A 461,373-nucleotide genomic window follows, 5' to 3' on the forward strand; every position below is an offset into this window, starting at 1 on the left:
CTTCGCGCCGACCCGCGTGACCGTTGGGCGCATGCACGAGCTGTCGCTGGATTACCCGACCGTGCTGGTGGACCGCGCCGGCCCCGGCAGCCGCTACGACAGCGTGGTGCTGGACAACGCGGCGGCTATGGCCGAACTGGTGGCCCATCTGCAGGCGCAGGGCTACCGTCGCATCGGCGGGCTGTTCGGCAGCACCAGCACCACCGCGGCCGAGCGCCGCGATGGCTACCTGGCGGCGATGCGTGCGCAGGGCCTGTCTCCGGATTACCGCGAAGTGGCGCCGACTGCCGAAGCAGCGATCGCCGAGCTGGGCCAGTGGCTGGCCAGCGACGACCGTCCGGAAGCCATCGTCACCAGTAACAGCCTGCTGCTGATGGGTGCGCTGAAGGCTGCACGGACCGCCGGCCTGCGCCTGCCGCAGGACCTGGCGCTGGCCGGCTTCGACAACGAACGCTGGACCGACTTGGTCGAACCCGGCATCACCGTGGTCGAACAACCGGTCGAAGACATGGGCCGCGCGGCGATGTCGCTGCTGCTCGAACGCCTGGGCAACCCGCAGTTGCCGATCCGCCGCATGGTCATGAACGGGCGTTGCGTGGTGCGTGGGTCCACTGGGATACGCACACCGGGGGCCTGAATTCGCCGGGGCGCTCAGCGTCGGCACAAGAGCCGGGCTTGTCGCGCGAGCTGCGTGCTCTTACCTCTGGAAGTCAGGCGTCTGGCCAGTCGAGAGCGTGGTGCATTCACCACGCCGGCCATCGTGACTGGTCATCGCTCACTTGGCCCGATGCGTCGAGCGCGCGGCGCCCTCACCGCTTGAGGGAGACGCCGTAAACCGATCCCTGGGGCTGCGTTGTTGGAAACTCTGCGCACCGACCATCGCGATTGGTCCTTGCCCGCCTACCGTCGCGGGACCTTACGCGGCATGGATGCCGCGTAAGAGCTTACAAGGACGTACTTGCAGCGTGTCCTGCGATGGTAGGCGGGCAAGGGCCCTGCAACGAAGTCGCCGATTGGAGGCTCTCCAACTGGTCCATCCGCGCGCTATTCGAGAAACCGCTTCGAGTCGTTGCTTGGTTCAAATGCAGTCAAACCCTCCAGGTCAACGCACAAAAAAGCCCCGGCACTGCCGGGGCTTTTGGTTTGCAACGAACGCCTGGCTTAGCGATCCGGGCGGTGCGTGCCCGAGTCGTTCTGTGCGACCAGATATTCCTTGGATTGCTCGTCCAGCTTGTCGCCCAGCATGCGGCGCACCACCACGAAGAACAGCGGGATGAAGATCACGCCGAGCACGGTGGCGAACACCATGCCGCCGATCACGCCGGTACCGATGGAGTGACGCGAGTTGGCACCGGCACCGGTGGAGATCGCCAGCGGCAACACACCCAGGATGAAGGCGAACGAGGTCATCAGGATCGGGCGGAAGCGCAGGTGTGCCGCTTCCAGCGTCGCTTCGCGCAGCGTCTTGCCCGCCGCGCGCTGCTCCACCGCGAATTCCACGATCAGGATCGCGTTCTTGGCCGCAAGACCGATGACCGTGATCATGCCGATCTTGAAGTACAGATCGTTCGGCAGACCGCGCAGCATCGAGAAGCTGATCGCGCCCAGTACGCCGATCGGCACCACCATCAGCACCGCCACCGGAATCGACCAGCTCTCGTAGAGTGCGGCCAGGCACAGGAACACCACCACCACCGACAGCGCAAGCAGCAGCGTGGCCGCGTTGCCGGCGATGATTTCCTGGTAGGACATGCCGCTCCAGTCGAAGCCGAAGCCCGGTGGCAGATCGTTGTTGACGATCTCTTCCATCGCGTTCATCGCCTGGCCGGAACTGCCGCCGGGCGCGGGATTACCGACGATGTTCACCGCCGAATAGCCGTTGTAGCGGTTCAGCGCCGGCGAGGCATAGGTCCACTCGGCCCTGACCACATTGCTCAGCGGAATCATGCCGGGCTGGCCATCGGCGCCGGTGGCGGTGCTGCTGGGGGTGAAGAAGTTGCGCAGCGATTCCGGCCCGGTGCGGAACTGGTCGTCGGCCCGCATGTTGACGCGCTTGATGCGGCCTTCGGCGAAGTAGTCGTTGACATACACCGGCGCCAGCATCAGCTGGATGGAGCTGTAGATGTCGCTGACTTCCAGGCCCATCGACTGCGCCTGCACGCGGTCCACATGCAGCTGCAGCTGCGGCGAGTTTTCCAGGCCGTTCGGGCGCACGCCCACCAGGGTGTCGGCCTTCTGCGCAGCCTTGCCCAGCACGATGTTGCGTGCCTGGGTCAGTGCCTCCTGGCCTGCGCCGGAGCGGTCCTGCAGCCACATGTCGAAGCCGCCGAACTGACCCAGGCCCTGCACCGTGGGCAGGTTGACCACGAAGATCTGCGCGCCCTTGATGCCGTAGAAGGCGCCGTTGAGCTGCTTGATCAACTCCTCGGCGGTGACGTCGCGCTCGTCCCATGGCTTGAGCCGGATGAAGCCCATGCCGACGTTTTCGCCCGAGCCCAGGAAGCTGAAGCCGGCGATCTGCAGCATGCCTTCCACGGCCGGCTGCTTGTCCAGCACCGCGCGCATCTGCGTGAACGTCTCATTGGTGCGGATCTTGGTCGCGCCCGGCGGCAGCTGCACGATCGCCAGCGCGAAGCCCTGATCTTCTTCGGGCAGGAAGCTGCCCGGCATGCGGGTGAACAGGAAGCCGCACAGCACCACCAGCACCACGAACACGATCATCCACGGTGGCGAACGCTTCAGCGTATGACCCACCACGCCGACATAGCGATGCGCCAGCTTGTCGTAGTACTTGTCGAAGGTGCGGTAGACCCAGTTCTTCTTGTCCGAATGGGTGGCCTTGAGGAAGCTGGCGCACAGCGCCGGGGTAAAGGTCAGCGCCAGGAACGCCGAGAAGCCCATCGACATGGCGATGGTCAGCGCGAACTGCTTGTAGATCGCACCGGAGGCGCCGGGCTGCAGCGAGGAGGGGATGAACACCGCCGCCAGCACCACGGTGATGGCCACCACCGCGCCGGTGATCTGGGTCATCGCCTTCTGAGTGGCCGCCTTCGGCTCCAGGTGTTCTTCGCTCATGATGCGTTCGACGTTCTCGATCACCACGATCGCGTCGTCCACCACGATGCCGATCGCCAGCACCATCGCAAACAGCGTCAGCTGGTTGATGGTGAAGCCGATGGCGTACATGCCGAAGAACGTGCCCAGCAGCGCCACCGGAATCACCAGGGTCGGAATCACCGTGGCGCGGAAGTTCTGCAGGAACAGCAACATCACCAGGAACACCAGCACGATGGCTTCCACCAGCGTGTGGATCACTTCCTCGATGGAAATGCGCACGAAGGTGGTCGATTCGTATGGTGCAAACCAGGTCACGCCCTGTGGGAAGGTGGCCTGCAGTTCGTCGAGCTTGGCGCCCACTGCCTCTGACACGTTCAATGCGTTGGCACCCGGCAGCAGCTGGATGCCGAAGGCACCGGTGGGCTTGCCGTTGTACTGGGTGTCGAAGCCGTAGTTGCTCGGACCCACGGTGACGCGCGCCACGTCCTTCAGTCGCACCGTGGCGCCGTTGTTGTCGGTGCGCAGGATGATGTCTTCAAATTCCTGCGGCGAGCTGAAACGGCCTTCGGCCGAGACGGTGGCGGTGAAGCTGATGCCGTCGGGCGTGGGGTCGGCGCCGACCGAACCGGCAGCGAACTGCACGTTCTGGTTGCGTACCGCGGTCAGCACCTGGGTAGCCGACAGGTTGTAGCCCTGCAGCTTCTCCGGGTTCAACCAGATGTTCATTGCGTACTCGGCGCCGAACTGGTTGGTGCTGCCGACGCCGGGAACGCGCGAGATCTGCTCGAGCACGCGCGAACCGACGATGTCGTTGAGCGCATCGCGGTCGATCGACGGGTTCTCCGAGCGCAAGGCCGCCACCATCAGGAAGCCGGCGTTGGCCTTGGCCACCACCACACCCTGCTGGGTCACTTCCGAGGGCAGGCGCGGGGTGGCCAGCGACACCTTGTTCTGCACCTGCACCTGCGCGATATCCGCGTCGGTGCCGGTCTCGAAGGTCAAGGTGATGGTGACGCGGCCGTTGGAGGCCGAGGAGGAATTGAAGTACAGCAGGCCGTCGATACCGGTGAGCTGCTGCTCGATGACCTGGGTCACCGCTTTCTCGGCGGTATCGGCGCTGGCGCCGGGGAAATTGGCGGTGACGGTGACCTGCGGCGGGGCGATCGTCGGGTACGACTCGATACCCAGATTCAGGATCGAGATCACGCCCGCGAGCGAGATCAGGATCGCCACCACCCAGGCAAAGACCGGGTGTTCGATAAAAAACTTAGGCATGGCGGGGTTCCGTCACTGCTGCTTGGACTGGGAATCGGACGGCTGTGCGGCCGCGTCCTGCTTGGGCTGGTTCTGCGCGGCCGGGGCGGCGGCATCGGCTGCGTCGGCCGCGGGTGCGTCCTGTGGCTTGCCGGCCTGACCTGCGGCCGGTGCCGCACCCGGTGCGGCGCCCGGTGCACCCGGCTGCGCGCCAGCGGCCGGCTTGTTCGGATCCCACGGCACACCCTTGGCCGGCTGACCTTCCTTGGCCTTCTGCACGCCGTCGACGATGACCTGGTCGCCCGGCGCCATCCCGCCGGTCACGATCCACTGGCCCTTCTGCTGGCCGTCCACGGTGAGGTTCTTGCGCACCACCTTGCCGTCCTTGCCCAGCACCAGCGCATAGGCGCCCATCGCATCGCGCTGCAGCGCCTGCTGCGGCACCAGATAGGCATTGTTGCGCTGGCCCAGGCTGGCCTTGAAGGTCACGAACGCACCCGGCAGCAACGCCAGCTCGGGGTTGGGCAGGGTGGCGCGCAAGGACACCGCGCCGGTGGCCGGGTCCACGGTCACCGCCGACACGTCCAGGGTGCCGGGGTGCGGATACTGCGTGCCGTTGCCCAGTTCCACGTTGATGGTGGACTTGCCGTCGCCGCTGAGCTGCACGTTGCCGCTGCTCTGCGCCTGACGCAGCGCGGCCAGCTCCTCGCTGCTCATCGCGAAGTTCACGTACAGCGGGTCGATCTGGTCGACCGTGGTCAGCAGGGTGGCCTCACCGGCACCGACCAGGGCGCCTTCGGTGACCCGCTGGATGCCCGCGCGGCCGGTGATCGGCGAGGTGACGCTGGCGAAGCTGAGCTGGATCCTGGCGGCCTGGACCGCACCGCGCGCCTGCTGCACGCTGGCGCCGGAAGAGCGCTCGGTGGCTTCGGCGTTGTCGATGTCGGCGCGCGACACGTATTGCTGTGGCGCCAGGCTGCGCGCGCGCTTGGCCGCGATCTGCGCGTTGGCATAGGTGGCCTCGGCGGCCGCCAGCTGGCCCTGTGCCTGCAGCAGCGTGGCCTTCAGCGGTTCCGGGTCGATCTGGAACAGCGGCTGGCCTTCCTTGACGTCGGTGCCTTCGGTGTACAGGCGCTTGAGCACCACGCCGTCCACGCGGGCGCGCACGTCGGCCGAGCGGAACGCCGACAGGCGGCCCACCAAGTCGCGCTCCAGCGGCAGCGTCTGCGGTTTCATTTCCAGCACCGACACTTCCGGCGGCGGCGGCGCCTGCTGTTGTTCGGGCTTGCTGCAGGCAGCGAGCGCCACGGTGATGGCCAGGGCCAGGCCGAAGGTGCGGAGCGGGGCAATCATCAGGAGGAACTCCGTTAGGGTCTTGAAGAGAGAAGGGCGAGCGGGGCCAGCGCGGGCGCGGCGGTGGCCGCGGCAAACGCCCGCAAAAAGGTGTCGACGGCGAACTGCGCCCACTGCTGCCTGGCGGCCAGGCCGGCGCGGTGGGGGACCTGGAAGCGTTGGCGATCGAAATCCAGCCCGACGATCATGCTCAGCAACAGCTCGGCCATGAAGTGCGGATCGTCATGGCGCAACTGCCCGGCGTCGATCGCCTGCTCGAAGCGATGCGCCAGGCGCTGCTGCATGCCGACCACGCCCTCGTGGAAGATCTGCTGGGATTGATCGGGGAACCGGTGCGACTCGGCTTCCACCAACCGGCAGGTCTGTAGCACATCCGGGCGGTTGAGACGGTCAAGATGCGCCAGCGCAAATGCCAGCAGATCCTCGCGCAGGTCGCCCGAGGCGGTGCCAAGCGGCACCGTGGCCAGGTGCACGTGGTCCTGCAGCACGTCGCGCAGCAGGTTTTCTTTACAACCGTAATAGCTGTAGAGCGTCTGCTTGGAACATCCGGCGCGCTCGGCCACCGCATCCATGCTCAGCCGCATCCCGCGTTCGGCAAGCAAGGTATGCACGGCAGCATGGATGCGGCGATCGCAATCCGAACGCCGGGCGGCACGGGGTGGGCGAGGGGTCATGGCGGTAGACTATACCGTCCAGTTTAGTTTTTAAACAGCCTTGACGAGCGCCTCTGGCTCTGCACAACGCCTTGTGTGCCAAGCCTTGCGCCGGACTTTGCCGGATCTGGCGATCCACCGCCCGGCGGGCTGGCGCTGCCTGGCGAAACTACAGAGCGATACGGTTTTGAGCCATTGCCGCGTCTGCTGGGAGGCGTGCGTTTGCGCTATGCAGCAAGGCGTTGTCACGGGGCATCGGTACAATTCAGGTTTTCCACCGAGCATTCCAGCTCTACTCATGACAGCCAAGAAAGCCGCTTCGAAATCGTCCAAGACGTCGGTCAAACCGGTCGCCGAACGTGCCGTCCCCGTGCTGGCCTCCGAACCCCAGGCCGTGACCCTGGAGCCGGTGTTTGCCGCGTTGCGCAAGCGCTACCCGGCCGCCCGCCAGGCGGAAGTCCAGGCGTTCGCCGCCGACTTCTACCGGCGCATGGAGGAAGACGAGTTCCCCAACCATCCGCCCGAACAGTGGGCGGCGCTGGCGTCGGATATGCTGGAGTTCGCGCGCAGCCGCAAGGCCGGCACGGTCAACGTGCGGGTGTTCAACCCCACCTTGAAGAGCCACGGCTACGAGTCGCCGCATACCCTGCTGCAGATCGTCAACGACGACATGCCGTTCCTGGTGGATTCGGTCAGCATGACCCTGTCGGACCTGGGGATCGGCGTGCATGTGCTCGGCCACCCGGTACTGCGCATCGCGCGCGACAAGTCCGGCAAGCTGACCGCGGTGGGCGAGGGCAAGAGCGAATCGCTGATGGTGCTGGAGATCGACCGCCAGCCCGCCGACGAGATGCCCAAGGTGGAAGCGGCCATCCGCAAGGTGCTGGCCGAAGTGCGCGCCATCGTGCACGACTGGGCCGCGATGCGCGAGAAGATGGTGATGCTGGCCGACGACCTGGCCACCCGCCGCCTGCCGATCGACGACATCAGCCGCCACGAGGCGCAGGAATTCCTGCGCTGGGCCGCCGCCGACCATTTCACCTTCTTCGGCTACCGCGAGTACCGGGTGGAGAAGCAGGGCGGCCAGGAAGTACTGGCACCGGTGGAAGAATCCGGGCTGGGCCTGATGCGCGGCCGCGACACCTCGCCGGCGCGCCCGGTGACCACGCTGGCGGCGCACGGCTTGAATGCCTCGTCCAAGCTCAAGGATGCCTTGATCCTGACCAAGACCAATGCGCGCTCGCGCGTGCACCGGGTCGGTTACATGGATTACATCGGCATCCTGGAATTCGATGCCAAGGGCCGCATCGTCGGCGAGCAGCGCTTCCTGGGCCTGTTCACCTCCAGCGCCTACAACCGCCGCCCGTGGGAAATTCCGCTGGTGCGCCAGCGCCACGAGTACGTGATGAGCAAGTCGGGGCTGACCCCGAGCAGCCATAGCGGCAAGGCCTTGCGCCACATCCTGGAAACGCTGCCGCGCGAAGAGCTGTTCCAGTCCAACGAGGAAGAGCTGTATCGCACCGCGATCGGCATCCTGGGCCTGCAGGAGCGCGTGCGCAGCCGCATGTTCCTGCGCCGCGACAAGTACAGCCGTTTCATCTCGGCGCTGGTGTACATCCCGCGCGAGCGCTTCAACACCGATGTGCGCCTGCGCATCGAAGCCTTGTTGAAGGACGCACTGCACGGCGAATACATCGACTCGTCGGTGGTGCTGGGCGAATCGCCGCTGGCGCAGCTGCACCTGATCGTGCGGCCCAAGAGCGGCGAGGCGCTGGAATTCGATACCACCGAGCTCGAATCGCGGCTGGCGCACCTGTTGCGCAACTGGCGCGATGCGCTGCGCGAGGCGCTGGTGGCCCGGCACGGCGAAGCCAACGGCCTGCGCATGGCGGCCAACTTCGGCCGCGCGCTGCCGGCCGGCTATATCGAGGATTCGTCGATCGAATCGGCGGTGTCCGACGTCGAACACCTGGCCACGCTGGATGGCCCTGAGGACCTGCATCTGAGCCTGCAGGAAATCCGCCGCGACGATGGCATGCGCCTGGATGCCGGCGAAGGCCTGCGCCTGAAGCTGTATCGCCAGCTCGACGACATTCCGTTGTCCGATGCAATGCCGATGATGGAGAACATGGGCCTGCGCGTGATCTCCGAGCGGCCGTACCGGCTGCAGGTAGGCGACACGCCGGTCTATATCCAGGATTTCGAGGTCGAATCCACCGCCGGCAAGATCAATGCGGCCAGCGCCGATGCCAGCTTCGGCGAAGCTTTCGAGCGCATCTGGAACGGCGATGCCGAAAACGACGGCTTCAACCGCCTGATCCTGGCCGCCGGCCTGCACTGGCGCCAGGTCGCGCTGCTGCGCGGTTACTGCAAGTACCTGCTGCAGACCGCAGTGCCGTTCTCGCAGGCCTATGTCGAGGCCACTTTCACCCGCTATCCGTTGCTGGCGCGCCTGTTGGTGGAACTGTTCGAAGCGCGCTTCGACCCGTCCACCGGCTCGGAAACCAAGGCGCAGATCTTCGCCGGCCAGGAGCGCCTGCGCGAAGAACTGTCCGCGCTGGCAGGCGGCGACGAGGCCACGCTGAAGGCGCTGGAGCCGGTGCTGGAGGCACGCGGCAGCGACCGCGCCGCGCAGCAGGAAGCCACCCGCGCCACCTTGCTCAAGCTGATGGACCGCGTCTCCAGCCTGGACGAAGACCGCATCCTGCGCAGCTTCATCGACGTGATCGATGCGACCTTGCGCACCAACTATTACCAAGCCGACAAGCACGGAAAGCACGGCCATTGCATCAGCTTCAAGCTGGATTCGGCACGCGTGCCCGACCTGCCCAAGCCGCGCCCGTATCGCGAGATCTTCGTGTATGGCCCGCGCGTGGAAGGCGTGCACCTGCGCTTTGGCGCGGTGGCGCGCGGCGGCCTGCGCTGGTCGGACCGCCGCGAGGACTTCCGCACCGAGGTGCTGGGGCTGGTCAAGGCGCAGATGGTGAAGAACACCGTCATCGTGCCGGTTGGCGCCAAGGGCGGTTTCTACGTCAAGCGTTCGCCGGTCGGCGATCGCGATGCGATCCAGGCCGAAGGCATCGCCTGCTACAAGCTGTTCATCCAGGGCCTGCTCGACATCACCGACAACATCGTCGGCGGCAAGATCGTGCCGCCGCCGCAGGTGGTGCGCCACGACCAGGACGACCCGTATCTGGTCGTTGCCGCCGACAAGGGCACGGCCACGTTCTCCGACATCGCCAATGGCCTGGCGCTGGACCACGGCTTCTGGCTGGGCGATGCGTTCGCGTCCGGCGGCTCGGTGGGCTACGACCACAAGGGCATGGGCATCACCGCGCGCGGCGCGTGGGAATCGGTCAAGCGCCACTTCCGTGCGATGGATCGCGACTGCCAGAGCCAGGATTTCAGCGTGGTCGGCATCGGCGACATGTCCGGCGACGTGTTCGGCAACGGCATGCTGCTCTCAAGGCATATCCGGTTGCTGGCCGCGTTCGACCACCGCCATATCTTCCTGGACCCGAATCCGGATGCGGCGGTGTCGTTCGCCGAGCGAGATCGTCTGTTCAAGCTGCCGCGCTCCAGCTGGGCCGACTACGACGCCAAGCTGATCAGCGCCGGTGGCGGCATCTATCCGCGCACGCTCAAATCCATCGACATCAGCGCGCCGGTACGCGAAGCGCTGAGCCTGGATGCCAACGTCAAGCAGCTCTCGCCCAACGAGCTGATGAACGCCATCCTCAAGGCGCCGGTGGACCTGTTCTGGAACGGCGGCATCGGCACCTACGTCAAGGCGGCCAGCGAATCGCATGCCGATGTGGGCGACCGTGCCAACAACGGCCTGCGCGTCAATGGCGGCGAGCTGCGCTGCAAGGTGGTGGGCGAGGGCGGCAACCTGGGCCTGACCCAGCTGGGCCGTATCGAGGCCGCGCAGGCCGGCGTGCTGCTCAACACCGACTTCATCGACAACTCGGCCGGCGTGGACACCTCCGACCACGAGGTGAACATCAAGATCCTGCTCAACGACATGGTGCAGGCCAAGAAGCTCACCTATGACGCACGCAACAAGCTGCTGGCGTCGATGACCGACGAAGTGGCCGAGCTGGTGTTGTGGGACAACTACCGCCAGAACCAGGCCATCAGCCTGATGGAGCGCATGAGCGTCAAGCGCCTGGGCTCCAAGCAGCACTTCATCCGCACGCTGGAACTGCAGGGCCTTTTGGACCGGCAGATCGAGTTCCTTCCGTCCGATGCCGAGCTGTCGGCACGCAAGGCGCGCGGGCAGGGCCTGACCCGGCCGGAACTGTCGGTACTGTTGTCGTATTCCAAGCTGGTGGCGTTCCAGCAGCTGCTGGAATCGGATATCCCCGAAGACCCGTACCTGTCCAAGGAATTGCAGCGTTACTTCCCGCAGCCGCTGCAGAAGAAGTACGCCGATGCGATGGAGCGCCACCGCCTCAAGCGCGAGATCATCGCCACTGCGGTGACCAACACCACCATCAACCGCATGGGTGCCACCTTCCTGATGCGCATGCAGGAAGACACCGGCCGCAGCATCGGCGAGGTGGCCAAGGCCTACACCATCAGCCGCGAAACGCTGGATGCACGCGCGCTGTGGACGCAGATCGATGCGCTGGACGGCAAGGTGCCCGAGTCGGTGCAGATCGATGCGCTGGAAGTGATCTGGCGCCTGCAACGTTCGTTCGTGCGCTGGCTGTTGCTGCGCCCGGGCCAGATGCCGGGCATCACCGCGGCGGTGGAGCGTTACCACGGCCCGTTCAACGATATCCGCGTGGCATCGGGCGTGCTGGCCGACACCCAGCGGCCGCTGTACGAAGCCAGCGTGCAGGAATGGCAGGACAAGGGCCTGCCGCCGGCACTGGCACAGCAGCTGTCCGAGTTGCGCTATCTGGAACCGGCCTTCGACATCATCGAAACCGCACGCACCCGCAAGCTCAAGCCGGTGGAAGTGTCCAAGGTGCACTTCCGTCTGGGCGATGCGTTGCGCCTGCCGTGGTTGTTCGAGCAGATCGATGCGCTGGAGGTCAACGGCCGCTGGCATGCGGTGGCACGTGGCGTGCTGCGCGACGAACTGGCCGCGCATCAGCGTGCGCTGGTGGGCCAGGTGCTGACCATGCCGGGCGGCAGTGCCGAGGACAAGGTGGCCAACTGGATGGCGCGCGACGATTCCAGCCTGCGCTTCACCCTGGCCATGCTCGCCGACGTGGCCGAGCAGAAGACCCTGGACTACCCCACCGTGTCGGTGGCGGTGCAGCGATTGGGGCAGCTGGCGGCGCACGGGGTGTAGGCGTGCGCCAGGTGGCGACGGAGCGCAGGCTTCGTCGTCATCGCTTCAGATCATCGAAGGATGCAACGAAACGGCCGCCGTCCTGGCGGCCGTTTCGTGTCGGGCGCACCGCGAGGCCACGGTGTCGATCGCGTCATCCCCGGTCGGCGGCGAAAATGCGCCGACTTCCCGCGGCATCGTTGCGATGCCCGCCTACGCCCGATGCCCGCTCATTTCCTGCCCGGCATGCTTGTCGAAGCGCAAATGCCACCAGGTGGCGCTGAGCGAGATCAGGCTGACCACGCAGAAGGCCAGCGAAAAGTCTCCCTGCCGGGGCTGGGCGTGACCGCCGGCCAGCATCGCCAGGTTGAGGATCATCGCGCCGGCGCAGACGCCGACCGAGAGCATCAATTGCTGCAGGGTGGTGTACAGGCTGCTGGCGCGGCTCATGCGCGCGGTGGGCACGCTTTCGTAGGCGATGGTGTTGTAGGCGGCGAACTGGAACGACATGAACGCGCCGCAGCACAGCAGCAGGGCGAACATCAGCGCCGGCGGCCAGTCGGGGCGGAACAGTGCGCACACCATGTAGCCCAGGCTGGCCAGCACGCCGTTGCCGATCAGGCTGTTGCGGTAGCCGAAGCGGCGCAGCAGCTGCGGAGTGATGCTGCGCATCAGCAGTGCGCCCAGCGCGGTGGCCAGGATCAGCCGGCCGCTGTGCGCGGCGCTGAAGCCGAAGCCGATCTGGAACAGCAGCGGCAGCAGGAACGGGTGCGCGCCCTGGGTGATGCGCATCAACGCGCCGCCGATCACCGACAGCCGGAACGAGTCGATGCGCAGCAGGGTCAGGTCCAGCAGCGGAGCGGGGTGGTGGCGCGCATGCCACAGATAGCCGATGGCCGCGCTGGCGCCGATCGCCAGCAGCCAGCTGGCCACGCCAAGACCGTCGTGCTGGCTGACCATCTCCAGGCCGAACAGCAGGCAGCCCAGCGCGGTGCCGCACAGCACGAAGCCGCGCAGGTCGAACCGTGCCGGCACCGATTCGTTGGGAATCTCCGGGATGAAGCTACGCATCAGCAGGAAACCGGCGATGCCGATCGGCACGTTGATGTAGAAGATCCAGCGCCAATCCAGATACGAGACGAAAAACCCGCCCAGCGGCGGGCCCAGCATCGGGCCGATGAAGGCCGGCACCAGGGTCCAGGCCATCGCCGACACCAGGTGGCGGCGCTCCACCGTGCGCAGCAGGATCAGCCGGCCCAGCGGCGCCATCATCGCCCCGCCGGCGCCTTGCAGCACGCGGGCGGTCACCATGGTGGGCAGGCTGTCGGCCAGCGAACACAGGATCGAGCCGCCGACGAACACCCAGATCGAGGCGCCGAATACCCGGCGCAGGCCGAAGCGGTCGGCGATCGCGCCGCTGGCCGGGATCAGCACCGCCAAGGCCAGCAGGTAGCTGGTCATGGCGATGCTCATCGCCGGCGCAGCAACGCCGAAGTCGCGCGCCAGGGTCGGCAGCGCGGTCGCCAGCACGGTGGCGTCCATCTGCTCCATGAAGATGGCGCAGGCCAGGATCAGCGAAATGATGCGGTAATCGGGATAGGACGGCGGCGCGGCGCCGGCCTCGGACACGCTGGAGGACATCGGACTCTCGGTTGCCGGGCCGTATCGACGGCGCCGCAGGGGCAGCCGGATCGGCCCGCGTCGCACGGTGTTGTGCGGCGCAACATCGGTATTGTCCGCTGGTGTGGGGCGGGGTTCAAGCGCACGTGGGTAACAGTGCGTGCTTGGCGATGCAGAGGCGGTGGTTTGGTGGCGGGTGTCGGCGTGATGCGAAGATGGGCGGCGAAGGCGGCTGGTGTGACGTGATCGCGCGCAATGACGATATAGGCGCGCGAAGGGATGCATCGTCGGCTGGTCGTCACCGAGCTGCCCGTACCCTCATCCGGCGCTATGCGCCACCTCCTCCCGAGGGGAGAAGGATCAAGGCGTAGCACGCGGACAGGGATCGCCATTGGAAAAGCCCCTCTCCCTGCGGGAGAGGGGTTGGGGTGAGGGTGCGGCGGAAGACAGCCAACCTGAGATCGCGAATGGGCGGCTGTCTCAGCTCCCCGAATCAGCGCTGCGGCGTCGGGCTGTCCCAGGCGTCCTTGATCTGCAGGATCTGCGGCAGCGCCTGGCGGAAGTGCTGCACCAGGCGCGGTTCCAGTTGCTTGCCGGACATGCTTTCCAGCTTGCGCATTGCGTCTTCCACCGTCCATGGGGCCTTGTAGGCGCGCCGTCCGCACAGCGCGTCGAATACGTCCGCCACCGCCACCAGGCGCGCGGCTTCGGGAATGGCCTCGCCGGCCAGGCCGTGCGGGTAGCCGCTGCCATCCCAGCATTCGTGGTGGTGCAGCGCGATGTCGGCGGCCAGCTGGAACACCGGTCCGCGCCCGTGGCGCAGCAGGTCGTGGCCGGCCTGCGGGTGTTGCCGCACCACCGAGCGTTCGTGCTCGTCCAGCGCATCGGGCTTGTGCAGGATGCTGCCGGGTACTGCGATCTTGCCGGCATCGTGCAAGGGTGCGGCGTCCTGCAGCAGCTGCGCCTGCTGCGGCGACCAGCCGGCCGCTTCGGCCAGCACGCGGGCATAGGCGGCCATGCGCCAGATATGCGCGCCGGTGTCCACGTCCTGGCCCTGGCCGGCCGTGCCCAACAGGTGGATCGCATCGCGGTACTGCTGCGCCAGGCGCGCGCTCTCGGCCAGCTTGAGCTGCGTACCGATGCGAACCTTGAGCAGGGCCGGGGAATAGGGCTTGCTGACGTAATCGGCCGCGCCCGCCTCCAGCCCGGCGCGTTCGTCGTGCGCGCTGTTGCGCGAGGTGACGAACAGGATCGGGATGGCACTGCTGGACGGCTGTTGCTTGAGCGTACGTGCCACCGCGTAGCCGTCCATGTCCGGCAATTCCACGTCCAGCAGGATCAACGCCGGGCAATGCCGGCTCACCGCTTCCAGCGCTTCGCCACCGGACTTGGCGAACACCAGCGGAAAGTCCTCGCGCAACAACTGGCGCAGCGTCGCCAGGTTGCTGGACTCGTCGTCGACACAGAGCAGGGGACGGGACGGCATGGGAGGTCCTTGCAGCGGTACGGGAGATCGCCCTCAGCGTGGGTGGGTGGCCTGCCAGTCGCGCAGGGTGGCTTCGGCGCGGCGGAAGTCGAAATCCTCCACCGACCGTTGCAGTTCTTCCCGCAGCGTACGCGCCAGGCGCGGTGCGCAAATCAACAGGGCGTGGTCGATCTTGTCGGCATCGTCGCTGGCGAAGGCCGCCTCCAGGATCTGCACGCTGTCGGCATCGAGCGCGGCCTCGTCGCCATCGCTGCCGGTCTCATCGGTGTCGTGTTGCAGGAAGGCGCGGATCGCATCGGCCGTGCGCTGCATGATGTCCTGCAGCGCGCTCAATGCGGTGGTGATGTCGTGGCCATCCTCGATGCGGGTCTCCAGATCGCCTGCGGCGCCAGCCAGGGCCGGCAGCGCCAGCGACCCGGCCGCACCGCGCAGCTTGTGCGCCATGGCGCCGATCGCCGGCAACGCGTTGTTGCGCAGATGCTCGGCTGCCACGCCGGCCGGGTCGGGGTTTTCGCGCAGCAGCTTGCGCAGGTAGCGTGCGTACGGCTCGCGTTCGCGCCACAGGCTGCGCGCGCGCGCGGCGTCCAGCAGCTCCGGGTCGCTGTGCTGCCATTCCGGACCGTCATTGCTGTCGGTCTCGTGCGGCAGCGATGAGATGCGGCGCATGCCCGGGTGCATGAAATGGCGGATCGCGGTGACCAGTTCCTCCACGTTGAACGGCTTGGCGATGAAACCGTTCATGCCCGCTTCCAGGGCCTTTTCCTGCTGCGGGCGGAAGGCGCCGGCGGTGAGGGCGATCACCGGCAGGCTGGCCAGGGCCGGGATCTGGCGCAGCCTGCGGGTGGCCTCGTAACCGTCCACCACCGGCATCTGCACATCCATCAGCACCAGCTGGAACAGCTCCGGCGCGCGCTTGAGCACGTTGACCGCCTGCTCGCCATCGTGGGCGACGGTCACCATGGCGCCTTCGCCTTCGAGGATGCGCTGCGCCACCTCGCAATTGATTTCGCTGTCGTCCACCAGCAGCAGGTTGGCCCCTTCCAGCCGCCGCGACACGAAGGTGGGTGCGGCAGGACGTGCGCCGGGGCGCGCGTCGGCCAGCTGTTCCACCAGGCGATGCAACGCCACGCTGGTGACCGGCTTGGTCATCACCGCATCCAGGTCCTGCTGCTCGGGATGTTGCTCCAGCAGGCGGCGTTCGTAGGCGGTGACCATCACGATCACCGGGTGCGGGCCGGGCGCGGCGCGCGCGCGGATCTGGCGTGCGATGGCCACGCCGTCGATGTCGGGCATGCGCCAGTCGAGCAGGAAGATGTCGTAGGGCTCGGTGGCCTGCTCGATCGCGGCCAGGGCGGCCTGGCCGCTGGCCACCGCATCCACGCGCCAGCCCAGTTCGGTGGCGATGCGCGCCAGGTTGTTGAGTGCGGCATCGTGGTCGTCGGCGATCAGCACGCGCGGCATCGCCTCCGGCGGCGGTAGCGGCGCATCGCTCTGCGCGGCCGGCGGGTCGGATTTTTCCAGCGTCACCACGAAGTAGAACTCGCTGCCACGGCCGGGCACGCTCTCCACTTCCAGCTCGCCGCCCATCAGCTCGATCAGCCGCCGGCTGATGGTCAGGCCCAGGCCGCTACCGCCGTAGCGCCGGCTGGTAGAGGTATCGGCCTGCAGGAACGGCGAGAAGATCAGGCTCTGCTTTTCCTTGGAAATGCCGATGCCGGTATCGCGCACCGAGAACAGCAGCTTGACCTTGTTCGGGTCGCCGCTGGGAAAGCGCCGCACCGACAGCACCACTTCGCCCTGTTCGGTGAACTTGATCGCGTTGCCGACCAGGTTGACCAGCACCTGGTTGATGCGCAGCGCATCGCCCAGCAGCCAGCGGCTGTCGCGCGGCAAGGGCTCGACGATCATCTCCACCGGCTTGGCGCTGAGCGAGGAGCGCATCAGGTCGGCGATGTTGTCGAACAGCTGGTTGAGGTCGAACGGCGCACGCTCCAGGTCGATGCGCCCGGCCTCGATCTTGGAGAAGTCCAGGATGTCGTTGATGATCTCCAGCAGGCTGCGCGCCGAGCGGTCGATCTTGGTGACCATGTCCTGGGCGGCGCTGGGAAGTTCGCTGCGCTGGAGCAGATACAGCATGCCGAGGATGGCATTCATCGGGGTGCGGATTTCGTGGCTCATGTTGGCCAGGAAATCGGACTTGGACTGGTTGGCGCTCTTGGCCGCATCCATCGCCAGCCGCAGCTGCTTCTCGTGCAGCTTCTGCTCGGTGAGATCCACCGCCACGCCGAGATAGCCGATCACCTGGTCGTTGTCGTCGCGCAGGGTGCTCAGCGTCAGCAGCACCGGCAGGCGGCGGCCATCGTGGCTGACATAGGTCCATTCGCTGGTATCGCTGCGGCCCAGGCTGGTCAGTGCGGCCACCGCCTCCAGCGTCGGCGCCACCGGAGTGCCGGTCTGTTCGGACAGCCGGTGCGCGCGCTCCTGCAGCTCTTCGAGCTCGACGAACTGGCTGGCCTTGCGCCGGCCGATCACATCCTCGGCGGCGTAGCCCAGCAGTTTCTCCGCGGCGGGATTGAACAAGGTGACAAACCCGCTGGAGTCGGTGGCGATGATGGCGTAACCGGCATGCGCCAGGATCGCGCGCTGCAGCACCGAGAACTTCACCAACTCGCTGGTGCGCTCGGCCACCTGGTGTTCCAGCGAAGCGTTCAGATCGATGATGCGCTGGTGCGAGCGCACCCGCTCGGAAATGTCGCGGAAGAAATGCGAGTGGCCGCTGAGCGTTTCGTCGGCTTCGATGATCGGTGCCTTGCTGGCGAGCACATGCACCTGATGTCCGTCGCGGTGGCGCACGCTCAGTGCTGCCGACGCATTGACCGGGTGCGGCTGGTCGGGCTGGTCGATGTCCGGCATCGTGTACGGCTGCGGCGACAGCAGCATGCCCAGGTCCTGGCCGATCGCATCGTCCGCGGCATAGCCGAACATCGCTTCGGCGGCTGGGTTCCAGTGGGTGATGCGGCCATCCGGCGTCTCGGCAACGATGGCTTCGCTGGAATGGCTGACCAGTGCGGCCAGTTCCATCTGCTTGCGCAGCACTTCCTCGCGGCGCAGCCCGTTGCTGAAGTACAGGCCCAGCAGTGCAGCCAGCAGTACCGAGGTCGCCATCACCAGGCCACCGACCAGCCACGGCGAGGTCTGGTTGAGCGAGGCGACGAAGCTGGCGGTGGGATGGGCGGTGATGACCCAGGTGCGGCCGTAGATGGGCAGCAGCTGCACGACCGGCCGCCGCCGCGCACTGTCGCTGGCGGGCGTGCCGCTGCGATAGAAGTTATGGGTGGGCTCGTTGCGATCGGACAGATCCAGCGCCACGTCGTCGCGTTCGCCCAGTGCGCTGCGGACCATCTGCTCGACGCTGAAGGGCGCATACACCCAGCCATTGGTCGCCGCCATGCGCTGTTGCGGAGTCTGCAACGGCATGCCTTCGCGATACACCGGCAGCAGTACCAGAAAGCCGCTTTCGCTGGGCACGCGATAGCCCGACAGCGAGACCGGCGAGGTCATGATCGGTTCGCCGGCGCGCGCGGCCTGCAGGGCGGCCGCACGCCGCCGCGGCTCGGAGGCGATGTCCAGGCCGATGGGCCGGTTGCCGGACGACTCCGGTTCGAAATACAGGACGATGTAGCGTTCGCCGTCCCACGGCGCCAGCGGACGGCGATGGATGTCCGGCGCGCCGTCGGCACGTGCGGCTTCCAGGAATCGCGCCTCGTCGGCGGGCGCAACCCGATGGATGTATCCGTATCCCAGCACGCCGGGAAACTCGCGCGAATAATCCCGCGAGCGGCTGTACAAGGTGAACCGTTCGCGACTGATGACCTCGCTGCCGGCGCCGATCACCGCGCCGCGCGCGCCGCGCAGGCCGTGCTCGAAGGTATACATGCGCTCGCTGATATTGCGCGTCAGGGTGCGCACCACGAACTGAAACCGTTGGTCGCGCTCCAGTTCGTTATGCCGTTGCAACCACACACCGGACACGATGGCCGCAATCAGGCCGGCGGCAAGAATCAGTACTGCACAGATGAAGGCACGGCGTCCGTATTTCCTGCGCAGATTCCAACGGCCGTTCGGCATGTTCGTTCCTTCGCCTTGCCTGTTGCGTGCCCAGTGCCCAGTGTCCTGGCCGACAGCGACGTCGACCGCGCGGTACCGCCTGACGATCATCCGGCTGCGTGCAATGTCCCCACTGCCTGCATGCATTGGTGGTGGGCGAGCGACCTCGTGTCAGTGCATCAGAACGATAGCCAGATCGATAATGCGTGAAGGGCAAGACCGATCAGCCCGCCAACCAGGGTGCCGTTGAAGCGAATGTATTGCAGATCGCGTCCCACACCCAATTCCAATTGTTCGACGAGGTGACGTTCGTCCCAACTTTTCATCGTCGAAGCGATGTGGTCGGTGACCGATGCACGCAGACGCGTGGTGAGTTTGTCCGCGGCCTGCAGCATGTGCTGGTTGAGTGCCTCGCGCAACGACGGATCCTGCGACAGCGCCTGGCCGAGCGATTGCATGGAACGCTCCAGGTGCGCGGCCATCGACGAGTCTTCGCGTGCCAGGTCGTTGCGCAATGCCGTGCGGATCTCGCCCCACAGGCCCTGCACGTAGTCCTGCAATGCCGGATGGTCGATCACGCGCTGCTTGAGCGCTTCCACGCGTTCGGCCATCTCCGGCTCATCGCGCAGCCGCGCGATGTAGCCCTGCAACCAGTTTTCATAGTCGCGCCTGATTGGATGCTCGGGCGTGGTGAGGATGTCCTGCAATTCTTCGATCCCCGCACGCGCCATGCGGTCGGCCAGCGAATCGCCGATCTCTTCGATCGGCTTGACCCAGTTCACGGTGCCGACCAGCTTGGGCCATTCGCGCCGTGCATAGCGCACGATCAGCGCCGAGGCGCGGGTCTTGACCTGCTCCTGGTCCAGCCACTCGCCCAGCCGCAGCAGCACTTCGTCCAGCAGTTTCTGATGACGCCCGTCGGTGGTGAGCAGCGCCATGACATCGCCTACGGTGGCGGCCGCATTCCACTTGCGCAGGCGGTCCACCACGAAGCGCTGGATCGCGCGGCGCACGGCGGCCTCGTCCAGCAGCTCCAGCGCCTGCAGCATCCAGCCGCGCGCCATCTGCGCCAGCATATGCGACTGCTCGGGCTTGGCCAGCCATTCGCCGAGCCGGCTGGCCGGATCGAACACGCGCAGCTTGTCCATCAACGCATCCGGCGCCAGGAACTGGTCGCGCACGAACACCGCCAGTCCGTCGGCCAGCCGCTCCTTGCCGCGCGGCAGGATGGCGGTATGCGGAATCGGCAAGCCCATCGGGTGGCGGAACAAGGCCACCACCGCGAACCAGTCGGCCAGTGCGCCGACCGTGGCCGCTTCGCAGAATGCCGACACCCAGGCCCAGATGCCGTGTTCGCCCATGAGATGGCTGACCACGAAGCCGGCGAGCATGGCCAGCAGCAGCGCGACCGCGAGCAGCTTCATGCGCTGTAGCTGGGCGCGGCGGGGATCGATGGGGCGGGAAGTGCCAACGCTTGGGTCCATCCCGCGAGTGTACCCAGTCGCGTGCCGATGGCATGTCACGCTGGACGCCGTGCATCCCCGTGGCGCGATTCGGTTGCCACGTAGGAGCGCCTCCGGGCGCGAGGGCTTTGCCGGGAAGGCCACATCGCGCCCGGGGGCGCTCCTACGCAAGGCGGGCGTGCTGGATCGGACGTTCGCTCGTTCGCGCACCTGCCCGGTCATCGCCGGCTGGCGGCTGTGTGCCTCAGCCGCGCAGACGCTCCAGTTGCGCCTGCAGCGCGGCCACCTTGGACTGCAGGGCCGCGTTCTCGTTCTCCAGTTCGGCGACGCGGCGCTGCAGGGCCTTGAGGTCGCGGCGCTCGGCCTCGCCGCCTTCGGCCTCGTCGGGCTTGGGCTTGCGCTTGGCATCGCGCACGCGCTTGGCGGCCTGCTTGAGCTCGGCCTTGCCGGCCTGCGCGGCGGCACGCTGTTCGTCTTCGGACAGGGTGGCCACCGCAGCGGCGGCGCTGATCGAGATCTCGCCCGCCTTCACCGCCTGCACCACTTCCGGCGCGGCCTGTTTGTGGATGCGCTCGATCATCACCACCTGGTTGCTGCTCAGGCGCGCCTCGCGTGCCAGCTCGGCGCGGCTGACCGGAGTGGAGGTGTCGTCCCACGGTGGGCTGTCGGTGTCCTCGGCCGCCTGCGCGGCGGGGTTGTCGCGCATTGCGCTGTCGTCACCGTCGGTCTGTGCGTGCGTGTCGGCCACCACCGGCGCCTCGGCGGCGGCATCGGCCTCGCGCTGGCTGCGCTGGCGTGCGGCCAGGATCTCGCGCTTGCGTAACGCCAGCACCCCGCGTTGGAAGTCGGAAACGCTGCGCCGGCCCAGGTGCTGCTCGATCATCCACAGGTGCACGTCCTGCATCGAGGTAAAGCGCGGGTTCTGCACGGTCTGGAACGGCAGCCCGTGCTTCTGGCAGATGCCGTAGCGGTTGTGGCCGTCGACGAGGACCTCGCCCCACAGCACCAGCGCATCGCGGCAGCCCTCGGCCAGCAGGCTGCGCTCCAGCGCTTCGTGCTCGTCGGGCGTCAGCGGGTCGATATAGGCCTTGAGTTCTTCTTTGACAACGATGTTCATGCGGCAACTGCAGGGGGTACGGGGCCGGCATTGTAGTGAGCCTGCCCCGGCTTTGCGCGCTTGACGCGGCGCCTGCACGCGTGACACGCGGGCGCCCGGTGCGTGGCCTGCCCACCGTGTGGCCAGGGTCTGCGCACGGCCTGCGGGCGAGGCCTGCGGCCACTCGGAGCAGGCGACCGCACGGCCAGGTGGGCGTGACCGCAGGACCGCAGCCGGCGTTCGCGGACACGTTGCGCGACCGGACCGGGCGGCGTCAGTCCAACGTGCGCAGGATCCCGGCCAGGGTCTGGATCATCTGCCCGATCTGCTCCTCGGTCACGATCAGCGGTGGCGACAGTGCGATGACATCGCCGGTGACCCGCACCAGCAGGCCGCCTTCGTGGAAGCAGCGCTCGAACGCGGCATAACCACGCGCCCCCGGCGCGCCGTCGCGTGGCGCCAGCTCGATCGCACCGATCAGGCCGATGTTGCGGACGTCGATCACATGCGGCAGCCCGCGCAGGCCGTGCAGCGCCTGTTCCCAGTGCGGGCCGAGCGTGATTGCGCGCTGGAACAGGTCTTCTTCGGCATAGGTGTCCAGCGTGGCCAGCGCCGCTGCGCAGGCCAGCGGGTGGCCGGAGTAGGTGTAGCCATGGAACAGCTCGATTGCCGCCTCCGGCCCGCGCATGAAGGCATCATGGATGGCGCTGTTCACCAGCACCGCGCCCATCGGCACGGTGCCGCTGGTCAGCCCCTTGGCGGCGGTGATGATGTCCGGGGTGACGCCGAAGCGCTGCGCCGCGAACGCCTCGCCGACCCGGCCGAAGCCGGTGATCACCTCGTCGAACACCAGCACGATGCCGTGGCGGTCGCAGATGTCGCGCAGCCGCTGCAGGTAGCCCTGCGGCGGCAGGATCACCCCGGCCGAGCCGGACACCGGCTCGACGAACACCGCAGCGATGGTGGAGGCATCGTGCAGGGCGATCAGCCGCTCCAGATCGTCGGCCAGCTCCGCGCCATGCGCCGGCAGCCCGCGCGAATAGGCGTTGCGCTGCAGGTCCAGGGTATGCCGCAGATGGTCGGTGCCGGCCAGCAGCGGGCCGAACCACTTGCGGTTGTTGGGCAGCCCACCGATCGACATGCCGCCGAAACCCACCCCGTGATACGCCTTCTCGCGGCCGATGAAGCGGGTGCGCTGGCCCTCGCCGCGCAAGCGGTGATAGGCCAGCACGATCTTCATCGCGCTATCCACCGCCTCCGACCCGGAGTTGGTGAAGAACACGTGCTCCAGCCCTGGCGGGGCGATCGCCGCCAGCCGCTGCGCCAGCACGAACGGCAGCGGTGAGCCCATCTGGAAGGTGGGCGCGAAGTCCAGCGTGCCGGCCTGGTCGCGGATTGCCGCCACGATGCGCTCGCGGCCATGCCCGGCATTGCAGCACCACAGCCCGGCAGTGCCGTCCAGGATCTGGCGGCCGTCCACATCGCGGTAATACATGCCGTGCGCCGAGGCCAGCAGGCGAGGGCGCGCCTTGAACTGGCGGTTGGCGGTGAACGGCATCCAGAACGCGTCCAACTGCTCCGGCGCCTGCAACGCATTGGCGCTGTGGTGCGAAGGGTGGTCGTGCATTGCAGGCTCCATGACGGGGATAGCCCGACTCTACGGCAGCCGGCGCCCTGGCCGTCGCTCCGGCGGACCGCCAGCCCTCCACGGCACCGCAACGGCTACCGCTGGCAACCGTACGATCTAGTCTGCAAGAACTAGTCAATTAGTCGCACGGCCGGCCGCTAACGACAGAGAAGGCCTGTGTGGCGCAGGCGGGACGGCGCGATGGAACGCTGCGAGGCGATGCGGAGCATTGCAATGACGCCAGGATCGCCGATGATGCGCCAGACCGGCGCCTGTCGGGGCTGATTGTTGTCGCCGGCCTGATCGCACCACGCCAATCCATCGCAGCCGTCAATCGTATTCATCGCGGTTCATCGCACTTTTATTTGGGGAAATGGGAATGACGCAAGGGTCCACCGTGGCGACAGCCAGCGGCGCTGACGCCGGTCTGCTGTCCAAGGAGCGCATCGTTGCGCGTCCGGGATTCAATCGTTGGCTGGTTCCGCCGGCAGCGCTGGCGATCCACCTGTGCATCGGCATGGCGTACGGCTTCAGCGTGTTCTGGTTGCCGTTGTCCAAGGCGCTGGGCATCACCGAGTCGATCGCCTGCCCGGCCGACATGGGCCTGTTCGCGCGCATGGTGGCCACCACCTGCGACTGGAAGATCAGCGAACTGCAGTGGATGTACACCCTGTTCTTCGTGCTGCTGGGCTGTTCGGCGGCGATCTGGGGCGGCTGGCTGGAACGCGCCGGCCCGCGCAAGGCCGGCGTGGTCTCGGCGCTGTGCTGGTGCGGCGGCCTGGTGATCTCGGCGGCCGGTATCCACTTCCATCAGATCTGGATGCTGTGGCTGGGCTCGGGCGTGATCGGCGGTATCGGTCTGGGCCTGGGTTACATCTCGCCGGTGTCGACCCTGATCAAATGGTTCCCGGACCGCCGCGGCATGGCGACCGGCATGGCCATCATGGGCTTCGGCGGCGGCGCGATGATCGGCAGCCCGCTGGCCGATGCGCTGATGCGCCACTTCGCCACGCCGACCTCGGTGGGCGTGATGGAAACCTTCCTGGTCATGGCGGCGCTGTACTTCGTGTTCATGATGGCCGGCGCGTTCGGCTACCGCGTGCCGCCGAGTGGCTGGACGCCGGCCGGCTGGACCGCGCCGGTGGCCAGCACCAACACGATGATCACCTCCAACCATGTGCACGTGAAGAAGGTCTGGGGCATCCCGCAGTTCTGGCTGCTGTGGGGCGTGCTGTGCCTGAACGTGTCGGCGGGCATCGGCGTGATCGGCATGTCCTCGCCGATGCTGCAGGAAGTGTTCGGCGGCCGGCTGATCGGGGTGGATGTGGGCTTCGCCAATCTGGACCCGACCCAGCTGGCCAGCATTGCCGCCATTGCGGCCGGGTTCACTGGCCTGCTCAGCCTGTTCAACATCGGCGGCCGCTTCTTCTGGGCCAGCATGTCCGACAAGCTCGGCCGCAAGAACACCTACACCGTGTTCTTCCTGCTCGGCATCTGCCTGTATGCGGCGGCCCCGTCGGCCGGCAGCATCGGCGGCATCGCGCTGTTCGTGGGTATCTTCTGCATCATCCTGTCGATGTATGGCGGCGGTTTCGCCACCATTCCGGCGTATCTGGCCGACCTGTTCGGCACCCAGATGGTCGGCGCCATCCACGGCCGTCTGCTGACCGCCTGGGCCACTGCCGGCATCCTCGGCCCGGTGGTGGTGGGCTACATGCGCGAGTACCAGCTGGCGCACGGCAGCCCGCCGTCACAGGTCTACAACACCACCATGTACATCCTCGCCGGCATGCTCGTGCTCGGCCTGATCTGCAACCTGCTGGTGCGCCCGGTGGCCGCGCGTCATTTCATGACGCCAGACGAACTGGCGCGCGAAAAACAGCTGGCGCACGAAAAGGTCGACCGCAGCGGGCACGCGGTGCTGCCGCCGGAGCAGATGGCGCGCATCGGCCATGGCGGCAATCCCGCGCTGGTGGCGTTTGCCTGGTTAGCGGTGGGCATCCCGATGCTGTTCGGCATCTGGGTGACGCTGCAGAAAGCCTTCGTGCTGTTCCATTGAGGTGAGATGACCACTCCGTCTTCCCGCTCGGTGCGCCCCGGCAGTGTGGTGCGCACGGTGTTCCGCCATCGTGGCGGGCGCGGTGCCTCGGTACAGGACCAGGTGGCGGCCGAAATGCCGGTCGCGCTGATCTACAACCAGGTGCCGTTCGCGGTGATGATGGCCACGCCGGAAGACCTGGAAGACTTCGCACTGGGGTTCTCGCTGAGCGAGGGCATCGTCGACCACCCGCAGGACCTGCGGGTGGTGGCGGTGGAGACCTTCCTGGAAGGCGCCTCGCTGCAACTGGAGATTCCGCCCGAGCGTGCCGCCGCATTGGATCGGCGGCGGCGCAACCTGGATGGGCGCAGCGGTTGCGGGGTGTGCGGTAACGAGTCGATCGAGGCGGTGCTGCGTGTGCCGCCGGTCGTGCACTCGGAACTGCGGATCGAGACGGATGCATTGGCGCGCGCGTTGGCCGGCCTGCACGCGCAGCAGCCGATCGCTGCGCAGACCGGCGCGGTGCATGCGGCCGGGTGGGCCGATGCGCAGGGCATGGTGCAGCTGGTGCGCGAAGACGTCGGCCGGCATAACGCCCTGGACAAGTTGATCGGTGCATTGGCGCACGCGCGCATCGATGCATCGCAAGGGTTTGCGGTGGTGACCAGCCGCGCCAGTTTTGAGATGGCCATGAAAGCCGCGCAGGCCCGGATTCCGCTGCTTGCAGCGATCTCCGCGCCCACCGCGCTGGCGATCAGCCTGGCCGACAGTGCGGGACTGACCCTGATCGGGTTTGCCCGCGATCACGATTGTGTCGTTTACAGCCATCCCCAGCGCCTGAACCTGGGCGTTGCGGTGGGAGAGCCCGCATGAGCAAGAAGACCATCAAGCAGTACGACAATCCCGCTGGCGGCTGGGGCGCTTTGCGCTCGGTGGCCAAGCACCTGATGGAACAGGACATCGCGGTGCAGGGCGCCAAGACGCTGCTGCACGCCAACCAGCCGGACGGCTTCGACTGCCCCGGCTGCGCCTGGCCCGACCGCGATCACACCTCCACCTTCGAATTCTGCGAGAACGGCGCCAAGGCCGTGGCGGCCGAATCCACCGCGCGCCGTGCCGGGGCCGAGTTGTTCGCCTCGCACAGCGTCAGCCTGTTGTCGCAGTACAGCGACTACTGGCTGGAAGGGCAGGGCCGCCTGACCCAGCCGATGCGCTACGACGCGGCCACCGACCACTACGTGCCGGTGAGCTGGGACGATGCGTTTGCGCAGATCGCCAGCCATCTCAACGGCCTGGCGAGCCCGGACGAGGCGATCTTCTACACCTCCGGGCGCACCAGCAACGAGGCGGCGTTCCTGTATCAGCTGTTCGTGCGCGAGTTCGGCACCAACAACTTTCCCGACTGCTCCAATATGTGCCACGAGCCCTCCGGCACCGCGCTGCGCTCGCAGATCGGGGTGGGCAAGGGCACGGTGTCGCTGCACGATTTCGAACTGGCCGATGCCATCTTCATCTTCGGCCAGAACCCGGGCACCAATCACCCGCGCATGCTCGGCGAGTTGCGCCAGGCCTCCAAGCGCGGGGCGGCGATCGCGGCGTTCAACCCGCTGCGCGAGCGCGGGCTGGAAAAGTTCGCCGACCCGCAGGACAAGCTGGAGATGTTGCACAACGGCTCCACGCGCATCGCCTCGGATTACTTCCAGCTCAAGATCGGCGGCGACCTGGCCGCGATCAAGGGCATCATCAAGCACGTGCTCGAACGCGACGCGCAGGCGCAGCGCGACGGCACGCCGCGGTTGCTGGACCTGGATTTCATCGCCGAGCACACCGCCAATTTCGATGCCTTCGCTGCGGATGTGGCGGCGGAGTCCTGGGACACCATCGTCGAAGAGTCCGGCCTGGACGAAGCGGCGCTGCGCAAGGCCGGCGAGATCTATCTCAAGGCCGAGCGGGTCATTGCGTGCTGGGGCATGGGCATCACCCAGCACAAGCATTCGGTGGCCACCATCCACATGATCACCAACCTGCTGTTGCTGCGCGGCCACCTGGGCCGTCCCGGCGCGGGCGTGTGCCCGGTGCGCGGGCATAGCAACGTGCAGGGCGACCGCACGATGATGATCTACGAAAAGCCGCCGGCCGCGTTTCTGGACAAGCTGCAGTCGGTATTCGGTTTCGCGCCGCCGCGTGCCGACGGCTTCGACACCGTCGGTGCGATCGAGGCCATGCTGGATGGCCGCGCCAAGGTGTTCTTCGCAATGGGCGGCAATTTCGCTGCCGCCACGCCCGATACCGATGCCACCCACCGCGCGCTGCGTAATTGCGAACTCACCGTACACGTCACCACCAAGCTCAATCGCAGCCATCTGGTGCATGGGCGCGACGCGCTGATCCTGCCGTGCCTGGGCCGCACCGAAATCGATATCCAGGACGCCGGCTCGCAAGGCGTGACGGTGGAAGATTCGATGAGCATGGTGCACCTGTCGGCAGGCATCAATCCGCCGGCCTCGCCGGACCTGCTGTCCGAACCGGCGATCATTGCGCGCATGGCCGAAGCCACCCTGGGCGCACGCAGCGCGATCCGCTGGCGCTGGCTGGTGGGCGACTACGACCGCATCCGCGACCTGATCGCGCAGGTGTTCCCGGACTTTGCCGACTTCAATCAGCGCGTGCGCACGCCGGGGGGATTCCGCCTGTCCAACACTGCGCGCGACCGCAAGTGGATCACGCCCGAGCAACGCGCGGTGTTCAAATCGCACGCTGTGCCCACCGACAACCCGATCCACCGCGCGCGGCGTGCGCGCGGCGATCAGATGGTGTTCACGCTGGCCACCACGCGCTCGCACGACCAGTACAACACCACCATCTACGGCCTGGACGATCGCTACCGCGGCGTGTTCGGCGAGCGCCGCGTGTTGTTCATCAACGGCGCCGACATCGCGGCGCTGAACATGAAGGCCGGCGACTGGGTGGACCTGGAGAGCCTGTGCGAGGACGGCGTGCGCCGCGAGGCGCGCCGCTTCCTGCTGGTGGACTACAACATTCCGCGCGGTTGCCTGGCGGCGTACTACCCGGAAACCAATGCATTGGTGCCGCTGTCCAGCTTCGCCGACGAAGCGCGCACGCCGACCTCCAAGTCGATTCCGGTGATCGTGCTGCCGCACCGTGCCGAGACCGCCGATGCAGCGCCGCGCGACATCGGTGCCGTGCTTGTCCGCTGACCCGCAGCTCACCACACAGCTGTTGCACGCCCTGGCCGACGCGCCCGGGGGCGTGTCGCTGTCGAAGCTGTGCAAGCAGCTGGGCGTGCGCATGAGCGTGCTGCTACGCACGCTCGCCTGGCTGGGCACGGCAAACCTGGACGGTGCATCAGGCCCGGACTGGGTCCGCGTAGAAGAGCGTGGCGAACGGCAATGTGCGGTGATTACCTCCGCTGGCCTGGTTGAGCACGCGCAACGTGCAACGGCGCAGCTGCCGCAGGGCGGTTGAGCGATCTTCTTGCAGCTTTGATGAAACGCTGGCGGCGTTTTTGATTGGTTTGTACTGACTACGGAAGCAACGAAGATCACGTGCTTGAGCCAAAGGCGTCGTTGGGCAAGCGCGCGCTGCCCTCACCGCTTGCGGGACACGCCGTGAACCCATCCCTGGGGACTCGATGGCGGCATCCATGCCGCCAACGGTCCCGCAAGCGGCGAGGGCACCGCACCGGAGAGTTTGCTGGTGGCTTGATTAAGAGCTGAGACAGCGCACCAGACCGATGTTGGTTGTTCTGTTGAGAACTCTGCGTACCGACCATCTTGGCTGGTCCTTGTCCACTCACCGCCGCGGGCCCTGACGCGGTCTGGATGCCGCGTAAGACCCAACAAGAACGTACTTGCGGCGTGTGCCGCGATGGTGAGCGGGCAAGGGCTTTCAGCAGACGACAGCACTTTCAAGCGGCTAACAACACGCAGCGAGCGGTCATCAGGTAGGCGCGGTGTTCGCGCGCTCGGAACCGGAGTGTCGGAGTGGTGCATGCCGATTCCAGGCACCGACCGCGCCCGTCTGGCGGGCACGCAGACATTTTGTCAGCTGCGCTTGAAGAACGGCTGGCGACACCTCGTCGGCCGCCTTGGGCGGGCGAGGACGGCGTGGCGCACACTGCCGTCGGTCACGCCTGTAACTTTCCACCAGGCGGTGCGCCTGCGCAAAGCGTGGCCGTGATCTGCCAGAATCGGCCGTCTCGTTTCCGGATGCCGACCACCGATGACCGCTGCCGCGCCGCTCGCCACGCCGACCAATTCGCCTGCGCGCGTGCTGTTCGCCAGCCTGATCGGCACCACCATCGAATTCTTCGATTTCTATATCTACGCCACCGCTGCGGTGCTGGTGTTTCCCACGCTGTTCTTCCCCGCTGGCGACGGCAGTGCGGCGATGCTGCAGTCGTTGGCGACCTTTGCGGTGGCCTTCGTTGCGCGGCCGGTGGGCTCGGCGGTGTTCGGCCACTTCGGCGACCGCATCGGCCGCAAGGCCACGCTGGTGGCGGCGTTGCTGACGATGGGCCTGTCCACGGTGGCGATCGGCCTGTTGCCCGGGTATGCGCAGATCGGCGTGCTGGCGCCGGCGCTGCTGGCGGTCTGCCGCTTCGGCCAGGGCCTGGGCCTGGGCGGTGAGTGGGGCGGGGCGGTGCTGTTGGCCACCGAGAACGCACCGCCCGGCAAGCGCGTGTGGTACGGCATGTTTCCGCAGCTGGGCGCGCCGTTGGGCTTCCTGCTGTCCACCGGCACCTTCCTGGGCATGGGGGCGGTGCTGGACGACGCGGATTTCATGGCATGGGGTTGGCGGGTGCCGTTCCTGGCCAGCGCCTTGCTGGTGATCACCGGCTTGTGGGTGCGCCTGAGCATCACCGAGACCCCGGACTTCCAGAAGACCCTGGACCGCAACACGCGCGTACGCCTGCCGCTGGGCACGGTGGTCTGGCAGCATTGGCCGGCACTGATCGTCGGCACCCTGGGTGCGTTCGCCACCTTCGTGCTGTTCTATCTGATGACCGTGTTTGCGCTGGGCTATGGCACCAAGACCCTGGGCTACGACAAGGAGCAGTTCCTGCTGCTGCAGATGGCAGGCATCGTGTTCTTCGCGCTGGGCATTCCGCTCTCGGCCAAATTTGGCGACCGCCACGGCGCGCCGCTGGCGATGATGCTGGCCAGCATCGCCATCATCGCGTTCGGGCTGGCGTTCGCGCCGCTTTTCCAGGCCGATCATCCGCTGCAGGTGCTGGCCTTCCTGTCGCTGGGATTCTTCTTCATGGGCCTGACCTACGGCCCCTGCGGGACGTTGCTGGCGCAGCTGTATCCCACCGAGGTGCGCTACACCGGCGCATCCCTGTCGTTCAACCTGGCCAGTATCCTGGGCGCAGCGCCGGCGCCGTATGTCGCCACCCAGTTGGCAGCGCGCTACGGGGTGCAGGCGGTGGGGTATTACCTCGGAGGTGCTGCAGTGCTGAGTCTGATTGCCCTGATGATGGCGCGCAGAGATCAGCTCGCCAGGCGTACCTGATTGCGGCCGCCGGCCTTGGCCAGGTAGAGATATTTGTCGGCTTCGTTCAACAGGTGATGCAGCGACTGGTCGCCTTCGGTCGCGATGCACACGCCGATGCTCACGGTCATGCTCAGGGTTTCATCGCCGATACGCACGCGCAACGCGCTGATCCGCTCGCGCAGCGTTTCGAAATAGCTGGCGGCATTGGCCGCATCCAGCCCAGGTACCAGCAGGCAGAATTCCTCGCCGCCGAAGCGTGCCACCAGATCCTGCGGACGCGCATGCCCGGAGACCGAGGCGGCCACCGCACGCAGCGCCTGGTCGCCGGCTTCGTGGCCCCAGGTGTCGTTGATGTGCTTGAAGTGGTCGATGTCCAGCATCGCCGCGGTCACCGTCTGCTCCTGCGACAGCAGCTTGGGGATCACCCGCTGGCTCTGTTCCAGGAAATAACGCCGGTTCGGCAGGCCAGTGAGGAAGTCGCGCGTGGCCAGGTCCTGCAGCGTGCCGATCAATTCCAGCTGGTCCACGTTCTGCGAGACACGGCAGAAGAATTCCTCGCGCGAGAACGGCTTGCGCAGGAAGTCGTTGGCGCCGTTCTTCAAAAAGCGCGGGATCAGCGACGAATCGCTGTTGCCGGAGATGCCGATCACCGCGACCTTGTCGCGCGAGCGGATCGCACGCAGCCGGCGGGTGAATTCCACCCCTTCCATGCCGGGCATTTCCTGGTCGACGATGGTCAGGCGGATGCCAGGGTCGCGCTCGATGGCTTCCAGGCCGGCTGCGCCGTCGGCAGCCAGTACCACCCGGTAGCCGTACATCGACAGCAACGCCGCTGCGTAGGTACGTGCGGACAGCGAGTCGTCCACCACCAGTGCGCCGATGCGGCGGTTGCGCTCCAGGCGCTGCACCAGCCAGGCCAGGTATTCGATGCTGCCAGGTGCGTTCTTGAGCACGTAGTCGATGATCTGCTGCTGCAGCACGCGCTGGCGCAGGTCTTCGTCGTACACGCCGCTGACCACCACGGTGGGCAGGTTGCGCGACAGGAAGAACTCCACCACCTTGTCGCGATCGCCGTCCACCAGCACCAGCCCGGTCAGGACCAGGAACCAGCCGTCCTCTTCGTCGAGCACGCGTGCCGCTTCGGCCAGGGTCGACACGACCGTAACCGGCAATTCCACGCGCTGCTCGATGGCTTCGCGCAGCATGCTGGTGAACGTGCGCGAGTTCTCCACCAGCAACACGCGCTGCGGCAGAACTGCACTTTCACTATTGCGATGTAGGGTACCTGGAGACATCGGCTGGCCGTGTGGATCGAACCGTCAGATCAGCTAACGGCTCTGCCCGCCAAAACTTGAGCGCTTCGTCGCAGCCTGCGCGCGGCGCCTGCAGCGGCGTTCACCACAGCGCGTCGCGCAGCCGGTACCAGCTCATGGCGGCCACCAGCAGCGGGGTGCGCAGCCGCTGTCCGCCCGGGAACGGGCGGTGCGGAATGCGGGCGAACACGTCCAGGCGCCGGCTCTGGCCGGTGATGGCCTCGGCGATGACCTGGCCGGCCAGCCCGGTGGCGGCCACGCCGTGGCCGGAGAAGCCCTGTGCGAAATACAGGTTCGGCGCGAGCCGGCCCCAGTGCGGGGCGCGGTTGCGGGTGATGTCCACGTAGCCGCCCCATACGGTCTCCAGCGGCACGTCGCGCAGCTGCGGAAAGACGCTGTGCATGCGCCGGGTCATCAGGCGCTGCAGGCCCGGCGGCGGGCGCGACGAATAGCTGGCGCGCCCGCCGAACAGCAGCCGGTGATCGGCGCTGAGCCGGTAATAGTCCAGCGCCCAATTGGTATCGGCCACCGCCATGTCGTTGCCGATCAGTGCGCGCGCGCGCGCCGCGCCCAGCGGCGGCGTCGCGCCGACATAGGTGCCCACCGGCATGATGCGCTGCTCCAGCTGCGGGGCGATGCCGTGCAGCAAGGCGTTGCCGGCAATCACCCCGAAGTCCGCGGTGACGCTGCCCTGTGCGGTGTGCATCGTGACCTGTGCACCAGCGTCCTGCCGGATCACCGCCGAGTCCTCGAAGATCAGCACCCCGGCCGCCAGCGCGGCGCGCGCCAGGCCGAAGGCGTAGGCCAGCGGATGCAGGTGGCCGCTGGCCGCATCGAACATCGCGCCCAGGTACAGCGGGCTGTCCAGCACCTGGCGGGTGCGGGCGCGGTCCCACCACTCCAGCGGGTAGTCGTAGCGCTCGGCCATGCGCACGATGCCGTGCCGCAGGGCGCGTACCTGGCGCGGCTTCAGTGGCACGTGCGCATGCCCGTCGCGCCAGTCGCAGGTGATGGCGTGGCGCTGGATGCGCTGGCGCAGCAACTGCATGCCGTCGCGCGAGAAGTCGAACAGCAGGCGCGCATCGGCATCGCCGACCAGCGCTTCCAGCGTGTGCTGCTCGCAGCCGTAACCGACGATGGCCTGGCCGCCATTGCGCCCGGACGCGCCCCAGCCGATGCGCCGGGCCTCCAGCACGACGACCCGGTAGCCGGCTTCGGCCAGCGCCAGCGCGGCGGTCAGGCCGGTATAGCCGGCGCCCAGGATGCAGACATCGGCCTGCTGCGCGCCATGCAGGCGCGGCTGGGCGGGCAAGGCCGGCGCGCTGCGCGCATACCAGCTGTCCGGATAGCCGCTGTCCGGTGTTTCGCTGCTGGTTGCGGCCGGGCTGCCCATCACACGGTGCGCAGGTACCGGGCGTAATCCAGGTCCGGCACCAGCGCCTGGTAGTCGAACAGCTCACGCTGCTTCTGCTGGCCGAACACATGCTGGAACTGGGTGCCGAACTGGGCGCCGATGAAATCGCTGCCCAGGAACGCATCCACCGCGCCCTGCCAGGTGCGCGGGCGGAATACCGATTGCGCATAGGCATTGCCCACGATCGGCGCAGTGGGCTCGCCGGGCTGTCGCAAGCCGTCCAGCATGGCCGCCAGCACCGCGGCGGCCACCAGGTACGGGTTGGCATCGGCGCCGGCGATGCGGTGTTCGATACGGGTGTTGCGCGCATCGCTCTGCGGGATGCGCAGCGCTACGGTGCGGTTGTTGAAGCCCCAGCTGGCATCCAGCGGCACGAACGCATTGCTGACGAAGCGGCGGTAGCTGTTGGCATGCGGGGCGAACAGCAGCAGGCAGGCGTCGGCATGCCGCTGCAGCCCGGCAATGGCGTGCCGCAACGCGGCGGCCGGCGCGTCGGCACGGCCGGCCAGCACATTGTTCCCGTCGCCATCCAGCAGGCTCACATGCAGGTGCAGGCCGCTGCCGGCCTGCTCGGGGAAGGGCTTGGCCATGAAGCTGGCAAGCATGCCCTGCTGCTGCGCAATGGCCTTGATGGTGCGCTTGAGCAGGATCGCCTCGTCGCAGGCCGCCAGTGCATCGGCGCGGTGCTGCAGGTTGATCTCGAATTGGCCCGGTGCGTACTCGGCCACCGCGGTGTCGGCGGGAATGCCTTGCTGGCGGCATGCGGCGGTGACCGCATCGGTGAAGCTGCGCTGATCGTCCAGGTCCTGCAACGCATATACCTGGGTGATGGCGCTGCGGGCGCCAGTGACCGGGTCGCGCGGGGTCTGCGGGCGGCCCTGCGCATCGGGCACCGCATCGAACAGGTAGAACTCCAGTTCCACCGCAATCACCGGGATCACGCCCAGTGCGGCGAAGCCGGCCAATACGCGCTGCAGCACCGCGCGCGGCGCCACCTCGAACAGCTGGCCCTCGGGGGTGTGCATCGCCAGCAACAACTGCGCCATCGGCTGTGGTGCCCACGGCACCGGTCGCAGCGAGCCGGCGATCGGCCGGCAGATGCGGTCGGCATCGCCGATCGCATAGCCCAGCCCGGTCTCTTCCACGGTGTTGCCGGTGATGTCGGTGGCGATCAGCGACATCGGCAGGCACACGCCATCGCGGTACACCTTGCCCAGGGTGTCGGCGGTGATGCGCTTGCCGCGCAGCACGCCGTTGGTATCGGGCAACAGCAGGTCCACCGAGGCACAGCCGGGAATGCGCGCCAGGGTGGCGGCGTCGGCAGCGGGCAGGGACGCGACGGAGTTCTCGGAAGCCATGGGCACCACCTGCGAAGTCGCCGTCAGCCTAGCAAAGCGCGCGTGAGCCGTCGCAGGCGCGTGCCGCGGCCGCGGTGGCAATGGCGGCGGTAGCGCGGTAAGTTCGGATGCACCTGCCGTTCAACGCGCCGCATCGGGATGTCTGCATGGCTGTCGTACCGCTGGTCGGGCTGCCGACCGACCGCATCGCGCAGGCGCCGCATCCGTTCCTGGCGGCCGGCGAAAAATACGTGCGCGCGGTGGTGGAAGCGGCCGGGGCCATGCCGGTGCTGCTGCCCAGCCTGCAGCCCACGCTCGATGCCGCGGTGTGGCTGGAGCGCCTGGACGGCCTGTTGCTCACCGGGGCGGTCAGCAATATCGAGCCGCATCACTACAGCGACGAATCCAGCTGGGAGGGCAACCCTCACGATGCGGCCCGCGATGCCACCAGCCTGGTGATGATTCCGCAGGCGCTGGCGCGCGGCCTGCCGGTGCTGGCGATCTGCCGCGGCCTGCAGGAGGTGAACGTGGCGCTGGGCGGGCGCCTGCACCAGCGCGTGCATGACGTGCCCGGCCTGGCCGATCACCGCGAAGACCGCAGCGCTGCGCTGGAAGTGCAATACGGCCCCGCCCATCCGGTGCGGCTCCAGCCTGGCGGCTGGCTGGCCGGCATGAGCGGCGCCAGCGAGGTGATGGTCAATTCGCTGCACGGGCAGGGCATCGCCCGGCTTGCCGACGGGTTGCTGGTCGAAGCCACCGCACCGGATGGCCTGATCGAAGCCTTCCGCGGCCCGGGGCCGGGATTCCTGTTGGCGGTGCAGTGGCATCCGGAATGGCGTGTCACACAGCAACCGTTCTACCGTGCCATCTTCGAGGCCTTCGGCCACGCCTGTCGCCGTCATGCCGCCCAGCGCGGCCAGTGAGGTTGTATGTCGCTTCGCCAACGTTCGCGCATCGCCACGCCCAAGCAGCCGGAGAGCGCTTTGCGCCGCTGGCTCAAGGACCGTCACATCACCGAGGTGGAATGCCTGGTGCCGGACATCACCGGCAACGCGCGCGGCAAGATCATCCCGGCCGACAAGTTCTCCCACGACTACGGCACGCGGTTGCCGGAAGGCATCTTCGCCACCACCGTCACCGGCGACTTTCCCGACGACTACTACGCGCTGACCTCGCCATCGGATTCGGACATGCACCTGCGCCCGGATGCCTCCACCGTGCGCATGGTGCCATGGGCCGCCGACCCCACTGCGCAGGTGATCCACGATTGCTATACCAAGGATGGCCAGCCGCACGAGCTGGCGCCGCGCAATGTGTTGCGGCGCGTGCTCGATGCCTATGCGCAGGTCAAGCTGCAGCCGGTGGTGGCGCCGGAGCTGGAGTTCTTCCTGGTGCAGAAGAACACTGATCCGGATTTCCCGCTGCTGCCGCCGGCCGGCCGCTCGGGCCGGCCGGAGACCGCGCGGCAGTCGTATTCCATCGATGCGGTCAACGAGTTCGACCCGATCCTGGACCTGATGTACGACTACTGCGATGCAATGGAACTGGATGTGGACACCTTGATCCACGAATCCGGCGCCGCGCAGCTGGAAGTCAATTTCACCCATGCCGATGCCTTGTCGCGCGCCGACCAGGTGTTCCTGTTCAAGCGCACCATGCGCGAGGCCGCGCTGCGCCACGGCGTGTATGCGACCTTCCTGGCAAAACCAATGGAAACCGAGCCGGGCAGCGCGATGCACATCCACCAGAGCCTGTTGCACGCGGGCACCGGCAAGAACGTGTTCAGCGGCAAACGCGAAGGCGGCTTCAGCGACACCTTTGCGCACTATCTCGGTGGTTTGCAGAAATACATTCCGATGGCGATGGGGCTGCTGGCACCCAACGTCAATTCGTACCGGCGGCTGATGTTCGGCGAGGTGTCGCCGAGCAATGTGCTGTGGGGCTTCGACAATCGCACCTGCGGGCTACGGGTGCCGATCGATGCGCCGCAGAACATGCGGGTGGAAAGCCGCTTCGCCGGCTCCGACGCCAACCCGTATCTGGCGATGGCGGCGACCCTGGCCTGCGGGTTATTGGGTATCCGCGAAAAGCTCGAACCAACTGCGCCGGTCAGCAGCAATGGCAAGGAGCAGGGCTACGATCTGCCGCGCTCGTTGGGGGAGGCGCTGGATGGGTTGGAGGGATGCGAGGCATTGCAGGATATGTTGGGCGCGCGCTTTGTGCGGGCCTATATCTCGGTGAAGCGGAAGGAATATGAGACGTTCTTTCGGGTGATCAGCTCGTGGGAGCGGGAGTTCCTTTTGTTGAACGTGTGAGCGGCGTGGTCGAAACCGGGCGTTTCCCTTCTCCCATTGGGAGAAGGTGCCCGAAGGGCGGATGAGGGTATGGTGTCGGGTGGTGTTGAAGCGTGGCGTGGTTTGTGTGCTTGCGCGTTTCTGGGGATTCAAGTTTAAAGCAGAGCTTTCGCGCCTTTCGGGATTGCTTTTGGATATTTCAAACTAACGCAGAGCTTTCACGCCCTTCGGGCGCGAGTCACTTTCTTTGCTTGTGCAAAGAAGCGCTTTACGGCAGCCGCAGGCTGACCAAAGTAACCAAAGAAAGCACACCCCGTCCTCGCGCCCTACGCGCCTGCGGCGCTACGGGTGCGCAAGGCCGGCAGAAATTTTTGTAAGGGACATCCCTGTCCCTTACAAAAACGTCGCGCATCCATGCGCGCCGCCCTACGGGTTGTATCTGCCGGCCTTGCCGCTGCGGTATGGGGCTCCGGACAAGCGTAAGCAAAGCAAGGCAGGGTAAAGGAGGGCAAGCGCCGTTTTGCGCAACGCACGGAGGTGCGGCGCCATGCGCAGGCCAGGCGGTGCTGGGCAGGAGGCCGAAAGTGCGGTCGAAATGTGCAGGCCGCCTACGTCGCCAGACGTTTCCTTCTCCCATTGGGACATTGTCCTCCTTCATGGGGATAAGGTGACCGAAGGGCGGATGAGGGCGAGGTTAGCGGCAGAGGAAGTTCTCGCGGCCAAGCTGTCTGTCGGACGCGCACGGGCTTGGCGGAGCGCTCTGCAACACCGTCCACGGTCCGGCAACGGGGCCTGGGTATGCTCTTGATTCCTCACGCGTGGAGCAGGTCGTGGATTCTTCTGTGCTCAGGTCCCTGCAGCAGCTCGATGCGGCGCATCATCTGCATCCGTTCAACGACAACGCGGTGTTGGCGCAAAAAGGCACACGCATCCTGACGCGCGGTGAAGGCGTCTACGTGTGGGATGCCGACGGCAACAAGCTGCTGGATGCATTCGGCGGGTTGTGGTGCGTCAACGTAGGCTATGGGCGCACCGAGCTGGCCCGGGCAGCGGCGCGGCAGATGGAGCAGCTGGCGTACTACAACAGCTTCTTCCAGTGCACCACCGAGCCCACCATCCGCCTTGCCGCCAAGCTGGCGGAACTCACGCCGGGCGATCTGAACCATGCGTTCTTCGCCAACTCCGGGTCGGAGGCCAACGACACCATCCTGCGCCTGGTGCGGCATTTCTGGGCGGTGCAGGGGCAGCCGCAGAAGCAGGTCTTCATCGGTCGACACGATGGCTATCACGGCACCACCATGGCTGGCGCCAGCCTGGGCGGGATGCAGGGCATGCACAAGCAAGGAGGCTTGCCGATCCCTGGCATCGTGCATATCGCACCGCCGTATCACTTCGGCGATGGCGGCGACATGGATCCGCAGGACTACGGCCTGCTGGCGGCGCGCCGGCTGGAGGCGAAGATTCTCGAACTCGGGCCGGAAAACGTGGCTGCCTTCATCGGCGAGCCCATCATGGGCGCGATCGGTGTCTATATCCCGCCGCGCAGCTACTGGCCGGAGATCGAGCGCATTTGCCGGCACTACGACGTGTTGCTGGTGGCCGATGAAGTGATCTGCGGATTCGGGCGCACCGGGCCATGGTTCGGAGCCGAGTATTTCGGGTTTCAGCCGGATGTGATGACGCTGGCCAAGGGCATCACCTCCGGCTATATCCCGCTGGCGGCGGCGATGTTCAGCGATCGCGTGGCCGGAGTGCTCAAGCAGCAGGGCGGCGAGCTTGCACATGGCGGTACCTATGCCGGGCACCCGGTGTGCGCGGCGGTGGCGCTGGAGAATCTGCGCCTGCTGCAGGACGAGGGCATCGTGGACACTGCTCGCACGCAGATTGCGCCGTATCTGGCGCAGCGCTGGGCCGAGCTGGGTGAGCACCGGCTGGTGGGCGAGGCGCGCATCGCCGGGCTGGTTGGTGCGCTGGAATTGGTGCCGGACAAAAGCCGGCGTGGAACCTACTTTCCCGGGCGCGGGCGGGTCGGCGCGCTCTGCCGTGATTTCGCGCTGCAACGTGGGCTGATCCTGCGCGCCACCTACGACGCGATGCTGCTGTCGCCGCCGCTGATCATCACCCGCGCCCAGGTGGACGAGCTGTTCGACAAGGCCTGGGGCGCGCTGGACGACACCGCACACGCGCTGGGCAGGTAAGCGACAGCGACGCATCGCCGGCGCGGCAGCAGCACTCGCTGCAGGAGCATCCTGCGTCCGCTGCCACGGCAGTGCAGGGTCTGGCCTGCCGATCGGCGGCACGGCATCGGTTACTGCGAACGCGCCTGCGGGCGGCCAGCATGCTACCCCGTGCATGGTCAGCGCACCTCCCGGCCGGCCCCGCTGGGCAAACCTGGGCACGGTGGGTAGTCTGGCGGCAGGCCGGCCCCGCGCCGGGCCGCCCCATTGCGCTGGAGACCCATATGACGCTGCGACTGCTCGCACTGACGCTGTCCATCACCCTGTTGTCCGGCTGTGGCGGCGGTGGCGCCCCGGGCAAAGCCGACGCGCAGGCCAAGGTGCTCAACGTCTACAACTATTCCGACTACATCGCCGAAGACACCATTCCGGCATTCGAAAAGAGCACCGGCATCAAGGTCACCTACGACGTGTTCGACAGCGACGAGATGGTGGAAACCAAGTTGCTGGCCGGCGGCAGCGATTACGACGTGGTGGTGCCCACGCTCAATTTCTTCGGCCGGCAGATCCAGGCCGGCGTGTTCCTGCCGCTGGACAAGAGCAAGATCCCCAACCTGGCCAATCTGGACCCGGAGGTGATGCGCCGCATCGCTGCGCAGGACCCGGGCAATGTCTATGGCGTGCCCTACATGATCGGCACCACCGGCATCGGCTACAACGTCGACAAGCTCAAGGCGATCTTCGGCAGCACCGAGGTGGCCAACAGCTGGGATCTGGTGTTCAAGCCGGACAACCTGTCCAGGCTCAAGGACTGCGGCGTGACCATCCTGGACACGCCCTCGGACATGATTCCGATCGCCCTCAATTACCTGGGCCTGGACCCGCACAGCACGGTGCCGGCCGAGATCGAAAAGGCCGCCGCGCTGATCAAGGCCATTCGCCCGTATGTGCAGAATTTCCACTCCAGCCAGTACGTGACGTCGCTGGCCAACGGCAATACCTGCCTGGCGGTGGGCTGGTCGGGCGACATCATCCAGGCGCGCGATCGCGCCGTGGAAGCCGGCAACACCGTCAAGGTGGCCTACGCGATCCCGAAGGAAGGCGCGCCGCAATGGTTCGACATGCTGGCCATTCCCAAGGATGCCAAGCATCCGGACAACGCCTACGCCTTCATCAACTACCTGTTGAAGCCCGAGGTGGCCGCGGCCAATACCAACTTCATCCACTACGCCAACCCGGTGCGTACCGCCACGCCGCTGGTGGATGCGGCGATCCGCAACGATCCCACCATCTATCCGCCGCCGGAGGTGACCGCCAAGATGTTCACCTACGCGATCAATCCGCCGGACGTGGACCGCCTGTACACGCGGTTGTGGACCGAGATCAAGACCGGCCGCTGACTGCACCGCCCGCCTGTGCGGCGGCCGGGTGGGCGTCGTCGTTGCCCGGAAGCTTCGCCCTGGTTCCTGCGCGTCGTGCATCTCCATGCGCCCCCCCGCGACGGGGTGCCGGCCGCTCCAAGGTCCATGTGCCAGACACCGGCGCGGCGCAGGCCGTTGCATCCCAATAAAAAACCCATCCTGGTCGCTGACACTTCCAACCTGGTCGCAAGGGCGCGCGGTCGGTACTGCGGCGTCCGGTCGTCGCGGGCCGGCTGCCCGTCGCGCCACCGACCCATCCGGCGCACTGGCCTGCACAAGCCCAGCGCCGGCTGACCGGACTCGTCACACTATCTGTACTGGCGGGTTTAAATAATTGTATGGTTTCGCCGCGCTCGCTTGCGCCGCTGCTGCGGCATGCCCTGGCGCGCCTCGCCCACGACACACAGGACGTTTCCTTTGAGCAACCAAGACCACCCGTCCAATGATGGCCGCGACTCGTCCGCCGATGCCCAGGGCGCTGAGGCCCAGCAGCCGCCAAAGCCGTCGCCGCTGAAGAATCCCAAGGTCAGATGGACCCTGATCCTGGTGGGCGTGCTGGTGCTGGTGCTGCTGGTGGTCTGGTTGGCCTATTACCTGGTCAAGGGCCGCTACATGCAGGACACCAACAACGCCTACCTGCAGGCCGACTCGGTGGCGGTGGCGCCGCGCGTCAGCGGCTATGTGACCAAGGTGCTGGTGGGCGACAACCAGATCGTGGAGGCCGGCCAGCCGCTGCTGCAGATCGATGACCGCACCTACCAGGCCACCCTGCAGCAGGCCGAGGCGGCCATTGCCGCACGCCAGGCCGACATCGTGGCCGCCACTGCCAATGTCGCCGGCCAGGAAGCGGCGCTGGTGCAGGCGCGGACCCAGGTGACCTCGGCCGCGGCCAGTCTCAGGTTCGCCCAGGCCGAAGTGAAGCGCTTCGCGCCACTGGCGGCCTCCGGCGCCGACACCCACGAGCACCAGGAAAGCCTGCAGCACGAACTGGCCCGCGCCCGCGCCCAGTACGAGGCCGCACAGGCGCAGGCCAGCGGGGCGCAGAGCCAGATCCAGGCCAGCCGCGCGCAGCTGGAACAGGCCCAGGCCGGCCTGAAGCAAGCCACCGCCGATGCCGACCAGGCACGGGTGGCAGTGGAAGACACCCGCCTGACCAGCCGCATCCACGGCCGGGTCGGCGACAAGACCGTGCAGGAAGGTCAGTTCCTGGCCGCCGGCACCCGCACCATGACCATCGTGCCGCAGGAGTCGCTGTACCTGGTCGCCAATTTCAAGGAAACCCAGGTCGGCCTGATGCGTCCCGGCCAGCCTGCCGAGATCGAGGTGGATGCGCTGTCGGGCGTGAAGCTGCACGGCAAGGTCGAAAGCCTGTCGCCGGGTACCGGCTCGCAATTCGCGCTGTTGCCGCCGGAAAACGCCACCGGCAACTTCACCAAGGTGGTGCAGCGGGTGCCGGTGCGTATCCGCGTGCTGGCCGGCGCCGAGGCGCGCAAGGTGCTGGTGCCGGGCATGTCGGTGGAAGTGACGGTGGATACCCGTTCGGCCAAGGACGCCAAGCAACGCGCCGAAGCAGAATCCGAGCGCGTGCAGGAGCAGGAGCGCGCGCGATGAGCGCAGCGGCCGCCACCGGCCAGGGCGCCGGCGGCAGCGTCGGTCGCGAAAAGGCCGATCCGGGCGCATGGCTGGCGGTGCTGGCCGGCACCATCGGCTCGTTCATGGCCACGCTGGACATCTCCATCGTCAATGCGGCCCTGCCCACCATCCAGGGCGAGGTGGGCGCCAGCGGCACCGAAGGCACCTGGATCTCCACCGCCTACCTGGTGGCCGAGATCATCATGATCCCGTTGACCGGCTGGTTCGTGCGCACCCTGGGCCTGCGCAACTTCCTGCTGATCTGCGCGGTGATGTTCACTGCGTTCTCGGTGGTGTGCGGCCTGTCGACCTCGTTGCCGATGATGATCATCGGCCGCGTGGGGCAGGGCCTGGCCGGCGGCGCGCTGATTCCCACCGCGCTGACCATCGTGGCCACCCGGCTGCCGCCCAGCCAGCAGACCATGGGTACCGCGCTGTTCGGCATGACCGTGATCATGGGGCCGGTGATCGGCCCGCTGCTAGGCGGCTGGCTGACCGAGAACGTCAGTTGGCACTACGCCTTCTTCATCAACGTGCCGATCTGCGCGGGCCTGGTGGCGCTGCTGCTGCTGGGGCTGGAACACGAGAAGGGCAACTGGGCCGGTCTGCTCGATGCCGACTGGCTGGGCATCTACGGCCTCACGGCCGGGCTGGGCGGGCTCACCGTGGTGCTGGAGGAGGGCCAGCGCGAACGCTGGTTCGAATCCAGCGAGATCAACACGCTGAGCCTGATCGCCTTGAGCGGTTTCATTGCGTTGATCGTCGGCCAGTTCCGCAAGCGCGCACCGGTCATCCACCTGTCGCTGCTGTTGCATCGCAGCTTCGGTGCGGTGTTCATCATGATCATGGCAGTAGGCATGATCCTGTTCGGCGTGATGTACATGATCCCGCAGTTCCTGGCGGTGATCTCCGGCTACAACACCGAGCAGGCCGGCTACGTATTGCTGCTGTCCGGGCTGCCGACCGTGCTGCTGATGCCGATGATGCCCAAGCTGCTGGACGTGGTGGACGTGCGCATCCTGGTGATCGCCGGCCTGCTGTGCTTCGCTGCCGCCTGCTTCGTCAATCTGGAGCTGACCGCCGACACGGTGGGCATGCATTTCGTCGCCGGGCAGCTGCTGCAGGGCTGCGGGCTGGCGCTGGCGATGATGTCGCTCAACCAGGCGGCCATTTCCTCGGTGCCTCCGGAACTGGCCGGCGACGCCTCGGGGCTGTTCAATGCCGGTCGCAACCTGGGCGGTTCGGTCGGCTTGGCGCTGATCTCCACCTTCCAGGAGCGGCGCATGACCTTCCACACCGAAACCATCGGCAGTTCGATCACCGCCAACGCCCCGCGCGCGCAGGAGGCGCTGGCCGGCCTGAGCGCGCAGATGCAGGGCAGCGCCGGGGGCGAGGCGGCGATTCGTTCCATCGCGCAGTTTGCGCGGGTGGTGCAACAGCAGGCGCTGGTGATGACCTACAGCGACCTGTTCTGGATCTTCGGCATGATCGTGGTGTGCACGATCCCGCTGGCCTTTTTGCTCAAGCCGTTACCCAAGGGGACGCACCTTGCGATGCATTGATTCCATGCGCCTGCTCCGCCTGCCGCTGGCCGCGGCGTTGAGTGCCGTCGTACTCGGCGGCTGCATGCTCGGCCCCAATTACACCAAGGCCCCCCCGGTGGCCGATGCGGCCATGCAGGCCCCGACGCTGCATCGCGCCAGCGGCGCGGAAGTGGTAGCCGCCGCACCGTTGAACCACTGGTGGGAAGAACTGCACGACCCGACCCTGACCCAGCTGGTGACCCAGGCGCTGGCCGACAGCCCCAATCTGCGTGCCGCGCAGGCACGCCTGCAGGCCAATCGCGCATTGGCCCGCCAGCGCCGCGCCGAGCGTCTGCCCAAGCTCAACGCCAGCGCGGTGTATGCGTATGCCGAACCGCCGCAGTCCATCGTGGACACGCTGGGCGGCCTGCAGAACGGCCAGCAGGGCCAGCCGCCCGCGCAAGGCAGCCAGGCGCTGGATCTGGAAAAGACCGAGATCTACAGCGCCGGCTTCGATGCCAGCTGGGAGCTGGACTTCTTCGGCCGCCGCCGCCGCGCCGCCGAAGGCGCGCTGGCCCAGGCGCAGGCCTCCGAGGCCGAACTGGCCGATGCGCAGGTGCAGCTGGCCGCCGAGGTCGGGCAGGTGTACCTCAACTACCGTGGGTTGCAGGCGCGGCTGGCGATCGCCGATGCCAACCTGGACAAGATCCGCCAAACGCTGCAGCTGGTACAGCAACGCCGGAGCCAGGGCGCCGCGTCGGACCTGCAGGTCGAACAGATCGCCACCCAGGTGCAGCAGCAGCAAGCGCAACGCCTGCCATTGCAGATGCAGGCGCAGGAAGCGCAGGACCAGCTGGCGCTGATGGTCGGGCGCGAGCCCGGCGCGCTGGATGCCCAGTTGAGCACGCCCCAGCCGCTACCAATGCTGCCGACGCAGGTGCGCGTGGACGATGCCGGTGCGCTGATCCGCCGTCGCCCGGACGTGCGCAAGGCCGAGCGCGAGCTGGCTGCCTCCAGCGCGCAGATCGGCGAGGCCTTGAATGGCTATTTCCCGCAGGTGACCCTGCTGGGCGGCCTGAGCTGGGTGGCCGGCTCACCCAGCGATTTCAATTCCGATGCGCGCACCGTCCTGGCGGCGCCGATGCTGCGCTGGTCGATCTTCGATTTCGGCAAGACCCGCGCGCAGGTCGACCAAGCGCGCGCCGGCAACGCCGGGCGCGAAGCGGCCTACGAGGCGGCGGTGCTGGGCGCCTTGCAGGACGCCAATGCGGCGCTGTCGCGTTTCGGCTCGGCGCGCAAGCAACTGGTGGTCGCGCGCCAGGCCGAAGCCTCGGCCACGCGCTCGGCCGGGCTGATGCAGCAACGCCGCGATGCCGGCGCGACCTCCTCGATCGACCTGCTGGATGTGCAGCGCCAGCAACTCTCGGCGCAGGACGCCGCCGCGCAGGCGCAGGTGCAGTTGCTGGTGAACTATGTGGCCTTGCAGAAGAGCCTGGGGCTGGGCTGGAGCGAGGCGCCGCAGGAAACGCGCTGAGGCATCCGGCCGCTCGTTGAGCGCGGATGCCGGCCGTGTCGAGGCGGTTGCCCCGGAGGTCGTGGATGCGTTCGCTGCCGGCGGGGGCGAACCGGCGCTGTCGCTGTATACGCCGTCGCCGTCGCGCAACGGCGAGCGTGAAAGGCGGTCGGCGAAAGCGACATGCGCGTCTCGCCCGCACCGCGATGGCCACATGGTTGTCGCCGCGTTTCGGGTCCCTCGCAGTTCGCAAGGATGTCTGCCATGGCGCAGTGAGTCGGCGTGGGTGCGCCCGACCTGGTCGCCGCGCCTGTGGGGGACTGTCGGCGGCGTGGTGGAGGGTCTTCGGAACAGTGTCGCAGCCAGGTCCGCTGCTACGCCATACCGCTGCGGTATAGGCGCAGGCCATGCGCCACGCGGTCGCGTGCGTCATGCGTCATGTGTCCGGCAGTCGACAGCGATGGGCGATGCGTGGCTTTGCGCCGCGATCGGCCGGGTAGCCTGCAGGCGAATCCGGCTTTTGTCATGATGGCGCGCAGACTCCGTGCATGGCGCCCGCGCCTGCCGCCATCGAGAGAACCCATGTCACTGCCCGAGGCCATGTCGCCACCCTCCAGCCCCGCCGATGCCGGTTATTTGTCCATCGACGCGGTGCGCAAGGAGTTCGACGGCTTCGTTGCCGTGGACGATGTCAGCCTGCAGATCCGCAAGGGCGAAATCTTCGCGTTGCTGGGCGGGTCGGGCAGCGGCAAATCCACCTTGCTGCGTTGCCTGGCCGGTTTCGAGCGGCCGACCAGCGGGCGCATCACCCTCGATGGTCAGCCCATCGACGCGCTGCCGCCGTACGAGCGCCCGATCAACATGATGTTCCAGTCGTATGCGCTGTTCCCGCACATGAGCGTGGAGCAGAACATCGCCTTCGGGCTGAAGCAGGAAGGCTTGCCCAAGACCGCCATCGCCACCCGTGTCGGCGAGATGCTGGAGTTGGTGCAGCTGGGCGCGCTGGCCCGGCGCAAGCCGCATCAGTTGTCCGGCGGCCAGCAGCAACGGGTGGCGCTGGCGCGCTCGCTGGCCAAGCGGCCCAAGCTGCTGTTGCTGGACGAGCCGATGGGCGCGCTGGACAAGAAGCTGCGTTCGCAGATGCAGCTGGAACTGGTCAACATCATCGAGACCTCCGGCGTCACCTGCGTGATGGTCACCCACGATCAGGAAGAGGCGATGACCATGGCCACGCGCATCGCGCTGATGGACCAGGGCTGGATCCAGCAGGTCGGCACCCCGGACGAAATCTACGAACAGCCGGCCAATCGCTTCGCCGCCGAGTTCATCGGTTCGGTGAATCTGGTCGATGCGGTCATTGCCGAGGACCAACCGGACTACGTCGCCTTGAAGACGCCTGCGTTCGATGCGCCGATCCGCATCGGTCACGGCATCACCGGCTTCGAAGGGCAGGCAGTGGCGTTTGCGCTGCGCCCGGAAAAGCTCGCCATCGGCAAGGACGAGCCGGCGCAGGCCTGCAACAAGGCGCAGGGCGTGATCGAGGACATCGCCTATTTCGGCAGCCACTCGGTGTATCACGTGCGCCTGCCCAGCGGGGTCAAGCTGATGGCCAACTTCGCCAATCGCCAGCGCTGGGCCAGCGAAGCGCTGACCTGGGGCGATGCGGTGTGGGTGGGGTGGGGCGAGGACGACGGCGTGGTGCTCACCGCATGAGAGCGGCCAGCAAAACTACTGCGCAGCCGCCAGGGGGGCGCAGCCGGTGCTCGGAATCCTCATGTACCACCCGTACACTGCGGTTCCTCCGCGCCGTCCGCACCCCCCTGGCGACTGCTCGCTACGTTTTGCTAACCACTCTCCGCCGCGGGGTGCCGGGCGCGCGCTGGGGCGTGATCGCCGCGCCGTATCTCTGGCTACTGGTGTTCTTCGCGATCCCGTTCCTGATCGTGTTGAAGATCTCGTTTGCCGAGCGCGCCACCGCGATGCCGCCGTACACGCCGCTGTTCGCGTATGCGGCCGATGGCGCGGTGAGCGTCAAGCTGCATCTGGGCAATTACCTGGTGCTGTTGCGCGACAGCCAGTACGTGGCCGCGTACCTGAGTTCGATCAGGATCGCGGCGATTTCCACCGCACTGGCGTTGTTGATCGGTTACCCGATGGCATATGTAATCGCGCGCCTGCCGCTGGCCACGCGCAACGTGGCGATGATGCTGGTGGTGCTGCCGTCGTGGACCTCGTTCCTGATCCGCGTCTACGCCTGGATCGGCATCCTCGATGGCAATGGCCTGCTCAATCAGGCGTTGCTGGCGATCGGTGTGATCCGGCAGCCGCTGCAGTTGCTGTACACGCCGATCGCCGCCTACATCGGCATCGTCTATTGCTACCTGCCTTTCATGGTGTTGCCGCTGTACGCCAATCTGGTCAAGCACGACCACCGGCTGCTGGAAGCGGCCTACGACCTGGGCGCGCGTCCGTGGCAGGCGTTCGTGCGCATCACCTTGCCGCTGTCGCGCAACGGCATCGTGGCCGGCTGCATGCTGGTGATGATTCCGGCGGTGGGCGAGTTCGTCATTCCGGAAATGCTGGGCGGCCCGAATACCTTGATGATCGGGCGCGTGTTGTGGGGCGAATTCTTCAACAACCGCGACTGGCCGGTGGCCGCGGCCGTGGCCACCGTCATGCTGGTGGTGCTGCTGGTGCCGATCGTGATCTTCCACCGTTACCAGCAGCGCGAGTTGGAAGGGCGGCTGACATGATGCGCGCCTCGCGCGGTGGCCGCGTACTGGGGGGCGGCATCCTGGCGCTGGGGTTCGGCTTTCTGTATCTGCCGATCCTGTTGCTGATGGTGTATTCGTTCAACGCCTCGCGCCTGGCCACGGTGTGGGGCGGCTTTTCCACCCGCTGGTATGGCGAGCTGCTGCGCGACCGGCAACTGCTGGACGCGGCCTGGGTCAGCCTGGAGGTGGCGTTCTGGACCGCCTGCGCATCGACCGTGCTCGGCACCATGGCGGCCATGGCGATGGTGCGCATGCGCCGGTTTCCGGGCAAGACCGTGTTCGGCGCACTGATCACCGCGCCGCTGGTGATGCCGGAAGTCATCATCGGGCTGTCGATCCTGTTGCTGCTGGTCTCGATGGGCGGCGTGCTCGGCATCGCACCACGCGGCGCAGTGGCGATCTGGGTGGCGCATGTCACCTTCACCGTGTCGTTCGTGACGGTGGTGATTTCCTCGCGCCTGCAGGAACTGGACCGCTCGCTGGAAGAGGCCGCGAAGGACCTGGGCGCCACGCCACTGAAGGTGTTCTTCCTGATCACCTTGCCGATCATCGCCCCGGCCCTGGCCTCGGGCTGGCTGCTGGCATTCACGCTGTCGCTGGACGATGTGGTGATCGCCAGCTTCCTGGCCGGGCCCAGTTCCACCACGCTGCCGATCAAGGTGTTCTCGTCGGTGCGGCTGGGCATCAGCCCGAAGATCAACGCCCTGGCCACCCTGATGGTGCTGGCGGTCTCGATCGCCGCGGTGATCGGCTGGTGGCTGCTGGCGCGCAGCGAAAAACGTCGCCTGCGCGATCAGCAGCTGGCGCAGCAAGCGACCGCCTGAGCGCGCATCCGCGTTGATGCGGCGGGGCGTCTCGAACAAAGGCGCATCCAGGCAGACACGCGCTGGTGCCAAGGACAACCAGAACCATCGAATTCCGGCGCATTGTCGTGGTCGTCCATGAGTGGAGCTGCCAGTGCGCGATGCTGGAGCATCCTGCGCGGTTGAAGCATGGTCGAGGGCAGGCGTCTTTCCGTCCCGTTGTCCTGCAAGTGCTCTTCAGCGGTCATGTGGCTTGCGTCGCACGATGGAGGTGCGGCATTGCGTCGCGGCAGCGGCAAACACAGCGTTGCACCGATTTCAGGCGGTTGTGACGCGGCTACAACTTTCCGGCGACTAGCATGGCGGCCTTGCTACTGGAGAACGCCATGTCCTACGACACCGTCAACCCGGCCACTGGCCAGGTCGAGCACACCCAGCACACCCTGGACGCTGCCGGCATCGAAGCACGCCTGGCCGCATCGGCCAAGGCGTTTCCGGCCTGGGCGGCCTTGCCGCTAGCCGAGCGCGGCGCGCTGCTGCGCCGTGTGGGCGAAGAGCTGACCCGTCGGCGCGAGGATCTGCAACGCATCATGACCGCGGAGATGGGCAAGCTGCGCGCCGAAGCCCTGGCCGAAGTGGACAAGTGCGCGCAGGCCTGCGCGTACTACGCCGAGCACGCGGCCGATTACCTGGCACCGCGCCAAATCCCTACCGAGGCGCAATCGAGTTACGTGCGCTACGAGCCGCTGGGCTGCGTGTTCGCGGTGATGCCGTGGAATTTTCCGTTGTGGCAGGCATTCCGGTTCCTGGCCCCGGGCCTGATGGCCGGCAACGTGTCGCTGCTCAAGCACGCCAGCAATGTGCCGCGCTGCGCCGATGCCATGAAGCAGGTGCTGGACGCTGCCGGCATTCCGCCTGGCGTGTTCGATGTGTTGCATATCGACAACGACCAGGCAGCGGACGTGTTGCGCGACGATCGCGTTGCCGCGGTGACCTTGACCGGCAGCGAACGCGCCGGCCGCTCGCTGGCGGCCAATGCCGGCGAGCAACTGAAGAAATGCGTGATGGAACTGGGTGGCAGCGATGCCTTCATCGTGCTGGACGATGCGCAGCTGGAGCACACGGTGGAATCGGCGGTGCAGTCGCGCTTCGACAACAGTGGGCAGACCTGCATCGCGGCCAAGCGCTTCATCGTGGTGGATGCCATCGCCGACCAGTTCATCGAGCGCTTCGTCGCCGCTGCGTCCAAGCGCGTGCTCGGCGATCCGCAGCAGGAAAGCACCACGCTGGCGCCGATGGCGCGTGCCGACCTGCGCGATGAATTGCACAAGCAGGTGCAGGCCAGCGTGGAGAAGGGCGCCAAGGTGCTGCTGGGCGGCGAACCGGTGGCCGGGTCCTACGCCGGCTACCCGGCCACCATCCTCGACCGCGTCGCGCCCGGCATGCCGGCCTACCACGAAGAATTCTTCGGGCCGGTCGCCTCCATCATCCGCGTCGCCGACGAAGCGCAGGCCGTGCGTGTGGCCAACGACACCAGCTTCGGCCTGGGCGGCAGCGTGTGGACCGCAGACCCCAAGCGCGGCGAACGCATCGCCCAGCAGCTGCAATGCGGTGCGGCTTTCATCAACTCGGTGGTCAAGAGCGATGTGCGGCTGCCGTTCGGTGGCATCAAACGCTCGGGCTTCGGCCGCGAGCTGGCCGATCACGGTATCCATGAGTTCATGAATATCAAGACGGTCTATGTGGCTTGAGGGCCGGGATTGGTGATTCGGGATTTGGGATTGGCAAAGGCCAGGACGCTTCCTTCTCCCGCCGGGAGAAGGTGCCCGAAGGGCGGAGGAGGGGGCACATGAGGTGCTGGTTGACCCGCGCACTCTGTGGCTTGAGGGTCGGGATTGGTGATTCGGGATTTGGGATTCGCAAAGGCCAGGCGCTTCCGTCTCCCGCCGGGAGAAGGTGCCCGAAGGGCGGATGAGGGGGCACATGAGGTGCTGGTTGACCCGCGCGTGGGCAAGAAGACACCAGCAGACATTGAACAGTCTGGGTGAAACGATCACGCTGGATCAGCAAGCAGCAAGCCCGCTCTAGCGAATCCCCAATCCCGACTCCCCAATCCCAAGCCGCTACGCGGCCCTCAAAGCCACCGCGCCCGCTTGAACAGGCGATACAGGATCAGGCAGGAGGCGACGATGCCGCCGACCAGCAGGGGGTAGGCGTAGGGCTTGTCGAGTTCTGGCATGTGGGTGAAGTTCATGCCGTACCAGCTGGTGATCAGGGTGGGCGCGGCCAGCAGGGCGGCCCAGGCGCCCAGGCGCTTGACCATCTCGCCCTGTGCCATCGTCACCATCGACAGGTTGACGCTGAGCGCGGTGCCCAACATTTCGCGCAAGGTGTCGATGGCGTCGTTGATGCGCACCGCATGATCGAGCACGTCGCGCAGGTAGATGCCTACTTCGTCATGGATCAGCGAACCGGGGTTGCGCTTGAGGTGAGAGAGCACGTCCTGCAACGGCGCTACCACCAGCCGCATCTTGTTGAGTTCGCGCTTGAGCTCGTACAGGCGCACCACGGTTTCGCGCTTGTAGTCGTCGGCGAAGATGTCCTTTTCCAGGCGCTCCAGCGTGTCGCGGAATTCGTCCATGATCGGCAGGTAGTTGTCGACCACGAAATCCAGCACGCCATACAGGCAGAACGAGGCGCCCATGCGCAGCATGGCCGGTTCGCGTTCGACCCGCTGCCGCACCGGCGCGTACGACAGCGATGCGCCGTGGCGCACGGTCAACAAAAATCGCTGGCCCAGGAACGCATGCGTTTCGCCATAGCGGATACGCTCGTTGACCAGCTGCGCGGTATTGACCACCACGAACAGCGAGTTGCCATAACTCTCGGCCTTGGGGCGCTGGTGCGCCTTGAGTGCGTCTTCGATCGCCAGGTCGTGCAGGCCGAACTCGTCGCGCAGCTTGTGCAGCACCGATTCCTGCGGTTCGTACAGCCCCACCCAGACGAAGCCGTCGGGAAGCTGCAAGACATCGCTGATCTGCTCCAGGCTGATGTCGTGGCGTTTGCCGTCGCCATCGTAATAGGCACAGGTGATGACGCAGGAGGGATTGTCTGGATGGCGGCCGTGGGTGGTCATGGGCGCATCTTCAGTCAGCGTCGAGAGGGCAGTGCGTCGCGCGGCCGCAGGGCGATCGCGAGCGCGGCGTGGATCGGCAACAGCAGCATCACCCATTGCAGGTTGTCCTGGGCCTGGAACGAGAGCCAGTGGATCACCAGTGCCAGCAGCGCCCCGGCTGCCACCAGCCAGGACAATACGTTGAACCAGCGGCCCGGCTGATGGCCGAACTGCAGCCGGATGCCACCGAACCACAGCAATACGCACAGCGGATTGACCAGCAGCAGATTGCGATTGGCCCAGGCCGATTGGTGCGCGGTGAAGCCCCATAGATACACCAGCAGGCCGCCGCCGATGGCGCACAGCAGCCAGAACGGCAGCGCCAGCCCGGCCAGCAGGCGTTGCCGGCGACGCAGCGCCAGCACGCCGGCGGCCACCAGCACGCCGGCCAGCAACCACGGCCACCAATGCCGCTGCTGTTCGGCAGGCTCGGGCGCGATGCGGTGCGGCAGCAGCACCTGGGTGGATTGCACCAACGGCCGGCCGGCGCTGTTGTGCACCTGGGTCAGGCTGTCGGCCAGCCGCATCGGCACGAAGGCTTCTTCCCAGCGCGACAGCGGGCGGTCGGCGTATGGACCCAGGCCCAGGTCGAAGCCCAGCCACATCCACGGGGCGGGGGAGGCCAGGCGCACCGCTTCGCTGCGGTAGGTATTGCCGCGCGAGCGGCCGGCCAGTTGCGATTTCAGCGTGCCGCCCATGGCGCGATCGAGCGCATCGCGCACCATGGTGGCGCAGTTGGCTTCGAAATAATCGTAGTGATAGCGCGCGTTTTCCGGCCGGCTGCGCACTGCCAGCCCATCGGCAAGCGCGCGCGCCTGCTCGGGTGGCAGATCCAGCCACTGCACGCTGACGCCACGGCCGACATTGCGGTACTGCGACAGGTCTTCTTCCAGCGGCAGCGCCACCAGGTAATACATCATCTCGCCACGCGCGAAGCGCGGCACGAAGTCCGGCTCGCTCGGGTCGAAGAAGCCGAAGTTGTAGGAGGTGGCCTGCCCGCTGAGCGGATCGACCACCACGATGGCGTCATGCCCGAAGCGCTCGAAGAACACTTCGCCGGGCTGCATGGTCACCACGCCGACGCGCGGTGCCGGTGCGCCGGCCGGAGCGGAGCCCTGGTTCGCGTCGCCCTGGATAGCCTGGGCCAGCGCGAGCGGCGCTGCCAGCAGCGTCAATACGAACAGCGCCCAACAGGCGAACCACCGCCGGGCGCCAGCGCGCTGCGGCGCCGTGCAAGCACTGCGGACGGGCTGGTTCAAGCGTCGTCCTGCGGGTCGGGCGGCAGGATGGTGACGTGGAACGCATGCACGCGCCGCGCGTCGGCCTTGGCCACGCGGAACGCGAAGCGCCCCAATGTCAGCTCTTCGCCGGTTTCCGGCAGATGCCCGATCGCATCCGTGACCAGGCCACCGACGGTGTCGTACTCGTCGTCGGGGAACTCGGCGCCGAAGCGCTCGTTGAAGTCCTCGATCGGCGTCAGCGCATCGACCACGTAGCGGCCATCGGCCTGGATGGCGATCAGTGAATTCTCTTCCTCGGCGTCGTCGTGCTCGTCGTCGATTTCGCCGACGATCTGCTCCAGCACGTCCTCGATGGTGACCAGCCCGGCCACGCCGCCGTATTCGTCCACCACGATCGCCATGTGGTTGCGCGACAGGCGGAATTCCTTGAGCAGCACGTTGAGCTTCTTGGACTCGGGGATCAGCACCGCCGGGCGCAGCAGCTCGCGCACGTTGCCGGGCCCGTTGTCGGCGACCACGCCGCGCAACAGGTCCTTGGCCAGCAGGATGCCGAGCACTTCGTCCTTGTTCTCGCCGTGCACCGGGAAGCGCGAATGGCCGGATTCGACCACCTGCTTCATCAAGTCGATGAAGCGCGCCTCCACCGGCAGCGAGACCATCTGCGAGCGCGAAATCATCACATCGCCCACGGTGAGCTCGGCGACGGAGATCGCGCCTTCCATCATGCGCAAGGTGTCTGCGGCGATGAGACCGTCCTGTTCGGCGGTCCGCAGCAAGGCGACCAGTTCGTCGCGGGTATGGGGTTCGCCGGAGAAGGCCGCGCTCAGGCGTTCGAGCCAGCTGCGGCGTTTTTCGGGGGGGTCTGAGCTGTAGCTACTGTCGTCTTCGGACATCGTGACGGGGAACGGCACCCGGCAAACCAGGCGTGAGGCGGCAGTCTAGCAGGAAGCCGGCAACGCGCTGTGGATGCGGTGCCGGCGCCGGCCTCAGGGCAGGTCCAGGCTGTAGCCGCAGCCCACCACGGTCTTGCCGGGATGCGATTTGACGTTGGTCACGCTGAGCACCACCGATTCGATCATCGCCTCGCCGGTCTTGGGGTTGGTGGTGTCTTCGCTGACCAGCTCGCGGCCGTACATGACCTTGTCGGCGTTATCCACGCCCAGTTCCAGGTCCAGTTGCTTGGCCAGCGGGCGCGGATCGGGCAGGTCCAGGATCGCCATGATGCTGGCGCCGGAAAAGGCAATGTGGTTGGTGCTGTGGCCGAACACGCTGATCGGCGTGTTGAGGGTGTATTCGGTCATGAACAGGTTGGACTGGTCCAGCGGCGTCCAGCCCAGCGCCACCGCCTTGAGCGGGTCGGCCAGTACCGGCGCCAATGCGTTGAAGTCGCCGATGCGCTGGCGGCATTCGATCAACGCCGGCAGGTCGGGCCGCAGCGGCGCGCCTTGCGCCAGTGCCGCTGCCGGACTCAGCAGCAGGCAGCTCATTGCGATCAGCGCGCGCATCAGCGCTCCCCCGCGTAGGGGTCTTCGATGCCCAGGTCGGCCAGGATCTCGCGTTCCAGCTGCTCCATCGCATCGGCCTCCTTGTCGTCTTCGTGGTCCCAGCCCAGCAGATGCAGGGTGCCGTGCACGGTCAGGTGCGCATAGTGCGCGGCCAGCGACTTGCCCTGTTCGGCCGCCTCGCGCGCCACCACCGGCGCGCAGATCACCAGGTCGCCCAGCAGCGGCATCTTGATGCCCTTGGGCAGGCCCTCCGGCAGCTCGGCCGGGAAGCTCAACACGTTGGTGGCGTAGTCCTTGCCGCGGTAGTGGTGGTTGAGCGAGCAGCCTTCCTTCTCGTCGACCACGCGCACCGCCAGATCGGCCTCGCGGATGCGTCCCTTCAGGGCAGCAGCCACCCACTTGCGAAAACTCACCGCCGACGGCAGGCCTGCGCGTGGCAACGCATAACTGACGGCGACGTCGAGGCGGACCGGACCTTTGGTCATGACGATACCAGCATTGAGCTCAGACAGGAGCCACAGTATCGCGCGTGTGTTGCCTCACTGCGACTTCCACTCGCTGGGGGCATAGGCGATTTCGATCACCTCGGCTGTCTTGACCAGTTCTTCGATGCCGGCCTGCTTGGTCGAGCCGTGGCAATTGAAGCCCAGATGCGTCTTGATTTGGCGCGCCATCTCCACGGCACTTTGATCGGGCGTCGCCTTGGTATCGAGATGGACGGTCAGGTCCGCGCACCCGCCAACATTGCTGACCTGGATGGCCGGTACGAGCGCGCGCGCAGCCTGGTCGGCGAGTGCGTCGAACGTGGTCTGCGCAATTGCTTGCTGCGCTGCCGATACCCGCACCTTGATGTAGTACAGCTGCTTGTAGAACAGGTAGCCGTTGGACAGCAGCGGCATGCCGGACGAGGACAGGTCCATGCTGAGCCGCAACTTTTCCCCAACGATGCGTTCGGCGTCCGCAATGGCCGCGATCACCTTGGCATCCACTGCATTGGCCGGAGTGTTTTTCGGAGCATCGTCGCTGGTCAATACGAACCTGCCCTGGTCCAGCTCGTCCAGCCGCGAATAGGTGCCTTGTGTGCGCGCCGCGTCGAGGTCCTTGCGAAAGGCGAGCATGCCGTGTTCGATGGCCTCGGCTTGAGCGCGTTGCCCGGCCGGATAAACGAACACGTCGATATTCAATTCCGGATGCCCAGCCATCGCGTAATGGAATCCGGCCCCCGAGACCTTGGCTGCCGGGTTGTAGGAGCTGCGGGCGAGCGTAAATGGACCAACGTTCCTCGGTGCGGCCAGGTAACTGGTCTCGATGTAAGCGCGCGAGGATGCCGCGGCTTCGTCCGGCGTGGCCGATAACGCAACCGGGGCAACACCCAGCATGCAGGCCAAGATCAACGCGCGACAACCGGCCATGAGCACCTCCTGTGCAGAACGAGGTTGCGAGTGTAGCGCCGTGGCGCTGCGGGTTGTGCGTCTGGCGCAGCGCAGCAGCAGGCCGGCCGGCGCGAAGGGCTGCGCGATGACCGCGCGCTACTGGCTTGCCCGGCATTGCACCGAGGCGTGCCGCGCCAGGGATCCCCGGTCACCTCCCGCCAGTCGGCATCACGCCGCAGGGTCGGCAGGCTTTTCGGCCAGATCGCGCTTCTCATAGGCGGTGACGATGCGTTGCACCAGCGGGTGGCGCACCACGTCGCGTGCTTCGAAGAAGGTGAAGCTGGCGCCTTCGACCTCGCGCAGCACCTCGATCGCATCGCGCAGGCCGGATTTGACGTGCTTGGGCAGGTCGATCTGGGTCAGGTCGCCGGTGACCACCGCGGTGGAGCCGAAACCCAGGCGGGTCAGGAACATCTTCATCTGTTCGATGGTGGTGTTCTGTGCTTCGTCCAGGATCACATAGGCGTCGTTGAGCGTGCGGCCGCGCATATAGGCCAGCGGCGCGATCTCGATGACGTTCTTCTCCAGCAGCTTGACCACCTTTTCCACGCCCAGCATTTCGTACAGCGCGTCGTAGAGCGGGCGCAGGTAGGGGTCCACCTTCTGGCTGAGGTCGCCGGGCAGGAAGCCGAGCTTCTCGCCGGCTTCCACGGCCGGACGCACCAGGATCAGGCGCTGCACGCGCGATTCGTTCAGCGCTTCCACCGCGCTGGCCACCGCCAGGAAGGTCTTGCCGGTGCCGGCCGGGCCGATGCCGAAGTTGATGTCGTGGGTGGCGATCGCGTGCAGGTACTTGGCCTGGTTGGCACCGCGGCCACGCACGGTGCCGCGCTTGACCTTGATCGCCACGTCCTGCGGCTGGTACGCGCGCTCCACCACATGCTCGACATTGGCATCGTTCAAGCGCAGGTGGATGGCGTGGTTGTCGAAGGTGACCGAGTCCGCCTCGTCGTACAGCGCGGTCAGCAACTCCTGGGCGGCGGCGATCGCCGGCTCCGGGCCAGTGACGCGGAAGATGTTGCCGCGGTTGGCGATCTCCACGCCGAGCTTGAGTTCGATCTGGCGCAGGTGCGCGTCGAACGGGCCGGCCAGGTTGGCCAGGCGCTCGGTGTCTTCGGGCTGCAGGGTGAAATCGCGATAGGCAGGTGCGTTCATGGTCGGATCGGACAGCGCGTGCGGCGTCGGTAGGGCGGCAGGCGAGGGTAGCGCGCAGGGCGTGATCCCACCAACAACCCGGCGACGTGGCGCACTGGCGGCAAGCAGCCGTCCTGCCGTGCGTCCGGGTTTTCCACAATCGCTGTGGAATCACGCCTCACTAACCTGTGGATAGAAGTTGCCAGCCTTACTGGCACAAGGTTTTGCAGCGAGGTGGCGAAAAAATCGCCAGTACGGGACGGGTTGTCCACACCCGATGTGGATCGAATCCGGCAAAGCCTGTGGGTAAGTGCCGCCACGCCTTCTGTCACAAGGTGCGACGGTTTACTGGTGAAATTTTCACCAGTACGAAATCGCTGCAGGCATCGGTGGCGCGTGCCGGCCGTGCAGGACGCCGCTGCATACGCCTGAAGGCGCATCAGGACCAGGGGACGACCCGGCAGCGATGCATACGCGCCGCGCGCGGAACGGCCCACGCACTTGCAGTGGCGCAAGCGCAAGCCAGCGGATGCGTGGCAAGCGTGTGCCATTGCGATCACATCGGCGGTGTGTTCCGGGCAGGCAGGCGCAGGCCCGCCGTCATGCGACCATCCGCTGCAAGCGATCGATGCCGCCTGCAGCCGATGCCGCGTTACGACATCGACCCGATACCGTCAGTGCCGCATCAACCTGCGTGATCGCCCAGCTGGATGCGACCGCGCAGCGAATTGCTCATCGCCTCGGTGATCAGCACATCGACGAACTGGCCGATCAGGCGGGGATTGCCGGGAAAGTTCACCGGCCGCATGTTCTCGCTCTTGCCGGTCAGCTCGTTCGGATCGCGCCGCGACGGGCCTTCCACCAGCACGCGCTGCACGCTGCCGACCATGGATTGCGAAATACTCGCCGCGTGCGCATTGATCTGCGCCTGCAAACGCGCCAGGCGCGCCTGCTTGACCGCCTCCGGGGTGTCGTCGTGCAGGTCCGAGGCCGGGGTGCCGGGGCGGCGCGAATACACGAACGAAAAACTCTGGTCGAAGCCCACGTCCTCGATCAGCTTCATGGTCTTTTCGAAGTCGGCCTCGGTCTCGCCGGGGAAGCCGACGATGAAGTCCGAACTGATCGAGATATCCGGGCGCACCGCACGCAGCTTGCGGATCTTGGACTTGAATTCCAGCGCGGTGTAGCCACGCTTCATCGCCGACAGGATGCGGTCGCTGCCAGCCTGCACCGGCAGGTGCAGGTAGTTGGCCAGCTGCGGCACGTCGCGGTAGGCGTCCACCAGCGAATCGGAAAATTCCAGCGGATGCGAGGTGGTGAAGCGGATGCGGCCCACGCCCTCGATCTGCGCGATGGTGCGGATCAACAGACCCAGATCGGCGTACTGCACCGCCTCGCCCGCATCGGCGCCATACGCGCCGCGGTAGGCGTTGACGTTCTGGCCCAGCAGGTTGATCTCGCGCACGCCTTGCGCCGCCAGCTGCGCCACTTCCACCAGCACGTCCTCGAACGGCCGGCTGACTTCCTCGCCACGGGTGTAGGGCACCACACAGAACGAGCAGTACTTGGAGCAGCCTTCCATGATCGACACGAATGCCGACGGGCCTTCGGCACGCGGCTCGGGCAGGCGGTCGAACTTCTCGATCTCCGGGAAGCTGATGTCCACCTGCGACTTGCCCGATTCGCGCCGGGCGCGGATCAGCTCCGGCAGCCGGTGCAGGGTCTGCGGGCCGAACACCAGGTCCACATAGGGCGCGCGCTTGACGATCGCTTCGCCTTCCTGCGAGGCCACGCACCCCCCCACGCCGATGATCACCGGCTTGCCGCCGGCCTTCAGCGCCTTCCAGCGCCCCAGCTGGCTGAACACCTTCTCCTGCGCCTTTTCGCGGATGGAGCAGGTATTGACCAGCACCACGTCGGCGTCTTCGGGATTGTCGGTCAGCTCCAGGCCTTCGGAGGCCGCGAGCACGTCGGCCATCTTGGCCGAGTCGTACTCGTTCATCTGGCAACCGTGGGTCTTGATGTACAGCTTGCCGCGCACCACGGCAGGCGCTGCCGGGCGGGCGACCGGCAGTGGCAGCAGGGCGGGCGTGTCCACGGCGGCGGCCGTGGACAGGTCGGAAACGGATGTCCCGGGCATGGCGCTTATTCCAGGCGGGTGGTGAACGAAGCCGCGCAGTTTACCCGCTTGTGCCGGCAGCGTCCGCACCGGCCGGGGCGTCGACCGCCTCGGCACGCGCCACCGCCGGGCGCGCGGCCATCCGGGCGATGTAGGCGCGGGTGGGCGCCGGCGGGTCGACCAGGCCGAATTCCGTCATCCAGGCCAGGGCGCCGCCCCAGAGCACGTCGGCCGCACTGCAGCGCGCTCCCAGCAGGTAATCGCCCTGCGCAAGCTGCGCGTGGACCACGGCCAGCACGGTGTCGGCGTCGGCATAGGGCGAGAGCGAGCGCGGTGGCGCCTGGCGCTTGAGCGCAAGGTCGATGATCGCCGGTTCGAAGGCCGAGCCGTAGAACGCCAGCCAGCGCAGGTACGCACCCCGGTCGGCATCGCCCGGCGCCGGCGACAGGCCGGCTTCCGGATACAGCTCGGCCAGGTACTGGTAGATGGCTCCCTGCTCGGTGACCACGCAACTGCCATGGACGATGGTGGGAATCTTGCCCATCGGATTGATCGCCAGGAACTCCGGTGTGCGCTGCTGCTCCTGTTCCAGGTCGATGCGCTGCAGGCTGTAGCTGGCGCCCAGTTCTTCCAGCAGCACCAGCACGCCGCGCGAACGTGAGCGGGGATTGTGGAATAGGGTGATGTGACGGTCGTCCGACATTGCGATCTCCTTGGGCTGCGGGTCTGGGGTAGTCGATCAGTGGTGGCTGATAGGAGGATGCTACAGAGCGCTTGCGGACAGTTTCTGTCCGCAATACCGTCTCGTCATGGCCTCGACCGCCGCCCGCCTGTTGCAACTGCTGTCCCTGCTGCAAGGTGGGCGGAGCTGGCCGGGTGCTGCCCTGGCCGAGCGTCTGGAGGTGCATCCGCGCAGCCTGCGCCGCGACATCGATCGCCTGCGCGCACTGGGCTACCCGGTGCATGCGGCGCCGGGCAGCGGGGGCGGCTACCGGCTGGGGCAGGGTGCGGCCGCCCTGCCGCTGCTGTTCGAGGAAGAAGAGGCGCTGACCGTGGCGATTGCCCTGCGCGCGGCGGCCCCGGCCATCCGTGGCATGGACGCAGCCGCCACCCGCGTGCTAGCCAAGCTCGACCCGCTGCTGCCGCGGCGCAGCGGCCAGCGGGCCAGTGCCGCGCACGCGGCCATGGCCAGCATGCCGCTGGCCGAGGCCGGTACCCTGGTGGACGCAGCGGTGCTGGCGCAACTGGCCGGTGCCTGCCGCGACCGCACCACGCTGCGGCTGCACTATCGGCGCCACTGCGGCGAGGCCATCGTCCGCTGCGTGGAGCCGGCGCTGCTGGTCAACTACGGGCGGCGCTGGTACCTACTGGCCTGGGACTGCGAACGCCAGGACTGGCGGACGCTGCGCGCGGACCGCATCGATCAGGCCCTGCCGACCGGGGCGCAGTTCGCCACGCGCGCGCTGCCGGACGCGCCACTGCAGCTGCTGCGCAAGGCCATCGGCGAGGCGCCGTTCCCCTGCCGGGTACGGGTTCGCCTGCCCGGGTCGCTGGACACGCTGGCCGCGCAGATCCCGCCGTGGCTGGGTGCACTGGAAGCCGACGGGGCGGGGCACTGCTGGCTGGGGCTGGGCGCCCCGAGCATGCCGACGCTGGTGGCTAACCTGCTGACGCTGGAGATTCCCTTCGAGGCGGTCGAGCCGCCCGAGATGCGCACGCCACTGCTGGCGGCCCTGGACAGCTTGCGGGCGCGACTGGACCGGCCGTCGGCCTGAGTGGCGCGGCCTCTTGGCAAGCCCCGGGCAAGCTGGGACACTCCGCCGCATGAAGGGGATGTCAAGAGCGCTGGGGCTGTTGCTTGTCACGTTGTCGGCTGCGCCGGCCAGCGCTGGCACGCTGTACAAGTGCGTCGGCGGCGACGGCATCACCAGCTATCTCAGCAAGCGCCAGAGCGGTGCCACCTGCAGCGTCATCAGCAGCTACACGCCCGATCGGTCGGCCCGGCGAGCGCGCGCTACGCCGGTGGGTCCGGCGCCTGCGCTGTCGTCGTCGGCGGCCCGTCCGGTCGCCAATATCGACAATGGCGCGCCTGCCACCATCATCAGCCAGCCGCGGCGCACGGCCGAGACCGCTGCGCCGTCGGTGCAGCGCGCCTTGCCGGCTACCGAGAGCGCCAATTCCATCGTGCCCACCGCCACGCCGGCGGCGGTCAACCCGCGCCGGGTGGTCAGCGGGCAGGTCTACTCATACATGAAGGACGGCGTGCGCCATTACACCAGCGCTCGCCCACGCCAGGTCGCCAGCATCGAGGGCTTGCGCACCATCCACTACAGTTTCATCGAGACCTGCTACGCCTGCGGTGCCAAGCCGGGCGTCAACTTCGGCGCGATCCGGCTCAATACCGCCGCCTACCAGCAGGAGATCGCTTCGGCGGCACGCGAGTTCGGCGTGGAAGAGGCGATCGTGCGTGCCATCATCCATGCCGAGTCCGCCTACAACCCGCTGGCGCTCAGCCGCGCCGGCGCGCAGGGGCTGATGCAGTTGATGCCGGGGACCGCGCGGCGCTTCGGGGTCAGCGATGCCTATGATGCATCGCAAAATATTCGCGGCGGCGTGCAATATCTGTCGTGGTTGCTGAAACGCTTCAATGGCGACCTGACCCTGGCCGCGGCCGGCTACAACGCCGGCGAAGGTGCGGTGGATCGCTACGGTGGCGTGCCGCCGTACAGCGAAACCCAGCGCTACGTGCAACGCGTCGGCCTGCTGGCCGGCCGCTATCGCGGACAGACCGCCACCGCCAACTGAGTCGCATGCGGGGCTGTGTGCCCGTTACGCGTCGCATGACCGGCCGTGATCATCAATCCGATGCAGCGATACGGCCCGGACGATCGCCGCTGCGGCATGCGCAGGCCGATCCAGCGCCCGTCATGTCCGCTATCGCAACGCGCCGCCGCTGCGCGCACTGCGTCACAGCCATGCAGGCAGGCCTCAGGCCGCGCATGCACGACGAACAACGGCCTTGCACAGCGGCCATTGCATCGCATGGCTCCGACTGCGTACATTGCATTGTCTGTGCATTAAGCGTTCCGCTACACTGCGGTCGATTCATCGCGGCTGGACCCCCCGCCAGCCGTTGGCAGCCTCACGCTACCTAATCAAGATCGGAGAGCCGGATGGCCAACGATGGGGTTAACGCACCTGCCGATACCGGGCGTCGTCGGTTTCTGACCGCGACAACGGCCGTGGTCGGTGCGGTCGGAGCAGGATTTGTTGCAGTTCCGTTCGTGAAGTCGTGGAATCCCAGTGCACGGGCCAAACTGGCCGGCGCACCGGTGACCGCCGACATCAGCGCCTTGCAGGAAGGACAGCGGCTGGTCCTGGAATGGCGCGGCCAGCCCATCTGGATCGTCAAGCGCTCCAAGGCGATGCTCGATGCATTGCCTACGCTGGACGATCGGCTCAAGGACCCCAAGTCCGAGAACAAGGATCAACAGCCCGACTACGTGCTGAAGAACCCCGAGTACCGCTCGATCAAGTCCGACATCTCGGTGCTGGTCGGGCTGTGCACGCATCTGGGTTGCTCGCCGGAAATGGTGGCCGAGATCCGGCCCGAACCCTACGACCCGCAGTGGAAGGGCGGCTATTTCTGCCCCTGCCACAAGTCGCGCTTCGACATGTCCGGCCGCGTCTTCGACGGCGTGCCCGCACCGATCAACCTGCTGGTGCCCCCACACCATTATGTCGACGACAACACCCTGGTGATCGGCGTCGATCCGGACGCTGCCGGCAAGTCGGCCAACAGCACGGGGGCTGCGTGATGAGCAATATCCTGGTCCGTACCGCCAACGGTGTGTCCGAGTGGGTCAACGAGCGCGCGCCCGGGCTGATGCCCATGTACCGCAAGCATGTCAGCGAGTACTACGCGCCGAAGAACTTCAACATCTGGTACTACTTCGGCTCGCTGGCCATCGTGGTGCTGGTAAACCAGATCGTCACCGGCATCTTCCTGACGATGCACTACAAGACCAGCGCCGCCGATGCATTCGCCTCGATCGAATACATCATGCGCGACGTGGAGTGGGGCTGGCTGATCCGCTACATGCACAGCACCGGCGCCTCGCTGTTCTTCATCGTGGTGTATCTGCACATGTTTCGCGGCCTGATGTACGGCAGCTACCAGAAACCGCGCGAGCTGGTGTGGATCCTGGGCATGCTGATCTACCTGGTGCTGATGGCCGAAGCCTTCATGGGCTACGTGCTGCCGTGGGGGCAGATGTCGTTCTGGGGCGCGAAGGTCATCATCTCGCTGTTCGGCGCCATTCCGGTGATCGGCAACGGGCTGACCGAGTGGATCATGGGCGACTACCTGCCCGGCGATGCGACGCTGAACCGCTTCTTCGCGCTGCATGTGATCGCCTTGCCGCTGGTGTTGTTGCTGCTGATCGTGCTGCACATCGGTGCGCTGCACGAGGTGGGTTCCAACAACCCCGATGGCGTGGACATCAAGAAGGGGCCCAAGGGCAATCGCTGGGATGCATACAAGCCGGCCGACGGCATTCCGTTCCATCCGTACTACACGGTGAAGGATCTGGTGGGTGTCGGCTTCCTGCTGGTGATCGCGGCCTTCATCATCTTCTTCGCGCCGGCCTTCGGTGGCCTGTTCCTGGAGCATGACAACTTCACCGAGGCCAACCGCCTGGTGACGCCGGAGCACATCAAGCCGGTGTGGTACTACACGCCGTACTACGCGATGTTGCGCGTGGTGCCGGACAAGCTCGGTGGCGTGCTGGTGATGTTCGCCGCCATCGCCATCCTGTTCCTGGTGCCGTGGCTGGATCGCGCCAAGGTGCGATCGGTGCGCTATCGCGGCTGGATCTCGAAGACGGCGCTGGGCGTGCTGGTGGTGTGCTTCGTGTGGCTGGGCGTGATCGGTTCCGGCCCCGGCACCGACGCGCACGAGACCTATGTGGGGCGGGTGCTGACCTTCCTGTATTTCGCCTTCTTCATCACCATGCCGGTGTGGACACGGCTGGACAAGACCAAGCCGGTACCGGAGCGGGTGATCACCCATGACTAATCCCAACGTGACGTCATGGAAGTCGCGCGTGGCTGCGCTGCTGTGTGGCCTGACCCTGGCCGCAGGGGCGATTGCGGCCGAGGGCGGGAAGGTGCAGCAGGCGGGCAACGACCTGGGCGACCGCGCATCGCTGCAACGCGGCGCGCAGTTGTTCATGAACTACTGCTCCGGCTGCCATTCGTTGAAATACCTGCGCTATTCGCGCATGGCCAGCGACCTGGGTCTGAGCGAAGCGGAGGTCATGACCAACCTCAACTTCACCGGCGCCAAGATCGGCGAGCACATCGAAGGCACCATGCCGCACGATGCGGCGACCAAGTGGTTCGGCAAGGCGCCGCCGGACCTGACCCTGATCGCACGTGTGCGCGGCACCGACTGGGTCTACACCTACCTCAAGTCGTTCTATCTGGATCAGACCCGCCCGCTGGGCTGGAACAACCAGCTGTTCCCGAACGCATCGATGCCCAACCCGCTGTGGGAGCTGCAAGGCCTGCAGCAGGCGCAGTTCGGCCCAGCCGACAAGGCGACTGGCGAAAAACCGGTGGAAGCGCTGAAGCTGGGGCAACCCGGGCGCCAGACAGCGGTGGAGTTCGACCAGACCGTGCGCGATATCGCCAACTTCCTCGAGTATGCCGGCGAACCGGCTGCGTTGAAGCGGCAAAGCATGGGCGTGTGGGTGGTCCTGTTCCTGGCCTTCCTCACCTTCATTGCCTACCTGCTGAAGAAGGAATACTGGAAGGACGTGCACTGATCGGGCCGTCAGACCCTGGAGCCTCTCTCCCTGCGGGAGAGGGGTGGGAGAACGGCACGCAAGGAGCACGGCACGTGCGAGCCAGCGCTCTCGGCGTGTGCGGTGGCCTGCCGCTCTACCGGCCTGGATCGCGTCGGGTGGCATCCCGCGTTGTGGATTCGAGACCGCTTGCAGTCCATGCCGACACTCGCGGCCCGTCGCCGCGGACATCGAGCCCGTCTGCACAAAGGCTGCCGCGCGTCAACATGTCAGGCGACGCCTTCCAGTGCTGACCGACCCGCGACATCCTCTGCTGCTCAAGTAGTAATCGGCCCTATCACTCTTGGCTTTTGCGTGACGTGATTGCACACTCGATAGACCGTGGTGATGGTCGGCGTTGGGCCGGCCGCGCCGATGCGGCCGGCGGATTCCGGTCGTCGGAGAGCCTTGAATGGCGACGAGTGTGCGTATGCGCAATACCTTGACCTTGTTTTCGTCCAACGATGACGTGTTGTGCCACCGGGTTCGTCTGGTCCTGGCGGCGAAAGGGGTGACCTACGACCTGGTGCCGGTCGACCCGCAGAATCCCCCCGAAGATCTGATCGATCTCAATCCCTATCACTCGGTGCCGACCCTGGTCGAGCGCGACCTGGTGCTGTACGCCGCATCGGTGGTCAGCGAATACCTGGACGAGCGCTACCCGCATCCGCCATTGATGCCCGTCGACCCGTTGTCGCGTGCGCGGCTGCGTCTGGCGATGCTGCGCATCGAACACGATTGGGTGCCGCAGGTGCAGGCGATCCAGCTCGGCAACAAGACCCAGGCCGAAGCCGGCCGCAAGCGCCTGAAAGAACTGCTCACCGCATCGGTGCCACTGTTCAAGGCCAGCAAGTTCTTCCTCAACCCGGAAATGAGTCTGGCCGATTGCGCGATGGCGCCGATCATCTGGCGCCTGGATGCGCTGGAGATCGGCTTGCCCAAGGATGGCAAGGCGATCGAGGATTATGGCAACCGGATCTTCCGCAATCCCGGTTTCATCCGCAGCCTCACCGAGCAGGAAAAGAAGCTGCGCGATCTGCCGGGCTGATGCGACGGCTGTATGCCAACAGACCGTGTTGCGACTGCGTGGCCGCCGCTGCAGGCCGTGTCCGGGTAAAATGACGTCATGAGCGAAGATTTCCCCCGCATGACCAGCCATCGCCCGTACCTGCTGCGGGCCTTGGTCGAATGGATCAACGACAACGGCATGACGCCGCACGTCCTGGTGGACGCAGGGCTGCCCGGTGTGCAGGTGCCCGCCAGCGCGGTCAAGGATGGACGTGTCGTCTTGAATATCGCCGAGCGCGCCGTGGTCGGGCTGCAGGTCGATAACGAAGGCGTGAGCTTTACGGCGCGCTTTGGCGGCGTGAGCCACCCGGTGATGGTGCCGATGGCCGCCGTGCTGGCGGTGTATGCGCGCGAGACCGGGCAGGGCATGGCGCTGCCGGACGACATCCCTGGCACCAGCAGCGAGCCGCCGGATCCCGACACGCCGCCGCCGAGTGCGCCGACCCCGGACGAGCCGCCCAGTGGCGGCAAGCGTCCGCATCTGCGCGTGGTCAAGTAGGCCGGCCGACATGCGCGACGGGAGCGTTCCGGTGCAGGTGGAGCGCTCCCGTCATGTCGATTGCAGCGAGCCGGATGCGTCCGGCGCGTACGACTACTACTACGAGTACGACCTCTATCGCTTCACCGATGGCGTGGCCTGCCTGATCGCGCGCAGCTATACCGATACGCCCGACGAAGCGCACTTGCTCAGCATCGACGTGGGCGGAAAGTCGCGGATGTTGAAAGCGGCCGATCTTGCGCAGCCGTTGTGCGTGTTCGCCCAGTTGCATCTGCACCGGGAAGGCAAGCGCGAGCTGCGCTGGTTAAGCGGCAGGGGCAATGGCTATGAGCCGGTCCCCCCCAGGGTTTGACGCCTGGCGAGTGAACGGCGTGGACGTGCAGCATCCGCCAGGCGCCGGATCTATCTCACTGCGCCCATCGTGGCGATCGCCAGCAGCCAGGCCCGGCAAACCGCCGGACTGCCTGGCGGATCTGTCCGTTCGATACCGGTACTGCGCCTTGCTGTAACACTTTGGCGGCGTCCGGCGCACCTGCGCCCGCGCCGCATGCATTGCACCTTGCGTCGTGTCATTCCAGGCGCTGTTGCTCGGGGTGCAGCGTGCGCACGCTGGCCACCTGCGGGCCGGTGAAGGCGATCAGTCGATCGCCGCGCAGCACCAGCTTGCCGCTATGGCGATCCACGCCGTCGTAGGAATAGTCGAAGCGAAAGGTCCGCTCGAACCCGAGCCAGCCGGTGGGCATGCGGCAGAGGCGGATGCCGGTGGAATGCACGCTTTGGTCCAGCCATTGCACATCGGCGGCACGGCAGGCATTGCGGCCCAGCACCTCGGCACGCTCGGCGGCGGCGCGCGAGGAATTCCAGAACGCGACGATCGCCGCGCCGACGATCATGAAGACGATGAGACTGGGCATGCCGCCAATGTGCCATGGCATCGCCCACCCGACAATCGCAAGGCCGTGGATCTGCGCTGATCGACGCAGCGATGTCGGGGGGGCGGCATCGGGCTCGCTCGCATGACCGGCACCCCTCGCGCCGCGGCGGAGGATGGCCTCGCCGTCGTGACGCTGCCTTCTCGAGGTTGCATGGGGAGCGAGGGAGGGGAGCGGGGGTGGCAGCAGACGCCCGTGAATCCGTTCACCACCGCTGCAGATGCCGGCTTGCATCCGCGCCGCAGCGGCGCCACCTCACTGAGACATTCCCGCGTTGAATTTACATTTCCGCGTTGACCCCATTCGGCCTTCCGCCCGGGTGGGCCTTCCGCGACCGGTATCGCCCATGCACCCTGTTCTGCAGAACTTTCATCCAGTGGTCGCCGGCTGGTTCGCGCAGACCTTTGCGGCGCCCACACCGGCGCAGGTTGCGGCGTGGCCGGCGATCCAGGCCGGGCGGCACACGCTGGTGGCCGCGCCCACCGGGTCGGGCAAGACCTTGACCGCGTTCTTCGCCGCCATCGATGGCCTGATCCGCGACGGCCTGGACAATGGCGGTGCGTTGCCGGATCAAACCCGGGTGGTCTACGTATCGCCGCTGAAGGCCTTGTCCAACGACATCCATCTCAACCTGGAGGCGCCGCTGCAGGGCATCCGCGCGGCACTGGCTGCCAATGGGTTGCCGGATGTGGCGGTGCGCACGGCGGTGCGTACCGGCGATACGCCGCAGCGCGAGCGCGCGCAGGCGCGGCGGGTGCCGCCGCATATCCTGGTGACCACGCCCGAATCCCTGTACGTGCTGCTGGGGTCGGCGTCCGGACGCGATGCGCTGCGGCATGTGCGTACCGTCATCGTCGACGAGATCCATGCAGTGGCCGCCGACAAGCGCGGCAGCCATCTGAGCCTCACGCTGGAGCGGCTGCAGCGCCTGGCCGAGCGGCCGGTCGTGCGGGTAGGACTGTCGGCCACGCAGAAGCCGATCCAGACGGTGGCGCAGTTCCTGGTCGGGGTGGGCGAGGACGGCGTGGCGCCGCAGTGCGAGATCGTGGACATCGGCTACGCGCGGGCGCGCGACCTGGCGCTGGCCTTGCCGCCCACGCCGCTGAGCGTGGTGATGTCCAACGATCAATGGCTGCAGGTCTATGCCGAGGTGGCCGCGCTGGCGCAGCAGCATCGCACCACGCTGGTGTTCGTCAACACCCGGCGCATGGCCGAACGCGCCGCGCGGCATCTGGGCGAGCTGCTCGGCAAGCAGCGGGTGGCCGCGCACCACGGCAGCCTTTCGCGTGAGACGCGCCTGCTGGCCGAACAACGGCTCAAGGCCGGCGAGCTCACCGTGCTGGTGGCCACTGCCTCGCTGGAGCTGGGGCTGGATATCGGCGATGTCGATCTGGTGTGCCAGCTCGGTTCGCCGCGCTCGATCGCCACCTTCCTGCAACGCGCCGGACGCTCCGGACACAAGGTCGGCGGCACGCCCAAGGCGCGCCTGTTTGCGCAGACCCGCGACGAGCTGGTCGAATGCGCCGCGTTGCTGGACAGCGTGCGCCGCGGCGAACTGGATGTCCTGCGCATTCCGCTGGCGCCGCTGGACGTGCTGGCCCAGCAGATCGTGGCCGAAGCGGCCTGCGAGGACTGGGACGAAGACGCGCTGTTTGCGCTCGTGCGCCGGGCATGGCCGTTCGCGCAGCTGAGCCGCGCCAGCTTCGACAGCGTGGTGCGCATGCTGTGCGATGGCTTCAGCACCCGGCTTGGCCCGCGCGCGGGCTATCTGCACCGCGATGCGGTGCATCGCCGGTTGCATGCGCGGCGCGGTGCGCGCATGACCGCGCTTACCTCCGGCGGCACCATTCCGGAAACCGGCGACTACAGCGTGGTGCTGGAGCCGCAGGCCGACAAGATCGGTACGGTGAATGAAGATTTCGCGGTGGAGAGCCTCACCGGCGATGTGTTCCAGCTCGGCAATGCCAGCTACCGCATCCTGCGCGTGGAGGCCGGGCGCGTACGCGTGGAAGACGCCAAGGGCGCGCCGCCGAACATTCCGTTCTGGCTGGGCGAGGCGCCCGGGCGCAGCGACGCGCTGTCGGTGGCGGTGTCGCGCCTGCGGGGCGAGATCGCGGCCCGGCTGGACAGCGCTCCGCATCCGGCCGCGCGCGCCTGGTTGTGCGATGAGCTGGGCATGGCGCCGGAAGCGGCGCAGCAGGTGGTGGACTATCTGGCGCAGGCCTGCACGGCGCTGGGTGCCATGCCGACCCGCCAGTGCCTGGTGATGGAGCGTTTCTTCGACGCCAGCGGCGGCACCCAGCTGGTGATCCATTCGCCCTATGGCAGCCGCATCAATCGGGCCTGGGGGCTGGCGCTGCGCAAGCGCTTCTGCCGCACCTTCAACTTCGAACTGCAGGCCGCCGCCACCGAAGATGCCATCGTGTTGTCGCTGTCCACCAGTCACAGTTTCGCGCTGGAAGACGTGGGCCGTTACCTGCATTCGTCCTCGGCCGAGCACGTGCTGATCCAGGCATTGCTGGATGCGCCCTTGTTCGGCGTGCGCTGGCGCTGGAATGCCACCAATGCGATGGCGCTGCCGCGTTTTGCCGGCGGCAGCAAGGTGGCGCCGCAGCTGCAGCGCATGAAGTCCGAAGACCTGCTGGCCACGGTGTTCCCGGACCAGGTGGCGTGTGCGGAGAACCTGGTCGGCGAGCGCGAGGTGCCGGACCATCCGTTGGTGGCGCAGACGCTGGAGGACTGCCTGCACCAGGCCATGGACAGCGAGGGCTGGCTGCAGGTGTTGCGTGGTCTGGAATCCGGCGCGATCACGTTGCTGGCGCGCGACCTGGCGGCGCCATCGCCGCTGGCGGCCGAAGCCTTGAATGCACGCCCATATGCGTTCCTGGACGATGCGCCGCTGGAAGAGCGGCGCACTCAGGCGGTGCAGAGCCGCCGCTATACGCCGCAGAGCAGCGACGATCTGGGGCAACTGGATCCGCAGGCGATCGCGGCGGTGCGCGAAGAGGCCTGGCCGCAACCGCGCGATGCCGACGAAATGCACCAGGCGCTGGTGGGCCTGGGCGTGCTGCCGGTCGAGGAAGCCAGCGATCCATCGTGGCATGTCTGGCTGGCAGCGCTGGTCGCCGATGGTCGCGCCAGCTGCCTGGCGATCGACGCCGCGCCTGCACTGTGGGTGAGCGCCGAGCGCATCGCCTGGTTCATGCCCTTGTATCCGGATGCGGCGGCGCAGCCGCCATTGCAGGCGCCGCTCGACTGCCAGGTGGCAGAGTGGCAACGCGATTGGGCCGTGCGCGAGCTGCTGCGTGGACGCCTGTCGGCAGTCGGCCCGGCGCCGCTGCCGGCGCTGGCGCGCGCGCTGCGCCTGCCCGAGACCGACGTTGCACCGGCGCTGGCGGCGCTGCAGCGCGAAGGCTACGTCATGGCCGGGCGCTTCAGCGCGCAGGCAGCGGCGGACGAGTGGTGCGAGCGGCATCTGCTGGCGCGCATCCATCGCTACACCCTGGGGCGGCTGCGGCGCGAGATCGAGCCGGTGTCGCAGCGCGACTACGCACGTTTCCTGTTCGAATGGCAGCACCTGGACAGCGCCGGCCGGGTTGCCGGCCCCGATGCGCTGGCCGGGGTGGTAGGCCAGCTGGAAGGCTTCGAAGCGCCAGCGGCGCTGTGGGAAACCGAACTGCTGCCGGCACGCGTGCGCGACTACCAACCGGCGTGGCTGGATGAACTGTGCACCGCCGGCCGCACCGTGTGGGCGCGGCTGCGCCCGGGTGGCGGCCGCAGCGGCGCCGCGTTGCGATCGACCCCGATCGTGCTGCTGCCGCGACGGCAGGCGCAGCGCTGGAGCAGCCTGGCGCGCGCCGCCGACGAGGAACCGCTGGGTTCGCGCGCGCAACGCGTGGCGGAGGTATTGCAGCAGCAAGGCGCGCTGTTCTTCGATGAGATTGCCGATGCCGCGCGCCTGATGGGCACCGAGCTGGAAGACGCACTGAGCGAACTGGTCATGCGTGGCCGCGTGCATTGCGACAGCTACGCCGGGCTGCGCGCGCTGCTGGTGCCGGCGTCCAAGCGGCCGTCGGCGTTGTCGCGCCACCGCCGCCGCGCCAGCGCGCTGGGCATTCGCGATGCCGGCCGCTGGGCGCCGGTGCGTGCATTGCCGGACCTGCCGCTGGCCGAAGCCGGCGAACGCCACCAGGACATGCTGGAACACGTGGCACGCACGCTGCTGCGCCGCTATGGCGTGGTGTGCTGGCGGCTGCTGGAACGAGAAGCCGCATGGCTGCCGCCGTGGCGCGAGTTGCTGCGCATGTATCAACGCCTGGAAGCCCGCGGCGAGATCCGTGGCGGCCGTTTCATCTGCGGGCTGTCCGGTGAGCAGTTCGCGCTGCCGGAGGCGATTGCCGCCTTGCGCCGCGTGCGCGCGCAGGCACCGCAACACCAATGGGTCTGCGTCAGCGCAAGCGACCCGGCCAACCTGCTCGGCAGCCTGCTGCCCGGCGAGCGGGTCGCGCGGGTGCCGGGCAATCGTGTGGCGTACCTGGACGGCATGCCGATGGCGGTGTGGGTGGCCGAGCGCTTCGAGGCGCTGCAGGCACTCGACGCCGAGCAGGGCGCGCAGGCGCTGAAGTTGCTGCAGCGCGGGCCCGGCGCTGCCGAACCGACGCCGCTGCAACAATGGCTGGCTCAGCCGCCCGCCAGCGCGGCGCGCGCGCCGCTCACGCGCGCAGGCGGCCGCGACAGATAGCGGCTATCGGGCACCACCCAGCGCCACGGTGCCTCGACCGCCTTGCGGATGCCGATCCGTGGGGTTGCCAGCGGCGCAGCCGGTGGCGGCATGCCGTCGTCTTCGATCCACAGCCGCGCTGCGCTAGCGGTCAGGTCCAGTCCGTTGTCGGCCGCGCTCACTCCAAATGCCTGCGCAAGCCGGCCGGGCCCGGTAGTCAGCACCTTGGTGGGCACGCCGCCCCGCGCGGCCTGCATGGTGTCCATGCCGTCCACCGGCTCCAGCGCGCGGATCAGCACCGCATGCCCGGGCGCGCCGCCGCAGACGGCGTTGATCGCCCAGTGCATGCCGTAGATGAAATACACGTACAGGTGGCCGGGAGCGCCGAACATCACCCGCGTGCGCGGCGTCATGCCACGGAACGAATGCGCCGCCGGATCCTCGCTGCCGCAATAGGCTTCCACTTCGGTGATGCGACCACGACGGCCGTCATCGCTGGCAAGCACCTTGTTGAGCAGGCGCGGGGCTACCTCGCGCGCATCGTGGTCGTAGAAATGGCGGGGCAGGGGCGTGATCGGCATGCGGCAAGCCTAGCGGTGTGTTGGTGATGTCGCTGCGGACTGTCCCGGACAGACGACGGATGGGGGTAGGAATTTTCCGAATGCAGACGCGCAAGAGCGTTTGCCCTGTCACAAAAGCGCAGATCCAGTTGGCTGAATGGGCGCGTAACGGCGGTGAACGTCTCAAGCGCGTTTTGCCATCGCCGATAGCTATAGGCGATCGGTTAGACCAGTCGCCTCGCCGCCATCGGCACGCACAGCACCGTCGGTCGTCCATGCAGCGCATGTGGCCCACGCATCATTCTCACGAGAACTCCCCAATGTTAGGCAACTTCAAAATCGGAACCAGGCTGATCGTGGCGTTCCTGATCGTTTCGGCGATCGGCGCATGCATCGGGTGGGTGGGCTATTCCAACTCCGGCCGCATCAGCGACCTGTCGACCTCGCTGTATGAGCGCGAATTGCTGGGCCTGTCCAACGTCAAGGAGGCCAACATCAACCTGATCTACGCCGGCCGCGCGCGCGCCAACCTGTTGCTGGCCAGCAGCGCGGAAGAGCGCCAGTCGCATGTGCAGAACATCGACAAGTACACCGCCAAGGTGGTCGAGCACATGGCGCGTGCGCGCGAGAGCTTCCAGACCGAGGAAGGCAAGAACAAGCTGGCGCAGTTCGATCGCGCCTGGCAGACCTATCTGGACGAGCGTGGCCGTTTCATCGAAGCGGCCAACCGCGAAGCGCTGCGCGAAGCCAATCCCGAGCTTGCCGCGCTTTCGCGTGCGGTGCGCGCCAGCTCGGACGAAGTGGATACCCTGATGACCGACCTGAGCGGCCTGCGCGAGCGCAGCGCGGCCTCGGCCAACGCCGAAACCGGCGCCATCCATGCGCGCAGCTCCAAGCTGTTGATCGCCATCATCTGCAGTGGCGTGCTGCTCGGCGCCATCCTGGGCGTGGTGATCAGCCGCAGCGTCACCGGCCCGATCCGGCGCGCCGTCTCGGTGGCCAACGGGCTGTCCGAAGGCGATCTGACCATGCAGATCGATGTGCATGGCCGCGACGAAACCGCGCAGCTGCTCGAAGCGATGCGCACCATGGTGCAGAAGTTGTCGCAGGTGGTGGGCGAGGTGAATACCAGCGCCGAGACCCTGGCCAGCGCCTCCGAAGAAGTCAGCGCCACCGCGCAGTCGCTGTCGCAGGCGGCCAGCGAACAGGCGGCCGGCGTCGAGGAAACCAGCGCCTCGCTGGAGCAGATGACCGCCTCGATCAGCCAGAACACCGAGAACGCACGCATTACCGACGGCATGGCCACCCAGGCCGCCAAGGAAACCATCGAAGGCGGCGAAGCGGTGGTGGCCACCACCCAGGCGATGAAGCAGATCGCGCAGAAGATCGGCATCATCGACGACATCGCCTACCAGACCAATCTGCTCGCGCTCAATGCCGCCATCGAAGCGGCGCGTGCCGGCGAACATGGCAAGGGCTTTGCAGTGGTGGCCGCCGAAGTGCGCAAGCTGGCCGAACGCAGCCAGGTGGCCGCGCAGGAGATCGGCGAAGTGGCCAGCTCGAGTGTGGAACTGGCCGACCGCGCCGGGCGTTTGCTCGACACCATCGTGCCCAGCATCAAGCGCACCTCGGATCTGGTGCAGGAGATCTCTGCCGCGTCCGAAGAACAATCGTCCGGGGTCAGCCAGATCAATTCGGCGGTGGTGCAGTTGAGCCAGACCACCCAGCAAAATGCCAGCGCCTCCGAAGAACTGGCCGCCACCGCCGAGGAAATGAGCGCGCAGGCCGAGCAACTGCAGCACAGCATGGCGTTCTTCCGCCTTGGCGGGCAGGGGCCGGTGAGCACGCCGCCCAAGCGCGGCAAGCAGGTCGCCGCACGGCCGGCACGCGTGGCAGGTGCGCGCGGCTGGCGCAGCAGCGCGGCGCCGGCCTACGCGATGTCCGAGGGCCCGGACGAAGGCCAGTTCGCTCGCTTCTGAGAGATCGATCGATGACTGCAAACACTCCCGATGCAATGCCCGGCGACGCCGACGCGGCCGCCCAGTACCTGACCTTTCAGCTCGATGGCGAAACCTTCGCCACCAGCATTCTGGGCATTCGCGAAATCATCCAGTACCGCACCCCGACGCCGGTGCCATCGATGCCGGCCTGCGTGCGCGGGGTGATCAACCTGCGCGGGGCGGTGGTGCCGGTGGTGGACCTGCAGGCGCGGCTGGGACGCGCCGACAGCGCCATCAACAAGCGCAGCTGCATCGTGATCCTGTCCACCGAGCAGCCACAGGGCACCCAGGTGATCGGCGTGCTGGTGGACGCGGTCAATGCGGTGATCGAGCTGGCCGAGCAGGACATCGAAGCGGCACCGGCGTTCGGCACGCATATCCGCCGCGATCTGCTGCGTGGCATGGGCAAGGTGGGCGAACGTTTTGTGGTGCTGCTGGACATGGAACAGGTGCTGCAGGTGGACGAGATCGCCGGCACCACGGAGGTACTGGCGGCCTGAGCGTCGCCCGGTGATGCCTGCCGCGTGCTGGCGATGCGGTCGCCTGGGATGACACGAGCGCGGTGGCACCCGACCCATGCCCGGCAGCGGTCTGCCGGCACTCCGGGACAGGCAGTGTGGTGGGCACGTGGGCATCTGGTGCCGGCCCGAGCCCGGGGTACGGCGGATGCGACCGACTACCGGCGCTGCGCGCATCGGGCGGTGAGGTCGGCCAGGCGCAGAGTCCAACATCATCGCGGTGGATCCTTGCGCGCTGAACCACCTCGCCAGCGGGTGCCTGCGTGTTCGGCGCGCGCCGAGCGCGCTTGCGAAAGCGACGCCGCGACTGGGCCGAACCGGCCTCGCGCGTGCGGCCCGGCTACTCCACGCAACTGCACCTCGCCAAGGCACGCCTGCACGCGGCCTTGCTCAGTCGTGCAACTGCCATCCGGTAAAGCGCTGTACGCGGTTGCGCCCGGCGTTGATCGCCAGCTGCAAGGCATGCCGTGCGCGCGCCAGCAGTGCGTTGGTCTCCAACGCATCGTCCGAAGTCGCTTCCGCCAGCCCTGCGCTGATGGTCAACGCGCCGGCAGGCCATGGCGCATCTTCGATGGCCTGGCGAATCCCGTCGATTGCGCCAAGCGCGCCAGCCGCCGGGGTCGTCGGCAGCGCCGCGCACAGCCGGTCGCCACTCAGTCGCGCGACGATGGTGTCCTGCGGCAGGCGGGATTGGATGACGCCAGCGGCCTGTATCAAGGTCGCTTCTGCAGCTGCCACACCGGCTTGCAAACGCTGCCGTTTGAAGCCATCCAGGTCGATCACTGCCACGCTCAGTGCTCGCTCCGGCGCGATCGCCAGCAGCGCTTGTTCGAGCCCGGCGCGGTTCCACAAGCCGGTACTTGCATCGCGTAGCGCATCCAGTTCGACCAGCCTGGCGGCACGTCGCAATTCGATGCTGTCCACCACCTGGCGGGCCAGCGACCGCAATGCATCGCGCTCGGCGCCGGACAGGCGCCGCGGCGCGCGATCCAGCACGCACAAGGTGCCCAGCGCGATGCCGTCGGAGGTGAGCAGCGGCGCACCGGCATAGAAGCGGATCTGCGGCTCGCCGGTCACCAGGACATTGTCGACAAAGCGCGGGTCCAGGTGGGTATCGGCGACCTCCATCAGCTGATCCGGCGCAAGGATCGCGTGCGCGCAGAACGAGAGCGATCGTGGCGTCTCGCTCGGCTGCATACCCACCCGGGACTTGAACCATTGCCGCTGCGAGTCGACCAGCGAAACCAGCGCCATCGGCGTGCGGCATGTCGCTGCGGCAGTGGCGGTAACGGCGTCGTAGGGCGGCTCGGGCGGCGTATCCAGCAGCTGATAGTCATGCAGTGCGGCCAGGCGCTCGTCTTCGTTGGCCGGCAGGCGCGCGCCCTGACGGGCGGCAAAGTCGCCCGGCAGCAGGCTGGCGTGGACCAGGTTCAGCGCGGGCGCGTCTGGAATCTGCATGCAGGACCTTCCAAGCAATGCGCCGGCGGCGCCGTCAGGAGATGGATGGAGCGCAGCAACGCCGGGAACGTTTGTTCGAAAGTGCCGACGCCGCGCGTCGGCCACCCCAGCGGCCAACGCCCGAACCGATCTTGCCACAGCAATAGCGCTGCCGATGCGGTCGTGTCCGCAATCGGTCCAGCCAGCGAGCGGTTATTCGCTCTGGTCGTGTTGCCGTTTGGGGCGCCGGCTCTGCTCGTCGTGCACCTTCAGGTCTTCCTGGCCGGGGCGTTGCTTGGCGGCGTCGTCCTGCTTGCGCGATTCGCGGCTTTCGGCAACGCCGTGGGCATCGTCGGCGACATCGTCGGGCTGGCGTGGATGCTTGCTCATGGCTGCGGTCCTGCGTGATGGTTGCAGCCACGGTAGCGCGCGTGGTGTGATCCCGGCGGCATGGCGCGCAACTGGCCGCGCGCCGTCCGCCACTGCCGTGCCGCCTGCCTGGAAGGCGCTGGGCCCACAGCAAAAAGCCCCGAACGCGGAGGTTCGAGGCTTCAGGCTTGATGCGGTGGGCGGAAGGCTCCCGAATAATACCTGCAAGTGGCTGTAATGCAATAGGTATTTCCGATGCGGTGAGCGCTGTTACCGCCATAGTTACCGCCAAGCTCATGCGGCTAGGCCCTGCGTACCATTGCGTGCGTCTACCGCTGCACTCATCCATGCGGCCACTTCGGTGGAGACCCAAGCGGCAATGTTGCCACCGGGGAATTGTACTGGCTTCGGGAACTTGCCCGCAGCGGCCCAGGCATAGAGCGTGGATTTGCTGACGCCGACGGTCGCGATGACCTCGGGCAAGCGCATGAAGTGATACGGCAGTGTCGTCTGTGGTTGAGTCGTCATGGCTTCCTTGAAATGAGAAAGGCCCGCTGCATGAGATTGCAGCGAGCCTTTGGGTTGGTGTGGTGCCTGCCCTGGGCAGCTTTCCCCGGAGGGGGCGGCGTGGGGGCGGCTGGGCCTTGGATGGTTGAAGTGACTGCCGCGTAATTTCGCAGCGAAAATCTTGTTTCTTCTCCCGCCGGCAGTGCGGTCAAATCAGGCTGGGGCTGTCAGTTGTCCAGATGTGCCGGTTGCGCTGGGACAGCGGGTGTCCCAATTGGGACAGGGTGGCGTGCTGGGCTGAAGGGAGCAAGAAGCTCCACCGATGCGAGTTGATCTGTGGCACTCACCTCGTCGTTCGCCAGCATCTCAAGCGCTCTGGCGCGCACGGCTGGGGATGAGCCATCCACGAGCTTGACTATGTGGCGGGCAACCTTCTCCGCTTCCCGATCTAGTTGCTGCTGGTCCGAGCTGGTCAGGCCTGTCTGCCAAGGGTTCTTGGCTTCGCGGACATGTCGCCACCTCGGCCAACCCGTGCCAGGGTCTATCGCTAGCGCATGAAACTCTGCAGCGATGACGTGCGACAGATTGGCAAGCATGCTGCTTACAGTGTTCTTGCTGATGCCAAATCGAGCAGCGACAGAGCGTAAAGATTCCCCTGCGGGAAGCTCGATAGTTCCTTGCTGTGTCAGAGCCGCAAGGTACTGCCAAGCCGCGTCACGGCGCTGCTCGTTGTGAAGTGCGAGCGATCTGCCGGTGCAGTTCACCAGCTTGGAAACAACCGGGGCCGTTCGCCAATCTAAGGCTAAAACACCCGCCGGAACTTGCTTTCTGCCTGCTTGTTGGTATGCCCTCAGGCGGTGGTGACCATCGACCACATACAAGCCAGTTTCTACCGGCTCGGCGCTACCAATGTCGGCGAGCCAAATCGGATCAAGCTGCTTATCCTCCGCCGCTTCCAGTACCAAGCGAAGCGTAGCAATGTGTTGCTCGCTGCTTTCCTCGGCTCGCCCTTTGTCCTTGAACGGTACCAAGCGGGCAACACGTGGTTGCAGAGCGTCGTGGGTTCGTATCTCGCCAATCTTGATCAGGCGAGTTTGGGCTTGTTTGAACTGTTCCATTACCGCGTCGTATTTCATGGTTGTCTCCTAATAGGTGTTCAAAGGAGACGCGCACAGCTTCCTGAGCTTGCTGCTACTGATAGGAGGCAGCTAATACTGGGTGCCAAGGTACGCGCCAACGAAAGATGCGTCCCTTCGCCGTAGGTGTACCAAAATTAGGTTGCCTTAAAAAATCAATGACTTATGGCTATGGCCTGATTGGCCGATACCTGAAGTTACCGAGCTTTGGTGGGGGATGTTGGCTCTAGCAAGCAGCTCGGATGCACGCCCAGCGCCTCGGCAAGGCGGTAGATGTTCAGTAGCGCGATGTTGCGCTGTCCACGCTCGACGCCGCCCAGGTAGCTACGCGCCAACCCGCTCTCCAAGGCAAGACGTTCCTGGGAGAGTCCCTTGGCCTTACGGACCTCGGCAAGTCGCAGCCCAAACAGGACACGGGGATCGGTTGGCATCGCTTTCTCTGGCATGTGAGAACGATGCGGTGGCAACCTCTATCGGACCACGCCCTATGAGGACACCCTCTATGAGTGACATAGGTGCCTGGCTCTTCTATCATTCCTTGGTGGAGCGCTCGGACAGCTCTGCGACTGCCCTGTACAACTAGGGTCCGAATGCCAAGGGGGTTCACCATGAAATTGAAGTTTTGCGGTGCGGCGGCTGTCGTACTGCTTGTCGGCGCATGTGCCACTCATGCCGACTGGCTGGTAACCAAAGCGAGCCGCGCAGATGGTGTGATTGCGCTTTCGTACGAGCGCAATGAGTTCCAGCGTCCCGACTTGAGCGAACAAGAGGCCGTCCAACTTGCCACTCAGAAGTGCAGGAATTGGGGGTACGAGGGCGCAGAGCCGTTTGGTTCGCAGAGTACCGAATGCCTGTCGCGCCGAGGATTCGGAAACTGCGGATCAAGGCGAGTGACCGTTGAGTTCCAATGCACTGGTTCGCCCAGTCAGCAGTAGCCACCGAAACGATACAGATGCCGTTGCCGCAGGAGGCGCAATGCTTGAGTTTATAGGAACGGTCGCGGTATGCGCAGCGGGTCTTTGGCTTGCGCGGTACCTGTGGAGCTTCTGGCGGTTCCGCCAAAGTATCAATGCCGTGGAGGCACTTGCTTCAGCAGTGAAAGCCAAAGCGGATTTCGTCGCAGCGGAAGCGGGAGCCGATGCCGCAGAGAAAACCTACTTTATTGCAATCTGCCTCAAGAGCCTTGCAGATTCCCTGAGTTACGGCAAGTTGGCTAACCCACTCATTGCGGGGGCTCAGCTTGAGGTGCTGGAAGGCATGATCGGATCGCCTGACGATGTGGCCTTCTACATGGGTAAGTCCGTGGACTCCATTACCGAAATGAGGCTGGGGCTTGTGCGTGCTCGCGAGTCGTTCGTCTTACTGCACCGAGCAATGGGTAGCAAGCCAATCGTTTGATGATTCTGGTGGCGTAGGCGAAGGGCGGGGCGCTCGGAAAAGATGCCCCGCCCACGGCTTATAGCTTACCCACGCGTCACTCTGTGCTTGAAGAGAACAACCTTGTTCGCAGGGTCAGCTTTCAATGTGTCGAGGTTGTCCGCCCAAGCCTGCATCATCTTGCGGCGTTCGTCCAAATACTGTGCTTGATTGTAGATGCCGCGCACTCCAGGCATCTTATGGGTTAGGGCGGATTCGATTGCATCGGGGTTCCAGCGGCCCATTTCGTTCAGTAGCGTGCTTGCCATGTGTCGGAAGCCGTGGATGGTGCTTTCGTCTTTCTCGATGCCGCAGCGTCGCGCTGCCACTAAAATGGCATTGCCAGACATGTGCTTGCGAGGGTCGCGCCCACCAGGGAAAACGAACTCGCCGCGTCCGGTAAGGGGGTGTAGGTCGCGCAGAATTTCCACTGCCTGAGTCGAAAGGGCGGCGATATGGGTGCGCTTGGTCTTGGTCACGAAGTAACGCCACTGTCCGGCGTCAAGGTCCAACTCCGCCCACCTCATGCGGACAAGCTCGCCGGGTCTGGCGAACAGCAACGGGGCCAGTCGCAGGGCACTCCTGACCACTGGCCGGCTGGTGCTTATGTCAATCTTCCGCAGCACGGTCGTCGCTTCCTCCGATGTGGTGGCAGCAGCGAACGGCATGGATCGCCAGGGAGTCAGCGCTCCTTTCAATGCACCTGTCGGATCGGCTTCGGCCCGGCCAGTACGCACTGCGTACCGAAAGACTGCGCCGCAGGTCTGCAAGGCTCGATGAGCAGTCTCGATGGCGCCTCGCTGTTCGATCCGCTCCAGGTGCTTCAGCAGTTCCGGGGCGGTGATGGCTGCGATGGGGCTGCTGCCGATCCAGGGAAAGATGTCGCTCTGCAAGCGGCGGATGATCTTGTCCGAGTACTGGGTACTCCAATCCTTCTGCTGCTTGGCGAACCACTCTCGGGCGACGACCTCGAAGCTGTTCGCGGCGGCGGCCTCGCCAGCGGCCTTGACGGCCTTCCGCTGTTCGCCGGGGTCGATCTTGGCCGCAAGTAGGCGGCGCGCTTCCGCCAGCCTCTCTCGCGCGTCCGTGAGGCTCACTTCCGGATAGGTGCCGAACGACAGGGTGTTGCGCTTGCCAGTGACCGGGCGGCGATAGTCGTAGCGCCACCAGCGTGCGCCGTCGGGTCGTAGCAGCAGATACAGGCCGTTGCCGTCGCGCAGCTTCTGAGGCGTGGCGGCGGGTTTCGCTTTACGGATGGCGGTATCGGTGAGAGGCATTGGGCGGCTCCTTGACGGTAACAGGGTAGGGGATGCCCTTGCTACCGCCAAAATTACCGTCAGCTACCGCCGGATTTGCGCGGTCTCGGCTAGACTGCCTCGGAAACAAAAAAGGCCGGAAAGCCTTGTGTCGCAGGGCTTTCTGGCCTCGTTTGCACCGTCTAGGACGGAAAGATGGTGGAGCGGAAGGGGATCGAACCCTCGACCTTCGCGATGCGAACGCGACGCTCTCCCAGCTGAGCTACCGCCCCACGTGCTTGGATTCTAACCACATGCCTTGCGGTTCGCCAAGCGAAGATCCGCCGCCGACCATGCTGAGGGGCACGATCGTGCAGGCATCACTCGCGAACCAGCGGGAACTTGAGGTCCGGGTTCTTGGCCTTCCATTCCTTGTACGACACCGACCCTTCCCACGCAGCAAAGGCCTTGGGGGTGCGGCCGCGGCCGGACCAGGTTTCGCCGGTGTGCGGCAGTTCGTACTTGGGCTTGACTTCGCTGCGGCCGCTCTTGACCACGTCCTTGCGCGCAGCGGTGGTGCCCAGGTAGGCGGCGATATCGTTGCGCTGCTTGGTGTTGAAGTGACCGGCAAACTGTTCGAGCAGCGACACGATGGTGGCATGCGCCGAGGAGGCTTCGCTGGCGCGCTCGGATTTCTCCTGTTCTTCCAGCTTCTGCAGCTCGTCCAGCAGTTTGGCCTTGGCTTGCGCGATGGAATCCAGTTTCGAAGAGGTATTGCTCACAGAGGTATGGCCTCGGAATAAGAGTGGAGACGCCGCCCTAGGGCGCGCGCCATTATGGCATGCGGCCCGGGGGCGGCCGTTGCCGGTGAATGGTGTGCAGCGCAGGACCGCAGCTCTTCACAGGCTCTGCTCGGCCGCTTTCGCATTGTCGCTGCGTGCATGTGCAGCTTACACGCCACGCCGGCGAACCCAACCATGATTAGACGCAAATGTGCGGTGCATGGCGCCCCGCAGGGCCACAGGCCCGCAGGTCGCAATTGCGGCACCAGCGATTGCAAGGCGGGTGCCCGGCGACGTACGCGCTTCGTTGCGGCCAAGGCCACAGGTCCCGAACGGCTGCTCGCTGCAATGGGAGCCTCGCCGGGCCGCATCGGCGCGCCTGGCATCGTCCCATGAGCCTGAGCGACTACCGCCGCAAGCGCCGCTTCGACAGGACCCGCGAGCCGGAGCCGGGCAAGGCGCTGCCGCCCGGCCGGCGCGCGATCTTCGTGGTGCAACTGCACCATGCCAGCCGTCGCCATTACGACTTCCGTCTGCAGGTCGGCGATGCGCTCAAGAGCTGGGCAGTGCCCAAGGGGCCGAGCTACGACCCCAAGGTCAAGCGCATGGCGGTCGAGGTGGAGGACCATCCGGTGGACTACGCCGGCTTCGAGGGCGAGATTCCCAAGGCCGAATACGGTGGCGGCCACGTGGCGCGGTTCGATCATGGGGTCTGGGCCACCGATGGCGATGCCGAGGCGCAGCTGGCCAAGGGGCATCTGCGCTTCGAGCTGTTCGGCAGCAAGCTCAAGGGAGGCTGGCATCTGGTGCGCTCCGGCAAGCCGGCACGCCAACCGCAATGGCTGTTGTTCAAGGAGAACGACGCCTATGCCGGGACCCTGGAGGCCGACGATCTGCTCGCCGACGTGACCGCGGCACCGGCCGAGGATGTACGCCGCGCCGGCGCCGGCAAGCCGCAGCGCAAGGCGCTGACCAGCGTGCCGCTGCCGCGCAAGGGCAGGCGCAAGTCGTGGTCGAAGCAGGCCCTGGCGTTGGCGAACGCGCGCACCGCTCATATGCAGGACGCGCCGTTTGCGCCGCAACTCGCCAGGCTGGGCCAGGCCCCGCCCGACGGTGAGCAGTGGTTGCACGAGATCAAATGGGACGGTTACCGCATCCTGGCGACGGTGACCGATGGCCAGGTGCGGCTGTGGTCGCGCAACGCGCTGGAATGGACCGACAAGGTGCCGGACATTCGCGATGCGATCCAGTCGCTGGGCCTGCGCTTTGCGCAACTGGATGGCGAGCTGATTGCCGGACGCGGCACCAAGCAGGATTTCAACCTGCTGCAGGCCACCCTGGCGGGCGAGCGCCAGATGCCGCTGGCGCTGGCGGTGTTCGACCTGTTGCATCTGGACGGAGTGGACATCAGCCAGGCGCCGTTGCGCGCGCGCAAGCAATTGTTGCAGCAGCTGCTGGCCGATGCATCGACAACCCACCTGGCCTACAGCTCGCACGTGGAAGGCGATGGGCAGCAGGCGTTTCGTGTGGCGGGCGAGCAGCAGTTCGAAGGCATCGTGTCCAAACGTGCGGACCGGCCGTACCACCCCGGTCGCAACGACGATTGGCGCAAGACCAAGCAGTTGGCAAGCCAGGACTACGCGGTGGTGGGCTACACCGCGCCCAAGGGCAGCCGTCGCGGATTCGGGTCGCTGTTGCTGGCCACGCCCGATCCGGTGCATGGCTGGTCGTATGTCGGCCGCGTGGGGACGGGATTTTCCGATGCGTTGATGGCCGAGCTGACGCCGCAGCTGGAAGGCGGCGGCCGTACGCCCTCCGTGCATGTGCCCACCGACGACACCGATCTGCGCGGCGCCAGATGGTTTGCGCCGCGGTTCGTGGTGGAGGTGGTCTATCGCGGTATCGGCGGGCAGCACCTGTTGCGCCAGGCCTCGTTCAAGGCGATGCGCCCGGACAAGCGCATCGCCGATCTGTCCAATGCCGACACCGCCGGCGCAGCATCGGCCGATGCGCAGCCGCCAGGCGCACGTGGCCCCTGGCGTGCAGCCAGGAGGGCCGCTTCGACAGCGCACACGGCAGCCACCGGCACGCCAGTCTCCACCGGCCTACCGGCGCTCTCCAGTGCGAACAAGCTCATCTACCCGGACATTGGCGCCACCAAGGGCGAGGTCTGGGAGTACTACCAGGCGGTCATGGAGTACCTGCTGCCGCAGATCGCCGGGCGCCCGCTGTCGATCGTGCGCTGCCCGAATGGCGCAGAAAAACCCTGTTTCTTCCAGAAGCACCACACCGCCGGGCTCGAACGTGTCAGCACGGTGAAGCTGAAGGAGGAGACCGGCAGCAATGCCGCGTATCTGGTCGTGGAGGATGCACCGGGCCTGCTGGAGCTGGTGCAATTCAATGCGCTGGAGTTCCATCCCTGGGGCGCGCATGCCGCGCGTCCGGACGTAGCCGACCGGGTGGTGTTCGATCTGGATCCAGGCCCGGACGTACCGTTCGCCGAGGTCAAACGCGCGGCCATCGATATCCGCACGCTGCTGGCGCAGCTGGAGCTCGACGCATTCCTGCGCGTGTCCGGCGGCAAGGGGCTGCACGTGGTGGTGCCCTTGAACCCCGGGTGCGAGTGGGACCTGACCCGGCGCTTCGCCAAGGGCTTTGCCGATGCACTGGCGCAATCGGAACCTGCGCGTTTCGTCGCCACCGCCAGCAAGCGCCTGCGCAACACGCGCATCTTTGTCGACTATCTGCGCAATGGACGCGGCGCCACTGCGGTGGCGTCGTATTCCTTGCGAGGCCGTCCGGGCGCGCCGGTGGCGATGCCGCTGGCATGGTCGGAGCTTCCCAGGCTGCACCGCGCCGATGCCTTCACCTTGCGCGAGGTACCGGACAAGTTGCGGCGCAGACGCAAGGACCCATGGGCGCAGATCGATCGCATCCGGCAGAACCTGGCACGCTGGGCGGCGCAGGAGTAGCAGGCGTTGCCGGGTTGGGCGACCGGCATATGGCACTAGCCCGCATCGCTGCGGGCCTGTGTGTGCGGTTTGCTTACTTGCCCGCGCCGTTGTCCAGCAACGGCAGCAGCTGCGCTTCCAGCAACTGGCGACGCCACTGGCCCAGTGCGGCTGGCCAGTCGTGCTGCTCGATCAGGCTTTCCAGGTGTCGGCGCGAGGCCAGCAGGCCGTCCGGCAGGCCGAGCTCGCGGCTGCGCTGCGCCACCGCTTCCTGCAACCGCTTGAGCACCGCCTTGTTGCCATCGGTGGCGGCCTGCGCCAGCGGGGCGTGGTCTTCGTCGGGCAGCGGTGTGTTGAGCGCGTCCCATACCGCGTTGGCGAGCTTGCGCGGCGCCTTGGGAAATTTGTCGAACTGCTGCAGCAATGCGTCCAGGTCGGCCGGCGGAAAGCGTGCCAGCTGACTGGCCAGCTCGTTGTCCAGGATCCAGCTGCGCGGCCGATCGCTCTGGCGCGCCTGCAGATCGCGCCAGCGCAGCAAGCGCAGCAGCCGGCGCTGCGCGGCCGGCTCCAGGAACTGTGCGGTGCGCAGGCTTACATGCGGCCAGCGCTCGCCATCATCGTGCTCCACCGTGGCGAGCAGGCGCTCGGCATCTTCCTCCAGCCAGCCCAGGCGGTCCTGCTCGGTGAGACGGCGCGTGAGCGCGTCGTGGATGGCAAACAGGTAACGCACATCGTCGGCGGCGTACTCCAGTTGAGCCGGCGACAGCGGGCGCCGCATCCAGTCCGAGCGCGTCTCGCCCTTGGTCAACAGCGTGCCGGTGATTTCCTGCACCAATTTCTGGTAGCCCATGCCACCGCCCACACCGGCCAGCGCGGCGGCGATCTGGGTGTCGAACAGCGGGCGCGGCAACACGCCGCAGGCGCACTTGAAGGTGACCAGGTCCTCGCTGGCACTGTGCATCACCTTGACGATGTCGGTGGCGGTCAACCATTCGCCGAGCGCTTCGTTCATGCCCGGGACCAGCGGATCGATCAGCAGGATCTCCTCGCCGATGGCCATCTGCACCAGCGCCAGTTGCGGCCAGTAGGTGCGTTCGCGAATGAATTCGGTATCCAGGCCGATGCGCGAAGGGCGCCATGCCTGCAGGCGTTCGCTCAGCTCGGAGGGGTGGGTGATCCAATGGGGCACGTGATTTCCGTCGACAGCAAGGGTTTGCGCAGAACGCGCAGAATAGCCTAACGTCGCGATCGCCTGTCGTGCGGCAGAGCACTGGAAGGAGCAGGTGGTGGGCAAGTGTGGCAAGCGGATCGCAGCGTGGGCATGGGTCGCGCTCAGCATGTGCGGCTGTTCGCGTGCTCCCGCACCGACACCGACACCGGCACCTGTGCGCGCCCCGGCGGCGACCGCGCAGCCGGCCACGCCGAATGTGTCGATCGGCGGCGAGGAATCGGCCGAGACCGTTGCACAGTGGCAGCCGCCGGCGGTGGATCTGGGCGATGAGCCGTTGCCGCAGGCACGCAAGCGCGCCGAGCAGGCGCTGCAGGACGACCGCCTGTATCGCGACGCAGACGATGCGATTCCGTTGTACCTGGCGATCCAGCAGCGCGCCGGCGGCAAGGATGCGGCCAGCCGGCGCGGTCTGGAACGGGCACGCGCACGGTTGATCGAGCGCGGCCACGCATTGATCGCACAAAGCGACCACCAGCACGACGCGCTGGACCAGGCGCGCGAATTGGCCAGCGTCGGCATGGCGCTGGCGCCGCAGGACCCGAAGGTGCGCGCCCTGCAGCGCGAGGTGGAAACCGCCCAGCGCGTGCTCGCCTTCAATCGTGCCGGCGAGGACGACCTGCGCGCGGGTCGGCTGGGCGAAGACGGCAACGGCGCGCTGGCGAACTTCCGCGATGCCGCGCAGCTGGACCCGGATAATCCGCGTACCCGCCAGGGGCTGGCGGCGGTGGAGAGCGGGCTGCTGGAGCGCGCCGAGCGCGCTGCCGAGTCCAGCGACTTCGTCGGCGCCCGCTACTGGCTGCAGATGGCCGCGCAGGTACGCGAGCGCGCGCCCACCATCGCCGATGCGCGCGCACGGATCGAACGCCTGCGCCGCGCGCAGATCGCCGCCCTGCACGATGCCGGTCTGCACGACCTGACCTCTCCGCGCGGGCTCAAGGCCGCCGGCGAAACCCTGGCCGAGGTGCTGCGTATCGCCGACCCCGGCGACCCGATGGCCGGCGACCTGCGCCGTCGCCTGGAACTGGCCACCCACTACGGCAGCTTCCGCCCCGGGCAGGTGTTCACCGACGGGCTCAAGCTCGGCGGGCGTGGCCCGCAGATGATCGTGGTGCCGCATGGCGCCTTCCAGATGGGCGCGGGCGACGCCGAACCGGGCGCATCCGACAACGAGCGGCCGGCGCATTACGTGCGCTTCGCGCGCGGCTTCGCACTGTCGATCACCGAGGTGACGGTGGGCGAGTTCCGCCAGTTCGTCGAAGCCACCGGCGCGCGCCCGCGCGCCACCCGGCGCGGGCATTCGGTGGTGTACGACGAGCGCAGCGGCAACTTCATCCGCCGCAGCGGCGTGGACTGGCAGTCCGACTACAACGGCGCCCAGGCCGCGCCCAACAGTCCGGTCATGCACGTCAGCATCCGCGATGCCGAAGCGTATGCGGCCTGGTTGTCGGAACAGACCGGCCGCCATTACCACGTGCCCAGCGAAGCCGAATTCGAATACACGGTGCGCGCCGGTACCACCGGACGCTATCCCTGGGGCAACGCCGGCTCGCCGCCGCGCGATGCCGGCAACTTCACCGGCGGCAACGATGTCTCGCGCAGCGGCCGGCACTGGAACAACGGCTTCGTCGGGTATGGCGACGGCTTCTGGGGCCCGGCACCGGTGGGCAGCTTCCGCGCCAACGCCTGGGGCCTGCACGATATGGGCGGCAACCTGAGCGAATGGGTGGCCGACTGCTGGCACGCCAGCTATCGTCGTGCACCGGGCGATGGCGCGGCGTGGTTCAACCCGGGCTGCCGGCAGCGCATGATCCGCGGTGGCAGCTGGGCCAACTCGCCGCAGCAGACGCGCGCGGCCTGGCGGCAGTCGCAGGACTCGGACACCACCAGCGCACGCATCGGCTTCCGGGTGGCGCGCGGGATCTAGCTGCAGCGCTGCTGCAGGCCGTCCTCAGGATGTCGCGTGGCCGGCGGATGCGCGTGGGGGCATCAGGCCAGCTCCCGCAGATTCCCGTCCGGCCATCGAACCGCTGGCGCGTGTCGACCCGTGCCCCTGGCGCGAACGGACGCAGACGGCAGCTTCGCATCTGGCTGGATGCGGGGTGGGCGCGATGCGTGTGCAGGTTGATTCCACGATCACCTGCGGCATCTGCGGTTGCGTCGCTGCGCACCCGCAAGCCGACGATCGACGGCGGCCCGGTGACGCGGTGCTGCGATGTCCAGGGCGGGCAAACGGCACGCAGGTGCACCGATCCATCCGCGGCATGCACAGCCTGGCCATCGCCGCCGCGCCCGCTGGCTTAACCGCAGTGAACACAAGGCGGAGAATCCTGGAACCGGCCCGCGCGGGGCGTGGTCCAAGCGCCAGCGCTTCTGAGGGACTGCCGCGATGGGCATGGGGATCAAACTGTTTCGTTGGGTCATGGCGATCCTGCTGATCGGCGGCAGCGGCTACGCGGTGGCGCGGCACCTGCAGGACGGCAACACCGCCGGCCATTATCGTTCGGTGGAGGTGATCCGCCCCGAGGGCACGCCCAAGGCGATGGTGATACTGCTACCCAACAGCGGCCACCCGGAGCAGGCGCAACAACTGGCCGACATGCTGAGCAACGACGGCGCGCTGGTCGCGGTGGTCGATACCGCCAGCTATCGCGAGCGGGTGCGCTCGCATCACGCGGCCTGCAGCTCGCTGGCCGACGATGCCGAACGGCTGGGCAAGAAACTCCTACGCGCCGAGCATGTGGATGCCTTCCTGCCGCCGGTGCTGGTGGGGCAGGGCGATGGTGCGGTGCTGGCGCGGCAGGCGCTGGCATCGGCGCCGCCCGATGTGCTCGGCGGCGCCGTGGTGGCCGATGCCGGCACGACGGACGCAGGGCTGGCGTGCGCGCGCGACGTGCACGATGCCAATCAGGGGTTCCTGGACGACCTGGTGGACGACGCCAGCCCGATGCAGATCGCCACCGCCACGCGCGGCCATTTCCAGACCGCGCAGGCACAAGGCCTGGGCGATCTGCCGCTGGTGGAACTGCACGCACCCGGCAGCGACCGCCTGGTGGTGATGCTGTCCGGCGATGGTGGCTGGCGCGAGCTGGACAAGGGCATTGCCGCGCAGTTGCAGCAGCGGGGCGTGTCGGTGGTGGGCTGGAACAGCCTGCGCTATTTCTGGGCCAGCCGCACGCCACAGCAGATCGGCGCGGATCTGGACCGGGTCATCGCCGCCTACCGGCAGCGCTGGCATATCCAGCACGTGGCGCTGGTCGGCTATTCGTTCGGGGCCGACGTGCTGCCATTCGCCTACCCGGAGCTGTCGCCGCAGCAGCGCGCCTCGGTGCAATTCGTCAGCCTGCTCGGCCTTGGCCATCAGGCCGATTTCAAGGTGCGCGTCGGTGGCTGGCTGGGCTGGCACAACGATGCCGAGCGCGATGTGGAGCCCGCACTGCAGGCGTTGGACACGCAGCGCGTGCAATGCATCTACGGCACCGAAGAAAAGGACACACTGTGCCCCGAACTGCGCGCACGCGGCGTGGAGGTGCTGGCGCGGCCGGGTGGTCATCACTTCGATCACGACCCGGTGGTACTGACCAACCTGCTGATGCAGGGCTGGCAGCATGCCGCGCAGTTGCCGGCGCGGGGCTGAGTCGGAACACAGGCCCGCTGCAGCTACGCGGTGAGCGTGGATGGCAAAACATAGCCGGCAGTCGTTGGGCCGGTGGCCAGGACGTATGGGTGCGCAATGCACGAGCGGCCCAGAAAAATTCAGGGCGGCGGCTGCGCAGCCGCCTGAGAGGCGCTCCCGGTCGGGCGCAGCCGGAGCGCGGCAGCAATGGGGCCCCTCGCAGGTGCGGCAGCCCCTGCATCTGCACGCTGCTACGTGCAGTCAATAAACGATTGCGCAGTCCTGTGGGGGCCGCTGCCGTTGCTCCGAATCGGCAGGCTCCATGCGTGCGCTCCGGGTCCGAACCGGCATGTACCACGTGTGGGCTCCGGTTCCGAGCAGGCCTTCCACGCCCAACCTGACGACTGCTCGCCACCTTCTGTCAGCCGCTCTCACTCGTCGCCAGGCTCCACCCGCACAGCGATGCTGCCGTCTGCCAGCTGCGCACGCAGGCGCTCGCCCGGGGCCACCTCGGCGGCGCTGCGGATCACCTGTCCATCTGCCGGGCGCGTCACGATGGCATAGCCGCGTGCCACAGTAGCCAGCGGGCTCACCGCTTCCAGCGAGCGCACCACGCTGCGCAACCTCAAGTGATCGTGCTGCAGACGCCGTTGCATGGCGGCTTGCGGATGCGCGGCGCGCAAGCGCTGCTGCAGGCTGGCCAGATTGCGCTGCGGGGTGTGCGCCTGCAACCGCGTCTGCCCGCGCTGCAGGCGGGCCTGCAGGCGTTCCAGCAACTGGGTCATGCACCCGTGCAGGCGGCGTGCGGCGTCCTCCTGCCGGCGTTGCAGCAGGTGCAGGCGCGCCTGCGGGCTCTGCGCGCGCAAGCGCAAGGCCAGCCGGTCGGCGCGCTGCATCGCGTTGCCCAGGGCGTGCTGCTGCAGCTGGGCAAGGCGGGTGCGTGCGCGACGGACCCGCGCCAGCAGTTCGCGCTGGTCGGGCACCAGCAGTTCGGCCGCCACCGAAGGCGTGGGTGCTCGCACGTCGGCGACGAAATCGCTGAGGCTGAAGTCGGTTTCGTGCCCCACCGCCGACACGACCGGCGTCTGTGCGGCGGCGATCGCACGCGCCAGCGCTTCGTCGTTGAAGGCCCAAAGGTCTTCCAGCGAGCCGCCGCCGCGGGTGATCAGGATGACGTCGTAGCGCGCCGAGGCATCGGCGCGCTGCAGCAGCGCGGTGATCTGCGCCGCGGCGCTGTCGCCCTGTACCAGCGACGGCAGCAGGTCCACTTCCAGCAACGGGAAACGCCGTGCCAGCACGCTGAGCACGTCGCGCACTGCCGCACCGCTGGGCGAGGTGATCACCGCCAGCCGCCGCACATGCGCAGGCAGGGCTCGCTTGCGCTCGGCGTCGAACAGGCCTTCGGCGGCCAGCCGCGCACGCAGCGCGTCGAAGGCGCGGCGCAGCGCGCCTTCGCCGGCTTCTTCCATATGGTCGAGCACCAGCTGGTAGTCGCCACGCGCTTCGTACAGGGTGAGCCGTCCGCGCGCGAGCACGCGCAGGCCCTCGCGCGGCTGGAACTTCAGCCAGGTGCTCTTGGGTTTGAACATCGCGCAGCGGATCTGCGCGCGCGCATCCTTGAGCGTGAAGTACAGATGCCCCGACGAGGGACGGGTGACGCTGCTCAGTTCGGCTTCCACCCAGACCAGCGGGAAGCTGCCTTCGAGCAGGTCGCGCGCCAGCGTGTTGAGCTGGCTGGGGGTGAGGATCTGTTGGGTGCGTTCGGCCATCGCCGCATTATCCCGCAGCGGCGCAGATCCTGTGCGATCGGCCGAGGTGACGCCATGACGCCCCGGCTGCAGCGATGGTTGATTGCGCGCGACGAGGTGGCCGCAACTGGCTGTGGAGCACGGCGCGGTTGAGCGGATATCGCAGACTCACAGGCCGTGCTGCGCCAGCGCCCAGCCCACGTGCTCGCGCACCAGTGCGGACTCATCGTGCCGGCGCGCTTGCAGCGACGCCAGTACCTCCGGCGTGCCCGGCGCATTGCCCAGGCCCACCGCGATGTTGCGCAGCCAGCGTTCGTGTCCGCTGCGGCGGATCGGGCTGCCTTCGGTGCGCTGCAGGAACTCGGCCTGGTCCCAGGCGAACAGCTGCGGCAGGGTGGCCACGTCCAGCTCGTTGCGGGCGCGGAAGTCGGCTTCGTCGGTGCGCTTGGCGAACTTGTTCCAGGGGCAGATCAGCTGGCAGTCGTCGCAACCGAAGATGCGGTTGCCGATCGGCTTGCGCATGTCTTCGGGAATGGCGCCATCGTGTTCGATGGTGAGATAGGCGATGCAGCGGCGCGCATCCAGCCGGTAGGGGGCGATGATGGCCTGGGTCGGGCAGATGTCGATGCAGCGCGTGCAGGTACCGCAGTGCGCGGTGGCCGGGGTGTCGATCGGCAGCGGCAGGTCCAGGTAGATCTCGCCCAGGAAGAACCACGAGCCGCCGTTGCGATCGATCAGGCAGGTGTGTTTGCCGATCCAGCCCAGCCCGGCGTTGCGCGCCAGCGCGCGCTCCAGCACCGGTGCCGAATCGACGAAGACGCGGTAGCCGAAGGTGCCGATCTCGCCCTGGATGCGTTCGGCCAGCTTCTGCAGCCGGTTGCGCATCAGTTTGTGGTAGTCGCGCCCCAGGGCGTAGCGCGCCACGTAGGCGCGGGTGCCGTCGTGCAAGGTGTTCCAGGCGTCGGTGTCGTCCTTGCGGCCGTAATCCATGCCCACCGACAACACCCGCAAGGTGCCCGGCACCAGCTCCTGCGGGCGCGAGCGCTTGTCGCCGTGCTGGGCCATCCAGTGCATCGTGCCGTACAGGCCTTCTGCCAGCCAGCTGCGCAGATGCGCTTCGTCTTCGCCCAGTTCGATACCGGTGATGCCGCAGCGTTGGAAGCCCGCTTCGCGCGCAAGCACGCGGATGCGCGCGGCAGCATCGGTAGGGTCAGGACGGGCGAGGACGGCGGACATGGCGACAAGTATAGAATTCCCGGCATGTACGCACCGCTCGCTCTTTACGACATCGCTGCAGCGCGCACGCTCGATGCGCGGGCCACCACGCTGCTCGGTGGCGATGGCTATACGCTGATGCAACGCGCCGGCCAGGCCGCCTGGCAGTGGCTGCTGGAGCGCTGGCCGCAGGCGCGCCACATCGTGGTGGTATGCGGCACCGGCAACAACGGTGGCGATGGCTATGTGCTGGCGCGGCTGGCGCAGCGGGCCGGGCGCCAGGTGCGGGTGGTGCATCTGCCCGGGCACGGACCTGGCTCGGTCCTGGCACAGCGCGCCTGCACCGACTATCTGGCGGTGGGCGGCGCCATCGAACTGTTTCCGTATCCGCTGGCGCAGGCCGATGTCATCGTCGATGCGCTGTTCGGGATCGGCCTGAACCGGGCGCCGGATGCGCCGACCGCCGCGCTGATCGAGGCCATCAATGCGGCCGGTCGCCCGGTGCTGGCGCTGGATGTGCCCAGCGGCATCGATGCCGATCACGGCGTGGCCTTCGGCACCGCCGTGCGTGCGGAGGCCACCCTGCAGTTCATCGTGCCGCACGTCGGCCTGCATACCGGCGATGCGCTGGAGTACTCCGGCGAGCGTGGCATCGCACCGCTGGACGTGCCCCCCTCCGCCTTCGATGGGCTGGTGCCCGCCGCGCACGGCTGGGAGAGCGGCGCACTGGCCGCGCAGTTGCGCCCACGTCGGCGCAACACCCACAAGGGCGAATCCGGGCGGGTGCTGTGCGTTGGCGGCAATTTCGGCAGTGGTGGCGCCATCCTGTTGGCTGCCGAGGCGGCACTGCGTAGCGGTGCCGGGCTGGTGCAGGTGGTCACGCGGGCCGAGCATGTTGCGCCGTTGCTGGCGCGCTGCCCCGAGGCGATGGCGCGCGCAGTGCAGGCCGGCGACGAAATCGCCGCTCTCGCCGAGGCCGCCGATGTGGTCGCGCTCGGGCCAGGGCTGGGCCAGGACGCCTGGGCGCAGGCGTTGTGGCGGGCCGCGCTGGCGACCGACACGCCGCTGGTCATCGATGCCGATGCGCTGAACCTGCTGGCCGGCCATCCGCTGCCCGCGCGTGGCCCACGCGTGCTCACCCCGCATCCTGGCGAGGCTGGGCGCCTGCTCGGGGTGTCGACCGGGGACGTCCAGCGCGACCGCCTTTCCGCCGCCGCCGCGCTGGCGCAGCGCTACGACGCGGTGGTGGTGCTCAAGGGCGCCGGCAGCGTGGTCGCTGCGCCGCACGCAGTGCCGCGCATCATCGACGCCGGCAATCCCGGCATGGCGGTCGGTGGCATGGGCGATCTGCTGACCGGTGTGATCGCCGCCTTGCTGGGGCAGGGCTGGTCGCCCTTCGATGCCGCCAGCCTGGGCGCCCTGCTGCACGGCTGTGCCGGCGATGCGGCCGCCTGCGAGGGCGAGCGCGGGCTGTTGCCGACCGACCTACTGCTGCCGCTGCGCCGCCTTGCCAACTCCGGAAGCCGTCCATGACCCAGATCGACGCCCAGCTGATCGACGCCGACGCCACCGAAGCCCTGGGCCGCGCGCTGGCGGCGGTGCGTCCCACCGCTGCGGTGGTGCAACTGCATGGCGACCTGGGCGCCGGCAAATCCACCCTGGCGCGCGCCTTGTTGCGCGCGCTCGGCGTCACCGGCCCCATCCGCAGCCCCACCTACACCCTGATCGAGCGCTATCCGCTGGCTAGCGGCGACGAGGCCTGGCACCTGGATCTGTACCGCATCGGCAACGCGGGCGAATTGGATTTCCTCGGCCTGGACGAAGGCAGCGCCAGCCTGTGGTTGATCGAATGGCCCGAGCGCGGTGCGGGGGCGCTGCCGCCGGTGGATCTGGATGTGGAACTGGCGGTGGACGGCGACGGGCGTCGTGTGCGCCTGCTCGGTCGCAGCGCGACCGGGCGCGACTGGCTGAAGGCGCTGGCTGATCATGGCGAGTTGCAGCCCCTTTTTGCTGGCGAACAGGAAGAATGAACGCCAGGTTACGGATTATTAAGGGAAATCACCTTGCAATTCACATGCGTGGATGATTGAATCCAGCGCCATGACACCGGGGATCCGCCAATTCTGTGTTTCCGCCCTGACCGCCAGCCTCAGCCTGGCGGTTTTTGCTGCCTGGGCCGGCGAAATCAAGAACATCGGCGTGACCACCGGCGCCACTGGCACACGGGCCGAGATCCAACTCGCCGGTAGCGGTGGCTTCAAGACCTTGTCGCTGGCCAATCCGCACCGCCTGGTGGTGGATTTCCCGGATTCGGCGGCGGCACGTGGCCTCAAGCTGCCGGCCGCTGCCGGCCTGGTGACCTCGGTGCGCACGGGTCAGCCCGTGCCGGGCACGTTTCGGGTGGTGTTCGAACTCGCAAGCCCGGTCACCGCGTTGAAGCCGCAAATGCAGACCCTGGGCAGCGCGTCAACGCTGGTGGTCGAGTGGCCGGGCGATCCGATGCCGGCAACCGCACCTGCGGTGGCTGCGAGCGCGCCGCCGCCGCCGCGCCCGCTCACTGCACAGGCCGAAGCCGCGCGTGCCACCGCAGCACTGGCTGCCTCGGCACAACGCGCGGTCTCCGCTGCGCCGCCGCCAGCACCGACACCTGTTCCGCAGCCTGCTGCTACTCCGGTTGCTGTTGCTGTTCCTGCATCTGCCATGCCGACCGTCACACCGGCTGCGGTGCCCACCACGGTTGCCACCGGCGTGCCGACGCCGCGTCCAGGCACCGCCGCTGCCGCTACCGGCGCCCCCGTGCGCGCCGCGGGCAGCGCCGGTCAGACGGGCGGCGCGACTGCCGCCGCCATTCTCAATGGCGCAAGCGCACCGACCGGCGTCGCGGCGGCGGGCATGTCCACGCCAGGCGCGGCCGTTGCCGGTGCGGACGGCGACGCGCCGCCGCGTCCGGTGCTGCCCAGCGAAGCGTCGCGGGTCAAGATGGCGCCGGGCATGCGGCCGTTGATCGTCGCCATCGATCCCGGCCATGGCGGCCAGGATCCGGGCGCGATGGGCCCCACCGGCAAGCGCGAAAAGGACGTCACCCTGGCCGTGGGCCGTGAGCTGGCGCGTCAGATCAACGCCACGCCCGGCATGAAGGCCTATCTGACGCGCGATACCGACGTGTTCATTCCCTTGCCGATGCGCGCGCAAAAAGCGCGCGCTGCAAAGGCCGACATCTTCATCTCGATCCATGCCGACGCGGCGGAAAACCGCAGCGCCACCGGCTCGTCGGTGTATGTGCTCTCGACCAAGGGCGCGTCCTCGCAGCGCGCGCGCTGGCTGGCCGACAAGGAAAATGCCGCCGATCTGGTCGGCGGCGTGCGCCTGCAGCAGACCGAAAGCACCCTGGCCAACGTGTTGCTGGATCTTGCGCAAAGCGGCCACATGAAGGCGTCCGAAGACGCAGCTGGGCATGTGCTGGGTGGCCTCAAGCGCATCGGCAACAACCACAAGCCGCAGCTGGAGCGCGCCAACTTCGCGGTGCTGCGCACTTCGGACATGCCGGCGATGCTGGTGGAAACGGCCTTCATCTCCAATCCGGACGAAGAGCGTCGCCTGATCGATCCGGCCTACCAGCGCAAGATCGCCGCCGCCGTGCTGGATGGCATCGATACCTTCTTCACCCGCCAACCGCCGCCGGGTACCTTGTTTGCGGCACGCGCGCAGGCCGAGGCCGAGGCCGCCGCGGGCACCGTGGCCGGCGGCAGCCGCTGACACGCTCGGCTATCATTCGGCCTTGATTCCCGAGATGCCGGCGCCTGTGCGCCGCCGGGTTGCCGTGCCGAGGTCTGTCTTGTCCGTGTCACCCCCGATGTTCCGCATGCCGCGCGTCCTGCGCCGGAGTGCGCGCTGATGGCGATCCGTCAGCTGCCCGAGATCCTGATCAACCAGATCGCTGCCGGCGAGGTCGTCGAGCGGCCTGCCTCGGTGGTCAAGGAACTGGTCGAGAACGCGCTCGATGCCGGCGCCACCCGCGTGGACATCGATCTGGAGGAAGGCGGCGTGCGCCTGATCCGTATCCGCGACAATGGCGGCGGCATCACGCCGGAAGAGTTGCCGCTGGCGGTGTCGCGCCATGCCACCAGCAAGATCGCCTCGCTGGACGATCTGGAAACCGTGGCTACGCTGGGGTTTCGCGGCGAAGCGCTGCCGTCGATCGCCTCGGTCAGCCGCTTTTCCCTGATCTCGCGCCGCCGCGATGCCGAGCACGGCTCGGCGCTGCAGATCGAAGGCGGGCGCCTGGGCGAGGTGACCCCGCATGCGCACGCGCCCGGCACCACGGTGGAAGTGCGCGAGCTGTTCTTCAACGTACCGGCGCGGCGCAAGTTCCTGCGCGCCGAGCGCACCGAGCTGGGGCATATCGAAGAGTGGCTGCGTTCGTTGGCGCTGGCGCGGCCGGACGTGGAATTGCGTGTCTCGCACAACGGCAAGCCATCGCGCCGGTACAAGCCGGGCGATCTGTATTCGGATGCGCGGCTGGGCGAAACGCTGGGCGAGGACTTCGCACGTCAGGCCCTGCGGGTGGATCACAGCGGCGCCGGCCTGCGCCTGCACGGCTGGGTGGCGCAACCGCATTACTCGCGCGCCAGCACCGACCAGCAATATCTCTACGTCAACGGCCGCTCGGTACGCGACCGCAGCGTCGCGCATGCGGTCAAGATGGCCTACGGCGATGTGCTGTTCCATGGTCGCCAACCGGCCTACGTCTTGTTCCTGGAACTGGATCCGGCGCGGGTGGACGTCAATGTGCATCCGGCCAAGCACGAAGTGCGGTTCCGCGAGGCGCGGCTGATCCACGATTTCGTCTACCGCACCTTGCAGGATGCGCTGGCGCACACGCGCGCCGGTGCCATGCCCGGCAGCATCGGCAGCGATGCGGCCGGTGACGCCCTGGTTGCGCCGGGTGCGCCCGGTAACTTCGGTGGCGGCGCCGCCAGTCATGGTCCTGCCGCGGGCGGTGGCTCGGCGGGCTATGCCAACTGGCGTCCGTCGCAGACGCCGCTCGGCCTGCGCGTGGACGAGGCCCGCGCGGCCTACAGCGCGCTGTATGCACCGCCCGACAGCGCCGCGCAACCGTCGAGCGATCTGCCGGTGGTCTCCGGCACTGGCCTGCCTCCGACTACCGCAGACAGTGGCGTGCCGCCACTCGGCTATGCCGTGGCGCAGTTGCACGGCATCTACATCCTGGCCGAGAACGCCGAAGGCCTGATCGTGGTGGACATGCACGCCGCGCACGAACGCATCGGCTACGAACGCCTGAAGAATGCCCACGACAGCATCGGCCTGCATGCGCAGCCGCTGCTGGTGCCGATGACGCTGGCAGTGGGCGAGCGCGAGGCCGATACCGCCGAGCGCGAAGCCGACACCCTGTCCAGCCTGGGCTTCGACATCACCCGTGCGGGCCCGCAATCGCTGCATGTGCGCAGCATTCCCGCGCTGCTGGCCAATGCTGAGCCGGAAGCCTTGCTGCGCGACGTGCTGGGCGATCTGCGCGAGCATGGCCAGAGCCGCCGCATCGCCAGTGCCCGCGACGAGCTGCTGTCGACCATGGCCTGCCACGGCGCGGTGCGCGCCAATCGTCGCCTCACCGTGCCGGAAATGAACGCCTTGCTGCGCGACATGGAAGCCACCGAACGCTCCGGTCAATGCAACCATGGCCGACCCACCTGGGCTCGGTTTACGCTGGGCGAAATCGATCGTTGGTTTCTCAGGGGGCGGTAATGGCGGTGCAGGGGGAGAAGGGCAGGTTGCTGGTGCTGCTGGCGGCAACGACATTGGCGCTGCTCGGTTGCGGCCGCGATGCGCCGCCGGCGGCTGCGCCGGTGGTGCTGGACAAGGCTTTCCTGGCAGATACCGCCGCCTGGCGCGAAAGCCGCCTGGAAGAACTGCGCGCGCCCGATGGCTGGACCAGCCTGGTCGGCCTGCACTGGCTCACGCTGAAGGCGCATTACATCGGCCGCAGTGCCGACAGCGGCATCAGGCTCGCGGTCGGGCCGCCCAAGATGGGCATGGTGTCCACCGAAGGCACGACCGTGTGGTTCGTGCCCGAGCGCGGCGCCGCGCTCACCGTCGATGGCAAGCCGCTGACCGGCAGGATCCGCTTCCAGTCCGATCGCGATCCGCAGCCCACCCTGATCCGTTTCGACGACGGCAAGGGCGTGCTCAGCCTGATCCATCGCGGCGACCGTTACGCGCTGCGGGTCAAGCACGCCGATGCACCGTCGCGCACCGCATTCACCGGATTGGATGACTGGCCGGTGGATCCGTCCTGGCGCATCAGTGCGCGTTACGTGCCCAACGATGTCGGCAAGACCTTGCCGATCGTGGACATCGTCGGCATCACCACCGCGCAGGCCAATGCCGGCGCGATCGAATTCGAACGCGATGGCAAGACCTATCGCCTGGAAACGATCGGCGAGCCGGGTCGCCCGGGTTTCGTGGTGTTCGCCGATCGCACCAGCGGGCACGGCAGCTATCCGGCCGGCCGCTTCCTGGACCTGGAGGTGCCCGATGCCTCCGGGCACGTGGTGGTGGATTTCAATCGTGCCTACAACCCGCCGTGCGCGTTCACGCCCTTTGCCACCTGCCCATTGCCGCCACCGGAGAACCGCATCGACCTGGCGGTCACGGCGGGCGAGAAGACCTACAAGGTGCCGCACTGACATGGCGAGGAGAGCGCGGTGACAGGAGTGTCGATGACGAGGCGTGGACGGGTGCGTTTCGCCGGCTGGTGGGGCGGGGCGCTGCTGGTGCTGGCGCTATGGAGCGGGGTGATTGCCTCGAGCCGGGCGCGCGCTGCTGCCGATGCGCCTGCCGGCCCGCCGGTGCCATTGCTGTGGAAGGTCGACGGCAAGGGTGGCACGCTCTACGTGCTGGGCTCGTTCCATGTGCTCAAGCCCAGCGACTACCCGCTGTCGCCGGACGTGATGCAGGCCTTCGCCAAGGCCGACCGCCTGCTGTTCGAACTGCCGCCGGCCGATGCGCAATCGCCGGAGCTGGCCGGGCGCATGCTGCAGGTGGCACGGCGCACCGACGGGCGCACCCTGCAGGAGGCGCTGGATGCCAGGACCTGGCAGGCACTCGGTGCCTATACGCGCAAGCACGGCATGTCGCTCGAGGCGTTGCAGTCGCTCAAGCCGTGGTTCGTGGCGTTGTCGATCAGCCTGGCCGAGATGGCACGCCAGGGCATGGACCCGAACGCGGGCCTGGACCATTACCTGATGCAGCAGGCGCAGTCCCGCGGCAAGCCGGCCGACGGGCTGGAACGCGCCGAGGAACAGCTCACCCTGCTCGACGGCATGACCCCCACCGAGCAGCATCAGTTGCTGGAAGAAGCATTGGATGAAGCCGATACCACCGACCAGCTGCGCCAGCTGCACGCGGCCTGGCGCAGCGGCGACGTGCACACGCTGACCACGCAGATGGCCGAAGACATGCGCCGGCAGTATCCGGCGCTGTACCAGGACATCAACGTCGAGCGCAATGCGCGTTGGGTGCCACGGTTGGAAAAGCAGTTGGGCAAGGGCAGCGGAACCACCCTGGTGGTGGTCGGTGCGTTGCATCTGCTGGGCAACGATGGCGTGGTGGAGCGCTTGCGTGCGCGCGGCTACCACGTGGAACGAATCTGCTCGGCCTGCGCTGCGCAGGCCGGCCGCTGACGCTTGCGCGTAGAGCCGCCCGGCTCCACGCGCCACGGTCGATCATCCGCGATTGCGGGCCTTGCCGGTGTGGTTGCCCGAGGCACTGTGCGTGCCGGTGCCCATCGGGCCACTGCCCATGCTGCCAGCCCCAGGCGGGCTCGGCGGGGTGCCGGGGCCGCCCGGACGACCGAAGCCGGCGCCGAAGTTGCGCTGGAATTCCTGCCACAGCTCCAGGTTGCGCTCGGTCAGCTGGTTCATCATCGCCCACGGGGTCTGCCCGAGCAGGTTGCCCATCTGTTGGCGGAACTGCTGCTGCTGGTCCAGGAACACCTGCATGCTGCGCTCCAGGTAGTTGCCCATGAAGCCCTGCAGCGAATCCCCGTAGAAGCGGATGATCTGGCTCAGCAGCTGGGTGGAGAGCATGGGCTCGCCGTCCTGTTCCTGGTCGGCGATGATCTGCAGCAGGACCGCGCGGCTGAGGTCTTCGCCGCTCTTGGCGTCGCGGACCTCGAACTCTTCGCCATCGATGATCAGCTGGCGGACGTCTTCAATGGTGATGTAACTGGAAATCTCGGTGTCGTAGAGACGGCGATTGGGATACTTCTTGATGATGCGAAGTCCGGCCATGGAACGTTCACTCACACTGATAGTGCGCGCAGGATGGCGCAGCGCAGCAGCGGTTGCAACAGCCAAACTGCCTTATTTGCTTAAGCGGACACATTAAAAATGGTGCGCAGCATGGTTTTTGGGTCAAATCCATGCTGCACCGCAAAGTTGCAGCAAACGTTACCAGCCCATGTGGTGGCCGCCGTTGATGTCCAGATTGGAGCCAGTGATCCAGGCAGCCTCTTCCGCCACCAGGAACGCCACCGCATAGGCGATCTCTTCCGGCCGGCCCAGCCGGCCGGTGGGAATGTCGGCCACGATCTTGGCGCGCACTTCCTCCGGCACCGCCATCACCATGTCGGTGGCCACGTAACCGGGCGAGACCGTGTTGACGGTCACTCCGAAGGCAGCGTTCTCGCGCGCCAGCGAGATGGTGAAGCCGTGCATGCCGGCCTTGGCGGCGGCGTAATTGGCCTGGCCGTACTGGCCCTTGAGCCCGTTGATGGAACTGATCTGGATCACCCGGCCCCAACCGCGCCTGCGCATGCCCTCGATCACCGGGCGGGTGACGTTGAACACCGAGTTGAGGTTGGTATTGATCACGTCATGCCACTGTTCGGCGGTCATGCGGTGGAAGGTGGTGTCGCGGGTGATCCCGGCATTGTTGACCAGCACCTCGATCGGGCCGAGTGCCGCTTCGACCTCCTCGACCAATGCGCGCGCATGCTCGGACGAGGCCACATCGCCACGGAACAGGGCGATGTCGTAGCCCTGCGCCTGCATGCGCTGTTGCCAGTCGCGCGCCTTTTCCTCGTTGCGGAAATTGCTGGCGACCCGATGGCCCTGGTCGGCCAGGCGCTTGCAGATGGCGGTGCCGATACCGCCGGTGCCGCCGGTGACCAATGCGACGCGAGATGTCATGACGACTCCAATGAGCAGGTGAGGCTGGAGGCGGTCAGGGCGGTGGCGCAGGCGCCGCGCCCGGATGCCGGTGCTGGGGCGCAATTCTAGTCACGCGGCGGGGGCGATGCGTGCATGGACATCTCGAGGGTGGGCGTGGCCGGCAGCAGATCCGGCGAAAAATGCTGCACGGCCTGCTGCAGCAGCGTGTCCACGCCGCCATACCGCGGCAGTGCAGCAGGCTGCTGCCCAAGTGCCTGCCAGGCGCTGCGTAGTGCGGGCAGCGGGTCCGCATCGTCCAGCGCGGGGGCGGCGTGCGACTTGGACAGCTTGCGGCCCTCGGCATCCAGGATCAGCGGCAGGTGCAGATAGCGTGGCTGCGGCAGGCCCAGGGCGCGCTGCAGCACCAGCTGGCGCGGGGTGGAATCGAGCAGGTCGGCGCCGCGCACCACGTCGGTCACGGCCTGCGCCGCATCGTCCACGACCACCGCGAGCTGGTAGGCCCAGTAGCCATCGGCACGCCGCAGCACCACATCGCCCACCTCCGCGTACACGTCCTGCACGATGCGCCCCTGCAGCGCGTCGTCGAAGCCCACCGGCGACTGCGGCGGCACCCGCAACCGCACCGCGCGGCGTGCGCCCAGTGGGGCGACACAGGCGTGGTGGATGCCGCCCATGCCGGCGAGATCGGCGCGGCTGCAGCTGCATTCGAACGCCAGCCCGGCATCCATCAGGGTGGTGAGTGCGGTGGTGTAATGCATGTCGCGATCGGATTGCCGGATCACCGGCAGGTCAGACACCAGGCCAAAGGCAGCCAGGGTGCGCAGTTGGCGCTCGGAGGCACCGGCTTCGGCGCGTGGTGGATCGATGTCTTCGATGCGCACGCACCACTGCCCGCCGGCATGGCGGGCGAGCAGCCAGCTGCCGAAGGCGGCCAGCAGCGAGCCGAAGTGCAGCGGGCCGGTCGGGGAGGGCGCGAAGCGGCCGCGGTAGGAAGGTGAGGGCATGGACAGCTGAATCGTCGGTCAGATGCGCGCTTGATTTCAAGCGGGGCTGTCCGCAGATCCGCAGCAGTTCACCCCCTTCGAGTGGAGCCCGCGCGTCATGTTCAACCGCATCTTCCTGTTCCTGCTGACCAACCTGGCGGTGTTGATGCTCGCCAGCGTCGTGATGTCGGTCCTGGGCGTCAATCCTGCGCAGATGAGCGGCTTGCTGGTGATGGGAGCCATTCTCGGCTTCGGTGGCTCCTTCATCTCGCTGTTGCTGTCCAAGTTCATGGCCAAGCGCAGCACTGGCGCCCAGGTGATCACCGAGCCGCGCACGCCGACCGAGCGCTGGCTGGTGGAGACGGTGCAGCGCCAGGCCCAGGCAGCCGGTATCGGCATGCCGGAAGTGGCGATCTACAACGCGCCGGAGATCAATGCCTTCGCCACCGGCGCCAATCGCAACAACGCGCTGGTCGCCGTCTCGACCGGCCTGTTGCAGAACATGAGCCAGGACGAAGCCGAGGCCGTGCTCGGCCACGAGATCGCGCACGTGGCCAACGGCGACATGGTGACCATGGCCCTGCTGCAGGGCGTGCTGAACACCTTCGTGATCGTACTGGCGCGCGTGGTCGGCGGCATCATCGACAGCGTCGTGTCGGGCGACCGCGAAGGTGGCCGAGGGTTTGCGTACTACATCATCGTGTTCGCGCTGGAGATGGTGTTGGGTGTGTTCGCCACCATGATCGCCATGTGGTTCTCGCGTCGCCGCGAGTTCCGTGCCGATGCCGGTGGCGCACAGCTGGCCGGCCGCAGCAAGATGATCGCGGCCCTGGAACGCCTGTCGCTCAATCACGGGCAGAGCACCTTGCCCTCGCAGGTGCAGGCCTTCGGTATCTCCGGCGCGGTCGGCGACGGGTTGCGTCGCCTGTTCCTGAGCCACCCGCCGTTGACCGAGCGCATTGCGGCGCTGCGTGCGGCCAATGGCACGGCACTGTAAACGGCTCTCGACATCGCGGCTCGGTGTGATGCGGAAGGCGCCGCCGGAGTCAGTATCGATCATCGGTGCAACGGCCACATGAGCGCGCCACCCACGCTCGATGCGACCGTCGCTCGCTGCATCGTCTAGTCGCAAGCCCATCGACAGCGTATCGGCTTGAAGGAAACAAAAAACCCGCGCCTTGCGGGTTTTTTGTTTTCCTGTGTGACCGGCTTTCGGTCGCCTCAGCCGAATTCGTAGTTCATCAGCGGCCCGGTGGGTGCCACGAAGTCGCCCTGCACATAGTCCACCCCTGCACTGAAGAAGCTGCTCATCGACTGCGCATCGGCGACGAACTCGGCCACGGTCAGAATGCCGGCCGGCTGCGCGCGCGAGGTGATCTCGCGGATCTTCTCCTGGCTTTCGCGCGCCGAGGCGACCTCGCCGGTGATGCCGCGATCCAGCTTGAGGAAGGCCGGCTGGAAGTGCGCCAGCAGCTGGAACGAGTCCAGGCCCGAACCGAATTGTTCCAGCCCGACCTTGCAGCCCATTGCCGATACCGCCGCCAGGAATTGCTGCGCATTGCGCAGATGGGTGAACACCTTTGATTCCGGGGTCTGCAACCACAGCCGTTCGCCCGGCACGCCGTATACCGCCAACTGCTCGCGGATGGTGTCGATCATCTGCGGATCGGAGAACGAGTTGGGTCCGATGCGCACCAGCAGGTGCGTCTTGTGGCCCGCACGCTGCCGCTCGCCGAGCTGGCGGATCGCGCGCGCCACCACCCAACGGTCGATCTCGGTGATCAGGTCGTGTTCTTCGGCGATCGCCATGAAGGCGTTGGGCGACATCATCTCGCCGTTGCGCTCCAGCCGCAGGAAGGCCTGGTACAGCTCCAGCGGCTCGCCCTGCAGGTTGAGCACCGGCTGGTAGTGCAGCAGGAAGCCGTCGCCGGCCAGCGCTTCGCGCAGGTGTTCGACCCAGCGTGCGATGCGTTCTTCCTCGGCGCGGTCCGAGGCGGCCGGGTCGTAGATGCTGACCGCGTTGCCGCCCAGCTCGGCGGTGGTGCGCACCGCCTCGGTGCCGCGATTGAGTACTTGGCCGATGCTGGCGATCTTTTCGCCGATCTGCACTCCGCCGATGCTCACCGTCACCGTGGCCGAGCGCGCGCCGACGCTGAAGACATGCTGCGCAAACGCATCGCGCACGGTTTCTGCGGTGGCATGGGTGCGCGCATAGTTGCCGTCCATCAGCAGCGCGAAGCTGTGCTCGCCGAAGCGTGCGGCCACCACGCTCTCGTCCACCACGCCGGCCACGTGTGCGGCCATCGCGGCGATCAGGGCATCGGCCGAATCCAGTCCAATCTCGGGGAGGATGCGCGTGTAGTGATCGGGCTCGATCAGCAGGAAACCGGACTGGCCCTCGCTGCGACCGGCCTGTGCCACCGCCTGTTCCAGCGCCACCATGAAGGTGGGACGGTTGAGCAGTCCGGTGACCTGGTCGCGCTGGCGCAGGTCCTCGACCTCGCGTGCCAGTTCCGGGTCGAACTCCTCGCGGCGGCGGAACACCACCTGGATGCAGGGTTCGCCTTCATACGTGGCGGTGGCGAACTCCATCGTTGCCGGAAAGGTGTCGCCCTCCAGCCGGCGCGCGTCGACCTTGTACTGCGCCGGCGGCGGCTCGCCCTTGGACATGGCCTTCAGCAGTTGCTTGAAATCGTCGACGTATTGGGCGGCAATCATGTCCAGCAGCGAGATGCCTTCGACATCGTCGAACGACTCGAAGCCGAACATTTCCAGATACGCCTCGTTGGCGCGGATATGCATGCCTTCGTGCACGTAGGCGATGGGGTCGCGCGAGGAAGCGATCAAGGCATCGCAGCGGCGCTCGGTCTCGCGCATCTGTGCTTCGATGCGGCGCAGGCCACGGCGTGCCTGCAGGTCGGCCCACTCCGAGCGCACCAGCGCCAGCAGATGCTCGGGACGATGACGCAAGGCGATGGCACGCACGCCATGGGAAGCCGTCTCGACAATGGCGTTCTCTTCGATCCGCTCGGCCAGCAGGATGACCGGAATGTCCTTGCCGCTGCCCGCGATCTGCGCCTGCAGGGCGCTCATCGGCACCTGCTGGGCCTGGCCCTGGATGGCCAGATCGATCTGGCCCGAGAGCATGCTGGCCAGCTCCTCCTGGTTCTGCGGACGCGAAGGACGCACCGCGATGCCGCCGTTGCGCAGCGCGGTGACGATCGTCTCGGCACTCTCCACGCTGTCGTCGACGATCATCAGGCGGAGGGTGAGATCTTTGCCTTTTTGCATGCGCGGCTCCCTAGAGACGGGCTTTAATACACGAAGGGGTCAGGCACGTCCATGTGTGTGGATCATGCCGCATCCAGTGTGAGACGTAGTGCAAGAATTGAGCCGGCAATGACCTCGCCGAGCAGGGCGATCGGCGGTTGGTGCGCGGACGATGACAGTGTCTGTCTTACATCCCGAGCGCGCCGATGTCGTGCTCGGTCGCCGATGCGCAACGCCGCGCCGTGGCGCTATGCCACGCTTCCGGCGGCATGTCCGGATGCCCACGCCCACTGAAAGTTGTATCCGCCCAGCCAGCCGGTGACGTCCAGCACCTCGCCGACGAAGTACAGGCCAGCGGTCAGCCGCGACTCCATCGTGGCACTGGAGACCTGGTGGGTATCGACGCCGCCCAGGGTGACTTCAGCGGTGCGGTAGCCCTCGGTTCCGCTGGCGACCAGCGGGAACGCGCCGAGGAGATCGGCCGCGCTCTGCAGCTGCGGCGGGTCCAGCTGCCGCACCGGCTTGTCCGGCAGCCACACCTCGCAAAGCCGCTGCGCGAAGCGCCGCGGCAGCACATCGCCCAGTACGTTGCGCAGTTCGGTGGCGCCACGTTGCTGCTTCTGCTCGCGCAGCCACGCCGCCGCATCGTGGCCGGGCAGCAGGTCCAGGCGCAGGTCGTCGCCCGGTTGCCAATAGGAAGAGATCTGCAGGATCGCCGGACCGCTGACGCCGCGATGGGTCAGCAGCATGGAATTGCGGAAACTGACGCCGTTGCAGTGCGCTTCCACCGGCAAGGCCAGCCCGGACAGGTCCTGCAGGCGTTCCTGGTGCTTGCCGCTCAAGGTGAGCGGCACCAGCCCGGCGCGTGTCGGCAGCAGCGTGTGGCCGAACTGCTGGGCCAGCGCATAGCCCAAGCCGCTGGCGCCCATGCTGGGAATCGACAGCCCGCCGGTGGCGACGATCAGCGATTGCGCCTGCACGCGGCCAGCGCTGGTCTGCACGCTGAAGCCGTCGCTGTCGCGCTGCACCGATTGCACCTGGCACTGGGTGCGGACTTGCACCCCGGCCGCCTCGCACTCGTCCAGCAGCAGGCGCACGATCTGCTTGGACGAAATGTCGCAGAACAACTGGCCCAGCTCCTTCTCGTGGTACGCAATGCCGTGGCGTTCGACCAGCTCCACGAAATCGCCGGGGCTGTAGCGCGCCAGGGCCGATTTGCAGAAGTGCCGGTTGGCAGAGAGGAAGTTGCCCGGCGTGGTGCCGGTATTGGTGAAGTTGCAGCGCCCGCCGCCGGACATCAGGATCTTCTTGCCGACCTTGTTGGCATGGTCGATCACCAGCACCTGGCGGCCGCGGCGGCCGGCGGTGAAGGCGCTCATCAGGCCGGCGGCACCGGCGCCGATGACCAGCACGTCGCACCGCATGTTCATTCGGCCGGGGCTTGCCGCACCATCGGGGTCAGGGTGACGCTGCCGTGGTCGGCCAGCATCTGCACTTCGCCGTCCTGGATGATCACGTCAAAGCGCATGCCGCGCTGGATCAACGCGCCCAGCGCCTCGGTGGCCTGCGATTCGAGCTCGATCACGCGCAGGTTGCGGTGCCTGCCCATGGCATTGGCGTGCTTCTTCCACCAGGTTTCGGTGGCCTGGCCGCCGTAGCCGATGACCACCACCTCGCGCGAGCGGTTGCAGGCCTTGCGCACGCGGCTGTCGTCGGGCTGGCCGAGATCGATCCACAGGTCCGGGTCGCCGGTGTAGTCGCGCCGCCACAGGTCCGGCTCGTCGTCGTTGCTGAGGCCGCGGCCGAATTCCAGCCGGTCGTCGGCGAACAGGGCGAACGCCAGCAGCCGCACCATCAGCCGTTCATCGGTTTCGGAAGGGTGCTGGGCCAGGGTCAGCGAATGATTGGCGTAATAGCCGCGATCCATGTCGCTGATCTGCAGTTCCGCCCTGCGGACGGTGGCGGTGAGAGCCATCAGGAAACCAGGTGCAAAGGGCGGCCATGATACGCCGACCGGTCGCGGCGGGAACGCAGCATGTGGCGGGGAGGCGGTGCCTGCCACCATCTGCCACACACATACCTAATACGTCGTGCAGGGAGGCGGGTTGGGTCGGTGCGACCAAGGTGCCGAGCCGATCATGAATGGCGGAAATCGCTGCGGCGGCGGACGACCGAGCACGCCGGGAGATCGTATTCATTCATGTGACGGGCGGGGGAATGGCCTGACAGGCGGTCGGAACGCGCCCGACAGCAAAACTTTTGTCCGAAGGTGTCGCTTTTTACATAAAACACGAGTACTGTGCACCCACTGTGTTTGCAAGGGTCACCGTGAATCGTGGCCTGGTGTAGCTAGATCTCATTCGATCCCGCTCCATCGTTCCGCTTTACCAACGCCTGCAACTCAGTCTCAGCGCCGGTTTCTCGGTTGCTGCGATTTATCCATCCAAAAGTTCAGGAGTTAGTAAAATGTCAGATCGTCAGAACGGTGTCGTGAAGTGGTTCAATGATGCCAAGGGCTTCGGCTTCATCACCCCGGAAAGCGGCCCGGACCTGTTCGTGCACTTCCGTGCCATCCAGGGCACCGGCTTCAAGTCGCTGCAGGAAGGCCAGAAGGTCTCCTTCGTCGCCGTGCAGGGCCAGAAGGGCATGCAGGCTGACCAGGTGCAGGCGGTCTAATCCGTCTGCAACCGTAAGGTTGCCAAGAACGCCGGTCGCGCAAGCGACCGGCGTTTTTTATTGCCTGTCGATCTGTAGCGGTACGTAAGACGTCTAGGTGCCGCTTCCCGATCGTTCCGGGCTGCAGGTACTGCGATGGTGACTGTCGTCGGCAGGGCAATGCCTTTGCTCCTGCGTGTGGTGCTTCGCCGATGCATTGTTTCGTGCCGCAACGAGCGGGCGGTGGCTTGCCGTCGCGGCCGGGTAGCTGCCGACGACGTCTTCGGAGCAGGCGCGTGTTCGCTGTGCGCGCAGCGACGACGCATGGCTGGTTAGGATGGCGCTTTCCGTGTGCGGCCGCTGCCATGATCACTGTTCACCATCTCAATAACTCCCGTTCGCAGCGTGTGCTGTGGCTGCTCGAAGAGCTGGCGTTGCCATACCAGATCGTGCGCCACGAGCGCGATCCCAAGACCATGCTGGCGCCGGCGGCGCTGCGTGCGATCCATCCGCTCGGCAAATCGCCGGTGATCGTGGATGGCGGGCTGACCATCGCCGAGTCGGGTGCGATCCTCGACTATCTGACCGAGCGCTACGACACCGAGTGTGCGCTCTCGCCACCGGCGCGACCGATCGACTCGCCCGAGCGCCAGCAGTTCCGCTACTGGATACACTACGCCGAAGGCTCGGCGATGCCGCCACTGCTGATGACCTTGATCTTCGGCCGCATTCGCAGCGCGCCGATGCCGTTTTTTGCCAAACCCGTTGCGCGCGCGATCGTGGACAAGGCGATGTCGGGTTTTGTCGGCCCGCAGGTCAAGCTGCATCTGGGTTGGATGGAGCAGACGCTGCAGGCTCACCAGTGGTTTGCCGGTGAGCGCTTCACCGCGGCCGACATCCAGATGAGTTTCCCGGTACAGGCCGCCGCTGCGCGCGGTGGCGGCCTGGAACCCTACCCGAAGCTGCGCGCCTTCCTGGAGCGGATCGAGGCGCGGCCGGCCTATCAGGCTGCATTGAAGAAAGGCGGCCCGTACGAACTGATGGGCAGCAAGTCGGCCGATTGACGCGCGTCCGGTGCACGCCAGGTGACACCGTGGACGGCGAGCGATTGCGCGCCGTCTGTTCCTGAGTCGGCGCATAGATCAGTGACCAGGCATTGATCAGCGGCGCTGCTTGCAACAGACATCGGTGTGCTCGCCACAGGCGTCACGGCGCCTTGCAAGTGCGCAGAAATTCTACGGTGTCGCGCAGCACCGCCGAGCGTTGCGGCGGTTTGCGCAATGCCAGCACGATGCCCATGTGGCCCATGCCGGGATAGACCTTCAGCGCGGCAACGCTTCCCTTGCGATGCAGCGCCTTCTGCAACGTGCTGCTGTTCTCCAGCTCGACCACGCGGTCGGCGTCACCGTGCAGCAACAGCATTGGCGGTTCGTCGCCGCCGACGTATTCCACCGGCTGCGATTGCCGTTGCGCGGCCGGTGCGTCGCCGAAGATCTCGACCAGCTCCGGGTCGGTCATCGGCAGGAAGTCGTATGGCCCTGCCAGCCCGACCACTCCGCACAGCTGCCGTGGTTCGAGATCCTGCGCGTGCAGCCAGCGCGCATCGGTGCCCAGCAATGCGGCGATGTGCGCCCCGGCCGAGTGGCCCATCACGGCCAGCCGCTTGGGATCGCCGCCGTACGCCTGTGCATGCCGATACCCCCAGGCGGTTGCGCTGGCGGCATCGGTCATGAAGCCCTGCAGGCCCACCTGCGGGTATTTACGGTAATCGGCGACCATCGCCACCACGCCCTGGCGGGCCAGGGCGCGCCCCACCCAACGGTAGTTGGCGCGCGAACCGCGCTTCCAGGTGCCGCCGTAGAAGAACACCACCACCGGTGCATCGACCGCGCCCTGCGGTTGGTAGACATCCAGCGCCAGGCCATGTGCGGTGTCGAAGACCTGGTTGGGGTGCTCGACGATGCCGGCGCGGCTGGAAGCGGCGTTGATGCTGCCGAAGAACACGCTGCTGCAGGCTGTCAGGGCCAACGAGCCGAGCAGCAGGATGGCGGGGCGAAACCAGCGGAAGGCGCGAGCGGGCATGGGCGATGTCGTCCAGGGAAACGGTGGAGGGAAGATCGGCAGCTTGGGAGAGTGGGCAGGGTGCATCAGGTGGCGCGCGGCACGGCCTGGCGGCCGACGGGAAACCCGGTGAGCGACCGGAACGCACTCGCCCATTAGCGAGGATCGGCCGTCGCCGACGTGTGCAGGACGAGCTCGCTGCCGCGCGCGATGCGAAGCAGTGCAGCTCCCGGTTGCGCGCGGGCAGTGTCGCATTCACCTCATGTGGCCTAGGCTTCTCACATGACACAGTTGCAGTTCGACAATCGTTTGCGCCGTGAATTGCCCGGCGATCCGGAGCAAGGGCCGCGCCGCCGCGAGGTGGCCGCCGCCTGGTCCTCGGTACTGCCGACGCCGGTGGCCGCTCCGCGCGTGATCGCGCATTCGTCGGAAATGGCGCAGGCGCTGGGGCTGGATGCGGCCGAGATCGGCAGCGCGCGCTTTGCCGAGGTGTTCGGCGGTAATGCGCTGTACCCCGGCATGCAGCCATGGGCGGTCAACTATGGCGGCCATCAGTTCGGGCATTGGGCCGGGCAACTGGGCGACGGCCGGGCGATTTCGCTGGGCGAGGCGATCGGCGTCGATGGCGGGCGCTACGAGTTGCAGCTCAAGGGTGCCGGCCCCACGCCGTATTCGCGCGGTGCCGATGGCCGCGCGGTGTTGCGCTCGTCGATCCGCGAATTCCTGTGCAGCGAAGCGATGCATCACCTGGGTGTGCCGACCACGCGTGCGTTGAGCCTGGTTGTCACCGGCGACGCCGTGGTGCGCGACATGTTCTACGACGGCCGCCCGCAACGCGAACCGGGTGCGATCGTGTGCCGGGGGGCGCCCTCGTTCATCCGCTTCGGCAACTTCGAGTTGCCGAGTGTGCGTGGCGATCTGGCCCTGCTGCGGCAATGGGTGGAGTTCACCATCGCGCGCGATTTTCCTGCCCTTGCCGGCGCAGGAGAGACGCTGTATGCCGATTGGTTCGCGCAAATCTGCGAGCGCACCGCGGCGATGGTGGCGCACTGGATGCGGGTCGGTTTCGTGCATGGCGTGATGAATACCGACAACATGTCGATCCTGGGCCTGACCATCGATTACGGTCCCTACGGTTGGGTCGACGATTACGATCCGGACTGGACGCCCAATACCACCGACGCGCAGGGGCGTCGGTATCGCTTCGGCACCCAGCCGCAGGTGGCGTACTGGAATCTGGGGCGACTGGCGCAGGCACTGGCGCCACTGTTTGCCGATGCCGCACCGCTGCAGCAGGGACTGGACCGGTTTCGCGACACCTATCTGGCCTGCGACCGCCGCGATACCGCTGCCAAGCTCGGGCTGGCCGAGTGCCGCGACGAGGATCTGGAGCTGATCGATGCGTTGCGCGTGCTGATGCGGCAGGGCCAGATGGACATGACGCTGACCTTCCGCGGCCTGATCGACATGTCAGCCGAGCATCCCGAGCCCGAACTGCTGCGCGACGCGTTCTACGACCAGGACCAGCGCCAGGCGGCGGCGGTGCCGTTGCAGGAATGGATGCGGCGTTATGCTGCACGGTTGCGCCAGGATTCGCTGTCGCCCGAGCAGCGGCGCGCGCGCATGCGCCAGGCCAATCCGCGTTATGTGCTGCGCAATTATCTTGCGCAGCAGGCCATCGACCGGGCCGAGCAGGGCGATCCGGCTGGCGTGCAGGAGCTGCTGGAGGTCATGCGCCGGCCCTATGACGATCAGCCGGGCCGCGAGGCCTTCGCCGCGCGGCGTCCGGACTGGGCACGCGATCGCGCCGGATGTTCGATGCTCTCGTGCAGTTCCTGACGCGCTTAGATTCCGCTGTGCCGTCAAGGCGGCGTCAACGGCGTGCACCAACTAGAATAGGGCGTCCCCACTGGCCACGACGCCACCGCCACCATGACTGACTGCAGCCGCTGCGCCGGCACTCACCCTTCCGGCCCCAACCACTGGGCAGGCCGGATCCGCGACATCGCCGACTTTCCCAAGCCGGGCATCGTGTTCAAGGACATCACCCCGCTGTTGTCGGACGGTCCGGACTTCGCCTCGGCGCTGGACGAGATGGCGCAGCCCTGGCGCACCACGCCGCTGGATGCGGTGCTGGGTATCGAGGCACGCGGCTTCATTCTTGGTGCGGCGTTGGCGCGCGAACTGCGTACCGGCTTTGTGCCGGTCCGCAAGCCGGGCAAGCTGCCCGGACGCACGCTGATCCAGGAATACGCGCTGGAATATGGTACCGACCGCATCGAAATGCACGAAGACGCACTGCCGCGCGGCGCACGCGTGCTGATCGTCGACGACGTGCTGGCCACCGGTGGCACGCTGCGTGCCGCGCTGAGTCTGGCCGCACAGCTGGAGCTCGAGGTCGTCGGTGCCGCGGTGCTGGTGGAACTGGCCGCACTGCAGGGCCGCGCGAAGTGGGCCAACGACGTGCCGTTGCTGGCGACGTTGTGCTACTGAGTCCGCAGGGCGCGGGCTGAGCGCTCGGGGCGCATCCGGCAGTGCGGTTGTGCCCTTGCCATGCTGCTGCGGGTGCCTGTCGCAAGTGCAGCCCGTTGATCCTGCGGTGTCTGTATGCGCCAACACCGCGCATGCGCGTCGGCTCTGCCCGGTACCGGGATTTAGAGCGGCTAACAAAACGTAACGAGCGGTCGTCAGGTGGGTGCGGACGGCGCGGAGGAACCGCAGTGTACGAGTGGTACATGCCGATTCCGAGCACCGACCGCGCCCGCCTGGCGGCCGCGCAGTAGTTTTGCTAGCTGCTCTTAGTCCGTCCATCAGGCGCCAGCATGCGCCAGCTGCCGGTGGCGAGGCGATGCGCGCTGGCACGCCTGACGCAGCGTCCGCAGTGCAATGCGGCAGCGTGGTGACTTTCGAAGGTGCTGCCGCGCTGCCGCCTCTTGCGGCGTAGCGGCTCGAGGCGATACCTGCCCGGCGCCGACCTTCGGTCGCGAGGCCAGCGGACGTGCCGGCCACCGAGCCGTTCAGAGCTTGCTGACCCGGAACCGGCGGCCCTTGATCTTGCCCGCATGCAGGTGCGCCAGCGCCTTGGCGACCTGGGCGCGCGCGATGGCGACGTAGGAGCGGGTGGGGTAGATGGCGATCTTGCCGATCGCAGCGCCCGACAGCCCGGCTTCACCGGTGAGCGCACCCAGGATGTCGCCGGCACGCAGCTTGTCGGTCTTGCCGCCGTCGATGCGCAGGGTGGTCATCGCCGCCTGCGGCAACTGCGCCGGGCGGGCGGTGGCCAGTGGTGCACGCGACCACTTCAGCGGCTGGCCTTGCTCGGCTTCCAGCGCCTGCGCACGCGCCGCTTCGCGCGGGGCCACCAGGCTCAACGCCAGGCCGTGCTTGCCGGCGCGCGCGGTGCGGCCGATCCGGTGACGGTAGGTTTCGGTATCGGTGGGCAGCTCGTAGTTGACCACCGCCGACAGGTCTTCCACGTCCAGCCCGCGTGCGGCCACGTCGCTGGCCACCAGCACGTTGCAGCTGCGGTTGACGAAGCGCACCAGCACCTCATCGCGGTCGCGCTGTTCCATGTCGCCGTGCAGGGCCAGTGCGGAGAACCCGAATTCCTGCAGCGAGCCGGCCACCTCATCCACTTCCTTGCGGGTATTGCAGAACACCACGCTGGACTCGGGGTTGAAGCGCAGCAACAGGCCGGCCACCGCCTTCTGTCGATAGGTGGCATCGACCTCGAAGAATTGCTGGTCGATTTCCGGTGCGTTGTCGGCGCCTTCGACGGTGATTTCGATCGGGTCCTTGAGGATCTCGCGCGCGAGCGTGCGGATGATGTCCGGGAACGTGGCCGAGAACAGCAGGCTCTGGCGCTGCTTGTCGCAGCGGCTGGCGATCTCGCGGATGGGTTCCTCGAACCCCATGTCCAGCATGCGGTCAGCCTCGTCCAGCACCAGCGTGCGCACGCCACCCAGGTGCAGGGCACGCTTGCGGGCCAGCTCCTGGATGCGGCCGGGTGTGCCCACCACCACCTGCGGGTCGTGCGCCTCCAGCGAGGCCAGCTGCGGGCCGAGCGGCATGCCGCCGGTCAGCACCACCAGTTTCATGTTGGGAATGCCGGTGGCCAGCTTTCGCAGCTGCTTGCCGACCTGATCGGCCAGTTCGCGGGTGGGGCACAGCACCAGCGCCTGCGCGCGGGTCAGCGCCGGGTCGAGCTTCTGCAGCAGGCCCAGCCCGAAGGCAGCGGTCTTGCCGCTGCCGGTCGGCGCCTGGGCGATGACATCGAGCCCCTGCAGGATCGGCGGCAGGCTCTGCGCCTGGATGGGAGTGAGGACGGTATAGCCAAGGGCGTCGATACCGGGGGCCAGGGCCGGCGACAGCGGCAGCGCGGAGAATTCGTTCATGGCGCATTTTAGCCCGGGATTGGGGAGGAGGGATTCGGGATTCGTCACCGCGACAGCGTGCGCGTTTGCCAATCCCGAATCCCCAATCACCAATCCCGTACAATTGCGCCATGCCTTTAATCACTCTGCAAAGCGTCGACTACAGCGTCGGCGGCCCGTTGTTGCTGGAAAAAACCGACCTGACGATCGAGCCGGGCGAGCGTATCGCCCTGATCGGGCGCAACGGTGCCGGCAAATCGACCTTGATGAAATTGATCGCCGGCGAGCTCAGGCCCGATGACGGCGAGGTGCGCGTGCAGCAGGGGGTGCGCATCGCTCGGTTGGAGCAGGAGGTGCCGCAGGGCACCGGCGGCAGCGTGTTCGACGTGGTGGCCGATGGCCTGGGCGAGTTGGGCCACTGGCTGGCCGAGTTCCACCAGCTCAGCCATGCCGAGGTGTTCGACGCCGAGGCGTTCGGCAAGGTGCAGGCCAAGATCGACGCGGCCGAGGGTTGGGCGCTGGATCAGCGCGTCGGCGAGACGCTGACCAAGCTGGAACTGGATGGCGATGCGGAGTTTGCGCGGCTGTCCGGCGGCATGAAGCGGCGCGTGCTGCTGGCGCGTTCGCTGGTGTCGTCACCGGACGTGCTGCTGCTGGACGAGCCGACCAACCACCTGGACATCGAAGCCATCGACTGGCTCGAAACCTTCCTGAAGGGCTGGAACGGCAGCGTGCTGTTCGTCACCCATGACCGCCGTTTCCTGCGTGCGCTGGCCACCCGCATCGTCGAGATCGATCGTGGCCAGGTCACCAGCTGGCCCGGCGACTGGGCCAATTACGAGCGCCGCCGCGAGGAGCGGTTGAACGCACAGGCGCAGGAGAATGCGCGCTTCGACAAGTTGCTGGCACAGGAAGAGATCTGGATCCGTCAGGGCATCAAGGCGCGGCGCACCCGCGACGAAGGCCGCGTGCGGCGGCTGGAGTCGATGCGCAACGAGCGCGTGCAGCGGCGCGAGCTCACCGGCAATGTGCGCATGGAAGTCTCGCAGGGCGAGTCCTCCGGCAAGAAGGTGATCGAGGCCAAGGAGGTCGGCTTCGCGTTCGGTGCGCGCACGATGGTCAAGGACTTTTCCACCATCATCCAGCGCGGCGATCGCATCGGCCTGATCGGCCCCAACGGCAGCGGCAAGACCACCTTGCTCAAGCTGTTGCTGGGCGAGCTGCAGCCGCAGCAGGGCGAAATCCGCATCGGCACCAATCTGCAGATTGCCTACTTCGATCAGTACCGCTCGACCCTGCGCGAAGACTGGAGCGCGATCGAGAACGTGGCCGAGGGCCGCGATTTCCTGGAGATCAACGGCAAGCGCAAGCACGTGCATGCGTACCTGCAGGACTTTTTGTTCACGCCCGAACGCGCGCGCGCGCCGATCACCCGGCTGTCCGGCGGCGAGCGCAATCGCCTGCTGCTGGCGCGCCTGTTCGCACAGCCGTCCAACCTGCTGGTAATGGACGAGCCGACCAACGATCTGGACGTGGAAACCCTGGAGCTGCTGGAAGAGCTGCTGGGCGAATACAGCGGCACGCTGCTGCTGGTCAGCCATGATCGCGACTTCCTGGACAACGTGGTGACTTCCACGCTGGTGATGGAGGGCGATGGCCTGATCGGCGATTACGTCGGCGGCTACAGCGATTCGCTGCGCCAGCGGCGCACGCCGGCCACCAGCGCGATGGCGGTGGCCAAGGCCTCGGCCACCGCAGTGGCGACTGCGCCGGCGGCCACTGCGGCGCCAGTGGAGGCTGCGCCCAAGCGCAAGTTGAGCTACAAGGACGCGCGCGAGCTGGAGCAGTTGCCCGGCCTGATCGAGACGCTGGAGCAGCAGGTGGCTGCACTGACCGAGGCGATGAACGACCCGGGCTTCTACCAGCGCGACACCGCGGCCATGGCGGCGCACATCGCCGCGCTGGGCGATGCGCAGGCGCAGCTGGATACGGCCTACGCGCGCTGGAGCGAGCTGGATAGTTGATTGGTCGACTGGCGGGTCGGTGCGCCGATGTATCGGCCATCTCCTGCAAGCCGAACCTGCGCGGCGCCGATTGCGGGTGATGGATCGTGGCTGCGCGGCATTGCTGAGTGGAAATGGTGCCCACTGCCGCGCTGCAGTGCTGTAGCAGGTCTGCCGCTGTATGGGTCACGTTGATCCAGGACATTGCGCCATGCAGTGGTCGGTGTTGCACGCGCCGCCACCGGATGGACTGCGAACCCGCCGGCGATGTCAAAGGCAAACATCGTTTGCGTCGTGAATATAGCTGGCTGCACGCCCGGATCTGCTGCATTGGGCGCGCTTGGTCACCGCAGCGGCGCAACGGCCCTGGATTGGAATGTTGCCGTCACTCGATGCAGTCGCAGATCCGACACTGCTAGAGGGGTTCCGGTCGTTTGCGCACGACGATTCCTGTCATGCATCGACCAATGCGCGCCAGCCGGCCCTATCAGGTGCAGGCGCTGGCCGGCGCCACGAAGGCCGCAAAGGTACGACCGCGCGAGGCCCAGCTGGTGGCGGCTTCGTCGAGGATATCCAGCAGGGTATCGCGGTCGGCCGGTGCGGCTTGTGCCAGTGCGTTGGCGCCGTCGATCAACAGGGCATAGCCCCGCGGCGCCGGCAGCCAGGCCAGGTCGCGCAGCCCATCGCTGAGCGCATCCCAGTTGCGGCCGAAGCCGAGCGGAAAATCCAGCTGGGTGGCCAGCCGCATCAGCAGCATGCGCTTGTCGCTGCAGGTGGCCAGATCCACGCGCAGGATGCGCAGGCCGGCATCGCGGGCCAGCGCTGCCATGGTGTCCAGGTCGTCGGTCTCGGCCTGGTACACACCCGATTGTTGCGGGTTGGACAGGTCCAGTGCGAAGTCGCCGGCGCTCATGGGGCCTGCTCCGGGGTCGGGCCCTGGAAGGGTTTGAAGGTCTGGTAGTGGTCGTCGCTGTAGTACCAGGTCTGCGGTGGCGTGCCGCCGGTGACGATGCGGCGCGCGCCGCGGTCTGCGCTGCCCGGCGTGTCGACCGTGTATTCGCGGTAATAACCGCGCGGGCGTTCGGGCAGGCGATGTTCGCGATTGCCGAACACGCTGCCGTCCTGTGGATACGGGAACGGACCGCCGCGCTGGATCAGCACGATGGTGGCCATGGCTTCGATCGGCAGAAAGGCGGGCAGGCGCGGCACCTGCCGTGCGGCCACCGGCGCGGCGCTCGGTGCACTGAGTGAGGGCGCGAACTGCGGCTTGGGCGTCTGCAGCGCACGCATGCCCCACAGCCCGGCCACGAGCAGCACGATGGCGACGATCAGCAAAGCGGGCTTGCGCATGAAGACGATCCGGAGGCGACGATGTGTGCGGCAGAGCAAGTATGCCGTTGCGCGACTGTGTCGACTTTGAATGCATCGCCGCGCCGATCCGGTTCACGCGCAAGTAACCGGGGCATGGTGCAAGGTGTGCTGCCAAGACGGCGCGGCACGCGATGGGATGAAGTTTCCCTGCCTGCACCCTTGGTAAGCGCCGCTGCCGTCCTTACCATCTACCCCGCAACGCCCGGTCTTCGCCGGGCGGCAAGTCCAGGAGACCCTCATGGCTTACACCCTTCCGCAGTTGCCTTACGCTTACGACGCGCTGGAACCGAACATCGATGCGCAGACGATGGAAATCCATCACACCAAGCATCACCAGACCTATATCAACAACGTCAACGCGGCGTTGGAAGGGACTGAGTACGCGGACCTGCCGATCGAGGAGCTGGTGTCCAAGCTGAAGAGCCTGCCGGAAAACCTGCAGGGTCCGGTGCGCAACAACGGTGGCGGCCACGCCAACCATTCGCTGTTCTGGACCGTGCTGGCGCCCAACGGCGGCGGCGAGCCCAAGGGCGAGGTCGCCAAGGCGATCGACAAGGACCTGGGCGGTTTCGATAAGTTCAAGGAAGCCTTCACCAAGGCTGCCGTCAGCCGCTTCGGCTCCGGCTGGGCGTGGCTGAGCGTGACTCCCGACAAGAAGCTGGTGGTGGAGAGCACGGCCAACCAGGACAGCCCGCTGTTCGAAGGCAATACCCCGATTCTGGGCCTGGACGTGTGGGAACACGCGTACTACCTGAAGTACCAGAACCGCCGTCCGGAATACATCGGCGCGTTCTACAACGCGGTGAACTGGGAAGAAGTCGAGCGCCGCTACCACGCTGCCATCGCGTGAACCGTGCGCTGACGCTGTGATGCCAGAAGGCCGGGAGAGATCCCGGCCTTCTGCTTGGTGGGGCCAGGTTTCTGTCCAGGCGCGCCCTGCGCAGCAGATTCCCCGATGGCACTCCATCGTGCGCCAGCACGCTACTGTGGAGTGTGGCCGCAGGCTCAGTCGATGCCAGGGCAGGGCGCTGCGCCAGTCCTGGCATGATGAATATCCATGATTCGTAGTCGCGCACCTGCACGCGAGGGGTTTTTCGGATGATGCCTGGTCGCGCAAGCATGCTCTTGCAAGTGCGTCGCCGCAGGTTTAGCCAACGCAAAAGGCCGTGGGTGATCCCGGCCTTTTGTATGCGTGTTTCCGTCGCGGCGACAATGCCGCGGACTTTGCCCACGGCCGCGCAAATCAGAACTTGGCGTCGAACTCGCGGGCGTAGCCGGTGTTGACGATGACCTTCTGCAGCGCATCGCTGATCTTGATGTTGCCGGCGACGATCTGCTGGGTTTCCGGGCCCATGTTGTCCATGCGCGGCGGGGTGGCGCCCTTGTAGTCGCAGACGCGGCCACCGGCTTCGCGCACCAGCAGTACGCCGGCTGCGATATCCCAGGCTTTGACGCCGGCTTCGAAGTAGGCATCGGCACGGCCGCAGGCCACGTAGGCCAGGTCCAGTGCCGCCGAGCCGGTACGGCGCACGTCTTCGGCCTGCACCAGCAGCGCGTCCACGCACTTGAGCTGGGCGCTGGCGCGCGCGCGTTCGCGCGGCGGGAATCCGGTATGGACCATCGCGCCTTCCAGGTCCTTGCGCTCGGCAATGCGGATGCGGCGGTCGTTGAGCACCGCGCCGGCGCCGCGGCTGGCGGTGAACAGCTCGTTGCGCAGCGGGTCGAAGATCACCGCATCGGTGGGTTCGCCGTTTTCCACCAGCGCGATCGACACGCAGTAGTGCGGAAAGCCACGCAGATAGTTGCTGGTGCCGTCGAGCGGGTCGATGACCCAGGTGTAGCGCCCACTCTTGCCACCTTGCACGCCGCCTTCTTCGCCGAACACGGCGTACTCGGGGTAGCCGCGCTTGAGTTCCTTGATGATGACCTTCTCGGCATCGGCATCGACTTCGCTGGCGTAGTCCATGCGGCCTTTCTGCACCACGTTGAGCGCATCGAGCTTGTTGATGCCGCGCAACAGCACATTGCCGGCGAGGCGGGCGGCTTTGACCATGACGGTGACGGCGGGTTTCTGCATGGTGAAAGCTCCCGTGAAGGCAGAATGGACAATGACGAAGGTAAAAGAGCGGTCCGGCGCCAAAGCCGGCCGCGCAGTTTACCATCTACGACCGAATCGCTCCCCAATCTCCGTTCATGTCTGTCACCCAGCGCATCCGTTTCGTCCTTGTCGGTACCCAGCATCCAGGCAACATCGGCGCCGCCGCGCGCGCGATGAAGACGATGGGCATCTCGCGGCTGGTGCTGGTGGCGCCGGAGCGTGCGCTCGACGAGGACGCCTACCGGCGCTCGGCCGGCGCCGAAGATGTGCTCGGCGATGCGCCGGTGTTCGACACCCTGGGCGAAGCGGTGGCCGATTGCACCCTGGTGATCGGCTGCACGGCGCGCGCGCGTCGGGTGGCCCTGGAGGAGTTGCTGCCGGACCAGGGCGCGCAGCGTGCCCTGGCCAAGGCCGGTGAGCCGGCCGAGGTGGCGTTCGTGTTCGGCCGCGAGCGTACCGGCCTGACCAACGACGAATTGCAGCTCTGCCATGCAGCGGTACATATTCCCTCCGACCCGCAGTTCAGCTCGCTCAATCTGGCGGCGGCGGTGCAGGTGCTGGCGTACGAAGTGCGGCGGGCATATCTGGCCGCTGGCGAGGCCGAACCGGCGCCTGCGGCGGCCACCGGCCTGCGCGACGGGCCGGCCAGTCATGCGCAGCTGGAGGGTATGTTCGGCCAGCTGGGTGACACCCTGGACGAGATCGACTTCCACAAGGGCCGTGCGCCGGAGTCGGCGATGCGCAAGCTGCGCCGGCTGCTGCTGCGCGCGGAGATGACCGAGCAGGAGGTGCGGCTGATCCGCGGCATCCTGTCCGATGCGCAGCGCATGGCCATGCTGGCCAAGCGGTCCGGAAGCTGACGTCTGTCACATCTTCAAAGATTCGGCTAGGCTGTCCGCGGCTCTAGGGGAGTGTCCGTTTTGCGCGGTCTACGATGGTGTCTGATTGCCTGCTGGCTGATCGTCGCGGCGGGTCTGGCCGTGCCGGCTGCGGCAGCGCCGTCCTCGGTCCTGGTGCTGGGACGCATCAGCGATGATCCGGCCACGCATTACGATCAACTCAAGCCCCTGCTGGACTACGTGGTGCCGCGCATGCGCGAGGTGGGCATCCGCCGCGGCGAGATCCTGATGGCGCCGGATGCGCGGCAGATGTCCAGCTATCTGCGGCGCGGCCGGGTCGACTGGGTCAGCGAGACCACCGGTGCGGCCATGCTGCTGGAGCAGCGCGGCAGCGCGCATCCGTTGCTGATGACCGAACGCGATGGCGTGCGCGATTTCCATACCGTGTTCTTCGTGCGCCGCGATAGCCCGATCCAGTCGCTCAGGCAACTACGCGGGCGCACCCTGGCATTGCACAATGCGTCCTCCACCAGCGGTTACCTGCTGCCGATGCTGGAGTTGATGCGCAACGGCATTGTCTGCAACGTGCTGCTCTCCCCGGACGATACCCAGGTGCTGGGCTCGGTCGGTTACCTGATGGTCGGTTCGAAATTGAACATCGCCGCGTTCGTACACAAGCGCCTGATCGATGCCGGCGCCTTCAGCAATCTCGATTGGGACGACGAGCGGCATCTGCCGCCCGCCTTCAAGCGCGATTTCCGCATCGTGTACCGCAGTGCGCCGGTGCCGCGTGCGGTGGAAATGGTACGTACCGGGATGGACCCGGCGGTGGAACGCCGCCTGCGCGCCGTGCTGTTACAGGCCGCCTCCGACCCCAAGGCCGGCCCGGCACTGAAGCGTTTCTTCGGCACCACTGCGTTTCATCCCGTGGATGAGGGAAGCCGCAGGCGCCTGGATGCATTGAGCGCCGGCTTGCAGCACGTCAAGGATGAAGTGGAATGAGTCAGGTGCGCTTCGGATTGCAGGCACGTTTTCTGTTGGTCATGGCACTGACCCTGCTGCTGGTCGGTGCGATCCTGGCCTCGCTGCTGCAGCGCCAGAGCGCCATGCAGCGCGAAGTGCGCGGATTGAGCGCGCAGATCCTGCACGAGCTGTTCGACCGCAGTCTGCGCACCCGCGGCGAAACGCTGGCCACCGAGCTGGCCTCGGGCCTGGCCAATCCCCTGTATTACTCCGACCTGGGTGCAGTGGGGGCGCTGGTGCGCAATGCCTCGCGCCAGCAGGTGGTGAGTTATGTGCTGGTGTTCGATCGGCGCGGGCGGCTGGTGCACGACGGCACGCCCAATCTGCAGCGCTACGGCCAGACCATGAACGATCCGCTGGCGGCCAAGGCGGTGGCGGCGCGGGAGATGTTGCTGCAATCCTCGCCCGAGGTGCTGGATGTGGCCGTGCCGATCAAGATCGGCGACCAGCGCATCGGCGGCGTGCGCGTGGGCATGTCGCGCGAGCGCGTGCGCAAGATCGAGTCCAGCGCCAACCTGACCCTGGTCGAAAACCTCAATGCGATCGGCAAGCGCGACCTGGGCTGGCTGCTGGTGCTGCTGGCGGCGCTGGTCGGGCTGGGGGTGTTGCTGGCGATCTACGTGCAACGCACGCTGGTGGCACCGGTACGCCTGCTGGCGTCGGCGGCGCGGCAGATCGAGCAGGGCGACTATGCGGTGCAGTTGCCGCCGCATCCGCGCAACGACGAAATCGGCGAACTGATCTCCGCCTTTGGCCGCATGAGCGAGAGCATCGCCCGGCACGACCGCGAAGTGCGCCACATGGCCTACACCGATGCGCTGACCGGGCTGACCAATCGGCTGGGCTTTCGCGAAGGGCTGGACCACCTGCTCAACACCGCCCGCAGCACCGATAGCAAACTGGCATTGCTGTTCGCCGATATCGACGACTTCAAGCGGGTCAACGACACCCTCGGTCACGAGGCCGGCGACGAAGCCTTGTTGCAGTTCGCCAGCCGCATCAGCCGCGCGGTCTCCGCGCTGGGCGGCGATGACGCGATCCTGGCGCGCTTCGGTGGCGACGAGTTCGTGATCCTGCTGCAGAGCGGCGATGTCTCCCTGCTGGCCGCACAGCTGGCGGAGCGTCTGGTGCACGAACTGAGCCGGCCGCTGAATGTACAGGGACGCGAAGTGTTCCTGGGCACCTCGATCGGCATCACCTTGTTCCCCGACGACGCCAACGACGCCACCGCGCTGCTGAAGAACGGCGACATCGCGATGTACCAGGCCAAGCTGGCAGGCAAGAACTGCCACCGGTTCTACAGCCGCGCCGCCGATCATGCGGTGGAGCGCCGCGTGCACATGGAACATGAGTTGCGCGGTGCATGGGAGCGCGATGAGCTGCGACTGGTCTACCAGCCGATCTACCGCACCAGCGACCGCGTGCTGGTGGGCGTGGAGGTGTTGCTGCGCTGGCAACACCCGGCGCTGGGCACGATCGCGCCATCGACCTTCATCGACATCGCCGAGCAGAGCGGGCTGATCGAAGTGATCGGCCCCAAGGTACTGCGCGCGGCCTGTCTGGAGGCAGCGCAGTGGCCGATGGTGGGCGAGGGGCTGTTCATCTCGGTCAACGTCTCGCCGCGGCAGCTGCGTAGCGGGGAGTTGATCGACACGGTGGCCGAGTGTCTGGCCGAATCCGGGCTGCCAGCCGCGCGCCTGCACCTGGAACTGACCGAAACAGCGGTGATCGGCGACGAGATGATGGCCGCCAGCCTGCTCGACCAGTTGCACCGCACCGGCGTGAAGGTATGGCTGGACGACTTCGGCACCGGCTTCTCGGGCCTGAGCCATCTGCGCCAGGTGCCGGTGGACGGGGTCAAGATCGACAAGAGCTTCATCGCCGACCTGCAGCGCGATCCCGACGATCTGGCGCTGACCACCGCCATCATCAACATGGCGCATTCGTTGGGCATCACGGTGGTGGCCGAGGGCATCGAGCAGGAAGCGCAGTTCAACCTGCTGCGCGAGCGCGATTGCGATCTGGGCCAGGGCTACTGGTTCAGCCGCCCGTTGACGCCTGCCGATTTGGTCAAGCTGATCGCAGCGGGTTGAACGGCGCAGGGGTGCATCCGGGCGCGATGGAGCTTGACCGGTAAAGCCTGTCGCGCCTGGGTGCGCTCCTGCGGCGAGCTGGGGGCTACAGCGGCCGTTTGCCGGTATCGCCGGGAATCTCGCGTACCAGCCGCGGCACCAGGTAGCCGGACAGGCGCGTGGCCAGTTCCGTGTGCAGCGCGCGTGCGCGGGCGTCGTCCACTTCGAAATGGGCGACGCCGGCCACGCGATCGAGCTGATGCAGGTAATAGGGCAGCACGCCGGCGGCGAAGCTGCGTTCGCTCAGCGCGTCCAGCGCGTCCACGTTGTCGTTGACGCCGCGCAGCAGCACGGCTTGGTTGAGCAGCTGCGCACCGGCGCCACGCAGCGCCTGCATCGCGCTATCCACCTCGGCATCGAATTCGTTGGCGTGGTTGGCATGGATCACGAACGCCACCGGCCACGGCAGGCTGCGCAGCCAGCCCAGCAGCGGCGCATCCACGCGCGCCGGCAGCACCACCGGCAGGCGGCTGTGGATGCGCAGCCGCTTGAGATGCGGGATGGCGGCCAGCGCATCGGTGAGTTCGGCCAGCTTGGGTGTGGCCAGCGACAGCGGGTCGCCGCCGGACAGCAGCACCTCGTCGATGCCCGGGTCGGCCGCGATCGCCGCCACGGCCTGGCGCCAGCCATCGCGGGCGGCGGTTTCTTCCGCATACGGGAAGTGGCGGCGGAAGCAATAACGGCAGTGCACCGCGCAGCTGCCGGTGGCGATCAGCAGTGCACGGCCGTGGTACTTCTGGATCACCCCGGCGGCAGTCCTGGCCGCGGCATCGCCCACCGCGTCCAGGCCGAAGCCCGGCACCGGCTGCATTTCCGCATCCAGCGGCAGCACCTGGCGCAGCAGCGGATCGTCGAGGTCGCCACGCCGCATCCGCGTCACGAAGGCATGCGGCACCCGCAGCGGGAACTGCGCGGCGGCCGCGTCGCTGATGCCGGCCGCCTGCGCCTCCAGGCCCAGCAGCGCCAGCAGGGCGCGCGGATCGCGCACGGCGTCGCGCCATTGCTGCTGCCAGCGCGTCGGCGGCAGGGCGATGGCGGGAGATGGCTGTAAGGCGAGGGGGGCTGCGGTTATCATGTGCGGTCACAAAACCAATGCCCGCCGGTCGCGGCGGGCGCCCCATTCTAATCCGGCCCGCCCCGATTTGGCGGGTCGTGGTCTTATCGAGGAGCTGCACCATGGCCACTGTTGGCATGAACGACGTCAAGAACGGCATGAAGATCCTGGTCAACAACGAGCCGGCGGTCATCACCGAGACCGAATACGTCAAGCCGGGCAAGGGCCAGGCCTTCACCCGCATGAAGTACCGCTTCATCAAGTCCGGCCGCGTGGTGGAAATGACCATGAAGGCCACCGACGACGTGGAGCTGGCCGACGTGGTCGATACCGACATGCGCTACCTTTACAGCGATGGCGAGTACTGGCACTTCATGGACCCGGAATCCTTCGAGCAGGTGCAGGCCGACAAGGCCGGCATGGGCGGCGCGGAAAAGTGGCTCAAGGGCGAGGAAGACTGCATCGTGACGCTGTGGAACGGCGCGCCGATCTGGGTGCAGCCGCCGAACTTCGTCGAGCTCAAGATCACCGAGACCGACCCGGGCGTGCGCGGCGACACCTCCGGCGGCGGCGGCAAGCCGGCCACGCTGGAAACCGGCGCGGTGGTGCGTGTGCCGCTGTTCGTCAACCAGGACGAAGTGATCAAGGTCGACACCCGCTCGGGCGAATACTCCGCGCGCGTCAAGTAAGACCATGCGTCCGGGACACTGGCTGAAGCGAACGCGACGCGGTGCCAGTGTGACGTTGGGACTGGTCGGCGTGCTGTGCGGCGCGCTGATCGCCTGCCCGGCGCCGGCGCAACCGGCCGCCGGATCCTGCGATGCGCGCAGCATCGCAGCGGTGGCGGCGGCCGACGTGTTCGAGGGCGGCGTCGGGACGGTGGTGGCGCAGGCCTGCAAAGCGTGGCCATACGATGCTGCTGTGCGCCTGGCCGCCATTGCGTTCGACACCGGCACCGGCGTCGCAGCGCCGGGCGACCGTGCGTTGCAGTTGCGGGTTGCCATGCTGGAGGCCGGCAGCGGCAAGGTCCTGGCCGGTTACACGCAGGAACTGGGCGAAGATGCCGCCCTCGAACTGGACGCCGGCAGCCTGCGCCTGGATACCGCGCGCTACGATCTTGCGCCGGGCACGCGTGCCATTGGCGTGGTGGTGCGCAGTGTCGCGCGTGGGCCCAGTTGCCCGGACTTCGACAGCAATGATGCATTGACCCTGCTGGTGCGCGATGGACGCCGCCTGCGTCCGTTGTTGCAGCACGATTTGTCGCTCTGGCAGCGTGTGCGGGGCGAGCCTTGCAGCGTGGGGCAGGGACGGGTCGTCAGCGAAAGCGCCAAACTGCAGCTGGCAATGGCGGCACAGGCGCATGCCGGTTACGCGGATATCGTACTGACCGCCGACATCGTCACCTTCGATACCGCTCCCGACGGCAACACCTCCACCGAACGCACCCGACGCACGCGCCAGCTGCTGCGTTACGACGGCAACCGCTATGTCGCCACGACCCAGGCGCACGGTAGCTGGCCGTTCGGCCATTAACCTTCCATGGATTCGCTCATGACCAACGCTCCTCCAGAAATCTGCGACCTGTTGATCGAAGCCGGTTACGTGGTGCCGATCGAACCGCACGCGGTGGTGCTGGAAGACCACGCCGTGGCGGTCAGCAACGGCGCGATCGTGGCGATCCTGCCGATCGCACAGGCGCGCGCGCGGTTTGCGCCGACCCAGACCGTCTCGCGCCCGGATGCGGCCCTGATCCCGGGCCTGGTCAACGCGCACACCCATAACCCGATGACGCTGCTGCGCGGCGTGGCCGACGACCTGCCGTTGATGGTGTGGCTGCAACAGCACATCTGGCCGGTGGAAGCGGCAGTGATCGGCCCGGAATTCGTGGCCGACGGCACCACGCTGGCCATTGCCGAGATGCTGCGCGGCGGCACCACCTGCGTCAACGAGAACTACTTCTTCGCCGATGTGCAGGCCGCCGTCTACAAGCAGCACGGTTTCCGCGCGCTGGTGGGCGCGGTGATCATCGATTTCCCCACCGCCTGGGCGTCGTCGGACGATGAGTATTTCGCCCGCGCCGGCGAGCTGCACGACCAGTGGCGCGACGATCCGCTGATCGGCACCGCGTTCGCGCCGCATGCGCCGTACACGGTGAACGATGCCAACTTCGAGCGCGTGCGCATGCTGGCCGACCAGCTGGATCTGCCGGTGCATCTGCACACGCATGAAACCGCGCAGGAAGTGGCCGATTCGATCAAGCAGTATGGCCAGCGCCCGCTGGCGCGTCTGGACCGCCTGGGCCTGGTCAACGACCGCCTGATCGCCGTGCACATGACCCAGCTCACCGATGCGGAAATCCATCTGTGCGCCGAGCGCGGCGTGAGCGTGGTGCATTGCCCCGAATCCAATCTCAAGCTGGCATCCGGGTTTTGCCCGGCATGCGCGTTGCAGCGTGCCGGGGTGAACCTGGCCATCGGCACCGACGGCTGCGCCAGCAACAACGACCTGGACATGTTCAGCGAAAACCGCACCGCCGCCATCCTGGCCAAGGCCGTGGCCAACGATGCGACCGCGCTGGATGCGGCCACCACCTTGCGTGCGGCCACCCTGGGCGGCGCGCGCGCCTTGGGCTTCGGCGACAGGATCGGTTCGATCGAGGTCGGCAAGCAGGCCGACCTGGTCTGCGTGGATCTGTCGGCGCTGGAAACCCAGCCGTTGCATCATGTGCTGTCGCAGTTGATCTACGCCGCCGGCCGCCACCAGGTCACCGACGTGTGGATCGCCGGCAAGCCCAAGCTGGTGCAGCGCGAGCTCATCGACATGGATACCGCCGCCCTGGTCGCCAATGCGCGCCAGTGGCGCGACCGCATCCGCACCGTTCGCGCCTGAGCGCACGTCATCGACTCACGGAGTTCCGCATGAATCCCGATACCTCCACCACCTCCGGCAACTTCCGCCAGACCGAACTGGACAAGTTCGCCGCGTTGGCCAACCGCTGGTGGGACGCCGACGGCCCGCAGAAGCCGCTGCATGCGCTCAACCCGGTGCGCCTGCAGTACGTGTCCGGGCGCCAGGAGCTGGCCGGCGCGCGCGTGCTCGACGTCGGCTGCGGCGGCGGTCTGCTCAGCGAGTCGATGGCGCGCCTGGGCGCGCAAGTGACCGCGATCGACCTGGCCCCGGAGCTGGTCAAGGTGGCGCGCCTGCACAGTCTGGAATCGGGCGTGCAGGTGGATTATCGCGTGCAGTCGGTCGAAGACCTAGCCGCCGAACAGCCGGGCAGTTTCGATGCGGTGACCTGCATGGAGATGCTCGAGCACGTGCCGGACCCCACTGCGATCATTCGCGCCTGCGCCAGCCTGCTCAGGCCGGGCGGCAAGCTGTTCCTGTCCACGCTCAATCGCACCCCGGCCGCGTTTGCGCTGGCGGTCGTGGGTGCGGAGTACATTGCGCGGCTGCTGCCCAAGGGTACGCATCACTACAAGGACTTCATCAAGCCGTCCGAGCTGGCGGCGTGGTTGCGCGCCGCCGAGCTGCAGCTGGAGGACGTCAGCGGCATGCTGTACGAGCCGTGGCGCAATCGTGCGCGGCTGTCTTCGCGCACCGAGGTCAACTATCTGGCGTATGCGGTGAGGCCGTGACGGGCGGGGAATTGGGAATCGGGAATCGGGAATCGCGACGGTGGTTGGCCTGTGGTCTGACATCTTCTGGTTATGGCCTGGTTGCTGATCGCGGTGGCATGGCGGTGGCGCTGTGAGGTTTCCGCGGGCGGTGTTGTTCGATCTGGATGGCACCTTGCTGGACAGCGCACCGGACATGCTGGCGACCGTCAATGCGATGCTGGCCGTGCGCGAGCGTGCGCCGGTGACGTTGGAGCAGCTGCGGCCGGTGGTGTCCAAGGGCGCGCGTGCGATGCTGGGCGTGGCCTTCGCCGAGCTCGATGAGCAGGCGCGCGCGGCGCTGGTGCCGGAATTCCTGCGCCGCTATGAAGCCTTGATCGGCACGCAATCGCAGCTGTTCGATGGTGTCGACGAGCTGCTGGCGCGACTGGAAAGCGCCGGCTGCCTCTGGGGCATCGTCACCAACAAACCCGAATACCTGGCCCGCTTGATCCTGCCTCAACTGGGTTGGCAGCAACGCTGCGCCGTGCTGATCGGCGGCGATACGCTGTCCGAGCGCAAGCCGCATCCGTTGCCGTTGCTGACCGCGGCCCAGCACATCGGCGTGGCGCCGGCGCAGTGCGTCTATGTGGGCGACGACGAGCGCGACATCGTCGCCGCACGCGCGGCCGTCATGTCATCGGTTGCCGTGTTGTGGGGCTACCGCCTGCACGACGATGTGCCGGCGCGCTGGCAGGCCGATGTGCTGGTCGATACGCCGCAGCTGCTGTGGAACCCGGCGACGTGGCCGCAGACCTGATTCTTCTTCGTTTTTGTCCGGACCCGCCATGAGCCAATCCAGCGCCCTCGACAGTTTTCTCGACAAGTGGCGAACCCGCTGGCCGGAATGGTCGGTTGCCGAACCCTTCATTCCCGAACCGCAGCGACGCGTGACTGCTGCCTGGTTCGCCTTGCTGCAGGAATGGGAAGACATCATGAACATCGCCGGCGACCCGCTGCCGGCCGATGCCAAGCTGGCGTGGTGGCAACAGGAACTGCGCGACTGGTCCGAGCAACGCTCGCGGCATCCGCTGGGACGCGTGCTGGAGCCGGTGCGTGCGCCGTGGGCGCCGTTGGCCGACAGCTTGCCGGCGATGCAGGCCGCACGCGTGCAGCCCGCATCGCTTGCGCAGGCACTGGAGCAATTGCGTGGCTTCGCCGAGGCCGTGGTCGCCGCCGAAGCGGTGCTGTTTGCACGTGCGCAGCCTGGCGATGCCAGCGCCGTGGCCGTGCAGTGGCTGGATGCACGCCAACGCGTGGCCGGTGAGAGCGCTGCACCCGGCGGCGTCGGTACCGGCGACTGGCGCGCGCAGTTGTTGCGGGCCTGGCCACGCAAGCCGGCATTGGCCCGCCCGCACCGGGTGTGGTCACGGCTGGCACGCGTGCGCCTGCAGCGCGAGCTGGCCGGCAAGCCGGCCTATCCGCCGCCGGTGCAGCAGTTGTGGCATAGCTGGCGGGCTGCCAGCGGTGCGGACTGAGTGCGAGCGGAGCTGGCGTCGTACCGCCTGGGGTGATCGTGCAAGTGGGTGAGCTAGTGCTGCCGGCCGACCAAGCGTGATCGCTGCACAGCCTGCAGGTTTTCACTCGGAACAGACTCCTTGCTGCGACCGGCCGGCCGCAGCAAGTACCTGTGTGGCCTCGTTCGTCGATGCTCGGCGCATGCCGCTTAAATCGGCGAATCCGGCAGCACCGAATGCAAGGCAATGAAGGCGTCGTTGCATTGCAGTGGGGTGCCTGGCCCGGGCGTCCCCTGCAACTGCACGTCGTTGGGCGCCGATGGCGTCAGCTGATCGTAGAAACTTACCGGCCCACCGTTGAAGGTGAAGTGCGTTGCCCCGGGATTGCTGGCCGGCCCGCCGAAATGCGGCTGTGCGAAGGTGATCTTGCCGCCGCCCAGCACCACGTTTTCCAGGCTGATGGAGATGGGCCGGCTGCCGCTGGTGTCGCGATACCCGTAGAAACTCAGTTCACCGCCGCCAAAGCGCGTCGAGCCCAGCGAATGCACGTTGCTGAGCGAAATGCCGGTGAACTGCGGGATCTTGTCGCGCGTGGCCGGGTTGGCATAGTTCGCATCGAACACCAGCGGACGGGCAACGCCACGCATGCACACGTTCTCGAAGCTGATGTCCTCCACCAGGCCGCCGCGCGAGGCATCGGACTTGATGCGCAGGCCATTGCCCGAGTACGGATCGCGCACGACATCGTTGGCATTGAAGCCGTCGATGCTCAGCCCACGCACGGCGATGTGGCGCATGCCCGAATCGGTTTCGCTGCCCAGCGAGAAGCCGTGGGTGTAGTAGCACTGGTTGTAGGCGAACAGCATGTTTTCCGAGGCGATGCTGCGTGTGCCCTTCGCATGCGCCTTGATCGCCACGCAATCGTCGCCGGTACCGATGTAGGAGTACGCCAGCAGCACGTTCTGCGATTGGCCCGGGTCGAAGCCGTCGGTGTTCTTTGCGGTTTCCGGCGTGAAGCAGGTCGCATGCGGATTGTCCTCCGGCGTGCTGCCGGCCGGGCAGCGGTAGCCGGGGCGCGTATAGACCAGGCTGGGCGCCAGGATCTTGATGCCCCATGCGGTCAGGCCGGCCACGTTGTCACTGACGACATGGAAGTTGGGTGAGTTCTCCAGGGTGATGTCGTACAGCGTGACATCGCTGCTGTCGTCGATCTGGATCAGACGCGGCACATGCTGGGTCAGCCCCTTGCTGACATTGAGATAGGCCAGGTCCCACCAACTGGCGGTGCCGGCATTGGGCCCGGCGATGAGCGTGCTGCCGCCGCGGCCGTCGATCTTGCCTGCGCCGACGATGCCGCTGCCGGCCGCGCCGGTGATGTGGATCAGCGGATTGCACGACTTGGCCTTGTCGCTGCTGGCGGTGCCGCAGGTGCCCAGGCCGTTGTCGTAGTCCTGCGGATTGCGTGACGCGAACAAGGTGACATTGCGGTCGAGCCACAGCGTCACGCCGCTCCTGAGGGTGAGCGGGCCGCTCAACAGGCCGGATTGCCCGGCATCGCCGGGAACCAGATGCACCGCACTGCCGGCCGGGCAATCGTCGATGGCTGCCTGCAGGCGCGCCGTATCGCGCCTGGATTGGCTGGGGTCCTGATCCAGCGCATCGAGCGAGCCGGCGACCGGGACCAGGGCCGCCTTGAGCGTGGCGCAGACCTGTCGGGGCAACCTGGGTTGCTGCACCACGCCCCACCGGGTCGAGATGCTGTGTGCGGTATCCGGCATGTCCTGCGCTGATGGTCCATTGGCCGATGCCTGAAAACTTGTCAGGCCGAACAGCGCCAAGGACAGCAGCGCCAGGGTGGGGAACGTAGGTGTTGGCTGCATGGGAGTGCTCCGACGGAAAGAACGGCGGTGTCCGATCGCTACACGGCATCGAGCCGGTGCATGACAATGGGTGACCATGGCCTGGTTCACGCAATGCCCGCAGCGTTGATGTCGATGGTGTCGCGTGATCGGCCACGCGGAGGCGCCAGCGTGCCGCCTGAGTGCGCTTGTCGATGACAGCGGAGCGAAACCGGCACCGCGCGTCCGAAGGAAGCGTTTGTCTCACCGCGATAGGTTGGCGTCTCGGCGTCAGGCGATGCCTGTTGAAAGCGCCTGTTGGCACGTCGCATCACGCGAGTGCCAGACAGGCGCCATGTGCGGTCCAAGGGTGCGGTGACCGGCGCGCCGGGATACGAGCAGTGGCTCGCCGCCAGTCAGTTGGCGGCGCCGGCTCCGCTGTTGCTGTACTCGTAGAAGCGGTTGGGCGAATTGCTGCAACCGCTGCTGCAGAACGGTCGGTTTGCAGTGGAGGCGTTCCACGGCGCAGCCTTGCGGATGTGACCGCCCAGGGTGGAGTCGCGCACGGTGACCTGGCCATTGGGCGATGTGCCGTTGACGTAGGCGCTCAGGCTGCTGACGCCTTCATCCCAGGCACGCCCCAGGTAGGTCTGGTTGTCGGGTGAGCCGGAAACGGCGACAAAGCTGCTGTTGATCGCCAGGAAGCCATACGTACTGCCTGGCCGCGTGCTGGGCGCAAAGATGTAGCCGCCACGGCTGCTGCCCAGGCGCGCACCGATGGAGCGGATGGTGGCGGTGTCGAACACGCCGATCCCCGAGCCGAAGATGAAGTCCACATCGCCATCGATCGTGCTGTTCTTGAAATACGCACGATTCACGTTGGCCGCGTTGGTCGCGCTGATCAGCAAGGTGTCCTGGTTGCCGGTGATCATCACGTCTTCGAAACTGGCCTTGTCGCCGCGCACCGCCAGCGCCACTGCCGACTGGTTGTTGTCGGTGTAGGTACCTTCGACATAATTGTTGTCGATGCGCAGATGGCGTGCCTGGAAGTCGGCGGCGCGTACCGTCACGGTGGCGCTGTTGGAGGTGCCGACGGTGGTGGCCGATGCATTGCTGGCGCAGGCATGGCTGGCCGTGCCGGCCGGCTTGGGCGTGGGATTGGCGTTATTGAAGCGGATGACGGTATCGCCAGCGGATGCGCCGAGCCCGAACACCGTCAATGGCGGCGCATTGGCAGGCACGCACACCAGCTCGGTATATGTGCCTGCCTTGAGGCTGATGTAGCGACGCGTGCTGCCACCTGCCGCCACTGCCGCATCGATGGCCGACTGCAGGCTGCGGTAACGCGTCGAGCCATCCGCTGCCACGGCATAGTCCGCACTGAGCAGGGCAACGCCCGCGGTGGGATTCCAGTTGTCTGTGACCAGGGCATTGATCGGGCCGGCCTTGGCCAGCGCTTTGGTGATCGTATAGGTGCTCGCTTCGCTGCTGGTGAGTTGGGGGCGCGTGGCGGTGCCGGTGAGTGCTGCCGCATCGACGCTGGCCAGCGTCAACAGTGCAGCGGCAATGCAGGTCGTACGAAAGTGCGAGACGGACATGGTGTGGCGCTCTCCTGGAAAGGGACGCGTGCATAAAGGTTGCCAGCGAATGCCGGCCACTGTGTGAGCCACTGGACATGGCGCGATGTGTTGCCAGTCCATTGTTGGACTCACGCTCAAGACACGTCGCCATCTGCGCGGCAGGGCGATGCTACTGCCGGGATCGCTTGCCGGCGCGCATGTGGGCGAGCAATGTGCAGGAATTGCTGGGTGGTCACGCTTTGCGTTCGGACCAGGTCGCAACGTACCACCGTATGGCGTGCTGCATGCGCACCGGTGCGGCGGTGCAACGCGGGTCATCACATGCCGTGGGCACGCGGCCTTCCAGACTCAATCACCCGCGTAAGACGCGCATGTCAGGAATGCAAATGACCGATCCAAAAGAGCTGCAGGATAAATTCTGGAAAGCCCTGAAGTCCGACCGCACCGTGATGCTGGGCCTGGATGGTGTGGAAGACGGTCATGCACGTCCGATGACCGCGCAGATCGAAGGCGACAGCGGCGGCCCGATCTGGTTTTTCACCTCCAAGGACAATGCATTGATTGCGATGCTGGGCCAGGGGCGGCGGGTGATCGGCGCTTTCAGCAGCAAGGGCCATGATCTGTTCGCCAGCATCAGTGGTTCGTTGCGCGAGGACACCGACCGTGCGGTGATCGATCGCCTTTGGAATCCGTATGTGGCTGCCTGGTACGAAGGCGGCAAGGACGATCCCAAGCTGGCGCTGCTGCGTCTGGATCCGGACCACGCGCAGATCTGGCTCAACGGGTCCAGCCTGCTGGCCGGTGTCAAGGTGCTGCTCGGTATCGACCCCAAGAAGGACTATCAGGACAAGGTGGCGGACGTTCCGCTGCGTTGAGGGGATGGGCACGCAGGCGCGACCATGCCGGTTCGCCTGCGCTTGCCAGCGTTCGCCTGCGCGCGTGCCGCCATGGCGCGCTTCACCGCGACCGAACACGCCGCGGCGCAATCATCGTGGCTTGCCAGGCACCGCACGTGCGGGCGTGCCATCAGGAGAAGCAGCATGCAAAAGATCGAAATCGGCCAGATGGTCTTCCTGCGCGATGGCGAGGTCGGGGTTGGCGCGGTACGCGACATCCGTAACGATGGCGCCGAGCTGGTCATCAATATCGAGAACGGCGGCGATTTCGTAGTGCCCGCATCGGTGGTGCGCGATGTGCATTCGGGCAAGGTGCTGCTGGATGTGGAAAAGCTTCCGGAACAAGTGCGTCACGCCTTGCGTCATCCGCACGACAACGAGTTGCGTACCAGCACCTATGCGGCCAGCAATCCGCGCGACGGTGCACTGAACTGATCCTGGTTGCTGCGCGGTTGGATGGCTGCGGTCGCCGCAGGAATACGATTCGCACCTGCGCTTACCGTTCGCCAGACAGAAAAATCATGCCTGGCCGGCGATGGCGCTTTCGCAAGTCCAATCGCACCAATTCTGGAAGCGGCGGGATTTGAGGTTGTTGCGCATCTCGTCGCCGCGAAATCCAGATGCAAGACGGCCCGGTTGGCGTGCTGCACCCACGCAGATCAACTGGTGGGCAACAAGAAATTACGCGGCGCCTCGGCGCTCGCACCACCTGATGGCAAGCCCGTTTGCTCGGCCTCGTCCTTGAGTTGCACACCAGACAGGCGGCGTCGAAACGCTTCGCGCAGCAGGTAGGCGAGCTTGTGCGCCGCTTCCGCATAGCTCAAACCTTCGGTGCGGATATTGGAGATGCAGTTGCGCGCCGCATCGGTCAGCCCGACCCGCGGAGCGTAGGTCAGATACAGGCCAAGGCTGTCGGGCGAGCTCAGCCCGGGTCGCTCGCCGATCAGGACGATCACCGCACGGGCGGCCAGCAGCTCGCCCACTTCGTCGCCGATCGCCACGCGCCCTTGGGCGACCAGCGCCACCGGTGCCAGCGACCAGCCTTCGTGCGCGGCCAGCGCATCGATCCGTTCGAGCATCGGCGCAGCATGCCGATGCACCGCCAGAGCGGACAGCCCATCGGCCACCACCACCGCGAGGTCCTGTGCATTGCCTTGCAGAGCGGCAAGGCCGCGCAGCTGCGTGGCGGCCTCATCGGACAGGCGGCGGCCCAGGTCCGGGCGCTGCAGGTAGGTGTGCCGATCCGGTGCGGCACTGTGCACCAGCAGGCTGCTGCGCCGGCGCTGTTTCAGTGCGGCCTGCAGCGGCGCGGCGTCGAATGCCAGATGCACTGCGTCGCGTGCCTGCGCATGCGCCAGCTGGAAGTCCAGATGCGCCACGGTGGGCAGGCTGGTGCCCACGCGGCCGAGTGCGATACGCGCCGGCGTCAGCTGCCGCAGCTGCGCCCAGGCATCGCGTGGAGGCGTCGCCGCAGTGTTCATTGCGCTTTCCCCGCTGGCAGTTGCGCCAACGCACGGCGAAACGCCGCAGGCACATCGCTGCCGAGTGCAAAACGGCCATCGTCCTGCAGGCGCAGGATGCCGTGTTGTTCCAGCCATTGCTCGAATTCCGGCGCCGCACGCAGGCCAAGCGCCTGCCGCGCGTACAGCGCGTCGTGAAACGACGTGGTCTGGTAGTTGAGCATCACATCGTCCGAGCCGGGAATGCCCATGATGAAATTGATGCCGGCGGTGCCGAGCAGGGTAAGCAAGGTATCCATGTCGTCCTGGTCGGCCTCGGCATGGTTGGTGTAGCAGATGTCGCAACCCATCGGCACGCCGAGCAGCTTGCCGCAGAAGTGGTCTTCCAGCCCGGCACGGATGATCTGCTTGCCGTCGTAGAGATATTCCGGGCCGATGAAGCCCACCACGGTGTTGACCAGCAGCGGCTTGAACTGCCGTGCCACCGCATAGGCGCGCACTTCGCAGGTCTGTTGATCCACGCCGTGATGCGCGTTGGCCGACAGCGCGCTGCCCTGGCCGGTTTCGAAATACATCACGTTCTCGCCCACGCTGCCGCGGCGCAGCGACAGGCCCGCCTCGTGCCCTTCGCGCAGCAGCGCCAGATTGATGCCGAAACTGGCATTGGCCGCTTCGGTGCCGGCGATGGACTGGAACACCAGGTCTACCGGCACACCGCGGCCGATCGCCTCGATGGTGGTGGTGATGTGCGCCAGCACGCAGGACTGGGTGGGGATCCGGTAGCCGGTGATCACCGCATCGAGCATGCGCAGCAGGGCGCTGGTGGCTGCCAGGCTGTCGCTGGCCGGGTTGATGCCGATCACTGCATCGCCGTTGCCGTACAACAGGCCATCCAGCACGCTGGCGGCGATGCCGGTGGCATCGTCGGTGGGGTGGTTGGGCTGCAGGCGGGTGGACAGCCGCCCACGCAGTCCCAGCGTATTGCGAAAGGCGGTGACCACGCGGGTTTTCTGCGCCACCAGGATCAGGTCCTGCACCCGCATCAGCTTGGATACCGCGGCCACCATCTCCGGCGTCAGCCCGGGCGCCAGCGCCGTCAGCGCGGCTTCGTCGGCCTGGGCGCTCAACAACCAGTCTCGGAAGCCGCCCACGGTGAGATGCGCGACAGCAGCAAACGCGGTCGCATCGTGCTGGTCGATGATCAGCCGGGTGACTTCGTCCGATTCATAAGGCACCACGGCTTCGTCGAGAAAGTGCCGCAGCGGCAGATCGGCCAGCGCCATCTGCGCCGCAACGCGCTGCAGCCCGGAGTCGGCCGCCAGCCCGGCCAGCTGGTCGCCCGAGCGCGCCGGTGTAGCCTTGGCCAGCAGGGTCTTGAGGTCGGCAAACCGGAACTGCTCGCCGCCTGCGGTGAACGCAAAGCCGCTCATCCGCTGCTCGCCGCCGTGGAGACCTGGCTGCGCAGGCTCAGCACGCAGCACACCGCGCCAAGCAGCAGCAGGCCAACGAAGATCAGCGCCACGATCGGGTTGAACCACACCATGGCCACCAGGCACACCAGCGCCAGCAGCAAGGCGATCGCCGGCACCAGCGGATAACCGGGCGCGCGAAAGCTGCGATCCAGCTGCGGTTCGCTGCGTCGCAGCTTGAACAGGCTGAGCATGCTCATCACATACATCACGATGGCACCGAATACCGACATGGTGATCATTGCCGCGGTCAGCGTCATGCCCTGGATCTCGACCACGCCATCGCTGCAGATCGCGGCGATGCCGATGACGCCGCCGGCCAGGATCGCCCGGTGCGGGGTACGGAAGCGCGACAGCGTGGCCAGCCCGTGCGGCAGGAAGCCGGCGCGGGCCAGTGCGAAGAATTGCCGCGAATAGCCCAGGATGATGCCGTGGAAACTGGCCACCAGCCCGAACAGACCGATCCATACCAGCATGTGCAGCCAGGTCGAACTATTGCCGACCACCGCCTTCATCGCCTGCGGCAGCGGGTCGTTGATGTTGGACAGCTGGCGCCAGTCGCCCACGCCGCCGGCAAACACCATCACCCCCAGCGCCAGCACCACCAGGGTGAGAATGCCGGCGATGTAGGCACGCGGGATGGTGCGCCTGGGGTCCTTGGCTTCCTCGGCGGCCATCGCCGCGCCTTCGATCGCCAGGAAGAACCAGATCGCGAACGGAATCGCCGCAAAGATGCCGGAAACCGCCGCCGGGCCGAACACGTCGCTGCCGGCCCAGCCATTGGCGGCGAAGCGCGCCACGCTGAAACCCGGTGCCACCACGCCCATGAAGACCAATAGTTCGATCACGGCCAGCAATGTCACGATCAGCTCGAAGGTGGCCGCGATCGCCACCCCGACGATGTTCAAGCCCATGAACACCAGATACGCGCCGATGGCCGCCACACGCGGATCCAGCGTGGGGTATTGCACATTCAAGTACGCACCGATCGCCATCGCGATGGCCGGTGGCGCGAACACGAATTCGATCAAGGTGGCCAGGCCGGCGAGCATGCCGCCGTAGCTGCCGAACGCGCGCAGGCTGTAGGCGAACGGTCCGCCGGCATTGGGGATGGCCGTGGTCAGTTCGGTGAAACTGAAGATGAAGCAGGTGTACATCACCGCCACCAGCACGGTGGTGACCAGGAAGCCCAGCGTGCCGGCGGTGCCCCAGCCGTAGCTCCAGCCGAAGTATTCGCCCGAGATCACCAGCCCGACCGCAATCCCCCACAATTGCCAGGTGCCGAGGGTGGGCTTGAGTTGCTCGTTGCGCATGTGGCTCATCTCCAGCGGTCGGGGAGGCGACCAGGCAGCGGCGCTACCTGTGCGACGGACGCGCCATCGTGGCTGCGCGATCGCTGCTGTCCAGCGAGGATCGATGGCGTCTCGGTTATACCCCAAAGCCGGGCGGCGAACACTCGCGCGACGGGTAGGTATGCGCTGGTGTGTCTGCCCGAGGCTGCGGCATGTCGAACTGCGTGCGGCGGCGCCGGCCGTTCATACGCCCAGGCGCCCCCATCCGCCCTTCGGGCACCTTCCCCCGCAGGCGGGGGAAGGGGAGCGTCGTACGACTGGAGAGGTGTTACCGCGCCGCCGCGCGCTCAGGCGGCCGCATTGCCAACCGCGCCGCTGCGCGCCCTCGGCCTGCCCCCGGTGCAGCGACTTACTGTCCGGTTACTTCCCGCGCTCAATCACCAGCAATGGGTCGATGCGGACATCGAACCAGTTCATCCCCCAATGCAGATGCGGCCCGGTCGCACGCCCGGTCGCGCCCACTGCAGCGATGACCTGGCCTTGTTCCACACGGTCGCCGACCTTGACGTCGATCCGCGATAGATGCAGGAAGTTGGAACTGATGCCGAAGCCGTGATCGAGCAGCACGGTGCCGCCGGTCAGGTAGAGATCCGGTGCGGCAAAGGTCACCACGCCGGCGGCCGGTGCCTTGACCGGCGTGCCGGTCGGCACGGCGATGTCCATGCCGGAATGGCCGGCGCCAGGTTGGCCGTTGTACACCCGCGCATTGCCGAAGCGGCCACTGATGCGGCCCTGCACGGGCCATATGAAGGGCTGCGCGAAATCCGGGCGGGCATCGTCGCGGTCGCGGGCGGCGGTCACCTGCGCCTGTTCGCGCTTGATGCGCTCGGCAATCGCCGCTGGTGGATTGACCGTCTTGGGCGGTACGCCATTGATGCGTTCGGTCGGCCAGTCGCGCGGCGTCACTGCGATGCTGGCGGTGCGCTGGCTGCCGTCGGGCAGGGTGACCTGCACCTGCAACGGGCCAGTGGCATCGCGGCCGATGCCGAACACCACGCTGCCATAGCCGCTGACCCGCAGCTGGCGGCCGGCGTATTGCACCGTGCTGCCGGCCGGCACCTTGCCGATCACCATGGCGCCTTGCGACGCGCTGGTCGGGAACACCACGCCGGCAGCGTCGGCAGCCTGCAGCTGCGCGCTGGCCACGCCCGGCACGCCCGGCACGGCCGGCGCGAGCGCCAGCCATGCTCCGATCACGACTGCGCGCATCAGCGGTCGAAGGTCAGGCGCTGGCCGGCGGCGCTGCCGACCAGTTGCTCGCCGTCCCAGACCAGTTGCCCGTTGACCCAGGTCGCGGCGATGCGCGAGCGGAAGGTGGTGCCCTCGAACGGCGACCAGCCGCACTTGGACAACACCTGCTCGCGCTTCACGGTGAATGGCGTGTTGTCGATCATCACCAGGTCGGCGAAATAGCCTTCGCGCAGGAAGCCGCGCTGTTCCACATCGAACAGCTGCGCCGGCGCGTGCGCGAACTTCTGCACGATGCGGGTGATCGGCAGCTTGCCTTCGTGCACCAGCTCCAGCGCCGCTACCAGGGCGTATTGCACCAGCGGCAGGCCGGAGGGTGCCTGCGCGTAGGGCTTCTGCTTTTCTTCCCAGGTGTGTGGGGCGTGATCGGTGGCGAGCACATCGATCACGTCGTCGGCCAGCGCCTGGATCAGCGCCAGGCGGTCCTCGGCATCCTTGATCGCGGGGTTGCACTTGATCAGGTTGCCCAGCCGCGCGTAATCGCTGCGATCGAAGCGCAGGAAGTGGATGCAGGTCTCGGCGGTGATGCGCTTGCGCAGCCTGCCGTCGGCATCGACCAGCGGGCCGGCCTCGAACAAGCCCAGCTCGTCGGCGGTGGAGATGTGCAGCACATGCAGGCGGGTGTTGTGCTTGCGCGCCAGCGACACCGCCAGCTGCGAGGACTTCAGGCAGGCCTGCCGCGAGCGGATGTCCGGGTGCATGTCCGCACTCAGCGCGTCGCCGTACTTCTGCTTGTACTGTTCCATCGTCGCGTCGATGGTCGGGGTGTCTTCGCAGTGGGTGATGATCGGGGTGGGCGCGTCGCGGAAGATCGCGTCCAGCGTCTGCGGGTTGTCGACCAGCATGTTGCCGGTGGAGGCGCCCATGAACACCTTGATGCCCGGCGCGGTCTTGGGGTCCAGCGACTGGATGTGGGCCAGGTTGTCGTTGCTGGCGCCCATGTAGAAGCCGTAGTTGGCCCAGGCGCGCCCGGCGGCCGCGTCGTACTTGGACTGCAGCGCGGCCGCGTCCAGGGTCGGCGGGTTGGTATTGGGCATGTCCATGAAGCTGGTCAGGCCGCCGGCAACTGCTGCGCCGGATTCGGTGGCGATGTCGCCCTTGTGGGTCAGGCCCGGCTCGCGGAAGTGCACCTGGTCGTCGATCATGCCCGGCAACACCCAGCGCCCGGCCGCGTCCACCACGGTATCGCCCGGAGCAGGAGGGATCTTGCTGTCGATCCTGGCGATGCGGCCGCTCTCGATCAGGAGATCGGCGTCGAACTCCTTGCCTTCATTGACCAGGCGGGCGTTGATGATGAGGGTTCGGCTCATGGATGAGGTCCTTTGCAGCTGCAGGAAGAGGGCGAGGGCGAAGACGAAGGCGTGGGCGCGTCGGGCACCGGATCGAAACCGCCCGGATGGAACGGATGGCAGCGGCCGAGTCTGCGTGCGGCCAGCCAGCATCCGCGCAGCGGGCCGAAGCGGCCGATGGCCGTCATGGCGTACTCCGAGCAACTGGGCGCAAAGCGGCAGCGCGGCCCGAGCAGCGGGCTGATGAACAGCTTGTAGAAGCGCAACAGCGCAATGAGCAGGCGTGAGATCACTTGCCAATGATATGCCAGTTGCATTAATAGGTGGTTGCCGGGGGTCCGCGGGGTACGTTATAAAGGCCCGCTTTCCCGGGCCCCGGGGGAACCAAGGAAGAGCGTTTCGTGGCTGCTAAAAAACCTGCAAAAAAGGCCGTCCAGGCCGCCAAGAAGTCCGCCAAACCCGTTGCGAAGAAGGCAGCGGCGCCCGCTGCTGCAAAACCGGCCGCCAAGAAGGCCACGCCGGCCACCAAGCAGCCCGCTGCCAAGAAGGCACCTGCGAGCAAGGCCGTTGCCAAGAAGGCGCCGGCCGCCAAGCCCGCAGCGACCAAGCCCGTGAAACCTGTCGCCAAGACGACCGCTGCCAAGCCGGCGGCGACCAAGGCAGCTACAGCTGCCGCCAAGCCGGCCGCCAAGCCGGTGGCGTCCAAGTCCGTACCGAAGCCGGCCGCCAAGCCTGCTCCGGCCAAGTCAGTCCCGGTCAAGGCTGAAAAGCCCGCGCCCGCACCGGCCCCCAAGGCCGTCCCTGCGAAGCCGGCAAAGCCTGCGACCCCGTCACCTAAGAATCCCGTGCCCGTTTCGAAATCCTCCGCAAAAACGCCAACCAAGACCGAATCCCCCGCCAAGCCCGCTGCGACCCGTCCGGTCGGCAAGGTGGCCGTGGCCGTGACCTCCAAGCCGGCCAGCCCGGCGGCCAAGACCAAGTACAAGGTGGTCGACTACAAGACCGACGAGGCCACCGGTCGCCCGATCCTGCCCAAGGGCTACAAGCCTGCGGCGGACGAGGAGTACATGAGCGCGCTGCAGCAGGAGTACTTCCGCCAGCGTCTGCAGAGCTGGCGCAACGACCTGGTCGAAGAGTCCAAGCAGACTATCGAGAACCTGCGCGAAGAAGTGCGCGATATCGGCGACGAAGCCGAGCGTGCCACGCGCGAGACCGAGAATTCGCTGGAACTGCGTACCCGCGACCGTTACCGCAAGCTGATCGGCAAGATCGACAGCACGCTCAAGCGCCTGGAGGCCGGTGACTACGGTTTCTGCGTCGACACCGGCGAAGAAATCGGCCTGGATCGCCTGGAAGCGCGCCTGACCGCCGAACGCACCATCGACGCCCAGGAGCGTTGGGAGCACCTGCAGAAGCAGCAGGGCGACTGATCGTTCCGTCGGCCGACCAAGAGCCCCGCCGTGTGCGGGGCTTTTTTTTATGGGTCGCCGGGTCCGCCGGGGGGGGCGGATGGTAGCTGAAGACGCGGCGCCGATGCACGGTGCACGCGCAGGAGCCGGACACGCGGCCAGCGCGGATCCTGGCGTGCGCGCTGGCCTGCAGCGTGGCGCAGGCGGCAGCGCCGGTGCTGGACTAACGGTGGGCGGCGTGCACTTCCCGCGGTGGCCGACCTGGCCATCTACCTGTTCGACGAACGCGTGCGCTTGAACGATTTCTCCAACCCCAGCGCGCGCTGCCGTCCAGGCAACGCGCGCCATCGCCGGTGCAGCCGATTTGCATCGAGTCCCTGGGGCCGACACCGGCGACGCGCCGTCATGCTGGTGCGGCGTGGCTTATTGCAGCTCGCGCAGGTCCAGCTTGCGCAGGCGCGGCGCCTTCCAGGCGGTGGTCGCTACCACGCCCAGGGTGACGCAGCCGCCGATCACCACGGCCGGCACCAGCCCCACCAGGCGCGCCATCACGCCGTCGTAGAACGCGCCCAGTTCGTTGGACGAGCCGATGAAGATGCCGTTGATCGACGACACCCGCCCGCGCATCGCATCCGGCGTGGCCAGCTGCAGGATGGTCTGCCGTACCACGACCGAGACGCCATCGCACATGCCGTACACCAGCAGGATCGCCGCCGACAGCCAGAAGTGGCGCGACAGCCCGAAGGCGATGGTGCACAGCCCGAAGCCGGCCACCGACAGCATCAGCACCCGTCCGGCATTGCGTTGCAGCGGGTGTCGCGCCAGCCAGACGCCCACCAAGATCGACCCCAGCGCCGGTGCGCCGCGCAGGATGCCCAGGCCTTCCGGTCCGTAGTGCAGGATCTCGTGGATGAAGGCCGGCAGCATCGACACCGCACCGCCCAGCAGCACCGAGAACATGTCCAGTGCCATCGCGCCCAGCATGATCTGGTTGGACAGCACGAACTGCGCGCCTTCGGCGATGCTGCGGAAGATCGGCGCACGCGGGCCGTGGTTGACCGGTTCTTCCACGTGCAACAACGCCAGCGCCATGATCGCCAGCAGTGCCACGCTCGCAGCCACGCCGTAGGCCAGGCCCTTGCCGCCCCAGCCGACCAGCACCCCGCCCAGTGCCGGGCCGATCACCATGCCGGCCTGGAAGGTGACGCTGCCGATGCTGGCGCCGCGGGCGTAGGCCTCGCGCGGCAGCGCACGTGCGAACAAGGCGTTGTAGACCGGCGACAGGAACGAGCGCGCCGCACCGGTCAGCGCGATGGCCGCGTAGATCGGCCACACGCCCTGCACCGGCAGCCATCCATGCGTGATCGCCAGCAACAGCAGCGCCGTGCTGACCAGGCCCAGCACCGCCGCCATTCCCAGGCGACGACGCGGCAGGTGATCGACCAGGTAGCCGGCAAATGGCGCGATGCAGAAGAACGGCAGGATCTCCGCCAGCCCGATCAGTCCCAGCGAGAGCGGATTGCGGGTGATTTCGTAGATATGCCAGCCAACCGTGACCGCGACGATCTGGTACGACAGCATGGCTGCGACGCGATACAGCAGCACCAGGCCGAAGCCGGGATGTGCGAACAGCGTGCGCAGCGAATCGGCGGGCGAGGGTGAGGGCGCGCTCACTGCTGCGCGCGTGCGGTGTCGCGGATGAAGGCCAGCATCGCGGCCACGCCGTTGCTGCGGGTGGGCGACAGGTGCTTGGCCAGGCCGATGCCGGCGATGTAGTCCGGCTCGGTCGCCAGGATTTCCTGCGCGCTACGCCCGGAATACACCCGCAGCGCCAGATAGATCAGGCCAGACACGATCGCCGAATCGCTGACGGCGTGGAAGTCCAACCGCTCGGCGTTGCCCTCGGGCACGATCCACACCATCGATTGGCAGCCGTGCAGGCGATGCTCTTCGGTCTTCCACTGTTCCGGAAAGGCGGGCAGCTTGCGCCCCAGATCGATCAGGTACTGGTAGCGTTCGGACCAATCTCCGAAGAAGGAGAACTCCTCGGCAATGGCGGCCTGCGCCTCGGTGGCGGTGGGTTCGAGGGGGAAGGGGGAGTTGGTCATCAAAGTTCCAGAATCGTTCGCAAAAATCCAGGGCGTTCGGTCAGAGCCCCTCTCCCTCCGGGAGAGGGGTTGGGGTGAGGGTACGAGCAAAGCCTCGCAGGAATTCGATGCGAATGGCTTCGTCCATCTCTTGAAAAAGGTGCACGTGGCTTCGCTCGTACCCTCATCCGGCGCCGCGCGCCCCCTTCTCCCCCCATGAAGGGGGGCAATGTCCCGGCGGGAGAAGGGTAGGTCATGCGCGTTTGAAGTGCAGGTGTGCAAGTGCGGTTTCAGGAGATGAGTAGAGTGGTGAAGTCGGACATTGCCCCTCTCCCTCCGGGAGAGGGGTTGGGGTGAGGGTACGAGCGAAGCCTCGTGAATGGTGCACGTGGCTTCGCCCGCACCCTCACCCGGCGCTGCGCGCCACCTTCTCCCCCATGAAGGGGGACAATGTCCCGACGGGAGAAGGAACGGTCAGGCGCGTTTCCAGCGCACGCCTTGCGGGGTGTCTTCCAGCACGATGCCTTCGTCGGCGAGCTGGGTGCGGATGGCATCGGCACGGGCGAAATCCCTGGCTTTCTTCGCTGCGCTGCGCTCTTCGACCAGGGCGGTGATGCGGGCATCGTCGCCGGCGTCGGTGCCGCGCGAGAACCAGGCGGCCGGGTCCTGCTGGAGCAGCCCGAGTGCCAGGCCTGCGCCCAGCAATCGGGTCTTGCTATCGCGCAGCTCGGTAAGCCGCGTCGATATGTCTGCACCGTGGGCCACTTGATTACGCAGCGCACGCGCTTCTGCAGCGATGCTGGCGATGATCGACAAGGCCTGCGGCGTGTTGAGGTCGTCATCCAGGGCCGCCTCCACCTCGGCGGGAATCGCCGGCGGTGCGCTGCCGCTCGATGCATCGCCGGCCTCCAGCGCGGCCACATCCCGCAACGTCCCGTACAACCGGTCCAGCGTGTTCTTGGCTTGTTCGATCAAGCCGTCCGACCAATCCAGCGGCTGCCGATAATGCGCGCTCAGCAGGGCGCACCGCAGCGCCTCTGGCGGATGTTTGGCGATCAGCTCGTGCACGGTTTCGATGTTGCCCAGCGACTTGCTCATCTTGGCGCCGCTGAAATTGAGCATGCCGTTGTGCAGCCAGAACCGCGCGAAGGTGGCGCCGCCATGCGCGCACTCGCTCTGCGCGATCTCGTTCTCGTGATGCGGAAACTGCAGGTCCACACCGCCGGCATGGATGTCGATGGTGGGGCCCAGGTGGGCGGCGGCCATCGCCGAGCATTCGATATGCCAGCCGGGGCGGCCACGGCCCCAGGGCGAGTCCCAGCCCGGCAGCTCGTCGCTGGACGGCTTCCACAGCACGAAGTCGCCCGGGTCGCGCTTGTACGGCGCCACGTCCACACGGGCGCCGGCCAGCATCTCGTCCGGGTCGCGCCGCGACAGCTTGCCGTAGCCATCGAAGCTGGCCACCGCGAACAGCACATGGCCTTCGGCGGCGTAGGCATGTCCGCTCTCGATCAGCTGCTCGATCATCGCCACGATCTGCGGGATGTGCGCGGTGGCCTCCGGTTCGATGTCCGGCGGCACCACACCGAGCGCGGCCATGTCCTGGCGGTAGATCGCGGCGAAACGGTCGGTGATGGCGGAAATCGACACGCCCTGCGCCTGCGCGGCGGCGTTGATCTTGTCGTCCACGTCGGTGATGTTGCGTGCGTAGCGCAGTGCGCCATAGCGCCGCCGCAACAGCGCGGCCAGCACGTCGAACACCACCGGGCCGCGTGCGTTGCCGATATGCGCGTAGTTGTAGACGGTGGGGCCACACACATACAGGGTGGGGCGGGCGGGATCGAGCGGCGCGAACGGCTCGATCCGCCGCGTCAGGTTGTTGTGCAGGCGCAGGCTCATCGGCATCTTGGAAAGGGCAACCCCGCGATTCTAGCCGGTCGCGGCAGTGCGGCGAACCGATGGGCCTGCCCGGCAACCGGATGGGCTGCGTTCAGCCCGGAACCAGGCAAGCTCCATACACTTACGTATTGCCTGGCTTGGCCTCCTTGCTCCTGATGCGACTTCTCCCGTTCTCCGTGCTGTGCGTGCTGGCCTGGCAGGTGATGCCGGCACATGCGGCAGATCCCGAGGTCAAGAACCGGGTCGTCGTGATCGAAAACGTCAAGCTCGACTACGCTCAGGTATTGAACGTGGAGCCGGTCTACCAGACCTTGCGCGCCACCCGGATCGAGGAGCAGTGCGAGGCCGAGCAGGCCGTCCAGGTCGCGGTGGCGCCGGCCGAGGACGAGGGGCGCATCAACCGCATGGTGGATTCGGTCAAGGAAATGTTCTCGCGTCGCCCCGAGCCGGCCCCGGCAGCGGTGCCGCCGACCAGCACGCGCCGCAACTGCAAGGTGGTGGAAGTGCCGCGCGAGTTCCGCCGGCCGATCGCCTTCGACGTGGACTACGTCTACAAGGGCACCAAGTACCGCTCGCGGCTGCCGGAAGACCCGGGCAACCGGCTGCGGGTCCGCGTCTCGGTGACTCCGTATATCCCCGACGCCATCGTCGCCCCGCCGCGGTGAGTGGCGCAGCGGTTGCGCCTTGCCCGCATGCATGCGAGGATTCGCGCCCTATGCAAGCAAACGCCTTTCAGCACGACACCAGCGCCGCCCGGATGGCGTCCGGCATGACCTCGCGTGCCCGCCGACCGGAATCCCACATTTTCGCTGGGTAACCGGAGCGTTTTGCTGCCTGTTTTCGAAAACCCAGCCTTCAGGCTGGGTTTTTTCGTTTTGGCGTCACAAAAGTTTCAACCGCAAGAAACGCGCATGTCGCGCACCCCGTCGCTCCCGACGGACCACGCAGCAGAAGTACGCAGCAAAGGATCGATCGATGTCACTGAAGCACTTCTTGAACACCCAGGACTGGAGTCGCGCCGAACTGGACGCGTTGTTGACCCAGGCCGCACTGTTCAAACGCAACAAGCTGGGAAGCGAGCTGAAGGGCAAGTCGATCGCGCTGGTGTTTTTCAACCCGTCCATGCGCACCCGCACCAGCTTCGAGCTGGGTGCGTTCCAGCTGGGCGGGCATGCGGTAGTGCTGCAGCCGGGCAAGGATGCGTGGCCGATCGAGTTCAACCTGGGCACGGTGATGGATGGCGACACCGAAGAGCACATCGCCGAAGTGGCGCGCGTGCTCGGCCGTTATGTCGACCTGATCGGCGTGCGCGCGTTCCCGAAGTTCGTCGACTGGTCCAAGGACCGCGAGGACCAGGTGCTCAAGAGCTTTGCCCGGTATTCGCCGGTGCCGGTGATCAACATGGAAACCATCACCCACCCGTGCCAGGAGCTGGCGCATGCGCTGGCGCTGCAGGAACACTTCGGCACGCAGGATCTGCGCGGCAAGAAGTACGTGTTGACCTGGACCTATCACCCCAAGCCGCTCAACACCGCGGTGGCCAATTCCGCGCTGACCATCGCCACCCGCTTGGGGATGGACGTGACCCTGCTGTGCCCGACGCCGGACTACATCCTGGACGAGCGCTACATGGGCTGGGCGGCGCAGAACGTGGCCGAAAGCGGTGGCTCGCTGCAGGTGAGCCACGATATCGACAGCGCCTACGCCGGTGCCGATGTCGTCTATGCCAAGAGCTGGGGCGCGTTGCCGTTCTTCGGCAACTGGGAGCCGGAAAAGCCGATCCGCGACCAGTACCAGCACTTCATCGTCGACGAACGCAAGATGGCGCTGACCAATAACGGCGTGTTCTCGCACTGCCTGCCGCTGCGCCGCAACGTCAAGGCCACCGACGCGGTGATGGATTCGCCCAACTGCATCGCCATCGACGAGGCCGAGAATCGCCTGCATGTGCAGAAGGCGATCATGGCTGCCCTGGTGGGCCAGGGCAGCCGGGATTCGTGATTGGGGATTGGGGATTTGCAACGGCGAACTCCGCTCCCGACCTAACTTAGTCAACTTCCAAAGAGACCCCCATGTCGCAACAGACCGCTTCCACCAATCCCGAATCCCCAATCTCCACTCCCGGCACCAAGGACATCGTCCTGGCGTTCTCCGGCGGCCTGGACACCAGCTTCTGCATTCCGTATCTGCAGGAGCGCGGTTATGCGGTGCACACCGTGTTTGCCGATACCGGCGGCGTGGATGCCGAAGAGCGTGAGTTCATCGAGAAGCGCGCCGCCGAGCTGGGTGCGGCCAGCCATGTCACCGTCGACGGTGGCCCGGCGATCTGGGAAGGCTTCGTCAAGCCGTTCGTGTGGGCGGGCGAGGGCTACCAGGGCCAGTATCCATTGCTGGTGTCCGACCGTTACCTGATCGTGGATGCCGCGCTCAAGCGCGCCGAAGAGCTGGGCACGCGCATCATCGCGCACGGCTGCACCGGCATGGGCAACGACCAGGTGCGTTTCGACCTGGCGGTGAAGGCGTTGGGCGACTACCAGATCGTTGCGCCGATCCGCGAAATCCAGAAGGAGCACACCCAGACCCGCGCCTATGAACAGAAGTATCTGGAAGAGCGCGGTTTCGGCGTGCGCGCCAAGCAGCAGGCCTACACCATCAACGAGAACCTGCTGGGCTTGACCATGTCCGGCGGCGAGATCGATCGCTGGGAAGCGCCGGGCGAGGGTGCACGTGGCTGGTGCGCGCCGCGCAGCGCATGGCCGACCGAAGCACTGACGGTGACGCTGAAATTCGTCGAAGGCGAGGCGGTGGAGCTGGATGGCGAGCCGCTGCCCGGTGCGAAGATCCTGGCCAAGCTCAACAGCCTGTTTGCGCAGTACGGGGTGGGCCGTGGTGTGTACACCGGTGACACCGTGATCGGGCTGAAGGGCCGCATCGTGTTCGAAGCGCCGGGCCTGGTCTCGCTGCTCACCGCGCATCGCGCGCTGGAAGATGCCGTGCTGACCAAGCAGCAGAACCGCTTCAAGCCGGACGTGGCGCGCAAGTGGGTGGAGCTGGTGTACGAAGGCTTCTACCACGACCCGCTCAAGACCGACATCGAGGCGTTCCTGAAGTCGTCGCAGTCCAAGGTCAATGGCGAAGTGGTGCTGGAAACCCGCGGTGGCCGCGTCGATGCGGTGGCGGTGCGTTCGCCGCACCTGCTCAACACCAAGGGCGCGACCTATGCGCAGTCGGCCGACTGGGGCGTGGAAGAAGCCGAAGGCTTCATCAAGCTGTTCGGCATGAGCTCCACGCTGTACGCGCAGGTCAATCGCTGAGCAGGGCGTGCGGATGCTTTGATGTTTCGCACCTGCGCGCGGATTGCTTCTCCCGCGTGCGGGAGAAGGTGGCGCGTAGCGCCGGATGAGGGGGCTTTGCACTGCCCCCATCCGCCCTTCGGGCACCTTCCCCCGCAAGCGGGGGAAGGGCGGTATGAACGTCAGACACATTGCTTCTCCCGCGTGCAGGAGAAGGTGGCGCGTAGCGCCGGATGAGGGGGGCTTTGCACTGCCCCCATCCGTCCTTCGGGCACCTTCCCCCGCAGGCGGGGGAAGGGTGGTATGAACCTCAGAGATACCCCGCACACTTGGCCACACATCACCTCGCCACCATGCTGCCCGACGCAACCAGACCCATTCAATGAACTCACTGCTCGACAACACGCTGAATCACCTGGAAGCGCTGGTGTCCTTCGACACTCGCAATCCGCCGCGTGCGATCGCTGCCGAAGGCGGCATCTTTGATTACCTGCGCGCGCAACTGCCCGGTTTCCAGGTCGAGGTGATCGACCACGGTGCCGGGGCGGTGAGCCTGTATGCGGTGCGTGGAACTCCAAAGTATCTGTTCAACGTACACCTGGACACGGTGCCGGATTCGCCGCATTGGAGCGCCGATCCGCATGTGATGCGTCGGTTCGACGACCGCGTGATCGGCCTGGGCGTGTGCGACATCAAGGGCGCGGCTGCGGCGTTGATCGCCGCAGCCAATGCCGGCGACGGTGATGCCGCCTTCCTGTTTTCGTCCGATGAGGAAGCCAACGACCCGCGCTGCATCGCCGCGTTTCTGGCCCGTGGTCTGCCGTTCGAGGCAGTGCTGGTGGCCGAGCCGACCATGAGCGAGGCGGTGCTGGCGCATCGTGGCATCAGCTCGGTACTGATGCGCTTTGCCGGCCGCGCCGGGCATGCCTCGGGCAAGCAGGATCCGTCTGCCAGCGCGCTGCACCAGGCGATGCGCTGGGGCGGCAGGGCGCTGGATCATGTCCAGGCGCTGGCACATGCGCGCTTCGGCGGGCTGACCGGCCTGCGCTTCAACATCGGCCGCGTCGATGGCGGCATCAAGGCCAACATGATCGCCCCTGCGGCAGAGCTGCGCTTCGGTTTCCGTCCGCTGCCATCGATGGATGTGGATGGCCTGCTGGCGACCTTTGCCGGCTTTGCCGATCCCGCCGCAGCGCACTTCGAAGAAACCTTTCGCGGCCCCAGCCTGCCGTCCGGCGACATTGCGCGTGCCGAAGAGCGTCGCCTGGCCGCACGCGATGTGGCCGATGCGCTGGACCTGCCGATCGGCAACGCGGTGGACTTCTGGACCGAGGCCTCGCTGTTCTCGGCCGGCGGCTACACCGCGTTGGTCTACGGCCCGGGCGACATCGCCCAGGCGCATACCGCCGATGAGTTCGTGACGCTGGAGCAACTGCAGCGTTATGCCGAATCGGTCCATCGCATCATCAACGGTTCCCGCTAAACCGACCCTTGCGCCTGGCGCTTCCTTCCTCCTTCGATCACGGCAATGTCCCTCCCAGCACAGCCCCACAAACAGACCCGCCAGACCATCGTGCGCCTGCTTTCGAGCATGGCCAGCGCGAAGGAAATCAGCCAGTACCTCAAGCGGTTTTCGCAGCTCGACGCCAAACGCTTTGCGGTGGTCAAGGTGGGCGGCGCGGTGTTGCGCGACGACCTGGAGGCGCTGACCTCGTCGCTGTCGTTCCTGCAGGAAGTGGGGCTGACCCCGATCGTGCTGCACGGCGCCGGCCCGCAGCTGGACGCCGAACTGTCGGCCGCCGGCATCGAGAAGCAGACCGTCAACGGCTTGCGGGTGACCTCGCCCGAGGCGCTGGCGATCGTGCGCAAGGTGTTCCAGGCCTCCAACCTCAAATTGGTGGAAGCGCTGCAGCAGAACGGCGCGCGCGCCACCTCCATCACCGGCGGCGTGTTCGAGGCGCAGTACCTGGATCGCGAGACCTATGGCCTGGTCGGCGAGGTCAAGGCGGTGAATCTGGCGCCGATCGAAGCCAGCCTGCAGGCCGGTTCGATTCCGGTGATCACCAGCCTGGGCGAAACGCCCAGCGGGCAGATCCTCAACGTCAACGCGGACTTTGCCGCCAACGAACTGGTGCAGGAGCTGCAGCCGTACAAGATCATCTTCCTCACCGGCACCGGCGGCCTGCTGGATGCCGACGGCAAGCTGATCGATTCGATCAACCTGTCCACCGAGTACGACCACCTGATGCAGCAGCCATGGATCAACGGCGGCATGCGGGTGAAGATCGAACAGATCAAGGACCTGCTGGACCGCCTGCCGCTGGAATCGTCGGTGTCGATCACCCGGCCGGCGGATCTGGCCAAGGAGCTGTTCACTCACAAGGGCTCCGGCACCCTGGTCCGGCGAGGCGAGCGCGTGCTGCGCGCCACGTCCTGGGATGAGCTGGATCTGCCGCGGCTCACATCGCTGATCGAATCCAGCTTCGGTCGCACCCTGGTGCCGGACTATTTTTCCAACACCACGCTATTGCGTGCCTACGTCAGCGAGAACTATCGCGCCGCGGTCATCCTCACCGACGAGGGCCAGCTCGGCGAAGGCCGGCTGACCTATCTGGACAAGTTCGCCGTGCTCGACGACGCGCAGGGCGAAGGCTTGGGCCGGGCGGTGTGGAACGTGATGCGCGACGAAACCCCGCAGCTGTTCTGGCGCTCGCGGCACAACAACCAGGTCAATATCTTCTACTACGCCGAATCCGACGGCTGCATCAAGCAGGAGAAGTGGAAAGTGTTCTGGTACGGGCTGGAGAACTTCGCGCAGATCCAGCACTGCGTGGCGCATTGCGCTACCCGTCAACCGACCCTGCTGGGCTGAGCGCGATGACCTGGAGCCAATTGCCCCTGCTGTGGCGCGAGTTGCCCACGCTGCGCGGGCAGCATGCGACGCTGGAGCCCTTGCAGGCCGCACACGTCGACGGCCTGCGTGCCGCACTGGAGGACGGTGCGTTGTCGCGGCTGTGGTACACCGGGGTGCCGGCACCGGCGCAGCTGGACGACTACCTGGCCGCCGCGTTGGCGGCGCAGGCCGAAGGCAGGATGCTGCCCTTCGTGGTGCGCAATGCTGCAGGCGAGATCGTCGGCAGCACCCGCTACTACGGGCTGGACGTGACGGTGCCCAAGTTGTCCATCGGCTACACCTGGTACGCCCCGCATGCGCAGCGCAGTGGCGTCAACACCGAAACCAAGCTGATGCTGCTGCAGCATGCCTTCGAAACGCTGGGCTGTTTGAGCGTGGTGTTCGAGACCAGCTGGTTCAATCATCCCTCGCGTGCGGCCATTGCGCGCTTGGGTGCCAAGCAGGACGGCGTGCTGCGCAATCACGCCCGGCACGCCGACGGTACGCCGCGCGATACCGTGGTGTTCTCCATCATCGATACGGAATGGGCCGGGGTCAAACGCCACCTGCAGTTCCGCCTGGAAGCAAACGCATGAGTGTTCAAGCAAGCACCACCATCGGCATTGTCGGCGCCCGCGGGCATACCGGCTCGGAATTGATCAAGCTGGTGGCGGCGCATCCGCACCTGCAGCTGGTGTTCGTGTCCTCGCGCGAGCTGGCCGGGCAGGCGGTGGCCGACCATAACCAGGCCTATCGCGGCGAGTTGTGCTACGAGAACCTGGACGCCGACGCGGTGGCCGCCAAGGCGGCCGACGTGGTGATCCTGGCGCTGCCCAACGGCAAGGCCGAACCGTTCGTCGTCGCGATCGATGCCGCCAGGCCGCAGACGCTGGTGATCGATCTGTCCGCCGACTATCGCTTCGATCCGGCCTGGTATTACGGCCTGCCCGAACTCACCCGCGCGCGCTACGCCGGGCAGAAGCGCATCAGCAACCCGGGCTGCTATGCCACCGCCATGCAGCTGACCATCGCGCCGCTGTTGGATCAGCTGGCCGGCCCGCCGCAATGCTTCGGCGTGTCCGGCTATTCCGGCGCCGGCACCACGCCGTCGGACAAGAACAACCCCGAGCTGCTCGCCGACAACCTGATGCCCTACGCATTGACCAACCACATGCACGAGCGCGAAGTCTCCGCCCAGCTCGGCGTGCCGGTGGAGTTCATGCCGCATGTGGCGCCGCATTTCCGCGGTATCACCATGACCCTGAATCTATGGCTGCAGCAGCCGCTGACGCGCGAGCAGCTGCAGGCGCGCTATGCGCAGCGCTACGCCGACGAGCCGCTGATCGAGCTGGTGGACGAGGCACCGTGGGTCAGCCGCATCGCCGGCCGGCACGGCGTGCAGATCGGTGGCATCACCCTGGCGCCCGGCAACAAGCGCGTGGTGGTGGTGGCGACCCTGGACAACCTGCTCAAGGGCGCGGCGACGCAGGCGATGCAGAATCTCAACCTGGCGTTTGGCTGGGGCGAATTGACCTCGATTCGTTGATGCGAGTCCCTCGCAAGAGCCCGCACATCCATGTGCGGGGATTTAAACCAGACGATTTATCTTGAGACGCTTTCCAATGACCAACCTGTTGTGGCAAAAACCCGGCGTGGCCGTGGACGCCAAGATCCAGGCTTTCCTGGCCGGCGACGACGTGATCCTGGACCGCGAGTTCTTCCTGTACGACATCGCTGCCAGCACGGCGCATGCGCAAGGCCTGCAGCACATCGGCATTCTTGGCGCCGACGAGCTGGCCGGTCTGCAGCGCGAGCTGGGGCTGCTGGCCGATGATTTCCGCAGCGGTGACTTCGTGCTGGACGAGCAGTACGAGGATTGCCATTCGGCCATCGAGGCGCGCCTGACCGAGCGCCTGGGCGATGCCGGCCGCAAGATCCATACCGGGCGCAGCCGTAACGACCAGATCCTGGTGGCCACGCGGTTGTGGTTGAAGGACAAGTTGCGGCGCGTGGCCGAACTCAGTAGCGAGATCGCCAAGGTGGCGCTGGACCGCGCCCAGGCCGAGGCCGCATTGCCGGTGCCCGGCTACACGCATATCCAGCGGGCGGTGGTGTCTTCGGCAGGCATGTGGTGGGCCGGCTGGGCCGAGGCCTTCATCGACAACGCGGTGCGCGCCAACGACACCTTGCAGCTGGTGGACAGCAATCCGCTCGGTACCGCGGCCGGTTACGGCGTCAATCTGCCGTTGGACCGCGCGCATACCACCACCGCGCTGGGCTTTGCGCGGCTGCAGGTCTCGCCGATCTACGCGCAGCTTTCGCGTGGCAAGTACGAGCTGGCTGCGCTCGAAGCCCTCGGCAGCGCCACGCTCGATCTGCGGCGCATCGCCTGGGACCTGTCGTTGTTCACCAGCGGCGAGTTCGCCTTTGTGGCGCTGCCGGCGCAGTACACCACCGGCAGTTCGATCATGCCGAACAAGCGCAATCCCGACGTCATCGAACTGATGCGCGCCACCCACGCCAGCGTGGCGGCGGCGCGGACCGAGATCGAACAGCTGCTGTCGCTGCCGTCCGGTTACCACCGCGATCTGCAGAGCAGCAAGGGCGCGATCGTGCATGGTTTCGGCCGCGGCCTGGCCGCGCTGGAACTGCTGCCGGCGCTGCTGGCGAACCTGGAATGGCGCCCGGACAAGCTGCAGGCGGCGATCGATTCGGGCATGTACGCCACCGATGTGGCGGTGGAAGCGGCCGTGGCCGGCGTCCCGTTCCGCGATGCCTACAAGGCGGCCGCCGAAGCCGCGGACACTGCAGGGCAGGGGCGCACGCCGGAAGGCAGTCTGGCTGCACGCGTCTCGCCCGGCGCGGCTGCCGACCTGCAGCTGGATGTGTTGCGGGCCCGCTGGCAGGCGCTGCGATGAGCGCATGGATCGCTGCTGACGCTGAGGAATGCGTGCAATGACCACGCTCTATCTGGTCCTGGCCATGCGCCTGCCCAGCTTCGACGATGCCGCCATCCAACCGCATCGCGACTTCCTCGATGCACTGCGCGCACAGGGCAGGCTGCATCTCACCGGCGGGTTCACCGACGGCAGCGGCGGTGCCTACGTGCTGTGCAATGTCGACGACCTGGCGCAGGCGCAGGCCATTGTCGCCAGCGATCCGCTGGTCACCATGCAGGCTTCGGACCTGAGCGTGCACGAATGGACCATTCGCTGAGGCTGTGACCATGACCCTGCCGGCTGCGGATGCCGTGTCCCCATTCGTCGAGCAAGCGCTGCCGCCATGGCGCCGCGCGGTGCTCAAGGTCGGCAGCAGCCTGCTTGCCGCCGATGGCGGCGGGCTGTCGCCGCGCTTTGCGCTGGGGCTGGCGCAGTTCGTCTCGGCCAATCTGGCGGCCGGGCGCGAACTGGTGATCGTGTCCTCCGGCGCGGTGGCCGCCGGCCGCGCGATCCTGCCCAAGGCCGCCGAGGTCGGCGCGCCCATCGCTGCGCGGCAAGCCCTGGCCGCGCTGGGGCAGGCGCAACTGATCGCCTTGTGGCAACGCTTTTTCGAACGGCCGGTGGCGCAGGTGTTGCTCACCCACGACGACCTGCGCAACCGCCGGCGCTATCTCAATGCGCGCGCCACCCTGGGCGAATTACTGCGGCTGGGCGCATTGCCGGTGATCAACGAGAACGACACCGTGTCGGTGGACGAGCTCAAGCTGGGCGACAACGATAACCTGGCCGCGATCGTCGCCGCCCTGGTCGATGCCGATGCCTTGTTCATCGCGACCGACATCGATGGGCTGTACACCGCCGACCCGCGCAGCAATCCCCATGCGCGCCCCTTGAACGAGGTGCCCGAGCTCACCCCCGAGGTGCTGGCGATGGCCGGCGGCAGCGGCAGCAACGTGGGCACTGGTGGCATGCGCACCAAGCTGGAGGCCGCCGCCAAGGCCGGCGCAGCCGGGATCGACACCTACCTGTTCAACGGCCGCAGCGGCGAGGTGGTGCGCGGGCTGGCACAGGACCGCCTGTGCGGCACGCGTATCCACGCCGCGCGCACGCGTATCGCGGCACGCAAGTACTGGCTGCGGCACGCACCGGTGGAAGCCGGCGCGATCCTGATCGATGCGGGCGCGGCGACGGCGTTGACCGACAAGGGCGCCTCGCTGCTGCCGGGCGGCGTGGCCGGTGCGCTAGGCGATTTCCGTCGCGGCGACATGGTGGAGATCCGGCTGCGCGACAACGCGGGCGAGCGCTGTCTGGCGCGCGGGGTCAGCCAGTACTCGGCGCTGGATATCCGCCGCATCGCCGGCCGCCATTCGCGCGAGATCGACAGCGTGCTGGGATACAGCTATGGCGAGAATGTGGTGCACCGCGATGATTTGGTGCTTTTGTAGCCGGGATTGGGGATTCGGGATTGGGGATTCGCAAACGCCTGTGCATTGCGTTTTCCAACCACCGCCTCCGCGTCCGGGTGACTGATCCCCGTGTAGTGGTAAAACGGTACGGATTGTTTTTACCAATCCCCAATCCCCAATCCCGACTCCCGACTCCCAAATCCCGTCCCCCCAATGACCATCAAATCCCTCGCCCTGCAATGTCGTGATGCCGCGCAGGTGCTTTCGCAACTTTCCGCGCAGGCCAAGCAGGATCTGCTCGAGGCGATGGCTGCCGCGCTGGAAGCCGATGCGGCCTTGATCCTTGCCGCGAACGCGCGCGATCTCGAGGCCGCCCGCGCCAAGGGCACCGGCACCGCCATGCTTGACCGCCTGGCACTGGACGACACCCGCCTGGCCGGCATCGCCGCCGCGTTGCGCGAGGTGGCGCAGCTGCCCGACCCGGTCGGGCAGGTGACCCGCGACGACATCCGCCCCAACGGCATCCGCGTGCAGAAGGTGCGCGTGCCGCTGGGGGTGATCGCGATGATCTACGAAGCGCGCCCCAATGTGACTGCCGATGCGGCGGCGCTGTGCATCAAGGCCGGCAACGGCGTGATCCTGCGGGGTGGTTCGGAAGCGATCCATTCCAACACCGCGATCGCGCAGGCCTTGCAGCGCGCCCTGCGCGCGGCCGATGTGCCTGAAGCGGCATTGACGCTGGTGCAGGATCTGCGCCGCGAGACCATGCTGGAGCTGCTGCAGCTGACCGACATCGTCGACCTGGCGATCCCGCGTGGTGGCGAGGGCCTGATCCGCTTCGTTGCCGAACACGCGCGCGTGCCGGTGATCAAGCACTACAAGGGCGTCTGCCACTTGTTCGTGGACGCCTCGGCCGACCTGGAGCTGGCGGTGCGCCTGCTGGTGGACGGCAAGGCCAGCCGCCCGTCGGCCTGCAACGCGCTGGAAACCCTGCTGGTGCATGCGGACATCGCCGAGCGCTTCCTGCCTGCCGCCGCTGCGGCATTGCGCGCGCGCAAGGTCGAACTGCGCGGCGACGCGGCAACACGCGCGGTGCTGCCGCAGATCGCGCTCGCCACCGAAGACGATTACGCCGCCGAATACCTCGATCTGATCCTGGCCATCCGCGTGGTACCGGACCTGGACGCCGCGCTGGCACATATCCGCCAGCACGGCTCGGACCACACCGAAGTGATCGCCACCGAAGACACCGCCCATGCCGAGCGCTTCGTGCAGGCGCTGCGCTCGGCGGTGGTGATGGTCAATGCCTCTTCGCGGTTCTCCGATGGTGGCGAGCTGGGCCTGGGCGCGGAAATCGGCATTTCCACCACACGCCTGCATTCCTACGGCCCGATGGGGCTGGAAGCATTGACGGTGGAGCGCTTCGTGGTACGCGGCGAGGGCCAGGTGCGGCACTGAGCGCTGCCTGCCGCACGAGAGGCGGCAACTCCGCTGCATCGCTTGCGATGCTGCGCTGATCGGCTGCACGCAGGCGCGCATCGACGCATTGGCGTGACGCTTCGGCGCGCCACCTTCTGCACGCCCGATTCGGGGGCAGGGCCTGACGATCCGCGCGCGCAGCGGTTGCCGCCGCCGTCCAACCACGACCTTTGACACTCCCCCGGCAGCCCAGGCCCTGCCTACAGTCGGGGATTGCCCCCGCCCTGTCCGGAGTCGTCGATGCACCGTCTTGTCGCCTGCCTGCTGGCCACCGCCATTGTCGCCGCCACCGGCAGCGCCTTCGCACAGACCGGGGCGATGACGCCGGACATCACCGGCAAGCCCTTCGTGGCGCCGGACGCCGCCAACGACTACATCAAGCGCGAGGTGATGATCCCGATGCGCGATGGGGTAAAGCTGCATACGGTGATCGTGCTGCCCAAGGGCGCGCGCCATGCGCCGATGGTGCTGACGCGCACGCCCTACAACGCCAGCGGGCGCACCGAGCGCATGGCCTCGCCGCACATGAAGGATCTGCTTGCGCAGGGCGATGACGTGTTCGTCGAAGGCGGCTATATCCGGGTGATCCAGGATGTGCGCGGCAAATACGGCTCGGAAGGCGATTACGTGATGACCCGGCCGTTGCGTGGCGCACTCAATCCCAGCGAGGTGGACCATGCCACCGACGCCTGGGACACCATCGACTGGCTGGTCAAGAACGTTGCCGAATCCAACGGCAAGGTCGGCATGATCGGGTCCTCGTACGAGGGCTTCACCGTGGTGATGGCACTGACCAACCCGCATCCGGCGCTCAAGGTGGCGGTGCCGGAAAGCCCGATGATCGACGGCTGGATGGGCGACGACTGGTTCAACTACGGTGCGTTCCGCCAGGTGAACTTCGACTACTTCACCGGCCAGCTCACCCAGCGCGGCAAGGGCACCGGCATCGCGCGGCAGGGGCACGACGACTACAGCAACTTCCTGCGTGCCGGCTCGGCCGGCGATTTCGCCAGGGCCGCCGGCCTGGAGCAGTTGCCGTGGTGGCACAAGCTCACCGAACACGCCGCCTACGATGCGTTCTGGCAGGAGCAGGCGCTGGACAAGGTGATGGCGCGCACGCCGCTGAGGGTGCCCACGATGTGGCTGCAGGGGCTGTGGGACCAGGAAGACATGTGGGGCGCGATCCACAGCTATGCGGCGATGGAGCCGCGCGACAAAGGCAATACGCTCAACTATCTGGTGATGGGCCCGTGGCGGCATAGCCAGGTGAACTACGATGGCAGCTCCCTGGGCGCATTGAATTTCGATGGCGACACCGCGCGTCAGTTTCGCCGCGATGTCTTGCGCCCGTTCTTCGACCAATACCTGGTCGATGGCGCGCCCAAGGCGAGCACGCCGCCGGTGCTCATCTACGACACGGGCGAGAACCGCTGGGATCGCCTGCAGTCCTGGCCGCGCAGTTGCGCCAAGGGCTGTGCGTCGGCGAGCAAGCCGCTGTACCTGCAGGCCGGCGGTACGCTGTCCTTCGACAAGCCCGCTGCAGGGCAGGGCACGTCTGAAGAGTACGTGTCCGACCCCGCCAAGCCGGTGCCGTTCGTGCCGCGCCCGGTGGATTTCGGCGACCGCAGCATGTGGACCACCTGGCTGGTGCACGACCAGCGCTTCGTGGACGGGCGCCCGGATGTGCTGACCTTCGTCACCGAGCCGCTGACCGCGCCGCTGCAGATCGCCGGCGCGCCGCAGGTGCATCTGCAGGCCTCCACCAGCGGCAGCGACAGCGACTGGGTGGTGAAGTTGATCGACGTCTATCCCGACGAGATGGCGTCGGATCCGAAGATGGGCGGCTATGAACTGCCGGTGTCGCTGGCGATCTTCCGCGGGCGGTATCGCGAGAGTTTCAGCACGCCCAAGCCGCTGGCGCCCAATCAACCGCTGGCATTCGAGTTCGGTCTGCCTACCGCCAACCACACCTTCCAGCCCGGCCACCGGGTGATGGTGCAGGTGCAGTCCAGCCTGTTTCCGCTCTACGACCGCAACCCGCAGACCTACGTGCCGAACATGTTCTTCGCCAAGCCGGGCGACTACCAAAAGGCCACCCAGCGGGTCTATGTGACGCCCGAGCAGCCCAGCTACATCACTCTGCCGGTGCGCTGACCGCACGGGCGCCGCGTACCGGCGGCGCCCAGCTGTCTTCCAGCAGCTGCGGGCGGCACACCACCCACGCGGCCACCAGCTGCAGCAGGATGCAGATCACCAGGAACACGAACGGCGCGGTCCAGCCGCCGCGATGCGCATGCAGCCAGCCGAACAGGAACGGCCCCAGGCAGCTCATCGCATAGCCCATGCCCTGCGAGAACCCGGACAGCGCAGCCGAGCCGGCGGCGGTGCGGCTGCGCTGGTTCACCAGCACCAGTGCCAGCGGGAAGGTGCTGGGCCCCAGGCCGAGCAGGGTGACCCACAGGACCGGCGCCGCCAGCGGCGCCCACCACAGGCCCGCGAACGCGAGCAGATGGCAGGCCGCACACGCCAGCACGATCGGAAACGGGTTGCGCATGCGCACGGCCAGTGCCGGCATGGTCAACGCGCCGACCATGCCCAATGCCGAAAACAGCGCAACCATGGTGCCGCCGAAGGCGGGCGAGGCACCGGCTTCGCGCAGCAGCGTGGGTAGCCAGGTGAACATCGAATAGGTGACCAGCGAGGTCATGCCGAAGGTCACCGCCATGCTCCAGCCCAGCGCGGTGCGGGCGACCCGTCCTTCGGCTTCGGGGGTCGGGGTGACCGGCGCCGGGCCGGTGGCACGCAGGCGTCCCGAATGGGTGTGCACCAGCGCCCAGGCGGCCAGCGCCAGCAATGCCGGCAGCACCCACACCACCATCGAACTGCGCCAGCCCAATGCATCGGCCACCGGCACCGCCAGCAAGGCCGGCAGCAAGGTGCCCACCTGCAACACGGTGATGTACAGCGTGCTGACGCGGCCCACGCGTTCGCCGAAATAGCGCTTCACCAGCGGCGGCAGCACCACATTGCCCATGCCCATGCCGGCCAGCGCCACCAGCGAGCCTGACAGCAGCCCGCCGGTGCCCGGCAGCAGCGGGCGCAGCACCAGCCCGAGCGTGGCCAAGGCCATCGACAGCAGCGCGGTACGCAACAGTCCGAGGCGGCGCAGTACTGCAGGCGTGGCGACGCCGGTCACTGCGAATGCAGCAGTGGGCAACATGCCCAGCGCGCCCATGGTCGGCGCACCGAAGGCGTACTCGTCGGCGATGCGTTCCAGCAGCGGCGTCAGCGAGGTCACCGCGGTGCGCAGGTTGAATGCCGAAAGCAGAATGGCAGCCAGCACCAGGCCGCGACCACGCAACTGGGCGGACGGGGAGGCGGTGGCAGTGACAACAGACATGAAAGACCATCCGCACCGTACACATCCGTGCAGCGGCGCCTGAAAACACAAAACCGGCACGAGGCCGGTTTTGTGTCTTGAAACTGGTCGGGGAGACAGGATTCGAACCTGCGACCTCTACGTCCCGAACGTAGCGCTCTACCAGACTGAGCTACACCCCGAAGGAGCCGCGTATGTTACACAGGGAATGCGGAATCGACAAGCATCTGCTGCAACTATTTTTCAAAGCGGCGGTTGGCTGCGCTCCGGCTCGCGTGCCTCGAACCACATGCCGTTGAGCACGGCGGCCAGTGCAGCCAGGCCGGTGCCGAGAATCCAGGCGAAATACCACATCGGTGTGCTCCTTGAAGTCGATGAAAGCGGAATGGCGGGCCGCCGCGGCAATGCACGCGCAGTGCCGCGGCGGCGCAACTCAGTACGCGTTGGGATTGGCAGACACTGCGTCGGCAGTGACCTTGCCGCGCAGCACGCGGTACACCCAGGCGGTATAGGCCAGGATGATCGGCATGAACACGCTGGTGGCCAGCAGCATGATCCATAGCGTGAGCCGGCTGCTGGAGGCATCCCACACCGTTAGGCTCGCGCTAGGCACGCTGGAGGAGGGCAGCAGGAACGGAAACAGCGCAAAGCCCACGGTGAACACGATGCCGACGATGGCGCTGCCGGAGGCGATGAACGCTAGGCCGCCGCGGCGTGCGCGCAGCAGCAGTGCGCTCATCGCCAGGCCGAGCAGGCCCAGCAGCGGCGCCAGCAACGTCGCCGACATGCTGCTGTAGTTGTGCAGCCAGCCACCGGCAGCGGTGAGTGCGGCGGTCTTGGCCAGCGGATTGGTCTGCGCATCGGTTGCCAGCACCGAGGTCACTGCATAACCGGGCAAGCCAAGCGCCACCCAGGCCCCTCCCGCGGCGAACAGCAGCGCCGCACACACTGCCGCGCTGCTGCCCAGGCGCGCGGCCCGTTCGGCCACCGGGCCATCGGTCTTGAGCACCAGCATCGCCGCGCCGTGGGCCAGCAACATCGCCACGCTGAGCAGGCCGGCCAGCAGTGCGAATGGCCTCAACAGCCCGAACAGATTGCCGGTGTAGAACGTGCGCATGCTGTCGTCGAAATGGAACGGCACCCCCAGCAGCACGTTGCCCACTGCCACGCCCATGATCAGCGCGGGAATAAAGCCGCCCACGAACAGGGCCCAGTCCCAGCTGTCGCGCCAGCGTCGATCGGCCAGCTTGCCGCGGAACTTGAAGCCCACCGGGCGCAGGATCAACGCGAACAGGATCACGAACATCGCCAGGTAGAAGCCGGAAAAACTCACCGCATACAACGGCGGGAATGCGGCGAAGATCGCGCCGCCGCCCAGGATCAGCCACACCTGGTTGCCTTCCCAGACCGGGCCGACGGTATTGATCACCAGCCGGCGCTGCGCATCGTCCCTGGCAACGAACGGCAGCAGTGCGCCAACGCCGAGGTCGAAGCCGCCCATCACCGCATAGCCGGACAGCAGCACGCCCAGCAGCACCCACCAGATCACACGCAAGGTGGCGTAGTCGAGTAAAACGAAATCCATGAGGTCTCTCCTGCGATTACGGGGCGCTGCCGGCGAGTGCGCCGGTACTCAGCGGTGCGGTGGGTGCGGATGCGTCGTGCGCCGTGTCGGGCGGGAACAACGCATCCGGCCCCTTGCCGATGGTCTTCAACGACAACTTGATCGCGATCACCAGCAGCGTGGTGTACAGCGCGGTGAAGCCCACCAGGGTCAGTACGATCTGGTACAGATCCAGCCCCGACGCTGCATAGAAGGTGGGCAGCACCCCTTCCACCGCCCATGGCTGGCGGCCGTATTCGGCCACGAACCAGCCGCATTCGATCGCGATCCACGGCAGCGGCAAGGTCCATAGCGCCAGCCTCAGGAACCAGCGTTTTTCCTGGAAGCTGTGCTTGCAGGCGAACCAGAATGCGACGGCGAAAAAGGCGATCAGGTAGATGCCGATGGCAGCCATGATGCGGAAGGTCCAGAACAGCGGCAGCACGCGCGGCACGGTGTCCATGGCCGCCTGCGCGATCTGCTCCGGCGTGGCGTTGCCGATGTCGTCGCGGTAACGCTTGAGCAGCAGGCCGTGGCCCAGGTCCTGCCAATGCGCATCGAACACCTTGCGCGCCTCGGCATCGTCCTTGTCGGCGCGAATGCGTTGCAGCGCGCCGTAGGCGATCTGCCCGCCGCGGATGCGGTGCTCGGCGCGTTCCACCAGTTCCAGGATGCCGGGAATCGGCGTATCCAGCGAGCGGGTGGCGATCAGGCCCATCAGGTAGGGGATCTTGACCGCGTAGTCGTTGCGATGGGTCTGCTGGTTGGGAATGCCGAAGGCGGTGAAATCTGCCGGTGCGGCTTCGGTTTCCCACATCGCCTCGATCGCCGCCAGCTTCATCTCCTGGTGTTCGTTGGCCGCGTAGCCGCTTTCATCGCCCAGCACCACCACCGACATCGACGACAGCAGGCCGAATGCCGCGGCCACCGCGAACGAGCGGCGCGCCATCTCGGTGTGCTTGCCGCGCAGCAGGTAGAACGCGCTGATCGACATCACGAACACCGCGCCCAGCACGTAGCCGGCGCTGACGGTATGTACGAACTTGGCCTGCGCCACCGGGTTGAACAGCACCGCGACAAAATCCACCACCTCCATGCGCATGGTGTCCGGGTTGAACACCGCACCGGTGGGGTGCTGCATCCAGCCGTTGGCGATCAGGATCCACAGCGCGGAGAAATTGCTGCCCAGCGCCACCAGCCAGGTGGTGATCAGGTGCTGCACCTTGCTCAGGCGGTTCCAGCCCAGGAAGAACAGGCCCAGGAACGTCGCTTCCAGGAAGAACGCCATCAGCCCTTCGATCGCCAGCGGCGCGCCGAAGATATCGCCCACGTAATGGCTGTAATACGACCAGTTCATGCCGAACTCGAACTCCATCACGATGCCGGTGCCGACACCCATGGCGAAGTTGATGCCGAACAGTACGCCCCAGAACATGGTCATGCGCCGCCAGATCGGCTTGCCGGTCATGACGTAGACGCTTTCCATGATGCCGAGCAGGAACGACAACCCCATGGTCAGCGGCGGGAAGATGAAGTGGTACATCGCGGTGACTGCGAACTGCAGCCGCGACAGTTCAACAACGGTCGAATCGATCATGGCGGGCGGGCCTGGCTGGGTGTCGATGAAGGAGGTGGGCGGATCATCTGCGCTTGCCGCGCCATGCGCGTTGATCCAGATCAATGCGGCCCGCACACGGTGCGTCACACTGTCTGTCCCGACCGGGGAAGGAGGCGACTTACAATCGCCCGCAGTGAGCAGTCTTCGGAACGCAATGTGAGTCAGCCCAGCGCACGCGCCAGCGAAACGCCCGACCAGCGCCGTCAGCGCGGCCAATGGCTGGACGCGCTGGCCGCATCGGCCACGCGACCGCGCCGCCTGGCCGGCATGGCGGTGGCGGTGTCGGGCGTCTTGCTGCTGGCACAGGCTGCCGCCATCGCCTGGTTGCTGCAGGCGGTGCTGGTCCAGCATCTGGCCCTGCTGCAGTTGCGCGAGGTGGGCGCCGGCCTGCTGCTGGCGGTACTCGGCCGCGCCCTGTTGACTGCCTGGGCGCAGTCGCTGACCGGCGAGGTGGCCGATATCGCCAAACGGGAGCTGCGTGCGCGCATTGCCCGCCGCCTGGTGCAGCACGGGCCGGTGTGGCTGCGCCGGCAACGCAGCGGCGAGCTGGGCGAACTGAGCCTGGCGCATACCGATGCGCTGGAAGGCTATTTCGTCGGTTATCAGCTGGCGCGCACCGAAATGCTGCTGGTGCCGCCGCTGATCCTGATCGCGGTGTTTTCGGTCGATTGGGTGGTGGGCCTGGTGCTGCTGCTGACCGCGCCGCTGATTCCGTTCTTCATGATGCTGGTGGGCTGGGGCGCCGAGGCGGCCGGCCGCGAGCAATTGCGCGAGCTGGCCCGCATGGGCGGGCATTTCGCCGACCGCCTCAAGGGCCTGGGCCTGCTGCGCGTGTATGGCCGCGGCCAGGCCGAACTGAGCGGCATTGCCGCCGCGGCCGAAGGCGTGCGCGAGCGCTCGCTGAAAGTGCTGCGCATCGCCTTCCTGTCGTCCACCGTGCTGGAGTTCTTCGCCTCGGTGAGCGTGGCGATCGTGGCCTTGTACTTCGGCCTGAGCTATCTGGGCATGCTCGACCTGCACGGTCTGCCCACGCTGGGCGCCGGCATGTTCTGCCTGTTGCTGGCGCCGGAATTCTTCGCGCCCTTGCGGCGGCTGGCCGCGCATTACCACGACCGTGCCAATGCGCTGGCCGCGGTGGCCGAGGCCGAGCGCTTGCTGGACGGATTTGCGGACAACGCCGCCATCGCCGTCGCACTGCCGCTGCCTGCTGCGGCCGAGGCGGCGCAGGCGCAGATGCCGTTGCTGCAGGCGCGCGAACTGGCGCTGCGTCCTCCCGGTGCGCCGCAGCTGGTGGTCGAGCGGTGTTCGCTGGTGCTGGAACCGGGGCAACGGGTGGCGGTGGTCGGCGCCAGCGGCAGCGGCAAGAGCACGCTGCTGGAAGGCCTGGCCGGCTGGCTCACCCCGCAGGCGGGCAGCGTGCTGCTGCGCCCCGGCGCGCGGGTGGGCTATGCCACGCAACGGCCGTATCTGTTCCACGGCAGCATCGCCGACAATCTGCGCCTGGCCGACCCGCAGGCCAGCGACGCGCGGCTGCATGCCGTGGCCGAGGCTGCGCAGGTGATGCGCTTTGCCGCGCACCTGCCGGAGGGCCTGCACACGGTGATCGGCGAGCGCGGGTTCGGGCTCTCCGGTGGCGAGGCGCGTCGCGTCGCGCTGGCGCGGCTGCTGCTGCGCGAGCCGGAGCTGTTGCTGCTGGACGAGCCCACCGCCTTCCTCGACCCGGACACCGAAGCGGAACTGCTGCGCACGCTGGGCGCGTTCGCGCGCGGCCGCGCGGTGGTGCTGGCCACCCATAGCGCGGCGGTGATGGCCTGGGCCGATACGGTGATCGACCTGCGTGGGGCGCGCGTCACGGTGGAGTCGCCATGAGCGCGGCACATCACGACCGTCTGCGCGCGGTGTTCGTTCGGCATGCCTGGCGCCTGGGGCTGTCGGCACTGCTTGTGCTGGTCACCTTGCTGGTGGGGGTGGGCCTGCTGACCTTGGCCGGCGGGTTCCTGACCGCCGCTGCCCTGGCGGGTGTGGTCGGCATGGGCGCCGGCTTCAATTTCTTCTCGCCTTCGGCCGGCATCCGCGCATTGACGTTCGCGCGCATCGTCTCGCGCTACGGCGAAAAACTGATCGGCCACGATGCCACCTTGCGCATCGCCCGCGATCTGCGCGTGTGGTTCTTCCGCCGCGCCTTGCCGCTGGCGCCGGGGCGCCTGTCGGCCACGCGGACCGGCGATCTGCTGGCGCGGCTGATGTCGGACATCGGCGAGGTCGACGGCGTAAGCGTGCGTGCGCTGGCGCCGCTGACCGCACTGCTGGGCATCTGGGTGGCCGGCGTAGTCGCCGCTGCGTTGATCAATCCCCCGGCAGCGCTCTTGCTGCTGGCATTGGGTGTGGCGATCGGCGGGCTGGTGCCGTGGCAGGTGGCACGCGGCGGCGCACAGCGCGAACGGCTGCGCGCGCAGCAGCGCACCCAGCTGCGCACGCAGGTATTCGAGGGCCTGGAAGGCGCGGCGGATCTGGCGGCGGTCGAAGGGCAGGACGCCTGGCTGCAGCAGGTGGATGCGGCCGCTGCGGCGCTGGCGGACGGCGATCGCCTGCAGCGCCGGCGCTTGATCGCCGGCAACCTGCTGCATGCGCTCTGCGGCGGCATCGGGCTGGCCGGCATGCTGTGGCTGGCATTGCGCGCCGCCGAGCAGGGCGCGATCACCGCCGAACTGGCCGCCGCGCTGGTGTTTCTCACCATGGCCCTGCTGGAAGTGTCGGCCGGCGCCGGGCTGGCCCTGCAGGCGTTACAGAGCGCACGCGTGGCCGCCTCGCGGCTGCAGGCCATCGTCGATCAGGCGCCCTCGGTCAGCGACCCGATGCAGCCCGTCGCGCTGCCGCGCATGGGCGCGTTGCAGTTGCAGCAGGTCTCCTTCGCCTGGCCCGGCAGCGTGCGTCCGGTGCTGCGCGGGCTCGACCTGTGCCTGGCAGCCGGCGAGCGCATCGCCATCAGCGGCGACAGCGGCTGCGGCAAGAGCACCTTGTCGGCGCTGCTGCTGCGATTGTGGGATCCGCAGGCCGGGCAGGTCGGCTACGCGGGCATCGACCTGCGGCAGTGCGCGCAGGCGCAGTGGCATCGGCGCATTGCCTGGTTGCCGCAGAACGCCCCGGTGTTTGCCGGCAGTGTGCGCGAGAACCTGCTGATCGGCGACGCCGCCGCCAGCGATGCTGCGTTGTGGGCGGTGCTCGACCAGGTGCGTCTAGGCGACTGGGCCCGTGCGCAGGACGGGCTGGAGACCTGGGTTGGCGAGAACGGCGCCACGCTGTCTGCCGGGCAGGCACGCCGCCTGGCGCTGGCGCGCGCCTTGCTGCGCGATGCGCCCATCCTGCTATTGGACGAACCCACCGACGGGCTGGATGTGGACACCGCCCACGCCTTGCTGCTGGATCTGGCCGCCGCACTCGGCGAGCGCAGCATGGTGATGATCACCCACGACAGCCTGCCGGCCGGCGTGGTGCACCGGCATTACCGCCTGCGCGATGGAGCGCTGGAGCCGCTGCAGTGAGCGGCCTCGCCATGGCTGGGTCCTGGAGCGGCGAACTGACCACAGCACGCAGTCGTCAGGTAGGCGTGGATGGCGCCGGAGTGTATGCGTGGTGCACGCCGCACCGCGCCTGCATCGCGGCTGCGCAGGCATCTTGTCAGCCCCTCATAAGCGCAGGCATGGCGCGCTTCAGCGCGTCAGATACACCGCCCAGGCCAGCGCCGCGGCGTTTGCGAGCGCGCTGACCCAGAACGCGATCTGGAACGAGGTCTTGACGGTCTTGTGCCGGAACAGCGATTGCGCCAGCAACGCGCCGGGCCAGCCGCCGAGCAAGGCGATGGCATGCAGGGTGGCTTCCGGGGTGCGGCGCTGGCCGCGCGTGGCTGCAGTCTTGTCCAGCCGATAGGCGATCAGCGCGGCGATGCTCGTTACCGCGTACTAGAGCGCGATCGCAGCCGGCAGCCGCCCTGCGAGCACCAGACCAAGCATGCCGACCACGAACAGGCCGGCCAGCAGCTGGCGCGGCAGTACGCTGCTGGCGATCTGCGAGGGGCGTGATCTGGCTCTGGATGTGGTTCTGGACCTGGCAATCAGCAGGCGTCCAAGAAGTCGCGCACCGCCGGGCCGAATCGCGCGAAGTCCACCAGGAAGGCATCGTGGCCCTGCGGCGAATCCAGGCCGATGAAGCGGGCATCGGCGCCGCCGGCGCGCAGGCCATCGGCGATCTGTTCCTGTTGCTGTACCGGGAACAGGATGTCGGTGTTGGCGCCGATCGACAGCGCGCGCGCGATGCGAATGCGCGACAGGCCGGCAAGCACCTTGCCATCGCTGGAGTCCTGGCTTGCCGACGCGTTGCCAACAGGCGCGCTGGCGCTGCGGGCCGCAGCCAAGGATGTCTGTGTGCCCGTTGCCGGCTCGGCGTAGTCGGCCAGGTCGAACCAGTCCATCGAGCGGCTCAGGTACAGATAGCAGTTGGGATCGAAGAAGCGCACGAAGCGGCGCGCGTGGCCTTCCAGATAGCTTTCCACCTGGAATTCCAGCCCGAACGGATCGTCGTCGGCCTGTTCGGAATCCAGCCGCACGCGGCCGAAGCGGCCATCCCATTCCAGCGCCGAGCGATAGGTGATCACGCCGAGCTTGCGTGCCATGCGCATGCCCGATTCCGGGTAGCTGGTGTCGTCGTAATGGCCGCCGTTCCAGTTGGGGTCCAGCCGGATGGCTTCGCGCTGCAGCGAGCGGATGGCGATGGAAAACGGCAAGGCCTGCGCGCTGCCGGAGATGTTGATATGGCTGCGCGCGATGCCGGGATGGCGCAGCAACAGCGCCAGCGCGGTCATGCCGCCCATCGAGTTGCCGATCAGGCAGGCCAGTTGTTCGATGCCCAGCGCGCGCACCACATCGGCGGCGGCATCGGCCACGTCTTCGATCGACAGGTCCGGAAAGCGCAGCCGATAGCGCTCGCCGGTGGCCGGATCGATTGACGCCGGCCCGGTCGAACCCTTGCAGCTGCCCAGCGAATTGACGCAGACCACGAACCAGCGCGTGGTGTCGATCGGCTTGCCCGGCCCCAGCATCGCCTCCCACCAGCCCGGTTCGGGGTTGGCCGGGTTGGCAGCGGCATGCGCATTGGGCGACAGCCCGGTCACGATCAACAGCGCATTGCTGCGATCGGCCGCCAGCGTGCCCCAGGTTTCATAGGCGATGCGCGCCCGATGCAGGGCGCCGCCGCGCTTCATCGGAAACGGCGAGGGCAGGGCGTGGAATCGCGTGCCGGTGGGGATGAATTCGGTCATGGGATCGGGAATCGAGAATCGAGATTCGGGATTTGGTAGTAGAGAGTAGCTGCTGGCCGTGCTGTCGTGGCCAGGGCGAAGGCAGGCTGCGGAACCGTGAATGCCGTGGCGGCTGCTGTACGCGCAATCGCTTGTGGTCAGCGTCCGATCACCAGCTCCACAGGGGCGTTGGGCGGCAGTTGCACGGTGACCGGCGTGCTTTCTACATCGTCGGCCTGGCGCATGGCGTTGCCGCTGCGCGACAGCCGCGCAAGCACCTGCACGTTGTCCAATGACGATAGGGCGCGGGTGGGCATCGGGCTGTCGCCGTCGTCCAGGGTGATGGTCAGCGGCAGTTCGCTGAGGGCGTGTTTTTCCACCGCCACCGGCATCGGGGTGTCGGCCGCGCGGGCGATCACGAACACGCTGGTATCGCCGGGCAGCGCGGTGCGTTTGGCGAATTCCGCATCCAGCGCGATGCGCACGCTGATGCGTTTGCCGGCCGCCGCATCGGCGCCGCTCGTGGCCGCTGCCGGCAACGCTGCCAGCCCGGCTTCCTGGCGGGCGGCGTTGATCTGTTCGAGCAGGCCGGGGCGGGTGCTGGCGTCGACCACCTGCAGCAATGGTTCCCAGGTCGCGCTGGCCTGGGCTGGCTGGCCGGCCTGGCGCTGCACCACGCCCAGGAACCAGCGTGCGCGCTGGTGGTCCGGCTGCACGCTGAGCGCATGCTCGAGCAGGCGCAGCGCCTGCGGATCCGGGCGGCCGCTGTCGTCGGCGAGCATGCGCGCCTGCGCGGCTGCCACCAGCACGTCGGGTTCATCCGGCCGTAGCGCCACCGCGCGCGCGAACGCATCGCGTGCCTCGGCGAATTTCTGCTGGCTGGAGAGCGAACGTCCCAGCAACACCCAGCCTTCGGCCTGGTCGGGATTGCGCGCCAGGGCTGCGCGCAGCTGCACGATGGCCTCGTCCAGCGTGCGTGGTGTCTCGGGGCGGTTGGCGGCCAGTTCGATCGCGCCCGGCGTGCCCACCAGCCAGTACAAGGCCGCGCTGGCACCCATTAGCAGCGCCGCCATGCTGGCGGCCAGCCCGCGCGCCTGCCGCCACAGCGGCCGTAGCACCACTCCAAAGGCCAGCAGTGCAATGGCCACCACCGCAATCACGAAACCGACCATCACCACTCCTGCTCGTCGGGCGGCAGCGCGGGCGCGGCGGCGCTGCGGCGGCGTACCAGCATGACCACCGCCGTGCCGCCCAGCAGTAGGACCAGCAACGGGCCAAACCACAGCAACCAGGTGCGCGATTCCACCTGCGGTCGGTACAGCACGAATTGCCCGTAGCGCGCGACCAGGAACTCACGGATCTGCGCATCGCTGCGGCCCTGTTGCATCAGCGCCAGCACTTCGCGGCGCAGATCCTGCGCAATCTGCGCGTTGGAATCGGCCAGCGACTGGTTCTGGCATTGCACGCAGCGCAGCTCTGCGGTCAGCGCGTGGAAGCGCGCCTCCTCGGCGGCGGAACGGTAGTGCAGCGGCGCATGGTCGCCCACCGGCTGTGCCACGGCCAGCCAGGGCAACAGCAGCAGCGTCAGCAGCCAGGTGCGGCTCATGGCTTGGCGTGCAGATCCGGGGCGGCGCTGGGCGAGCGTTCGATCCGGCTCAATGCCGGAATCAGCTGGGTGTCGATGATGGACTGGGTGAGCATGCCGCTGTATTTCCAGCGCACCACGCCGCGCCCGTCGACCAGGAAGGTTTCCGGCGCCGCCGCAATGCCGAAGTCGATGGCGGTGCGCCCGTCGGTGTCGGCCACCACCAGCAGGTACGGGTTGCCCAATTGCTCGAGCCAGCGCAGGGCGTCGGCGCGCTCGTCCTTCCAGTTGTAGCCGATCACGCGCACCCGCTTGGTCAGCGCGAACTTGCTCAGCACCGGGTGTTCTTCGCGGCAGGCCGGGCACCAGCTGCCCCAGACATTGATGATGTAGGGCGCGCCGCGCAGCTCGCGCGCGTGCACCACGATGCTGGGGTCGTGCAGCAACGGCAGCGCGAACTCCGGCGCCGGCTTGCCGATCAGCGCCGAGGGCAGGGCATCGCGATCGTCCTGGCCCGAGCGCACCACCGCATAGACCAATAGTGCCGCCAGGGCGAGCAACAGCACGATGGCGCCCACGAGAACCGCAGTGGGCAGGCGGGGCGAACGCGACTCAGACATCTTGGATCTCCGCAGGACGACGAAAACGCCGGTCGGCCGCGGTGACCAGGCCGCCGAGCGCCATCAGCAGCGCTCCCAGCCAGATCCAGCGCACGAACGGCTTGAGGTGGACGCGCACCGCCCAGGCCTGGTTGCCCAGCGGTTCGCCAAGGGCGACATACAGGTCGCCGAACGGGCCAGGGCGGATCGCCGCCTCGGTCAGGGTCTGCCCGCCGCTGGCATAGCGGCGTTTTTCCGCATGCAGCCTGCCAACCGGCACATCGTCCTTGAACACCTGCAGGTTGGCGCGATCGGACAGGTAGTTCGGCCCGCGCACTTCTTCCAGGTCGTCGAAGTGCAGGGCATAACGCCCGATCGCTATCTGCTGGCCGGGTGCCAATGCGATCTCGCGCTGCAGGCTCAGCGATTCCACCAGCAGCGCGCCGGCCAGGAAGACCGCCACTCCCAGGTGCGCCAGCGCCATGCCCAGCATTTCGGCGGTGAAGCGCCGGCCCTTGGCGGCACGCCGCGTCCACAGGAAGCGCAGTGTGCCCAACAGCACCCACGCCGCGCCGGTGACGCCGATGGCTGCCTTGAGCTGCCCCTGCGGTGCCATGAACCAGGCCAGCACGCCTGCGGCCAGCGCCAGGCCGGCCCAGGGCGCCAGCAGCGCCAGCGGTCGCGAGGCCTGTTCGCGCTGCCAGCGCGTAAGCGGGCCAAACGGCAGCAATGCCACCAGCGGCGCCATCAACACCAGAAACAAAGTGCCGAAGTAGGGTGGGCCCACCGACAGCTTGCCCAGCCCCAGCGCATCGGCCAGCAGCGGGTACAGCGTGCCCAACAGCACCATCGCGCAGGCGCAGGTCAGCAGCAGGTTGTTGAGCAATAGCAGCGTCTCGCGCGAGCTGCCGGCGAACGCGCGGCGCGGGTCGTCGTCGGGGTTCATGCGTGGTGCGCGAAGCGCGTACAGCAGCAGCGATCCGCCCACTACCGCCAGCAGGAACACCAGGATGAAGAGGCCACGCGACGGATCGGCGGCGAACGAATGCACGCTGGTCAGCACGCCCGAGCGCACCAGGAAGGTGCCCAGCAGCGACAACGCGAAGGCGGCGATCGCCAGCAACAGCGTCCAGCTAGCGAAGCTGCCGCGCTTTTCGGTCACCGCCTGCGAATGCAGCAGCGCGGTACCGACCAGCCACGGCATGAAGCTGGCGTTTTCCACCGGATCCCAGAACCACCAGCCGCCCCAGCCCAGCTCGTAGTACGCCCACCAACTGCCCAGCGCGATGCCGACGGTGAGCATGGCCCAGGCCACGTTGGTCCACGGCCGGGTCCAGCGCAGCCAGCGCGCGTCCATGCGTCCTTCCAGCAGCGCGGCGATGGCGAAGGCGAACGGCACCGCAAAGCCGACATAGCCGCAGTACAACATCGGCGGGTGGATGATCAGGCCCGGGTCCTGCAGCAGGGGATTGAGGTCGGCGCCTTCGGGCGGCACCGGTAGCAGGCGCGCGAACGGATTGGAGGTGAACAACAGGAAGGCCAGGAAGCCCACGCTGATCAGCGCCATCACCCCGAGCACGCGCGCCACCACCTGCGCCGGCAATTGCCGCGACCACAGCGCCACCGCACCGGTCCACAGCGCCAGCACCAGCGTCCACAGCAACAGCGAGCCTTCGTGCGCGCCCCAGACCGCCGAGTAGCGGTAGATCACCGGCAACAGGCTATTGGAGTTTTCGGCCACATAGCGCACCGAAAAGTCCTGCACCAAAAACGCATGCGTCAGCAGTGCGAAGGCCGCAGCGATCAGGCCAAGCTGCACCAGCGCCGCCGGCCGCGCCACCGCCATCCAGCTGGCATGCCCGCGTTGTGCGCCGGCCAGCGGCAAGGCGGCCTGCACCAGCGCGACCAGCAAGGCCAGGACCAGCAGGAAGGTGCCGAGCTCAGGAAGCATGGGGGAGCCGGGACCGGGGACCGGGGATCGGGGACCCGGGGAAAGCAGGGTTTCTGACGCGGCTGAGATGCCTGCGGGGAGCAACCGTTGCGCGGTTTCTGAAGGCAGCGTGGTGTTCGTGAGCGCCGGGGCCGGGGACCGGGGGGCGGGGGACATTCAGGTCTGTGGCTTCGCCGAGACGCGCGCGACAAGCTACTGCTGGCAGGCCTGCGCTCGCGATAACGCGCCTTTCCCGGGTCCCCGGTCCCGGGTCCCCAGTCCCGAGGCGCCTCACTGCGGCCCCTCCACCCGATGCTTGCGATGCGCATCGCCCATCTTGTCGGCCACTTCCTTGGGCATATAGGTTTCATCGTGCTTGGCCAGCACGTCTTCGGCCACGAATACGCCCTGCTGCATGCGGCCTGTCGCCACCACCGCCTGACCCTCGCGGAACAGGTCGGGCAGGATGCGGTCGTAGCGCACCGGCAGCTGCGCATCGCCATCGGTGACGCGGAACTGCGCTTCCAGCGAGCCGGAGGCGCGTTTGAACGAGCCTTTTTCCACCATGCCGCCGAGCCGGAAGCGCGCATGTTCGCCGGCATCGCCGCGCAGCACTTCCGAGGGCGTGTACAGATACGCCACGTTGCGCTGCAGGGCCATTGCCACCAGCGTGGTCGCCAGTCCGCCGGCCAGCACCAGCGCGAGCACCAGCCACAGGCGGCGGCGCCGTTGCGGGTTCATCGGCGCAACTCCGCATCGCTGGGCAGGGTGCGCTTGCGCTCGCGCAGGCGGCGCGCCTGGGCGGTCTTCAATGCGCGACGCACCTGCCAACGGCCGGCGATCAGGTCCCACAGCAGCACCAGCACGAACACGGCGTAGGCGGCGATGACATACGGCAGATAGCTCATGCGGCAGTGTCCTGCGGCTCACGCACGATCCAGGCCTTGCCAGCCTCGCGGCGCAGGTTGTCGGCGCGCGCGCGGGTGAGCAGCGACCCGGCAAACCAGAATTTGGTGCCGATCACCATCAGCCACAACGGCAGCAACATGCTGGCATCGATGGTCGATGGGCCGAACAGGCGGATGCTCTGGCCCTGGTGCAGCGAATTCCACCAGACCACCGAATAGCGGATCACCGGCAACAGCACCACCCCCACGATCGCCAGCAAGCCGGCCGCGCGTGCCGCCTGACGGCGGTCGTCGATGGCGTGGTACAGGCCGATCACGCCCAGATACAGGAACAGCAGGATCAATTCGGTGGTCAGGCGCGGGTCCCAGTCCCACCAGGCGCCCCACATCGGCTTGCCCCAGATGCTGCCGGTGAGCAGGGTGATTACGGTGAACGCCGCGCCGATCGGTGCGCACGCCATCGCCAGGATCTCGCATACCTTGATGCGCCAGATCAGCGCAATGGCCGCGTACAGCGCCATCAGGCCGAACACGAACAGGCTCATCCACGCGCTGGGCACGTGGATATACAGAATGCGGAAGCTGTCGCCCTGCTGGTAGTCGGCCGGCACCGCGAACAGGGCCTGCCAGATCCCCGCGCCCAGCAACAGCGCAGCCAGCGCGTAGCACCAGGGGGCCCAGCGCGCGGTGAAACGGTCGAAGATCGGGGGCGAGGCGAGTTGGTGGAACCAGCGGACGACGACGTTCATGCGATGGCGATGGCTCTTGGCATGGCGATGGCTCTGTGCATGGGGGCGGCTTCCGGTACGACACCAGCGGACACCCTACGGTGTCCCATCGATGACGCATCTGCAACGTCGATCAGCTGAGCGAGATCCGGATCGCCGCCGCCGCCGCCAGCGGTGCCAGCACGATGCCGATCACCAACCCTGCGCCCAGCAACAACAACGCACCCACCGCATCCTGCCCTTGTCCACTGGCCGCCACGCTGCCGGCACCGAACACCAGCACCGGCACGTACAGCGGCAACGCCAGCAAAGCCACGAGAATACCAGAGCGCTTCATGGTGACCGTCAGCGCCGCGACCACTGCGCCGAGCAGGCTCAGAAGCGGTGTGCCCAGCGCCAACGATGCCAGCAGCACCGGCAATTGGTCATGCGGCAGGTGCAGCAATTCGCCCAGCAATGGCGTCACCGCAATCAACGGCAGCGCGCTGGTAGCCCAATGCAACAGCACGCGTACCGCGATCAACCAGGCCAGCGGCACCGGCGCCAGCAACCATTGCTCCATCGAGCCATCTTCCACGTCGCTGCGGAACAATGCATCCAACGACAGCAGGCCGGCCAGCAGGACCGATAGCCACAGCACCGCCGGTGCGGCCTGTGCCAGCAAGTCGGGGCGCCCGCCCAGGCCCAGCGCGAACAGCACCACGATCAGCAGCGCGAACAGCGCCGGCTGCAGTGCGTCACTGCGACGGCGCCACAGCAATTGCAGATCGCGACGGACCAGCGCGCGGGCCGCTTGCAGCAAGGAAGGCTGCGGCGACGGTGTCATGCCGCAGCCTCCAGGGTGAGCATGCGGGTGCGTACCGGCGGTGCCGCGTAGGCGCCGTGGGTGGTGACCAGTGCCGCGCCACCGCCGCGCAGGTGCGCGGAAATCATCCGGTTGACCAGGGTGATGCCGTCCAGGTCCAGGTTGGCGTAGGGCTCGTCCAGCAGCCACAGCGGAGCGGGCGAAAGCCACAGCCGGGCAAGCCCCAGCCGCTTGCGCTGGCCGGCAGAGAGCTGCCGCACCAGCGCATCCTCGTAACCGGCCAGGCCCACGATGGCCAGCGCGCTGCCGGGCATCTGCTTGGCGCGGCGGCCATGCAGGCCGCACAGGAAGTGCAGGTTCTCCAGCGTGCTGAGGTCGGCCTTCAGGCCGGGCAGGTGGCCCAGGTAGGCCATGAAGCGGCTGCGGTCGCCACGCTGTGCGGTCTTGCCGTCGATCTGGATCTGCCCGCGCTCCACCTGCAGCAATCCGGCCAGCACCCGCAGCAACGTGGTCTTGCCGGCGCCGTTGTCGCCTTGCACCAGCAGGGCTTCGCCGGCATCCACATGGAAATCCAGCGGGCCGAACACCGGCTCTTCGTTGCGGCTGAAGGCCAGCGCGCGCGCCGCCAGCAGCGGGGGCGCAGTGTGCAGCGGTTCGATCATCGGCGCAGCGGGCTCCCGTCGCAGGACGGCATGGGGTGGGCGAACAGGTGCCGGGCCATCGCCAACAGGCAACCGGCGCGACACCCTGTGAAGCAGGGCGCGCATTGTAGCGACGATGGCGCGCTGCCGGGGGCGCGTTCGGTGGGGCGATGTGTCCGGGAACGCTGTTTTGCATCGCTCGGGCGCAACCGCCTGGCGGCTTTGCGTACACTCGCGGTCCCCCCGTTTGTTGCCCGGACAGGCCCGATGCCCCTCACCACCAAGCTGCCCAAGGTGGGCACCACCATCTTCACCGTCATGTCGCAGCTGGCGGCCGAGCACGGCGCGGTCAACCTGGGCCAGGGCTTTCCCGATTTCGCGGTGCCGCAGCGGCTGGTCGACGAACTGACCAGGGCCATGGCCGCCGGCCACAACCAGTACCCGCCGATGACCGGCGTGGCCGCGCTGCGCCAGGCCATCGCCGGCAAGGCGCAGCGTTGCTACGGCGCGCAGGTCGACGCCGATACCGAGATCACCGTCACCAGCGGCGCCACCGAGGCCATCTTCAACGCCATCCACGCGGTGGTGCGCGCGGGCGAAGAGGTGATCGTGCTGGACCCGGCCTATGACTGCTACGAGCCGGCGATCGAACTGGCCGGCGCGCGCGCGGTGCATGTGGCGCTGCACCCGCAGACCTTCGCCGTGGACTGGGACGCGCTGCGCGCGGCGATCACGCCCAAGATCCGCCTGCTGATGATCAACTCGCCGCATAACCCGTCCGGCGCGATGCTCTCGGCCGACGACCTGCAGACGCTGACCGAACTGCTGCGCGGCACCGAGATCTTCCTGCTGTCCGACGAGGTGTACGAGCACATCGTGTTCGACGGCCGCCGCCACGAGTCGGTGCTGCGCTGGCCGGAACTGCGCGAGCGCGCCTTCGTGATCTCCAGCTTCGGCAAGACCTACCACTGCACCGGCTGGAAGATCGGCTATGCGATCGCCCCGCCGGCGCTCACCGCCGAATTCCGCAAGGTGCACCAGTACAACACCTTCACCAGCTTCGGCCCGGCCCAGCACGCCTTCGCCGCGATGATCCGCGATGAGCCCGAGCACGACGAGCAACTGGGTGCGTTCTACCAGGCCAAGCGCGACCGCTTCCGCGAACAGTTGCTGACCACGCGGTTGAAGCCGCTGCCGGTGCCCGGCGGCTATTTCCAGCTGGTGGATTACTCGGCGATCAGCGATCTGCCCGATACCGAATTCGTGAAGTGGCTGACGATCGAGAAGGGCGTGGCCGCGATTCCGTTGTCGCCGTTCTACGAGAATGCCCCGGCTGGTCAGCGTCTGGCGCGGCTGTGCTTCGCCAAGAACGATGCGACACTGGATGCGGCGATCGAGCGTTTGCGCAGGCTCTGAACAGCTGGGATTCGGGAGTCGGGATTGGGGATTGGCAACGGCGGTTGGTCGTTTGTTGACGGGTTCGCACAATGCCGATGACAGGAAGCCACCCGAAACCCGCCGTTCGAATCCCCAATCCCCACTCCCGAATCCCGAGCCTTCAATGCACGACCTGCGCATCTCCCTGATCCAAGGCGACACCCGCTGGCACGATCCGGCCGGCAATCGCGACTACTACGCTGGATTGCTGGAGCCGCTGGCCGGGCAGAGCGATCTGGTGATCCTGCCGGAGACCTTCACCAGCGGGTTCTCCAACGACGCCATCGACAAGGCCGAAGGCATGGACGGGCCGACCGTGGACTGGGTGCGCACGCAGGCGGCGCGGTTGGGTGCGGCGGTCACCGGTAGCGTGCAGTTGCGCACCGAGCACGGTGTGTTCAACCGACTGTTGTGGGCCACGCCTGACGGTGCGTTGCAGTACTACGACAAGCGCCACCTGTTCCGCTTCGGCAACGAACACCTTCGCTACGCGGCCGGACGCGAGCGTCTTTGCGTGGAATGGAAGGGCTGGCGGATCAATCCGCAGGTCTGCTACGACCTGCGCTTCCCAGTGTTCTGCCGCAACCGCTTCGATGTGGAGCGCCCGGGCCAGCTGGATTTCGACCTGCAGCTGTTCGTCGCCAACTGGCCTTCGGCACGTGCCTACGCCTGGAAGACGCTGCTGCGCGCACGCGCGATCGAGAACCTGTGCTTCGTGGCGGCGGTCAACCGCATCGGCGTGGACGGCAATCAGCTGCACTACGCCGGCGACAGCGCGGTGATCGATTTCCTCGGCCAGCCGCAGGTGGAAATCCGCGAACGCGAACAGGTGGTCACCACCACCATCAGCGCCGCCGCCCTGGCCGACCACCGCGCCCGGTTCCCGGCGATGCTGGATGCCGATAGGTTTGAGATCGGGGAATAGGGATTCGCGATTCGGGATTGGTGCAAGCCACTGCAGCCCAGGCCGCAGCGCTCCCGCTGTTACCAATCTCCAATCCCGAATCTCAAATCTCAAATCCCGGCTGCTGGTCGCGATCAGGGCTTCGCGATTCGGGATTGGTGCAAGCCACTGCCGCTCGGCTATCAGCGCGCCCGCTGTTACCAATCCCCAATCCCGAATCCCCAATCCCAGCTACTCACCCACCTTGATCTCATAGATCTTCGGCCAGCGCTTGCCGGTGACGAACAGGCGGTCGTGTTCGGCGTCGTAGGCGATGCCGTTGAGTACGTCGTTGGTCGGGTCGGTCAGGGTGTCCGCATCCGGCACCAGCTCCTTGAGGTCGATCCAGGCGACGACCTTGCCGCTGGCGGGGTCGATGCGCGCGATGCGGGTGGTCAGCCAGACATTGGCCAACAGCTGGCCCTTGACCCATTCCAGCTCGTTGAGATTGTCCAGTGGCCGGCCGCGTGCGGTGACGGCGATGCTGCCGGTCTGCTTCAGGCTCTGCGGATCGAGCTTGCGGATGCGCGCGCTGCCGTCGCTCATGTAGAGGGTGTGCGCATCGCTGGTCAGCGCCCAGCCCTCGCCGGGATAGCTGAACTGTCCGCGTGGCGTCAGCGTGGCCAGGTCGTAGATGAAGCCGCGCTGGTTGCGCCAGGTCAGCTGGATCAGCCGGTCGTCCCAGGCCACGATGCCTTCGCCGTAGTAGGGAAGCGGTGTCTGCGCCTGCTGTAACACCCGGCCGGTATCCAACTCGACCTTGCGCACTCGCGACTGGCCCAGCTCGCCGGTGCTTTCGTAGAGATACCCATCGCGATAGAACAGGCCTTCGGTGAAGGCGGTGGTGTCGTGCGGATAACTGCGCACCACGGTATAGGCCTGGGTGGGAATGGCCTCGGCGCAATGCGCAAACGGCGACACCAGGGCGGCGGCAAACAGCAGGAGGGCAGGGCGTGACATGCCGGCATGATCCCATGCCGGGGGTGCGATTTGCAGCGGTGCCGACACCGCACGCGGCCAGCTAATGCTGGGCTGAACAGCCGTCGCGTAGGTCGGTGGGCGTTGTCGCGGCTGCCACATCGGCGCTGCTAGTCTCGCGCCACTTCCACCACCGGCACCGCACACATGATCAAGTCCCTGTCTCTTCTCGCGCTGCTCGGCGCGGCAACGCTGGCTCCGCAGGCGCAGGCCGCCGGCAATATCGACTGCCAGCTCTCGTTCAACCTGTCCGGGTGGTCGGTGTTCTACAAGACCGCCAGCGGCACCGGCACCATCAAGTGCGACAACGGTGCGGTAATTCCGGTCAAGATCTCCAGCAAGGGCGGCGGTCTGACCGTGGGCAAGTCCAAGATCACCGGTGGCCGTGGCACGTTCTCCGGCGCCTACAGCCTGGACGATCTGTTCGGCACCTACGCGGCGGCCGAAGCGCACGCAGGCGTGGTGAAGTCCAGCACCGCACAGGTGGTCACCAAGGGCGACATCTCGCTGGCGCTGGCCGGCACCGGCGAGGGTGTGGACCTGGGCGTCAACGTCGGCAACTTCGTGATCGAGCGCCGCAAGTAAAGCACGCCATCAGGAACGCGCGTCTGCGGGCGCGCGTGCTGCGATGAGGCGGTACCTGCCGCTTGCCCGATGCCATGATCGTCGAGTAACAAGTGCAGGCAGGCTTGCTGCAGTCCTGGCTCGTGGCACTCGATCTGCTGTCAGGCCGCCGGCAGGCGCTTATGAAAACGGCCCTTTGCAGGGCCGTTTTTTTATTGCAGGTGTCCGCCGCAGGCCTTAGCGACCGCGATTGCCGCCACCGGGCGGGCGACGGTTGCCGCCGCCCGGCGGACGGCCGCCCGGGCCACGCGGGGCGCCGCCGGGACCACCGGGGCCACGCGCGCCGCCACCCGGACCACCCGGACCACGATTGGCCGAGGCCGGGCCGCGGTTGCCGCCCGGACCCGGACGACCGCCGCTGGGGCGACCGGCGGGACGTGCTGCCCCATACGGATTGAAGCCCGGAGTGGCGTGGTCGGACGGGAAGATCGGCGCATTGCCCGGATGGCCGTAGGGATGCTTGCGCTGCCCCTGGCCTTGGCCCTGCGACTGGCCCTGACCACCGGCACCGCCGCGGCCCTGTCCGCCGGCACCCGGACGTGCACCGCCCGGGCCCTTCTTGGCATACGGGCGCGTCTGGCCGGTGCCGTTGCCACCGGGGCCGGCATTGCGATGACCGCTCGGGCCGGTGCTCACGCCATCGGGCACGTACCAGCTGCGGAACGCGGCCGGGTTGCCGTCCGGCAACGAGCGGTCGCCCTTGGCCGGGCCACGCTGCTTGAACGGGCGCTGCTGCGATTGCTTGGCCGCGGCTTCGCCACTGACGGTCAGGCCGCCCTTGAAACCACCGGGCTTGCCGCGACCGCGGCCGCCGCGGTCTTCGCGGAAATTGTCGAAGCGGCGCAGTTCGCGCCCTTCATCAGCACCGGAGGTCTGCCCATTGACGTAGGCATTGCTGCGGCCGCCATCGCGCGCGACATGCACGGTGGACTTGGCGGCGCGGCGCTGGCCGATCACCGGCTGCAGGGTCAGCGCCGAGGGCGCGCCTTCTTCCAGCTTGAGTTCGGCGCGCAGCGCGTCGACCTTGTCCTGCGCCACTTCCACCGACTGCCCGCGCAGCAGTTCGCGCGGCAGCGAGATCTTGCCGTAGCGGCTGCGCTTGAGGCGGCTGACCTGGCAGCCCTGCGATTCCCACAGGCGGCGCACTTCGCGGTTGCGGCCTTCCTTGACCACCACGCGGAACCAGTCGTGCGAATCGGTGCCGCCGATGCGTTCGATCTCGTCGAACTTGGCGCCGCCGTCTTCCAGCAACACGCCGCGCGACAGGCGCTCGATGATGGCGTCGGAGACTTTTTCCTCGCCTTCCGGGGCGCGCACGCGCACCACGTACTCGCGCTCGACCTCGTAGGAGGGATGCATCATCGCGTTGGCCAGCTCGCCATCGGTGGTGAGCAGCAGCAGGCCGGTGGTGTTGATGTCCAGGCGGCCGATGGCGATCCAGCGCGAGCCCTTCAGTGCCGGCAACGACTCGAACACGGTCGGGCGGCCTTCGGGATCTTCGCGCGTGGTCACTTCGCCTTCGGGCTTGTTGTAGATCAGCACGCGCGAAGGTTCGGTCAGCGCGCTGGCCACGAAGCTGCGGCCGTCCAGTTCGATCTTGTCGCCGCTGCGCACCGACATGCCGGTCTGCGCGACGGCGCCATTGACCTTGATCAGGCCGTCGGCGATGCGCTGCTCCAGCGCGCGGCGCGAACCCAGGCCGGCCTGGGCCAGTACCTTGTGCAGGCGCTCTTCCAGCTTGGGCGCTTCGGGCGCGCTGTCGCGCTTGAGGGAAAGCTTGTTCAACGACAGCTTGCGGGGGGTGTCACTCATGTGTCTGGCTCCGGCCGACGCGTTGCGGGTCGGCCTCTGGGTCGGAATCGGCTTCGTCAACAGCCACGGTCGTCGTCGCGACGGCGTTGTCTTCGTCTTCGTTCGCTGCATCCGCGCGCGTGCCCGGCGCGGTGTCGGGGTCGCCCTCGCGGGCGGCATCGGGGTGTTGCGTGTTCGGGTCCTGCGCCGAGGCGGGCTCGGGGTGCTGCGGTGTGCCGGGGTGCGGCTCGTCGGCATCGCGGTGGTCGCGGCTGCCGGCGTCGTGCCGGTGCGGGTCTTGCTCGCGGTCCAGCGTGCCATCTGCTGCGCTGCCGGGCTGCGCTGCAGCGCCTTCGATGGCGTCGTCGGCCTCGCTGCCGTTATCGGCAGGGGCGGCGTTCTCTTCATCGGCCGGTGCGGCGGCGTTGTCGGTGGACTCAGCCGGGGTGGCGCCGGCATCTGCCGTCGAGGAAGCCCCGCCCATCGCGGCATCTGCATCCGTATCGCCGCCGGCTGCGTCATCGGCCGCATCGGCATCCGCTTCGTCCTGGTCGGCCTGCAGCGATGCCGATGCCGGCACTGCGCCGTCCAGCTGGCCATCGCGGTCCAGCGGCAGCTGCGGCTCCAGCTCGGCGATGTCCTTCAGCTCGGACAAGGGCGGCAGCTCGTCCAGCCGCTTGAGCCCGAAGTAATCCAGAAAGCCCTTGGTGGTGCCGAACAGCGCCGGCTTGCCGGGCACGTCGCGGTGGCCGACCACGCGGATCCATTCGCGTTCTTCCAGCGCCTGGATGATGTTGCTGCTGACCGCCACGCCGCGCACCTGCTCGATCTCGCCGCGGGTGATCGGCTGGCGATAGGCGATCAGCGCCAGGGTTTCCAGCGTGGCACGGGTGTACTTGGTGCGGCGCTCGGTCCACAGCCGTGCCACCCAGCCATGTACATCGGCCTTGACCTGGAAGCGGAAGCCGGAGGCCACCTCGACCAGTTCCACGCCGCGCTCGGCGCAGCCTTCGCGTAGCAGCTCCAGCGCGCGCTCGACGCTGCCGGGCGGTGCCGGCTCTTCTTCGGGAAACAGGCCCTGCAGCTGCGCCAGCGTCAGCGGCTGGCTGCTCGCCAACAGGGCGGCTTCGATGATGCGGGTGATCAGCGCTTGATCCATTCGGCGATCGGCTTCAGGTAGGTTCGTTGGCAGCATCGCTGTCATCGAATTCGCTGGAGAATTGCAGCGGCGCATTGGTATTTCCCAACGCCAGCGACTTCACGTAGATCGGCGCCAGCGGCGCTTCCTGCACGATGTCCAGCAACTGCTCCTTGGCCAATTCGAGCAGCGCCAGGAAGGTGACCAGCACGCCGAGCTTGCCTTCCTCGGCGGTGAACAGCGATTCGAAACGGTAGAACTTGCCGTCGTCCAGGCGGCCGAGCACATCGCCCATACGCTGGCGCACGCTCAGCGCCTCGCGCTTGATCGCGTGGCCGCTGAACAGCTCGGCGCGTTTGAGCACGTCGTACAGCGCCATCAGCATTTCTTTCAGTTCCACCGGCGGCGGCAGCTTGACTGCGGCGCGCTCGGGCAGATGCGCCTGCACCGGCGCGCTGTCGCGGCCCATGCGCGGCAGGCTGTCCAGATCCTCGGCGGCCTGCTTGAAGCGCTCGTATTCCTGCAGGCGGCGTACCAGCTCGGCGCGCGGGTCTTCTTCTTCGCCATCCTGGCTGGGCGGGCGCGGCAACAGCATGCGCGATTTGATCTCGGCCAGGATCGCAGCCATCACCAGGTATTCGGCCGCCAGTTCGAAGCGCAGCTCCTGCATCACGTTGATGTAGTCCACGTACTGCCGGGTGATCTCGGCGACGGGGATGTCCAGGATGTCCAGGTTCTGCCGGCGGATCAGGTACAGCAGCAGGTCCAGCGGACCTTCGAAGGCATCCAGGATGACTTCCAGCGCATCCGGCGGGATATACAGATCCTGCGGGATCTGCAGCACCGGTTGCCCATGCACCACCGCCAGCGGCATTTCCTGCTGCTGTGGCGGCGCGCTCGTGGCTGGCGGAGTCGCGACGTGCGCGAGTTCGGAATTCATCAGGTCGACATCGGGTCTTACGGTCGCCGGCCGCGGTCTTGAGCCGCGCCTGCAGGGCTTTGCCTTGAGTTATTGCGATCAATGTCGTGCCTGCGCCGGCACGATCCCACATATCTACATTCGCCAATCCACATGCAAGCAGGCGCCGCGTGGCATGCGGCGACGGAACAGCGAGGAGGTCGTCTACGCGGGCCGGCGGTGGGCAGCGAATCGGTCGTCGGGAAGAGCGTTGAGCCTGTGCCGACGGGCCGCTGCGTCCGGTTGCGTGTGCAGTGGTGCCAAGGGTAATGCGTGCGCGGGGGCGGTGTCCAGCGCCGGGCCGGCTAGAATCCCGCGGTGATCTCCAAGTCCTGGATGAGGTGGCGTGTGTGGTACGTAATCGAAGGCTATGACCGGGCCGATGCGCTGGCCGCGCGGCAACAGGCGCGACCGGCGCATCTGGCGCGTCTGCAGGCGCTGGCCGCGGCCGGCAGGCTGCTGGTGGCGGGGCCATGCCCGGCCATCGATGCAGAGGATCCGGGTCCGGCCGGCTTCAGCGGCAGTGTGGTGATTGCCGAATTCGATGCGCTGGAGCAGGCGCGTGCCTGGGCCGATGCCGATCCCTATGTGGAAGCGGGCGTATATGCGCGCACCGAGGTCCGGCCGTTCCGGCGGGTGCTGCCATGAGCCGGGTCGAGCGGATCCGCGTGGCCCTGCAGGCGGCGCTGGCGCCCACCGAACTGGAGGTGGTGGACGACAGCCACCGGCATGCCGGCCACGCCGGCGCGCGCGATGGGCGCGGGCATTTCAATGTGCGGGTGGTCAGTGCCGTGTTTGCCGGCAAGCCGCCGCTGGCGCGCCATCGGGCGGTCTACGCCGCCGTCGGCGAGATGATGCAGACCGATATCCATGCCTTGTCGATCGAGGCCTTCGCGCCGGGTGAAACCGGCTAGCCGGAGCGAACAGGCCGCGTCGTGTAGGAGCGCACCCGGGCGCGACGGGAGCGTTACCGATAAAGCCCCGTCGCGCCCGGGTGCGCTCCTTGTATCTGGACATGGCCGCATAACAGCGTTATGTCTTCCGACTGATCATCGGAGCAGATGCAAGAAGCCCATGCGCTCCTTAAGCCTCGAGCTTGTATCGTAGATCGGCTCTGCATCTGCAACTGCTGGCCCTCGGTGTCCGGACGGTATCAAGAGTCCGCCACAGGCGTGAACTCGCATCACAAGGCAGGACCTGGACCAGCGCTGATCGTCGTCCATCTGATTTCAGGAGGTTTCCATGTCCCCCATCGTGGGCATCGACGTCGCCAAACACAGCGTGGATCTGGCCATCGAGCTGGCCAATGGCAAGCACCGCACCAAGGCCAAGCTCGCCAACGATCCCAAGGGATTTGCTGCCCTGCACGCGTGGCTGCGCACCCACGCGCAGCCGGATAGCTGGGTGGTGATGGAGGCCACCGGCAGCTATCACGAAGCGCTTGCCGAGTTCCTGCACGAGTGCGGCTATCGGGTGTGCGTGCTTAATCCGGCGCAGGTGGCACTGTATGCGCGCAGCCAGTTGCGGCGGGTCAAGACCGACCGCAGCGATGCGAAGCTGATCGCCAGTTACGGGCTGCGCCATCGCGACCAGCTGCGCGCCTGGCAGCCCGATCCACCGGCCCTGAAGACGCTCAAGGCGCTGGTGCGTCGCCGCGATGACCTGCTGGAGATGCTGCTGATGGAGCGCAACCGGCTGGAGGTTGCCCCCGCAGACGTGCAACCCTCGATCCAGGGGCTGATCGCGCATCTACAAGCTCGGATCAACGAGATCCAGCAGGCCATCGACGATCACATCGACCAAGACCCGGACCTGCGTCAGCAGCGTCATCTGCTGACCAGTATCAACGGGATCGGCGACATCAGCGCTGCGCTGCTGTTGGCCGAGCTGGGCCCGGTAAGCCGCTTCGCCGACGCGGGCGCGGTGACGGCCTTCGCCGGCCTGAACCCGCGCCTGCACGAATCAGGCAGGTATCAGGGCAAGGTCTGCATCTCCCGCACCGGCTCGGCGCGGCTGCGCGCCGGACTGTACATGCCAGCCCTGGTCGCCATACGTCATAACCCGGTGATCACCGCGCTCAAACAGCGTCTGCATGCACGCGGCAAACACGGCAAGCAGATCGTCTGCGCCGCCATGCGCAAGCTGCTGCATCTGGTCTATGGCGTCCTCAAATCGGGCACCGCATTTGACCCACAGAAAGCCCTTGCCAGGTGAGGGGCAAGACGGTATCTACGGGCGGGGGGCAGCGAACGGGTGGACAACCCAGCCATGACGCCTAGCAGCACCTCCATTACGTAGCCGGAGCGCCCCTGAGCGCGGCTGCCTTGCCGGCGCTGGCCCATCACGCATTCTGCCTGCGGACTCCTTGCGAGGCAGGGAATGCTGGAGCTTCAGCCGTCAGTCGCGGCGCTGGCGCGTGGGTGTCACGAGCTCCACCCGCGCGCTGTCGGCAGCCCGACGCGCTCAGCCGAGGGGGCATGCCCATCGCCCGTCACGCCGAACAGAACGACCCAACCGTGATCCACGTTGTGCTTCGTCTGTGGACACATGGGTGCTTATTTGTTGCGACGCAGCACGTTACTTCACGTATTCATCACTTGCAGATGCTTGATCTGTAAGCGTTTTCACAGGCGTGAAGACGGGGGTTTACGTCCGCTTATGAAAACGCTTACAGTCCGCGCCAGTTTTGGGATGTCGGTCGCGGAGGGCGACACGAATGGCCAAGGGTGCGGTCACCATCAAAGATGTCGCCCGCGAAGCGCAGGTCTCCGTGGCGACCGTGTCGCGGGCGCTCAACGGGCATGACAACGTCGCCGGGCCGGTGCGTCAGCAGGTCGTGGCGGTGGCCGAACGCCTGCGCTACAGCCCGCACGCCGCTGCCCGCAGCCTGAGCAGCCGGCGCTCGCAGACGCTGGGCGTGGTGCTGCCGGACCTGTACGGCGAATTCTTTTCCGAGCTGATCCGCGGCATCGATGGCGCGGCACGCGCCGCCGGCCAGCACCTGCTGGTATCCAGCTATCACGGCGATCCGGAAGCCCAGGGCAGGGCATTGCGCTCGATGCGCGGGCGCGTGGATGGCCTGCTGGTGTTGTCGCCGTACGCCGAGCAGCCGGGCTTCCTGACCGACAACCTGCCGCAGGCGCTGCCGACGGTGCTGATCAATGCGCACCTGCCCGGCGCCGGCTATCCGGTGCTGAGCATCGACGACCATGCCGGCGCCATGGCCATGACCGAGCATCTGCTGCGCGCAGGCCACCGGCGCATCGCCTTCATCGGCGGGCCGGCGCTCAATTTCGACGCGCGCGAACGCCTGCGCGGCTTCCGCGATGCGATTGCCGGATTCGGCGAGCAGGCGCAGGCAATCGAGTATGCGGGCGACTTCGACGAAGCGTCCGGCCACCGCGCCGGGCTGGCGATGCTGGCTGCGGGCGGATTGCCCGACGCGGTCTTCGCCGCCAACGACATGACCGCGCTCGGCTGCCTGTACGCGTTCGCCCATGCCGACGTCGCGGTGCCCGGCGATGTCGCCCTGGCCGGTTTCGACGACATCCCGCTGGCCCGTTTTGTCCATCCGCCGCTGACCACCATGCGGGTCAGCATCGCGCGCCTCGGCGAGCGGGCGATGAGCCGGCTGATGCGGCTGGTGGAAGCGCCGGGCAGCGACGACGGCATGCGCCAGTTGCTCACGCCCGAGCTGGTGATCCGCGCGTCCTGCGGTGCCGGCGTGCCGGGCGCCTGACCTTTTCGCGGACGTTCTGTCCGCTCCCCGCTGCTCCCCCGCAGCGGTCGTTCCTGCAACACCGCAACGCCACAACAACAATCTGTACCGATCCCTGGAGGGACCATGCACCACCACCACCCCCATTCCGCGCGTCCGGCGCGCAAGCTGCTCAGCTGTGCCCTGGCCAGCTGCCTGCTGCTGGGCGCTGCGCCTGCGTTCGCGCAAGGCACCGGCGCCACCATCCGCGGCCAGGTCACGGTCGACGCGGCACCGGCCGCACAGGCGCAGGTCACCGCGACCAATCTGGCCACTGGCCTGACCCGCACCGTGCAGGTGAGCAACGGCGGCTATTCGCTGGGCGGCCTGCCACCGGGTTCGTACCGGATCGATGTCACCGCCAACGGCCAGACCAGCACGCAGAACGTCACCGTGCAGGTGGGCCAGACGGCAACCCTGAACCTGGGCGTCGGCGGCGAGCCGGCCACGGCCGATGGTGGTAACGCCACCACGCTGGATGCGGTGCAGGTCAAGGCGCCGCCGGTGCTGGTGGAAACCCGTACCTCCGAGAACGCCACGTATATCTCCAACGTACAGATCCAGAACCTGCCGCGGGCCACGCGCAACTTCCTGGAGCTGGCCGACACCGTGCCGAACGTGCAGTTCACCCGCGACGCCAACGGCACCACCAAGGTGCGCTCGGGCGCCACCTCGGCCGAAGGCACCAACGTCTACATCGACGGCGTCAGCCAGAAGAACTATGTGCTGACCGGCGGCGTCAGCGGCCAGGATTCCAGCCGCGGCAACCCGTTCCCGCAGTCGGCGATCGGCGAATACAAGGTCATCACCTCCAACTACAAGGCCGAGTTCGACCAGGTCAGCGGCGCGGCCATCGTGGCCTCGTCCAAGTCCGGCACCAACGATTTCCACGGCAGCTTCTTCTGGGACACCAGCAACGACGGCTGGCGCGAAGAGAGTCCGCTGGAGAAGCGCGCCGGCGTGCGTGACGACTTCGAGGAAACCCAGTACGGCGCCACGTTCAGCGGCCCCATCCTCAAGGACAAGGCACACTTCTTCATCGCCTACGAGGCCAAGGAATACACCACGCCGAATGTGGTGATCCCCGGTTCGATCTATTCCGACCGGGTCGACCAGCTGCCGGCGCAGCTGCAGCCGCTGGTGGTGACCTCCAGCACGCCGTTCAAGGAAGACCTGTACTTCGGCAAGATCGACTGGACCATCGGCGACAACCACCTGTTCGAGCTGACCGGCAAGTACCGCAAGGAAGACGAGCTCAACGATGTCGGCCGGACCTCGACCTACGAACATGGCAGCATCAACGGGCAGGAAGAAAAGCGCGCCAACCTGCGCTGGCAGTACAGCGGCGCCAACTTCCTCAACGAGGCCAACCTCAGCTACGAGAGCGCGTTCTGGAACCAGGCGCCGATCAACAACGGCAACGGCTACATCCTCAGCTACACCCCGGTGCGCGGCAACGAGACCGACATCCTGGCCGCCGGTGCCGGCAGCAGTTTCCAGCGCAAGGGCCAGAAGGGCTGGACCTTCCAGGACGACCTGACCTTGAACAGCCTGGAATGGCATGGCGCGCACACCGTCAAGATGGGCGTGAAGTTCAAGAGCATCGATCTGGATTCGACCCAGTTCAATCCGGCAAACCCGCAGTACTACTACAACATCCTCACCGACGTGCAGACCCCGTACCGCGTGCGCTTCGGCGCGCCGCTGGTGGACGGTGGCGGTTCGGTGGTGTCCAAGAACAAGCAGTACGGCATCTACCTGCAGGACGACTGGGAGGTCAACGAGCACTGGACCCTGAACCTGGGCGTGCGCTACGACTACGAACAAACCCCGGCGTTCCTGGATTTCGTCACCCCGACGGATGTGGCCAGCGCGCTGCAGAACTGGCCGAACCTGCGCAACGCCAACTACGACATCAACAACTTCATCAGCACGGGCAACAACCGCAAGGCGTTCAACAATGCCTGGCAGCCGCGCCTGGGTGCGTCCTACGACCTGTTCGGCGACCAGGCCCACGTGATCTACGGCGGCGCCGGCCGGGCGTACGACCGCAACATCTTCGACTACCTGGCCCTGGAGCAGCTCAACAACTCCTTCAAGTCGTACAGCTACTACTTCACCAGCGCCAACAACCCCGCCTGCCTGGGCGACCCGTGCACGGCATGGAATCCGGCCTATAACAGCCAGCAAGGGCTGGACACGCTGACCGCCAGCAGCACCGGCGGTGGTGGGCGCGAGGTCTACCTGATCGACAACAACCTCAAGACCCCGTACTCGGACCAATTCAGCATCGGCATGCGCAACATGGTGCCGCTGTGGGGCCAGGACTGGTTCACCGACGTGACCCTGAGCCGGATCGAAAGCCACGACGGTTTTGCCTTCGTGCGCGGCAACCGCCTGCCGGATGGTTCGTTCTTCCAGCCCGGGACCACCTCGGGCGTGCCGACCGACGGGCCCGATGGCTACAGCGCCATCGTGCTGGGCACCAATGGCGTGGAAACCCGCAACAACCAGCTCGCGCTGCAGATCGAAAAGCCCTTCGACGAGGAGTCCGGCTGGGGCCTGACCGTGGCCTATACCTATTCCGATGCCAAGGAGAACCGCCAGTTCGGCGAGCATTACGCGCTGGACCGCGAACGCATCCAGGACTACGGCTGGCGCGAGGCCGGCGGCATCCCGAAGAATCGCCTGGTGGTCACCGGCATCTACGAGCTGCCGTACGAGGTCAAGCTGTCCGGCAAGCTGTCGCTGGCCAGCCAGACCGCGCGCTACGGCCAGAATTGTCTTGCCGGCAACGACCAGTGCGACATCATCCAGTTCAAGCCGGATGGCACGCTGGGCTACAAGGAATTCAGCATTGCCGCCAATAAGGAATGGGATACCGGCGCAGGTGTCACATTCAATGTGCGTGCGGATATCCTCAACGTGTTCAACTGGGTCAATTACGCCGCCTTCAACGGCGATACCGGAACATTGCAGGACTTGAATACGGCTTACGGCACGCCGACCGGCGTGTTGGCATCGCCGATGCGTACCTTCCGGCTGGCCTTCGGCCTGAACTGGTGAGGTACTCGACCGCCCTGGCCACAAGGCCGGGGCGGTCGAACTCGGCGCCCGGATAGGGTAGGTTTGCGTGCCAGATGTAATCGATTACACAGGTGGGGGACGGATGGACAGGGGCAACACGTCGCGTTGGTTGACGATTCCACTCTTGCTGGGTGCGCTGGTACTGGCGTCCTGCAAACAGGCCGAGGAACCCAAGGTGGCCGAACGCAAGGCGCCGGTGAAAGTGATCCTGATCGAGGCGCAGTTGCCGCCCAAGCCGGTCAAGCCGCCGCTGCCGCCGTTGTTCTCGGACATCGAACGCCGCACCTTCCAGTTCTTCTGGGACACCACCAACGAGGTCAACGGGCTGTCGCCGGACCGTTTTCCGTCGCGCCCGTTCGCCAGCATCGCCTCGGTGGGCTTTGCGCTGACCGCCTATCCGATCGGTATCGAGAATGGCTGGATCAGCCGTAATCAGGCGATCGACCGCACCCTGACGACCCTGAAGTTCTTCCGCGATGCGCCGATGGGGCCGCAGCGTACCGGCCGCGCCGGCTACAAGGGCTTCTATTACCACTTTCTGGACATGCAGCAGGGCAACCGCTACGACAGCTGGGTCGAGCTGTCGAGCGTGGACACCGCGCTGCTGATGATGGGCGTGTTGTTCACCCAGTCTTACTACGACGGCGAGGACCCGCGCGAGAAGGAGATCCGCCAGATCGCCGACACGCTCTACAAGCGTGTGGACTGGCGTTGGCTGCAGCAACGTGCGCCGCTGATCTCGATGGGCTGGTTCCCGGAGAGCGGCTTCATCGATCACGACTGGATGGGCTACAACGAGGCGATGATGTTGTACATCCTCGCCCTCGGCTCGCCCACCCATGGCGTGGACCCGGAAGCGTGGACCAGCTGGACCCGCACCTACAACAACGACTGGGGCGTGTACCAGGGCCAGGAATACCTGTCCTTCGGCCCGCTGTTCGGCCACCAATACAGCCATGTCTGGATCGACTTCCGCGATATCCAGGACCAGTACATGCGCGAGCGCGGCATCGACTACTTCCTCAACAGCCGCCGCGCCACCCTGGCGCAGCGCGACTACGCCATCGACAATCCGATGAAGTGGAAGGATTACGGCGAGAACGTGTGGGGCCTGACCGCCGGCGACGGCCCGCAGAACACCAGCCAGGAATACCGGGGCGAGCAGCGCCAGTTCCGGCACTATTCCTCGCGTGGCGCCGGTCTGCGCGAAAACTTCGACGACGGCACCATCGCGCCGACCGCGGCCATCTCCTCGATCGTGTTCGCCCCGGAAGTGGTGATCCCGGCCACCGAGGAAATGCACAAGCGCTACGGCGACTATCTGTATTCCAGCTATGGTTTCCTGGATTCGTTCAACCCCAGCTTCAACTACGACATCCCGCTCAAGACCGGGCGCATGGTGCCCAACCGCGGCTGGGTGGCGGGCGACTACATCGGCATCGACCAGGGCCCGATCCTGACCATGATCGCCAACTACCAGAACGAATTTGTCTGGAACGTCATGAAGAAGAATCCCTACATCCGTAGCGGTCTCGAACGCGCCGGCTTCACCGGCGGCTGGCTCACCCCCGAAGGCGAGCCGCAGCCGCTGCCGCAGAAGGACGAGCAAAAAGCCGCCGCGCGGTCGCTGGGCATGGCCGAATCGCGTGCCGCCGCCGCCCAGGCGCAGCAAGACCCCTCGCAACGCCAAAACTCCACGCAACGCCCCAAACCCGAGTAATCCGTGCGCCTTCTGAAACTGTTGATACTGGCCGCCGCCCTGTGTGCAGGTGCGGCCGGATGTAGCCGTGCCGACCAGGCCCAGACCACCGTGCGCTTCTGGGCGATGGGCAAGGAGGCCGAAGTGGTGGCCGAGCTGGTGGCCGATTTTGAAAAGCAGCACCCGGACATCCACGTGGATGTGCAGAACATCCCGATGACCGCGGCGCACGAAAAACTGCTCACCGCCTTCGCCGCCGATGGCTTGCCGGACGTGTGCCAGCTGGGCAATACCTGGCTGCCGGAATTCGCCTTGCTGGACACACTCGAGCCGATGCAGCCCTACGTGGCGCGCTCGAAGATCGTCGACCCGGCCGATTATTTCCCCGGCGTGTGGGACACCAACGTGGTCGACGGCACCTTGTATGGGGTGCCGTGGTATGTGGACACGCGGCTGCTGTTCTACCGCAAGGACCTGTTGCGCGAGGCAGGCTACAGCGAAATGCCCAAGACCTGGGCCGAGATGGAGCAGGTGATGGCGGCGATCAAGCGCCACGTCGGCCCCGACCGCTACGCCATCCTGATGCCGCTCAACGAGTTCGAACAGCAGCTGTCCTTCGCGCTGCAGCAGGACGACCGCCTGCTGCGCGATCACGACAACTACGGCAATTTCCGCAGCGCCGGCTTCCGCAAGGCATTGGCGTTCTACGACGGCATGTACCAGAAGGGCTGGGCGCCGAAGGTATCGGAGACCCAGGTCTCCAACGTCTGGTACGAATTCTTCAACGGCTACTACGCGTTCTATCTCTCTGGTCCATGGAACGTGCGCGAGTTCAAGCTGCGCCAGCCGCCGGGCATGGAAGGCAAGTGGGGGACTGCGCCGTTACCTGGCCCCAATGGCCTGGGTGCGGGCATTGCCGGCGGTTCCAGCCTGGTCATCTTCAAGTCCTCCCAGCACAAGGAGGCCAGCTGGAAGCTGATCGAATACCTGTCCCAGCCGGCCGTGCAGGCGCGCTTCCACGCCATCATCGGCGACCTGCCACCGCGGCGCAGCACCTGGAAACTGCCGTCGCTGGCCAACGACGAACTGGCCCGCGCCTTCGGCGACCAGCTGGAGCGGGTCAAGGCCACGCCCAAGGTGCTGGAGTGGGAGCGCATCGTGCAGGAGATGCGCCTGGTGACCGAGCGCGTGGTGCGCGGCGGGCAATCGCACGAGGCCGCCGTGCAGGAACTGGACAAACGCGTGGACGAGATACTGGCCAAGCGCCGCTGGATCTTCGAGCAGGAAGGCGGGCATGTCGGGCCCGTTGGTGAATCTGCCGCGTCCCCCGCAGCCCAGGCCGCGCCGGCGCAGGGAGGTGTTCGATGATGCGCCGCAACTCCGTCGCCGGCTGGGTCTTCGCCGCGCCCTCGATCCTGGTGCTGGGCATGTTCTTCGGCGTGCCGGTGCTGGCCGCGCTGGTGCTCAGCGTCACCGACTTCGATCTGTACGCGCTGGCCGACAGCAGTCACCTGCGCTTCGTGGGGCTGGGCAACTACATCGAGCTGCTGCAGACGCCGCTGTTCTGGAAGTCGTTGTGGAACACGACGTACTTCGTGCTGCTGGGCGTGCCGATGTCCATCGCGGTGTCGCTGGGTGCGGCGCTGCTGCTCAACGCCAAGGCCTCGCGCTTCAAGGCCCTGTTCCGCACCGCGCTGTTCGCACCGGTGGTCACCACGCTGGTGGCGGTGGCGGTGATCTGGCGTTATCTGTTCCACATCAAGTACGGCCTGGTGAATTTCGGACTGAGCCATCTGGGCATCGCCCCGATCGACTGGCTGGGCGATCCGCGCTGGGCCATGCCCACCATCATGCTGTTCGCGGTGTGGAAGAACTTCGGCTACAACATGGTGATCTTTCTGGCCGGCCTGCAGGCCATCCCGCAGGACCTGTACGAAGCCGCGCGCATCGACGGCGCCTCGCGCTGGAAGCAGTTCCTGCACATCACCTTGCCGATGCTCGGGCCTGTGCTGATGGTGGTCGGGGTGATCACCATCTCCGGCTACTTCCAGCTGTTCGCCGAACCCTACGTGATGACCCGCGGCGACCCGCTGCAGAGCACCGTCAGCGTGCTGTATTTCATGTTCGAGGAAGGCTTCAAGTGGTGGAACCTCGGCCGCGCGTCGGCGGTGGCCTTCCTGTTGTTCCTGATCATTTTGGCGGTGACCACGCTGATGCTGCGCTTTGGCCGCAAGAAGGACCTGATATGAGTCGTGATGTCGGCCAATCGCGCTGGAATGCCGTGCTGATCAATGGCGGCCTGCTGGTGCTGGCCCTGGTCAGCCTGGCGCCGCTATTGTGGATGCTGTCGGTGTCGTTCATGCCCACCGGCGAGGCCAGCCGGTTCCCGCCGCCGATGCTGCCGTCGGCATTCACCACCGCCAACTACCACGAGCTGTTCGCACGCACCGGCATGGCGCGCAACTTTGCCAACAGCCTGCTGGTGTCCGCCTTGATCACGCTGGGCTCGTTGCTGATCAACACCATGGCCGGCTATGCGTTCGCCAAGCTGCAGTTCGTCGGGCGCGAGCGCATCTTCAAGATCCTGATGGCCGCATTGGTGATTCCGGCGCAGGTGGCGATGCTGCCGCTGTTCCTGCTGATGAAGCAGCTGCATCTGGTCAATACCATCGGCGGGGTGGTGGTGCCGGCGCTGGCGACCGTGTTCGGCATCTTCCTGGTGCGCCAGTATGCGCGCAGCATTCCCGACGAACTGATCGAAGCCGCGCGTATCGACGGCGCCAGCGAGATGCGGATCTTCTTCCAGATCGTGTTGCCGATGCTCAAGCCGGTGCTGGTCACCCTGACCATCTTCACCTTCATGGGCTCGTGGAACGACTTCATGTGGCCACTGATCGTGCTGACCGACCAGGAGCAGTACACCTTGCCGGTGGCGCTGGCGGCGCTGTCGCGCGAGCACATCATGGACGTGGAGCTGATGATGGCCGGCGCGGTGGTGACGGTGATTCCGGTGCTGCTATTGTTCCTGGCGCTGCAGCGTTACTACATTCAAGGTCTTCTGCTGGGGAGTGTGAAGGGGTGAAGCCAGTGTTCCTGCGACTGCTTGCCATGACCGCCATTGCCGCCGCGGGCGCGGCACCGGCGCAGGAGCGCGTGCTCGACGGCTTCAACGACATCGGCGCCTGGCGCCTGGTGGTGTCCAACCAGGTCAGCGGTTCGTTGCGGCCGGTGGCCACGGCCTCGGGCGGACATGCGCTGTGCCTGGACTACAACTTCAACGGCGTGTCCGGCTATGTGGGCATCCGTCGCAGCTTGCCGATCACTTATCCGGACAACTACCGGATCGGGTTCGCGGTGCGCGGCGAGTCGCCCTCCAACGACCTGCAGTTCAAGATGATCGACGCCAGCGGCGACAACGTGTGGTGGGTCAATCGGCCGGGCTTCAACTTCCCGAAGAACTGGACCACATTCACCTACCGCAAGCGCAACATCGAGAAGGCCTGGGGCCCGGGTGCGGACAAGCAATTGCGCACCAGTGCGGACGTGGAGTTCACCATCTACAACAAGGTCGGCGGCCAGGGCACGGTGTGCTTCGACCGTCTGACGCTGACGCCGCTGCCACCTGAAGACACCTCGCCGCTGAAGGCCGAGGCCATCACCGACACCGCACCGGCGCTGGAACAGCGCCTGGCCGACGGCAAGCCGGAGACCTTCTGGCTCAGCGGCGCGGTCAAGCAGCAGACCGTCACCCTGGACCTGGGCAAGGTGCGCGAATTCGGTGGCGCCGTGGTGCAATGGGTGCCCGGCCTGCAGGCCTCGCAGTACCAGGTGCGTTCCTCCAGCGACGGACGGAGCTGGCGCGATCTGCGTACCGTCACCGCCGGTGCCGGCGGCACCGACTGGCTGGCCTTGCCCGATACCGAAGCCCGCTACCTGCGCTTCGATCTCAAGGACGGCCCGAACTGGCGCTACGGCATCAAGGAAGTACAGCTGCAACCGCTGGCGTTTGCGGCCACGCCCAACGACTTCATCAAATCGCTGGCGGCGCAATTGCCACGCGGCAGTTACCCGCGCGGCTTCTCCGGCGAGCAGCCGTACTGGACCATCCTCGGTCTGGACGGCGGCACCGAACAGGGTCTGATCGGCGAAGACGGCGCGGTGGAAGTGGGCAAGGGCGGTTTCAGCATCGAACCGTTCGTGGTCACCGGCGGCAAGCTGCTGCACTGGTCCGACGTCAGCAGCGAGCAAAGCCTGCAGGACGACTACCTGCCGATTCCCAGCGTCGACTGGCACCACGACCTGATGAACCTGCGCGTCACCGCCTTCGTGCAGGGCACCCCGGAACAGGCGCAACTGGTCGCGCGCTACCAGCTGCACAACACCGGCAAGGACGCGCGCGAGTTCACCCTGGCCCTGGCGGTGCGTCCGTTCCAGGTCAATCCGCCATCGCAGTTCCTCAACACCCTGGGCGGCGTCAGCCGGATCGAACAGCTCGCCGTGGATGGCGCCCAGGTCAGCGTCAACGGCAAGCCGCGCGTGTTCGCGGCGCAGCGCCCCGATGCCGGGTTCGCCACTGCTTTCGACAGCGGCATGGATGTCAGCCATCTCACCGCTGCCACGCCGCCCACCACCACCCAGGTCAAGGACGAAACCGGCCTGGCCTCGGGTGTGCTGCTGTATCGCTGGAAGCTGGAACCGGGCCAACGGCGCGAGGTGGCGCTGGTGATCCCGCAGACCGGCGCCGCGCAGTTGCCTGCCGGTTTCGATGCGGAGGCCGCGCAACAACAGGTGGCCCAGCAGTGGCGCGGCAAGCTCGATCGCGTGCGCATCAGCGTGCCGGCCGAAGGCAAGCCGGTGGTCGATACCTTGCGCACGGCGCTGGCGCACATGCTGATCTCGCGCATCGGCCCGCGCCTGCAGCCGGGCACGCGCTCGTACTCGCGTAGCTGGATCCGCGACGGCGCAATGATCTCCGAGGGGCTGCTGCGGCTCGGCCGCGAAGACGTGGTACGCGACTACGTCGACTGGTTCGCGCCGTATCAATTCGCCGACGGCATGGTGCCGTGCTGCGTGGACGACCGCGGCAGCGACCCGGTGCCGGAAAACGACAGCCATGGCGAGCTGATCTACAACATCGCCGAGTACTACCGCTACACCGGCGACAGGGCGTTCCTGGAGAAGATGTGGCCGCACGTCACCGGCGCGGTCGACTACATGGAAAAGCTGCGCGCCAGCGAGCGCACCGAAGAGAACTTCATGCGCAACCCGGCCTTCTACGGAATGATGCCGGTGTCGATCAGCCATGAAGGCTATTCGGCCAAGCCGGTGCATTCGTACTGGGACAACTTCTGGGCTCTACGCGGCTACAAGGACGCCACGATGCTGGCCAGCGCGCTCGACAAGCCGGACGAGGTGGCCCGCTTCGGCGCGGCGCGCGATGAGTTCAGCGGCGACCTGATCGCTTCGCTGGGCGCGGCAGTACGCCAGCACAGCCTGGATTTCCTGCCCGGCTCGGCCGAACTTGGCGATTTCGATGCCACCTCCACCACCATCGCGCTCACCCCCGGCGGCGAACAGCAGCGGCTGCCGCCGGACCTGCTGAGCAACACCTTCGAGCGCTACTGGAAGGAATTTTCCGACCGTCGCGACAGCAAGCGCGAATGGAAGGACTACACCCCGTACGAGTGGCGCAACGTCGCCGCATTCGTGCGCCTGGGCTGGCGCGAGCGTGCCTGGGACGCCACTGCGTTCTTCTTCAAGGATCGCGCGCCGCAGCCGTGGAATCAGTGGGCCGAAGTGGTGTCGCGCACACCGCGTACGCCATTCTTTGTCGGCGACCTGCCGCATGCCTGGGTGGCATCGGATTTCGTGCGCTCGGTGCTGGACATGTTCGCCTACACCCGCGAATCGGACCAGAGCGTGGTGATTGCCGCCGGCACCCCGACGCGCTGGTTCGAAGGCAAGGGCATCGGCATCGCCGAATTGCGCACGCCATACGGGCGCCTCAACTACACCTTGCAGCGCAGCGAGAAGCAGCTGGTGCTGCAGCTGCAGCCCGGCCTGCTGATGCCGCCTGGTGGGGTGGTGTTCGCCTGGCCTTACCAGGGCGAACCCGGCAAGGCCAGCGTCAACGGCGAAACCGTTGACTGGCTCAACGGCGAGCTGCGCATCCAGCAACTGCCGGCCACGGTGCAGATCGATGTGCCCAGCGCGGTAAGGCGGGCCGAAAAGGCCACGCAATGATGCGCCTGCCTTATCCGGGACGGGCAGGGCAGTGGCGCCACCGTGGCGTGATGCTGGCCGCGGCGGCTGTGTTGGTGGCGTGCGCTGCGGCTGCGCAGGCAGGGCCGGCAGAATCGCAGCTCAAGGCTGACCAGGCGAAGCAACCCGGCGCGCCCCCTGTGGCTGGACGATCAGTGCAGGCGACTGCCTCCACTGTGTCAGCGCGCGAGATGACCCTGGTCACGCTCAACCTGCATCACGACCGCGAGGATTGGCCGGGCCGTCGCGCGCATATCGCCAAGGAACTCAAGCGCCTTGCACCGGACGTGATTGCGCTGCAGGAGGTGATCGAGCGGCGCGGCAGCGTGGAAAACCAGGCGGCCTGGCTGGCGCGCAAGCTGGGCTACGACCTCATCTTCGCCTCGGTCGATCCCATCGGTGCACCCAAGCGTTACGGCAATGCGCTGCTGAGCCGACGCAAGGTGCTGACCGGCCAGCAGCGCCTGCTGCAGCCGCTGGACGACTACCGCGTCGCCGCGCACCTGCAGGTGGACCTCGATGGTCAACCGGTCAACGTTTATGTTACCCATCTCAACGAACGCGCCGATGCGCGCGGCACCGCCACGCGAACGCGCCAGGTGGCCGATCTGCTGGAGTTCATCGGCTCCACCAGCGCACAGGCCCCGGTAGTGATCGCAGGCGATTTCAACACCGCCGCCGATGCGCTGGATCTGGAGGCGCTGCGCAAGGGCTATGGCGACAGCTACGGCAGCGTGCATCGCAACAGTGCGGCCGATGTCAGTACCTTGAACCTGCATGTCTTCGACACGCCGGCACGCATCGATCATGTGTTCTTCCAGCAGAGCCGCCTGCTCGCACGCGAAGCGAGCATCCTGTTCGACACCCCGTATGCCGAAGGCCGCTGGGCATCGGATCACTATGGAGTGTGGGTGCGCCTGCAGTTGGCACCACCGGCGCAGTCCGCGCCGTAGCAGCGCACAAGCGATAGAGCCTGTAGGAGCGCACCCGGGCGCGATGGGGTGTTACCGGTAATGCTTCATCGCGCCCGGGGGCACTCCTACGAGGAGCAGCGGTGCAGCGCCACCATGCTCACCCATGCAGGCGATTGAAGATCTGCACGCCGGCCAGCCACACCCCGGCCATGCTGCCGAAATTGGTTAGCAGGAAGGTCAGCACCACGCGCGAGACGCGATTGCGGTACCAGCCGCGCAGGGTCTGCGCGTCGTCGCGCAGCGACAGGAAATCGCCATAGGCCGGTTTGCGCATGTGCACTTCGACCAGCGCTGCAAAGGCGCCGGTCGGCACGCTCAGCCGGAACGGCTTGAACGGTGCCACCACCGCAGCGGTCAGGATGCTCAGCGGGTGACTGCCGGCCAGCAGACAACCCAGTGCCGCCATGCCGCCGGTGTACATCGCCCATTGCAGCAGCAGGTCGGCGCCCATGCTCAGGCCGCCGCGCCAGAAGCCGATGCCGATCCCGGTAATGATCACCGCCAGGATGCCCAGCGTGATCCACGGGATGCGCTTGCGCTGCTGCACGTATTCCAGCGCTTCGCGCAGCGGGCCGGGCGCATCGGTGTCCTGCTCCAGGTGCCGCGCAAGCCCAGCCAGATGGCCGGCGCCCACCACCGCCAATACCTCGCGCTGGCCGCCGTCGGCTTCCTCGCGCAGGCGCGTGGCCATGTAGCGATCGCGCTCGGCGATCACGGTCTCGTACAGCTCCGGGCTTTCGCTGGCGAAATCGCCGAAGCTCGCCTCCAGCATGTCGCCCTGCTTGAGCTTTTCGATTTCTTCCTCGCCCACCTCGTCGGCGGCGAACAGGCCGCCGAGCAGGCCGCCGGCCAGCTTCATCTTGCCGAAGAAGCCCAGCCGCCCGGAGGCGCGCTTGAAGGTCAGCCCGACTTCGCGGTCGATCAGGTACACCGGCAACCCCTGGGCGCGTGCCAGGTTGACCGCTTCCTTCAGTTCGGCCCCCGGTTCGATGCCCAACTGCTTGGCCAGCCGGCGCTGATACGCCGCCAACGCAAGATTGGCCGCAAACAGCGCCACGCGCCCCTTGCGGATCACCTGCACCAGGTCCAGGCGGGCCAACGCGTCCGGATCGCTGAGCGCCTGCAGCCGCTGCGTATCCAGTTCCACCGCCACCGCGTCATAACGGCCGCTGCCGATCGCCCGCTGCACCGCGGCCACGCTGGCCAGCGACACGTGCGCGGTGCCCAGCAGGGTGTAGCGCACGCCATCGCGCTCGACGATGCGATGCGGCTGGCCGGACAGCGCATCGTCCAGAACGTGGGGGAGCTGCTCAGTCATGGGGGTATTCATCAGAAGGAGGAGTGGTGTCGCCGGAGCCGAGCGCGCGTTGCATCTGCACGCTGTCCAGCCAGCGACCATGCTTGCGGCCGATCCCGCTGAAGACTCCGACCGTGCGGAATCCAAAACGTTCATGCAGCCGACGCGAGGCCTGGTTCTCGGCATCGCCGATCACCGCGATCATCTGCCGGTAGCCGCGTTGCTCGCACAGTGCGATCAGTTCGCCAAGCAGGGCGCTGCCGATGCCGTGGCCCTGCTGGCCTTGGGCCACGTAGATCGAGTTCTCCACCGTCCAGCGGTAGCCTGCACGCGCGCGGTAGCTGCCTGCATATGCGTAGCCGACCACCGCACCATCGCGTTCTGCGACCAGGTAGGGGTAGCCCGCATCCACCACGGCGTCCACGCGTGAGCGCATCTGCTCGCTGGATGGCGCGCTGTATTCGTAGGTATTGCACCCGGCGATCTGCTCCGCATAGATCGCGGTGATCGCCGGGATGTCCGCTTCGCGGACTGCACGCAACTCGACGCGCATGCAGTCAGTCGATGTAGCGCTTGAGCAGGTCGCCATACGCATCGATACGGCGGTCGCGCAGGAACGGCCAGATGCGGCGCACGTGTTCGCTGCGCTGCAGATCGACATCGCAGATCAGTACGGTCGGGTCGTGGCCGGCTTCGGCAATGAACTCGCCCTGCGGTCCCAGCACATGGCTGTTGCCCCAGAACTGGATGCCCGATGCGCCCAGCGGCGAGGGCTCGTGGCCGACGCGGTTGCACGACAGCACCGGCACGCCATTGGCGACCGCATGGCCGCGATGGCTGAGTATCCAGGCATCGCGCTGGCGTTCCTGCTCGGGTTGCTGGTCGTCCGGATCCCAGCCGATCGCGGTGGGGTAGAGCAGCAGCTCGGCGCCGGCCAACGCCATCAGGCGCGCCGCTTCCGGGTACCACTGGTCCCAGCACACCAGCACGCCAAGGCGGCCCACCGAGGTGTCGATCGGCGTAAAGCCCAGATCGCCCGGAGTGAAGTAGAACTTCTCGTAGAAGCCCGGGTCGTCGGGGATGTGCATCTTGCGGTACTTGCCGAGCAGGCGGCCGTCTTTTTCGAACACCACCGCCGTGTTGTGATACAGGCCGGCGGCGCGACGCTCGAACAGCGAGGCGACCAGCACCACGCCGTGTTGCCTGGCCAGCGCGCCCAGGCGCTCGGTGCTTGGGCCGGGAATCGGCTCGGCCAGATCGAATTCCTCCACCGACTCGTGCTGGCAGAAATACGCACCGTTGTGCAGTTCCTGCAACAGCACCAGCTTGGCGCCCTGCGCGGCCGCTTCGGCCACGCGCGATTCGATGACGGCCAGGTTGGCCTCGGCGTCGCCGTGGTTGCGCTCCTGGATCAGCGCGACGGAAAGGAGATGACGGGTCATGGCTACATCCAACTGGGTGACGCGCTAAGGTAGCGCGTCGTGGCGGAACACCGGCCTGCCGGCCGGAACAGGAACGACGCGTCGCTTGGATCGCCGCGACGGTCGCAACATCTAGGCAGCCAGCAAGCCGGCCGGCAACTGCATGGTCAGGCAGTGCAGGCTGCCGTTCTGCCAGATCAGCGCACGGCAGGGCACCGGCACGATCTCATGTTGCGGGAAGGCGTCGGCCAGCACCGCCTGCGCGGCGGCATCGGCCGGATCGCCGTAGGCCGGCATCAGCACCGCGCCATTGACGATCAGGAAGTTGGCATACGACGCGGCCAGGCGGCGGCCCTGGTCGAGAATCGGCTGCGCCCACGGCAGCACGAACAGGCGGTACGGCTGGCCATCGGCGGTGCGCAGGGCGGCCAGTTCACTGCCCATCGCCTGCAATTCGGCGTAATGCGAATCGCCGGGGACATCGCAGCCCTGGTAGACGATCGCATCCGGGCCGGCGAAACGCGCCAGCGTGTCGATATGCGCATCGGTATCGTCGCCTTCCAGGTAGCCGTGATCCAGCCACAGCACGCGATCCTGGGCCAACCAGGTCGCCAGATCGCTGCTCAGCGATTCGCGGCTGCGCTGCGGGTGGCGCTCGTGCAGGCATTTCCAGGTGGTCAGCAAGGTGCCGGCGCCATCGGTCTCGATCGCACCGCCTTCCAGCGCGAAATCCACCGTCTGCACCGGCGCGGGCACGAACACCTGCGCTGCATCCAGCGCCCCCACCAGCTGATCGTCCAGGCTGGCTTCGAACTTGCCGCCCCAGCCTGTGAAGCGGAAATCCATCAGCCGGAAGCCGGCATCCTGGCGCAGCGTGATTGGGCCCGAATCGCGCAGCCAGGTGTCGTTATAGGCGGCCACCACGAAACGCACGCGCGTCATGTCCAGCCGCGCCGAGCGCAGCCGCGCTTCGGCATAGATCTGCAGATCGTCGTCGGCCACGCAGATGATCACCGGCTCGAAGCGGGCGATCGCCGTCACCAGCGCGATATAGGTCTCTTCCACCTCGGCCAGGCGCTCGGCCCAGTCGGTGCCGGCGTGCGGCCACGCAATCAACACGGCAGATTGGGGTTCCCATTCGGCGGGGAAACGAAGACGGTCGGTCATGCCTGGCAGTACTCATCTTGGTGCCGGGCAGCGGCCCGGAGGTTCATCGATTCCCTGCACACGTGTGCAGGCTCTTGCGATCCTGACGCACACGCATGCGTCAGGCCTTGGTGCAGCGTCGCAGCGACACATATCCGGTTGCTGACGGCGGAGGCAGGCCGACATCCGGGACGGTCGTGCCAGCGGTGCGGCGTGCAGAGGCCTGCACGCACTGGCGACCGAGCATGGCGGCGCTTACTTGATCGGCGGTTTCGGCCCGATCTCGTTGGCGTCGGCCTGGTTGGCCACCACATCGATCACCTTGCTCTTCTCGAAGTACACGGTGAACGCGGGGTAGACCCAGCGATGGATCGTCGGCCACTGGCGCTTCTGGCCACCACGCGGATCGAGCTTTTGCTGTGGCGCGCCGTAGCGGCTCTCCACCTGACTCATGCTGTCGCCACGCAAGGGCAGGGCGGCGGCAGGTTTCTGCTGTGCACGATCGATCAGCAGCGTGTCGGCCGAAGCGACCGCACTGATCCCCATCAGCGCGATTGTCAGCATCACAAACAAACGGTTGCGCATGTCATCTACTCCCCAGTGGACAATGTTCAGATGATGATTACAGCAAAAAACCACGACAGGCGTTGCTGCCGGTCGCGCCGCGCCTGCTGGTGCAGGCCGACGTCAGGGCGGGCGACCATGCCTTCACGGTCCGGTCGGCTGCCTGGCCGGCAGTCGCGCGTCGACCAAGAAAAAACCGCCCGGAGGGCGGCTTTCTCGGGTCGTGCACGCGCCGCAACGGCTTAGCGCTGACGCGCCTTGAAACGCGGGTTCGACTTGCAGATCACGAAGACCTTGCCGCGGCGGCGGACCACCTTGCAGTCGCGGTGACGGGTCTTCGCAGACTTCAGGGAGGACAGGACTTTCATGGCACACCTCGGTGTAAACGGTTGGGTTCGATGGGAAGAGTGCCCACGGTTCGAGGGTGCACTCGCAATGAAGCCGGCGATTCTAACCGGCTTTTCGTCGTGCTTTCAAGTGGTTGCAGCGCAATGGCGGCGGGCGGCGTTACACTAGCGGCTGATGCCCTTCCGGAAACCTGAATGACCGACCTGTCCCCCGTCCTCACCATCGATGGTCCCTCCGGTGCCGGCAAGGGTACTGTCAGCCGGATCGTCGCCGCCCGCCTGGGCTGGCATTACCTGGACTCGGGGGCACTCTATCGTGCGGTGGGCGTGGCGGCGAGCTGGGCCGATCTGGACGTATCCGACCCGGCGGCACTGGTGCGTTGCACCTTCGATACGCGGGTCGAGTTCGATGATGCGGGCGAGGCGGGGTTGCGGGTGCTGGTCAACGGTGTCGATGCCACCAGCGAATTGCGCTTGGAAACCACCGGTGCATTGGCCTCGGCGATTGCCGCCATTCCCGAGGTGCGCAGTGCCCTGAAGGAGCGCCAGCGCGCATTCAGGCGCGCGCCCGGACTGGTTGCCGACGGTCGCGACATGGGGACGGTGATCTTCCCCGATGCCGCATTCAAGGTCTTCCTGACCGCCAGTGCCGAGGAACGTGCGGGCCGTCGCCATAAACAGTTGATGGAAAAGGGTGTTTCGGTTATCTTTGACGACCTGCTGCGCGAGATCATGGCCCGAGATGCCAGAGATGCGCAGCGGGTTGTGGCGCCATTGCGGCCGGCCGAAGACGCCGTGCTGATCGATACCAGCGGAATCGGGATCGAGGATGTCGTCCAGCGTGTGGTCGGGGTGTTGTCCTCCCGCACGCCGTCGTAAGCGTTCCGCAAGCGGGCTAGTCCCGCCGACCGTAAGGCGTTCCAAAGCTCCGTTGCGCATCCCGCGCGGCGGTTCTACTACTTCCAATCCGACTCGTTGTTGGGGTCGACCAACAGGCTGGGCGGTCCGTCTCTGTCGCAATCCGACGATCGGCGCCCGTGTGTTCAACTGAGTAAATCCAAATGACAGAATCTTTTGCTGAACTGTTCGAAGCCAGTCAAGCCAATCTGGCGAAGCTGAAGCCGGGCTCCATCGTCACCGGTACCGTCGTGGAAGTGCGCGGCGACGTGGTGGTGATCAACGCTGGCCTGAAGTCCGAAGGCATCGTGCCGATCGAGCAGTTCCGTAACGACGCTGGCGAGATCGATGTGGGCGTGGGCGACCAGGTCAAGGTTGCGCTGGACTCCATCGAAAACGGCTTCGGCGAGACCGTGTTGTCGCGCGAGAAGGCCAAGCGCGCGATGGTGTGGGATGAGCTCGAAGAAGCGTTGGAAAAGAACGAAACCATCACCGGCCGCATCAGCGGCAAGGTCAAGGGTGGTTTCACCGTGGACATCAAGGATGTCCGCGCGTTCCTGCCTGGTTCGCTGGTGGATGTGCGCCCGGTGCGCGACCCGGCCTACCTGGAAGGCAAGGAACTCGAGTTCAAGCTGATCAAGCTGGACCGCAAGCGCAACAACGTGGTCGTGTCGCGTCGTGCAGTGGTCGAGAGCGAGCACTCGGAAGAGCGCGAGCAGCTGATGGACAAGCTGCAGGAAGGCGCGATCCTGAAGGGTGTCGTCAAGAACCTGACCGACTACGGCGCATTCGTGGACCTGGGCGGTATCGACGGCCTGCTGCACATCACCGACATGGCCTGGAAGCGCGTGCGCCATCCGTCCGAAGTGGTCAACGTCGGCGACGAGCTGGACGTGCGCGTGCTGAAGTTCGATCGCGAGCGTAACCGCGTCAGCCTCGGCCTGAAGCAGCTGGGCGAGGATCCGTGGGACAACATCGCCCGCCGTTACCCGGCCAACAGCCGCGTGTTCGGCAAGGTCTCCAACGTCACCGATTACGGTGCGTTCGTCGAGATCGAGCCGGGCGTCGAAGGTCTGGTGCACGTCTCCGAGATGGACTGGACCAACAAGAACGTCAACCCGTCCAAGGTCGTGCAGGTCGGTGACGAAGTCGAAGTGATGGTGCTGGACGTCGACGAAGAGCGTCGCCGCATCTCGCTGGGCATGAAGCAGGTTGCCGCCAATCCGTGGGAAACCTTCGCTGCGACCCACAAGAAGAACGACAAGGTGTCCGGTCAGATCAAGTCGATCACCGACTTCGGCATCTTCATCGGTCTGGACGGCGGCATCGATGGCCTGGTCCACCTGTCCGACATCAGCTGGAACACCACCGGCGAAGACGTCGTGCGCAACTACAAGAAGGGCGACACGCTGGAAGCCGTCGTTCTGGCCGTGGACCCGGAGCGCGAGCGCATCAGCCTGGGCGTCAAGCAGCTGGAGCAGGATCCGTTCGGTCAGTACATGGCGTCCAACCCGAAGGGTTCGAAGGTCGAAGGCACGGTGCGTGAAGTGGATGCCAAGGGCGCCACGATCGACCTGGCCGATGGCATCGAAGGCTACGTGGCTGCACGCGACATCGCCAACGAGCGCGTCGACGATGCGACCCAGCACCTGAAGGTCGGCGACAAGATCGAAGCCAAGTTCGTGGGCATGGACCGCAAGGGCCGCACCCTGCAGCTGTCGATCAAGGCCAAGGACGATGCCGAAATGCGCGAAACGCTGGAGGAATACCAGTCCTCCGCTGCGTCGGGCGGCATGACTCAGCTGGGTGCGCTGCTGCGCGCGCAGTTGAACAACAACAAGTCCGAGTAAGCGCTAGCGCTCTTGCGAGCGTGATGGAACGGCCCGGGCTTGCCCGGGCCGATTCCGATGTGTCAGTCGAAAAAAGCAAGTCTTCCCATGACCAAGTCCGAATTGATTGAAATCCTGGCGCGACGCCAAGCGCATCTGAAGTCGGACGATGTGGATCTGGCAGTCAAGTCGCTGCTGGAGATGATGGGGCATGCGCTGTCCGATGGTGACCGGATCGAAATCCGCGGGTTCGGCAGCTTCTCGCTGCATTACCGCCCGCCACGTCTGGGGCGTAATCCCAAGACCGGCGAATCGGTCGCGTTGCCGGGCAAGCATGTTCCGCACTTCAAGCCAGGCAAGGAATTGCGCGAGCGGGTCAGTTCCGTGGTGCCGGTCGATCTGGCCGATGCGGCAGACTGACGGCAGTTCCACCGCTGCGTTTATGTCGGCTCGGTTAAGCTAGGCCCCTTCCCGACGGAGTCTCGCGATGAAGGTGTTTCGCTTGCTGGTGATGTTGGCATTCCTGTTGGTCGGCCTGATCATCGGTGCGGTCAATTCCCAGGACGTCACGCTCGATTTCCTGTTTTCCAGCGTGCATACGACCTCCGGGGTCGCGATCATCGTCGCGCTGCTGGTCGGTGTGTTGATCGGTGCGGGCATGGTGCTGGTCAGCGTGGTCATTCCCCTCTATTCCAAGCTGCGTCAGGCAAACAAGGCTGTCGCGGTCAGTCGTGCCGACGCCAGGCCTGTTGCGCCTGCTGCCGTCGAGCCGCGCCCTCTCGATGGACTCTAAGTACGTATGGACTTCCTGACCGAGTGGTTCTGGTTTTTCCTGTTCCTGCCGCTGGCGGCGCTGAGTGGCTGGATCGTCGGTCGACGCGGTGGCCAGCGTCATGGCGATACCCAGGTCAGCCGTCTGTCCAGCACGTATTTTCGCGGCTTGAACTATCTGCTCAACGAGCAGCCGGACAAAGCGATCGAGCTGTTCCTGCACATCGCCGAGCTGGACAAGGAAACCTTCGAGACGCAGGTTGCGCTGGGTCATCTGTTCCGCCGCCGCGGCGAGGTCGACCGCGCCATCCGTCTGCATCAGGGGCTGGTGCAGCGCGGCGACCTGACCGACCAACAGCGCGTCCAGGCCTTGCTTGCCTTGGGCGAGGACTATATGAAATCCGGTCTGCTGGACCGCGCCGAAACGGTGTTCACCGAACTGGCGCAGCTCGATCAGCGTGCGCCACAGGCGCTGCGCCATCTGATCGGTATCTACCAGGCCGAACGCGACTGGGAAAAGGCGATCGACAACGCCACCCGCTACGAAGAAGTCACTGGCGAGCCGATGGGCAAGCTGATTTCCCAGTTCGAATGCGAACTGGCAGACCGTTACCGCGGACTGGGCAAGGCCGATGAGGCCCTGCAGGCGATCGCGCGCGCCTACCAGGCCGACGGCACTTCCGTGCGGGCCGGTATCCTGGAGGGGCGCATCGAGGCCGAGCGCGGCCACGACGAAGCGGCGGTGCGTGCGTTCGAGCGCGCGGCGCGGCACGACCCGGAATATCTGCCGGAGATCATTCCGGCGTTGATGGCGGCGTATCGCCGGGTGGGCGACATCGCCGGCGCGCGCAACTTCCTGTCCGAGATGACCGAGCATTATCGCGGCATCGCGCCGGTGCTGGCACTGACCCAGCTGATGGAAGCGCAGGACGGCGTGGCGCCTGCATTGGCCTACCTCGGTCGCCAGCTCAAGGATCGTCCATCGGTGCGTGGCGAATCCGCGCTGATCGACCTGACCCTGGCCGAAGGCAGCGATCCGGTCGGAACCCTGCAGGATCTCAAGCACATCACCGACCAGTTGCTGGTGCGCAACCCCAGCTATCGCTGCACGCGCTGCGGTTTCGGTGCCAAGACGCACCATTGGCAATGCCCGAGCTGCAAGGAATGGGGCACGGTCAAGCCGCTGTTGAACTACGCGGTGGTCTAGGACGTGTCGCAGCTTTCCGGACATTGCGCGTGGCATCTCGCCGGCGTTGAGCCAAGCCGTCGCCGTCGTCGGCGATGGAGCCAGGCAACTGCTGCTCCAGCGGCCCGGTGGGTGGCATCGTTGCTGGACCCCGGCATTGGGCGGCGAGGTCAAGGCAGTGCTGGCATCGCCGTGCACGCTGGCATGACGTCGTCTCCTGCGATTCTGCCCGCTGCGATTGCTTCTATGCATGGCGCCAGCGGCTTGGAGCGCAGGGCGCGGTGATGCCCTCTCTCTGGCTGTGGTGCGCATTGCACCTGACGATTGCGGCGCTTGGAACGTGGCTGCTGCGACGCTACGCACTGCATCGCCGTCTGCTCGACCAGCCGGGCGAGCGACGAAACCATTCGGTCGCCACTCCACGCGGCGGCGGCATGGCCATCGTTGCGGCGATCCTTTCGGGGTGCGTGGTCGCCGGCATGCTCTGGCCGGCGTCACGCCTGCCAGTGGGCTGGTTCGCCGCCGGGCTGATCCTGGTCGCCGGGGTCGGTTGGTGGGACGACCATCGGCCGTTGTCGGCCAGGCTGCGCTTTTCAATTCACCTGGTCGCATCGGCCTCGCTTGGATGGCTGGTCACGCATTACACCGGCAGTGTCGTGGACGGCATTCTCAGCGCGGCCGCCTGCGTGGTGCTGATCAACGTCTGGAACTTCATGGACGGCATCAACGGCTTGGCGGCAAGTCAGGCCGCCTTGGCCGCACTGGCATTCGCCGCGGTGGTTCCCGCGGCCTGGTCGCTGGTTGGGGTGGCAGTGGCCGCGGCATGCATGGGATTTCTCCCGTTCAACTTCCCGCGCGCACGCATCTTCCTTGGCGATGGGGGCAGCGGTGCACTGGGCTATGTGCTGGCCGCCTTGCTTGCGCTGAGCGTGGCAGCAGGGCAAGTCGGCTGGTGGATCGGCTGGATCCCCCTGACGGCCTTTCTTGTAGACGCCGGCTTCACGCTATTGTCTCGCATGCTCACCGGGCAACGCTGGTGGGAGCCGCACTCCCAGCATGTCTATCAGCGTCTGGCGCGCCGGCTTGCGAATCACGTTCCGGTGACTGGCGTTTACTTCGCTTTCAGCGTCACTGCCATTTGCTTGTATGTGTTACTTCGTCATGATGGGGCTTGGCTGCAGGTCACCGGGGCAGTTGTCTGGGGCCTGGGCGTTGCCGCCAGTTGGTATTTTCTGCGCGCCGGATTGCGCGATTACGAATAATGGATTTTTATGATTTCCTGGCGTGACCGTTTTACCAAGGCGCTGCCGCAGACGGCAGTGGTGGTACATGACCTGCTGATGGTCTGGGTGTGCTGGCAGCTGCTGCATGCCGGCCGCTACTCGATGTTGCGCGACGCGCCGGAGCTCCCGCTGTGGGATTGGCGCACCGCCGTGGTCCTGGTGGCCCAGGGTCTGGTGTTCTGGAAGATGGGGCTGTACCGGGGGCTGTGGCGTTTCGCCTCCGTGCCCGATCTGTGGAATATCTTCAAGTCGAGCTTCCTTGGCCTGGTCGCGATCGTGCTTGCACTGGCGTACGACCGCCTGGATGGCGTGCCGTTGTCGGTTCTGGTGGTCTATCCATTTGCCCTGTCGGCGCTGCTCGGCACCCCGCGCCTGTTGTACCGCGCCTGGAAGGACTACCAGATCGCGCACTCCGGCGATGCCGCCCAGCGCGTACTTATTCTGGGTGCCGGCCGCGCTGCCGAGGGTCTGGTTCGTGACCTGCGCCGTACCGGCGCATTCGTGCCGGTGGGCTTCCTGGACGACGCGAACAACCTGCATGGCGCAAAGATCCAGGGCATCAATGTCCTGGGTAACCTGGACCAGGCCGCTTCGATCGCCAAGGAAACCGCCGCCAAGCTGCTGGTGATCGCCATTCCCTCCCTGGATGCATCCGGCATGCAGCGGGTGGTGGCGATCTGCGAAAGCACGGGCCTGCCGTTCCGGATGGTGCCCAAGCTGATCAACGTGCTGGAAGGTCGCTCGCTGCCCGGCGAATTGAAGGAGGTCGCCATCGAGGACCTGCTCAATCGCAGGCCGGTCACGCCGGACTGGCGCCTGATCCGCGACTGGCTGACCAACAAGACCGTCATGGTGACCGGTGCTGGTGGTTCGATCGGTTCGGAAGTCTGCCGTCAGTGTGCCCGACATGGTGCACGCCGGATCGTGCTGCTGGAGATCGACGAACTGGCGCTGCTGACCATCGATTCGGATCTGCGCCGGTTGTTTCCCGATATCGAAGTGGTGCGCGTGCTCGGCGACTGCGGCGATCCGGCAGTGGTGGCGCATGCGCTCAACACCGCGACCCCGGACGCGGTCTTCCATGCCGCCGCCTACAAACAGGTGCCGCTACTGGAAGAGCAGTTGCGCGAGGCGGTGCGCAATAACGTGCTGGCCACCGAGAACGTGGCGCGTGCCTGCCAGCGGGCGCGCATCGAAACCTTTGTCTTCATTTCCACCGACAAGGCGGTCGAGCCCGTCAACGTGCTGGGCGCCAGCAAGCGCTACGCGGAAATGATCTGCCAGAGCCTGGACGCACGCGATGCGCCGACGCGCTTCATCACGGTGCGCTTTGGCAACGTGCTGGATTCGGCCGGCAGCGTGGTGCCGTTGTTCCGCGAGCAGATCCGCCAGGGTGGTCCGGTCACGGTGACGCATCCGGACGTGACGCGCTACTTCATGACCATTCCCGAAGCCTGCCAGTTGGTGATCCAGGCAGCGGCCTCCGCCTCGCATGGCGCGATCTACACGCTGGACATGGGCGAGCCGGTGCCGATCCGGCTGCTGGCCGAGCAGATGATCCGCCTGGCCGGAAAGCAGCCTGGCAAGGACGTGGCCATCCTCTATACCGGCCTGCGACCGGGCGAAAAGCTGCATGAGACGCTGTTCTATTCCGACGAGGACTATCGGCCCACCGCGCATCCCAAGATCCTGGAAGCGGGCGTGCGCGAGTTCTCGCACGAGCAGGTCCTGCAGCTGGTGACGCGGCTGCGCGAAGCGGTTAACCGTTATGACATCAAGGCGATGGAGACTGTGCTGGGCAGCCTGATGCCGGATTTCGCGGCTGCTCGACGGAAAGTCGACGCGCGATCTGATACGGTCGTGCCATTCCCCGCACGTGAGGTCAGAAGACTGTAATGAGTCAGCGCATTCGCAAGGCCGTATTCCCCGTCGCAGGTCTTGGGACCCGCTTTCTTCCGGCCACCAAGACGGTGCCGAAGGAAATGCTGCCAATCATCGACAAACCATTGATCCAATACGCTGTCGACGAGGCCATCCAGGCCGGCTGCGATACGCTGATCTTCGTTACCAACCGCTACAAGCACTCCATTGCCGATTACTTCGACAAGGCCTACGAGCTGGAGCAGAAGCTCGAGCGCGCCGGCAAGCTGGAGCAGCTGGAACTGGTCCGTCATGCATTGCCGGACGGTGTGCGTGCCATTTTCGTGACGCAGGCCGAGGCGCTGGGTCTGGGCCATGCCGTGCTGTGTGCCAAGGCGGTGGTCGGTGACGAGCCGTTCGCCGTGCTGCTGCCCGACGATCTGATGTGGAACCGTGGCGACGCCGCGCTGACCCAGATGGCCGATGTGGCAGAAGCCTCCGGTGGCAGCGTGATTGCCGTGGAAGATGTGCCCCGCGACAAGACGGCCAGCTACGGCATCGTTTCCACCGACGCGTTCGATGGCCGCAAGGGGCGCATCAATGCCATCGTCGAAAAGCCCAAGCCGGAAGTGGCGCCGAGCAATCTGGCGGTAGTCGGCCGCTACGTGCTCAGCCCGAAGATCTTCGAGTTGCTGGAGTCCACCGGTGCCGGCGCGGGGGGCGAAATCCAGCTGACCGACGCGATTGCCGAGCTGCTGAAGCAGGAGCAGGTCGATGCCTTCCGTTTCGAAGGCCGGCGCTTCGACTGTGGCGCGCATATCGGCCTGATCGAGGCGACCGTGCACTTCGCGCTCGAGCACGAGAAGCATGGCGGCCCGGCCAAGGAAATCATTCGCGAAGCATTGGCCAAGGCCGACGCGCGCGCTTGATCGCTTCATGATCGTGGTATCGCGAACGACGCCTTTTGGCGTCGTTCGTCGTTTTGGGGCTTGATCGGGCAGGGCAGCCCTCTGCGCAGAACCGCTGCAATCAAAGCAAGCAGATGCAGGGCGATGGCGCAGTGGTGTCGTTAGAATCCAGGCATGAGCCAGACCTCGCACTCCAGTGACCTGATCAACGTGGTGGCCTTGCTGGGCGCGGCGGTGGTTGCCATCCCATTGTTCCGACGGCTGGGCCTGGGCTCGGTGCTCGGTTACCTGGCAGCGGGCCTGGCGATCGGCCCCTTCGGGCTGGGCCTGTTCGACGACCCGCAGGCGATCCTGCACGTGGCCGAGCTGGGCGTGGTGATGTTCCTGTTCGTGATCGGGCTGGAGATGCGGCCCTCGCATCTATGGAGCCTGCGCAAGGAAATCTTCGGGCTCGGCACCTTGCAGATCTGCGTCTGTGCGCTGGTACTGACCGGCATTGGCATCGTCGGGCTCGGGTTTGCGCCTGCAGTGGCCTTCGTGGCCGCGTCCGGGTTCGTGCTGACCTCCACCGCCGTGGTGATGCAGCTACTTGCCGAGCGCGGCGATGTCGCCTTGCCGCCCGGGCAGAAGATCGTGGCGATCCTGCTGTTCGAGGATCTGCTGATCGTACCGCTGCTGGCCATCGTCGCCTGGATGGGCACCAGCGGCGATCCGCAGGTGGCGTCGCAGCGCTGGCATGACATCGGCATCGGCCTGGCCTGCATCGTTGGACTGCTGGTGGCCGGGCGTTGGCTGCTCAATCCGTTGTTTCGTATCCTGGCCGCATCCAAGGCGCGCGAGGTGATGACGGCTGCGGCATTGCTGGTGGTGCTGGGCGCGGCATTGCTGATGCAGGTGGGCGGATTGTCGATGGCGATGGGTGCGTTCCTGGCCGGCGTGCTGCTGTCCGAATCCACGTTCCGGCATCAGATCGAAGCGGATATCGAGCCGTTTCGCGGCATCCTGCTGGGGCTGTTTTTCCTGGGCGTTGGCATGAGCCTGGACCTGCGGGTGGTCGTGGCCGATTGGCGGCTGATCGTCACCGGCGTGGTGGCGCTGATGCTAGGAAAGGCCGCGTGCATCTACCTGGTGGCGCGCTTGATGCGTAGCGATCACCGCCAGGCGCTGGATCGCGGCGTGTTGATGGCGCAGGGCGGCGAGTTCGCCTTTGTGCTGTTCGCCGCGGCCGCCGCCTCCGGCGTGATCGACGCGCAGGTCAATGCCAGCCTCACCGCGATCGTGGTGCTGTCGATGGCGCTGACGCCGCTGTTCGTGCTGCTGCAGCGGCGCCTGACACCACCGGCCGAGGTGTCGCTGGATGGGGTGGAAGCGGCCAGCGGGCAGACCGGCAGCGTGCTGATCATCGGCTTCGGCCGCTTCGGACAGGTGGCCAGCCAATCGCTGCTCTCGCGCGACGTGGATGTGACCATCATCGACAACGACATCGAGATGATCCGCAGCGCCGAAGAATTCGGCTTCAAGATCTACTACGGCGACGGCACCCGGCTGGATGTGCTGCATGCCTCCGGCGCGCATAGCGCGCGGGCGATTGCGGTCTGCATCGACAATCGCGAGGCGGCCAACCGCATCGTCGAGCTGGCCACGCGCGAGTTTCCGCATGCGCGCCTGCTGGTGCGTTCGTTCGACCGCGAGCATTCGCTGCAGCTGATCGCCGCCGGCGTGGATTACCAGATTCGCGAGACCTTCGAGTCCGCGGTGCTCTTCGGCCAAGCCGCGCTGGTCGAACTGGGTGTGGATGAGGACGAGGCCGACATGATCGCGCGCGAGATCCGTCGCCGCGACGCCGAGCGCCTGGACCTGGAGATCGCGGCCGGGAGCGTGCGTGCCGGGACGGGGCTGATGTACGGCAATATCACGCCGACGGTGCCCAAGCCCACGCCGTTTACTCCGCCGCGTCGCGAGAGCCGCTCGCTCAACCGCGATGCGTTGCCGCAGGCCAGTGAAGAGACTGCGGCAGAGACCAGGAGCGACTGACAACACGTCGCAATCGTCAAGTGGGTATGGTGGGGGCTGCGCAGGAACCGACATGCGTTGCTTGCAACCATGTGCACCAACCATCTCGATTGGCTCTTGTCCGCCTACCGGCGCAGGACCTTATGCGGCATGGATGCCGCATAAGAGCCTCCATGGATGGATTCACGGCGTGTCCCGTGCCGGTAGGCGGGCAAGAGCCCTGCAGCCAGCCCGCAGACACGCCAGCCGCGCGTCCTGTCCAACGATCAGCCGTGTTTTTGCTGGGCCGCAGCGAAGGCTTCGAGTTGTTCGGGAGTGGCGTCTTTCTGATGCTGCTGCTTCCACTGTGCGAACGGCATGCCATAGACCGCCTCGCGCGCCTGTTCCTTGCTCATCGGTTGCCCCTGCGCTTGGGCTGCTTCGCGGTACCAGTCGCCCAGGCAGTTGCGGCAGAAGCCGGCCAGGATCATCAGGTCGATGTTCTGCACATCGGTGCGGTCCTGATTGAGATGCTGCAGCAGCCGACGGAATGCCGCCGCTTCGATGGCGGTGGTGGTCGCATCGCTGTTGGATGTCGTGATGGAAGTGGTGTCGGTCATGGCGGAATCGGGGACAATAGACGGCCTTCGACTCTACACCTGACGCCCCATGACCGCTTCCGCGCCAGCTGCCTCCGCTCCGGCCCGCCTTCTCGATGGACGGCGTATTGCCGAGGAGTTGCTCGACGGATTGAAGTTGCGGGTGGATGCGCGGATCGCGGCAGGCAAGAGCCGGCCCGGGTTGGCGGTGGTGCTGGTGGGTGGCGACCCCGCCTCGTCGGTGTATGTGCGCAACAAGCGCCGCGCGGCCGAAAAGGTCGGCATCGAAGCCTTCGATTACGATCTGCCACAGGGCACCAGCGAAGCGGAGCTGGCGGCATTGATCGACGAGCTCAACGCCGATCCCAAGATCCACGGCATCCTGATCCAGCTACCGCTGCCGGGTATCCCCGATGCCAACCGGCTGATCCAGCGCATCGACCCCCGCAAGGATGTGGATGGCTTCCATCCGCAGAACGTGGGCCATCTGGCGCTGCGCGAATTCGGCCTGCGCCCGTGTACGCCGCGCGGCATCGTGACCCTGCTGGGCCACACCGACCAGCCGGTGCGCGGCCGCAATGCCACCATCGTCGGCGTGAGCAACCACGTGGGTCGGCCAATGGGCCTGGAACTGCTGATCGCCGGTTGCACGGTGACCAGCTGCCACAAGTTCACCCCGGCCGATGTGCTGGAGGCGAGCGTGCGCAATGCCGACATCCTGGTGGTGGCGGTGGGCCGGCCGGGCCTGATTCCGGGTGAATGGGTCAAGCCGGGCGCGGTGGTGATCGATGTCGGCATCAACCGGCTCGAGGACGGGCGCCTGGTTGGCGATGTCGGCTTCGATGCCGCCGTGCAGCGCGCTGCCTGGATTACGCCGGTGCCGGGCGGGGTGGGGCCGATGACCGTGGCCACGCTGATGCAGAACACCATCGAGGCCGCTGATGCGGCCGGGAGTGGGGATTCGGGATTGGGGATTCGCTAAAGGCAAGGGCGAAGCGCATGCGTCGGCCGATCCGGATTGCGTCCGGGATCAGCCGGCCATCGGCAAACGGGTAGACCGTGTGGATGTGCGAGACGCGCCGTTGCGAATCCCGACTCCCCAATCCCGGCCCCAATGCGTTAAAATGTCGCGCTTCCCCACACTCGGGTCCGCCGATGCTACGCATCCAGGCTGAAGCTCTTACCTACGACGACGTTTCGCTCGTCCCCGCCCATTCGATCGTCCTGCCCAAGGATGTCAGCCTGGAAACCCGGCTGACTCGCGATCTGCGTCTGAAACTTCCGATTCTCTCGGCAGCGATGGACACGGTGACCGAGCACCGCCTGGCGGTGGCCATGGCCCAGCTGGGCGGGATCGGCATCATCCACAAGAACCTGACCCCGGCGCAGCAGGCGGCCGAAGTGGCCAAGGTCAAGAAGTTCGAATCCGGCGTGATCACCGAGCCGTTCACGGTCAGCCCGGACACGACCATCGGCGAAGTGATCGCACTGACGCGTGCACGCAACATCTCCGGCGTGCCGGTGGTGGATGGCAGCGAACTGGTCGGCATCGTGACCAGCCGCGACATGCGCTTCGAGAAGAAGCTCGACGATCCGGTCCGCCACATCATGACCAAAAAGGATCGCCTGATCACCGTGCGCGAAGGCGCCAGCGACGAGGAAGTGCTCGAGCTGCTGCACCGCAACCGCATCGAGAAGATCCTGGTGGTCAACGACAGCTTCGAGCTGCGCGGGCTGATCACGGTCAAGGACATCCAGAAGAAGACCGACAACCCCAACGCGGCAAAGGACAGCGCCACGCGGTTGCTGGTGGGTGCGGCCGTGGGCGTGGGCGGCGATACCGAGCAGCGCGTCGAACTGCTGGTCGCCGCCGGCGTGGATGTGGTCATCGTCGATACCGCGCACGGCCACTCGCAGGGCGTGATCGACCGTGTGGCCTGGGTCAAGAAGACCTATCCGCAGCTGCAGGTGATCGGTGGCAACATCGTCACCGGCGATGCGGCGCTGGCGTTGATGGATGCCGGCGCCGACGCGGTCAAGGTCGGCGTGGGTCCGGGCTCGATCTGCACCACGCGCGTGGTGGCAGGTGTCGGCGTGCCGCAGATCACCGCGGTGGACATGGTGGCCGAAGCGCTGCAGGACCGTATCCCGCTGATCGCCGACGGCGGCATCCGCTACTCGGGCGACATCGGCAAGGCCCTGGTGGCCGGCGCCTCGACGGTGATGGTCGGCGGCCTGCTGGCTGGCACCGAAGAAGCGCCCGGCGAAGTCGAACTGTTCCAGGGCCGCAGCTACAAGAGCTACCGCGGCATGGGCAGCCTGGGGGCAATGGAGAAGGGCTCCAAGGACCGCTATTTCCAGGATGCCTCCGATGCCGACAAGCTGGTGCCCGAAGGCATCGAAGGGCGCGTGCCGTACCGCGGCCCGGTCGGCGGCATCATCCATCAACTCATCGGTGGCCTGCGCGCGACCATGGGCTATGTGGGCTGCGCCACCATCGAAGACATGCGCACCAAGCCGAAGTTCGTCAAGATCACCGGCGCCGGCCAGCGCGAGAGCCACGTCCACGACGTGCAGATCACCAAAGAGCCGCCGAACTATCGCGCTGGGTAAACCAGCGCGCGGGAGTGGGGATTCGGCATTCGGGATTCGCAAGAGCCTACCGCGTCCTCATCCGGCAACGGTTGTGGCGCGTGTTCTTGCGAATCTCCAATCCCAACTCCCCAATCCCGGCCCTCAATGACCAGCATCCACAACGACAAGATCCTCATCCTCGATTTCGGCGCGCAGTACACGCAGCTGATTGCGCGGCGCATTCGCGAGCTGGGCGTGTATTGCGAGATCTGGGCCTGGGACCATGATCCGTCCGAGATCGCCGGCTTCGGTGCCAAGGGCATCATCCTGTCCGGTGGACCGGAATCGACCACGTTGCCGGGCGCGCCTGTCGCACCGCAGGAAGTGTTCGACAGCGGCTTGCCGGTCTTCGGCATCTGCTACGGCATGCAGACCCTGGCTGCGCAGCTGGGCGGGGCGACCGAAGCGGCCGACCAGCGCGAGTTCGGCCATGCCGAAGTGGACGTGGTGGCCGCCGATGCGTTGTTCTCCGGCCTGACCGATCACGCCGGCGCATCGCGCCTGAACGTGTGGATGAGCCATGGCGACCACGTATCCAAGGTGCCGCCGGGCTTCACGATTACCGCCGTGACCGACCGCATTCCGGTGGCGGCGATGTCCAACGAGGACAAGCGCTGGTACGGCGTGCAGTTCCACCCGGAAGTGACGCATACGCTGCAGGGCCAGACCTTGCTGCGCCGCTTCGTGGTCGATGTCTGCGGCTGCCAGACTCTGTGGACGGCGGCCAACATCATCGACGACCAGATCGCGCGCGTGCGTGCGCAGGTGGGCGAGGACGAGGTGATCCTGGGGCTGTCCGGCGGCGTGGATTCGTCGGTGGTCGCGGCGTTGCTGCACAAGGCGATCGGCGACAAGCTGACCTGCGTGTTCGTCGACACCGGCCTGCTGCGCTGGCAGGAAGGCGACCAGGTGATGGCGATGTTTGCCGAACACATGGGCGTCAAGGTGATCCGCGTCAATGCGGCCGACCGCTACTTCAAGGCGCTGGAAGGCGTCAGCGACCCGGAAGCCAAGCGCAAGATCATCGGCAACCTGTTCGTGGAGATCTTCGACGAAGAGTCCGGCAAGCTGGCCAACGCCAAATGGCTGGCGCAGGGCACCATCTACCCGGACGTGATCGAGTCGGCCGGCAGCAAGACCGGCAAGGCGCACGTGATCAAGAGCCACCACAACGTCGGTGGTTTGCCGGAGCACATGAAGCTGGGCCTGGTCGAGCCGCTGCGCGAACTGTTCAAGGACGAAGTGCGTCGCCTCGGTGTCGAACTCGGCCTGCCGCGCAGCATGGTCTACCGCCACCCGTTCCCCGGCCCGGGCCTGGGAGTGCGCATCCTGGGCGAGGTGAAGCGCGAGTACGCCGAGCTGCTGGCCAAGGCCGATGCGATCTTCATCGACGAACTGCGCAAGGCCGACCTGTACGACACCACCAGCCAGGCGTTCGCGGTGTTCCTGCCGGTGAAGTCGGTCGGCGTGGTCGGCGATGCACGCGCCTACGAGTGGGTGATCGCGCTGCGCGCGGTGGAGACCATCGACTTCATGACCGCGCACTGGGCGCACCTGCCGTACGACTTCCTCGGCACTGTGAGCAACCGCATCATCAACGAACTGCGCGGCGTCTCGCGCGTGGTCTACGACATCTCCGGCAAGCCGCCGGCGACGATCGAGTGGGAATGATTCGACGTTCGGCATCGGCTGGCGCCCGGTACCGCCAGCACACACCCGAGCCCGCGTGACTGCGGGCTTTTTTGTGATTTCGTCGGACACTGTCCGGCAATTTTCCGTATTGCCAAACACTGTCCTGTCCGTGGCGCAATTGCATGGCATCGACGGCGTCGATGTCATGCAATGCCTTGGATGCCGCATGGCCATCGATCAGGTGCTCATGGCACCTGGCAGTGCACAGCACGCATCCTGCTGCATGCGGCTGACAAGGCCGCCGGACCGGGTCGAGAAGTGCCTGGTGCATGGGCACAGAAGCGGCAGGGTCTTCTCGCACGCACCGGGTTACAGGAAACAACGCGCCGTCCTGCTGCAGGACGGGCCCAGCCTGATCGAGGAATGGGCAATGATGCGGCCGAAGGTGCTGGATCCTGTGCCTGCTACGTCGCCTTGTTTTTCTGCCTGCGATACGCTGCGCAGTGAAAGCGAGTCATGCAAAATCGCGCGGTCCATCGTTTTCTCTGCAAGCTCTCGCTCGACCTGCTCCACGCCGCATTCTTGCTTCGGCAGCTTGGTTGTGTGAGCGTCGGATACCTCGTTCTGCGAACGTCACAACAAGCTAGGCGGATGGCAATGGACTTTCGCCACTTCCTTCGCAAATGAGTGAGGTGCTGGTAGCCTCCTGTGCGAGTCATCTCGGAGGATTGGCACTAGATTTTCAACTTCTCAGTCATTTTCACTAGATCCGCGAGCGAGCCGGCCTGCATTTTGCGCATCGCATGACCGCGGCGAACCTTTACGGTAATCTCGCTGATATTCAATCGTGATGCGATTTGTTTGTTCAATAGGCCATGCACGACCAAGCGCGTGACATCTTGCTCGCCGGCCGTCAGCGAGGCCCATCGTGCTTGAAGTTCGGCTGCACGCGCTGCAACATTGCGTCGCTCGCGATCCTTTTCGATGCCGCTTTGGATCGCATCGAGTAATGCCTGATCATTAAACGGCTTGGTCAGGAACTCGATCGCACCGTTCTTCATGGCCTCGACTCCCATGGCAATATCGCCGTGGCCTGTGATGAACACAACAGGAAGGGCAATTTCCAGTTTGCTCATTTGTCGATGGAAATCCATGCCGCTCTGCCCTGGCATACGAACATCCAGTACAAGGCACCCTGGCACAGCCTCCATCGTGTGAGCCAAAAAATCCTTGGTTGAACCGAACGTCAACGCCTTCAGTCCGACCGAGGCCAACAAATCCTCAAGTGCTGCACGAACTGAAACATCGTCGTCAACGATATAAACGGTCGGATTGTCCGATGCCACTAAATTCTTTGTCACGGATGCTTCTCCGGCGAAGTGCTCGGCACGCTGAATCGAAAAATCGCCCCGCCGCCCGCATTCGGCTCCGCCGATATTTGCCCGCCATTGGCCTCGACAATCGCCCTGCTGATGCTCAGGCCGACCCCGATGCCTTCCTCCTTTGTGGTCCAGAATGCTTCGAACAAGTGCTCACGCACCCCTGTTGGAATACCTATGCCGGAATCAGAAACCGAGAATACAATGGCGCCTTCTTCGATCTCCGAGGTGATACGCATACTTCGCGTTTGCTCAGGAACCGACGCCAACGCCTCGATGGCGTTCAATACCAGGTTGCCGATTACCTGCTGTATCTGAACCCGATCAGCCAAAGCGGAAGGCAGGTCGGGACGTAGCTCGGTCGTCAGGCGAATGCCGGTGCGTTCTATCTCGGCCTGGGAAAGAGCGATGATTTCAACAATGGCCTTATTGAAATCGAACCTGCTCATGTGCGGAGGCTCTCCACGAGTGAGGCTACGTACGCGGGCAATGATGCTGCTTGCACGGCCGGCGTCGCTCAGTATGCGGTCAAGTGCCTGGCGTGCCTTGTCAAGATTCGGCGGCTCCTGCGCCAGCCAGCGTTGACAGGCATTGCCACTGGTCACGATGGCCGCCAGTGGTTGGTTGACTTCATGCGCGATGGAGGTGGTCAGTCCTTCCAGACTTTTGACGCGGGTGATACGAATCAAGTGAGCCTGTGCGTCGTGCGCCGCCGTTCGCGCAGCCTCAGCCTTCAGGATCAGGAAGGCGATCATGACGATCGTCGCGATGCTGATACCCATATTCATCAGGCCCGCCTCCAAATCACCGTGAGGCGTGAGCGCAAAGCTGATTGCCGTCATCACGATGCACAAGGCGGCGAGCGTGATCAGCCCCCGACGACGTAGAACACGTGCCGAGACAAAAATGAGCACTGTGTAGAAAACGGCTACAGCGACCTCGTACCTCGTAGTCGTGTCTGCCACGAATATGACCACCATGGCGATGGCGATAAGTGCGGTATTGAGGAGGTGGTGCGCTCTTGGTGAGGACGACTGCGTGTGATCGGCGTGCATGGCATGCTCTACAAATATCTGCTGATGGCTTGCGACTCGAGATCGGGACGGCCGGCACGTCCGTCGGCGCGCACCGCTTCTTCAGGGCAGTGGCTGATGTGCGCATGCACAAGTGGCTCCTTGGTGTTCGTTATCGCATGATTGCCGCCAGCAACGTCTGCCCTGCGTCCACGCTGCGACGGCCTTCTTCGAGCATTGCGATGATGCTCTTTAGATGACTCTTTGCATGTCGAAGGCGCCTGATGATCTTCGAATCCTATTTCATTTGCATAGTCATAATTTCCAGGGGGCTAGGCTAGCATGCGAGCCATGGTCTTGCTTGGGATGCGCATGCTCATTCCCCATCGCCTGCGTTCCAGAAAGCTTGCCGGACACCTGGCAAGAGCTCCGCCTTCCTGACCACCGCATCGAGTTCTTCGGACTGCACGGCGGTCGCGTACAAAGTGAATTCGATCTCCACTTCTCTCTCGCCAAAGGCGTGGTCGTTTATATGTCGTGCGGGATAGCTGGCGTCCTCCAGAATCTCGATCGTCTTGTCCCGAATATCCGATTGGTCCTCACGCGAACAAATCACGAAGACCATGTAGGTGGCTTCGCTGGTCTCCTCGCGAAAGGGGCTGCGATTGATTCGATTTACCACGGGCCGCAGTAGCGTATTGCTCGCCAACACGAACAGAGCAGCTAACCCGGCCTCGCCCAGCAGTCCGGCACCAGCGCAGGCGCCTACTGCACCAGCTCCCCACAAGGTGGCCGCTGTGTTCAAGCCAGAAATGCTGGCGCCTTCTTTCATGATGGCCCCCGCGCCGAGGAAGCCGATGCCGGATACGACGTAGGCGACAACGGTGATCTGATACGCCCAGAGTTCCGTAGACACTCAAGACCCTCGTTGCGCGTAGCGCCGTTCAAACTCTACAGGGGACAGGTCACCAGTTGAACCGTGGCGGCGGTTGGGGTTGTAGAACATCTCGATGTAGTCGAATACCTCGGCGCGTGCGGCGTCCTTGGTGGGATAGATCCGTCGCCTGATCCGCTCGCGCTTGAGCAGGCCGAAGAAGCTCTCCACGGGTGCGTTGTCGTGGCAGTTGCCACGCCGACTCATGCTGCACACCAAGCCATGGGACGCCAGGAAACTCTGCCAGTCATCGCTGGTGTAGACCGACCCTTGGTCCGAGTGAACCAAGCAACCAGCGTTGGGTTTGCGCCGCCACACCGCAGACAACAAGGCCTGCACGACCAACTCGGTGTCGGCCCGATCGCGCATCGCCCAGCCGACGACTTGCCTGGAAAACAGATCGATCACCACAGCCAGGTACATCCAGCCTTCGTGCGTGCGAATGAAGGTGAAATCGCTCGCCCAGGCCGTGTCCGGCTCGGTCACGTCGAACTGCCGATCCAGCAGGTTGGGTGCCGCCTTGCACGGCGTTCCGCCATGGAAGCGCGGTTTGCGACCATAGCCCACCTGGGCACGCAGTCCCTCGGCGCGCATCAATCGATGCACACGATGGCGACTGCAACGCTCACCCAGATCGCGTAGATCCTTGGCGATCTTGCGATGCCCATACACACTGCCGCTAGCCAGCCAGTGGTGCTTGATCAGCCCCAGCAGGCGTTCGTCTTCCTTGGCGCGCTCACTGTCGGGCGAGCACAACCAGGCGTAATAGCCCGACCGGTTGACCCGCAATACCCGGCACATCGCACAGACCCTGAATTCCCTGCAGTAGGCTTGCATGAAGGCGTACTTTGCCTTTACCCCTTGGCAAAGTACGCGGCGGCCTTTTTTAGGATGTCGCGCTCCTCGGTGACGCGGCGCAACTCGGCCTTCAGGCGCCGAACCTCGGCGCTCTGGTCTACCTCGGCGCGCTGTACCACGCCGGGCTTGCCGAACTTGCGCAGCCAGGCGTACAGGCTGTGCGTGGTGACACCCAGCCGCTCGGCGACTTCTGCCACCTTGAACCCACGATCGGTCACTTGCCGGACCGCCTCGATCTTGAACTCATCCGTATACCGCTTGCTGCTCATAGACACCTCCGAATCGACCATTTTCCATGGCCATGAGATGTCTAGGAAACCCTGGGCGTATCAATCGTTGTCTGCGAGCCGCCGTTGATCTCGAACAACCGAGCACCCAGCGAGACGAAGATGGCGGCGCCGACCGAAACCAAAGTGTTTGTACGTAGTCCAGCCGTGCGTTGTCGCACCTGTCGTTCCAGGCCAATCAGCGCGCCGAGAATGAAGGCGACTGCTAGATTCGCGAAGGTTATCGCAAGTGCGTGAGGGCTGCTGAAGTGAATGGCGTCCATCAATCTCCATGTCCTGGTCGGTTTTGCTCAATGAAATGTCACTGCCAGCCAAATCGACGGATGTAGATGTTCTTCATTGCCGTCGTCAGGAGCGCGTAGCCCAACAAGATGCCCGCCAGCCAGGGAAAATAGCTCGTGGGCAGTGCCTGAAGCTTGAGGTGTCCGGCCATCGGGCTCATCGGCAGCGCCACGCCGACGGCCATCATCAGCAGAGTCATGAACATCAGCGGCCAGGCAGCGCGACTCTGAATGAATGGCAATTTGGGTGTGCGGATCATATGGACGATCAAGGTTTGCGTCAGCAGTCCGACGACGAACCAGCCAGACTGAAACAACGTCTGCTCGGCCTGGGTGTTTGCGCCGAATACGTGCCACATCAGTGCAAAGGTGGCGATATCGAAGATCGAGCTGATCGGGCCGAAGAAGATCATGAAGCGTCCGATGTCGGCAGGGTTCCAATTCAGTGGCTTGGCGACCAATTCGTGGTCGACCTCGTCCAATGGGATTGCGATCTGCGAAATGTCGTAGAGAAGGTTTTGCACGAGCAACTGCAATGGAAGCATGGGCAGGAACGGCAGGAATGCACTGCCTACCAGGACGGAGAAGACGTTTCCGAAATTGGAACTGGCCGTCATGCGGATGTATTTGAGCATGTTGCTGAAGGTACGACGACCTTCGATCACGCCTTCCTCGAGCACCATCAGGCTTTTTTCGAGCAGGATAATGTCAGCCGCCTCCTTGGCAATGTCCACGCCGGAGTCGACCGAAATGCCAATGTCTGCAGCCGTCAGCGCGGCGGCGTCGTTGATGCCGTCGCCCATGAAACCGACAACATGGCCGTTGGACCGCAGAGCGTGCACGATGCGTTGCTTGGCGTCAGGCGTAAGGCGAGCGAAGATCTGGTGCAACTCGACAGCCTTCGCCAGATCCGCGTCGCTCATCTCCTCGACCCGCGGGCCAAGCAGAATGCGCCCGTGCTCCAGCCCGACTCGTCCGCATACGTGCGCGGCGATGAGTTCACTGTCGCCAGTCAGTACCTTGACCTGGATGCCATGCGCTGCCAAAGCCCGCAGTGCTGGTGCGGTGGATTCCTTTGGCGGATCGAGGAAGGCGATGTAGCCGATCAGGATCAGTTCGGCTTCGTCGGCCACCGAGTATACCGATTGCGAGGCTGGCAGTTCCTTCATGGCCACTGCGACGACGCGCAGCCCTTGCTCGTTCAGGTCGCGTGTGGCCTCATGCACTCGATCCAGCAGCTCCGCATCGAGCGGCACATGCCGGGCTCCCTGCGTGGTTTCGATCCGGATCCGACTGCACACCGACAGGATCTCATCGACCGCGCCCTTGCAAATCAATGCATGGTGGTCGTCCCGCTCGGAGACAACCACCGACATCCGACGCCGCACGAAGTCAAAGGGAATTTCGTCAACCTTTCGATAGTCCTGCGTGATCCGTAACTCACCTTGCAGCTCTGCATGCTCCAGTACCGCATGGTCGAGCAAGTTCTTCAAACCGGTCTGGTAGTAACTATTCAGATAGGCGTAGCGCAGCACGTCGTCAGACGGAGTGCCGAAGGCATCGGTGTGTCGTTCGAGTGCAATCCTGTCCTGCGTAAGGGTGCCCGTCTTGTCGGTGCAAAGGACGTCCATCGCACCGAAGTTCTGGATCGCATCCAGGCGCTTGACGATGACCTTCTTGCGCGACATCACCACAGCGCCCTTGGCAAGGGTCGAGGTCACAATCATCGGCAACATTTCGGGCGTTAGACCGACCGCAACCGACAGTGCGAACAGGAAGGCTTCCGTCCAGTCTCCCTTGGTGAAGCCGTTGATGAGTAGCACGATGGGCGCCATCACCAACGCGAAGCGAATCAGCAGCCAGCTGACGCCGTTGACACCGGCCTGAAAAGAGGTCGGGGAAGGGTCCATGGCCGTGACGCGCGCCGACAGTGCGCCGAAGTAGGTCCGGTTGCCGGTGGCGATGACCAGCGCAGTCGCCGAACCCGAGATGACGTTGGTGCCCATGAAGACCAGGCTGGGCGCGTCGAATATCGACTCGAACGGTCTGTCTATCTTCGCGAACTTTTCCACAGGCAGGGATTCGCCCGTCATTGCAGCTTGGGAGACGAACAGGTCCTTGGCCGTCAGCAGGCGGCAATCTGCGGGGGATCATGTCGCCTGCAGACAGCACAATATGGTCGCCTGGCACGACCTTTCTGATCGGAAGTTCGATCTGCCTGGCGGTTCTGCCCCCGCGAATGTTGACGCCGAAGTATTTCTGCCCAACCTCGACGACCTGACCGTCAAGCGCTTGGCGCCGAAACACCGTGGCAGTAGTGCTGACCATCGCCTTGAGCCGTTCCGCTGCCCGATTAGAACGACCCTCCTGAACGAATCGGATCAGCGTGCTCAGCACCACCATCGTGCCGATCACGACAGCGGCCTTCATGTCCTCCGTCAAGAAGGAGATGCCAGCCAGCAAACTGAGAAGAAGATTGAACGGGTTCTTGTAGCAATGCCAAAGGTGTAGCCACCACGGCAGGGGCCTTTCATGTTCCACCTCGTTCGGACCAAGGCGAACGCGACGGTCATCGGCTTCGGCCTGGGTCAATCCGTCCTCATGGGACGACATGCGTACGATTGCAGCGGTGACTTCATCGCACGCGATACGCCGCATGTCACGGCGGACGCGCTCGAACGCGGACTGCCCATCCCCGCTGTTCGTGTTGCGCAGGGCCTCAAGGATGGCAGGACGTTTGAAATAACGATTCGTGCGACGCCGGGCAAGGAAATCGCTGAAGAGATTTTTCAGCATGCCGTCGATGATGTTCATAAGGTCTCCGGGACGACTGAATCAGCCGCCGTCAGGCCGTGCGATACTGGCTGCCTGGGTTTGTCCGTCGGTCGCTTCGGGCTCCTGCCACCATCCCCCCAACGCCAGGTACAGCGCTACGGTGTTCGTGTAGCGGCTGGCTTGAGCCTGGACCAATGCCAGCGTCTGTTGCTGATAGGTTTGTTGGGCGAGGATCAAGTCAGCCTGCGGCGTCGCTCCCAACTCACGTTGGCGATGAGCCATCGCCAGGCTCTTTTTCGCTGCTGCCTCCGCGGCACTGGCAGCACGTAGGGTTTCTGCGTCGCTGACGATGGCCTGCAAGGTGTCCGCAGTGTTCTGGAACGCGGTCAGTACCGTGCTGCGGTATTGCGCCGCCGCTTGGTCGTAGTTCGCCTCAGCCGCGCGTTGTTGGTGCCTCAGCGTTCCGCCGCGGAAGATCGGTTGCAGGAGATCCCCGCCCACCGACCAGAATCCGCTACCGCTGCGAAAAAGTTGCGAGAAGTCGAGTGCAGAGCTGCCCAACGTGGCCGTCAGGGTGAGGTTGGGCAGTCGCGCGGCCGTGACGACGCCAATCTGCGCGCTGGCCGCATGCAATTGCGCTTCGGCTGCGCGGATGTCCGGCCGCTGCTCGACCAGGCTGGACGGCACGCTGACCGGCAGGTCCGACGGTAGGGACAGGGAGGCCAGTTCGACATGCTGGGCGGCCTGTTCGCTGGGTAGGCGTCCGGCCAGCACGGCGAGCCGGTTGTGCTGCGCGGCCAGTTGCTTCTCCAGTGCCGGCAACGAGGTTTGCGCTTGCGCCAGCGCAGCCTCCTGTGCGGCCACGTCGGTGCCGCCGATCTGGCCGGCCTGGTGCTGACGACGCGAAATGTCCAGCAGTCGCGTCGCCGACTCGATGAGGTCGCGCGTCGCGGTGATCTGCGCGCGCAACGAGGCTTCCTCGATCGCTGCAGTGACGACGTTGGACACCAGCGTCATGTAGACGGCTTCGCGCTGGAAACGCTGCACGTCTACCGCGGCGGAAAGCGCCTCGACCTGCCGCCTGTTGGCGCCGAACACGTCCGGCACGTAGCCGACGCTGAGCTGCGTGGTGTGCAGGGTGTACAGGGTGACTTCCGAGTCCACCAATGGACTCGCGAGCGGTCCTGGCGTTTTTTGTCTCGTCGAATTGACACCGGCATCGACGCTGGGCCAGAAGGCGCCTCGCTGCGCGGCCGCCGTCTCGCGCGCGGCGCGCAGTGCGGCTTGGGCCGCCTTCAGATCGGGATTGGCCTGCAGCGCGGCGGCGACCAGCTCGTCGAGCGCCGGGGAGCCGAAGGCTTTCCACCATTGCGCCTGGACTTGCTGGCCTTGCGCGAAGCGTTGCGCCTCGCCGGCGAAGCCGGGTGCCGAAGCGGTTTGCTCGGGCAGCGTCCCGGCGACGTAGGAGTGAGCTGCTGGGGCCGCCGGGCGCTGGAAGTCCGGTCCGACGGCGCAGCCTGCCGTGGTCGCCAGCAGCAAGGCGAGCGAGGTGTAGCGAGCCGTGCTGTTCATCATGGTGCCCCTTGTTCGGATGCGATGCGCGCGCCGTTCCTGGTCTGGCGCAGCGCGATGCGGTTTTCGATCAGGTAGTAAAGCGAGGGCAGCAGCGCGAGGGTCAGGACGGTGGCGGTCAGCAGTCCGCCCACGACGACCGTGGCGAGCGGTCGCTGCACGTCGCTGCCCAGTCCGGTGGCCAGCATGGCCGGCGTGAGGCCGAGCGCGGCCACGGTTGCGGTCATCAGCACCGGGCGCATGCGGCTGCGCGCGCCTTCGAGCACCGCCTCGCGCAGGCGCTTGCCTTCCGCCTCGCGCAGCCGGTTGATCTGCGCGATCATCAGCACGCCGTTGAGCACGGCCACGCCGAACAGAGCGATGAATCCGACCGCGCTCGACACGTTGAGCGTCATGCCACGCAGATGCAGCGCGGCCAATCCGCCGAGCATTGCCAGCGGCACCGCGGCCAGCACGAGCAGGGGCTGATGCAGGTTGCGGAACTCGCCGAACAACAATAGGAACATGATGCCCAGCGTCATCGGCAGGATCAGCGCCAGTCGCGCCTCGGCGCGTTCCAGGTTCTCGAACTGACCGCCCCACCTGATCTGGATGCGCTTGTGGTCGAAGTGTACGTCGCGCGCGACGGCGGCATGCGCCTCGCTCAGGAAGCTCGCCAGATCCCGGTCGCGCACGTTGAGGCGCACGATGATGTTTCGCTGCGCCAACTCTCGCACGATCACGCTTTCACCGGAGACCGTGCTGATGCGTGCCACCTCCGACAACGGAACCTGCTCGCCGCTGGGCGCTTTCAGCGTGAGGTTACCTATCACGTCCGGACTGGAGCGGTACTTCTGTGGAAAGCGCACGGTCATGTCGTAGTTCTTTTCGCCGACGTAGAGCTGGCCGATCGGCGTGCCGCCGATACCGGTGGCGATCAGGTCCGCGACATCGGCCGCGTTGATGCCGTGCCGGGCCGCCGCGGCACGGTCGAGTTCGATCTTGAGGTTGGGCAGCGGCGGCTCCACGTCCACTGCGACATCCGCGGCACCGGGCACGCGCTTGAGAACCTCGGCCAGCCGGTTGGCGATGCCGCGGACTTCAGCCAGGTCGTCGCCGAAGACCTTGACGGTGAGGTCGCTGTGCGCACCCGACAGCTTGTCCTGCACGCCGTCGATCATCGGCTGCATGAAGCCGATCGTGTAGCCGGACATTTGTGCGTAGCGATCGGCCAGCTTGGCGATCAACTGCTGTTTGGTCAGGCCGGATGTCCAATTCCTGTACGGATGCAGTCCGACGCTCGCCTCGATGTGCGAGGGCGTCCAGTAGTCGGTGCCATCGTCGTTGCGGCCGGTCTGCGTCACCATGTAGGACACCTCCGGGAACTCCAGCGTGACTCGCCGCAGTTCGTTCGCCATCGCCGATGCCTTGTCCAGCGTGATGCCCGGCGGCAGCTGGACTTGCAGCCACAACGAGCCTTCATCCAGATACGGCAGGAAGTCGCGCCCAATGGTGGAGAACAGCACGATCAGTCCGAGCACGGCGGCCAGACAGGTGGCGAGCAGCCACCGCGTCTTGCCCACGGTGCGTTCCAGGAAGCCGGCATAGCGCACGGACAGCGCATCGACCACAGGGTTGTGGAACACCTTGCGCGGCTTGCGGAAAGCCAGCCAGGCCAGGGCCGGGATCAACGTGAGCGCCAGGATCAAGGCTCCGGCGAGTGCGATGCCGACCGCATACGCCATGGGTGAAAACAGCTTGTACTCGATGCGCTGGAACGCGAACAACGGCAGGTACGCGCAGACGATCACGGCCATGCCGAAGAAGATCGGTCGCGCTACTTGCAAGGTCGCCTGGATCGCGTCCTGAGCCTGCAGGGGGCGGTCCTCGTTCTCCTCGCGCTTGCGCAGGATGTTCTCGACCAGCACGACGGCGCCGTCCACCAGGATGCCAAAGTCGATGGCGCCGAGCGACAGCAGGTTCGCCGGAATCTTGAAGTGGTGCATGAAGACGAACGCGATCAGCAGCGACAACGGAATCGTCAGTGCGACGATCGCTGCTGCACGCGGGCTGCCGAGAAATAACAGCAGCACGAGGCTGACCAGCACGATGCCTTCGGCCAGCGTAAAGCCGACGGTATGCAAGGTGGCCTCGATCAGCGAGGTACGGTCGAGGTAGGGAACGACCTTGACATCCTGGGGCAGCAGGTTCTCGTTGAGGTCGCGCACGGCCTCGTGGATGCCGGCGAGTGCCTGCGAGGGGTTATAGCCCTTGAGCAGCAGCGCGATGCCCTCGATCGTGTCGGGGTTGTCGTCCTTGCCGAGAATGCCGCGGCGTTCGACGTTGCCATAGGTGAGCGTGCCCAAGTCCTTGACCAGCACGGGCACGCCGTCCTTGGTCTTGACTGCGACGTTGCCCATGTCCTCGAGCGAGCGCAGCAACCCGACGCCCCGCACCACGTAACTCTGCTCGCCCCGATCGACGACGCTGCCGCCGCCGTTGGCATTGTTGGCAGTGATCGCGTCCTTGACGTCCTGCAGCGACAGGTCGTACTGGCGCAGCCGGTCGGGATCGAGTTCGAGCATGAACTGCGTTGTCAGACCGCCGAAATTGCTCACGTCCACGACGCCCGCAGCCTTCTTCAGGCGGGGGATGACCGTCCAGAACTGCAGTTCGGACAGCTCACGCAGGCTTCGCGATCTGGATTCCAGCGTGTAGCGGTAGATCTCGCCGGTCGGCGAGGTGTAAGGATCCAGGCCGGGCATGGCGCCGTAAGGCAGCGATACCTCGTTCAATCGTTCCTGCAAGCGTTGCCGGGCGAAATAGCCATCGGTGCCGTCCTCGAAGACGACGGTGATGAGCGACAATGCGAACAGGCTACGCGAGCGCAACACGTGCATGCCCGGCGTACCGAGCAGGACACGCTCAAGTGGAATGGTGATCTGTTGCTCGACCTCCTCGGCACCCAGGCCGGGCACCTGGGTGACGATCTGCGAGGTCACGTCGGCGATGTCGGGGTAAGCTTCGACCGGAAGCTGTTTCCAGCTCCACGCGCCATACAAGGCGACAAAAAAGAACACCAGCCAGGCGATGCCGCGGCGCTGGAAGCAGGTGCTGACGATGGCGTCAATCATTGAGCAGCACTCCATCGTGGATCACGATGCGCTCGCCGGCCTTGAGCCCGGACAGCACTTCGACGCGATCACCGACGGTCGCCCCGACGCTGACCACACGGGACTCGAATCGGAACGGAGCTTGCTCGACGAATACCCGCGTATAGAGGCCGCTTTGCAACAACGCGCTCGCGGGCGCGAGCAGCGTCGGGTGACTGCTGCCGGTAAAGCCGACGCGGGCGAACATGCCGGGCTTGAACAGACCCGCGCGATTGTCGATGGCGATGCGGACAGACGCCGTTCGCGTGTCGGGGTCGAGCAGATCACCGATGTACTGCACCTTGCCGTCGAACGCGCGATGGGCATAGGCGTTGGGAACGATACGCGCGGCCTGGCCGAGGAATATCCGCGGCAGGTCCTTCTCCGGCACGCTGGCCGACAGCCAGACGGTGGACAGGTCCGCAACCGTCATGATTGAGGCGGTGTTGTCGTTCCAATAGCCGCCCTGCGAGCCGTTCATTTCGACGACCCGTCCGGAGATGGGCGCGCGCAGCACGTATTCGCGCCGGAGGTCGCGGCCGACCGAGACACCGAGCTGCGCCAGCCGATCGGTGCTTGCTCGCGCATCGCTTTGGGCTGCCGACAACGCCAGTTGTGCGGCTTCGAAATCCTTCTTGGCCGAGATGTCTTGCTCCTGCAGCGCGCTCTGGCGCGCGAATTCCTGGCGAGCCTGGGCCAGCGTTGCCTGCGCCTTGACATGGTCGCTATAGGCCAAGCCGAGGTCGGGCGAGTCGATGGTGACCAGCGCCTCGCCGGCCTTGACCGAATCGCCGAGCTGGTGGTGCAGCCGCACGATGCGGCCGGCCAGGGGCGATGTGATCTTCACCAGCTTTTCGGGCACCGCCTGGATGACGCCGGGCGCGTCGATCGTCTGCGCGAATGCCTGCTGCTCGATCGGGGTGACGACCAGGCTCTTGCGCAGCGGTGACCCCGCCGGCACTGTCACGAGTGCGCCTTGGCGCTGAAGGTCGCCAGTCTCTGCCGTTTTGCCGTTGGAGGCATCGGCAGCAGGATGGGTGTCGCTGCACGCCGCCAGCAATGCGGCGCAAATGAAGGTCACGATAAGGGAGGCGGTTTTCATTGGAACGTCCGAGGCTCGGATGGATGTGAGATTGACGTGGCGTGGCCGTCGCGCCCCACGTGAGGAAGAGGGATGCCGCGTCTTGGTACCGGGAAGGGGCGCTTGCCCAAAGGATGCGGAGGCGCCCGATGAGACCGTTCGCGTGCTTGCCTTACGCGTGCGCTACCAACGAGGGAACAGCGACGACGCAGGTGCGACCGATCGCGCGTACAAAGGCGCGTGGGCATGAAGACCTTCTGCCTCGCGCAAACGGTTGCGTGCGGCGCGGGGCAGGTGGCACAGGACGGCGGCGCGATCCGCTGCGACCAGCATGGACAGCGCATCGGCGATGACGCGGCCGGACAGGTCCGACAACGCCCAAGCGAATGCCTGATTGCCCTGCGAGTTCAGTAGGGCGCGAAGTGCAGCAGGACGATGCGATGCGACAGCGGCACGCAGTGCGCGTCGCAGGGCATCATTGCGATGGGTGTAGAGAAGCTGCATGAGATCCTCCTCGGGCACTCAGCCGGGAGGCATCTCAAGCGCTCAGGCGAGCGAGAACCTCGTGACTGATGCCCAATGTTTCGTTGCGTTCATGGGCTGATGGGACTGGCTGTTGAGTGCGCATAAGCGCCTGCTCGGGTCGGGGTCCATAAACTTCCTCCTCGGTGTAAGGCGGCCTATAAAAAGCATCGCGGTATCCATCGCAATCGCACGCGGACAGTCGCGGTGTTTGGCCGGTCTCGTTGGTTGAATCGGCGAATGATCGACGCAAGGAACTGGTCCAGGCCTGCTCAATCACTCGCACCGCTCGCCCTCAAAGACGGGCGTCTTCAAGCTCGTGTGGTCGCGTCGATTCGACCCGACGACAGCGCGAATTTTCCCATCAAGAATTCATGCCTGCCAGCAGGCGTTAGGACCTATGCGATATACCAACGTATATCGTTGCTTGGCTGATATGCCCACGGTGCCCCAGGCATCTCAAGGCCATCAGTTGGCGACTCACAGGTGTCCGTGAGCAGTAAGCGATATACGGATGGGTTCAAGATCGAAGCGCTCCGGCAAGCGCCCGATCGTGGGTCCAGGGCGGAAGACGCCGCCGAACGGCTGGACCTCACCACGCACCGCCTGTACGCCTGGCTGCGCAAGTTCGGCAAGCCCGGCGTGAACAAGGCTTCGCGCAGCAGCGCTTGGAGACCGTGGGTCCATGGAATTCGGCGGCGTCGATGTGAGTGGCGCCGAGCGCGTTGAGCTCGCGCAGCACCGCAAGCGCCACTTCCCGGTCTTGCTCAGGCCCCTGCACGTGATGCCCGGGCAACTGCATGCTGCCGTCGCCCATGCATGGCGAGTTCGACCGAGGTGCCCGGCAGGGTGAAGCTGCCGCCGAGGGAGGGGGCAGGGGGGGCATCGGTGATCTCGTTGCCTGGATGAGGGATCAGGCGACGGCGATGACGATCTTGCCGCGTGCCTTGCCGGAGATCTGGCGGGCCCAGGCCTGGTCGAAGTCGTCGATACCGTGGGTACTGTCGATCACCACGCGCACGCCTTGCGCAGCGATGTCCGAGAGCAGCTGGTCAAGACGGTCTGCATAGGGCTTTGCGTAGAAGATGCTGGCCCTGACGCCGGTGGCTTCGGCATCGGCCTGGTCCGGCGGCATGGTGGTGGACACCAGGCGTCCGCCCTTGCGCAGTACCGTGTACGAGCGGGTCTGGGTATCGCCGCCGACCAGGTCCAGCACCACGTCCACATTGGACACGCGGCTGCTGAAGTCCTGCGTGGTGTAGTCGATGACCTCATCTGCGCCCAGGCTGCGTGCCAGTTCCAGTCCATCGCCGGAGGCGGTGGCGATGACGCGTGCCCCTGCCTTGTGCGCGAACTGCACCGCGAAGCTGCCCACGCCGCCCGCGGCCGCGTGGATCAGTACGGTTTCTCCAGCGGTGAGTTGCGCTGCGGAAAACAAGGCATGCCACGCGGTGATGCCGGCGGTGGGAATGGCAGCGCCTTCGGTCACGGACAGGCTGGGCGGCAGCGCGACACAGGCGCTGGCAGGGACTGCGGCAAACGCGGCCACAGCGCCGCTTCGCCCGGCATCGGTCCACACCAGCACGCGGTCGCCGGCACGCCATTGGGTCACCGCCGAACCGACGCGCTCGATGCTGCCGACCAGGTCGGTGCCCAGGGTGATGGGCAAGGCGATGTCGAAGAACTGCTGGGCCACGCCGCAGACCACCAGTGCGTCGAGCGGGTTGAGGGCAGCCGCCTGCACCCGCAACAGCACCTGATCGGGGGCGATAGCGGGGACGGGAATGTCTTCGAGGGCGGGGCGATCATTGAAGTGATGGATGCGGACAGCTTTCATGGTGTGCTCCGGATGGAATCGAACAGGCGAGGCTGCGCGGTGCAGCAGTCGCGATGGGGTGCTGGACTGCGGGTGGTGAAGCTGGTTTCTGTTGGCTAGCTGTGTAAACCCACCACGTTGTTCAGTGGAATGTGGATGCGGGAGATGGGTGGGCGTTTTCCGAGACTGGCATGGGGCCGATGCCAGTTGTAGTGATGGAGCCAGGGCAATAGGTGCGCGGCACGTTGCTCGGAGTTGTCGTAGCGGTGGGCATAAGCCCACTCACGCAATGCCGTCTGGATGAAGCGTTCTGCCTTGCCGTTGGTGCGTGGGGTATAGGGACGGGTGCGGTAGTGCCTGAGGTTGAGGCGCCGGATGGTGCGGGCGAAGGCCTTGGAGCGATAGCAGGCGCCGTTGTCGGTCAACACCCGCTGGAAGGTCACGCCCAGGCTACGGTAGTAGCGCAATGCGGCGATCAACGCCCGGCAGGCACTAACACCGCACTCATCTGGATGCAGGCTGGTAAAGGCAACGCGGGAGTGATCGTCGATGGCGACATGGACATACTCCCATCCGGCGCCTCGGCTGGTCTGGGTACGGTCCCCCGTGACGCGATGGCCGGCTTGCTGGAAGCGCCCGAGCTTTTTGATGTCCAGATGCAACATGCCGCCAGGCTGGGGGTATTGGTAGCGCACGACAGGGGGCTTGGGTTCCAGTTCGGCCAGGCGATGCAGGCCGGCACGGCGCACGATGCGCGCGATGGTGCTGTGGCCCACGTTCAGGTGGGTGGCGATCTGCCAATAGGTGGCGCGTTGTCGGCGTTGCTGCAGGATCTGCTCGACCAGTTCCGGCGGCGTGGCATGCGGACAGTGTTGAGGGCGCGAAGAACGGTCCTGCAGGCCGTCCTCTCCCAGCAGGCGGTAGCGCGCCAGCCACTTGTAGGCGGTCCGCACGCTCACGCCACTGGCGTGCGCGGCCTCTTCCACTCGCAAGCCGTGCTCCACGATGCGCTGCACAAGCAAGGCTCGACCTCGTGGCGTCAAACGGGCATGTTTATGCAGGTTCATCCGGGGCTCCTGGGGGCTGGGTTGGTGTGGTAACCCCCATCTTCCAGATCGGCCCCGGATGAACAACCTACTGAGAGATCACAGCTAGCGGCCAGGAGCCAGACGACGGGCACGGCTGACCATCCCGGATCGGCCGATCCAGACGATGCGACGGGTAGGGTGCACGGCAATGCAGGCGATGGCGCTGCCGGTCGGTTGGGGTGGGGCGTCAGCGCTTATCCGCTGCGTTCTTCGAGAGTCTGTGCGCCGACCGCCGCGCCCTGCAGCAGGGTGCAGACGGCATTGCCGACGATGACGTCGATTTCCGAGTCGTGCAGCGGTGGGTTGATCAGGCCGACGATCGCCAGCAGCTTGACGTGGCTGGCGGTCATGCTCATGAACTGTTCGGCCAGCACGTAGGCAGACAGGCCGGTGGTGAACTGGCCCGGCGCGTCGCCTTGCTGGGTGGCGATCCAGGCGGCCACCTTGGCCTGGATCTTGAGGTAGCTGGAATTCAACATTGCCTGCGCGATGTCGGGGAAGCGCTTGCCTTCGTTGGTCAGGATGCGGTGCACGGCCAGGGTGCGCGGCGACAGCGCGGTGCGCACCAGGGTATGGCCGAGCACGGGCAATGCCTCTGCCGGGTTGCGGCCTTCGATCACCAGGGCATCGAGTGGCTTGGCCATTTCCGCAGCCACATGCAGCATCGCCGCCTTGAACAGGCCTTCCTTGCCGCCGAAATGTGCGTAGACATTGCGGCGCGACCCGCCGACCACCGCAAGGATGTCGTCCACGGACACGGCGTCGAAGCCTAGATCCAAAAAACGCTCGGAGGCGACCACGAGCAGGTCGTGGATACGCTGGGCGCCCTTGGTGGTGCGGTGGGTCGGTGGAGCGGGATCGGTGTTTGCCACGGCTGCATCCGCTGACTGTGCCTGGTGAGGTACTGTACCGTACCATTTTGGACTTGCAAGCGATTTTTGCGGCGTCGCTAGGGAGGGTAACTGGACACGCACTGCTGACCTGCCGGCGGTTGCGTGGGCTCGCGCCGTCTGCATCAGCTGAAATCGCTGTCACCCAAAAACACAACGAGCGCCAGGGCGCTCGTCAGTTTCGATCCAAAATCAGGGCTTGCATGGTTGCAGCAGGTCGAACGAGCCACCGGTGGTACTGCATGTGGATCGACAACCGCCAGAAACGGTCCGTGTGCTCCCGATGCCGCTCCTCAGCGCACCTTGGCCAGGGCAGTGCGTGCATCGGTCATGAAACGCTGCGCTTCCTGCGGCGTGGAGAGATTGGCGCCCAGCTGGCTGAGCACTTGCTCGATATCGCTGGAGGCGTCCCAGGCTTCGTCGCAGAGCATGCCGGCGATGGGGCCGAGATAGTTCAGCGCGACCTTTTCCAGCGCATCGCGCACGCGCTCGTCCGGCGCGCTGGTGCCGCCATTGGCTGACGGTGCAGGGGCAGGCGACGCCACCGGCGCCGGTGCCGGAACGACTGCGGGCGCGACCGGTGCGCGAACCGGGGACGGCGCGCCGCCCAGGTCCTGCTCGAAGCCACCCATCAGCCACTGGCGCGAATCCTCGCTCAGCAGCGAGGGTTTGCCCAGGCCGGCGCCCGGGTCGGCCTGGAAGCGGGCCTTTGCCGCATTGACCATGGTGAGGCGTTGCACCGCCTCATCATTGCGCAGCATGCGGAAGACCACTTCTTCGATCTGCCCGGCGTTGAGGCGGACGATGCAGGAGTGGTTTTCTTCGGTGACGACGAACAGAAAGCCGGACGCCTTCTTCAATGCCAGCGCCCTGAGCTCGCGCAGGACCTCGATCAGCGGACGGAATTCATTGGACATGGCGTCTTCCTTGCATCATCTGGTACGTCATCGGACGGAACGGCTCAGCGCTTGCTGAGACGCTCCATGGCCAACCGGACGCTGTTGGACAGGCGGGAGATGGCGCGCGCCAGCGTACCAATTTCATCCTTGAGGTTGACCTCTTCGATCGTGTGGTTCCACTTGCCCAGGCTGAGTTCCTCGGCCACGGTGGTCAGATGCTGGATCGGGCGCAACACGCGGCTCCAGATCAGGGCCCACTGCAGGCCGAGCAGCAGCGCGCACACCAGCAGGCCGATGCCGGCGATCCACAGCGACTGCCGCACGATCACGCCGTTGACGTCGCTCTTGGGATAGGCGGACACCAGGGTGAAGCCCCAATCGGGCACTTCCTGCTTGGTCACCACCCAGTCGTCCGGGCTGTCCTTGACGATCCGCTCGATGGTGGCGGTGTCGGTGGTGGCACCGGTGGTGGACTGGAAGCGCAGCTTGTTCTTGCTGTCGAAGATGGCAATGAAGCCGGAATCGAGCACGCGACGGCTGCTGACCACGTTTTCCAGCGCCTGGGTGTCGGCCTTGTAGCCCACATACCAGGCGCCGATCACGCGCTTGTCGCTGCCGGCGAAGATCGGCTCGTAGCCGGTGACGTACGGGTTGCCCAGGATGTCGACCACGCCGTAGAAACTTTCGCCGTTACGCAGCTTGGCCGCGGCCTGGCCATTGGGATCGAGCACGGTGCCGATGGCGCGGCTGCCGTCGTCCTTCTTGACGTTGGTGGAGATACGCACGAAGTCCTCGCCGGTGCGCGAGAACAGCGTGGCGGTACCTTCGTGGATGGCGGTGACGTCGTCGAGCATGGTGAAGACGTTGGCCTGCGAGCGCTGGCCCAGCAGCAGGTCGTTGGCGTTGCGGTCGGCCACGCGGATCTCATTGCCCAGGCTCGGCGCACCCTGCGCGTTGGCTTCCTTGCGCAGCTGGCGCATCGAGGAATTGACGCGGTCGAGCATCATCGAGCGGGTGACCGTGAACAGGGTCTGCAACGACACCGACTGGCGCTCGATCGACTCGCCGGCTTCGAACTTGACCCGGTTCGCTTCGGTAATGGCCAGAATGACCGTCAGTGCCACCACCACGACCAGCACCAAGGCCAGCACCGGCAACAGCAGGCGCACCCGCAAAGAGTGACGAAGCATCGCAATTCCCCTGAACGCGTTTAGTGATTGAATCGATTGCCACCGCAGCCCAGTGCGGCGGTCGGACGTGGCCCTTATCGGCTGTCGCCAAGGATGCTGAAGCGGCCCCCATGCCGCTGGCGGTGCATACGATAGCTCAAGCCGATCGGTTTGAGAGTGCAGGACGATCGCGCCATGCGCCTTGCGTTCAAGAATGGTCGACCGCGTTGCAAAGTTTCCGGCCCGGTGCGCGTGCGGCGCGCGCCCACGACCCGGGAGGCAGCAGAGGCGGGCGATGGGGTGGATGCACCTGTGCGTCACGTCCTGCCGCGTCGCGCTGCACCAACCACGCCGCGCTCGGGCGAGCGCATGCGCTGCGCCGAGACCGGGCCGATTGCTTCCAGCGGTGGCCAGGCGCGCGCCGCCGGTCGCTCAGGTCTCCAGCGACAGGATCCCGCGGCGCAGTGCGACGGTCACCGCGTGGGTGCGATCGCGCACGCCCAGCTTGGCCAGGATGTTCTTCATATGCGCCTTGGCGGTTTCTTCGGAGATCGTCAGCGCGTTGCCGATCTGCTTGTTGGAGCAGCCGGTGGCCACCAGGCTGAGCACTTCGGTTTCGCGGGCCGAGAGCGCATCGTCGAGGACGTGGGCGGCGATGTTCTCGGCCACCGATGCCGGCACCTGCCGGCGCTGGCCGCGGCGCACGTCGCGGATGGTGTCCACCAGTTCGCGCCGCAGCGCGCTCTTGAGCAGGTAACCGCAGGCTCCGGCCTGCAGCGCACGCACCGCGCGCACGTCGCCGGTGTAGGTGGTCAGCACGATGACCTTGGCGGCAGGGTCGACGCGGCGGATGCGCTGGATCGCCTCGACCCCATCCACGCGCGGCATCTGCAGGTCCATCAGCACCACGTCCGGGCGCAGGCTGGCGTAGCGGGTCACCGCCTGTTCGCCGTCTTCGGCTTCGCCCACCACGCGCATGTCGCGTTCGGCGGCCAGCATGGCGCTGAGCCCGTCGCGCAGCAGCGGATGGTCGTCCACCACCAGCACATCGGTCGGTTTGACCGGCTCAGCCATCGAAGCTCTCCGTAGATCCTGCATGTCGAAAGGGCCACCACCACCGCGGCGGCCTGGCGTACGCGGCGCGGGCGGGGATGACGACCTGGATCTCGGTGCCGCTGCCCGGTCGCGACCACAGCTGCATCTTGGCGCCGATGCGTTGCGCGCGTTCCTGCATGCCGGTCAGCCCCCAATGGCCGGTGCGTGCATGACCATGCAGCACGTCCGGATCCAGGCCGCAGCCATCGTCGCGAATGCGCAGCACGAAGTCACGTGAACCGTAACGCAGTTCCAGCGTGATCCGGCGGGCGTCGGCATGCCGGTCGGCATTGGCCAGCGCCTCGCGGCCGAGCTGGAACAGTTCATCGGCCACCAGCGGGCGCAGCGCCACCGGGCGGCCATCCACCACGACCTGCAACTCGGCGGCAGGTAGCGCCACGGTGGCATTGCGCGAACGCTGCAGGGCGGCGGCCAGATCTTCGCGCAGGGCATGACTGTCGCGCAGCCCGTTGACGCGCTCGCGGCCTTCGAGCAATGCATCTTCGGCCAGGTCCACCGCGTGCTCCAGCTCCAGCCGGCGCGGGTCGTCGCAGGGCAGCGAGCGGCTGGCCGCATGCAGGCGCAGGATCAATCCCTGCGTGCCCTGTAGCAAGGTGTCGTGCAGCTCGCGCGCAATGCGCTCGCGTTCGCGGTAGCGCTCTTCCAGGCGCGCCCGCAGGCGCCCGGCCACATGGCGGGTGCGCAGGCGCCAGGCGATCGCAAGCATCAGTAGCAGGGCCAGCACGGCGCAGAGCTTGAACTGCCAGGTCTGCACGAAGGCCGCTTCGATGACGAAGTCCAGGGTGTCGCCGCGTTCGTTCCAGACGCCGTCGTTATTGGCGGCGGCGATGCGGAAGCGGTAACGCCCCGGCGCCAGATTGGTATAGAACGCCTCGTTGCGATTGCCGGCGTCCTGCCACTGCGCGTCCACGCCCTCCAGGCGATAACGGAAGCGTACCCGCTCGGGGCGGGTGAGGCTGACCGCGTCGTAGCCGATGCGCAGGCGGTCGGTCCATTTGGGCAGGCGCAGGCCGTGCTCGCGCGGGTAGGGGCGGTCGTTGGCGACCACCTCGGTGATGAACACCTCCGGCGCGGTGGGATTGCGGTAGGTCTGCGCCGGGTCCAGCCAGGCCAGGCCCTGGTTGGTGGTGAACCACAGCAGGCCGTCGTCCGCGGCCAGCGCCGTGGGCACCGGCGTCGCCTGCTGGGCGATCCCGGGAAGCCCATCCATGATGTCGTACAGCCGCAGCGCGGGGCCGGCCATGCCCGTGTGCACACTGCGCAGCAGGGCGCGTTGAGCGACCTGCACCACGCCGCGGTTGCCGTTCAACCACAGCCTGCCATGGCGATCCTGCGCGATGCCGGTAATGCCCTGCAGCAGCGGATTGGCCTGGTCGGCCACCTGGCGGAAACGGCCATCGGCACCGAGTACGGCCAGCCCGGTATCGCCGGCGACCAGGGTGAGCGAAGGGCTCTGCCAGATCGCGGTGATCGGGCCCACCGACAACCCGTCCCGGGCGCTGTAGCGGGTGACTTGCCGGCCTCGTAGCACCCGCACCTCGCCCTTGACGGTACCGATCCACAGGCCGCCGTCCTGCGCGGTGGCGAGCACCGAACAGGGCGTGTCCTGCACGGCGGGCAGCGGCTGCCAGGTGCTGCCGTCGAACACATGGGGGCCGCCGGCGTCCGGGCAGACCCACGGGTGAGCGCGGCGATCCACGACGAAGGCGCGAATGGCACCGGGCGTCACGTCCTGCGGCAGCGCCACCACCTGGGAGCGGCCGGCCTGCAGCCGCAGCAATGCATGTTCGGCCAGCACCCAGCCATTGGCGGTAGGGGGGACATCCAGGGTGCCAGGTGGTGCGCCGTGCTGCAGGCGTTCGACCCGTGCGCGGCTCAGCGCGAGCAGCCGGCCGTCGCGCAGGCTGGCCAGCAAGGGCTGGGGTGCGCTGCCCTGGCCGGTGTCGAAGATGGCCACCGCCATCGCCTGGCCCGGCAGCAATGGCGCCAACGGCAACAACGCGCGGTGCCGGAAGCGATTGAGGCCCAGATTGGTGCCGGCCCACAGATTGCCTTCGCGGTCTTCGAGCAAGGGGCCGGCGGTTGCCGAGGTCAGGCCCTGCACTGGACCGAAGCGCTCCAGTACCGGGGTTGGCGAGGTGGGTTGGCCGATGCGGAACAGGCCCTGCGCTGCGTAGTCGCTGCCCCATAGCGCGCCATCGCGCATGAAGCGGATGCGCCGCGCATGCAGCCCGGGAAACTGCGGCGTGGCGCGGGCAGAGGCGGGCAGGACCTGGCCGTTGCCATCGGTCAACGCGAACACGCCACGGTGCGGGTCGGCCACCCAGATCGCTCCGTCCGGGCGTTGCGCCATGGTGACGTACGCGCCCACCTGCTGGCCGGTGGGTTCGAAACGATGCGCGCCGGGTTGCAGCGACAGGATCTGGGTTCCGTCGCTGACCCATAGCACGCCACGCACATCGCGCAGCAGCCAGTGCGCCTGGCTGCGCGGATAGCCCCAGTCGGTACCGGCGCGCCGCCAGCGTTGTCCATCGAACCAACACAGGCCGCCATCGATGGCGGCCCACACGCGTCCGCTGCCATCGCGCTCGATCCGGAACACCATGCCGTCGGGCACGTCCTTGCCTGGCGCGAAGTGGGTGATGCGACCGTCTGCAAGCCGGTCGATGCCGGCGTTGAAATAGCCGATCCACGCGCTGTCCCCTGCGGCCAGCGACAGCGCGGTCATATTGTGCGATGCATAGGCTTGGCCATCCGGCGGTGCCTGCCGGACGAACCGCTCGCCGTCGAACTGGAACAGGCCAAACCCGGTCGCCAGCCACAACGGGCCGGCATCGGCCTGCTGGATATCCCAGATGTCGGCCGGCGCACCGCGCTCGGTGCTCCAGGCGGTGTGGTGGAACTGCAGCAATCCCGCGCGCGTAGAAGCGATGCCGGCCGCCCGAACGGGCGCAGGCAGCAGCCACATCCACATCACCACGATCAGCACCGCGCACAGGCGAGACAGCAGGTGTGATCGGATGACGGGCTCATGCGGCATCGCGGCATTGTCGGGCGAGATCGGGGCAAGCACCACCACCTCTTTCGGGGGAGCGACGCGCAACAGCAAATCGGGTATGCAGGCCGCATGCAGTCTGCATGCGCCGCAGTGCGCGCCTCAGCGGGGGCTGATCGTTCCTATATCGCGAATCGGTTGCATCGACTGTGGCGCTGTCGCGTTCGCTCGGTGTGCTGGTGTCGCCCGAGAGCTCGTCCGCTCGCTGCCTGCAGCGAACTGGAGCCGGAGTCTGCGCCGCGTCGCGCGGCCGCGGGATGCTGCTGCAGTCGTCGTCGTCGTCGTAGTTGTGGCCGTGGTCGCTTCCAGATGCTGGCCTGTCGCTCCCTCGAAAGGGTGACCAATCCGCATCACCATCGGGGGTGGGGTGCCTGAGATGTCGGCCGCACCATGACGGCATCCCCCCGGAGACGCCGCATGGCACGTCTGCTCGCCACTGGTCGCCCCGATCTGCATGCAGGTCGTGCATCTGCACTGCATGCCCAACGCGCGCGTGCCGTGGCCAGGGCGCTGCACTACATCGAAACGCATCTGTGCGAGCCCACCGGCGTGGCGCAGCTGGCCGCCGCTGCCTGCATGAGCCGCTTCCACTTCGCCCGTGTCTTTCGCGACGCGACCGGTGCCAGTCCGATGGCGTACCTGCGCCGCCGCCGGCTCGAACGCGCGCAGGCATTGTTGCGCGAGGGCCGCCACACCGTCAGCCAGATCGCCACCGATCTGTGCTTCTTCGATCAGAGCCACTTCGTGCGCAGCTTTCGCACTGCCACCGGCTGCACGCCGGCGCGCTTCGCCGCGCAGGTTGCCTCCGATACCCGCACAGCCGTGCCGCGAGCGCTGCGGCACCACGGCCGTTCCCATTCCATGTCCCTGGAGCACCACGCATGACCACTGCTACTGCCACCCCCGGCAACGCCCTGCTGTCGCCCGGCGATCACGCCTTGATCCTGATCGACCATCAATCGCAGATGGCGTTCGCCACCCATACCATCGACATCTCGGCGCTGCGCAACAACGTCGCGTTGATCGCCAAGGGCGCCAAGGGCTTCCAGGTGCCGGTGATCCTGACCACGGTGGCGGAAAAATCGTTCTCCGGGCCGTTGTTTCCCGAGCTGCCGGAGATCTCTCCAGGTGAGCCAGTACTCGATCGCACCAGCATGAATGCCTGGGAAGACCAGGCGGTGATCGACCGCGTCAACGCCATCGGCAAGCGGCGTCTGGTGATTGCCGGCCTGTGGACCAGCGTGTGCATCGTCGGCCCCGCGCTGTCGGCGATCGACCAGGGCTTTGAGGTCTATGTCATCACCGATGCCTGTGGCGACGTCAGCGACGAAGCGCATGAACGCGCGGTCACGCGCATGGTGCAGGCTGGCGCGGCGCCGATGACCAGCGTGCAGTACCTGCTGGAACTGCAGCGCGATTGGGCGCGCGGGGACACCTATGACCTCACCACCGGCATCGCCCGCGCGCACGCCGGTGGCTATGGCATCGGCATCCAGTACGCCAAGCACATGTTCGGCGCGCAGGAAGGCGGGCATTGAACGCATCCGCGCCACGCGGCAGTGCGGCAGCGCTGCTGATGCTGCGTATCGCTGGGGGCGGATTGCTGCTGCCGCATGGGTTGGGCAAGTTGCTGGGTTGGTTCGGCGGACCGGGACTGGCCGGCTTCGCCGCCGAATTGCAGCAGTTCGGCCTTCCCGCTGCCGCGCCATTGCCGTTGCTGCTGGCATTGGTGCAGACGCTGTCCGGCCTGGCCGTGCTGCTGGGCCTGTGGACACGCGCGAGTGCTGCGCTGGCAGCGGTGTTCATCGCCACCACGGTGCTGGTGGCCGCGCCCAAAGGCTGGTTCTGGATGCACGGCGGCATGGAATACCCGTTGATGTGGCTGCTGGTGTTGCTGGCGCTGCTCGCCGCCGGTGGCGGCGCCTGGTCGCTGGATGGCCTGCGCAGGCGCGCTGCGACATGACCGGCAGCGCACGCGATCACAGCCCCGGACGCCGCCTGTGGATGCAGGGCGCCGCTGCCGGCTTTGCATTGGGCGCACTGCCCGGAACCTCGTCTGCTGCAAGGACACCGCCGATGGTCGATCTTGTCGTTCGCAATGCACGCGTCACCACGCTGGATCCGCGTCGGCCCAGTGCCACCGCGCTCGCGGTGGCCAATGGACGCATCGCGGCGGTGGGCGACGATGCGCAGATCATGGCAATGGCCGGGGACGCGCGCGTCATTGATGCGCAGGGGCGGCGCCTGCTGCCCGGGCTCAACGACAGCCACACCCACCTGATCCGCGGCGGACTCAACTACAACCTGGAGCTGCGCTGGGATGGCGTGCGCTCGCTGGCCGATGCTATGGCCATGTTGAAGGCGCAGGTCGATCGCACCCCGGCTCCGCAGTGGGTGCGTGTGGTCGGCGGCTTCACTGCCCATCAGTTCGCAGAAAAGCGCCTTCCCACGCTGGACGAAATCAATGCGATTGCGCCGGATACCCCGGTCTTCCTGCTGCATCTGTACGATCGCGCCTTGCTCAATCGCGCCGCGTTGCGCGCCTGCGGTTACGACAAGGCCACGCTCAATCCGCCCGGCGGGCGCATCGAGCGCGACAAGCTGGGTAATCCCACCGGCCTGCTGCTGGCCAAGCCCAATGCGTTGATCCTGTATGCGAGCCTGGCCAAGGGACCGCGCCTGCCGCTGGACTACCAGGCCAATTCCACCCGCCATTTCATGCGCGAACTCAACCGGCTGGGCATCACCTCGGTGATCGATGCCGGTGGCGGCTTCCAGAATTATCCGGAGGACTACCAGGTCATCGAGCAGTTGCACGCGGCCGGTCAGCTGAGCGTGCGCATCGCCTACAACCTGTTCACCCAGAACAAGGGCAAGGAGGTCGCCGACTTCCGCGGCTGGACCGAGCTGCTGCCGGTGCGCAAGGGCGACGACCTGCTGCGCCACAACGGCGCCGGCGAGATGCTGGTGTTCTCCGCGGCCGACTTCGAGCAGTTCAGCGAACCGCGCCCGGAGCTGCCGCCGGAACTGGAGCCGGAGCTGGAACAGGTGGTGCGCTTGCTGGTGGAAAAGCGCTGGCCGTTCCGTATCCATGCCACCTACGACGAGAGCATCGGGCGCATTCTCGATGTCTACGAGAAGGTCAACGCCGACATTCCGTTCGATGGCCTGCACTGGTTCATCGACCATGCCGAGACCATCACCGCCCGCAATATCGACCGCATCCGCGCCTTGAATGGCGGGATCGCCGTGCAGCACCGCATGGCGTACCAGGGCGAGGCCTTCGTGGCGCGCTACGGCGTGCAGGCCGCACGGCACACGCCGCCGATACGCCGCATGCTGGCGGCCGGTATTCCGGTCGGTGCCGGTACCGATGCCACCCGTGTGGCCAGCTACAACCCGTGGGTGGCGCTGTCGTGGCTGGTCACCGGCCGCACCGTGGGCGGGCTGGCGCTGTATGGCGAGGAAAACCTGCTCGATCGCGAACAGGCCTTGCGGCTGTGGACGCAGGGCAGTGCCTGGTTCTCCGGCGACGAGTCGCACAAGGGCACGCTGGCAGCGGGGCAGCTGGCCGACTTCATCGTGTTGTCGGACGACTACTTCCGTGTCGACGATGCCGCCATTGCCGAGATCACGAGCGTGCTCACGGTGCTGGGCGGGCAGGTCGTGCATGGCGATGGCGACTTTGCCGTATTGGCGCCGGGCCTGCCTCTGGCGATGCCGGACTGGTCGCCGGTCAACCGGTTCGGCGGCTATCAGGTGGGCGGTGTGGTGAGCGGGCTGGCCAGTGCCGCGCATACGCACGGCCCTGGTTGCGCTGCGCACGGCCCGCACCGGCACGCCGCGCAGCATGCAGCGCCCAGCGACGATCTGCGCGGGTTCTGGGGCGCATTGGGCTGCGCGTGTTTCGCCTTCTGATGCTGCGATTGCTCCGCTGCGCATGCAGGCCAGCTGGCCGCCTGCGCAGCGCCCGTTGTCTTCGGTCCACTGGAGTCTTGCTGCGATGACGTCTTCTGCCGCACCTGCCGATGGCGGTGCCTGGGCACCGCTGCGCGAACCGATGTTTCGGGCCCTGTGGCTGGCGATCCTGGGCAGCAACATCGGTACCTGGATCAACGATGTCGCCGCCTCCTGGGTGATGGCCGGGCAGACCGGCTCACCGTTGATGGTGGCAGCCGTGCAAGCGGCCACCACCTTGCCGGTGGTGCTGTTTGCGCTGGTTGCCGGAACCCTGGCCGATATCGTGGACCGGCGCCGCTATCTGCTGCTGACCCAGGGCTGGATGTTGCTGGTGGCCGGCGTGCTGGCCCTGCTTGCGCACCTGCAGTTGCTGACGCCATGGGTGCTGGTCGCGCTGACCTTTGCCATGGGCATGGGCGCGGCGATGGCGATGCCGGCGCAGGCGGCGATCGTTTCGGAGCTGGTGCCGCGCCCGATGCTGGCTTCGGCGGTGGCACTCAACTCGATCGGCATGAACATCGCCCGCTCGATCGGCCCGGCAATCGGCGGCCTGATCGTGGCGCAGTTCGGACCACCGTGGGCCTTCCTGCTCAACGGGGTGACGTTCGGCCTGATGCTGCTGGTGCTGTGGCGCTGGCGTCGCGATGCACAGGCCTCGGCACTGCCACCGGAAAGCTTCGGCGCCGGCCTGCGTGCCGGCCTGCGCTATGCCGCACGTGCCGGCCGGCTGCAGGCGGTGTTGATCAAGGCCGCCGGCTTCTTCCTGTTCGCCAGCGCATTGACCGCCCTGCTGCCATTGGTGGTACGTCGCGACATGCAGCTGGGCGCCGGCAGCTACGGCATCCTGCTCGGCTGCATCGGTATCGGCGCGATCAGTGGCGCCTTGCTGCTGCCGCGCTTGCGCGCCCGTTACGATCGCGACCTGCTGGTGTTCGTCGCCACGCTGGTCTGCGCCGCCTCGCTGCTGGGCCTGGCGTTGTCGCGCCAGATCGGCGTGTTGTGCCTGCTGATGGTGGTCAACGGTCTGGCCTGGATCACCGTGCTGTCGTCGTTGCAGATCGCCGCGCAGACCGCGGTGCCGGCCTGGGTGCGTGCGCGCGCCTTGTCGTTGTACATCGTGGTGTTCTCGGCCGGCATGGCGGCAGGCTCGCTGCTCTGGGGCGCGTTGGCGCAGCGCAGCTCGATTGCGATCGCGTTGCAGATCGCCGCCGCAGGCGCCGTGCTTGCGGCGCTGCTGGTCAAGCGCGCGCGCATCGCCGGCACCGAACACCTGGATCTTGCACCAGCCGGACACTGGCCCGAGCCCGCGCAAGCGGATGCGGTCGAGCACGACCGCGGCCCGGTGCTGGTGACCTTGGAATACCGCATCGCCGCCGAGGCGCGCACGGGTTTCCTGCAGTTGATGACGCAACTGGGAGCCGCACGCCGTCGCGATGGTGCAGTGGTCTGGGGCATTGCCGAAGACGCGGCCACCCCGGGCGTGCACCTGGAATACTTCATCGTTGCCTCCTGGCTGGAGCACTTGCGCCAGCACGAGCGCGTCACCGGCGACGATCGCCAACTGCAGGAGCAGATCCGCGCACTGCACCAGGGCGAGCGCGCTCCGGTGGTGCGCCATTTCGTCGGCGGTAGTGGCGTCATCGCGCCGCCGCATGGGCATTCGGATCTCTGACATGGTGGTGAACTGGAAGCTCGTCGTCGGCCTGGTGTTGGGGATGGCCATCGGGTTCGGCTGCCGGGCGGCGGGGATTCCGTCGCCTGCACCTACCGCCTTGGTGGGCGCGTTGCTGGTGCTGGCAATGACCTGTGGCTATGCGTTTGCCGGTCGCTTTCTGGCCCGGCGCGCGGCCCGCAACCTGCGGCATTGCGGTGGGCCGGTCGGTCCTTCGCTGGGGCAGGGCGAGGCATGAGCATGGCGGTGATGGGCATCGTGCTCGCGCTGCTCATCGGCATCGGTTGCCGTGTGCTGGATCTGCCGTTGCCCGCACCGCCGCGCCTGACCGGCGCGCTGCTGGTGGTCGCGATGAGTGGCGGGTTCATCCTGGCCGACTGGCTGTTGCGCTAGCCAGCAGCTGTCACCTGGTGACGCCTGCACCTGCGCGATGTGGGGTGCGATGGCCAGGCATCGTGCTCGCAGCGGCCAAGCAACGGTGATCGGTGAGACGCGCATGTAGAGCCGCGCGTTGTCTGGCCCTTCCAGGCACCGTGCAGCGGGAGACCTTGCGGCTTACGGCATGCTTGCAGCATCCGGCGCACGCGGGTCGAACGCGTGGTCTGGCTTCTGCCGCGCAACTCACCAGACAAAAAGAAGGGCCGGCTCTCGCGCGCCGGCCCGGGTTGTTGCCTTGGCGCAGCGATCAGGCCTTTGCGAAGGCCAGCAGATCCTTGTTGAACTGATCGGCGTGCGTGATGGTCAGCCCATGCGGCGCGCCGGCATAGATCTTCAGTTCGGCATTCTTGATGATCTTGGACGACAGCTTGGCGGAGGCATCGATCGGCACGATCTGGTCGTCGTCGCCATGCACCACCAGCGCCGGCACGTCGATCTTCTTCAGGTCGGGTGTGTAATCGACTTCGGAGAATTCCTTGATGCAGTCGTACTGTCCCTTGTGGCCGCCCAGCATGCCCTGCAGCCAGAACGCATCGCGCATGCCCTGGGTAACCTTGTTGCCGTCACGGTTGGCGCCGAAGAACGGGGTGGTCAGGTCCTGGTAGAACTGCGAACGGTCCTTGGCCACGCCTTCGCGGATGCCGTCGAACACGCTCATCGGCAGGCCGCCCGGATTGGTCGGGCTCTTGACCATCTGCGGGGGTACCGCGCCCACCAGCACCACCTTGGCCACGCGCTTGCTGCCGTGACGACCCACGTAGTGCGCCACTTCGCCGCCGCCGGTGGAGTGGCCGACCAGGATCGCGTCCTTCAGGTCCAGCGCGTCGATCAATGCGGCCAGATCGTCGGCGTAGGTGTCCATGTTGTTGCCTTCCCAGGTCTGGCTGGAACGGCCGTGGCTGCGGCGGTCATGCGCGATCACGCGATAGCCGTGTTGACCCATGAACAGCATCTGCGGGTCCCAGGCGTCGCCGCTGAGCGGCCAGCCATGCGCGAACACGACCGGCTGGCCCTTGCCCCAGTCCTTGTAGAAAATGTGGGCGCCATCGGGGCGTTTGACGAAATTGGACATCGGGTTGACTCCGTGGGTAGACGAGTGGGGTGGGTTGGTCGGAACGGCAGGTGCAACGGCAGCGGCTGCGAATGCGGGAAACGACAACGCTGCCACGGCGGCCGTGCCGGAGACAAGAAAGGTGCGGCGTCCGGCGTCGGCCGGAGGCGCCTCGAACGGATCCATAGACACTCCTGTGGGCAAGGGCATGCAGCCCGGCGGTCGCATGACGCAATGCTGGTCATACGCGCCCGCGCCACGTGGTGACGCGGGCCAGGAACCAGCCGGTGCATGCCCGCAGTAGACCGCTTGCAGCCGTAGTGCAGATTGCATCCGTGTGCGCTCTATGCGGCGCGTCGCGGTGTGGCCGAAGGGTGCAGCCGCTCAGGCCAGGCGGAGCAGGCCCTGACCGGACTGCCGGATGACCTGCACGGTCTTCTCCCCCTTGCGGGAGAAGGTGGCGCAACGCGCCGGATGAGGGCGTTCGTATACCAATCTCTCGTACGTGGGCACCGGATGACCTGCACTATCTTCTCCCGCTTGCAGGAGAAGGTGGCGCAACGCGCCGGATGAGGGGGCTCGTGCACCAATCTCCCGTAAGTGAGCACCGGATGACCTGCACTGTCTTCTCCCGCTTGCGGGAGAAGGTGGCGCAACGCGCCGGATGAGGGCGCTCGTGCACTAATCTCCCGCAAGTGAAAAGCCTGCGCGAAGTGGGCGCGTGCCACTCCGTGCCCCTGGCGCTGTCCATCGGGGATCCCCGTCGGAGCGGTCGAGCGCGTTGGCGGCCGGCGATGCGTGCAACCTGTCGCGGCGTTGCCGCCACGCCTACGCCGCTCAACGCAACACGGTGTCCCATAGTAGCTTGAGGTTCAACGCCACGATCACCAGCGCAATCACCCAGGCGATGCGCACCAGCCAGGCCGGTGCCACCAGCGCGCCCATCAGTTGCCGGTCGGAGACGAAGCGCACCAGCGGGATCACCGCAAACGGCAACTGCATCGACAGCACCACCTGGCTCAGCACCAATAGCCGCGCCGTGCCGGCCTCGCCATACAGCCAGGTGACCACAACCACCGGCACGATGGCGATGCCGCGGGTGACCAGGCGGCGCAGCCACGGCGGCAACCGCAATTGCAGGAAGCCTTCCATCACGATCTGCCCGGCCAGCGTCGCGGTCACGGTGGAATTGACGCCGGAAGCGAGCAGTGCGAGCGCGAACAAGGTCGATGCCAGGCCCACGCCCAGCATCGGCGCGAGCAGGGCATGCGCCTGCTCGATCTCCTGCACGTCGGTGCGCCCCTGTGCATGGAACACTGCTGCGGCCAGGATCAGGATGGAGGCATTGATGAACAACGCGAACATCAACGCCACCGTGCTGTCGGTCACCGCCCAGCGCAAGGCCGAGCGGCGCCCGGTATCGGTGCGCGGGTAGGCACGCGTCTGCACGATCGACGAGTGCAGGTACAGGTTATGCGGCATCACCGTCGCGCCGATGATGCCGATCGCCAGATACAGCGCCTGCGGGTCGGTCACCACCTGCGCACGCGGAAGGAAGCCGCCCAGCACCGCCGCGATCGGTGGCGCAGCCAGCGCGATCTGGATGCCGAAACACATGAAGATGATCAGCAGCAAGGCCATCACGAAGGCTTCCAGCGCGCGGAAGCCGCGATGCATCAGCAGCAACACCAGCACCACATCCACCGCGGTGATGATCGCGCCCAGCGTCAGCGGAATGCCGAACAGCAACTTCAGGGCGATCGCGGTGCCGATCACTTCGGCCAGGTCGCAGGCGATGATCGCCAGCTCGCACAGCCCCCACAGCGCCAGGTTCACCGCGCGCGGATAACGCGCCCGGCACGCCTGCGCCAGGTCCAGTCCGGTGGCGATGCCCAGCCGCGCCGACAGGCTCTGCAGCACGATCGCCATGAGGTTGGACAGCAGGATCACCGACAGCAGCAGGTAGCCGAACTGCGAGCCGCCGGCCAGGTCGGTGGCCCAGTTGCCCGGGTCCATGTAGCCCACCGACACCATGTAACCCGGCCCGAGGAACGCCAGCAGGCGGAACCACCAGTGACCCTTGCCGGGCACGGCGATGCTGGCGTGGTGATCGCCAAGGCCGCCAGCAAGGGCGGGCGAAGGGGCGGAAGCGAGCTTGTCGGCGGACATGCGGAGGAAGGCGACGGCGAATCAGGCAGATGATATAGCACTTGCTATGCTGTTGAGCATTGGCAAACTCAATCGTATTGATCGGCCGCGTGCCTCACACTACGCATCCCGGCACCAATTCCGGACGCAAGCACGAGGACAAGGGTGGGCAAGAGCGAAAAGCTGGAGGCGGCCACGCCGTCCCTGATCGACGCACAGGTGCATATGGAAAGCTTCCGCCAGGTGCGCGAAGCGCGCCGCGCCGAGCTGGTCGAGGACTATGTGGAGCTGATCTCCGATCTGCTGGTCGATGGCGGCGAGGCCCGCCAGGTCGATATCGCCGCGCGCCTGGGCGTGGCCCAGCCCACGGTGGCCAAGATGCTCAAGCGGCTGGTGCGCGATGGCTGGGTGGTGCAGCGCCCGTATCGCGGCGTGTTCCTGACCCCGGCCGGCGAGGCACTGGCCGCCTCCAGCCGCCAGCGCCATCAGATCGTCGAGCGTTTTCTGCTGGCGCTGGGCATCGACGAAGCCACCGCGCGTCGCGATGCCGAAGGCATCGAGCACCATGTCAGCGAGGCCACGGTGGCCGCCTTCGCCGCGTTCCTGGATCGCCAGGGCGGCAGCGCGGCGTGAGCGTGTCGCCCGACCGCAGCATCGACGACGCGCCGCCGCAACTGCTGCTGGACCGGCATTGGATGCAGCACGCCCTGCAGCTGGCCGCGCGTGCCGAGCGCGACTACGACGAGATCCCGGTCGGCGCGGTGCTGGTCGATGCCCAGGGCCAGGTGCTGGGCGAAGGTTGGAACTTCAATATCGCCAGCCACGACCCCAGCGCCCACGCCGAAATCGTGGCGATGCGCGAGGCGGGGCGGCGTCTGGCCAACCACCGCCTGCTCGGCTGCACGTTGTACGTCACTCTGGAGCCGTGCGCGATGTGCGCCATGGCGATGATTCATGCGCGTATCGCGCGGGTGGTGTTCGCCGCCAGCGACCCCAAGACCGGCGCCTGCGGCAGCGTGTTCGACCTGCTGTCCGACCCGCGCCACAACCATCGCGTGCAGGTCACCGGCGGCGTCCTGGCGGCCGAGGCGAGCCTGCGGCTGACCAATTACTTTCGCGCAAAGCGCGGCAAGCCGCCGCTGCTGCCGTGAGCCACATGGGCGCGGTATCATGCGCGCCCTTTCCAGCACCGGCCGGGCACGGCCTTCCACAGGACGCCGATATGGCAGATACCCTTGCAGGCAACGACCGACTGATCTGGATCGATCTGGAAATGACCGGCCTGGACACCGACCAGGACTCGATCATCGAAATCGCCACCATCGTGACCGATGCGCAGTTGAACGTGCTTGCCGAAGGGCCGGAACTGGCCATCGCCCATCCGCTGGAAACCCTGGAAGCGATGGACGAGTGGAACCGCAACCAGCATCGTCGGTCGGGCCTGTGGCAGCGCGTGCTGGACAGCCAGGTCAGCCACGCACAGGCCGAGGCGCAGACGGTGGCGTTCCTGAGCGAGTGGATCCGCGCCGGCGCCTCGCCGATGTGCGGCAACTCGATCTGCCAGGATCGCCGCTTCCTGCACCGCCAGATGTCGCGCCTGGAGCGTTATTTCCATTACCGCAACCTGGATGTGTCCACCATCAAGGAACTGGCGCGGCGCTGGTCACCGACGGTGGCCAATGGATTTGCCAAGAGCTCGGCGCACACCGCACTGAGCGACGTGCGCGACTCCATTGCCGAGCTGCGCCACTACCGGCAGTTCATGGGAGCACTGGGCGGCGATATCGCCGCTGGCGTGGAAGACTGAGCGGTGGGAGCGGCAGGCGACCGCCCGAAGTGATGGCAGGCAGGTGCTGCCGCGCGAGCCCCGCAAACATAAACATCCCGGCGTAAGGACATCGCCGCATGGCGCAGGCCCGCCACCTGCGCAAGCAGGGCTGGCGAACGAGAAAGGCCGCATCCTGCGATGCGGCCTTTTCGTGTCTCGGCCGGTCGAACTCACCGTGCCAGCGGCGGCCCCTTGGTGAGATCGCCATCGTCGGTGACGCCCTTGAGCAGCAGATTGGAGATCGGCTTGCCGTCGGCGTCGTGGTGATACACGTGCAGATCGCGCTGGGGATACGGAATATTGAGCCCGTTTTCCAGCAACTGATTGCGGATCTGCTCCAGCGTGGTGCTCTTGGCTGCGCCGAAATTGCCATTGGTGGCATAAGCGAACAACATCAGGTCCACCGTGCTCTCGCCCAGGTTGGTCACCTGCACGAATGGTGCCGGCGATTCCAGGATGTTGGGATTGTCCTTGGCGATCTGCAGCAACAGCTGCTGGGCCTTCTTCAGGTCATCGTCGTAGCCCACACCCACCGTCACGTCCAGGCGGCGGTTGGGCAGGGTGCTGTAGTTGATGATGGGGGCGGTGGTGATGGTGCTGTTGGGCAGGGTGATCATGCGCTCGTCGAAGGCGCGCAACCGGGTCTGGAAGATCCTGATCTCGTCGACAACGCCTTCCTGCCCGGCGATGACCACATGGTCGCCATCGCGCATCGGCCGCAACACGATCAGCATCACGCCGGCGGCGATGTTGGACAGCGAATCCTTCAACGCCAGACCCACGGCCAGGCCGGCCGCGCCGAGTACCGCGATCAGCGAGGTCGGAGGCACGCCGATCTGGCTCAAGGCGCTGACGAAGACCAGCACCAGCAGCAACGCATACGCCACGTTGCGAAGGAAGTTGGTCAGCGTGGTTTCGATCCGTGCGCGTGTAAGCGCGCGGTGCAGCCACTGGCTCAGCTGCTTGGCCAGCCACATGCCGATCACCACGATCAGCAGCGCCAGGCCGCAGTTGAGTGCGTACTGCGCCCAGTTCACGCTCGACCAGTCGAAGGCCGGCGACTTCGCCGCCGGCTTGACGGCCGCTGCTCCCGCAGCGACCGCCATCATTGCGCCCAACAGTCCCATCAGCTCTCGCTCTTGAGCTTGGCCAGGCGCAGCCAGGTATCGACCACGGTGTCAGGATTCAGCGACACCGATTCGATCCCCTCCTGCATCAGCCACTCGGCCAGTTCCGGATGGTCCGACGGCCCCTGGCCGCAGATGCCCACGTACTTGCCCTTGGCGCGCGCCGACTTGATCGCCATCGACAGCAGCTTCTTCACGGCCGGATTCCGCTCGTCGAACAGGTGGGCCACGATCGAAGAATCGCGGTCCAGGCCCAGGGTCAGCTGGGTCAGGTCGTTGGAACCGATCGAGAAGCCGTCGAAGATCTCCAGGAACTCGTCGGCCAGCAACGCGTTGGACGGCAGCTCGCACATCATGATGATCTTTAGCCCCGGCTTTCCATCAGCACCGTCGCCTTGCTTGAGCCCGTTCTGTCCCAGCACCTCGATCACCTTGCGGCCTTCCTCCAGCGTGCGCACGAACGGGATCATCACCCAGAGGTTGTCCAGGCCCATCTCGTTGCGCACCTTCAGCACCGCCTTGCACTCCAGCGCGAACGCCTTGGTGAAGGACGGATCGACATAGCGGCTGGCGCCACGGAAGCCGATCATCGGGTTCTCTTCATGCGGCTCGTAACGCGAGCCACCGATCAGGTTGGCGTACTCGTTGGACTTGAAGTCCGACAGGCGCACGATCACCGTATTCGGCGCCACCGAGGCGGTCAGCGTGGCGATGCCTTCGGCCAGGCGATTGACGTAGAAGCTCACCGGATCGCCATAGCCGGCGATCTTGGCGTCGATCTTCTTGCGCACGTCGGCGTCCTGCTTGTCGTATTCGAGCAGGGCATTGGGATGGATGCCGATATGCGCGGCGATGATCATCTCCAGGCGCGCCAGGCCGATACCGGCGTTGGGCAGCTGGCCGAAGTCGAAGGCGCGCTCCGGGTTGGCCACGTTCATCATGATCTTGAGCGGGGCAGGCGGCATGTTGCCCAGGTCGGTGGTGGTGCGCTCGAACGGCAGCAGGCCATCGTAGATGAAGCCGGTATCGCCTTCGGCGCAGCTCACCGTGACCTGCTGGCCATCGCTGATCGCATCGGTGGCATTGCCCGAGCCGACCACCGCCGGCACGCCCAGCTCGCGCGCAATGATCGCCGCGTGGCAAGTGCGCCCGCCACGGTTGGTGACGATGGCCGATGCGCGCTTCATCACCGGCTCCCAATCGGGGTCGGTCATGTCGGCAATCAGCACGTCGCCGGCCTGCACGCGGTTCATGTCGTCCAGCGAGCGCACTACGCGTGCGACGCCACTGCCGATCTTGGCGCCGACCGCGCGGCCTTCCACCAGCACCTTGGCATCCTTGGCGTCGAGGGCGAAGCGCTCGATCTGGGTGGCGTGGCTGCGCGACTTCACCGTCTCCGGACGCGCCTGCACGATGAACAGCTTGCCGCTCACACCGTCCTTGGCCCACTCGATATCCATCGGGCGGCCGTAGTGCTTCTCGATCACCAGGGCCTGCTTGGACAGTTCCTGCACGTCCTCGTCGCTGATCGAGAAGGTGTTGCGCAGCTCCACCGGCGTGTCTTCGATGCGCACGCGCTCACCGGGCACGTCCGAATACACCATGCGGATCGCCTTGCTGCCCAGCGAACGGCGCAGGATGGCCGGCTTGCCCGTGGTCAGCGTGGGCTTGTAGACGTAGAACTCGTCCGGGTTGACCGCGCCCTGCACGACCATTTCACCCAGGCCGAAGCTGGAGGTCACGAACACCACGTCGCGGAAACCGGACTCGGTGTCCAGCGTGAACAGCACGCCCGACGAGCCCACGCCCGAGCGCACCATCAACTGCACGCCGGCCGACAGGAACACGTCCTCGTGCTTGAAGCCGTGATGCACGCGATAGGCGATCGCGCGATCGTTATAAAGACTGGCGAACACTTCCTTGACCTTGTGCACCACATCGTCGGCGCCGGTCACATTGAGGAAGGTTTCCTGCTGGCCCGCGAACGACGCGTCCGGCAGATCCTCCGCGGTGGCCGAGGAGCGGACCGCCACGGCCACTTCGCCGCCGCCGTTTTCGGCGCACAGCTTGTCGTAGGCGGTGCGGATGTCGCGGTCCAGCTCCGGTTGCAGTGGGGCGTCGATCACCCAGCCGCGAATTTCCTTGCCGGCCACGGTGAGGGCATTGACGTCTTCCACGTCCAGCGTCTCGAGCTTGTCGAAGATGCGCTTGGACAGGTCGTTGTGGGCAATGAAGTCCTTGAAAGCCTCGGCCGTGGTCGCATATCCACCGGGAACCGAAACGCCCAATCCGGCCAGGTTGCCGATCATCTCGCCGAGCGAGGAATTCTTACCGCCTACGCGGGCCAGATCGACCAGGCGTAGCTCATGCAACCACAGGATATTCTCGTTCAAGCGCGATGCTCCGTATGGCCATCGCCCGAGCGGGCTGGATGGCCGCGTCCGTAGGAAGAAGCCGCTATGATGCAGTGCACAGCGGAATCTGCACAAGCATGAACCCGTAAGTTTTGGACACTAGTTCAAAGAGGTGGTCTTGATGTCAACAATCCGGCCGGTGTTCTACGTCTCCGATGGAACCGGTATCACCGCTGAAACGATTGGGCATAGCCTGCTCACGCAGTTCAGCGGATTCAACTTCGTCACCGACCGCATGTCGTTCATCGATGATGCAGAAAAAGCGCGCGATGCCGCGATGCGGGTGCGCGCCGCCGGCGAGCGGTATCAGGTGCGACCGGTAGTCGTCAATTCGTGCGTGGATCCACAGTTGAGCATGATCCTGGCCGAAAGCGGGGCGCTGATGCTGGATGTGTTCGCGCCCTTCATCGAGCCGCTGGAACGCGAGCTCAATGCGCCACGGCATTCGCGGGTGGGGCGTGCGCACGGCATGGTGGATTTCGAGACCTACCATCGCCGGATCAATGCAATGAATTTTGCCTTGAGCCACGACGATGGCATGGCGCTCAACTACGACGAGGCCGACGTGATCCTGGTAGCGGTCTCGCGCGCGGGCAAGACGCCGACCTGCATCTATCTGGCCCTGCATTACGGTATCCGCGCCGCGAACTATCCGTTGACCGACGAGGACCTGGAGAACGAGCAGTTGCCGCCGCGCCTGCGCAACTACCGCAGCAAGCTGTTCGGCCTGACCATCGATCCGGAACGTCTGCAGCAGATCCGCCAGGGGCGTCGCGCCAACTCCCGCTATAGCGCCGCAGAAACCTGCCGCCGCGAGGTGGCGATCGCCGAGCGCATGTTCCAGATGGAGCGCATTCCCTCGCTCAGTACCACCAATACCTCGATCGAGGAAATCTCCAGCAAGGTGCTCTCGACCCTGGGGCTGCAGCGCGAGATGTTTTGAGGAGCCGGGATTCGCAGGGCGGGATCTGGGATTGGGCAGGCACGCGGCGCGTTCGCCGTTCGGATGCTGCCGCGATTGATCGGACGGCCTGCTGGCAATCCAGGGGACATCAAGCGGGCGGGGCAGTGCTCCGCCAAGGTAGGCCTGTCGTCGGGCCGGCGTCAATGCTGCCCGTGCGGCAGCGCAGCGTGTAGGATCGGTGCATGGCCCAGACATTGAGCAAACTCGACATCATTCCGCGCCTGAGCCGGTTCGGCTGGCTGATGGGCCTGTATGCGGAGAACTTCCAGCATCTGACCCGCCTGTTCGCCCCGGGCGATCTGGCACCGGGTTCGTATGTCTCTTCGATCGGCGATGGCCTGGACCTGCGCCTGGACGTGATCGAGTGCCACCGCTACACCGTCGAGTTGCGGCTGACCTACGACCTGTGCGACCCGGTCACCGGCGAGCCGGATCCTTCGGCCTACGTGCGCCTGTACCGCGATGCCCGCCAGGCCGAAACCACGCATTGCTATGTGGGTCGTCGCTGGCAGGACGTGATGGGCATGTTCCCGCCGCCGGCCGAGCTGATCAGCCACCGCATGCGCATGAACACCTTTTTGGGCAAGTGGCTGGAATACCTGGCCGAACGCGGCCATGGCGTGGCCACCCTGCGGCTGGATTCGGAGTACGTCGCCCCGCCAAGGCCGGGTGTGCAGGCTGCTGCCGGCTGACATCTGGCACGGCGGTGCGCCTTGCGCTGTGGCGAACGCGACAATGGCTGCCGGTTCATCGCGGCGTGATGCGGGACCGGCCAGGCTGCATATCGCGTGAGTGCCGCCCACAGCGCCGGCCCATCGAGGCAGTGAGGCAGGATCGCGGCCAGCGATTCCTTCTGCGTCCAGGCGATGGCTTCGGTCATACTGATGCGCTTCGTGCCAGATCGTATGCCATGCCCTATACCCCGATCGTCGCCACCCTGGGCTACCTGCTGTCGCCGGACGGCACGCAGGTGCTGATGATCCACCGCAACGCGCGCCCGGGCGATCAGCATCTGGGCAAGTACAACGGGCTTGGCGGCAAGGTGGAGCCGGAGGAGGACGTGTTGGCCTGCATGCGCCGCGAGATTCGCGAAGAGGCCGGCGTGGAGTGCGGCGACATGCAGTTGCGCGGCACCATCAGCTGGCCGGGCTTCGGCAAGCAGGGCGAGGATTGGCTGGGGTTCGTGTTCCTGATCCGCAGTTTCGATGGTGTCCCGCAGGCATCCAATCCCGAGGGCACGCTGGAGTGGGTTTCCATCGCGCAGATGGATCAGGTGCCGATGTGGGAGGGCGACCGCAATTTCCTGCCGCTGGTATTCGACGGCGACCCGCGGCCGTTCCATGGCGTCATGCCGTATCGCGACGGGCGCATGCAGTCCTGGAGTTATTCGCGCGTCTGAGGGAAATGTGGCCGCCGGCGCGCTGCGCGCGAGCGGCGAACCTTACGCCGTGTTCCTTCGTCAACGCGGAGGCACCGGCCAGCGGCTGGGGGGCGCCTGGGACGCGTCGCACAGTTTTCCACACCGCCTGTGGATGGAGGCTGCGCAAGTCTGTGGACAACCCATGACAGCCCTTGCGCTGCAACGCTGTCAATCTGGCTGGCGAAAATTTCACCAGTGCGATTATTGGGCAGTCCAGCCGCCATCGATGGCGATGGATTGCCCGGTGATGTTGCGCGCAGCGCGCGACATCAGGAAGGACACTGTGCCGGCCAGCTCGTCATATTCGATGAAGGCGCCCTTGGGCATCGGCTTGAGCATCACGTCGCGGACCACGTCGTCTTCGGCGATGCCGCGTGTGCGCGCCTGGTCGGCGATCTGGCGCTCCACCAGCGGCGTGCGCACATAACTGGGGCATAGCGTATTGACGGTGATGTCGCAGTCGGCGGTTTCCAGCGCGATCACCTTGGACAAGCCGACCAGGCCATGCTTGGCCGCGACATAGGCGCTCTTGTAGGGGCTGGCCACCAGCGAGTGGATGCTGCCGATGTTGACGATGCGTCCGTAGCCGGCCGCGCGCATGCCGGGCAACACCGCCCGGCTCAGGCGTGCGGCGCCGGTGAGCATCACATCCACCAGCAAGGCCCAGCGCTGCATCGGGAAGTCTTCCAGCGCCGCGACCTGCTGCAGGCCGGCGTTGTTCACCAGCACCTGCGGCGCGTGCGATGCGCTGGCCAGTGCGCGCGCGACGCTGTCTTCGTCGCTCACATCCAGCGCCAGTGCCTCGGCCGAGCCGCCAGCCTGGCGCACCTGCTGCGCGAGCCGCTCGGCGGCGGCCAGGTCCATGTCGCTGACCAGCAGATGGTGGCCGTCGCTGGCCAGATGGGTGGCGATGCCGGCGCCAATGCCGCTGCCGGCGCCAGTGATCAGGATGCTGCGCATCGGGTATCCTCGGAAGTCGGGAGAGCGTGCGCGGCCGGGAGCGGCCACGCTGATCGCCAGCCTAGCGGAGTGCGGAGCAACGGTCGCCTGCGTGGCGCGCGCGCGTTACCCTTTGCGCCTCGCTTTCCTCAGGCTCCGCATGAAACGCCATTTTTCGATGCTGCGCGATTTCCAACTCGCGGACTGGTTCACCCTGGCCAACGCCTTCTGCGGCACCGGGGCGATCTTCGCGGCGATGCGCTTCCTGCAGGAAGGCCACCGCGGCGACCTGCTGCTGGGCATGGCGTTGATTCCGCTGGCGTTCGTGTTCGATGCGCTGGACGGACACGTGGCGCGCTGGCGCAAGGCCTCGTCCACACTGGGGCGGGAACTGGACTCGCTGGCAGACGTGATCTCGTTCGGCGTTGCGCCGGCCGCGCTCGGTTATGCCTGCGGCATGCGTGGCGGTTGGGACTGGTTGGTGCTGAGCTATTTCGTCTGCTGCGGGGTGAGTCGACTGGCGCGCTACAACGTGACCGCCGAAGAGATCGCCGGCGATGCCGACAAGGTGCCGTACTTCGAAGGCACGCCGATTCCCACCAGCCTGGCGCTGGTGATCCTGCTGGCGGTGGCCGCCAGCACCGGCCGCATCGGCGAGACTTTGTGGTGGGGGCAGTGGCAGCTGGGCCCCTGGCAGTTCCACCCGCTGGTGCTGCTGTTTGCGGTCTCCGGCTCGCTGATGATCAGCAAGACGCTGCGTATCCCCAAACCCTGAACGGCAACGCCCGGTACACGCGGTAGGATGGCCGGGTGGACACACGTGCGAGTGGATGATGGCAAGCAGCGGTTCGGACAATGGCAACTTTCAGGACAAGGCGCGCCAGTACTGGGCGGCTTGGGGAGAGGCCATGCGTCACGGCCAGGCCGGCCCCGCTGCGCAACCGCCTCCGCCCGCAGGTGGCGATGCGCCGCAGGACTGGCGCAAGGCGGTGGACTGGTGGTCGCAGCTGTTGCCCACCCAGGCCGCGCCGCAGGCGCAGGAGGCCATCGACCGCTTCAGGACCCAGGCCGGCAACTGGTTCGGCACCATGCAGCAGGTCGCCGCGCAGTTTGCCGGGCGCGATACCTCGGCCACTGAGGTCTCCGATGCCTGGCGGCGTGCCGTGCAAGGGCAGGGCGAGCAACTGATGCAGTGGACCCTGGGCTCGCTGCGCGGCGGCAGCCCCGGTGGCTTCGATCCCTGGTTGCAGCAGGCGGCGCAGGCCTTGGGCAAGTGGCGGGAGGAAAACGCGCCATGGCTGGACATGCCTGCCTTCGGGCTGAACCGCAATCATCAGGCGCGCCTGCAGAAACTGGCACGCGCGCAACAGGAGTTCCAGGCCCAGTCGCAAGCCTACGCGGAGCAGTTGAAGGCGGCGATCGAACAGGCCTTCGCTCGCTTCACCAGCAAGCTGGGCGAACACGAAAGCAGCGGCAGCCAGCTGACCAGCGCACGCGCCCTGTTCGATCTGTGGATCGAGGCGGCCGAAGAGTCCTACGCCGACATCGCGCTGTCGGACCAGTTCCGCGAGGTCTACGGCGGTTTTGCCAACGCGCATATGCGTCTGCGCGCCGCGCTGCAGGAAGAGGTGGAGCAGCTCAGCGAACGCTTCGGCATGCCCACACGTTCGGAAATGGATGCCGCACACCGCCGCATCGCTGAGCTGGAGCGGACGGTGCGGCGGATGCTGCGCAGCGCGACCAGCGCATCGGGCAAGGCGGGAGCGCCTGACGAACCGGAGGTCGAGTCGGTGAAGCCGGCGCCGACCCCGCGCAAGGCGGCATCTGCCGCAGCTGCGGCGCGCAAGCCGGCAGCCGCCGCCAAGCCGGTCAAACCTGCGGCCGCCAAGCCGGCCTCCAGGGCTGGCGCCGGCAAAGCCACAGGCAAACCCGCCGCCGGTAAACAGCGTGGAGCCAGCGCATGAAAGGGCCGCTGGGATTCAGTGCCGAAGATCTGATGCAGGAGACGCTGTCGCTGCAACGCAAGCTGCGCGAAGGTCTCAAGCTGCTGCCCGGCGTGGAGGATGTCGACTACGGCGTCACCGAACGCGAGGAAGTCTGGCGCGACGGCAAGGTGGTGCTGTATCGCTTCGTCGGCGAACAGGCACCGGTGGCCACGACGCCGCTGCTGATCGTGTATGCATTGGTCAATCGCCCGTACATGGTCGACCTGCAGGCCGATCGCTCGCTGGTCAAGGGCTTGCTGAGCCATGGCCAGGACGTCTATGTGCTGGACTGGGGCTACCCGGATCGCTCCGAGCGCTATCTCACGCTGGAAGACTATCTGTTGCGCTACATCGACGGCGCAGTGGATCACCTGCGCGCGCACGCCGGGGTGGACGCGGTGGACGTGCTCGGCATCTGCCAGGGCGGCACGTTCTCGCTGTGCTACGCCGCGTTGCAACGGCACAAGGTGCGCAACCTGATCACCATGGTCACCCCGGTGGATTTCCACACCCCCGACAACATGCTGTCCAACTGGGCGCGCATGGTCGATGTGGATCTGTTCGTGGACACCATGGGCAACGTGCCCGCGGATCTGATGAACGCCAGCTACCTGATGCTCAAGCCGTTCCGGCTCAACCTGCAGAAGTATGTCGGCCTGCTCGACATCCTCGACGACAAGCAGGCGCTGGAAGATTTCCTGCGCATGGAAAAGTGGATCTTCGACTCGCCCGACCTGGCCGGCGAGGCATTCCGCGAATTCGTTACCCTGTTCTACCAGCGCAACGGACTGGTCACCGGCCAGGTGCGCATCGGCGGGCAGGCGGTCGATCTGCACGATGTCGACATGCCGGTGCTGAACATCTACGCCGAACACGATCACCTCGTTCCGCCGGATGCCTCGCGCGCCTTGCGCGGCCTGGTGGGCAGCGAGGATTACAGCGAGCTGAGTTTTCGTGGTGGGCATATCGGCATCTATGTCTCCGGACGTGCGCAGCGCGAGGTGCCGGTGGCCATCCATCGCTGGCTGCAGGCGCGCGACAACAGCGCCTGATATCTGCAAGGGCAACGCCGGTCGGCGCGCGGCGCCGGTGCCCATCACGATCTGCTGTCGTCGGGCTTTCTAGACTGGCCGTCACGTTTCCAGGAACCTGCCCATGGCCACCACCGCACTGTCCCGTTCTATCAACGATCGCATGATCGCCGGCGTCGTCGGCGGTATCGCGCGTCGCTTCGGTTGGAGTTCCACGCTGCTGCGCGTGCTGTTCGTCATCGTATCGATCGCCTCGGCGGCGTTTCCCGGCATCCTGGTCTATCTGATCCTGTGGCTGCTGATTCCCAACCAGGCAGACTGACCCGGTTGCGGCATGGGCCGGCGGCGTTGCTGGCCCTGGGTGCACTGTGGACGCTGCCCAATACCGCGCTGGGTCTGGCGATCGGTGCGCTCGGAAGCTGCTTTGGCGCACGCCCGCGCTGGTCGCGGCAGGAACTGGCCATCGTCTTCGATCGCTGGCCCTGGGGACCGGGTGGGGCGATGACGCTGGGCAATGTGATCCTGCTCAAGGGCCAGTCGCTGGACCTGCACTGCAGCACCTACGCGCATGCGGCCGGCCGCTGCACGCATCCGCCGGTACGGTTGGGCGACCATGAGCGCGCCCACGTCTATCAATACATGCTGCTCGGCCCGCTGTTCCTGCCGGTGTATCTGTTCTGCGGCGGCATCCACGTGCGCAACCCGCTGGAACGGGCGGCCGATGCCTACGCTTTGCATGGCCGCGGCTGGTGGCCGTGGTGGCCTTGCGTGCGGCATTGAACCGCCTGCAGCGGTTCAGCCAGGCCGGCCGTCGCCGCCTGTCGGGTGAGGCGATGGGAACGGGGCAAGGGAACGGAGATAGCCACCGCTGGTGAAGCCGCAGTGAGGCGAGGGCGGCATTGGCGCCGTCACCAAACCGCAAACAGCCGGCGTTAACGTGCGTGGAAAGCTCCTCACGACGCGCTGGGTATGCTCGTGTCCCTAACGTAGCAACTGCAACAAAGAAGGTGTGGTATGTCGATTGTCCTGTACGTCGGTGGCAGCAAAGATGGCGACAAGGGCGTGGTGCCTTACGGGTTCAGCAAGTCGCGTGCAATGACCGATGCCGGCCCGGAGGTGTACGTGGAGCGCATGGTGCCCCTGAAAGACATGGGCAAGGTGCGGGTGATGGCGCTGGAATCGCTGCACGAGAGCATCCTGGTCGAACGCGCCGCCAGCCATTACGCGCACCGCGCCAGCTGAGCGCGGCGGCACTGGTTTACCACGGCGCTGTCAACGGGTTTCCGTGGCGGGCGCGCACTGCGAAAATGCATTTTTTCAGTGAAGCGGTTCACCCCGCGCCGTCATGCACGATAGCCAGCTTGCCCAGCAGATCGCTCGCACCATCGCCGATGAGATCGGTGCCCAACCCGCCCAGGCGCGTGCCGCCATCGCCCTGCTGGACGAAGGCGCCAGCGTTCCCTTCATCGCCCGCTACCGCAAGGAAGTCACCGGCGGCCTGGACGATACGCAGCTGCGTAACCTGGAAACGCGCCTGACCTACCTGCGCGAGCTGGAAGACCGCCGCGCCGCCATCCTGTCCAGCATCGCCGAACAGGGCAAGCTCAGCGACGAACTGCGCAACGAGATCGCCGCCGCCGACACCAAGTCGCGGCTGGAAGACCTCTATCTGCCCTACAAGCCCAAGCGCCGCACCCGCGCGCAGATCGCACGCGAGGCCGGGCTGGAACCGTTGGCCGACGGGTTGCTGGCCGACCCGACCCAGGCACCCGAGGTGGCTGCGGCAGCCTTCATCGACGCCGAGAAGGGCGTGGCCGACATCAAGGCCGCGCTGGAAGGTGCCCGCGCCATCCTGATGGAGCGCTGGGGCGAAGATGCCGCACTGGTTGGCGAGCTGCGCAGCTGGTTGAACGACAACGGCGTCATCCGCGCGCGCGTGGCCGAGGGCAAGGAAGAGGCCGGTGCCAAGTACCGCGATTACTTCGACCATGCCGAATCGCTGGCGAAGATTCCCTCGCACCGCCTGCTGGCCTTGTTCCGCGCGCGGCGCGAAGAATTCCTGCATCTGGACCTGGACCCGGGCACCGACGCCGAGGCGGGGCACCAGTACGCCGAAGGCCGGGTGGCGCGCAATGCCGGCATTTCCAACGACGGCCGCCCGGCCGATCGCTGGTTGCTGGACGCCTGCCGGCTGACTTGGCGCGCCAAGCTGCACATGCACCTGCTGCTGGACCTGTTCAACCAGGCGCGCGAAAAGGCCGAAGCCGAAGCGATCGCGGTGTTCGGTGACAACCTCAAGGACCTGATGCTGGCCGCACCGGCCGGACCGCGCGTGGTGCTGGGCCTGGACCCGGGCATCCGCACCGGCTGCAAGATTGCCGTGGTCGATGCCACCGGCAAGCTGGTGGCCACCGAGACGATCTACCCGCATGAGCCCAAGCGGCAGTGGGACCAATCGTTGCAGACCATCAAAAAGCTGTGCATGCAGCACAACGTGGAGCTGATCGCGATCGGCAACGGCACTGCCAGCCGCGAGACCGACAAGCTGGCTGGCGAGGCGATCGCATTGTGCGAGGGCGCCAAGCTGCAGAAGATCGTGGTCAGCGAAGCGGGCGCATCGGTGTATTCGGCGTCCGAATTCGCCGCCAAGGAATTCCCCAATCTCGATGTGTCGCTGCGCGGCGCGGTGTCGATCGCGCGGCGCCTGCAGGACCCGCTGGCCGAACTGGTCAAGATCGAACCCAAGGCGATCGGGGTGGGCCAGTACCAGCACGACGTGGACCAGTACCGCCTGGCCAAGGCACTGGATGCGCGCGTGGAAGACTGCGTCAACGCAGTGGGCGTGTACGTCAATACCGCCTCGGCGGCGCTGCTGTCGCGCGTGTCCGGGCTGTCCAGCACGGTGGCCGAAAACATCGTGCGCCATCGCGACGACAACGGCCCGTTCAAACGCCGCAAGGACCTGCTCAAGGTGCCACGCCTGGGCGACAAGACCTTCGAACAATGCGCCGGCTTCCTGCGCATCGCCGATGGCGAGGAGCCGCTGGATGTCTCGGCGGTGCACCCGGAAGCGTATCCGGTGGTCGAGCGCATCGTCGCCAGCACCGGCAAGCCGATCAAGGCCTTGCTGGGAGATGGCAGCTTCCTGCGCGGACTCAAGCCGGAGCTGTTCACCGACGAACAGTTCGGTGTGCCGACCGTGCGCGACATCCTCAAGGAGCTGGAAAAGCCCGGCCGCGACCCGCGCCCGGAATTCAAGGCTGCGCAGTTCGCCGAGGGCATCGAGGACATCAAGCACCTCAAGCCGGGCATGATTCTGGAAGGCGTGGTCAGCAACGTTGCCGCGTTCGGCGCGTTCGTCGATATCGGCGTGCATCAGGATGGCCTGGTGCACATCTCCGCGCTGTCGGACACCTTCGTCAAGGATCCGCGCGATGTGGTCAAGGCCGGCGACATCGTCAAGGTCAAGGTGCTGGAAGTGGATGTGGCGCGCAAGCGCATCGCCTTGACCCGGCGCCTGTCCGACACGCCACCAGCGGCCGATGGCACCTCGCGCGATGCGCGTGGCAATGGCGGGCCGGGGCAGGGCCGTCGCGACGGTGGTGGTGGGCGTGGACCGGCGCAGGGCAACAGCAAGCCGCGCACCACCGCTCCCCCGGCCGATAACGCGCTGGCCGCCGCATTCGCCCGCGCCAAGCGCACCTGAGTCATTACTGCCTTGCGTGGCGACTGGCTTGAAGTGGTTGGGTAGCAACGTTGTGGATCAGTTGCAGAGCGGCTGATGTGCAACGTGACTGCAGGGCTCTTGCCCGCCACCCTCGCCGGACACGGCGCAAGTACGTCCTTGCAGGCGCTGATGCGGCATCCATGCCGCCCAAGGTTCCGCGACGGTAAGCGGGCAAGGATCGGTCAAGTCGGTCGATGCGCATGGCTTTCGATAAAACCACCAGCAAACGTGCTGGCGCGGTGCCCTTACCGCTTGCGGGACCGTTGGCGGCATGGATGCCACCATCGAGCTTCCATGGACGGATTCACGGCGTGTCCCGCAAGCGGTGAGGGCGCCGCGCCCTCGATGACCTGAGCTTTTGACTGCATCCAACAAGCGACGCCACGCCCCGAATCCAATCGTGCGGACGCGGCCTGGAATCCAATCCGGCTGCAATTGACGCGTGCCGGGATGTCAGACCGTTCGCTTCTGCAGGAAATTCTGCATGTGCGAGCTGGTCGTTAGCATTCTTCCCGCTCCTGTCGTATCGGCCGCTGCCGGGCGATTTCACGCCGCTCCATGCACCGCGCGCGTCGGCACCACCAGGCGTTCGATCAGATCGACCAGGCCGGGCGGCTCTACCGGTTTGCCCATGTGCGCATCGAAGCCAGCCACCACCGCGCGGTCGCGGTCTTCCTCGCGCACGTAGGCCGTCAGGGCGATTGCCGGGATATGCCGCGGCAGTTCGCCGCCACCGGCCCGCACGGTGCGGATCAGATCGTAGCCATCGCGCACCGGCATCGCGATGTCGCTGACCAGCACGTCGAAGGGAGCCTCGACCAGGCACTGCTCGGCCGCCTCCACCGAGCCGGCGGCCTGTACCTGCGCACCGGCCAGTATCAGGAACTGCATCACCGCCTCGCGCGAATCCTGGTCGTCGTCTACCAACAACACGCGTACGCGGTCCAGGCGCCCATGGCAGTCGGGCGGGAGTGGGCCCACCTGGGTCGTGTCGGCCGATGGCGGGCGCAGTCCGCTGACACCATGCTGGAACGGCAGCACGATGGTGAACAGCGCCCCCCGGCCCTCGCCGGCGCTGGATGCGCCCAGGCTGCCGCCATGCAGGTCCACCAGCTGGCGCGAGATCGACAAGCCCAGCCCAAGGCCGCCGACGCGGCGCGTGGTGCCGGCATCGGCCTGCCGGAACCGGTCGAAGACATGCGGCAGAAACTCCGGCGCGATGCCGATGCCGGTGTCCTGCACGCACAGTCGCAGGCGCCCATCTTCCACATCCAGGCCCACTCGCACAGTGCCGCCCGGGGCAGTGAACTTGAGTGCATTGCTGAGCAGGTTAGTGAGCACCTGCTGCAGACGTCCGGCATCGCCAAAGAACCACAGCTCGCTATCGATGGGCGCATCCAGTTCCAGCGCGATGTCGCGGGCGAGCGCGGCCGGTTGCATCAGGTCCAGCGTGCTGCGGGCCAGGCCGGCGATGTCGAAGTGCTCGGCCTGCAGGCGGATCTTGCCGGACAGGATCGCGCTCATGTCCAGCAGGTCGTCGATGATCTGCGTCTGCGCACGCGCGCTGCGCTCGATGATCACCAGGCCCTTGCCCAGCGTGTCCGCTTCGAAGCTAGGCGACTGCATCAGCCGCGACCAACCCAGGATGGCATTGAGCGGCGTACGCAATTCGTGGCTGAGCGTGGCCAGGAATTCGTCCTTGACCCGGCTGGCATGTTCGGCCTGGTTGCGCGCGGCCGTTTCGGCCTGCAGCGACAGCTTGAGCTTGGCGTCGACGCGGGTCCGCTCGATCACGATCCCGGCCAGGTGCGATGCGGAGCGTGCCATCGCCTGTTCGCGCAGCGAGGGCAGGTGGGTGCGGTCGTAATAGATGTTGAGCGTGCCCAGTACCTGGCCATTGCTGGCCAGGATCGGCGTCACGCAGCACGCTACGATGCCCAGTGCCGCCGACACCGCATGATGGCGGCTGAAGCTCGGCTCGGCTTGGATGTCGGTGCAGATGATTTGCCGCCCGATGTGCGCGGCGCGTGCGCAGGGCGGGCCGTCCGATGCGATCGGCACCGGTTCGAACTGGCCGTGGTACTCCAGCGGAAAATGCGGTGCCGACCCGAAGCTCAGGGTGTGGCGAATCTCATCCAGCACCATCACCGAGCAGTACAGGGGAATCTCGCCGCGCGCTTCCACGCTCAGCGCAATCGCGTCCAGCACCACCGGCAGCGGCGCGCCGGTGGTGATCAGGCTCAGGATCGCGCGGTCGGAGGCGGTGGCATCTTCGATGTGCTTGCGTTCGGAGATATCGGTGAGCGAGCCGATATGCCCGAGAAAGCGCCCATCGCTGGAAAAATGCGGCGAGGCGGTGTCGATGCACCAGCGGTACTGGCCGTCGTGGCGGCGCACGCGGTATTCGGCCAGGAATTCGCCACGCCGTTCCAGCGCCTGTTCGAAGGCCAGCCGTACGCGCCCGGCGTCGTCCGGGTGCATCACGTCCCACCAGCCCTGGTCCAGCGCCTGGTCCTCGCCCTGGCCGGTGAAGTGGTACCAGCGCGGGTTCCAGTACACGCACGCGCCTTGCGCATCGGCCATCCAGATCATTGCCGGCACCGTCTCGCATAGCGCGCGGAAGCGGATTTCGCTCTCGCGCAGTTGCTGCTCGAACATGCGGCGATCATGGATGTCGGTATAGGTGCCGATCCACTCGGCAATGCAGCCATCCTCGCCACGTACCGGCAATGCGCGGGTCAGATGCCAGCGCGCCTGGCCATCGTGACGCAGCAACTCGCATTCCATCTCGTACGCCTGCTCACGCTGCAACGCCGTGGTCCAGGTCTCGCCCGACAGCTGCAAGCCCGCACTGGTGTGGGCCCGATGCCAGGCCGCCTCCTGGTTGTCGGCCGGATCCAGGCCGGTGTACTCGTACCAGCGCTGGTTGAAATAGTGCGGCCGGCCATCGGGTCCGGCAATGAAGATGATCTGCGGCAGCGTGTCGGCCAGGCGCCGCAGGCGCGCTTCGTTGGCCGCCAACTGCTGTTGCGCCTTTGCCCGTTGCATCGACTCCCAACAGCGCGCCGCTACCAGCCGGACCAGCTCGATTTCGGTGGACAGCCAACGTCGTGGGGCGCGCTGGTGCACGCCGATGGCCGCCACCAGACGGCCATGCTTGTGCAACGGAATCGCCAGCGACGCGCGCAGGCCCGAGCGACGATACTGCTCGGCCACGTAGTCCGGCGCGCCAGGTGCCTTGGCATCGGTGGTGAACCACGGGCGATTGTCCAGCAGCGCATCGCGCAGGCCTTGCGCCGCTTCCAGCGGAAAGTCGCCCTGCAGGCTGGGCATGTCCTGCACATGGTCGCTGATGACATGCATGGTGCTGCCGTCGGCGGCCGCCAGCCCGAAGGCGCAGCGGTTGGCCTGCAGATGCTCGCCCAACAGGCGCACGCTGGTATCGATGATCTGGCGCGGGTCGGAGACATTCTGCAAGGCGTCTTCGAGCATCAGCAGGAAGCTGTCGCGGCTCTCGCTGCGCCGCTGCGCGGTGACATCGAAGCCGTGCACCAGGATCGCATCGATCCGGCCATCGCTGTCGCGCATCGGTTGATAGAGGAAGTCGACGAAGGTTTCATCCAGCGCGCTGCCGGGCGAGCGCTGCAGATAGGCCGTCATCGACTCGCCGATGAAAGGCCGCCCGCTGCGACGCACCTCGTCGAGCAGGCCGAGGTAGCCCTGGTCGGCGATTTCTGGCATGGCATCCAGCAGCGCGCGGCCCAGTAACGGCCGCTCGCCGACCAGGTCGTGGAAGCGTTGGTTGACGCTTTCGATGACGTAGTCCGGCCCACGCAGCACCGCCATGAACGCTGGCGATTGGTCGAGTGCCGATGATGCGGCGGGTGCCGCGATGGTGGGGCAGGGCGGATCGATGCCGGCCGCAGATCCGGCGGCCACATACAGCGTGCCCACCTGCTGACCGTTCTCCAGCACCGGGCTGCTCGACCATGTCGACAGCTGCAGGCCCCCGGATGCGTCGCCCGGCAGGTCGCCGATTGTCAGCTCGGCAAGCGGCTGGCCGAACGCAACCGGATGGCGCGCCCCCAAGTGCACAATGCAGGCATCGTTGTAGATGCAGCAGGCGTGATTGCCCCAGGTCAGCAGCATCGGATGGCGTGCGTGCAGGCAGACCGACAGCGTGGTGCGCAAGGCGACACTGCCGCGCAACAGCGGATCTGCGGCGCAGGGAGATGCCAGCAGCAAGCTTGCAGTTTCGCTCGTTTCCGGTAACAGGCCGGCAAACGGCGACACGGCAATATCCATCCAGCATTCCGCCCGTGGCTTTTCGATGTCTGATTCTAGTGACAACGCGTCCGCTGGCAAACGCAGCTGCCTTCCCGCCGGAAAGGCAGCCGGGCCGCGGCCCGCCAACTCAACTGTCGGCGCCGCTCAACTGCCGCGCGCGCGACAGCGCATTGACCAGTTCGTCGGACAGGTAAGGTTTGGTCAGGATCACGCCGCGTTCGAAGCCGGCGGGGATGCTGCCGGTGGCCACGCCCGTGGCCAGTACGAACGGGATGCCGCGCTCGGCCAGCAGGCGGGCTACCGGTTCGCTGGTCTCCCCATTGCCGAGGCGATAGTCCAGCACCGCGATATCCGGCGCATCGGCCTGGATCAACTGCAGGGCATCCTGGACTTGCCCGACCGGGCCCACCACCGCCGCACCGATGTGGGAGAGCTGCAATTCGAGCAACATGGCATTCATGTCATCGTTTTCGACCACGAGCACCCGAACTCCACGCAACACCGACATTGCTTACTCCTTCACCAAGTCGGCCAGTATATCGAGCCTACTCAGCCGCAGCGCTGCCGACGCCGCTCGCACCTGAATTCGTCAGGCGCGCGGCAACACTGTTCGTTTTATTCGCGAGCCGCTATACTGCGCGGCCACGCCGAAGTGGCGGAATCGGTAGACGCAGCGGACTCAAAATCCGCCGCCCTTAAAAGCGTGTGGGTTCGAGTCCCACCTTCGGCACCAGATACTGCAGTAACAGCAAAGCCCTTCCGGCAATACCGGAGGGGCTTTTTGCTTCAGGTCGGCCGACAAGGCGTAGCGAGCGACCGCCTGGCGGCCGCGCAGCAGTCTAGTAAGCTGCTCGCAGCGCTCTTGTGCATGCACGGGCGAGGATGCGGTGCCCACGGATGGATCCAGCGTCATGCGGGCGAACCTTGTGCACGGCTGCAGTGGTGCACCTGATCGAGCGCTTATCGACACCGCGGACATGACGGTCGCGTAGTCTCCGGCGCGCACCGCGCAACCTGCGCAGATGTGTCGGTGTTGCCAGGTGGCATCGGTGCGCGATGCGATCCACCGCTCTCGTGCGCTGGATCGCGCAAGGGCACTGGCGTGTGCGCGCAGGTGACGCAGCAGGTGCGGCCAACGCGTGGGTCGAGTGCGCGCGTGCGAACGCGGCAACGGCATTGAATCGTCGAGATCGCGTGCGTGTCGGATGACGCTGCAGGCACGCAACCATCACGGCCGGTGCGTACCTTGAAGCTCTCCCTTCAGGCCGGTGCTCACCATGGACTTCGATGCTTCCCAGCAATTGCGCATTCTGCGCAACATCCACGATACCCAACCCGTGACGGATGAAGAGGCCAATTGGGCGGTGCGCGCCGGGTATGCCGCTCAGGCCGAGGATGGCGATATCGACCTGACGCATGAAGGTCGCAAGGCGCTGGATGACGGACAGGCGTAACGAATCCTGCTGTCTGCGCAGGTGGCTTGCATGCCCGGCCGCAGTTGCCTGCGATCGGGCTTACCGACACGCCATGCATTCGATGCGTGTGCTCTGCGCGACAGCTGCAACGCGCAAGCAGGATTCTTGAGAGGCGTGGATAAAAAAAGCCCCGGCAGTGCCGGGGCTTTGGATGATTGGCGTCCCCACGGGGATTCGAACCCCGGTGTCCACCGTGAAAGGGTGGTGTCCTAGGCCTCTAGACGATGGGGACGCGTATCAAAACCTCGTTGCCCAATCCAGACGGCCTAATGTCTGAAGTGGTGGAGCCAGGCGGGATCGAACCGCCGACCTCCTGCATGCCATGCAGGCGCTCTCCCAGCTGAGCTATGGCCCCGCGTTGCTGCGAGCCGGCAATCATAGCGACCTAAATCATCTTTGGGAAGGGGTCTTCGAAAAAATTTGCTGCAGCCGCGATTGCGGCGCAACCGCTGCACGTCGAAGTGCGTGTTATCTCGCATTCCTTCGGCGCGCCGATCGCATCGTCATGGCAGTCAGATGCGAGGCCATCGACGCTGCGCGTCGGTGGCGGGTTGTCATTGCTGCACCGCCGGCCTTGCTGCAGGTCGGTGCAATCTGTGTGTGCTATCGCGATGGTGTTGCGTGCGATCTCGCTCGCAGCGTAGTGGAGAGATGCGAGCGAGATCGATGGCGTCGCCGCGAGCGTGTTGCCTAGTGCGCTGCGGACGCCGGGCAGGTGGTATGGCCATCGGTGACGTACTGCGTGGCGACCACTGATCTTGCGCCTTGATGAGGCGAGCCAGCCGGAGTGTCGTCACGCGTCGATGTGCGCGCTTCATTGCGGGCTAGGAGGAACTTTTCGACGCATAAAAAAGCCCCGGCAGTGCCGGGGCTTTGGATGATTGGCGTCCCCACGGGGATTCGAACCCCGGTGTCCACCGTGAAAGGGTGGTGTCCTAGGCCTCTAGACGATGGGGACGCGTATCAAAACCTCGTTGTCCAATCCAGACGGCCTAATGTCTGAAGTGGTGGAGCCAGGCGGGATCGAACCGCCGACCTCCTGCATGCCATGCAGGCGCTCTCCCAGCTGAGCTATGGCCCCACGAAACTGAGAACGAAATGATAGCGGCCTGTTAATGTTCGCGCAAGCGCTTTTTCATTCCGATTGAGACGACGCCGGCGTGCGCGTCGAGCCCGCGCATTATTTGACGCCGTGCAGGTCTCGCAGCTGCGTCGGCCGCGCGCCGAAATAGGCAGCCAGATCGGCAATGTCCTGATCGCTCAGCGCGGTCGCCTGCGCCGTCATCAAGGGGTGCTGACGGTCTCCGCTGCGATACGCCTGCAAGGCATGCGCAAGATAGTCGCCGTATTGTCCGCCTAGCTTGGGATAGCTGGGGTCGATCGGGGCATTGCCGTCTGCGCCATGGCAGTCCACGCAGCTCTGGCCGGTGGCCTTGCCCTTGGCATGTGCGAGCTTGTCGCCGGCGTCCGCACGACCGGTAGGCAACCCGGCCGAGGAACTGGAACCGTGTTCGCCGCTGGCATGGCCGGCATCGCCAGCGGAATGATCGGGGGATTCGACCTGGGATTGGGAGCAGGCCGCCATTGCGAAGGCAGCGACCAGGACGATGGCTAGACGCGGAGCGTACAGGGCGTTCGGCATGTGGGCGCTTATTTGAGAGTGGACAGGAAGGCGGAGATGTCGGCGATGTCCTGCTCGGAGAAACTCTGCGCCTGCGCCTGCATGGTCGGATGCTTGCGCTTGCCCTGGCGGTATTCGGTCAGCGCCTGGGTCAGGTACTGGCTGGACTGGCCCCCGATCTTGGGCACGCGATAACTGGGGTAGGCGTTCTTGTAGCCGGTGACGCCGTGGCAGCCCTGGCAGGTGTAGGCGAGCAGGCGGCCATTGGCTGGGTTGCCGCTCGGTGCGGCAGGCGCCGCTGCGGCAGTGGCTGGCGCTGCCGTGGTGGTGGCAGGCGTCGGCGTGGCCGGTGTTGCAGGCGTGACTGATGGTGTCGCTGATGCGCCCCCAAACGGCAGGAAGACGACCAGAGCGAGACAAGCGGCGAGCGGCTGCGGGCGCATGGTTTCGTATCCGGAAGACTGATTGAGCGTCCGCACGTGGGGGCGTGACGGAACCGGACCGAGTATGCCTGCGATTTGGCGCGGCGCAAACGGGGTGAATACGCGAAGTTGAACAGACCATGACCTTTGGCGCATTGGCGACATGCGCACCCAGGTGGTTTACTTGCCTACAACACCTGTTCACGCATCCACTAGGACACGACGATGTCGCCACTCTCCTTCTTGCCCCGCCGCAGCGGAACCTGCGCCGCGGCACTGTTGATCACCACCGGCCTGTTGTTGGGCGGTTGCAAGGCCGGCGATGGCGAGGCCAAGGCAGCGGAAGAAAAGAAGGCCGTGGATGCCGTGCCGGTGGAAACGGCCAAGGCCGCGCGGCGTGCGGTGGCCGCCAGCTATACCGGTACCGCTGCACTGGAGCCGCGTGCCGAAGCGCAGGTGGTGGCCAAGACCTCCGGCGTGGCACTGGCAGTCATGGTGGAAGAAGGCCAGAAGGTCTCGGCCGGACAGGCGCTGGTGCGGCTGGATCCGGACCGTGCGCACCTGGCCGTGGCGCAGAGCGAAGCGCAGTTGCGCAAGCTGGAAAACAGCTATCGCCGCGCCACCCAGCTGGTGGGCCAGCAGCTGGTGAGCGCAGCCGATGTCGACCAGCTCAAGTTCGACGTCGAAAACAGCCGTGCGCAGCATCGGCTGGCGTCGCTGGAGCTGTCCTATACCACCGTGCAGGCGCCGATTTCCGGGGTGATCGCCTCGCGCTCGATCAAGACCGGCAACTTCGTGCAGATCAACACGCCGATCTTCCGCATCGTCGACGATTCGCAGTTGGAGGCCACGCTCAACGTGCCCGAGCGCGAACTGGCGACGCTCAAATCCGGCCAGCCGGTGACCTTGCTGGCCGATGCGCTGCCGGGCCAGCAGTTCGTGGGCAAGGTGGACCGGATTGCGCCGGTGGTGGATTCGGGCAGCGGCACGTTTCGGGTGGTCTGCGCGTTCGGCAAGGGTGCCGAGTCGCTGCAGCCGGGCATGTTCGGACGCATCCGCATCGATTATGACCAGCGCAAGGACGCCCTGGTGATTCCGCGCCTTGCGCTGCTGGACGATGGCGAACCGGCGGTGTTCGTGGTGCGCAATGGCAAGGCCAACCGGGTGCCGGTGAAGCTGGGCTATGCGGAAGGGCCCTGGCTGGAAGTGCGGCAAGGCCTGAAGGAGGGCGACCAGGTGGTGACCGCCGGCAAGGTGGCGCTGCGCGATGGCACCGCCGTGCAGGTGATCGGCCAGCCGGATCGCAAGCCGGTTGCAGCTACGGCATCGGCAACCGGCAGCGACGGGAAGCGCTCATGAGCGATCACGCTGATCCGCACGGACCCTTGCACGACCCGCATGCGCCACCGTCTGGCGGTGGTGGCCTGGTGGCCTTCGCCACGCGGCGGCGGGTGACCATCGCGATGATCACCGTGACCATGCTGCTGTTCGGCCTGATTGCGCTGCGCAGCCTCAAGGTCAACCTGCTGCCGGACCTGAGCTATCCCACGCTCACCGTGCGCACCGAATACACCGGCGCGGCGCCGGCGGAGATCGAGACGCTGGTGACCGAACCGGTGGAAGAAGCGGTTGGCGTGGTCAAGAACCTGCGCAAGCTCAAGTCGATCTCGCGTACCGGGCAGAGCGATGTGGTGCTGGAATTCGCCTGGGGCACCAATATGGACCAGGCCAGCCTGGAGGTGCGCGACAAGATGGAAGCGCTGTCGCTGCCGCTGGAAACCAAGCCGCCGGTACTGCTGCGCTTCAATCCGTCGACCGAGCCGATCATGCGCCTGGCGCTGTCGCCCAGGCAGGCGCCGGCCTCGGACGCCGATGCGATCCGCCAGCTTACCGGGCTGCGTCGCTACGCCGACGAAGATCTGAAGAAGAAGCTCGAACCGGTGGCCGGCGTGGCCGCGGTCAAGGTGGGCGGCGGTCTGGAAGACGAGATCCAGGTCGACATCGACCAGCAGAAGCTCGCCCAGCTCAACCTGCCTATCGATAACGTGATCACCCGGCTCAAGGAGGAGAACGTCAACATCTCCGGTGGCCGGCTGGAAGAAGGCTCGCAGCGCTATCTGGTGCGCACCGTCAACCAGTTCGTGGATCTGGACGAGATCCGCAACATGCTGGTCACCACGCAGAGCAGCAGCGGCAGTGCCGCCGAAGCGGCGATGCAGCAGATGTATGCCATCGCCGCGTCCACCGGTTCGCAGGCGGCGCTGGCTGCGGCGGCCGAAGTGCAGAGCACCTCGTCGTCGTCCAGCAGCAGCATCGCCGGCGGCATGCCGGTGCGGCTGAAGGACGTGGCGCAGGTGCGCCAGGGCTACAAGGAACGCGAGGCCATCATCCGCCTGGGCGGCAAGGAGGCGGTGGAGCTGGCCATCTACAAGGAAGGCGATGCCAATACCGTGTCCACTGCCGCGGCGCTGCGCAAGCGCCTGGAGCAACTGAAGGCGACCGTGCCGGGCGATGTGGAGATCACCACCATCGAGGATCAGTCGCACTTCATCGAACACGCGATCAGCGACGTCAAGAAGGATGCGGTGATCGGCGGCGTGCTGGCGATCCTGATCATCTTCCTGTTCCTGCGCGATGGCTGGAGCACGTTCGTGATCAGCCTGTCGCTGCCGGTATCGATCATCACCACGTTCTTCTTCATGGGCCAGCTGGGGCTGAGCCTCAACGTGATGTCGCTGGGCGGCCTGGCGCTGGCCACCGGGCTGGTGGTGGACGACTCCATCGTGGTGCTGGAAAGCATCGCCAAGGCGCGCGAGCGCGGCCTGAGCGTGCTGGAAGCGGCCATTGCCGGTACCCGCGAGGTGAGCATGGCGGTGATGGCCTCCACGCTGACCACCATTGCGGTGTTCCTGCCGCTGGTGTTCGTCGAGGGCATCGCCGGGCAGCTGTTCCGCGACCAGGCGCTGACGGTGGCGATCGCCATTGCGATCTCGCTGGTGGTGTCGATGACGCTGATCCCGATGCTGAGTTCGCTCAAGGGCGCGCCGCCGATGGCGTTTCCGGACGAGCCCAGCCACCCGCAATGGCAGCCCGAGCGACGCTGGCTCAAGCCGGTGGCAGCCGGCCAGCGTGGCGTCGGGGCGAGCGTGCGTTATGCGTTCTTCGGCGTGGCGTGGGCAGTGATCCGGCTGTGGCGCGGACTGGCACGGGTGGTGGGGCCGGTAATGCGCAAGGCCAGCGATCTGGCGATGGCGCCGTATGGGCGCGCCGAGCGTGGCTACCTGGCGATGCTGCCGGCCGCCTTGCGCCGGCCTTGGCTGGTGCTGGGGCTGGCGGCCGCGGCGTTCGTCGGCACGCTGCTGCTGGTACCGCTGCTGGGCGCGGACCTGATCCCGCAGCTGACGCAGGACCGCTTCGAGATGACGGTGAAGCTGCCTTCCGGCACCCCGCTGGCGCAGACCGATGCGCTGGTGCGCGAGTTGCAGCTGGCCCACGACAAGGACCCGGGTGTGGCCTCGCTGTATGGCGTCAGCGGCAGCGGCACGCGGCTGGATGCCAATCCCACCGAAAGCGGCGAAAACATCGGCAAGCTCACCGTGGTGATGGCCGGTGGCGGCAGCCCCGAGGTGGAAGCGGCGGCCACGCAGCGGTTGCGCAGCAGCATGGTCGGGCATCCCGGCGCGCAGGTGGATTTCGCGCGGCCGGCATTGTTCAGTTTTTCCACGCCGCTGGAAGTGGAGCTGCGCGGGCAGGACCTGGGCGAGCTGGAGCAGGCCGGACAGAAACTGGCCGCGATGCTGCGCGCCAACGGCCACTATGCGGACGTGAAGTCCACTGTCGAGGAGGGTTTTCCGGAAATCCAGATCCGCTTCGACCAGGAGCGCGCCGGTGCGCTGGGACTGACCACGCGCCAGATCGCCGATGTCATCGTCAAGAAGGTGCGCGGCGACGTGGCCACGCGCTACAGCTTCCGCGATCGCAAGATCGACGTGCTGGTGCGTGCGCAGCACAGCGACCGCGCCAGCGTGGAGGCGATCCGTCAGTTGATCGTCAACCCGGGCAGCAGCCGGCCGGTGCGTCTGGCGGCGGTGGCCGAGGTGATGGCGACCACCGGCCCCAGCGAGATCCATCGCGCCGACCAGACGCGGGTGGCGATCGTGTCGGCCAGCCTGAAGGACATCGACCTGGGCGGCGCGGTGCGCGAAGTCGAGGCGATGGTGCGCAGGGATCCGTTGGCGGCTGGCGTGGGCATGCATATCGGCGGGCAGGGCGAGGAACTGGCGCAATCGGTGAAGTCGCTGCTGTTCGCGTTCGGGCTGGCGATCTTCCTGGTCTATCTGGTCATGGCCTCGCAGTTCGAATCGCTGCTGCATCCGTTCGTCATCCTGTTCACCATCCCGCTGGCGATGGTGGGCGCGGTGCTGGCGCTGCTGATGACCGGCAAGCCGGTCTCGGTGGTGGTGTTCATCGGGCTGATCCTGCTGGTGGGCCTGGTGACCAAGAACGCCATCATCCTGATCGACAAGGTCAACCAGTTGCGCGAAGAAGGCGTGCCCAAGCGCGAGGCCCTGATCGAGGGTGCGCGCTCGCGCCTGCGGCCGATCGTCATGACCACGCTGTGTACGCTGTTCGGGTTTCTGCCACTGGCGGTGGCGATGGGCGAGGGCGCGGAAGTGCGCGCGCCGATGGCCATCACCGTGATCGGTGGCCTGCTGGTGTCCACGCTGCTGACCTTGCTGGTGATCCCGGTGGTCTACGACCTGCTGGATCGCCGTGCCGATGCCTACTACCTGGAACGTGGCCGGCGCATGGCCCGGCGGCAGGCGCCGGAAAGCGGGCATGGCGACGGACTGGAGGCGGTATGAGCGTTGCCGCCTTCAGTATCCGTCGCCCGGTCACCACCATCATGTGCTTCGTCTCGCTGGTGGTGGTGGGGCTGATCGCCGCGTTCCGGCTGCCGCTGGAAGCCTTGCCCGACATCTCCGCGCCGTTCCTGTTCGTGCAGTTGCCGTACACCGGCTCCACTCCGGACGAGGTGGAGCGCAACCTGGTGCGGCCGGCCGAAGAAGCCTTGGCCACGATGACCGGCATCAAGCGCATGCGCTCGACCGCCACCGCCGATGGCGCCAACATCTTCATCGAGTTCAGCGACTGGGACCGCGACATCGCCATCGCCGCATCGGACGCACGCGAGCGGCTGGACGCCATCCGCGACGACCTGCCGGACGATCTGCAGCGCTTCCATATCTTCAAGTGGTCCAGCAGCGACGAGCCGGTGCTCAAGGTGCGCCTGGCCAGCCAGACCGACCTGACCGGCGCCTACGACATGCTCGACCGCGAGTTCAAGCGGCGCATCGAGCGCATTCCCGGCGTGGCCAAGGTGGAGATTTCCGGCGCACCGCCCAACGAGGTGGAGATCGCGATCGCGCCGGACCGGCTTACCGCACACGACCTCAGCCTCAACGATCTGAGCGAGCGTCTGGGCAAGCTCAATTTCTCGGTGTCGGCCGGGCAGATCGACGACAACGGCCAGCGCATCCGCGTGCAGCCGATCGGCGAGCTGCGCGATCTGCAGGAACTGCGCGAGCTGGTACTCAATGCCAAGGGCCTGCGCCTGGGCGATATCGCGCAGGTGCGCCTGAAGCCCACGCGCATGAACTACGGGCGGCGGCTGGATGGGCGCCCGGCGATCGGCCTGGATATCTACAAGGAACGCAGCGCCAATCTGGTGGAAGTCTCGCGGCTGGCCTTGCAGGAAGTCGAAGACATCCGCGCGGAACCGGCGATGCGCGACGTGCAGATCAAGGTGATCGACAACCAGGGCAAGGCGGTGACCTCGTCGCTGGCCGAACTGGCCGAGGCCGGCGCGGTCGGCCTGTTGCTGTCGATCACGGTGCTGTTCTTCTTCCTGCGGCACTGGCCCTCGACCCTGATGGTCACGCTGGCGATTCCGATCTGCTTTGCGATCACCCTGGGCTTCATGTACTTCGTCGGGGTCACGCTCAACATCCTGACCATGATGGGGCTGCTGCTGGCGGTGGGCATGCTGGTGGACAACGCGGTGGTAGTGGTGGAAAGCATCTACCAGGAACGCGAGCGCCTGCCAGGCCAGCCGCAGCTGGCGGCCTTGCTGGGCACGCGCAGCGTGGCGATCGCGCTCAGCGCCGGCACCCTGTGCCACTGCATCGTGTTCGTGCCCAACCTGTTCGGCGAGACCAACAACATCTCCATCTTCATGGCGCAGATCGCGATCACCATTTCGGTGTCGCTGTTGGCCTCGTGGCTGGTGGCGATCAGCCTGATCCCGATGTTGTCGGCGCGCATGAAGACGCCGCCGATGGTGACCTCCGAGCGCGGCGTCATCGCCAGGCTGCAGCGGCGCTATGCACGCATCCTGGCGTGGACGCTGGCGCACCGCGGCTGGAGCGTCACCGGCATCATCCTGGTCAGCGTCATCAGCGTGGTGCCGATGAAGCTGACCAAGGTGGACATGTTCGGCGGCGATGGAGGCAACGAGGCCTTCATCCAGTACCAGTGGAAGGGCTCGTATACGCGCGAGCAGCTGGGGGAGGAGATCGGCCGTGTGGAGAATTACCTCGAAGCCAATCGCGCCAGGTACCACATCACCCAGATCTATTCGTGGTTCAGCGAGGTGGAAGGCAGCAATACGGTGGTGACCTTCGACGCCAGCAAGGTGAAGGATCTGCCGCCGCTGCTGGAGAAGATTCGCAAGGAACTCCCGCGCTCGGCGCGCGCCGACTACAGCATCGGCAACCAGGGCGATGGCGGCAACGGCAACCAGGGGGTGCAGGTGCAATTGGTCGGCGATTCGACCGAGGCGCTGAAGTCGCTGGCCGACGATGTGGTGCCGTTGCTGGCGCAGCGCAAGGAACTGCGCGACGTGCACGTGGATACCGGCGACCGCACCAGCGAACTGGCGATCCGCGTCGACCGCGAACGCGCCGCGGCGTTCGGCTTCAGCGCCGAGCAGGTGGCCAGTTTCGTGGGCCTGGCGCTGCGCGGCACGCCGCTGCGCGAGTTCCGGCGTGGCGACAACGAGGTGCCGGTGTGGGTGCGTTTTGCCGGCGCCGAGCAGAGCAAGCCGGAAGACCTGGCGGGCTTCACCGTGCGCACCAAGGACGGCCGCAGCGTGCCGTTGCTGAGCCTGGTGGACGTGCAGATCCGGCCCGCCGCCACCCAGATCGGCCGCACCAACCGCCAGACCACGCTGACCATCAAGGCCAATCTGGCCGAAAAAGTCACCATGCCGGAAGCGCGCGCGGCGATGGAAAAGCCGCTCAAGGCGATGAGCTTCCCGGCCGGCTACAGCTATACCTTCGACGGCGGCGATTACCAGGACGACGGCGAGGCGATGGGCCAGATGGTTTTCAACCTGGTGATCGCGCTGGTGATGATCTACGTGGTGATGGCGGCGGTGTTCGAGTCGCTGCTGTTCCCGGCGGCGATCATGAGCGGCGTGCTGTTCTCGATCTTCGGGGTGTTCTGGCTGTTCTGGATCACCGGTACCTCGTTCGGGATCATGTCCTTCATCGGCATCCTGGTGTTGATGGGCGTGGTGGTGAACAACGGCATCGTGATGATCGAGCACATCAACAACCTGCGCCGCCGCGGCATGGGCCGCACCCAGGCGCTGGTGGAAGGCTCGCGCGAGCGGTTGCGGCCGATCATGATGACGATGGGTACCGCCATTCTGGCGATGGTGCCAATCTCGCTGACCAGCACCACCATGTTCAGCGACGGGCCGCCGTACTTCCCGATGGCCCGCGCCATCGCCGGTGGCCTGGCGTTTTCCACCGTGGTGAGCCTGCTGTTCCTGCCGACCATCTACGCCATTCTCGATGACATGAGCAACGGCGCCGCCGCGCTGGTGCGACGCGCGCGTGGTGTGCCGAAGGCACTGCCTGCGAATGCTGCGTTGGAGTCCTGAGCAACGCACTGTGCAGTGCCGTAGACAACGTAGGGCGCATCAAGCCCCTCTCCCGTCGGGAGAGGGGTTGGGGTGAGGGTACGGTTTCATCGGATGGCGTGAGAACCGGAACACCACCCGTCACAGGCACCAGCGCTTTGGGGTGCTGGCTTCGGCGGGCGGCGGCAGCGCGGCCGGGCATTGGCTACCCGGCGCGGCAGACATCCTGTCTGACGCGCCGTCGCGGCACATCCCTGTGCCGCTCTCCGCCAATGCCCGGCCACGCTGCCGCCTCGGCGCGTAGTTGTTTTGACTTCTCTTGCGCATGAGAGCAGCAGCGCTTCCGGTGGTCGCACTCAGCGTTTACAACTCGCTCACCAAGTTCGCGAGCATCTGGTCCCGACCTAAATGCGATGACGACAGCTGCATCAGGCCCGTGCCGGGAGCGTGGTTGGGGTGAGGGTACGGTTGCACCAACTGGTAAGGCGATCAAAGCACCATCCCGTCGAATGCAGTGGCTTGACAGTCACTGGTAGGCTTCGACGGCAGGCGGCAGCGCGGCCGGGCATCGGCTCTTCGGCGCGGCAGACATCCTGTCTGACGCGCCGTCGCGGCACATCCCTGTGCCGCTCTCCGCCGATCCACGGCCACGCTGCCGCCTCGGTTTGTCATTGCCATGGCTTCTGACAACAACAGTCGCGTGGCCAGCGATGCTTCGAAAGGTCCTTGTCAGCCTACGATCGAGCACTGGGGGAGGCGTTGCTACGCAGGAACACCTGATCCACAACCCTTGTTGAGACGATCAACACGTCCTTTCCGGCGCGCAGATCCAGACACGCACGGTCATCAAGTCGTCCGACGAAGCGCCCAGCACATCAGCCCGCCCGCACCTGCCGCACGATCGCCGCAGCCTTGGCCGAGCTGTCCTTGACCTTGTCCCACTGGCCCTGTGCCAACCACTCCTTGGGCACCATCCACGAACCGCCGATGCAGACCACATTCGGCTGCGACAGGAACTCGGCCGCGTTGGCTTCGCTGATGCCGCCGGTCGGGCACAGCTTGAGCTCGGACAGCGGGCCGGCCAGGCCCTTGAGCATCTGCAGGCCGCCCACCGCAGTGGCCGGAAACAGCTTGCACACGCGGAAACCCAGGCCCATCAGGGTCAGCAGCTCGGTCGGCGTGGCGGCACCGGGCACCGCCGGGATCGGCGCATCGGCCAGCAGGCGCGCCAGCGGGGCCGGCGTGCCGGGAGTCACCAGGAAGTCCGCACCGGCATCCACCGACTGCCGCAGCTGCAGTTCGCTCAACACCGTACCGGCGCCGATCACGATATTGGGCAGTTCGCGCTTGAGCATGGCCAGCGCATCGATCGCCACCGGCGTGCGCAGGGTCAGCTCGATGGCGGGCAGGCCGCCTTCCAGCAGCGCGTCGGCGACGCGGCGTGCCTGGTCCAGCGTATCGACGGTGACCACCGGCAGGATGCCGGCGTCGCGCAGCAGCTGTTCGGCGGTGTTCTGGGTCTGGGCAATCGTCATTGCAGCTCCATTAGACGGCGGCCGCCAAAGCAGCCGCGCAGAGGGAAGGGGTCAGGCGTCCTTGGACTCGTGCGGTGCAGCGGCGGCAGCGGCATCGGCGCCCAGTTCGTATTCGGCGTCGTAGCTCCACAAGGCGCCGTCCGGATGGGTCGGGCCGCAGGAAATCGAGATCGCCCCCTGGTCGGCCGGGCCGACCACCTGGCGGTTGATGCCGAACAGGTTGCGGCCCAGATCGTTGCCGGCCACCGCGGTGTTGGGCGCCACCTCGCGCGAGGCCCATTCTTCGGCCGACACCAGCACTTCCAGGGTGCCGGCTTCGCCGTCCAGGCGCACGATGTCGCCTTCGCGCACGCGCCCGATCGGGCCACCACGTGCGGCCTCGGGGGTCAGGTGGATGGCCGCCGGGAACTTGCCCGAGGCACCGGACAGGCGGCCGTCGGTCACCAGCGCCACGCGCCGGCCCTGGTTCTGCAGCAGGCCCAGCAACGGCGCCATCGAATGCAGCTCCGGCATGCCGTTCGCCCGCGGGCCCTGGTAGCGCAGCACCACCACGAAGTCGTGCGGCAGCACGCCGGCGGCATGCAGCTTGTTGAGCACCTGCGGGGTGTCGATCACCACGGCAGGTGCCTCGATCTTGCGGTGCTGCGGCTTCACCGCCGACAGCTTGATCAGCGAACGGCCCAGGTTGCCGCGCAACAGGCGCAGGCCGCCCTGCGATTCGAACGCATCACTGACCGGGCGCGCGACGCTGTCGTCGGCGGTGGTCGCAGTGCCGGGCACGTACACGACCTTGCCGTCCTGCAGGCGCGGCTCGTTGACATAGGTGCGCATGCCACCCTCGACCACGGTGGGCAGGTCGTCGTGCATGTAGCCGGCATCCATCAGTTCGCGGAACACGAACGCGGTGCCACCGGCGGCCTGGAAGCGGTTCACGTCGGCTTCGCCGTTGGGGTAGACGCGGGTCAGCAGCGGCACGGTCTGCGAGATCAGGTCCATGTCGTCCCAGGTCAGCACGATGCCGGCCGCGCGCGCCACGGCGATCCAGTGGATGGTGTGGTTGGTCGAGCCGCCGGTGGCCATCAGCGCGACCACCGCGTTGACGATGGCGCGTTCGTCGATCAGCCGGCCGAACGGGCGGAAGTCCTGGCCCAATGCCGAGATCGCCAGTGCGCGCGCGGTGCCCTCGCGGGTCAGCGCATCGCGTAGCGGCTGTTCCGGATTGACGAACGAGGCGCCGGGCAGCTGTACGCCCATCGCTTCAAGCAAGACCTGGTTGGAATTGGCGGTGCCGTAGAAGGTGCAGGTGCCGGGCGAGTGATAGGACGCCGATTCGGCTTCCAGCAGCTCGGCGCGAGTGGCTTCGCCGGCCGCATAGCGCTCGCGCACCTCGGCCTTCTGCTTGTTCGGAATACCGGGCGTCATCGGGCCGGCCGGCATGAAGATCGCCGGCAGGTGCCCGAATGCCAGCGCGCCGATCAGCAGCCCCGGCACGATCTTGTCGCATACGCCCAGGTACACCACGCTGTCGAACATGTCGTGGCTCAGGCCGATCGCGGCAGCCTGGGCGATGTTGTCGCGCGAGAACAGCGACAGCTCCATGCCGGCGCGGCCCTGGGTGACGCCGTCGCACATCGCCGGCACCCCGCCGGCCACCTGCGCGGTGGCGCCGAGCGCGCGCGCGGTGTCGCGGATCAGCTGCGGGTAATGCTCGAACGGCTGGTGCGCCGACAGCATGTCGTTGTAGGCGGTGATGATGCCCAGGTTGGGCGTGGCCGCCCCGCGCAGACGCGATTTGTCGGTGGGCTCGGAGGCCGCAAAACCATGCGCGAGATTGCCGCAGCTCAACCGGCTGCGGAATGGACCCTCACGCAGGGCGGCATCGATGCCGGCCAGATAGGCCGCACGCGAAGGCGCGCTGCGCTTGCGGATGCGGTCGGTGACAGCTTGGATGTTCGGATGCAGGCTCATTGGCTACCGGCTATGAGAAACGGGGGGATGTGGTGCGTGGACGTGGAATTCTGCATGTCTGCGCGGCGGCTGGAACGGGCATGGGGTCACCGAAGCGGCATGCGCCTATCCACAATTCTGCACGCGCCCTGCAGCGTGCTGGCGGCTGCAGGAGGGCGCCATCGCAGGCATGCCGCAGCGTGCAACCGCGCGACGCATCAGGCGCACCAGTGCACACGCAGCTTGGGGCCCGGCTGCTGCAAGGCCACGCGGATCGGGTACTGGCTGATGTCGTCGCCGGCCAGCGCCGCGGCCAGCACCTCGAGCTTCTGCTTGCCGCGCAACAGCAACAGGCGGCTGGGGATCGGCGCCAGCCCCGCCGGGGTCAGGGTGATGCGCAGCGGCCATTGATTGGCGCCCGGACAACCGGTGGCATCCAGGGACGCGTACGGCTGCGGGCTGGCGAGCGCTTTCGGCAGTTCGGTCGAGCCAGGGAACAGCGAGGCGGTGTGGCCGTCGCCGCCCATGCCCAGCACCGCCAGGCAGGCCGGTTCGGCGTGGGTGGCCTGCAGGTTCGCGGTGTGCACGCATTCGGGCAGTTGCTTGCCCGGGCGAACCAGCGGGATGAAGGTGGCTGCCGGCGCATGGGCCAGGAAGCTGTGCTTCACCAGCCAGGCATTGCTGTCCTTGTCCTGCGGCGAGAGCCAGCGCTCATCGACCAGGCCCACCTCCACCCGCGACCAATCCAGCGGACGATGCGCCAGCGATTCGTAGACCGGCGCAGGCGTGGTGCCGCCGGAGAGCAGCATGCGCGCCTGGCCGCGGCGCGAGATTTCCCGTTCCAGCAGCTCGGCCATTTCGCTGGCCACCGCCTCGGTCCATTCGGCCGGGTCCTCGTAACGCACCAGGGTGATGCGCGGGTCGTCCTGCGGGCTCATCGTTGTTCTCCTGGATGCTGCCGTTCGGCATCCACGGCATACGCCGCGGCGCCCAGCAGGCCGGCGTGGGGGTGCATGACCGCCAGCGAGGGCACCTTGGACATGATCGCGGAGAACCGGCCCTTGTGCTCGAAGCGCTGGCGAAAGCCGGAATGCTGCAACGAATCCAGCACCTTGGGGACCAGTCCGCCAGTCAGGAAGACACCGTCCCACGCACCCTGCATCAGCACCATGTCGCCGGCGATGGCACCGAAGATGGCGCAGAACAGATCGATGGTGCGCGACGAGCGAGGGTCGCCGGCGGCGGCGCGGGCGGTGATGTCCTTGGGCTGCAGCGGGCCCGGGTCGACCCCGGCAATCTCGCTCAACGCGCGATGGATGTTCACCAAGCCCGGGCCGCAGATCAGCCGCTCGTTGGAGACCCGGCCGAACTGCTCGGAAAGGATTTCCAGGATGCGGATTTCTTCCGGCGTGCCCGGTGGGAAGCTGACATGGCCGCCTTCGGTTTCCAGCGGAAAACAGCGCCCGTTGCGGATGATCAGGCCACCGACGCCCAGCCCGGTGCCCGGGCCGATCACGCCGTAGTTGCGCGGCTGATCGATCGGCGCCGGCCGCCAGCTGGCGCCACCGACCTGCACCACGTCCTGCGGGCGCAGCAGGCTGATGGCCATGGCCTGCGCGGCGAAATCGTTGATCAGGTGCAAGGTGCTGAAGCCGAGCATGCTGGCGGTGCGCGTGCGCGAGATCACCCAGGGGTGGTTGGTGATGCGCGCCTCGTCGCCATCCACGCGCCCGGCCACCGCGAACACGCCCTTGGTGGCCTGCACGCCGATCTGGTCGAGGTAGTAGCGCGCCGCTTCACCGAGCGATGCGAACTCCACCACCGCGAACTCGCTCGAGGTGTCGTCTAGCAACGGTACCGAGGCATCGACATCGGCCAGCGCGAAGCGCGCATTGGTTCCGCCGATATCGGCAACCAGCACCGGCTTGGAAGGAGCGGTCATGCGTTGTTTCCCTGTGCATCGGTGGCGGGCGGCAGGAACGGTGCGGCGGTGTCCGGGCCCCAGCTGCCGGCCGGGTAGGGCTGCAGCGGAAGCTGGGCCGCGGCCCAGGCATCGCTGACGCTGTCGATCCAGGCCCAGGCGGCCTTGACCTCGTCGTCGCGCACGAACAATGCCGGGTTGCCGTTGAAGGCATCGACGAACAGGCGCTCGTAGGCGATACGGCGGTGCAGGCCGGTGGGTACCGACAATTCCAGTTCCAGCGGCTGCAGTTCGATCGCGCCCCATTCCGGGCCGGCCAGGCTGCTCATCAGGCCCAGCTCGATGTTTTCCTGCGGCTGCAACTGGAAGGTGAGGCGGTTGGGCACTGCGTTCTGCCGGTCGGGCCGCTCGAACAGCCAATGCGTCACCGGCTTGAGCGTCACCACGATGCGGGTGGAGCGCTCGGCCAGGCGCTTGCCGGTGCACAGGTGGAACGGCACCCCGGCCCAGCGCCAGTTGTCGATATGCGCGGTCACCGCAACGAAGGTTTCCACCTCGCTGCCTTCCGGCGGGTGGTAGGCCTGCGCGGGCTGGCCGTTGATGGTGCCGGCGGTGTAGCGGCCGCGCACGCTGTCATGCGCGGCATGCTCGGCGGTCATCGGGCGCAGCGCGCGCAGTACCTTGACCTTCTCGTCGCGGATGCGGTCGGCTTCCAGCGAGGCCGGCGGCTCCATCGCCACCAGGCACAGCAGCTGCAGGATATGGCTCTGCACCATGTCGCGCAGCGCACCGGAGCGGGCGTAGTAGGCGTCGCGCCCGTCCACGCCTTCGCTTTCGGCCACCAGGATCTGCACCGATTCGATATAGGTACGGTTCCAGACCGCCTCGAGCAGGGTATTGCCGAAGCGCAGCGCCACCAGGTTCTGCACCGCCGCCTTGCCCAGGTAATGGTCCAGGCGGAACACGCGGTCTTCGTCGATCAGCGCGCCGATCGACTGCAGGATCTCGCGGGCGCTGTCCGAGTCGTGGCCGATCGGTTTTTCCAGCATCAGCCGGTGCGGTGCGGCCAGTGCGCCCCCCAGGGCCAGGCCCTGGCAGGTGCTGATGTACAGGCCCGGCGGAATCGCCAGGTAGCTGACAATGCGGCGGCTTGCCAGCTCGCGGACCGCATCGGCCACCGACTCGGCATTGCGCAGGTCCACCGAGCGGTAATCGATCCGCTGCAACAGCGCGGCGATCTGCTCGGGCGTGGCGATCGGCAGCGCTTCGGTCAGTCGCGGGCGCAACACCTCGCGGAACGCCTCGGTGTCGTGCGGCGACAACGCCAGCGCACGCACGCGGAAGTCCTCCGGCAGCAGGCCATCGACGAACAGCCGCAGCAGGGAAGGAAACAGGTAGCGCTGGGCGAGATCGCCGGTGGCGCCGAACAGGATCAGGGTGTTGTGCATGGATCGCGTTTCGGATTCTGGGGACATCGTTATCAGCGGCTTGGCGGAAAGGCGCCGGGGTGGCGGCGGTCGGTACGTCTGTTCCTGAGCGACACTTGCGTGCGCGCAGCGGGGGATGGACGCTGACGCCCAATCCCCGATTGTTGCAGCAACTGGCGGCCAGCGGTTAGCGCATCGGCGGCATAGCTGCCCCTGCGTGGCGGAATGACCGGCTCCGCATGACAGCTGACACCGCGTGAAACAACGGCGTGGGTCGGTTGCGGCATGATTCCTCCCGAGATCGATGTTGCCATGTGAAAACGATTACATGTCAGAATAAACCAATGCATTCGTTTGCAGGAACATTCCGTGCGAATGAGTCGGTCGTCATTGTCATCGGGAGGGCCGAGGGCAGGGCGCATACACAGTTGAGGCCGAACGATGGCGAAAGTGCAGTTGGAAGGTGTCCGCAAGGTCTATGAAAACGGCCAGGTGGCCGTGCAGGGCGCGAGCTTCGAGGTCGCCGATGGCGAGTTGATGGTGCTGGTGGGGCCATCGGGCTGCGGCAAGTCGACCTTGCTGCGCATGATCGCCGGGCTGGAGGACATCAGCGCGGGCACGTTGAAGATCGGCGAGCGCGTGGTCAACGACGTGGCGCCCAAGGATCGCGACATCGCCATGGTGTTCCAGAGCTATGCGCTGTATCCGCACATGACCGTGGCCGAAAACCTGGCCTTCGGGCTCAAGCTGCGTGGCCATCCCAAGCAGGTGATCGCCGAGCGGGTCGCCAATGCCGCCGAGCTGCTCGGGCTGACCCCGATGCTGGACAAGCTGCCCAAGGCGATGTCCGGCGGCCAGCGCCAGCGCGTGGCGCTGGGGCGGGCGATGGTGCGCGAATCGTCGGTGTTCCTGCTCGACGAGCCGTTGTCGAACCTGGATGCCAAGCTGCGCCACAGCGTGCGCACCGAGATCGCACAGCTGCACCGCAAGCTCGGCACCACCATGATCTACGTCACCCACGATCAGGTCGAAGCGATGACGCTGGGCCAGCGCATCGTGGTGCTCAAGGATGGCGTCATCCAGCAGATCGACAGCCCGATGGCGCTGTACGACCGCCCGGCCAACCTGTTCGTGGCCGGTTTCCTGGGCAGCCCGGCAATGAACGTGCTGCAGGGCCGGCTGGATGATCAGGACGGCCTGCATCTGGTGATGGCCGATGGCTGGCGCGTGCCGTTGGGTGCTGCGCAGGTGGATCGCCGCTGGTTCGGCCAGGACGTGATCGTGGGCGTGCGACCGGAGCATCTGCAGCCCTCCAGCGACCCTGCGCTGGGTTTCGAGGCGCGTATCGAGGTGATCGAGCCGGTGGGCAACGAGATCTTCCTCAACCTGGATCGCGGCGGCCAGCCGCTGGTGATCCGCGTCGCGCCGCAGGCCTTGCCGGCGGTCGGCCAGCCATTGCGCCTGGCGCTGCGCAGCGATGCGCTGCATTTCTTCGACCCGGCCACCGGCGAGCGCCTGACAGACGCGGCTGCCTGAGCACTGCTTCTGGCTGCCGGCATCTCAGCGCCGGCGGCGGAGCGACGCCGGTCCGCACCGCCGCGGGGCAGCCACCGCCGCGGGGCAGCGACGGCTGCGCCACGCAGGCCCGGCCGCCTCGATTGCCAGTGCAGCGGTTCGAGAACTCGCGGCCCGGACTCAGCGGGTCCGGCTCAGCGGGTGTCGCAGTAGGTCCGCTCAGCGGGTCAGGCCGGGCACCGTCTGCAGCAAACGGGCAGGGGCATCCCCGGCCTTCAATGCCATGCCATCGCCGATCGTCAGTTCCAGTGGCAGCACGGCCAGGGCCAGGGTACCGGCGGCGCTGACAACGGTGCCCACCTCGGCCCCGTCCAGGCTGATCGCATCGCCCGGCGCGACGGCAGCGTCGGTGTCGAGCAGTTGCACCGCGCGCTTGGCCTTGCCGAGGAAGTGCGTGCGCGCCACGATTTCCTGCCCTGGGTAGCAGCCCTTCTTGACGCTGAAAGCCTGCAGACGGTCCAGCGCCAGTTGCTGCGGGGTCCACTGCTCGCGCTGCGTCTGCGGCAGGCGCACCAGCCCCAATTGCAGGTCGGCGCGACGCCATTGCGCGTCAATGCCGGGCACATCGATAGGCGCAGTCAATGCATCGCCTGTCAGCAGCAACAGCGTGCGCGGCAGGGCGCTGCCACCGAAATCCAGTTCGATGCGCTGCGCTGCGATGGCCGCCTGCGCGCCGCGCGCCTGTTGCGGCGCCTGGAGGCCGCCGTAGGCCGCAGGCGTGGCGAGCTCGATCTTCAGCTTGCGCCGGAACACGAAACGCCCCAGCTGCGCGGCGATCTCGGCCGCGTTGCCGTCGGGCAGCAGCATCAGCAGGTGGGTGTCGTCCTCACGCAGGAGTGCGAAGATGGCGATCACGCGCCCCTTCGCCGTCAACCACGCATTCCATTGCCACTGCCCGATCGCCAGCGCCTGTACGTCGTTGGCAAATTGCGCATGCGCGAACGCCACTGCATCCGTCCCGATCAGGCGGACGTATTGCATGTCGTGCAGGGAGCCAAAACCCTGCGGAATAAGATTCAGGTTGTCAGCCACGGAAGGGGAGGACTAAAATCGCAACGTTGTGAGACCACTATGATAGGCCATCCAACCCCCACGCCATCGCAGGATTCCGAGACGCAGCCTTCCTCTCAGGAGCACATTCCCGAGAAGCAGCCCCTGCCCAAAGAGATCGGTGGGCGCGACGGCCCCGAGCCGACGCGCTATGGCGACTGGGAGAAAAATGGACGCTGCATCGATTTTTGAGCAGCTTTTAGCCACAGCGGCCTAGTGCCGCCCAGCCGAGATAACGAGCCCAGCGAATGGCGATCCGCGAACGTCCCACTTCCCCACATCTGCAGGTATATCGCTGGCAGATCCAGATGGCGACCTCGATCCTGCATCGAGCCACCGGCGTCATTCTTTCCGGAGGGGCGCTGGTCATTGCCGTCTCCCTGCTGGTATTGATGCTCGGGCAGGACCATTGGTCGTGCCTCACCCAGCATCTTGGCGCCTGGTATGGCCAGCTGTTCCTGTTCGCATGGTCATGGGCCTTCGCCTATCACCTGTCCAACGGCATCCGCCACATCGTGCAGGATTTCGGCTACGGCTTCAGCATTCCCGCCTTCGTGCGCAGCAGCTGGACCTCGGTGATCTCCAGCCTGGTGATCACCGCCGCGATCTGGGCCTATGTCTTGACCGGAGCCGCCGCATGAGCCGTTACCGTACTCCGTTGAAGACCGTGCGCGGCCTGGGCGCCGCCAAGACCGGCACCGAGCATTTCGTGCTGCAGCGCCTGACCGCCACCGCGCTGGTGGTGCTGGCGATCTGGTTCGTGGTGTTCGTGCTGAGCCTGCTCGGCTCGGACTATCCGACCGCGGTCGCGGCCGTGTCCAAGCCCTGGAATGCAGTCTTGCTGGTGGGTTTCCTGGTGGCGATGTTCTGGCACGCGCAGCTTGGTCTGCAGGTCGTGCTCGAGGACTACATCCACAATTCGCTGCTGGCACTGGCGTTGCAGACAACGGTGAAGTTCATCGCCGTGCTTGGCGCGATCGTCAGCATTTTCGCAGTGGCGCGCATCGCGCTGGGCGGTGCCTGAGTCATCGGGCGCATAGAACAGGAATCCAGATTAGATGTCCGCTTACAAGATCACTGAACACAAGTACGACATGGTCGTGGTGGGGGCCGGCGGTGCCGGTCTGCGCGCGACCTTCGGCCTGGCCCAGAAAGGCCTGCAGACGGTCTGCCTGACCAAGGTCTTCCCGACCCGCTCGCACACCGTGGCCGCGCAGGGCGGTATTTCCGCCGCGCTCGGCAACATGGGCGAGGACGACTGGCGCTACCACTTCTACGACACCATCAAGGGGTCGGACTGGCTGGGCGATCAGGACGCCATCGAGTACATGTGCCGCGAGGCGATTCCGGCCATCATCGAGCTCGAACATTACGGCGTGCCGTTCTCGCGCACCGAAGAGGGCAAGATCTACCAGCGTCCGTTCGGCGGCATGACCACCAAGTACGGCGAAGGCCCGTCCGCGCAGCGCACCTGCGCCGCGGCCGACCGTACCGGCCACGCCATGCTGCACACGCTGTACCAACAGTCGCTGGCGCACAACGCGCGTTTCATGATCGAGTATTTCGCGCTCGACCTGATCTTCGACGACGAGGGCGTCTGCCGCGGCGTACTCGCGCTGGACATGGCCGAAGGCTCGCTGCACCTGTTCCGTGCGCAGGGCGTGGTGCTGGCCACCGGCGGCTATGGCCGTGCCTACTTCAGCGCCACCTCGGCCCACACCTGCACCGGCGACGGCGGCGGCCTGGTGATGCGTGCCGGCCTGCCGATGCAGGACATGGAGTTCGTGCAGTTCCACCCCACCGGCATCTACGGTGCGGGCTGCCTGATCACCGAAGGCGTGCGCGGCGAAGGCGGCATCCTGCGCAACAGCAACGGCGAGCGCTTCATGGAGCGCTATGCACCGCATTACAAGGATCTGGCCTCGCGCGACGTGGTGTCGCGTTCGATGACCATCGAGATCCGCGAAGGCCGTGGCGTCGGCGAGCACAAGGACCACATCCTGCTCGACCTGACCCATCTCGGCCCGGAAGTGATCAACGACAAGCTGCCCGGCATCGCCGAGAGCGCGCACATCTTCGCCGGCGTGGACGTGGCCAAGCAGCCGATTCCGGTGCTGCCGACCGTGCACTACAACATGGGCGGCATCCCCACCAACTACCACGGCGAAGTGGTGCGCAAGCAGGGCGACAACCCGGATGCGGTGGTGCCCGGCCTGTACGCCATCGGCGAAGCGGCCTGCGTGTCTGTGCATGGTGCCAACCGCCTGGGCTCCAATTCGCTGCTGGACCTGGTGGTATTCGGCCGCGCGGTGGCCAACCGGTGCGCGGAAACCATCAAGACCAACCAGCCGCACAAGCCGCTGCCGTCCGATGCCTGCGACAAGGCGTTGGGCCTGCTGGACAAGTTGCGCCACGCCAACGGCTCCACGCCGACCTCGGTGATCCGCGACAACATGCAGCGCACCATGCAGTCGGACGCTGCGGTGTTCCGTACCAGCAAGACGCTGAAGGAAGGCGTGGACAAGATGGCGCAGATTTTCGCCACCTTCGAAGACGTCAAGGTGTCGGACCGTTCGCTGGTGTGGAACTCGGACCTGATCGAGACCTACGAGTTGAACAACTTGCTGCTCAACGCCGTGGCGACGATCAACTCGGCCGAGCAGCGCAAGGAAAGCCGCGGTGCGCATGCGCACGAGGACTTCCCCGAGCGCGACGACGTCAATTGGCAGAAGCACACGCTGGTCACCGTGGACGACAAGGGCAAGTGCGATTTCGAATATCGCCCGGTCCATATGTACACGCTGAGCAAGGAAGTGGATGTGGTTCCGCCGAAGCCGCGCGTCTACTGATCGTCGATGCCGATGCCTGATACCGCCCCCATGACCCGATCGACCCAGCGCGTGGTGCGCACGGACGTTGCGGTTGCACGGTGCGGAGCAGGCCTGACGCAGGTGCGGCGCCGGCAGCGTGCCGGCGGCCGCGCCACCGTATCGGTGGTGGCATCCATCGTTTTCAATTTCATGCGCACGGTGCGGTCTTCGCTTGCACTGCGCGTCGCCTGAGCCAACGAGAGCAGCTATGGCAGAGTTCACCCTCCCCAAGAATTCCAAGATCGGCAAGGGCAAGCATTACCCTGCACAAGGCGCCAAGAACACCCGTACCTTCAAGGTCTACCGCTGGGATCCGGATGGCAATGCCAATCCGCGCACCGACAGCTACGAGATCGATCTGGACAAGTGCGGCCCGATGGTTCTGGACGCGCTGATCAAGATCAAGAACGAGATCGACCCGACCCTGACCTTCCGCCGCTCGTGCCGCGAAGGCATCTGCGGTTCGTGCGCGATGAACATCGACGGCACCAATACGCTGGCCTGCACCAAGGCCATCGCGGCCTGCGGCAAAGCCGAGGTGCCGATCTACCCGTTGCCGCACATGGATGTGATCAAGGACCTGGTGCCGGACCTGACGCATTTCTACGCGCAGTACGCCTCGATCAAGCCGTGGATCCGCACTCAGACTCCGGCGCCGCCGGACCGTGAGCGCCTGCAGTCGCCCGAAGACCGCAAGAAGCTCGACGGCCTGTACGAGTGCATCCTGTGCGCCTGCTGCTCGACCAGCTGCCCGAGCTATTGGTGGAACGGCGAGCGTTACCTGGGCCCGGCGATCCTGCTGCAGGCCTACCGCTGGATCATCGACTCGCGCGATGAAGACACCGGTGCGCGCCTGGACGACCTGGAAGATCCGTTCAAGCTGTATCGCTGCCACACCATCATGAACTGCGCGCGCACCTGCCCGAAGGGATTGAATCCGGCATTGGCCATTGCCGAGATCAAGAAGCTGATGATGGCGCGTCGCGCCTGATCGCACAGCAAGGCGGTCCCGCCAGGGCGGGATGCGGTTCGCAGCGGCACCGGCCTCCAGGTCAGGTGCCGCTGTCGTTTTCGGCCTGCCGCAGGGCGGGGTGGAGAGAAAAATGGATGAAGACACACTGCTGAAGAAGTTGCGCTGGCGCTGCCGGCGGGGCATGCGCGAGCTGGATCAATTGTTCGGCCGCTATCTGGACCGGCGCTGGGCGCAAGCACCGGCGGCAGAGCGCGCGGTTTTCCTACAGTTGCTGGATTGCGAAGACGATAAGTTGTGGCGCTGGTTCATGGGATACGAGGCCTGCCCGGATGCCGACAACGCCGCACTCATCGCCGATATCCGCGCCATGCCGGCTTGAATGGCGTCCCTCGCGCGGGCTTGCCTGCGCGCTGGGGGCGATGGCGCTGCTGGCCCAGTGCGCGGTGTGGCGCAGCGGCGCGCCGATGTGGGTAGCACTGTTGTTGTCCGCTTGTGCCGTGGTGCTGGGCACGCGTTCGCTGCGCCAGCTGTTGCGCTCGCCGCCACGTCAATTGGTGGTGCCATGGAGCGATGCGGCGGCCAGCGTCGATGGGGAACGGGTGGAGGATCTGCAGGTCAGCTGGCGCGGACCGATTGCGGTGGTGTCCTGGCAGGGCAGGGGTCAACGCCGTGGCCGGCTGCTTTTCTGGCCGGACACCCTGCCGGCAGCGCAGCGACGTGAACTGCGTCTGGCCGCACAGGCGCACGCGATTTCGTCCCGGGCGCTGCAAGTGGCACCATAGCGTCCCTTTTCTGGTTGAACCGCATGTTCAAACCTATCCCGGTTGCCATCGGCTTGCGCTACCTGCGCGCCAAGCGGCGCAATGGCTTCATCTCCTTCATCTCGATGGCGTCGATCCTGGGCATCGCCCTGGGCGTGACCGTGCTGATCACCACGCTGGCGGTGATGAGCGGCTTCCAGAAGGAAATCCGCGACCGTCTGCTGCAGATGGCCGCGCATGCCACGGTCAGTGCCGAAGGTGCGCCGATGCGCGACTGGCAGCATGCGGTCGAGGTCGCCATGGCCGACCCGCGTGTGGCCGGCGCCGCGCCGTATATCGAAACCGAATCCCTGCTGCAGGGCCCGCGCAAGCAACCGGCCATCGTGCGCGGGGTGATCCCCTCCGAAGAAGCCAAGGTGTCGGTGCTGGCCAAGAAGATGCAGCAAGGGTCGGTCGACAGCCTCACGCCCGGCTCCTACAACATCATCATCGGCAAGGAACTGGCGCTGTGGCTGGGGGTGGACGTGGGCGACGGCATCGTCGTGCTGCTCAGCGATACCCAGGCCACCCCACTGGGCGCAATGCCGCGGCTCAAGCGCTTCACCGTCAGCGGCATCTTCGAGGCTGGCTACAACGAGATCGACCGCGGCCTGGCGGTGGTCAACATGCAGGATCTGGGGCGCGTGCTGCGCATGGATGGCGTGACCGGCGTGCGGCTGCGCCTGCACGACATGGACCAGGCCTGGAACGTGGCGCGCGACCTGGCGCTCAACCTGCACGGCCCGTATCGCGTCAGCGACTGGACCCAGGAAAACGCCAACCTCTATCACTCGTTGAAGATGGAAAAGACCGTGATGGGTATCCTGCTGTCGCTGATCGTGGCGATGGGCGCGTTCAACCTGGTGTCCTCGCAGGTGATGCTGGTGACCGACAAGCAGGCCGACATCGCCATTCTGCGCACGCTGGGGCTGTCGCCCGGCGGCGTGATGCAGGTGTTCATGGTGCAGGGTTCGCTGATCGGCTTCATGGGCACCATCATGGGCGTGATCGGCGGCATCGTGCTGACGCTCAATCTCGAACGCATCCTGGGCGTGATCGAAGCGGTCTTCAACGTCAAGCTGCTGCCCGAGGACGTCTACTACATCACCGGCCTGCCCACCGACATGCAGACGCAGGACGTGGTGATCATCACCGTGGTCGCGTTGGTCATGAGTTTCCTGGCGACCCTGTACCCGGCGTGGCGCGCCTCGCGGACCCAACCAGCGGAGGCGCTGCGTTATGAATGAGATCCGGGAATCGGGATTGGCGAATCGGGAATCGACAATGCAAGCGCCGAACCACGCCGATCTGGTAATTCGCGCCGAAGCCTTGGCCAAGACCTATGCCGAAGGCAAGATGCGCACGCCGGTGTTCGACGGGCTGGACCTGTCGGTGGCGACAGGCGAAACGGTGGCCATCGTCGGTGCCTCCGGTGCGGGCAAGAGCACCTTGCTGCATCTGCTGGGCGGCCTGGATATCCCCACCTCCGGTGAGGTCTACGTCGCAGGCCAGCGCATGTCGGCGCTGTCCGACGGCCAGCGCGGCAAGCTGCGCAACCAGGCGCTGGGCTTCGTGTACCAATTCCATCACCTGCTGCCGGAATTCACCGCGCTGGAGAACGTGATGATGCCGGTACTGCTGTCGGGCAAGGAGGTGGCGGTGGCGCGCGGACAGGCGCTGCAACTGCTGGAATCGGTCGGCCTGGGCCATCGTATCGAGCACAAGCCCGGCGAGCTTTCCGGTGGCGAGCGCCAGCGCTGTGCGGTGGCGCGTGCCCTGGTAAATCGCCCCGGCTGCGTGCTCGGCGACGAGCCCACCGGCAATCTCGACGACAAGACCGCCGGCACGGTGTTCGAGCTGATGCTGGAACTCAATCGCGCCCAGCGCACCAGCCTGGTATTGGTGACCCACGACCGCAGCCTGGCGCGTCGTCTGGATCGCGTGCTGGAGTTGCACCAGGGCAAGCTGCGCGAGTTGGCGCCTTCGGCGGTGTGAGCGCTGCGCCGCCATCGGTCTTCCGATGGCGGCGCGAGCAACAACCGCAGGCCATTGAAGACCCGCGCTGATACTCAAAACACGATCAAGGAATGATGCGCAGTGCCCGCAGCCGGGTGAACAGTTCGAAGAACGAGGCGCGGCTGTCGTAGAAATCCATAAAGCCCAGTTCGCGGCTCTTGGTCATGTCGTTGACGCACTCGATCTCGCGGCCCAGGTCCGCATCGGTGTGCCACCACGAGGCCAGCCGGTTGACGTCCGCTTCCACCAGTTGGTGCCTGGCAGCCAGCTCGGCCCATAGCGCCGGTGCGGATTCGGTCAGGCGCGCTTCCAGCGGTTGTGGCGTGTCGGGGCAGGGCGCTGCATCGAGCTCGAAGAACTGCGCGATCTGCCCCCACATCCAGCGCCAGCGAAACACATCGCCGTTGACGGTGTTGAAGGCCTGGTTGCGCGCTGCCGGGCTGAGTCCGGCCCAGGCCAGCTGTCGGCCGAGCAGGCCGGCATCGGTGAGGTCGGTGAGGCTGTTCCATTGCGCCTGCGAGCCCGGAAACACGAACTGCTGACCGGTGTGTTTGCACAACGATGCATAGACGGCCAGTGTCACGCCCATGTTCATCGCGTTGCTGCCATTGGCCATGCCGATCATGGTGTGCGAGCGATGCACGCTCCACCCGAAGCCGTGGCGTTCGGCGTTCGCGAACAGCAGGTCTTCGAGCGTGTAGTAGAAGTTCTCGCCCGGCTGGCGCGGCTCGCTTTCGCGGAACGGCGTTTCCGCCTTGCCGCTGCCGTAATTTTCGAATGCGCCCAGGTAGTGCTTGGTGCCGGTGACCAGGGCCATGTGCTTGAGCGGTGCATGGCTCAGGGCCTCGCACAGGTTGCGCATCATCGCACCATTGGCCTGGACGTTTTCGCGCTCGGTGTCGCGCCGCGTCCAGGTGCAGAAGAACACGTGGGTGATCGGCAAACCCTGCAAAGCGGTGCGGGTGCCTTCGGCATCCAGCAGATCGGCAGCCACCGGGATGACGCCGTCCTGCGGCAGCGGCCGACGCGCCAGACCATAGACGGTCCAGCCATCGGCCACCAGCACGTTGGCGAGGTTGTAACCGGAAATGCCGGTCACGCCGACGATCAATGCAATGCCCTTACGCATGTGGGGGAACTCCTCGATAACAGCCCAGACCATAGCGCCTGTCCCATGAAATCGAGGCGAATGCTTGATCTGCAGTCAACGGATGGCTGCATGTGATATGTCGCATCGCCGGTATGTGTCCGTCTGTACGGATTCACGCGCGCAGCTGATCGAGCGATCACACGCGTATGGTCTGCGCCAGCGCCAGACGCGGTGAGCTGGCTCGACCCGACTGCCCCGATGCTGGTGGCAGCATCCGGATCGCGATGATCGCGGTATCGATCGCCAGTTCGTCGAGCGTCGCGAACCGGCAGTGCATCGCGACGGAGGCGGGCATGTTGCGGAGATCGTTCAACCTACATTCCGAGGACACCATCACGTATGCGTCCGGATGTCTGTTTCTGTGTCGGTTGGTCGGAGCGCTCGGTGTGAGGAACATCCGCCACCGCGAACCCGTCTTCTTCCTACCCTGCAGCGGGCAAACCACCGTTGGGGACGCCAGCCAGCCTGGTCTAGTCTGAGGTCGTGGATTCAGGGCGTCAGGATGGCGGAATGGCATGGATGTCTCGGCACCCAGGGTGACACCGGCACCGCTTGCATCGGCGGTTCCCATCGCGGTGGCGCTGCTGCTGGGCGTGGTCGGCTGCGCGTGGTCGCCGGCGGTGCTGTCGTCGGCGATCTACGCGGTCTCTGGTGGCGCAGGCCTTGTAAGCATTCTTGGGATCTTGTGGTGGCGTCCGCGCGCGACGGTGTGGGTGCTGATGCCTGCAACCGTGGTACTGGGCTTCGCTCTTACCGGTTGGCATGCGGGTCGGGCACTGCAGGCGCAGTTGCTTCCAGGCGACGAAACGCACGATCTCACCGTACGTGGCGAGGTGGTCGGGCTGCCGGTGGCCGAGCAGCGGCGCACCCGCTTTCAGCTGCGTGTCGATCGCGATCGGTCGCAGCCGGCGGCAGTGCGCGGCAAGCTGCTGCAACTGGCGTGGTACGACGCCTTCCAGGCGCAGCAGGTTGGACCACGCGCCGCATTGCGTGCCGGTGCCCGGTGGCAACTGCGGCTCAAGTTGCGCGCACCGCGCGGGCTGCGAAACCCGGGAGGGTTCGATGCCGAACGCCAGGCACTGGCGCAGCGCATCGCGGCAACCGGCTATGTACGCGACCACGGCGCGGCCCGTCAGCTTGCTGCGCCGCGCGGCGTGGATGCCTGGCGCGAGCAGATGTCGCAACGCATCGCCGACCGGGTGCCAGGCGCATCTGCGCCGTATCTGCGTGCGCTGGCATTGGGCGACACCCGCGGCCTGGACGATGCGGCCTGGGCCACCTTGCGCGCGACCGGGCTCAGCCACCTGATCGCGATCTCCGGATTCCATGTCGGCCTGGTCGCCGCCTTCTTTGCGCTGGTGGTTGCAGCGCTGTGGCGATGGCAGCCGGGGTTGGGTGCGGTGATTCCACGCGTGCATGCCGCCGCGCTGGCCGCATTGCTCGGTGCGGCCGCCTACGCTGTGCTTGCCGGGCTGGCGCTGCCGACCGTGCGGACCGTATTGATGATCGCGGTCGTGGCATTGGCGCGGGTCACGCGGCGAGGCGCCACGACTGCGCAGATGCTCGCGCTTGCCTTGCTGGCGGTGTTGCTGTGGGACCCCCTGAGCGTACTGGTGGCCGGCTTCTGGCTCAGTTTTGCCGGTGTCGCCTGGCTGGTGTGGTGCCTGCCATCGAATGATCGCGCCATCGTGCGCGGCTTCCTCTCCGCACAGACCGTGGCCACCATCGGCTTGCTGCCGCTCACCATCAGCCTGTTTGGGCAGGCGTCCCTGGTGGGGCCGTTCGCCAATCTGCTGGCCATTCCCTGGTGGACCTTCGTGGTCGTGCCGCTGTGCCTGATCGGCACCGCGCTGGAAGCCATGCATGCTGGCGCAGGTGTCTGGGCGTGGCAGCTGGCAGGTTGGTGTTTCGAACTGACCTGGCCGGGGTTTGTCTGGCTCGGGCAGACCACCGTGGCGCTGTGGTGGGTGCCCGAATCCGATGCCATCGCGCTGATCGCCGCATTGCTGGGCGCGTTCTGGTTGTTATTGCCGCGAGGCACGCCGGGCAAGGCCATGGCCTGTCTGCTGTGGCTGCCGCTGCTGTGGCCGGATCGCGCCCTGCCTGCCGCCGGCGAGGCCGACATCCAGGTGCTGGACGTGGGGCAGGGTCTGGCGGTGCTGGTGCGCACCCAGCACCATGCTGTATTGGTCGATACCGGCCCGGCGGTGCGCGATGGCTTCGATGCCGGCGAACGCGTGGTGCTGCCCGCCCTGCATGCACTCGGAGTGCGTCGGTTGGATGCCATCGTGCTCAGCCATGCCGATGCCGATCACGCCGGCGGCTATACGGCGGTGCGTGCCGGCATGCCGGTTGCGAAGACCGCCGCGCCGCCGGGTGCGCCGCTGGATGTCAGTACGCGCTGTCACGCCGGACAGCAGTGGGAGTGGGATGGCGTGCGCTTTCGGGTCCTGCATCCGGGGCCGGCGTTCCCGTACCTGCGCAATCAATCCAGCTGCGTGCTGCGGGTCCAGACACGTTACGCCAGCGCGCTGCTGCCGGGCGATATCGACGCGCTCGTGGAGCAGCGGCTGCTACGCGACCACGCACCGCTGCTACGGGCGGAGCTGGTGGTGGTGCCGCACCATGGCAGTGCGGATGGCTCGCATGCCGGCTTCATCGCCGCCAGCGGCGCGCGGCTGGCGCTGGTCTCGTCGGGGCACGGCAACCGCTTCGGGCATCCGCGGGCGCAGGTGGTAGAGCGCTGGCGGGGCAGTGGCGCCGAAGTGCTCGATACTGCCCAGTCCGGTGCGATCAGGGTCTGGCTGGGGGCGAACGGCCTGCAGGTGCGCGAGCGGCGCCGTTGGCAGCCGCGGCTATGGGATGCTGCGGAACGGCGGCGGTCGGCTGCTATTCTATCGGCCAGCGAATAGGCGGCCGCGTTGCCGGAGGAATCGAATCGTGTTGGAGCTGGTCAAGGCGGGCGGTTGGCCGATGGTGCCGTTGCTGTTGTTGGGCGTGATCGCGCTGGCGATCGTGCTGGAACGTCTGTGGACCCTGCGCCGCAACGAAGTGACGCCCCCGGGGCTGGGCGAAGAGGTGCGCAACTGGGCCGCGCGCGGCAAGCTGGACCCCACCCATATCGAGTCGTTGCGGCGCAATTCGCCACTGGGTGCCTTGCTGGCAGCCGCGCTGGATGTACGCGGCCGGCCGCGCGATCTGGTCCGCGAACGCATCGAGGACACCGGTCGCCATGTGGTGCATCGCATGGAGCGGTATCTGAACGCATTGGGCACGATCGCCTCGGCCGGGCCGCTGCTGGGCTTGCTGGGCACCGTGGTCGGCATGATCCAGATGTTCCTGGGGATCCTCGACCACGGCGTGGGCGATGTGAACCAGCTGGCCGGCGGCATCGGCAAGGCGCTGGTGTGCACCGCCACCGGCATGATCATCGCGGTGCCGGCACTGATGGCGCACCGTTTCTTCAAGGGGCGCATCACCGGTTACATCATCGAGATGGAGCAGGAGGCCACGCTGTTGCTCGACACCATGGAGGGGCGCGTGGTTGCGCCATCCGCGCCGCCAGCAGCGTCGGGCGTCGCGCCTGTTGCGGCGAAGGGCTGACGGATGCGCATCGGCAGCGACCGAAGCCAGGACGAGCCGCATATCGACCTGGTGCCATTGATTGACGTCATCCTCGTCCTCATCATCTTCTTCGTGGTGACCACGACCTTCGACGCACGTTCCACGCTGCAATTGCAGCTGCCGACCGCCAGCGACCAGAACACCAGCGCGCCGCCGCGCTCGCTCAGCGTGTTGGTCAATGCCGACGGGCACTACTTCATCAACGATCAGGAAGTGCTGCGCTCGGATGTCGAAGCCCTGAAGCAGAGCATCGCCCAGATTGCCGGCGACGACCGCGAGCAGACGGTGCTGATGCGTGCCGATGCGCGTACGCCGTACCAGGCCGTGGTCACCGCGCAGGATGCGCTGGGCCAGCTCGGCTTCCGGCGCATCGCCATCGCCACCGCGCCGCAGACCGGCAGCGGCGGCAACGCCAGCAAGAACGGAACCCGCCAGTGACCACCCCCAACGATCGCCCGGCGCCAGTTTCGTCCTGGCGCACGTACCGTCGCCTGTTGGCGTTCGCAAAACCCTATCGGCTGCTGCTGCTCGCCGCGTTGGTCGCCGCGTTGATCGAAGCGGCAGGCACCACCGGCTTCCTGGCGTTGATGAAGCCGATCACCGACGAAACCTTCATCTACAAGAACGCCGAAGTCAGCCGCTGGCTGCCGGTGCAGATCATCCTGCTGTTCGTGGTGCGTGGCGTGGCCGGCTACATCACCGATATGGCGATGGGCAAGTCCGCGCGCAGCATTGCGCGCGATCTGCGCGTCAAGGTGATGTCCAAGTACCTGCGCCTGCCCGGATCGAGGTTCGATTCGGAACCGGTGCCCTCGATGCTGATCCGTCTGGGCTCGGATTCGGACCAGGTCGCACAGGCGGCCGTGGACGCGGTCAAGGTCATGATCCAGCAGTCGCTGCAGGTGATCGGCGCTCTGGCGCTGATGTTGTGGCATAGCTGGCAGGTCACGCTCACCATCGTGGTGCTGGCACCGGTGCTGGCGTGGGTGATGGACAAGGTGGCGCGGCGCTATCGGCGCATCAGCCACAGCATCCAGGAGAGCGGCGCGCACCTGTTGCAGGCGGCCGACCAGACCTTGTCCAGCCACCAGGAGGTCAAGATCTACGGTGCCCAGCAGACCGAGATGGAGCGCTACGGCGCGCTGGCCGACCGCAATCTGCGCCTGGCGATGAAGGTCGAATCCACCCGCGGCATTTCCACCGCCACGGTGCAGATGATCGGTGCGATCGGCCTGTCGGCGTTGCTGTTCGTGGCCGGTGCGCAGGCCCTGGCCGGGCGCCTGACCGCGGGCGACTTCGTGGTGCTGATGACCTCGATGCTGACGATCATCCCGGGGCTGAAGCAGCTCACCAATGTGCAGAACATGGTGCAGCGCGGCCTGGCTTCGGCCGAGCGCCTGTTCTCGGTCCTCGACAGCCCGGACGAGCCGGACCAGGGCACGCTGCCCTTGACGCGCGCCAAGGGCCTGATCGAATTTCGCGGCGTGACCGCGCGCTATCCGGAACAGGTGAACCCGGCCCTGGCCGATGTCAGCTTCGTCGCCCAACCCGGCACGGTCACCGCCATCGTCGGCCGTTCCGGCAGCGGCAAATCCAGCCTGATCAAGCTGATCCCGCGTTTCTACGAGGCCGAGGCAGGGCAGATCCTGCTCGACGGGCATCCGGTGCAGGCCTACTCGCTGGCCGACCTGCGTCGCCAGATCGCGCTGGTCGGCCAGCAGGTGATGCTGTTCGACGGCAGCATTGCCGACAATGTCGCCTATGGCGAAATGCGCAATGCCGATGCCGGGCAACTGGAACGCGCCATCCTCGGTGCCAATGCCATGGAGTTCGTCGCGCAGTTGCCGGAAGGCCTGCAGTCGCATGTCGGCGCCAAGGGCGGGCGGCTGTCCGGCGGCCAGCGCCAGCGCCTGGCCATCGCGCGCGCGATGCTCAAGGACGCACCGATCCTGATCCTGGACGAGGCCACCGCTGCGCTGGACAACGAGTCCGAGCGGCTGGTGCAGGACGCCTTGCACAAGCTCATGCCCGACCGCACCACGCTGGTGATCGCGCACCGCCTGTCCACCATCGAGCATGCCGATCAGGTGCTGGTGATGGACCAGGGCCGCATCGTCGAGCGCGGCACCCACACCGAATTGCTGGCGCAGGGCGGCTTGTACTCGCATCTGCACGGCATGCAGTTCCGCGAACGCCAGGCATGAGCAAGCGCGGCGCCCGCACGCCGGGCTATTGGTACGACAACGCGCCGATTCCGCTGGCGGCGCGCCTGCTGGCGCCGGTCTACAGCGCCGCGATTGCAGTACGGCGTGGTCTGTACCGTCGCGGCTGGCGCAAGCGGCATGGGGTGCCGGTGCCGGTGATCGTGGTGGGCAATGTCACTGCAGGTGGTACCGGCAAGACGCCGCTGACCATCGCACTGGTGTCCAAGCTGCAGGAGGCCGGCTGGACCCCTGGTGTGGCCAGCCGTGGCTATGGCCGTGACGACGCCGGCACCGCCCGCTGGGTCGATGCGGACACGCCAGTGGCACTGGGGGGCGACGAACCGGTGTTGATCGCCTGGAAGACCGGTGCACGCGTCCGTGTGGACGGCAACCGTGTGGCGGCTGCACGCGCCCTGGTCGAAGCGGGCTGCGACATCGTCGTGTGCGACGACGGTCTACAGCACTACCGGCTGGCCCGCGATGTGGAAATCGAAGTGGTCGACGGCCAGCGCCGCTACGGCAATGGCCGCCTGCTGCCTGCCGGGCCGCTGCGCGAACCGGCCGCACGCGCGCAGGAGTGCGACTTTCGCGTGATCAATCTCGGTCAGGCCAGCGCGGCTGCCGCGCCTCAAGAGCCGGCCGATGCCGGTTTCGGCGAATGGCAGATGCGGCTGAGCATCGACAGCGTGCAGCCGATGGATGGCAAGCGGGCACAGCCGTTGAGCATGCTGGCCGGGCAACGCGTGCATGCGGTTGCCGGTATCGCCAATCCGGAACGCTTCTTCGCCATGCTGCGCGCACGCGGCATCGGAGTCGTCCCGCATGCATTTCCCGACCATCATGTCTATACGGCAGCGGATTTCAGCTTCGGTAGCCGCCTGCCGGTGTTGATGACCGAAAAGGACGCGGTGAAATGCCGGCCATTCGCCGACGAGTGGCTGTACAGCGTACCGCTCAAGGCCGAGCTGCCTGCCGCGTTCTGGGTGAGCCTGCTGGACCGCCTGGACAGGCTGGCCAGTCGTGGTCGCGACTGACAGGCGCCCTGGCATCGCGCCGGGCCGTGCTGTTTCCATACGCCACGGCAGACGGCACCCCGACAGGGGCGCGGGTGCGACCGCCACACTGCAAGGCGATCAGGAAACAAGCAGGCGCCCGTAGGGTGCCTTTTTAGAGCGGCTAACAAAACGTAGCGAGCGGTCGTCAGGTGGGTGCGGACGGCGCGGAGGAGCCGCAGTGTACGCGTGGTACATGCCGATTCCGAGCACCGACCGCGCCCGCCTGGCGGCCGCGCAGTCGTTTTGCTAGCTGCTCTTAGTGTTGGATTGGCAGTATGCGCGGCCGGTCAGAAGCGGTAATTCAGCGACAGCCACCAGTTGCGGCCCGGGCCCGCATAGCCCTGGTCCCAGTACAGGCTGTTGATGTAGGTGCGATCGGTGAGGTTGTTGATATTGAGTGTCGCGCTGAACTGCGGGGTGATCTCGTAGTTGGCCATCACCCCGACCAGCGCATAGCTTGGCTGCCGGATGATGCCAGGGCCGCTGTCCTGCACGCGGGTGATGGCTTCCTGCCAGCGCACGTTGGCGCCCAGCTTGAGTTGTTCGAGCCCTGGAACACGGTAGGTGGTCGCAAGCTTGGCCATGCGCCGCGGCACGTAGGTGCGCACGTTTTCGCCGTTGTCGCCCTGCAGGCTCAGCTGCGTGTAGCTCGCGCTCAACTGCCAGGAGTCGCCCAGTTGCCCGGCCACCTCGGCTTCGTAGCCGGTGGAGGTGGCGTCGATGCCCCGATAGACCAGCAATGCTCCCACGTTGCCATCGCCCTCTGCGGTGTTGTCCTGCTTGGCGCGGAACAGGGCGAATGCCGCGTTGATGCGGCCGTCCAGCCATTGCCCCTTGATGCCCAGTTCGGCGTTGTTGCCGGTGATGGGATCGAGCACGTTCAGATTGCGATCCAGCTCGGTCTGCGGATTGAAGATCTCCGCATAGCTGGCGTACAGCGCGTAATTCGGATCGAAGGCGTAGACCGCGCCCACGAAGGGGAGGGTCTGGTTGCTGTCGTAGCGGTGCTGCAGGCCGTAGTTGGTGCCGTTGCTCTCCACCTGGGTCTGGTTGACGCCGGTGATCACCTTCAGTCGATCGCCCAGACTCCAGCGCGCAGTGACATAGGCTGTGCGCCGTGTCATATCGAAAGCAGCGCCGTCGGTCCCTGCGTCGAACGGCGGCTTTGGATAACTGCCGGTCCAGTCTTCCAGGCGCGGCAGCGCGTTGCCGATGCCGCGTCCGTACAGCGACAACTGCTCTGTGTCGAGCGTGCCCCAGTTCACGCCAGCCACCAGGTCGTGGCGTCTGCCCCCGAGCGCGAAGGTGCCGGAGACATAGACATCGGCGAACTTCTGCGACTCGCTGCTCTCGTAGTACGAAGGGTAGGCGAACAGGCCAAGGCCGGTCTGGCGGTCGGGTTGGCCGTACACATAGAACAGGTCACCCTCGGTATCGAAGCGGCGATAGTTCAACGATCCCTTCAGCGACCAGTCGCCGCCGAGCGCCTGCTGCAGTTCCAGGAAAACGCGCTTGTCGGTGCTGCCCCAGTGGCTCCAGTCGGTGGAAGTGCTGGTCGAGCGATCGTAGCGTGCCTGGGTGCCGTCGCTGTAGTACAGCGGCAGCGCGCCCCACATGCCGCCCTGTGGTGCATTGTCCTGGTAGCTGGCGCCCACCGTCAGCAGCGTGCTGTCGGTCAGGTCCGCCTCCAGCACGCCGTAGAAGACCTTCTTGTCGATCGAATAGCGGTCCAGATAGCTGTCGCCTTCCTGCCAGGCGCCCACGGCGCGCCCGCGCACGCTGCCGGACTGGTTGAGCGGGCCGGAGACATCGGCGTCCACGCGGTAATTGGACCAGGAGCCGCCACTGAGCGTCACCGCGCCGGCCAGCGCATCGGTGGGGCGCTTGCGCACGAAATTGACCGTCGCCGATGGGTTGCCGGTGGACGACAGCAGGCCATTGGCACCGCGCAGCACATCGATGCGCTGATAGATCGCGGTGTCCACATCGCCGTCGGCCAGTCCGTTGGTGAACGGCAGCCCCAAGCCATCGACCTGGAAATTGAGGATGTCGAAGCCGCGCGCGGTGTAATAGGTACGATCGGTTTCGACCCGTTCGACATTGACGCCAGCGGCCAGCGCAAGCACGTCATTGGCGTTGTTGAGCGCGAAATCGTCCATCTGTTGACGCGAGATGGTGCTCACCGACTGCGGGGTCTCCAGCGGCGTGAGTGCCAGCCTAGTGGCGCTGTCGGTCTTGCGGAGGGTATAGCCATCGGTGCGCTCGGCCTGCACCTCCACGGTATCGAGCGTGCGCGCACGCTCGGCGGCATCCTCGGCCAATGCCAGGGAAGGGCTGGCCAGCACCGAGAGCAGTGCCACGGACAAGGGGCGCAGGGCCGGGTGGCGGCGTGTGGCGGCGGAATCGGGAGTCATGAGGATCGTTACACTGATGGAGTGGTCGCTGCGGCAACCGAGCGGTGAAACGGCCGGGCCGATCTGGCGAATACGAATTATTCTCAACAAAGCGAGCCAAAAGTGCAAACAGACTCTTCCAGCCCCACGGCGGCGCAGGACGCAGCAGGCATCGCGATGCCGTTCGTGGTGGCCGTGCCCGCGCGTTACGCCTCCACGCGGCTGCCGGGCAAGCCGCTGCGTCTCATCGGCGATCGCCCGATGATCCGTCACGTGGCCGAGCGCGCATTGCGGGCCGGCGCCGGTCAGGTCTGGGTCGCCACCGACGATGCACGTATCGCCGAGGCGATCGACGGGCTGCCTGGAGTGCACGTCGCCATGACCGGCCAGGCGCATGTCTCCGGTACCGACCGTCTGGCCGAATGCGCACGCATTGCCGGCTGGGATGCGGACACCTGCGTGGTCAACCTGCAGGGCGACGAACCGTTCGCGCCGGCGGCCGGCATTCGCGCGGTGGCCGAGTTGCTGCTGCAGTCCGGCGCCGACATGGCCACGCTGGCCGCGCAGGTCGACAGCGCGCACGAGCTGTTCGATCCCAATGTGGTGAAACTGGTCCGCACCGCTGGCGGCGATGCGCTGTATTTCAGTCGCGCGCCGATTCCCTGGCACCGCGACAGTTTCGCCAGCCAGCGCGAGCGCTTGCCGGAAGACGGCCAGTGGTTGCGCCACATCGGTATCTACGCTTATCGCGCCGGCTTCCTGCAGCGCTTTGCGGCGATGCCGCCGGGTCTGCTGGAGCGTATCGAATCGCTGGAACAGCTGCGCGCCCTGGAAGCCGGCCATCGCATCGCGGTGGCACTGACGCCGGAGCAGTTTCCGCCCGGTATCGATACGCCGGACGATCTGGCGCGCGCACAAGCACAGGTAGCGTCGGCATGAAGCTGCTGATCGTCTGCCTGGGCAATATCTGCCGCTCGCCGATGGGCGAGAGCGCCTTGCGCGCGCGACTGGATGAGGCCCGATTGTCGCGGCGTATCCAGGTCGACTCGGCCGGTACCGGCGGCTGGCATGCCGGCGAGCCGCCGGACCCGCGCGCCATCCGCTGCACGCGCGGCCACGCTGTCGATATCTCCCGCCTGCGCGCGCGGCAGGTGCTGCGCGAAGACTTCGAGCATTTCGATTGGCTGCTGTGCGCAGATACCGGCAACCTGCGCGATCTGCAGCGGCTGGCACCGGCGCCGCTGCGCGGCAAGGTCGCGCTGTGGTTGCCATGGGCCGGGGTGGACGCATGCGACGAGATCCCCGACCCGTACACCGGCGGCAGCCAGGATTTCGAGGATGTCTGGCAGCTGGTCGATACCGCCGCGCGCCAGACCGTGGCCAGACTCACCCGCGACTAATCACGCTTGGGCATAATCACTGCATGACTGCCCAGCTCACCCAGGAACTGCCGGAATTTCCTACCTGGCTCAACGCCAGGCCCTCCACCTTGCAGGAGCATCGCGGCCGTGCGCTGGTGCTGGCGTTCGTCAACGCCAGCTCGGTGTGGTGCGCCGAGCGCCTGGCCGAGCTGGCGCAGTGGCAGGCGCGCAGCCCCGGGCGCCTGCAGGTGATCGTGGTGCAGGTGCCGCGCTTCGACAGCGAACGCCTGCCGCAGCGCTCGCTCAAGCAACTGCGCGGGCACGGCGTCAGCGCGCCGATCCTGCTCGACAACCAGTGGGAAACTTGGCGCCGGTTCGGCATCGAATCCTGGCCGACGCTGGTGTTGCTGGATGCGCATGGCCGCGAGCGCCAGCGGCTGGTCGGCGTCACCGGCGATCTGGACAAGGCCTTGGCCGCCCTGTGCGAAGGCCAGCAGCAACCGTCCGACGCCGACCTGCAGGGCGTGCCGGAGCGCGACCCCGAGCCGCGCCTGGCATTGCGGTTTCCGACCGGGTTGGCTGCCACCGAGGACCGGCTGTACGTCGCCGACACCGGGCACCATCGTGTGCTCGAATGCACGCACAGCGGGCGCGTCTTGCGGCAGTTCGGACACGGCAATGCCGATCTCATCGACGGCCGCATCGGCGAAGCCGCCTTCCGCCGCCCGCAGGGCCTGGCGCTGGAGCGGGATCAGTTGTACGTCGCCGACACCGGCAACCATGCACTGCGCCGCATCAACCTGGGCAGCGGGCAAGTAGACACCTTGTGCGGCACGGGTCGCGCAGGCGATCCGGTGGAAGGTCCGCTGGCCTTCGCTGGCGCGTCCGCACTCAATTACCCGCAAGGGCTGGCGGTGGCCGACAACCAGGTCTTGATCGCCATGGCCGGCGACAATCGCATCTGGAGCTACCACCTGGGGCGTGCGGCGCTGAGCGCACGCGCCGGCACCGGCGCGCTTGAATTGCGTGACGGCAGCGGGCACCTGGCAGCGTTCGCGCAGCCGGCAGGCCTGGCAGCAGTCCAGCAGGTGGCCTACGTCTGCGACGGGCTGGGCTCGTCGATCCGCACCATGCAGCTGCGTGGCGATCTGGTGCAGACCCTGGTCGGCGGGCAGGGCATCTGGCAGTTCGGCGATCAGGATGGCCCGCGCGGCACCGCGCAGCTGCAGTTTCCGCAAGCCATCGCGCTGGCAGCCGATTCGCCGTTGCTATGGATCGCCGATACCGGCAATGGCCGCCTGCGTTGCCTGCGCCTGGGTGGCGGCGAACTGACCACGGTGGAGCTGCCACGGCGGCTGCATGGCCCGGCCGGGCTGGCGGTCGCGGCGGGCGCTGTGTGGATTGCCGAAACCGACGCCCACGCCGTCCTGCGCTACGACCTGGCCAGCGGCGCATTGAGCGATGTTGCGATAGACGAATGAACGCAAGGCCCAAAGTCGATTTCGATGGGAAGGCGTTTGCGGCGCAACTGAGTACCGCGCCCGGCGTGTACCGCATGTACGCGGCCGACGACACGCTGCTGTACGTCGGCAAGGCCGGCGCCCTGCGCAAGCGCGTGGGCAGCTATTTCAACGGCACGCCGAAGAATGCACGGCTGACCTCGATGCTGTCGCAGGTCGCGCGCATGGACGTCACCGTGACCCGCAGCGAAGCCGAGGCGCTGTTGCTGGAAAACCAGCTGATCAAGTCGCTGTCGCCGCGCTACAACGTGTCCTTGCGTGACGACAAGAGCTATCCCTATGTATTGCTGACGCGCGAGGACTGGCCGCGGATTGCGCTGCACCGCGGCCCGCGTGCGGTGCAGGGGCGCTATTTCGGCCCGTATACGGGCGTGACCGGCGTGCGCGAAACGCTGAGCCTGATGCACAAGCTGTTCAAGCTGCGCAGCTGCGAAGACAGCGTGTTCCGCAATCGCTCGCGGCCCTGCCTGCAGTACCAGATCGGCCGCTGCAGCGGTCCGTGCGTGGACCTGGTTGCGGCGCCCGACTACGCCGAATCGGTGCGTCGCGCCACCATGTTCCTCGAAGGCAAGAGCGACCAGCTCGGCGAGGAGATCATGCAGTCGATGCAGCAGGCCAGCGAAGCGCTCGAATTCGAGCGTGCCGCCCGCCTGCGCGATCTGTTGTCCTCGTTGCGCAGCATGCAGAACCGCCAGTATGTCGACGGCCGCGCCGCCGATCTGGACGTGCTGGCCTGCGCCACGCAATCCAGCCAGGCCTGCGTGTTGCTGCTCAGTTTCCGGGACGGCCGCAACCTGGGCACGCGCTCGTTCTTCCCCAAGACCAACGGCGAGGACAGCGCCGACGAGATCCTGGCTGCATTCGTCTCGCAGTACTACGCCGAACATTCGCCGCCACGCGAGATCCTGCTGGATCGCGAAATTCCCGATGCCGAGCTGATCGAAGCCGCGCTCAGCGCCGCTGCCGAACACAAGGTGGCGCTGAAGTGGAACGTGCGCGGCGAGCGCGCCGGCTATCTGCTGCTGGCCACGCGCAACGCGCAGCTGACCCTGGTCACCGAACTCACCAGTCAGAGCGCGCAGCACGCGCGCAGCGAGGCCTTGCGCGAAATGCTTGGCCTGGCCGAGCCGGTCAAGCGCGTGGAATGCTTCGACATCAGCCACACCATGGGCGAAGCCACGGTGGCCTCGTGCGTGGTCTTCGACGCCAGCGGTCCGGTGCGCGGGCAATACCGGCGCTTCAATATTTCCGGCATCACGCCGGGAGACGATTACGCGGCCATGCGCCAGGCGATCGAACGCCGCTTCCGCCGCGCGGTGGAAGAAAACGGCGTGCTGCCCGACGTGTTGCTGATCGACGGCGGCGCCGGCCAGTTGGCGCAGGCGCAGGCCGCGCTGGCCGACCTGGGCGTGGAGAACGTGCTGCTGGTCGGCGTGGCCAAGGGCGAGGAGCGCAGGGCAGGGCACGAGGCGCTGATCATGGCCGACGGACGCGAGCTTCGCCCGGGCGCCGCATCGCCGGCGCTGCAATTCATCCAGCAGGTGCGTGACGAAGCGCACCGCTTTGCGATCACCGGGCACCGCGGGCGTCGCCAGAAGGCGCGCATGACCAGCAAGCTCGAGGATATCCCCGGCATCGGGCCACGGCGCCGGGCCAGCCTGCTCAAGCATTTCGGTGGTCTGGTCGGTCTCAAGGCTGCCGGCGAAGCCGAGATCGCGCGCGTGGATGGGGTCAATGCCGCACTCGCCGCGCGAATCTACGCTAACCTGCACGGGCTGGCGCTTCCCGATGCGCCAGGCGAGTCGAGCCCGTAATGAAGTTGACCATCCCCACGTGGCTGACACTGCTGAGGATCGTGATGATCCCGGTGTTGGTCGTGGTGTTCTACCTGCCGTACACCTGGACGAATTTCGCATCCGCCGGCGTCTTCGCGCTGGCCGCCATCACCGACTGGCTGGATGGCTGGGTGGCGCGTCGCTATCACCAGTACTCTGCGTTCGGCGCCTTCCTCGATCCGGTGGCCGACAAGCTGATGGTGGCCGTGGCGCTTTTCCTGATCGTGCAGGGCCATCCCACACCGTGGATGGCGTTCTGGGCGGCGGTCATCGTCGGGCGCGAAATCGCCGTCTCCGCGCTGCGCGAATGGATGGCCGAGATCGGGCAGCGTGCCAAGGTGCGCGTGGCGGTGATCGGCAAGGTCAAGACCACCGCGCAGATGGTGGCCTTGCTCTGCCTGCTGTATTCGGTCACGCCGGGGCAGATGCCCACGCACGAAATCTGGCTGGGCAGCCTGATCTTCCGTGCCGGTTACTGGACGCTGGCGATCGCCGCGCTGCTGACGCTGTGGTCGGGATTCCAGTACCTGCAGGCGGCGTGGCCAAGCCTGCGCGCCGACGAAAAAGCGGCGATCAGCAACAAGTCGAAGAAAATCGAAAGCAACAGTTGACACCCATGCTGTTCGCTGTAGAATTTCGCCTCCCAAGCGGGAATAGCTCAGTTGGTAGAGCGCAACCTTGCCAAGGTTGAGGTCGCGAGTTCGAGTCTCGTTTCCCGCTCCAGTGTTAGACAAGGCCCCGTGTCGGGGTCTCGTTGTTTCAAGGCAGGATGCCTTGGGTGAGATGTTCGGCCTGGTGGTAGAGTGGTTATGCAGCGGACTGCAAATCCGCGTACGCCGGTTCAATTCCGGCCCAGGCCTCCACATCGCATGCGCAGTGTTTTCGCATCGGCAACGATGTCAGGGCTAGCGCAACGAAGTGACAAGCTGTACAATTTTGCTCCACGCGGGAATAGCTCAGTTGGTAGAGCGCAACCTTGCCAAGGTTGAGGTCGCGAGTTCGAGTCTCGTTTCCCGCTCCAAACAAGAACGTCCGGTTGCAAGATCAGACGATCACCGAAAGGGCCGCAAGGCCCTTTTTTGTTGCCCACGCAAAATGCGGCATGGCGATTCCGCTCGCAGCATCCTCGCATCTGCTGACGCTCCCGTACCCCATGCAGGCGGGGCAGAGTCGTCTCATCGCCCTGAGCTGCGCCATGATCGAATGTAAACCTTGGCAGACGATTGTGCTGGCCGGCGTGCTGGCCGTTGCACGCGGCAGATCTGGCAACCAGATCCTGTCCTGGCGACGTGCGCTCGATGTGCTGCGCAGATCTGCTGCGATTGCGCGAAGTCATCAGCCAGCGCGACTCGGCTTGTTTGCGTCGAGGCTCCCCCGGATCGATGCTGTAGCAGCTGTCGAGCGCGACCAGTCGAGTCGACGCAGGCATCCCAGCGACGGCCACGAGCAAGTCGCGCACTGAGTCGTTCGCCGACGGCGTGAGAGACGGTGGTGTTTACGGCGTCGCCGGTGCCGGCCTGGCAGGTCGTCAAGACGCCGTGCTGCATGCGCTTGCTCCGTGCAAGGCCGCCACGATCCAGATGCTGTGCGCTGTCCAAGGCTAGCCAGTCGAGAGAGGGCTGATATCCCAGCTTTGCTCTCGTCGGCCGATTTTCCGGAATTTCAAGGATGCTCAGCAGGTATCGCCTGTTATGTTTATACGATTAGATTTATTTCTTGTTTGAATCTATCTATTTCATTTTTATTGTGAAAATTCATTGTGATGATTATCACCTTGTATTTGTGTTTCGTCGCGCAGATTCATCAAAGAGGAAGATAATCTTCGCCCATCGATTGAAGGTCGTGGCTACCCACGATGACTCAATAAGAAATAACTTGGGCGATGGTGGTGATCGCACCGTAGATGTGGCCATAACAATGCTATGAATGACGTTATGGAGCGAGCCTGGGAGGGCCTGAACCAAGAAGTCGAAAATAGCCAGCGCTGTATGCGCTTTGGGCTTGACCAGCAATGTTCTAAGCAGTCAGCCGGGCACAACGCAAACATAATCACTCGAAAGTCGTTGTGATCCAGCCAGCTAACAAATAAGTAAAAAATCCAAAGCAGGATCCTTGCCCGTTCGGCTGCGCTGCAAGGTCCTGTCGCTGTGCACGCTTTTACCACGCAGCCAGATCGGTAGCGTTAGTTCGGCTGCAACCTGCTTCTGCTCCATATCACTGATTGAACCGGCGACCGTGCAAGGGTTTATCGCGCACGGGCTGCTCTGCGACCATGCCTTGAGACAGGAAAATTTTATGCAAACGAATGAGCAATCCGGGTTCCCGCTCAGCAGTCCGCAGCGAGAGATTTGGCTGGAGCAGGTGATGCTCGGCCATTCAATTTCTTCGATCATCGGTGGCTATCTTGATATCGATCACGATATCGACATCGGTCTTTTTCGCCGGGCCGCGCAATCGACGGTCGATCAATGCGAAGTGTTGCGCACTTGCATTTTGTCGGACGTGGATAGCGATGGGATTCCTCTACAGACGTTCTCCAGTCAGATGGAAATGCCTGTTTCGGTCGCGGATGCCTCGCTTTGGCCAAACCCTGAGCACTGGCGAGACGCATGGGTTCAGGAGCAGATGGAGACGCCGTTTGAGTTCGATGGAACTCCGCTGTGGCGGCTCGCGCTATGTCGCGTCGCGACCGGACGATGGCGGCTTGTCGTAACAGCTCACCACATCCTTCTGGATGGTTGGTCAATGTACCTGACGATCCAGACCTTGAGCCGGGTCTACAACGATCTACGGGCTGGCCGCATCTCGCGGGTCGAGGTCAGGTCGTATCTGGATTTCATCGATCAGGATTTGAGCTATCAGCAGTCGGTGCGCTACGAAAAGGATCGTGAGTACTGGCTGGAAAAGTACGCCACGCTTCCGGAGCCGATGTTCTCGCCCCGGCCTCAGCTGGCCAATGCAGTCGACGCTGATCGCAGCGTCAATTTCATGCGTGAGTTCCCGGCCGGGCTTCTGAATCGGATGACGGCCTTTGCCGAGACATACGGCGTCTCTGCCTTTCAAGTCAGTCTGGCTGCGTTGTACATCTATTTTTCGCGGACAGTGCAGCGCGACGATGTCGCGGTAGGGGTGCCGATCCTCAATCGATCCGGCCACCAGTTCAAGGGGTGTATCGGCATGTTTGCGCAGGTCACGCCAGTGCGGATGCGCTACAGCCCGGAATCGACGTTTCTCGAAATAGTGTCCGCCCTGGCCAAGGAGCTACGCACGGACTATCGTCACCAGAGCTTTCCGGTCAGCGAGATTGGACGTGCGTGTGGAATGTTGAAGAGTGGCGCCACCCGCCTGTTCGATGTGGTGTTCTCTTTCGAACAAGCCGAGCATGAGTACCGCTTCGGCAACGCGCATTCGAGCTTGATCAAATGCTCCAACAATCAGGAATACAACCCGCTGTTGATGTACGTGAGAAGCAACGCGAACGATGAGGTCGCCTGGCTCCACGCAATTTACAACAAGGCATATTTCGAGTCGGACGAGATCACGCTGCTGACCGAGCGCTTGATCCAGTTGATGGAGCAGGCAGTCGCCCATCCGGAGCGGCGTCTGCAGGACTTCGAAGTGCCGCTCCCGGATGAGCTGGCAACGATAGAGCGATGGAGCCACGGTGAGCAGACCGCCGTGCCCGATAGCACGCTACAGGCGTTGTTCCAGGCACAGGCCGCTCGCACTCCGGACGCAGTTGCGGTGATCTGCGCAAACCGGCAGCTGACCTACGCCCAACTCAACGCGCAGGCCAATCAGCTCGCGCGCTATTTGATCGAGATGGGGCTCCAGCCCGACGAGCGGGTGGCAATCTGCATGGAGCGCAGTGTGGACCTTGTCGTGGCCCTGCTTGCGATATTGAAAGCCGGAGGCGCGTACGTGCCACTCGATCCGCGATACCCAGCAGAGCGCCTGGCGTACATGCTGCTCGATAGCTCGCCTCGTGCGGTGTTGCTGCACGGCGCAACGTCCGCACTCTTTGCCGATGCCGATCTCCCGCGGGTCGATCTGGATGTTCCTATCTGGCGATCGGCATCATCCCTTGACCCGGCGGTTGACGGCCTGAATACATCGCATCTGGCCTATGTGATTTATACGTCCGGTTCGAGCGGTCGATCCAAGGGTGTGATGGTGCCGCACGCAGCGCTGGTGAGCTACCTGCACTGGGCCCTGGAATACTACAAGCCGCACCAAGGTGCATTGGTGTCGTCTTCGTTATCCTTCGACGCCACGGTGACCAGCCTGTATCTGCCGCTCCTGTGTGGTGGCACCACCGAACTGCTGCCGGAATACGACGAGATCGATGGCTTGCTGCAACGTCTGAGCTCGGACACACCGCTGGGCCTTGTCAAGATCACGCCGTCTCATCTGGACGTACTGACGCAACAGCTCGCCGCAAGCGGCGCAAGGCCTGCAGCAGCACTATTCGTCGTCGGTGGCGAAGCGCTGTCGACCGCGACCGTCAGGCATCTGCGCGCGCTTGCGCCTGACGTCCGGCTGGTCAATGAGTACGGCCCCACCGAGACGGTGGTGGGGTGTATCGTCTATAAGGTTCCCATTGGATGGGAGAACACGACCCTATCCAGCGTGCCGATCGGGCGGCCGATCGCAAACATGCATGCCTATGTTCTGGATATGCATGGACGGCGGGTGCCGATCGGCGTGGCAGGCGAGCTTTACATCGCCGGTGCCCAGGTCACACGCGGTTATCTCGATCGTGCTGCACTGACCGAGCAACGCTTTGTCGTCGATCCTTTCGACGGCAGTCCTGGCTCACGGATGTACCGCACCGGAGACCTTGCCCGGTGGTTGCCGGACGGCCGGCTGGACTACCTGGGTCGCAACGACGACCAGATCAAGATTCGCGGCGTCCGCATCGAGCCCGCCGAGATTGCCTCCAGATTGCTGGAGCATCCGCATATCCATGAGACGGCCGTGGTCGCCCGTGCCGACGCAAACCGGCAGAACGCGTTGGTGGCGTATTACGTACCGGTCGAAGGGTGCGAGGTTGGGTCGGAACAACTACGGTCTTACCTGCAGCTGCAGCTGCCAGGCTACATGGTGCCAGCGTTGTATGTTCAGATGGATGCGTTGCCGCTCACTCCCAACGGAAAGCTGGATCAAAAAGCCTTGCCTGAACCGCAGGCACCGTCCCAGGTACAAGACCGGTACGCGGCACCCGAGGGGCAGATGGAGGAGGTATTGGCCGAGGCGTGGAGGGAGGTCCTCAAGGTCGATCGAGTGGGACGCCACGATCACTTCTTTGAGCTGGGCGGTCATTCGTTACTGGTTGTCGCATTGCTGGAGCGGATGCGTCGGCGCGGACTGAGTGCCGAGGTCAAAGCGCTGCTGAGCCAACCGACCCTGATGGCGATGGCAGCAGCGATTGGCGTCAACAACGACATCGCCGTGCCGGAAAACCGGATCCCGGCAGAGTGCGATCGCATCGTGCCCGAACTGTTGTCGTTGCTTGAGCTAAGCCAGGAGTCTATCGATCGTATCGTCCGAACAGTGCCAGGCGGTGCGCGCAATGTGCAGGACATCTATCCGTTGGCGCCATTGCAGGAGGGCATCGTCTATCACCATCTGTCCGCAAGCCAGGGCGATCCGTATCTGCAATATGCCAGTTTCACGTTTGCCGATCGGGCGCGTCTTGAAGCATTTGCAGATGCCTTGCAGCAGGTGGTGGCACGGCACGATATCTTGCGCACCGCTATCGTCTGGGAATGTCTCGATGCGCCAGTGCAGGTGGTCTGGCGAAACGCAACGGTTCCGTTGTTGGAAATGGAACTGGATGCAACGCACGGCGATGTATTGCAACAGCTGAAGGAGCGGATGAGTCCGGATAAATACCCTCTCGATTTGGGTAAGGCGCCGCTCTTGCGTATCGGGTACGCCTATGACGGTGTCGGTGGGTGCTGGGTTGGCGTGCTGGTGTTCCACCATCTGATTGGTGATGCCGCGTCGCTGGGAGGCTTGCTGCAGGAACTGGGCTGCCGGATGCAGGGAGACGATCTTGGATTGCCGCCTCTTTTTCCATATCGTGAATACACGATGCAGGCGCGCTCGAGTCAGCAGTCTCAGGAGCACAGCAGCTTTTTCACCGAGATGTTGGGCGACATCAGCGAACCGACGTTGCTGCTGGGGATCGAGCAGCTCGAGCCCGGTCACTCCACCACGCGTATGGTAGTCCAGTCATTGAGTGCGGAGCTGGATCGACGACTGCGCATGCAGGCAAGGCAACTAGGCGTAAGCGCCGCCAGCCTTTATCACGTTGCCTGGGCGCAGGTGCTTGCAGCGATGTCCGCACAGCAGCAGGTGGTTTTTGGCACAGTGCTGCTCGGCAGAACCCGGGGCCGCGATATGGAGCGGGCGCTTGGCATGTTCATCAACACGCTGCCGATACGGGTCGATGTGGGGAGTGCGAGCGTACATGCGGCTGTCAAGCAAACCAATACATGGCTGACAGGCCTGCTGTCGCATGAGCATGCATCGCTGGCAGTGGCCCAACGTTGCAGCGGCGTTGCGGCGCCGCGCCCCTTGTTCAATGCGTTGTTGAACTACCGCAGGACGCGTAGGGAGCAGCTTGATGGCACGGTACGCAATGCCTGGCCGGGGATCGACATCCTGGGCGGGCAGGAGCGGAGTACGTATCCCTTGAGCCTGTCGGTGGACGACATGGGCGATGGGTCGCAGTTGACCCTGCTGGCTGCTGAGGCCTTTGATGCACAGCGGCTGTGCACTTACATGCAGAACGCGCTGTCACACCTGGTCGACGCCCTGGACCACGCCCCGGACCTTGCGCTGCATGAACTCTGCGTGCTTCCAGACGCCGAGCGCGCGTGCATCCTGCAGACCTTCAATGCCACTGCGCGGGACTATCCAAGAGCGCAGACCATCCACGCGCTGTTCGAGCAGCAGGCCGCGCAGTGTCCCGATGCACTCGCCGTCATCGACGGGACGCGGGAATACAGCTACGCAACGCTCAACCGGTGCGCGAACCGGCTTGCGCATCATTTGATGGATCACGGCGTTGGGCCGGGCGACCATGTGGCGATCTGCCTGAACCGCTCCTTCGATCTTGTCATGGCGCAGTTGGCGATCAATAAGTGCGCCGCTGCCTATCTGCCGCTGGATAGGCAGGCGCCGCAGCAGCGTCTGCAGCAGATGCTCCAGGATAGCGGCGCACGATGGGTGATCAGCTGCAGTACGCAGACGCTACCAGACGGGGTCGGCCGACTGGACCTGGATGCGCTCGACCTCAGCGGGGTAGCAGAGCACGATCCGCAGCTTGCGCAATCCAGCACCGACGTCGCCTACCTGATGTACACCTCCGGCTCCACCGGGCAACCCAAAGGGGTGCTGGTACCACATCGGGCCATCAGCCGCCTGGTCTGCAACAACGGCTATGCGGAATTTCTCGCCTCCGACCGTGTGGCGTTCGCCGCCAATCCCGCATTCGACGCCAGCACCCTGGAGGTGTGGGCGCCCCTGCTCAACGGCGCATGCGTGCTGGTGATCGACCAGGACGTGCTGCTCTCACCGCAACGGTTCGCGCAGGTGTTGCAGGCACAAAGAGCTACGGTGCTCTGGCTGACGGCAGGGTTGTTCCATCAGTACGCGCCAACCTTGATGCCGGCATTCGCCCAGCTGCGCTACCTGATCGTCGGTGGCGATGTCCTCGATCCAGCGGTCGTGTCCCGTGTCCTGGACGAGGGCGCGCCGCAGGCCTTGCTCAACGGCTATGGTCCGACCGAAACGACCACCTTCGCCACGACGCACCGGATCACCGAGCGCTCTGCGTCCGCCATTCCGATCGGGCGCCCGATCGGCAACACGCGAGTCTATGTGCTCGATGCCCAGCGCAGGCTGGTGCCGCTCGGCGTGGTGGGCGAGCTTTACATCGGCGGGGATGGCGTGGCGCTGGGCTATCTGAATCAGCCTGAGCTGACCGCCGAGCGCTTCGTGCCCGACCCTTTCAGTGCCGATGCCACTGCGCGGATGTATCGCACCGGCGATCTGGTCAGTTGGAGTATGGACGGCACCCTCAACTACCTGGGGCGCAACGATGGGCAGGTCAAGATCCGCGGACTGCGGGTCGAACTCGGCGAGATCGAAGCGGCACTGCGCACGCACCCGTCCATCGCTGCGGCGACGGTGGTGCAGAGGAAGGAAGACGATGGGTCCAGCAGGCTGGTGGCGTATTACAGCACCCCCCCAGGATCATTGGTGCCGGGCGCAGAGGTCTTGCGAAGCCATCTGCAGGCCGGACTGCCGGACTACATGCTGCCTGCGGCGTATGTCCACCTGGACCAGCTGCCGCTCACGCCCAATGGAAAGCTCGATCACAAGGCGCTGCCGATACCACCGTCCGAAGCATTCGTCAGTCATGGCCAAGAGCAACCGCAAGGCGCGATCGAGCAGCGCCTGGCAGCACTATGGACCCAGTTGCTGCAAGTAGAGCGGGTTGGGCGATACGACGACTTCTTCGAGCTTGGCGGGCATTCGTTATTGATCGTCCGCCTCAACGGCTTGCTGGAGCAGGCGCAGTTGACGATCCCGCTCGGCGAACTGGTGCAGCATTCGACGCTAGCGGCCATGGCGCTCGCCATCCAACGCCACCAGCGTGATCGGCCCGAGCTGCACGATCCGTCGAGATCTGCGGTAGTCAGTGTACGGACCACCGGTTCGCAGCGTCCGCTGTTTCTGGTGCACGATTTCACCGGGATGGATCTCTACTTCTCGGCGCTGGGTCAACATATCTCAGCCGATGTGCCGATCTACGGACTCTCTGCGATTCCACTGGGCGAACCACAGCCAGCCAGCATGGAGGAGCTGGCAACGCGTTTGCTTGCAAGCCTGCGTGCAATGCAGCCGCAAGGGCCATACCGCATTGCCGGTTGGTCCTTCGGTGGGTTGCTTGCGTATGAGATGGCTTGCCAACTCCTGGCGTGCAACGAGCAGGTGGATTTTGTCGGTCTGATCGATACCTATCACCCAGCACGAATCGATCTAGGCCCTGCCTTCCATGTGCCGGAACTCACTCAGCGTTATCTGTTGTTGCAACATTGTCTTGATGCAGTGTCCGAGCACGACGATCCTCAATCCTCAAGGCGTTGCCTTACTGCGCTGATCGAACAGGTGCAGCACTGGGAGCCGAAGGCGCTGCTTGCGATTTGCCGTGTGCGTGGTTGGCTGCCCAGGCATTGGGCAGGCCATGGCGACAGCGCGCTGCTGAATTATCTGGCGCGTGAGGCCGGGCATGGCCATGCGCAACGCCACTATGCGCCGATGCCGATCACGATGCCGGTGCATTTGTTCACAGCGATGCAGGCTTTGCCAGCGCGAGGCTCCAGTGACGCTGCACTTGGCTGGAAAGGCCTGCTGCCGGCGCCGATGTTGAAGCAGGTGATGGTGCCGGGCGATCACCACACGATGCTCGAACACCCCCATGTCGTAGTGCTCGGGGCTGCTCTCAATGACGCGGTTGGCAAGGCACGCACGCCATCGAGACAGCGACGCGACGTCCATCATCCGTTGAGTTGCATCCAGAAAGGGCTGGCCAGGCAGGTTCCGATCGTCTGCGTGCCGGGTGCTGGCGACAATGTCGCCGGGTTCGTCGGTCTATCGTCTGCGCTCGGCCAGTCGTGGCCGATCTATGGGCTGCAGCCGCGCGGCTTGGAGGGGGGGCAGCTTCCCTATGGCAGCGTCGAGGTCGCGGCACAGGCGTTTGTGCGTGCCATGGTGGAGGCCCTGCCGGATCGACGCGTGCACCTGATCGGGCATTCTTTCGGCGGCTGGATCGCCTACGAAATGGCGTGCCTCCTCACTGCGCAGGGCTTCGTCGTCGCCTCCGTGACATTGATCGATTGTGAGGTGCCTGGCCACCCTGGCGCTGCGGCGAGAGGCTATACGGCCAGCGCGGTGCTCGAACGCCTGATCATGTCGTTGCAATCGGCAAGCGGCGTCAACTTCGGTATTGCGCTGGAAAGATTTCGGTATTTGGACCAGTCGGCGCAACTGCAGGAGGTGCATGCGGGAATGGTTCGCGCCGGTATGTTGCCGAAGCGGTCGGTGCCCGATGCGATACGTGGCATGGTGCAGGTGTTCGGTACGGCGTTGCGCACCGCCTATGTGCCGACCGCGCGCTTCGACGGACCGTTGCGGTTGGTCCTGGCAGGCGATCCGACGCTGGATGCCGAGCACAACCGCCTTGAACATCAGGCAAAGATCGCCGGCTGGAGCGCGCTTGCCCCGCAGCTGCGCATCTGGGATGGCCCCGGCGATCACTTCACCACACTGCGTCCCCCGCATGTGCAGCCGCTTGCGAAGTGGTGGCTGCACACCAACGAGACCGAGTCGCGGGAAGGGGCAAACAACGCGCTGACACTGCCATGATCAAGCCCTTCGCCAGCTGCGAAACCGCAGCTGGCGTCTCGCGGGCGCGTCGCTCACCAGAGCCGATAGGTCATGACCGTCTGCCCATCCACCAGGCCCACCCCGACATCGCACAGCTTTCCCGATGGCAGCTCAGCACAGAGGTGCTCGTGAACGCATAAGCGAACCCATCCATCACCCAGGTTCACTGCGACCACCTGGGCACTCGAAAAGTCGAAATAGCGTCCGACTGCGGCAAAACTGGCCTTGAAGAAGGCTTCCTTGGCGGAGAAGGCGATCGTCAGCAGAACATCCAGCGGGTCGCCGGTCGATGCGCAGATCGATTGAAGAAGCGACAGTTCCGCGCGGTTGACCACGGTAGTCAACAAAGCCTCGTGCGCGCCTGCGTCGATCACGTGCTCAAGGTCGATGCCGACTCCGCGCCACCGTCCCCGCGCCGCCACCGCCGCCGCCGCAAGGTGGGCGGTGTGCGAAATGCTGCCGACCGCCGTCGCCGGCCACACAGGCTCGCGTGAGTGTCCGCTGGCAATCTGAAGCGAGCTGTCGACAGGGATCAGCGATTGCTGACGCAGGGCCAGCCGCGCAGCCAGCCGGCCGAACACGTACTCCGCCTGTCGTTTGCGAACGCTGCGGGCAATGTGGTCGGGACAGGCGATGTCGCAGATCGCAAACGCATCGGGCGAAAACTGCTCAAGCTCGAAGGCGACCAGTTGTGCGATCAATGGGCCGGCACCCGGGCAGGGCAGGGAGTACTGCCAGCGTCCACCGATGGCGGGTATTCCGTCGATCAACGGGTCGACGGGTGCCGGGGTCCGAGGCAAGAGCGTGGCAAAGACCGGCAGGGCGCTTCCGTCGGGTTGCCTCCCGCACACCATCGACATCGCAGTCCTCCGGCGGTTTGTCTGATCGGGCACTGCACGGTCCACCAGGCGGGATGCGAGCCGCGCCGGTTGGCGGCCGATCCAAAAACGTGCCCGGGGCGGGGGTCGAACCCGCATAGCCTCACAGCTGAGGGATTTTAAGTCCCTTGCGTCTACCAATTTCGCCACCCGGGCATGGCGATAGCGTGCCTGATTGCGCGGCGATTGTGAATCTCTGGACGAGAGCGGGCGCATCTCCGGTCTTGGTACGGCGTGCGCTATGCTGCCGCCGCACAGGCGCGCGATATCCGAACGCGCACGATCCCAAGGAGCTGCATGTCCGGCCAGACGCTTTCCCATCCACTGCAGGCGCGTATCGCCGTCATCGGGCTCGGCTACGTTGGCCTGCCGCTGGCCGTTGCATTCGGCGAGCAACGCGACACGTTGGGGTTCGATATCGACGCGCAGCGCGTCGGGCAATTGCGCGATGGTTACGACGCCACCCTGGAACTGGACGATGCAGAGCTGGCTGCGGCAACGCAGTTGCGCTACACCGCCACCGCCGCGGACCTGGCGAGCTGCAGCGTGTTCATCGTGACGGTGCCCACGCCGATCGACAGCTTCGAGCAACCGGACCTGGAACCGCTGCGCAGCGCCACCACCCTGATCGCCGCCGCGCTCAAGCCCGGCGATCTGGTGATCTACGAATCGACCGTCTATCCGGGCACCACCGAAGAGGTCTGCGTACCGCTGCTGGAAGCGGCATCCGGCCTGCGGTTCAACACCGATTTTTTCTGTGGCTACAGTCCGGAACGGGTCAATCCGGGCGACCGGCAACGCCGGCTACGCGATATCCGCAAGATCACCTCCGGCTCGACGCCGCAGGCCGCCGATGCGGTCGATGCGCTGTACACCAGCATCATTGCCGCCGGCACCTGGCGCGCTCCATCGATGCGCGTGGCAGAGGCGGCCAAGGTGGTGGAAAACATCCAGCGCGACGTCAATATCGCGCTGGTCAACGAGCTGGCGTTGATCTTCGACAAGCTCGGCATCGACACGCTCGATGTGCTGGAAGCGGCAGGCACCAAGTGGAATTTCCTGCCATTCCGCCCGGGGCTGGTCGGCGGGCATTGCATCGGGGTGGACCCGTACTACCTGATGCACAAGTCGGAAAGCGTGGGCTATCACCCCGAGCTGATCCACACCGCGCGCCAGGTCAACAACCGTGTGGGCCGCCACGTGGCCGAGCGGGTCTGCGGCATGCTGGCGATGCGCGGCGTAGCGCTCGCACAGGCGAGGGTGCTGGTATTGGGGGCCACCTTCAAGGAAAACTGCCCGGATCTGCGCAACAGCCGTGCGCTGGAGCTGGTGCAATTGCTGCAGGCGGCCGGCGTGCGGGTCGACACCTGCGATCCCTGGGCCGACCCCGCAGAAGCGCTGCAGCATGCCGGCGTGCAGTTGTGCGAAGGCCCGGAGGAGGGCGCCTACGACGCCGTCGTGCTGGCGGTGGCGCATGCGCAGTATCGCGACTACGACGCCCAGCGCATTGCTGCACTGGGCAAGCCGGGTGCGGTGGTCTACGACGTCAAATCGGTATGGCCGCGGGCGGCCGTCAGCGATCGGCTGTAGCGCGACCGCGTTTCCGCTTCAGCCAGTCGATCGCCCCGAACGCCGCGCGACGCCCGCTGGCGAAGCAGGCAGTCAGCAGATAGCCGCCGGTCGGTGCTTCCCAGTCCAGCATTTCGCCGGCGCAGAACACGCCGGGGCGCGCCAGCGCCATCAACTGCGTGTCCAGCGCTTCCAGTTGCACGCCCCCGGCCGAGCTGATCGCCTCTGCGAGCGGGCGCGGCCGCAACAGGCGCAGCGGCAATTGTTTGAGCGTGCGTGCCACCAACGCCGAATCGTCGCCGGCCTGCTTGCCCAGCAGTTCGTAGACCAGCGCGGCCTTGACGCCTTCGATACCCACCTGACGACGCAGATGCTCGCTGAAACTGCGCCCCTTGCGTGGCCTGGCCAGCTCGGTGCCGACGCGCTCCAGCGAACGGTCGGGTAGCAGATCCAGCGCCAGTTCCGCCACGCCATGCGCATCGATCTGAGTACGCAGCTCCGCCGCGATGGCATAGATCAGGCTGCCCTCGATCCCGGTTTCCGTGATCACGCATTCGCCTTGCAGCGTGTGCTGCACGCCGGCGCTGTCGCGCCAATGCGCAACCACCGGTTTGAGCGGAGCGCCCGCATGCCGTTGCGCGAAATGCGCACTCCAGTCGAGATCGAAGCCGCAATTGGCCGGCACCAATGGGCGCACGGCGATACCGTGCTGCTGCAGCGGCGCCTGCCAGGCGCCATCGGAACCGAGCTGCGGCCAACTGCCGCCACCCAGCGCCAGCACCGTTGCATCCGCCTGGCCGTGGATAGTGCCGGCGGGCGTGGAGAATCGCAGCGCACCGTCATCGCTCCATCCCAGCCAGCGATGCTGCACGTGGAAGGCGACGCCCTGCTCCTTGAGCCTGCGCACCCAACCGCGCAGCAGGGGCGCGGCCTTGCGATCGATCGGAAACACCCGCCCGGAGCTACCGACATAGGTCTCCACGCCCAGCCCGCGCGCCCAGGCGCGCAATGCGTCGGCATCGAACTCCTGCAGCCATGCGGCCACCGCTGGCGCACGCTCGCGGTAGCGCTGGGCGAATAGCGGCATCGGATCGGAATGGGTGAGATTGAGGCCACCCTTGCCGGCGATCAGGAATTTACGTCCCACCGACCCTTTCGCCTCGTACAGGTCCACGGCCATGCCGGCAGCGCAGGCCACTTCCGCGGCCATCAGCCCTGCCGGCCCGCCGCCAATGACCGCCAGCCGCGGCCTGATCGCATCCATCATCAGCTTCGGGCTCAGCGCGGCTGCACGCCGAGCAGTTCCACATCGAACACCAGCGAAGCGCCCGGCGGTATGACGCCGCCCGCGCCGTTGTCGCCGTAGCCGTAGTCCGGCGGGATCATCAAGGTGCGCTTGCCGCCCACGCGCATACCGGCCACGCCATCGTCCCAGCCGCGGATCACCTGGCGGCCGCCCAGCACGAACTGGAACGGCTCGGCGCGATCCAGCGAGCTGTCGAACTTCTTGCCGTGCTTGTCGGCGGCTTTTTCGTCGTACAGCCAGCCGGTGTAATGCACCGTCACCAGCGAACCGGGCGTGGCCTGCGCGCCGGTGCCCATCGTGCGCTCGATCCGCTCGAAGCTGGCGATGGTGCCACCGGAGGGCGGCAAGGCGGGCGCACAGCTGGCAAGCAGCAGGGCGGCACAGAGCGTGAGCACAAGGCGCATGGGCATGTCCATGAAGGAAGACGGTCATTATCGCACCTGGCTCCCGTTATCATCGCCCCATGGCCAAGCTGCTGCTCAACCTGCGCAATGTTCCCGATGACGAAGCCGAGGAAGTGCGGGCGCTGCTGCGTGAGCATCTCGTGCAGGTCTACGAAACCCGTCCCAGCAACTGGGGCATTTCCGCAGGCGGCATCTGGCTCAGCGACGACGCCGACTATCCGCGGGCCAAGGCGGTGCTGGATGCCTACCAGGCCCAGCGCGGCGCGATCGCACGCGCACAGCGCCAGGAGGCCATCGCTGCAGGTACTGCGGAAACCTTCGGTGCGTTGCTGCGCAAGCGCCCGCTGTTCGTGATCGCCACGTTGCTGGGCATGCTGATCGTCGCATCCCTGGTGTTGCTGCCGTTCCTGTTGCTGCGCGGCTGACCGCCGCCGGGCGCCATCGGTGCAGGGGCGTATCGCATCCGAGCGCGCAATGGCGTGAAGCGGCAGGCGCATCCAGGTCTGCTCGGCGCACCAGATCCGGCGAGCGCTCGCTACCCGGCGGCAGGCGTCTTAAAATGACCGGATGATCACCAATACCGCGGCCTATCAATTCGTTCCCATCCACGGCCCGCAGCACCTGGCCGACAGCGTGCTGGCGCAGGCGCAGCAGCAGGAACTGAAGGGTTCGGTGCTGGTGGCGGAGGAGGGCATCAACCTGTTTCTGGCCGGAGAAGCGGACCAGATCCAGGCATTCTATCAATGGCTGCAGGCCGACCCGCGCTTTGCGCAGATGCGCATCAAGTACAGCCAGAGCGCGCAGCAGCCGTTCGCACGGCTCAAGGTCAAGGTCAAGCAGGAGATCATCAGCTTCCGCCGCAACGACGCCTCGCCGCTGCAGGGGCGAGCGCCTGCGGTCACGCCTGCGGTGCTGCGGCAGTGGCTGCGCAACGGGCAGGACGACCAGGGACGCCCGCTGGTGCTGCTGGACACGCGCAATGCGCAGGAAGTGGCCTACGGCACGTTCCGCGGCGCGCTCACCTTGCCGATCGACAAGTTCACCGACCTGCCGGCCGCACTGGAGCCGCACCGCGCAGCATTGGCCGACGCCACGGTGGTGAGTTTCTGCACGGGTGGCATCCGCTGCGAGAAGGCCGCCGTCTGGATGCAGGCCGATGGCATGGACAACGTGCTTCAGTTGGAGGGCGGGATCCTGGGCTATTTCGAAGACGTCGGCGGCGAGGGCTATGACGGCCGCTGCTTCGTGTTCGATGAGCGTGTCGCGCTCGATCCCGAGTTACGCCCCTTGGTGGACAATGCGCGGACCACCGAGCCAGTGAAAATCTGACCGGGCGCGACTGCGTTGCCCGATATGGCCTGCATTGCAGGCGCTTGCATCATGCGAACACACCGCGCGACACAAGCAAACTCGTGTCGCTGCCCGCAGAACGAGCGTCCATCGCTCTAACTCTTGCGTAATACGTCGCATCGAGCTTGCCCTGAATTATTCACGGAGCTAGGCTGCATCAGCCAGCCGCACAGCGAGGACAACAAGGATGACCATCAGAGTTTTTCTGATCGACGATCATGCACTCGTGCGTACCGGCATGAAGATGATCCTGTCCAAGGAAGTGGACGTCGATGTGGTAGGCGAGGCAGAAAGCGGCGAAGCGGCGCTGCCGCAGATCCGCCAGCTCAAGCCCGATATCGTGTTGTGCGACCTGCATCTGCCCGGCGTGAGCGGGCTGGAAATCACCGAGCGCATCGTCAAGGGCGACTACGGCACGCGCGTCATCATCGTGTCGGTGCTGGAAGACGGCCCGCTGCCCAAGCGGCTGCTCGAAGCCGGCGCGTCCGGCTATGTGGGCAAGGGCGGCGATGCGCACGAGCTGTTGCGCGCGGTGCGCGAGGTCGCGTTGGGGCGGCGTTATCTGGGCAATACCATCGCGCAGAATCTGGCGCTGTCCAACCTGGAAGGCGGCGGCTCGCCATTCGACGCGTTGTCGCCACGCGAGCTGGAGGTTGCCTTGCTGCTGACCCAGGGGCTGCGCCAGGAAGACATCGCCAAGCGCCTGAATCTGAGCGCCAAGACCATCAATACCCACAAGGCGCGCCTGTTCGAGAAGGTCGGCATCCAGGACAACATCGCGCTGGCGCGGCTGGCCAATCAGTACGGCCTGACCGATCCTTCGAGGATTCTATAAGCCGATCCCCTGCATGCAGCGTGCTGCTCGCAGCGCGCCGCCAGCTCGGTCGAACCGTGGTGCCGGGTCTGCCGCCGCCTGCCGCCGCGGTGCGCTCGCCGTCCCGCCCGCGGCGTCAGCTGGATTCCACCAGCGCATAGATCCGCGAAAACTCGCCCTTTGCGGCGTCCTGGCGATGGGCCAGGAAGAGGTAGTCGCCATGGTCGGAAAAGCTGAAGTCCGCGCCGCCTCCCGAGGCCAGCTTGAGCAGGACGAACCAACCATCGGGGGCGGCGATGTCGGTCCAGCCCTGTCTGGCCGCATGGGCCGCCGCCAGCGCCTGAATGCTCTGCCATTCGTCGATGCCGCACACCCCGAACATCTGGTGCTGTGGACCGTCGCCGACCTTGAGCTGTTCCGCCAGCGCCAGCGCAAACCCGGCTAGATCGTCTATCGCTGCGGCTGCATCGATGTCCGGATTGCCGCTGACGGCAGGATGCAGGGGCGCGCTGAGCGATCGCTCCAATCGCAATGCCTGTGCCGATCGGCTGATCTCATATTCGGAGGCGAATGCCATCACCGCCTGACCGTCACGCCGGAATTGCAGGCGTCCGTGGGCGTCGGTGTCGACAGACAACCCGCCCACGCTGGCGCCGTTGGCAACGAAGCGCTGCCGCTCGCCGTCCCAGACGACCATGCGCGTCGCCGCTTCGGTGGTGTCGATCGCATCGTCGGGGAGGGCATGGGCCACCAGCGTGGCGTCGGGTGGCGTGAACACGACCCGCCAATCGGAATAGTCCGATCCGGTGAAAAACCCCAGCAGCCCCGCTTCGGGCAGGACTTCCGCACGCTCCGGCAGTTCGGACAGCTGGATCTGCGCCAGAAAGTTCAGGTAGAAACCGCTGGCATCGCGTGGCCAGTCTTGACCTGCGGCAAGGTCCGGGCCGCCGCCGACACGGCTGATGCCGATGCTGTTCGCATCGGCAACGCCGAGCTCGGTGAGGCTAACGGCGGGCAGTACGATCTGGCGCAGGAGCTCGCGCTTGTCATCCAGGCCAAGCATGGTAACGACAGCGTCGAAGCGCGCCTGGATATCGGCGACCGGTGCGTGCAGGCGCGTGGCATCCGCAGCACGTGCCACCGCCTTTTCGCGCGCCTGTTGCGCTTGCGCGGCGGTGTCCATTGCGTGCTTGATCTGTGACAGCGCCGCCGCCTGTTCGGCATCGCTCGCGAGTTGTTCCTTGCCGGCCGCAATGCCCTCCAGCTTCACCTGGATGGAGCCGAGCAGACGCAGGAAGTCCGCCTCGACTGCCGCCCGATCGACCTCGCTCGTCATCGCGGTGGCGTGATACCAGGTGCGGCCATCGGGCGCGACCAGCACCACGCGCAATCGATACCAATCCCTTACTTGCTTGGTGTCCCAATCTTCGAGGCGCCCCTTGAGGGTGACCATCTCGCCGTGCATTCCGGAAAATGTCACCGCCTTGCGCTCGATCACCGGGTCGTCGTCGCGCGTCAGTTTGGTCAGCCAGCGCTGTGGCGACAGCTTGCGCTCGGCGGCAGCCGTCCACACGCTGATCTGCGGCGAGAACGCGGTCTGCTGCGCGTGCCTGAGACTGATCGAGCCGCCGGACACGCGTGTGCTGTCGAAGATCGGATTGGCTTCGATGGAAAATTCCGCTGTCTCGAGACGTTGCATCATCGCTGTTCTCCGTTTGGGCTGCCCCGCGTCTGGAGGGCGAGGCGCCTGCTGGGCAGGATGATAACGGTGCGCGTCAGATGCGGATGTGCAGCCCTGGCCTGCGCGTGATCACGCACGCGACCTGCAAAGCGCCTTGCTGCGACAGCGAGCCAACGCACCAGCAAGCTCCAGCCGTTGTCGCGGCGCAACGCACGAAGGGCTCTCTCATCATCCCGCGCGAACGTGCTGTCGGCGCACTGCGCGCAAACGCAGTGACTGAAACCCGTGGCGGGGTGTCCGCCGTTGGATGCGCAGTGCACCGCCTGCAAGGCGGACATAGAAAAACAGCGGCCCGAAGGCCGCTGTTTTTGATGCCGACATGGCCCCTTGGCTCAGGCCAGCTCGATCGCTCAGGTGAGGATCAGTGATCGCCACGCGGCTTGTTGCTGTCGTCCTGCGCCGTGTCGGCGTCGGGCGACTGGGCAACCGGCTTTGCTGCCTCGGAAACGATCACCGTCGGCTTCGGCTTGTCTGCCAAGGTCTCCTGCGTTGCGGCAGGAGCTGCCGACGCTTGGCTGACCGACGATGCGGGTGCTGCAGCATCGCTGGGGCTAAGCGCATCGAGCAGTGTGGTCTGCACCGGAGCATATGGCTTGCGCACCGGTGCGGCGTCTGCCGTGGAACTGGTCGGTACGACCGCCGCGGTGGAGGTGACAGCTACCTCGGCCGGCGGTGCCTGCGGGGCAGGCGGCGCGGCGTGCGGCGCCTGGACCGTGACCACTGCCGCCTGCGCCGCTGGCGTCGCTGCCGCAGGCAGATCGGCAGCAGGCTTCGCGGTGGTGGCTTGCGCCGGCGCCGACTGCACCGCAGGCGTGGCAGCGCCTGCCGAAGCAGCGTGCTCCTGCTTGTCGGTTTGCGGTGCAGCGGCCTTGTCGGCCACGGGCGCGGCGGCATCGGCCGGTGCGGAGGGCCGGCGTTGAGAGCCAGCCTCGACCTCTGCTGCCACCGGCGTCACAGCAGCCGGTTCCGGTGCCGTGGGCGCAGTGGCCGGTACCGGTGCGGGGGCCGTAGCGCCGGTCACCGCTGGTACTGCGGTGGATGCCGGAGTGCCGGTCGCAGCTGCAGGTGCCGGAGTGGCGGCCGGTGCCGGGGCAGTGGAGACCTGCGAAGCGACCGGTGCTGGGCGCCGCTCTGCCGACTGCGTTGCAGCGGCGTCTGCATCAGCCGCCGTCGACGGCGTCGCAGCCGGGACGGGCTTGGCAGGTGCATCAGTGGCAACAGCCGGCGCCACGGGACGCTCGCGCGCAGTATCAGCTGCAGCCACCGGTGCCGCTGCCGAGGGCTGCGGGGACGGCACCGCGCTGGAAACCGGCGCGGTGGTCGAGGCCGTATCGCTGCTGCCTTGCGGCTCTGCACGCTCCTTGGGAACCGGACGCGGCCTGGCTGCTGCCTGCGTTGCAGGTTCGGACTTCGCCCGCGCAGCCGGTGCTGGTGCATCGTCGTCGAAGTCGAACTCCGGCTGGCCGGCGCGCGGCGCAGCGGAGGCCTGGGCCTGGGAACCGGCATCGTCGCCATCGCTCTCGCCGTCGAGATCGTTGTCCGCATCGCCGTCCAGATCGTCGGTTTCCAGGCCATCGACGCTGCTGCCGCCCTCGCCGTTGGCACCGGCACCACGACGACGGCGACGGCCGCCACGACGGCCGCGACGACGGCGGCTTCCGCCTTCGCCGTTGGCCGCATCGTCGCCTGAAGCATCCTGGGTCGGCGCAGTTGCAGTGGCGTCGGTACCGCGGTCGGCAGTGGACTCACTCACCACGACCTCCACCGGATGCGCCGGGGTCGCCTCGTTGGCGTTGGTGTGCGTGTTGACCGGGGCAGCTGCTTCGGCGATGGCCGATACCACGCTCGACGTCGTTGCCGTTGCGGCAGTCGCGGTGGCGGCCTGCGCTGCCACCGCAGTCTCATCCTGGCGCGGCTGACGCGGTTGACGCTCGGACGGCGCGCCATCCTGTTGGGCAGGCGCACGCGGCGGGCGCGGGGACTGGTTCTGCTGCTTGGGCTTCTGCTGCTGGGGCTGCTGCGGTTGCTGCTGCTTCGGAGCCTGCGCCTCGTTGCGCGGGGGCTTGGGCACCTGCACCTGCTGCTGTGCCAGGGCGCCGTTCTGCGCGCCCTGGCCGCTGGCCGGCTGGCGGCGCTCGTCGCGACGCTCCTTAGTGGCGCCGTTGCCATTGCCATTACCGCCATTGCCGCGGTTCTGGCCGCCGCTACGGGCATCGCGTCCGTCGCGGCGCTGACCGCCACGCTCACCGCGCTCGTTGCGATTCGTGCGACCGGCATCGTTCTGGCGCGGGCGCGGAGTCGCCTCGGGCGCAGGAGCGACCGGCTCGACACCACCGAAGATGCGCTTGAGCCAACCGACCACGCCGGTGACCGGCGTCGGAATCGGCACGGTCACCACCGGTGCCGGCGCAGCGACGGGCGCGACCGGGGCAGGGGCCTCTTCGCGCAACGGCGCCGGCTGGCTCGGCTTGATCGAGGTCACCGCCGGGGCGGCCGGGATGTTCAACTGCGCCTTGGTCAGCGCATGCACCGGCAACTTGCGCGGGGTGCCGCGCTGATAGCTCGGCTTGCTGCTATCTTCGCCCAACTCGTTCTCGCGCAGGCGCGTGACTTCGTAGTGCGGGGTATGCAGCTGCTCGTCGGCGACGATGATGATCGGCGACTCGTGGCGCTGCTCGATCTCACGCAGCGCGCTGCGCTTTTCGTTGAGCAGGTAGTTGGCGATTTCCACCGGGGCCTGGACCAGCACCTGCCCGGTGTTCTCCTTCATCGCGTGCTCTTCGGCCACGCGGATGATCGACAGCGACAGCGACTCGACGCTGCGCATGCGGCCATGGCCGTCGCAGCGCGGGCAGACGATCTGGCTGGATTCGCCCAGGCTCGGCCGCAGGCGCTGGCGGCTCATTTCCATCAGGCCGAAGCGCGAGATGCGGCCCAGCTGCACGCGCGCACGGTCGTACTTGAGCGCGTTCTGCAGCCTGTTCTCGACTTCGCGCTGGTGCTTGGACGAGGCCATGTCGATGAAGTCGATCACCACCAGGCCGCCGAGGTCGCGCAGGCGCAGCTGGCGGGCAACTTCCTCGGCCGCTTCCAGATTGGTCTGGAACGCGGTTTCCTCGATGTCGCTGCCCTTGGTGGCGCGCGAGGAGTTCACGTCGACCGCCGTGAGCGCTTCGGTCTGGTCGACCACGATCGAGCCGCCCGAGGGCAGGCGCACGTTGCGCTCGTAGGCGCCCTCGATCTGCGACTCGATCTGGAAGCGGTTGAACAGCGGGATGTCGTCGGTGTAGTGCTTGAGCTTGCGCAGGCTCTGCGGCATCACCTGCTTCATGAACTCTTGGGCGTCGGCAAACAGCTCCGGCGTATCGACCAGGATCTCGCCGACGTCGGCACGCAGGTAGTCGCGCAGGGCGCGAATGATCAGGCGCGATTCCTGGTAGATCAGGAACGCCGCCGGCTTGCTCAGCGCTGCCTCGGCGATCGCCTTCCAGGTCTGCAGCAGGTAATCCAGGTCCCACTGCAGTTCTTCGGCATCACGGCCGACACCGGCGGTGCGGATGATCACGCCCATGTCGTCGGGGATATCGAGCTTGTCCAGCGCTTCCTTCAGCGCGGCGCGGTCTTCGCCTTCGATCCGGCGCGAGACGCCACCGGCGCTGGGCGAATTGGGCATCAGCACCATGTAGCGGCCGGCCAGCGAGATGAACGTGGTCAGGGCGGCGCCCTTGTTGCCGCGCTCTTCCTTGTCGACCTGCACCACGATTTCCTGGCCCTCGCGCAGCAACTCGCGAATGGTCGACTTGTTATGGTCGACGCCGGCCTGGAAATAGTCGCGGGAGATTTCCTTCAGCGGCAGGAAGCCATGGCGCTCGGCGCCATAGTCCACGAACGCCGCTTCGAGAGAGGGCTCGAGCCGGGTGATACGGCCCTTGTAGATGTTGGACTTCTTTTGTTCCTTGGACGGCTGTTCGATGTCGATGTCGTACAGGGTCTGGCCGTCCACAATCGCCACGCGCAGCTCTTCGGCCTGCGTTGCGTTGATCAGCATTCGCTTCATTGTTGCGTTCCTCGCGCGCTCTACCGCGCGGAACGCCGTGACGTTTCGCCTCTGGAACAGGTCGCCGGCCTTTCGCGCAACGCGCGGACAGGCCTGGCTAGGGTTTCCAGCGCTGCAACACCACGGCAGGCCGCGGGAGCGCTTCTCTTCAGTTTTTTAGGTGTTTCAGGGCCGGCGCTGCGTCCGGACGATACCGGGGCCGCGCACGGGACATGTTCAACGCAACGGTCAAGACCGCTGGCGATGGCCGGGCAGGCCGGTGAGCCGCTAACATGGCCGCCCCGGGGGCGGTGGTCGCGCACTGTGCCGGAATCATCGGAAGTCAGGCTTCTGGCCAATCAACTTCCAACGAAATCAAACCCTTATCTCGCTTGCCGAGTGTAACAGAATAAACAGCCGGATGACCGACCCCCAGCCCCCCAAGCCGCCTGCCGACCGTGTGGGCGTGCGCATTCTCAAAGTCCCGGAAGACCGTGCCGGGCAGCGGCTGGACAATTTCCTGCTCGGCCAGCTCAAGGGGGCGCCGCGCAGCCTGATCTACAAGCTGGTGCGCAGCGGCCAGGTGCGCGTGAATGGCGGGCGCGCCAAGGCCGAACGCAAGCTGGAGGGTGGCGAAGAAGTGCGTATCCCGCCGGTGCGCGCGACCGAGGAAGGCGACAAGACTGCGCCACCGGCGGCGTTCCTGGCCCGGCTGGAAGCGGCGATCGTGTTCGAGGACGCGCGCCTGCTGGCGCTGAACAAGCCTTCGGGCGTGGCCAGCCATGGCGGCAGCGGGATCAGCTTCGGGGCGATCGAAACCCTGCGCGCGCTCCGCCCGAACCAGAGCCTGGAGCTGGTGCACCGGCTCGACCGCGATACCTCCGGCCTGTTGATCGTGGCCAAGAAACGCTCGGCGCTGACCGAATTGCAGGCACTGATGCGCGAGGACGACCGCGTCGAAGGCCGCGGCATCACCAAGCGCTACCTGACCCTGCTGGTCGGGCGCATGCCCGATGGGGTGATGACGGTCGATGCGCCCCTGCATATCGGCCTGCGCCAGGGCGGCGAGCGGCACGTGCAGGTCAATGCGATCGGCAAGCCCTCGCTGAGCCACTTCAAGTTGCTGGAGCGGCGCGGCGGGCATTCGTATTGCGAGGTCCGCATCGAGACCGGACGCACCCACCAGATCCGCGTGCATGCCCAGCATCTGGGCCACCCGGTGGCCGGTGACGACAAATACGGCGAGGCCGAGGTCAACAAGCGCCTGCGCGACCAGCTAGGCCTGAAGCGGCTGTTCCTCCATGCCGCATCGCTGGAGTTCGCACTCGACGCCGGCAAGACTCCTTACGTGCTCAACGCGCCGCTGGCGCCGGAGCTGGCCGAAGCGCTGGACCGCCTGGGGCGTTGACGCGGGCGCTGCGTGCGCCCGCGCGTCCAGTTCTGGGTGGTCTGCGGTGCAACGCCCCAGCTGACCATGCGTGCTGCTGACGCGACCATCGGCGCGGTATACCCAGCCCACGCAGCCCTAGGGAGTGTCATCAATTGAGCAAGATGACGGAGGCGATCCAGTAGATCGCTCCAAGGAAGTTGCAGGCGGTCTTGTCGTAGCGAGTCGCAATGGCGCGGTACTGCTTGAGTTTGGCAAAGAAGTTCTCAATCAGATGTCGATCCTTGTACAGCACCCGGTCGTAGTCGCGCTGCACCTTACGGGTCGGATGGGAGGGGATGACGATCTGCGTCCCCCGCCGCTGCATCGGTTCGATGACCCGTGCACTGGCATCGTAGGCTCGATCAGCGAGCAAGGCTCCCACCGACACGTGCGGCAACAAGACATCTGCACCTTCCAGATCCGACGCCTGGCCTGCGCTCAGATGAAACGCCACTGGATTGCCCAGCGCATCGACCACTGCGTGGATTTTGCTGCTCAGTCCTCCGCGACTACGTCCGACGGCTTGTGGCTCCCCCCTTTTGCCCCGGCGCTGTGCTGATGCGCCCGGACGATGGTGCTGTCGATCATTGCGTATTCGTTGTCGGCGTCTTCGGACAGCGCCTGGAACACCCGTTGCCAGACGCCGGCCCGACTCCAGCGGCTATGTCGCAGGTGGATCACGCGGAAATCACCGAAGCGCTCGGGCAGATCCCGCCAAGGGATGCCGGCTCGGTAGCGGTACAGCACCGCTTCGACAAAGAGCCGGTTGTCTTTGGCGGTGACACCGACGTATCCGACTCGGCCAGGAAGCAGATCGCGGATGCGATCCCATTGATCGTCTCGCAGAGCGTAGCGACGTGCCATTGCAGGAGAGGGCGAAAAAGGACAGCAAGCATCGCCTATTCGATCAATTGATGACACCCCCTAGCCGTGCTGACGGCAGCAGCCTGGTCAGTCGAAAGGCGTTGACGAGGCCGGCGGCCCGCCTGGTTGCATGCACGGCGCAACACGCTGCGCGTTACAAGGGACGACGATGCGGGTCGCCCGGCACAGCGGTAGTGCGCAGGTGCGTTGCGCGGCGTTTCGATCACCGACCGCCGTGCGCCGGTGAGGTGAAGCACCTCAAGGCGCCGCAAAACGGAACAACACCAGGCTGATGGCGAGAGTACCCATGCCCGAAACCAGGCCGTAGACGGTCTCATGGCCCTTGGCATAGCGCTTGGCGGCGGGCAGCAACTCGTCCAATGCCAGGAACACCATCACCCCGGAGATCAGCCCGAACACCGCGCCGAACACCGCATCGGACAGCACGTCCGCCAGCGCCAGGTAGCCGATGCCGGCTCCGATCGGTTCGGCCAGACCGCTCAACAGGCTGGCGCCGAATGCATAGAACTTGTTGCGTGTTGCGAAATACACCGGTACCGCGATGGCGATGCCTTCGGGGATATTGTGGATGGCGATGGCGAACGCCAGCGGCATGCCGACGGCCGGGCTTTCGAGAGTGGCGAAGAACGTCGCCAGGCCTTCGGGGAAATTGTGCGCGGTGATCGCGATCGCAGTCATCAGGCCCACGCGCCGGATGTAGGCGCGGTTGTCGTCGCGAAACTGCGGATCGTCGGTGGACAGGCTCTGGTGCGGGTTGGGCACCAGGCGGTCGATCAGCATGATCAGCACCATGCCGGCCAGAAAGGTCAGGGTGCCGAAGGTGAACCCCAGTTTGTCGTTGTAGGCGCTGGAAAACGCGGCGATCGACTTGTTGAGGATCTCGGACAACGACACGTACACCATCGCGCCGCCGGCAAAGGCCAGCCCGAATGCGAGCAGGCGCGGGTTGGGCTTTCTGGCGAACACCACCATGAGGCTGCCCAGGCCGGTGGCCAGGCCCGCGGCCAGGGTGACCGCCAGCGCGATCCAGACATTGTGTGACGACACCTCAAGCATGCGATGGGACGACCTCGTGAAATGGAGCCTTGTCCTGCGATGAATGCACCCGCGCACCCGCGCAGCGGCGCTGCAGGATGGCAATGCTGCAATGACGAGCGCGTGGTGCCGCCGCCGGCCCATCGCGTCGGGCCGCCGCCGATGTAAGCGGCGTAGTGTGCGCAGTGGTGCAGGGCGAAGACGGGCGCCTGGGCCCGCCTGCACACTGGAAAACCCGTTGCCGTTGCAATAGCGGTGCTCAACCGCCGCGTCGCGCCCGTTCTTCGATGGCGAAGCATTCGTCCGGCCGTGGGACCGGCGGCTTGAAGGCGACCGGCACCTGGATGGTTTGCGGCACCGCCTGCCCGTTGCGCGTGGCGGGCTTGAACTGCCATTCGCGCACACGCGTCAAGGCCGCCTCGTCGAGCACCGGCTGGCCGCTGCTCTGGGTCACCGACACATCGGTGGGCTTGCCCTCGGTGCCGATCACCACGCGCAGGACGCTGGTGCCGCCGACGCCGGCGCAGGCCAGCTCGGGGGCGTATTCGGGCGGCGGGGTCTTCAGCGCGGCCAGCTCGGTGGGGGCCACGGTGGGCGCCGCCGGCTGTTGCGCGGACTGGCCGCAGCCGGTCAGGCCGGTCACCAGGGCCAGGGCCAGGCCGGCGAGGGCGGCGCGGGACATACTCATGCAGTGACTCCCTGATCGTAGAGTTGCGCGGCCTTCGCGGCGCAGATGAAGTCGTTCTCGCTCAAGCCGCCCACGTCGTGGGTGGAATAGCGCACCACGACCCGGTCGTAATGCACGCCCAGGTCCGGATGGTGGTCTTCGCGGTGGGCGATCCAGGCCAGCGCATTCACGAAGGCCAGGGTGCGGTAGTAGTCGGCAAACCGAAACGTGCGGGTGATCGCGGTACCGGCCTCGGCCAGCTCCCAGCCGGGCACCTGCGGCAGCAGTTCGGCCAGGCGCGCTTCGCCCAGTTTGTGGTCGCTGCCCTTGCGTGGGAGGCAGTGGGCCTGCTCCAGGGGGATCAGATCGGTCATGGCGGTCTCGCAGGGATGGGCGGACGGCGCCTCGCCAGGATCACGGTGTTCCATGAGCGAGGGCGCATTGAGCGCTAGAATAACCCGCATGATCCAGATATCCGACAAAGCCCAGACCTATTTCCGCAAGCTCATCGAACGCGAGGGCGTGCCCGGCATGGGCGTACGCCTGAGCGCGGTGGACCCGGGGACCCCGCGTGCCGATGCCAGGCTCGAGTTCGCAGAGCCGGCCGATCTCAACGGCGACGAGTGGGCGATCGACTGCGATGGCTTCACCTTGTATGTGGTCGCCGCCAGCGTGCCGTGGGTGGATGGTGCCGAGATCGACTACGTCACCCAGTCCACCGGCAACCAGCAGCTGACCATCAAGGCGCCCAAGATCAAGGGCGAGGCGCCGGCCGAATCGGCGTCGATGGTGGAGCGCGTGCGCTGGGTGGTGGAGAACGAGGTCAACCCGCAACTCGCCTCGCACGGTGGTCGCGTTGCCGTACAGGAAGTCTCCGCCGACGGCGTGGTGCTGCTGCGCTTCGGCGGTGGTTGCCATGGCTGTGGCATGGCCGATGTCACGCTCAAGCAGGGTATCGAGAAGACCTTGATGGGGCGCGTGCCCGGAGTGACCGCGGTTCGCGACGCGACCGATCACGCCACCGGCGACGCCCCGTACATTCCGCGCGACAGCGCGGCCTGATTCCGCACCACCGGTGACAACGGCTGCCGATCTGCTGCAGGCACTGCGCGCGCGCATGCCGGGCAAGCTCATTCTGGATCGGCGCACCGGGCTGCCGTATGGCTGGGCGATCTGGATGCGCAGCCGTGGCGATACCGCGGCGCCATTCAACGATGACCATGTAATGGATGTGCTGCTGGCGCGTCCACCGGCTGCACATGGCGCCGGTGCTACCAGGTTGCTGACGCCGTTCCAGGCGTTCCGCAGCCTGTGGTGGCAGCACTGGGAGCCACGCCCACGCGATCAGCGCACGCAGCACTGGCTGGCCATGCTCGGTAGCGTGCTGATCCACATCGGCTTCATCGCCTTGCTGATCTGGGTGGTCGCCGTGCGCTGGGCCCCGGAGGACACCACCCAAGGCGAGGAGTCGCGGGTGCGGATGACGTTCATCGGCGATGGCGCGGCCGAGCAGGGGGGCGGGCAAGGGGAGCCGTCCTCAGCCTCGCCGCCTGCTGCCGGCGAGGCTGCCACGGCGCAGAACGCCAGCGCAGCAAGCGGGAACCCTGCCGAGGCGACGACGCCACCTTCGGTGCCGCCGCAGGCAACCGAACCCACTGAGTCCGCCAGCACGGCGCAAACGACGGATACCGCCCCCGAACCGGCGGTCGCTGCTGCCAGCGAACCGGTGGCGCCCGAGGTGCCGCAAGTGACGGTGCAGGTGCCACCGGTCACGATCGAATCGCCGTTGCAGGTGACCGAAACACCGATTGCCACCACCGACTTCGTGGTGCCGCCACCTCCGAGCATCACCGTGGCGCCACGTCCCGTGGCGCCGTCGGCACCGCAGATCGAGGTGCGTCAGCGCGATATCCAGACCGTGACCGAGCGACCGGCGCTGCGCGAGCTGCAGCGCCCCGCGCCTGCAGTGGCGGTGCGCGCGGCAACGGCGCCGGCGGTACGCGAGCGCGAGATCGTGGTGCCCGACCAGCCCCAGCTCACAGCGCCCGTGATCCGGCCCCGCGAGCTCACGCCCAGCGTGCGCATGCCGGAGGTTGCGGTGCGTGCCACCGAATTGCCCAGCGTGCCGGAACCAACTCCGGTACCCCCCGCGCCGCCAGCGCAACCGGCGGCGGCCAAGCCGGCGACCTCGTCGGCGACGGCCAGCACGCCGGCTGCGCAGCCTTCGCCAGCTACTTCGGCAACACCAACGGCGCAGGCCAAGCCAGCCACACCCGCGCAGGCCGACAAGGCGGCAGCCTCTTCCGCTGCCACGCCTGCTTCCAGCAACAACGCCGGTCCGCAAGCGGCCGACCGTAGTGGCGGTTGGGATGTCGCGGCCAATGCCGACGACTGGAGCAAATCCGACCGCAACCGGCGCGGCGACACCAGCGGCGCGAACGGCCAACGCGATGGTGTTTTCAACAGCGACGGCAGCGTGCGGGTGGCTGGTGCCGGCGATGCCGGCAGCGGCGCGGGCGATCGTGGGCCGCCGGGTAGCGAGACCGACACTTGGACCCGCGACCAGATCGCCCAGGGCGGCACCTGGCTCAAGCGCCCGCCATACGGCTATACGCCGACCTTGCTGGACAAGTACTGGATGCCCAACCAGTCGCTGTTGCAGGAATGGGTGCGCCGCGGACTGAAGAAGATCGAGATCCCGATTCCGGGCACCACCACCAAGATCAGCTGCGTGGTGTCGCTGCTGCAGTTTGGCGGCGGCTGCGGTCTCAGCGACCCCAACCTCAACGACCAACCGGCCACCGCCAGGCCGCCGCCGGATGTACCGTTCAAGCGCGAGTTGCAGAAAGACAATGGAGCGGTGCGGTGATGGCAAGCGAGGTCGGTGCTTGATGAAGACGCAACCGCCGCAGCGGGGTAGGGATGGGCGGTCATGCCGCCAGCGGTCAGGCGCAGGCCAATGCCTGTCAGGCATCGACCAGAGAGCGCCTTGACCAGCGGCGGCCGCGAGTTGTTGAAATGGTTGGCTGCCGTTTTCATGACCGGCGACCATGCCTTGAAGATTCTCTGGCTAGGCTATGTGCCGGGCGTTGCCGAGCTGGGGCGGGTGGCTTTTCCGCTGTTTGCACTGGTCCTTGCCTATAACCTGGCGCAGCCCAGTGCCGACATCGAAAAATCGGTGAAACGCCTGTTTGTCTGGGGCGCGATCGCAACGCCGGTCGCGGCAGTCGCATTTCAGCGGGTCTTTCCGCTCAATGTGCTGCTGGCATTTGCACTGGCAGCCGTATGCATTCTGGCAATCGAGCGCCGTCGCTGGATCGTTCTGGCACCGTGCGCACTGCTTGCGCCAGCAGCGGTCGATTACCAGTGGAGCGGGCTGGCCATCGTGCTCGGCGGATGGTTGTTCTGGCGCAACCCATGGCGCTGGCAATCTCCCAAATGGATATCCGCCTGCGTACTGATCGGCCTGCCTGTATTGACACTGTGTTTCGTCAAAGACAACTTCTGGGCATTGATGGCGTTGCCGCTGCTGGGGCTTGCGGCACTACCGATTCCGGTGCGACGCACGCGCACTGCGTTCTACGCCTACTACATAGGACACCTGGTAGTGCTGATTGCGCTGTCCTACGCAGTGATCTGAAAGCACTCGGCTCACCATTGGCTGTGTCTGGATTTTGCAGCTCGCTCACGAACCGATCGTTGCGGCACAGCACGCGCGGACTGTCCACGCCGCGCGGCGGGCTGCGGGGACGTCGAGCGCAGTCGCCGCGACCGATACGGCTTACCGCATCATCCGATCGCGTTGATCGGACCTTCCTTAAAGCGTCGTGGAACGAGCGCGGTATTTCGCATGTCGAATGAGCTCATTCAGCAACCGGCATAGGGCGGCATCTTCAGTCCGGTGAGGCTTCAACACGTCATTCCATGACTATTACAGGGCAGCACTTCGCTAGCGTGCCAGTCCTTGACCAGCTGCCGGCGGTTTCCCGGATAGCGTTCATCCAGAATACGCGCGCTTGCGATGTCGCTCATGCCGATGAGGCGGAACTGGCTGTCCTGCTCACACCAAGCAGCAATGGAGCGGGTGCCATCGACCAGGCCCAGCATGATTGGCCAGATCCGTTGTTCGTCGGTGGGTGCGTGTGCGATCGACAAGGTGATGCTGAGGATGCGCTGCTCGCGAAGCGCTCTGCGGATCTCGCTCAGATTCAACGGCGCGGTAACATAGGAAGGATGACCCACGTATACCGCATCGTCGTCGAGCATCGGACGCATGTCCGCAGGCAGGACTGCATTGATTTTGGCCAGGGCATTGGCCACAGCCAGTGTTAGCGGCACATCCGCCTGACGACTGACCCACTGGGCACCGATCACCAGCGCCTGGATTTCCTCTTCGGTGAACGACAGTGGTGGCAGCAGCGATCCAGGGCGCAGCAGGTAGCCAACACCTGCTTCGCCGGCGATATCGGCGCCCATATCCTGCAACGTGGCAATGTCGCGTCGGATCGTGCGCAAAGAGACGCCGAGTTCGCGCGCGAGAGCTCCGCCCGACACCGTCCTGCGGTGTCGGCGAAGCGTTTGCATCAGATCGAACAGTCGATGCGTTCGGGCCATGCTCATTCCATCGCGACGACGCCCTTGCCACCGAGCTTGCGGCCTTGCTCAAGCTCGCTGATCAAGCCGATGGCATCACTCAACGCGACGGTTTCTCCTATGGGAAGTTTGAACCTGTTTTCCAACGCGGCACCTGCAAGCTTTTCCAAAATCTCAGGACGCGGCGTGCAGATGATAGGCTTCAGGCGGCGGTCGAACACGGCTCGGATGAACTTGCCAGGGCCGGGATTCAGGTCCAGGTAGCTCCCTCCTTGGCGCAGCAAAGCCACGCCCTCCGCAACGCGCATGCTGGCTGCGGTGTCGTAGACCACGTCGAAGCGCGCAGCAAGCGACGACAGCGCCGTCGCGCGGTAGTCGTACACGTGCTGCATGCCGAGTGACCGCATACGTTTCATGTCCCGCGCACTGCAGGTGCCGGAGACGGTGGCACCGTGCAGGCGGGCAATCTGCACCGCGGCTTCACCCACCGCTCCGGCGCATCCGTTGATGAAGACATGCTGACCGGGCTGCAGTTTCGCCTTGTCGATCAACCCATTCCAGGCGGTAACGCCGGGTGTTCCGAGACAGGCGGCATCGTCGAACGCAAGACGCGCCGGTTTGTGCGCCAAAAACCGTTCCTTAGTGATCACCGCCTGGGCTAGTGCGCCGGTCTGTTTGAAGCGGGCAAGGCCGAACACGGCATCGCCTACCTTGAAGCGGGTGACCCCGGCACCGACGGCAGTGACCACACCCGCAAAGTCCATGCCCATCCCGCGTGGAAACACCCTGCCGGTGATCATCTTCATTTGCCCGGCGCGTAGCTTCCAGTCGATCGGATTGAGCGCGGCGAATTTGGTCTGTACGGCGACTTCGTCGTCGGATGGCGCGGGCAATCGAAAATCCTCGAGCCGCATTGTTTCTGGGCCGCCATAACGGTGGTACTGAATGCGTTTCATGAGTTGGCTCGCTGACGTCAGGCGGTACACAGGTTCGCAATCGCGACCTTGGTAAACAGGTGAGGGCGTTCCACAAGCGATGCCGGATGCGCCTTCAGCTTTTCTTGAAATTCCGACGAACGAAACGCCTGCTTCCAGGCATCGACGCTGTCGAACACCGCATAGTTGAGGTATGTGGGATGCTTGCCAAGCGCGCGATGCAGCTGGGTGGAGATGTATCCAGGCTGGTGCTTCATGAAGAGGGCATCTGCGGACCAGGCCCGCAAAAATGCAGCCTCGGCGTCTGTATCCACCTGGCGCGCCAGCGGAAAAGTCGGGTCAAGAGGTTCGAAGCGGGACATGGTGCAACTCCTTCGGATGCAGCGACGGGTGTCTAACAGCGCTTTACAACGCTGCATTGCTTGCCCAGTCATCCTAGGAGGCAGTGGTGCCAGTTTCTGTCACCAGTCGGACGGCTTGCCTTCCATCCTGAGTACTGCCATGGCAGCTCCGCGATGTGTTCAGCCGGCACGTCGAGTGATCACCCCAGTGCGGGTAGGGGTAGGTTCCAGGTTCAGTCACCTGGCCATGCGAACGATTTTCCTCCGAGCACCGTAGGCTGGGTTTCGATAATGAATGAGCCCACCGCTAGTTCCCCTTTGCGCTGAGCTGGACAGGTACGGTCTCGATCAGCGTGCGCGACAGAATCATCGGCTGTGTTGCCTGCACGTATTTTCTGAAATGGGGGGATTGGATATGGGCGCGATACGCCTGCTCGCTGGCGTAGATTTCAAAGAAACGCAGGCGGTTAGGGGCGCCTTTTTCCGCTACCGAATAGATGGCCAGCACCCCGGGCTCTACACGGACGGACTCCTCCATTTCTTGCTTGACGGCTGCCGTGTAGGCATCGAGTTGGTCAGGAGCGATCACCAGTTCGGCGATGCGCACGACCGTCGTGGCCTGCGCATGCAGGCTGCCTGCAGCGACGGTGGCGCACATCATACTGGCAGCAATGATCCAGGATTTCATGGGCATACTTCCTCAGGTGTCCAGGTACTTCGGCAGTTCATCGACCAACGCATCGATCGCTAGGCGGGAGCACAGCGGCAGGTAGGGGGCAGCCGGCCGCACCGCGTAGCAATCCATAGTCGCAGTGGGCCTGGTTCCCCAGACTTCGACCAGTTCGCCATATCAAGCCGTACGGCAGCCAGGCGAACCCCGTGGCCGCTACGGCAGTATCGGCAATTAGCTGTTCGCGCATGTAGAACCCAAGAAGGTCAATTTCGCCGGATGGGATGCAGATTTAGGTCCCGAGAAAGGCTCATTGCAGGATGGGATACAGATTTAGTGGCCAAAAGGTACGTATCAGGGTCAAAAAGGATACAGATTTAGGGTATCCGGACAGCGCAGCAGCAAACGAGCGCAACCAGCACGCAGATGATTTTACATAATATACATTATGCGAAATGGAAGACGGGGTCACGCGCCACCCCAACCGGCAGCTGTTGCGCCGGCTCGACCGCGCCAAGCGCTTTCAGGATGACCGCTATCGGCTCCGGCTGACCCACCTCACCTTGGGCAAGCTACTAGACGTCAGCGTGCGTACGGTCCAGAACTGGGAGTCCGGCAAGACCCGGATCCCGCATTCGGCGTTCAAACTGGTGCGCCTGTTGGCCAGCGCCAAGCACCTCGATGGCCCGGCCTGGAAGGGTTTCCACGTTCGTGGCGATACGCTCATCAGCCCCGAGGGCCATATGTTTCCGGCGGCTGACCTCGCTTGGTGGTCACTGTTGTTCCGGCAAGCCGAGGCGTTCCGCACGCTCTCGCGCCAGAAGCGCCAGGCCGAACGCGCACACGCTACGGCAGGCTCGGTTGCTGGCGCTTGCGCCAGCCCCGAGCCCGGCGAGCTCGTGGCCGTTGCCAAGTCGCTCCTGAAGCAAGTACGATCGGCACCATCTAGCCTCCCCGGTCGCAAGACCAGCAGTGAGGCTCCCGAGGGGTCCTGCAGAAGGCGACCCTACGAGGCATCACCTCGGGACACCGGAAAGAACACAAAAGAGCTGCAAGCAGCTGCCGGTGTGGGTCCAACTAAGGCACGTCAACACCCAGGCAATAGGGGGGGTTGGGGGGGCCTTAGCTTGACCCCTGAAGACCGCCCGAAATCAGCCACCCCCCGCCGTAAGGGGGTGTGCAAGTGAGCCCGGTTCTCACCCTCTCCCGCACCGCTCGCGCTGCCTCCTGGCAGTGGCGCCGCACCGGCTATGCCGCCCCAGACGATTGCCGATTCATTGGTCGGCAGGCACTACTCCGATACGCCAACGAAGCCTTTAGGGCTGCGCTCGCTGCAGTGGAGCCTGACGATGGCTCACCGTTTATCGATGAAATCGGTGCGCCATGGGCCGACGCTGAGGTCTTCTACAACGCGTTGCTGGAGCATCTGGCCACGCGCATCCAAGAGCACGCTCGCGGCAAGGGCCACCAGTACATCGGGGTGCAGGAGTGCGTCCGATGAGCGACTACGCCCACGACATCTCCGCCTACCAGGGCACCCTGGCCGCGTTCTACAAGATGCTCGACCAGCTCGATGAGTGGTGGACCCACGAGCAGCAACAGGGACCTGTCAGCTTGCGGCGGCGTATCGCCGTGCGCGGCATGCGTGGCGACCTCGTCAGCAACATCGACGGCATCGAGAAGCTCATCCAGACCGCTTCACGGCAGAGGCCATGCCGATGATCAGGTCGACCGAACAGGCAGGCCCGCCCTGCCCCCTGGCAGCGTCCCCAGGCGCTGCCAGTGAGCACCGGGTGCCTGGGGTGCAGGGGTGGAACCCCTGCGGCTATGGCGCATGGATGCGCCGCCTTTTGCCGGTCCGGACCCGGCCTCTTGGTCTCTCAGGTCCGGACATAACATCTCACGCAGATCGCTTTTCCTGCCAATTAAAATGGAAGGAATTGCCGGTTGAGATAATCCATGATAATAATCGCTGCACAGGGGTGATTAACTATGTCGATTAACTCGGCACGCTATACATTATGCGAATTGGTCAGGCGCTTGGCGCCATCCATGCTGATGCCTCCCGCGGATGGACCGTGAACGAGCTTGACCATCGCGCAGGCATGTCGCGGTCCGCGTTTGCGACACAGTGCGCCGAGATGACAGGCGAGCCGCCCATGCGCTACATCGCACGCTGGAGGTTGACCGTTGCCGACGAGCTGCTTCGCTCCGGCGGTATCAGCGTGCGGGACGCCGCACGACGCGCCGGCTATCACTCCGAACCCGGCTTCAGCCGTGCATTCAGGGCGCTGTTTGGGCATGTACCCAATGCGGCCAACCCTCAGGAACGCACGCTCCCTGAGGATTGATGCGGCCATGTTATTGGGGGGCGTGGTTGGCCGTGGTGTAAGAATCATGGCCAGGCTTTTTGTATCAGGTAGATCTTTTGCGATCGGATGATGCATCCATTAGTCGTAAGCAAGCTGATGCGACATGTACCGCCATTCTTGGATAATGGTTGCGCTCGCTATGCCATATAAGGCCCTGCTGTGATTGACGTTTTTCAAGCGCGTCTGCGGGCTTCTTCATCCCACCAGTGATGCAATATTTCATGCGCTGAATAGCATTGCCATTGGCGTGACCGCGTAGTGGAAATGCATGAAGCATCTTGTGTAAGAATGCCGGCCGCTCGACGACATGGCATTGCACACCGCGTACGCGCGAGGGCCTTGCATGCAGTCGAATCGTTCATCCCCATGCTGTCGATGATCGGGATGTGTTCGCGGATGTTGCACGCGCCGGGATCGACATCGTCATGAAAGTGCAATCCAGTTCCCCTGCCCTGCGTGCGGAGCGCGCCCAACCTGCTGCAAGAAGCACCACGGTACTTGTGGTGGACGACGATCAGGCGATGGCCCAGGTGGTCATGAGCCATGTGCGGTCGCACGGCATGGAAGCATTCGTGGCGACCAGCAGCAGCGAAGTCGCTGAAGCCCTGCAGCGGCGCGAGCCGGATATCCTGCTGCTGGATCTGATGCTCAAGCACGAGGACGGCCTGGACCTGTTGCGTGCCTTGCGCAAGGAGTCTGATGTGCCGGTGATCATCATGACCGGGCACCGTCGCGACGAGATCGACCGCGTGGTTGGCCTGGAGCTGGGCGCCGACGACTATCTGCCCAAGCCGTTCGGGCTGCATGAGCTGACCGCGCGCATTCGCGCCGTGCTGCGTCGGCATACCGCCACCAAGGTGGCGGTGGCACGTGGTGCGGGCGAAGGCCGGGTGCGCTTCGATGCATGGGAGTTCGATCTGCAGGCACGCACGGTGGGCCGTGTAGATACACCGGCGATCCCACTGACAAAAGGCGAATACGCGCTGCTGCGCGCCTTTGTCGATGCGCCTGGGCGGCCGTTGAGCCGCGAGCATCTGATGCGGGCCACCCGATTGCACGAGGATGTGTTCGACCGCAGCGTCGATGTGCAGATCCTGCGGCTGCGCCGCAAGCTGGAACTGGACCCACGCGACCCGAAGCTGATCGTCACGCAGCGCGGTGCCGGATATGTGTTCACGCCGTCGGTGGAGTACGCGCGTTGACTCAACGGCGTGGCCCCAGCCCTCCGCGATGGCGTGACCAGCGCAATTTTGCGGCTGTCTCGCTGCCGGTTGCTGTCGGCACAGTGCTGTTGTTGGCAGGCTCGCTGCTGCCACGGTCCGGCCTGGGGGCGCCGGCGCCGGCCGGGGATGGCGAACCCATCCATCGTGTCCAGGTGCCTGCAGGGCTGGATGCGAAGAAGGTCGCGTTGGGCGCATTGCTGTTCGGCGACCGCAGGCTCTCCGGGGATAGGCGTCTGGCCTGTACGTCGTGCCACGACATGTCCAGCAACGGCGCGGCCGCCGATGCGATGACGCGCAAACCCGGACGCGCTGCGCCGGCGTTCAATACGCCCACCGTCTTCAATGCCGCGGCCAACTTCCGCATTGGCTGGCGCGGCAGCTTCCGCAGCCTGGAAGCGCAGACGGCATCGCTGCTGGAGAACCCCAGCGTCATGCAGGCAGACATCGCGACGGTGGTAGCGCGGTTGCAGCAGGATCCGGTGGTCAGCCAGCGCTTCCGTGAGGCCTATGGCCGGCCGCCGGATCGGGCCGCACTGCTCGACGCCATCGCCAGCTTCGAACGTTCGCTGCTCACCCCGGGCAGTCGCTTCGATCTGTGGCTACAGGGCGACCGCGGTGCATTGACGGCCCAGGAGGTGCGTGGGTATCGCGCCTTCAAGGCGACCGGATGCATCTCCTGTCACCAGGGCGCCAATGTAGGAGGCAACCTGTTCCAGCGTAGCGGTATCTTCGCGCCGGCAACGCAGGATGGCACGCCGGTGCTGCGCGTTCCCAGCTTGCGCAATGTTGCCACCACCGCGCCCTACTTCCACGACGGCAGCGCAGCGACGCTGCCCGAGGCCATCAAGGCAATGGGCACCGCACAACTCGGCGTGACCCTGGAGGCGGCGGAGGTGGCGGATATTGCCGCGTTCCTGCAGACCCTGACCGGTACCTACCAGGGCCGCCCAGTGACGACGCCCGATCGGTGAAATGGGCGGCGATCCTCAGCGCGCTGTTATTGGCAGGGCTGATCTTTTTCAGCCTGTTCATGGGCTCGCTCGACCGCGATACGCGGCGTTATGGACACGCGCTGGATGCGCTGGACGCACTGGAGCTGGCCGATACCGGTATTGACTACGATGTACTGAAAGCACGCGTCGGCCTGCTGCGCGATTACGACTCGCTGGTGGCTGGCGATCTGCGTGCACGCGCCACGCTGCAACACCTGCGGCACCTGGCCAGCGAGGAGCCGCCGCTGCTGCAGGCGATTGACGACCTGGAGTCGAGCTACGAGGCCAAGTCGTTGCAGCTGGAGGTGTTCAAGTCGCAGAATTCGCTGCTGTCCAATTCGCTGGCGTATTTCTGGAGCGAAAGCAGCGCCCAGATCCTGCAGGGCGGCGATTCCAGCGCCGGCCGTGCCGCCAGCCTGCTGACCAGCGCCGTGCATCGCCTTAGCCTGGATACCACCAGCGATGCCGTCGCGCAGGCACGCCGGCACCTGGACGAGGCGGCACGGCGCGACCGACGCGCCCGGCTGCTCCCGCACGGACGCATGCTGTTGAAGCTGCTGCCCGAGACCGACGCCACCATTCGCGGCATGCGTCCGATTTCCTCGCTGGCAGCGTACGTGCGCACCAAGCGCTATCTGCAACAGCGCCAGGCCGTGTTGCAGACTGCCGCACGCCAGGTGCGCATCGTGTTGTTTGCACTGGCAATCGTCATGCTGGTTGCGTTGGTCTACCTGGGCAAGCTGCTGCGACATCGCGCGCGCGTGTTGCGCCGCCGTGCGGAGTTCGATCGGCTGATGGTGGCGGTGTCGCGCGGGCTGGTGGCCAACGATCGCCGGCGCCTGGACGGGGAAATCGAGTCTGGGTTGGCGCGGCTGGCCCGCTGGATGCAACTGCCAAGCGCCCGGCTTGCCCTGGTGCCGGCCGGTGGCGTTGCACGCATCTGGCCGGACCCGCAGGACGAGACGTTCCGGACCATCGTTGCCGCGGTGGCGACCTCCGAGCCTGAGGCGGCCAGCGCGCTGGTGGTGGATGCCGACGGCTCCATCCATGCGCTGCGCGAGCCCGGGCGTGCATGCGGGGCACAGTGGCTGTGCCTGCGAAAACATGCAGAAACCGGTACGCGCGCCCTGCTCTGCTTTGGTCTTCCGGTGACGCCCAGGCGGCGGGATCCGGGCGTGAGCACCTTGGTGGACTATCTGCCGCAGCTGCATATCGCGCTGGATACCTTGTTCGATGCGCTGGAGCGACGCCGCTTCGAAGACGAGGCGCAAGCCCTGGAGCACCGCCTGGAGCTGGCGCGGCGGATGGAAACCATCGGGACAATGGCAAGCGGCATCTCGCACAACTTCAACAACATCGTCGGTGCGATCCGCGGTAACGCCGAGATCGCGATCGCCAAGCTGGATAGGCAGTCGCCCGCATTGGAACATCTGCTGGAGATCAGCAACACCACAGCGCACGCCTACGAACTCATCGAATCCATCCTGAGCTTCGGCCGGGTGCAGAACTACCACACGCAGCCGGTCGAACTGAACGCCCTGCTGCAAGGGGCAGTGTCGCTGCTGTCGGTGTCGCTGCCGTCGACGGTGACGATCGAGCTGCGGCAGGAGGCGACGCCCTTGCAGGCCCTGGGCAATCCGGCGCAACTGCAGCAGGTGATCCTGAACCTGGCTACCAATGCCGCGCAGGCCATGGACATGCGCGGGACGATCGTCATCCAGCTGTCCGCAGCGAACGACGAGCGCGCCGATGGCATGGCCCGGCGCATCGCTCGATTGCGCGTGAGCGACCAGGGCACCGGCATTCCGCCCGGGCAGCTGGATCGGATCTTCGATCTGTTCTTCACCACCCGCAGCGGTGGCACCGGGCTCGGATTGGCAACCGTCAAGAAGATTGTCGACAACCATGATGGACGAATCGGCGTGGACAGCGTGCTGGGCGACGGCACCACGTTCGTGGTGGAGCTGCCGCTGTGCAGCGTGGACGAAGCCGCCACCCAGGGCGCAGCCCTGCAGGCCGTGCGAGGACGCCATGCGAGCTGGCTGCTGCTATGCGACTCGCCGGATGAGCTCGAACGTCTGGAGGAAATGCTGGCCGCGTTGGGACATGAGCCGGTGGGTGTGCTGGAAGCGGGCGCTGCCGTCACCGCCGTGGCCGACGATCTGTTGCGCTTCGATGGGGTGCTGGTCAAACGCGACCGCGTTGGCGATGCGGAAGCGGCCATCGTGGCCCTGCATGCGGCAGCACCCGAGCTGCCGCTGGTGCTGGCCACGCGCGCTAGCGCCCTGTCCGCCCGTGAAGCACTGGCCGGTGCCATCGTCGAGATCATCGCACCGCCGTTCGAGCTGGATGTGCTCGCCATCGCGCTGGAGCACGCACTCGTACGCAGCGACGGCAAACGCAACGCCGGATGAAGGCAACCGGCGATCGTGACCGGTCATGTGACAAATGAAACATAGTCGGCGCGGTTCGACACCGGAACGTAGCGCCAGCTGCCTAGCGTGTAGACACCCAGGCACTGCAGGCCGCCTGGATTCCTCTACGAGCGATCCACGCCATGAATATCCGACCAAGCGATTTGCCTCTGCTGGTGTCACTCGACGCCCTGCTCGAACTGAAGAACGTCACCCATGCCGCGCAGCGGCTGCATATGAGCCAACCTGCCCTGTCCTCGCAACTGGCGCGCTTGCGCGTGCTGTTCAAGGACCCGCTGCTGATGCCGTCAGATACCGGCCGCGGCATGGTGGCCACGCCCCGCGCGGACCAGCTGGCATCGCCACTGCGCGAGGCCATCGGAAAGCTGAGCCTGCTTGGCAAGGACAGCAGTTTCGATCCGGCACATTCGGCAGCCACCTTCCGGATTGCCGGCACGGCCGACGCGATCAGCACGCTGGGCGCCGGCCTGGCGGGGCTGGTCCAGGCCCAGGGCAACCCGAAGGTTCGCCTGGAGTTTGTGCAGGTGAACGCGGAAGCGGCCCTGGATGCGTTCGAGAGCGGCGAGCTGGACTTGCTGATCGATCATGCGCAGGCCGTCCCCGGCGCGCTGCGTCTGCGCCGCCTGCGCGACGAGCGCTATGTGCTGGTGCAACGCCGTGGCCATCCGCGCGGGACGGCCGCACCGAGCGCGGCGAGTTACGGCCGTTTGTCTCACGTGCAGGTGGCGCCGGCCCACGCCTGCAACGCGGCCATCGATGCGCAACTGCAGCTGCTGGGACAGGCGCCCCGGCAGATTGCGGTGACCGTGTCGCACTGCGCGACCGCACGCGACATCGTGCTGGGCACCGACATGGTTGCCACGCTGCCGGCAACGCTGGCAGCAGAGAGCGGGCATGCGCCGCTGGACTGCTTCGAACTGCCCTTCCCGCTGCCGGACATGGCACTGGCGATGGCCTGGCACCGGCGCAGCGATGGCCACGGCGCGCATCGCTGGCTGCGCGAGCGTGTGCTCGAGCTGATCGCGGTGGACACGCCGGTAGCGCAGGCCACATCCACTGTGAACCGGCGCAGGGCCGACCGTGGCGATCTTGCCTTGTCCACCTCGTGCGCCGCGCCATGAGGCAGATCGACATCGAACCGCTGTTGCAGCCGGTGGACGCCCAGGCGCCGTCTGGCCCGAACCTGGAATACACGCCCGAGTTCCAGGCACTGGAAGACCTTGCCCGCCCGCGCCAGGAACGCGCATTGGGAACCAGCCTGCTGGTGCCCGAGGCGCCGGAATGGCGCCAGGTGGCCGAGCGCGCGGAGCAGTTGCTGCTGCGCTCCAAGGATTTGCGCCTGGGCATCCTGCTCAGCACCGCGCGCCTGCACCAGGAGGGGTTGGTGGGCTGGGCCGGCGCTGTCGCCCTGCTCCGGCAATTGCTGGAGCGATTCTGGGATGACGTCCACCCGCACCTTGACACCGACGAGGACAATGACCCCACCGAGCGTGTCAACGCCATCGCGGCGCTGGCCGATGGTGAGCGCATGCTGGCGCAGCTGCGCAACACGCGCCTGTTCAAGGGCCTGCACCCGGGACATTTTTCGCTGCGCGAACTGCGCATTGCGCAGGGCACGCTCAAGCTCGGTGCCGACGAAGTGACCGAAACGCCGAAGCCCGCAGCCATCGATGCCTGCCTGCGCGACTGTGCGCTGGACGCGTTACTGGGCCTGGATGCGGCATTGGCAACTGCGCAGGACGACATCGCCGCGATCGCCGGCGTGTTTGCCGAGCGCACGCCGGGAGCTGGCCCCGACTTTGCGCCGCTGGCGCAGGATCTGGGCGAGCTGCGCGCGTTCCTGCGACCGTACGTGTCGGAGCGGTCGACATCGACGGCCGACGCCACCACAGCTAGGGCCGCGAATGTCGACAGCGCCACGGCCCCCGCGCCGCGCGCGCAATTGCAGGCCGTCGAGCATCCGGACGATGTACGCCGCATGCTCGACCAACTCTGCGATTACTACGCGCGGCGCGAGCCCTCCAGCCCGGTGCCGTTGCTGCTGCGGCGAGCGCAGCGCCTGGTCGGCCTGGACTTTGCCGCGTTGCTGCGTGACCTGGCGCCCAGAGGCATCGACGAGTTGCAGGTGGTGTCGGGCCAGGACCACGCCGACTAGCCTCCGCAGCCGGCCTGCATGGCCGGCATCACACCGCGGACATGCCATGCCAGTAGACCCAGGCCGCACCGAGCAGCATGACGGCTGCCCACAGGCGCAGAGTCCACGAGCGTAACGCTGCCTGCAGGGCTGTCGGTGGCTGGCGGTCGCGGCGCACCTTCACGATCGGGGTTGGCAAATGGCTCGGCGTTGCGGCGCGTTGTCGCCGCGCGGTGGGCGCAGCGGCCGAGTGCGCAATGGATTGCAGCAAGTGCAGCCGTCGCCGCCGATATTCGGCGGTATCCAGGCGGCGCTCGGCCTGCGCTGCATTCAAGTCCTGCAGGACCAGGTTGGCCCAGGTTTCCCAATCGCTCATTCCACGTCTCTCACCAGGCGCGCACCGATCCCGCGCGATGCCTCGCCGTTGGAACGCACTGCACCGGGGTCGACACAGGCGGCCGCGCCGCGCTGGCTGCCGCGTACCGCCGCGCCATTGCCGTCCTGAACCCACTCGGCGATGCCGCCGGCCATCTCGAGCAGCCCCCAGCTATTGGACACCGTCGCGGCGCAACCGTCCTCGCCGGCGCGGGCCGCGCGCAGCCACTCCGCATCGCGCGGCAGCCGGTAGGTGTGGCCGCTGACGCTGCTCAGCCAGGCGGCGTAATCGCGGATCAGGGCGACACTGACGTTATCCACCGGCGCCGACTTGCGTGTCCAGCGCGATACACGGCAGCGCTGCGTATCGGCGCAGAACAGCGCAAAGTCGGCCACGCTGATCTCCCGCCGCATCATTGCCAACGCACGGCCGGGCTTGGGCAGCACCGCCAGCTCTGGGCCGCGGCCATGTTCACCCAACGCGTCGCTGCAGGTCGCCGCGCCGCCGGACGGCGCGGAAATACGGCAGGGATCGTCGGGCTTGCGCGGCGGTGCAGGCGTCGCCGCAACCGACTCCAGTTTTGGCAACAGTGCTGCGGCAGACGATGGCTGTTGCCGGCCGGCCTTGGCGACATCGCTCTGGAAGGCCCGGAAGCCATCGGCGTCCTGCGCTTGCAGCGCCATCTTGCGCTCGCGTAGACGCTGCAGCACCGCCGGCGCAGGGAGCGCGGTGCCGATCTGTTCCAGCTCCATCGCCAGCTGGTAGCGGCCCAGCGCATGCCGCAGGCGTGGCGTGTCCTGCGCCTCCAGGCCGCGCCCGATGAGCACGGTGGCATCCTTCCAGCGACCTTGGCGGCAGAAGGCGCGCGCAAGGCCCAGGTACGCATCGGTCAGCCGCCGTGCGCCTTCGTCGTGCAGGAAGGGATGGCCGGGGCTGGCCGCCGCGATCCTTGCAAGTTGCTGCTTCACCTTGCTCACGTCGTTGGCGGCAGCCGCGGCGCGCACCGATTCGATCCGCGTGGCGATCTGTGCGGCCAGTTGCGCCTGTGCATCGTCCACCACCGGCGATGGCGGCGGAGCCGATGGCGCGGCAGACGCGGTCGTGGTTGCGACGTCGAGCTCGCGCGCGCAGTCCTGCAACAACCGCGATTGCGGGAACGCGCGGCGCCCGGTGTCCAGCCAGCGGCGCGCGTCATCGGTACGGCCCGCGCCCAGCGCGTCGGCGCATCCGCGCCGATAACTCAACTCGAGTTCGGCATGACGCAGCAGGCCGCTGTCCGGCGCCAGGCGGCGCACGCGCCCGAGCAGGGCCACCACGTTGCCGGATTGATCCTCGAACAGGGTGCCGGCGGCGATCGCGCTGTTCAATGCGGTGTCCAGGCTGTTGAGCAGGCGGTCGCGCTCCTGCTGCATGGCGTTGCGGCGCGCATCCAGTCGCGGCGAAAACAGCTTCCACTGCTCGCGCAAGGCCAGGATGCGCTGGGCCGCCGCATAGTCCTCGCGGCCGCGTTCGGGCTGCCAGTAGCGGTCCAGGCGCGCGAGCAGAAATGCTTCGATCGTGCTGCTGCGGTCGAGGATCATCCGGCGGCGGTCGTCTTCCCCCAGCGACCACAGCGCGGCGCGGGCCTGGTCCTCGTGCGCGAAGCGGTTGGGCGCCTGCGGCGAGAAGCGCTCCAGCACGCCGGCCACCCGTTGCTGTTGCGCATGCATCTGCAGCCATGCGGCGCCGCCAGCACCCGCTGCGAGTAGCAGGCCACCGGCCAGCACGTACGGCAACCAGCGCTCGCGGCGACTACGTGGGCGCAGCTGCTCCAGCAAGGCCGTCATCGTCGGCCGGGCTGCGGCCTCGAAGGCCAGGCTGCTGCGCAGCCCACGATTCTGCAGGCGGCTCAACGTCGGCAACGGCGCTACGCGCAAGTGCTGCGCCTGTGCCTGCACTGCCGATTGCTTGGCGAAGGGGTGGCGGCCGGACAGCAGTTCGTATACCACGCAGCCAAACGCATACACGTCGTCGGCGAACGCCGGTTCCTCGCCACGCAGCATCTCCAGGCTGGCGTAAGCCGGGGTGAGTGCGCCCAGCGTGGCCGCATCGAACACCGTGTGGTCGTCAGCGGAGTCGGCGCCTGCCAGTTTCGCGGCGCGGGCGATGCCGAAGTCGAACACCTTGGCCAGCTGCCCTGGCCCCACCATGACGTTGCCCGGCTTGAAGTCCGAATGCACGATGCCGGCGGCATGCGCGCGTTGCAGTGCGCGGCCCATGCCGTCGATCAAGGGCCAGGCCTCGGTGAGTGGCATGCCCTCGCCCATCCGGCTGCGGATCAGCCCGCGCAGGTCGTCGCCGTCGATGTATTCCATCGTCATGAACACGATGGCGCCGTCCTTGTCGAAGTCGTACACCCGCACGATATGGTCGTGTGCCAGGCTCTGCGCGCGGCGCGACTCGCGCTGTAGCGCGACCAGCGAATCCGGATGTCGGCGGAAGTCGTCGTTGAGCACCTTCACCGCAATGTACGGATGGCGGTCGCGTGCCTCCACCTTGCGTTCGTCGCGCGCCAGGTAGACCACGCCCATGCCGCCGCGGCCGATTTCGCGCACGAGCAGGAAGCGCGCCTTGAGCAACATGCCCACACCCACCTGCGCATCGCCCTGCAATTGCGACACGCGTCGCCAGCTCGATGCGCCGCTGCTGTCGTCGCCGTGCGCCGGCCGCCTGATCCGGGTTGGATCGTCGGCCGCTGCGTGCGACGCGCTCTCCGCGCGATGCCGATTGAGCGGTGCGAGCCGGGTGGCATCGTCGTCGCTGGCCGGCGCTATTGGCGGCGCACTGGCGAAATCGCGGGCGGGCTGCACGCGGGTACGGTCGTCGTCTGGAAGCGACGTGCGGCCGGTAGTACCGGTCGTGTCGCTGGTTGGCAGTGGCGACGCACTGATGAAGTCGGGTGTGCACTGCACGCGGGTGCTGTCGTCGTCTGAGAGCGGCGTGTGGCCGGTCGTGTCGCTGGCCGATGTTGGCGGCACGCTGGCCAGGACGCGTGGGGGTTGCACGCGCGTTCGGTCGTCGTCCGCAAGCGGCATGGGGTGGTTAGTGCCGGTGGTCTGGCTGGCTCGTGTTGGCAGCGCACGGGCGAAGTCGCGTGCAGGCTGCACGCGGGTGCGGTCCTCGTCCTGAGATGGCGTGCGGCCGCTGGTGTGGTTGTCGCTGGTGTTCATGGCATCGCGTTCCGGGGCGCCAGGCGCAAGGCCACGGCGGAAACGTTGTCGCGCCCGGCACGGCCGAGCGCGGTATCGAACAGACGCGTCACCAACGCGGCTGGCTGCCGTTCGCGCCGGCAGTGGGCGGCAATCTCGTCGTCGCTGAGTTCCTTGTTGATGCCGTCCGAACACAGCAGATAGTGCTGACCGGGCCGGCGCGTGCAGACCATCCAGTCCACGTACAGCGCATCGTCGGCGCCGACGGCTCGGGTGAGCGCGCCGCCGGCGGGCGGTGCGCTGCCGACCCGGGTCAGCTCGTGCTTGTCGCCGGCGACGTGGTCGCGCGTCAGTAGCTGCAACCGGCCCTGTTCGAAGGCGTAGGCGCGGCTATCGCCGACCCAGCCGCACATCAGCAGGTCCTGGTCGTGCACCAGTACCACCACGGTGCTGGCAATCACCTCTACGCGGCGCGCGCGCGCCAGCGCACGCAGCTGTTGGTTGACGCGCGCCAGTTGCGCATCGATGGCATCGACGAAGCTGGCCAGGCTGCCGGGGCGCTGCAGTGCGTCTAGCGCGTCGATCACCATGCGACTGGCGAGATCGCCGGCACTGTGGCCGCCCAGTCCATCGGCCACCGCCCACAACCCAAGATCGTCGCGCAGCAGGATCGCATCTTCGTTGTGCCGCCTGACATTGCCTTGCTCGGTGCGGCCAGCAGACACGTAATCGCCCTGGCTCATGGCCATGCCTGCGCTATGGATGCATCGGCGACGACACTGGCACCCAGCAACGCCGGTGCGTGGCGCGCCGTGGGCCAGCCGGCGAGGTGCAGGCAGGTGCCTGGGACGACTCCGTCCATGGCCGTCCACCACAGGCTGCCGTTGGCAATGGTTCCATCGGGGATTGGCAGCGCGGCCGACGTTGCTGCGCTGTCGCGCCGGGCCAGCGCCGCGCAGGCGCTATCCAACCAGGCGGCGTCCTGCGCCGGCTCTCCATCGACGGCGCGCAACACGGTATCGGCCGCGTCCAGCCATCCCGGCAGACGCATGGTTGCAGGGATGGCTGGACGCGTGGTGCCAGCGTCAGCGCCTGTTGGCAGCGGCGCAGCGATGACCAGCGGAAAGGTGCGGCCGACACGATCGACGCTTGCCCGCATTGCCCCGGCCCACGCGGTGGGGCCGGCAAGGCCCGGTGCCAGCACGAAGCGCCACACCGGTGCCTGCTGCGGATGCGTCACCGCCCCTGCTCCGACGGCGTGCAGCAGCACCTGCATTGCCGCATGCCAGGGGTCGACGAAGGCCTGCGGCAAACGCCGATGCACGAAATCGCCGACAGCAGGCAGCTTGCCGTAGAAACCTGGCGAACCTGGCACCGCGCTCATGGGCAATTGAACCGCTGCACCGACGAGGCGGCAAACGGATGGCGCAGGCTGGCCGGCTGCACGTCCACCTGCAGCGCAGTGGCGCCCAGCGCGAAACTGGCGGTGTAGTCCAGATCGCCGCTGCGGCGCAGGCGCCCGGCCTGCAATGCGCGAAACCAGGCCCAGGCACCGCGGTATTCGAGGACCGGCAACGCCTGTCCGCTGGCATCCCAGGCTGCAACACGCACCAGACCCGGACGTGGGCCAGGCCAGGTCATCGGCTGGCTGATGCGCGCGCCATCGCGCACCTCCACGGTCTGCCCGTCCACGTCCAGTTGCAGCCGGCTGATCGCCGCCTGCGGCGGAATGGAGACGGTGAAGGCGACCTGCGGCTGCGCGCCGCCCCCGGCAAAGAACGCCTGCTTGATCTCGTCGGCCAGTTGCGCCCGCGCCAGTACATCGTTGGCGCCAACCGCGCTCATGCCGGCAGTCCACTGCCATGCGCGACCGCTGGCATCCACCTTGCCAAGCAAGGCCTCCTGCGCAAAGCGGTCCATGCGCCCGCCGGGCGCGAACAGCTCGGCAAAATCCCGCAACGGGATGTCGTTGCCGCTGCCTGGCACGAATGGAAAACGCCCACTCACCAGCAAGCCGCACTCGCGCCCGGCCGCCTGCCGCTGGGCATTGCGCAGCGCATCGCCGGCAGTGCCGGCGGCCAGCTCGCGGCCGCGCCCGGACAACACCGCCATCCAGTTCGCCAGCGGTGGCGGCAACTGTTCGGCCTGTTGCGCGGCAATCAGCAGCGCCGGATCGTTCTGGTCGGCGGCGACACCGGCGGCGGCGCCCAGCAGTGTGCGGCTCATCTGCGTCAGCGCGGCAAGCGTTTCGTCCAGCGCACTGGCACCCGGCCCGCCATCGAGCAGACGGTTGAGCGGTTCGAAATGGCGTTCGATCGGCTCGGCCGCCGCATCGGGCTCGGCAACGGCATTGCTTTCCGCAGCTGCGGCGCCGGCAGCATTGGCGCCCTCGCCTGCCTTGGCGGGCGGCGTGCTGCCCAGCCCGTGGGTGTGCTCACGCAGCAGCACCAGCACCGCTTTCAGCGGCGACGCCGGTCCCCCCAACTTGGCGGCCACCGCGCTGGCCTGGCCGGTGTGCGTCACCGGCCGCAACGCCAGGTCGGCCAGCACACCATCCCAGGCCGCGATGTAGTCGCGCTGGTACAGCGCCAGCACCTGGCGCACCAGCTGCGAGCGCGCCAGCGGGTCCAGCGGTGCGGTCCCCAGCACCCAGTCGTCAGCGAGAAACTGCTCCACGCTGCGCGCGATGCCCCCGCCGGTCTGCGCCTGAAACGCCTGCCGCGTGAACAGCGCTGGCAACGGCGCAGACAACGGCTGGCCGCTGCGTCGTTCGAAGACATCGCCGAGCAAACCGAGGCGGCGGTCCAGCCGCGGCGCCTGGTCCGGGTCGACACCGGGTTGCGCCAGCCTGAGACCCCCATAGACCAGTGCCGGCAACTCGGCGGTACGCAGGCTCGCCCGCGTCTGCTCGATCTGCTGGCGGTCCAGCGCAAGCGCACGGGCGCCCTCGCCCGGCCCCAGCAGGGCGCGCAGGTGACGGTTCAAGCCCGCGCGCACGGACGCGTCTTCGGGAAACAGGTGCCGCCAGACCGTGCCTGCCAGCGTGGCCAGATGGGCGACGTCGCGGCGTGCCGGGTCGCCCAGCATCAGGTAACCCTTCAACAACGGATACAGTTGCTGCGGCGCGTTGCCGGACTGCGCCAGCTCACGCCGCAGCGATTGCGCCAACGCCGGCAGCAAGGCCGCATTGAGATCACGCAAATACGCCTCCTGCACTTCGCGTGCCAGCGCCGTGCCCTGGTGCAGGCCGAAGCGCCGCGACCATGGGATCGACGCCCCCGGCGGCATCGCCACATCGCGGGCCAGCGCCAGTGCGTCGAAGCGCTGCAAGGCGGCGGCATAGAAGGCCGCCTCACCAGCATTGGCCGGCAATGCCCCTGCGGGATACGCATCCAGGGTCGCGCGGACCTCGCCGATCAGGCGTACGTTGTGGACGTAGCTGCCGGCCATGCCGAACAACAGGCCCAGGGTGGTGGCGGTCAGTGCTGCCCAGCAGGCCAGTTGCAGCAGCCGGCGGCGCTGCGCACTTCCCGGCTGGCTGCCGGCCAGGCCTGCCTCGGCGAATACCACCTCGTTGAGCAGGCGTGGCAGGAAATAACTGCGCGGCGCGCTGACCGCAGGCGGCAGCCCGGCAGCGGTAACGCCGAAGTGTCGCGCCACCGCCGACAGGACGCGATCCACCGGATGCCCTTGCTGGGTACCCGAGCTCAGGTAGACGCCGCGCAGCCACGGCTGGCCGGCGTAGCCATGGCGGCCGAACGCGGTCTGCACGAAGTCCGTCAACGCCGGCTGCAACAGACGCAGCTGCTGCGGGAAGGACAGTACCGCCGCACGCTCGCGCGCATCGCGCGAGCGTTGCAGGCGATCAAGCACGCGTTGATCGATGCGTTGCAGCAGGCGTTCCAGCTCGCCGGGAAACCGCGTCAGCGGGTCGGTCTGGCCGGCATCGTGCGTCTGCGGCAACGACAGCCCCCACACCTGCGCGCGCGCGGCGGCGTCCAGGTCGGCGAAGAACTCGGCAAACCCCGACACCAGATCGCATTTGGTCACCACCAGATACACCGGAACGCGCGCGCGCAGCTTGTCGCCGAGTTCGTCCAGGCGATGCCGCACCGCACGTGCGTGCGGCGTGCCGGTCTGGCCATCGTGCGCCAGCAGCTCGGCCGCACTTACGGTGACGATGACGCCGTTGAGCGGCTGCCGGCGGTGGCGGCGCAGCAGGTCCAGAAACCCTTGCCAGGCGCCGGCGTCGGCAATCGCGTCTGAATCCTGGGTGGTATAGCGCCCGGCGCTGTCGATAAACACTGCCTGATCGGCAAACCACCAATCGCAATGCCGTGTCCCGCCGACGCCTTCCAGCGCGTGGTTGACGCCGTGCTCCTTGAGCGGGAAGTCCAGCCCCGAGGACTGCAGCACCGTGCTCTTGCCGGAGCCAGGCGCGCCGATCAGCAGATACCAGGGCAGCACGTGCAGACCCGGACCGTTGCGGCGACGCTTGCGCAACACCGCCATCGCTTCGGCAAAGCGCGCACGCAGGCGTGCCTGCTCCTGCGCGGCACGCGCACGGCTGTCGTTGCCGCTGGCATCACCGCCGGGCGCGGCGCCTTGCGCGGCCAGTTCGCCGGCCATGCGCTGCTGACACGCATGATCGCGACGCCAGCGCAGCACGCGCCAGGCGGTCCATGCGAGCAGCAGCACAGCTACCGCCAGCAGCCGCCCACTCACGCTGGCCAGTGGCTGCCAGCGGCCCACACCGAGATACGGCCCGCCCACCCAGACCAGCATGGCCAGCAGGCCAAGCACGGCAGCGTCGGCCACGTAGCGGGCGCGCACAAGATCGGAAACGAAGCGCATGGGTCAGGTCTCTGGAATCAACAGGATCTCGACGCGCCGGTTGCGCGCACGGTGTTGCGGCAACTGCGGCGGGAACGCGATGGGCTGGGAGTCGCCCGCGCCACTGGTCTGCACGCGGCGCCGATCGCGCAGGCCGGCCGCCAGCACCGCGCCGACGCTTTCGGCACGGCGGGCGGACAGCGCGAAGTTGTCCTTGAAGCGCAGCGAGCGCACCGGCTGGTCGTCGGTATGCCCGACCACCACCACCCGCCCCGGCACCCGCTCCAGCGCCGCGGCGACGCGCCCGATCACGCGGGTCTGCTCGGCATCCAGGTCCGCACTGCCGCTGGGGAACATGGCCTCGCTGGCCAGGCGCACGGTGCTGCGGCCATCGCCATCGGTCTGCACGGTCAGCAGCCCGGCGCGCTGCTCGGCTGCCAGCAGCGACGCCAGCGCCGGCGCGGCCGACGGTGTTGCCACTGCCGGCACCGGCAATGCCACCCGCTCCAGCCCGATGCGTGCCAGCTGCGCGCTGATCGGTGCGGTCAACGCGTTGAGCCGGGCATGCAGCCAGACGAACGCCAGCAACAGGATGCAGAGCGAGGCCAACGACGCGATCCACAGCGGTGTCGCCGCCGTACCGCGCAGCAGCGGCGCCTGCGCGCCCTGCCAGTTCGGCGACAGCTCGGCGGGCACCGGCAGGCGCTGGCGCTGGATCAATTGGGATAGCTCGGCCTGACGATCGGCCAGGCGCGCGTGTCCGCCCTGCTCCACCCGATAGCGGCCGCCAAAGCCCAGCGCCAGCGCCAGGTACACCAACTCCAGCAGATCCAGATGCCGCGCCGGATCACGCGACAACCGATCCAGCAGATCGAACACCTTGGCGCCGCCATAGGTTTCGCCATGGAAGGTCACCAACAAGGTCCGTTGCGACCAGCCGCTGCCCTCGCCCCACGGCGCGGCCAGCACCGCTTCGTCCAGCAGCGTGCACAGCACGTAGCGCGCGGCGACGCCGGTCTTGTCGTCGCTGCCCTGCTCGCGCAGATCCTGCTCGAAGCGCTGCAGGCGCGTGCCGCAGGTTTCGCGCAGGGTGGCGATGTCCGGCGCCTGCATGGAGTGCCGCAACTGCACCGCCAGCAACAGCAACGGGGTGGCCGCGCGCACCACCGCATTGCCCTGCATGGCGCCGGGAGCCGCGCGCATGGCCGCATCCAGGTCGGGTGGTTGCGCTGCGCGCGTGGGCGCCCTGCCTGGCGCTGGCATGGCCGCGGCGGGTTGCGGCGGCGCCGCGCTGCGGACCACGGTGGCGTCGTCATCGTGGTGGTCGGCCATCTTGTGCATCTCAGTTCCTCACCGCCCACAATTCGAGCTCCAGGCCCGGGAAACTGCTGCCGAAATGCAGCGCCACGCCACCAGAGGTGCGCAGCGTCTTCCACAGCGACGATTGCCGATCGAGCTCGAAGTAGGCGTTGCCGGCGTGATACGGCACCTGCCGCGGCGCCATCGCCAGCGCGGTCACCGCCACACCGGGCAGTTGCAGGTTGACCAGGTCGCGGATCTTCTCCACCGGGCCGATCTTCGACTCGGTGGGAAGCCGCTTGCGCAGGTCTTCGGCGCGCAGGTCCGCCTTGACCGCCAGCACGAAGGCGGCCGAGTCCAGCAGGCCCGGGTCGGGCAGCATGCCCACCCACACGCCGTACTTGCGTTGCTGCAACGGCACCGCGATGGCCGACTGTTCGAGCACCGCGCTCAGGCTTTCGCGCAGGGACAGCACCACCGGCTCGAAGCTGGCCTGCAGTGCATCGTGAGCGTAAGGCGGAAACGGCCCGCTGCGTTTGCTGGCACGGGTGAACGTGGCCAGCTCGCCGGCCATCGACAGCAACAGGCAATACAGCGCTTCGGGATGCTCCAGCGGCGCGTTGGCCCAATGCGCCACCAGCGGCTGGTAGCGATTGACGACCTGCAGCATCAGCACGTCGGCGATCTCGGCCACACCGCCGCGATCGCTGCCGGCCACGCGCTCGGCCAGGGCCTGGCCGCGCTGGTGCAACAGCCCCAGCAACTCGGCCAGCAGCGTGGACAGGCGCGCCGCGCCTTCGATGCGGCTGGCGGTGGGGATGAAAGCATCGTCGAGAATCACCCGCCGGTCGGCACGGCATTCGACGATGCGCGCCATCGGCACATCCACCAGCCCCTCGCCCGGGTCCGATTGCAGGCGCAGGCGGCTGGCCAGCACGCCCACTTCCAGCAGCACCGTGCCGGCGATGCTGCCGGAGGCATCGCCAACCTCGGCCTCGCCGACCCGATAGCGTGCCAGCCGGCTACCGTCGCCGTCGGGCCAGGCGCTATCGGGTTGGGCGGTGGCACGCAGCGGCAGCGCCAGACTCACTACCTGGTCGCGGCAGTTGGTGGGGACGTCCAGTGGCGGCGGCGCGGGGTCGCGGTCGGGGATGGAGAACGGCGTGCCGTCGGGAAAACAGCCCTGCGCACGGCGGATGCCGAGCTTGCCGATGGCGAGCAGTTCCGGTTCCAGCTCCAGTCGACTGAATCCCCAGGCATGCGGACGCAGTGCACCGGCATGCAGTTCCATGTAGCGCTCGAGATAGCGCTCCTGTTGTTGCATGTGTTGCGGGCGCAGGAACAGGCCCTCGCTCCAGATCACCTTGTTGTAGGGGGTCATGTCCGCTCGCCGTGTGGGGGCTGGCCCTGCGCCTTGGCACGGGCCAGTTGTTGCTCGTAAGCACGGGCAAACTCCTCGCCGAACAGGCGGCGGAAGCGCTCGTCCGGATCGCCGAGCAGCTCGCGGTAGTGCTGCGTGTAGCGTCGCCAGGGGCGATTGCCCCAGGCGCGCAGCGGGGAGTGCGCGGCGGCATCGGCCTCGAACCGCGCCGGATCGAATTGCGCAAACAGGTGCTCGAAGGCCGCACGCATGCCGGCTAGCAAGGCCAGTTGGTGGCGCCCGATGTCTTCCATCGCCTCGTCGATGGCCGCCGCACCGCTCAGGTAGCCCGGGCTGGCGGGTGCAAGCAGACGCGCCACCGCCTCGTCCGCGGTGGCAGCGAACTTGAGCGGGTTGTTCTCGGTGCGCTGGATCAGCGTGACCGGCAGGCGCAGGCTGTTCTTCAACTCGGCGCGTGCGCGCAACACGTCCATCAAGCCAGCGGTCATGGCGGCGAACAATGCAGGTAGCTCGGGCGCTACCGGCGTCTGGGCAACTGCCGGCTGGACGCTGGGCGTGGCCGCGGCGACGCCTGTGTCTGCGGTGTCGGTTGATGCGGCGACTGGGGAGTGCGATACCAATGACAATGGCAATGATGTCAGCGGCTGCGGTTGCGACTGCGGTGGTTCGGCAGGCGCTGCTGGCGCAGGCTGTGAGGTCAATGCGGTGGGTGGCACCGGTGCATCCACCTCGTGCTGGGCGTTGCGATGCCGTGAGAATTCGCTGCGGGTCAGGTCCCAATGCTCGGGCAGCACGACACCAGTGGCAGCAGGCAGCGCCTCGGGCGCACGGTAGGCGTCGGCGGTTGCTGGCGCATGCCCCAACCCGAACGCTGCAGCAGCGCCATCACCGCCTGCCAGCGTGAAAGAGGTGGCGAACAACGCCAGTGGATCGGTTTGCGCCGCCCGCAGCGCTGATGCTCCGAGGTCGGCAAGGACATCGCGCTCCATCGGCGCGTGCGCCGGCGTCGCCGACTGCGTCCATGCGTCGGCGGGATGCCAGGTCTGCGTGGCAGCCGGCGCATCGGCGCTGCCTGCACCCGATACCGCCACATCGATCTCGAAGGCATCGATGCGCAAGGCGTCGCCGGCATGCAGCGGCGCCGGAAAGCCGGCACGCAGCGGCACACCGTTGTGCAGCACGCCGTTGGTGCTGTGGTCCTCGATGAAATACATGCCGTCGAGATGGCGCACGCTGGCATGCAGGCGCGACACGCCATCGCCCTCAAGCACCCAATCGCAGGAGGCATCGCGGCCGATGCGCCCGCCTTCTGTCGCAAAGCTCGCCTGCAGTCGCGCGGCACCTGCCAAGGCGTGCGCGTCGCGTACGGTCAAGGTGAGTCGTGCCGCTGCCGCGCTCATGGCGCACGCTCGCGCACGCGCAGGCCCGACAGCAGCCGTGCGGCGTCTTCGCTCCAGCGCACCAGTTGCTCCTCGAAGGTTGCCGGCTCGCGACCGGCCAGGTGCAGCAGGGCGGCCACTGCGGCCGCGGCGGTCAGGTGGTCGGCCGCTGGTGGTCCCTGCTCATCGGCCAGGCTGCCATCGCTCCAGGCCGCTGCCGCCGCCAGCCAGGCACCGACCGACTGGTAGTCGTCGTCGTCGGCAAATGTGCGTGCGCTTTCGCGCTGGGTCGGGCCCGGCTGCTGCACCCAGGCCTGCGCCAGCCGCAGGCCTTCGCTGTCGTGGGCGGATAGTGCGTGGGTACGCATGCATTGGCACAACCAGGCCACGGCGTAGGGCCTGGGCAGCAGACGTAGCGCCAGCGGCAAGGCGTCCTGGGCAAGCCCACGCGCCAGCAGTTCGCGCACCGCGGCCTCCGGCGCCATCTCCGGTGTCAGCGCGGCGTGTGCGCCAGGAGAGAGCCGCATCTGCCGCGCGGCGGGAAGGATCTGCAACATGGCGGTCCTCAAGCGATGATGGGCGGCATGCCCTTGAGCACGGCCGGGCCGGACGCCTGCAACAGCAGGGTGGCGTTGGCGCGTGCGGTGGCCACGGCGTTGGACTGCAGCAGGACTGCAGCATTGGCGCGCAGGTTCAGGTTGGCCTGCGCGCGGATATCGACGCTGACGCCGGCTTGGACGCCGACGCTGACGCGTCCGTCCAGCGTCAGGCGGGTTCCGCTGAGCACGACCTCGCCGCTGGCCTTCAACTGCAGGCGTGCCGCACCCGTGACCAGCTCGATCTCGCTGCCCGCTTCGATCCGCAGCGCCCTGCCCACGTCCAGCCGGTCGTTGCCGCCGACGGTATGGCTGCGCTCGCGTTTGACCTTGACAGTCTCGTTGCCGTCGACGGTAGCGAAATGGTCGTTCTCCACCTCATGACGCAGATCGCGTTGCGCATGCAGCAGCAACTCCTCGCTGCCCTTGCGGTCTTCGAAGCGGATCTCGTTGTAGTCGTCCGCGCCGCCATTGGGATGGCTGCGGCTGCGTATGCCGCTCTGGGTGCGGTTGGCCGGCAGCGCATAGGGCGGCGGATTGTCGCCGTTGTAGACGCTGCCGATGATCAACGGGCGGTCCGGATTGCCTTCCAGGAAGCTCACCACCACCTCGTGGCCCACACGCGGGATCTGCTGCGCGCCCCAGCGCTTGCCGGCCCACGACTGCGCCACGCGCACCGGGCATGAGCAGTCGGCGTTCGGCGTGCCCGGCGGACTCCAGAAGAAGTTCACCTGCACCCGGCCGTGCTGATCGACCGCGATGTCTTCGGCCTTGCTGCCATCGACCACCGCGGTCTGCAAGCCGGCGATGCTGGGCCTGGGCGTGATCTGCGGCGTGCGGAACGGCTGCCGGCTGCGTAGCGCACGAAACGTGGAAGAAAACGGCTCCACGACGTCGTGGCCACCGGAGACATAATCCACCTCGACCAGCTCGGTGTCGGCGCTGGTCACCAGGTATTCCTGGTTGTGCTCGGCCAGCGGGAAGTCGCGCAGCTTGAACAGCGCGCCCACCTGCAGGCCGCAGGCGTCGGTCCAGCCCTGGTAGTGCGCCTGCGCGACGTTGAGCGCCTCGGCACGTACCTGCGCATGGCGTCGGCCGGCGGCGACATCCAGATGCTCGCCGGGGTAATCGAACACGTCCAGCTCACCCAGTGCCGGGCCGGAAGACTCGGCCGGCGTCTCGTCCACCCGCAGCGAGGCTTTGGGCCTGAGATAGTCGTAATCGTCCAGGCGCACGCGCGTGCTGTGCGCGCTGCGTGCCAGCGACCAGTCGGTGATCGCGTCCTTCATCCGGCTGCCTTTCTGGCCGGGCGGGCAGTACGGGATCTGCGCGAACGACGCCACCGCGCCATGCGCGCCGAGGCTGTCGGCCAGCACCATGGTATGCGTGCTGGCACTGTGCTCGAAGTAGTAGTAGATGCCTTCCTGCTCCATCAGCCGGCTGATGAAGTCCAGCCCGCTTTCGCGGTACTGCACGCAGTACTCGCGCGGCTGGTAATTCGCGCTCAGGCGCAGTTTCACGTCGGTGCAGCCGACATCGGCCAGCAACGCGCGTACCAGCTGCGGCACGCTCCTGTTCTTGTAGATGCGACAGTCGCGGCGCTGACCGAGCAGCCATACCCGGGGCACCAGCGAGAACGCGTAGGTGGCGTATCGCAAGCCTTCGATCTGTTCGAAGCCGGTTTGCTCGGCCTCGGCAACGATGCCGTGGTAATGCCGCACATAGCCCTGTGGCGACGTGAGTTTGACTGCCATGGGCTTGCCCAACACCGCGCGCAGGTCGATCGCTACATCGCGGCTGATGCCATGCAACGCGAACGCATACGGCCGCCCCAGCTCCTCGCGCGCACGCATGCGCACCAAGCGCAACGTCTTGCCCAGCGGCGACTGCAAGGTGATGGCGTGGGCCATGGGTCAGGCTCCCGAAGTGGTGGTGCGGTACGTAGGCGCGGAGGTCGATGGCATGCGATGACTTTGCCGGCTGCCCTGGCGTGCACGGAAATCGAAAATCGCGATGCCACGCATGCCCAGGGCAAGTAGGTCACCCGGTCCCTCCATGGCATCACCCAAGCCGCCGAGGTGCCTGCTCAACGGATCAGGCGCTGGATCTGGGCAAGCACCCGCGCGTAGTCGGTGCTCGACAAGATGTAGTCCCCTTGGTCCCACGCCAGCCCGCAGCGTCCGCCATCGGTCTTGGCGACCGGTATCCGGGTCACGCCGTCACCATTGCTCCCGGGCAACGTGCACGCATCGGTGGTGAATTCCAGCACCAGCCCGCGCAGTGGCCGGGCTGCCGGGCGACCTGCCTTCTGGCCGATGAACTGGTCCCATTCCTGCCGGCACCACTGGCTGTCCCTGAACTCGTCCGTGTAGCAGAACAGCATCAACTGCGCCTGGCGCATCGCCGCCTGGCACAGCGCATTCCAGTCCTCACGCATTGCCCCGATCGGTATCGCGCCTGTCGGCGAGCGCATGTGCGCGCGGGTATCGGGGGCGACCGTGGCACGATCGTCGATCGAGCGCGACACGATCGAATCGACATACACCGCATCGATGTCGTACAGCGCCAGGCTCTTCATCAACTCGCTGCGCAGCCAGTGCATGAAGGTCGACCCATGGTTGGCCATGGCAAAGCTGGTGAGAATCCTGCAGCTCACGCGTTCACCTCCGCCACGCTGCCCCCATCCCCCTGCGCCGCAGACCTAGCATGCATCAGCGTCTTCATGCCATATTCTCCGGGAACTGGCGCGGACGCAGGTGTGCGATCGTTTCGGCGGTCAGTTGCGTGGAGTTCAACAACACATGCTTGCTTGTGCGCATCCAACCCAGCTGTGGCGGCATGCTGACGCAGTCGGGTGCGTGGCGGAACGTTGGTATTGGTCGGCAGGCGTGCAGATTCGTACATCTCGTCGGTCCTCGCTGATGTTGTTCATTTGGATCACCACGTGAGCGACTTCCCTGCGCGGGTGACAGGCGGCTTGTGCCCTGTTCGGCCACCATCCCGGTGTGTGCTGGCGAGATGGTGGCGCGGAGTGGTTGGGTGCCTGCCGATCTCACCGTGTCCGTGCGCAGGCACGGTGCAATCGCAGGTCGTACTGGTCATGGAGCGCGAGGTCCTCACCGCGGCTGGATGCTCTGGAAGCAGCCGCACGGCACCGGATGGCAGCTCGCCGGCAGCGTGTCCGACCTCACCCTGCCCCGGTGGCACGAACAGGAGCTGTCGCCGGTGCTCGGACAGGGACCATGGTTTAGGCCGCCTCAGTCGACCAGGGCGAGCCGGTTGAGCATGATTTCAACCCCCGTGTCCGGATTCGGTTCCGCCGCCAGTCGCCCGCCCAGCGCGTCCAGCCGCAGGACGAGCGCCTGTGGCATCTGCGTGCGCGCCTGCTCGGCACGCACACGCTGACCGAAGCGGCCCTCCCACTCATCCCCCAGGGGACTCAGCGCCCGCCCGTTGACGAAATAGGCGTCATAGGTCATCGGGTAGGCGTCCATGAACAGCAGGCGGGCGTGAATGTTGGGAAAGAAATCCTCGCCGAAGGCGTGTGCGGTGGCCTCGCCGCCGCGCGAGTAGCCAATGCCACCCATCGCTGTCCTGGACAACAGGCTGGTGGTGTGCACCTTGGCTTGACCCACCATGATCTGCTCGTACTTCTTCCATGCCTCGCCATTGCTCAGCCTGTAATGGCGCATTGCCGGCACCTGCGTGCCGCAGGCGTGCAGAAAGCGGTAGGCCAGGTTGAATACGATCTCGCCAACGTTGTTGTTCATCTTGGCGGTGTCGCTGTGGTGCCCCGGCACCGGCAGCACCCAGGTGCAGGTGGCGTGCGGATCTTCTACATGCAGGCGGTGGCCGGCGATCGGTTTGAAGAAGCGCCGCCGCTCACCGGTAGCGAGCGTGGCCATGTAGTTGCGTACGTTGGGGGTGAGCGTGGTGGCGTCGGTTTCGTTGCTATGGCCAGCGCCGGCCACGGGATCCACCGCAAAGATGTTGATCGGTATCTTGCGCAGCACCGGATCCTGCGACTGGTACAACGACCAGGCGATGCGGATACAGGTCACCGCGCCGCGGCTCCATCCCAGCATATTGAGCGTGCTGGGCAGCTGGTTGTTGAGGTTGAGCATCCGGATGAACTCCACCGTGCTCTCCACATTCTGTTGTACGCCATGCCCTACCCCGGCATTGAATGCACGCCCGGCGGTGCTGGAGCGACCGTGCTGGGCCGCGTCCATCCAGGTAGGGCCGCCACCGGGATCGCGCGAGAATGCCAGTGCAATCCGCTGCGGATCGCCGATCGACCCGACCCCTTCGGTGATGACCTTTCCCTGGAACGGCAGGCTCCTGTCGTTGTTACCGAACAGGTTGACGATCTCCGCCTTTTCCGGGCCTTTCATCGAGCTGCCCCCGGTGCCATGGTTGTAAATGGTCAAAATCGTCATCGCGTTTGTTTTCCCTTGCTTGTCTGTGTGAGTTCCCTATCGATTCCGCTACGCCCATCGCGTCGGTTCGTTTTCACGATCGCATCCATCTCCTGAAGGTCACCTCCTGCACTTTGCGCATCCGCACATGCGGAGCCAGCACGGTGGGGATCACGATCTCGACGTCACCTTCCTCGTTGAGAGGTCCGCGGTAGCAGCATCCCAGCCGTCCGAGTTCGGGCATCAGGCGTTTGTCGGCCGGGAGGCCCAGCTGTTGCTTGACGTAGGCGGCCTTCAGTTCCTGACTCACGTTTCCCTGAGCCAGGTAGCGGTCGTCGAAGGCGTACACCGGCAGTGCCCGCGTCAGGCTGACCTCCAGGATGTAGCTGGTCCCCGTTCCGGATTCGGGTGGCTCGACGTTGTCGTTAGCCACCTCGACGGTCGCGCCGACATACAGACCGCTCCATTCCTCGTCGTCCCGACTCTGGTTGACGAACACGGCCGAATTCCATGTGTCGTACAGGGCTCCCTTGAACCCGATCAAGCCGCTGTTGATCTGACTTTTGGTCATCGCCATCACTGGTCTTCCTGCTTGTTGATTCCCGCTTGCATAGCGGTATGTCGGCGCCTCATGGCACCGTAGGCACAAAGCGATAAGCCAAGTCGCCGCCGTCTGCATTCACGCATACGCCTGCGAGGCGATCACCGTGCAGCGTGCGCCCCAGCATCTCGCGCGAGACTTCCGCCAACATGGAATTGGTCAGGATCGCATCAATCATCCGCCCACCCGACTCACTCTCGGTACACCGGCTCACCACCAGCTCCACCACCGCCTCGTCGTAGTCGAACGGAATCCTGTAGCGCGCTTCGATCCGCTTCTTGATGCGGTTCAACTGCAGGCGCACGATTTGCCCGAGCATGGCGTTGCTCAGCGGGTAATACGGAATCGCCACCAGCCGCCCGAGCAATGCCGGCGGAAACACCTTCAACAACGGCTCGCGCAAGGCCTTGGCCATGCCCTCGGGGTCCGGCATCAGTTCCGGGTCCTTGCACAGGCTGGCGATCAGCTCGGTGCCGGCGTTGCTGGTGAGGATGATCAAGGTGTTGCGGAAGTCGATGCGGCGGCCTTCGCCGTCTTCCATCCAGCCCTTGTCGAAGACCTGGAAGAACAGTTCGTGCACGTCGGGGTGGGCTTTTTCCACTTCGTCCAGCAGCACCACCGAGTACGGCTTGCGTCGTACTGCTTCAGTGAGCACGCCGCCTTCGCCGTAGCCGACGTAGCCCGGCGGCGCGCCCTTGAGCGAGGAGACGGTGTGCGCTTCCTGGTACTCGCTCATGTTGATGGTGATCAGGTTCTGTTCGCCGCCATACAGCGTTTCGGCCAGGGCGAGTGCGGTTTCGGTCTTGCCGACGCCGGAGGTGCCGGCGAGCAGGAACACGCCGATCGGTTTGTCCGGGTTGTCCAGGCCAGCGCGGCTGGTCTGGATGCGCCTGGCGATCATCTCCATGGCGTGGTCCTGGCCGATCACGCGCTTGGCCAGCAGTTCGGGCAGGCGCAGCACGGTGTCGATCTCGTTGCGCGCCATGCGCCCGACCGGGATGCCTGTCCAGTCGGCGACCACGGCGGCCACCGCCTGGTAGTCGACCGTGGGCAGGATCAGCGGCGATTCGCCCTGCATTGCGGCCAGTTCCGCCTGCACAAGTTGCAGGCGCGCGAGCAGGGTGTCGCGATCAACCCGCACCGGTGCGTCGAGCACGGCGGTGTCGCCAGACGCTGCCTGCGCGGCGTCGGCATCGGCATCGGTGTCAGCCTCGGCCTCTGCTTCCAACGCACTGCCTGTGCCTTCCACCGGTGCATTGCCGCTACGCAGCTGTGCACGCAGCGACAGTAGCTCATCCACCAATGCCTTCTCGGCAACCCAGCGTTGCTCAAGATCACGCAGCCGGCTGCGTTCGCCATACAGCAAGCCAGCACACGCAGCAGCACGCTCCTCTACTACGATGCCAATCGCACGCTCGCGCTCGATGATGGCGTGCTCGGTGTCCAGCGCTTCGATGCGGCGGCGGCTGTCGTCCACTTCCGCAGGCGTAGCGTGCAGGCTGACCGCCACGCGCGCGCAGGCGGTGTCGAGCAGGCTCACCGATTTGTCCGGCAGCTGACGCGCGGGGATATAGCGGTGGCTGAGCCTGACCGCGGCTTCAAGCGCTTCGTCGAGGATCTGCACACTGTGGTGCTGCTCCATCATCGAGGCCACGCCGCGCATCATGCGCACCGCCTTGGCCTCGTCCGGCTCGTCCACCTGCACGGCCTGGAAACGCCGGGTCAGCGCAGGGTCTTTCTCGATGTACTTCTTGTATTCGGCAAAGGTGGTCGCGCCCACCGTGCGCAGCGTGCCGCGCGCCAGTGCCGGCTTGAGCAAATTCGCCGCATCGCCGGTGCCGGCCGCGCCACCGGCGCCGACCAGGGTGTGGGTTTCATCCACGAACAGGATGATCGGCTTGGGACTGGCCTGCACCTCGTCGATCACCGCGCGCAGGCGCTGTTCGAACTCGCCCTTCATGCTGGCGCCGGCCTGCAGCAGGCCCACATCCAGCGTGCGCAGTTGCACGTCCTTCAATGCTGGCGGCACATCGCCGCGGGCGATGCGCTGCGCGAAGCCTTCCACCACCGCGGTCTTGCCCACGCCGGCCTCGCCGACCAGAATCGGGTTGTTCTGGCGGCGGCGCATCAGGATGTCGACCACCTGGCGGATCTCGTCGTCGCGGCCGATGATCGGGTCCAGCTTGCCCTCGCGCGCTTGTGCGGTGAGGTCGGTGGTGAATTTCTTCAACGCTTCCTGCTTACCGAGCGTGGCAGGCGCGATGGCGCCACTGGCTTCCCCGGGTGCAGCACTCTGGCCGAGCGAGAAACCATCGCTGGGCAGCAAACCCTCTTCCGGCGAGCCGGCCACGATCTGCGCAAAGTGTTCGTTGAGTACCTCGGGCTTGAGCTTGTCGAACTCTTTTGAAATCGCCAGCAATGCATGGCGCAGCCCACGCACGCTCAGGATGCCGACCACCAGATAGCCGGTGCGCACCTGCGCTTCACCAAAACTCAGTGAGGCATACACCCAGCCGCGCTCCACCGCTTCTTCGACATTGGCCGACAGATCGGTGACGGCGGTGGAGCCGCGCGGCAGGCCATCCAGGGCGGCGGTGACATCGCGCGCCAGCGTGGACGGATTGAGCTGGAAGTGTTTGATGATGCGGTGCAGGTCCGAGTCCTGCAGCTGCAGCAACTGATGCAGCCAGTGCACCAGCTCCACGTACGGGTTGCCGCGCAGCTTGCAGAACACGGTGGCGCTCTCGATGCCGCGATACGCCAGCGGGTTGAGCTTGCCGAACAGGGCGGCGCGACTGATGTCTGCCATGGAAACTCCAGAAAAAGTGGAAACGCAGGGGTGGATCAGGTCGGCGCAAGCACAAGTTGGTCGGCGTCGCGCGGGTGGCGGTAGTGGCCAAGCCAGAGCGACAAGCCGATGCGCTGGCCCTGCCCCATCACCGGCATGGGTACGTCTTCGCGCGCCAGCACCAGCTGCAGGTCCCAGGCCTGCTCGTCGCCGACATAGCCGCGCACGGTGGCAGTGAGCACTTCCAGCGCGTCGCCTCCGGGCAGGAATTGGCGATAGCGCGCGATGTCCAGTGGGCCGATGCGCAGGCGGAAGCGATGCTGCGCATTGCGTGCCAGCGCCCCCAGCGTGGCTTCCTGGCCCAGGCGCGCAGCGGCACGGCCCATGCGCAAGTGCCCTTCTTCGGGCAGCGGCAGCCAGTTGGCGACGAACTCCTGCACCTGCAGCGGAACGTCGAACACGCCGACCAGCACCGCACGCAAGCCTTCGGCATTGCGCGACTGGGCGACGAGCCGGCCGGCGAAGTGGCGGCGTGCGGCGAGTGGCATCGCATCGCGGCCGCGCAACGCCGGCTGGTCCACACCGGTCAGCGCATCCAGCCGCGCGCCGAAGCGGTCCTCGCCCGGCCTGTCCATCTGCACGGTGGGACGCGCGTCGGCCCAAGCGCGATACCACAGCGCGAGCATGCGATGGTGGAAGATGTCGGCGAACGCGGCGAAGGTGGGGTCGCCGGCGCCTTCGCGTTCGATGGCGTGTTCGGTCAGGTGCAGCGGTAGCGCGCCATGTGGGCCGAACAGGCCCAGCGCCAACGTGCGTAGCGTGGGCGGGCGGCCGTCGGCAGCGACCTGCAGGCTGTCGATGTCGCGCGGGGGAAATTCCAGCGACGCCCGCTGACCCAGCCGCACGGCTTCCTCTAGCGGACGCGCCGCCTGCCCCAGCCGCGGCTGCGCCGGATGCGCGCATTCCAGCCGCCGCAACGCCTCGAACAATTCAAAGGCCTGCGGTTGCGTGTCCAGCTGCGCCAGCAGCGCTACAGCGTCGGTCGATTGCCGAGATGGGCTGGCCATCGGGCGACCTCGTTGCGTTCTTGCGTGCACAGCACGGTTTCGGTGAAGGAGTTCAACGATGCCTGGCGCGCGAACACATGCCGCAGCACCGAGGCGAGCAGGTAGACACCCTGCCCTTCGAAGGCGGCATCGTCGCAGGTCAGGGTGATCTCCAGCCCGCGGCCGTAGGTGGCCGGGCCGGGCACGGGAATGCGCCGCACGATCGGTCGCGAGGCGATGCGGCGCACGCCTTCCACCTGTCGGCGCGCCGCGGCGTCGTGCGGGTCGTGGTACAGCGTGAGCATCTCGCGCAGCGCTGTGGCGCCATCTTCGCCGGCGTCCAGCAGCGAGAGATAGTTCAACTGCAGGTGGCTGATCAGGCGCCAACGGGTGTCGCCGGCGGTCACGCCCGAGCGCGGCCGCGTGGGACCGGCCACGCAGCGCACCGAGGCTACCGGCCCGCCCTCGTCGAGCACGAAATCGGTACTGGATTTGCCCACCGGCATGTGCAGCGGCAGGTCGCGGTTGCTGCACCACAGCTGCATGCCCAGCTGCCGCAGCTGGTGCGGATACGGCGCCTGCTCGCCATCGACCAGCGACAGGAACACCTCGCTGCCGACATAGCTCGAGCGCGGCCCGGTGCGGCGCTGCCCGCTGGACAGTTGCCGCGGCTGCCGGCGCAGCGCGTAGAAGGCCGAGCGCCGCTCATGCCAGCTGCGCGGCTGCGCACCATAGAACGGCTCGAAGCGTTGCATCGGTGCGTTGCTGTCGCCAAAGCCTTCGACCTGTTCCACACCATGGATTTCGAAATCCATCGGCCGCGTCCGGTCGGCCAGCACGTGATGCTCGGACATGCCGGGCTGCAGGTGGATGCGATCGCCGCGCCTGGGAAACAGGTTGATGGCCGGCGTACAGTGCAGGCGGAAATTGCTCGCATCCACCGCGTTATCGAGCCGCTCCACCGCGCGATCGAACCACACAAGGATCTCGAACTCGGTACACGCCGCGCGTGGCAGCACCTGCGCCAGGCCGTCGAAGGCGGCAAACATGAAGCGCTCCGGGCAGGCGAAGTACTCCTGCAGCAACCGATAGCCGCTGAAGGAGCGCTCGCTGCGTGGCAGCAGTGCCTGCTCGTCGTCGAAGCCCTGCGGCTGCAGATGTTCGGGGCCGAATGCGCGGCTGAGCGGTTGGCCCTCTGCGGAGCGCGCGCGCACCACAAATCCCAGCGTATTGGCATGCAGTTGTTCGTAGAGATTGCCGGCCAGGCCATCGGCACCGGTGATGAACAGCGGCAAGCTGTCCAGCGCCAGCATGTCCAGGCGTAGCCCGGCATGCACGTTGAACACCAGCCGCAGCCCCGCCTTGGCCCGCGGCTCGACCGGCACGCCGAGCGTGGCCAGCGCTGCCGGTGAGGCCAGGTAGCTGGCGGCGGTCAGGCGCAGCGGCCACAGCGTCACCGGGTGCGCGGTACGGTATTCGCAGGCGGTGCGGTCGCCGTGCCCGACCAGCGAGCGCAGAGCGCTGCCCCGTGGCACCAGATGCCCGGCGGGGCCGATGTCTTCGCCCTGCTCCGGTTGCAGCTCCACCACCGCCATCGACGGCACCGGCGACAGGAAGTGCGGATACAGCATTTCCATCAGGTGCTGGGCGAACACCGGCTGCTGCGCCTCCAGTTCGAGTTGCACCCGCGCGGACAGAAACGCAAAGCCTTCCAGCAGGCGTTCCACATATGGGTCGGCGCAATCGATGCCGCTCATCCCCAAGCGCCCCGCCACTTTCGGATACGCCTGCGCGAACTCCGCGCCCATCTCGCGCACGTGCTGCAACTCGCGGTTGTAGTGATGCAGCAGGCGCGGGTCCATGGCTCAGTGCGCTCCGGGCAGCAGGTTGAAGCGACCGGTTTCCAGGTCCAGATCGGTGCGCAGATACAGGGCCAGCGGCAACGGCTGCGCCCACAGTTCGGAATCGATGACGAACGACAGCGACAGGCGGTCCATGCGCCCGGTGTCCACCTTCGCAGTGACCTGCAGGCTGGCCGCAGCCAGGCGTGGCTCGAACGCCACGATGGCGGCATGGATGCGGTGTTGCAGTTCGATCACGTCCAGACCGACCAGACGCGTGCCGGCCAGGTCGGGGATGCCGTAGTTGAGGACCGAGTTGGCAACCTGCGGATAGTCCTGCAGCGCGTCCTCGTGCCAGTGGCGGGTGCAGTTGAGCAACCAGGCCAGGTCGCGCATGACGCAGTCGCGCAATTGGGCCGGGCCGATCGCACGTGCATCGCGGCTTTCCACCAACTCATGGCGGCGATCGTCAATCAAGCGATCCAGCAGCGAGGGCTGCAGCCGCTCCTGTTGGGTCAGTTCGGCCATGGCGTGCCCACCACGGCGGTGTCGAAGGCGACATGGCGGATGTCGAGCATGGGATAGTCGTCCTCGCTGCCAGCCAACAGGCGCTGCCCCATGCCGCGCGCAGAGAGAGCATCGCCCTCCCAGGCGGTGCGCTGGCCGAGCCGGATCGCACCGTCCTGGCTATGCGGGCTATCGGGGTAACGGCACGGCACCACGCCACGCGTGTGCATGCCGCCTTGCCATTGGATCTCCACCGGTTGCCACAGCAGGTCGCGCAGGCTGGTGGGAACCTCGAAACGCAGGCTGCGCAACTGTGCGAACGGCACCCACGCATACCCCGCTTCCAGAATGACCTCCAGACAGGGGCCAAACCGCGGATCTGCATCGCCCAGCCAGTCGAATCGCTGGCCATCGATAATGCCAGCGACGGTATCGGCCTGCGCCAGTGCCAGCGCACGCCGTTGCGCCGCCTGCACTGCTTCGCCTGCGCGGTCGTGTTGCAAGGCCTGCAGCAGATCGTGCTGCCACTGCGGCACCTGGCCGGGCGTCAGTGGCAGCACCCGTCCCGCCACGACCTGCTCGCGTTGCAGCTCGGCATCGATGATGCGCGCATACGCGCTCGCCACACCGCCCCACTCCGGATCCAGCTCGGCAGCCAGGCACAGCTGCTGCCGTGCCCGTTGCCAGTCTCCGGCCACTGCCAGCAACTGGAACAAGCCGATGCGGCCGGCCGCATCGCTTGGACACTGCCGCACCCAGTCCTTGGCGGTAACCAGGGACTGTTCGGGATTGCCCGCCTTGAGCAGGCGGGCGCAATCGTGTTCGGGGTGGACGATGGAAGTCGGCATGGGCACTCCAGTTGGTGGATGCGTGGGGCTCAGGACTTCTTCACTTCCTGCATGTTGAAGGTGAAGTCCTTGGTGCCGCCCTGCTTCTTGCCCTTGTCGTCCTGCGGCTGGAACGAGTACTTGAACTTGCCGAAATGCAGGGTCACGTTCTCGGTCAGGCGGTCTTCGCCGCCACTGCCGCCAGTGGAGACGGACGTGATCATCACGCCCTCGCTGAGTTCGACCGTGACGTAGTCGGTCTGCTCGCCGGTGGCATTGGTGACGTACAGCGTGGCCGAATCCACGCGCGCACCGGTGCAGCAGGCGTTGAGCAAGGCGTTGGAGCAACTGTCGACGTACTTGGTGATGGAAATGTCCTGCACGTTGGCCTTGCCGCCGGCCGCATAACCGGCGCCGGTATGCAGGTTGCCGGTGTTGCTGGCGCCCCAGGACCAGGCAATGATCGGCACTTGATCCTTGTGTTTGGAATGGTTGGACGCGCCCTTGATCTCGACGTCGCCGGAGCCGAATTTGAGATGCATATCGAAAGCCATGGAACTTCTCCAGTGGTGGGTAGTGCGGTAAGGGAGGCCGTTCCCGCAGCCAGGCCGGCCGCAGGTCGGGCATTACGTGGATGCGAGTGCTGCGCCGCGCTCAGGCGGTCTGGGCAGAAGGCAGTCGCGAGACCAGGCGCAACGACACCGTCAGGCCTTCCAGCTGGTAATGCGGGCGCAGGTAGAACTTGGAGGTGTAGTAGCCGGGATTGCCCTCGACCTCTTCCACCACCACTTCTGCGGCGGCCAGCGGCTTGCGCGCCTTGGTTTCCTCGCTGGAGTTGGCCGGGTCGCCGTCGACGTAGTTCATCACCCAATCGGTCAGCCAGCTCTGCATCTGCTGGCGCGTGCTGAACGAGCCGATCTTGTCGCGCACGATGCACTTCAGGTAATGGGCGAAGCGGCAGCACGCGAACATGTACGGCAGGCGCGCGCTCAACGCTGCATTGGCGGTGGCGTCCGGGTCGTCGTATTCCTCCGGCTTACCCAGCGACTGGGCGCCGATGAAGGCCGCCATGTCGGTGTTCTTGCGATGCACCAGCGGCATCAGGCCCATCTTGTCGAGTTCGGCCGAACGACGGTCGGTGATCGCGACTTCGGTCGGGCACTTCATGTCCACACCGCCATCGTCGGCCGGGAAGGTATGCGTCGGCAGGCCCTCCACCGCCCCACCCGATTCCACGCCGCGAATGCGCGTGCACCAGCCGTACTGCTTGAACGAGCGGTTGATGTTGACCGCCATCGCGTAGGCCGCGTTCTGCCAGGTGTAGTGCGACGAATCGGCACCTTGGGTGTCTTCCTCGAAATCGAACGCTTCCACCGGATCGGTCTTGGCACCGTAAGGCAAGCGTGCCAGCGTGCGCGGCATGGTCAGCGCCAGGTACTTGGCATCCTCGCTCTGGCGCAACGAGCGCCAGGCCGCATAGTCGGGGGTGGAGAAGATCTTGGCCAGGTCGCGCGGATTGGACAGTTCGCTCCAGCTTTCCATGCCCATCAGGCTGGGGCCCGCCGCCGCGATGAATGGCGCATGCGAAGCGGCGGCAATCTGGCTGATGCCGCGCAGGGTATCGACATCCTGCGGGCTATGGTCGAAGTGGTAATCGCCGATCAGGCATCCATAGGGCTCGCCGCCGAGTTGCCCGTATTCGGCCTCGTAGACCTTCTTGAACACCGGGCTCTGGTCCCAGGCGGTGCCCTTGAAGCGCTTGAGGTTCTTGGCGAGTTCCTTCTTGGACACGTTGAGCACGCGAATCTTCAACTGCGTGTCCGACTCGGTATTGCTGACCAGGTAATGCAGGCCGCGCCACGCGCCCTCCAGCGCCTGGAACTTCGGCGCGTGCAGGATCAGGTTGAGCTGCTCGGTGAGCTTGCGGTCGATCTCGGCCACATAGGCATTGATCGTCTGCGCCAGGTCGTCGCTGATGATGTCGCTGCGCTCCAGCACCTGCTCGGCCAGCGTGCGCACGGCGCGGCGCACCTCTTCGCCGGCACGCTCGCTGCGCGGGCGGAATTCGCGGGTCAGCAGGGTGGCAAAATCGTCGGCCTGCGAGAGTTCGGTCTGGCCATCGGCCTGGTCGGTAACGGCGGCGGAATTGGAAGTGGCCATGGCAGCGTTACTCGTCGGTCGACTTGGGGGCTGCGATCAGCGAGCGCAGCAATGCGGGATCCTTGATCGCATCGGCGATCAAGCGCTCGGCACCGGCCTTGCCGTCGAGGTAGGTACCCAGGTTGGCCAGCTGGGTGCGTGCCTCCAGCAGCTCGGCCAGCGGTGCCACCTTCTTCACCACTGCCGTGGGCGAGAAGTCGTCCAGGCTGTCGAAGCTGATGTCCACCGGCAATGCGCCGGTTCCGGTGAGGGTATTGGGAACGGTCAAGGCCACCCGCGGCTGCATGGCGCGCAGCCGGCTGTCGAAGTTGTCGACATCGATCTCCACCGCCTCGCGTGATTCCAGCGCAGGCAGGTTCTCGGTATTGGCGCCGGACAGATCCGACAGCACGCCCATGACGAAGGGAACCTGCACCTTCTTCTGCGAGCCATAGATCTCGACGTCGTATTCGATCTGCACGCGTGGTGCGCGATTCCGGGCAATGAACTTCTGACTGCTGCTGCGAACGGACATGCCGCCTCCGATGGTCTGCGTGATGGCTCGGCACTGCGGCTGCAGCGGCCGGGTGGCGAAGGGAAGTCCCTTGCACTGGAAACGCATCGTGCGTGCCGGCTGCTGCGGGGTGAAATCGAATGCCTGCATGGCAGGTATGGGCACGGGTGATGGCAACGGCAGCGACAGGCGTGACCCGCGCACGATCGACACGGCACACGGCACACGGCGCGCGCGCGTTAGCAATACGCGTCGCCTGTGTCCGCGCGGCACCTGGGAGATCGATCCCGGCCGATCGCCTGGCCCTGCGCTTGTTCCAAGTTATCGCGCGGCTCAGACCTCCCCAAGGCGCTCGATCCGCTCGGAGGGATCGCGCCATCGCCACCCACCTGGCGACGGCACGATCCCTACTGGGCCGCTCTCAATGCACACGCCACGACGGTGGCTTATCTAGCAGGCACCCCGGGGCAGTCGCAGCCGGCGCTGCGGGCGTTCGCAAGCGTTGCCGCGCCGGCCCACGGAATCACTGCCCACCGCGCCAGACCCGCGGCGATTGCCCCACCTGCGCCTTGAATGCACGCGAAAGTGCCGCCTCGCTGGCGTAGCCCACCTCGTCGGCCAGTTGCTTGAGCGGCCGGCCCTGGCGCAGGCCGCGTTGCACCAGCGCGATACGCCAGTCCTGCAGGTACTGGCCCGGGGTGCAGCCCACCGTGTCGTGAAAGTTGCGGGAAAAGGCACTGCGCGACATGCCGGCACGGGCGGCCAGCGACTCCAGCGACCAGGGCTGGGCGGGGTGTTCGTGGATGCCGACCAGGGCCAGGCGCAGCCGCGCGTCGGCCATGCCGGCCAACATGCCGCCCGTGGCGTGGCCTTGCTCCATCAGTTCGCGGATCACGTGCACCAGCACCACTTCGAAGAGCCGGTTGAGTACTGCCTGCCGCCCGCAATGCTGGGCGAAGGCTTCTTCGAACAAGGCATGCACCAGCACCGCACCGTGGCGCAGCGCCTCCAGCGGCAGGCAAATGCACGCAGGCAGTGCGCGCACCAATGGATTGGCCGCGCCGCCGCTGAAACTCAGGTGCGCGCAGGCAAAGTCGGCCCCGTGCACCGGGTCGGTGTCGAAGCGGTGCGCAAGCGCGCGCGGATACAGCAGCAAGCTGGGCCGGTCGATCTGCAGGTGGCTGCCGTCGCCGTTGTGGACCACCACCGCGCCCTGACGGATCAGGTGCAGCTGGCCCCGGTCGCCACTGTCGAGCTGGTTGATGCCGCACAACGCGCCGGCATGGAAAACCTCGGCGGTCACCGAGAAGTGGCTCAGCAAGGCGGCCAGACGGTCGACCATCTTGGACTCCAGGTAAAGTTTTATGGACGATTCGCGCCCTATCGTACCGCCCTGACGCGCAAAGTCACTCCTGTCGCCGGCGCCCTGCCCGGCTCATCCAGGACCTGCATCATGAAGACTCCCCTCGCCCTGATTGCCACTACGCTGCTGGCGGCATCGATCAGCACCGCTGTCGCGGCGGAACCCAGCGACCAGCCGGCGCCGTTGCGCCCTGTCGCCGACTTCCTCAAGGCCCTCAACAGCGATGGCGGTAAGCCGATCGAGCAGCTGAGCCCAGCGCAGGCGCGCCAGGTGCTGACCAACGCCCAGGCCAATACACCCCTGCCGGCGGCCGAGGTCAGCCGCAAGACCATCCAGGCCAACGGCAAGCCGCTGAACCTGGTGATCGTGCGGCCGCCGCAGACCGCCGGCCAGGTGCTGCCGGCCTTCATGTTCTTCCATGGTGGCGGCTGGGTGCTGGGCGACTTCCCGACCCACGAGCGCCTGATCCGCGATCTGGTCAACGCCTCCGGCGCAGCAGCCGTGTATGTCGACTACACGCCCTCGCCGGAGGCGCGTTACCCGGTGGCGATCCATCAGGCCTATGCCGCCACGCGTTGGGTTGCCGAGCACGGCGCGGAGATCGGCGTGGATGGCCAACGCCTGGCACTGGCCGGCAACAGCGTCGGTGGCAACATGGTGGCGGCAGTGGCGCTGCAGGCCAAGGCAGCGGGCACCCCGGCGCTGCGCTACAACCTGATGCTGTGGCCGGTCACCGATGCCGCGTTCGACAATGCCTCGTACCAGCGTTACCAGAGCGGCTACTTCCTCAGCCGCAACATGATGACCTGGTTCTGGGACAACTACATCACCGACCCCAAGGCCCGCGCCGAGATCACCGCCTCGCCGCTGCGCGCGAGCTCGACCCAACTGGCCGGCCTGCCGCCAACGCTGATCCAGACCGCGGAACTGGACGTGCTGCGCGACGAAGGCGAGGCCTTCGGCCGCAAGCTGGACCAGGCCGGCGTGGAGGTGACCGTGACGCGCTACAACGGGCTGATTCACGATTACGGCCTGCTCAACGCCTTGCGCGACGTTCCCGCGGTGCGCGATGCCATCCACCAGGCCGGCGATGGGCTGCGCGAGCATTTGAAGTAAGCGCCGCCGGCTCGGGGCTGCAGCGATCGCCTGTTGAACAGGCGGTCGCTGCAATGTGCCGGAGCAGCCTGACGCCCTGCCGACCTGGGCCTTGCCGTCTGGCGGATGCTGCGGCACTGCGCGACGACACGCGCCTGGTGTCATCGCATGGGTGAGCGGGGTGACGTGGCCCGCGACGAAAGATCTTCCTGTTTCGCCGCACGTTGACGGTACAGCGATCTGGCATCGCCAGGTTCTGTAAGCGGCTGCGAATGCAGGCTGCAGTCACCCCTGCAGCTCGGCGCGGAACGCGATTTCGATCAGCTGTTCGGGAAAGGCCAGCGCCGAAACGCCAATGAGGTTGCTGGTTACCTGCGGTACGGCCTGACCGTAGGCGACGGGACGTACCTTGCCGCTCGCGGCAAACGCGGCAGGCACATCGATGACGAACAGGGTCTCTTCGACCACGTCATCGAGCGAGCTGCCCAATTCGGCCAGCAGGATCCGCGCGTTTTCGTAGGTGCGCCGCATCTGCGCTTCCATGCTGTCGAAGCTGGCGGGCTTGCCATCGGCGCCGAGCGGTGCGGGGGCCACCAGGTCGCCTTGCGGGGTGTGAGAGAGCTGACCGGAGACGAAGATGGAGTTATTGACACGCAGTGCCTGCACGTAGCCATAGGCCGATTCCCACGGCACGCCGAAGCTGGCGGTCTTGCGGATGACGTTGGTCATGATGCTGCCTCGTGGTCAAAGGGCAAGCATGGCGTGCGCGGGAATGTGCGCGCCTCCCCTGATCGAGGGATGGCCGATGCCGACCGCCAACCGTTGCCGACCAACCGCCCTACTCGATGGCATCTGCCAGCGACACCGCGCCGTCGCGTTAGCGTCCGCAGCCAGACTTAGAGTGGCTACCAAAACGTAGCGAGCGGTCGTCAGATGGGTGCGGACGGCGCGGAGGAACCGGAGTGTACGGGTGGTACATGAGGATTCCGAGCACCGGCCGCGGCCGCCTGGCGGCCGCGCAGTAGTTTTGTTAGCCGCTCTTAATCTCGGCATCGCTGTTTGATGTGGTCACGGAGCGGTGCCGGCAACACCGGCAGCTATCGGTCGTGGACTGCTGCCATGCGGCGCCACCATGGCAGCACCGCCAGTCTCAACCGGCGATGGTGAACACCGAGCCCGAATCCACACGCACGCCGGCCCCGTTGATGAAGCTGGCGCGCTCCGAACACAGGAACGCGACCACCGAGGCCACTTCTTCTGGGCGGCCACGTCGTTTGAGCACCATGCCGGGGCGCTCCTCGTCCAGGAACGAGGAGATCGCTTCGTCGACACTGGTTCCATTTTCCTGAGCGCGTTTTTGCATCATCTTGTCGGTCATCGGCGTTGCGATGAAGGCAGGCGACACCGTATTGACCAACACATTGTCGCCGCCATAGGCCTTGGATAGCCCCTTGGCGAGGCTGAGGATGCCGGCCTTGGAGGCGCAGTAGGCCAATTCATCGACGTAAGGCTGCACCGCATCTTCGGAGGCGAACAACACGATCCGCCCCCACTGCTTGCGGCGCATGGCGGGAATGGCCTGGCGGCACATGCGCACGGCGCCCATCAGGTTGATGTCCAGCGTTTCCAGCCAGCCGGCGTCGCTGACCTCCAGGAAATCGCCGGTGGCGCCGGTGACGCCGGCAGCATTGATGTAGATGTCCGGCTCACCCAGGCGTTCGCGCACCTGCGCCCAGATGGCGGTGACATCCTGTTCGCGCGTCACGTCGCCTTCGATGGCGATGATCTCTCCCAGGCCGGACAGCTCGGCCAGTGCCTGGTCGAGTGTGCCATCGGCAAGATCGGTGATCGCTACGCGCACGCCCGCTTCGAGCAGCTGGCGTGCGGTCTCCTTGCCCATGCCGGAGTCGCCGCCGCTGATGAGGGCGATGCGCTGGTTGATTCCGAGATCCATGTCGAGCTCCTGATGGTTGAAGAACGTGGCGGTGCGCACGCTGCTAGCGCGCGAGGAAGCGTTCTGCGGTCCGCAGCCCGAGCGCCATTTGCGTCAGCGCCGGATTGGCCGCCAGTGCGCTGGGGAAGGTCGAGTTGTCGCAGAGATAAAGGTTGGGCACATCGAAGGCGCGGCCATCGGGATCGACCACGGCCTGCGCGGGATCGGTGCCCATCCGGCAGGTCCCCAGCGTGTGCGCCGAACGTGCAGCCGCGAAGACGTTGCGGGCGCCAGCGGCGTGCCAGATGGCTTGCAGCGTTGCGCGGGCATGGGCATCGAGGGCCTGCTCGTTCGGCCCGTAGCTGAAATCGATACGCGCCTTGCGCTGTCCGAAGGCATCCTGCTCGTCGGACAGCGTCAGCCGGTTGCGATCCTGCGGCAGGCATTCGCCATTGATGCCGATACCGGCCAGGCGGTTGTAGCGCTGCATGGTGCCGACCAGCTCCCTGCCCCACAGGCCGGCGCCGCGTGCCAGCGTGTTGGCCAGCGTGATCGGCTGCACGCCCAGGCTCTGCACCAGGTAACCGCCGATAAAGTCGGCATCGGCCGGGCGCAGCATGTCCTCGGTCATCAGCGAAGACGGGTATCCCCGGTTCATGCGCATGTCGGCGTCGAACTCGCCCCACACCTGGGTGGCCACATGCGCCATGAAATTGCGCCCCACCTGTCCGCTGGAATTGGCCAAGCCCAGGTTGAGCAACAGGCGCGGCGTCTCCACCCCGCCCGCGCACAGGAAGACGTTGCTGCACCGCTGGCGATACTCATGCCCATGCTGGCGATAGATCACTGCGGTCAGCGCACCGCGGCCATCGCGTTGCAGATCGATCACGCGGCTGTCGCTGCGCAGTTGTGCGCCATGCGCTCTGGCGAGCGGAAGCCAGGTGGTATCGACGCTGACCTTGGCGGCATTGCTGCAGCCCTGGTGACAGGCGCCGCAATTGTTGCAGGCCGCGCGCAGGCCCCAGTGCGGTTGCTGATGGGGTCGGCTGACCAGTGCCGCGGGCGCATCGGTCGCGCTGATGCCGAGTGCGCGGCAACCGCGTTCCATGGCCGCGGCCGATGCGTTGCGTTGCGGCGGTGGATACGCGTAGCTGCGTTCCGGATCCCACGGGTAATGCGCGGGACCGGAGACACCGATAAAGGCCTCGACACGACGGATGTAGGACAGCAAGTCCTGGTGCGGGATCGGCCAGTCGGCGCCTTGCCCGGTCTGGGTCGACAGCCCGAGGTCGCGCGGGTCCGGGCGTGGGCAGAACGCGCCCCAATGCAGGGTGGAGCCGCCAAGCCCGGATCCGGAATTGTTCGGCCCGAACGCGGTCGGCGTCTGTCCCCCGCTCAGGCGCTCGTCCATCCAGTAGATGCCGGTAGTCAACTCGTCGGGGATGTGGGAGTGCGGCGCGAACGCTGCGCCCGCCTCCAGCACGACCACCGAAACGCCGGCCTGCGCCAGCCGCGCCGCCAGCGGGCCGCCGCCGGCACCGCTGCCGATCACCACCGCATCGACAACATCCTGCGTACCAGCAGCCTGGGTGCCGGCAGCCTTCATCGATCGGCTCCGGAGGCATGGAGCTGCCAGGGTTCCTGCCGACCCGCAGCGGTTTCTTCGTAGCCTACGCTCACGGTGCCGACGTGGCCGACGGCGAACCCGTCGTAGCCCAGCGTAGCCATCGTGGCGGGAAGGCTGGTCCAGATGCGGATGGTCTCGGCGCGCACGTCCTCGAACCAATGCGCCAGCTGGCTGGCATCCAGGCCGTGTGCCGAGGTGTCGCCTATCGCCGCGTGCGCAATGTCCTGCAGCCATCGCTCCTGGGCAGCGACGGCCTGTTCGGCAAAACCGCCGGCCAGCGCATCCAGTACCTCCAGTCCCAACTGTACCGCCAGGCGATCGGCCGGAAGATCCGCATGCCGCCAGCCATCGCCCGTGCCTGCTGCCAGCTGCACGTCGATGCGCCGCGCAATCTGCCGCGCGTCGCCTTCGCCATCCAGCACGCGTGCGACCACGGCTGCGAGCACCTGCAGCTGGCGCGGATTCAACACCCCTTCGGTCGTGGCAGGCGGGCCCGCGTGGCGCGCGAGCAGCGTCTTGCGCATGCGCGGCATCACGCGTTCGGAATTCAGCAGGGCAATGAAGTCCTCGGGCAGGCAGTGCGGCCTGCAGTGCTGCACATGCTCAGCGATCAATCGTGCCAGTTGCTGCGGCTGCTCGTAGGGGATCAGGTGCGCGGCATCGGCCACGACGGCCAGCTGCGCCTGGGCATAGTGCGGCACATTCAAGCGCCGTTGCGCGCCTTCGCCCAGATCGCCATCCTGGCCACCGGCCACGATCATTGCCGGCACGCCGATGCACGCGGCCTGCGCCGTGCAGTCTTCGCGGCTGCCGCGTGTGAGCCATGCCGTCCATGCGCTGGGCGCGGTACGCAGGACGTCGTCGATCGCAGCGTTCCTGCGCTCGTCCGGCAGCGTCGAGGCGCAGTTGGCATCCACGAACTGCGCTGCTTCGTCACGCGTGGGCCGGCCGGCTTCGAACCAGGCCAGCATCGTTCGGCGCCGCGATTCCTCCATCGGTTCAGGCGCCGGCGGCGATGCGGCAACGAGTACCACGCCCGCCAGACCGGCCAGGCCTGCCACACCCTCGCGCGCGCGCGCCGCCGTCAATGTGGCGATCTTCCCGCCCATGCTGTGCCCCACCGCGAACCAGCATGCCGGTTGCCGCGCGATGACCGCAGCGCTGAACCAGTCAACCAGCGCGTGCGTATCGAAGTGCTCCAGTGGGGCCGCATCGCCGAAACCCGGGATGTCCAGGGCAATACAGTCGCACTGGTCACCGAGCTGCGCGATGACGTGGCTCCACTCGTGCCGGCTGCCTCCGAGGGCATGCAGGAAGAACAGCATTGGCTTTGCCATGTCACACCCGAGTCTGCGAGTGCGGCATGGTGCCGCAGACTTCGTCCACACTCCGTGCAGATGAGGTCGAAAGCAGGTTTGTCGCAGGTAGCTGGTGTTTGATGCGATGGCGTTGCTCGACCGACGCCATGAACGGGTGCGACTGCCTGATCGGCAGATCGCATGGCGATGTCATGGCGCTGCGGTCGGCTCGCGGATGGCAAGGAGCTACGCCATCGGCGCCGAATGTAGTCGTTGTGACGATGGCGCTCTTTCACCAGTCGCAGTCATGCAGGGACGAAAGGCAAGGCTTCCAGGTGTTTCAAAAAATCCGAGAAACCGCCGAGCGCACGCGCGTGCCTGCGGGCACTGGTCCACACCACCGAGCGTGGCGACCAGGCGATCGAGGCCTTGATCGCCTGCAAGGCGTGCACCAGCGCGACATCTTCGCTGCAGGTCAATGCAGAGAATCCGCCGCATTGCTGATACAGATCGGTGCTGACGCCCAGGTTGGCGCCATGAATGCGGCCGTGGCCTTCGCCGGTTGCCTGGGTCTGTTCGAACCTTTGGCGCACCTCGTCGGAATAGTCCAGCCAGTCCTCCACTTCCACCACGCCACAGAACACACCGGTGCCTGCCCGGCGTTGTTCCAGCAACCAATCGCTGGGAACACGCGAGTCGGCATCGGTAACGGCCAACCAGTCTGCACCCAGCGCAATGGCCTGGGATGCGGCGGCGGCGCGTGCAATGCCCACGCCGCCCGGTGCGGGGACGTCGACCACGCGCGCGCCCAAGCCCAGCGCCAGCTCGGCGGTGGCGTCGGTGCAGCGGTCCACCGCGACAATCACCTCGACCGGCTCATCCAGCTCGGGATGCGAGGCAGCGCGGAACACCGATGCCAGGCACGCGCCCATGCACTCGGCCTCGTTATGCGCCGGGATGATGACCGCAATCACCGCAAGCCCTCCTGTTGTGCCACCGACAATGGCTGGGCCGTCCACGCTTCCAGCAGAAAATCGCTGTCTTCGTAGCGATAGCTCAAGGGCGAGGTGAGCCATCGGGCGATGCAGGCATGGACTGCGATGCCATCCTGCTGCGCCTGCTCGAACGCATGCTTCCAATGACAGGCCACCAGCAGTCCGTCCGGCGTGAGCGCCTCCTGCAGACGTACGATCAGCTCATCGAGTTCGGCGGCGGCAAGGTAGTAACCGATCTCGCTCAGTACGATCAGATCGAAATTGCCAACCGGCCATTGCTGCGGATGGCAGGCCTGCACGATCTCGACATTGCTTCGGTCACCCACGCGCTGCCTGGCTTGCTCCACCGCGGCCGCGGACATGTCGGTTGCCAGCAGGCGCTCACAGCGGGCTGCCAGCCCGCGCGTTGTCTCTCCGTTGGAACATCCCAGTTCCCAGCCGCGTGCGAATCCCATGCGAGGCAGGGTTGCCAGCAGGATGTCGCGCTTGCGCGTTTCGTACCAACGCGTCCCATAACCGAAGGGATCCTGCTGCTGGTAGATGCTGTCGAAGTATTCGGCGTTGGCCTGGGCATTCATGGGAGATAGACCTCGAAGTCGCGCCGAAACCGGGCCAGCGCCCAGTCGGGAAGGATGGGGCTGCGCAGCGCTGGCGTGACGTGGCCGGTCTGCGTCTTGAACGCTGACATCGCGCGCATCTTTACGGCGTGGGCAGCGGGCGGAAGCGCAAGCCGCGTGGCCGACGCCAGCATCTGGCTGTGGTCCGGGTTGTCCCAGTGCCATGCCCACACCGGAAACTGGATCAGCCGTGCACCGCAGCGGGTGGCGGCGTCGATGGCGGCATCCGCACATGCCTCGTGGTCGGGGTGGCCGTCGCGCGCGTACGTCACCAGCACTGCGTCGGTCGGTCGCAGCAGTGCGGAAAGTCGCCTGCCCAGCCCTTCGACGCCCGCGCGGACCTGCCCATCTCCCGCGTCCAGCCGCAGCACCTTGGAGGGATCGATCCCCAGGCATGCCAGCGCATTGCGCAATTCGTCGCGACGCGCAGCGGCAAGGCGTGCCGGCGGCCAGGCGTCTTCCTGCGGATAGGCCGCTTCGCCGTCGGTGACGGAAACGATCAGCGCCTGTCGCCCCGAGGCGGCCGCCATGGCAAGCAGCCCACCACAGCCCAGCACTTCGTCGTCCGGATGCGGAGAGACAACTACCACACGCGTGGCGTCGCCAAGGAGTTGGTCGATGCTGGTGACGGGCAACTCGATCAATTGGCGCGATGCAGTCCAGCGCGCCTCGGGCACACCCTGCCCTTGGATAGGCTCGCCTCTCACAGCAGCCATGGGGTGCCCTCTCGCGCATGCAGCTGTTCGCCCAGCCATTGCTCGTCCTTCTCGCCATGGGACTGGCGGATGAACGCGGCCAGGTCTGCGCATCGTTGCGCATGTTCGGCGTCGCAGCACAGCGAGGCCGGCCCCAACGCCAATGCGGCACGTTCGATCACGTCCCGGCAAATGCGGTCCATCAGGCTACGTAGCCGGACGACAGCGAGTTGATGGCTGTCGCTGGGCGCGTCGTCGATCGCATCGGCCAGGTCCTGCAGCATCAGCCGCGCCGCCGTCAGCTGTTCGTCGATGGCACCGAGGTGCGCTACAGAAAACGGGTTGCTCGCCACCCTTGGCGAGCGACGGACCTGCTCGGCGATGGCCGTGGCGGCGCCATACCAGCAGGCGGCGATGCCTGCCCCGCCATGCCAGAATCCCGGCCGCTGCAGATAGAACGCCGGTTCGCCCAACAAGACTGCAGGAGCACGCCTGAAGTGGCCGCTACCGGTTGCAATGCCGGCCATGCCCGGGCCGTGCCACTGGCTTGCATCGAGGTCGAAATGCCCCCGTGCCAACGTCACTGCTGCAAGCGGGTGCTGTTGGCCGCTGCGCACTGTCACCAATGCATGTGTCACCACGTCCAGCTCCGCACTGCACCAGGGTTTGACACCAGACACAGTGCACGAGCCCGTTTCGTAAGTTGCGGTGTCGTGCGGCCCACCGGCGGCCCATACGGCCCAGATTTCCCCGGTTGGCGGTGCAGGCTGCCCGGCTTCGGAAAAGATCGACAAGGCGTCGTAATGGGCCTCCAGCACCTTGGCGAGCGGCAGGCTTTCGGCACCCAGCGTGCTCAGCGCCTGCCAACGCAGTAGCGTCTGTCCCGCTCCAGGATGCGGAAGCTGCGGCGCCGCATGCACATATGCACGCACACGCCGCGCGAGTGCTGGATTTGCCGGTGTTGAAGGCATGCCCGGTAGATGCTCACGGGCGTAGGCTGTTTGAGACATGCGCCAATCTAGGCGCGGCTTCGTCAATCCGAAGTGAGCCCGATGCGCACATTTCAAACACACCAAAGCGACACGGGATTAACCGGCGTCTGCAAAGCGATCGCTGCAGAAGATGCCGACGCCAGTTCGCTGGCCGTACTCCCCGCTTCGGCATAGGCCATTCGGAAGCGATGTTCGATGCACACCGGATGGGTGAAAATCGAATGGGGTCGCTATCGAATGGATCGCGCCTCGGGATCGGTACGTCCTCCGGCGCTGGCACCTGTATTCCAATTGCGCCTTGGAGCTGCTCTTATCCGTTGTCGCCATCGAAAGGATGGGCTTGCCGCTGGTCTTGACCGGAAGCAGGTGTGGTGGAGTGCCGACGAGCGCTTCTTCTGCAGAGCCAAGCCCATGCTGCGCTGGATTTCCTACGTCGGTATCGACGCGGCTTTCAGATCAGCCTGCTTGGTTCGACGTCGCCACCATGTTCGCCAGAACGCTGCTGGAAAGACGTCGCGCTGGATGCCCTCCCCCAAACTAAAAAATCCGCACGGCCATGGTTGGATTCGCATTTACATACCGATTAAGTGAGCGTGCTCGCGCTCGCTTCGTACATTGCAGTGTCGTGACCGCTTTAGGGGCGTCGTCACAAAAGCATTTCAAAACCGTCATTTGTCGCGTTTAAGGTCGCGCCAGCGGCGAAGTCTCCGTCGCACGTCGGGGGCGACTTTCCATATGGATTTGCGAAGTATCGCGGTGTTCGGCTTGCTGGCATCTGGCGCGCCTTGCGCCTTTGCCGATCAGCCGGAAGCATCGGTGGTGCGTTTTGACATCATGGCTTACCAGGTGCTGGGCAACACCCAGTTGCAGGCCGGCAAGATCGAGCGCGCGGTGTATCCCTTTCTTGGTCCGCAGCGCAGTGCTGCCGATGTGGAGGGCGCGCGCGCCGCCTTGCAGAGCTTGTATGAAACCGCAGGCCTGGCGACGGTGGCTGTCAGCATTCCCGAGCAGGATGCGGCCAGTGGCCTGATCACCCTGCAGGTCAGCGAACAGCGCATCGGGCAGGTGCGCGTGGTGGGTGCGGACTACTACTCGCCCGACGACGTGATTGCCGGCGCGCCGTCATTGGCCGAAGGCAGCGTGCCCAACTTCAAGGATGTGCAGCGCGACATCGTGGCGCTGAACCAGTTGCCCGACCGGCGTGTCACCCCGCAGGTCCAGGCCGGCACGCGCCCGAACACGGTGGATGTGGACCTCAACGTCGACGATGCGCTGCCACTGCACGGCTCGCTGGAACTCAATAATCGCAAGAGCGCCAATACCTCGGAGTTGCGCCTGAGTGCGGCGGTGCATTACGACAACCTGTGGCAGCGCGGCCACAGCTTCAATTTCTCGGCGCAGACCGCACCCCAGAATCCTGACGACGCCCGGGTGTACTCGGCGTCCTATCTGGCCCGCTTCGCCCAGTCGCCGTTTTCGGTTTTGGGCTATAGCGTGCGTAGCGACAGCGAAGTGGCGGCGATCAACAACTACAACGTGATCGGCAATGGCTCGCTGTCGGGTTTGCGCCTGATCCGCGCGCTCGGCAACCGCGAGGGGTTCTTCCACTCGCTGAGCATTGGCGTCGACTACAAGAACTTCAAGGAAGACACGCTGTTCGGCAGCGATCGCAGTTCGGCACCGATCAAGTATGCCCCGCTCAGTGCGGCCTACAACGCCAGCTGGGTGCGGCCGCGCAGCACCAGTACCCTGACCTTCACCGCCACGGCGAATCTGCGCGGGGTTGGCGATGATGCAGCGCAATTCGATGCCAAGCGCTACCAGGCCAAACCCAACTTCATGCATCTGCGCGCGGACGTAGCGCAGACGCGCACGCTGGGCCAGGACTATCAGCTGTACGCGCACGTGCAGACGCAGCTGGCGGCCGAGCCGCTGATCAGCAACGAGCAATTCAGCCTCGGCGGCCTGGACAGCGTGCGCGGCTACGACGAGAGCCAGGCGCTTGGCGACTTCGGCGCCGCCGCGCAGCTGGAGCTGCGCAGCCCTTCGTTTCAGTCGGCTGCCGCCCGGCTGGTGCAGGAAGCGCGCGTGTATGCCTTCGTCGACGGCGGCTACGCGCGTATCCGCGAGCCCCTGCCCGAACAGCGCATCAGCGAAACCCTGATCAGCACCGGGGTGGGACTGACGGTGAAGGCCTTTGCGCATCTGAACGGCACGCTGGATATCGCAGCGCCGCTCTCCAGCCCGGACGGGCACACATCCGACGACATCAACGTGCTGTTCCGTCTATGGGGCGAGTTCTAGGCGGAAGGCAATCCACTTTTCAACGGGGTTAGATCGTGAGCAGATTACGGTTGTATGTCTTCGTAGGTTTGATGTTGGCCGCGCTGCCTGCGATGGCGGCGTCGTGGTGGGATGCCAAATGGAACTTCCGTGCCAAGATCGCGCTCAACACCACCTCCACCGGTGCCGCAGTGACGCAGGCACCGGGACGGGTGCAGGTGTTGGTGCGCCTGCATTCGGGCAACTTCAATTTTGCCGATGCCAAGCCCGATGGCAGCGATGTGCGCTTCATCGCCGGTGACGACCGCACGCCGCTGAAGTACCACTTCGAAAAATACGATGGGCTGGTCGACCAGGTCGCACTGGCATGGGTGGACCTGCCGGCGCTGCCGGCCAATGCCGCAACGCCGCTGTTCGTGTACTTCGGCAATCCGGAGGCCGGCACCGGCCAGGATGCCAAGAACAGCTACGACGCCGACACGTTGGCGGTGTACCACTTTGCCGATGCGCAGGCCGCAGGCCAGGACGCCACCGGCTACGCCAACAACCTGTCCGCGCCCCTGGTGTTGGCCGATACCGCGCTGATCGGCGCCGGGCTGCGGCTGGATGGCGCCGCGCCGGTTGGCGCACCCGCCTCCACCTCGCTCAGCCTGCCCGCCGATGGGGCGTTCACGCTGTCGGGATGGATCAAGCCGGCAACCGCCAATGCCTCCGGCGTGCTGTTCGCCCTGCCCGGTGCGCTCGGCGTGCTGCTCGACAATGGCAGTGTGGTAGTCGAGTCAGCCAATGGCCTGCGCGTGGCCAGCAGCGCGCCGCTTGGCGGCGATGCCTGGGCGCACGTTGCCGTACGCGCCGACGGCAAGCAGCTGACGCTCTACGTCAACGGCATGGCGGCGGGCGAGACCGCCGGCAGCGTGCCGGCGGCCACTGCCGGCCTGATGCTGGGCGGCGAGCCAGGTGCGACGCGGCCGAACTTCATCGGCCTGCTGGACGAAGTGGAACTGAGCAAGGTCGCGCGCCCGGCCGGTGCGATTGAAGCGGCCGCACGCAGCCAGGGCGTGGATGCGCGGTTGCTGACCTTCGAGCCGGTGGAGCAGCGCGCCGGCGAAGGCGGCCATGGGTATTTCAGCATCCTGCTCAATGCGCTGACGCCCGATGCCTGGGCGGTGATCGGCATCCTGGCGGTCATGGCGCTGATCAGCTGGTGGGTGATGATCAGCAAGGGCCTGTACCTCAACGCCACCGCGTCGGCGAATGCGCGTTTTCTCGGCGCATTTCGCCAGCAGGTGGCGCAGCAGCCGCTGCATGCGCCGAGCTGGCAGGAGTTGCATGCCGGCGGGCCGTTGAATGGTGCCCGGTCCAATCTGGCGCGGCTGTTGCACATCGGGCTGGAAGAGCTGCGCGGGCGCCTGGCTGCCAGCGGCAACGCAGTGGTGCGCACGCAATCGATCGCGGCGATCCGGTCGGCGCTGGATGCGGCGGTGGTGCGTGAGGGGCAGCGCATCCACAAGGGCATGGTGCTGCTGACTATCGCCATTTCCGGCGGCCCGTTCCTGGGCCTGCTGGGCACGGTGGTCGGGGTGATGATCACCTTTGCGGCGGTGGCGGCGGCCGGCGACGTCAACATCAACGCGATCGCGCCGGGCATTGCCGCCGCCTTGCTCGCCACCGTGGCCGGTCTTGCCGTCGCCATCCCGGCCCTGTTTGGCTACAACTACCTGCTCAGCCAGGCCGACGCCGTCGCGGCGGACATGCAGGTGTTTGTCGACGAGTTGGAAAAGCGCATCGCCGAGGACTATGCCGGCGACGCTCCCACACGCGTACCCGGAGGCTGATCCGATGAAAGTGCAAGGGCGCAAACCCTACGACGACATCAACATCACGCCGATGCTGGACCTGGCGTACGTGCTGCTGGTGATCTTCATCATCATGACCACCGCTGCGGTCCAGGGCATCAAGGTGGACCTGCCCAAGGCCAGCGCAGCCAAGCCGCTGTCCGAGCCCAAGACCAAGGTGATCGCCATCGACACCAACGGGCAGGTCAGCCTGGATGCGGTGCCGGTCAGCATGGACGAGCTGGAGCAGCAGCTGCGCAATGCGGTGGCCAACGATGCCGAACTGCCGGTGATCCTGCGCGGCGATCGCAGCGTGCAGTACGAAAAGATCATGGCGGTGCTGGATCTGTGCAGCAAGCTGGGGATCGGGTCGATCGGTCTGGCGTCGCAGCGCCAGGCGGCTGACTGAGCGCACGCGATGCAATCTCTGGATCCAGGCCACCCCTTGCAGGAGACCACCGGTGTCGGCCGCTGGCGCAAGGGCGCCATCGTGCTGGCCGTGCTGGCGTTGCTTGGTTGGCTGTTGGCGGTGGCGCTGCGGCCATCGGCACCGACGATGGCGCGCAGCCAGCCGCCGCGCATCACGCACGTGACGCTGCCGCCACCACCTCCCCCGCCGCCACCGCCGCCCAAGCCGGAACCGGAGCCTCCCAAGCCGCAGCCGCGCATGCTCGACAAGCCGATGGCAGCGCCGGATCCATCACCGCCCAAGCCGTCGGAAGCACCGCCCGGCGATCCGCTGACCGCCGCGGCAGGACCGGGCGACAACCCGTTCGGCCTGCAGGCCGGCACTGGCGGCGGCACCCGCATCGGTGGCGGCGGCAGCGGTGGCAGCCCGTTCGCGGCGTATGCGGCGTCGGTGCAGCGCGCCGTGCAACTGCTGTTGCAGCGCGACGAGAAAACCCGCAAGGGCCGCTACCGCGCCACTGTGGCGGTGTGGCTCAACAGCGACGGCAGCATCGCGCGTACGCAGATCGTCGCCTCGGCCGGCAAGCCCGAGCTGGACGCCGCCATCGCCCGCGCATTGCAGAACCAGCCGTTGCCGCAGCCACCGCCGGCCGATCTACCGCAACCGATCCAGCTGCGCATCGGCGCGCTGGCACCGGGCTGACGTTCTTCCCTTTCAGGAAACCCGCATGATTGCCCTGTCCCATTCCGTCCGTTTCACCCGGCTTGCGCTGTGCCTGTTCGCACTGATGGCCGCCCCCATCCTGTGCGCTGCGCAGGGCACCAGCACGGTGGATGCATCGCGCATCAGCCCGCAGGTGACCTTGCGGCTGATCGATCTGCTGGTTGCCAAGGGCGTGATGACGCGCGAGCAGGCCGACGCGATGATCCAGGAGGCCAGCGCCACTGCCGATGCCACGCCGGCAGCAGGCAAGCTGCCGTATCAGACCCAGCCCGGCGCCATCGTGGTGCCGTATGTGCCGGAAACCGTGCGCGAGCAGATCAAGGACGAGCTGCGTACCGAAGTGACCGCCCAAGCCAAGCGCGAAGGCTGGGCCACGCCGGGGGCGCTGCCGGAATGGACGCAGCGGCTGAAGTTGTACGGCGACCTGCGCCTGCGTGGCGAAGGCATCTTCTACCCGGACGACAACTACGGATTCTTCCCCGACTTCACCGAGATCAATGCCGGCAACGGCTTCGACGTGGTCGGCACCGGCAACGCGCCATTCCTCAATACCTCGCGCAACCGCAGCCGCATGCGCATCCGCGCGCGCCTGGGCGTACAGGCGCAGATCGCCGACTGGATCACCGGCGATCTGCGCGTGGTCACCGGCGCCGACCGCGGCCCGGTATCGACCAACCAGACCCTGGGTGGCGGCGGCAATCTTGCCAAGGAGCCGATCTGGCTGGACCGCGCCGCGCTGGTGCTCACACCCACGCGTGATCTGGGCCTGTCGTTCGGCCGCTTCGCCAACCCGTTCTGGAGCAGCGAACTGGTGTTCGACGAAGACATCAATTTCGATGGTATCGCGGGCCGCTATGCGTTCGCGCCGGACTCGGCATTCGCGCCGTATCTGAGCGCGGGCGTGTTCCCGGTCTACAACACCGACCTGGATTTCGGTTCGACCAACACGCTCAAGACCCGCAGCCGCGACAAGTGGTTGTACGGCGCCGAGGTAGGCGGGCTGTGGCGGATGAGCGAGGCGGTATCGCTGCGGATGGCGATGAGCTATTTCCAGTACGACCAGTTCGAAGGCAAGCGCTCCACGCCCTGCCTGGCGCCGTCCGGCAACGACAGCTGCGACGGCGATGGCTCGCGCCCGCAGTTCCAGCAGTTCGGCAACACGCTGGTGCCGCTCCGCACCATCGTCGCCGACCCGGCCAATCCCGGCGGGCCGCAGTTGCAGTACTACGGGTATGCCAGCAAGTTCGGCGTGGCCAACCTGCATGCGCAGCTGGAACTGGCGCAGTTGGACCCGGTCAAGCTGCTGATCGAGGCGGACGTGGTCAAGAACACCCGCTACAACGCCGCGCGGGTACGCTCGCTCGGGCCGGTCAACAACCTGGGCGATGGCGGCGTGTTCGATGGCGGCGACCATGGCTACCTGTTGAACCTGCTGGTCGGCCAGCCGCGTGTCACCGAGGCCGGGCAATGGAATGCCACGCTCGGTTACCGCTACCTGGAATCGGATGCGGTGCCGGACGCGTTTGCCGACTCCGATTTCCATATGGGCGGCACCAATGCGCGCGGCGTGATACTCGGCGGTGCCTATGGGCTGGCGCGCAACACCTGGCTGTCGCTGCGCTGGCTCAGCGCCAATGAGGTCTCCGGCCCACCGTATGCGGTGGATGTGCTGCAGCTGGACCTGAGCGCGGAGTTTTGAGCATGCGCGCCTGCCGCCCCCTGCTTGCGATCGGAGTGCTGTGGTTGGCCGCGCTGCCGGCGCTGGCGCAGAACGCCAACGAGGCGCGGCTGCGCGATGCCTTGCGCCAGACCAGCGCCAGGTTGCGCCAGGCCGAGGCCGATCTGGCCCAGCAACAGCTGGCGACCGCCGCGGCGCAGCGCGAACGCGATGCAGCACGACAGGCCACGCCCGCCGCGCCGGTGCGCGATGACGGCGCACGCATCGCCGCCTTGCAGCGCGAACTGGAGCAGCAGCGCCAGGCACTGGCGGCAGAACGTGCCCGGCATGCGCAACAGGCAAGCGCGCAGCAAACCGCGTTGGCGCAACAGCAGCATCAGCAGCAACAGGCCATGGCGGCCGAACGCACGCAGCTGCATGAACGGCTGAGCCGCTGCAGTGGCGATTCCGATGCGTTGTATGCCAGCGGGCGCGAGCTGGCCGGGCTGTATCGCGACCCGGCCTTCGTGCGCTTCGTGCGGGGCCGTGGCCGCGAGTTGTTCGGCATGGCGCGAGTGACGCGCGAGAACCGCGCGCACCGCCTGGAAAGCCAGCTAGATACGCAGTACGCCCAGTTGCGCGATTGCCTGGATGGCAACGCCCTGCCCGCGCCGCAGAGCGCGGCCGCGCCATGACACCCACGCTGGCCAGGTTCGCGTTGCTGGTGGCTACGGCCAGCAGCCCGCCAGCGCCGGCGCGCACACCAGCGGCGGTGACCGATGCCGCGCCCTGCGTGGAAGTCCGCATCGGCCAGAGCAGCAGCGGGCGGCTGTCGTGTCTGAACCAGCTGCTGCGCGAGAGCGTCGAACGCAGCACCGGTGCGCCTGCCGCCATCACCACGCCGGCGAACGGCTCTGCGCTGCAGCTGGGCCAACCCACGCCGGCTGCGCTGCGCCAGCGCTACGGCCAGGCCTATGGCCACTCACTGCAGCCGCAACGCCCGCCGGCGCCGCGCTACCCCACTCCCTTTGCGCCCGTGCGCTGACCCGCACGCTCCCAGGATGCCGTCATGACCCGCAAACGCCGTTCCCGTCCCCTGCGCGTGTTCCTGCTGAGCGCCGCGATTTCGACGGCCCTGCTCGATCAGGCCTACGCACAGTCCAGCCCCTTCGTGCGCCGTGGTGCCGATCCATCTGCGCAGGCGGCACAGGCGGCGCAGCAGCAGGGCGTACAGGCCGCGGCTGCGGGCCAGCTGGCGCAAAAATCGCTGCAGGCCTTCCAGCGCGCCGCGCAGGCACGCCAGGCACTGGATGCGACCCAGGCCGCCGCACGTGCGGCGGCCGCGGTGGCGCAGGCCTCCGCGGTACCGGACGGCCTGGTCCGCGGCGGCTTGCAGCTACCGGACAACCTGCAGGTCGACCCGGGCAGTGTGCGCGCCGGCGATCCGCGCCTGGGCCAGCGCAACATCTGGCTGGGCGCCAGGGCGCCCACGCAACAAGTGAGCGACGGCACCACCCAGGTCACCGTCACCCAGACCCAGAAAAAGGCCATCCTCAACTGGGAAACCTTCAACATCGGCAGCCGCACCCAGCTGCGTTTCGATCAGTCGGCCGGTGGCAGCGATGCCGCGCAATGGATCGCCCTGAACCGGGTCAACGACCCCGGCGCCGCGCCCAGCAGGATCCTCGGCAGCATCCAGGCGCCAGGCCAGGTGTACCTGCTCAACCGCAACGGAGTGCTGTTCGGTGCCGGCAGCCAGGTCAATGCGCATTCGCTGCTGGTGTCGTCGCTGGATCTGTTCGACCCCAATCGCGCGCTCAGCGACCAGACCTTCCTCAATCGCGGCTTGTTCGGGGCCACCGGCCAGAGCGGCGTGGTATTGACCGGCATCGATGCGGCCAGTGCCGGCAGCATGCCCGGCGATATCCGGATCGAATCCGGTGCGCGCCTGGCCAGCGGCAGCCAGGGGTATACCCTGATCGCCGCGCCCAACGTCAGCAACGCCGGCAGTGTCGGCGCGCAGGACGGCCAGGCGTTGCTGGCTGCGGTGCTGGGCCTGCGGCAATCGCAGGAGCTGCAGCAGTTGCTCGGCAGCAGCGGCACGATCGCACCGCTGGGCTTTGGCGCATTCGGCACGCCCAGCGGTTCGGACCTGTCCGGCGTCGGCACACTGGACAACAGCGGTAGCGTGGTGGCCACCCGCGGCAATGCGAGCCTGGTCGGCTACAACGTGCAACAGCGCGGGCTGGTGCAGGCCAGCACCAGCATCAGCCGCCCCGGTAGCGTGATGCTGCTGGCGCTCGGCCAGGACAACCAGATCGGCGAGAACACGCTTGCCGGCTACAAGGGCGGCGCCCTGACCCTGGCGCCCGGATCGGTCACCACCATCCTGCCCGAGCACGATGGCGAAACCACCACCTCCAGCGCAGCCTCCGATCTTGCCTTCGTCGGTCCGAAGATGGTGTTGGCCGGCGCGCAGATGCAGCTGCAATCGCAATCGTTGACCTTCGCTCCCGGCGGCACGCTGGACATGCTCAGCCTGGCCGCCGAGACCGGCCAGGCCAATCTGCGCGGCCGCAGCGCGCTCAACAACCGCTTGATGCTCGACAGCGGCGCGCAGGTCAACGTGTCCGGCATCGCCAACGTGCAGCAGCGCATGCAGGACAACCTGGTGCGTATTCCCCGCGTTGGCCTGAACGAGCTGGCCGATGCGCCGCTGCAGCGCAATGGCGTGCTGTTCCGCCAATCGCTGCAGTTCGACCGCCGCGCCAGCGGCGTGCGCGACGATGGCCAGGCCTGGGTGGGCAGCCCCCTGCTCAATGCGCAGGGCTATGTGGACCAGGTGCCGCGCGCGATCGACGAGCTGCTGCAGGACGGCGGCAGCATCAACATCGCCGCACGCGATCTGGTGATCGCACCCGGTGCGCAGCTGGATCTGGACGGCGGCTACGTGCGCACGCAGGGTGGCATGGTGGAGACCGCGCGCCTGCTCGGCGCCGATGGACGCCTGCACGATCTGGCCAGCGCCGATCCCAACCTGCAGTATCTGGGCATCGCCGGTAGCCAGTCGGTGCAACACAGCCGCTGGGGCGTGACCGAGCAGTTCGCCAATCCGCTGCTGGGCAGCCGGCGCTACTTCGAAAGCGAGTATCTGCAAGGCGGCGATGGCGGCGCGCTGAATATCGCCCTGGGGCGCGAATTGAACAGCTCCGGCGTGGCAGTGCTGGCCGGCAGCGTCTCGGCGCAGGCAATTCCCGGGCGCTACCAACGCGCCAGCGGCCAGATGCCGCAGGGCGGCACGCTGAGCATCAACAGCGATGCCACCCTGTACAACTCGACGCTTGGGCAGACCAACGGCACGCCACGCGATCCGCGCAGCTGGCAGATCGTGAGTACCGCCATCGAGATGCCGCAGGGGCTGCAGATCGACACGCCCAGCACCGCGCTGCCCGGTAGCGCAGGCACCGCGCAGCAACGCGACAACCCGCTGTTCTGGTCGCAGTTGTCCACCCGCATGCTCGACGGCAGCGGCCTGCACAACGTGAGTATCGGCAATGCACCGGTGATTGCGGTGGATGCGGACGCGCAGTTGCAGGTCACCGATGGTGGCCGCATCGCCCTGCAGGGGCAGCGCGTGGAGATCGACGGTGGCCTGAGCGCACGCGCCGGCACGATCGCGGTGCAGAGCAGCGGCGGCGTGGTCAGGCCGCAGGACTGGCGGCCAGGGGCCGTGGAGGCCCCGGAACGCGGCGACCTGTTGCTCGGCAGCGCCGCACGCCTGGACGTGAGCGGGCGCTGGGTCAACGACGATCGGCGGCTGACGCTGGACCCGGTGGGGCGCGCCTTCGTCGATGGCGGCAGCATCACCCTCGATGCCTTGCAACAGGCGCTGGGCGATGCCGACAACCCCACTGGCCGTGACGTCAGCGCCTCGCTGCTGATCTCTCCCGGTGCGGTGCTGGATGCCTCCGGTGGCGGCTATGTCGCGCCCGATGGCACGCTCACCCTGCGCGATGGCCGCCCGCTTGGCCACGGTGGTGACATCGCCCTGCACACCTACCAGCGCCCGCCCGGCGACAATGCCGCATCGCCGACCTACACCGCCGACCTGCCGGTGGCCGACAACGCCGGCCGGCTGCAGTTCGACCCGGCCAGCCTGCACGCAGACAGTTTCGCCGGCGGTGGCACGCTGAGTTTGCGTGCCTATGGCGTGCAGATCGGCGGACAGACACCGGGCGATGCACGCGTGCTGCACCTGGATGGCGACTTTTTCGCCAACGGCAGTTTCGGCGCCTACGCGCTGGCGGCCGAACACGACGCCACGATCGTCGCGGGCACCCAGGTTCGGGTGAGCCAACGCAGCCTGATCCCCGACCTGCAGGCACTGCCTGGCGCACCGAGCGATCGTGCGGTGACTTCCGGTGCGGCGCAGCCCGGCGGAAACGGCTACGCACGCCTGGGCCAGCTGGACCCGTTCTACCGCCCCGCTGCCGATTTTTCGCTGTGCGGCGGCGACTTCATCGGCCGGGTGGCGGGCAACCCCAGCCTGGACAGCGCCACCGGGCAGACCGTGCTGGACACCGGTGCGCGCCTGCTGCTGGATGCGGGCGCCAACGTGCGCCTGGGCGGACGCGGCCAGGTCACGGTGCTGGGCGAGATCCAGGCGCATGGGGGCACCATCGCCATCTCTGGCGATACCTCGTCCACCTCCGGCCTGTCGCCGTCGCCCGATACCAATGCCAACCAGCCGTACGCGCTGCCGGGCAAGTCGGTGTGGCTGGGCGAGCGCAGCCGCCTGGATGTCTCCGGCATTGCCCTGCTCGACCCACAGGCCGCGTGGCGGCCCAGCGCTGCCGGGTTGGTGCAGCCGCGCAGCGGACGCGTGCTCGACGGCGGCAGGATCACCCTCAGCAACGACAGCGGCGCGGTGGTGGTGGCCGCAGGCGCGCAGCTGGACCTGCGCGGCAGTGCCGCGGAGCTGGACCTGCCCAGCGGCAGCCCGGTGATCGGTGCCGGTGACCCGTTGCAGGCGCAAACGGTGGGCAGTGCCGGCGGTGCGCTGCAGCTGGCGGCAGCCACCGGCCTGTTCTTCGACGGCAGCATCCGTGCTGCCGGTGGCACCGCCTTGGATCGCGGCGGCAGCCTGTCGCTGCAGCCGCTGCAACTGCAGTCCGGCAATGGCCTGCTGCTGCCGGGGCCGAGCGGCGTGATCTTCACCCAGCACGACAGCCGGCTGCCGCAGGGCGCGCAGCCCGGCGTGCCGCTCACCGAGCCGAACGCGGCCCCGGGGCCGTTGTATTTCGCCGCCGACCGCCTGAGCGGCAGCGGCATCGATACGTTGGCGGTGGGCGACCAGACCCCGGATGAAACCCAACCGCTGGTGCCGATCGGTTTCGCGGGCGATGTCGCGCTGTCGGTGTCGCGTGCCTTGCTGTTCAACGCGCCGTCGTATGCGTTGTTGCGTGGCGACGCACAGGATTTTTCCGCACTCGCCGACAGCAGCCGGGTCGCGCTGAGCGCGACCTATGTCGGCCTCAACGGCTATCGCCCGCAGCGCGCCGGCGACATCCGGCTGACCGAGCCGCGTGCCGGCGGCGATACCACCTTGCAGGTGCAGGCGCAGCAGATCGACGTGGGTGGGCAGGTGGCGCTCGAAGGGGTCGGCACGGCAGTGCTGTCCAGCACCGGAGCGCTGCGCTTCCACACCCCCGTGGCCTATGCCTACGCACAGACCGCCAACGGCGCTGCGATTCCGCGTGCCGGCGAACTGCTGACCGCGGGCGATCTCACCCTGCGTGCCGCGCAGATCTATCCCGGCAGTGGCGAGACCTTCCTGGTCCGCGCGCTTGGCGCTGCCACTGCCGATGGCGGCCGCGCCGACACCCGGATCCAACTGCAGGCCCAGGGCGAGGTGCCCGCAGTGCCCCTGTCGGCAGGCGGCACGCTGGCGCTGGACGCCACCAGCATCGTGCAGCAGGGCCGCCTGCGCGCGCCCGGTGGCCGCCTGCTGCTGGGCATGGCCGACCGCAGCGATGGCGCTGCCGATCCGGTGTTCGGCGATCGGGCCACCACGCCCACACGCGAGGTGCGGCTGGCGGACGGCAGCCTGACCTCGGTCTCGCTGGAAGGCGCGGTGATGCCCTACGGCACCACCGTGGATGGCAATCAGTGGCGTTACGACGGGACTCCGCAAGGCACCTCGCCAGCCCTGACCGCCCCCCCGCAGAAACAGATCCGCGTGCAGGGCGAGGCGGTGGCGCTGGATGCCGGCGCACGCGTGGATCTCTCCGGCGGCGGCGATCTGCTGGCCAGCGAATGGGTTCCGGGAACCGGTGGCAGCCGCGACCTGCTGTCTTCCAGCAACACCAGTTATGCCAGCGGCACGGCCACACAGCTGCCGTTGTATCCGGACGGGCGCAGCGTGTATGCCATCGTGCCCGGAGTGCAATCGCTGCTGGCTGCCAGCGACGCCAGCTTCGAACGCACTGGCGGCGCCCCTGCACTGGGCAGTGCCGTGCAGCTGGACGGCGTTCCCGGGCTGGCCGCCGGCACCTACACCTTGCTGCCGGCCCGCTACGCCACCTTGCCGGGCGCGTTGCGGGTGGTGGTACGCCCCGACAGCGTCGATGCGACATCTGCGCTCAACCTGGTCGCACCCGATGGCAGCGCCGTGGTGGCGGGTCATTTCGTCGACACCCTCAGCGGCACGCGCAGCGCTCGCAGCCAGCTGTTCGAGGTGCAATCGGCTGCCACCTGGGGGCAATACTCCGAATACACCAGCACCAGCGCCACCGCGTTCTTCGGCAGCCGGCCGGGCGTCACGCAACTGCCGCGCGATGGCGGCCAGCTGATCCTGGCCGCCGGCGACCGGCTCGGCCTCGGCGCAACGCTGTCCACCGCGGCGGCCGGCGGCGGCAATGCGGCGCAGGTGGATATCGCCGCCCGTGCCTTGCAGGTGCTCGGTGCCGGTCAGGCCGCGGCCAGCGGCTATGTCGGTATCGAAGCCGGCGCGCTCAATGCGCTCAATGCCGGCAGCCTGCTGCTGGGCGGCGTACGCGAACAGACCGCAGACGGCACGCGCGTGCATGTCAGCGCGCAGACCGTGCGTGTGAGCAACACGGCCGACAGCGCATTGCGTGCGCCCGAACTGCTGTTGACGGCCGCCGGCAGCGACCAGGATGGCGGGGTGCGGATCGATGCCGGCAGCGTCCTGCAGGCGCAAGGCGGCAGCGGCACCCGTGCCGGCGCGCCGCTGCTGTTCGGCAGTGCGGGTGGAGAAAGCGGCGACGGCGCATTGCTGCGGCTGTCCAGCGTGGGCGCAGCGAGCGTGCAACGTGCCAACGTGCCGGATGCAGCGCAGTCGCAGGCGATGCTGCAGATCGGCGATGGCGCGCGGCTGGACGGCGGCGCGGCACTGACCCTGGATTCCACCGGCGCCAGCGCCATTGCCGCCGGTGCGGTGCTGCGCGGCGAACGGATCGACGCCAGCGCCGGCGAAGTACGGCTGGATGCCCAGGCCGCCAACGGCGATGCCAACGGGCTGGTGCTCGGTCTGGCCAGCCTTGCGCAGTTCGCGCAGGCCAGGGACATCAGCTTGCACAGTTATGGCGACATGCGCTTTGCCGGTGGCCTGGACCTGCGCGTGGACAACGCACTGACGCTCAGCGCCGCGCGCTTCGTCGGCGATGGCCGCGATGTGGGCTTGCGTGCGGACCGTCTGACCTTGTCCAACCTGGGCGTAGCGGCTGCTGGCGTTGGCGCAGGCGCAGGCGCGGGCGACGCGCTCGCCGGCAGCGGCCTGTTGCACCTGCAAGGCCGCGAGGTCGCCTTTGCCGGCGGCGAGAAACGTTTGGCCGGTTTCGGTGCGGTGGCGGTGGATGCCACGCAACAGGTGCTGGTGCGCGACCGCGGCCAGTTCGATTTCGGCGCCGTGGATGTGGACCTGCGCACGCCACTGCTGCAGGCCGATGCCGGTGCCGACCAGGCGCTGATTACACAAGGCGCCCTGCGTCTGCAACGCACCGCAGGCAGCATCGCGGGTACGGGCGCGCTGGGTGGCCGGATCACCCTGCAAGGCGGCAGCATCGACAGCACGGCGCTGATCCGCGCCAACTCCGGCGCCATCCAGCTGCGTGGCACCAAAGCCGACGTGCGCCTGCACGACGGCGCCAGCCTGGATGCGGCCGGCATCGCGAACGCGTTCTTCGATCGGGTGCAGGCAACGCCGGGCGGCAGCATCACGCTCGATGCCGCGCAAGGCGATGTCATCGCCGACGCCTCCACGCGACTGGATGTGCGCGCCAGCGGCGCCGCCAACGCAGGGACGCTCGCGCTTTCGGCCAAACAAGGCAGCATCACCCTGGCAGGTGCCATCGACGCAGGCGCCGCACAAGGCCAGGGTGGCCGTTTCACGCTGGATTCCGGCACTGCGGTAGCGCTGGATCCGCTGTCCGTGCAGCTGGCGGCTGGCGGATTCACCGGCAGCGTGGATGTGCACGCGCGCAGCGGCAACCTGGTGCTGTCGGCCGACCGCACGCTGCGCGCCGCACGTGTCAGCCTCACCGCCGACGGCGGCGCAGCAGCGGCCAGCCGCGATGCGCAGAACGGCAGCGTGCGCATCGACGGGCGCATCGATGCATCCGGCAGCCAGGGCGGCAGCATCGCGCTGTGGGGGCGGCATGGCGTGGAAATCAACGGCCAGCTGCTGGCGCGTGGCAGCGCTGCCGACAAGCGTGGCGGCAGCATCCAGCTCGGCAGCAGCGGCATGGCCGATGGCACGCTCAATCCCGACTTCGGCTATCAGAACGTGCAGGCCGCAGCGGCCGGCGCCATCGCCATCGGCGCCGCCGCCGTCCTGGACGTTTCCGGTGGCAGCGCGGGCGGCCTGTCCGGCGGCGACGTGCAATTGCGCACGCCGCTATTGAACGATGGCGAGGTCAACGTGACCGTCGCCGATGGCGCCAGCATTCGCGGCGCACGCGAGGTCGGCCTGGAGGCGTACGCGGTGTGGAGCACCACCGATGCCAGCAGCGATCCGGCCAAGCATTTCGATGGCATCGTCGATCCGGCCGGCTGGTACGACGCACAGGGCAACCTGCTGGCAGGCAGCTGGTCGGACCTGGCCGGCAACCCGGTGACGACCGCGCCAACCACGCCGGCGCAAATTGCCGACTACCTGAGCCGCTACGTGTTCACCCCCGATAGCGCGAACCTCGCGCATCGGCAGTTCTATGGCTATGCCGACGATGCGACGGGTACGCCCGGCACCTTGATGGGCTTCGTGCAGCGCCCGGGCTTCCGCTTCGAGCAACGCCTGGCCACGGTGCCCAATCTGCGTGCGCGCCCCGGTATCGAACTGCGCAATCCCGATCCGGGCATCAACGGCGGCGAAATCCGCGTGCTGAGCAACTGGAACCTGGGTGCCGGCGCCAACCGCAACCAGCTGGACTTCCGCTACGACGGCACCGCGCCGGTGGTGAGCCTGCGCGCCGATTCCGGCGTGATCATCAAGGCCAGCCTCAGCGATGGGTTCTACCAGCTGAGCAACCCGTTCGGCGGCGGCGGACCGCAGGCCACCTACCCCACCGCGCAAGCCGGTTACCAGGCCGTGCTGGCCTTCGGCCAGGACCAGCTGTTCGCTTCGCTGGACGGGCTGGTGCCTGCGCCACCGAGCAGCCTGGGCGGCGACCAGGAACAGGCCGCGCAATACTACGGTCAGTACCTGCAACTGCTCGACATGCTGCAGAAGCCGCAAGCGGAGTTGTCCAGTTCCCTGCCTCCCTACGACACCTTGCTGGGCGGCTTCATCGGCAATTACTCGCCGGATCTTGCGTGGCCGGTGCAGGACTATCCCGGCCAGCCAAGCGCGCCCGGCGCACCGACCTCGCCGGCGGACTACCCGCAATACCTGCGCAACTACGAACGCTACGTGCTCGATCTGTCGGCGTTCTACACCGCGCTGGGCGAGTATCCGCTGCCCACCTTCACCCCTCCCTCGCTACCGGTGCTGGGTGCGCTGTTGCCGGCAGCCACGCAGAACACGCCATCGCTGCAGGTCAACGCGAACAACCCCTTGCCCAGCGCCACCACCAGCCTGATCGGCGGCGACAGCAGCAGCTACCGCATCGTGGCCGGCGCCGAGTTTGCCGGCATTCGCCCCGATGGCCTGCGTGCCGGCAGCACGGCGGATGTGGTGCTGGACGGCCACCAACGCTATCAGCAGGCAGGCAGCAAGGACCTGCTGTTGCCGAATGTGGTGCGCACCGGCACCGGCAGCATCCTCATCGCCGCGGCGCGCGATCTGCAACTGGCCGATGCGGATGCACCGGCCAGCATCTACAGCGCGGGCCGCCCGGCCGCCGGCAGCGAGGTCGGCACCAATGTCACCTTCGTGCGCAGCGGCGATACCCAATCCGGCGGCAGCGTGAGCCGCGCTGCCGACCAGATCGTCAGTGCACAGGCCAATGCCGAAGCGGCCGGGGATATCCAGTTGCAGGCCGGGCGCGACATCCTCGGCAATCGTCAGATCTACGATCGCGATGGCAGCCGTACCGGCCTGGTCGACAACTATGTCGGCCAGTATTGGTGGCCGTGGTTGCAGGTCGGCAACCCGGTGGGCGCCGATGGCGCCACGCCACGCGCGGGGCTGATCAACTACGGAGGTTTTGCGCAAGGCGTGCTCAGCAGCGGCGGCGACGTCGCGGTGCAGGCCGGGCGCGATATCCGCGAACTGTCGGTGTCGCTGCCCACCAGCTATGTGCTCACGGCCGATGGCCGCCAGACCTATGCCGGTGGCGATCTCGACGTGGCTGCCGGGCGCGATGTCCTGGGCGGCGACTACTTCGTCGCCCGTGGCCAAGGCAGTTTGAGCGCCGGCGGCAACCTGGGCAGTGCGTTCTCGCTGTCTGCGCAGGGTTTCGATATTGGCGGCACGCAGCGACAGGTGAGCAGTGCCATCGATCCCATCCTCGCCTTGCAGGAGGGCCAGTGGTCGGTGCATGCCGGAGGCGACGCCGCGCTCGGTGCCATCGTCAATCCGTCGTACCTCAACGCGTCCGGAACCATCGGGCCGTTGCTGGGCGACAGCACACGCGCTACCACCGACTATGGCCAGGCCTCGTCGGTGACCATCGATGCGCTGCAGGGCGATGTGCGGCTCGGCACGCTCAAGCTGCCGGGCCTGCTGTTCTTCCACGGCCAGCGCGACCGCGGGCGCGATACCGACAGCGTGTTCCTCACCGACGGCGTGTTCGACAGCGTGTTGCCCGCACAGCTGTCCGCAACCGCCCATGCCGGTGCGATCCAGCTCGAAAACAGCGGCCGCCTGTTCCCCTCGGCACAGGGCCAGCTGGAACTGCTGGCGCAAGGCGATATCCGCCTGTTCGACAACACCTTCACCAACGACAAGCGCAAGTTCGACCTGGCGATGCTCGACGAAGCCGGCGCCTATGCCGGTGAGGACATCGCGGCGGCGGCAACCGACAAGCTCAACCTGCATCGCGACGATACGCAACCGGTGCGCCTGTACAGCCGCGACGGCGACCTGGTGGGTGGCTATGCGCTGGATGGCTTCATGGTCAACCCGCTGACGCTGAAACTGCCCAAGCAGGCCGACATCCGTGCCGGCGGCGATATCGTCAACCTCGACCTGCGCGCGCAGAACTATCGCCTGACCGATGTGACCCGCGTGCAGGCCGGGCGCGATCTCTACTACACGCCCGTGCAGGGCGGCCCCGACCAGGGCGAGGTCGTGCGCTGGGGCTGGCTGGAACTGGCCGGCCCGGGCACCTTCGAGGTGCAAGCCGGACGCAACCTGGGCCCGCTGACGTCGGCCAACGAAGCCCTCAGCGCCCGCCTGCTCAACGATCGCAATGCCGGCGGCATCCGCACCACCGGCAACCGCAGCAATACCGGATTGCCCGGCGACGGCGCCGATCTGGTGGTGCGCTACGGCGTTGCCAATGGCGAAGACGCCGATGCACTGGCGGCGCAGTACCTGGATCCGGCCAGCGCGCAGAGCACGGCAACCTATCAGCAGTGGTTGCTCGCGTTCACCCGCCTGCACGCCACCGACGCGCCGGCAGCAGGCACGCCGGCGATCGCAGCGGCCGAGCGTGCACTCGCTACGCCGCCGGCATCGTTGTCCACGCCGGCCGAGGCCTGGCAGGCGTTCTCGCAACTGCCGGCCTCCACGCGCAGATTGCTGACCGAGCGGGTGTTCCTTGATGTGCTCAAGCAGGTCGGCGAAGGCTATGCCACGCCGTCCAGTACCGACTTCCAGAAATATGCGCGTGGCTACGCGGCCATCGACCTGCTGTTCCCCTCGCGCCTGGGCTATACGCGCAACAATCTGGACGGCGGCGCCAACGGTGCCAGCGTGCGCAACCTGACCGGCACGCTGGACATCCGCGGCTCCACCCTGCAGACCGAACGCGGCGGCGACATCCGTGTGCTCGGGCCCGGCGGCGGCTTGCAGATCGGCAGCGTGCTGGCGCCGCCGACCGTGGTCGATGGCCAGGGCAACGTGCTGATCGGACCTGCCCAGCAGGGCATTCTGGCCGTGGGACGCGGCGATGTCGGCATCTTCACCGACGCCAGCGTGCTGTTGGCGCAGAGCCGCATCTTCACCCAGCGCGGCGGCGATCTGACGGTGTGGAGTTCCAACGGCGACATCAATGCCGGCAAGGGCAGCAAGACCAGCGCAGAACGCTCGCGCGCCAGGTACCTGTGCGACCAGGATCAGTTCTGCATGCTCGATGCCAGCGGCCAGGTCAGCGGCGCCGGTATCGCCACCCTGCAGCTGACCGCCGACGATCCGCGTGGCAACGCGGTATTGGTCGCACCGCGCGGCACCGTGGATGCCGGCGATGCCGGTATCCGCGTCGCCGGCAATCTGGTGGTGGCGTCGCAGTTCGTCGCCAACGCCGACAATATCCAGGTACAAGGCGACACGGTGGGGGTGGGCACCACGCGCAGCGTCAACACCAGCGCACTCAGCAGCGCATCCAATGGCGCAGCAGCCGTGGCCGATGCAGCAAACGACGTGGCCAAGCGGCCGCCCACCGTCAACGACACGCCCTCGGTGATTACCGTGCAGGTGGTCGGGTTTGGCGAATGCGCCGACAACGATCCGCGCTGCCGACCGGGACCATAAACATGGTCTCGGTCGTGCCCGTCACGCAACTGCGATATCCGCACTCGAGGCTGCAGTCAATCTGACAGATTGGAAAAAAACCAATACCTGGTCGTGGATAAAACATCGCCAAATGTCGCATTTACCTGGCGTCACAAAACAATCCGCGATTTGTCGTACCACCATAATGCAAGGCGCGCAGCCTGTGATTGCGATAGCGACTCATCGCATTCACTCGCACGGACACACCCATCCGATTCGCTGTTTTCCAATGAAGGAGAAAAGCAGTGCGCAATTTCATCACATCCCCCGTTTCGCTGACCGCCGCCCTCGCGGCCGCCCTCCTCGCGCTGGCCGCCCCGGCAATGGCCGCCGAGAATCTCTATGGTGGTGGCGCCACGTTCCCGGCCCAGCCGTATGTCGGCAATGCCTACCTGACGCCGAACCCGGACGCGCGCCTGTCCACCAATGCCGGCAATACCGCTGGCGGTTCCAGCACGGTTGCCGGCATCAGCGCCGGATCGATCTTTGCCGCCTATAGCGCCGGCGCCAACAACAACAAGGTGTCGTACTGCCAGACCGGCAGCGGCACCGGCAAGAACAGCCTGGCCGGCAGCATCGCCGCCAACCAGGCCTGTAATGACTTCAGCGTTGCCCCCGCCGGCCTGAGCGCTGCGTCGGCCACGCCGGACTTCATCGGCACCGATGCGCCGTACAGCACCACCGATTACCAGGCCTTCCTCAACGGCGGCAATGCCGCCGCCCGTGTCGGCGTGGTGCAGATCCCCACCATCGCCGGCGCCATCGCTATCGCTCAGAGCACCGCGACCACCGCGCTGGCGCTGACCTCCGCACAGGTCTGCCAGATCTATTCCGGCCAGGTCAGCGACTGGTCGCTGGTGTCCGGCAGCGGCGCCACCGGCCCGATCAAGATCGTGTACCGCACCGATGGCAGCGGCACCAGCTTTGCCTTTACCAGCTACCTGGCGCGCACCTGCAACGGCACCGCCAACGTGCCGTCCGGCTTCACCTTCACCCCGAACCAGACCTTCAATGCGGCCCTGCCGGGCGGCGTGAGCACGGTGTACGGTTCGCGCGGCATCGGCGCCAGCGGCAACAACGGCGTGGTCACTGCCGTACGTGCCAGCGCCAATACCAACGCAGTGGGCTATGCCGACATCGGCGAAGTGCTGCTGCAGTCGGCCAAGTACGCCAAGGTCAACGGCTTCGATCCGGCGCTGTTCGGCCAGAACGCCACGCCGGTGTCGCTGGCGGCCACGGCACTGCTGAGCGGTCGTGTGCTGGACGGCGCCACCGTCAACGCGGCGCCGGGTAGCGGCACCCAGGCCACCAAGAATTGCGTGCGCCTGGTCAACCCCGCCGCTGCCATCACCAACGCCTACCCGATCGCGGCGATCACCTACGTGGCCGGCTACACCAACGGCAACGGTAGCGCGGCGCACGTGCAGGCGTTGAAGGATCTGTTCGGCATCTTCTACAGCAGCACCACGCGTCCGGCGCTGCCGGCCGGCTTTGCGTATCTGGACGGCGTTGCCGCATTCCGCACCTCGGTGCAGAACACGGTGAGCACCTGCCTGCAGTAAGACGCACGCAGGTCTGCACGCGTCACAAGCGAACGGCGGGCAGCAATGCCCGCCGTTTCGTTACAGGCGCTGGCCGGCCAGGCCCATTGCAAACGGCAGACCTGCGTCAGCGGAGAAGCGGCGCTCCGGCATCCAGGCGATCCAGCCTGGCCGCGCCCGGTACGCCGTGTGATCAGCCGATGTCCTGTTTGAGCCAGGTCGTGGACGCTGCGACAGCCAGCATTGCCGCGGCCACCGCCATCAACGCGGCCGTCAGCCCCCAGCCGTGTGCGGCGAAGCCCACCAGCGCAGGGCCGGCCAGCACGCCGGCATAGCCCAGCGTGGTCATTGCGGTGATCGCCATGCCCTCCGGCATGGCGCGCTGTTGTCCTGCCATCGAGAACAGCGCAGGCGCGATATTGGCGCACCCCAGGCCGAGCAACGCATAGCCGAGCAGCGAAAGCTCCCACCACGGCGTGAGCACCGCCACCGAGAAACCCACGCAGGCGCACACACCGCCCAGCGCGATCGCGCGCGTGCGTCCCAGGCGCCGCACCAGCGCATCGCCACACAGCCGCATCGCGGTCATGGTCAGGGCGAAGATCACATAGCCCGCGCCGGCCTTGCTGGCGTCGACATTGCGAACCTGGGTCAGGAACACCGCGCTCCAGTCCAGGATCGTGCCTTCGGCAAGAAACACGACAAACGCCAGCAGGCCGATGAACAGCACGCTGCCGCGTGGCCATGCCAGCAATGGTCCTTCGTGCGCGGCTCGCTCGGTTCTCCAGTGCGGGGCCGCAATGGCAGTCATCGACACGATGGCGAGCACGCCGCTCATCGAGGCCAGCGCCGGCGTCATGCCGCTGCTGAGCAGCACCGTCATCAGCAACGCGCCGGCAAACCCGCCGATGCTGTAGAACGCGTGGAAACCGGACATCATCACCGTGCCGCTATCGCGTTCGACTGCCACTGCCTGCATGTTCATCGTGCAGTCCATCGCGCCGACGCCGGCGCCGAACACGAACAGCAGCGCCCCCAACGCCACTGCAGACTGCATTGCGCTCAAAAATAGCAGTGCCGCGCACATCGTCACCACGGTGACCAGCATCACGCGCCTGCAGCCCATGCGCGATGCCCATAGGCCGGCAAGCGGCATCGCCAGCAGCGACCCCGCACCCAGGCAGAGCAACACCAGACCCAGGCTGGCCTCGTCCAGCGCCGACTGCTGTTTGGCGAAGGGAACCAGCGGTGCCCAGATCGATACCGCGAATCCGGGAATGAAAAAAGCCGCGCGTGTCGCGAGCTGCTGCGCACGTGGCGAGGATGACTGCATCCCTGCCATCAACGCAGGCACTGCGAGCGAGGTGAGACCAGCACCACAACGTCAGGACAGATCATGCAGATCCTTGCCCAGCACCGGGCCGAGTTTCCAGTCGGAGAACTGCACCTGCAATCCTTCGCGCTCGGGCGTACACGTCATCGGCCCCACCAGATACTGCGCGGCCACCGGGAACGGGCATAGCCTGAGCAACGGCCAATAGCTGCCGTCCCGGGATGCCTGCAGCCGCAGCACACCCTTGTCGACCGTGGCCCGCATCCAGACATCCGAAGCATCGCCTTCATACGGCCCGGTCGCCCAGTCCGAGATCCCATTGGTGAGCACACTGCTGAGCATGGCGCGCCCATCGCTGAGCTCGATGCCGGCCTTGACCCAGTGCCGCTCGTCGACACGGATCATGATGCCGGCCTGATCGTAGAGCTGCTCGAACCGGGCGCGCACGCGTACCTGGCAGGTGAAGGCCGCAGGGGCCGCAATGCCGAGGAAATGCCCGCTATCGCGGGTGAAACCGTAATGCGTCTCGCGCCAGAAGTCGGTTCCCTTGTCGGTCACGACCTCGAGCACATCGCCCTGCAGTACCCGGTGCACCTTCGGTGCGTTGAGCCAGGTGCCTTGCTGCCAGGAGCTGGTAGCCGCCGCGCCGGCACCGGTGGTCATGACCACGCCGCCGGCGGCCAGGCCACCCAGGGTCAGCCTGCGCCCGACATCGACCTGCTTGGACTCATTCATGCATCGCCTCTTCGCGTTCGCCACGCCGCAATCGCCTCTACGCGCCTGGAAGACAGCAGCCAGGGTGAATTTGTACATCCGTACCAATTGGCGCGTCAACTCTGGATTACCATCGCAGGACCGAAACAGGCGTGGATGCAGATGAGCAGCAGGACGTGGCGCCAGGATCCCCATCGCAAGGAGCACATCGAACTGGCCACGCTGCAGGTGGTGGTGGACCATGGCGTGGCCGGCACGACCTTCCGCAAGGTTGCCGAGCAGGCCGGCGTGCCGTTGAGCGCGACCACCTATTACTTCGGCTCCATGCACGAGTTGCTGATCGCCGCGTTCACCCGCTTCTCGCAGGAGGTCTCGCGCAACTTCGCCGCCGAGATCCGCGCAGCCAGGAACCGCGACCAGGCCTGCGACGCGGTGGTCAACATCATTTTTGCCGATGCCACCGCATCGCCACGGATTCTGCTGCTGAGCTACGAGCTGTACGCTTTCGCCCGCCGCCATCCGGAGATGACGGCCATCATGGAGCAATGGATGGCGCGCAGCAGGGCCGCGCTGGAACTGCATTTCTCCAAGCCCGCGGCCAGCGCGATCGACGCGTTGATCGAAGGCATGACCATCCATCGCTCGGTGGTGCGCATGACCAAGAAGAGCGTGCGCAAGGCCGTGGGGCAGCTGGCGTTGTTGTAACGGCCGGTGGCAGCGCATTCTTGCCAGAGCTGGCAATGTCGCGCCTGACTCCAATCGCCTCTGACCACCGGCAGATGCATTGCAGTTCGCTTGTTTCTGTCACGCGATGCTCGGCTGACGCGCCCTGCCCTCGCTCGCGGCAAGCCGGCAACGGCCTGACCCGCTCCACTCCGCCCAAGGCTGTCGTGACCTATCTTTCGCTGTTCGCACTGTCGTTGATCGCTGCCACCTTGCTGCCCGCACAGTCGGAAGCGGCATTGGCGGCGCTGTTGCTGGACGGCGGCTCGGTCGCCGGGCTCGTGGTCGTTGCCAGCCTGGGGAATGTGCTGGGCTCGCTGATCAACTGGTGGATCGGGCGCGAGGCGCTGCGTTTCCAGAAGCGGCACTGGTTTCCGGTCACGCCACGCGCCCTGCAGCGGGCCCAGCGCTGGTACGCGCAGTACGGCCGATGGTCGCTGCTATTGAGCTGGATGCCGATCATCGGCGACCCGCTCACCCTGGCCGCCGGTGTGATGCGCGAGCCGCTGCGCGTCTTTCTGCCGCTGGTGGCGATCGCCAAGACCGCGCGTTACCTCGTGGTCGCGGCGGCGACGCTGGCACTCATTCCCTGAGCCTGGAAACAGCGTGCAGGACCTGCGGCGCGAGCCCGCCATGCCACCCATGCGCACGGCCGCTTAACGCGGCGCGCCTATGCTGTGGGCGCGCCGCAGGCCTCTAGCGGTGCACAGGACGCTGCACACTGGACATCGCAAAGGAGATCGTATGAAGAAGCTGCACAGCATGGTGCTCGCTGGATGCCTGCTCGGCCTCAGCCCGCTGGCCTCTGCCGAGGTTGCCAACCTGACCAATAGCGCCGATGGCGCCAACCGCGAGGCCGGCATCACCGCGGTCAAGAAGAAGCTGCAGGAAGCCTGCGAGTCGCGCAAGGGCAAGGTGGACATGGCCTCGTTCGAGGTGGTATTCGAAAAGACCAGCACCAATCCGGATGTGCCAAAACCCTATTACGTGGATGGCAAGATCAAGTGCGATCTGCCCTGAGTCGCTGATAGCAATAGTGCTGCCATCTCAGTGGCCAAGGGCAGCCAAGAGAATTGCTGCACCGCCAGCGGGATGCGGTCGGTATTCGACATCGGCGTGATCCGTTGGTTTACTCCGGTCCCACGCGTGCCTTCTGCAGCCATCTGACGTCTGCTCGCTACGTGCAGTTCGCTGCTCTTGAATCGGTAGCAACAAGCCCCGCGTTGCGGGGCTTGTTGTTTCTGCCTGCGGTGTGTTCTTCATCGCAAGATAGCGGTCCCTGGCATGCGGCTCAATCGCCGACTGCCGCGCGGCCGGCTCAGCGCCCATGCTCACCCATCCTGTCGTCACGCATCGTGGGCAAACGCGGTGCACCGCACATCGGCGCGATAGTCGCGTGGCGTGCAGGCGAACTGCTTCTTGAATGCACGGCTGAAATGCGCCGAATCGGCAAAGCCCCACTTGCCAGCGATCTGGGTGATCGATTCGCGCTGCCGTTGCGGGTGGCGCAGGTCCTCGGCACTGCGTAGCAGCCGCCGACGGAGGATGTAGCGGCACACGGTGTCGCCATCGTCGAACAGGCGATACAACTGACGCAGCGATACCCCGAGCTGGCGTGCCAGCGCCGCCGGGGTGAGCAGTGCGTCATCGAGCTGATGTTCGATCAACTGCTCGGCGTAGCGGCGTAGCTGACTCGACGCGGCATCCAGCAGGCATTGCCTGTCCGCGCTCCGGGGATCGCCGCTCAGGGCCGAAGGCAGCAGGGCCAGGATGGCTTCGCGCAGGGCACGGCGATCGTCCCGGCTCGCCGACTCGCCCGCCTGCCAGAGCTGCTCGATCATCACACGCAGCACCTGGCCACTGACTCCGAGCGTGCAAATCCTGCCGAATAGGGCACGCCCCTCGGGCAACCGCCGCTGCAGCTCGGAGCGATCCAGGTGGATGGAGACGTGATCGATCAACCCGCAGCCGACGATATCGTAGGGCGTGGCCGAATCCATCAGCATCAGTTCGCCAGCATGCAACTGCAAGGCGTGCTCGCCTTGGTGCAGCATGCGGCTGCTCCCGCTGCGCTGCATGACCAGGAAGCAGCAGCGGTCGTCGAGGCGGTCTCCCTTGGTGCGTTGGTGCACGATTTGCGCCACATTGGTGCGAATCAGCGATGTCTTCAGGTCACCGTCGTCGTCATGGGCCAGCTCGCCCACGAAGCGTGGACCTTGCGGGTCCACGCTTGCACGAAAGCCGCCACAAGCGGAATCCAGTGCGTGATTCCACGCTTCGACATCGTGACAGACCCGGACAGGAGTGCGCATTGGGGGACCGAAATGTGATGACCTCCCCATTGCGGCACGCAAGCTCCGTGCCAGGTCCAGGCGCCGTGCTAGCTCCTGGCACGGTGCGGATTCCCCACCCCGCGCTGCCTGCCAACGCGCATCGCCAACGTCCCGGGTCTGGCGGGACGCCTGGCGCGCCGCCGCGGACGCGCAGCGCAGGCATCGCGCATTGAAGGACACCGCAGGGCGCGCCGCCAGGCAGGTGCGACGGCGCCGGCAAGAGGGTTGGCAGGGAATCGTTACGAACACGGCCAGATCTTCGCTAACCGATTGATGGATCGGTGAATTCTACCCTCGGCCGCCCTTGCAGGGTCGGACCTCCCCAAGGAGCTGTGGCACCATTCAATCATTGCCACCACGTACTACTTCTTGGACACCGAATGGGCCGATGTAACGGGCAGTGAGCTAGTGAGTCTGGCGCTGGTGAACGAAGGTGGAGACCGCCTTTTCTATGCTGAGCGAGCCAGCCTGCCCGAGGCTCCCACCGACTTCGTTCGTCAAAGCGTCTACCCGCTGCTAAACCGCGGCGACGCAGCCCTGCCTGATGCCGCCCTGACTACCGAGCTGCGCGCCTTCCTCAGCGAGGTCGACGCGCCGGCAGTGATCGCGGATTTCCCGAACGATCTTCAGCTGCTGCGGTATGCCCTGGATGGGTTTGAGTTACCCGATGACCAGGTTGCCGCGTGCGGGCCCCGGCCGGCCCCGGTCATGACACGCATGTCGAAGGAAGGCCTTCCGGGATTACTGGTGGAAGATTGGTTCGCGGCCCATCCGGAACATAGGGCCAGGCGCCACCATGCCTTGGTGGACGCGCAGGCCTTGCGGATGGCTTGGCTGGTGGCGACCGACCGCATCCCTGCTCCGGCGTGGGCCCACTCCTACCGCCGCGCCCGGGGATAGCGGCATGGCGTCCATCCCCGGTATGCTTGCCCCATGAACCGCCTGAGCCAGCTCGACCCTCGAATACCGGCGTGATCGCATCGATCGATCACGCCCCTGTTGCTCATGTTGGTCAGAGCGCCGGCCTTATACCCCGGTGAGAGCACGCGCCAGATAAGCGCGTACACGTCGGTTCGATTCCGACCAGGGGCACCACCGTCAACGACGGAAGAATGCCTCTACTTGCGCGCCATGACAGCGCTTGTACTTGCTGCCGCTGCCGCACAGGCACGGCGTATGCTCGCGCAGTCCCGCACCGAGTGACTGGCCCAAAAAGTCCCTGGCTTGCAGAAGAGGCTGGATTTCATTGGCCGGCACGCTGACCTCGCCATACTGGGACGCTCGCTCGCCGCGGTTCATCACCTGGACAATCGCTTCGGACATCTGGATGAAGTGCTTGATCAGCAGGTCATCGCGTAATGGCATGCGGACGTTGTCGATGGCCAGGCCCTCGTAGCGTCTTCGTGGATCCGGCAGAAAGAGAATGCGCTTCTCGCCTTCAGGCTTTGGCGTGATGTCGATCATTTCTCCTTCGGGGCTGATCCACACCGCGTGGAATTCCGCTTCCACCAGCACGTGCGGCCATTCCCACAGCTGCCACCCGCATAGCATCTGACCACCGTCGCGCGCGACCTTGGCCTGCACGTTGGGAAAGCATTCGTGCACGATCGCATCGGCTTCCGGCTGCACATCGAGGTACACCGGTTCTGCACCGCGCACGACCGAATCGGTCAAGCGCCGCACCGCACGGCTGATTTCCGGGGGTGTGGTGGTGACTACGCTCATGACAAAGCTCCTTGCGATCGTGGCGGATGTTCCGTTTCTAGGCTATGACCCCGGCGTCTCTTCCGATGAGATCCGCTTGGTGCCTTTGCCGCCGGCACTGGCTGGCTGCAGCTGGGCCAGCAGCGGCTCCAAGGTGCTCAGGCGGACGGTGGCGCGCAGGGTCTCCGCCTCGGCGTGCTCGCGTCGTTCGCGCTCCTGGACCAGCTCGGCCCGGGCTTTCGCGAGCTCTTGTCGAGCATCTTCCAAGGACTGAGTGTCTTGGCCCCAGCGCACCTGCAGCGCCTGGTATTCGGCCGCCGTCAGGCGCAGCGCATCGAGCTCGCCCTGTTGCGTCTGGATGGTTTGGCGCAGCTGCGCCACCTCCCTTTCCAGCCGGGTGTGGCGTTCCAGCCACTGGCCGTTCTCCCGGTTGAGCTGCACCAGGTCGTGGTTCTTGGCGTTCAATACTTCGTTGGCCTGGCGCAGAGCGACCTGCAGTTCCTGCACTTGGTGCTCGTGCCGGCGTTGCTCCTGCTCACGCTGGTCTTTGACCGAGGTGCGGTAGTGCTCAAGTGCTTCCCTGGCATGCTCGTGCTTCTGCTCCAGGGAGCGTGCGTGGCTTTCGTGCTCTGCCAGCCGCGCCGTGAGGCCTACAATGCGCTCCTCCAGCTGAGCCTGTTCGGTGGTGCGGCTGGCCAATTTGCCCCTGGCGGCTTCGCCGGCCTTGCGTTCTGTCTGTAGCAGCGTTTCGGTGTGCTGAAGCTGCACACTGAGGTTGCCGGCCTCTTGCCGGGCCTGTTCCAGGGCTTGGGTGCGCTCGTGCAATTCGACCTGGAAGCGCTCTTGCGCTTGGGCGACCACGGTTTCGGCCTCGGCATGCAGCCGCTCGGCCAGACGAGCCACCAGGTCCTGCAGGGCGTCGCTGACCGCGATCTTCGCGCCCACGCCTTGCCCTTCCTCCTCTTCCAGCTCCTTCAGGTAGCGGTGGATGGTGGTTTTGGACCCGGTATTGCCCAGTGCCACGCGTACCGCGTCAACCGAGGGGTTCTTGCCTTCGGCCCGGAGACTGTCCCGGGCCCGTTGCACATCGCTTTTGTACAAGCCAGAACGCGCCATCTGCCCTCTCCCGTGTATTTCGTAATGTATTACATAACATGTAATTACGTACTACTCAACGGCCGGACAGGCCCGGCCAGGGACACCAGTATCAGGCGGGATAATATTGAATTATCCCGCGTAACCGGCGTTTCGGCCATTTCAAGTCGTCAAAACGGTACGAAACCGCCCAAGGCCGGCGATCGCTGGGTAGTATGGCCCAGAGCGGAAAGGAGGCCAGCCGGGGTGCAAGCAGGCGCCGCCACCGAACTCGTTGGCCATCAAAGGACTGTGCATGCCGATCGAACGTATCGTCATCGACAACTTCAAGTCGTTTCGCCATCTGGACCTGCCGCTCAACGCCCACATGAACTTGGTGGTGGGCGATAACGAGGTCGGCAAGTCCACTCTGCTGGAGGCCATCCACGCGGTGGTCACCGGCCAGCTGCATGGGCGCAATCTCGCCTACGAGCTCACGCCCTACCTGTTCCATCAGCCGACGGTGCGGGAGTACTTCGCGGCGCTTGCAGCAGGCACGCCGGCCTCGCCGCCACGGATCTCCATCGAAGCCTATCTGGGCGGCGATGCCGCGCTGGCGTCGTTACGCGGCACCAACAACTCCCTGCGCCTAGATACCGCCGGCATCCGGCTGCTGGTCGAGCTCAACGACGACTACCGCGAGGAGTTCAACGCCTACCTGCAGCAGCACCAGGGTGCGGTCAGCCTGCCGGTGGAGTACTACACGGTGCGATGGTATTCCTTCGCCAACAATGGCGTCACCGCCCGCAGTATTCCGTTCGACTCGACCATCATCGACACGCACGGCATCAAGACCTTGTCCGGTGCCGATCGCTATATTGCCGGCATCATCGAGCAGGCACTGACGCCTGCGCAGCGCGTCTCGCTGTCGCTGAGCTTCCGTCGCATGCGGCAGAGTTTCTCCGAAGAAGCCGATGTGGCGGCCATCAATGCCTACCTGACCGAGCACACCGGGGACATCAGCCACCGAGCGCTGACGGTGGGGGTGGATACATCGCCGCGCTCAACATGGGAAACCAGCCTGTCTCCGTACCTGGATGAGCTCCCCTTCACCCAGGCCGGCAAGGGGGAACAGAGCGCGGTGAAGATGAAGCTGGCCATGCACGCGGCAGGGGCGGCCCACGTGCTGCTGATCGAGGAGCCGGAGAACCATCTGTCCTTCTCCAGCATGACCCAACTGATCGACAAGATTGCGACCCTCTCCACCGCGCAGCAGGTGATCATCGCCACCCACAGCAGCTTCGTGTTGAACAAGCTGGGCGTGGACAACGTGATCCTGTTCAGCGCGCAGGGCCAGATGAAGCTGGACCAGCTGCCGAGCGATACACACGACTATTTCATGAAGCTGCCAGGCCACGACACGCTGCGGCTGATCCTGGCCAAGCAGGCAATCCTGGTGGAGGGCCCTTCTGATGAGCTGATCGTGCAGCGTGCCTACAGCGACCACCACGGCGTGGCGCCGATGGCTCATGGCGTAGACATCATTTCGGTCAAGTCGCTGGCATTCAAGCGCTTCTTGCAGATTGCAGATCGGCTGAGAATTCAAGCCAAGGTGATCACCGACAACGATGGCGATATCGCCGTTGTGCAGGAACGCTACGCCGACTATCCCAACGCCATCTACTACGATTCCGACGAAAGCGCCCCGTCGCTGGAAGAGCAACTGATAAAAGCCAATTCTGTGTCCGAGCTCAACACCGTGCTGGACAAGTCATTCGCCGATGAGGTGGCGTTGCTCAAGTACATGAAAGGTCACAAGACCGATACGGCCCTGGCGATCTTCAACAGCCGGCACTCGATCAGGTTCCCGGACTATGTCCAGCGTGCCATCACCTAACCGGGTCCTGCTCTCAGCGGCCGGCTCGGGCAAGACCACGTTGCTGGTTCGGCAGGCCTTGGAGCGGCCTGGGCGCCGCATCGCGATTGTTACCTACACGCTGGAGAACCTTGAAGAGATCCGGCGCTCGTTTGAGGTTCACGCCGGCGCAGTCCCCGCGCATGTCACCTTGCACAGCTGGTATGGCTTTCTGCTGCGCGAGTGCATCCGCCCGTACCAAGCTGCGCTTTGCGCCGAGCCTCGGGTAGAGACGATCCTGTTCGTGGAAGGTCTCACCAACAATCGGGCCCCACGCACCCAAGCCGCGCGACACTATCTGGCGGGCAACCGGATGTATTCCGATCGGGCGGCCGACTTTGCTGTGCGATGCGATGAACTGACCCAAGGTCAAGTGATGGCGCGCCTGGCGGCCATGTACGACGAGCTCTACATCGACGAGGTCCAGGACCTGGCCGGCTACGATCTGGATCTGGTCGAGCGGCTGTTGAAGAGCGATATCGCCATTACGTTGGTAGGTGATACGCGGCAGGCGACGTATGCCACCAACTATGCGCAAAGGCATAGTCAATATCGCGGGCCGAACCTGGCAGCGTTGTTCCGGATTTGGGAAGCGGATGGATTATGCCAGCTCGATCACCGCCTCATCAGCTTGCGCTGTGTCCAGACGCTCTGCGACTTGGCCGACGCGCTCTACCCGCAGATGCCACGGACCGAGTCAGGCAATGGCGAGGTCACCGGGCACGATGGCATCTACCTCATCGCTCCCGAGCATGTGGCTGCGTACATGCAGGAATTCGCTCCCACCGTGCTTCGGTACGACCGGCGGCAAGCGTGTGATGGGTTGCCGGCCGTGAACTTCGGCCAGTGCAAGGGCCGGACCTATGGGCGTGTACTGATCTTCCCCAACGGGCCATTGACGCTGTACCTGCGCACGGCCGATGCATCCCGCGTCACCGCGCCACCGAAATACTATGTGGCCTTCACCCGAGCACGCCAGAGCGTGGCATTCGTGTATGCCGGCGCGTGTGCGCTGCCGGGTCATCAGCTCTATGCGCCTGCCAGCGCAGACGCATAGAGCCACGGGCAGCGATCACATCTTCTCTAACGGCGCGCCGGTGGGCGGCGGCGGTACCGGGCCCGGGTCGTTGAAGCACAGCATGACTTGATCAATGTCGAATTGATCGGCAAGCACCTTGGCAATCACGGCGTGCACCAGATTCAGATCGACCGAGGGCGCAGCGACAGTGATGGTGGCCGTGATCGCACGGCCATGTTCTTTCCCGGGGACCAGGCGTAGATCGTCCACCGCCTTCACACCGGGGTCGGTAAACATCGCCGCACGAACTTGTTCGATGTTCATCTCGTTCATAGTGTCGAGGACTCCAAGGCAGTGCAACAGACGCGGCTGGTAGGCCGCAACGCATCCACTCTAGAGCGCGGGAGCTCTGACAGGATATGAAAATGCAGCCCCATGCTTCGTGCCTCGGCAGTTCCTGACGGCCTCTTCATGATTTTGTACAACCTGCGAACACATCTTTGCGAGGGTCGTAGACCTTTGATCCAACTTGCATTAGACCCAGAACCGAATGAAAAAGATTATCGTGCGAGGCAGGTTCCCGAGCACGCCGCTCAAGACAAGGACGATTCAACCCGCGCCATCGGGCCATGCCTTCGGATAGCCACGTCAACATCGGAACTTTCATTTGGGTATCAGGCGCGATCGCATACGGCAGGCCATGCAGATACAAATTGCGTTCGCCTAGAGATTCACCGTGATCTGATAGATAAATCAACGCACTGTCGTGTGTGGTGACGCCCTTCAGTAGATCAATGGCAGCAGCTACCATCTCGTCAGTAGCCAGGATGGCATTGTCGTAAGCGTTAACGACCTCCTCGACGGTACATTCTCCTATGTCCGGGCTTCGACAATCCGGCGTGAACTTGCGGAGCCGCTGCGGATACCGCTGGTAGTAGCTAGGCCCGTGATTTCCTAATTGGTGGAGCACGATCACAACATCACCGGGCGAGCTAGCGATACGTTCTTGTAGGCCTTTAAGCAGTATCTGATCCATGCAGCCTTCGCTACTGCACAAGGCGGGGTCTTGCTGATCACGGAACGACTCAAACGGCAAGCCATCGCATACGCCCTTGCAGCCGCCTTGGTTGTCTCGCCAACTGACATCGGCGCCAGCTCGCGCCAGGATGTGAAGCAGCGACTCTGATCGTTCAATCTTCTGCTCATCGTAATTGCTGCGGCCAAACGCTGAGAACATGCACGGCAATGAGACCGCTGTACTCGATCCACAGGCCCGAACATTACGAAAGTTTGTAACGTCTTCTGTCACAAGCCTGGGGGTCGTCTGCCGTGAATACCCATTCAGGCCCCAGTTTTGAGCCCTGACTGTCTCACCTATAACGATGATCAGGGCATGAGGCCGCTGAGACGTGCTGTGTCCAGGTGTCAGGATCGCATCGGGCGCGAGCACAGTCCGAGGGCCCCGATATGGCCCCAAGCCATCCTTTGCAGCGACACGGACAAATGAGACCAGCAAGTTTTCGGGAGCAATTAGATGTCGCATTTCCCGATTGTTGTGCATTAGCGGCGAGATATCCTTAAATCCGGCGATTGCCGCGCCCACCAACACGACCAATGCGATGGCGACCGTACCCAATGCCCGCAGCAGCGAAGCGAGCGGCGGTCTCCAGGTCACCTGAACAAAGAGCAGCACAAGGATAGGGAAGCTAGCAGACCACGCCACACCCATAACTAGGTTGCGGGTCAATAGTTGGTTAGATTCGGATGCGTCTGTTGCCAGGATATTTCGCGCCATACCTACGTCGAAGTGCACGCCATACTGGAGCGAGAAATAGGACAGCACTGCAGTGATCAAAGTAAAACTGATCAGCACTGGCTTGATTGTCCAGCGTGTACATAGAAGTCGTACCACAATGACATTCAGAGCCACCATAACGAGCGCAATACAGACTCGGGATGTTGCGCCTGTGAAACCGTTCAAGGCCTCTGAGGCAGTGACTGCCCGCCAAAACGCGGGATTCAGCATCAGCGCCGCATAGACTGCGACGCTCCAGACTAAAAGTTCGGGACTGATAAGCGGTCGCTTCAGTAGCGCACGAGCGCGCTCATGAATGCCCATGCGCATTGCCCTCATCAGCGCATGACACTTGTTCAATCTGTAGGGTGATCTCCTCGATCCCAAATAGCTCATCCACAGTCGCGCTGAGTTCGCTCCGGACCTCATCTAAAGGAGCGCTCTCTTTCTGCAACACTACATGCGCGGTCAAGACCGGACGTTTGCTGGACAGTGACCATACGTGCAGGTCATGCACCTCGCTTACGTTGCGATTGCGTATCAGTGCAGCGCGCACGTCTTCGACTGCAACTCCAGATGGAGCACCCTGCATCAATACATGTGAGGCTGCTTTCAGCAAGGTCCACGTGCGCGGGAGCACCCACAGGCCAATCGCGACAGCAATGATGGGATCGATTAGCGTCCAGCCCGTGAATCGGATAATGACTGCGCCCACGATCACGCCAATGGAGCCCAGCATGTCGCTCCACACTTCCAGGTATGCACCTCTAACATTGAGCGAATCCCCACTACCTGCTTTCAATAGGCGCATCGAGATCAGATTGACGACCAGCCCAAGTACCGCCACTACAAACATGCCAGTTGAAGCAACCTCTGGAGGCTGCCGAAAGCGGCCCACTGCCTCCCACAGGATGTAGAAAGCCACAAGGAACAACAGGCCCCCATTGATCAATGCCCCCAGTGCCTCCATGCGAGCATAGCCATAAGTATTGCTGAGATCTGCAGGCCGCTTGGCCATGCGAACAGCGAACAAGGAGACACCGAGCGCGATGACGTCGGTCATCATGTGCGCAGCATCGGACAGCAAAGCGAGGCTATTAGTGATCAGCCCGCCGATGACTTCCGCGACCAGAAACGTGGCCGTCAGGACGAGCGCCCACCATAGTGGCTTCTCGAATTTGACCTCGGAAACACCGTGATCGTGGTTTCCACTCATTTGAGTTCTCCCATGGACCAGAGTTGAAGCTGGGCCCAGCCGATGGCCCCGGCCGTGACTTCACGGCAGGGGCAATACTGATTGACTTAGGACGCCGTGCTTGCGCGATTCGCAAACCTGCTATGTACCCAGCGATAAAGCACCGGCAGCACGACCAGTGTCAGCAAAGTTGATGAAATGATTCCACCGATCACTACCGTCGCCAACGGGCGCTGCACCTCCGAGCCAGCCCCCACATTCAAGGCCATGGGTACAAAGCCAAGTGACGCTACCAGGGCGGTCATCAAAACTGGTCGCAGTCGGCTTAGCGCGCCCTCGCGCACAGCATCCGCCAAGCTTGTGCCAGTTTCGCGCAAAGACTTGATGAAGCTGATCAACACAAGACCGTTAAGCACTGCCACGCCGGACAGCGCAATGAAACCGATTCCTGCCGAGATGGACAAGGGGATGCCACGCACGGTCAGCGCCAGGATGCCACCAGTCAGTGCCAGCGGTACTCCACTGAAAACGATTGCCGCATCCTTGATCGAGCCAAAAGCCATAAAAAGCAAAGCGAAGATCAACACCAGCGTCACCGGCACAACAATAGCCAACCGCTCGCTCGCTGAAATCAGCTGCTCGAAGCTGCCACCGTATTCCAACCAGTAACCACTCGGCACCTGCACCTTACTGCCCACTTGGCTTTGCAGTTCGGCCACAAAGCCACCCAGGTCGCGATCCCGCACGTTTGCAGTGACAGCGATGCGACGTTTGCCGTTGTAGCGATTGATCTGGTTAGCCCCTTCGCTTGCGATCACCTTGGCTACCTCACTTAACGGCACTGTCCGGGCAACACTGCCGGCTGCAGCACTAGCATCGGCGGGCAGAGGAATCGGCAGGCTCTCTATCGCAGCAGGATTCTGTCGTAATGATTCGGGCAGCCGGACTACCAGATCAAATCGACGGTCACCTTCAAATAGCTGTCCGGCTACTTCACCGCCCACGGCTGTGGAAACCGTACGTTGCACATCATCCGCACTGAGGCCATAGATCGCTAAGGCTCGCCGATCAGGTTCAATTGTCAGCAACGGAAGTCCGCTGGCCTGTTCGACCCTGACATCTGCCGCGCCGGCGACGTTCTTCGCAACTTGTTCAACCTTCTGTCCGATCTGCAGCAACGTCGCCAGGTCGTCGCCGTATACATTGATGGCCACGTCCGCTCGCACGCCCGAGATGAGCTCGTTCGTTCTCATCTGGATCGGCTGACTGAACTCATAGTTGTTCCCCGGAATTGTCTCTAAGCTTTTTTCCACCTCCGAGACCAGATCGGCTTTTAGTTTTTTGGGGTTGGGCCACTGATCGCGCGGCTTGATCATCACGAATGTATCGGCCACAGAAGGTGGCATGGGGTCAGAGGCTACTTCAGATGTTCCAATCTTTGAGAACACCCGTTCAACCTCGGGCATTTTCGCCAAGCGCTCCTCAAGGACTCGCTGCATCCCGATCGATTGCGTCAGGCTTGTGCCGGGTATACGCATCGCCTGCAGTGCAATGTCGCCTTCATCCAGGCTGGGTACAAATTCGCTGCCTAGCCGCGATGCCATTAATGCGCTGATGCCAAGTAACACCACAGCCGCAATGCCGACCAGCGCACCACGTCGTAGACTGAAGTTCAACAGTGGCTCGTAACCTCGCCGCATCCAGGCCATGATGCGATTTTCCTTCTCATCGACCTTCCCACTGAGCGCAAGGGCAATTGCGGCCGGCACAAAGGTCAACGACAAGATCATGGCACCCGTCAGCGCCAGCACTACAGTGATGGCCATCGGGTGGAACATCTTCCCCTCCACCCCTGTAAGCGCGAAGATCGGCAAATAAACCGCAGTAATAATGCCCAGGCCAAACAGACTAGGACGGATCACCTCGGCGGTCGCAGCTGCCGTTTCTTCGAAACGTTCAGCCAAGTCCATCTGACGGCCAAGATGGTGCTGGCGTTCGCCGAAGCGCCGTAAGCAGTTCTCGATGATGATGACTGCGCCATCAACAATCAGGCCGAAGTCCAGCGCACCCAGGCTCATCAGGTTGGCTGAAACCCCGCCACGGGCCATGCCAGTTAGCGTGAATAGCATGGCCAGCGGGATCACCAAAGCAGTGATCAAGGCCGCACGGAAGTTTCCTAGTAGCAGGAAAAGGATAACAATGACGAGTAATGCGCCTTCGATCAGATTTTTCGCCACCGTGCTGATCGTGCGATCCACCAGCACAGTGCGGTCATAGACCGGTGTTGCAGTGACACCCTTCGGCAAGCTCTTTTCTGCTTCTTTCAAGCGCGCCGCAGCGGCCTGTGCCACGTCACGACTGTTCGAGCCAACCAACATCACAACCGTACCCAGAACAACTTCGTGTCCGTTCTGCATAGCTGCACCAGTGCGCAATTCTGCACCGTCCGCCACCTGCGCGATGTCTTGCACACGAATGACGGCCCCACCGCGGTTGGCCACGACGATCTGTTCGATTTGCGGGATGTCCGCCACTTGCGCTGGCATCCGCACCAAAAATTGTTGACCATTGCGCTCGATGTAGCCGGCGCCTACGTTTTGGTTATTTTTCTGTAGCGCTTCGACTAAACTCTCCAGAGTCAAGTCCAGTGAACGCAGGCGAGCCGGATCAGGCGTGATGTGCACTTCACGTTTGTAACCGCCGAGCGTGTTCACCTCAGTGACACCAGGCACGTTGCGCAATTGAGGGCGAATTACCCAGTCCTGCAGAGTTCGTAGATCTGTTGCAGTAAAAGGCGTGCCATCAGCTTTTCGTGCTTTTGGATCGGCATCGATCGTGTAGGAGAAGATTTCCCCCATGCCCGTGGCGATTGGTCCCAAGGTTGGCTCGATGCCGACAGGAATTTGCGACTTGACCTGTTGCAGGCGTTCGGCCACTTGCTGGCGAGCGAAGTAGATATCGGTGCCATCTTTGAAGACCACCGTAATCTGCGACAGTCCGTATCTAGAAATCGATCTGAAGTAATCCATTCTCGGCAAGCCGGCCATCGCCGTTTCGACCGCATAGGTGATGCGTTGCTCTGCTTCTAGCGGCGAATAGCCAGGCGCTGCCGTGTTGACCTGCACTTGGACGTTGGTGATGTCTGGGGTGACGTCAATGGGCAGCTGTTTGAAGCTCCACACACCAACCGCAATCAGCACAACAGTAAGTGCCATCATCAACCATCTGTGGCTGACGGAGATCCTAATAATTTTTTCTAGCATGTCGGTCTCCTTAGTGCTCGTGCGAGGCGCCAGACTTTTCGATGTCTGCCTTGATCAGGTAGCTCTGCTCAATGACAACCTCTTCGCCAGCTTTTAGGCCATCCAGCACCTCGACGACTCGCGCATCCTTCTCGCCCAATTTCACGGCGCGAGAGGAGTAGAGTTCTCCGGTGCGAACAAACACTGCTTCATGACCATCCATTGTCTGGATAGCTTGAAGTGGGACGACTACAGCGGCGTCGCGCGCGCGAGTCGCAATCTTGCCAGTCACTGCAATACCTGGGCGCCATTGGTCCTTAGCGTTATCCAATGTCAATCGCGCTACTGTGCTCTGTGATGCGCTGGCCGTGCCCGGCAGCACGCTGTCGATCGTAGTGGTGATCTGTTGTCCACCATATAGACTCTCTAACGTGACTTGCTGTCCGGGCCGCACGTCGCTGATTTGGCGCCCAAAGACAGTCAGGTCAGCCCACACTCGGCTGAAGTTAGCGATCTCAAACAAGGTCTGCCCCTCGGCCGCTCCGCCGCCTGTCTGCGCTTGACGACTTAGCACCACTCCCGAGATTGGCGAGACAACGCCATATGTGCTGAGGCTCAGATTGCTCTCAATACTGGCGAGATTCTGTCCTGCCGTGACTTTGTCGCCCACATTGACGCGAAGCGCCGCCACACGCCCTGGATAGCGTGCGCTGACGTGAGCCACGCTCCCATCGATGACCCGGATTACGCCTTGCACATCGATTTCATTGGCCACCTTGCCGCTGCCAACGACAGCGACTTTGACGCCGTTTGCCTCCGCATCCGCAGCTGAGATCGTGGTCGATTCAACCGCTTCTTCTGCATGCCCGCCTGGCTCATCTCCCTGCGTGTTCGCAGGACCCGCACCGGGTTCGGTTTCTGTCGGCTGCTTCGAGCCTCCGCAGCCTGCAAGGGCAAGCACGAGAAACCACACCAACACGTTCATGGGGTTGGAGATTTTCATTTCGAAGGGGTATCCGTATTCGAGGCGCCTTGCGCCTTAACGATGGGTTGTCCCAGCAATCGCTGGATTTCGATGAGCGCAGCCTGTGCCGAGAGCGCCGCGTTGAGCTGACGCCGCCGCGCTTGGATGCGCTGGTCTTGTAACAACGCCCACTCCATGTAGCTGATGGCTCCTGCGCGCCAGGCCCGGTCGGCCGCAGTCTCGGCCTTTGCCAGTCGAGGCAAAACATCGCTCTGCAGTCGCTGCACTTCCAGCTGTGCAGTGCTGTAATCACCATAAGCCGTAGCAAGAGCTGAGTTCATTCCGACCAGCAATGCCTCGCGCTCCACGTTTGTTAGTGCCAGTTCTGCTTCCGCCGCACGTATACCTGGCTGTGCGCGACGCGACGCGCCTAGTGGAATGGTGAAGCCCGCCAAGATGCCGACGTCATTGCCACTGCGAAAGGCCCGGCCACCGACCTGCCATTGGATGTCAGGTGTGGCATCACTTCGGGCCAAGCGCAGCTGCGCCTCCCGAATGCGCCCTTCGCCGGCGAGCTGTGCTAGCTCTGGCGTACGCGCCAGAAAGCCACTCAACAGAGCGAAGTCCTCCAGGTTGGGCAACACCATGGGATCGCCAGACACCGCACCAGCGGCGGGGCTTAGGCTGTTCCAGAGCGATGAAAGCGATTGTCGCGCAGCCTTCTCAGCCTGATTAGCGCGATCGCGATCCAGCTCTGCCTCAGCCAATGCAGCTAGTGCCGTGAGCACCACCGACTCAGGAGATGCACCTGCCGCAAATCGGCGCTTGGCAGCGTCGACCGTACGGCGGCGCTGCTCGATGTCCAGCTCGGCAATCTCGCGTTGGCGTATAGCCGCAGCGACAGCCAAGTAGCGGCGTGCGGTCTCAGCCAATAGATCAAGTCGCGTTACTTCGCGCTGTGGCGCCAACTTGTCGATATTTGCTTGAGCCAAGGCTTTGCGCGCGTCAAGCTTGCCACCGCGTTCCAGCGTGCCGGCGAGCGTTACGGTGACTTCTGCCTGGTCGAATGCGCGATAGGCGCCAGATCCCAGGGCATTTTCGACCATTGCACCAATGGTCAGGGCAGGCTTGAAGCTTGCCGAGTCATAGTTGGCCTGCAGCACAGCACGCTGGCCGTCTACCAAGCGAAGATCGGGATGGGTCTGGGCGACATGTTCGATCGCCTGTTGAAGAGTTAACGTTTGACTAGGCACTTGCTCTTGCGCATAAAGCGCAGGCGCAAAGGCACAGGCGACCAGTGTCGCCAATCGCAACCACATGGGAATTCTCCGGAAAAGGTCAAAACAGTGATCGCCCGCAAGAGCGATAGACCATTACAGACCGATCGGAGGACGGATATCGAAACGAATGCGCACCGAACGTGCTTGCCACTGTCCGGACTCAGGCGCGCTGGCCGCCACTGCCAGTGGAAGACTTAATGCAAATGCAGATGGAATTGCACTTAGATGGCCACAGCAGTGAGAGGCGTGCATTAGAGCGTGAAAGAAGTCGCCGCCCTGACCATCTTCGTCATGAGCTGCATCCTGAGTGAGAACCTGCTCGTCACGATCGTGCAGGTGCTCAGCTAGGCCTCGCGCAGCTTCGTGCGTGTCACCTATGGCAGCGAAGATCGGGTTTATCTGCACCGCGAGCAGCAGCAACACCAGCGCCGGAAGGCGCAGGTAGCGGCGGAGTCGTGATGCGACAATAGACATTTGTAGGATAGTACTCAAAGCTCTGAGCGTTAGACAATTTCGTTTGAGCCCCTGATTACTCCAATACGTCAACGTCCACGCACTGAGCGCGGACACCCCAGCAGTAGCTGACGCGTGCTTTCCAGGCTTTAACAGATGCGATCGCCCAGCGGACCCCGGCTCAGCCGATATTGGGCAGCTGCGGACGTGGTATTTGCCGGTACTGACAAGGCCGAGTGACGCTCTCTGTTTCCAAAGGTGCGTGACGCAGCTTGCCCTCAAGTCCCAAGGGTTGGCGAGACATGTTGAGGTCCACCGTCAGGTGTGCCACCTGTAGCCCGCGTAGGCATTGCTTAGCCGGCCAAGTGCTGTCACGCGGGTAAGTTGCGCGCGTCGGCTCGAGCCCGGCGCGCGTCGCCCAAGATTTCGAAGGCTTCCTTGATCACGTATAGGCCGATCAGGGCGCCGATCACGAAATCTGGGTACGGGCTGGCCAGCCACCACACCAGCAGGCCGGCCAGGATCACGCCAACATTGGCGACCACATCGGCGCGGGTGAACAGCCAGGTCGCCCGCAGATGCACTTCGCCGGACTTCAATGGGGCGAGCATACGGAGCACCGTCACGTTGACCACCAGCGATAGCAGGGCGGTGCCAATCATCCATCCGCTGACCGGCTCGGCGCCGTACACGACCCGGCGGCCGACTTCGACCAGCACGCCTACGCCCAGCACCAGCAGCACGCTGCCACTGACCCACGCGGCGTTGGCCTTGAAGCGCGCCGGGCGCCCGATGGCGACCAGGCCAATGGCATAGGCAGTGGCGTCGGACAGCATGTCCAGGGCGTCGGCCAGCAGCCCGGTGGAATGGGCAATCCAGCCGGCAATGCCGCCGATCACGGCCATCGTTGCATTCAGCGCCAAGGCGGTCCAGAGGATGCGCCGCTCCTCCTTGTTCTTGGCTTCGTGGTGGCACCCGCAATCACTCATGTCCTGGTCCTGTGCTGTGTTGTGTCATTGCTTGTTTGCGCCTGTCTGTCTACGCACACCGGAACGGGCATTGTCGAGGAACCCCACGATGGCGGCAGTGCCTACCAATACCTGCGCCAGCAGCGACTGCCAGGTCGGATACAGGCCGATCCATTCGATGCGCGGCACCGCGAGCGCTGTCTGGGCGATCCAGCCCGCTTCCTGCAACGCGGCCACGCCTTTGCCGATCAGGATGACCGCCATTACCGCGATGAGAATCGAGCTGATCGAAAAGAACCGGCCAATCGGCAGTCGTCTGCTCATGCGCAGCATCCAGTACGCCACCGCGGCCAACACCGCGATTCCCGCCACCAAGCCTGCGAGGATGGCGGTGGACGCCTGATCGCTCCACATCGCGATGTAGAACAAGATCGTCTCAAACACCTCGCGGTACACCGCGACAAAGGCCAGCATGAACAGAAAAATGGCCGAACGCCGTGTCAGTGCGGTTGTCAACTTGGCATGCAGGTACTCCTGCCACCGTCCTGCAAGGCTCTTTTGGTGCATCCAGATACCTACGCTGAGCAGGACAGCGGCGGCGAACAAGGCCGAGACACCCTCAGTGACTTCCCGGTTCGCACCGCTGATATCAACAAAGTACGTGGCCACTGCCCAGGTAGCTGCGCCCGCCAACAACGCGCAGATCCAGCCCGCATGCACATACGGCAACACATCAGACCGCTCGGCTTTACGCAAGAACGCCACGATGCCAATCACGATCAGAAGCGCCTCCAGTCCTTCGCGCACCAGGATGGTAAAGCTGCCCAGAAACGCGGTACTGGCCTCTATTCGGGTGTCCTGCAGCGCCACGTCCGCCCGATCAAACATCTGGGCAATTTGGGCCGCCTGCACGGCCACGTCAGCCGCCGGTGCGTGCTGATCCAGCTGCGCGCGGTAGCCTGCCATGGCCGTTTCGATCTCTCGCAGCAATGACGGATTGCGCGTGGCCAGCGTCGGCTCAAGTGGCTCTACACCATCAAGATAGGACGAGAGCGCAAGCTTTTTGGCTTGGGCCAGGTCCTCAGCAGCGTAAGCGCGCTGGCTGGCGGCCAGTCGCTGCCGCGCCACCGCAAAGCGATCGGCTCCTGGTACCGCTTCGTTTACTGCCTGTGGCTGCGAACGCAGGTAGGCGATGATCGCGTTTGCCTGATCGGCGGGCATCGTGGTGGCAAGATCGGCCTCTCGCGTGCGTGTCAGCGCTTCGAGCGAGGGAATGTGCGTATGGGCCTCGGCACTGGTGCGCCATAACGCCTCACCTTGAGCCTTGGCTTGCGAGGAGTACCCCAAGCTGCCCACATAGAATGCCAACGCCCAGCGATCACTTTCTGACAGCCCAGAGAAGCTGACCATGCTGGTACCCGGCACACCCTGGGAAATGACCTCGTACAACGACAGCGGCGTTCGCTGCGCGGCGCGAGTGGCATCGGTGAACGCGATCGGCGGCGGACTTAACGCTTGCGCGGCGGGGCCATCACCGTGACCTGTGGGGCCGTGACAGGCCGCGCACTGCTGGCTGTAGATGGACGCGGCCTGGGAGGTCTTCGGCGGGCTCGCCGGAACAGCGCCGATCGGGTAGCGGGCCAACAGCGTCGTGCCGAGCCCGCGCGCCAACGTTGCCACTTGCGCCGGGTCGGCCTTCTCTGCCACCGCCTGGACCAGGCGGTCGGCCTGGGCCGTCAGCTCCTGCTGGTTCTGGCCACCGGGCAATGCTGCCAGCTGACTGCGCACGGCGCCGGCAAACTCGCTCATTTCGGCGTATTCGTTGGGGGCAATTACGCGGCCGGCCTGGACCGCGCCGGGGTAGTCGACCGCGATGTAATCGAGCATCTGCCAGGTTTGGCGCAGGTCTGCTGCGGCAGGCTCCCCCTGAGCAGAAGCGGGCAGAACCCAGCCGATCAGCAAGGCAATCAGGCAGGAGCGAATCAAGGCGATGGGCAGTGGCATGGTCGTCACATGCAGCGCCGCGGCCGGAGTGGCGGCGGATACGGGTTCAGCGTAAAGTCCGTAGCTACTACGGAGTCAAGCGTACTACGAATGAAAATCAGTCAGGCTGCCGACGCCAGCGGATGCCACTTGGAGACGATTCGCTATTACGAGCGAATCGGGCTGCTGCCGCGCCCGGGGCGCACGGGCAACGGCTACCGGGTCTATGGTCCGGCCGACATCGAGCGGCTGCGCTTCATTGCGCGTGGCCGGGACCTGGGCTTCAGCCTAGAGGAGGTCCGCAGCCTGCTGCACCTGGCCGGCGATGAGGAGCTTTCGTGTGGGGACGTGGACCGGTTGGCCCGCAGCCATCTGGCCGACGTGCGCGCCCGCATGGCCGACCTGCAGCGCATGGCCAGCGAGCTGGAACGGGTGATTGCCAGTTGCCATGGCGGCCAGCGGGCCGAATGCACCATCCTGTCGACCCTGCGCCAGCCGACCTCCGTGGAGGCCACGCGCCAGTGACCGAACTGGACCGCTACCTCGATGCGGCCACGCGCCAGAACACGGTGCGCAGCTATGCGTCGGCGCTGCGGCACTTCGAGGTTGAATGGCAAGGCCACCTCCCAGCGACACCTGACAGCGTGGCCCGGTACCTGGCCGCTTATGCGCAGACCTTGGCGGCCAGCACCCTCCGCCAACGCCTGGCGGCCATCGCCTCTTGGCACCGTGACCACGGATTTGTCGATCCCACCCGGTCGCCGCTGGTGCGCAAGGTCCTCAAAGGCATCCAGACCCTGCACCCGGCCCAGGTCAAGCAGGCCGCGCCGCTCCAGATTCGGCGGCTGGTCGAGCTCGATGACTGGCTGGCCGCGGCGATCGCTGCGGCACATGCCCGGGGCGACGGAGCCGCGGTGCTGCGCCATCAACGCGACCGAGCGCTGGTGCTGCTCGGGTTCTGGCGGGGCTTCCGTGGCGATGAACTGCTGCGCCTGGACGTGGCCCATCTCACGCTGGTGCCGGGACAGGGGATGACCTGCTTCCTGCCACGCAGCAAGGGTGATCGGCAGGCAGCCGGCGTCACCTACAAGGTGCCGGCGCTGTCGCGTTTATGTCCGGTGGAGGCGACCCAAACCTGGCTGCAGGCGGCTGACCTGCAAGAAGGGCCGGTGTTTCGTGCAGTCAACCAATGGGGCCAGGTAAGCGCCGAAGGTCTCCATCCCAACAGCCTGGTGCGCCTGCTGCGCGAGCTGCTGGCCAGTGCGGGCTTTGCGGATGCGGGGCTCCACAGCAGCCATTCGCTGCGCCGCGGCTTTGCCAGCTGGGCCAACGACCAGGGCTGGGACATGAAGGCCTTGATGGAGTACGTGGGCTGGCGCGATGTGCAGTCGGCCATGCGCTACCTGAATGGGCGTGACCCGTTTGCCCGGGACCGCATTGAAGCGAGCCTACCCAGTCCAACCGCGCCGGTACCGGCGATGGCACTGCCGGCACCCGAGAGTAAATCTGCGCTGCAGCTCCGTCTGCGCATGGTGCTGACCCCGTTTGCCCGCGCGGGCCGCGGCGCGGCCAAGGCCCGGGGCCGGATTGAAGATATCTGCTTGGCTCCGTTCCAGGCTGTGCGTCTGAACACCGCCAGCAGCGAGTACCGGTTAGCTGTTCCCACCGATCCCGATCGGGATCTGGATGAAATCCTGGCCACGTTGCTCGATGACATGCACCGCATGGCCGATACGCACCAGTGTTTCCTGGAAGCGTCTCTCAATACAGACGACGGCCGGCATTGGGATTGATCCCCTCATAACCTTCGGATCCAATGGCTACCCTTCACGAGACCGCCTACCCGCGACTGAAGCCTGATCCCACCGCCAAGGAACTGGAGGAGATCTATACCCCGACCGCCGCTGAGATTGCATTCGCCAAGCAGCTGACCACCCAGCCGGGTCCGCAGCTGGCGGTACTGATTCATCTCAAGCTCTTCCAACGCTTGGGCTACTTCACGGTGTTGGCCGACGTACCCGAGCGGATCAGGAAGCACATCGCCAAGGCCGCCCGACTCGGGCGCGTATTGGACACCGACCAGCTCGAACGCTACGACGCTTCCGGCAGCCAGCGCCGGCATATGCCGCAGCTTCGGCAATTCATCGGGGTACGTCCCCTGGATAAATCGGGCTTGGCTTGGCTGGACACCGTGGCCACCGGAGCAGCCCAGACCAAGCACACCATCCCGGACATCGTGAACGTCCTGCTCGAAGAGCTGGTGCACCATCGCTACGAACTGCCCGGCTTCCGCACCCTGGAGCTGGCCGCCATCGGTGCCCGCGAGCGGGTCAACCTGGGCTACTACCGCAGTATCAGCCACGCGCTGACGCCCGCCACGCGCACGCTCATCGACGAACTGCTGCGCGCACCGGAAGGGTCCAGGTTCACCGGCTGGCAATCACTCAAGCGCGAGCCCGGCCGGCCCACCAACAAGGAAGTTCGGTTCTACCTGCAGCACATCCGCATGCTGCAGCAGTTGGCCGACCAGCTGCCTCCCATTGATGTGCCGGTGCCCAAGCTCAAGCAGTTCCGTGCAATGGCTCGGGCCTATGACGCCAGCGAGCTGGCCGAACTGGCTCCGGACAAGCGCTATGCGCTGGCCACCATCTTCATTCGCGCCCAGCATGCCAAAACACTCGATGATGCAGCCGAGTTGTTCATCAAGCAGGTGCGCGGGCTGGAGAACACGGCCCAGCAGAAGCTGCTGGCCTACCAGCTCGAACATGCCAAGCGGGCCGACTTCCTCATCGGCCAGCTCAAGGAGATCCTGCAGGCCTATCAGCTCGACGGCAGCGATAGTCAGCGCGTGGATGCCATCGACAACAGCCTGGAAGCGGAAGTGTCGACCTTGCTGGCCGAATGCGAAGAACATATGGCCTACGCCGGGAAGAACTACCTGCCATTCATGCTGCAGCCCTATGGCGCGGTCAGGCCGCTGCTGTTCAATGGGCTGGAGCTGATGAAACTTCGGGCGACCAGCCACGATGCCGGCATGGAGCCGCTGATCGCAGCGGTGCTCTCGCTGCGCAACCAGCGCCGTGAGCTGATCGAGGTCGCCTCCCTCGGTTTGGACCCGGAAAAGGACTTTGACTGGATGTCCAAGCTCTGGCGTCAGCACGTGTTCGGCAAGCGGGCCAGTGCAGCCGGCGCCGGCTGGATGCACCGTAAGTACTTCGAGCTGGCCGTGCTGGTGCAGGTCAAGGACGAACTTAAGTCCGGAGATCTCTTCATTCCCAGCAGCGAACGGTTTGATGACTACCGTGAGCAGTTGGTCGATGAAGCCACCTTTGCCCAAGAACTGGAAGCCTATGGCCAGGTCTCAGGCCTGCCCACCGACGCCGAGTCTTTCGTGGCGGGATTGCGCGCACAATTGACCTCCCTGGCCGATGAGGTCGACGCGCGTTTCCCGGAGAACGTACATGCGGACATCCTGGATGGGCGCCTGGTGCTGCGGAAGGGGCAACGCGCCGAAGTCTCCAGCGCGATTACCACGGTGGATCGCCTCATCGCCGAACGGCTTCCAGAATCCAGCATCGTCGATGTCCTGATCGATGCCAGCCAATGGCTGGATCTGCACCGTTTCTTCCGCCCGATCGCCGGCACCGAGAGCCAGGTCGAAGATCTGCCCCGACGTGTGATCACCACGCTATTTTGCTATGGCTGCAACCTGGGGCCGACGCAGACGGCGCGGTCGATCAAGGGCTTCAGCCGGCGCCAAGTCGCTTGGCTCAACCTGAAATACGTGACCGAGGATGTGCTTGAGAAGGCCATCGTGGAGGTCATCAATACCTACAACAAATTCGACCTGCCTGGCTATTGGGGCAGCGGCAAGAGCGCATCAGCTGATGGCACGAAGTGGAGCGTGTACGAGGACAACCTGCTGTCGGAGTATCACATCCGCTACGGCGGCTACGGTGGCATCGGCTACTACCATGTGTCCGATAAATACGTGGCGCTCTTCAGCCACTTCATTCCCTGTGGCGTGCACGAGGGCATCTACATCCTCGACGGTCTGTTGGCCAACACTTCCGACATCCAGCCTGAGATCGTCCATGGCGACACGCAGGCCCAAAGCTACCCGGTCTTCGGCCTGGCCCACATGCTGGGCATCCAGCTGATGCCCCGGATCCGGAACATCAAGGACCTGACATTCTTTCGGCCCGAACCGGGTAGGGCTTATAAGAACATCCAGGCACTGTTCGGGGACAGCATCGACTGGCAACTGATCGCCACCCATCTCCACGACATGCTGCGGGTGGTGATCTCAATCCGATTGGGCAAGATCACCGCGTCCTCGATCCTGCGCCGGCTGGGCACCTACAGCCGGAAGAACAAGCTGTACTTCGCCTTCCGGGAACTTGGCAAGGCCGTTCGAACGCTGTTCTTGCTGCGCTACATTGATGACAATGAGATCCGCAAAACGATCCATGCTGCCACCAACAAGAGCGAGGAATACAACGGCTTCGTGAAATGGGTGTTCTTTGGCAGCCAGGGGATCATTGCTGAGAACGTCCAACACGAGCAGCGCAAGATCATCAAGTACAGCCAGCTGGTGGCCAACATGATCATCCTCCACAACGTGGAAGGCATGAGCCGGACCTTGGCCGAGATGAGGAAGGAGGGGATTGAACTGACGCCCGAGATCCTGGCCGGCCTGTCGCCTTATCGGACCAGCCACATCAATCGCTTCGGCGATTACCACCTGGATCTTGAAAGGGAAGTGGCGCCGCTGAGCTACACAGCCAAGGTGCTTGAACAGACCCCATAGATGGGTAGAACCTGCCCGAGAGACGAGCAATCAACCTGGAAATTCAGTCGCTTAGGCAGCTTTTGGCCCTGTACGTAATGATTCCCTGCCGACCCTCGGCAACGCCCGGAGCGCAGGCGCGTCTCCGGCCTGCCCGCTTGCGCCGGCAGCGCCGGCAGCGCTGGCACAGACAGTCAAGTGCGCTGGCAGGCAACGACAAGCGTTGCGGTCACAGGCCTGTCTACAGTGTCTGCGACCGCCGCGCAGGATGCTTGCTGCCCCATGATCAATACCGAAACCCCGACGTACTACACCGCTACCCGCAAATACGCGTTGAGCTTTCCCTCGCTGGAAGACGAGATCGATGCGGAGGTCGTCATCGTCGGTGGAGGCTTTTCGGGGATCAACACCGCGCTGGAACTGGCCGAGCACGGGATCACCGATACCGTGGTGCTGGAGGGGCGTCACCTGGGCTACGGCGGGACCGGGCGCAACGGCGGCCAGGTGATGGCCGGGATCGGCCACGATCTGGATGCGCTCGCCCGCGACGTCGGCAAGGACGGCGTGCAGGCCCTATTCGCCCTGAGCGACCTGGGGCCGCAGATCATGCGCGAGCGCATCGCGCGCTACGGCATCGATGCCGACTTTCGCAGCGGCTACGGCTACATGGCCTTCAATGCCCGCCAGGCCCGCACGCTGCGTGCCTGGGAAACGGAATTCAAGTCGCTGGGATCGCCGCACGAGATCCGCTACCTGCCACGTTCGGAGGTCCAGCAAATCGTCGGCAGCGATGCCTACCATGCTGGCCTGCTGCATATGGGCGGGGGCCATGTGCATTCGCTCAACCTGCTGCTGGGCGAAGCCAAGGCGCTGAGCGAGACATACGGGGCGCGCATCTTCGAGCACAGCCCGGCGCTGGAGGTGAGCTACGGCAACCGGATCACGGTACGCACGGCCAACGGTCGCGTACGCGCGCGCAAACTGGTGTGGGCGATCGACGGCTTCAACAACCGCATGGTGCCGGAACTGCATGCCCGCACCATCAACGTATACGCCTACAACTCGGTGACCGAGCCGCTGAGCCGCGACCTGATCGAGCGCATCAGCCCCATCCGCGGTGCGTTCAGCGATATCCGCCCGGTGATCGATTACTACCGCGTCACCAACGACAACCGGCTGATGTTCGGTTCGTCCACGCCGCTGCTCGAATACATCCCCGGCGATCTCAAACAGTGGAATCGCCGCCTGATGCTGAAGATCTTTCCCTACCTCAAGGATGTCGCCATCGACCTGGCCTGGGGCGGGCCGCTGGCCTGTTCCAAGAATCTGTTCCCGCAAATCGGCACGTTGCCCGATCGCCCGAATGCCTTCTACGTGCAGGGCTATTCCGGCTTCGGCGTCACCCCCAGCCAGATCATCTGCAAGGTGCTGGCCGAGGGCATCCTGGGCGGATCGGAGCGCTACCGCCTGATCAGTTCGATCAGCCACGCCGCCATTGCCGGCAAGGATCAGTTCCGCGAACTGCTGGTGAGCCTGGGCAAGCTGATGCACCAGGGCTCGGGCTATCGGCAAGGGCGGCGTTGAGCCCTGCCCTGCGTTCGCCTCGTACCGCCGTTCCACCTGAGCACACCCAAAGGAGCCACCCCGCATGACCTTTACTCCGATCAAGCACGCACTGAGCCTGGACGACCTGGACGACTGGGGCAAGGTGACCGACCTTGGCGCGCAGATGCTAGGCGACGAGCTCAAGGCCTACGGTCGCATGACCCATGGCGCGCCGACCGACCCGGTCAGTGCCGCCTATTTCGGCACCACCAAGGGCAGGTTTCGCATGACCTACCCCTTCAGCGAGCAGGCCACCGTGGTCCTGGGCGAAGTGCTGATGACGGACGAATCCACCGGCATCACGCATCACCTGAAGAGCGGCGACAGCTGGTTCGTCGAAAAAGGCACGCCGATGCTGTGGGACATCGTCAGCGATGCGGGCTTCATCAAGCACTACTTCGCTGTCGTCTGAGCATACCCGCCAGCCTACTGCGTCGAGTACTGCGCGGATCCGGCCGATGAATCGCAGGATCCGCGACACCGCAAGATAACCGCGCTGCACTGCAGCGTCGCTGCGCACGACCAGCGTGTCGTAGCATGCACGGGATGACGCTGTCGCAGACTGCCCCGGGGCCGGGATGCGCGCCATCCCGGATTCGTGCAACAGTGCGCCTGCCGAAGGCGGCGCCATCGCGCCCCGCGTCGCATTGCTGTCGCCCTCGCACTTCCTTCCAGCTTCGGGACCTGCCATGTCAGCCAGTTCCGTTCCCGCATTCGTGGTCCGGCACTGCAGCACCGCTGCGGTGGAGGCGCACGCTCTTGCCCTGCCGCGTTGGCAGGTCCGCTACGACCAAACCAGTGGCGGGCACTTCACCGGCCAGCTGGACGAGTTGCAGCTGGACGGCATCCAGGTGGTGCGCGACCGTGCCAACCAGGCCATGCTCAAATGCGGCGAGGCCTGGCCGGGCGCGCTGGTGTTCAGCCTGCCGCTGGGCGGGATCGACCTGGAGATGTATTGCGAGGGCCATCGCCATCAGGAGCCCTGCCTGCTGGTGACGCCTGGCCATCGCCTGCCCGAGCTGCACACTCCTGCGCAGGTGGAATTGCTGTCGTTCGCGGTCGACCAGCGCCTGGTGGACTGGCTGCTGGAGCGTCAGCGCTGCGACCAGCCCTCGCGTACCCGCACGCTGTACCGCATGCCCCCGCGAAGCCTGCATGAGGTGCAATGCGTCAGCCAGGACCTGTTCGATTCGCACACGCTGACCAGCGCGATGCGCACGCATACCGTGGTGCGTCGCGGCACCCGTGACGGGCTGCTGCAACTGCTGCTGGACATGCTCGACACCAGCGAGGCCGCACCGCTGCGCCCCAGCGCGAGAAAGCGCCTGGTCGATCGCGCACGCGATTACGCGCTGGCAAACGCCGAGCGCGCGCCCACGGTGCTGGAATTGTGTGGGCACGTCGGTGCCAGCCGACGCAAGCTGCAGTACTGTTTTCAGGAAAGCCTGGGCACCAATCCGGTGGCCTATCTGCGCACCCTGCGCTTGAACCAGGTACGGCGTTCGCTGACCAGCGAGGGCCCGGGCCGCTCGGTGCAGGACATCGCTGCCGCCTGGGGATTCTGGCATCCGAGCCGGTTTGCCGGGGAATACCGCCAGTTGTTCGGGCAGAGTCCGTCGGAGACCCGCCGCCAGGCGCTGGGCGCCTTGGCGGGATAGGACGAAGGCCGGCCCGCGGCCGCAACAACACAGCACGACATTGCCGATTCTGGATAACGGGCAGGCGAGCGTTCCGCTTAGGTTGGAGTTGTAACTCCGACAGGCGAGGAACCACCGATGTCCCAGCAACGCTGTCGTCCCATCTGTTCGCTGTCTGCAAGTCTGCTCATCTGTAGCGCATTCGCCGCCCAGGCCACCGAGAACGGCGCGCCGTCCACCCCGATGGGGCTGTACGATTTCGGCGGCGGTTTCATGCCGCCCAGTACACCGGTCGGCACCTTCGGCGCTCGCGCCGCGTATTACTCGACCGATCGCCTGAACGACGGCGCGGGCCGTCGTAGCCCCAACGATTTTTCGCTGGATGTGCTGTCGCTGGGGCTGGCCTATATCCGCATGACCGACGCGCAGTTCCTCGGCGCACGCTACGGCTTCAGCACGGTGGTGCCGTTCTTCCGCATGGATGCGGCGCTGGCGGTCAATGTCAACGGCGTGACCGTGTTCCGCGATCAGGCCAAGGTATTCCGGCTAGCCGATGTGCAGGTGACGCCGGTGATCCTGCAGTGGACGCCCTCGCCCAACCTGGGGATCAATTTCCAGTTCCAGGTCCAGGCTCCGACCGGCGACTATGACGCCAGCCGGCTGATCTCACCGGGCCTCAATCGCTGGACGTATTCGCCGTTGCTCAACGTCAGCTGGATCAGCCAGGGCGGCCTGGAGCTGTCTTCCTCGTTCCAGTTCGATATCAACGCGCGCAATCCCGACACCGACTATCGCAGCGGCGTGGAATACCGCCACGAATTCGCCATCGGGCAACACCTGGGCGCATGGACAGCAGGCCTGGGCGGTTACTACTACCGGCAGATTACCGATGACCAGCGCAATGGCCAGGACATCGGCAATCGCGCGCGCGTGGTCGCGCTGGGTCCGGCAGTGAGCTTCTTCGAGCCGGGCAAGATGCCGCTCTGGCTGCATGTCTACAGGGAGTTCGGCGCGCGCAATCGTGCCGAGGGCTACAACGTGGCGTTGCGCTTTGCGCGCACCTTCTGAGCGGCGCCAATGAACACATCCAAGGGGGATGCCATGAACCAAGCCAGCGACTCGACCCGTCAGGCAGGGCGCGCGCAGGGCGCGGTGCTGCTGCTCGGCAGCAGCCTGACCATCATGGGCGCGGTGATGATCGCGCCCGTGCTGCCCAAACTCGGCGCCCAGTTCGGGCCCATCGATCCTCAGGCCGGGCTGCTGGTGCCGCTGGTGGTCACCGGGCCGGCACTGGCCATCGCGCTGTTCGCACCGGCCGCCGGTGGGCTGGCCGACCTGTTCGGTCGCAAGGGCCTGCTGGTGCTGGCCACGCTCGCCTACGCCGTGCTCGGCGTCCTGCCGGCATTTCTGCAGGACCTGACCAGCATCGTGGGTGCACGCCTGCTGTTCGGGTGTGCCGAAGCGGCGGTGATGACGTGCTGCACCACGCTGATTGCCGACTACTGGCAGGGCGAACGCCGCCTGCGCTACGTCAATCTGCAGGTGGTGTGCATTGCGCTGATCGGCTCGCTGTTCTTCGTGGTCGGCGGTGCGCTGGGCGAGCATTCCTGGCGCACGCCATTCTATCTGTACCTGCTGCCCTTGCTGCTGGTGCCGGCAATGCTGAAGGTGCTGTGGGAACCGACCGCGACGCAGGCGACGCCGCACGCGGCGGCATCGGAAGGCAAGGTCGGCGGCTCCGCACTGGTGGTGGGCTATCTGCTGGTGTTCTTCGGCATGGCGCTCAGCTTCGTCGTGCCGGTGCAGACGCCGGTGCTGCTGGTCGGGCTGGGGATCACCTCGAGCACCATGATCGGCATGTCTGCCGGCCTTGGACTGCTGGCGACGCTGGGGGGCTCGCTGGCCTGGCCGCTGCTGCGTCGCTGGATCGGCATGCCTGCGACCAACGCGCTGCTGCTGGCCTTGCTGGCGCTGGGCCTGTGGCTGCTGGTCGGCGCGCAGACCTACCCACAGGTGTTGCTGGCGGTGAGCGTGCACGGATTCGGCGCCGGGCTGCTGGTGCCCAATGCGATGACCCCGGTGATGAACGCGCTGCCGTTGCGCGTGCGCGGCCGCGGCATGGGCGGCTTTACCTCCAGCCTGTACCTGGGCCAGTTCGCCAGCCCGTTGCTGATCACCGCCTTGCTGCCGGCAGGTGGCGATCTGCATGGCGCAATCCGGATCGCCGCCGGCGCCGCGTTGGCGGTCGCCATGCTGTGGGCGGCGCGGGCGTTGCTGCGCCGGGCGCCTGCTCTTTCCACCGATTCGCAAGCGAGGTAATGGCGTGATGCAGGATATCGATGCGTTGTTGGACAGCCACGATGGAGTCGGCCTGGCTGCCTTGGTAAGAAACCGCGAGATCCAGCCGCTGGAGCTGGCCGAGGCCACGATCGTGCGGCTGCAACGGGTGGCATCGTTGAACGCGGTGGCCGAGACGCTCTATGACCAAGCGCGTGCCACCGCGCGCCTGCCCACCACCCGGCAGGGGGCGCTGGCCGGCGTGCCGACGCTGATCAAGGACCTGTTCTCGCCCCTGCGTGGGGCGCGCATGGGCAATGGCTCGCTGGCGCAGGGCGATGCGCGCGCCGATCTGGACTGCGCGGTGGTGGAGCGGCTGCGGGCGGCCGGCTGCGTGTTCCTGGGCACCAGCACCTCACCGGAGTTCGGTACGTCCTACACCACCGAATCCACCCGCTTCGGTGCCACCGCCAATCCATGGGACATCGCCCGCAGTGCCGGCGGCTCCAGCGGCGGTGCGGCCGCGCTGGTGGCCGCACGCGCGGTGCCGTTTGCGCATGGCAACGATGGTGGCGGATCGCTGCGGGTGCCTGCCTCGTGTTGCGGCGTCTTCGGACTCAAGCCCAGCCGCGGCCGCATGCCCTCCGGGCCATTGATCGGCGAAGGCTGGGCCGGCATGGGCATCGCACACGCCATCACCCGTTCGGTCCGCGACAGCGCGGCGCTGCTGGACGCCACCGCCGGTGCCGACCTGGGGGCGCCCTACGCCGCACCAGCCCAGGCATCCCCGTTCATGGCCGCGATCGAACGCGACCCCGCTCCGTTGCGCATCGCGCTGGTGGAACACCTGGCGCCCTGGCCCAGCGGCGCAGACGCGCTGGCCGCGGTCCGTCATTCGGCCGGGCTGTGTAGCCGCCTTGGCCATCACGTCGAAGCGGCGCGCCTGCCGGTGGACCTTCCGGTGCTGCTGGACCAGCTGTTCGACATCATCGGCCCCAGCACGCGCTGCTATCTGGACATGCTGGGCCGTCTGCGTGGCGCGCCGGTGAACGACGCCGAGCTGGAGCCACGCACCCGGGTGATCCTGCGCGAAAAAGGCCAGGTCAGCGGTGCGCGCTATGCCGCCGCGGTGGCCGCGATCCACGCCCTCGGGCGGCGATTGGCGACCTTGCTGCAGGACTACGACCTGATCCTGACCCCGACCCTCACCCGCGTACCGCCGCTGCTGGGAACGCTGGACGCGTTCGACGACACCCTCCCGCTGCCGCGACTGATCGAGGACTTCCACAGCTATTCGCCATTCACCGCGTTGTTCAACGCAAGCGGTCAGCCGGCGATGTCGGTGCCGTTGTACTGGAGCCCGGCCGGGTTGCCGATCGGGGCGCACTTTGCCGCGCGTTTCGGCGAGGAAAGCACATTGCTGGCGCTGGCCGCGCAACTGGAACGCGCGCAACCGTGGGCCGGACGCATTCCTCCGCTCAATGCCGGCGCTGTGAGCCGGTAAGACGCTGGTGCTGCGCTTGGCCGGCGCAGCGCATGCCACGCCGGTGAATCTGCATGGAAGCAGGCTGCAGCCATCAACGGCGCGGGATGTTTGATGCCGCTGTCAGCGGCCTGGCAGGCGCGCAGTGCTGGTAACTGTGCGATCTCGATGCCACGGTACGACACCTGTTACGCACTTGGCGCGCCTGCCGGAGCGCTTCAGTCGCGCAGACAGGGTCAAGCGCGGGGAGCTCGCGCCGCGAAGCTGTCACGGCGCGAACGCAGTGACAGCCCGGGTCGCGATCGCTCGCACCGCCTCAGCGCATCGCCTGCGGCGGCGATGCCGGCGCAACGTCGGGAGTCACACGCCAGACGATGTTGGCCAGGTCATCGGCCACGATCAGCGCGCCGCGCGGATCGACCGTGACGCCAACCGGGCGGCCGCGCGTCTTGCCATCCTCGCCGTGGAAGCCGGACACGAAGTCGATGGGGTCGCCTGCCGGCCGGCCGTCGCGGAACGGCACGAACACCACCTTGTAGCCCACGGGCGGGCTGCGGTTCCAGCTGCCGTGCTCGCCGACGAAGACGCCGTCTGCGAATTTCGCGCCCATCACCGGCGCGGAGAACGCCACGCCCAGTGCTGCCACATGCGAGCCCAAGGCGTAGTCCGGTTCGATGGCCGAGGCCACCTTTTGCGGGTCCTGCGGCATGACCCGCGTATCCACATGCTTGCCCCAGTAGCTGTAGGGCTAGCCGTAGAAGCCGCCTTCGCGAACCGAGGTCAGATAGTCGGGCACCAGGTTCGGGCCAATCTCGTCGCGTTCGTTGACTACCGCCCACAGCGCGCCGCTGCCGGGCTGGATGGCCAGCGCGGTCGGATTGCGCAGGCCGGTGGCATAGGGCTTGTGCGCACCGGTGGCCGCATCGACCTGCCAGACCTGTGCACGATCGATTTCCACATCCATGCCGCGTTCGGTGATGTTGCTGTTGGAGCCGATCGCCACATACAGATAGCGGCCGTCTGCACTGGCGGTAAGCGCCTTGGTCCAATGGTGATTGATGGCCGACGGCAGGTCGGTCAGCTTGCTCGGCGCGCCGCTGGCCTTGGTCTGGCCGACGGTGTAATCGAAGCGCACCAGCGCATCCTGGTTGGCGACGTAGAGCGCATTGCCGATCAGCGCGAGCCCGTACGGTGCGTTGAGCTTGTCGGCGAAGACGGTCTTCAGTTCATAGGTGCCGTCACCGTCGGCGTCACGCAGCAAGGTCAGGCGATTGCCGCTCTTGACCTGGGTGGTGCCCTTGGCCTTGATCGGGCCGGCAATGATGTCCTTGGGCTTGAGCTTGGGCGCCGAACCGCCGCGGCCTTCGGCCACCAGGATGTCGCCGTTCGGCAGCACCAGGGTCTGTCGCGGAATGGCCAGATCGCGCGCGATGGCGGTGATGCGATATCCGGACGGCACGGTCGGGGTGCTGTTGCCCCACGCAGTGGGCTCGGCGATCGTCATGTCCGGCAGCACGCCACGATCGGGTGCCGGCAGGTTGGGCGTCGCGCCATGCTGGTTCAACTCGGGCGCCTGACCGCAGCCAGCCAGCGCGGCGGCGAGGAGGGAGACCGCAAGCACTCGGGATTGGCGGTTCATCGTGCACCTCCCAGGCGCAGACCGGACAGCCCCGACCAGGCGGCCACCATCGCGAACAGCGTCGCAATGCCCGACATCACCAGCGCTGCCGGCATGATGGCCCATGCGTCGCGTGCGTGATGCAGGGCATCGAACAAGCCCACCACCCAGGTGGCGACCAGCGCCAGCAGATAGACCAGATTGCGGCTACCGCGAGCCAGCCCGATGACCGCGGCCAGCAGCGCAACGGTGGTCATCACCATCGCACCGACCAGCAACCACGACGCGAAGTTGCTCCACTGGATCTGGTAAGAGCTCCAGTAGGCGTAATCGCAGAGTAGCGTGCCCAGGAACAAGGGCCACACACCGCCGAGGATGGCGGCGTGGAACGGATGGATGGCCCGCAAGCGGGTCGGGAAAGCGGTTGCGTGCATGGCGGACTCGTATGGCATGGCAAAACGTGGATCCGATGCTGCCAGCTTGCGTGTGATGAGCAGGACGATACGTGCATGTGGCGCTGCCGGCTCCGGCGGCGCGCCGGTGTCGCTGCCAACGCTTGGAATCGCGCGCATCGCCCCCTAAGAGTGGCTAACAAAACGTAGCGAGCGGCCGTCAGGTGGGTGCGGACGGCGCGGAGGAACCGCAGTGTACGAGTGGTACATGAGGATTCCGAGCACCGACCGCGCCCGCCTGGCGGCCGCGCAGTAGTTTTGCTAGCTGCTCTAAATCCATATGTGCACCCATGCTGCACATGGCGTGATGCCCGCTTGCGCGGCGCAGGCGTCGGTGTGGCAGTGCGCTGCGTCGTTGCCCCTCCCCCGCGGCAGCATGTTCCCCGGAGTCAATCGTGATGCCTATTTCCGAAAGCCTGTCGCCCAGGCAGCAAGCCCTCGCCCCCATCGCTGCATTCGCGGCCACCGGCGATATCGAACGGTTGAAGCCGGTGCTCGACGCCGGCCTCGACGCAGGCCTGACCATCAGCCACTGCAAGGAAGTACTGGTGCAGGTCTACGCTTATGCCGGCTTTCCGCGCAGCCTCAATGCGCTGGCAGCCTTGATGCAGGTCATCCAGGCACGACGGCAGCGTGGCATTGTCGACCCGGATGGCGACTCGCCGGGCCCGGTGCCCACCGGCCAGGCATTGCTCGCAGTGGGAACCGCCAATCAAACCCAACTGGCAGGCGCACCGGTGACCGGCCCGCTGTTCGAGTTTGCGCCAGCCATCGACCAGTATCTGAAGACGCATCTGTTCGGCGACATCTTTGCACGCGACAACCTGGACTGGGTGAGCCGCGAGCTGGCGACCGTGAGCATGCTTGCTGCGCTGGAAGGTGTGGAAGCGCAGTTGCAGTCGCATCTGAAGATCAGCATCAACATCGGCGTGACCACGGCGCAGCTCAATGCGCTGGCACAGGTACTGGACAAGCGGGTCGGCGCTGCGGCGGGCACGCGCGCCAAGGCGGCACTGGCCAGGACCCAGTAGGCCCACGCCGGTCCAAACGCACGGCAGGATCAAGCCAGCGTGCCCCGGGCCGGCAGATCTGGCCCCCAGCTGTCGCCGGCCGCCGGCGCGCTGGAGGTCAAGCAGACCTTGGCAACCCTTCCGGGTGATGACCACGACGCGCAGCGATGCACAAACCAGGCTGGGCGGTGTGCGCACCGGATGTCCCTGTGCATTCCCCACGCGATGGGTGGCTGAATATCCGAAACCGGATCGACTGATGCCAACTTCTTGGCGTTTTATTCAATTCGCCGGTCACTTTTATTGGACAGGTCCAGGGCATGCCCAATAATTAATTATTTAAATCACCTTTATATGCCGTCATTGTTGATTTAACCCCGGCCGGAGCGTCGAATTCCGCACACGCATCGGATGCGCACTCGTATGTGCGAGGAAAGAGCCTGCACTTATACGCACAAGTCGTTGGACCCGGGGCAACAAAGAACAGATTAAAGACCGCTCGGCCATACCGACGTACGCTGGAGTCCGTTAGACGCGCTGACTCGCGCTAGAATCCGCTACAGCTGGTAGGTGATTCACCCACAACCTTGATGCAATTCCCTGATTACCACGGATTCGCCTCACATTTAGGATCACCGCCCTTCAAAAAATGTGATGAATTATTGTCGCGCCCGGTCTAACTTTTCTCCACACATCCCTCGTTTAAGCGCTAACTAATTCGTTTTAGCTATGGAATAAATCGCAACTGCCTATTGCCCGGAATTTTGTCTGAATAGCAACTGTCCATTCAGACTTTAGAGTCGTTGGCTAGCGCCGTTAAACAAGTCGCAAGCACACGAAACTCTCAGCCAGATGCCTTATTCACCGCGAGTGCGGGTCCGAGGGGACGGACCGGCGAATGGCTGAAGCGATCACTGTGCCAAACACCGTCTGCAACCTTGGCCAGCGGCGCAAGACTCTCTGCGCCATTGTCAGATCCAGCAGTGCGGCGCGCCTTCAATCAACGGAATCGACCAACCATGAATCGTTCGCTGCTCGCCACGACCATCGCATCCTGTCTTGTCCTGACCGCTTGTGGCGGTGGTGGTGGTGGCGGCAACGTCCGTAGCGACCCGCCGCAGAGCACGGTGATCGCGCCGGCCCCTACCCCGAGCACGCCCACCACGCCCACCACGCCGGGAACCACCTCCGACCCGCTGCCCAAGACCGCGCCCGTCCCGACGCCTGCCCCCCCTCGTTACCAGGGCGTGGACAGCAACCTGCTGGTGCCGATCAATGCCGATCTGGCGCAACAGGCCGGCGCACGCGGCCAGGGCGTCAAGCTCGCGCTGCTGGACGACAACCTGGTGCAGAGCTATGCGCCGCTTGCGGGCAAAGTCGATGGATTCACCGACTACACCGCCAGCCCGGGCACGCCGGAGTCTTCTTCCAATGCGCTGCGCGGCCACGGCACCATCGTTTCGGCGCTGGTGCTGGGTTTGGCGCAGGACGGATTTGCCGGTGGCGTGGCGCCGGATGCGGACCTGTTCTATGCACGCATCTGCGCGGAGAATTCCTGCGGTACCCAGCAGGCCCGCAACGCGGCAGTGGGTCTGGCGGCCGCCGGTGTGCGGATCGCCAACCTGTCGCTGGGCGCGTCGTATGCCGATGCCGCCAGCAGCGCGAATGCTGCCGCCGCCTGGCGTTTTGCGCTGACGCCGCTGGTGCAGGCCGACGCCCTGATCGTCGCCGCCACCGGCAATGAAGGCGCCGCCGAGGCCGCGTATCCGGCGGCCACGCCGGTGCAGGAAGCTGGCGTTCGCAACAACTGGCTGGCCGTGGGCGCGATCGCTGTCGACAGCGCCGGCAACCCGGCCGGTCTGACCAGTTATTCCAACCATTGCGGCGCCGCCGCGCAGTGGTGCCTGGTGGCACCGGGCAGCTTCACCGCGCCGGCGCTGGCCGGCACCGAATTGCAGGGCCAGGTTGCCGGCACCTCGTTCTCCACGGCAGCCGTCAGCGGCGTCGCAGCGCAGGTGCTGGGCGTGTATCCGTGGATGAGCGCGTCCAACCTGCAGCAGACCCTGCTGACCACCGCCACCGATCTGGGCGCGCCAGGTGTGGATACGCTGTACGGTTGGGGCCTGGTCAACGCCGCCAAGGCGATCAAGGGTCCGGGGCAGTTCGCCACCAATTGGTCGGCCAATGTGGGTGCAGGCTACGCCAGCACCTTCAGCAACGACATCTCCGGCACCGGCAGCCTGACCAAGAATGGTGCCGGACGGCTGACCCTGAGCGGCAGTAACAGCTACAGCGGCGGCACCACCATTCTCGATGGCGTGCTCGCGCTGTCCGGCAGCCTGCGTTCGGACCTGCTGGTGGCCAACTCGGCCACCTTCGAATCGCGCGGCGGCGTGATCAACGGCGGCTACAGCCTGGTCAACAACACCGGTACCACCGCCATCGAACTGGGCAAGGGCCTGACCGTCACCGGCCAGGCCAGCCTCAAGGGCAATCTGCTGCTATTGCCCGAAGCCGCCGGTTACAGCGTCGGCAGCACCGAAACCATTCTCCGCGCCGGCACCCTGCAGGGCAGCTTCGACCGCGTGCAATATGCCAACAATTTCTTCTGGACCGCGGCGCTTGCCTATGCACCGACCACGGTCACCGCGACGCTGACCCGCAACGCCTCGGCCAGCAGCGCACAGGCCGCCGGCGCACCGCAGGCAGTGGTTGCCGGCGCCGCCCAGGCCGATACGCTGGTCAAGGTGCTGGACACGCGCGTGGCCTCCGGCGATACCGCCAATCTGGGCGGCCTGATCAGCGCCACCGGTTCGCTGTTGGCGGCGTCCAACGCACAGGTGGCCGCGTCGCTGCCCACCCTGACCGGGCAGGTGCATGGCGTGGAGCGCACGCTGGGCTTCCAGTCCGCCCTCAACGATGCGCGGGTTGCCGCCGATCGGCTGCCCTACCTGGCCGACACCACCACCCTGACCACCTGGGTGCAGGGCAGCTACCTGGATGGCGATCTGAGCCGCAGCGGCTTCGCTGCGGCAGACTATACCCAGCAAGCCACCAGC

362 protein-coding genes, 12 tRNA genes, 7 other RNA genes and 10 pseudogenes (2 of these 391 cut by a window edge) are annotated in these 461,373 nt (G+C 66.1%); 200 read left to right on the forward strand and 191 right to left on the reverse strand.

Annotation, left to right across the window (positions count from 1 at the left end):
- Positions 1 to 637 carry the 3' portion of a LacI family DNA-binding transcriptional regulator gene (locus ACCQ05_RS09115; RefSeq protein ID WP_372393566.1) on the forward strand. It extends 359 nt beyond the left edge of the window, so only the last 637 of its 996 coding nucleotides appear in the window; its start codon lies off the left edge, out of view; the stop codon is at positions 635 to 637.
- A 524-nt stretch (positions 638 to 1,161) separates the two neighbouring features.
- On the opposite strand, the gene ACCQ05_RS09120 is transcribed toward ACCQ05_RS09115, so the two are convergent.
- The 3 genes from ACCQ05_RS09120 to ACCQ05_RS09130 are packed head-to-tail and all read right to left on the reverse strand — an operon-like array spanning position 1,162 to position 6,338.
- A complete protein-coding gene (locus ACCQ05_RS09120; protein ID WP_228964339.1) occupies positions 1,162 to 4,332 on the reverse strand; it encodes a multidrug efflux RND transporter permease subunit in 3,171 nt (1,056 codons plus the stop codon).
- A 12-nt stretch (positions 4,333 to 4,344) separates the two neighbouring features.
- Entirely contained in the window at positions 4,345 to 5,664 is a 1,320-nt protein-coding gene (locus tag ACCQ05_RS09125; protein ID WP_228964340.1) for an efflux RND transporter periplasmic adaptor subunit, read from the reverse strand.
- A 14-nt stretch (positions 5,665 to 5,678) separates the two neighbouring features.
- Positions 5,679 to 6,338 carry a TetR/AcrR family transcriptional regulator gene (locus ACCQ05_RS09130; RefSeq protein WP_228964341.1) on the reverse strand — a complete coding sequence of 220 codons (660 nt, stop codon included), beginning with the start codon at positions 6,336 to 6,338 and terminating at the stop codon, positions 5,679 to 5,681.
- A gap of 277 nt (positions 6,339 to 6,615) precedes the next feature.
- Here ACCQ05_RS09130 and ACCQ05_RS09135 point away from each other — a divergent pair, with 277 nt between their 5' ends.
- Entirely contained in the window at positions 6,616 to 11,622 is a 5,007-nt protein-coding gene (locus ACCQ05_RS09135) for an NAD-glutamate dehydrogenase (RefSeq protein ID WP_372393567.1), read from the forward strand.
- 192 nt (positions 11,623 to 11,814) lie between these two features.
- Here ACCQ05_RS09135 and ACCQ05_RS09140 read toward each other — a convergent pair whose 3' ends face one another.
- From ACCQ05_RS09140 to aptA, 6 genes are all read right to left on the reverse strand, one after another.
- A complete protein-coding gene (locus tag ACCQ05_RS09140; protein ID WP_372393568.1) occupies positions 11,815 to 13,242 on the reverse strand; it encodes a DHA2 family efflux MFS transporter permease subunit in 1,428 nt (475 codons plus the stop codon).
- Between the two features lie 472 nt (positions 13,243 to 13,714).
- Positions 13,715 to 14,707, reverse strand: coding sequence for an HD-GYP domain-containing protein (locus tag ACCQ05_RS09145; protein ID WP_104540345.1), 993 nt, complete (start codon positions 14,705 to 14,707; stop codon positions 13,715 to 13,717).
- A gap of 33 nt (positions 14,708 to 14,740) precedes the next feature.
- Positions 14,741 to 18,835, reverse strand: a complete 4,095-nt coding sequence (locus tag ACCQ05_RS09150; RefSeq protein ID WP_372393569.1) for a CHASE domain-containing hybrid sensor histidine kinase/response regulator — start codon at positions 18,833 to 18,835, stop codon at positions 14,741 to 14,743.
- A 158-nt stretch (positions 18,836 to 18,993) separates the two neighbouring features.
- A complete protein-coding gene (locus ACCQ05_RS09155) occupies positions 18,994 to 20,298 on the reverse strand; it encodes a DUF445 domain-containing protein (RefSeq protein WP_372393570.1) in 1,305 nt (434 codons plus the stop codon).
- 223 nt (positions 20,299 to 20,521) lie between these two features.
- On the reverse strand, positions 20,522 to 21,394 hold the full coding sequence (locus tag ACCQ05_RS09160) for a plasmid replication/partition related protein (protein ID WP_372393571.1): 873 nt from the start codon (positions 21,392 to 21,394) through the stop codon (positions 20,522 to 20,524).
- A 253-nt stretch (positions 21,395 to 21,647) separates the two neighbouring features.
- Positions 21,648 to 23,012, reverse strand: coding sequence for an omega-aminotransferase AptA (gene aptA / locus ACCQ05_RS09165; protein WP_372393572.1), 1,365 nt, complete (start codon positions 23,010 to 23,012; stop codon positions 21,648 to 21,650).
- Between the two features lie 167 nt (positions 23,013 to 23,179).
- On the opposite strand from aptA, the gene ACCQ05_RS09170 reads away from it, so the two are divergent.
- The 5 genes from ACCQ05_RS09170 to ACCQ05_RS09190 are packed head-to-tail and all read left to right on the forward strand — an operon-like array spanning position 23,180 to position 28,524.
- On the forward strand, positions 23,180 to 23,383 hold the full coding sequence (locus ACCQ05_RS09170; RefSeq protein WP_372360383.1) for a hypothetical protein: 204 nt from the start codon (positions 23,180 to 23,182) through the stop codon (positions 23,381 to 23,383).
- The gene (locus ACCQ05_RS09175) at positions 23,380 to 25,059 is read left to right on the forward strand and encodes an OFA family MFS transporter (protein WP_104540340.1); all 1,680 of its coding nucleotides are present in this window, start codon (positions 23,380 to 23,382) and stop codon (positions 25,057 to 25,059) included. The genes ACCQ05_RS09170 and ACCQ05_RS09175 overlap by 4 nt, the downstream gene beginning before the upstream one ends.
- Positions 25,060 to 25,065: 6 nt before the next feature.
- Entirely contained in the window at positions 25,066 to 25,911 is an 846-nt protein-coding gene (fdhD, locus tag ACCQ05_RS09180; protein ID WP_228964270.1) for a formate dehydrogenase accessory sulfurtransferase FdhD, read from the forward strand.
- On the forward strand, positions 25,908 to 28,256 hold the full coding sequence (locus tag ACCQ05_RS09185) for an FdhF/YdeP family oxidoreductase (RefSeq protein ID WP_228964269.1): 2,349 nt from the start codon (positions 25,908 to 25,910) through the stop codon (positions 28,254 to 28,256). Before fdhD ends, ACCQ05_RS09185 begins: the two co-directional genes overlap by 4 nt.
- A complete protein-coding gene (locus tag ACCQ05_RS09190; RefSeq protein WP_372393573.1) occupies positions 28,246 to 28,524 on the forward strand; it encodes a hypothetical protein in 279 nt (92 codons plus the stop codon). The genes ACCQ05_RS09185 and ACCQ05_RS09190 overlap by 11 nt, the downstream gene beginning before the upstream one ends.
- 448 nt (positions 28,525 to 28,972) lie before the next feature.
- Here ACCQ05_RS09190 and ACCQ05_RS09195 read toward each other — a convergent pair.
- A non-coding RNA gene (locus ACCQ05_RS09195) (sX9 sRNA) lies at positions 28,973 to 29,051 on the reverse strand.
- A 229-nt stretch (positions 29,052 to 29,280) separates the two neighbouring features.
- On the opposite strand from ACCQ05_RS09195, the gene ACCQ05_RS09200 reads away from it, so the two are divergent.
- Positions 29,281 to 30,573, forward strand: a complete 1,293-nt coding sequence (locus ACCQ05_RS09200; RefSeq protein WP_372393574.1) for an MFS transporter — start codon at positions 29,281 to 29,283, stop codon at positions 30,571 to 30,573.
- Here ACCQ05_RS09200 and ACCQ05_RS09205 read toward each other — a convergent pair.
- From ACCQ05_RS09205 to ACCQ05_RS09215, 3 genes are all read right to left on the reverse strand, one after another.
- Positions 30,552 to 31,850, reverse strand: coding sequence for a diguanylate cyclase (locus ACCQ05_RS09205; RefSeq protein ID WP_167394509.1), 1,299 nt, complete (start codon positions 31,848 to 31,850; stop codon positions 30,552 to 30,554). The two genes, ACCQ05_RS09200 and ACCQ05_RS09205, sit on opposite strands and share 22 nt — an antisense overlap.
- Before the next feature lie 100 nt (positions 31,851 to 31,950).
- Complete coding sequence (locus ACCQ05_RS09210) at positions 31,951 to 33,261, reverse strand: NAD(P)/FAD-dependent oxidoreductase (RefSeq protein ID WP_372393575.1); 1,311 nt, start codon at positions 33,259 to 33,261, stop codon at positions 31,951 to 31,953.
- Complete coding sequence (locus tag ACCQ05_RS09215) at positions 33,261 to 34,640, reverse strand: glutamine synthetase family protein (RefSeq protein ID WP_372393576.1); 1,380 nt, start codon at positions 34,638 to 34,640, stop codon at positions 33,261 to 33,263. Before ACCQ05_RS09215 ends, ACCQ05_RS09210 begins: the two co-directional genes overlap by 1 nt.
- A 146-nt stretch (positions 34,641 to 34,786) precedes the next feature.
- Between ACCQ05_RS09215 and ACCQ05_RS09220 the strand changes: the two genes are divergently transcribed.
- The 12 genes from ACCQ05_RS09220 (at position 34,787) to ACCQ05_RS09275 (ending at position 50,507) form a co-directional block, all read left to right on the forward strand.
- Positions 34,787 to 35,542 carry a gamma-glutamyl-gamma-aminobutyrate hydrolase family protein gene (locus tag ACCQ05_RS09220; protein WP_372393577.1) on the forward strand — a complete coding sequence of 252 codons (756 nt, stop codon included), beginning with the start codon at positions 34,787 to 34,789 and terminating at the stop codon, positions 35,540 to 35,542.
- Positions 35,543 to 35,548: 6 nt separating this feature from the next.
- On the forward strand, positions 35,549 to 36,934 hold the full coding sequence (locus ACCQ05_RS09225) for a glutamine synthetase family protein (RefSeq protein WP_372393578.1): 1,386 nt from the start codon (positions 35,549 to 35,551) through the stop codon (positions 36,932 to 36,934).
- An 809-nt stretch (positions 36,935 to 37,743) separates the two neighbouring features.
- Positions 37,744 to 39,111 (forward strand): aspartate aminotransferase family protein, encoded by a 1,368-nt coding sequence (locus ACCQ05_RS09230; protein ID WP_372393579.1) that lies wholly within the window; start codon positions 37,744 to 37,746, stop codon positions 39,109 to 39,111.
- Positions 39,112 to 39,374: 263 nt separating this feature from the next.
- A complete protein-coding gene (locus ACCQ05_RS09235; protein ID WP_372393580.1) occupies positions 39,375 to 40,490 on the forward strand; it encodes a polyamine ABC transporter substrate-binding protein in 1,116 nt (371 codons plus the stop codon).
- 438 nt (positions 40,491 to 40,928) lie between these two features.
- Positions 40,929 to 42,122 carry an HlyD family secretion protein gene (locus tag ACCQ05_RS09240; RefSeq protein WP_372393581.1) on the forward strand — a complete coding sequence of 398 codons (1,194 nt, stop codon included), beginning with the start codon at positions 40,929 to 40,931 and terminating at the stop codon, positions 42,120 to 42,122.
- Positions 42,119 to 43,705, forward strand: a complete 1,587-nt coding sequence (locus ACCQ05_RS09245; protein WP_104540329.1) for an MDR family MFS transporter — start codon at positions 42,119 to 42,121, stop codon at positions 43,703 to 43,705. The genes ACCQ05_RS09240 and ACCQ05_RS09245 overlap by 4 nt, the downstream gene beginning before the upstream one ends.
- Positions 43,706 to 43,709: 4 nt before the next feature.
- On the forward strand, positions 43,710 to 45,200 hold the full coding sequence (locus ACCQ05_RS09250; RefSeq protein ID WP_228964491.1) for an efflux transporter outer membrane subunit: 1,491 nt from the start codon (positions 43,710 to 43,712) through the stop codon (positions 45,198 to 45,200).
- A gap of 561 nt (positions 45,201 to 45,761) precedes the next feature.
- Complete coding sequence (locus tag ACCQ05_RS09255; protein WP_228964492.1) at positions 45,762 to 46,892, forward strand: ABC transporter ATP-binding protein; 1,131 nt, start codon at positions 45,762 to 45,764, stop codon at positions 46,890 to 46,892.
- 61 nt (positions 46,893 to 46,953) lie between these two features.
- Positions 46,954 to 47,029: non-coding RNA, sX9 sRNA (locus ACCQ05_RS09260), on the forward strand.
- Positions 47,021 to 47,932 (forward strand): ABC transporter permease subunit, encoded by a 912-nt coding sequence (locus ACCQ05_RS09265; protein WP_372393582.1) that lies wholly within the window; start codon positions 47,021 to 47,023, stop codon positions 47,930 to 47,932. The genes ACCQ05_RS09260 and ACCQ05_RS09265 overlap by 9 nt, the downstream gene beginning before the upstream one ends.
- On the forward strand, positions 47,929 to 48,777 hold the full coding sequence (locus tag ACCQ05_RS09270; RefSeq protein ID WP_372393583.1) for an ABC transporter permease subunit: 849 nt from the start codon (positions 47,929 to 47,931) through the stop codon (positions 48,775 to 48,777). The genes ACCQ05_RS09265 and ACCQ05_RS09270 overlap by 4 nt, the downstream gene beginning before the upstream one ends.
- Positions 48,778 to 49,142: 365 nt before the next feature.
- Entirely contained in the window at positions 49,143 to 50,507 is a 1,365-nt protein-coding gene (locus ACCQ05_RS09275; protein ID WP_372393584.1) for an NAD-dependent succinate-semialdehyde dehydrogenase, read from the forward strand.
- Positions 50,508 to 50,890: 383 nt separating this feature from the next.
- Here the strand turns inward: ACCQ05_RS09275 and ACCQ05_RS09280 are convergent, their stop codons facing one another.
- The 9 genes from ACCQ05_RS09280 to ACCQ05_RS09320 form a co-directional block, all read right to left on the reverse strand.
- Positions 50,891 to 51,892 carry a magnesium and cobalt transport protein CorA gene (locus tag ACCQ05_RS09280; RefSeq protein WP_372393585.1) on the reverse strand — a complete coding sequence of 334 codons (1,002 nt, stop codon included), beginning with the start codon at positions 51,890 to 51,892 and terminating at the stop codon, positions 50,891 to 50,893.
- A 14-nt stretch (positions 51,893 to 51,906) separates the two neighbouring features.
- Positions 51,907 to 53,190: a lipoprotein N-acyltransferase Lnb domain-containing protein gene (locus tag ACCQ05_RS09285; RefSeq protein WP_372393586.1), complete on the reverse strand. Its 1,284-nt coding sequence runs from the start codon at positions 53,188 to 53,190 to the stop codon at positions 51,907 to 51,909.
- Positions 53,187 to 54,065 (reverse strand): CorC family transporter, encoded by an 879-nt coding sequence (locus ACCQ05_RS09290; RefSeq protein WP_104540322.1) that lies wholly within the window; start codon positions 54,063 to 54,065, stop codon positions 53,187 to 53,189. Before ACCQ05_RS09290 ends, ACCQ05_RS09285 begins: the two co-directional genes overlap by 4 nt.
- A 93-nt stretch (positions 54,066 to 54,158) precedes the next feature.
- A complete protein-coding gene (locus ACCQ05_RS09295; protein ID WP_104540321.1) occupies positions 54,159 to 54,677 on the reverse strand; it encodes a hypothetical protein in 519 nt (172 codons plus the stop codon).
- Positions 54,677 to 55,162: an rRNA maturation RNase YbeY gene (gene ybeY / locus ACCQ05_RS09300; protein WP_064510617.1), complete on the reverse strand. Its 486-nt coding sequence runs from the start codon at positions 55,160 to 55,162 to the stop codon at positions 54,677 to 54,679. Before ybeY ends, ACCQ05_RS09295 begins: the two co-directional genes overlap by 1 nt.
- Positions 55,163 to 55,216: 54 nt before the next feature.
- Positions 55,217 to 55,879, reverse strand: a complete 663-nt coding sequence (locus ACCQ05_RS09305; RefSeq protein WP_324250857.1) for a hypothetical protein — start codon at positions 55,877 to 55,879, stop codon at positions 55,217 to 55,219.
- A gap of 399 nt (positions 55,880 to 56,278) precedes the next feature.
- Entirely contained in the window at positions 56,279 to 57,265 is a 987-nt protein-coding gene (locus ACCQ05_RS09310; RefSeq protein ID WP_228964500.1) for a PhoH family protein, read from the reverse strand.
- A gap of 664 nt (positions 57,266 to 57,929) precedes the next feature.
- Complete coding sequence (gene miaB, locus ACCQ05_RS09315; protein WP_372393587.1) at positions 57,930 to 59,384, reverse strand: tRNA (N6-isopentenyl adenosine(37)-C2)-methylthiotransferase MiaB; 1,455 nt, start codon at positions 59,382 to 59,384, stop codon at positions 57,930 to 57,932.
- A gap of 40 nt (positions 59,385 to 59,424) precedes the next feature.
- On the reverse strand, positions 59,425 to 60,066 hold the full coding sequence (locus tag ACCQ05_RS09320) for a glutathione S-transferase family protein (protein WP_372393588.1): 642 nt from the start codon (positions 60,064 to 60,066) through the stop codon (positions 59,425 to 59,427).
- Positions 60,067 to 60,172: 106 nt separating this feature from the next.
- On the opposite strand from ACCQ05_RS09320, the gene ACCQ05_RS09325 reads away from it, so the two are divergent.
- From ACCQ05_RS09325 to ACCQ05_RS09360, 8 genes are all read left to right on the forward strand, one after another.
- A complete protein-coding gene (locus tag ACCQ05_RS09325; protein ID WP_228964503.1) occupies positions 60,173 to 61,138 on the forward strand; it encodes a helix-turn-helix transcriptional regulator in 966 nt (321 codons plus the stop codon).
- A 49-nt stretch (positions 61,139 to 61,187) separates the two neighbouring features.
- Positions 61,188 to 62,168 (forward strand): lytic transglycosylase domain-containing protein, encoded by a 981-nt coding sequence (locus ACCQ05_RS09330; protein WP_372393589.1) that lies wholly within the window; start codon positions 61,188 to 61,190, stop codon positions 62,166 to 62,168.
- A gap of 368 nt (positions 62,169 to 62,536) precedes the next feature.
- Positions 62,537 to 63,181, forward strand: coding sequence for a ubiquinol-cytochrome c reductase iron-sulfur subunit (petA, locus tag ACCQ05_RS09335; protein ID WP_372393590.1), 645 nt, complete (start codon positions 62,537 to 62,539; stop codon positions 63,179 to 63,181).
- A complete protein-coding gene (locus ACCQ05_RS09340) occupies positions 63,181 to 64,440 on the forward strand; it encodes a cytochrome b (protein WP_372393591.1) in 1,260 nt (419 codons plus the stop codon). Before petA ends, ACCQ05_RS09340 begins: the two co-directional genes overlap by 1 nt.
- Complete coding sequence (locus ACCQ05_RS09345) at positions 64,433 to 65,191, forward strand: cytochrome c1 (RefSeq protein ID WP_372393592.1); 759 nt, start codon at positions 64,433 to 64,435, stop codon at positions 65,189 to 65,191. The genes ACCQ05_RS09340 and ACCQ05_RS09345 overlap by 8 nt, the downstream gene beginning before the upstream one ends.
- A gap of 430 nt (positions 65,192 to 65,621) precedes the next feature.
- Positions 65,622 to 66,257 (forward strand): glutathione S-transferase N-terminal domain-containing protein, encoded by a 636-nt coding sequence (locus ACCQ05_RS09350; RefSeq protein ID WP_039407816.1) that lies wholly within the window; start codon positions 65,622 to 65,624, stop codon positions 66,255 to 66,257.
- Between the two features lie 78 nt (positions 66,258 to 66,335).
- Positions 66,336 to 66,776, forward strand: a complete 441-nt coding sequence (locus ACCQ05_RS09355) for a ClpXP protease specificity-enhancing factor (protein WP_104540311.1) — start codon at positions 66,336 to 66,338, stop codon at positions 66,774 to 66,776.
- Between the two features lie 31 nt (positions 66,777 to 66,807).
- A complete protein-coding gene (locus ACCQ05_RS09360) occupies positions 66,808 to 67,128 on the forward strand; it encodes a hypothetical protein (RefSeq protein ID WP_228964555.1) in 321 nt (106 codons plus the stop codon).
- A 217-nt stretch (positions 67,129 to 67,345) separates the two neighbouring features.
- Here ACCQ05_RS09360 and ACCQ05_RS09365 read toward each other — a convergent pair whose 3' ends face one another.
- On the reverse strand, positions 67,346 to 67,711 hold the full coding sequence (locus tag ACCQ05_RS09365; protein ID WP_104540310.1) for a DUF3301 domain-containing protein: 366 nt from the start codon (positions 67,709 to 67,711) through the stop codon (positions 67,346 to 67,348).
- Between the two features lie 343 nt (positions 67,712 to 68,054).
- Here ACCQ05_RS09365 and ACCQ05_RS09370 point away from each other — a divergent pair, with 343 nt between their 5' ends.
- The gene (locus ACCQ05_RS09370) at positions 68,055 to 72,449 is read left to right on the forward strand and encodes a DEAD/DEAH box helicase (RefSeq protein WP_372393593.1); all 4,395 of its coding nucleotides are present in this window, start codon (positions 68,055 to 68,057) and stop codon (positions 72,447 to 72,449) included.
- Here ACCQ05_RS09370 and ACCQ05_RS09375 read toward each other — a convergent pair.
- Complete coding sequence (locus ACCQ05_RS09375; protein ID WP_372393594.1) at positions 72,389 to 73,009, reverse strand: DNA-3-methyladenine glycosylase; 621 nt, start codon at positions 73,007 to 73,009, stop codon at positions 72,389 to 72,391. The two genes, ACCQ05_RS09370 and ACCQ05_RS09375, sit on opposite strands and share 61 nt — an antisense overlap.
- Positions 73,010 to 73,308: 299 nt before the next feature.
- On the opposite strand from ACCQ05_RS09375, the gene ACCQ05_RS09380 reads away from it, so the two are divergent.
- Both ACCQ05_RS09380 and ACCQ05_RS09385 read left to right on the forward strand, forming a co-directional pair.
- On the forward strand, positions 73,309 to 74,967 hold the full coding sequence (locus ACCQ05_RS09380; protein ID WP_104540307.1) for a methyl-accepting chemotaxis protein: 1,659 nt from the start codon (positions 73,309 to 73,311) through the stop codon (positions 74,965 to 74,967).
- An 11-nt stretch (positions 74,968 to 74,978) separates the two neighbouring features.
- Positions 74,979 to 75,488 (forward strand): chemotaxis protein CheW, encoded by a 510-nt coding sequence (locus ACCQ05_RS09385; RefSeq protein ID WP_104540306.1) that lies wholly within the window; start codon positions 74,979 to 74,981, stop codon positions 75,486 to 75,488.
- A gap of 408 nt (positions 75,489 to 75,896) precedes the next feature.
- Here the strand turns inward: ACCQ05_RS09385 and ACCQ05_RS09390 are convergent, their stop codons facing one another.
- From ACCQ05_RS09390 to ACCQ05_RS09410, 5 genes are all read right to left on the reverse strand, one after another.
- On the reverse strand, positions 75,897 to 76,964 hold the full coding sequence (locus ACCQ05_RS09390; RefSeq protein WP_372393595.1) for a GGDEF domain-containing protein: 1,068 nt from the start codon (positions 76,962 to 76,964) through the stop codon (positions 75,897 to 75,899).
- Between the two features lie 192 nt (positions 76,965 to 77,156).
- A complete protein-coding gene (locus tag ACCQ05_RS09395) occupies positions 77,157 to 77,333 on the reverse strand; it encodes a hypothetical protein (RefSeq protein ID WP_372393596.1) in 177 nt (58 codons plus the stop codon).
- Positions 77,334 to 77,606: 273 nt separating this feature from the next.
- Complete coding sequence (locus tag ACCQ05_RS09400) at positions 77,607 to 77,840, reverse strand: helix-turn-helix transcriptional regulator (protein WP_011347765.1); 234 nt, start codon at positions 77,838 to 77,840, stop codon at positions 77,607 to 77,609.
- A 206-nt stretch (positions 77,841 to 78,046) separates the two neighbouring features.
- A complete protein-coding gene (locus ACCQ05_RS09405) occupies positions 78,047 to 78,955 on the reverse strand; it encodes a ParB/RepB/Spo0J family partition protein (protein ID WP_372393597.1) in 909 nt (302 codons plus the stop codon).
- Between the two features lie 197 nt (positions 78,956 to 79,152).
- The gene (locus tag ACCQ05_RS09410) at positions 79,153 to 79,401 is read right to left on the reverse strand and encodes a helix-turn-helix domain-containing protein (protein WP_425508947.1); all 249 of its coding nucleotides are present in this window, start codon (positions 79,399 to 79,401) and stop codon (positions 79,153 to 79,155) included.
- A 162-nt stretch (positions 79,402 to 79,563) separates the two neighbouring features.
- On the opposite strand from ACCQ05_RS09410, the gene yecR reads away from it, so the two are divergent.
- Together yecR and ACCQ05_RS09420 are read left to right on the forward strand one after the other, a co-directional pair.
- Positions 79,564 to 79,890 (forward strand): YecR family lipoprotein, encoded by a 327-nt coding sequence (yecR, locus tag ACCQ05_RS09415; protein ID WP_372393598.1) that lies wholly within the window; start codon positions 79,564 to 79,566, stop codon positions 79,888 to 79,890.
- Positions 79,891 to 79,930: 40 nt separating this feature from the next.
- Entirely contained in the window at positions 79,931 to 80,353 is a 423-nt protein-coding gene (locus ACCQ05_RS09420) for a hypothetical protein (protein WP_040941190.1), read from the forward strand.
- Between the two features lie 65 nt (positions 80,354 to 80,418).
- Here the strand turns inward: ACCQ05_RS09420 and ACCQ05_RS09425 are convergent, their stop codons facing one another.
- From ACCQ05_RS09425 to ACCQ05_RS09435, 3 genes are all read right to left on the reverse strand, one after another.
- Entirely contained in the window at positions 80,419 to 81,648 is a 1,230-nt protein-coding gene (locus tag ACCQ05_RS09425; RefSeq protein WP_279583837.1) for a tyrosine-type recombinase/integrase, read from the reverse strand.
- Positions 81,649 to 81,823: 175 nt separating this feature from the next.
- A tRNA-Ala gene (locus ACCQ05_RS09430) sits at positions 81,824 to 81,899 on the reverse strand.
- 87 nt (positions 81,900 to 81,986) lie between these two features.
- Positions 81,987 to 82,388, reverse strand: coding sequence for an H-NS histone family protein (locus tag ACCQ05_RS09435; RefSeq protein WP_372393599.1), 402 nt, complete (start codon positions 82,386 to 82,388; stop codon positions 81,987 to 81,989).
- 392 nt (positions 82,389 to 82,780) lie between these two features.
- Here ACCQ05_RS09435 and ligD point away from each other — a divergent pair, with 392 nt between their 5' ends.
- Positions 82,781 to 85,360 (forward strand): DNA ligase D, encoded by a 2,580-nt coding sequence (gene ligD / locus ACCQ05_RS09440; protein ID WP_372393600.1) that lies wholly within the window; start codon positions 82,781 to 82,783, stop codon positions 85,358 to 85,360.
- 73 nt (positions 85,361 to 85,433) lie between these two features.
- Here ligD and rnd read toward each other — a convergent pair whose 3' ends face one another.
- Complete coding sequence (rnd, locus tag ACCQ05_RS09445) at positions 85,434 to 86,528, reverse strand: ribonuclease D (RefSeq protein ID WP_372393601.1); 1,095 nt, start codon at positions 86,526 to 86,528, stop codon at positions 85,434 to 85,436.
- 148 nt (positions 86,529 to 86,676) lie between these two features.
- Here rnd and ACCQ05_RS09450 point away from each other — a divergent pair, with 148 nt between their 5' ends.
- The 3 genes from ACCQ05_RS09450 to ACCQ05_RS09460 all read left to right on the forward strand — a co-directional run bounded on the left by ACCQ05_RS09450 (position 86,677) and on the right by ACCQ05_RS09460 (position 90,610).
- The gene (locus ACCQ05_RS09450) at positions 86,677 to 88,494 is read left to right on the forward strand and encodes a formylglycine-generating enzyme family protein (RefSeq protein ID WP_372394010.1); all 1,818 of its coding nucleotides are present in this window, start codon (positions 86,677 to 86,679) and stop codon (positions 88,492 to 88,494) included.
- A 462-nt stretch (positions 88,495 to 88,956) separates the two neighbouring features.
- Positions 88,957 to 90,204, forward strand: coding sequence for an AcvB/VirJ family lysyl-phosphatidylglycerol hydrolase (locus ACCQ05_RS09455; RefSeq protein WP_372393602.1), 1,248 nt, complete (start codon positions 88,957 to 88,959; stop codon positions 90,202 to 90,204).
- A 328-nt stretch (positions 90,205 to 90,532) separates the two neighbouring features.
- A non-coding RNA gene (locus tag ACCQ05_RS09460) (sX9 sRNA) lies at positions 90,533 to 90,610 on the forward strand.
- Positions 90,611 to 90,614: 4 nt separating this feature from the next.
- Here the strand turns inward: ACCQ05_RS09460 and xseA are convergent.
- Complete coding sequence (gene xseA, locus ACCQ05_RS09465; protein ID WP_372393603.1) at positions 90,615 to 91,952, reverse strand: exodeoxyribonuclease VII large subunit; 1,338 nt, start codon at positions 91,950 to 91,952, stop codon at positions 90,615 to 90,617.
- A gap of 147 nt (positions 91,953 to 92,099) precedes the next feature.
- Entirely contained in the window at positions 92,100 to 93,167 is a 1,068-nt protein-coding gene (queG, locus tag ACCQ05_RS09470; protein WP_228964516.1) for a tRNA epoxyqueuosine(34) reductase QueG, read from the reverse strand.
- Positions 93,168 to 93,191: 24 nt separating this feature from the next.
- On the opposite strand from queG, the gene ACCQ05_RS09475 reads away from it, so the two are divergent.
- From ACCQ05_RS09475 to ACCQ05_RS09500, 6 genes are all read left to right on the forward strand, one after another.
- Entirely contained in the window at positions 93,192 to 94,679 is a 1,488-nt protein-coding gene (locus ACCQ05_RS09475; protein WP_372393604.1) for an NAD(P)H-hydrate dehydratase, read from the forward strand.
- The gene (gene tsaE, locus ACCQ05_RS09480) at positions 94,676 to 95,176 is read left to right on the forward strand and encodes a tRNA (adenosine(37)-N6)-threonylcarbamoyltransferase complex ATPase subunit type 1 TsaE (RefSeq protein ID WP_228964518.1); all 501 of its coding nucleotides are present in this window, start codon (positions 94,676 to 94,678) and stop codon (positions 95,174 to 95,176) included. The genes ACCQ05_RS09475 and tsaE overlap by 4 nt, the downstream gene beginning before the upstream one ends.
- Before the next feature lie 70 nt (positions 95,177 to 95,246).
- Positions 95,247 to 96,902: an N-acetylmuramoyl-L-alanine amidase gene (locus ACCQ05_RS09485; protein WP_372393605.1), complete on the forward strand. Its 1,656-nt coding sequence runs from the start codon at positions 95,247 to 95,249 to the stop codon at positions 96,900 to 96,902.
- A 138-nt stretch (positions 96,903 to 97,040) separates the two neighbouring features.
- Positions 97,041 to 98,909, forward strand: a complete 1,869-nt coding sequence (mutL, locus tag ACCQ05_RS09490; protein WP_372393606.1) for a DNA mismatch repair endonuclease MutL — start codon at positions 97,041 to 97,043, stop codon at positions 98,907 to 98,909.
- Positions 98,909 to 99,850 carry a DUF1684 domain-containing protein gene (locus ACCQ05_RS09495; protein ID WP_372393607.1) on the forward strand — a complete coding sequence of 314 codons (942 nt, stop codon included), beginning with the start codon at positions 98,909 to 98,911 and terminating at the stop codon, positions 99,848 to 99,850. The genes mutL and ACCQ05_RS09495 overlap by 1 nt, the downstream gene beginning before the upstream one ends.
- A gap of 33 nt (positions 99,851 to 99,883) precedes the next feature.
- Positions 99,884 to 100,846: a TraB/GumN family protein gene (locus ACCQ05_RS09500; protein WP_372393608.1), complete on the forward strand. Its 963-nt coding sequence runs from the start codon at positions 99,884 to 99,886 to the stop codon at positions 100,844 to 100,846.
- Positions 100,847 to 100,888: 42 nt separating this feature from the next.
- Here ACCQ05_RS09500 and phaR read toward each other — a convergent pair whose 3' ends face one another.
- The 3 genes from phaR to gluQRS form a co-directional block, all read right to left on the reverse strand.
- The gene (phaR, locus tag ACCQ05_RS09505) at positions 100,889 to 101,455 is read right to left on the reverse strand and encodes a polyhydroxyalkanoate synthesis repressor PhaR (protein WP_104540292.1); all 567 of its coding nucleotides are present in this window, start codon (positions 101,453 to 101,455) and stop codon (positions 100,889 to 100,891) included.
- A gap of 159 nt (positions 101,456 to 101,614) precedes the next feature.
- On the reverse strand, positions 101,615 to 102,355 hold the full coding sequence (locus ACCQ05_RS09510) for a beta-ketoacyl-ACP reductase (protein ID WP_104540291.1): 741 nt from the start codon (positions 102,353 to 102,355) through the stop codon (positions 101,615 to 101,617).
- An 86-nt stretch (positions 102,356 to 102,441) separates the two neighbouring features.
- Positions 102,442 to 103,341 carry a tRNA glutamyl-Q(34) synthetase GluQRS gene (gluQRS, locus tag ACCQ05_RS09515; protein WP_372393609.1) on the reverse strand — a complete coding sequence of 300 codons (900 nt, stop codon included), beginning with the start codon at positions 103,339 to 103,341 and terminating at the stop codon, positions 102,442 to 102,444.
- Positions 103,342 to 103,438: 97 nt separating this feature from the next.
- On the opposite strand from gluQRS, the gene htpX reads away from it, so the two are divergent.
- Positions 103,439 to 104,317 carry a protease HtpX gene (htpX, locus tag ACCQ05_RS09520; RefSeq protein ID WP_372393610.1) on the forward strand — a complete coding sequence of 293 codons (879 nt, stop codon included), beginning with the start codon at positions 103,439 to 103,441 and terminating at the stop codon, positions 104,315 to 104,317.
- A gap of 224 nt (positions 104,318 to 104,541) precedes the next feature.
- Here htpX and ACCQ05_RS09525 read toward each other — a convergent pair whose 3' ends face one another.
- The 3 genes from ACCQ05_RS09525 to ACCQ05_RS09535 form a co-directional block, all read right to left on the reverse strand.
- Positions 104,542 to 106,611 carry an EAL domain-containing protein gene (locus tag ACCQ05_RS09525; RefSeq protein ID WP_372393611.1) on the reverse strand — a complete coding sequence of 690 codons (2,070 nt, stop codon included), beginning with the start codon at positions 106,609 to 106,611 and terminating at the stop codon, positions 104,542 to 104,544.
- Between the two features lie 227 nt (positions 106,612 to 106,838).
- Positions 106,839 to 108,020 (reverse strand): BaiN/RdsA family NAD(P)/FAD-dependent oxidoreductase, encoded by a 1,182-nt coding sequence (locus ACCQ05_RS09530; protein WP_372393612.1) that lies wholly within the window; start codon positions 108,018 to 108,020, stop codon positions 106,839 to 106,841.
- Positions 108,017 to 108,565, reverse strand: coding sequence for a YaeQ family protein (locus tag ACCQ05_RS09535; RefSeq protein WP_372393613.1), 549 nt, complete (start codon positions 108,563 to 108,565; stop codon positions 108,017 to 108,019). Before ACCQ05_RS09535 ends, ACCQ05_RS09530 begins: the two co-directional genes overlap by 4 nt.
- A gap of 491 nt (positions 108,566 to 109,056) precedes the next feature.
- Between ACCQ05_RS09535 and ACCQ05_RS09540 the strand changes: the two genes are divergently transcribed.
- Both ACCQ05_RS09540 and ACCQ05_RS09545 read left to right on the forward strand, forming a co-directional pair.
- Positions 109,057 to 109,266: a cold-shock protein gene (locus ACCQ05_RS09540; RefSeq protein ID WP_011037431.1), complete on the forward strand. Its 210-nt coding sequence runs from the start codon at positions 109,057 to 109,059 to the stop codon at positions 109,264 to 109,266.
- A gap of 344 nt (positions 109,267 to 109,610) precedes the next feature.
- Positions 109,611 to 110,309 (forward strand): glutathione S-transferase family protein, encoded by a 699-nt coding sequence (locus tag ACCQ05_RS09545; RefSeq protein ID WP_372394012.1) that lies wholly within the window; start codon positions 109,611 to 109,613, stop codon positions 110,307 to 110,309.
- Between the two features lie 142 nt (positions 110,310 to 110,451).
- On the opposite strand, the gene ACCQ05_RS09550 is transcribed toward ACCQ05_RS09545, so the two are convergent.
- Positions 110,452 to 111,327, reverse strand: a complete 876-nt coding sequence (locus ACCQ05_RS09550) for an alpha/beta hydrolase (RefSeq protein WP_372393614.1) — start codon at positions 111,325 to 111,327, stop codon at positions 110,452 to 110,454.
- A 261-nt stretch (positions 111,328 to 111,588) separates the two neighbouring features.
- On the opposite strand from ACCQ05_RS09550, the gene ACCQ05_RS09555 reads away from it, so the two are divergent.
- Together ACCQ05_RS09555 and ACCQ05_RS09560 are read left to right on the forward strand one after the other, a co-directional pair.
- A complete protein-coding gene (locus ACCQ05_RS09555) occupies positions 111,589 to 113,145 on the forward strand; it encodes a protein adenylyltransferase SelO (RefSeq protein WP_372393615.1) in 1,557 nt (518 codons plus the stop codon).
- A 93-nt stretch (positions 113,146 to 113,238) separates the two neighbouring features.
- On the forward strand, positions 113,239 to 113,799 hold the full coding sequence (locus ACCQ05_RS09560; protein WP_104540282.1) for an adenine phosphoribosyltransferase: 561 nt from the start codon (positions 113,239 to 113,241) through the stop codon (positions 113,797 to 113,799).
- 168 nt (positions 113,800 to 113,967) lie between these two features.
- Here the strand turns inward: ACCQ05_RS09560 and ACCQ05_RS09565 are convergent.
- Together ACCQ05_RS09565 and dbpA are read right to left on the reverse strand one after the other, a co-directional pair.
- A non-coding RNA gene (locus ACCQ05_RS09565) (sX9 sRNA) lies at positions 113,968 to 114,043 on the reverse strand.
- Positions 114,044 to 114,323: 280 nt separating this feature from the next.
- Entirely contained in the window at positions 114,324 to 115,700 is a 1,377-nt protein-coding gene (gene dbpA / locus ACCQ05_RS09570) for an ATP-dependent RNA helicase DbpA (RefSeq protein ID WP_372393616.1), read from the reverse strand.
- Between the two features lie 110 nt (positions 115,701 to 115,810).
- Here dbpA and ACCQ05_RS09575 point away from each other — a divergent pair, with 110 nt between their 5' ends.
- The gene (locus tag ACCQ05_RS09575; protein WP_372393617.1) at positions 115,811 to 117,703 is read left to right on the forward strand and encodes an ATP-binding cassette domain-containing protein; all 1,893 of its coding nucleotides are present in this window, start codon (positions 115,811 to 115,813) and stop codon (positions 117,701 to 117,703) included.
- A gap of 466 nt (positions 117,704 to 118,169) precedes the next feature.
- Here ACCQ05_RS09575 and ACCQ05_RS09580 read toward each other — a convergent pair whose 3' ends face one another.
- Together ACCQ05_RS09580 and ACCQ05_RS09585 are read right to left on the reverse strand one after the other, a co-directional pair.
- The gene (locus ACCQ05_RS09580) at positions 118,170 to 118,595 is read right to left on the reverse strand and encodes a barstar family protein (protein WP_372393618.1); all 426 of its coding nucleotides are present in this window, start codon (positions 118,593 to 118,595) and stop codon (positions 118,170 to 118,172) included.
- Positions 118,592 to 119,032 (reverse strand): ribonuclease, encoded by a 441-nt coding sequence (locus ACCQ05_RS09585; RefSeq protein WP_228964530.1) that lies wholly within the window; start codon positions 119,030 to 119,032, stop codon positions 118,592 to 118,594. The genes ACCQ05_RS09580 and ACCQ05_RS09585 overlap by 4 nt, the downstream gene beginning before the upstream one ends.
- A 259-nt stretch (positions 119,033 to 119,291) precedes the next feature.
- On the opposite strand from ACCQ05_RS09585, the gene ACCQ05_RS09590 reads away from it, so the two are divergent.
- Positions 119,292 to 119,903 carry a superoxide dismutase gene (locus tag ACCQ05_RS09590; protein WP_372393619.1) on the forward strand — a complete coding sequence of 204 codons (612 nt, stop codon included), beginning with the start codon at positions 119,292 to 119,294 and terminating at the stop codon, positions 119,901 to 119,903.
- Between the two features lie 393 nt (positions 119,904 to 120,296).
- Here ACCQ05_RS09590 and ACCQ05_RS09595 read toward each other — a convergent pair whose 3' ends face one another.
- Entirely contained in the window at positions 120,297 to 121,130 is an 834-nt protein-coding gene (locus ACCQ05_RS09595; protein WP_005913068.1) for an inositol monophosphatase family protein, read from the reverse strand.
- A 116-nt stretch (positions 121,131 to 121,246) separates the two neighbouring features.
- Here ACCQ05_RS09595 and ACCQ05_RS09600 point away from each other — a divergent pair, with 116 nt between their 5' ends.
- From ACCQ05_RS09600 to ACCQ05_RS09610, 3 genes are read left to right on the forward strand one after another with little or no spacing between them, the layout of a single operon-like run.
- The gene (locus ACCQ05_RS09600) at positions 121,247 to 122,011 is read left to right on the forward strand and encodes an RNA methyltransferase (RefSeq protein ID WP_104540276.1); all 765 of its coding nucleotides are present in this window, start codon (positions 121,247 to 121,249) and stop codon (positions 122,009 to 122,011) included.
- A 51-nt stretch (positions 122,012 to 122,062) separates the two neighbouring features.
- Positions 122,063 to 122,992 (forward strand): phosphate/phosphite/phosphonate ABC transporter substrate-binding protein, encoded by a 930-nt coding sequence (locus tag ACCQ05_RS09605; RefSeq protein WP_372393620.1) that lies wholly within the window; start codon positions 122,063 to 122,065, stop codon positions 122,990 to 122,992.
- Positions 122,989 to 125,106, forward strand: a complete 2,118-nt coding sequence (locus ACCQ05_RS09610; RefSeq protein ID WP_372393621.1) for a putative bifunctional diguanylate cyclase/phosphodiesterase — start codon at positions 122,989 to 122,991, stop codon at positions 125,104 to 125,106. The genes ACCQ05_RS09605 and ACCQ05_RS09610 overlap by 4 nt, the downstream gene beginning before the upstream one ends.
- A gap of 85 nt (positions 125,107 to 125,191) precedes the next feature.
- Here the strand turns inward: ACCQ05_RS09610 and epmB are convergent, their stop codons facing one another.
- Complete coding sequence (epmB, locus tag ACCQ05_RS09615; RefSeq protein WP_372393622.1) at positions 125,192 to 126,220, reverse strand: EF-P beta-lysylation protein EpmB; 1,029 nt, start codon at positions 126,218 to 126,220, stop codon at positions 125,192 to 125,194.
- A 101-nt stretch (positions 126,221 to 126,321) separates the two neighbouring features.
- Between epmB and efp the strand changes: the two genes are divergently transcribed.
- From efp to ACCQ05_RS09645, 6 genes are all read left to right on the forward strand, one after another.
- Entirely contained in the window at positions 126,322 to 126,888 is a 567-nt protein-coding gene (gene efp, locus ACCQ05_RS09620) for an elongation factor P (RefSeq protein ID WP_104540272.1), read from the forward strand.
- A gap of 49 nt (positions 126,889 to 126,937) precedes the next feature.
- Positions 126,938 to 127,732: a PA3715 family protein gene (locus ACCQ05_RS09625; protein WP_506191547.1), complete on the forward strand. Its 795-nt coding sequence runs from the start codon at positions 126,938 to 126,940 to the stop codon at positions 127,730 to 127,732.
- 18 nt (positions 127,733 to 127,750) lie between these two features.
- Entirely contained in the window at positions 127,751 to 129,088 is a 1,338-nt protein-coding gene (locus ACCQ05_RS09630; protein ID WP_372393623.1) for a TRZ/ATZ family hydrolase, read from the forward strand.
- 29 nt (positions 129,089 to 129,117) lie between these two features.
- Positions 129,118 to 129,837, forward strand: a complete 720-nt coding sequence (ubiG, locus tag ACCQ05_RS09635; RefSeq protein WP_372393624.1) for a bifunctional 2-polyprenyl-6-hydroxyphenol methylase/3-demethylubiquinol 3-O-methyltransferase UbiG — start codon at positions 129,118 to 129,120, stop codon at positions 129,835 to 129,837.
- 112 nt (positions 129,838 to 129,949) lie between these two features.
- On the forward strand, positions 129,950 to 130,615 hold the full coding sequence (locus tag ACCQ05_RS09640) for a phosphoglycolate phosphatase (protein ID WP_372393625.1): 666 nt from the start codon (positions 129,950 to 129,952) through the stop codon (positions 130,613 to 130,615).
- Between the two features lie 28 nt (positions 130,616 to 130,643).
- Entirely contained in the window at positions 130,644 to 131,333 is a 690-nt protein-coding gene (locus ACCQ05_RS09645) for an isoprenoid biosynthesis enzyme family protein (RefSeq protein ID WP_104540268.1), read from the forward strand.
- Positions 131,334 to 131,521: 188 nt separating this feature from the next.
- Here ACCQ05_RS09645 and ACCQ05_RS09650 read toward each other — a convergent pair whose 3' ends face one another.
- Positions 131,522 to 133,192, reverse strand: coding sequence for a glycoside hydrolase family 28 protein (locus tag ACCQ05_RS09650; protein WP_228964540.1), 1,671 nt, complete (start codon positions 133,190 to 133,192; stop codon positions 131,522 to 131,524).
- Between the two features lie 374 nt (positions 133,193 to 133,566).
- Positions 133,567 to 134,706 (reverse strand): putative acyl-CoA thioester hydrolase, encoded by a 1,140-nt coding sequence (locus tag ACCQ05_RS09655; RefSeq protein ID WP_372394016.1) that lies wholly within the window; start codon positions 134,704 to 134,706, stop codon positions 133,567 to 133,569.
- A 395-nt stretch (positions 134,707 to 135,101) separates the two neighbouring features.
- Between ACCQ05_RS09655 and ACCQ05_RS09660 the strand changes: the two genes are divergently transcribed.
- Complete coding sequence (locus ACCQ05_RS09660; RefSeq protein ID WP_372393626.1) at positions 135,102 to 135,605, forward strand: pyridoxamine 5'-phosphate oxidase family protein; 504 nt, start codon at positions 135,102 to 135,104, stop codon at positions 135,603 to 135,605.
- A gap of 165 nt (positions 135,606 to 135,770) precedes the next feature.
- Complete coding sequence (locus tag ACCQ05_RS09665) at positions 135,771 to 136,061, forward strand: hypothetical protein (protein ID WP_104540363.1); 291 nt, start codon at positions 135,771 to 135,773, stop codon at positions 136,059 to 136,061.
- A gap of 224 nt (positions 136,062 to 136,285) precedes the next feature.
- Here ACCQ05_RS09665 and eutC read toward each other — a convergent pair whose 3' ends face one another.
- The 6 genes from eutC to yidD all read right to left on the reverse strand — a co-directional run bounded on the left by eutC (position 136,286) and on the right by yidD (position 142,761).
- Complete coding sequence (gene eutC / locus ACCQ05_RS09670) at positions 136,286 to 137,107, reverse strand: ethanolamine ammonia-lyase subunit EutC (protein ID WP_372393627.1); 822 nt, start codon at positions 137,105 to 137,107, stop codon at positions 136,286 to 136,288.
- Positions 137,104 to 138,516, reverse strand: coding sequence for an ethanolamine ammonia-lyase subunit EutB (locus ACCQ05_RS09675; RefSeq protein WP_372393628.1), 1,413 nt, complete (start codon positions 138,514 to 138,516; stop codon positions 137,104 to 137,106). Before ACCQ05_RS09675 ends, eutC begins: the two co-directional genes overlap by 4 nt.
- Positions 138,513 to 139,877 (reverse strand): ethanolamine permease, encoded by a 1,365-nt coding sequence (gene eat, locus ACCQ05_RS09680; RefSeq protein WP_372393629.1) that lies wholly within the window; start codon positions 139,875 to 139,877, stop codon positions 138,513 to 138,515. The genes ACCQ05_RS09675 and eat overlap by 4 nt, the downstream gene beginning before the upstream one ends.
- A 390-nt stretch (positions 139,878 to 140,267) precedes the next feature.
- The gene (locus tag ACCQ05_RS09685) at positions 140,268 to 141,116 is read right to left on the reverse strand and encodes a M23 family metallopeptidase (RefSeq protein WP_372393630.1); all 849 of its coding nucleotides are present in this window, start codon (positions 141,114 to 141,116) and stop codon (positions 140,268 to 140,270) included.
- On the reverse strand, positions 141,116 to 142,465 hold the full coding sequence (locus tag ACCQ05_RS09690; protein ID WP_372393631.1) for a dihydroorotase: 1,350 nt from the start codon (positions 142,463 to 142,465) through the stop codon (positions 141,116 to 141,118). The genes ACCQ05_RS09685 and ACCQ05_RS09690 overlap by 1 nt, the downstream gene beginning before the upstream one ends.
- A complete protein-coding gene (gene yidD, locus ACCQ05_RS09695; RefSeq protein WP_372393632.1) occupies positions 142,462 to 142,761 on the reverse strand; it encodes a membrane protein insertion efficiency factor YidD in 300 nt (99 codons plus the stop codon). The genes ACCQ05_RS09690 and yidD overlap by 4 nt, the downstream gene beginning before the upstream one ends.
- A gap of 84 nt (positions 142,762 to 142,845) precedes the next feature.
- On the opposite strand from yidD, the gene dksA reads away from it, so the two are divergent.
- Positions 142,846 to 143,874 carry an RNA polymerase-binding protein DksA gene (gene dksA / locus ACCQ05_RS09700; RefSeq protein ID WP_372393633.1) on the forward strand — a complete coding sequence of 343 codons (1,029 nt, stop codon included), beginning with the start codon at positions 142,846 to 142,848 and terminating at the stop codon, positions 143,872 to 143,874.
- Positions 143,875 to 144,276: 402 nt separating this feature from the next.
- On the opposite strand, the gene ACCQ05_RS09705 is transcribed toward dksA, so the two are convergent.
- The 3 genes from ACCQ05_RS09705 to cysS form a co-directional block, all read right to left on the reverse strand.
- A complete protein-coding gene (locus ACCQ05_RS09705) occupies positions 144,277 to 145,527 on the reverse strand; it encodes an MFS transporter (RefSeq protein ID WP_372393635.1) in 1,251 nt (416 codons plus the stop codon).
- The gene (locus tag ACCQ05_RS09710; protein ID WP_372393636.1) at positions 145,524 to 145,961 is read right to left on the reverse strand and encodes a SufE family protein; all 438 of its coding nucleotides are present in this window, start codon (positions 145,959 to 145,961) and stop codon (positions 145,524 to 145,526) included. The genes ACCQ05_RS09705 and ACCQ05_RS09710 overlap by 4 nt, the downstream gene beginning before the upstream one ends.
- Positions 145,962 to 146,414: 453 nt before the next feature.
- Positions 146,415 to 147,839 carry a cysteine--tRNA ligase gene (gene cysS / locus ACCQ05_RS09715; RefSeq protein ID WP_372393637.1) on the reverse strand — a complete coding sequence of 475 codons (1,425 nt, stop codon included), beginning with the start codon at positions 147,837 to 147,839 and terminating at the stop codon, positions 146,415 to 146,417.
- Between the two features lie 155 nt (positions 147,840 to 147,994).
- On the opposite strand from cysS, the gene ACCQ05_RS09720 reads away from it, so the two are divergent.
- The 12 genes from ACCQ05_RS09720 to ACCQ05_RS09775 all read left to right on the forward strand — a co-directional run bounded on the left by ACCQ05_RS09720 (position 147,995) and on the right by ACCQ05_RS09775 (position 162,003).
- The gene (locus ACCQ05_RS09720; protein WP_372393638.1) at positions 147,995 to 148,504 is read left to right on the forward strand and encodes a hypothetical protein; all 510 of its coding nucleotides are present in this window, start codon (positions 147,995 to 147,997) and stop codon (positions 148,502 to 148,504) included.
- A 310-nt stretch (positions 148,505 to 148,814) separates the two neighbouring features.
- Positions 148,815 to 149,840 carry an N-acetylornithine carbamoyltransferase gene (locus ACCQ05_RS09725; RefSeq protein ID WP_104540256.1) on the forward strand — a complete coding sequence of 342 codons (1,026 nt, stop codon included), beginning with the start codon at positions 148,815 to 148,817 and terminating at the stop codon, positions 149,838 to 149,840.
- A 71-nt stretch (positions 149,841 to 149,911) separates the two neighbouring features.
- Positions 149,912 to 151,153 carry an argininosuccinate synthase gene (locus ACCQ05_RS09730; RefSeq protein ID WP_372393639.1) on the forward strand — a complete coding sequence of 414 codons (1,242 nt, stop codon included), beginning with the start codon at positions 149,912 to 149,914 and terminating at the stop codon, positions 151,151 to 151,153.
- A gap of 361 nt (positions 151,154 to 151,514) precedes the next feature.
- Positions 151,515 to 152,615 (forward strand): acetylornithine deacetylase, encoded by a 1,101-nt coding sequence (locus tag ACCQ05_RS09735; RefSeq protein ID WP_372393640.1) that lies wholly within the window; start codon positions 151,515 to 151,517, stop codon positions 152,613 to 152,615.
- 45 nt (positions 152,616 to 152,660) lie between these two features.
- Positions 152,661 to 154,004, forward strand: coding sequence for an acetylglutamate kinase (locus ACCQ05_RS09740; RefSeq protein ID WP_372393641.1), 1,344 nt, complete (start codon positions 152,661 to 152,663; stop codon positions 154,002 to 154,004).
- 5 nt (positions 154,005 to 154,009) lie between these two features.
- On the forward strand, positions 154,010 to 154,621 hold the full coding sequence (locus ACCQ05_RS09745) for a GNAT family N-acetyltransferase (protein ID WP_372393642.1): 612 nt from the start codon (positions 154,010 to 154,012) through the stop codon (positions 154,619 to 154,621).
- Positions 154,618 to 155,571, forward strand: coding sequence for an N-acetyl-gamma-glutamyl-phosphate reductase (argC, locus tag ACCQ05_RS09750; RefSeq protein ID WP_372393643.1), 954 nt, complete (start codon positions 154,618 to 154,620; stop codon positions 155,569 to 155,571). The genes ACCQ05_RS09745 and argC overlap by 4 nt, the downstream gene beginning before the upstream one ends.
- Positions 155,572 to 155,647: 76 nt before the next feature.
- Complete coding sequence (locus ACCQ05_RS09755) at positions 155,648 to 156,943, forward strand: argininosuccinate lyase (RefSeq protein ID WP_372393644.1); 1,296 nt, start codon at positions 155,648 to 155,650, stop codon at positions 156,941 to 156,943.
- Between the two features lie 37 nt (positions 156,944 to 156,980).
- The gene (locus ACCQ05_RS09760; protein WP_228961540.1) at positions 156,981 to 157,241 is read left to right on the forward strand and encodes a YciI family protein; all 261 of its coding nucleotides are present in this window, start codon (positions 156,981 to 156,983) and stop codon (positions 157,239 to 157,241) included.
- Between the two features lie 10 nt (positions 157,242 to 157,251).
- Complete coding sequence (gene proB, locus ACCQ05_RS09765; protein WP_372393645.1) at positions 157,252 to 158,409, forward strand: glutamate 5-kinase; 1,158 nt, start codon at positions 157,252 to 157,254, stop codon at positions 158,407 to 158,409.
- Between the two features lie 174 nt (positions 158,410 to 158,583).
- Complete coding sequence (locus ACCQ05_RS09770) at positions 158,584 to 159,828, forward strand: glutamate-5-semialdehyde dehydrogenase (RefSeq protein ID WP_372393646.1); 1,245 nt, start codon at positions 158,584 to 158,586, stop codon at positions 159,826 to 159,828.
- A 261-nt stretch (positions 159,829 to 160,089) separates the two neighbouring features.
- Complete coding sequence (locus tag ACCQ05_RS09775) at positions 160,090 to 162,003, forward strand: CocE/NonD family hydrolase (RefSeq protein ID WP_372393647.1); 1,914 nt, start codon at positions 160,090 to 160,092, stop codon at positions 162,001 to 162,003.
- Here ACCQ05_RS09775 and ACCQ05_RS09780 read toward each other — a convergent pair.
- From ACCQ05_RS09780 to ACCQ05_RS09800, 5 genes are all read right to left on the reverse strand, one after another.
- Complete coding sequence (locus ACCQ05_RS09780) at positions 161,984 to 163,210, reverse strand: CynX/NimT family MFS transporter (RefSeq protein WP_167394512.1); 1,227 nt, start codon at positions 163,208 to 163,210, stop codon at positions 161,984 to 161,986. The two genes, ACCQ05_RS09775 and ACCQ05_RS09780, sit on opposite strands and share 20 nt — an antisense overlap.
- Before the next feature lie 123 nt (positions 163,211 to 163,333).
- Positions 163,334 to 163,410, reverse strand: a tRNA-Pro gene (locus ACCQ05_RS09785).
- Positions 163,411 to 163,471: 61 nt separating this feature from the next.
- Entirely contained in the window at positions 163,472 to 163,582 is a 111-nt protein-coding gene (gene cydX, locus ACCQ05_RS09790) for a cytochrome bd-I oxidase subunit CydX (RefSeq protein WP_104540244.1), read from the reverse strand.
- Positions 163,583 to 163,661: 79 nt separating this feature from the next.
- Entirely contained in the window at positions 163,662 to 164,813 is a 1,152-nt protein-coding gene (gene cydB, locus ACCQ05_RS09795; RefSeq protein ID WP_372393648.1) for a cytochrome d ubiquinol oxidase subunit II, read from the reverse strand.
- Between the two features lie 16 nt (positions 164,814 to 164,829).
- On the reverse strand, positions 164,830 to 166,428 hold the full coding sequence (locus tag ACCQ05_RS09800; protein ID WP_372393649.1) for a cytochrome ubiquinol oxidase subunit I: 1,599 nt from the start codon (positions 166,426 to 166,428) through the stop codon (positions 164,830 to 164,832).
- A gap of 177 nt (positions 166,429 to 166,605) precedes the next feature.
- Here ACCQ05_RS09800 and cydD point away from each other — a divergent pair, with 177 nt between their 5' ends.
- Together cydD and cydC are read left to right on the forward strand one after the other, a co-directional pair.
- Complete coding sequence (gene cydD / locus ACCQ05_RS09805) at positions 166,606 to 168,318, forward strand: thiol reductant ABC exporter subunit CydD (RefSeq protein WP_372393650.1); 1,713 nt, start codon at positions 166,606 to 166,608, stop codon at positions 168,316 to 168,318.
- The gene (gene cydC / locus ACCQ05_RS09810; RefSeq protein WP_372393651.1) at positions 168,315 to 169,991 is read left to right on the forward strand and encodes a thiol reductant ABC exporter subunit CydC; all 1,677 of its coding nucleotides are present in this window, start codon (positions 168,315 to 168,317) and stop codon (positions 169,989 to 169,991) included. The genes cydD and cydC overlap by 4 nt, the downstream gene beginning before the upstream one ends.
- Before the next feature lie 168 nt (positions 169,992 to 170,159).
- Here cydC and ACCQ05_RS09815 read toward each other — a convergent pair whose 3' ends face one another.
- The 11 genes from ACCQ05_RS09815 to ccmA all read right to left on the reverse strand — a co-directional run bounded on the left by ACCQ05_RS09815 (position 170,160) and on the right by ccmA (position 178,959).
- Complete coding sequence (locus ACCQ05_RS09815) at positions 170,160 to 170,393, reverse strand: DUF1294 domain-containing protein (RefSeq protein ID WP_372394018.1); 234 nt, start codon at positions 170,391 to 170,393, stop codon at positions 170,160 to 170,162.
- A gap of 167 nt (positions 170,394 to 170,560) precedes the next feature.
- Positions 170,561 to 171,763, reverse strand: coding sequence for a homoserine O-acetyltransferase MetX (gene metX / locus ACCQ05_RS09820; RefSeq protein ID WP_372393652.1), 1,203 nt, complete (start codon positions 171,761 to 171,763; stop codon positions 170,561 to 170,563).
- 137 nt (positions 171,764 to 171,900) lie between these two features.
- A complete protein-coding gene (locus ACCQ05_RS09825) occupies positions 171,901 to 172,914 on the reverse strand; it encodes a tetratricopeptide repeat protein (protein WP_372393653.1) in 1,014 nt (337 codons plus the stop codon).
- Positions 172,914 to 173,348 carry a cytochrome c-type biogenesis protein gene (locus ACCQ05_RS09830; RefSeq protein ID WP_372393655.1) on the reverse strand — a complete coding sequence of 145 codons (435 nt, stop codon included), beginning with the start codon at positions 173,346 to 173,348 and terminating at the stop codon, positions 172,914 to 172,916. The genes ACCQ05_RS09825 and ACCQ05_RS09830 overlap by 1 nt, the downstream gene beginning before the upstream one ends.
- Entirely contained in the window at positions 173,345 to 173,947 is a 603-nt protein-coding gene (locus ACCQ05_RS09835; protein WP_228961527.1) for a DsbE family thiol:disulfide interchange protein, read from the reverse strand. Before ACCQ05_RS09835 ends, ACCQ05_RS09830 begins: the two co-directional genes overlap by 4 nt.
- Entirely contained in the window at positions 173,940 to 175,877 is a 1,938-nt protein-coding gene (locus tag ACCQ05_RS09840) for a heme lyase CcmF/NrfE family subunit (RefSeq protein ID WP_372393656.1), read from the reverse strand. Before ACCQ05_RS09840 ends, ACCQ05_RS09835 begins: the two co-directional genes overlap by 8 nt.
- 270 nt (positions 175,878 to 176,147) lie before the next feature.
- A complete protein-coding gene (gene ccmE, locus ACCQ05_RS09845; RefSeq protein WP_104540235.1) occupies positions 176,148 to 176,597 on the reverse strand; it encodes a cytochrome c maturation protein CcmE in 450 nt (149 codons plus the stop codon).
- Positions 176,594 to 176,764 carry a heme exporter protein CcmD gene (locus tag ACCQ05_RS09850; RefSeq protein ID WP_228961525.1) on the reverse strand — a complete coding sequence of 57 codons (171 nt, stop codon included), beginning with the start codon at positions 176,762 to 176,764 and terminating at the stop codon, positions 176,594 to 176,596. Before ACCQ05_RS09850 ends, ccmE begins: the two co-directional genes overlap by 4 nt.
- Positions 176,761 to 177,513 (reverse strand): heme ABC transporter permease, encoded by a 753-nt coding sequence (locus ACCQ05_RS09855; protein ID WP_104540233.1) that lies wholly within the window; start codon positions 177,511 to 177,513, stop codon positions 176,761 to 176,763. The genes ACCQ05_RS09850 and ACCQ05_RS09855 overlap by 4 nt, the downstream gene beginning before the upstream one ends.
- 112 nt (positions 177,514 to 177,625) lie before the next feature.
- The gene (ccmB, locus tag ACCQ05_RS09860; RefSeq protein ID WP_228961524.1) at positions 177,626 to 178,318 is read right to left on the reverse strand and encodes a heme exporter protein CcmB; all 693 of its coding nucleotides are present in this window, start codon (positions 178,316 to 178,318) and stop codon (positions 177,626 to 177,628) included.
- The gene (ccmA, locus tag ACCQ05_RS09865) at positions 178,315 to 178,959 is read right to left on the reverse strand and encodes a heme ABC exporter ATP-binding protein CcmA (protein ID WP_104540231.1); all 645 of its coding nucleotides are present in this window, start codon (positions 178,957 to 178,959) and stop codon (positions 178,315 to 178,317) included. Before ccmA ends, ccmB begins: the two co-directional genes overlap by 4 nt.
- Positions 178,960 to 179,205: 246 nt before the next feature.
- Between ccmA and ACCQ05_RS09870 the strand changes: the two genes are divergently transcribed.
- Positions 179,206 to 180,354 (forward strand): pyridoxal phosphate-dependent aminotransferase, encoded by a 1,149-nt coding sequence (locus tag ACCQ05_RS09870; protein ID WP_228961523.1) that lies wholly within the window; start codon positions 179,206 to 179,208, stop codon positions 180,352 to 180,354.
- A gap of 145 nt (positions 180,355 to 180,499) precedes the next feature.
- Positions 180,500 to 181,300 (forward strand): amidohydrolase, encoded by an 801-nt coding sequence (locus ACCQ05_RS09875; protein ID WP_372393658.1) that lies wholly within the window; start codon positions 180,500 to 180,502, stop codon positions 181,298 to 181,300.
- A gap of 210 nt (positions 181,301 to 181,510) precedes the next feature.
- Here the strand turns inward: ACCQ05_RS09875 and ACCQ05_RS09880 are convergent, their stop codons facing one another.
- A complete protein-coding gene (locus tag ACCQ05_RS09880) occupies positions 181,511 to 182,278 on the reverse strand; it encodes a glutaminyl-peptide cyclotransferase (RefSeq protein ID WP_372393659.1) in 768 nt (255 codons plus the stop codon).
- 165 nt (positions 182,279 to 182,443) lie between these two features.
- Here ACCQ05_RS09880 and ACCQ05_RS09885 point away from each other — a divergent pair, with 165 nt between their 5' ends.
- Positions 182,444 to 182,881, forward strand: coding sequence for a hypothetical protein (locus ACCQ05_RS09885; RefSeq protein ID WP_228961521.1), 438 nt, complete (start codon positions 182,444 to 182,446; stop codon positions 182,879 to 182,881).
- A gap of 216 nt (positions 182,882 to 183,097) precedes the next feature.
- Here ACCQ05_RS09885 and ACCQ05_RS09890 read toward each other — a convergent pair whose 3' ends face one another.
- The 3 genes from ACCQ05_RS09890 to ACCQ05_RS09900 are packed head-to-tail and all read right to left on the reverse strand — an operon-like array spanning position 183,098 to position 186,789.
- Positions 183,098 to 184,732 carry a pseudouridine synthase gene (locus ACCQ05_RS09890; RefSeq protein ID WP_228961520.1) on the reverse strand — a complete coding sequence of 545 codons (1,635 nt, stop codon included), beginning with the start codon at positions 184,730 to 184,732 and terminating at the stop codon, positions 183,098 to 183,100.
- Positions 184,725 to 185,945: an SMC-Scp complex subunit ScpB gene (gene scpB, locus ACCQ05_RS09895; protein ID WP_372393660.1), complete on the reverse strand. Its 1,221-nt coding sequence runs from the start codon at positions 185,943 to 185,945 to the stop codon at positions 184,725 to 184,727. The genes ACCQ05_RS09890 and scpB overlap by 8 nt, the downstream gene beginning before the upstream one ends.
- Complete coding sequence (locus ACCQ05_RS09900) at positions 185,884 to 186,789, reverse strand: segregation and condensation protein A (RefSeq protein ID WP_372393661.1); 906 nt, start codon at positions 186,787 to 186,789, stop codon at positions 185,884 to 185,886. The genes scpB and ACCQ05_RS09900 overlap by 62 nt, the downstream gene beginning before the upstream one ends.
- Before the next feature lie 366 nt (positions 186,790 to 187,155).
- Here ACCQ05_RS09900 and ACCQ05_RS09905 point away from each other — a divergent pair, with 366 nt between their 5' ends.
- The 11 genes from ACCQ05_RS09905 to ACCQ05_RS09955 all read left to right on the forward strand — a co-directional run bounded on the left by ACCQ05_RS09905 (position 187,156) and on the right by ACCQ05_RS09955 (position 202,564).
- Positions 187,156 to 187,455 (forward strand): YciI family protein, encoded by a 300-nt coding sequence (locus ACCQ05_RS09905; protein ID WP_228961518.1) that lies wholly within the window; start codon positions 187,156 to 187,158, stop codon positions 187,453 to 187,455.
- Entirely contained in the window at positions 187,452 to 187,721 is a 270-nt protein-coding gene (locus ACCQ05_RS09910; RefSeq protein ID WP_228961517.1) for a BolA family protein, read from the forward strand. Before ACCQ05_RS09905 ends, ACCQ05_RS09910 begins: the two co-directional genes overlap by 4 nt.
- Before the next feature lie 328 nt (positions 187,722 to 188,049).
- Positions 188,050 to 189,021, forward strand: a complete 972-nt coding sequence (locus tag ACCQ05_RS09915) for an IS110 family RNA-guided transposase (protein ID WP_104544391.1) — start codon at positions 188,050 to 188,052, stop codon at positions 189,019 to 189,021.
- Between the two features lie 502 nt (positions 189,022 to 189,523).
- The gene (locus ACCQ05_RS09920) at positions 189,524 to 190,546 is read left to right on the forward strand and encodes a LacI family DNA-binding transcriptional regulator (RefSeq protein ID WP_372393662.1); all 1,023 of its coding nucleotides are present in this window, start codon (positions 189,524 to 189,526) and stop codon (positions 190,544 to 190,546) included.
- 105 nt (positions 190,547 to 190,651) lie between these two features.
- Positions 190,652 to 193,630 (forward strand): TonB-dependent receptor, encoded by a 2,979-nt coding sequence (locus ACCQ05_RS09925; protein WP_372393663.1) that lies wholly within the window; start codon positions 190,652 to 190,654, stop codon positions 193,628 to 193,630.
- A 103-nt stretch (positions 193,631 to 193,733) separates the two neighbouring features.
- Positions 193,734 to 195,371, forward strand: coding sequence for a glucoamylase family protein (locus ACCQ05_RS09930; protein WP_104544244.1), 1,638 nt, complete (start codon positions 193,734 to 193,736; stop codon positions 195,369 to 195,371).
- Positions 195,372 to 195,374: 3 nt separating this feature from the next.
- Complete coding sequence (locus tag ACCQ05_RS09935) at positions 195,375 to 196,718, forward strand: sugar ABC transporter substrate-binding protein (RefSeq protein WP_228964199.1); 1,344 nt, start codon at positions 195,375 to 195,377, stop codon at positions 196,716 to 196,718.
- Positions 196,715 to 197,599: a carbohydrate ABC transporter permease gene (locus ACCQ05_RS09940; RefSeq protein WP_228964200.1), complete on the forward strand. Its 885-nt coding sequence runs from the start codon at positions 196,715 to 196,717 to the stop codon at positions 197,597 to 197,599. The genes ACCQ05_RS09935 and ACCQ05_RS09940 overlap by 4 nt, the downstream gene beginning before the upstream one ends.
- Positions 197,596 to 198,432, forward strand: a complete 837-nt coding sequence (locus tag ACCQ05_RS09945) for a carbohydrate ABC transporter permease (protein WP_104544250.1) — start codon at positions 197,596 to 197,598, stop codon at positions 198,430 to 198,432. Before ACCQ05_RS09940 ends, ACCQ05_RS09945 begins: the two co-directional genes overlap by 4 nt.
- Positions 198,433 to 198,458: 26 nt before the next feature.
- Positions 198,459 to 201,593 carry a discoidin domain-containing protein gene (locus ACCQ05_RS09950; RefSeq protein WP_372393664.1) on the forward strand — a complete coding sequence of 1,045 codons (3,135 nt, stop codon included), beginning with the start codon at positions 198,459 to 198,461 and terminating at the stop codon, positions 201,591 to 201,593.
- Between the two features lie 50 nt (positions 201,594 to 201,643).
- A complete protein-coding gene (locus tag ACCQ05_RS09955) occupies positions 201,644 to 202,564 on the forward strand; it encodes an endonuclease/exonuclease/phosphatase family protein (protein ID WP_372394020.1) in 921 nt (306 codons plus the stop codon).
- A gap of 118 nt (positions 202,565 to 202,682) precedes the next feature.
- Here ACCQ05_RS09955 and ACCQ05_RS09960 read toward each other — a convergent pair whose 3' ends face one another.
- The 6 genes from ACCQ05_RS09960 to ykgO all read right to left on the reverse strand — a co-directional run bounded on the left by ACCQ05_RS09960 (position 202,683) and on the right by ykgO (position 207,381).
- The gene (locus ACCQ05_RS09960) at positions 202,683 to 203,915 is read right to left on the reverse strand and encodes a TraB/GumN family protein (RefSeq protein ID WP_372393666.1); all 1,233 of its coding nucleotides are present in this window, start codon (positions 203,913 to 203,915) and stop codon (positions 202,683 to 202,685) included.
- Positions 203,896 to 204,435: a GNAT family N-acetyltransferase gene (locus ACCQ05_RS09965; RefSeq protein ID WP_372393667.1), complete on the reverse strand. Its 540-nt coding sequence runs from the start codon at positions 204,433 to 204,435 to the stop codon at positions 203,896 to 203,898. Before ACCQ05_RS09965 ends, ACCQ05_RS09960 begins: the two co-directional genes overlap by 20 nt.
- A 4-nt stretch (positions 204,436 to 204,439) precedes the next feature.
- Positions 204,440 to 205,324 (reverse strand): carbon-nitrogen hydrolase, encoded by an 885-nt coding sequence (locus ACCQ05_RS09970; protein WP_372393668.1) that lies wholly within the window; start codon positions 205,322 to 205,324, stop codon positions 204,440 to 204,442.
- Between the two features lie 111 nt (positions 205,325 to 205,435).
- Complete coding sequence (locus tag ACCQ05_RS09975; protein WP_228963059.1) at positions 205,436 to 206,470, reverse strand: agmatine deiminase family protein; 1,035 nt, start codon at positions 206,468 to 206,470, stop codon at positions 205,436 to 205,438.
- Positions 206,471 to 206,704: 234 nt separating this feature from the next.
- Positions 206,705 to 207,034, reverse strand: coding sequence for a hypothetical protein (locus ACCQ05_RS09980; RefSeq protein ID WP_228963058.1), 330 nt, complete (start codon positions 207,032 to 207,034; stop codon positions 206,705 to 206,707).
- 221 nt (positions 207,035 to 207,255) lie between these two features.
- Entirely contained in the window at positions 207,256 to 207,381 is a 126-nt protein-coding gene (ykgO, locus tag ACCQ05_RS09985) for a type B 50S ribosomal protein L36 (protein WP_005913193.1), read from the reverse strand.
- Between the two features lie 174 nt (positions 207,382 to 207,555).
- Between ykgO and cmk the strand changes: the two genes are divergently transcribed.
- From cmk to ACCQ05_RS10030, 9 genes are all read left to right on the forward strand, one after another.
- Positions 207,556 to 208,239 (forward strand): (d)CMP kinase, encoded by a 684-nt coding sequence (gene cmk, locus ACCQ05_RS09990; RefSeq protein ID WP_064510729.1) that lies wholly within the window; start codon positions 207,556 to 207,558, stop codon positions 208,237 to 208,239.
- A 182-nt stretch (positions 208,240 to 208,421) separates the two neighbouring features.
- Complete coding sequence (gene rpsA / locus ACCQ05_RS09995; RefSeq protein WP_104544102.1) at positions 208,422 to 210,107, forward strand: 30S ribosomal protein S1; 1,686 nt, start codon at positions 208,422 to 208,424, stop codon at positions 210,105 to 210,107.
- Between the two features lie 87 nt (positions 210,108 to 210,194).
- Positions 210,195 to 210,506, forward strand: coding sequence for an integration host factor subunit beta (locus tag ACCQ05_RS10000; RefSeq protein ID WP_228963057.1), 312 nt, complete (start codon positions 210,195 to 210,197; stop codon positions 210,504 to 210,506).
- A gap of 67 nt (positions 210,507 to 210,573) precedes the next feature.
- Entirely contained in the window at positions 210,574 to 210,879 is a 306-nt protein-coding gene (locus ACCQ05_RS10005) for a lipopolysaccharide assembly protein LapA domain-containing protein (RefSeq protein WP_104544104.1), read from the forward strand.
- 6 nt (positions 210,880 to 210,885) lie between these two features.
- A complete protein-coding gene (gene lapB / locus ACCQ05_RS10010; RefSeq protein ID WP_064510731.1) occupies positions 210,886 to 212,064 on the forward strand; it encodes a lipopolysaccharide assembly protein LapB in 1,179 nt (392 codons plus the stop codon).
- 263 nt (positions 212,065 to 212,327) lie between these two features.
- Positions 212,328 to 213,305: an MraY family glycosyltransferase gene (locus ACCQ05_RS10015; RefSeq protein ID WP_228963062.1), complete on the forward strand. Its 978-nt coding sequence runs from the start codon at positions 212,328 to 212,330 to the stop codon at positions 213,303 to 213,305.
- A gap of 9 nt (positions 213,306 to 213,314) precedes the next feature.
- Positions 213,315 to 215,222, forward strand: coding sequence for a polysaccharide biosynthesis protein (locus tag ACCQ05_RS10020; protein WP_228963056.1), 1,908 nt, complete (start codon positions 213,315 to 213,317; stop codon positions 215,220 to 215,222).
- On the forward strand, positions 215,222 to 216,115 hold the full coding sequence (galU, locus tag ACCQ05_RS10025) for a UTP--glucose-1-phosphate uridylyltransferase GalU (protein WP_104544110.1): 894 nt from the start codon (positions 215,222 to 215,224) through the stop codon (positions 216,113 to 216,115). Before ACCQ05_RS10020 ends, galU begins: the two co-directional genes overlap by 1 nt.
- Positions 216,116 to 216,268: 153 nt before the next feature.
- The gene (locus ACCQ05_RS10030; protein WP_372393669.1) at positions 216,269 to 218,128 is read left to right on the forward strand and encodes a monovalent cation:proton antiporter-2 (CPA2) family protein; all 1,860 of its coding nucleotides are present in this window, start codon (positions 216,269 to 216,271) and stop codon (positions 218,126 to 218,128) included.
- A 245-nt stretch (positions 218,129 to 218,373) separates the two neighbouring features.
- On the opposite strand, the gene ACCQ05_RS10035 is transcribed toward ACCQ05_RS10030, so the two are convergent.
- A complete protein-coding gene (locus ACCQ05_RS10035; protein ID WP_372393670.1) occupies positions 218,374 to 218,706 on the reverse strand; it encodes a DUF1244 domain-containing protein in 333 nt (110 codons plus the stop codon).
- A 49-nt stretch (positions 218,707 to 218,755) separates the two neighbouring features.
- Between ACCQ05_RS10035 and folD the strand changes: the two genes are divergently transcribed.
- The 4 genes from folD to ACCQ05_RS10055 all read left to right on the forward strand — a co-directional run bounded on the left by folD (position 218,756) and on the right by ACCQ05_RS10055 (position 223,558).
- Positions 218,756 to 219,667: a bifunctional methylenetetrahydrofolate dehydrogenase/methenyltetrahydrofolate cyclohydrolase FolD gene (gene folD, locus ACCQ05_RS10040; RefSeq protein ID WP_372393671.1), complete on the forward strand. Its 912-nt coding sequence runs from the start codon at positions 218,756 to 218,758 to the stop codon at positions 219,665 to 219,667.
- A gap of 173 nt (positions 219,668 to 219,840) precedes the next feature.
- Positions 219,841 to 221,298 (forward strand): IMP dehydrogenase, encoded by a 1,458-nt coding sequence (gene guaB, locus ACCQ05_RS10045; RefSeq protein WP_104544118.1) that lies wholly within the window; start codon positions 219,841 to 219,843, stop codon positions 221,296 to 221,298.
- Positions 221,299 to 221,424: 126 nt separating this feature from the next.
- Entirely contained in the window at positions 221,425 to 222,990 is a 1,566-nt protein-coding gene (gene guaA / locus ACCQ05_RS10050) for a glutamine-hydrolyzing GMP synthase (protein ID WP_104544120.1), read from the forward strand.
- 55 nt (positions 222,991 to 223,045) lie between these two features.
- A complete protein-coding gene (locus ACCQ05_RS10055; protein WP_372393672.1) occupies positions 223,046 to 223,558 on the forward strand; it encodes a hypothetical protein in 513 nt (170 codons plus the stop codon).
- Between the two features lie 127 nt (positions 223,559 to 223,685).
- On the opposite strand, the gene ACCQ05_RS10060 is transcribed toward ACCQ05_RS10055, so the two are convergent.
- The 6 genes and pseudogenes from ACCQ05_RS10060 to mgtA all read right to left on the reverse strand — a co-directional run.
- Positions 223,686 to 224,297 (reverse strand): response regulator transcription factor, encoded by a 612-nt coding sequence (locus ACCQ05_RS10060; RefSeq protein WP_372394022.1) that lies wholly within the window; start codon positions 224,295 to 224,297, stop codon positions 223,686 to 223,688.
- Between the two features lie 11 nt (positions 224,298 to 224,308).
- On the reverse strand, positions 224,309 to 225,385 hold the full coding sequence (locus ACCQ05_RS10065; RefSeq protein ID WP_372393673.1) for a sensor histidine kinase: 1,077 nt from the start codon (positions 225,383 to 225,385) through the stop codon (positions 224,309 to 224,311).
- 334 nt (positions 225,386 to 225,719) lie between these two features.
- Entirely contained in the window at positions 225,720 to 226,259 is a 540-nt protein-coding gene (locus ACCQ05_RS10070; protein WP_372393674.1) for an MgtC/SapB family protein, read from the reverse strand.
- A protein-coding gene (locus tag ACCQ05_RS10075; RefSeq protein ID WP_372360270.1) for an IS3 family transposase occupies positions 226,260 to 227,404 on the reverse strand; the annotation gives its coding sequence in 2 pieces (ribosomal slippage) (positions 226,260 to 227,167 and positions 227,167 to 227,404; 1,146 coding nt in all). It lies immediately after the preceding gene.
- A 77-nt stretch (positions 227,405 to 227,481) separates the two neighbouring features.
- Positions 227,482 to 227,685, reverse strand: a pseudogene (locus tag ACCQ05_RS10080) (MgtC/SapB family protein); the annotation flags it as partial.
- A gap of 38 nt (positions 227,686 to 227,723) precedes the next feature.
- Positions 227,724 to 229,932: pseudogene (mgtA, locus tag ACCQ05_RS10085) on the reverse strand (magnesium-translocating P-type ATPase); the annotation flags it as partial.
- Here mgtA and ACCQ05_RS10090 point away from each other — a divergent pair.
- Positions 229,879 to 230,214 carry a hypothetical protein gene (locus tag ACCQ05_RS10090; RefSeq protein ID WP_506191559.1) on the forward strand — a complete coding sequence of 112 codons (336 nt, stop codon included), beginning with the start codon at positions 229,879 to 229,881 and terminating at the stop codon, positions 230,212 to 230,214. The pseudogene mgtA and the gene ACCQ05_RS10090 sit on opposite strands and share 54 nt — an antisense overlap.
- On the opposite strand, the pseudogene ACCQ05_RS10095 reads toward ACCQ05_RS10090, so the two are convergent.
- From ACCQ05_RS10095 to ACCQ05_RS10115, 5 genes and pseudogenes are all read right to left on the reverse strand, one after another.
- Positions 230,209 to 230,517, reverse strand: a pseudogene (locus ACCQ05_RS10095) (cation-transporting P-type ATPase); the annotation flags it as partial. The gene ACCQ05_RS10090 and the pseudogene ACCQ05_RS10095 overlap by 6 nt on opposite strands.
- Positions 230,518 to 230,538: 21 nt before the next feature.
- A complete protein-coding gene (locus ACCQ05_RS10100) occupies positions 230,539 to 232,050 on the reverse strand; it encodes an efflux transporter outer membrane subunit (protein WP_372394024.1) in 1,512 nt (503 codons plus the stop codon).
- Entirely contained in the window at positions 232,050 to 235,163 is a 3,114-nt protein-coding gene (locus ACCQ05_RS10105; RefSeq protein ID WP_372393675.1) for an efflux RND transporter permease subunit, read from the reverse strand. The genes ACCQ05_RS10100 and ACCQ05_RS10105 overlap by 1 nt, the downstream gene beginning before the upstream one ends.
- The gene (locus ACCQ05_RS10110) at positions 235,156 to 236,283 is read right to left on the reverse strand and encodes an efflux RND transporter periplasmic adaptor subunit (protein WP_228961476.1); all 1,128 of its coding nucleotides are present in this window, start codon (positions 236,281 to 236,283) and stop codon (positions 235,156 to 235,158) included. Before ACCQ05_RS10110 ends, ACCQ05_RS10105 begins: the two co-directional genes overlap by 8 nt.
- A gap of 162 nt (positions 236,284 to 236,445) precedes the next feature.
- Positions 236,446 to 236,766 carry a hypothetical protein gene (locus ACCQ05_RS10115; protein WP_228961475.1) on the reverse strand — a complete coding sequence of 107 codons (321 nt, stop codon included), beginning with the start codon at positions 236,764 to 236,766 and terminating at the stop codon, positions 236,446 to 236,448.
- A gap of 510 nt (positions 236,767 to 237,276) precedes the next feature.
- Between ACCQ05_RS10115 and ACCQ05_RS10120 the strand changes: the two are divergent.
- Positions 237,277 to 237,417: pseudogene (locus ACCQ05_RS10120) on the forward strand (transposase); the annotation flags it as partial.
- 14 nt (positions 237,418 to 237,431) lie between these two features.
- Here the strand turns inward: ACCQ05_RS10120 and ACCQ05_RS10125 are convergent.
- The 8 genes and pseudogenes from ACCQ05_RS10125 to ACCQ05_RS10160 all read right to left on the reverse strand — a co-directional run.
- Positions 237,432 to 237,677: pseudogene (locus ACCQ05_RS10125) on the reverse strand (oxidoreductase); the annotation flags it as partial.
- A gap of 20 nt (positions 237,678 to 237,697) precedes the next feature.
- Positions 237,698 to 238,621, reverse strand: a complete 924-nt coding sequence (locus tag ACCQ05_RS10130) for an NADP-dependent oxidoreductase (protein WP_228961474.1) — start codon at positions 238,619 to 238,621, stop codon at positions 237,698 to 237,700.
- A gap of 95 nt (positions 238,622 to 238,716) precedes the next feature.
- A complete protein-coding gene (locus ACCQ05_RS10135) occupies positions 238,717 to 239,667 on the reverse strand; it encodes an IS481 family transposase (protein ID WP_372391432.1) in 951 nt (316 codons plus the stop codon).
- A 215-nt stretch (positions 239,668 to 239,882) separates the two neighbouring features.
- Positions 239,883 to 240,560 carry a TetR/AcrR family transcriptional regulator gene (locus ACCQ05_RS10140; protein ID WP_228961473.1) on the reverse strand — a complete coding sequence of 226 codons (678 nt, stop codon included), beginning with the start codon at positions 240,558 to 240,560 and terminating at the stop codon, positions 239,883 to 239,885.
- A gap of 311 nt (positions 240,561 to 240,871) precedes the next feature.
- The gene (locus ACCQ05_RS10145; RefSeq protein WP_104542114.1) at positions 240,872 to 241,495 is read right to left on the reverse strand and encodes a DUF8082 domain-containing protein; all 624 of its coding nucleotides are present in this window, start codon (positions 241,493 to 241,495) and stop codon (positions 240,872 to 240,874) included.
- Positions 241,496 to 241,539: 44 nt separating this feature from the next.
- Complete coding sequence (locus ACCQ05_RS10150; protein ID WP_104542116.1) at positions 241,540 to 242,667, reverse strand: Cache 3/Cache 2 fusion domain-containing protein; 1,128 nt, start codon at positions 242,665 to 242,667, stop codon at positions 241,540 to 241,542.
- Between the two features lie 411 nt (positions 242,668 to 243,078).
- Positions 243,079 to 243,720, reverse strand: coding sequence for a response regulator transcription factor (locus tag ACCQ05_RS10155; protein ID WP_228961472.1), 642 nt, complete (start codon positions 243,718 to 243,720; stop codon positions 243,079 to 243,081).
- Entirely contained in the window at positions 243,713 to 246,802 is a 3,090-nt protein-coding gene (locus ACCQ05_RS10160) for a sensor histidine kinase (RefSeq protein WP_372394026.1), read from the reverse strand. Before ACCQ05_RS10160 ends, ACCQ05_RS10155 begins: the two co-directional genes overlap by 8 nt.
- Before the next feature lie 432 nt (positions 246,803 to 247,234).
- On the opposite strand from ACCQ05_RS10160, the gene ACCQ05_RS10165 reads away from it, so the two are divergent.
- The 7 genes from ACCQ05_RS10165 (at position 247,235) to ACCQ05_RS10195 (ending at position 252,842) form a co-directional block, all read left to right on the forward strand.
- Positions 247,235 to 247,702 (forward strand): helix-turn-helix transcriptional regulator, encoded by a 468-nt coding sequence (locus tag ACCQ05_RS10165; RefSeq protein WP_104542119.1) that lies wholly within the window; start codon positions 247,235 to 247,237, stop codon positions 247,700 to 247,702.
- Entirely contained in the window at positions 247,699 to 248,355 is a 657-nt protein-coding gene (locus tag ACCQ05_RS10170; RefSeq protein WP_372393676.1) for a hydrolase, read from the forward strand. Before ACCQ05_RS10165 ends, ACCQ05_RS10170 begins: the two co-directional genes overlap by 4 nt.
- Positions 248,352 to 248,780, forward strand: coding sequence for a DoxX family protein (locus ACCQ05_RS10175; RefSeq protein ID WP_167394647.1), 429 nt, complete (start codon positions 248,352 to 248,354; stop codon positions 248,778 to 248,780). The genes ACCQ05_RS10170 and ACCQ05_RS10175 overlap by 4 nt, the downstream gene beginning before the upstream one ends.
- A 113-nt stretch (positions 248,781 to 248,893) precedes the next feature.
- Positions 248,894 to 250,735, forward strand: a complete 1,842-nt coding sequence (locus tag ACCQ05_RS10180; RefSeq protein WP_372394028.1) for an amidohydrolase — start codon at positions 248,894 to 248,896, stop codon at positions 250,733 to 250,735.
- Positions 250,736 to 250,820: 85 nt separating this feature from the next.
- Entirely contained in the window at positions 250,821 to 252,449 is a 1,629-nt protein-coding gene (locus ACCQ05_RS10185; protein ID WP_372393678.1) for an MFS transporter, read from the forward strand.
- A 7-nt stretch (positions 252,450 to 252,456) separates the two neighbouring features.
- Positions 252,457 to 252,687 (forward strand): DUF1427 family protein, encoded by a 231-nt coding sequence (locus ACCQ05_RS10190; RefSeq protein WP_372394030.1) that lies wholly within the window; start codon positions 252,457 to 252,459, stop codon positions 252,685 to 252,687.
- Positions 252,684 to 252,842, forward strand: a complete 159-nt coding sequence (locus ACCQ05_RS10195; RefSeq protein WP_104542124.1) for a DUF1427 family protein — start codon at positions 252,684 to 252,686, stop codon at positions 252,840 to 252,842. The genes ACCQ05_RS10190 and ACCQ05_RS10195 overlap by 4 nt, the downstream gene beginning before the upstream one ends.
- A 292-nt stretch (positions 252,843 to 253,134) precedes the next feature.
- Here ACCQ05_RS10195 and ACCQ05_RS10200 read toward each other — a convergent pair whose 3' ends face one another.
- Together ACCQ05_RS10200 and ACCQ05_RS10205 are read right to left on the reverse strand one after the other, a co-directional pair.
- Positions 253,135 to 253,959 carry an alpha/beta fold hydrolase gene (locus ACCQ05_RS10200; protein ID WP_372393679.1) on the reverse strand — a complete coding sequence of 275 codons (825 nt, stop codon included), beginning with the start codon at positions 253,957 to 253,959 and terminating at the stop codon, positions 253,135 to 253,137.
- Between the two features lie 816 nt (positions 253,960 to 254,775).
- Complete coding sequence (locus ACCQ05_RS10205; RefSeq protein ID WP_228961465.1) at positions 254,776 to 256,107, reverse strand: Nramp family divalent metal transporter; 1,332 nt, start codon at positions 256,105 to 256,107, stop codon at positions 254,776 to 254,778.
- 144 nt (positions 256,108 to 256,251) lie between these two features.
- Here ACCQ05_RS10205 and mntR point away from each other — a divergent pair, with 144 nt between their 5' ends.
- The 3 genes from mntR to orn all read left to right on the forward strand — a co-directional run bounded on the left by mntR (position 256,252) and on the right by orn (position 257,893).
- Entirely contained in the window at positions 256,252 to 256,719 is a 468-nt protein-coding gene (gene mntR / locus ACCQ05_RS10210) for a manganese-binding transcriptional regulator MntR (RefSeq protein ID WP_029219987.1), read from the forward strand.
- Between the two features lie 62 nt (positions 256,720 to 256,781).
- Positions 256,782 to 257,237: a tRNA adenosine(34) deaminase TadA gene (tadA, locus tag ACCQ05_RS10215; RefSeq protein WP_372394032.1), complete on the forward strand. Its 456-nt coding sequence runs from the start codon at positions 256,782 to 256,784 to the stop codon at positions 257,235 to 257,237.
- Between the two features lie 71 nt (positions 257,238 to 257,308).
- A complete protein-coding gene (gene orn / locus ACCQ05_RS10220) occupies positions 257,309 to 257,893 on the forward strand; it encodes an oligoribonuclease (RefSeq protein ID WP_228961464.1) in 585 nt (194 codons plus the stop codon).
- A gap of 191 nt (positions 257,894 to 258,084) precedes the next feature.
- Here orn and ACCQ05_RS10225 read toward each other — a convergent pair whose 3' ends face one another.
- Together ACCQ05_RS10225 and ppsA are read right to left on the reverse strand one after the other, a co-directional pair.
- A complete protein-coding gene (locus ACCQ05_RS10225) occupies positions 258,085 to 259,041 on the reverse strand; it encodes a mechanosensitive ion channel family protein (protein WP_228961463.1) in 957 nt (318 codons plus the stop codon).
- Positions 259,041 to 261,434 (reverse strand): phosphoenolpyruvate synthase, encoded by a 2,394-nt coding sequence (gene ppsA / locus ACCQ05_RS10230; protein WP_372393680.1) that lies wholly within the window; start codon positions 261,432 to 261,434, stop codon positions 259,041 to 259,043. The genes ACCQ05_RS10225 and ppsA overlap by 1 nt, the downstream gene beginning before the upstream one ends.
- Positions 261,435 to 261,576: 142 nt before the next feature.
- Between ppsA and ppsR the strand changes: the two genes are divergently transcribed.
- From ppsR to ACCQ05_RS10245, 3 genes are all read left to right on the forward strand, one after another.
- On the forward strand, positions 261,577 to 262,398 hold the full coding sequence (ppsR, locus tag ACCQ05_RS10235; RefSeq protein ID WP_372393681.1) for a posphoenolpyruvate synthetase regulatory kinase/phosphorylase PpsR: 822 nt from the start codon (positions 261,577 to 261,579) through the stop codon (positions 262,396 to 262,398).
- Between the two features lie 203 nt (positions 262,399 to 262,601).
- Entirely contained in the window at positions 262,602 to 263,111 is a 510-nt protein-coding gene (locus ACCQ05_RS10240) for a DUF1249 domain-containing protein (protein WP_228961460.1), read from the forward strand.
- Positions 263,112 to 263,329: 218 nt separating this feature from the next.
- Positions 263,330 to 263,818 carry an NUDIX hydrolase gene (locus ACCQ05_RS10245; RefSeq protein WP_372393685.1) on the forward strand — a complete coding sequence of 163 codons (489 nt, stop codon included), beginning with the start codon at positions 263,330 to 263,332 and terminating at the stop codon, positions 263,816 to 263,818.
- 222 nt (positions 263,819 to 264,040) lie between these two features.
- Here ACCQ05_RS10245 and ACCQ05_RS10250 read toward each other — a convergent pair whose 3' ends face one another.
- The gene (locus ACCQ05_RS10250) at positions 264,041 to 264,799 is read right to left on the reverse strand and encodes a 3-hydroxybutyrate dehydrogenase (RefSeq protein ID WP_104542142.1); all 759 of its coding nucleotides are present in this window, start codon (positions 264,797 to 264,799) and stop codon (positions 264,041 to 264,043) included.
- 139 nt (positions 264,800 to 264,938) lie between these two features.
- Between ACCQ05_RS10250 and ACCQ05_RS10255 the strand changes: the two genes are divergently transcribed.
- The 7 genes from ACCQ05_RS10255 (at position 264,939) to ACCQ05_RS10285 (ending at position 271,500) form a co-directional block, all read left to right on the forward strand.
- Entirely contained in the window at positions 264,939 to 265,553 is a 615-nt protein-coding gene (locus ACCQ05_RS10255; RefSeq protein ID WP_167394648.1) for a CDP-alcohol phosphatidyltransferase family protein, read from the forward strand.
- Between the two features lie 55 nt (positions 265,554 to 265,608).
- Positions 265,609 to 266,742, forward strand: a complete 1,134-nt coding sequence (gene phaE / locus ACCQ05_RS10260) for a class III poly(R)-hydroxyalkanoic acid synthase subunit PhaE (RefSeq protein ID WP_372393687.1) — start codon at positions 265,609 to 265,611, stop codon at positions 266,740 to 266,742.
- Positions 266,739 to 267,815, forward strand: coding sequence for a class III poly(R)-hydroxyalkanoic acid synthase subunit PhaC (locus ACCQ05_RS10265; protein WP_228961457.1), 1,077 nt, complete (start codon positions 266,739 to 266,741; stop codon positions 267,813 to 267,815). Before phaE ends, ACCQ05_RS10265 begins: the two co-directional genes overlap by 4 nt.
- 103 nt (positions 267,816 to 267,918) lie before the next feature.
- Positions 267,919 to 268,116 carry a PspC domain-containing protein gene (locus tag ACCQ05_RS10270; protein WP_228961456.1) on the forward strand — a complete coding sequence of 66 codons (198 nt, stop codon included), beginning with the start codon at positions 267,919 to 267,921 and terminating at the stop codon, positions 268,114 to 268,116.
- Positions 268,086 to 268,574, forward strand: a complete 489-nt coding sequence (locus ACCQ05_RS10275; RefSeq protein ID WP_228961455.1) for a hypothetical protein — start codon at positions 268,086 to 268,088, stop codon at positions 268,572 to 268,574. Before ACCQ05_RS10270 ends, ACCQ05_RS10275 begins: the two co-directional genes overlap by 31 nt.
- 234 nt (positions 268,575 to 268,808) lie before the next feature.
- On the forward strand, positions 268,809 to 269,036 hold the full coding sequence (locus tag ACCQ05_RS10280; protein WP_029219973.1) for a hypothetical protein: 228 nt from the start codon (positions 268,809 to 268,811) through the stop codon (positions 269,034 to 269,036).
- Between the two features lie 103 nt (positions 269,037 to 269,139).
- Positions 269,140 to 271,500 carry a Tex family protein gene (locus ACCQ05_RS10285; protein WP_228961454.1) on the forward strand — a complete coding sequence of 787 codons (2,361 nt, stop codon included), beginning with the start codon at positions 269,140 to 269,142 and terminating at the stop codon, positions 271,498 to 271,500.
- A 567-nt stretch (positions 271,501 to 272,067) separates the two neighbouring features.
- Here the strand turns inward: ACCQ05_RS10285 and ACCQ05_RS10290 are convergent.
- The 3 genes and pseudogenes from ACCQ05_RS10290 to ACCQ05_RS10300 form a co-directional block, all read right to left on the reverse strand.
- Positions 272,068 to 275,058 (reverse strand): annotated as a pseudogene (locus ACCQ05_RS10290) (PAS domain S-box protein); the annotation flags it as partial.
- A 42-nt stretch (positions 275,059 to 275,100) separates the two neighbouring features.
- Positions 275,101 to 275,826 (reverse strand): annotated as a pseudogene (locus ACCQ05_RS10295) (PAS domain-containing protein); the annotation flags it as partial.
- 109 nt (positions 275,827 to 275,935) lie between these two features.
- The gene (locus ACCQ05_RS10300) at positions 275,936 to 276,316 is read right to left on the reverse strand and encodes a response regulator (RefSeq protein ID WP_228961452.1); all 381 of its coding nucleotides are present in this window, start codon (positions 276,314 to 276,316) and stop codon (positions 275,936 to 275,938) included.
- A gap of 138 nt (positions 276,317 to 276,454) precedes the next feature.
- Here ACCQ05_RS10300 and ACCQ05_RS10305 point away from each other — a divergent pair.
- Together ACCQ05_RS10305 and ACCQ05_RS10310 are read left to right on the forward strand one after the other, a co-directional pair.
- Positions 276,455 to 276,541 (forward strand) — tRNA-Leu (locus tag ACCQ05_RS10305).
- Between the two features lie 544 nt (positions 276,542 to 277,085).
- A complete protein-coding gene (locus ACCQ05_RS10310; protein ID WP_104542152.1) occupies positions 277,086 to 277,262 on the forward strand; it encodes a hypothetical protein in 177 nt (58 codons plus the stop codon).
- A gap of 177 nt (positions 277,263 to 277,439) precedes the next feature.
- Here the strand turns inward: ACCQ05_RS10310 and ACCQ05_RS10315 are convergent.
- The 6 genes from ACCQ05_RS10315 to ACCQ05_RS10340 form a co-directional block, all read right to left on the reverse strand.
- Positions 277,440 to 277,515 (reverse strand) — tRNA-Glu (locus tag ACCQ05_RS10315).
- 47 nt (positions 277,516 to 277,562) lie between these two features.
- A tRNA-Ala gene (locus ACCQ05_RS10320) sits at positions 277,563 to 277,638 on the reverse strand.
- 527 nt (positions 277,639 to 278,165) lie between these two features.
- Positions 278,166 to 278,241, reverse strand: a tRNA-Glu gene (locus ACCQ05_RS10325).
- Positions 278,242 to 278,288: 47 nt separating this feature from the next.
- Positions 278,289 to 278,364 (reverse strand) — tRNA-Ala (locus tag ACCQ05_RS10330).
- Positions 278,365 to 278,463: 99 nt separating this feature from the next.
- A complete protein-coding gene (locus tag ACCQ05_RS10335; RefSeq protein ID WP_372393689.1) occupies positions 278,464 to 278,925 on the reverse strand; it encodes a c-type cytochrome in 462 nt (153 codons plus the stop codon).
- 8 nt (positions 278,926 to 278,933) lie between these two features.
- The gene (locus ACCQ05_RS10340; RefSeq protein WP_228961449.1) at positions 278,934 to 279,347 is read right to left on the reverse strand and encodes a c-type cytochrome; all 414 of its coding nucleotides are present in this window, start codon (positions 279,345 to 279,347) and stop codon (positions 278,934 to 278,936) included.
- A gap of 204 nt (positions 279,348 to 279,551) precedes the next feature.
- Between ACCQ05_RS10340 and ACCQ05_RS10345 the strand changes: the two genes are divergently transcribed.
- The 3 genes from ACCQ05_RS10345 to ACCQ05_RS10355 are packed head-to-tail and all read left to right on the forward strand — an operon-like array spanning position 279,552 to position 287,274.
- The gene (locus ACCQ05_RS10345; RefSeq protein WP_372393692.1) at positions 279,552 to 280,685 is read left to right on the forward strand and encodes an efflux RND transporter periplasmic adaptor subunit; all 1,134 of its coding nucleotides are present in this window, start codon (positions 279,552 to 279,554) and stop codon (positions 280,683 to 280,685) included.
- Positions 280,682 to 284,191 (forward strand): efflux RND transporter permease subunit, encoded by a 3,510-nt coding sequence (locus ACCQ05_RS10350; RefSeq protein ID WP_372393694.1) that lies wholly within the window; start codon positions 280,682 to 280,684, stop codon positions 284,189 to 284,191. The genes ACCQ05_RS10345 and ACCQ05_RS10350 overlap by 4 nt, the downstream gene beginning before the upstream one ends.
- On the forward strand, positions 284,188 to 287,274 hold the full coding sequence (locus ACCQ05_RS10355; protein WP_372393696.1) for an efflux RND transporter permease subunit: 3,087 nt from the start codon (positions 284,188 to 284,190) through the stop codon (positions 287,272 to 287,274). Before ACCQ05_RS10350 ends, ACCQ05_RS10355 begins: the two co-directional genes overlap by 4 nt.
- Before the next feature lie 854 nt (positions 287,275 to 288,128).
- On the opposite strand, the gene ACCQ05_RS10360 is transcribed toward ACCQ05_RS10355, so the two are convergent.
- The 5 genes from ACCQ05_RS10360 to zwf form a co-directional block, all read right to left on the reverse strand.
- The gene (locus ACCQ05_RS10360) at positions 288,129 to 288,788 is read right to left on the reverse strand and encodes a bifunctional 4-hydroxy-2-oxoglutarate aldolase/2-dehydro-3-deoxy-phosphogluconate aldolase (protein WP_104542166.1); all 660 of its coding nucleotides are present in this window, start codon (positions 288,786 to 288,788) and stop codon (positions 288,129 to 288,131) included.
- Between the two features lie 51 nt (positions 288,789 to 288,839).
- Positions 288,840 to 290,756, reverse strand: coding sequence for a phosphogluconate dehydratase (gene edd / locus ACCQ05_RS10365; protein ID WP_372360393.1), 1,917 nt, complete (start codon positions 290,754 to 290,756; stop codon positions 288,840 to 288,842).
- Positions 290,757 to 290,953: 197 nt separating this feature from the next.
- Positions 290,954 to 291,673: a 6-phosphogluconolactonase gene (gene pgl, locus ACCQ05_RS10370; protein ID WP_372393700.1), complete on the reverse strand. Its 720-nt coding sequence runs from the start codon at positions 291,671 to 291,673 to the stop codon at positions 290,954 to 290,956.
- Complete coding sequence (gene glk / locus ACCQ05_RS10375) at positions 291,670 to 292,677, reverse strand: glucokinase (RefSeq protein ID WP_372393702.1); 1,008 nt, start codon at positions 292,675 to 292,677, stop codon at positions 291,670 to 291,672. Before glk ends, pgl begins: the two co-directional genes overlap by 4 nt.
- Positions 292,674 to 294,104 (reverse strand): glucose-6-phosphate dehydrogenase, encoded by a 1,431-nt coding sequence (zwf, locus tag ACCQ05_RS10380; protein ID WP_372393704.1) that lies wholly within the window; start codon positions 294,102 to 294,104, stop codon positions 292,674 to 292,676. The genes glk and zwf overlap by 4 nt, the downstream gene beginning before the upstream one ends.
- Positions 294,105 to 294,524: 420 nt before the next feature.
- Here zwf and ACCQ05_RS10385 point away from each other — a divergent pair, with 420 nt between their 5' ends.
- Complete coding sequence (locus ACCQ05_RS10385) at positions 294,525 to 295,619, forward strand: ABC transporter ATP-binding protein (protein ID WP_104542176.1); 1,095 nt, start codon at positions 294,525 to 294,527, stop codon at positions 295,617 to 295,619.
- Positions 295,620 to 295,817: 198 nt separating this feature from the next.
- On the opposite strand, the gene ygfZ is transcribed toward ACCQ05_RS10385, so the two are convergent.
- A complete protein-coding gene (ygfZ, locus tag ACCQ05_RS10390; RefSeq protein WP_372393706.1) occupies positions 295,818 to 296,690 on the reverse strand; it encodes a CAF17-like 4Fe-4S cluster assembly/insertion protein YgfZ in 873 nt (290 codons plus the stop codon).
- A 39-nt stretch (positions 296,691 to 296,729) separates the two neighbouring features.
- On the opposite strand from ygfZ, the gene ACCQ05_RS10395 reads away from it, so the two are divergent.
- From ACCQ05_RS10395 to lolD, 9 genes are all read left to right on the forward strand, one after another.
- Positions 296,730 to 296,900: a DUF1674 domain-containing protein gene (locus ACCQ05_RS10395; protein ID WP_162841730.1), complete on the forward strand. Its 171-nt coding sequence runs from the start codon at positions 296,730 to 296,732 to the stop codon at positions 296,898 to 296,900.
- Between the two features lie 56 nt (positions 296,901 to 296,956).
- Positions 296,957 to 297,349 carry a succinate dehydrogenase, cytochrome b556 subunit gene (gene sdhC, locus ACCQ05_RS10400; protein ID WP_104542180.1) on the forward strand — a complete coding sequence of 131 codons (393 nt, stop codon included), beginning with the start codon at positions 296,957 to 296,959 and terminating at the stop codon, positions 297,347 to 297,349.
- Positions 297,346 to 297,732: a succinate dehydrogenase, hydrophobic membrane anchor protein gene (gene sdhD / locus ACCQ05_RS10405; RefSeq protein WP_104542182.1), complete on the forward strand. Its 387-nt coding sequence runs from the start codon at positions 297,346 to 297,348 to the stop codon at positions 297,730 to 297,732. The genes sdhC and sdhD overlap by 4 nt, the downstream gene beginning before the upstream one ends.
- 34 nt (positions 297,733 to 297,766) lie before the next feature.
- Entirely contained in the window at positions 297,767 to 299,557 is a 1,791-nt protein-coding gene (gene sdhA, locus ACCQ05_RS10410) for a succinate dehydrogenase flavoprotein subunit (protein WP_104542184.1), read from the forward strand.
- A 229-nt stretch (positions 299,558 to 299,786) separates the two neighbouring features.
- Positions 299,787 to 300,569, forward strand: coding sequence for a succinate dehydrogenase iron-sulfur subunit (locus ACCQ05_RS10415; RefSeq protein WP_372393709.1), 783 nt, complete (start codon positions 299,787 to 299,789; stop codon positions 300,567 to 300,569).
- Between the two features lie 112 nt (positions 300,570 to 300,681).
- Complete coding sequence (locus ACCQ05_RS10420) at positions 300,682 to 300,930, forward strand: FAD assembly factor SdhE (RefSeq protein WP_014507842.1); 249 nt, start codon at positions 300,682 to 300,684, stop codon at positions 300,928 to 300,930.
- Complete coding sequence (locus ACCQ05_RS10425; protein ID WP_228961324.1) at positions 300,881 to 301,333, forward strand: YgfX family protein; 453 nt, start codon at positions 300,881 to 300,883, stop codon at positions 301,331 to 301,333. The genes ACCQ05_RS10420 and ACCQ05_RS10425 overlap by 50 nt, the downstream gene beginning before the upstream one ends.
- 23 nt (positions 301,334 to 301,356) lie before the next feature.
- Positions 301,357 to 302,598: a lipoprotein-releasing ABC transporter permease subunit gene (locus ACCQ05_RS10430; protein ID WP_372393711.1), complete on the forward strand. Its 1,242-nt coding sequence runs from the start codon at positions 301,357 to 301,359 to the stop codon at positions 302,596 to 302,598.
- A gap of 37 nt (positions 302,599 to 302,635) precedes the next feature.
- Positions 302,636 to 303,346: a lipoprotein-releasing ABC transporter ATP-binding protein LolD gene (lolD, locus tag ACCQ05_RS10435; protein ID WP_167394654.1), complete on the forward strand. Its 711-nt coding sequence runs from the start codon at positions 302,636 to 302,638 to the stop codon at positions 303,344 to 303,346.
- Between the two features lie 85 nt (positions 303,347 to 303,431).
- Here the strand turns inward: lolD and ACCQ05_RS10440 are convergent, their stop codons facing one another.
- Together ACCQ05_RS10440 and ACCQ05_RS10445 are read right to left on the reverse strand one after the other, a co-directional pair.
- Positions 303,432 to 304,496: an SDR family oxidoreductase gene (locus ACCQ05_RS10440; RefSeq protein WP_372393715.1), complete on the reverse strand. Its 1,065-nt coding sequence runs from the start codon at positions 304,494 to 304,496 to the stop codon at positions 303,432 to 303,434.
- 157 nt (positions 304,497 to 304,653) lie between these two features.
- A complete protein-coding gene (locus ACCQ05_RS10445; protein ID WP_372393718.1) occupies positions 304,654 to 304,830 on the reverse strand; it encodes a hypothetical protein in 177 nt (58 codons plus the stop codon).
- 202 nt (positions 304,831 to 305,032) lie between these two features.
- Here ACCQ05_RS10445 and ACCQ05_RS10450 point away from each other — a divergent pair.
- From ACCQ05_RS10450 to lpxK, 5 genes and pseudogenes are all read left to right on the forward strand, one after another.
- A pseudogene (locus tag ACCQ05_RS10450) lies at positions 305,033 to 307,564 on the forward strand (DNA internalization-related competence protein ComEC/Rec2); the annotation flags it as partial.
- Positions 307,458 to 308,120, forward strand: a complete 663-nt coding sequence (locus ACCQ05_RS10455; RefSeq protein ID WP_228961318.1) for a MotA/TolQ/ExbB proton channel family protein — start codon at positions 307,458 to 307,460, stop codon at positions 308,118 to 308,120. The pseudogene ACCQ05_RS10450 and the gene ACCQ05_RS10455, both read left to right, overlap by 107 nt.
- Before the next feature lie 3 nt (positions 308,121 to 308,123).
- On the forward strand, positions 308,124 to 308,579 hold the full coding sequence (locus ACCQ05_RS10460; RefSeq protein WP_372393720.1) for an ExbD/TolR family protein: 456 nt from the start codon (positions 308,124 to 308,126) through the stop codon (positions 308,577 to 308,579).
- On the forward strand, positions 308,576 to 310,345 hold the full coding sequence (gene msbA, locus ACCQ05_RS10465) for a lipid A export permease/ATP-binding protein MsbA (protein WP_104542202.1): 1,770 nt from the start codon (positions 308,576 to 308,578) through the stop codon (positions 310,343 to 310,345). Before ACCQ05_RS10460 ends, msbA begins: the two co-directional genes overlap by 4 nt.
- Entirely contained in the window at positions 310,342 to 311,379 is a 1,038-nt protein-coding gene (lpxK, locus tag ACCQ05_RS10470; RefSeq protein WP_372393722.1) for a tetraacyldisaccharide 4'-kinase, read from the forward strand. The genes msbA and lpxK overlap by 4 nt, the downstream gene beginning before the upstream one ends.
- 140 nt (positions 311,380 to 311,519) lie before the next feature.
- Here lpxK and ACCQ05_RS10475 read toward each other — a convergent pair.
- Positions 311,520 to 311,595, reverse strand: a non-coding RNA gene (locus ACCQ05_RS10475) — sX9 sRNA.
- Between the two features lie 92 nt (positions 311,596 to 311,687).
- Entirely contained in the window at positions 311,688 to 313,814 is a 2,127-nt protein-coding gene (locus ACCQ05_RS10480; RefSeq protein WP_372393724.1) for a TonB-dependent siderophore receptor, read from the reverse strand.
- 156 nt (positions 313,815 to 313,970) lie between these two features.
- Between ACCQ05_RS10480 and kdsB the strand changes: the two genes are divergently transcribed.
- From kdsB to ACCQ05_RS10530, 10 genes are all read left to right on the forward strand, one after another.
- The gene (gene kdsB, locus ACCQ05_RS10485; RefSeq protein ID WP_228964383.1) at positions 313,971 to 314,732 is read left to right on the forward strand and encodes a 3-deoxy-manno-octulosonate cytidylyltransferase; all 762 of its coding nucleotides are present in this window, start codon (positions 313,971 to 313,973) and stop codon (positions 314,730 to 314,732) included.
- The gene (locus ACCQ05_RS10490; RefSeq protein ID WP_372393726.1) at positions 314,729 to 315,193 is read left to right on the forward strand and encodes a low molecular weight protein-tyrosine-phosphatase; all 465 of its coding nucleotides are present in this window, start codon (positions 314,729 to 314,731) and stop codon (positions 315,191 to 315,193) included. The genes kdsB and ACCQ05_RS10490 overlap by 4 nt, the downstream gene beginning before the upstream one ends.
- A 23-nt stretch (positions 315,194 to 315,216) precedes the next feature.
- Positions 315,217 to 316,635, forward strand: coding sequence for a hypothetical protein (locus ACCQ05_RS10495; RefSeq protein WP_167394656.1), 1,419 nt, complete (start codon positions 315,217 to 315,219; stop codon positions 316,633 to 316,635).
- Positions 316,632 to 318,488, forward strand: coding sequence for an excinuclease ABC subunit UvrC (gene uvrC / locus ACCQ05_RS10500; RefSeq protein ID WP_372393728.1), 1,857 nt, complete (start codon positions 316,632 to 316,634; stop codon positions 318,486 to 318,488). The genes ACCQ05_RS10495 and uvrC overlap by 4 nt, the downstream gene beginning before the upstream one ends.
- Positions 318,488 to 319,120: a CDP-diacylglycerol--glycerol-3-phosphate 3-phosphatidyltransferase gene (gene pgsA / locus ACCQ05_RS10505; RefSeq protein ID WP_104542216.1), complete on the forward strand. Its 633-nt coding sequence runs from the start codon at positions 318,488 to 318,490 to the stop codon at positions 319,118 to 319,120. The genes uvrC and pgsA overlap by 1 nt, the downstream gene beginning before the upstream one ends.
- A 36-nt stretch (positions 319,121 to 319,156) precedes the next feature.
- Positions 319,157 to 319,232 (forward strand) — tRNA-Gly (locus ACCQ05_RS10510).
- Positions 319,233 to 319,298: 66 nt separating this feature from the next.
- Positions 319,299 to 319,372: transfer RNA gene (locus ACCQ05_RS10515), tRNA-Cys, on the forward strand.
- An 82-nt stretch (positions 319,373 to 319,454) separates the two neighbouring features.
- A tRNA-Gly gene (locus tag ACCQ05_RS10520) sits at positions 319,455 to 319,530 on the forward strand.
- A 15-nt stretch (positions 319,531 to 319,545) separates the two neighbouring features.
- Positions 319,546 to 319,971 (forward strand): hypothetical protein, encoded by a 426-nt coding sequence (locus tag ACCQ05_RS10525; protein WP_372393730.1) that lies wholly within the window; start codon positions 319,546 to 319,548, stop codon positions 319,969 to 319,971.
- An 833-nt stretch (positions 319,972 to 320,804) separates the two neighbouring features.
- Positions 320,805 to 328,949 (forward strand): non-ribosomal peptide synthetase, encoded by an 8,145-nt coding sequence (locus tag ACCQ05_RS10530; protein WP_372394034.1) that lies wholly within the window; start codon positions 320,805 to 320,807, stop codon positions 328,947 to 328,949.
- A gap of 53 nt (positions 328,950 to 329,002) precedes the next feature.
- Here ACCQ05_RS10530 and ACCQ05_RS10535 read toward each other — a convergent pair whose 3' ends face one another.
- Complete coding sequence (locus tag ACCQ05_RS10535; RefSeq protein WP_372393732.1) at positions 329,003 to 329,830, reverse strand: 4'-phosphopantetheinyl transferase family protein; 828 nt, start codon at positions 329,828 to 329,830, stop codon at positions 329,003 to 329,005.
- Between the two features lie 90 nt (positions 329,831 to 329,920).
- Positions 329,921 to 330,004: transfer RNA gene (locus ACCQ05_RS10540), tRNA-Leu, on the reverse strand.
- 141 nt (positions 330,005 to 330,145) lie between these two features.
- On the opposite strand from ACCQ05_RS10540, the gene ACCQ05_RS10545 reads away from it, so the two are divergent.
- Positions 330,146 to 331,438 (forward strand): nucleotide sugar dehydrogenase, encoded by a 1,293-nt coding sequence (locus ACCQ05_RS10545; RefSeq protein ID WP_372393734.1) that lies wholly within the window; start codon positions 330,146 to 330,148, stop codon positions 331,436 to 331,438.
- Here ACCQ05_RS10545 and ACCQ05_RS10550 read toward each other — a convergent pair.
- Positions 331,422 to 332,684 carry a TIGR03862 family flavoprotein gene (locus ACCQ05_RS10550; protein ID WP_372393736.1) on the reverse strand — a complete coding sequence of 421 codons (1,263 nt, stop codon included), beginning with the start codon at positions 332,682 to 332,684 and terminating at the stop codon, positions 331,422 to 331,424. The genes ACCQ05_RS10545 and ACCQ05_RS10550 overlap by 17 nt on opposite strands.
- An 11-nt stretch (positions 332,685 to 332,695) precedes the next feature.
- On the reverse strand, positions 332,696 to 333,127 hold the full coding sequence (locus tag ACCQ05_RS10555; protein WP_372393738.1) for an FKBP-type peptidyl-prolyl cis-trans isomerase: 432 nt from the start codon (positions 333,125 to 333,127) through the stop codon (positions 332,696 to 332,698).
- Positions 333,128 to 333,186: 59 nt separating this feature from the next.
- Between ACCQ05_RS10555 and ACCQ05_RS10560 the strand changes: the two genes are divergently transcribed.
- The 3 genes from ACCQ05_RS10560 (at position 333,187) to ACCQ05_RS10570 (ending at position 335,312) form a co-directional block, all read left to right on the forward strand.
- Positions 333,187 to 333,552, forward strand: coding sequence for a DUF6164 family protein (locus ACCQ05_RS10560; protein WP_372393740.1), 366 nt, complete (start codon positions 333,187 to 333,189; stop codon positions 333,550 to 333,552).
- A gap of 142 nt (positions 333,553 to 333,694) precedes the next feature.
- On the forward strand, positions 333,695 to 334,456 hold the full coding sequence (locus ACCQ05_RS10565) for a sulfurtransferase (RefSeq protein ID WP_228964369.1): 762 nt from the start codon (positions 333,695 to 333,697) through the stop codon (positions 334,454 to 334,456).
- Between the two features lie 208 nt (positions 334,457 to 334,664).
- Complete coding sequence (locus tag ACCQ05_RS10570) at positions 334,665 to 335,312, forward strand: response regulator (protein ID WP_064509526.1); 648 nt, start codon at positions 334,665 to 334,667, stop codon at positions 335,310 to 335,312.
- Positions 335,313 to 335,427: 115 nt separating this feature from the next.
- Here the strand turns inward: ACCQ05_RS10570 and ACCQ05_RS10575 are convergent, their stop codons facing one another.
- Both ACCQ05_RS10575 and ACCQ05_RS10580 read right to left on the reverse strand, forming a co-directional pair.
- Complete coding sequence (locus ACCQ05_RS10575; RefSeq protein WP_372393742.1) at positions 335,428 to 336,789, reverse strand: DUF1963 domain-containing protein; 1,362 nt, start codon at positions 336,787 to 336,789, stop codon at positions 335,428 to 335,430.
- A 604-nt stretch (positions 336,790 to 337,393) separates the two neighbouring features.
- Positions 337,394 to 341,080, reverse strand: coding sequence for an Rne/Rng family ribonuclease (locus tag ACCQ05_RS10580; RefSeq protein ID WP_372394036.1), 3,687 nt, complete (start codon positions 341,078 to 341,080; stop codon positions 337,394 to 337,396).
- Between the two features lie 409 nt (positions 341,081 to 341,489).
- On the opposite strand from ACCQ05_RS10580, the gene ACCQ05_RS10585 reads away from it, so the two are divergent.
- Entirely contained in the window at positions 341,490 to 342,476 is a 987-nt protein-coding gene (locus ACCQ05_RS10585; protein WP_228964371.1) for an RluA family pseudouridine synthase, read from the forward strand.
- A gap of 130 nt (positions 342,477 to 342,606) precedes the next feature.
- On the opposite strand, the gene ACCQ05_RS10590 is transcribed toward ACCQ05_RS10585, so the two are convergent.
- From ACCQ05_RS10590 to ACCQ05_RS10605, 4 genes are all read right to left on the reverse strand, one after another.
- Positions 342,607 to 343,361 (reverse strand): IS5 family transposase gene (locus ACCQ05_RS10590; protein WP_372391008.1). Its coding sequence is split into 2 segments (ribosomal slippage): positions 342,607 to 343,034 and positions 343,034 to 343,361, totalling 756 coding nucleotides; the frame shifts between segments, so codons are not numbered across the junction.
- 258 nt (positions 343,362 to 343,619) lie between these two features.
- The gene (gene zupT / locus ACCQ05_RS10595; RefSeq protein ID WP_104542731.1) at positions 343,620 to 344,438 is read right to left on the reverse strand and encodes a zinc transporter ZupT; all 819 of its coding nucleotides are present in this window, start codon (positions 344,436 to 344,438) and stop codon (positions 343,620 to 343,622) included.
- Positions 344,439 to 344,676: 238 nt separating this feature from the next.
- Complete coding sequence (locus ACCQ05_RS10600; RefSeq protein WP_228964372.1) at positions 344,677 to 345,105, reverse strand: energy transducer TonB; 429 nt, start codon at positions 345,103 to 345,105, stop codon at positions 344,677 to 344,679.
- Positions 345,102 to 345,458 (reverse strand): 4a-hydroxytetrahydrobiopterin dehydratase, encoded by a 357-nt coding sequence (locus ACCQ05_RS10605; RefSeq protein ID WP_104604852.1) that lies wholly within the window; start codon positions 345,456 to 345,458, stop codon positions 345,102 to 345,104. The genes ACCQ05_RS10600 and ACCQ05_RS10605 overlap by 4 nt, the downstream gene beginning before the upstream one ends.
- Positions 345,459 to 345,546: 88 nt before the next feature.
- On the opposite strand from ACCQ05_RS10605, the gene ACCQ05_RS10610 reads away from it, so the two are divergent.
- From ACCQ05_RS10610 to ACCQ05_RS10620, 3 genes are all read left to right on the forward strand, one after another.
- Positions 345,547 to 346,146: an NfuA family Fe-S biogenesis protein gene (locus ACCQ05_RS10610; protein WP_029219923.1), complete on the forward strand. Its 600-nt coding sequence runs from the start codon at positions 345,547 to 345,549 to the stop codon at positions 346,144 to 346,146.
- Between the two features lie 13 nt (positions 346,147 to 346,159).
- On the forward strand, positions 346,160 to 347,953 hold the full coding sequence (locus tag ACCQ05_RS10615) for a transmembrane repetitive protein (protein WP_372393744.1): 1,794 nt from the start codon (positions 346,160 to 346,162) through the stop codon (positions 347,951 to 347,953).
- Positions 347,954 to 348,073: 120 nt separating this feature from the next.
- Positions 348,074 to 348,724, forward strand: a complete 651-nt coding sequence (locus ACCQ05_RS10620; protein WP_372393747.1) for a TraX family protein — start codon at positions 348,074 to 348,076, stop codon at positions 348,722 to 348,724.
- Between the two features lie 269 nt (positions 348,725 to 348,993).
- On the opposite strand, the gene ACCQ05_RS10625 is transcribed toward ACCQ05_RS10620, so the two are convergent.
- The 4 genes from ACCQ05_RS10625 to ACCQ05_RS10640 form a co-directional block, all read right to left on the reverse strand.
- The gene (locus tag ACCQ05_RS10625) at positions 348,994 to 349,698 is read right to left on the reverse strand and encodes a helix-turn-helix transcriptional regulator (RefSeq protein WP_372393749.1); all 705 of its coding nucleotides are present in this window, start codon (positions 349,696 to 349,698) and stop codon (positions 348,994 to 348,996) included.
- A 2-nt stretch (positions 349,699 to 349,700) separates the two neighbouring features.
- On the reverse strand, positions 349,701 to 350,633 hold the full coding sequence (locus tag ACCQ05_RS10630; RefSeq protein WP_372393751.1) for an NAD(P)-dependent alcohol dehydrogenase: 933 nt from the start codon (positions 350,631 to 350,633) through the stop codon (positions 349,701 to 349,703).
- 17 nt (positions 350,634 to 350,650) lie between these two features.
- Entirely contained in the window at positions 350,651 to 350,974 is a 324-nt protein-coding gene (locus tag ACCQ05_RS10635; protein WP_372393754.1) for an antibiotic biosynthesis monooxygenase family protein, read from the reverse strand.
- Between the two features lie 286 nt (positions 350,975 to 351,260).
- Positions 351,261 to 351,641, reverse strand: coding sequence for a putative quinol monooxygenase (locus ACCQ05_RS10640; RefSeq protein ID WP_372393757.1), 381 nt, complete (start codon positions 351,639 to 351,641; stop codon positions 351,261 to 351,263).
- Between the two features lie 437 nt (positions 351,642 to 352,078).
- Here ACCQ05_RS10640 and ACCQ05_RS10645 point away from each other — a divergent pair, with 437 nt between their 5' ends.
- From ACCQ05_RS10645 to tssA, 9 genes and pseudogenes are all read left to right on the forward strand, one after another.
- Positions 352,079 to 352,810: a VC1465 family Xer recombination activation factor gene (locus tag ACCQ05_RS10645; RefSeq protein WP_372393759.1), complete on the forward strand. Its 732-nt coding sequence runs from the start codon at positions 352,079 to 352,081 to the stop codon at positions 352,808 to 352,810.
- The gene (locus tag ACCQ05_RS10650) at positions 352,807 to 353,124 is read left to right on the forward strand and encodes a hypothetical protein (protein ID WP_194271356.1); all 318 of its coding nucleotides are present in this window, start codon (positions 352,807 to 352,809) and stop codon (positions 353,122 to 353,124) included. The genes ACCQ05_RS10645 and ACCQ05_RS10650 overlap by 4 nt, the downstream gene beginning before the upstream one ends.
- Positions 353,121 to 353,345: a hypothetical protein gene (locus tag ACCQ05_RS10655; protein WP_372393761.1), complete on the forward strand. Its 225-nt coding sequence runs from the start codon at positions 353,121 to 353,123 to the stop codon at positions 353,343 to 353,345. The genes ACCQ05_RS10650 and ACCQ05_RS10655 overlap by 4 nt, the downstream gene beginning before the upstream one ends.
- Before the next feature lie 299 nt (positions 353,346 to 353,644).
- Positions 353,645 to 353,974 (forward strand): annotated as a pseudogene (locus tag ACCQ05_RS10660) (helix-turn-helix transcriptional regulator); the annotation flags it as partial.
- 542 nt (positions 353,975 to 354,516) lie between these two features.
- Positions 354,517 to 355,197, forward strand: a complete 681-nt coding sequence (locus ACCQ05_RS10665) for a response regulator (protein ID WP_228962346.1) — start codon at positions 354,517 to 354,519, stop codon at positions 355,195 to 355,197.
- A complete protein-coding gene (locus ACCQ05_RS10670; RefSeq protein WP_372360400.1) occupies positions 355,194 to 356,189 on the forward strand; it encodes a cytochrome-c peroxidase in 996 nt (331 codons plus the stop codon). Before ACCQ05_RS10665 ends, ACCQ05_RS10670 begins: the two co-directional genes overlap by 4 nt.
- Complete coding sequence (locus ACCQ05_RS10675) at positions 356,186 to 358,624, forward strand: two-component system VirA-like sensor kinase (RefSeq protein ID WP_372393763.1); 2,439 nt, start codon at positions 356,186 to 356,188, stop codon at positions 358,622 to 358,624. The genes ACCQ05_RS10670 and ACCQ05_RS10675 overlap by 4 nt, the downstream gene beginning before the upstream one ends.
- Before the next feature lie 143 nt (positions 358,625 to 358,767).
- Entirely contained in the window at positions 358,768 to 359,766 is a 999-nt protein-coding gene (locus ACCQ05_RS10680) for a LysR family transcriptional regulator (RefSeq protein ID WP_372393766.1), read from the forward strand.
- Positions 359,763 to 360,800, forward strand: a complete 1,038-nt coding sequence (tssA, locus tag ACCQ05_RS10685) for a type VI secretion system protein TssA (protein WP_372393768.1) — start codon at positions 359,763 to 359,765, stop codon at positions 360,798 to 360,800. The genes ACCQ05_RS10680 and tssA overlap by 4 nt, the downstream gene beginning before the upstream one ends.
- Positions 360,801 to 360,828: 28 nt before the next feature.
- On the opposite strand, the gene ACCQ05_RS10690 is transcribed toward tssA, so the two are convergent.
- From ACCQ05_RS10690 to ACCQ05_RS10795, 22 genes are all read right to left on the reverse strand, one after another.
- On the reverse strand, positions 360,829 to 361,155 hold the full coding sequence (locus tag ACCQ05_RS10690) for a hypothetical protein (RefSeq protein ID WP_228962324.1): 327 nt from the start codon (positions 361,153 to 361,155) through the stop codon (positions 360,829 to 360,831).
- Positions 361,152 to 364,364 (reverse strand): bifunctional serine/threonine-protein kinase/formylglycine-generating enzyme family protein, encoded by a 3,213-nt coding sequence (locus tag ACCQ05_RS10695; protein ID WP_372393770.1) that lies wholly within the window; start codon positions 364,362 to 364,364, stop codon positions 361,152 to 361,154. The genes ACCQ05_RS10690 and ACCQ05_RS10695 overlap by 4 nt, the downstream gene beginning before the upstream one ends.
- Positions 364,361 to 365,086: a PP2C family protein-serine/threonine phosphatase gene (locus ACCQ05_RS10700; RefSeq protein WP_228962326.1), complete on the reverse strand. Its 726-nt coding sequence runs from the start codon at positions 365,084 to 365,086 to the stop codon at positions 364,361 to 364,363. Before ACCQ05_RS10700 ends, ACCQ05_RS10695 begins: the two co-directional genes overlap by 4 nt.
- Positions 365,083 to 365,727, reverse strand: a complete 645-nt coding sequence (gene tagF, locus ACCQ05_RS10705) for a type VI secretion system-associated protein TagF (RefSeq protein ID WP_372393772.1) — start codon at positions 365,725 to 365,727, stop codon at positions 365,083 to 365,085. Before tagF ends, ACCQ05_RS10700 begins: the two co-directional genes overlap by 4 nt.
- On the reverse strand, positions 365,724 to 369,197 hold the full coding sequence (tssM, locus tag ACCQ05_RS10710) for a type VI secretion system membrane subunit TssM (RefSeq protein ID WP_372393774.1): 3,474 nt from the start codon (positions 369,195 to 369,197) through the stop codon (positions 365,724 to 365,726). Before tssM ends, tagF begins: the two co-directional genes overlap by 4 nt.
- Positions 369,198 to 369,200: 3 nt before the next feature.
- Positions 369,201 to 370,517 carry a type VI secretion system protein TssL, long form gene (gene tssL, locus ACCQ05_RS10715; RefSeq protein ID WP_228962329.1) on the reverse strand — a complete coding sequence of 439 codons (1,317 nt, stop codon included), beginning with the start codon at positions 370,515 to 370,517 and terminating at the stop codon, positions 369,201 to 369,203.
- Between the two features lies 1 nt (position 370,518).
- Entirely contained in the window at positions 370,519 to 371,856 is a 1,338-nt protein-coding gene (gene tssK, locus ACCQ05_RS10720) for a type VI secretion system baseplate subunit TssK (RefSeq protein ID WP_372393777.1), read from the reverse strand.
- The gene (gene tagH / locus ACCQ05_RS10725) at positions 371,853 to 373,256 is read right to left on the reverse strand and encodes a type VI secretion system-associated FHA domain protein TagH (RefSeq protein ID WP_372393779.1); all 1,404 of its coding nucleotides are present in this window, start codon (positions 373,254 to 373,256) and stop codon (positions 371,853 to 371,855) included. The genes tssK and tagH overlap by 4 nt, the downstream gene beginning before the upstream one ends.
- Complete coding sequence (locus ACCQ05_RS10730) at positions 373,253 to 373,792, reverse strand: DUF6931 family protein (RefSeq protein WP_372393781.1); 540 nt, start codon at positions 373,790 to 373,792, stop codon at positions 373,253 to 373,255. The genes tagH and ACCQ05_RS10730 overlap by 4 nt, the downstream gene beginning before the upstream one ends.
- Before the next feature lie 8 nt (positions 373,793 to 373,800).
- Positions 373,801 to 375,741 (reverse strand): type VI secretion system Vgr family protein, encoded by a 1,941-nt coding sequence (locus ACCQ05_RS10735; protein WP_372393783.1) that lies wholly within the window; start codon positions 375,739 to 375,741, stop codon positions 373,801 to 373,803.
- Between the two features lie 176 nt (positions 375,742 to 375,917).
- On the reverse strand, positions 375,918 to 376,487 hold the full coding sequence (locus tag ACCQ05_RS10740; protein ID WP_372393785.1) for a toll/interleukin-1 receptor domain-containing protein: 570 nt from the start codon (positions 376,485 to 376,487) through the stop codon (positions 375,918 to 375,920).
- A 601-nt stretch (positions 376,488 to 377,088) separates the two neighbouring features.
- Positions 377,089 to 378,270, reverse strand: a complete 1,182-nt coding sequence (locus tag ACCQ05_RS10745; RefSeq protein WP_228962335.1) for a hypothetical protein — start codon at positions 378,268 to 378,270, stop codon at positions 377,089 to 377,091.
- A gap of 73 nt (positions 378,271 to 378,343) precedes the next feature.
- The gene (locus ACCQ05_RS10750; protein WP_372393787.1) at positions 378,344 to 378,826 is read right to left on the reverse strand and encodes a hypothetical protein; all 483 of its coding nucleotides are present in this window, start codon (positions 378,824 to 378,826) and stop codon (positions 378,344 to 378,346) included.
- A 52-nt stretch (positions 378,827 to 378,878) separates the two neighbouring features.
- Entirely contained in the window at positions 378,879 to 381,659 is a 2,781-nt protein-coding gene (gene tssH / locus ACCQ05_RS10755; protein ID WP_372393789.1) for a type VI secretion system ATPase TssH, read from the reverse strand.
- Between the two features lie 35 nt (positions 381,660 to 381,694).
- Positions 381,695 to 382,705, reverse strand: coding sequence for a type VI secretion system baseplate subunit TssG (gene tssG, locus ACCQ05_RS10760; RefSeq protein ID WP_372393791.1), 1,011 nt, complete (start codon positions 382,703 to 382,705; stop codon positions 381,695 to 381,697).
- On the reverse strand, positions 382,669 to 384,546 hold the full coding sequence (gene tssF, locus ACCQ05_RS10765) for a type VI secretion system baseplate subunit TssF (protein ID WP_372393793.1): 1,878 nt from the start codon (positions 384,544 to 384,546) through the stop codon (positions 382,669 to 382,671). The genes tssG and tssF overlap by 37 nt, the downstream gene beginning before the upstream one ends.
- A gap of 3 nt (positions 384,547 to 384,549) precedes the next feature.
- Positions 384,550 to 385,053, reverse strand: coding sequence for a type VI secretion system baseplate subunit TssE (gene tssE / locus ACCQ05_RS10770; RefSeq protein WP_104543307.1), 504 nt, complete (start codon positions 385,051 to 385,053; stop codon positions 384,550 to 384,552).
- The gene (locus tag ACCQ05_RS10775; protein WP_372393795.1) at positions 385,041 to 385,880 is read right to left on the reverse strand and encodes a type VI secretion system accessory protein TagJ; all 840 of its coding nucleotides are present in this window, start codon (positions 385,878 to 385,880) and stop codon (positions 385,041 to 385,043) included. Before ACCQ05_RS10775 ends, tssE begins: the two co-directional genes overlap by 13 nt.
- A gap of 29 nt (positions 385,881 to 385,909) precedes the next feature.
- Positions 385,910 to 386,413, reverse strand: a complete 504-nt coding sequence (locus ACCQ05_RS10780) for an Hcp family type VI secretion system effector (protein WP_104543303.1) — start codon at positions 386,411 to 386,413, stop codon at positions 385,910 to 385,912.
- 100 nt (positions 386,414 to 386,513) lie between these two features.
- Entirely contained in the window at positions 386,514 to 388,019 is a 1,506-nt protein-coding gene (tssC, locus tag ACCQ05_RS10785; RefSeq protein ID WP_372393797.1) for a type VI secretion system contractile sheath large subunit, read from the reverse strand.
- 7 nt (positions 388,020 to 388,026) lie between these two features.
- A complete protein-coding gene (gene tssB / locus ACCQ05_RS10790; protein WP_372393799.1) occupies positions 388,027 to 388,533 on the reverse strand; it encodes a type VI secretion system contractile sheath small subunit in 507 nt (168 codons plus the stop codon).
- A 502-nt stretch (positions 388,534 to 389,035) separates the two neighbouring features.
- Positions 389,036 to 389,854, reverse strand: a complete 819-nt coding sequence (locus tag ACCQ05_RS10795; protein WP_372393801.1) for an AraC family transcriptional regulator — start codon at positions 389,852 to 389,854, stop codon at positions 389,036 to 389,038.
- A 111-nt stretch (positions 389,855 to 389,965) separates the two neighbouring features.
- Here ACCQ05_RS10795 and ACCQ05_RS10800 point away from each other — a divergent pair, with 111 nt between their 5' ends.
- Positions 389,966 to 390,991 (forward strand): alpha/beta hydrolase, encoded by a 1,026-nt coding sequence (locus ACCQ05_RS10800; RefSeq protein WP_372393803.1) that lies wholly within the window; start codon positions 389,966 to 389,968, stop codon positions 390,989 to 390,991.
- 264 nt (positions 390,992 to 391,255) lie between these two features.
- Here the strand turns inward: ACCQ05_RS10800 and ACCQ05_RS10805 are convergent, their stop codons facing one another.
- The 9 genes from ACCQ05_RS10805 to ACCQ05_RS10845 all read right to left on the reverse strand — a co-directional run bounded on the left by ACCQ05_RS10805 (position 391,256) and on the right by ACCQ05_RS10845 (position 398,662).
- Positions 391,256 to 391,699 carry a Rid family hydrolase gene (locus ACCQ05_RS10805; protein ID WP_372393805.1) on the reverse strand — a complete coding sequence of 148 codons (444 nt, stop codon included), beginning with the start codon at positions 391,697 to 391,699 and terminating at the stop codon, positions 391,256 to 391,258.
- A gap of 174 nt (positions 391,700 to 391,873) precedes the next feature.
- A non-coding RNA gene (locus tag ACCQ05_RS10810) (sX9 sRNA) lies at positions 391,874 to 391,949 on the reverse strand.
- A 171-nt stretch (positions 391,950 to 392,120) separates the two neighbouring features.
- Positions 392,121 to 392,924 carry an SDR family NAD(P)-dependent oxidoreductase gene (locus tag ACCQ05_RS10815; RefSeq protein WP_372393807.1) on the reverse strand — a complete coding sequence of 268 codons (804 nt, stop codon included), beginning with the start codon at positions 392,922 to 392,924 and terminating at the stop codon, positions 392,121 to 392,123.
- 43 nt (positions 392,925 to 392,967) lie between these two features.
- Positions 392,968 to 394,509: a GMC family oxidoreductase gene (locus ACCQ05_RS10820; protein ID WP_372393809.1), complete on the reverse strand. Its 1,542-nt coding sequence runs from the start codon at positions 394,507 to 394,509 to the stop codon at positions 392,968 to 392,970.
- The gene (locus ACCQ05_RS10825; protein WP_372393811.1) at positions 394,506 to 395,867 is read right to left on the reverse strand and encodes an alpha/beta hydrolase; all 1,362 of its coding nucleotides are present in this window, start codon (positions 395,865 to 395,867) and stop codon (positions 394,506 to 394,508) included. Before ACCQ05_RS10825 ends, ACCQ05_RS10820 begins: the two co-directional genes overlap by 4 nt.
- Positions 395,868 to 396,133: 266 nt before the next feature.
- Positions 396,134 to 396,802, reverse strand: coding sequence for a glycosyltransferase family 2 protein (locus tag ACCQ05_RS10830; protein WP_372393813.1), 669 nt, complete (start codon positions 396,800 to 396,802; stop codon positions 396,134 to 396,136).
- The gene (locus ACCQ05_RS10835) at positions 396,799 to 397,401 is read right to left on the reverse strand and encodes a class I SAM-dependent DNA methyltransferase (RefSeq protein WP_372393815.1); all 603 of its coding nucleotides are present in this window, start codon (positions 397,399 to 397,401) and stop codon (positions 396,799 to 396,801) included. Before ACCQ05_RS10835 ends, ACCQ05_RS10830 begins: the two co-directional genes overlap by 4 nt.
- A complete protein-coding gene (locus tag ACCQ05_RS10840) occupies positions 397,398 to 398,156 on the reverse strand; it encodes a PIG-L deacetylase family protein (RefSeq protein WP_372393817.1) in 759 nt (252 codons plus the stop codon). The genes ACCQ05_RS10835 and ACCQ05_RS10840 overlap by 4 nt, the downstream gene beginning before the upstream one ends.
- Positions 398,144 to 398,662 (reverse strand): acyl-CoA dehydrogenase family protein, encoded by a 519-nt coding sequence (locus ACCQ05_RS10845; protein ID WP_372394038.1) that lies wholly within the window; start codon positions 398,660 to 398,662, stop codon positions 398,144 to 398,146. The genes ACCQ05_RS10840 and ACCQ05_RS10845 overlap by 13 nt, the downstream gene beginning before the upstream one ends.
- Before the next feature lie 1,200 nt (positions 398,663 to 399,862).
- Here ACCQ05_RS10845 and ACCQ05_RS10850 point away from each other — a divergent pair.
- The 9 genes from ACCQ05_RS10850 (at position 399,863) to ACCQ05_RS10890 (ending at position 420,770) form a co-directional block, all read left to right on the forward strand.
- Positions 399,863 to 401,431 (forward strand): ShlB/FhaC/HecB family hemolysin secretion/activation protein, encoded by a 1,569-nt coding sequence (locus ACCQ05_RS10850; protein WP_372393822.1) that lies wholly within the window; start codon positions 399,863 to 399,865, stop codon positions 401,429 to 401,431.
- Positions 401,432 to 401,466: 35 nt separating this feature from the next.
- Complete coding sequence (locus ACCQ05_RS10855) at positions 401,467 to 403,245, forward strand: DUF2341 domain-containing protein (RefSeq protein ID WP_372393824.1); 1,779 nt, start codon at positions 401,467 to 401,469, stop codon at positions 403,243 to 403,245.
- Between the two features lie 4 nt (positions 403,246 to 403,249).
- The gene (locus ACCQ05_RS10860; protein WP_372393826.1) at positions 403,250 to 403,654 is read left to right on the forward strand and encodes an ExbD/TolR family protein; all 405 of its coding nucleotides are present in this window, start codon (positions 403,250 to 403,252) and stop codon (positions 403,652 to 403,654) included.
- Between the two features lie 9 nt (positions 403,655 to 403,663).
- Positions 403,664 to 404,356, forward strand: a complete 693-nt coding sequence (locus ACCQ05_RS10865) for a TonB family protein (protein ID WP_372393828.1) — start codon at positions 403,664 to 403,666, stop codon at positions 404,354 to 404,356.
- A 25-nt stretch (positions 404,357 to 404,381) separates the two neighbouring features.
- Positions 404,382 to 406,076 carry a putative porin gene (locus tag ACCQ05_RS10870; RefSeq protein WP_372393830.1) on the forward strand — a complete coding sequence of 565 codons (1,695 nt, stop codon included), beginning with the start codon at positions 404,382 to 404,384 and terminating at the stop codon, positions 406,074 to 406,076.
- 2 nt (positions 406,077 to 406,078) lie between these two features.
- Positions 406,079 to 406,729, forward strand: a complete 651-nt coding sequence (locus tag ACCQ05_RS10875; RefSeq protein ID WP_372393832.1) for a hypothetical protein — start codon at positions 406,079 to 406,081, stop codon at positions 406,727 to 406,729.
- On the forward strand, positions 406,726 to 407,079 hold the full coding sequence (locus tag ACCQ05_RS10880) for a hypothetical protein (RefSeq protein ID WP_372393834.1): 354 nt from the start codon (positions 406,726 to 406,728) through the stop codon (positions 407,077 to 407,079). The genes ACCQ05_RS10875 and ACCQ05_RS10880 overlap by 4 nt, the downstream gene beginning before the upstream one ends.
- Positions 407,080 to 407,103: 24 nt before the next feature.
- Positions 407,104 to 419,187 (forward strand): filamentous hemagglutinin family protein, encoded by a 12,084-nt coding sequence (locus ACCQ05_RS10885; protein WP_372393836.1) that lies wholly within the window; start codon positions 407,104 to 407,106, stop codon positions 419,185 to 419,187.
- 266 nt (positions 419,188 to 419,453) lie between these two features.
- Positions 419,454 to 420,770: a PstS family phosphate ABC transporter substrate-binding protein gene (locus ACCQ05_RS10890; protein WP_228964797.1), complete on the forward strand. Its 1,317-nt coding sequence runs from the start codon at positions 419,454 to 419,456 to the stop codon at positions 420,768 to 420,770.
- Positions 420,771 to 420,942: 172 nt separating this feature from the next.
- On the opposite strand, the gene ACCQ05_RS10895 is transcribed toward ACCQ05_RS10890, so the two are convergent.
- The gene (locus ACCQ05_RS10895; RefSeq protein ID WP_372393838.1) at positions 420,943 to 422,082 is read right to left on the reverse strand and encodes an MFS transporter; all 1,140 of its coding nucleotides are present in this window, start codon (positions 422,080 to 422,082) and stop codon (positions 420,943 to 420,945) included.
- 51 nt (positions 422,083 to 422,133) lie between these two features.
- The gene (locus ACCQ05_RS10900) at positions 422,134 to 422,817 is read right to left on the reverse strand and encodes a DUF1349 domain-containing protein (protein WP_372393840.1); all 684 of its coding nucleotides are present in this window, start codon (positions 422,815 to 422,817) and stop codon (positions 422,134 to 422,136) included.
- A gap of 141 nt (positions 422,818 to 422,958) precedes the next feature.
- Between ACCQ05_RS10900 and ACCQ05_RS10905 the strand changes: the two genes are divergently transcribed.
- The 3 genes from ACCQ05_RS10905 to ACCQ05_RS10915 all read left to right on the forward strand — a co-directional run bounded on the left by ACCQ05_RS10905 (position 422,959) and on the right by ACCQ05_RS10915 (position 424,539).
- On the forward strand, positions 422,959 to 423,501 hold the full coding sequence (locus tag ACCQ05_RS10905; protein WP_372393842.1) for a TetR/AcrR family transcriptional regulator: 543 nt from the start codon (positions 422,959 to 422,961) through the stop codon (positions 423,499 to 423,501).
- Positions 423,502 to 423,686: 185 nt separating this feature from the next.
- Positions 423,687 to 424,112: a YqaA family protein gene (locus ACCQ05_RS10910; protein ID WP_372393844.1), complete on the forward strand. Its 426-nt coding sequence runs from the start codon at positions 423,687 to 423,689 to the stop codon at positions 424,110 to 424,112.
- A 151-nt stretch (positions 424,113 to 424,263) separates the two neighbouring features.
- Positions 424,264 to 424,539, forward strand: coding sequence for a hypothetical protein (locus ACCQ05_RS10915; RefSeq protein ID WP_228964802.1), 276 nt, complete (start codon positions 424,264 to 424,266; stop codon positions 424,537 to 424,539).
- A 326-nt stretch (positions 424,540 to 424,865) separates the two neighbouring features.
- On the opposite strand, the gene feaR is transcribed toward ACCQ05_RS10915, so the two are convergent.
- Positions 424,866 to 425,861 carry a transcriptional regulator FeaR gene (feaR, locus tag ACCQ05_RS10920; protein WP_506191548.1) on the reverse strand — a complete coding sequence of 332 codons (996 nt, stop codon included), beginning with the start codon at positions 425,859 to 425,861 and terminating at the stop codon, positions 424,866 to 424,868.
- A 360-nt stretch (positions 425,862 to 426,221) separates the two neighbouring features.
- On the opposite strand from feaR, the gene ACCQ05_RS10925 reads away from it, so the two are divergent.
- On the forward strand, positions 426,222 to 426,752 hold the full coding sequence (locus ACCQ05_RS10925) for a hypothetical protein (RefSeq protein WP_372393848.1): 531 nt from the start codon (positions 426,222 to 426,224) through the stop codon (positions 426,750 to 426,752).
- Between the two features lie 92 nt (positions 426,753 to 426,844).
- Positions 426,845 to 426,947 (forward strand) — tRNA-Ile (locus ACCQ05_RS10930).
- 3 nt (positions 426,948 to 426,950) lie between these two features.
- On the opposite strand, the gene ACCQ05_RS10935 is transcribed toward ACCQ05_RS10930, so the two are convergent.
- Both ACCQ05_RS10935 and ACCQ05_RS10940 read right to left on the reverse strand, forming a co-directional pair.
- Positions 426,951 to 427,577, reverse strand: a complete 627-nt coding sequence (locus ACCQ05_RS10935) for an SEC-C domain-containing protein (RefSeq protein ID WP_081275030.1) — start codon at positions 427,575 to 427,577, stop codon at positions 426,951 to 426,953.
- Positions 427,578 to 427,619: 42 nt separating this feature from the next.
- Positions 427,620 to 428,672 (reverse strand): DNA-binding protein, encoded by a 1,053-nt coding sequence (locus ACCQ05_RS10940; RefSeq protein WP_064539822.1) that lies wholly within the window; start codon positions 428,670 to 428,672, stop codon positions 427,620 to 427,622.
- 274 nt (positions 428,673 to 428,946) lie between these two features.
- Here ACCQ05_RS10940 and ACCQ05_RS10945 point away from each other — a divergent pair, with 274 nt between their 5' ends.
- Together ACCQ05_RS10945 and ACCQ05_RS10950 are read left to right on the forward strand one after the other, a co-directional pair.
- Positions 428,947 to 430,527, forward strand: coding sequence for an ATP-dependent nuclease (locus ACCQ05_RS10945; RefSeq protein ID WP_017160746.1), 1,581 nt, complete (start codon positions 428,947 to 428,949; stop codon positions 430,525 to 430,527).
- Positions 430,505 to 431,602 (forward strand): UvrD-helicase domain-containing protein, encoded by a 1,098-nt coding sequence (locus tag ACCQ05_RS10950; protein ID WP_017160747.1) that lies wholly within the window; start codon positions 430,505 to 430,507, stop codon positions 431,600 to 431,602. Before ACCQ05_RS10945 ends, ACCQ05_RS10950 begins: the two co-directional genes overlap by 23 nt.
- 15 nt (positions 431,603 to 431,617) lie before the next feature.
- Here the strand turns inward: ACCQ05_RS10950 and ACCQ05_RS10955 are convergent, their stop codons facing one another.
- The 9 genes from ACCQ05_RS10955 to ACCQ05_RS10995 form a co-directional block, all read right to left on the reverse strand.
- Positions 431,618 to 431,896 (reverse strand): hypothetical protein, encoded by a 279-nt coding sequence (locus ACCQ05_RS10955; protein WP_017160748.1) that lies wholly within the window; start codon positions 431,894 to 431,896, stop codon positions 431,618 to 431,620.
- Positions 431,897 to 432,032: 136 nt separating this feature from the next.
- Positions 432,033 to 433,688 (reverse strand): phosphoethanolamine transferase, encoded by a 1,656-nt coding sequence (locus ACCQ05_RS10960; RefSeq protein ID WP_017160749.1) that lies wholly within the window; start codon positions 433,686 to 433,688, stop codon positions 432,033 to 432,035.
- Positions 433,669 to 434,574: a cation diffusion facilitator family transporter gene (locus tag ACCQ05_RS10965; protein WP_017160750.1), complete on the reverse strand. Its 906-nt coding sequence runs from the start codon at positions 434,572 to 434,574 to the stop codon at positions 433,669 to 433,671. The genes ACCQ05_RS10960 and ACCQ05_RS10965 overlap by 20 nt, the downstream gene beginning before the upstream one ends.
- 86 nt (positions 434,575 to 434,660) lie before the next feature.
- Complete coding sequence (locus tag ACCQ05_RS10970) at positions 434,661 to 437,816, reverse strand: efflux RND transporter permease subunit (RefSeq protein WP_372390248.1); 3,156 nt, start codon at positions 437,814 to 437,816, stop codon at positions 434,661 to 434,663.
- Positions 437,817 to 437,826: 10 nt separating this feature from the next.
- Positions 437,827 to 438,798: an efflux RND transporter periplasmic adaptor subunit gene (locus tag ACCQ05_RS10975; protein WP_017160752.1), complete on the reverse strand. Its 972-nt coding sequence runs from the start codon at positions 438,796 to 438,798 to the stop codon at positions 437,827 to 437,829.
- Entirely contained in the window at positions 438,795 to 440,078 is a 1,284-nt protein-coding gene (locus ACCQ05_RS10980; protein ID WP_017160753.1) for a TolC family protein, read from the reverse strand. The genes ACCQ05_RS10975 and ACCQ05_RS10980 overlap by 4 nt, the downstream gene beginning before the upstream one ends.
- Positions 440,079 to 440,132: 54 nt before the next feature.
- Positions 440,133 to 440,513 (reverse strand): hypothetical protein, encoded by a 381-nt coding sequence (locus ACCQ05_RS10985; protein ID WP_152412167.1) that lies wholly within the window; start codon positions 440,511 to 440,513, stop codon positions 440,133 to 440,135.
- Between the two features lie 350 nt (positions 440,514 to 440,863).
- Positions 440,864 to 441,481 carry a cation efflux transmembrane domain-containing protein gene (locus ACCQ05_RS10990; RefSeq protein ID WP_224096879.1) on the reverse strand — a complete coding sequence of 206 codons (618 nt, stop codon included), beginning with the start codon at positions 441,479 to 441,481 and terminating at the stop codon, positions 440,864 to 440,866.
- Between the two features lie 24 nt (positions 441,482 to 441,505).
- A complete protein-coding gene (locus tag ACCQ05_RS10995; protein ID WP_372390251.1) occupies positions 441,506 to 443,464 on the reverse strand; it encodes an FTR1 family protein in 1,959 nt (652 codons plus the stop codon).
- 90 nt (positions 443,465 to 443,554) lie between these two features.
- Between ACCQ05_RS10995 and ACCQ05_RS11000 the strand changes: the two genes are divergently transcribed.
- From ACCQ05_RS11000 to ACCQ05_RS11040, 9 genes are all read left to right on the forward strand, one after another.
- On the forward strand, positions 443,555 to 443,968 hold the full coding sequence (locus ACCQ05_RS11000; RefSeq protein WP_372390253.1) for a MerR family transcriptional regulator: 414 nt from the start codon (positions 443,555 to 443,557) through the stop codon (positions 443,966 to 443,968).
- On the forward strand, positions 443,965 to 445,236 hold the full coding sequence (locus ACCQ05_RS11005) for a site-specific integrase (RefSeq protein ID WP_372390255.1): 1,272 nt from the start codon (positions 443,965 to 443,967) through the stop codon (positions 445,234 to 445,236). The genes ACCQ05_RS11000 and ACCQ05_RS11005 overlap by 4 nt, the downstream gene beginning before the upstream one ends.
- Positions 445,237 to 445,259: 23 nt before the next feature.
- Positions 445,260 to 448,253, forward strand: coding sequence for a Tn3 family transposase (locus ACCQ05_RS11010; protein ID WP_064539842.1), 2,994 nt, complete (start codon positions 445,260 to 445,262; stop codon positions 448,251 to 448,253).
- Between the two features lie 261 nt (positions 448,254 to 448,514).
- Entirely contained in the window at positions 448,515 to 449,816 is a 1,302-nt protein-coding gene (locus ACCQ05_RS11015; protein WP_372390257.1) for an NAD(P)/FAD-dependent oxidoreductase, read from the forward strand.
- A 64-nt stretch (positions 449,817 to 449,880) separates the two neighbouring features.
- Positions 449,881 to 450,249, forward strand: coding sequence for a cupin domain-containing protein (locus tag ACCQ05_RS11020; protein ID WP_228964805.1), 369 nt, complete (start codon positions 449,881 to 449,883; stop codon positions 450,247 to 450,249).
- 277 nt (positions 450,250 to 450,526) lie between these two features.
- On the forward strand, positions 450,527 to 451,495 hold the full coding sequence (locus ACCQ05_RS11025; protein WP_372390259.1) for a helix-turn-helix domain-containing protein: 969 nt from the start codon (positions 450,527 to 450,529) through the stop codon (positions 451,493 to 451,495).
- Between the two features lie 117 nt (positions 451,496 to 451,612).
- Complete coding sequence (locus ACCQ05_RS11030) at positions 451,613 to 452,542, forward strand: SphA family protein (protein WP_372390261.1); 930 nt, start codon at positions 451,613 to 451,615, stop codon at positions 452,540 to 452,542.
- Positions 452,543 to 452,575: 33 nt separating this feature from the next.
- Positions 452,576 to 453,793: an MFS transporter gene (locus ACCQ05_RS11035; protein WP_372390263.1), complete on the forward strand. Its 1,218-nt coding sequence runs from the start codon at positions 452,576 to 452,578 to the stop codon at positions 453,791 to 453,793.
- 7 nt (positions 453,794 to 453,800) lie between these two features.
- Positions 453,801 to 455,255 carry an amidase gene (locus ACCQ05_RS11040; protein WP_372394040.1) on the forward strand — a complete coding sequence of 485 codons (1,455 nt, stop codon included), beginning with the start codon at positions 453,801 to 453,803 and terminating at the stop codon, positions 455,253 to 455,255.
- Positions 455,256 to 455,550: 295 nt separating this feature from the next.
- Here ACCQ05_RS11040 and ACCQ05_RS11045 read toward each other — a convergent pair.
- The 3 genes and pseudogenes from ACCQ05_RS11045 to ACCQ05_RS11055 all read right to left on the reverse strand — a co-directional run bounded on the left by ACCQ05_RS11045 (position 455,551) and on the right by ACCQ05_RS11055 (position 457,514).
- Positions 455,551 to 456,873, reverse strand: a pseudogene (locus tag ACCQ05_RS11045) (PQQ-dependent sugar dehydrogenase).
- The gene (locus tag ACCQ05_RS11050; protein ID WP_372390266.1) at positions 456,870 to 457,286 is read right to left on the reverse strand and encodes a hypothetical protein; all 417 of its coding nucleotides are present in this window, start codon (positions 457,284 to 457,286) and stop codon (positions 456,870 to 456,872) included. The pseudogene ACCQ05_RS11045 and the gene ACCQ05_RS11050 overlap by 4 nt, the downstream one beginning before the upstream one ends.
- Positions 457,287 to 457,438: 152 nt before the next feature.
- A non-coding RNA gene (locus ACCQ05_RS11055) (sX9 sRNA) lies at positions 457,439 to 457,514 on the reverse strand.
- A gap of 188 nt (positions 457,515 to 457,702) precedes the next feature.
- On the opposite strand from ACCQ05_RS11055, the gene ACCQ05_RS11060 reads away from it, so the two are divergent.
- Positions 457,703 to 458,335, forward strand: coding sequence for a carboxymuconolactone decarboxylase family protein (locus ACCQ05_RS11060; RefSeq protein ID WP_372390268.1), 633 nt, complete (start codon positions 457,703 to 457,705; stop codon positions 458,333 to 458,335).
- A gap of 998 nt (positions 458,336 to 459,333) precedes the next feature.
- A protein-coding gene (locus tag ACCQ05_RS11065) for a S8 family peptidase (protein ID WP_372390270.1) crosses the window boundary here: on the forward strand, positions 459,334 to 461,373 show its 5' portion. 720 nt of this gene lie beyond the right edge of the window; only the first 2,040 of its 2,760 coding nucleotides appear in the window; it begins with the start codon at positions 459,334 to 459,336; its stop codon lies off the right edge, out of view.

The sequence above is a fragment of the Xanthomonas sp. NCPPB 3582 genome (genome assembly GCF_041475735.2).
Lineage (GTDB): Bacteria > Pseudomonadota > Gammaproteobacteria > Xanthomonadales > Xanthomonadaceae > Xanthomonas > Xanthomonas codiaei.

Excerpts from the sequence above, each read along its gene's own strand:
- ACCQ05_RS09120 (WP_228964339.1), bottom strand. The coding sequence starts at position 4,332 with ATGCCTAAGTTTTTTATCGAACACCCGGTCTTTGCCTGGGTGGTGGCG.
- ACCQ05_RS09125 (WP_228964340.1), bottom strand. The coding sequence starts at position 5,664 with ATGATTGCCCCGCTCCGCACCTTCGGCCTGGCCCTGGCCATCACCGTG.
- ACCQ05_RS09130 (WP_228964341.1), bottom strand. The coding sequence starts at position 6,338 with ATGACCCCTCGCCCACCCCGTGCCGCCCGGCGTTCGGATTGCGATCGC.
- ACCQ05_RS09135 (WP_372393567.1), top strand. The coding sequence starts at position 6,616 with ATGACAGCCAAGAAAGCCGCTTCGAAATCGTCCAAGACGTCGGTCAAA.
- ACCQ05_RS09140 (WP_372393568.1), bottom strand. The coding sequence starts at position 13,242 with ATGTCCTCCAGCGTGTCCGAGGCCGGCGCCGCGCCGCCGTCCTATCCC.
- ACCQ05_RS09145 (WP_104540345.1), bottom strand. The coding sequence starts at position 14,707 with ATGCCGTCCCGTCCCCTGCTCTGTGTCGACGACGAGTCCAGCAACCTG.
- ACCQ05_RS09150 (WP_372393569.1), bottom strand. The coding sequence starts at position 18,835 with ATGCCGAACGGCCGTTGGAATCTGCGCAGGAAATACGGACGCCGTGCC.
- ACCQ05_RS09155 (WP_372393570.1), bottom strand. The coding sequence starts at position 20,298 with ATGGACCCAAGCGTTGGCACTTCCCGCCCCATCGATCCCCGCCGCGCC.
- ACCQ05_RS09160 (WP_372393571.1), bottom strand. The coding sequence starts at position 21,394 with ATGAACATCGTTGTCAAAGAAGAACTCAAGGCCTATATCGACCCGCTG.
- aptA (WP_372393572.1), bottom strand. The coding sequence starts at position 23,012 with ATGGAGCCTGCAATGCACGACCACCCTTCGCACCACAGCGCCAATGCG.
- ACCQ05_RS09175 (WP_104540340.1), top strand. The coding sequence starts at position 23,380 with ATGACGCAAGGGTCCACCGTGGCGACAGCCAGCGGCGCTGACGCCGGT.
- fdhD (WP_228964270.1), top strand. The coding sequence starts at position 25,066 with ATGACCACTCCGTCTTCCCGCTCGGTGCGCCCCGGCAGTGTGGTGCGC.
- ACCQ05_RS09185 (WP_228964269.1), top strand. The coding sequence starts at position 25,908 with ATGAGCAAGAAGACCATCAAGCAGTACGACAATCCCGCTGGCGGCTGG.
- ACCQ05_RS09200 (WP_372393574.1), top strand. The coding sequence starts at position 29,281 with ATGACCGCTGCCGCGCCGCTCGCCACGCCGACCAATTCGCCTGCGCGC.
- ACCQ05_RS09205 (WP_167394509.1), bottom strand. The coding sequence starts at position 31,850 with ATGTCTCCAGGTACCCTACATCGCAATAGTGAAAGTGCAGTTCTGCCG.
- ACCQ05_RS09210 (WP_372393575.1), bottom strand. The coding sequence starts at position 33,261 with ATGGGCAGCCCGGCCGCAACCAGCAGCGAAACACCGGACAGCGGCTAT.
- ACCQ05_RS09215 (WP_372393576.1), bottom strand. The coding sequence starts at position 34,640 with ATGGCTTCCGAGAACTCCGTCGCGTCCCTGCCCGCTGCCGACGCCGCC.
- ACCQ05_RS09220 (WP_372393577.1), top strand. The coding sequence starts at position 34,787 with ATGGCTGTCGTACCGCTGGTCGGGCTGCCGACCGACCGCATCGCGCAG.
- ACCQ05_RS09225 (WP_372393578.1), top strand. The coding sequence starts at position 35,549 with ATGTCGCTTCGCCAACGTTCGCGCATCGCCACGCCCAAGCAGCCGGAG.
- ACCQ05_RS09235 (WP_372393580.1), top strand. The coding sequence starts at position 39,375 with ATGACGCTGCGACTGCTCGCACTGACGCTGTCCATCACCCTGTTGTCC.
- ACCQ05_RS09245 (WP_104540329.1), top strand. The coding sequence starts at position 42,119 with ATGAGCGCAGCGGCCGCCACCGGCCAGGGCGCCGGCGGCAGCGTCGGT.
- ACCQ05_RS09250 (WP_228964491.1), top strand. The coding sequence starts at position 43,710 with ATGCGCCTGCTCCGCCTGCCGCTGGCCGCGGCGTTGAGTGCCGTCGTA.
- ACCQ05_RS09255 (WP_228964492.1), top strand. The coding sequence starts at position 45,762 with ATGTCACTGCCCGAGGCCATGTCGCCACCCTCCAGCCCCGCCGATGCC.
- ACCQ05_RS09270 (WP_372393583.1), top strand. The coding sequence starts at position 47,929 with ATGATGCGCGCCTCGCGCGGTGGCCGCGTACTGGGGGGCGGCATCCTG.
- ACCQ05_RS09275 (WP_372393584.1), top strand. The coding sequence starts at position 49,143 with ATGTCCTACGACACCGTCAACCCGGCCACTGGCCAGGTCGAGCACACC.
- ACCQ05_RS09280 (WP_372393585.1), bottom strand. The coding sequence starts at position 51,892 with ATGACCACCCACGGCCGCCATCCAGACAATCCCTCCTGCGTCATCACC.
- ACCQ05_RS09290 (WP_104540322.1), bottom strand. The coding sequence starts at position 54,065 with ATGTCCGAAGACGACAGTAGCTACAGCTCAGACCCCCCCGAAAAACGC.
- ACCQ05_RS09295 (WP_104540321.1), bottom strand. The coding sequence starts at position 54,677 with ATGCGCGCGCTGATCGCAATGAGCTGCCTGCTGCTGAGTCCGGCAGCG.
- ybeY (WP_064510617.1), bottom strand. The coding sequence starts at position 55,162 with ATGACCAAAGGTCCGGTCCGCCTCGACGTCGCCGTCAGTTATGCGTTG.
- ACCQ05_RS09305 (WP_324250857.1), bottom strand. The coding sequence starts at position 55,879 with ATGGCTGGGCATCCGGAATTGAATATCGACGTGTTCGTTTATCCGGCC.
- ACCQ05_RS09310 (WP_228964500.1), bottom strand. The coding sequence starts at position 57,265 with ATGAACGCACCTGCCTATCGCGATTTCACCCTGCAGCCCGAAGACACC.
- miaB (WP_372393587.1), bottom strand. The coding sequence starts at position 59,384 with ATGCCCGGGACATCCGTTTCCGACCTGTCCACGGCCGCCGCCGTGGAC.
- ACCQ05_RS09320 (WP_372393588.1), bottom strand. The coding sequence starts at position 60,066 with ATGTCGGACGACCGTCACATCACCCTATTCCACAATCCCCGCTCACGT.
- ACCQ05_RS09325 (WP_228964503.1), top strand. The coding sequence starts at position 60,173 with ATGGCCTCGACCGCCGCCCGCCTGTTGCAACTGCTGTCCCTGCTGCAA.
- ACCQ05_RS09330 (WP_372393589.1), top strand. The coding sequence starts at position 61,188 with ATGAAGGGGATGTCAAGAGCGCTGGGGCTGTTGCTTGTCACGTTGTCG.
- petA (WP_372393590.1), top strand. The coding sequence starts at position 62,537 with ATGGCCAACGATGGGGTTAACGCACCTGCCGATACCGGGCGTCGTCGG.
- ACCQ05_RS09340 (WP_372393591.1), top strand. The coding sequence starts at position 63,181 with ATGAGCAATATCCTGGTCCGTACCGCCAACGGTGTGTCCGAGTGGGTC.
- ACCQ05_RS09345 (WP_372393592.1), top strand. The coding sequence starts at position 64,433 with ATGACTAATCCCAACGTGACGTCATGGAAGTCGCGCGTGGCTGCGCTG.
- ACCQ05_RS09350 (WP_039407816.1), top strand. The coding sequence starts at position 65,622 with ATGGCGACGAGTGTGCGTATGCGCAATACCTTGACCTTGTTTTCGTCC.
- ACCQ05_RS09355 (WP_104540311.1), top strand. The coding sequence starts at position 66,336 with ATGAGCGAAGATTTCCCCCGCATGACCAGCCATCGCCCGTACCTGCTG.
- ACCQ05_RS09365 (WP_104540310.1), bottom strand. The coding sequence starts at position 67,711 with ATGCCATGGCACATTGGCGGCATGCCCAGTCTCATCGTCTTCATGATC.
- ACCQ05_RS09370 (WP_372393593.1), top strand. The coding sequence starts at position 68,055 with ATGCACCCTGTTCTGCAGAACTTTCATCCAGTGGTCGCCGGCTGGTTC.
- ACCQ05_RS09375 (WP_372393594.1), bottom strand. The coding sequence starts at position 73,009 with ATGCCGATCACGCCCCTGCCCCGCCATTTCTACGACCACGATGCGCGC.
- ACCQ05_RS09380 (WP_104540307.1), top strand. The coding sequence starts at position 73,309 with ATGTTAGGCAACTTCAAAATCGGAACCAGGCTGATCGTGGCGTTCCTG.
- ACCQ05_RS09385 (WP_104540306.1), top strand. The coding sequence starts at position 74,979 with ATGACTGCAAACACTCCCGATGCAATGCCCGGCGACGCCGACGCGGCC.
- ACCQ05_RS09390 (WP_372393595.1), bottom strand. The coding sequence starts at position 76,964 with ATGCAGATTCCAGACGCGCCCGCGCTGAACCTGGTCCACGCCAGCCTG.
- ACCQ05_RS09395 (WP_372393596.1), bottom strand. The coding sequence starts at position 77,333 with ATGAGCAAGCATCCACGCCAGCCCGACGATGTCGCCGACGATGCCCAC.
- ACCQ05_RS09400 (WP_011347765.1), bottom strand. The coding sequence starts at position 77,840 with ATGACGACTCAACCACAGACGACACTGCCGTATCACTTCATGCGCTTG.
- ACCQ05_RS09405 (WP_372393597.1), bottom strand. The coding sequence starts at position 78,955 with ATGAAATACGACGCGGTAATGGAACAGTTCAAACAAGCCCAAACTCGC.
- ACCQ05_RS09410 (WP_425508947.1), bottom strand. The coding sequence starts at position 79,401 with ATGCCAGAGAAAGCGATGCCAACCGATCCCCGTGTCCTGTTTGGGCTG.
- yecR (WP_372393598.1), top strand. The coding sequence starts at position 79,564 with ATGAAATTGAAGTTTTGCGGTGCGGCGGCTGTCGTACTGCTTGTCGGC.
- ACCQ05_RS09420 (WP_040941190.1), top strand. The coding sequence starts at position 79,931 with ATGCTTGAGTTTATAGGAACGGTCGCGGTATGCGCAGCGGGTCTTTGG.
- ACCQ05_RS09425 (WP_279583837.1), bottom strand. The coding sequence starts at position 81,648 with ATGCCTCTCACCGATACCGCCATCCGTAAAGCGAAACCCGCCGCCACG.
- ligD (WP_372393600.1), top strand. The coding sequence starts at position 82,781 with ATGAGCCTGAGCGACTACCGCCGCAAGCGCCGCTTCGACAGGACCCGC.
- ACCQ05_RS09450 (WP_372394010.1), top strand. The coding sequence starts at position 86,677 with ATGTGCGGCTGTTCGCGTGCTCCCGCACCGACACCGACACCGGCACCT.
- ACCQ05_RS09455 (WP_372393602.1), top strand. The coding sequence starts at position 88,957 with ATGGGCATGGGGATCAAACTGTTTCGTTGGGTCATGGCGATCCTGCTG.
- xseA (WP_372393603.1), bottom strand. The coding sequence starts at position 91,952 with ATGGCCGAACGCACCCAACAGATCCTCACCCCCAGCCAGCTCAACACG.
- queG (WP_228964516.1), bottom strand. The coding sequence starts at position 93,167 with ATGTCCGCCGTCCTCGCCCGTCCTGACCCTACCGATGCTGCCGCGCGC.
- ACCQ05_RS09475 (WP_372393604.1), top strand. The coding sequence starts at position 93,192 with ATGTACGCACCGCTCGCTCTTTACGACATCGCTGCAGCGCGCACGCTC.
- tsaE (WP_228964518.1), top strand. The coding sequence starts at position 94,676 with ATGACCCAGATCGACGCCCAGCTGATCGACGCCGACGCCACCGAAGCC.
- ACCQ05_RS09485 (WP_372393605.1), top strand. The coding sequence starts at position 95,247 with ATGACACCGGGGATCCGCCAATTCTGTGTTTCCGCCCTGACCGCCAGC.
- mutL (WP_372393606.1), top strand. The coding sequence starts at position 97,041 with ATGGCGATCCGTCAGCTGCCCGAGATCCTGATCAACCAGATCGCTGCC.
- ACCQ05_RS09495 (WP_372393607.1), top strand. The coding sequence starts at position 98,909 with ATGGCGGTGCAGGGGGAGAAGGGCAGGTTGCTGGTGCTGCTGGCGGCA.
- ACCQ05_RS09500 (WP_372393608.1), top strand. The coding sequence starts at position 99,884 with ATGACGAGGCGTGGACGGGTGCGTTTCGCCGGCTGGTGGGGCGGGGCG.
- phaR (WP_104540292.1), bottom strand. The coding sequence starts at position 101,455 with ATGGCCGGACTTCGCATCATCAAGAAGTATCCCAATCGCCGTCTCTAC.
- ACCQ05_RS09510 (WP_104540291.1), bottom strand. The coding sequence starts at position 102,355 with ATGACATCTCGCGTCGCATTGGTCACCGGCGGCACCGGCGGTATCGGC.
- gluQRS (WP_372393609.1), bottom strand. The coding sequence starts at position 103,341 with ATGCCCTCACCTTCCTACCGCGGCCGCTTCGCGCCCTCCCCGACCGGC.
- htpX (WP_372393610.1), top strand. The coding sequence starts at position 103,439 with ATGTTCAACCGCATCTTCCTGTTCCTGCTGACCAACCTGGCGGTGTTG.
- ACCQ05_RS09525 (WP_372393611.1), bottom strand. The coding sequence starts at position 106,611 with ATGCAAAAAGGCAAAGATCTCACCCTCCGCCTGATGATCGTCGACGAC.
- ACCQ05_RS09530 (WP_372393612.1), bottom strand. The coding sequence starts at position 108,020 with ATGAACATGCGGTGCGACGTGCTGGTCATCGGCGCCGGTGCCGCCGGC.
- ACCQ05_RS09535 (WP_372393613.1), bottom strand. The coding sequence starts at position 108,565 with ATGGCTCTCACCGCCACCGTCCGCAGGGCGGAACTGCAGATCAGCGAC.
- ACCQ05_RS09540 (WP_011037431.1), top strand. The coding sequence starts at position 109,057 with ATGTCAGATCGTCAGAACGGTGTCGTGAAGTGGTTCAATGATGCCAAG.
- ACCQ05_RS09545 (WP_372394012.1), top strand. The coding sequence starts at position 109,611 with ATGATCACTGTTCACCATCTCAATAACTCCCGTTCGCAGCGTGTGCTG.
- ACCQ05_RS09550 (WP_372393614.1), bottom strand. The coding sequence starts at position 111,327 with ATGCCCGCTCGCGCCTTCCGCTGGTTTCGCCCCGCCATCCTGCTGCTC.
- ACCQ05_RS09555 (WP_372393615.1), top strand. The coding sequence starts at position 111,589 with ATGACACAGTTGCAGTTCGACAATCGTTTGCGCCGTGAATTGCCCGGC.
- ACCQ05_RS09560 (WP_104540282.1), top strand. The coding sequence starts at position 113,239 with ATGACTGACTGCAGCCGCTGCGCCGGCACTCACCCTTCCGGCCCCAAC.
- dbpA (WP_372393616.1), bottom strand. The coding sequence starts at position 115,700 with ATGAACGAATTCTCCGCGCTGCCGCTGTCGCCGGCCCTGGCCCCCGGT.
- ACCQ05_RS09575 (WP_372393617.1), top strand. The coding sequence starts at position 115,811 with ATGCCTTTAATCACTCTGCAAAGCGTCGACTACAGCGTCGGCGGCCCG.
- ACCQ05_RS09580 (WP_372393618.1), bottom strand. The coding sequence starts at position 118,595 with ATGAGCGCCGGCGACTTCGCACTGGACCTGTCCAACCCGCAACAATCG.
- ACCQ05_RS09585 (WP_228964530.1), bottom strand. The coding sequence starts at position 119,032 with ATGCGCAAGCCCGCTTTGCTGATCGTCGCCATCGTGCTGCTCGTGGCC.
- ACCQ05_RS09590 (WP_372393619.1), top strand. The coding sequence starts at position 119,292 with ATGGCTTACACCCTTCCGCAGTTGCCTTACGCTTACGACGCGCTGGAA.
- ACCQ05_RS09595 (WP_005913068.1), bottom strand. The coding sequence starts at position 121,130 with ATGCAGAAACCCGCCGTCACCGTCATGGTCAAAGCCGCCCGCCTCGCC.
- ACCQ05_RS09600 (WP_104540276.1), top strand. The coding sequence starts at position 121,247 with ATGTCTGTCACCCAGCGCATCCGTTTCGTCCTTGTCGGTACCCAGCAT.
- ACCQ05_RS09610 (WP_372393621.1), top strand. The coding sequence starts at position 122,989 with ATGAGTCAGGTGCGCTTCGGATTGCAGGCACGTTTTCTGTTGGTCATG.
- epmB (WP_372393622.1), bottom strand. The coding sequence starts at position 126,220 with ATGATAACCGCAGCCCCCCTCGCCTTACAGCCATCTCCCGCCATCGCC.
- efp (WP_104540272.1), top strand. The coding sequence starts at position 126,322 with ATGGCCACTGTTGGCATGAACGACGTCAAGAACGGCATGAAGATCCTG.
- ACCQ05_RS09630 (WP_372393623.1), top strand. The coding sequence starts at position 127,751 with ATGACCAACGCTCCTCCAGAAATCTGCGACCTGTTGATCGAAGCCGGT.
- ubiG (WP_372393624.1), top strand. The coding sequence starts at position 129,118 with ATGAATCCCGATACCTCCACCACCTCCGGCAACTTCCGCCAGACCGAA.
- ACCQ05_RS09645 (WP_104540268.1), top strand. The coding sequence starts at position 130,644 with ATGAGCCAATCCAGCGCCCTCGACAGTTTTCTCGACAAGTGGCGAACC.
- ACCQ05_RS09650 (WP_228964540.1), bottom strand. The coding sequence starts at position 133,192 with ATGCAGCCAACACCTACGTTCCCCACCCTGGCGCTGCTGTCCTTGGCG.
- ACCQ05_RS09660 (WP_372393626.1), top strand. The coding sequence starts at position 135,102 with ATGTCAGGAATGCAAATGACCGATCCAAAAGAGCTGCAGGATAAATTC.
- ACCQ05_RS09665 (WP_104540363.1), top strand. The coding sequence starts at position 135,771 with ATGCAAAAGATCGAAATCGGCCAGATGGTCTTCCTGCGCGATGGCGAG.
- eutC (WP_372393627.1), bottom strand. The coding sequence starts at position 137,107 with ATGAACACTGCGGCGACGCCTCCACGCGATGCCTGGGCGCAGCTGCGG.
- ACCQ05_RS09675 (WP_372393628.1), bottom strand. The coding sequence starts at position 138,516 with ATGAGCGGCTTTGCGTTCACCGCAGGCGGCGAGCAGTTCCGGTTTGCC.
- eat (WP_372393629.1), bottom strand. The coding sequence starts at position 139,877 with ATGAGCCACATGCGCAACGAGCAACTCAAGCCCACCCTCGGCACCTGG.
- ACCQ05_RS09685 (WP_372393630.1), bottom strand. The coding sequence starts at position 141,116 with ATGCGCGCAGTCGTGATCGGAGCATGGCTGGCGCTCGCGCCGGCCGTG.
- ACCQ05_RS09690 (WP_372393631.1), bottom strand. The coding sequence starts at position 142,465 with ATGAGCCGAACCCTCATCATCAACGCCCGCCTGGTCAATGAAGGCAAG.
- yidD (WP_372393632.1), bottom strand. The coding sequence starts at position 142,761 with ATGCAACTGGCATATCATTGGCAAGTGATCTCACGCCTGCTCATTGCG.
- ACCQ05_RS09710 (WP_372393636.1), bottom strand. The coding sequence starts at position 145,961 with ATGACCAACTCCCCCTTCCCCCTCGAACCCACCGCCACCGAGGCGCAG.
- cysS (WP_372393637.1), bottom strand. The coding sequence starts at position 147,839 with ATGAGCCTGCGCCTGCACAACAACCTGACGCGGCGGATCGAGCCGTTC.
- ACCQ05_RS09720 (WP_372393638.1), top strand. The coding sequence starts at position 147,995 with ATGCGACTTCTCCCGTTCTCCGTGCTGTGCGTGCTGGCCTGGCAGGTG.
- ACCQ05_RS09725 (WP_104540256.1), top strand. The coding sequence starts at position 148,815 with ATGTCACTGAAGCACTTCTTGAACACCCAGGACTGGAGTCGCGCCGAA.
- ACCQ05_RS09730 (WP_372393639.1), top strand. The coding sequence starts at position 149,912 with ATGTCGCAACAGACCGCTTCCACCAATCCCGAATCCCCAATCTCCACT.
- ACCQ05_RS09735 (WP_372393640.1), top strand. The coding sequence starts at position 151,515 with ATGAACTCACTGCTCGACAACACGCTGAATCACCTGGAAGCGCTGGTG.
- ACCQ05_RS09740 (WP_372393641.1), top strand. The coding sequence starts at position 152,661 with ATGTCCCTCCCAGCACAGCCCCACAAACAGACCCGCCAGACCATCGTG.
- ACCQ05_RS09745 (WP_372393642.1), top strand. The coding sequence starts at position 154,010 with ATGACCTGGAGCCAATTGCCCCTGCTGTGGCGCGAGTTGCCCACGCTG.
- argC (WP_372393643.1), top strand. The coding sequence starts at position 154,618 with ATGAGTGTTCAAGCAAGCACCACCATCGGCATTGTCGGCGCCCGCGGG.
- ACCQ05_RS09755 (WP_372393644.1), top strand. The coding sequence starts at position 155,648 with ATGACCAACCTGTTGTGGCAAAAACCCGGCGTGGCCGTGGACGCCAAG.
- ACCQ05_RS09760 (WP_228961540.1), top strand. The coding sequence starts at position 156,981 with ATGACCACGCTCTATCTGGTCCTGGCCATGCGCCTGCCCAGCTTCGAC.
- proB (WP_372393645.1), top strand. The coding sequence starts at position 157,252 with ATGACCCTGCCGGCTGCGGATGCCGTGTCCCCATTCGTCGAGCAAGCG.
- ACCQ05_RS09770 (WP_372393646.1), top strand. The coding sequence starts at position 158,584 with ATGACCATCAAATCCCTCGCCCTGCAATGTCGTGATGCCGCGCAGGTG.
- ACCQ05_RS09775 (WP_372393647.1), top strand. The coding sequence starts at position 160,090 with ATGCACCGTCTTGTCGCCTGCCTGCTGGCCACCGCCATTGTCGCCGCC.
- cydX (WP_104540244.1), bottom strand. The coding sequence starts at position 163,582 with ATGTGGTATTTCGCCTGGATTCTCGGCACCGGCCTGGCTGCACTGGCC.
- cydB (WP_372393648.1), bottom strand. The coding sequence starts at position 164,813 with ATGGATTTCGTTTTACTCGACTACGCCACCTTGCGTGTGATCTGGTGG.
- ACCQ05_RS09800 (WP_372393649.1), bottom strand. The coding sequence starts at position 166,428 with ATGATCGATTCGACCGTTGTTGAACTGTCGCGGCTGCAGTTCGCAGTC.
- cydC (WP_372393651.1), top strand. The coding sequence starts at position 168,315 with ATGAGCGCGGCACATCACGACCGTCTGCGCGCGGTGTTCGTTCGGCAT.
- metX (WP_372393652.1), bottom strand. The coding sequence starts at position 171,763 with ATGACCGAATTCATCCCCACCGGCACGCGATTCCACGCCCTGCCCTCG.
- ACCQ05_RS09825 (WP_372393653.1), bottom strand. The coding sequence starts at position 172,914 with ATGGTCGGTTTCGTGATTGCGGTGGTGGCCATTGCACTGCTGGCCTTT.
- ACCQ05_RS09830 (WP_372393655.1), bottom strand. The coding sequence starts at position 173,348 with ATGAGCCGCACCTGGCTGCTGACGCTGCTGCTGTTGCCCTGGCTGGCC.
- ACCQ05_RS09835 (WP_228961527.1), bottom strand. The coding sequence starts at position 173,947 with ATGTCTGAGTCGCGTTCGCCCCGCCTGCCCACTGCGGTTCTCGTGGGC.
- ACCQ05_RS09840 (WP_372393656.1), bottom strand. The coding sequence starts at position 175,877 with ATGCTTCCTGAGCTCGGCACCTTCCTGCTGGTCCTGGCCTTGCTGGTC.
- ccmE (WP_104540235.1), bottom strand. The coding sequence starts at position 176,597 with ATGAACCCGCAACGGCGCCGCCGCCTGTGGCTGGTGCTCGCGCTGGTG.
- ACCQ05_RS09850 (WP_228961525.1), bottom strand. The coding sequence starts at position 176,764 with ATGAGCTATCTGCCGTATGTCATCGCCGCCTACGCCGTGTTCGTGCTG.
- ACCQ05_RS09855 (WP_104540233.1), bottom strand. The coding sequence starts at position 177,513 with ATGAACGTCGTCGTCCGCTGGTTCCACCAACTCGCCTCGCCCCCGATC.
- ccmB (WP_228961524.1), bottom strand. The coding sequence starts at position 178,318 with ATGACACCGTCGCCGCAGCCTTCCTTGCTGCAAGCGGCCCGCGCGCTG.
- ccmA (WP_104540231.1), bottom strand. The coding sequence starts at position 178,959 with ATGATCGAACCGCTGCACACTGCGCCCCCGCTGCTGGCGGCGCGCGCG.
- ACCQ05_RS09870 (WP_228961523.1), top strand. The coding sequence starts at position 179,206 with ATGCCCCTCACCACCAAGCTGCCCAAGGTGGGCACCACCATCTTCACC.
- ACCQ05_RS09875 (WP_372393658.1), top strand. The coding sequence starts at position 180,500 with ATGCACGACCTGCGCATCTCCCTGATCCAAGGCGACACCCGCTGGCAC.
- ACCQ05_RS09880 (WP_372393659.1), bottom strand. The coding sequence starts at position 182,278 with ATGTCACGCCCTGCCCTCCTGCTGTTTGCCGCCGCCCTGGTGTCGCCG.
- ACCQ05_RS09885 (WP_228961521.1), top strand. The coding sequence starts at position 182,444 with ATGATCAAGTCCCTGTCTCTTCTCGCGCTGCTCGGCGCGGCAACGCTG.
- ACCQ05_RS09890 (WP_228961520.1), bottom strand. The coding sequence starts at position 184,732 with ATGAGTGACACCCCCCGCAAGCTGTCGTTGAACAAGCTTTCCCTCAAG.
- scpB (WP_372393660.1), bottom strand. The coding sequence starts at position 185,945 with ATGCGCCGCTGCAATTCTCCAGCGAATTCGATGACAGCGATGCTGCCA.
- ACCQ05_RS09900 (WP_372393661.1), bottom strand. The coding sequence starts at position 186,789 with ATGAATTCCGAACTCGCGCACGTCGCGACTCCGCCAGCCACGAGCGCG.
- ACCQ05_RS09910 (WP_228961517.1), top strand. The coding sequence starts at position 187,452 with ATGAGCCGGGTCGAGCGGATCCGCGTGGCCCTGCAGGCGGCGCTGGCG.
- ACCQ05_RS09915 (WP_104544391.1), top strand. The coding sequence starts at position 188,050 with ATGTCCCCCATCGTGGGCATCGACGTCGCCAAACACAGCGTGGATCTG.
- ACCQ05_RS09920 (WP_372393662.1), top strand. The coding sequence starts at position 189,524 with ATGGCCAAGGGTGCGGTCACCATCAAAGATGTCGCCCGCGAAGCGCAG.
- ACCQ05_RS09925 (WP_372393663.1), top strand. The coding sequence starts at position 190,652 with ATGCACCACCACCACCCCCATTCCGCGCGTCCGGCGCGCAAGCTGCTC.
- ACCQ05_RS09930 (WP_104544244.1), top strand. The coding sequence starts at position 193,734 with ATGGACAGGGGCAACACGTCGCGTTGGTTGACGATTCCACTCTTGCTG.
- ACCQ05_RS09940 (WP_228964200.1), top strand. The coding sequence starts at position 196,715 with ATGATGCGCCGCAACTCCGTCGCCGGCTGGGTCTTCGCCGCGCCCTCG.
- ACCQ05_RS09945 (WP_104544250.1), top strand. The coding sequence starts at position 197,596 with ATGAGTCGTGATGTCGGCCAATCGCGCTGGAATGCCGTGCTGATCAAT.
- ACCQ05_RS09950 (WP_372393664.1), top strand. The coding sequence starts at position 198,459 with ATGACCGCCATTGCCGCCGCGGGCGCGGCACCGGCGCAGGAGCGCGTG.
- ACCQ05_RS09955 (WP_372394020.1), top strand. The coding sequence starts at position 201,644 with ATGCTGGCCGCGGCGGCTGTGTTGGTGGCGTGCGCTGCGGCTGCGCAG.
- ACCQ05_RS09960 (WP_372393666.1), bottom strand. The coding sequence starts at position 203,915 with ATGAATACCCCCATGACTGAGCAGCTCCCCCACGTTCTGGACGATGCG.
- ACCQ05_RS09965 (WP_372393667.1), bottom strand. The coding sequence starts at position 204,435 with ATGCGCGTCGAGTTGCGTGCAGTCCGCGAAGCGGACATCCCGGCGATC.
- ACCQ05_RS09970 (WP_372393668.1), bottom strand. The coding sequence starts at position 205,324 with ATGACCCGTCATCTCCTTTCCGTCGCGCTGATCCAGGAGCGCAACCAC.
- ACCQ05_RS09975 (WP_228963059.1), bottom strand. The coding sequence starts at position 206,470 with ATGACCGACCGTCTTCGTTTCCCCGCCGAATGGGAACCCCAATCTGCC.
- ACCQ05_RS09980 (WP_228963058.1), bottom strand. The coding sequence starts at position 207,034 with ATGCGCAACCGTTTGTTTGTGATGCTGACAATCGCGCTGATGGGGATC.
- ykgO (WP_005913193.1), bottom strand. The coding sequence starts at position 207,381 with ATGAAAGTCCTGTCCTCCCTGAAGTCTGCGAAGACCCGTCACCGCGAC.
- cmk (WP_064510729.1), top strand. The coding sequence starts at position 207,556 with ATGACCGACCTGTCCCCCGTCCTCACCATCGATGGTCCCTCCGGTGCC.
- rpsA (WP_104544102.1), top strand. The coding sequence starts at position 208,422 with ATGACAGAATCTTTTGCTGAACTGTTCGAAGCCAGTCAAGCCAATCTG.
- ACCQ05_RS10000 (WP_228963057.1), top strand. The coding sequence starts at position 210,195 with ATGACCAAGTCCGAATTGATTGAAATCCTGGCGCGACGCCAAGCGCAT.
- ACCQ05_RS10005 (WP_104544104.1), top strand. The coding sequence starts at position 210,574 with ATGAAGGTGTTTCGCTTGCTGGTGATGTTGGCATTCCTGTTGGTCGGC.
- lapB (WP_064510731.1), top strand. The coding sequence starts at position 210,886 with ATGGACTTCCTGACCGAGTGGTTCTGGTTTTTCCTGTTCCTGCCGCTG.
- ACCQ05_RS10015 (WP_228963062.1), top strand. The coding sequence starts at position 212,328 with ATGCCCTCTCTCTGGCTGTGGTGCGCATTGCACCTGACGATTGCGGCG.
- ACCQ05_RS10020 (WP_228963056.1), top strand. The coding sequence starts at position 213,315 with ATGATTTCCTGGCGTGACCGTTTTACCAAGGCGCTGCCGCAGACGGCA.
- galU (WP_104544110.1), top strand. The coding sequence starts at position 215,222 with ATGAGTCAGCGCATTCGCAAGGCCGTATTCCCCGTCGCAGGTCTTGGG.
- ACCQ05_RS10030 (WP_372393669.1), top strand. The coding sequence starts at position 216,269 with ATGAGCCAGACCTCGCACTCCAGTGACCTGATCAACGTGGTGGCCTTG.
- ACCQ05_RS10035 (WP_372393670.1), bottom strand. The coding sequence starts at position 218,706 with ATGACCGACACCACTTCCATCACGACATCCAACAGCGATGCGACCACC.
- folD (WP_372393671.1), top strand. The coding sequence starts at position 218,756 with ATGACCGCTTCCGCGCCAGCTGCCTCCGCTCCGGCCCGCCTTCTCGAT.
- guaB (WP_104544118.1), top strand. The coding sequence starts at position 219,841 with ATGCTACGCATCCAGGCTGAAGCTCTTACCTACGACGACGTTTCGCTC.
- guaA (WP_104544120.1), top strand. The coding sequence starts at position 221,425 with ATGACCAGCATCCACAACGACAAGATCCTCATCCTCGATTTCGGCGCG.
- ACCQ05_RS10065 (WP_372393673.1), bottom strand. The coding sequence starts at position 225,385 with ATGCACGCCGATCACACGCAGTCGTCCTCACCAAGAGCGCACCACCTC.
- ACCQ05_RS10090 (WP_506191559.1), top strand. The coding sequence starts at position 229,879 with ATGGTCGCCTGGCACGACCTTTCTGATCGGAAGTTCGATCTGCCTGGC.
- ACCQ05_RS10100 (WP_372394024.1), bottom strand. The coding sequence starts at position 232,050 with ATGAACAGCACGGCTCGCTACACCTCGCTCGCCTTGCTGCTGGCGACC.
- ACCQ05_RS10105 (WP_372393675.1), bottom strand. The coding sequence starts at position 235,163 with ATGATTGACGCCATCGTCAGCACCTGCTTCCAGCGCCGCGGCATCGCC.
- ACCQ05_RS10110 (WP_228961476.1), bottom strand. The coding sequence starts at position 236,283 with ATGAAAACCGCCTCCCTTATCGTGACCTTCATTTGCGCCGCATTGCTG.
- ACCQ05_RS10115 (WP_228961475.1), bottom strand. The coding sequence starts at position 236,766 with ATGCAGCTTCTCTACACCCATCGCAATGATGCCCTGCGACGCGCACTG.
- ACCQ05_RS10130 (WP_228961474.1), bottom strand. The coding sequence starts at position 238,621 with ATGAAAGCTGTCCGCATCCATCACTTCAATGATCGCCCCGCCCTCGAA.
- ACCQ05_RS10135 (WP_372391432.1), bottom strand. The coding sequence starts at position 239,667 with ATGAACCTGCATAAACATGCCCGTTTGACGCCACGAGGTCGAGCCTTG.
- ACCQ05_RS10145 (WP_104542114.1), bottom strand. The coding sequence starts at position 241,495 with ATGTCCAATGAATTCCGTCCGCTGATCGAGGTCCTGCGCGAGCTCAGG.
- ACCQ05_RS10150 (WP_104542116.1), bottom strand. The coding sequence starts at position 242,667 with ATGCTTCGTCACTCTTTGCGGGTGCGCCTGCTGTTGCCGGTGCTGGCC.
- ACCQ05_RS10155 (WP_228961472.1), bottom strand. The coding sequence starts at position 243,720 with ATGGCTGAGCCGGTCAAACCGACCGATGTGCTGGTGGTGGACGACCAT.
- ACCQ05_RS10160 (WP_372394026.1), bottom strand. The coding sequence starts at position 246,802 with ATGCCGCATGAGCCCGTCATCCGATCACACCTGCTGTCTCGCCTGTGC.
- ACCQ05_RS10165 (WP_104542119.1), top strand. The coding sequence starts at position 247,235 with ATGGCACGTCTGCTCGCCACTGGTCGCCCCGATCTGCATGCAGGTCGT.
- ACCQ05_RS10170 (WP_372393676.1), top strand. The coding sequence starts at position 247,699 with ATGACCACTGCTACTGCCACCCCCGGCAACGCCCTGCTGTCGCCCGGC.
- ACCQ05_RS10180 (WP_372394028.1), top strand. The coding sequence starts at position 248,894 with ATGGTCGATCTTGTCGTTCGCAATGCACGCGTCACCACGCTGGATCCG.
- ACCQ05_RS10185 (WP_372393678.1), top strand. The coding sequence starts at position 250,821 with ATGACGTCTTCTGCCGCACCTGCCGATGGCGGTGCCTGGGCACCGCTG.
- ACCQ05_RS10195 (WP_104542124.1), top strand. The coding sequence starts at position 252,684 with ATGAGCATGGCGGTGATGGGCATCGTGCTCGCGCTGCTCATCGGCATC.
- ACCQ05_RS10200 (WP_372393679.1), bottom strand. The coding sequence starts at position 253,959 with ATGTCCAATTTCGTCAAACGCCCCGATGGCGCCCACATTTTCTACAAG.
- ACCQ05_RS10205 (WP_228961465.1), bottom strand. The coding sequence starts at position 256,107 with ATGTCCGCCGACAAGCTCGCTTCCGCCCCTTCGCCCGCCCTTGCTGGC.
- tadA (WP_372394032.1), top strand. The coding sequence starts at position 256,782 with ATGCAGCACGCCCTGCAGCTGGCCGCGCGTGCCGAGCGCGACTACGAC.
- orn (WP_228961464.1), top strand. The coding sequence starts at position 257,309 with ATGGCAGATACCCTTGCAGGCAACGACCGACTGATCTGGATCGATCTG.
- ACCQ05_RS10225 (WP_228961463.1), bottom strand. The coding sequence starts at position 259,041 with ATGGGACTGTTGGGCGCAATGATGGCGGTCGCTGCGGGAGCAGCGGCC.
- ppsR (WP_372393681.1), top strand. The coding sequence starts at position 261,577 with ATGTCAACAATCCGGCCGGTGTTCTACGTCTCCGATGGAACCGGTATC.
- ACCQ05_RS10240 (WP_228961460.1), top strand. The coding sequence starts at position 262,602 with ATGGCCCAGACATTGAGCAAACTCGACATCATTCCGCGCCTGAGCCGG.
- ACCQ05_RS10245 (WP_372393685.1), top strand. The coding sequence starts at position 263,330 with ATGCCCTATACCCCGATCGTCGCCACCCTGGGCTACCTGCTGTCGCCG.
- ACCQ05_RS10250 (WP_104542142.1), bottom strand. The coding sequence starts at position 264,799 with ATGCGCAGCATCCTGATCACTGGCGCCGGCAGCGGCATTGGCGCCGGC.
- ACCQ05_RS10255 (WP_167394648.1), top strand. The coding sequence starts at position 264,939 with ATGAAACGCCATTTTTCGATGCTGCGCGATTTCCAACTCGCGGACTGG.
- phaE (WP_372393687.1), top strand. The coding sequence starts at position 265,609 with ATGATGGCAAGCAGCGGTTCGGACAATGGCAACTTTCAGGACAAGGCG.
- ACCQ05_RS10265 (WP_228961457.1), top strand. The coding sequence starts at position 266,739 with ATGAAAGGGCCGCTGGGATTCAGTGCCGAAGATCTGATGCAGGAGACG.
- ACCQ05_RS10270 (WP_228961456.1), top strand. The coding sequence starts at position 267,919 with ATGGCCACCACCGCACTGTCCCGTTCTATCAACGATCGCATGATCGCC.
- ACCQ05_RS10280 (WP_029219973.1), top strand. The coding sequence starts at position 268,809 with ATGTCGATTGTCCTGTACGTCGGTGGCAGCAAAGATGGCGACAAGGGC.
- ACCQ05_RS10285 (WP_228961454.1), top strand. The coding sequence starts at position 269,140 with ATGCACGATAGCCAGCTTGCCCAGCAGATCGCTCGCACCATCGCCGAT.
- ACCQ05_RS10300 (WP_228961452.1), bottom strand. The coding sequence starts at position 276,316 with ATGTCGGTGTTGCGTGGAGTTCGGGTGCTCGTGGTCGAAAACGATGAC.
- ACCQ05_RS10310 (WP_104542152.1), top strand. The coding sequence starts at position 277,086 with ATGGACTTCGATGCTTCCCAGCAATTGCGCATTCTGCGCAACATCCAC.
- ACCQ05_RS10335 (WP_372393689.1), bottom strand. The coding sequence starts at position 278,925 with ATGCCGAACGCCCTGTACGCTCCGCGTCTAGCCATCGTCCTGGTCGCT.
- ACCQ05_RS10340 (WP_228961449.1), bottom strand. The coding sequence starts at position 279,347 with ATGCGCCCGCAGCCGCTCGCCGCTTGTCTCGCTCTGGTCGTCTTCCTG.
- ACCQ05_RS10345 (WP_372393692.1), top strand. The coding sequence starts at position 279,552 with ATGTCGCCACTCTCCTTCTTGCCCCGCCGCAGCGGAACCTGCGCCGCG.
- ACCQ05_RS10350 (WP_372393694.1), top strand. The coding sequence starts at position 280,682 with ATGAGCGATCACGCTGATCCGCACGGACCCTTGCACGACCCGCATGCG.
- ACCQ05_RS10355 (WP_372393696.1), top strand. The coding sequence starts at position 284,188 with ATGAGCGTTGCCGCCTTCAGTATCCGTCGCCCGGTCACCACCATCATG.
- ACCQ05_RS10360 (WP_104542166.1), bottom strand. The coding sequence starts at position 288,788 with ATGACGATTGCCCAGACCCAGAACACCGCCGAACAGCTGCTGCGCGAC.
- edd (WP_372360393.1), bottom strand. The coding sequence starts at position 290,756 with ATGAGCCTGCATCCGAACATCCAAGCTGTCACCGACCGCATCCGCAAG.
- pgl (WP_372393700.1), bottom strand. The coding sequence starts at position 291,673 with ATGAGCCCGCAGGACGACCCGCGCATCACCCTGGTGCGTTACGAGGAC.
- glk (WP_372393702.1), bottom strand. The coding sequence starts at position 292,677 with ATGACCGCTCCTTCCAAGCCGGTGCTGGTTGCCGATATCGGCGGAACC.
- zwf (WP_372393704.1), bottom strand. The coding sequence starts at position 294,104 with ATGCACAACACCCTGATCCTGTTCGGCGCCACCGGCGATCTCGCCCAG.
- ACCQ05_RS10385 (WP_104542176.1), top strand. The coding sequence starts at position 294,525 with ATGGCGAAAGTGCAGTTGGAAGGTGTCCGCAAGGTCTATGAAAACGGC.
- ACCQ05_RS10395 (WP_162841730.1), top strand. The coding sequence starts at position 296,730 with ATGATAGGCCATCCAACCCCCACGCCATCGCAGGATTCCGAGACGCAG.
- sdhC (WP_104542180.1), top strand. The coding sequence starts at position 296,957 with ATGGCGATCCGCGAACGTCCCACTTCCCCACATCTGCAGGTATATCGC.
- sdhD (WP_104542182.1), top strand. The coding sequence starts at position 297,346 with ATGAGCCGTTACCGTACTCCGTTGAAGACCGTGCGCGGCCTGGGCGCC.
- sdhA (WP_104542184.1), top strand. The coding sequence starts at position 297,767 with ATGTCCGCTTACAAGATCACTGAACACAAGTACGACATGGTCGTGGTG.
- ACCQ05_RS10415 (WP_372393709.1), top strand. The coding sequence starts at position 299,787 with ATGGCAGAGTTCACCCTCCCCAAGAATTCCAAGATCGGCAAGGGCAAG.
- ACCQ05_RS10420 (WP_014507842.1), top strand. The coding sequence starts at position 300,682 with ATGGATGAAGACACACTGCTGAAGAAGTTGCGCTGGCGCTGCCGGCGG.
- ACCQ05_RS10425 (WP_228961324.1), top strand. The coding sequence starts at position 300,881 with ATGCCGACAACGCCGCACTCATCGCCGATATCCGCGCCATGCCGGCTT.
- ACCQ05_RS10430 (WP_372393711.1), top strand. The coding sequence starts at position 301,357 with ATGTTCAAACCTATCCCGGTTGCCATCGGCTTGCGCTACCTGCGCGCC.
- lolD (WP_167394654.1), top strand. The coding sequence starts at position 302,636 with ATGCAAGCGCCGAACCACGCCGATCTGGTAATTCGCGCCGAAGCCTTG.
- ACCQ05_RS10440 (WP_372393715.1), bottom strand. The coding sequence starts at position 304,496 with ATGCGTAAGGGCATTGCATTGATCGTCGGCGTGACCGGCATTTCCGGT.
- ACCQ05_RS10460 (WP_372393720.1), top strand. The coding sequence starts at position 308,124 with ATGCGCATCGGCAGCGACCGAAGCCAGGACGAGCCGCATATCGACCTG.
- lpxK (WP_372393722.1), top strand. The coding sequence starts at position 310,342 with ATGAGCAAGCGCGGCGCCCGCACGCCGGGCTATTGGTACGACAACGCG.
- ACCQ05_RS10480 (WP_372393724.1), bottom strand. The coding sequence starts at position 313,814 with ATGACTCCCGATTCCGCCGCCACACGCCGCCACCCGGCCCTGCGCCCC.
- kdsB (WP_228964383.1), top strand. The coding sequence starts at position 313,971 with ATGCCGTTCGTGGTGGCCGTGCCCGCGCGTTACGCCTCCACGCGGCTG.
- ACCQ05_RS10490 (WP_372393726.1), top strand. The coding sequence starts at position 314,729 with ATGAAGCTGCTGATCGTCTGCCTGGGCAATATCTGCCGCTCGCCGATG.
- ACCQ05_RS10495 (WP_167394656.1), top strand. The coding sequence starts at position 315,217 with ATGACTGCCCAGCTCACCCAGGAACTGCCGGAATTTCCTACCTGGCTC.
- uvrC (WP_372393728.1), top strand. The coding sequence starts at position 316,632 with ATGAACGCAAGGCCCAAAGTCGATTTCGATGGGAAGGCGTTTGCGGCG.
- pgsA (WP_104542216.1), top strand. The coding sequence starts at position 318,488 with ATGAAGTTGACCATCCCCACGTGGCTGACACTGCTGAGGATCGTGATG.
- ACCQ05_RS10530 (WP_372394034.1), top strand. The coding sequence starts at position 320,805 with ATGCAAACGAATGAGCAATCCGGGTTCCCGCTCAGCAGTCCGCAGCGA.
- ACCQ05_RS10535 (WP_372393732.1), bottom strand. The coding sequence starts at position 329,830 with ATGTCGATGGTGTGCGGGAGGCAACCCGACGGAAGCGCCCTGCCGGTC.
- ACCQ05_RS10545 (WP_372393734.1), top strand. The coding sequence starts at position 330,146 with ATGTCCGGCCAGACGCTTTCCCATCCACTGCAGGCGCGTATCGCCGTC.
- ACCQ05_RS10550 (WP_372393736.1), bottom strand. The coding sequence starts at position 332,684 with ATGATGGATGCGATCAGGCCGCGGCTGGCGGTCATTGGCGGCGGGCCG.
- ACCQ05_RS10555 (WP_372393738.1), bottom strand. The coding sequence starts at position 333,127 with ATGCGCCTTGTGCTCACGCTCTGTGCCGCCCTGCTGCTTGCCAGCTGT.
- ACCQ05_RS10560 (WP_372393740.1), top strand. The coding sequence starts at position 333,187 with ATGGCCAAGCTGCTGCTCAACCTGCGCAATGTTCCCGATGACGAAGCC.
- ACCQ05_RS10565 (WP_228964369.1), top strand. The coding sequence starts at position 333,695 with ATGATCACCAATACCGCGGCCTATCAATTCGTTCCCATCCACGGCCCG.
- ACCQ05_RS10570 (WP_064509526.1), top strand. The coding sequence starts at position 334,665 with ATGACCATCAGAGTTTTTCTGATCGACGATCATGCACTCGTGCGTACC.
- ACCQ05_RS10580 (WP_372394036.1), bottom strand. The coding sequence starts at position 341,080 with ATGCTGATCAACGCAACGCAGGCCGAAGAGCTGCGCGTGGCGATTGTG.
- ACCQ05_RS10585 (WP_228964371.1), top strand. The coding sequence starts at position 341,490 with ATGACCGACCCCCAGCCCCCCAAGCCGCCTGCCGACCGTGTGGGCGTG.
- zupT (WP_104542731.1), bottom strand. The coding sequence starts at position 344,438 with ATGCTTGAGGTGTCGTCACACAATGTCTGGATCGCGCTGGCGGTCACC.
- ACCQ05_RS10600 (WP_228964372.1), bottom strand. The coding sequence starts at position 345,105 with ATGAGTATGTCCCGCGCCGCCCTCGCCGGCCTGGCCCTGGCCCTGGTG.
- ACCQ05_RS10605 (WP_104604852.1), bottom strand. The coding sequence starts at position 345,458 with ATGACCGATCTGATCCCCCTGGAGCAGGCCCACTGCCTCCCACGCAAG.
- ACCQ05_RS10610 (WP_029219923.1), top strand. The coding sequence starts at position 345,547 with ATGATCCAGATATCCGACAAAGCCCAGACCTATTTCCGCAAGCTCATC.
- ACCQ05_RS10625 (WP_372393749.1), bottom strand. The coding sequence starts at position 349,698 with ATGGCCCGAACGCATCGACTGTTCGATCTGATGCAAACGCTTCGCCGA.
- ACCQ05_RS10630 (WP_372393751.1), bottom strand. The coding sequence starts at position 350,633 with ATGAAACGCATTCAGTACCACCGTTATGGCGGCCCAGAAACAATGCGG.
- ACCQ05_RS10635 (WP_372393754.1), bottom strand. The coding sequence starts at position 350,974 with ATGTCCCGCTTCGAACCTCTTGACCCGACTTTTCCGCTGGCGCGCCAG.
- ACCQ05_RS10640 (WP_372393757.1), bottom strand. The coding sequence starts at position 351,641 with ATGAAATCCTGGATCATTGCTGCCAGTATGATGTGCGCCACCGTCGCT.
- ACCQ05_RS10645 (WP_372393759.1), top strand. The coding sequence starts at position 352,079 with ATGGAAGACGGGGTCACGCGCCACCCCAACCGGCAGCTGTTGCGCCGG.
- ACCQ05_RS10655 (WP_372393761.1), top strand. The coding sequence starts at position 353,121 with ATGAGCGACTACGCCCACGACATCTCCGCCTACCAGGGCACCCTGGCC.
- ACCQ05_RS10665 (WP_228962346.1), top strand. The coding sequence starts at position 354,517 with ATGGCCCAGGTGGTCATGAGCCATGTGCGGTCGCACGGCATGGAAGCA.
- ACCQ05_RS10680 (WP_372393766.1), top strand. The coding sequence starts at position 358,768 with ATGAATATCCGACCAAGCGATTTGCCTCTGCTGGTGTCACTCGACGCC.
- tssA (WP_372393768.1), top strand. The coding sequence starts at position 359,763 with ATGAGGCAGATCGACATCGAACCGCTGTTGCAGCCGGTGGACGCCCAG.
- ACCQ05_RS10690 (WP_228962324.1), bottom strand. The coding sequence starts at position 361,155 with ATGAGCGATTGGGAAACCTGGGCCAACCTGGTCCTGCAGGACTTGAAT.
- ACCQ05_RS10695 (WP_372393770.1), bottom strand. The coding sequence starts at position 364,364 with ATGAACACCAGCGACAACCACACCAGCGGCCGCACGCCATCTCAGGAC.
- ACCQ05_RS10700 (WP_228962326.1), bottom strand. The coding sequence starts at position 365,086 with ATGAGCCAGGGCGATTACGTGTCTGCTGGCCGCACCGAGCAAGGCAAT.
- tagF (WP_372393772.1), bottom strand. The coding sequence starts at position 365,727 with ATGAGCGCGGTGCCAGGTTCGCCAGGTTTCTACGGCAAGCTGCCTGCT.
- tssM (WP_372393774.1), bottom strand. The coding sequence starts at position 369,197 with ATGCGCTTCGTTTCCGATCTTGTGCGCGCCCGCTACGTGGCCGACGCT.
- tssL (WP_228962329.1), bottom strand. The coding sequence starts at position 370,517 with ATGCACAAGATGGCCGACCACCACGATGACGACGCCACCGTGGTCCGC.
- tssK (WP_372393777.1), bottom strand. The coding sequence starts at position 371,856 with ATGACCCCCTACAACAAGGTGATCTGGAGCGAGGGCCTGTTCCTGCGC.
- tagH (WP_372393779.1), bottom strand. The coding sequence starts at position 373,256 with ATGAGCGCGGCAGCGGCACGACTCACCTTGACCGTACGCGACGCGCAC.
- ACCQ05_RS10730 (WP_372393781.1), bottom strand. The coding sequence starts at position 373,792 with ATGTTGCAGATCCTTCCCGCCGCGCGGCAGATGCGGCTCTCTCCTGGC.
- ACCQ05_RS10735 (WP_372393783.1), bottom strand. The coding sequence starts at position 375,741 with ATGGCCCACGCCATCACCTTGCAGTCGCCGCTGGGCAAGACGTTGCGC.
- ACCQ05_RS10745 (WP_228962335.1), bottom strand. The coding sequence starts at position 378,270 with ATGACGATTTTGACCATTTACAACCATGGCACCGGGGGCAGCTCGATG.
- ACCQ05_RS10750 (WP_372393787.1), bottom strand. The coding sequence starts at position 378,826 with ATGGCGATGACCAAAAGTCAGATCAACAGCGGCTTGATCGGGTTCAAG.
- tssH (WP_372393789.1), bottom strand. The coding sequence starts at position 381,659 with ATGGCAGACATCAGTCGCGCCGCCCTGTTCGGCAAGCTCAACCCGCTG.
- tssG (WP_372393791.1), bottom strand. The coding sequence starts at position 382,705 with ATGGCCAGCCCATCTCGGCAATCGACCGACGCTGTAGCGCTGCTGGCG.
- tssF (WP_372393793.1), bottom strand. The coding sequence starts at position 384,546 with ATGGACCCGCGCCTGCTGCATCACTACAACCGCGAGTTGCAGCACGTG.
- tssE (WP_104543307.1), bottom strand. The coding sequence starts at position 385,053 with ATGGCCGAACTGACCCAACAGGAGCGGCTGCAGCCCTCGCTGCTGGAT.
- ACCQ05_RS10775 (WP_372393795.1), bottom strand. The coding sequence starts at position 385,880 with ATGCCGACTTCCATCGTCCACCCCGAACACGATTGCGCCCGCCTGCTC.
- ACCQ05_RS10780 (WP_104543303.1), bottom strand. The coding sequence starts at position 386,413 with ATGGCTTTCGATATGCATCTCAAATTCGGCTCCGGCGACGTCGAGATC.
- tssC (WP_372393797.1), bottom strand. The coding sequence starts at position 388,019 with ATGGCCACTTCCAATTCCGCCGCCGTTACCGACCAGGCCGATGGCCAG.
- tssB (WP_372393799.1), bottom strand. The coding sequence starts at position 388,533 with ATGTCCGTTCGCAGCAGCAGTCAGAAGTTCATTGCCCGGAATCGCGCA.
- ACCQ05_RS10795 (WP_372393801.1), bottom strand. The coding sequence starts at position 389,854 with ATGGTCGACCGTCTGGCCGCCTTGCTGAGCCACTTCTCGGTGACCGCC.
- ACCQ05_RS10800 (WP_372393803.1), top strand. The coding sequence starts at position 389,966 with ATGAAGACTCCCCTCGCCCTGATTGCCACTACGCTGCTGGCGGCATCG.
- ACCQ05_RS10805 (WP_372393805.1), bottom strand. The coding sequence starts at position 391,699 with ATGACCAACGTCATCCGCAAGACCGCCAGCTTCGGCGTGCCGTGGGAA.
- ACCQ05_RS10815 (WP_372393807.1), bottom strand. The coding sequence starts at position 392,924 with ATGGATCTCGGAATCAACCAGCGCATCGCCCTCATCAGCGGCGGCGAC.
- ACCQ05_RS10820 (WP_372393809.1), bottom strand. The coding sequence starts at position 394,509 with ATGAAGGCTGCCGGCACCCAGGCTGCTGGTACGCAGGATGTTGTCGAT.
- ACCQ05_RS10825 (WP_372393811.1), bottom strand. The coding sequence starts at position 395,867 with ATGGCAAAGCCAATGCTGTTCTTCCTGCATGCCCTCGGAGGCAGCCGG.
- ACCQ05_RS10835 (WP_372393815.1), bottom strand. The coding sequence starts at position 397,401 with ATGAATGCCCAGGCCAACGCCGAATACTTCGACAGCATCTACCAGCAG.
- ACCQ05_RS10840 (WP_372393817.1), bottom strand. The coding sequence starts at position 398,156 with ATGGCTGCTGTGAGAGGCGAGCCTATCCAAGGGCAGGGTGTGCCCGAG.
- ACCQ05_RS10845 (WP_372394038.1), bottom strand. The coding sequence starts at position 398,662 with ATGGCCGGCATTGCAACCGGTAGCGGCCACTTCAGGCGTGCTCCTGCA.
- ACCQ05_RS10850 (WP_372393822.1), top strand. The coding sequence starts at position 399,863 with ATGGATTTGCGAAGTATCGCGGTGTTCGGCTTGCTGGCATCTGGCGCG.
- ACCQ05_RS10860 (WP_372393826.1), top strand. The coding sequence starts at position 403,250 with ATGAAAGTGCAAGGGCGCAAACCCTACGACGACATCAACATCACGCCG.
- ACCQ05_RS10865 (WP_372393828.1), top strand. The coding sequence starts at position 403,664 with ATGCAATCTCTGGATCCAGGCCACCCCTTGCAGGAGACCACCGGTGTC.
- ACCQ05_RS10870 (WP_372393830.1), top strand. The coding sequence starts at position 404,382 with ATGATTGCCCTGTCCCATTCCGTCCGTTTCACCCGGCTTGCGCTGTGC.
- ACCQ05_RS10875 (WP_372393832.1), top strand. The coding sequence starts at position 406,079 with ATGCGCGCCTGCCGCCCCCTGCTTGCGATCGGAGTGCTGTGGTTGGCC.
- ACCQ05_RS10880 (WP_372393834.1), top strand. The coding sequence starts at position 406,726 with ATGACACCCACGCTGGCCAGGTTCGCGTTGCTGGTGGCTACGGCCAGC.
- ACCQ05_RS10885 (WP_372393836.1), top strand. The coding sequence starts at position 407,104 with ATGACCCGCAAACGCCGTTCCCGTCCCCTGCGCGTGTTCCTGCTGAGC.
- ACCQ05_RS10895 (WP_372393838.1), bottom strand. The coding sequence starts at position 422,082 with ATGCAGTCATCCTCGCCACGTGCGCAGCAGCTCGCGACACGCGCGGCT.
- ACCQ05_RS10900 (WP_372393840.1), bottom strand. The coding sequence starts at position 422,817 with ATGAATGAGTCCAAGCAGGTCGATGTCGGGCGCAGGCTGACCCTGGGT.
- ACCQ05_RS10905 (WP_372393842.1), top strand. The coding sequence starts at position 422,959 with ATGAGCAGCAGGACGTGGCGCCAGGATCCCCATCGCAAGGAGCACATC.
- ACCQ05_RS10915 (WP_228964802.1), top strand. The coding sequence starts at position 424,264 with ATGAAGAAGCTGCACAGCATGGTGCTCGCTGGATGCCTGCTCGGCCTC.
- feaR (WP_506191548.1), bottom strand. The coding sequence starts at position 425,861 with ATGGGGAGGTCATCACATTTCGGTCCCCCAATGCGCACTCCTGTCCGG.
- ACCQ05_RS10935 (WP_081275030.1), bottom strand. The coding sequence starts at position 427,577 with ATGAGCGTAGTCACCACCACACCCCCGGAAATCAGCCGTGCGGTGCGG.
- ACCQ05_RS10940 (WP_064539822.1), bottom strand. The coding sequence starts at position 428,672 with ATGGCGCGTTCTGGCTTGTACAAAAGCGATGTGCAACGGGCCCGGGAC.
- ACCQ05_RS10945 (WP_017160746.1), top strand. The coding sequence starts at position 428,947 with ATGCCGATCGAACGTATCGTCATCGACAACTTCAAGTCGTTTCGCCAT.
- ACCQ05_RS10950 (WP_017160747.1), top strand. The coding sequence starts at position 430,505 with ATGTCCAGCGTGCCATCACCTAACCGGGTCCTGCTCTCAGCGGCCGGC.
- ACCQ05_RS10955 (WP_017160748.1), bottom strand. The coding sequence starts at position 431,896 with ATGAACGAGATGAACATCGAACAAGTTCGTGCGGCGATGTTTACCGAC.
- ACCQ05_RS10960 (WP_017160749.1), bottom strand. The coding sequence starts at position 433,688 with ATGCGCATGGGCATTCATGAGCGCGCTCGTGCGCTACTGAAGCGACCG.
- ACCQ05_RS10965 (WP_017160750.1), bottom strand. The coding sequence starts at position 434,574 with ATGAGTGGAAACCACGATCACGGTGTTTCCGAGGTCAAATTCGAGAAG.
- ACCQ05_RS10970 (WP_372390248.1), bottom strand. The coding sequence starts at position 437,816 with ATGCTAGAAAAAATTATTAGGATCTCCGTCAGCCACAGATGGTTGATG.
- ACCQ05_RS10975 (WP_017160752.1), bottom strand. The coding sequence starts at position 438,798 with ATGAAAATCTCCAACCCCATGAACGTGTTGGTGTGGTTTCTCGTGCTT.
- ACCQ05_RS10980 (WP_017160753.1), bottom strand. The coding sequence starts at position 440,078 with ATGTGGTTGCGATTGGCGACACTGGTCGCCTGTGCCTTTGCGCCTGCG.
- ACCQ05_RS10985 (WP_152412167.1), bottom strand. The coding sequence starts at position 440,513 with ATGTCTATTGTCGCATCACGACTCCGCCGCTACCTGCGCCTTCCGGCG.
- ACCQ05_RS10990 (WP_224096879.1), bottom strand. The coding sequence starts at position 441,481 with ATGAGTGATTGCGGGTGCCACCACGAAGCCAAGAACAAGGAGGAGCGG.
- ACCQ05_RS10995 (WP_372390251.1), bottom strand. The coding sequence starts at position 443,464 with ATGCCACTGCCCATCGCCTTGATTCGCTCCTGCCTGATTGCCTTGCTG.
- ACCQ05_RS11000 (WP_372390253.1), top strand. The coding sequence starts at position 443,555 with ATGAAAATCAGTCAGGCTGCCGACGCCAGCGGATGCCACTTGGAGACG.
- ACCQ05_RS11010 (WP_064539842.1), top strand. The coding sequence starts at position 445,260 with ATGGCTACCCTTCACGAGACCGCCTACCCGCGACTGAAGCCTGATCCC.
- ACCQ05_RS11015 (WP_372390257.1), top strand. The coding sequence starts at position 448,515 with ATGATCAATACCGAAACCCCGACGTACTACACCGCTACCCGCAAATAC.
- ACCQ05_RS11020 (WP_228964805.1), top strand. The coding sequence starts at position 449,881 with ATGACCTTTACTCCGATCAAGCACGCACTGAGCCTGGACGACCTGGAC.
- ACCQ05_RS11025 (WP_372390259.1), top strand. The coding sequence starts at position 450,527 with ATGTCAGCCAGTTCCGTTCCCGCATTCGTGGTCCGGCACTGCAGCACC.
- ACCQ05_RS11030 (WP_372390261.1), top strand. The coding sequence starts at position 451,613 with ATGTCCCAGCAACGCTGTCGTCCCATCTGTTCGCTGTCTGCAAGTCTG.
- ACCQ05_RS11035 (WP_372390263.1), top strand. The coding sequence starts at position 452,576 with ATGAACCAAGCCAGCGACTCGACCCGTCAGGCAGGGCGCGCGCAGGGC.
- ACCQ05_RS11040 (WP_372394040.1), top strand. The coding sequence starts at position 453,801 with ATGCAGGATATCGATGCGTTGTTGGACAGCCACGATGGAGTCGGCCTG.
- ACCQ05_RS11050 (WP_372390266.1), bottom strand. The coding sequence starts at position 457,286 with ATGCACGCAACCGCTTTCCCGACCCGCTTGCGGGCCATCCATCCGTTC.
- ACCQ05_RS11060 (WP_372390268.1), top strand. The coding sequence starts at position 457,703 with ATGCCTATTTCCGAAAGCCTGTCGCCCAGGCAGCAAGCCCTCGCCCCC.